General features: G+C 72.6%; 429 protein-coding genes, 1 tRNA gene, 4 pseudogenes and 3 riboswitches (2 of these 437 cut by a window edge). Of the genes and pseudogenes, 221 read left to right on the top strand and 213 right to left on the bottom strand.

Features of this window, described 5'->3' with window-relative positions:
* On the bottom strand, positions 1-74 hold the 5' end (the start) of the coding sequence (locus tag ACQVFL_RS15825) for a PucR family transcriptional regulator (RefSeq protein ID WP_396695712.1). The gene continues 1,162 nt to the left of window position 1, outside the view; 74 of the gene's 1,236 nt are visible here — the first part of the coding sequence; its start codon is at positions 72-74; the stop codon falls past the left edge of the window.
* An 84-nt stretch (positions 75-158) separates the two neighbouring features.
* Between ACQVFL_RS15825 and ACQVFL_RS15820 the strand changes: the two genes are divergently transcribed.
* Positions 159-1,250, top strand: coding sequence for a ferredoxin reductase (locus ACQVFL_RS15820; RefSeq protein WP_396695710.1), 1,092 nt, complete (start codon positions 159-161; stop codon positions 1,248-1,250).
* A 17-nt stretch (positions 1,251-1,267) separates the two neighbouring features.
* Positions 1,268-2,416, top strand: coding sequence for a fatty acid desaturase family protein (locus ACQVFL_RS15815; RefSeq protein ID WP_396695708.1), 1,149 nt, complete (start codon positions 1,268-1,270; stop codon positions 2,414-2,416).
* A 24-nt stretch (positions 2,417-2,440) separates the two neighbouring features.
* Here ACQVFL_RS15815 and ACQVFL_RS15810 read toward each other — a convergent pair whose 3' ends face one another.
* Positions 2,441-2,617 (bottom strand): hypothetical protein, encoded by a 177-nt coding sequence (locus tag ACQVFL_RS15810; protein WP_396695706.1) that lies wholly within the window; start codon positions 2,615-2,617, stop codon positions 2,441-2,443.
* Between the two features lie 72 nt (positions 2,618-2,689).
* Positions 2,690-3,433: a spermidine synthase gene (locus ACQVFL_RS15805; protein WP_396695704.1), complete on the bottom strand. Its 744-nt coding sequence runs from the start codon at positions 3,431-3,433 to the stop codon at positions 2,690-2,692.
* 104 nt (positions 3,434-3,537) lie between these two features.
* Here ACQVFL_RS15805 and eccB point away from each other — a divergent pair, with 104 nt between their 5' ends.
* The 3 genes from eccB to ACQVFL_RS15790 all read left to right on the top strand — a co-directional run bounded on the left by eccB (position 3,538) and on the right by ACQVFL_RS15790 (position 7,717).
* Complete coding sequence (gene eccB, locus ACQVFL_RS15800) at positions 3,538-4,908, top strand: type VII secretion protein EccB (protein ID WP_431729737.1); 1,371 nt, start codon at positions 3,538-3,540, stop codon at positions 4,906-4,908.
* A gap of 132 nt (positions 4,909-5,040) precedes the next feature.
* Positions 5,041-6,255, top strand: a complete 1,215-nt coding sequence (locus ACQVFL_RS15795; protein WP_431729736.1) for a helix-turn-helix transcriptional regulator — start codon at positions 5,041-5,043, stop codon at positions 6,253-6,255.
* 256 nt (positions 6,256-6,511) lie between these two features.
* Entirely contained in the window at positions 6,512-7,717 is a 1,206-nt protein-coding gene (locus ACQVFL_RS15790; protein WP_396695698.1) for a helix-turn-helix domain-containing protein, read from the top strand.
* A 159-nt stretch (positions 7,718-7,876) separates the two neighbouring features.
* Here ACQVFL_RS15790 and ACQVFL_RS15785 read toward each other — a convergent pair whose 3' ends face one another.
* A complete protein-coding gene (locus ACQVFL_RS15785; RefSeq protein ID WP_431729735.1) occupies positions 7,877-8,491 on the bottom strand; it encodes a class I SAM-dependent methyltransferase in 615 nt (204 codons plus the stop codon).
* A 23-nt stretch (positions 8,492-8,514) separates the two neighbouring features.
* Entirely contained in the window at positions 8,515-9,117 is a 603-nt protein-coding gene (locus tag ACQVFL_RS15780; RefSeq protein ID WP_396695694.1) for a class I SAM-dependent methyltransferase, read from the bottom strand.
* A 105-nt stretch (positions 9,118-9,222) separates the two neighbouring features.
* Here ACQVFL_RS15780 and ACQVFL_RS15775 point away from each other — a divergent pair, with 105 nt between their 5' ends.
* From ACQVFL_RS15775 to ACQVFL_RS15730, 10 genes are all read left to right on the top strand, one after another.
* Positions 9,223-10,584 (top strand): MGH1-like glycoside hydrolase domain-containing protein, encoded by a 1,362-nt coding sequence (locus ACQVFL_RS15775; RefSeq protein ID WP_431729734.1) that lies wholly within the window; start codon positions 9,223-9,225, stop codon positions 10,582-10,584.
* A gap of 116 nt (positions 10,585-10,700) precedes the next feature.
* The gene (phoU, locus tag ACQVFL_RS15770) at positions 10,701-11,345 is read left to right on the top strand and encodes a phosphate signaling complex protein PhoU (protein WP_396695690.1); all 645 of its coding nucleotides are present in this window, start codon (positions 10,701-10,703) and stop codon (positions 11,343-11,345) included.
* A gap of 211 nt (positions 11,346-11,556) precedes the next feature.
* Positions 11,557-12,633 carry a phosphate ABC transporter substrate-binding protein PstS gene (gene pstS, locus ACQVFL_RS15765; protein WP_396695688.1) on the top strand — a complete coding sequence of 359 codons (1,077 nt, stop codon included), beginning with the start codon at positions 11,557-11,559 and terminating at the stop codon, positions 12,631-12,633.
* 85 nt (positions 12,634-12,718) lie between these two features.
* Entirely contained in the window at positions 12,719-13,708 is a 990-nt protein-coding gene (pstC, locus tag ACQVFL_RS15760) for a phosphate ABC transporter permease subunit PstC (RefSeq protein ID WP_431729733.1), read from the top strand.
* Complete coding sequence (gene pstA, locus ACQVFL_RS15755) at positions 13,708-14,622, top strand: phosphate ABC transporter permease PstA (RefSeq protein WP_431729732.1); 915 nt, start codon at positions 13,708-13,710, stop codon at positions 14,620-14,622. Before pstC ends, pstA begins: the two co-directional genes overlap by 1 nt.
* Position 14,623: 1 nt before the next feature.
* A complete protein-coding gene (pstB, locus tag ACQVFL_RS15750; RefSeq protein ID WP_396695682.1) occupies positions 14,624-15,487 on the top strand; it encodes a phosphate ABC transporter ATP-binding protein PstB in 864 nt (287 codons plus the stop codon).
* A gap of 113 nt (positions 15,488-15,600) precedes the next feature.
* The gene (locus tag ACQVFL_RS15745; RefSeq protein WP_396695680.1) at positions 15,601-16,350 is read left to right on the top strand and encodes a DNA-binding response regulator; all 750 of its coding nucleotides are present in this window, start codon (positions 15,601-15,603) and stop codon (positions 16,348-16,350) included.
* A complete protein-coding gene (locus tag ACQVFL_RS15740) occupies positions 16,347-16,907 on the top strand; it encodes a hypothetical protein (RefSeq protein WP_431729731.1) in 561 nt (186 codons plus the stop codon). The genes ACQVFL_RS15745 and ACQVFL_RS15740 overlap by 4 nt, the downstream gene beginning before the upstream one ends.
* A 167-nt stretch (positions 16,908-17,074) precedes the next feature.
* Positions 17,075-17,458: a DUF2267 domain-containing protein gene (locus ACQVFL_RS15735; protein ID WP_396695676.1), complete on the top strand. Its 384-nt coding sequence runs from the start codon at positions 17,075-17,077 to the stop codon at positions 17,456-17,458.
* A 108-nt stretch (positions 17,459-17,566) separates the two neighbouring features.
* Positions 17,567-18,049, top strand: coding sequence for a type II toxin-antitoxin system PemK/MazF family toxin (locus tag ACQVFL_RS15730; protein ID WP_396695674.1), 483 nt, complete (start codon positions 17,567-17,569; stop codon positions 18,047-18,049).
* Between the two features lie 12 nt (positions 18,050-18,061).
* On the opposite strand, the gene ACQVFL_RS15725 is transcribed toward ACQVFL_RS15730, so the two are convergent.
* Together ACQVFL_RS15725 and ACQVFL_RS15720 are read right to left on the bottom strand one after the other, a co-directional pair.
* Positions 18,062-18,712, bottom strand: a complete 651-nt coding sequence (locus ACQVFL_RS15725; protein ID WP_431729730.1) for a flavodoxin family protein — start codon at positions 18,710-18,712, stop codon at positions 18,062-18,064.
* Between the two features lie 84 nt (positions 18,713-18,796).
* Complete coding sequence (locus tag ACQVFL_RS15720; RefSeq protein ID WP_396695670.1) at positions 18,797-19,444, bottom strand: GGDEF domain-containing protein; 648 nt, start codon at positions 19,442-19,444, stop codon at positions 18,797-18,799.
* 254 nt (positions 19,445-19,698) lie between these two features.
* Here ACQVFL_RS15720 and ACQVFL_RS15715 point away from each other — a divergent pair, with 254 nt between their 5' ends.
* The 5 genes from ACQVFL_RS15715 to ACQVFL_RS15695 all read left to right on the top strand — a co-directional run bounded on the left by ACQVFL_RS15715 (position 19,699) and on the right by ACQVFL_RS15695 (position 24,004).
* Positions 19,699-19,938 (top strand): DUF397 domain-containing protein, encoded by a 240-nt coding sequence (locus ACQVFL_RS15715; RefSeq protein WP_396695668.1) that lies wholly within the window; start codon positions 19,699-19,701, stop codon positions 19,936-19,938.
* 137 nt (positions 19,939-20,075) lie between these two features.
* A complete protein-coding gene (locus ACQVFL_RS15710) occupies positions 20,076-20,957 on the top strand; it encodes a helix-turn-helix domain-containing protein (RefSeq protein WP_396695866.1) in 882 nt (293 codons plus the stop codon).
* Positions 20,958-21,061: 104 nt separating this feature from the next.
* Positions 21,062-22,117 carry a LacI family DNA-binding transcriptional regulator gene (locus tag ACQVFL_RS15705; RefSeq protein WP_431729729.1) on the top strand — a complete coding sequence of 352 codons (1,056 nt, stop codon included), beginning with the start codon at positions 21,062-21,064 and terminating at the stop codon, positions 22,115-22,117.
* A 2-nt stretch (positions 22,118-22,119) separates the two neighbouring features.
* Positions 22,120-22,326 (top strand): hypothetical protein, encoded by a 207-nt coding sequence (locus ACQVFL_RS15700; RefSeq protein ID WP_396695664.1) that lies wholly within the window; start codon positions 22,120-22,122, stop codon positions 22,324-22,326.
* Between the two features lie 136 nt (positions 22,327-22,462).
* A complete protein-coding gene (locus ACQVFL_RS15695) occupies positions 22,463-24,004 on the top strand; it encodes a serine/threonine-protein kinase (protein ID WP_431729728.1) in 1,542 nt (513 codons plus the stop codon).
* Positions 24,005-24,010: 6 nt separating this feature from the next.
* On the opposite strand, the gene ACQVFL_RS15690 is transcribed toward ACQVFL_RS15695, so the two are convergent.
* Positions 24,011-24,718, bottom strand: coding sequence for a carbon-nitrogen hydrolase family protein (locus ACQVFL_RS15690; protein WP_431729727.1), 708 nt, complete (start codon positions 24,716-24,718; stop codon positions 24,011-24,013).
* 81 nt (positions 24,719-24,799) lie between these two features.
* Between ACQVFL_RS15690 and ACQVFL_RS15685 the strand changes: the two are divergent.
* Together ACQVFL_RS15685 and ACQVFL_RS15680 are read left to right on the top strand one after the other, a co-directional pair.
* A pseudogene (locus tag ACQVFL_RS15685) lies at positions 24,800-25,585 on the top strand (DedA family protein); the annotation flags it as partial.
* A 332-nt stretch (positions 25,586-25,917) separates the two neighbouring features.
* Positions 25,918-26,346: a protein-tyrosine phosphatase family protein gene (locus tag ACQVFL_RS15680; protein WP_431729726.1), complete on the top strand. Its 429-nt coding sequence runs from the start codon at positions 25,918-25,920 to the stop codon at positions 26,344-26,346.
* Between the two features lie 115 nt (positions 26,347-26,461).
* On the opposite strand, the gene ACQVFL_RS15675 is transcribed toward ACQVFL_RS15680, so the two are convergent.
* Positions 26,462-28,735 carry an ATP-binding cassette domain-containing protein gene (locus ACQVFL_RS15675; protein ID WP_431729725.1) on the bottom strand — a complete coding sequence of 758 codons (2,274 nt, stop codon included), beginning with the start codon at positions 28,733-28,735 and terminating at the stop codon, positions 26,462-26,464.
* Between the two features lie 181 nt (positions 28,736-28,916).
* Between ACQVFL_RS15675 and ACQVFL_RS15670 the strand changes: the two genes are divergently transcribed.
* Positions 28,917-29,645: a MerR family transcriptional regulator gene (locus ACQVFL_RS15670; protein WP_431729724.1), complete on the top strand. Its 729-nt coding sequence runs from the start codon at positions 28,917-28,919 to the stop codon at positions 29,643-29,645.
* A gap of 34 nt (positions 29,646-29,679) precedes the next feature.
* On the opposite strand, the gene ACQVFL_RS15665 is transcribed toward ACQVFL_RS15670, so the two are convergent.
* Both ACQVFL_RS15665 and ACQVFL_RS15660 read right to left on the bottom strand, forming a co-directional pair.
* Positions 29,680-30,411, bottom strand: a complete 732-nt coding sequence (locus ACQVFL_RS15665) for a class I SAM-dependent methyltransferase (protein ID WP_396695652.1) — start codon at positions 30,409-30,411, stop codon at positions 29,680-29,682.
* Positions 30,412-30,572: 161 nt separating this feature from the next.
* Positions 30,573-31,847, bottom strand: coding sequence for a hypothetical protein (locus ACQVFL_RS15660; RefSeq protein ID WP_431729723.1), 1,275 nt, complete (start codon positions 31,845-31,847; stop codon positions 30,573-30,575).
* A gap of 312 nt (positions 31,848-32,159) precedes the next feature.
* Between ACQVFL_RS15660 and ACQVFL_RS15655 the strand changes: the two genes are divergently transcribed.
* The 15 genes from ACQVFL_RS15655 (at position 32,160) to ACQVFL_RS15585 (ending at position 48,873) form a co-directional block, all read left to right on the top strand.
* Positions 32,160-33,437, top strand: a complete 1,278-nt coding sequence (locus tag ACQVFL_RS15655; protein ID WP_431729722.1) for a D-alanyl-D-alanine carboxypeptidase family protein — start codon at positions 32,160-32,162, stop codon at positions 33,435-33,437.
* A gap of 102 nt (positions 33,438-33,539) precedes the next feature.
* Entirely contained in the window at positions 33,540-34,757 is a 1,218-nt protein-coding gene (locus ACQVFL_RS15650) for a D-alanyl-D-alanine carboxypeptidase family protein (RefSeq protein WP_431729721.1), read from the top strand.
* A gap of 16 nt (positions 34,758-34,773) precedes the next feature.
* Entirely contained in the window at positions 34,774-35,622 is an 849-nt protein-coding gene (locus tag ACQVFL_RS15645; RefSeq protein WP_431729720.1) for a M15 family metallopeptidase, read from the top strand.
* A gap of 364 nt (positions 35,623-35,986) precedes the next feature.
* On the top strand, positions 35,987-36,916 hold the full coding sequence (locus tag ACQVFL_RS15640) for an ion transporter (RefSeq protein WP_396695642.1): 930 nt from the start codon (positions 35,987-35,989) through the stop codon (positions 36,914-36,916).
* A 202-nt stretch (positions 36,917-37,118) separates the two neighbouring features.
* On the top strand, positions 37,119-39,941 hold the full coding sequence (locus ACQVFL_RS15635; RefSeq protein WP_396695640.1) for a Na+/H+ antiporter subunit A: 2,823 nt from the start codon (positions 37,119-37,121) through the stop codon (positions 39,939-39,941).
* Positions 39,938-40,408 (top strand): Na(+)/H(+) antiporter subunit C, encoded by a 471-nt coding sequence (locus tag ACQVFL_RS15630; RefSeq protein ID WP_396695638.1) that lies wholly within the window; start codon positions 39,938-39,940, stop codon positions 40,406-40,408. The genes ACQVFL_RS15635 and ACQVFL_RS15630 overlap by 4 nt, the downstream gene beginning before the upstream one ends.
* Complete coding sequence (locus tag ACQVFL_RS15625) at positions 40,405-41,979, top strand: Na+/H+ antiporter subunit D (RefSeq protein WP_396695636.1); 1,575 nt, start codon at positions 40,405-40,407, stop codon at positions 41,977-41,979. Before ACQVFL_RS15630 ends, ACQVFL_RS15625 begins: the two co-directional genes overlap by 4 nt.
* Positions 41,976-42,605: a Na+/H+ antiporter subunit E gene (locus tag ACQVFL_RS15620; protein ID WP_431729719.1), complete on the top strand. Its 630-nt coding sequence runs from the start codon at positions 41,976-41,978 to the stop codon at positions 42,603-42,605. The genes ACQVFL_RS15625 and ACQVFL_RS15620 overlap by 4 nt, the downstream gene beginning before the upstream one ends.
* Positions 42,602-42,865: a monovalent cation/H+ antiporter complex subunit F gene (locus tag ACQVFL_RS15615; RefSeq protein ID WP_396695632.1), complete on the top strand. Its 264-nt coding sequence runs from the start codon at positions 42,602-42,604 to the stop codon at positions 42,863-42,865. Before ACQVFL_RS15620 ends, ACQVFL_RS15615 begins: the two co-directional genes overlap by 4 nt.
* Positions 42,862-43,239: a monovalent cation/H(+) antiporter subunit G gene (gene mnhG / locus ACQVFL_RS15610; RefSeq protein ID WP_396695630.1), complete on the top strand. Its 378-nt coding sequence runs from the start codon at positions 42,862-42,864 to the stop codon at positions 43,237-43,239. Before ACQVFL_RS15615 ends, mnhG begins: the two co-directional genes overlap by 4 nt.
* A gap of 379 nt (positions 43,240-43,618) precedes the next feature.
* Positions 43,619-44,818, top strand: coding sequence for an RtcB family protein (locus ACQVFL_RS15605; RefSeq protein WP_396695628.1), 1,200 nt, complete (start codon positions 43,619-43,621; stop codon positions 44,816-44,818).
* A 135-nt stretch (positions 44,819-44,953) separates the two neighbouring features.
* On the top strand, positions 44,954-46,180 hold the full coding sequence (locus ACQVFL_RS15600) for a glycosyltransferase 87 family protein (protein ID WP_431729718.1): 1,227 nt from the start codon (positions 44,954-44,956) through the stop codon (positions 46,178-46,180).
* The gene (locus tag ACQVFL_RS15595; RefSeq protein ID WP_396695624.1) at positions 46,177-47,202 is read left to right on the top strand and encodes a glycosyltransferase family 2 protein; all 1,026 of its coding nucleotides are present in this window, start codon (positions 46,177-46,179) and stop codon (positions 47,200-47,202) included. Before ACQVFL_RS15600 ends, ACQVFL_RS15595 begins: the two co-directional genes overlap by 4 nt.
* Entirely contained in the window at positions 47,199-48,194 is a 996-nt protein-coding gene (locus ACQVFL_RS15590; protein WP_431729717.1) for a lysylphosphatidylglycerol synthase domain-containing protein, read from the top strand. The genes ACQVFL_RS15595 and ACQVFL_RS15590 overlap by 4 nt, the downstream gene beginning before the upstream one ends.
* Before the next feature lie 55 nt (positions 48,195-48,249).
* Positions 48,250-48,873, top strand: a complete 624-nt coding sequence (locus ACQVFL_RS15585) for a class I SAM-dependent methyltransferase (RefSeq protein WP_431729716.1) — start codon at positions 48,250-48,252, stop codon at positions 48,871-48,873.
* Positions 48,874-48,887: 14 nt separating this feature from the next.
* On the opposite strand, the gene ACQVFL_RS15580 is transcribed toward ACQVFL_RS15585, so the two are convergent.
* From ACQVFL_RS15580 to ACQVFL_RS15570, 3 genes are read right to left on the bottom strand one after another with little or no spacing between them, the layout of a single operon-like run.
* Entirely contained in the window at positions 48,888-49,694 is an 807-nt protein-coding gene (locus tag ACQVFL_RS15580; protein ID WP_431729715.1) for an AfsR/SARP family transcriptional regulator, read from the bottom strand.
* Positions 49,694-50,443, bottom strand: a complete 750-nt coding sequence (locus ACQVFL_RS15575; RefSeq protein ID WP_396695616.1) for a polysaccharide deacetylase family protein — start codon at positions 50,441-50,443, stop codon at positions 49,694-49,696. The genes ACQVFL_RS15580 and ACQVFL_RS15575 overlap by 1 nt, the downstream gene beginning before the upstream one ends.
* The gene (locus ACQVFL_RS15570) at positions 50,440-51,441 is read right to left on the bottom strand and encodes a glycosyltransferase (RefSeq protein WP_396695614.1); all 1,002 of its coding nucleotides are present in this window, start codon (positions 51,439-51,441) and stop codon (positions 50,440-50,442) included. The genes ACQVFL_RS15575 and ACQVFL_RS15570 overlap by 4 nt, the downstream gene beginning before the upstream one ends.
* A gap of 277 nt (positions 51,442-51,718) precedes the next feature.
* Here ACQVFL_RS15570 and ACQVFL_RS15565 point away from each other — a divergent pair, with 277 nt between their 5' ends.
* Genes ACQVFL_RS15565 through ACQVFL_RS15540 form a run of 6 tightly spaced genes read left to right on the top strand, consistent with a single transcriptional unit; the run spans position 51,719 to position 58,164 of the window.
* Positions 51,719-53,029 carry an aspartate aminotransferase family protein gene (locus tag ACQVFL_RS15565; protein ID WP_396695864.1) on the top strand — a complete coding sequence of 437 codons (1,311 nt, stop codon included), beginning with the start codon at positions 51,719-51,721 and terminating at the stop codon, positions 53,027-53,029.
* Positions 53,023-54,042, top strand: coding sequence for an NAD-dependent epimerase/dehydratase family protein (locus ACQVFL_RS15560; RefSeq protein WP_431729714.1), 1,020 nt, complete (start codon positions 53,023-53,025; stop codon positions 54,040-54,042). The genes ACQVFL_RS15565 and ACQVFL_RS15560 overlap by 7 nt, the downstream gene beginning before the upstream one ends.
* Before the next feature lie 9 nt (positions 54,043-54,051).
* Positions 54,052-55,017 carry a UbiA prenyltransferase family protein gene (locus ACQVFL_RS15555; protein ID WP_431729713.1) on the top strand — a complete coding sequence of 322 codons (966 nt, stop codon included), beginning with the start codon at positions 54,052-54,054 and terminating at the stop codon, positions 55,015-55,017.
* Positions 55,017-56,030: a glycosyltransferase family 2 protein gene (locus tag ACQVFL_RS15550; RefSeq protein ID WP_396695610.1), complete on the top strand. Its 1,014-nt coding sequence runs from the start codon at positions 55,017-55,019 to the stop codon at positions 56,028-56,030. Before ACQVFL_RS15555 ends, ACQVFL_RS15550 begins: the two co-directional genes overlap by 1 nt.
* The gene (locus ACQVFL_RS15545; RefSeq protein ID WP_396695608.1) at positions 56,027-57,064 is read left to right on the top strand and encodes a glycosyltransferase family 2 protein; all 1,038 of its coding nucleotides are present in this window, start codon (positions 56,027-56,029) and stop codon (positions 57,062-57,064) included. The genes ACQVFL_RS15550 and ACQVFL_RS15545 overlap by 4 nt, the downstream gene beginning before the upstream one ends.
* A complete protein-coding gene (locus ACQVFL_RS15540) occupies positions 57,061-58,164 on the top strand; it encodes an endonuclease/exonuclease/phosphatase family protein (protein WP_396695606.1) in 1,104 nt (367 codons plus the stop codon). Before ACQVFL_RS15545 ends, ACQVFL_RS15540 begins: the two co-directional genes overlap by 4 nt.
* A 6-nt stretch (positions 58,165-58,170) precedes the next feature.
* Here the strand turns inward: ACQVFL_RS15540 and ACQVFL_RS15535 are convergent, their stop codons facing one another.
* Entirely contained in the window at positions 58,171-58,965 is a 795-nt protein-coding gene (locus ACQVFL_RS15535; RefSeq protein WP_396695604.1) for an NPP1 family protein, read from the bottom strand.
* Between the two features lie 143 nt (positions 58,966-59,108).
* Positions 59,109-59,735: a hypothetical protein gene (locus tag ACQVFL_RS15530; RefSeq protein ID WP_431729712.1), complete on the bottom strand. Its 627-nt coding sequence runs from the start codon at positions 59,733-59,735 to the stop codon at positions 59,109-59,111.
* Positions 59,736-59,998: 263 nt separating this feature from the next.
* Here ACQVFL_RS15530 and ACQVFL_RS15525 point away from each other — a divergent pair, with 263 nt between their 5' ends.
* Positions 59,999-61,033: an ion transporter gene (locus ACQVFL_RS15525; RefSeq protein WP_396695600.1), complete on the top strand. Its 1,035-nt coding sequence runs from the start codon at positions 59,999-60,001 to the stop codon at positions 61,031-61,033.
* A gap of 65 nt (positions 61,034-61,098) precedes the next feature.
* Here ACQVFL_RS15525 and ACQVFL_RS15520 read toward each other — a convergent pair whose 3' ends face one another.
* Positions 61,099-61,863 (bottom strand): ABC transporter permease, encoded by a 765-nt coding sequence (locus ACQVFL_RS15520; RefSeq protein ID WP_431729711.1) that lies wholly within the window; start codon positions 61,861-61,863, stop codon positions 61,099-61,101.
* The gene (locus tag ACQVFL_RS15515; protein WP_396695596.1) at positions 61,860-62,603 is read right to left on the bottom strand and encodes an ABC transporter ATP-binding protein; all 744 of its coding nucleotides are present in this window, start codon (positions 62,601-62,603) and stop codon (positions 61,860-61,862) included. Before ACQVFL_RS15515 ends, ACQVFL_RS15520 begins: the two co-directional genes overlap by 4 nt.
* Before the next feature lie 110 nt (positions 62,604-62,713).
* Here ACQVFL_RS15515 and ACQVFL_RS15510 point away from each other — a divergent pair, with 110 nt between their 5' ends.
* The 4 genes from ACQVFL_RS15510 to ACQVFL_RS15495 all read left to right on the top strand — a co-directional run bounded on the left by ACQVFL_RS15510 (position 62,714) and on the right by ACQVFL_RS15495 (position 67,016).
* Complete coding sequence (locus tag ACQVFL_RS15510; RefSeq protein ID WP_396695594.1) at positions 62,714-63,817, top strand: sensor histidine kinase; 1,104 nt, start codon at positions 62,714-62,716, stop codon at positions 63,815-63,817.
* On the top strand, positions 63,814-64,458 hold the full coding sequence (locus tag ACQVFL_RS15505; RefSeq protein ID WP_396695592.1) for a response regulator: 645 nt from the start codon (positions 63,814-63,816) through the stop codon (positions 64,456-64,458). The genes ACQVFL_RS15510 and ACQVFL_RS15505 overlap by 4 nt, the downstream gene beginning before the upstream one ends.
* A 194-nt stretch (positions 64,459-64,652) precedes the next feature.
* The gene (locus tag ACQVFL_RS15500) at positions 64,653-65,837 is read left to right on the top strand and encodes a snapalysin family zinc-dependent metalloprotease (RefSeq protein ID WP_396695590.1); all 1,185 of its coding nucleotides are present in this window, start codon (positions 64,653-64,655) and stop codon (positions 65,835-65,837) included.
* Positions 65,838-65,987: 150 nt separating this feature from the next.
* The gene (locus ACQVFL_RS15495; protein ID WP_396695588.1) at positions 65,988-67,016 is read left to right on the top strand and encodes a TRM11 family SAM-dependent methyltransferase; all 1,029 of its coding nucleotides are present in this window, start codon (positions 65,988-65,990) and stop codon (positions 67,014-67,016) included.
* 50 nt (positions 67,017-67,066) lie between these two features.
* On the opposite strand, the gene ACQVFL_RS15490 is transcribed toward ACQVFL_RS15495, so the two are convergent.
* Both ACQVFL_RS15490 and ACQVFL_RS15485 read right to left on the bottom strand, forming a co-directional pair.
* Complete coding sequence (locus ACQVFL_RS15490) at positions 67,067-68,824, bottom strand: sulfatase-like hydrolase/transferase (RefSeq protein ID WP_431729710.1); 1,758 nt, start codon at positions 68,822-68,824, stop codon at positions 67,067-67,069.
* A 14-nt stretch (positions 68,825-68,838) separates the two neighbouring features.
* Positions 68,839-69,642, bottom strand: a complete 804-nt coding sequence (locus ACQVFL_RS15485; protein ID WP_396695584.1) for a CDP-alcohol phosphatidyltransferase family protein — start codon at positions 69,640-69,642, stop codon at positions 68,839-68,841.
* Positions 69,643-69,736: 94 nt separating this feature from the next.
* Here ACQVFL_RS15485 and ACQVFL_RS15480 point away from each other — a divergent pair, with 94 nt between their 5' ends.
* The 7 genes from ACQVFL_RS15480 (at position 69,737) to ACQVFL_RS15450 (ending at position 75,542) form a co-directional block, all read left to right on the top strand.
* Entirely contained in the window at positions 69,737-70,717 is a 981-nt protein-coding gene (locus ACQVFL_RS15480) for a zinc-dependent alcohol dehydrogenase (RefSeq protein ID WP_431729709.1), read from the top strand.
* Between the two features lie 3 nt (positions 70,718-70,720).
* Positions 70,721-71,146 (top strand): 6-pyruvoyl trahydropterin synthase family protein, encoded by a 426-nt coding sequence (locus ACQVFL_RS15475; RefSeq protein ID WP_431729708.1) that lies wholly within the window; start codon positions 70,721-70,723, stop codon positions 71,144-71,146.
* Positions 71,147-71,186: 40 nt separating this feature from the next.
* On the top strand, positions 71,187-72,224 hold the full coding sequence (locus tag ACQVFL_RS15470) for a glycosyltransferase family 4 protein (RefSeq protein ID WP_431729707.1): 1,038 nt from the start codon (positions 71,187-71,189) through the stop codon (positions 72,222-72,224).
* Between the two features lie 120 nt (positions 72,225-72,344).
* Entirely contained in the window at positions 72,345-73,169 is an 825-nt protein-coding gene (locus ACQVFL_RS15465; RefSeq protein ID WP_431729706.1) for an SAM-dependent methyltransferase, read from the top strand.
* Positions 73,170-73,231: 62 nt separating this feature from the next.
* Positions 73,232-74,194 (top strand): lysylphosphatidylglycerol synthase domain-containing protein, encoded by a 963-nt coding sequence (locus tag ACQVFL_RS15460; protein WP_396695574.1) that lies wholly within the window; start codon positions 73,232-73,234, stop codon positions 74,192-74,194.
* 11 nt (positions 74,195-74,205) lie between these two features.
* Positions 74,206-74,838 carry a GTP cyclohydrolase II gene (locus ACQVFL_RS15455; RefSeq protein WP_396695572.1) on the top strand — a complete coding sequence of 211 codons (633 nt, stop codon included), beginning with the start codon at positions 74,206-74,208 and terminating at the stop codon, positions 74,836-74,838.
* Positions 74,835-75,542 carry a RibD family protein gene (locus ACQVFL_RS15450; RefSeq protein WP_431729705.1) on the top strand — a complete coding sequence of 236 codons (708 nt, stop codon included), beginning with the start codon at positions 74,835-74,837 and terminating at the stop codon, positions 75,540-75,542. Before ACQVFL_RS15455 ends, ACQVFL_RS15450 begins: the two co-directional genes overlap by 4 nt.
* A gap of 120 nt (positions 75,543-75,662) precedes the next feature.
* On the opposite strand, the gene ACQVFL_RS15445 is transcribed toward ACQVFL_RS15450, so the two are convergent.
* Both ACQVFL_RS15445 and ACQVFL_RS15440 read right to left on the bottom strand, forming a co-directional pair.
* The gene (locus ACQVFL_RS15445) at positions 75,663-76,226 is read right to left on the bottom strand and encodes a GNAT family N-acetyltransferase (RefSeq protein ID WP_431729704.1); all 564 of its coding nucleotides are present in this window, start codon (positions 76,224-76,226) and stop codon (positions 75,663-75,665) included.
* Positions 76,219-78,294 (bottom strand): penicillin acylase family protein, encoded by a 2,076-nt coding sequence (locus ACQVFL_RS15440; protein WP_431729703.1) that lies wholly within the window; start codon positions 78,292-78,294, stop codon positions 76,219-76,221. Before ACQVFL_RS15440 ends, ACQVFL_RS15445 begins: the two co-directional genes overlap by 8 nt.
* A gap of 551 nt (positions 78,295-78,845) precedes the next feature.
* On the opposite strand from ACQVFL_RS15440, the gene ACQVFL_RS15435 reads away from it, so the two are divergent.
* The 4 genes from ACQVFL_RS15435 to ACQVFL_RS15420 are packed head-to-tail and all read left to right on the top strand — an operon-like array spanning position 78,846 to position 84,106.
* A complete protein-coding gene (locus ACQVFL_RS15435; protein ID WP_396695564.1) occupies positions 78,846-80,396 on the top strand; it encodes a pyridoxal phosphate-dependent decarboxylase family protein in 1,551 nt (516 codons plus the stop codon).
* Between the two features lie 34 nt (positions 80,397-80,430).
* Positions 80,431-81,711: a lysine N(6)-hydroxylase/L-ornithine N(5)-oxygenase family protein gene (locus ACQVFL_RS15430; RefSeq protein ID WP_431729702.1), complete on the top strand. Its 1,281-nt coding sequence runs from the start codon at positions 80,431-80,433 to the stop codon at positions 81,709-81,711.
* A 5-nt stretch (positions 81,712-81,716) separates the two neighbouring features.
* On the top strand, positions 81,717-82,286 hold the full coding sequence (locus ACQVFL_RS15425; RefSeq protein WP_396695862.1) for a GNAT family N-acetyltransferase: 570 nt from the start codon (positions 81,717-81,719) through the stop codon (positions 82,284-82,286).
* Positions 82,283-84,106: an IucA/IucC family protein gene (locus ACQVFL_RS15420; protein ID WP_396695560.1), complete on the top strand. Its 1,824-nt coding sequence runs from the start codon at positions 82,283-82,285 to the stop codon at positions 84,104-84,106. Before ACQVFL_RS15425 ends, ACQVFL_RS15420 begins: the two co-directional genes overlap by 4 nt.
* Before the next feature lie 36 nt (positions 84,107-84,142).
* Here ACQVFL_RS15420 and ACQVFL_RS15415 read toward each other — a convergent pair whose 3' ends face one another.
* The 3 genes from ACQVFL_RS15415 to ACQVFL_RS15405 are packed head-to-tail and all read right to left on the bottom strand — an operon-like array spanning position 84,143 to position 88,961.
* Positions 84,143-85,147: a phosphotransferase gene (locus ACQVFL_RS15415; protein ID WP_431729701.1), complete on the bottom strand. Its 1,005-nt coding sequence runs from the start codon at positions 85,145-85,147 to the stop codon at positions 84,143-84,145.
* A gap of 41 nt (positions 85,148-85,188) precedes the next feature.
* On the bottom strand, positions 85,189-87,897 hold the full coding sequence (locus ACQVFL_RS15410) for a hypothetical protein (RefSeq protein ID WP_431729700.1): 2,709 nt from the start codon (positions 87,895-87,897) through the stop codon (positions 85,189-85,191).
* 47 nt (positions 87,898-87,944) lie between these two features.
* Positions 87,945-88,961, bottom strand: a complete 1,017-nt coding sequence (locus ACQVFL_RS15405) for a LacI family DNA-binding transcriptional regulator (RefSeq protein WP_431729699.1) — start codon at positions 88,959-88,961, stop codon at positions 87,945-87,947.
* 278 nt (positions 88,962-89,239) lie between these two features.
* On the opposite strand from ACQVFL_RS15405, the gene ACQVFL_RS15400 reads away from it, so the two are divergent.
* The 3 genes from ACQVFL_RS15400 to ACQVFL_RS15390 are packed head-to-tail and all read left to right on the top strand — an operon-like array spanning position 89,240 to position 92,357.
* The gene (locus ACQVFL_RS15400; protein ID WP_431729698.1) at positions 89,240-90,391 is read left to right on the top strand and encodes a Gfo/Idh/MocA family protein; all 1,152 of its coding nucleotides are present in this window, start codon (positions 89,240-89,242) and stop codon (positions 90,389-90,391) included.
* Positions 90,388-91,542, top strand: coding sequence for a dihydrodipicolinate synthase family protein (locus tag ACQVFL_RS15395; RefSeq protein WP_431729697.1), 1,155 nt, complete (start codon positions 90,388-90,390; stop codon positions 91,540-91,542). The genes ACQVFL_RS15400 and ACQVFL_RS15395 overlap by 4 nt, the downstream gene beginning before the upstream one ends.
* A complete protein-coding gene (locus tag ACQVFL_RS15390) occupies positions 91,539-92,357 on the top strand; it encodes a sugar phosphate isomerase/epimerase family protein (RefSeq protein WP_396695548.1) in 819 nt (272 codons plus the stop codon). Before ACQVFL_RS15395 ends, ACQVFL_RS15390 begins: the two co-directional genes overlap by 4 nt.
* Positions 92,358-92,385: 28 nt before the next feature.
* Here ACQVFL_RS15390 and ACQVFL_RS15385 read toward each other — a convergent pair whose 3' ends face one another.
* Entirely contained in the window at positions 92,386-92,868 is a 483-nt protein-coding gene (locus ACQVFL_RS15385; protein WP_431729696.1) for a hypothetical protein, read from the bottom strand.
* Between the two features lie 198 nt (positions 92,869-93,066).
* On the opposite strand from ACQVFL_RS15385, the gene ACQVFL_RS15380 reads away from it, so the two are divergent.
* Entirely contained in the window at positions 93,067-93,609 is a 543-nt protein-coding gene (locus ACQVFL_RS15380) for a UTRA domain-containing protein (protein ID WP_396695544.1), read from the top strand.
* A gap of 18 nt (positions 93,610-93,627) precedes the next feature.
* Positions 93,628-94,356 (top strand): GntR family transcriptional regulator, encoded by a 729-nt coding sequence (locus ACQVFL_RS15375; RefSeq protein WP_396695542.1) that lies wholly within the window; start codon positions 93,628-93,630, stop codon positions 94,354-94,356.
* Positions 94,357-94,373: 17 nt separating this feature from the next.
* On the opposite strand, the gene ACQVFL_RS15370 is transcribed toward ACQVFL_RS15375, so the two are convergent.
* Positions 94,374-95,282: a 5'-3' exonuclease gene (locus ACQVFL_RS15370; RefSeq protein ID WP_431729837.1), complete on the bottom strand. Its 909-nt coding sequence runs from the start codon at positions 95,280-95,282 to the stop codon at positions 94,374-94,376.
* Between the two features lie 86 nt (positions 95,283-95,368).
* On the opposite strand from ACQVFL_RS15370, the gene ACQVFL_RS15365 reads away from it, so the two are divergent.
* The 3 genes from ACQVFL_RS15365 (at position 95,369) to ACQVFL_RS15355 (ending at position 97,603) form a co-directional block, all read left to right on the top strand.
* Positions 95,369-95,749, top strand: a complete 381-nt coding sequence (locus ACQVFL_RS15365) for a VOC family protein (protein ID WP_396695540.1) — start codon at positions 95,369-95,371, stop codon at positions 95,747-95,749.
* 140 nt (positions 95,750-95,889) lie between these two features.
* Positions 95,890-97,032: an acyl-CoA dehydrogenase family protein gene (locus ACQVFL_RS15360; RefSeq protein WP_431729695.1), complete on the top strand. Its 1,143-nt coding sequence runs from the start codon at positions 95,890-95,892 to the stop codon at positions 97,030-97,032.
* 64 nt (positions 97,033-97,096) lie between these two features.
* Positions 97,097-97,603: an Lrp/AsnC family transcriptional regulator gene (locus ACQVFL_RS15355; protein ID WP_431729694.1), complete on the top strand. Its 507-nt coding sequence runs from the start codon at positions 97,097-97,099 to the stop codon at positions 97,601-97,603.
* On the opposite strand, the gene ACQVFL_RS15350 is transcribed toward ACQVFL_RS15355, so the two are convergent.
* Positions 97,533-98,144 (bottom strand): histidine phosphatase family protein, encoded by a 612-nt coding sequence (locus ACQVFL_RS15350; RefSeq protein WP_396695534.1) that lies wholly within the window; start codon positions 98,142-98,144, stop codon positions 97,533-97,535. The two genes, ACQVFL_RS15355 and ACQVFL_RS15350, sit on opposite strands and share 71 nt — an antisense overlap.
* 195 nt (positions 98,145-98,339) lie before the next feature.
* Here ACQVFL_RS15350 and ACQVFL_RS15345 point away from each other — a divergent pair, with 195 nt between their 5' ends.
* Positions 98,340-100,013: an ABC-F family ATP-binding cassette domain-containing protein gene (locus ACQVFL_RS15345; RefSeq protein ID WP_431729693.1), complete on the top strand. Its 1,674-nt coding sequence runs from the start codon at positions 98,340-98,342 to the stop codon at positions 100,011-100,013.
* A gap of 295 nt (positions 100,014-100,308) precedes the next feature.
* Positions 100,309-100,506, top strand: a complete 198-nt coding sequence (locus ACQVFL_RS15340; RefSeq protein ID WP_396695530.1) for a CsbD family protein — start codon at positions 100,309-100,311, stop codon at positions 100,504-100,506.
* 102 nt (positions 100,507-100,608) lie between these two features.
* Here the strand turns inward: ACQVFL_RS15340 and ACQVFL_RS15335 are convergent, their stop codons facing one another.
* Entirely contained in the window at positions 100,609-102,018 is a 1,410-nt protein-coding gene (locus ACQVFL_RS15335) for a KamA family radical SAM protein (RefSeq protein WP_396695528.1), read from the bottom strand.
* Between the two features lie 131 nt (positions 102,019-102,149).
* Here ACQVFL_RS15335 and ACQVFL_RS15330 point away from each other — a divergent pair, with 131 nt between their 5' ends.
* From ACQVFL_RS15330 to ACQVFL_RS15305, 6 genes are read left to right on the top strand one after another with little or no spacing between them, the layout of a single operon-like run.
* Complete coding sequence (locus ACQVFL_RS15330; RefSeq protein ID WP_431729692.1) at positions 102,150-103,238, top strand: zinc-binding alcohol dehydrogenase; 1,089 nt, start codon at positions 102,150-102,152, stop codon at positions 103,236-103,238.
* Positions 103,239-103,248: 10 nt separating this feature from the next.
* Positions 103,249-104,829 carry an amidohydrolase gene (locus ACQVFL_RS15325; RefSeq protein ID WP_431729836.1) on the top strand — a complete coding sequence of 527 codons (1,581 nt, stop codon included), beginning with the start codon at positions 103,249-103,251 and terminating at the stop codon, positions 104,827-104,829.
* Positions 104,830-104,834: 5 nt separating this feature from the next.
* A complete protein-coding gene (locus ACQVFL_RS15320) occupies positions 104,835-106,406 on the top strand; it encodes a lysine 5,6-aminomutase subunit alpha (protein WP_431729835.1) in 1,572 nt (523 codons plus the stop codon).
* Positions 106,403-107,164, top strand: a complete 762-nt coding sequence (locus ACQVFL_RS15315) for an OAM dimerization domain-containing protein (protein WP_431729691.1) — start codon at positions 106,403-106,405, stop codon at positions 107,162-107,164. Before ACQVFL_RS15320 ends, ACQVFL_RS15315 begins: the two co-directional genes overlap by 4 nt.
* A complete protein-coding gene (locus ACQVFL_RS15310; protein WP_431729690.1) occupies positions 107,161-107,553 on the top strand; it encodes a hotdog domain-containing protein in 393 nt (130 codons plus the stop codon). The genes ACQVFL_RS15315 and ACQVFL_RS15310 overlap by 4 nt, the downstream gene beginning before the upstream one ends.
* Positions 107,550-108,878, top strand: coding sequence for a glutamate mutase L (locus tag ACQVFL_RS15305; RefSeq protein WP_431729689.1), 1,329 nt, complete (start codon positions 107,550-107,552; stop codon positions 108,876-108,878). Before ACQVFL_RS15310 ends, ACQVFL_RS15305 begins: the two co-directional genes overlap by 4 nt.
* Before the next feature lie 407 nt (positions 108,879-109,285).
* On the opposite strand, the gene ACQVFL_RS15300 is transcribed toward ACQVFL_RS15305, so the two are convergent.
* Positions 109,286-109,867: a helix-turn-helix domain-containing protein gene (locus ACQVFL_RS15300; protein WP_431729688.1), complete on the bottom strand. Its 582-nt coding sequence runs from the start codon at positions 109,865-109,867 to the stop codon at positions 109,286-109,288.
* A 72-nt stretch (positions 109,868-109,939) separates the two neighbouring features.
* Here ACQVFL_RS15300 and ACQVFL_RS15295 point away from each other — a divergent pair, with 72 nt between their 5' ends.
* From ACQVFL_RS15295 to ACQVFL_RS15280, 4 genes are all read left to right on the top strand, one after another.
* The gene (locus ACQVFL_RS15295) at positions 109,940-111,517 is read left to right on the top strand and encodes an FAD-dependent oxidoreductase (RefSeq protein ID WP_431729687.1); all 1,578 of its coding nucleotides are present in this window, start codon (positions 109,940-109,942) and stop codon (positions 111,515-111,517) included.
* A gap of 133 nt (positions 111,518-111,650) precedes the next feature.
* On the top strand, positions 111,651-113,267 hold the full coding sequence (gene lnt, locus ACQVFL_RS15290) for an apolipoprotein N-acyltransferase (protein ID WP_431729834.1): 1,617 nt from the start codon (positions 111,651-111,653) through the stop codon (positions 113,265-113,267).
* Positions 113,268-113,297: 30 nt separating this feature from the next.
* Positions 113,298-114,104, top strand: coding sequence for a polyprenol monophosphomannose synthase (locus tag ACQVFL_RS15285; RefSeq protein WP_431729686.1), 807 nt, complete (start codon positions 113,298-113,300; stop codon positions 114,102-114,104).
* 90 nt (positions 114,105-114,194) lie between these two features.
* Complete coding sequence (locus tag ACQVFL_RS15280) at positions 114,195-114,737, top strand: FxsA family protein (protein WP_431729685.1); 543 nt, start codon at positions 114,195-114,197, stop codon at positions 114,735-114,737.
* Positions 114,738-114,801: 64 nt separating this feature from the next.
* Here ACQVFL_RS15280 and ACQVFL_RS15275 read toward each other — a convergent pair whose 3' ends face one another.
* The 6 genes from ACQVFL_RS15275 to ACQVFL_RS15250 form a co-directional block, all read right to left on the bottom strand.
* Positions 114,802-115,143, bottom strand: a complete 342-nt coding sequence (locus ACQVFL_RS15275) for an RNA polymerase-binding protein RbpA (protein WP_046564157.1) — start codon at positions 115,141-115,143, stop codon at positions 114,802-114,804.
* Positions 115,144-115,388: 245 nt separating this feature from the next.
* Entirely contained in the window at positions 115,389-115,982 is a 594-nt protein-coding gene (locus ACQVFL_RS15270; RefSeq protein WP_396695508.1) for a pyridoxamine 5'-phosphate oxidase family protein, read from the bottom strand.
* Between the two features lie 159 nt (positions 115,983-116,141).
* Positions 116,142-117,356 carry a hypothetical protein gene (locus ACQVFL_RS15265; RefSeq protein ID WP_431729684.1) on the bottom strand — a complete coding sequence of 405 codons (1,215 nt, stop codon included), beginning with the start codon at positions 117,354-117,356 and terminating at the stop codon, positions 116,142-116,144.
* 46 nt (positions 117,357-117,402) lie between these two features.
* The gene (locus ACQVFL_RS15260) at positions 117,403-118,467 is read right to left on the bottom strand and encodes a LacI family DNA-binding transcriptional regulator (protein WP_396695504.1); all 1,065 of its coding nucleotides are present in this window, start codon (positions 118,465-118,467) and stop codon (positions 117,403-117,405) included.
* On the bottom strand, positions 118,464-120,911 hold the full coding sequence (locus tag ACQVFL_RS15255; RefSeq protein ID WP_431729683.1) for a glycoside hydrolase family 3 C-terminal domain-containing protein: 2,448 nt from the start codon (positions 120,909-120,911) through the stop codon (positions 118,464-118,466). Before ACQVFL_RS15255 ends, ACQVFL_RS15260 begins: the two co-directional genes overlap by 4 nt.
* Positions 120,912-121,140: 229 nt before the next feature.
* Positions 121,141-122,358, bottom strand: a complete 1,218-nt coding sequence (locus ACQVFL_RS15250) for an ROK family transcriptional regulator (RefSeq protein ID WP_431729682.1) — start codon at positions 122,356-122,358, stop codon at positions 121,141-121,143.
* 211 nt (positions 122,359-122,569) lie between these two features.
* On the opposite strand from ACQVFL_RS15250, the gene ACQVFL_RS15245 reads away from it, so the two are divergent.
* The 3 genes from ACQVFL_RS15245 to ACQVFL_RS15235 are packed head-to-tail and all read left to right on the top strand — an operon-like array spanning position 122,570 to position 126,265.
* Positions 122,570-124,234 (top strand): extracellular solute-binding protein, encoded by a 1,665-nt coding sequence (locus ACQVFL_RS15245; protein WP_396695498.1) that lies wholly within the window; start codon positions 122,570-122,572, stop codon positions 124,232-124,234.
* Positions 124,235-124,277: 43 nt separating this feature from the next.
* On the top strand, positions 124,278-125,285 hold the full coding sequence (locus ACQVFL_RS15240; RefSeq protein WP_431729681.1) for an ABC transporter permease: 1,008 nt from the start codon (positions 124,278-124,280) through the stop codon (positions 125,283-125,285).
* Positions 125,282-126,265: a carbohydrate ABC transporter permease gene (locus ACQVFL_RS15235; RefSeq protein ID WP_396695494.1), complete on the top strand. Its 984-nt coding sequence runs from the start codon at positions 125,282-125,284 to the stop codon at positions 126,263-126,265. Before ACQVFL_RS15240 ends, ACQVFL_RS15235 begins: the two co-directional genes overlap by 4 nt.
* A gap of 109 nt (positions 126,266-126,374) precedes the next feature.
* Here ACQVFL_RS15235 and ACQVFL_RS15230 read toward each other — a convergent pair whose 3' ends face one another.
* Entirely contained in the window at positions 126,375-128,717 is a 2,343-nt protein-coding gene (locus tag ACQVFL_RS15230; protein WP_431729680.1) for a TIM-barrel domain-containing protein, read from the bottom strand.
* Between the two features lie 158 nt (positions 128,718-128,875).
* Here ACQVFL_RS15230 and ACQVFL_RS15225 point away from each other — a divergent pair, with 158 nt between their 5' ends.
* Positions 128,876-130,891, top strand: a complete 2,016-nt coding sequence (locus ACQVFL_RS15225; RefSeq protein ID WP_431729679.1) for a beta-galactosidase — start codon at positions 128,876-128,878, stop codon at positions 130,889-130,891.
* A 35-nt stretch (positions 130,892-130,926) separates the two neighbouring features.
* Here ACQVFL_RS15225 and ACQVFL_RS15220 read toward each other — a convergent pair whose 3' ends face one another.
* Positions 130,927-131,964 (bottom strand): NAD(P)-dependent alcohol dehydrogenase, encoded by a 1,038-nt coding sequence (locus tag ACQVFL_RS15220; protein ID WP_431729678.1) that lies wholly within the window; start codon positions 131,962-131,964, stop codon positions 130,927-130,929.
* Between the two features lie 97 nt (positions 131,965-132,061).
* Here ACQVFL_RS15220 and ACQVFL_RS15215 point away from each other — a divergent pair, with 97 nt between their 5' ends.
* The 3 genes from ACQVFL_RS15215 to ACQVFL_RS15205 all read left to right on the top strand — a co-directional run bounded on the left by ACQVFL_RS15215 (position 132,062) and on the right by ACQVFL_RS15205 (position 133,983).
* Positions 132,062-132,658, top strand: a complete 597-nt coding sequence (locus ACQVFL_RS15215) for a TetR family transcriptional regulator (protein WP_396695486.1) — start codon at positions 132,062-132,064, stop codon at positions 132,656-132,658.
* A gap of 125 nt (positions 132,659-132,783) precedes the next feature.
* Positions 132,784-133,263, top strand: coding sequence for a DUF1992 domain-containing protein (locus tag ACQVFL_RS15210; RefSeq protein ID WP_396695484.1), 480 nt, complete (start codon positions 132,784-132,786; stop codon positions 133,261-133,263).
* 138 nt (positions 133,264-133,401) lie between these two features.
* Positions 133,402-133,983, top strand: a complete 582-nt coding sequence (locus ACQVFL_RS15205; protein ID WP_431729677.1) for a hypothetical protein — start codon at positions 133,402-133,404, stop codon at positions 133,981-133,983.
* 274 nt (positions 133,984-134,257) lie between these two features.
* Here the strand turns inward: ACQVFL_RS15205 and ACQVFL_RS15200 are convergent, their stop codons facing one another.
* Both ACQVFL_RS15200 and ACQVFL_RS15195 read right to left on the bottom strand, forming a co-directional pair.
* The gene (locus tag ACQVFL_RS15200) at positions 134,258-134,725 is read right to left on the bottom strand and encodes an HNH endonuclease (protein ID WP_396695480.1); all 468 of its coding nucleotides are present in this window, start codon (positions 134,723-134,725) and stop codon (positions 134,258-134,260) included.
* 57 nt (positions 134,726-134,782) lie between these two features.
* Entirely contained in the window at positions 134,783-135,565 is a 783-nt protein-coding gene (locus ACQVFL_RS15195; RefSeq protein WP_396695478.1) for an FkbM family methyltransferase, read from the bottom strand.
* Between the two features lie 175 nt (positions 135,566-135,740).
* Here ACQVFL_RS15195 and ACQVFL_RS15190 point away from each other — a divergent pair, with 175 nt between their 5' ends.
* The 3 genes from ACQVFL_RS15190 to ACQVFL_RS15180 all read left to right on the top strand — a co-directional run bounded on the left by ACQVFL_RS15190 (position 135,741) and on the right by ACQVFL_RS15180 (position 137,810).
* On the top strand, positions 135,741-136,166 hold the full coding sequence (locus tag ACQVFL_RS15190; RefSeq protein ID WP_396695476.1) for an Hsp20/alpha crystallin family protein: 426 nt from the start codon (positions 135,741-135,743) through the stop codon (positions 136,164-136,166).
* A gap of 131 nt (positions 136,167-136,297) precedes the next feature.
* Positions 136,298-137,296 carry a tyrosine-type recombinase/integrase gene (locus tag ACQVFL_RS15185; protein ID WP_431729676.1) on the top strand — a complete coding sequence of 333 codons (999 nt, stop codon included), beginning with the start codon at positions 136,298-136,300 and terminating at the stop codon, positions 137,294-137,296.
* 106 nt (positions 137,297-137,402) lie between these two features.
* Positions 137,403-137,810, top strand: coding sequence for a hypothetical protein (locus tag ACQVFL_RS15180; protein ID WP_396695852.1), 408 nt, complete (start codon positions 137,403-137,405; stop codon positions 137,808-137,810).
* Here ACQVFL_RS15180 and ACQVFL_RS15175 read toward each other — a convergent pair whose 3' ends face one another.
* From ACQVFL_RS15175 to ACQVFL_RS15145, 7 genes are all read right to left on the bottom strand, one after another.
* Complete coding sequence (locus tag ACQVFL_RS15175) at positions 137,811-138,509, bottom strand: ABC transporter ATP-binding protein (RefSeq protein ID WP_431729675.1); 699 nt, start codon at positions 138,507-138,509, stop codon at positions 137,811-137,813.
* Positions 138,506-139,498, bottom strand: a complete 993-nt coding sequence (locus ACQVFL_RS15170) for an ABC transporter ATP-binding protein (protein WP_431729674.1) — start codon at positions 139,496-139,498, stop codon at positions 138,506-138,508. Before ACQVFL_RS15170 ends, ACQVFL_RS15175 begins: the two co-directional genes overlap by 4 nt.
* On the bottom strand, positions 139,495-142,173 hold the full coding sequence (locus ACQVFL_RS15165; RefSeq protein WP_431729673.1) for an FtsX-like permease family protein: 2,679 nt from the start codon (positions 142,171-142,173) through the stop codon (positions 139,495-139,497). Before ACQVFL_RS15165 ends, ACQVFL_RS15170 begins: the two co-directional genes overlap by 4 nt.
* On the bottom strand, positions 142,170-145,367 hold the full coding sequence (locus tag ACQVFL_RS15160) for an FtsX-like permease family protein (RefSeq protein ID WP_431729672.1): 3,198 nt from the start codon (positions 145,365-145,367) through the stop codon (positions 142,170-142,172). Before ACQVFL_RS15160 ends, ACQVFL_RS15165 begins: the two co-directional genes overlap by 4 nt.
* Before the next feature lie 135 nt (positions 145,368-145,502).
* A complete protein-coding gene (locus ACQVFL_RS15155; protein ID WP_396695850.1) occupies positions 145,503-146,192 on the bottom strand; it encodes a thymidine kinase in 690 nt (229 codons plus the stop codon).
* 109 nt (positions 146,193-146,301) lie between these two features.
* A complete protein-coding gene (locus ACQVFL_RS15150; RefSeq protein WP_431729671.1) occupies positions 146,302-147,699 on the bottom strand; it encodes an MFS transporter in 1,398 nt (465 codons plus the stop codon).
* A gap of 24 nt (positions 147,700-147,723) precedes the next feature.
* On the bottom strand, positions 147,724-148,491 hold the full coding sequence (locus tag ACQVFL_RS15145; protein ID WP_431729670.1) for a glycerophosphodiester phosphodiesterase: 768 nt from the start codon (positions 148,489-148,491) through the stop codon (positions 147,724-147,726).
* Positions 148,492-148,618: 127 nt separating this feature from the next.
* Between ACQVFL_RS15145 and ACQVFL_RS15140 the strand changes: the two genes are divergently transcribed.
* From ACQVFL_RS15140 to ACQVFL_RS15130, 3 genes are read left to right on the top strand one after another with little or no spacing between them, the layout of a single operon-like run.
* Positions 148,619-149,293: a hypothetical protein gene (locus tag ACQVFL_RS15140; protein WP_431729669.1), complete on the top strand. Its 675-nt coding sequence runs from the start codon at positions 148,619-148,621 to the stop codon at positions 149,291-149,293.
* Positions 149,290-150,966, top strand: a complete 1,677-nt coding sequence (locus ACQVFL_RS15135; protein WP_431729668.1) for a hypothetical protein — start codon at positions 149,290-149,292, stop codon at positions 150,964-150,966. Before ACQVFL_RS15140 ends, ACQVFL_RS15135 begins: the two co-directional genes overlap by 4 nt.
* A gap of 18 nt (positions 150,967-150,984) precedes the next feature.
* Positions 150,985-151,344 carry a hypothetical protein gene (locus tag ACQVFL_RS15130; RefSeq protein ID WP_396695456.1) on the top strand — a complete coding sequence of 120 codons (360 nt, stop codon included), beginning with the start codon at positions 150,985-150,987 and terminating at the stop codon, positions 151,342-151,344.
* Between the two features lie 38 nt (positions 151,345-151,382).
* On the opposite strand, the gene ACQVFL_RS15125 is transcribed toward ACQVFL_RS15130, so the two are convergent.
* Complete coding sequence (locus ACQVFL_RS15125; RefSeq protein WP_396695454.1) at positions 151,383-152,162, bottom strand: lysophospholipid acyltransferase family protein; 780 nt, start codon at positions 152,160-152,162, stop codon at positions 151,383-151,385.
* A 175-nt stretch (positions 152,163-152,337) separates the two neighbouring features.
* Here ACQVFL_RS15125 and ACQVFL_RS15120 point away from each other — a divergent pair, with 175 nt between their 5' ends.
* The 3 genes from ACQVFL_RS15120 to ACQVFL_RS15110 are packed head-to-tail and all read left to right on the top strand — an operon-like array spanning position 152,338 to position 155,289.
* Positions 152,338-153,750: a cytochrome ubiquinol oxidase subunit I gene (locus tag ACQVFL_RS15120; protein ID WP_396695452.1), complete on the top strand. Its 1,413-nt coding sequence runs from the start codon at positions 152,338-152,340 to the stop codon at positions 153,748-153,750.
* 15 nt (positions 153,751-153,765) lie between these two features.
* Positions 153,766-154,764: a cytochrome d ubiquinol oxidase subunit II gene (gene cydB / locus ACQVFL_RS15115; RefSeq protein WP_431729667.1), complete on the top strand. Its 999-nt coding sequence runs from the start codon at positions 153,766-153,768 to the stop codon at positions 154,762-154,764.
* 51 nt (positions 154,765-154,815) lie between these two features.
* Complete coding sequence (locus tag ACQVFL_RS15110; RefSeq protein WP_431729666.1) at positions 154,816-155,289, top strand: OsmC family protein; 474 nt, start codon at positions 154,816-154,818, stop codon at positions 155,287-155,289.
* A 59-nt stretch (positions 155,290-155,348) separates the two neighbouring features.
* Here the strand turns inward: ACQVFL_RS15110 and ACQVFL_RS15105 are convergent, their stop codons facing one another.
* Positions 155,349-156,047 (bottom strand): hypothetical protein, encoded by a 699-nt coding sequence (locus tag ACQVFL_RS15105; RefSeq protein ID WP_431729665.1) that lies wholly within the window; start codon positions 156,045-156,047, stop codon positions 155,349-155,351.
* A 227-nt stretch (positions 156,048-156,274) separates the two neighbouring features.
* Between ACQVFL_RS15105 and ACQVFL_RS15100 the strand changes: the two genes are divergently transcribed.
* From ACQVFL_RS15100 to ACQVFL_RS15090, 3 genes are all read left to right on the top strand, one after another.
* On the top strand, positions 156,275-157,003 hold the full coding sequence (locus tag ACQVFL_RS15100; RefSeq protein WP_431729664.1) for an SDR family NAD(P)-dependent oxidoreductase: 729 nt from the start codon (positions 156,275-156,277) through the stop codon (positions 157,001-157,003).
* Positions 157,004-157,139: 136 nt separating this feature from the next.
* Entirely contained in the window at positions 157,140-157,571 is a 432-nt protein-coding gene (locus ACQVFL_RS15095) for a hypothetical protein (RefSeq protein WP_431729663.1), read from the top strand.
* Positions 157,564-158,160, top strand: a complete 597-nt coding sequence (locus tag ACQVFL_RS15090) for an IclR family transcriptional regulator (RefSeq protein ID WP_431729662.1) — start codon at positions 157,564-157,566, stop codon at positions 158,158-158,160. The genes ACQVFL_RS15095 and ACQVFL_RS15090 overlap by 8 nt, the downstream gene beginning before the upstream one ends.
* Here the strand turns inward: ACQVFL_RS15090 and ACQVFL_RS15085 are convergent.
* The 4 genes and pseudogenes from ACQVFL_RS15085 to ACQVFL_RS15070 form a co-directional block, all read right to left on the bottom strand.
* Positions 158,142-158,336: a hypothetical protein gene (locus tag ACQVFL_RS15085; protein WP_431729936.1), complete on the bottom strand. Its 195-nt coding sequence runs from the start codon at positions 158,334-158,336 to the stop codon at positions 158,142-158,144. The genes ACQVFL_RS15090 and ACQVFL_RS15085 overlap by 19 nt on opposite strands.
* 35 nt (positions 158,337-158,371) lie before the next feature.
* Positions 158,372-158,593 (bottom strand): annotated as a pseudogene (locus ACQVFL_RS15080) (cysteine hydrolase family protein); the annotation flags it as partial.
* A gap of 176 nt (positions 158,594-158,769) precedes the next feature.
* Positions 158,770-159,705, bottom strand: coding sequence for an ADP-ribosylglycohydrolase family protein (locus ACQVFL_RS15075; RefSeq protein WP_431729661.1), 936 nt, complete (start codon positions 159,703-159,705; stop codon positions 158,770-158,772).
* A gap of 39 nt (positions 159,706-159,744) precedes the next feature.
* The gene (locus ACQVFL_RS15070; RefSeq protein WP_431729833.1) at positions 159,745-160,389 is read right to left on the bottom strand and encodes a formylglycine-generating enzyme family protein; all 645 of its coding nucleotides are present in this window, start codon (positions 160,387-160,389) and stop codon (positions 159,745-159,747) included.
* 449 nt (positions 160,390-160,838) lie between these two features.
* Here ACQVFL_RS15070 and ACQVFL_RS15065 point away from each other — a divergent pair, with 449 nt between their 5' ends.
* Complete coding sequence (locus ACQVFL_RS15065) at positions 160,839-161,837, top strand: tyrosine-type recombinase/integrase (protein WP_396695434.1); 999 nt, start codon at positions 160,839-160,841, stop codon at positions 161,835-161,837.
* A 9-nt stretch (positions 161,838-161,846) separates the two neighbouring features.
* Here the strand turns inward: ACQVFL_RS15065 and ACQVFL_RS15060 are convergent, their stop codons facing one another.
* A complete protein-coding gene (locus ACQVFL_RS15060) occupies positions 161,847-162,413 on the bottom strand; it encodes a TetR/AcrR family transcriptional regulator (protein WP_396695432.1) in 567 nt (188 codons plus the stop codon).
* 55 nt (positions 162,414-162,468) lie between these two features.
* Between ACQVFL_RS15060 and ACQVFL_RS15055 the strand changes: the two genes are divergently transcribed.
* Together ACQVFL_RS15055 and ACQVFL_RS15050 are read left to right on the top strand one after the other, a co-directional pair.
* Positions 162,469-163,530 (top strand): FAD-dependent monooxygenase, encoded by a 1,062-nt coding sequence (locus ACQVFL_RS15055; RefSeq protein WP_431729660.1) that lies wholly within the window; start codon positions 162,469-162,471, stop codon positions 163,528-163,530.
* 57 nt (positions 163,531-163,587) lie between these two features.
* Positions 163,588-163,671, top strand: a riboswitch (ZMP/ZTP riboswitch).
* A gap of 13 nt (positions 163,672-163,684) precedes the next feature.
* Positions 163,685-164,632, top strand: a complete 948-nt coding sequence (locus ACQVFL_RS15050) for a bifunctional 5,10-methylenetetrahydrofolate dehydrogenase/5,10-methenyltetrahydrofolate cyclohydrolase (protein ID WP_396695428.1) — start codon at positions 163,685-163,687, stop codon at positions 164,630-164,632.
* On the opposite strand, the gene ACQVFL_RS15045 is transcribed toward ACQVFL_RS15050, so the two are convergent.
* Positions 164,555-165,334 (bottom strand): endonuclease/exonuclease/phosphatase family protein, encoded by a 780-nt coding sequence (locus tag ACQVFL_RS15045; protein WP_396695425.1) that lies wholly within the window; start codon positions 165,332-165,334, stop codon positions 164,555-164,557. The two genes, ACQVFL_RS15050 and ACQVFL_RS15045, sit on opposite strands and share 78 nt — an antisense overlap.
* 175 nt (positions 165,335-165,509) lie before the next feature.
* Between ACQVFL_RS15045 and ACQVFL_RS15040 the strand changes: the two genes are divergently transcribed.
* Entirely contained in the window at positions 165,510-166,289 is a 780-nt protein-coding gene (locus tag ACQVFL_RS15040; RefSeq protein WP_396695423.1) for a sulfite exporter TauE/SafE family protein, read from the top strand.
* A 200-nt stretch (positions 166,290-166,489) separates the two neighbouring features.
* Positions 166,490-167,077: a GNAT family N-acetyltransferase gene (locus tag ACQVFL_RS15035; RefSeq protein ID WP_431729832.1), complete on the top strand. Its 588-nt coding sequence runs from the start codon at positions 166,490-166,492 to the stop codon at positions 167,075-167,077.
* Here the strand turns inward: ACQVFL_RS15035 and def are convergent.
* Both def and ACQVFL_RS15025 read right to left on the bottom strand, forming a co-directional pair.
* Complete coding sequence (gene def / locus ACQVFL_RS15030) at positions 167,060-167,566, bottom strand: peptide deformylase (protein WP_396695421.1); 507 nt, start codon at positions 167,564-167,566, stop codon at positions 167,060-167,062. The two genes, ACQVFL_RS15035 and def, sit on opposite strands and share 18 nt — an antisense overlap.
* 10 nt (positions 167,567-167,576) lie before the next feature.
* Complete coding sequence (locus tag ACQVFL_RS15025; RefSeq protein WP_431729659.1) at positions 167,577-168,851, bottom strand: chorismate-binding protein; 1,275 nt, start codon at positions 168,849-168,851, stop codon at positions 167,577-167,579.
* 96 nt (positions 168,852-168,947) lie between these two features.
* Between ACQVFL_RS15025 and ACQVFL_RS15020 the strand changes: the two genes are divergently transcribed.
* Positions 168,948-169,148, top strand: a complete 201-nt coding sequence (locus tag ACQVFL_RS15020) for a DUF5999 family protein (protein ID WP_131057861.1) — start codon at positions 168,948-168,950, stop codon at positions 169,146-169,148.
* A gap of 122 nt (positions 169,149-169,270) precedes the next feature.
* Here ACQVFL_RS15020 and gcvP read toward each other — a convergent pair whose 3' ends face one another.
* Both gcvP and ACQVFL_RS15010 read right to left on the bottom strand, forming a co-directional pair.
* Positions 169,271-172,090, bottom strand: coding sequence for an aminomethyl-transferring glycine dehydrogenase (gene gcvP / locus ACQVFL_RS15015; RefSeq protein ID WP_431729658.1), 2,820 nt, complete (start codon positions 172,088-172,090; stop codon positions 169,271-169,273).
* Positions 172,091-172,168: 78 nt separating this feature from the next.
* A riboswitch (glycine riboswitch) is annotated at positions 172,169-172,267 on the bottom strand.
* A 62-nt stretch (positions 172,268-172,329) separates the two neighbouring features.
* Positions 172,330-173,196: an NAD-dependent protein deacetylase gene (locus tag ACQVFL_RS15010; RefSeq protein ID WP_431729657.1), complete on the bottom strand. Its 867-nt coding sequence runs from the start codon at positions 173,194-173,196 to the stop codon at positions 172,330-172,332.
* Between the two features lie 59 nt (positions 173,197-173,255).
* Between ACQVFL_RS15010 and ACQVFL_RS15005 the strand changes: the two genes are divergently transcribed.
* A complete protein-coding gene (locus ACQVFL_RS15005; RefSeq protein WP_431729831.1) occupies positions 173,256-173,750 on the top strand; it encodes an NAD(P)-binding oxidoreductase in 495 nt (164 codons plus the stop codon).
* 15 nt (positions 173,751-173,765) lie between these two features.
* Here the strand turns inward: ACQVFL_RS15005 and ACQVFL_RS15000 are convergent, their stop codons facing one another.
* The 15 genes from ACQVFL_RS15000 to ACQVFL_RS14930 all read right to left on the bottom strand — a co-directional run bounded on the left by ACQVFL_RS15000 (position 173,766) and on the right by ACQVFL_RS14930 (position 185,486).
* A complete protein-coding gene (locus tag ACQVFL_RS15000) occupies positions 173,766-174,485 on the bottom strand; it encodes a DivIVA domain-containing protein (RefSeq protein WP_396695412.1) in 720 nt (239 codons plus the stop codon).
* The gene (locus ACQVFL_RS14995; RefSeq protein WP_431729656.1) at positions 174,482-175,660 is read right to left on the bottom strand and encodes a globin domain-containing protein; all 1,179 of its coding nucleotides are present in this window, start codon (positions 175,658-175,660) and stop codon (positions 174,482-174,484) included. Before ACQVFL_RS14995 ends, ACQVFL_RS15000 begins: the two co-directional genes overlap by 4 nt.
* A 2-nt stretch (positions 175,661-175,662) precedes the next feature.
* Positions 175,663-176,061 carry a group 1 truncated hemoglobin gene (locus tag ACQVFL_RS14990; RefSeq protein WP_396695408.1) on the bottom strand — a complete coding sequence of 133 codons (399 nt, stop codon included), beginning with the start codon at positions 176,059-176,061 and terminating at the stop codon, positions 175,663-175,665.
* A 420-nt stretch (positions 176,062-176,481) separates the two neighbouring features.
* A complete protein-coding gene (locus ACQVFL_RS14985) occupies positions 176,482-177,078 on the bottom strand; it encodes a MerR family transcriptional regulator (protein ID WP_431729655.1) in 597 nt (198 codons plus the stop codon).
* 209 nt (positions 177,079-177,287) lie between these two features.
* Positions 177,288-177,752, bottom strand: coding sequence for a bifunctional nuclease family protein (locus ACQVFL_RS14980; RefSeq protein WP_013733914.1), 465 nt, complete (start codon positions 177,750-177,752; stop codon positions 177,288-177,290).
* Positions 177,753-177,925: 173 nt separating this feature from the next.
* Positions 177,926-178,627, bottom strand: coding sequence for a transcriptional regulator FtsR (ftsR, locus tag ACQVFL_RS14975; protein ID WP_396695842.1), 702 nt, complete (start codon positions 178,625-178,627; stop codon positions 177,926-177,928).
* A 50-nt stretch (positions 178,628-178,677) separates the two neighbouring features.
* A complete protein-coding gene (gene odhI, locus ACQVFL_RS14970; protein ID WP_093402417.1) occupies positions 178,678-179,130 on the bottom strand; it encodes an oxoglutarate dehydrogenase inhibitor Odhl in 453 nt (150 codons plus the stop codon).
* Between the two features lie 219 nt (positions 179,131-179,349).
* Entirely contained in the window at positions 179,350-179,730 is a 381-nt protein-coding gene (gene gcvH / locus ACQVFL_RS14965) for a glycine cleavage system protein GcvH (RefSeq protein ID WP_396695403.1), read from the bottom strand.
* Positions 179,731-179,788: 58 nt separating this feature from the next.
* On the bottom strand, positions 179,789-180,760 hold the full coding sequence (locus tag ACQVFL_RS14960) for a DUF881 domain-containing protein (RefSeq protein ID WP_396695401.1): 972 nt from the start codon (positions 180,758-180,760) through the stop codon (positions 179,789-179,791).
* A gap of 9 nt (positions 180,761-180,769) precedes the next feature.
* Complete coding sequence (locus ACQVFL_RS14955) at positions 180,770-181,102, bottom strand: small basic family protein (RefSeq protein WP_013733919.1); 333 nt, start codon at positions 181,100-181,102, stop codon at positions 180,770-180,772.
* A complete protein-coding gene (locus ACQVFL_RS14950) occupies positions 181,099-181,998 on the bottom strand; it encodes a DUF881 domain-containing protein (RefSeq protein ID WP_396695398.1) in 900 nt (299 codons plus the stop codon). The genes ACQVFL_RS14955 and ACQVFL_RS14950 overlap by 4 nt, the downstream gene beginning before the upstream one ends.
* Before the next feature lie 67 nt (positions 181,999-182,065).
* The gene (locus ACQVFL_RS14945; protein ID WP_431729654.1) at positions 182,066-182,701 is read right to left on the bottom strand and encodes a CDP-alcohol phosphatidyltransferase family protein; all 636 of its coding nucleotides are present in this window, start codon (positions 182,699-182,701) and stop codon (positions 182,066-182,068) included.
* 298 nt (positions 182,702-182,999) lie between these two features.
* The gene (locus ACQVFL_RS14940) at positions 183,000-183,455 is read right to left on the bottom strand and encodes a MarR family winged helix-turn-helix transcriptional regulator (RefSeq protein ID WP_396695394.1); all 456 of its coding nucleotides are present in this window, start codon (positions 183,453-183,455) and stop codon (positions 183,000-183,002) included.
* 43 nt (positions 183,456-183,498) lie between these two features.
* Positions 183,499-184,677, bottom strand: a complete 1,179-nt coding sequence (locus ACQVFL_RS14935; RefSeq protein WP_396695392.1) for a PP2C family protein-serine/threonine phosphatase — start codon at positions 184,675-184,677, stop codon at positions 183,499-183,501.
* Between the two features lie 62 nt (positions 184,678-184,739).
* Positions 184,740-185,486 (bottom strand): SAM-dependent methyltransferase, encoded by a 747-nt coding sequence (locus ACQVFL_RS14930; RefSeq protein ID WP_431729653.1) that lies wholly within the window; start codon positions 185,484-185,486, stop codon positions 184,740-184,742.
* A gap of 129 nt (positions 185,487-185,615) precedes the next feature.
* On the opposite strand from ACQVFL_RS14930, the gene ACQVFL_RS14925 reads away from it, so the two are divergent.
* Genes ACQVFL_RS14925 through ACQVFL_RS14910 form a run of 4 tightly spaced genes read left to right on the top strand, consistent with a single transcriptional unit; the run spans position 185,616 to position 187,941 of the window.
* Positions 185,616-186,518, top strand: coding sequence for a universal stress protein (locus tag ACQVFL_RS14925; protein ID WP_431729652.1), 903 nt, complete (start codon positions 185,616-185,618; stop codon positions 186,516-186,518).
* Positions 186,519-186,559: 41 nt separating this feature from the next.
* Entirely contained in the window at positions 186,560-186,775 is a 216-nt protein-coding gene (locus tag ACQVFL_RS14920; protein WP_396695386.1) for a phosphatidylethanolamine-binding protein, read from the top strand.
* Positions 186,772-187,242 (top strand): hypothetical protein, encoded by a 471-nt coding sequence (locus tag ACQVFL_RS14915; protein WP_396695385.1) that lies wholly within the window; start codon positions 186,772-186,774, stop codon positions 187,240-187,242. Before ACQVFL_RS14920 ends, ACQVFL_RS14915 begins: the two co-directional genes overlap by 4 nt.
* Positions 187,243-187,293: 51 nt before the next feature.
* Positions 187,294-187,941 (top strand): hypothetical protein, encoded by a 648-nt coding sequence (locus tag ACQVFL_RS14910; RefSeq protein WP_431729651.1) that lies wholly within the window; start codon positions 187,294-187,296, stop codon positions 187,939-187,941.
* Positions 187,942-187,950: 9 nt separating this feature from the next.
* Here the strand turns inward: ACQVFL_RS14910 and ACQVFL_RS14905 are convergent, their stop codons facing one another.
* From ACQVFL_RS14905 to ACQVFL_RS14865, 9 genes are all read right to left on the bottom strand, one after another.
* The gene (locus ACQVFL_RS14905) at positions 187,951-188,127 is read right to left on the bottom strand and encodes a hypothetical protein (protein WP_396695868.1); all 177 of its coding nucleotides are present in this window, start codon (positions 188,125-188,127) and stop codon (positions 187,951-187,953) included.
* Positions 188,128-188,195: 68 nt separating this feature from the next.
* Complete coding sequence (locus ACQVFL_RS14900) at positions 188,196-188,393, bottom strand: hypothetical protein (protein ID WP_013733930.1); 198 nt, start codon at positions 188,391-188,393, stop codon at positions 188,196-188,198.
* A gap of 4 nt (positions 188,394-188,397) precedes the next feature.
* Entirely contained in the window at positions 188,398-190,200 is a 1,803-nt protein-coding gene (gene selB / locus ACQVFL_RS14895) for a selenocysteine-specific translation elongation factor (RefSeq protein ID WP_396695840.1), read from the bottom strand.
* 2 nt (positions 190,201-190,202) lie between these two features.
* Positions 190,203-191,501: an L-seryl-tRNA(Sec) selenium transferase gene (selA, locus tag ACQVFL_RS14890; RefSeq protein WP_431729650.1), complete on the bottom strand. Its 1,299-nt coding sequence runs from the start codon at positions 191,499-191,501 to the stop codon at positions 190,203-190,205.
* Positions 191,502-191,521: 20 nt separating this feature from the next.
* Positions 191,522-191,617: transfer RNA gene (locus ACQVFL_RS14885), tRNA-Sec, on the bottom strand.
* Positions 191,618-191,670: 53 nt separating this feature from the next.
* Positions 191,671-192,765, bottom strand: coding sequence for an NrfD/PsrC family molybdoenzyme membrane anchor subunit (gene nrfD, locus ACQVFL_RS14880; protein ID WP_431729649.1), 1,095 nt, complete (start codon positions 192,763-192,765; stop codon positions 191,671-191,673).
* A complete protein-coding gene (locus tag ACQVFL_RS14875; protein ID WP_431729648.1) occupies positions 192,762-193,832 on the bottom strand; it encodes a 4Fe-4S dicluster domain-containing protein in 1,071 nt (356 codons plus the stop codon). The genes nrfD and ACQVFL_RS14875 overlap by 4 nt, the downstream gene beginning before the upstream one ends.
* The gene (gene fdh, locus ACQVFL_RS14870) at positions 193,832-197,122 is read right to left on the bottom strand and encodes a formate dehydrogenase (protein WP_431729647.1); all 3,291 of its coding nucleotides are present in this window, start codon (positions 197,120-197,122) and stop codon (positions 193,832-193,834) included. Before fdh ends, ACQVFL_RS14875 begins: the two co-directional genes overlap by 1 nt.
* Before the next feature lie 457 nt (positions 197,123-197,579).
* The gene (locus ACQVFL_RS14865; protein ID WP_396698974.1) at positions 197,580-198,164 is read right to left on the bottom strand and encodes a hypothetical protein; all 585 of its coding nucleotides are present in this window, start codon (positions 198,162-198,164) and stop codon (positions 197,580-197,582) included.
* A 584-nt stretch (positions 198,165-198,748) separates the two neighbouring features.
* Here ACQVFL_RS14865 and ACQVFL_RS14860 point away from each other — a divergent pair.
* Both ACQVFL_RS14860 and ACQVFL_RS14855 read left to right on the top strand, forming a co-directional pair.
* Positions 198,749-199,090 carry a hypothetical protein gene (locus ACQVFL_RS14860; protein WP_431729646.1) on the top strand — a complete coding sequence of 114 codons (342 nt, stop codon included), beginning with the start codon at positions 198,749-198,751 and terminating at the stop codon, positions 199,088-199,090.
* Complete coding sequence (locus ACQVFL_RS14855; protein WP_396698966.1) at positions 199,087-199,746, top strand: nucleotidyl transferase AbiEii/AbiGii toxin family protein; 660 nt, start codon at positions 199,087-199,089, stop codon at positions 199,744-199,746. The genes ACQVFL_RS14860 and ACQVFL_RS14855 overlap by 4 nt, the downstream gene beginning before the upstream one ends.
* A 131-nt stretch (positions 199,747-199,877) precedes the next feature.
* On the opposite strand, the gene ACQVFL_RS14850 is transcribed toward ACQVFL_RS14855, so the two are convergent.
* Both ACQVFL_RS14850 and ACQVFL_RS14845 read right to left on the bottom strand, forming a co-directional pair.
* Positions 199,878-200,780 (bottom strand): SDR family oxidoreductase, encoded by a 903-nt coding sequence (locus tag ACQVFL_RS14850; protein ID WP_431729645.1) that lies wholly within the window; start codon positions 200,778-200,780, stop codon positions 199,878-199,880.
* Between the two features lie 146 nt (positions 200,781-200,926).
* Positions 200,927-202,087, bottom strand: coding sequence for a geranylgeranyl reductase family protein (locus ACQVFL_RS14845; protein ID WP_431729644.1), 1,161 nt, complete (start codon positions 202,085-202,087; stop codon positions 200,927-200,929).
* Positions 202,088-202,225: 138 nt separating this feature from the next.
* On the opposite strand from ACQVFL_RS14845, the gene ACQVFL_RS14840 reads away from it, so the two are divergent.
* Both ACQVFL_RS14840 and ACQVFL_RS14835 read left to right on the top strand, forming a co-directional pair.
* Entirely contained in the window at positions 202,226-202,462 is a 237-nt protein-coding gene (locus ACQVFL_RS14840; protein WP_350694415.1) for a hypothetical protein, read from the top strand.
* Between the two features lie 57 nt (positions 202,463-202,519).
* Positions 202,520-203,953 carry an MFS transporter gene (locus ACQVFL_RS14835; protein WP_431729643.1) on the top strand — a complete coding sequence of 478 codons (1,434 nt, stop codon included), beginning with the start codon at positions 202,520-202,522 and terminating at the stop codon, positions 203,951-203,953.
* 179 nt (positions 203,954-204,132) lie between these two features.
* On the opposite strand, the gene ACQVFL_RS14830 is transcribed toward ACQVFL_RS14835, so the two are convergent.
* From ACQVFL_RS14830 to ACQVFL_RS14800, 7 genes are all read right to left on the bottom strand, one after another.
* Positions 204,133-204,717: a hypothetical protein gene (locus ACQVFL_RS14830; protein ID WP_396698974.1), complete on the bottom strand. Its 585-nt coding sequence runs from the start codon at positions 204,715-204,717 to the stop codon at positions 204,133-204,135.
* Between the two features lie 585 nt (positions 204,718-205,302).
* Entirely contained in the window at positions 205,303-206,001 is a 699-nt protein-coding gene (locus ACQVFL_RS14825) for a hypothetical protein (protein WP_396699514.1), read from the bottom strand.
* Between the two features lie 205 nt (positions 206,002-206,206).
* On the bottom strand, positions 206,207-207,316 hold the full coding sequence (locus tag ACQVFL_RS14820; protein ID WP_431729642.1) for a DUF3626 domain-containing protein: 1,110 nt from the start codon (positions 207,314-207,316) through the stop codon (positions 206,207-206,209).
* An 85-nt stretch (positions 207,317-207,401) separates the two neighbouring features.
* Complete coding sequence (locus tag ACQVFL_RS14815; protein ID WP_431729641.1) at positions 207,402-208,031, bottom strand: MBL fold metallo-hydrolase; 630 nt, start codon at positions 208,029-208,031, stop codon at positions 207,402-207,404.
* A complete protein-coding gene (locus ACQVFL_RS14810) occupies positions 208,031-209,116 on the bottom strand; it encodes an S-(hydroxymethyl)mycothiol dehydrogenase (protein WP_396699520.1) in 1,086 nt (361 codons plus the stop codon). Before ACQVFL_RS14810 ends, ACQVFL_RS14815 begins: the two co-directional genes overlap by 1 nt.
* Positions 209,113-210,537 (bottom strand): MFS transporter, encoded by a 1,425-nt coding sequence (locus ACQVFL_RS14805; protein WP_431729640.1) that lies wholly within the window; start codon positions 210,535-210,537, stop codon positions 209,113-209,115. Before ACQVFL_RS14805 ends, ACQVFL_RS14810 begins: the two co-directional genes overlap by 4 nt.
* Before the next feature lie 28 nt (positions 210,538-210,565).
* Positions 210,566-211,237, bottom strand: coding sequence for a GntR family transcriptional regulator (locus ACQVFL_RS14800; RefSeq protein WP_431729639.1), 672 nt, complete (start codon positions 211,235-211,237; stop codon positions 210,566-210,568).
* Between the two features lie 129 nt (positions 211,238-211,366).
* On the opposite strand from ACQVFL_RS14800, the gene ACQVFL_RS14795 reads away from it, so the two are divergent.
* Positions 211,367-212,524, top strand: a complete 1,158-nt coding sequence (locus ACQVFL_RS14795; protein ID WP_431729638.1) for a low temperature requirement protein A — start codon at positions 211,367-211,369, stop codon at positions 212,522-212,524.
* Here the strand turns inward: ACQVFL_RS14795 and ACQVFL_RS14790 are convergent.
* From ACQVFL_RS14790 to ACQVFL_RS14780, 3 genes are all read right to left on the bottom strand, one after another.
* Positions 212,475-213,356 carry an SDR family NAD(P)-dependent oxidoreductase gene (locus ACQVFL_RS14790; RefSeq protein ID WP_431729637.1) on the bottom strand — a complete coding sequence of 294 codons (882 nt, stop codon included), beginning with the start codon at positions 213,354-213,356 and terminating at the stop codon, positions 212,475-212,477. The two genes, ACQVFL_RS14795 and ACQVFL_RS14790, sit on opposite strands and share 50 nt — an antisense overlap.
* Positions 213,349-214,830 carry a flavin-containing monooxygenase gene (locus tag ACQVFL_RS14785; protein ID WP_396699528.1) on the bottom strand — a complete coding sequence of 494 codons (1,482 nt, stop codon included), beginning with the start codon at positions 214,828-214,830 and terminating at the stop codon, positions 213,349-213,351. Before ACQVFL_RS14785 ends, ACQVFL_RS14790 begins: the two co-directional genes overlap by 8 nt.
* 97 nt (positions 214,831-214,927) lie before the next feature.
* Positions 214,928-215,587, bottom strand: coding sequence for a phosphotransferase (locus tag ACQVFL_RS14780; RefSeq protein WP_431729636.1), 660 nt, complete (start codon positions 215,585-215,587; stop codon positions 214,928-214,930).
* A 105-nt stretch (positions 215,588-215,692) separates the two neighbouring features.
* Between ACQVFL_RS14780 and ACQVFL_RS14775 the strand changes: the two genes are divergently transcribed.
* The 4 genes from ACQVFL_RS14775 to ACQVFL_RS14760 are packed head-to-tail and all read left to right on the top strand — an operon-like array spanning position 215,693 to position 221,719.
* Positions 215,693-216,316 (top strand): ATP-binding cassette domain-containing protein, encoded by a 624-nt coding sequence (locus ACQVFL_RS14775; RefSeq protein WP_396699532.1) that lies wholly within the window; start codon positions 215,693-215,695, stop codon positions 216,314-216,316.
* Positions 216,313-217,593, top strand: a complete 1,281-nt coding sequence (locus tag ACQVFL_RS14770) for an extracellular solute-binding protein (RefSeq protein ID WP_431729635.1) — start codon at positions 216,313-216,315, stop codon at positions 217,591-217,593. Before ACQVFL_RS14775 ends, ACQVFL_RS14770 begins: the two co-directional genes overlap by 4 nt.
* Positions 217,590-219,347, top strand: coding sequence for an ABC transporter permease subunit (locus ACQVFL_RS14765; RefSeq protein WP_396699536.1), 1,758 nt, complete (start codon positions 217,590-217,592; stop codon positions 219,345-219,347). The genes ACQVFL_RS14770 and ACQVFL_RS14765 overlap by 4 nt, the downstream gene beginning before the upstream one ends.
* Positions 219,344-221,719 carry a hypothetical protein gene (locus ACQVFL_RS14760; RefSeq protein WP_431729634.1) on the top strand — a complete coding sequence of 792 codons (2,376 nt, stop codon included), beginning with the start codon at positions 219,344-219,346 and terminating at the stop codon, positions 221,717-221,719. Before ACQVFL_RS14765 ends, ACQVFL_RS14760 begins: the two co-directional genes overlap by 4 nt.
* 151 nt (positions 221,720-221,870) lie before the next feature.
* On the opposite strand, the gene ACQVFL_RS14755 is transcribed toward ACQVFL_RS14760, so the two are convergent.
* The gene (locus ACQVFL_RS14755) at positions 221,871-222,428 is read right to left on the bottom strand and encodes a MarR family winged helix-turn-helix transcriptional regulator (protein WP_431729633.1); all 558 of its coding nucleotides are present in this window, start codon (positions 222,426-222,428) and stop codon (positions 221,871-221,873) included.
* A gap of 107 nt (positions 222,429-222,535) precedes the next feature.
* Here ACQVFL_RS14755 and ACQVFL_RS14750 point away from each other — a divergent pair, with 107 nt between their 5' ends.
* Positions 222,536-224,137: an LLM class flavin-dependent oxidoreductase gene (locus tag ACQVFL_RS14750; RefSeq protein WP_396699544.1), complete on the top strand. Its 1,602-nt coding sequence runs from the start codon at positions 222,536-222,538 to the stop codon at positions 224,135-224,137.
* 9 nt (positions 224,138-224,146) lie between these two features.
* Here the strand turns inward: ACQVFL_RS14750 and ACQVFL_RS14745 are convergent, their stop codons facing one another.
* Positions 224,147-224,746: a GNAT family N-acetyltransferase gene (locus ACQVFL_RS14745; protein ID WP_396699565.1), complete on the bottom strand. Its 600-nt coding sequence runs from the start codon at positions 224,744-224,746 to the stop codon at positions 224,147-224,149.
* Positions 224,747-224,883: 137 nt separating this feature from the next.
* Here ACQVFL_RS14745 and ACQVFL_RS14740 point away from each other — a divergent pair, with 137 nt between their 5' ends.
* Positions 224,884-225,786 carry a pentapeptide repeat-containing protein gene (locus ACQVFL_RS14740; RefSeq protein ID WP_396699546.1) on the top strand — a complete coding sequence of 301 codons (903 nt, stop codon included), beginning with the start codon at positions 224,884-224,886 and terminating at the stop codon, positions 225,784-225,786.
* On the opposite strand, the gene rnhA is transcribed toward ACQVFL_RS14740, so the two are convergent.
* Positions 225,783-226,259, bottom strand: a complete 477-nt coding sequence (gene rnhA, locus ACQVFL_RS14735; protein WP_396699547.1) for a ribonuclease HI — start codon at positions 226,257-226,259, stop codon at positions 225,783-225,785. The two genes, ACQVFL_RS14740 and rnhA, sit on opposite strands and share 4 nt — an antisense overlap.
* Positions 226,260-226,324: 65 nt before the next feature.
* Positions 226,325-227,569, bottom strand: coding sequence for a lycopene cyclase family protein (locus tag ACQVFL_RS14730; RefSeq protein WP_431729632.1), 1,245 nt, complete (start codon positions 227,567-227,569; stop codon positions 226,325-226,327).
* Positions 227,570-227,689: 120 nt separating this feature from the next.
* Here ACQVFL_RS14730 and ACQVFL_RS14725 point away from each other — a divergent pair, with 120 nt between their 5' ends.
* A complete protein-coding gene (locus ACQVFL_RS14725; protein WP_431729631.1) occupies positions 227,690-228,802 on the top strand; it encodes a hypothetical protein in 1,113 nt (370 codons plus the stop codon).
* A 232-nt stretch (positions 228,803-229,034) separates the two neighbouring features.
* On the opposite strand, the gene ACQVFL_RS14720 is transcribed toward ACQVFL_RS14725, so the two are convergent.
* Positions 229,035-229,619: a hypothetical protein gene (locus ACQVFL_RS14720; RefSeq protein WP_431729630.1), complete on the bottom strand. Its 585-nt coding sequence runs from the start codon at positions 229,617-229,619 to the stop codon at positions 229,035-229,037.
* 991 nt (positions 229,620-230,610) lie between these two features.
* On the opposite strand from ACQVFL_RS14720, the gene ACQVFL_RS14715 reads away from it, so the two are divergent.
* Both ACQVFL_RS14715 and ACQVFL_RS14710 read left to right on the top strand, forming a co-directional pair.
* The gene (locus ACQVFL_RS14715) at positions 230,611-231,102 is read left to right on the top strand and encodes a hypothetical protein (RefSeq protein WP_396699557.1); all 492 of its coding nucleotides are present in this window, start codon (positions 230,611-230,613) and stop codon (positions 231,100-231,102) included.
* Between the two features lie 126 nt (positions 231,103-231,228).
* Entirely contained in the window at positions 231,229-231,837 is a 609-nt protein-coding gene (locus ACQVFL_RS14710) for a class F sortase (RefSeq protein WP_396699559.1), read from the top strand.
* Here ACQVFL_RS14710 and ACQVFL_RS14705 read toward each other — a convergent pair.
* Complete coding sequence (locus tag ACQVFL_RS14705; protein ID WP_431729629.1) at positions 231,723-232,697, bottom strand: hypothetical protein; 975 nt, start codon at positions 232,695-232,697, stop codon at positions 231,723-231,725. The two genes, ACQVFL_RS14710 and ACQVFL_RS14705, sit on opposite strands and share 115 nt — an antisense overlap.
* A 192-nt stretch (positions 232,698-232,889) precedes the next feature.
* On the opposite strand from ACQVFL_RS14705, the gene ACQVFL_RS14700 reads away from it, so the two are divergent.
* On the top strand, positions 232,890-233,297 hold the full coding sequence (locus ACQVFL_RS14700) for a YchJ family protein (RefSeq protein ID WP_431729628.1): 408 nt from the start codon (positions 232,890-232,892) through the stop codon (positions 233,295-233,297).
* Between the two features lie 11 nt (positions 233,298-233,308).
* Here the strand turns inward: ACQVFL_RS14700 and ACQVFL_RS14695 are convergent, their stop codons facing one another.
* The 5 genes and pseudogenes from ACQVFL_RS14695 to ACQVFL_RS14675 all read right to left on the bottom strand — a co-directional run bounded on the left by ACQVFL_RS14695 (position 233,309) and on the right by ACQVFL_RS14675 (position 238,519).
* Positions 233,309-234,526, bottom strand: a complete 1,218-nt coding sequence (locus tag ACQVFL_RS14695) for an MFS transporter (protein ID WP_431729627.1) — start codon at positions 234,524-234,526, stop codon at positions 233,309-233,311.
* Positions 234,527-234,739: 213 nt separating this feature from the next.
* Positions 234,740-234,889 (bottom strand): hypothetical protein, encoded by a 150-nt coding sequence (locus tag ACQVFL_RS14690; protein WP_431729626.1) that lies wholly within the window; start codon positions 234,887-234,889, stop codon positions 234,740-234,742.
* Positions 234,890-235,184: 295 nt separating this feature from the next.
* A pseudogene (locus tag ACQVFL_RS14685) lies at positions 235,185-236,014 on the bottom strand (mechanosensitive ion channel family protein); the annotation flags it as partial.
* 86 nt (positions 236,015-236,100) lie between these two features.
* Positions 236,101-236,826: a hypothetical protein gene (locus ACQVFL_RS14680; RefSeq protein ID WP_431729625.1), complete on the bottom strand. Its 726-nt coding sequence runs from the start codon at positions 236,824-236,826 to the stop codon at positions 236,101-236,103.
* Positions 236,827-236,863: 37 nt separating this feature from the next.
* Positions 236,864-238,519, bottom strand: a complete 1,656-nt coding sequence (locus ACQVFL_RS14675) for a protein kinase domain-containing protein (protein ID WP_431729624.1) — start codon at positions 238,517-238,519, stop codon at positions 236,864-236,866.
* Between the two features lie 358 nt (positions 238,520-238,877).
* On the opposite strand from ACQVFL_RS14675, the gene ACQVFL_RS14670 reads away from it, so the two are divergent.
* The 3 genes from ACQVFL_RS14670 (at position 238,878) to ACQVFL_RS14660 (ending at position 241,993) form a co-directional block, all read left to right on the top strand.
* Positions 238,878-240,005, top strand: coding sequence for a peptidoglycan recognition protein family protein (locus ACQVFL_RS14670; RefSeq protein ID WP_431729623.1), 1,128 nt, complete (start codon positions 238,878-238,880; stop codon positions 240,003-240,005).
* An 88-nt stretch (positions 240,006-240,093) separates the two neighbouring features.
* Entirely contained in the window at positions 240,094-241,668 is a 1,575-nt protein-coding gene (locus ACQVFL_RS14665; protein WP_431729622.1) for a glutamate synthase-related protein, read from the top strand.
* 136 nt (positions 241,669-241,804) lie between these two features.
* Complete coding sequence (locus ACQVFL_RS14660) at positions 241,805-241,993, top strand: hypothetical protein (RefSeq protein WP_431729621.1); 189 nt, start codon at positions 241,805-241,807, stop codon at positions 241,991-241,993.
* Positions 241,994-242,022: 29 nt separating this feature from the next.
* On the opposite strand, the gene ACQVFL_RS14655 is transcribed toward ACQVFL_RS14660, so the two are convergent.
* On the bottom strand, positions 242,023-242,706 hold the full coding sequence (locus ACQVFL_RS14655) for a hypothetical protein (protein ID WP_396697779.1): 684 nt from the start codon (positions 242,704-242,706) through the stop codon (positions 242,023-242,025).
* Between the two features lie 218 nt (positions 242,707-242,924).
* Here ACQVFL_RS14655 and ACQVFL_RS14650 point away from each other — a divergent pair, with 218 nt between their 5' ends.
* A complete protein-coding gene (locus ACQVFL_RS14650) occupies positions 242,925-243,638 on the top strand; it encodes a lysoplasmalogenase (protein ID WP_431729620.1) in 714 nt (237 codons plus the stop codon).
* Here ACQVFL_RS14650 and ACQVFL_RS14645 read toward each other — a convergent pair.
* From ACQVFL_RS14645 to ACQVFL_RS14635, 3 genes are read right to left on the bottom strand one after another with little or no spacing between them, the layout of a single operon-like run.
* Positions 243,608-244,261 carry a response regulator gene (locus ACQVFL_RS14645; protein WP_396697775.1) on the bottom strand — a complete coding sequence of 218 codons (654 nt, stop codon included), beginning with the start codon at positions 244,259-244,261 and terminating at the stop codon, positions 243,608-243,610. The two genes, ACQVFL_RS14650 and ACQVFL_RS14645, sit on opposite strands and share 31 nt — an antisense overlap.
* Complete coding sequence (locus ACQVFL_RS14640) at positions 244,258-245,529, bottom strand: sensor histidine kinase (protein ID WP_431729619.1); 1,272 nt, start codon at positions 245,527-245,529, stop codon at positions 244,258-244,260. Before ACQVFL_RS14640 ends, ACQVFL_RS14645 begins: the two co-directional genes overlap by 4 nt.
* Positions 245,526-246,095: a hypothetical protein gene (locus ACQVFL_RS14635; RefSeq protein ID WP_396697772.1), complete on the bottom strand. Its 570-nt coding sequence runs from the start codon at positions 246,093-246,095 to the stop codon at positions 245,526-245,528. The genes ACQVFL_RS14640 and ACQVFL_RS14635 overlap by 4 nt, the downstream gene beginning before the upstream one ends.
* 351 nt (positions 246,096-246,446) lie before the next feature.
* On the opposite strand from ACQVFL_RS14635, the gene ACQVFL_RS14630 reads away from it, so the two are divergent.
* Positions 246,447-247,697 carry an IS110 family transposase gene (locus ACQVFL_RS14630; protein ID WP_431729018.1) on the top strand — a complete coding sequence of 417 codons (1,251 nt, stop codon included), beginning with the start codon at positions 246,447-246,449 and terminating at the stop codon, positions 247,695-247,697.
* Positions 247,698-247,845: 148 nt separating this feature from the next.
* Here ACQVFL_RS14630 and ACQVFL_RS14625 read toward each other — a convergent pair whose 3' ends face one another.
* From ACQVFL_RS14625 to ACQVFL_RS14585, 9 genes are all read right to left on the bottom strand, one after another.
* A complete protein-coding gene (locus ACQVFL_RS14625; protein ID WP_431729618.1) occupies positions 247,846-249,675 on the bottom strand; it encodes an AMP-dependent synthetase/ligase in 1,830 nt (609 codons plus the stop codon).
* Between the two features lie 208 nt (positions 249,676-249,883).
* Positions 249,884-250,450 (bottom strand): gluconokinase, encoded by a 567-nt coding sequence (locus ACQVFL_RS14620; protein WP_396697768.1) that lies wholly within the window; start codon positions 250,448-250,450, stop codon positions 249,884-249,886.
* Positions 250,440-251,669: a D-mannonate dehydratase ManD gene (manD, locus tag ACQVFL_RS14615; protein WP_431729617.1), complete on the bottom strand. Its 1,230-nt coding sequence runs from the start codon at positions 251,667-251,669 to the stop codon at positions 250,440-250,442. The genes ACQVFL_RS14620 and manD overlap by 11 nt, the downstream gene beginning before the upstream one ends.
* A 26-nt stretch (positions 251,670-251,695) precedes the next feature.
* Positions 251,696-252,655 (bottom strand): sugar kinase, encoded by a 960-nt coding sequence (locus ACQVFL_RS14610; RefSeq protein ID WP_431729616.1) that lies wholly within the window; start codon positions 252,653-252,655, stop codon positions 251,696-251,698.
* 144 nt (positions 252,656-252,799) lie between these two features.
* Positions 252,800-253,435 (bottom strand): bifunctional 4-hydroxy-2-oxoglutarate aldolase/2-dehydro-3-deoxy-phosphogluconate aldolase, encoded by a 636-nt coding sequence (locus ACQVFL_RS14605; RefSeq protein ID WP_431729615.1) that lies wholly within the window; start codon positions 253,433-253,435, stop codon positions 252,800-252,802.
* Between the two features lie 2 nt (positions 253,436-253,437).
* Entirely contained in the window at positions 253,438-254,586 is a 1,149-nt protein-coding gene (dgoD, locus tag ACQVFL_RS14600; protein ID WP_350694479.1) for a galactonate dehydratase, read from the bottom strand.
* Positions 254,587-254,593: 7 nt separating this feature from the next.
* Positions 254,594-255,409, bottom strand: a complete 816-nt coding sequence (locus tag ACQVFL_RS14595) for a carbohydrate ABC transporter permease (protein WP_396697760.1) — start codon at positions 255,407-255,409, stop codon at positions 254,594-254,596.
* Positions 255,406-256,356, bottom strand: coding sequence for a carbohydrate ABC transporter permease (locus ACQVFL_RS14590; RefSeq protein WP_350694482.1), 951 nt, complete (start codon positions 256,354-256,356; stop codon positions 255,406-255,408). Before ACQVFL_RS14590 ends, ACQVFL_RS14595 begins: the two co-directional genes overlap by 4 nt.
* Positions 256,357-256,426: 70 nt before the next feature.
* The gene (locus ACQVFL_RS14585; protein WP_396697756.1) at positions 256,427-257,668 is read right to left on the bottom strand and encodes an ABC transporter substrate-binding protein; all 1,242 of its coding nucleotides are present in this window, start codon (positions 257,666-257,668) and stop codon (positions 256,427-256,429) included.
* A 188-nt stretch (positions 257,669-257,856) separates the two neighbouring features.
* Between ACQVFL_RS14585 and ACQVFL_RS14580 the strand changes: the two genes are divergently transcribed.
* From ACQVFL_RS14580 to ACQVFL_RS14570, 3 genes are all read left to right on the top strand, one after another.
* On the top strand, positions 257,857-258,630 hold the full coding sequence (locus tag ACQVFL_RS14580) for a FadR/GntR family transcriptional regulator (protein WP_396697754.1): 774 nt from the start codon (positions 257,857-257,859) through the stop codon (positions 258,628-258,630).
* 42 nt (positions 258,631-258,672) lie between these two features.
* Complete coding sequence (locus ACQVFL_RS14575; RefSeq protein ID WP_396697752.1) at positions 258,673-259,296, top strand: CG0192-related protein; 624 nt, start codon at positions 258,673-258,675, stop codon at positions 259,294-259,296.
* 62 nt (positions 259,297-259,358) lie between these two features.
* A complete protein-coding gene (locus ACQVFL_RS14570; protein ID WP_431729614.1) occupies positions 259,359-259,982 on the top strand; it encodes a DUF6518 family protein in 624 nt (207 codons plus the stop codon).
* 16 nt (positions 259,983-259,998) lie between these two features.
* Here the strand turns inward: ACQVFL_RS14570 and ACQVFL_RS14565 are convergent, their stop codons facing one another.
* Positions 259,999-260,883 (bottom strand): sigma-70 family RNA polymerase sigma factor, encoded by an 885-nt coding sequence (locus ACQVFL_RS14565; RefSeq protein ID WP_431729613.1) that lies wholly within the window; start codon positions 260,881-260,883, stop codon positions 259,999-260,001.
* 155 nt (positions 260,884-261,038) lie between these two features.
* On the opposite strand from ACQVFL_RS14565, the gene ACQVFL_RS14560 reads away from it, so the two are divergent.
* The 5 genes from ACQVFL_RS14560 (at position 261,039) to ACQVFL_RS14540 (ending at position 263,948) form a co-directional block, all read left to right on the top strand.
* Positions 261,039-261,803 carry an SDR family oxidoreductase gene (locus tag ACQVFL_RS14560; protein WP_431729612.1) on the top strand — a complete coding sequence of 255 codons (765 nt, stop codon included), beginning with the start codon at positions 261,039-261,041 and terminating at the stop codon, positions 261,801-261,803.
* A gap of 76 nt (positions 261,804-261,879) precedes the next feature.
* Positions 261,880-262,281, top strand: a complete 402-nt coding sequence (locus ACQVFL_RS14555) for a YbaB/EbfC family DNA-binding protein (protein ID WP_396697744.1) — start codon at positions 261,880-261,882, stop codon at positions 262,279-262,281.
* Entirely contained in the window at positions 262,268-262,594 is a 327-nt protein-coding gene (locus ACQVFL_RS14550) for a type VII secretion target (protein ID WP_431729611.1), read from the top strand. The genes ACQVFL_RS14555 and ACQVFL_RS14550 overlap by 14 nt, the downstream gene beginning before the upstream one ends.
* Positions 262,584-263,744, top strand: coding sequence for a WXG100 family type VII secretion target (locus tag ACQVFL_RS14545; protein WP_431729610.1), 1,161 nt, complete (start codon positions 262,584-262,586; stop codon positions 263,742-263,744). The genes ACQVFL_RS14550 and ACQVFL_RS14545 overlap by 11 nt, the downstream gene beginning before the upstream one ends.
* Positions 263,745-263,747: 3 nt before the next feature.
* Complete coding sequence (locus ACQVFL_RS14540) at positions 263,748-263,948, top strand: DUF4926 domain-containing protein (RefSeq protein WP_396697738.1); 201 nt, start codon at positions 263,748-263,750, stop codon at positions 263,946-263,948.
* A 19-nt stretch (positions 263,949-263,967) separates the two neighbouring features.
* Here ACQVFL_RS14540 and ACQVFL_RS14535 read toward each other — a convergent pair whose 3' ends face one another.
* Positions 263,968-264,978, bottom strand: coding sequence for a CehA/McbA family metallohydrolase (locus tag ACQVFL_RS14535; RefSeq protein ID WP_431729609.1), 1,011 nt, complete (start codon positions 264,976-264,978; stop codon positions 263,968-263,970).
* Positions 264,979-265,147: 169 nt separating this feature from the next.
* Here ACQVFL_RS14535 and ACQVFL_RS14530 point away from each other — a divergent pair, with 169 nt between their 5' ends.
* The 4 genes from ACQVFL_RS14530 to ACQVFL_RS14515 are packed head-to-tail and all read left to right on the top strand — an operon-like array spanning position 265,148 to position 268,405.
* Entirely contained in the window at positions 265,148-266,128 is a 981-nt protein-coding gene (locus tag ACQVFL_RS14530) for a hypothetical protein (protein ID WP_431729608.1), read from the top strand.
* Positions 266,125-266,568, top strand: a complete 444-nt coding sequence (locus ACQVFL_RS14525) for an ABA4-like family protein (RefSeq protein WP_431729607.1) — start codon at positions 266,125-266,127, stop codon at positions 266,566-266,568. The genes ACQVFL_RS14530 and ACQVFL_RS14525 overlap by 4 nt, the downstream gene beginning before the upstream one ends.
* Before the next feature lie 11 nt (positions 266,569-266,579).
* Positions 266,580-267,782: a sensor histidine kinase gene (locus tag ACQVFL_RS14520; protein WP_431729606.1), complete on the top strand. Its 1,203-nt coding sequence runs from the start codon at positions 266,580-266,582 to the stop codon at positions 267,780-267,782.
* Positions 267,779-268,405, top strand: coding sequence for a response regulator transcription factor (locus ACQVFL_RS14515; RefSeq protein WP_396697728.1), 627 nt, complete (start codon positions 267,779-267,781; stop codon positions 268,403-268,405). Before ACQVFL_RS14520 ends, ACQVFL_RS14515 begins: the two co-directional genes overlap by 4 nt.
* 46 nt (positions 268,406-268,451) lie before the next feature.
* On the opposite strand, the gene ACQVFL_RS14510 is transcribed toward ACQVFL_RS14515, so the two are convergent.
* From ACQVFL_RS14510 to ACQVFL_RS14500, 3 genes are all read right to left on the bottom strand, one after another.
* Positions 268,452-268,760 (bottom strand): MoaD/ThiS family protein, encoded by a 309-nt coding sequence (locus ACQVFL_RS14510; RefSeq protein WP_431729605.1) that lies wholly within the window; start codon positions 268,758-268,760, stop codon positions 268,452-268,454.
* Positions 268,757-269,872, bottom strand: a complete 1,116-nt coding sequence (locus ACQVFL_RS14505) for a WD40/YVTN/BNR-like repeat-containing protein (protein WP_431729604.1) — start codon at positions 269,870-269,872, stop codon at positions 268,757-268,759. Before ACQVFL_RS14505 ends, ACQVFL_RS14510 begins: the two co-directional genes overlap by 4 nt.
* Positions 269,873-270,068: 196 nt before the next feature.
* Positions 270,069-271,685: a flavin monoamine oxidase family protein gene (locus ACQVFL_RS14500; RefSeq protein ID WP_431729603.1), complete on the bottom strand. Its 1,617-nt coding sequence runs from the start codon at positions 271,683-271,685 to the stop codon at positions 270,069-270,071.
* 210 nt (positions 271,686-271,895) lie between these two features.
* Between ACQVFL_RS14500 and ACQVFL_RS14495 the strand changes: the two genes are divergently transcribed.
* From ACQVFL_RS14495 to ACQVFL_RS14475, 5 genes are all read left to right on the top strand, one after another.
* Complete coding sequence (locus ACQVFL_RS14495; protein WP_431729602.1) at positions 271,896-272,591, top strand: TMEM175 family protein; 696 nt, start codon at positions 271,896-271,898, stop codon at positions 272,589-272,591.
* Between the two features lie 111 nt (positions 272,592-272,702).
* The gene (locus ACQVFL_RS14490) at positions 272,703-273,038 is read left to right on the top strand and encodes a nucleotide pyrophosphohydrolase (RefSeq protein ID WP_396697719.1); all 336 of its coding nucleotides are present in this window, start codon (positions 272,703-272,705) and stop codon (positions 273,036-273,038) included.
* 128 nt (positions 273,039-273,166) lie between these two features.
* The gene (locus ACQVFL_RS14485) at positions 273,167-273,571 is read left to right on the top strand and encodes a hypothetical protein (protein ID WP_431729601.1); all 405 of its coding nucleotides are present in this window, start codon (positions 273,167-273,169) and stop codon (positions 273,569-273,571) included.
* 249 nt (positions 273,572-273,820) lie between these two features.
* Positions 273,821-274,543, top strand: coding sequence for a hypothetical protein (locus ACQVFL_RS14480; RefSeq protein WP_431729600.1), 723 nt, complete (start codon positions 273,821-273,823; stop codon positions 274,541-274,543).
* A 66-nt stretch (positions 274,544-274,609) separates the two neighbouring features.
* Positions 274,610-275,179, top strand: a complete 570-nt coding sequence (locus tag ACQVFL_RS14475; RefSeq protein ID WP_396697714.1) for a nucleosidase — start codon at positions 274,610-274,612, stop codon at positions 275,177-275,179.
* A gap of 40 nt (positions 275,180-275,219) precedes the next feature.
* Here ACQVFL_RS14475 and ACQVFL_RS14470 read toward each other — a convergent pair whose 3' ends face one another.
* From ACQVFL_RS14470 to ACQVFL_RS14460, 3 genes are read right to left on the bottom strand one after another with little or no spacing between them, the layout of a single operon-like run.
* Positions 275,220-275,570, bottom strand: coding sequence for a hypothetical protein (locus tag ACQVFL_RS14470; protein ID WP_431729599.1), 351 nt, complete (start codon positions 275,568-275,570; stop codon positions 275,220-275,222).
* Positions 275,567-276,106 carry a hypothetical protein gene (locus tag ACQVFL_RS14465; RefSeq protein ID WP_396697710.1) on the bottom strand — a complete coding sequence of 180 codons (540 nt, stop codon included), beginning with the start codon at positions 276,104-276,106 and terminating at the stop codon, positions 275,567-275,569. The genes ACQVFL_RS14470 and ACQVFL_RS14465 overlap by 4 nt, the downstream gene beginning before the upstream one ends.
* A gap of 8 nt (positions 276,107-276,114) precedes the next feature.
* Complete coding sequence (locus tag ACQVFL_RS14460; RefSeq protein ID WP_431729598.1) at positions 276,115-276,816, bottom strand: NADPH-dependent F420 reductase; 702 nt, start codon at positions 276,814-276,816, stop codon at positions 276,115-276,117.
* A gap of 906 nt (positions 276,817-277,722) precedes the next feature.
* On the opposite strand from ACQVFL_RS14460, the gene ACQVFL_RS14455 reads away from it, so the two are divergent.
* The 13 genes from ACQVFL_RS14455 to ACQVFL_RS14395 all read left to right on the top strand — a co-directional run bounded on the left by ACQVFL_RS14455 (position 277,723) and on the right by ACQVFL_RS14395 (position 291,545).
* Entirely contained in the window at positions 277,723-279,507 is a 1,785-nt protein-coding gene (locus tag ACQVFL_RS14455) for a CRTAC1 family protein (protein WP_396697706.1), read from the top strand.
* Positions 279,504-280,544, top strand: a complete 1,041-nt coding sequence (locus tag ACQVFL_RS14450) for an enediyne biosynthesis protein UnbU (protein ID WP_396697704.1) — start codon at positions 279,504-279,506, stop codon at positions 280,542-280,544. The genes ACQVFL_RS14455 and ACQVFL_RS14450 overlap by 4 nt, the downstream gene beginning before the upstream one ends.
* A 71-nt stretch (positions 280,545-280,615) precedes the next feature.
* Positions 280,616-280,849, top strand: coding sequence for an acyl carrier protein (locus ACQVFL_RS14445; RefSeq protein ID WP_396697703.1), 234 nt, complete (start codon positions 280,616-280,618; stop codon positions 280,847-280,849).
* Complete coding sequence (locus ACQVFL_RS14440; protein WP_431729597.1) at positions 280,846-282,051, top strand: beta-ketoacyl-[acyl-carrier-protein] synthase family protein; 1,206 nt, start codon at positions 280,846-280,848, stop codon at positions 282,049-282,051. The genes ACQVFL_RS14445 and ACQVFL_RS14440 overlap by 4 nt, the downstream gene beginning before the upstream one ends.
* Positions 282,048-282,794, top strand: a complete 747-nt coding sequence (locus ACQVFL_RS14435) for a beta-ketoacyl synthase N-terminal-like domain-containing protein (RefSeq protein WP_396697699.1) — start codon at positions 282,048-282,050, stop codon at positions 282,792-282,794. Before ACQVFL_RS14440 ends, ACQVFL_RS14435 begins: the two co-directional genes overlap by 4 nt.
* On the top strand, positions 282,791-283,576 hold the full coding sequence (locus ACQVFL_RS14430) for an SDR family oxidoreductase (protein WP_396697697.1): 786 nt from the start codon (positions 282,791-282,793) through the stop codon (positions 283,574-283,576). The genes ACQVFL_RS14435 and ACQVFL_RS14430 overlap by 4 nt, the downstream gene beginning before the upstream one ends.
* A 9-nt stretch (positions 283,577-283,585) precedes the next feature.
* Positions 283,586-284,845 (top strand): beta-ketoacyl-[acyl-carrier-protein] synthase family protein, encoded by a 1,260-nt coding sequence (locus ACQVFL_RS14425; RefSeq protein WP_396697695.1) that lies wholly within the window; start codon positions 283,586-283,588, stop codon positions 284,843-284,845.
* A 1-nt stretch (position 284,846) separates the two neighbouring features.
* Positions 284,847-285,860 carry a class I SAM-dependent methyltransferase gene (locus tag ACQVFL_RS14420; protein WP_431729596.1) on the top strand — a complete coding sequence of 338 codons (1,014 nt, stop codon included), beginning with the start codon at positions 284,847-284,849 and terminating at the stop codon, positions 285,858-285,860.
* Positions 285,857-286,858: an NAD-dependent epimerase/dehydratase family protein gene (locus ACQVFL_RS14415; protein WP_431729595.1), complete on the top strand. Its 1,002-nt coding sequence runs from the start codon at positions 285,857-285,859 to the stop codon at positions 286,856-286,858. Before ACQVFL_RS14420 ends, ACQVFL_RS14415 begins: the two co-directional genes overlap by 4 nt.
* Positions 286,855-288,528 (top strand): NAD(P)-binding protein, encoded by a 1,674-nt coding sequence (locus tag ACQVFL_RS14410; protein WP_396697689.1) that lies wholly within the window; start codon positions 286,855-286,857, stop codon positions 288,526-288,528. Before ACQVFL_RS14415 ends, ACQVFL_RS14410 begins: the two co-directional genes overlap by 4 nt.
* Before the next feature lie 58 nt (positions 288,529-288,586).
* Entirely contained in the window at positions 288,587-289,783 is a 1,197-nt protein-coding gene (locus ACQVFL_RS14405; RefSeq protein ID WP_431729594.1) for a glycosyltransferase, read from the top strand.
* On the top strand, positions 289,780-290,754 hold the full coding sequence (locus ACQVFL_RS14400; protein WP_396697685.1) for a DUF1702 family protein: 975 nt from the start codon (positions 289,780-289,782) through the stop codon (positions 290,752-290,754). The genes ACQVFL_RS14405 and ACQVFL_RS14400 overlap by 4 nt, the downstream gene beginning before the upstream one ends.
* On the top strand, positions 290,751-291,545 hold the full coding sequence (locus ACQVFL_RS14395; protein ID WP_396697683.1) for a DNA-binding response regulator: 795 nt from the start codon (positions 290,751-290,753) through the stop codon (positions 291,543-291,545). Before ACQVFL_RS14400 ends, ACQVFL_RS14395 begins: the two co-directional genes overlap by 4 nt.
* Positions 291,546-291,551: 6 nt before the next feature.
* Here the strand turns inward: ACQVFL_RS14395 and ACQVFL_RS14390 are convergent, their stop codons facing one another.
* A complete protein-coding gene (locus ACQVFL_RS14390) occupies positions 291,552-292,976 on the bottom strand; it encodes an NDP-hexose 2,3-dehydratase family protein (protein ID WP_431729593.1) in 1,425 nt (474 codons plus the stop codon).
* Positions 292,969-294,177: a class I SAM-dependent methyltransferase gene (locus ACQVFL_RS14385; RefSeq protein ID WP_431729592.1), complete on the bottom strand. Its 1,209-nt coding sequence runs from the start codon at positions 294,175-294,177 to the stop codon at positions 292,969-292,971. The genes ACQVFL_RS14390 and ACQVFL_RS14385 overlap by 8 nt, the downstream gene beginning before the upstream one ends.
* Positions 294,178-294,441: 264 nt before the next feature.
* On the opposite strand from ACQVFL_RS14385, the gene ACQVFL_RS14380 reads away from it, so the two are divergent.
* From ACQVFL_RS14380 to ACQVFL_RS14370, 3 genes are all read left to right on the top strand, one after another.
* Positions 294,442-295,107, top strand: coding sequence for a hypothetical protein (locus ACQVFL_RS14380; RefSeq protein ID WP_396697677.1), 666 nt, complete (start codon positions 294,442-294,444; stop codon positions 295,105-295,107).
* Positions 295,108-295,365: 258 nt separating this feature from the next.
* Complete coding sequence (locus tag ACQVFL_RS14375; RefSeq protein ID WP_396697675.1) at positions 295,366-295,731, top strand: VOC family protein; 366 nt, start codon at positions 295,366-295,368, stop codon at positions 295,729-295,731.
* Between the two features lie 225 nt (positions 295,732-295,956).
* Positions 295,957-296,673 carry a class I SAM-dependent DNA methyltransferase gene (locus ACQVFL_RS14370; RefSeq protein WP_431729591.1) on the top strand — a complete coding sequence of 239 codons (717 nt, stop codon included), beginning with the start codon at positions 295,957-295,959 and terminating at the stop codon, positions 296,671-296,673.
* Positions 296,674-296,688: 15 nt separating this feature from the next.
* Here ACQVFL_RS14370 and ACQVFL_RS14365 read toward each other — a convergent pair whose 3' ends face one another.
* Complete coding sequence (locus ACQVFL_RS14365) at positions 296,689-297,798, bottom strand: DegT/DnrJ/EryC1/StrS family aminotransferase (protein ID WP_396697671.1); 1,110 nt, start codon at positions 297,796-297,798, stop codon at positions 296,689-296,691.
* A gap of 155 nt (positions 297,799-297,953) precedes the next feature.
* Here ACQVFL_RS14365 and ACQVFL_RS14360 point away from each other — a divergent pair, with 155 nt between their 5' ends.
* From ACQVFL_RS14360 to ACQVFL_RS14330, 7 genes are all read left to right on the top strand, one after another.
* Positions 297,954-299,183, top strand: a complete 1,230-nt coding sequence (locus ACQVFL_RS14360; RefSeq protein WP_396697669.1) for a PucR family transcriptional regulator — start codon at positions 297,954-297,956, stop codon at positions 299,181-299,183.
* Positions 299,184-299,317: 134 nt separating this feature from the next.
* Positions 299,318-300,151, top strand: coding sequence for a carbohydrate ABC transporter permease (locus ACQVFL_RS14355; protein ID WP_396697667.1), 834 nt, complete (start codon positions 299,318-299,320; stop codon positions 300,149-300,151).
* A complete protein-coding gene (locus ACQVFL_RS14350; protein ID WP_431729590.1) occupies positions 300,148-301,434 on the top strand; it encodes an ABC transporter substrate-binding protein in 1,287 nt (428 codons plus the stop codon). Before ACQVFL_RS14355 ends, ACQVFL_RS14350 begins: the two co-directional genes overlap by 4 nt.
* On the top strand, positions 301,431-302,429 hold the full coding sequence (locus tag ACQVFL_RS14345; RefSeq protein ID WP_396697663.1) for an ABC transporter ATP-binding protein: 999 nt from the start codon (positions 301,431-301,433) through the stop codon (positions 302,427-302,429). The genes ACQVFL_RS14350 and ACQVFL_RS14345 overlap by 4 nt, the downstream gene beginning before the upstream one ends.
* Entirely contained in the window at positions 302,426-303,301 is an 876-nt protein-coding gene (locus ACQVFL_RS14340) for a carbohydrate ABC transporter permease (RefSeq protein ID WP_431729589.1), read from the top strand. Before ACQVFL_RS14345 ends, ACQVFL_RS14340 begins: the two co-directional genes overlap by 4 nt.
* Before the next feature lie 17 nt (positions 303,302-303,318).
* A complete protein-coding gene (locus ACQVFL_RS14335) occupies positions 303,319-303,789 on the top strand; it encodes a hypothetical protein (protein WP_396697659.1) in 471 nt (156 codons plus the stop codon).
* Positions 303,790-303,911: 122 nt separating this feature from the next.
* Complete coding sequence (locus ACQVFL_RS14330) at positions 303,912-306,302, top strand: WD40/YVTN/BNR-like repeat-containing protein (RefSeq protein ID WP_396697657.1); 2,391 nt, start codon at positions 303,912-303,914, stop codon at positions 306,300-306,302.
* Between the two features lie 110 nt (positions 306,303-306,412).
* Here ACQVFL_RS14330 and pdxY read toward each other — a convergent pair whose 3' ends face one another.
* From pdxY to ACQVFL_RS14310, 4 genes are all read right to left on the bottom strand, one after another.
* Positions 306,413-307,264: a pyridoxal kinase PdxY gene (gene pdxY, locus ACQVFL_RS14325; protein ID WP_431729588.1), complete on the bottom strand. Its 852-nt coding sequence runs from the start codon at positions 307,262-307,264 to the stop codon at positions 306,413-306,415.
* Between the two features lie 117 nt (positions 307,265-307,381).
* Positions 307,382-308,014 (bottom strand): hypothetical protein, encoded by a 633-nt coding sequence (locus ACQVFL_RS14320; RefSeq protein WP_431729587.1) that lies wholly within the window; start codon positions 308,012-308,014, stop codon positions 307,382-307,384.
* A gap of 23 nt (positions 308,015-308,037) precedes the next feature.
* Positions 308,038-310,800, bottom strand: coding sequence for a M14 family metallopeptidase (locus tag ACQVFL_RS14315; RefSeq protein ID WP_431729586.1), 2,763 nt, complete (start codon positions 310,798-310,800; stop codon positions 308,038-308,040).
* A 313-nt stretch (positions 310,801-311,113) separates the two neighbouring features.
* The gene (locus ACQVFL_RS14310) at positions 311,114-311,869 is read right to left on the bottom strand and encodes a DUF3224 domain-containing protein (RefSeq protein WP_431729585.1); all 756 of its coding nucleotides are present in this window, start codon (positions 311,867-311,869) and stop codon (positions 311,114-311,116) included.
* A gap of 323 nt (positions 311,870-312,192) precedes the next feature.
* Here ACQVFL_RS14310 and ACQVFL_RS14305 point away from each other — a divergent pair, with 323 nt between their 5' ends.
* The 3 genes from ACQVFL_RS14305 (at position 312,193) to ACQVFL_RS14295 (ending at position 314,335) form a co-directional block, all read left to right on the top strand.
* Positions 312,193-312,507, top strand: coding sequence for a hypothetical protein (locus tag ACQVFL_RS14305; protein ID WP_431729584.1), 315 nt, complete (start codon positions 312,193-312,195; stop codon positions 312,505-312,507).
* A 64-nt stretch (positions 312,508-312,571) separates the two neighbouring features.
* Entirely contained in the window at positions 312,572-313,051 is a 480-nt protein-coding gene (locus tag ACQVFL_RS14300; RefSeq protein ID WP_431729583.1) for a hypothetical protein, read from the top strand.
* 78 nt (positions 313,052-313,129) lie between these two features.
* Positions 313,130-314,335, top strand: coding sequence for an MFS transporter (locus ACQVFL_RS14295; RefSeq protein ID WP_431729830.1), 1,206 nt, complete (start codon positions 313,130-313,132; stop codon positions 314,333-314,335).
* On the opposite strand, the gene ACQVFL_RS14290 is transcribed toward ACQVFL_RS14295, so the two are convergent.
* From ACQVFL_RS14290 to ACQVFL_RS14265, 6 genes are all read right to left on the bottom strand, one after another.
* Positions 314,268-315,221: a diacylglycerol/lipid kinase family protein gene (locus ACQVFL_RS14290; RefSeq protein ID WP_431729582.1), complete on the bottom strand. Its 954-nt coding sequence runs from the start codon at positions 315,219-315,221 to the stop codon at positions 314,268-314,270. The two genes, ACQVFL_RS14295 and ACQVFL_RS14290, sit on opposite strands and share 68 nt — an antisense overlap.
* 162 nt (positions 315,222-315,383) lie before the next feature.
* Positions 315,384-317,327: a molecular chaperone HtpG gene (htpG, locus tag ACQVFL_RS14285; RefSeq protein WP_431729581.1), complete on the bottom strand. Its 1,944-nt coding sequence runs from the start codon at positions 317,325-317,327 to the stop codon at positions 315,384-315,386.
* A gap of 123 nt (positions 317,328-317,450) precedes the next feature.
* Entirely contained in the window at positions 317,451-317,717 is a 267-nt protein-coding gene (locus tag ACQVFL_RS14280) for a GlsB/YeaQ/YmgE family stress response membrane protein (protein WP_396697639.1), read from the bottom strand.
* 124 nt (positions 317,718-317,841) lie between these two features.
* A complete protein-coding gene (locus ACQVFL_RS14275) occupies positions 317,842-318,417 on the bottom strand; it encodes a GerMN domain-containing protein (protein WP_396697637.1) in 576 nt (191 codons plus the stop codon).
* The gene (locus ACQVFL_RS14270) at positions 318,414-319,772 is read right to left on the bottom strand and encodes a sensor histidine kinase (RefSeq protein WP_396697635.1); all 1,359 of its coding nucleotides are present in this window, start codon (positions 319,770-319,772) and stop codon (positions 318,414-318,416) included. The genes ACQVFL_RS14275 and ACQVFL_RS14270 overlap by 4 nt, the downstream gene beginning before the upstream one ends.
* On the bottom strand, positions 319,769-320,452 hold the full coding sequence (locus tag ACQVFL_RS14265; RefSeq protein ID WP_396697633.1) for a response regulator transcription factor: 684 nt from the start codon (positions 320,450-320,452) through the stop codon (positions 319,769-319,771). Before ACQVFL_RS14265 ends, ACQVFL_RS14270 begins: the two co-directional genes overlap by 4 nt.
* Positions 320,453-320,605: 153 nt before the next feature.
* On the opposite strand from ACQVFL_RS14265, the gene ACQVFL_RS14260 reads away from it, so the two are divergent.
* The 3 genes from ACQVFL_RS14260 (at position 320,606) to ACQVFL_RS14250 (ending at position 322,082) form a co-directional block, all read left to right on the top strand.
* Entirely contained in the window at positions 320,606-321,061 is a 456-nt protein-coding gene (locus ACQVFL_RS14260; RefSeq protein ID WP_396697631.1) for an STAS domain-containing protein, read from the top strand.
* Between the two features lie 43 nt (positions 321,062-321,104).
* The gene (locus ACQVFL_RS14255; protein WP_117227765.1) at positions 321,105-321,374 is read left to right on the top strand and encodes a GlsB/YeaQ/YmgE family stress response membrane protein; all 270 of its coding nucleotides are present in this window, start codon (positions 321,105-321,107) and stop codon (positions 321,372-321,374) included.
* 87 nt (positions 321,375-321,461) lie between these two features.
* Positions 321,462-322,082: an STAS domain-containing protein gene (locus ACQVFL_RS14250; RefSeq protein WP_396697629.1), complete on the top strand. Its 621-nt coding sequence runs from the start codon at positions 321,462-321,464 to the stop codon at positions 322,080-322,082.
* A gap of 82 nt (positions 322,083-322,164) precedes the next feature.
* Here the strand turns inward: ACQVFL_RS14250 and ACQVFL_RS14245 are convergent, their stop codons facing one another.
* From ACQVFL_RS14245 to ACQVFL_RS14165, 17 genes are all read right to left on the bottom strand, one after another.
* A complete protein-coding gene (locus tag ACQVFL_RS14245; RefSeq protein WP_396697627.1) occupies positions 322,165-322,671 on the bottom strand; it encodes a hypothetical protein in 507 nt (168 codons plus the stop codon).
* 147 nt (positions 322,672-322,818) lie between these two features.
* Positions 322,819-324,090, bottom strand: a complete 1,272-nt coding sequence (locus ACQVFL_RS14240; RefSeq protein WP_431729580.1) for a cytochrome P450 — start codon at positions 324,088-324,090, stop codon at positions 322,819-322,821.
* A 5-nt stretch (positions 324,091-324,095) separates the two neighbouring features.
* Complete coding sequence (locus tag ACQVFL_RS14235) at positions 324,096-325,649, bottom strand: AMP-binding protein (RefSeq protein WP_431729579.1); 1,554 nt, start codon at positions 325,647-325,649, stop codon at positions 324,096-324,098.
* Between the two features lie 14 nt (positions 325,650-325,663).
* Complete coding sequence (locus ACQVFL_RS14230; RefSeq protein WP_396697621.1) at positions 325,664-326,398, bottom strand: class II aldolase/adducin family protein; 735 nt, start codon at positions 326,396-326,398, stop codon at positions 325,664-325,666.
* Positions 326,395-327,096, bottom strand: coding sequence for a 2-hydroxychromene-2-carboxylate isomerase (locus ACQVFL_RS14225; protein ID WP_431729578.1), 702 nt, complete (start codon positions 327,094-327,096; stop codon positions 326,395-326,397). Before ACQVFL_RS14225 ends, ACQVFL_RS14230 begins: the two co-directional genes overlap by 4 nt.
* Positions 327,093-328,031 carry a thioesterase family protein gene (locus tag ACQVFL_RS14220; RefSeq protein ID WP_431729577.1) on the bottom strand — a complete coding sequence of 313 codons (939 nt, stop codon included), beginning with the start codon at positions 328,029-328,031 and terminating at the stop codon, positions 327,093-327,095. The genes ACQVFL_RS14225 and ACQVFL_RS14220 overlap by 4 nt, the downstream gene beginning before the upstream one ends.
* A 17-nt stretch (positions 328,032-328,048) precedes the next feature.
* Complete coding sequence (locus tag ACQVFL_RS14215) at positions 328,049-328,834, bottom strand: alpha/beta fold hydrolase (RefSeq protein WP_431729576.1); 786 nt, start codon at positions 328,832-328,834, stop codon at positions 328,049-328,051.
* Positions 328,831-329,766: a beta-ketoacyl synthase N-terminal-like domain-containing protein gene (locus tag ACQVFL_RS14210; RefSeq protein ID WP_431729575.1), complete on the bottom strand. Its 936-nt coding sequence runs from the start codon at positions 329,764-329,766 to the stop codon at positions 328,831-328,833. The genes ACQVFL_RS14215 and ACQVFL_RS14210 overlap by 4 nt, the downstream gene beginning before the upstream one ends.
* Entirely contained in the window at positions 329,763-330,878 is a 1,116-nt protein-coding gene (locus tag ACQVFL_RS14205) for a beta-ketoacyl synthase N-terminal-like domain-containing protein (protein WP_431729574.1), read from the bottom strand. Before ACQVFL_RS14205 ends, ACQVFL_RS14210 begins: the two co-directional genes overlap by 4 nt.
* Entirely contained in the window at positions 330,856-331,998 is a 1,143-nt protein-coding gene (locus tag ACQVFL_RS14200; RefSeq protein WP_396697609.1) for a beta-ketoacyl synthase N-terminal-like domain-containing protein, read from the bottom strand. The genes ACQVFL_RS14205 and ACQVFL_RS14200 overlap by 23 nt, the downstream gene beginning before the upstream one ends.
* Positions 331,995-333,200, bottom strand: coding sequence for a beta-ketoacyl-[acyl-carrier-protein] synthase family protein (locus tag ACQVFL_RS14195; protein ID WP_396697607.1), 1,206 nt, complete (start codon positions 333,198-333,200; stop codon positions 331,995-331,997). The genes ACQVFL_RS14200 and ACQVFL_RS14195 overlap by 4 nt, the downstream gene beginning before the upstream one ends.
* A 2-nt stretch (positions 333,201-333,202) precedes the next feature.
* On the bottom strand, positions 333,203-333,457 hold the full coding sequence (locus ACQVFL_RS14190; RefSeq protein ID WP_117227778.1) for an acyl carrier protein: 255 nt from the start codon (positions 333,455-333,457) through the stop codon (positions 333,203-333,205).
* Positions 333,458-333,463: 6 nt separating this feature from the next.
* Positions 333,464-334,522, bottom strand: a complete 1,059-nt coding sequence (locus tag ACQVFL_RS14185) for a 3-hydroxyacyl-ACP dehydratase FabZ family protein (protein WP_396697605.1) — start codon at positions 334,520-334,522, stop codon at positions 333,464-333,466.
* On the bottom strand, positions 334,519-335,259 hold the full coding sequence (gene fabG, locus ACQVFL_RS14180) for a 3-oxoacyl-[acyl-carrier-protein] reductase (protein ID WP_431729573.1): 741 nt from the start codon (positions 335,257-335,259) through the stop codon (positions 334,519-334,521). Before fabG ends, ACQVFL_RS14185 begins: the two co-directional genes overlap by 4 nt.
* Positions 335,260-335,366: 107 nt before the next feature.
* A complete protein-coding gene (locus tag ACQVFL_RS14175) occupies positions 335,367-336,611 on the bottom strand; it encodes a CaiB/BaiF CoA transferase family protein (protein WP_431729572.1) in 1,245 nt (414 codons plus the stop codon).
* Positions 336,608-337,759, bottom strand: a complete 1,152-nt coding sequence (locus ACQVFL_RS14170; protein WP_431729571.1) for a steroid 3-ketoacyl-CoA thiolase — start codon at positions 337,757-337,759, stop codon at positions 336,608-336,610. The genes ACQVFL_RS14175 and ACQVFL_RS14170 overlap by 4 nt, the downstream gene beginning before the upstream one ends.
* A 5-nt stretch (positions 337,760-337,764) precedes the next feature.
* On the bottom strand, positions 337,765-337,959 hold the full coding sequence (locus ACQVFL_RS14165; protein WP_431729570.1) for a ferredoxin: 195 nt from the start codon (positions 337,957-337,959) through the stop codon (positions 337,765-337,767).
* A 171-nt stretch (positions 337,960-338,130) separates the two neighbouring features.
* On the opposite strand from ACQVFL_RS14165, the gene ACQVFL_RS14160 reads away from it, so the two are divergent.
* The 4 genes from ACQVFL_RS14160 to ACQVFL_RS14145 are packed head-to-tail and all read left to right on the top strand — an operon-like array spanning position 338,131 to position 345,372.
* Positions 338,131-339,726, top strand: coding sequence for a (2,3-dihydroxybenzoyl)adenylate synthase (locus ACQVFL_RS14160; protein ID WP_396697596.1), 1,596 nt, complete (start codon positions 338,131-338,133; stop codon positions 339,724-339,726).
* Positions 339,723-341,111, top strand: a complete 1,389-nt coding sequence (locus ACQVFL_RS14155) for an NAD(P)/FAD-dependent oxidoreductase (RefSeq protein WP_431729569.1) — start codon at positions 339,723-339,725, stop codon at positions 341,109-341,111. The genes ACQVFL_RS14160 and ACQVFL_RS14155 overlap by 4 nt, the downstream gene beginning before the upstream one ends.
* A 46-nt stretch (positions 341,112-341,157) precedes the next feature.
* The gene (locus ACQVFL_RS14150; protein ID WP_396697592.1) at positions 341,158-341,388 is read left to right on the top strand and encodes an acyl carrier protein; all 231 of its coding nucleotides are present in this window, start codon (positions 341,158-341,160) and stop codon (positions 341,386-341,388) included.
* A 27-nt stretch (positions 341,389-341,415) separates the two neighbouring features.
* Complete coding sequence (locus tag ACQVFL_RS14145; protein WP_431729568.1) at positions 341,416-345,372, top strand: non-ribosomal peptide synthetase; 3,957 nt, start codon at positions 341,416-341,418, stop codon at positions 345,370-345,372.
* Positions 345,373-345,426: 54 nt separating this feature from the next.
* Here ACQVFL_RS14145 and ACQVFL_RS14140 read toward each other — a convergent pair whose 3' ends face one another.
* A complete protein-coding gene (locus ACQVFL_RS14140) occupies positions 345,427-346,431 on the bottom strand; it encodes an acyl-CoA dehydrogenase family protein (protein ID WP_431729567.1) in 1,005 nt (334 codons plus the stop codon).
* A gap of 162 nt (positions 346,432-346,593) precedes the next feature.
* On the opposite strand from ACQVFL_RS14140, the gene ACQVFL_RS14135 reads away from it, so the two are divergent.
* The gene (locus ACQVFL_RS14135; RefSeq protein WP_431729566.1) at positions 346,594-347,421 is read left to right on the top strand and encodes an SAM-dependent methyltransferase; all 828 of its coding nucleotides are present in this window, start codon (positions 346,594-346,596) and stop codon (positions 347,419-347,421) included.
* A gap of 60 nt (positions 347,422-347,481) precedes the next feature.
* Positions 347,482-348,486: an MBL fold metallo-hydrolase gene (locus ACQVFL_RS14130; RefSeq protein WP_396697584.1), complete on the top strand. Its 1,005-nt coding sequence runs from the start codon at positions 347,482-347,484 to the stop codon at positions 348,484-348,486.
* A gap of 89 nt (positions 348,487-348,575) precedes the next feature.
* On the opposite strand, the gene ACQVFL_RS14125 is transcribed toward ACQVFL_RS14130, so the two are convergent.
* Both ACQVFL_RS14125 and ACQVFL_RS14120 read right to left on the bottom strand, forming a co-directional pair.
* Positions 348,576-350,003 carry an NAD(P)/FAD-dependent oxidoreductase gene (locus tag ACQVFL_RS14125; protein ID WP_431729565.1) on the bottom strand — a complete coding sequence of 476 codons (1,428 nt, stop codon included), beginning with the start codon at positions 350,001-350,003 and terminating at the stop codon, positions 348,576-348,578.
* A gap of 42 nt (positions 350,004-350,045) precedes the next feature.
* Positions 350,046-350,534 carry a VOC family protein gene (locus ACQVFL_RS14120; RefSeq protein ID WP_396697579.1) on the bottom strand — a complete coding sequence of 163 codons (489 nt, stop codon included), beginning with the start codon at positions 350,532-350,534 and terminating at the stop codon, positions 350,046-350,048.
* Between the two features lie 116 nt (positions 350,535-350,650).
* Between ACQVFL_RS14120 and ACQVFL_RS14115 the strand changes: the two genes are divergently transcribed.
* From ACQVFL_RS14115 to ACQVFL_RS14095, 5 genes are read left to right on the top strand one after another with little or no spacing between them, the layout of a single operon-like run.
* On the top strand, positions 350,651-352,027 hold the full coding sequence (locus ACQVFL_RS14115; protein ID WP_396697577.1) for an NtaA/DmoA family FMN-dependent monooxygenase: 1,377 nt from the start codon (positions 350,651-350,653) through the stop codon (positions 352,025-352,027).
* Positions 352,028-352,030: 3 nt separating this feature from the next.
* A complete protein-coding gene (locus ACQVFL_RS14110; protein WP_431729564.1) occupies positions 352,031-353,167 on the top strand; it encodes an acyl-CoA dehydrogenase family protein in 1,137 nt (378 codons plus the stop codon).
* Positions 353,168-353,183: 16 nt separating this feature from the next.
* On the top strand, positions 353,184-354,266 hold the full coding sequence (locus ACQVFL_RS14105) for an acyl-CoA dehydrogenase family protein (RefSeq protein WP_431729563.1): 1,083 nt from the start codon (positions 353,184-353,186) through the stop codon (positions 354,264-354,266).
* Positions 354,267-354,312: 46 nt separating this feature from the next.
* Positions 354,313-355,338: a methyltransferase gene (locus ACQVFL_RS14100; RefSeq protein WP_431729562.1), complete on the top strand. Its 1,026-nt coding sequence runs from the start codon at positions 354,313-354,315 to the stop codon at positions 355,336-355,338.
* Positions 355,335-356,927 (top strand): AMP-binding protein, encoded by a 1,593-nt coding sequence (locus tag ACQVFL_RS14095; RefSeq protein WP_431729561.1) that lies wholly within the window; start codon positions 355,335-355,337, stop codon positions 356,925-356,927. The genes ACQVFL_RS14100 and ACQVFL_RS14095 overlap by 4 nt, the downstream gene beginning before the upstream one ends.
* Here ACQVFL_RS14095 and ACQVFL_RS14090 read toward each other — a convergent pair.
* The 5 genes from ACQVFL_RS14090 to ACQVFL_RS14070 are packed head-to-tail and all read right to left on the bottom strand — an operon-like array spanning position 356,902 to position 371,555.
* Entirely contained in the window at positions 356,902-357,657 is a 756-nt protein-coding gene (locus ACQVFL_RS14090) for a thioesterase II family protein (RefSeq protein WP_431729560.1), read from the bottom strand. The genes ACQVFL_RS14095 and ACQVFL_RS14090 overlap by 26 nt on opposite strands.
* Complete coding sequence (locus ACQVFL_RS14085; protein WP_431729559.1) at positions 357,654-358,820, bottom strand: Gfo/Idh/MocA family oxidoreductase; 1,167 nt, start codon at positions 358,818-358,820, stop codon at positions 357,654-357,656. The genes ACQVFL_RS14090 and ACQVFL_RS14085 overlap by 4 nt, the downstream gene beginning before the upstream one ends.
* Complete coding sequence (locus ACQVFL_RS14080) at positions 358,817-359,890, bottom strand: saccharopine dehydrogenase NADP-binding domain-containing protein (protein ID WP_431729558.1); 1,074 nt, start codon at positions 359,888-359,890, stop codon at positions 358,817-358,819. Before ACQVFL_RS14080 ends, ACQVFL_RS14085 begins: the two co-directional genes overlap by 4 nt.
* Positions 359,887-365,088 carry an amino acid adenylation domain-containing protein gene (locus tag ACQVFL_RS14075; RefSeq protein ID WP_431729557.1) on the bottom strand — a complete coding sequence of 1,734 codons (5,202 nt, stop codon included), beginning with the start codon at positions 365,086-365,088 and terminating at the stop codon, positions 359,887-359,889. Before ACQVFL_RS14075 ends, ACQVFL_RS14080 begins: the two co-directional genes overlap by 4 nt.
* A complete protein-coding gene (locus ACQVFL_RS14070; protein ID WP_431729556.1) occupies positions 365,085-371,555 on the bottom strand; it encodes an amino acid adenylation domain-containing protein in 6,471 nt (2,156 codons plus the stop codon). Before ACQVFL_RS14070 ends, ACQVFL_RS14075 begins: the two co-directional genes overlap by 4 nt.
* Positions 371,556-371,786: 231 nt before the next feature.
* Here ACQVFL_RS14070 and ACQVFL_RS14065 point away from each other — a divergent pair, with 231 nt between their 5' ends.
* Positions 371,787-372,569, top strand: a complete 783-nt coding sequence (locus tag ACQVFL_RS14065) for a 4'-phosphopantetheinyl transferase family protein (RefSeq protein WP_431729555.1) — start codon at positions 371,787-371,789, stop codon at positions 372,567-372,569.
* A gap of 88 nt (positions 372,570-372,657) precedes the next feature.
* Positions 372,658-374,364, top strand: a complete 1,707-nt coding sequence (locus tag ACQVFL_RS14060; protein WP_431729554.1) for an MFS transporter — start codon at positions 372,658-372,660, stop codon at positions 374,362-374,364.
* Positions 374,365-374,445: 81 nt separating this feature from the next.
* On the opposite strand, the gene ACQVFL_RS14055 is transcribed toward ACQVFL_RS14060, so the two are convergent.
* The 3 genes from ACQVFL_RS14055 to ACQVFL_RS14045 all read right to left on the bottom strand — a co-directional run bounded on the left by ACQVFL_RS14055 (position 374,446) and on the right by ACQVFL_RS14045 (position 376,674).
* Entirely contained in the window at positions 374,446-374,868 is a 423-nt protein-coding gene (locus tag ACQVFL_RS14055; protein WP_350694673.1) for a VOC family protein, read from the bottom strand.
* Between the two features lie 107 nt (positions 374,869-374,975).
* Positions 374,976-375,386, bottom strand: a complete 411-nt coding sequence (locus ACQVFL_RS14050; RefSeq protein WP_431729553.1) for a VOC family protein — start codon at positions 375,384-375,386, stop codon at positions 374,976-374,978.
* Positions 375,387-375,465: 79 nt separating this feature from the next.
* A complete protein-coding gene (locus ACQVFL_RS14045; RefSeq protein WP_396697550.1) occupies positions 375,466-376,674 on the bottom strand; it encodes a cytochrome P450 in 1,209 nt (402 codons plus the stop codon).
* Between the two features lie 154 nt (positions 376,675-376,828).
* On the opposite strand from ACQVFL_RS14045, the gene ACQVFL_RS14040 reads away from it, so the two are divergent.
* Together ACQVFL_RS14040 and ACQVFL_RS14035 are read left to right on the top strand one after the other, a co-directional pair.
* Positions 376,829-378,088: a condensation domain-containing protein gene (locus tag ACQVFL_RS14040; RefSeq protein ID WP_396697791.1), complete on the top strand. Its 1,260-nt coding sequence runs from the start codon at positions 376,829-376,831 to the stop codon at positions 378,086-378,088.
* Between the two features lie 45 nt (positions 378,089-378,133).
* On the top strand, positions 378,134-378,502 hold the full coding sequence (locus ACQVFL_RS14035; RefSeq protein WP_396697548.1) for an MmcQ/YjbR family DNA-binding protein: 369 nt from the start codon (positions 378,134-378,136) through the stop codon (positions 378,500-378,502).
* 229 nt (positions 378,503-378,731) lie between these two features.
* Here ACQVFL_RS14035 and ACQVFL_RS14030 read toward each other — a convergent pair whose 3' ends face one another.
* Positions 378,732-379,106 (bottom strand): hypothetical protein, encoded by a 375-nt coding sequence (locus tag ACQVFL_RS14030; protein WP_350694679.1) that lies wholly within the window; start codon positions 379,104-379,106, stop codon positions 378,732-378,734.
* A gap of 527 nt (positions 379,107-379,633) precedes the next feature.
* On the opposite strand from ACQVFL_RS14030, the gene ACQVFL_RS14025 reads away from it, so the two are divergent.
* Entirely contained in the window at positions 379,634-380,830 is a 1,197-nt protein-coding gene (locus tag ACQVFL_RS14025; protein WP_431729552.1) for a cytochrome P450, read from the top strand.
* 76 nt (positions 380,831-380,906) lie between these two features.
* Here the strand turns inward: ACQVFL_RS14025 and ACQVFL_RS14020 are convergent, their stop codons facing one another.
* Positions 380,907-381,926, bottom strand: a complete 1,020-nt coding sequence (locus tag ACQVFL_RS14020) for a methyltransferase (RefSeq protein ID WP_396697543.1) — start codon at positions 381,924-381,926, stop codon at positions 380,907-380,909.
* Positions 381,923-382,894 (bottom strand): ferritin-like domain-containing protein, encoded by a 972-nt coding sequence (locus tag ACQVFL_RS14015; RefSeq protein ID WP_396697541.1) that lies wholly within the window; start codon positions 382,892-382,894, stop codon positions 381,923-381,925. Before ACQVFL_RS14015 ends, ACQVFL_RS14020 begins: the two co-directional genes overlap by 4 nt.
* Before the next feature lie 59 nt (positions 382,895-382,953).
* On the opposite strand from ACQVFL_RS14015, the gene ACQVFL_RS14010 reads away from it, so the two are divergent.
* From ACQVFL_RS14010 to ACQVFL_RS13995, 4 genes are all read left to right on the top strand, one after another.
* Positions 382,954-384,261, top strand: a complete 1,308-nt coding sequence (locus tag ACQVFL_RS14010; RefSeq protein WP_431729551.1) for a condensation domain-containing protein — start codon at positions 382,954-382,956, stop codon at positions 384,259-384,261.
* A gap of 175 nt (positions 384,262-384,436) precedes the next feature.
* A complete protein-coding gene (locus tag ACQVFL_RS14005) occupies positions 384,437-385,549 on the top strand; it encodes an LLM class flavin-dependent oxidoreductase (protein WP_396697537.1) in 1,113 nt (370 codons plus the stop codon).
* A complete protein-coding gene (locus ACQVFL_RS14000) occupies positions 385,546-386,217 on the top strand; it encodes an NADPH-dependent FMN reductase (protein ID WP_396697535.1) in 672 nt (223 codons plus the stop codon). The genes ACQVFL_RS14005 and ACQVFL_RS14000 overlap by 4 nt, the downstream gene beginning before the upstream one ends.
* Positions 386,218-386,246: 29 nt before the next feature.
* On the top strand, positions 386,247-386,546 hold the full coding sequence (locus tag ACQVFL_RS13995; protein WP_131057237.1) for an acyl carrier protein: 300 nt from the start codon (positions 386,247-386,249) through the stop codon (positions 386,544-386,546).
* A gap of 94 nt (positions 386,547-386,640) precedes the next feature.
* Here the strand turns inward: ACQVFL_RS13995 and ACQVFL_RS13990 are convergent, their stop codons facing one another.
* The gene (locus ACQVFL_RS13990; protein ID WP_396693550.1) at positions 386,641-387,729 is read right to left on the bottom strand and encodes a class I SAM-dependent methyltransferase; all 1,089 of its coding nucleotides are present in this window, start codon (positions 387,727-387,729) and stop codon (positions 386,641-386,643) included.
* A gap of 134 nt (positions 387,730-387,863) precedes the next feature.
* Between ACQVFL_RS13990 and ACQVFL_RS13985 the strand changes: the two genes are divergently transcribed.
* Both ACQVFL_RS13985 and ACQVFL_RS13980 read left to right on the top strand, forming a co-directional pair.
* Positions 387,864-388,988, top strand: a complete 1,125-nt coding sequence (locus ACQVFL_RS13985; protein WP_431729550.1) for an acyl-CoA dehydrogenase family protein — start codon at positions 387,864-387,866, stop codon at positions 388,986-388,988.
* A 66-nt stretch (positions 388,989-389,054) separates the two neighbouring features.
* Complete coding sequence (locus tag ACQVFL_RS13980; protein ID WP_396693554.1) at positions 389,055-389,864, top strand: SDR family oxidoreductase; 810 nt, start codon at positions 389,055-389,057, stop codon at positions 389,862-389,864.
* A gap of 67 nt (positions 389,865-389,931) precedes the next feature.
* Here ACQVFL_RS13980 and ACQVFL_RS13975 read toward each other — a convergent pair whose 3' ends face one another.
* Positions 389,932-390,282, bottom strand: a complete 351-nt coding sequence (locus tag ACQVFL_RS13975) for a VOC family protein (RefSeq protein ID WP_350694694.1) — start codon at positions 390,280-390,282, stop codon at positions 389,932-389,934.
* A gap of 156 nt (positions 390,283-390,438) precedes the next feature.
* Between ACQVFL_RS13975 and ACQVFL_RS13970 the strand changes: the two genes are divergently transcribed.
* Entirely contained in the window at positions 390,439-391,905 is a 1,467-nt protein-coding gene (locus ACQVFL_RS13970; protein WP_431729549.1) for an aldehyde dehydrogenase family protein, read from the top strand.
* 79 nt (positions 391,906-391,984) lie between these two features.
* Here the strand turns inward: ACQVFL_RS13970 and ACQVFL_RS13965 are convergent, their stop codons facing one another.
* Positions 391,985-393,808 (bottom strand): ABC transporter ATP-binding protein, encoded by a 1,824-nt coding sequence (locus ACQVFL_RS13965; protein WP_431729548.1) that lies wholly within the window; start codon positions 393,806-393,808, stop codon positions 391,985-391,987.
* A complete protein-coding gene (locus ACQVFL_RS13960; RefSeq protein WP_396693568.1) occupies positions 393,805-395,601 on the bottom strand; it encodes an ABC transporter ATP-binding protein in 1,797 nt (598 codons plus the stop codon). Before ACQVFL_RS13960 ends, ACQVFL_RS13965 begins: the two co-directional genes overlap by 4 nt.
* Before the next feature lie 261 nt (positions 395,602-395,862).
* On the opposite strand from ACQVFL_RS13960, the gene ACQVFL_RS13955 reads away from it, so the two are divergent.
* The 3 genes from ACQVFL_RS13955 (at position 395,863) to ACQVFL_RS13945 (ending at position 397,791) form a co-directional block, all read left to right on the top strand.
* A complete protein-coding gene (locus tag ACQVFL_RS13955) occupies positions 395,863-396,663 on the top strand; it encodes a hypothetical protein (protein WP_396693570.1) in 801 nt (266 codons plus the stop codon).
* A 65-nt stretch (positions 396,664-396,728) separates the two neighbouring features.
* Positions 396,729-397,292, top strand: coding sequence for a DUF6529 family protein (locus ACQVFL_RS13950; protein WP_396694153.1), 564 nt, complete (start codon positions 396,729-396,731; stop codon positions 397,290-397,292).
* A gap of 16 nt (positions 397,293-397,308) precedes the next feature.
* Positions 397,309-397,791: a Rieske (2Fe-2S) protein gene (locus ACQVFL_RS13945; RefSeq protein ID WP_396693572.1), complete on the top strand. Its 483-nt coding sequence runs from the start codon at positions 397,309-397,311 to the stop codon at positions 397,789-397,791.
* Positions 397,792-397,928: 137 nt separating this feature from the next.
* Here the strand turns inward: ACQVFL_RS13945 and urtE are convergent, their stop codons facing one another.
* The 6 genes from urtE to ACQVFL_RS13915 all read right to left on the bottom strand — a co-directional run bounded on the left by urtE (position 397,929) and on the right by ACQVFL_RS13915 (position 404,389).
* Positions 397,929-398,624, bottom strand: coding sequence for an urea ABC transporter ATP-binding subunit UrtE (gene urtE, locus ACQVFL_RS13940; protein ID WP_431729547.1), 696 nt, complete (start codon positions 398,622-398,624; stop codon positions 397,929-397,931).
* Entirely contained in the window at positions 398,621-399,394 is a 774-nt protein-coding gene (urtD, locus tag ACQVFL_RS13935) for an urea ABC transporter ATP-binding protein UrtD (protein ID WP_396693576.1), read from the bottom strand. Before urtD ends, urtE begins: the two co-directional genes overlap by 4 nt.
* Complete coding sequence (gene urtC / locus ACQVFL_RS13930; protein ID WP_396693578.1) at positions 399,391-400,557, bottom strand: urea ABC transporter permease subunit UrtC; 1,167 nt, start codon at positions 400,555-400,557, stop codon at positions 399,391-399,393. Before urtC ends, urtD begins: the two co-directional genes overlap by 4 nt.
* Entirely contained in the window at positions 400,554-401,441 is an 888-nt protein-coding gene (gene urtB, locus ACQVFL_RS13925; protein WP_396693580.1) for an urea ABC transporter permease subunit UrtB, read from the bottom strand. The genes urtC and urtB overlap by 4 nt, the downstream gene beginning before the upstream one ends.
* A gap of 79 nt (positions 401,442-401,520) precedes the next feature.
* Entirely contained in the window at positions 401,521-402,765 is a 1,245-nt protein-coding gene (urtA, locus tag ACQVFL_RS13920) for an urea ABC transporter substrate-binding protein (RefSeq protein ID WP_431729546.1), read from the bottom strand.
* A 496-nt stretch (positions 402,766-403,261) separates the two neighbouring features.
* Positions 403,262-404,389 (bottom strand): substrate-binding domain-containing protein, encoded by a 1,128-nt coding sequence (locus tag ACQVFL_RS13915; RefSeq protein ID WP_396693584.1) that lies wholly within the window; start codon positions 404,387-404,389, stop codon positions 403,262-403,264.
* Positions 404,390-404,486: 97 nt separating this feature from the next.
* On the opposite strand from ACQVFL_RS13915, the gene ACQVFL_RS13910 reads away from it, so the two are divergent.
* Positions 404,487-404,936 carry a MarR family winged helix-turn-helix transcriptional regulator gene (locus ACQVFL_RS13910; protein WP_396693586.1) on the top strand — a complete coding sequence of 150 codons (450 nt, stop codon included), beginning with the start codon at positions 404,487-404,489 and terminating at the stop codon, positions 404,934-404,936.
* 62 nt (positions 404,937-404,998) lie between these two features.
* Here the strand turns inward: ACQVFL_RS13910 and ACQVFL_RS13905 are convergent, their stop codons facing one another.
* From ACQVFL_RS13905 to ACQVFL_RS13875, 7 genes are all read right to left on the bottom strand, one after another.
* On the bottom strand, positions 404,999-406,021 hold the full coding sequence (locus ACQVFL_RS13905) for a serine hydrolase (RefSeq protein ID WP_431729545.1): 1,023 nt from the start codon (positions 406,019-406,021) through the stop codon (positions 404,999-405,001).
* Positions 406,022-406,204: 183 nt separating this feature from the next.
* Complete coding sequence (locus ACQVFL_RS13900; RefSeq protein ID WP_396693589.1) at positions 406,205-406,966, bottom strand: urease accessory protein UreD; 762 nt, start codon at positions 406,964-406,966, stop codon at positions 406,205-406,207.
* Complete coding sequence (gene ureG, locus ACQVFL_RS13895; RefSeq protein WP_396693591.1) at positions 406,966-407,703, bottom strand: urease accessory protein UreG; 738 nt, start codon at positions 407,701-407,703, stop codon at positions 406,966-406,968. Before ureG ends, ACQVFL_RS13900 begins: the two co-directional genes overlap by 1 nt.
* Positions 407,693-408,376 carry an urease accessory protein UreF gene (locus ACQVFL_RS13890; protein ID WP_396693593.1) on the bottom strand — a complete coding sequence of 228 codons (684 nt, stop codon included), beginning with the start codon at positions 408,374-408,376 and terminating at the stop codon, positions 407,693-407,695. The genes ureG and ACQVFL_RS13890 overlap by 11 nt, the downstream gene beginning before the upstream one ends.
* The gene (locus ACQVFL_RS13885) at positions 408,376-410,079 is read right to left on the bottom strand and encodes an urease subunit alpha (RefSeq protein ID WP_396693595.1); all 1,704 of its coding nucleotides are present in this window, start codon (positions 410,077-410,079) and stop codon (positions 408,376-408,378) included. The genes ACQVFL_RS13890 and ACQVFL_RS13885 overlap by 1 nt, the downstream gene beginning before the upstream one ends.
* Complete coding sequence (locus tag ACQVFL_RS13880) at positions 410,076-410,438, bottom strand: urease subunit beta (RefSeq protein WP_396693597.1); 363 nt, start codon at positions 410,436-410,438, stop codon at positions 410,076-410,078. The genes ACQVFL_RS13885 and ACQVFL_RS13880 overlap by 4 nt, the downstream gene beginning before the upstream one ends.
* Positions 410,435-410,737 carry an urease subunit gamma gene (locus ACQVFL_RS13875; protein ID WP_396693598.1) on the bottom strand — a complete coding sequence of 101 codons (303 nt, stop codon included), beginning with the start codon at positions 410,735-410,737 and terminating at the stop codon, positions 410,435-410,437. Before ACQVFL_RS13875 ends, ACQVFL_RS13880 begins: the two co-directional genes overlap by 4 nt.
* A gap of 293 nt (positions 410,738-411,030) precedes the next feature.
* Positions 411,031-411,143: riboswitch (SAM riboswitch) on the top strand.
* Between the two features lie 266 nt (positions 411,144-411,409).
* Here ACQVFL_RS13875 and ACQVFL_RS13870 point away from each other — a divergent pair.
* From ACQVFL_RS13870 to ACQVFL_RS13860, 3 genes are read left to right on the top strand one after another with little or no spacing between them, the layout of a single operon-like run.
* The gene (locus tag ACQVFL_RS13870) at positions 411,410-412,252 is read left to right on the top strand and encodes an ABC transporter substrate-binding protein (protein ID WP_396693600.1); all 843 of its coding nucleotides are present in this window, start codon (positions 411,410-411,412) and stop codon (positions 412,250-412,252) included.
* A gap of 35 nt (positions 412,253-412,287) precedes the next feature.
* Positions 412,288-413,070, top strand: a complete 783-nt coding sequence (locus tag ACQVFL_RS13865; protein ID WP_396693602.1) for an amino acid ABC transporter permease — start codon at positions 412,288-412,290, stop codon at positions 413,068-413,070.
* Positions 413,067-413,798 (top strand): amino acid ABC transporter ATP-binding protein, encoded by a 732-nt coding sequence (locus ACQVFL_RS13860; protein ID WP_396693604.1) that lies wholly within the window; start codon positions 413,067-413,069, stop codon positions 413,796-413,798. Before ACQVFL_RS13865 ends, ACQVFL_RS13860 begins: the two co-directional genes overlap by 4 nt.
* Positions 413,799-413,872: 74 nt before the next feature.
* Here the strand turns inward: ACQVFL_RS13860 and ACQVFL_RS13855 are convergent, their stop codons facing one another.
* Both ACQVFL_RS13855 and ACQVFL_RS13850 read right to left on the bottom strand, forming a co-directional pair.
* Entirely contained in the window at positions 413,873-415,498 is a 1,626-nt protein-coding gene (locus ACQVFL_RS13855; RefSeq protein WP_431729544.1) for an ABC transporter permease, read from the bottom strand.
* The gene (locus tag ACQVFL_RS13850) at positions 415,495-416,478 is read right to left on the bottom strand and encodes an ABC transporter ATP-binding protein (protein ID WP_431729543.1); all 984 of its coding nucleotides are present in this window, start codon (positions 416,476-416,478) and stop codon (positions 415,495-415,497) included. Before ACQVFL_RS13850 ends, ACQVFL_RS13855 begins: the two co-directional genes overlap by 4 nt.
* A gap of 108 nt (positions 416,479-416,586) precedes the next feature.
* On the opposite strand from ACQVFL_RS13850, the gene ACQVFL_RS13845 reads away from it, so the two are divergent.
* Positions 416,587-417,468, top strand: coding sequence for a TetR family transcriptional regulator (locus ACQVFL_RS13845; protein ID WP_431729542.1), 882 nt, complete (start codon positions 416,587-416,589; stop codon positions 417,466-417,468).
* Positions 417,469-417,654: 186 nt separating this feature from the next.
* Here ACQVFL_RS13845 and ACQVFL_RS13840 read toward each other — a convergent pair whose 3' ends face one another.
* On the bottom strand, positions 417,655-418,986 hold the full coding sequence (locus ACQVFL_RS13840; protein WP_431729541.1) for a carbohydrate-binding domain-containing protein: 1,332 nt from the start codon (positions 418,984-418,986) through the stop codon (positions 417,655-417,657).
* Between the two features lie 148 nt (positions 418,987-419,134).
* Complete coding sequence (gene glpK, locus ACQVFL_RS13835) at positions 419,135-420,652, bottom strand: glycerol kinase GlpK (protein ID WP_431729540.1); 1,518 nt, start codon at positions 420,650-420,652, stop codon at positions 419,135-419,137.
* A gap of 201 nt (positions 420,653-420,853) precedes the next feature.
* Between glpK and ACQVFL_RS13830 the strand changes: the two genes are divergently transcribed.
* A complete protein-coding gene (locus ACQVFL_RS13830) occupies positions 420,854-421,729 on the top strand; it encodes an SDR family oxidoreductase (protein ID WP_396693615.1) in 876 nt (291 codons plus the stop codon).
* Positions 421,726-422,550 carry an alpha/beta fold hydrolase gene (locus tag ACQVFL_RS13825; RefSeq protein WP_431729539.1) on the top strand — a complete coding sequence of 275 codons (825 nt, stop codon included), beginning with the start codon at positions 421,726-421,728 and terminating at the stop codon, positions 422,548-422,550. The genes ACQVFL_RS13830 and ACQVFL_RS13825 overlap by 4 nt, the downstream gene beginning before the upstream one ends.
* 28 nt (positions 422,551-422,578) lie before the next feature.
* Here ACQVFL_RS13825 and ACQVFL_RS13820 read toward each other — a convergent pair.
* Positions 422,579-422,809: pseudogene (locus ACQVFL_RS13820) on the bottom strand (VOC family protein); the annotation flags it as partial.
* Positions 422,810-422,905: 96 nt separating this feature from the next.
* Between ACQVFL_RS13820 and ACQVFL_RS13815 the strand changes: the two are divergent.
* Positions 422,906-423,433: an ATP-binding protein gene (locus ACQVFL_RS13815; RefSeq protein ID WP_396693619.1), complete on the top strand. Its 528-nt coding sequence runs from the start codon at positions 422,906-422,908 to the stop codon at positions 423,431-423,433.
* Positions 423,434-423,461: 28 nt separating this feature from the next.
* Here ACQVFL_RS13815 and ACQVFL_RS13810 read toward each other — a convergent pair whose 3' ends face one another.
* Positions 423,462-423,776 carry a TraR/DksA family transcriptional regulator gene (locus tag ACQVFL_RS13810; RefSeq protein ID WP_396693621.1) on the bottom strand — a complete coding sequence of 105 codons (315 nt, stop codon included), beginning with the start codon at positions 423,774-423,776 and terminating at the stop codon, positions 423,462-423,464.
* Positions 423,777-424,273: 497 nt separating this feature from the next.
* On the opposite strand from ACQVFL_RS13810, the gene ACQVFL_RS13805 reads away from it, so the two are divergent.
* From ACQVFL_RS13805 to ACQVFL_RS13795, 3 genes are all read left to right on the top strand, one after another.
* Complete coding sequence (locus ACQVFL_RS13805; protein WP_396693623.1) at positions 424,274-424,660, top strand: SCP2 sterol-binding domain-containing protein; 387 nt, start codon at positions 424,274-424,276, stop codon at positions 424,658-424,660.
* Between the two features lies 1 nt (position 424,661).
* Positions 424,662-426,707, top strand: a complete 2,046-nt coding sequence (locus ACQVFL_RS13800; RefSeq protein WP_396693625.1) for an amylo-alpha-1,6-glucosidase — start codon at positions 424,662-424,664, stop codon at positions 426,705-426,707.
* A gap of 70 nt (positions 426,708-426,777) precedes the next feature.
* Positions 426,778-427,290, top strand: a complete 513-nt coding sequence (locus ACQVFL_RS13795; RefSeq protein ID WP_396693627.1) for an NUDIX domain-containing protein — start codon at positions 426,778-426,780, stop codon at positions 427,288-427,290.
* Positions 427,291-427,344: 54 nt separating this feature from the next.
* Here ACQVFL_RS13795 and ACQVFL_RS13790 read toward each other — a convergent pair whose 3' ends face one another.
* A complete protein-coding gene (locus ACQVFL_RS13790; RefSeq protein ID WP_396693628.1) occupies positions 427,345-428,514 on the bottom strand; it encodes an LLM class flavin-dependent oxidoreductase in 1,170 nt (389 codons plus the stop codon).
* Between the two features lie 168 nt (positions 428,515-428,682).
* Here ACQVFL_RS13790 and ACQVFL_RS13785 point away from each other — a divergent pair, with 168 nt between their 5' ends.
* The 3 genes from ACQVFL_RS13785 to ACQVFL_RS13775 are packed head-to-tail and all read left to right on the top strand — an operon-like array spanning position 428,683 to position 431,191.
* A complete protein-coding gene (locus tag ACQVFL_RS13785; protein ID WP_396693630.1) occupies positions 428,683-429,645 on the top strand; it encodes an aliphatic sulfonate ABC transporter substrate-binding protein in 963 nt (320 codons plus the stop codon).
* A complete protein-coding gene (locus ACQVFL_RS13780; RefSeq protein WP_396693632.1) occupies positions 429,642-430,490 on the top strand; it encodes an ABC transporter permease in 849 nt (282 codons plus the stop codon). The genes ACQVFL_RS13785 and ACQVFL_RS13780 overlap by 4 nt, the downstream gene beginning before the upstream one ends.
* Positions 430,463-431,191 carry an ABC transporter ATP-binding protein gene (locus ACQVFL_RS13775; RefSeq protein ID WP_396693634.1) on the top strand — a complete coding sequence of 243 codons (729 nt, stop codon included), beginning with the start codon at positions 430,463-430,465 and terminating at the stop codon, positions 431,189-431,191. The genes ACQVFL_RS13780 and ACQVFL_RS13775 overlap by 28 nt, the downstream gene beginning before the upstream one ends.
* Positions 431,192-431,208: 17 nt before the next feature.
* On the opposite strand, the gene ACQVFL_RS13770 is transcribed toward ACQVFL_RS13775, so the two are convergent.
* Both ACQVFL_RS13770 and ACQVFL_RS13765 read right to left on the bottom strand, forming a co-directional pair.
* A complete protein-coding gene (locus ACQVFL_RS13770) occupies positions 431,209-431,397 on the bottom strand; it encodes a DUF397 domain-containing protein (RefSeq protein ID WP_396693636.1) in 189 nt (62 codons plus the stop codon).
* Positions 431,394-432,248 carry a helix-turn-helix domain-containing protein gene (locus tag ACQVFL_RS13765; RefSeq protein WP_431729538.1) on the bottom strand — a complete coding sequence of 285 codons (855 nt, stop codon included), beginning with the start codon at positions 432,246-432,248 and terminating at the stop codon, positions 431,394-431,396. Before ACQVFL_RS13765 ends, ACQVFL_RS13770 begins: the two co-directional genes overlap by 4 nt.
* 632 nt (positions 432,249-432,880) lie before the next feature.
* Here ACQVFL_RS13765 and ACQVFL_RS13760 point away from each other — a divergent pair.
* Positions 432,881-433,150 carry a hypothetical protein gene (locus ACQVFL_RS13760; protein ID WP_431729829.1) on the top strand — a complete coding sequence of 90 codons (270 nt, stop codon included), beginning with the start codon at positions 432,881-432,883 and terminating at the stop codon, positions 433,148-433,150.
* 87 nt (positions 433,151-433,237) lie between these two features.
* Here ACQVFL_RS13760 and ACQVFL_RS13755 read toward each other — a convergent pair whose 3' ends face one another.
* The 3 genes from ACQVFL_RS13755 to ACQVFL_RS13745 form a co-directional block, all read right to left on the bottom strand.
* A complete protein-coding gene (locus ACQVFL_RS13755; protein WP_431729537.1) occupies positions 433,238-434,521 on the bottom strand; it encodes a putative sulfate exporter family transporter in 1,284 nt (427 codons plus the stop codon).
* Positions 434,521-434,664 carry a hypothetical protein gene (locus tag ACQVFL_RS13750; RefSeq protein ID WP_396693642.1) on the bottom strand — a complete coding sequence of 48 codons (144 nt, stop codon included), beginning with the start codon at positions 434,662-434,664 and terminating at the stop codon, positions 434,521-434,523. Before ACQVFL_RS13750 ends, ACQVFL_RS13755 begins: the two co-directional genes overlap by 1 nt.
* Before the next feature lie 293 nt (positions 434,665-434,957).
* Positions 434,958-435,602, bottom strand: a complete 645-nt coding sequence (locus ACQVFL_RS13745) for a maleylpyruvate isomerase family mycothiol-dependent enzyme (RefSeq protein ID WP_396693644.1) — start codon at positions 435,600-435,602, stop codon at positions 434,958-434,960.
* 151 nt (positions 435,603-435,753) lie between these two features.
* Between ACQVFL_RS13745 and smpB the strand changes: the two genes are divergently transcribed.
* Positions 435,754-436,269, top strand: coding sequence for an SsrA-binding protein SmpB (smpB, locus tag ACQVFL_RS13740; RefSeq protein WP_396693646.1), 516 nt, complete (start codon positions 435,754-435,756; stop codon positions 436,267-436,269).
* Here smpB and ACQVFL_RS13735 read toward each other — a convergent pair whose 3' ends face one another.
* Positions 436,270-436,683 carry a type II toxin-antitoxin system Phd/YefM family antitoxin gene (locus ACQVFL_RS13735; protein ID WP_396693648.1) on the bottom strand — a complete coding sequence of 138 codons (414 nt, stop codon included), beginning with the start codon at positions 436,681-436,683 and terminating at the stop codon, positions 436,270-436,272.
* A 175-nt stretch (positions 436,684-436,858) separates the two neighbouring features.
* On the opposite strand from ACQVFL_RS13735, the gene ACQVFL_RS13730 reads away from it, so the two are divergent.
* Positions 436,859-438,397: a chitinase gene (locus tag ACQVFL_RS13730; protein WP_431729828.1), complete on the top strand. Its 1,539-nt coding sequence runs from the start codon at positions 436,859-436,861 to the stop codon at positions 438,395-438,397.
* A gap of 75 nt (positions 438,398-438,472) precedes the next feature.
* On the opposite strand, the gene ACQVFL_RS13725 is transcribed toward ACQVFL_RS13730, so the two are convergent.
* Both ACQVFL_RS13725 and ACQVFL_RS13720 read right to left on the bottom strand, forming a co-directional pair.
* Positions 438,473-439,363, bottom strand: coding sequence for an MHYT domain-containing protein (locus ACQVFL_RS13725; RefSeq protein WP_396693650.1), 891 nt, complete (start codon positions 439,361-439,363; stop codon positions 438,473-438,475).
* A gap of 151 nt (positions 439,364-439,514) precedes the next feature.
* Positions 439,515-442,295 carry a DEAD/DEAH box helicase gene (locus ACQVFL_RS13720; protein ID WP_396693652.1) on the bottom strand — a complete coding sequence of 927 codons (2,781 nt, stop codon included), beginning with the start codon at positions 442,293-442,295 and terminating at the stop codon, positions 439,515-439,517.
* 77 nt (positions 442,296-442,372) lie between these two features.
* On the opposite strand from ACQVFL_RS13720, the gene ACQVFL_RS13715 reads away from it, so the two are divergent.
* Positions 442,373-443,143, top strand: a complete 771-nt coding sequence (locus ACQVFL_RS13715) for an HAD family hydrolase (RefSeq protein WP_396693654.1) — start codon at positions 442,373-442,375, stop codon at positions 443,141-443,143.
* A 368-nt stretch (positions 443,144-443,511) separates the two neighbouring features.
* Here the strand turns inward: ACQVFL_RS13715 and ACQVFL_RS13710 are convergent, their stop codons facing one another.
* From ACQVFL_RS13710 to ACQVFL_RS13685, 6 genes are all read right to left on the bottom strand, one after another.
* Positions 443,512-444,456: a diacylglycerol kinase gene (locus tag ACQVFL_RS13710; RefSeq protein WP_431729536.1), complete on the bottom strand. Its 945-nt coding sequence runs from the start codon at positions 444,454-444,456 to the stop codon at positions 443,512-443,514.
* A gap of 99 nt (positions 444,457-444,555) precedes the next feature.
* Positions 444,556-445,506 (bottom strand): twin-arginine translocase subunit TatC, encoded by a 951-nt coding sequence (tatC, locus tag ACQVFL_RS13705; RefSeq protein ID WP_431729535.1) that lies wholly within the window; start codon positions 445,504-445,506, stop codon positions 444,556-444,558.
* Between the two features lie 18 nt (positions 445,507-445,524).
* Positions 445,525-445,845 (bottom strand): Sec-independent protein translocase subunit TatA, encoded by a 321-nt coding sequence (tatA, locus tag ACQVFL_RS13700; RefSeq protein WP_131052329.1) that lies wholly within the window; start codon positions 445,843-445,845, stop codon positions 445,525-445,527.
* Between the two features lie 179 nt (positions 445,846-446,024).
* On the bottom strand, positions 446,025-446,273 hold the full coding sequence (locus ACQVFL_RS13695) for a hypothetical protein (protein WP_431729534.1): 249 nt from the start codon (positions 446,271-446,273) through the stop codon (positions 446,025-446,027).
* Positions 446,274-446,283: 10 nt separating this feature from the next.
* Positions 446,284-447,288: a helix-turn-helix transcriptional regulator gene (locus tag ACQVFL_RS13690; RefSeq protein WP_431729533.1), complete on the bottom strand. Its 1,005-nt coding sequence runs from the start codon at positions 447,286-447,288 to the stop codon at positions 446,284-446,286.
* Positions 447,289-447,387: 99 nt separating this feature from the next.
* Entirely contained in the window at positions 447,388-448,377 is a 990-nt protein-coding gene (locus tag ACQVFL_RS13685; RefSeq protein ID WP_431729532.1) for a helix-turn-helix transcriptional regulator, read from the bottom strand.
* 170 nt (positions 448,378-448,547) lie between these two features.
* Here ACQVFL_RS13685 and ACQVFL_RS13680 point away from each other — a divergent pair, with 170 nt between their 5' ends.
* Positions 448,548-449,660 carry a DUF3866 family protein gene (locus tag ACQVFL_RS13680; protein ID WP_396693666.1) on the top strand — a complete coding sequence of 371 codons (1,113 nt, stop codon included), beginning with the start codon at positions 448,548-448,550 and terminating at the stop codon, positions 449,658-449,660.
* 143 nt (positions 449,661-449,803) lie between these two features.
* On the opposite strand, the gene ACQVFL_RS13675 is transcribed toward ACQVFL_RS13680, so the two are convergent.
* The 4 genes from ACQVFL_RS13675 to rfbA all read right to left on the bottom strand — a co-directional run.
* Positions 449,804-449,989 (bottom strand): hypothetical protein, encoded by a 186-nt coding sequence (locus ACQVFL_RS13675; protein WP_396693668.1) that lies wholly within the window; start codon positions 449,987-449,989, stop codon positions 449,804-449,806.
* Positions 449,990-450,047: 58 nt separating this feature from the next.
* Positions 450,048-451,406, bottom strand: a complete 1,359-nt coding sequence (pafA, locus tag ACQVFL_RS13670; RefSeq protein WP_431729531.1) for a Pup--protein ligase — start codon at positions 451,404-451,406, stop codon at positions 450,048-450,050.
* Positions 451,407-451,475: 69 nt separating this feature from the next.
* Complete coding sequence (locus ACQVFL_RS13665) at positions 451,476-452,093, bottom strand: dTDP-4-dehydrorhamnose 3,5-epimerase family protein (RefSeq protein ID WP_431729530.1); 618 nt, start codon at positions 452,091-452,093, stop codon at positions 451,476-451,478.
* Positions 452,090-452,251: the 3' end of a glucose-1-phosphate thymidylyltransferase RfbA gene (rfbA, locus tag ACQVFL_RS13660; RefSeq protein ID WP_431729529.1), read on the bottom strand. It continues 750 nt past the right edge of the window; only the last 162 of its 912 coding nucleotides appear in the window; the start codon falls outside the window, past its right edge — the gene reads right to left on this strand; it ends in the stop codon at positions 452,090-452,092. Before rfbA ends, ACQVFL_RS13665 begins: the two co-directional genes overlap by 4 nt.

Below are 452,251 nucleotides of genomic sequence, written 5' to 3'. Positions count from 1 at the left end.
CGCAGCTCACCGGCCACCCGCTGGTCCAACTCGATGCGGGCCGCCCGATGGGTGGTGTCGGAGTTTTCCGCCACGTTGTTCTCCCCGCACAAAACGGATGGGTCGCTTTACCTTCGCCGGCCAAGATTTTATGCCCAGCACACCGCGACCATCGTCCTATGACCGCCACCGTTCCGCGACCGGGCGCCAAGGTATCCCTTCGACGCCGTCTGTGGCGACTCGCCGAGTCGGTGACCACACCGGTACTGCCCGGGGACTACCTCGACCTGGTCGCCCCGCTGCGGTCCGGCGCCGACCTGCGCGGGCGGATCGTCGAGGTACGCCCCGAGACGGCCGACGCCGCGACCGTGCTGATCCAGCCGGGACGCAGTTGGAATGGCCACGTTCCGGGCCAGTACATCCGCCTCGGTGTCGACGTCGACGGCGTACGCCAGTGGCGGGCCTACTCGGTGACCTCGCCGCCCGGCCGCCGAACCGACCCGATCTCGGTGACCGTCAAGGCGATCCCCGACGGCGTGGTCAGCAACCACCTGGTGCGGCGGGTCCGCCCCGGCACGCTGGTGCAGCTCGACCAGGCACGCGGCGACTTCGTGCTGCCCTCGCCGGCACCGGAGCGGGTGCTGTTCCTCACCGCAGGCAGCGGCATCACGCCGGTCGCCGGGATGCTGCGCTCCGGTGCGCTGGACGGCAGCGACGTGGTGCTCGTCCACTCCGCGCCGACCGCCGACGACGTGGTCTTCGGTCCGGAACTGCGCGCCCTCGCGGCGCGTGGCGCCCTCCGGCTGGTGGAGCGCCACACCTCCGTCGAGGGTCTGCTGGACGTCGCCGAACTCGACACCCTCGTCCCCGACCACCTGGAGCGCCGCACCTGGGCGTGTGGTCCGCTCGGTCTGCTGGACGCGGCCGAGGCGCACTGGGACGCCCGAGGGCAGGCCGATCGCCTGCACACCGAACGCTTCCGACCCACCATCATCACCGCCGGTGACGGCGGCACGGTCACCTTCACCACCTCCTCGGTGACGGTGGCGGCCGACGGCACCACCCCGCTGCTCGACGCCGGTGAGAACGCCGGCGTGCTGATGCCCTCCGGCTGCCGGATGGGCATCTGCTTCGGCTGCGTGCTGCCACTTCGCCAGGGCGCTGTCCGCGACCTGCGCAACGGACAGCTCACCACCGCCCTGCCGGGCGACGGCGTACGCGTGCAGACCTGCGTGTCGGCCGCGGCCGGGCCCTGCGAACTCGAGATCTGAATCGGAGAACCACCGCCGTGACCGTGATCCAGAAGAAGGCCAACAATCCGATCGCGCACCTCACCGCCGAGGACATCGAGAACCTCGGCCGGGAACTCGACGCCCTGCGGGAGCGCGTGATCAACTCCCGGGGTGAGCGGGACGCCGCGTACATCCGCAAGGTCATCTCGACGCAGCGCAAGTTGGAGGTCGGCAGCCGGGTGGTGCTGCTGTTCTCGCTGTTCCCGCCGGCCTGGATCATCGGTACCGCCGGTCTGTCGGTGGCCAAGATCCTGGAGAACATGGAGATCGGGCACAACGTCCTGCACGGCCAGTGGGACTGGATGCGCGACCCGAAGATCCACTCGACGAGCTGGGAGTGGGACCACGCCACCCCGGCGTCGCAGTGGAAGGAGTCGCACAACGAGCTGCACCACCGCTACACCAACGTGGTCGGCAAGGACAACGACCTCGGCTACGGCATCATGCGGGTCGACGAGGACCAGCCCTGGCACCCGGCCTACCTGGGGCAGCCGGTCTACAACTTCGTCAACGCCTGCTTCTTCGAGTACGGCGTCGCCGCGTACGACCTGGACCTGGCCAACAACCTCAAGGACGGCAAGCACAAGAGCCCGGAGTTCCGGGCCCGGCTCCGGGCGGTCGGCCGTAAGATCCGCCGCCAGGCGCTCAAGGACTACGTGATCCACCCGCTGCTGTCCGGCCCCTCGTTCTTCCACACCATGGCCGCGACCTTCACCGCCAACCTGGTCCGCAACCTGTGGAGCCACTCGGTGATCATGTGCGGGCACTTCCCGAAGGGCGTCGAGACCTTCGAGAAGACCTCCATCGAGGGGGAGACCCGGGGCGAGTGGTACCTGCGGCAGATGCTCGGCTCGGGCAACATCAGCGGTAGCAAGCTGATGCACATCATGACCGGCAACCTGTCGTTCCAGATCGAGCACCACCTCTTCCCCGACCTGCCCAGCAACCGCTACCAGGAGATCGCCCCCGAGGTGCGGGCGCTGTTCGACAAGTACGGCCTGAAGTACGTCACCGGCTCCCTGCCGCGACAGGTGCTCTCCGCGTGGGGCAAGGTCTTCCGCCTCGCCCTGCCGAACCGCCGCCGCACCGAGACGACCTCGGACGACCGCCCGGCGACGCCCGCGCTGGCCGCCGCCGGCGTCTGACGCCGCCGACTTCCGAGCCGTCGCTCAGCGGCGGCTCGGATAGTTCTGGGCCGACCGCCGGCCCTTGACGAAGGCCAGCACGATCACCGCGGCGAGCGCGATGACACCGATGATGAGCAGCCAACGGACCGCTTCGAGGAGCAGCCCGAGCAGGACGAGCACACCGGCCACCACGGCGACCACCCACAGCAGGGCACGCATCTGAACCTCCTGAGCACCTCGCCCGGACGATCCGGGCGGCCTGCCTGGTCAGCTACCCCGTTCGTCCCGGCCTCATGCCTGCCCGGCGAGGTCAGGCGCGGTCGAGGTCTGCGCCACATAGACCGTGTTGGCCGATTCGCCACCGGTCAGCGGGTTCGGGAAACGCACCACGTGACTGTGGTGGGTCGGGAAGACCTCGGCGAGGACCGCGTCGAAGCCCGGCTCGGGCGGGTCGTCCGACCAGAGCGCGAACACCCCGCCCGGACGGAGCAGCCGCGCCAGGCGGCGCAACCCCGCCGGGGTGTAGAAGTCGGCGTGACTCGGGTGCAGCACGTGCGCGGGGGAGTGGTCGACGTCCAGCAGGACGGCGTCGAAACGACGCCCGGGCGCGTCGGGGTCGAGGCCGTCGCCGCCGGCCACCCGGGCGAAGAAGTCGGCTCGGGCCAGCCGGGTACGCGCATCGGTGGCCAACCCGGCGGCGAACGGCAGCAACTCGCGCCGGTGCCAGTCGATGACGTCCTCGACCGCCTCCACCACCAGCAGCGCGCCCACCCGCTCGTCGGCCAGCACCGTCCTCGCCGTGTAGCCGAGCCCGAGCCCACCGACGGCCACCTCCAGGCCGGTCCCCGACAGCGGTGCCAGCCCCAGCTCGGCCAGCGCGACCTCACCGGCGGTGAACAGGCTCGACATCAGGTACTCGTCGTCGAGCTTGACCTCGTACACGTCGAGGTCGAGACGGGGGTCCCGGCGTCGGCGCAGGCTGATCTCGCCGATCGGGGTCGGACGCCAGGCCAGCTCCTCGAAACGTACGCTCACCGGCCGGATGCTACGCGCATGCCGGCGGACCGTGACGCAGGGTCCACGCGACATCGACGCGGCGCATATCCTGTGCGCCGACCGTCTCGCGCGGAGGAGATCGCATGCCGTCGCGGCAGGACCAGCTCCACTCGTACCAGTTCACCCTCCAGCGGGTGGTGGCGGCGCTGGTGATGCGCGAGACCGACCCGGTGCGCTCGCCGATGCGGCGGCTCGCCGGTGCCGCCCTGGCCAGCGTCCTGGTGGCGGTCGTCGGGTTGGGCGCGTTCGCCCTCTACGGCCTGTTCACCGGCGGTGGCGCGACGTGGCGGGACACCGCCGCCGTCATCGTCGAGAAGGAGTCCGGCGCTCGCTTCGTCTACCGCGAACAGCGGCTGCACCCGGTCCGCAACTACGCCTCGGCTCTGCTCATCGTCGGTGCGGACCAGCCGAGAACCGTGCTGGTGTCACGCCGGTCGCTCGACGGGGTGCCGCGTGGCGTACCGCTGGGCATCGGCGACGCGCCCGACTCGCTGCCGGACACCGGGCGGCTCACCACCGCGCCGTGGACGGTCTGCTCGTCGGTGTCGACCCCGGCCGGACCGGAGCGGCCCCACTCGACGCTGCTGATCGGCTCCGGCGGCGACGACGGTCGGCCGCTCGGCGCGTACGGCCTGCTGCTGCGCGCCCCCGACGGCGCGTTGCACCTGCTCTGGCAGCAGCGGCGGCACCTGGTCCGGGACACCGACCGGGTGCTGGCCGCCTTGGCGGCCACCCGGGCGCGGGCCGTGCCGGTCGCCGCGGCCCTGCTCAACGCCGTCCCGGCCGGCGCGGACCTGAAGCCGCTGGAGATACCCGGCCTCGGTGACCGCGCGGTTCGCGTCACCGGTGCGCGGGTCGGCGACGTCCTCGTCGTGCGCAACCCCGGCGGCGGGCGGCAGTACGCGGTGGTGCTCCGTGACGGCCTGGCCGGCATCACCGAGTTGCAGGCCGCGCTGCTGCTGGCCCGGACCGGGCAGCGCGAGCCGGACCCGGTCAGCCTCGGCCGCTTCGCCGCCCTGCCGCAGCTCGACGACCTCACCCCGAACGGACCCGGCGCGCCACCCGAGGTACCGCCCCGGCTGACCGCCGAGGACACCTCGACGCTCTGTGTGCGGGTCGGCGACGACACCGGCCCGGTCGACCTGCGTCTCGGCGTACGGACACCGGAACCGGTCGGCGTGCCGCACCGGGCGACCGGTGCGGCGGACCAGGTGTCGGTGGAGCCGGGGCGCGGCGCGGTGGTCGAATCGGTCGCCGCGCCCGGTGCCACCGGTGGGGCGATCTCCCTGGTCACCGACCTCGGCCGACGCTACGTCCTGGCCGACGCCGCCGTGCCGGCCATGCTCGGCTACGGCGAGGTGCGTCCGGTGCGGCTGCCCGCCGGCGTGGTCGACCTGGTTCCCGCCGGAGCGCCCCTGGACCCCGAGGCGGCCCGCCAGGCCGACCCTCCGTGATGAAAGGAAGGGTCCCCTACTAACGCCTGGTGCATAGGAAGGGTCCCTTCCTTTGCATCCGGGGACGGCGAGGGCCGCACTCGGGCGTTACGGTGGGGTACACGATGTACCCCTATTGGGTGAGGTGTCTCCGTGACCGATCAGCAGCAACCCACCCCGGGCCAACGCGTCGAGCGACTTCGCCGAGCTGCCGGGCTTTCCCGTGAACGCCTTGCCGGTGTGAGTGGACTCTCGCCGACGACCGTGAAGTTCATCGAGAAAGGGCGACGGTCGTTGACGCTGCGGGCCGCACAACAGTTGGCCCCGCATCTCGGCGTACGGGATCTCGGTGACCTGTTCGGCCCGTCCGTCTCGCTCTCCCTGGACGCCCGGGTCAGTCATCCCGCCGTTCACGAGGTTCGGCGTGCTCTGACCGCCTGGCACATCACGGTCGACGGTGAACCGGAGAGCACCGACTATCTGCGGGGCGCGGTCGACTCCGCCTGGCAGACCTGGCACACGTCCCGGCATCAGCGGACTGCGGTTGGCGAGGCGCTGCCCGTGCTGCTCGACGCGACCCAACGGGCGGCTCGGCTGTATTCCGGCGCCGAACGACGGGCAAGCCTTGCGCTTCTCGCGCAGGCATACCATCTCGCTCAGGCGTACCTGGCGTGGCACGGTGACCGCGAGCTGGTCTGGCTCACCGTCGACCGCGGGATGACTGCGGCCCTGGACGCTGACGATCCGCTCGCGATCGCTCAGGCGAGTTGGTATGCCGCGCACCTGCTGCGCTCGGTCGGTCGTGGTGACGAGGCCTTGGAGCGGCTCCGGGATGCGCGAGAGCTGATCGCACCTCGGGTTGCCGAGGGTGGGACCGAGTGGGCGGAGATGCTCGCCGACCTGCACCTGAACGAGGCGCTCACGCGCGCCCGGACGGGCGACCAGGGGGCGTGGTCGGACTGGGACGCCGCGAGAACGGTGATCGACCGTGCGTTGCCGGACGGCTTCGTGGGTCTGAGGACCAGGGTGTCGCGGCCGCTGGTCGACGTGTACGCCGTCATGTGCGCGGTGGATCTGGGCGACCCGGACGAGGCTCAACGTCGGGCTCACGCCCTGGACCCGGCGTCGATCCCATCGACCGAGCGTCGCGGCCGACACTATGTGGAGCTGGCCCGGTCGGCCGATCTGGAGGGTGCACGGGAGGCGACCCTGCACCTGCTCACGCGGGCCGAGGCGACTTCGCCGGAGACGGTTCGGTACTCCCCGATAGCGCAGGACATGGTCGGCCGGTTGTGTCGCGAGGCGCCGGCGTCGATTCGCGCCGAGGCCGTCGACCTCGCACGCCGAATCGGTGTGACCGACCTGTAGGTACCGCCCGTCACCGGGTACGCCACGTACCCCCTGTCCGGACTCTTCCTGCTTAGCGTGATCGCATGGTGGCTCTAGGGAGTATGTGCTGGTGGAATCCCTTCGCCGCTGTTCATGACGAGCGGAGGCGAACGGGTGATCTGGTGGGGGCCGTGCGTCGCGGCGCAACACATCGTGTGGCGGGTGGCCGTCCGAACTGAGGTGGAGCGGACACCGGTCAGGGAGTTGGCCCGGACGTTGCCGGATCGGTCGCGTCGTGAGTGGTGAGCTGTTGCCGATCGGTCGGCGGGTGGCGTACTGGCGTGGTCGGCGGCGGATGTCGCAGCAGGTGTTCGCCGACCGTCTGGGCAAGTCCAAGAGCTGGGTGGACAAGGTCGAGCGTGGTGCCAGGTCGTTGGACAAGGTGTCCACGATCGTGGACGTCGCCGCTGTGCTGGGGATCGACCAGTCTGTGCTGCTCGGCCGTGACACCCGCATCGATGGGGCCGGCGGGCGGCCGGAGGGTGTGGAGCGGATCCGGGAGACGTTGTCGACGTACGACGTCGTCCTGGGGCGGCGAGCCTCGGGTCGGGACGTGTCGTCGACGGCCCAGGTGGCCCGGACGGTGGAGCATGCGTGGACCACCTACCAGTACGCTCGGTACCCGCACCTGATCCGTGCATTGCCGGAGCTGCTGACGGCAGCGCAGCGCGGCCACGCCCTCGATCCGAGCACGGGCCGGGGGCCGCTGGTGGAGGCGTATCGGGTGACCGCGTCGCTGCTGGTGAAGCTCGATGAAGGCGAGTTGGCGTGGTTGGCCGCCGACCGGGCGATGGCCTTCGCCGTGGGTGATCCGGCGTTGGTGGCCGCCGCAGCGGTGCAACTGGTGCAGGTACTTCGGTCCACCGGACGGGCGCGGCTGGCGGCATCGACCAGCCGGTCCGCCGCGTACCGCATCGCACCGCCGGACCTCGACGGTGAATCTCCGGCGTGCCTGTCGTTGTGCGGAACACTGCTCGTGCAGGCCGCCCTCGCGGCGGCCGGGCACGGCGACGAGCGGACTGCCCGCGCCCTGCTCGGCGAGGCTGCTGATCTGGCCGCGCGAGTGGGTGAAGGTCGCGACCACTATCGGACCGCGTTCGGACCCGCCGCCGTGGCCGCCGCCCGGATGTCGGCAGCGGTCGCATGCGGCGACGGAGGCGACGCGGTGGTCTGGCATCATCAGGTGGTCAGCGGCGAGGGGTGGCGGTGGCTGCCCGTCGAGCACCGTGCCGCGTACCTGATCGACGCTGCCCGCGCCCATCTCCAGGTGGGCGACCCGGTCAGCGCCGCTCGGATCGTGCTGGAGGCCGAGCGCACCGCCCCCGCTGAGGTGCGCCACCGACCCGCTGCTCGTGATGTGCTCGCCCAGCTCATCCGTAGCCCGGATGCTCCGACGACAGTCGTGCAACTCGCCGCCGCCCTCGGGGTGTCCGGAGTATGACGGCACCGCTCCTGTCCTTGGCCCAGATCCTCAACCGGCTCGCCCTTACCGCGCGGTGGACCCTGCGCGACCACCAGCCGACAGTCGGCGGCACGTGTCCTGTCTGCCGCATACCGGACTGCACGGTGGCCGCCGCCGCTCGCGACGTTCTCGACGCGATCAGGCGGATGCGGTGGCGGGGCGGCGCAGGATGGTGACGGCGAAGTCGGCGTCGTCGTGCCACGGACGCAGGTCCCAGGTGGCGAAGCGGTGCTCCCGGCGCAGCCCGGCGGCGACCACGTCGGCGTCGAAGTCGGTCAGCGGATAGCCCCGGTCGGTACCGAATCCGATCGCCGCCACCCCGTCCGGACGCAGGTGCGCGGCGACGCGCCGGAGCACCGCGCCCTCGGTGCCCGCCGCCACGAACGCCATCACGTTTCCGGCCAGCACGGCCGCGTCGAAGGGCTCCGGTTCACCGGCCGCCACCAGATCCAGCTCGGTCAGGTCGGCGACCAGCCAACGCGGCCCCGGATGGTCGGCGCGGGCCGCCTCGACCAGGACCGGATCGGCGTCCACGCCGACCACGCTGTGGCCCCGGGCGGCCAGCTCGGCGCCGACCCGGCCGGTGCCGCAGCCGGCGTCGAGGATCCGGGAGCCCGGCGGCACCAGTGTGTCCAGCAGTCGCGCCTCCCCGGCCAGGTCGACCCCGTCGGCCGCCATGCGGCGGAACCGGTCGACGTACCACTGGGAGTGCTCGGGGCCGGTGTCGGTGGCCCACCGGGTCGGGTTGCCCATGGGCCCACCGTAACCGGCGGCCCTCAGGGCAGCCGGGCGACGGTCACGAACTCGTTGTACGTGAACACCCGTCCCGCGATCCGGGGGAACGGGAAGGAGTACTGCCGCAGCACGGTCAGCCCGAGTTCCCGGCAGGTCTCGGCCGCCTCGCCGAAGCCGACGAACCGGACGTGCGACGCGTCGCTGTCGTACCCGCGCTCCTGCGGGGTGATGAAGACCGCCCGGCCGCCGGGGCGGACGAACGGCAGGTACGACGCGACCACCTCGCGGGCCTGCTCGGCCGGCATGTGTTCGAGCAGGTGCGCGGCGAGCATGGAGTCGAACGCGTCGGGGCGGGCGTGCGCCGAGCGGAAGAACTCCTCCGTGGTGTACGCCTCCAGCCCAAGCGAGCGGGTGTGTGCCACCGAGGTCGGATTGTGGTCCACGCCGACCGCCCCGGCTCCCAGGTTGACCAGGTTCCGGCCGAGCCCGGAGCCGACGTCGAGGGTACGGCCGAGGCCGAGTCGCCGAAGGTTCCACCGGTACGGCGCCTGCACGTCCAGGAGCTGCTTCCAGCGCGCGCCACCGAGCTTCTGCAACCGGTGGGTGTAGTCCTCGCCCTCGGTACCCGTGGGACCCTGCTGCATCGTTGGGGCTCCTTCGCGTCGATCGTTCGCGCGCCCCCGTGCGCATTGACTGATGCCACGATCGTCTAGCCTAGCGAGGAGCGTAGCGCTACCGGGATGTGACTCATGGTTAACCAGACTGTTCCGTCGACCGGACCGAGCCCCGCCCCGGCCGACCAGGCCGACGGGGGTCACGCCCGGCTGCGGCAGTCGGCGCAGGCCACTCTGGACGGCAACTGGGAGCACGACCACACCGTTCCGTCGCGCACCCTCTATCCGCACCAGTGGAGCTGGGACTCGGCGTTCATCGCGATCGGCTGGGCGCACGTCCGACCCGAGCGGGCCTGGTCGGAGCTGTCCAGCCTGTTCGCCGCCCAGTGGCGCGACGGCCGGGTGCCGCACATCGTGTTCAACCCGGCGGTGCCGGCCACCGCGTACTTCCCGGGTCCGCTGTTCTGGGCCTGCACCGAGGTCGAGGGTGCGCCCGCGGTGGCCACCTCGGGTCTGGTCCAGCCGCCGGTGCACGCGCTGGCCGCCTGGCACGCCTACGAACGGGCACCTTCGCCGCAGGCCCGGGACGCGTTGCGGCGGCTCTATCCCCGGCTGGTGGCGCAGCAGCGCTATCTCGCCACCCGTCGGGACGTCGGCGGCGCCGGGCTGGCCGCCGTGGTGCACCCGTGGGAGTCCGGCCTGGACAACAGCCCGGCCTGGGACGAACCGCTGGCGGCCGTGCCCGCCGAGGCGTCGGTCATGCGGGCGTACCGGCGGCGCGACATCGTGCACGCCGCCGCCGCGCACCGGCCCACCGACCTGGACTACGCGCGGTACGTCGCCATCGTCACCGCCTACCGCGCGGCCGGGTACCGCGACGTGGGGCTGGCCGAGCGCCATCCGTTCCTGGTGGAGTGTCCGCTGTTCAACGCCGCGATGGGCGCCGCCGAGCACGCGTTGGCCCGGATCGCCGGGCAGGTCGACGCCGACCCGGGGCCGCACCGGGAGAAGGCGGCCCGGATCACCACGGCGCTGGTGGACCGGCTGTACGACCCGGCCACCGGCACGTTCCACGCCCGCGACCTGCGTACCGACCGGTTGACCCCGGCCCGTACGGTGCTCGGGCTGGCCCCGCTGATCCTGCCCGACCTGCCGGCGCGGCAGGTCGAGGCGGTGCTGGCGGAGGCCACCTCGGCGCGTTTCGGTCTGGCCGAGCGGATGGAGCGACCGCTGCCGAGCCACGACCGTACCGCGAGCGACTTCGAGCCGTTGCGCTACTGGCGTGGTCCGAGCTGGATGAACGTCAACTGGCTGGTGCGGTACGGCCTGCTGGCGCACGGGCGGGACGGGCTCGCCGCCGGCCTGCGCGCGTCGATGATCGAGCTGGTCGAGACCGCCGGCTGTCACGAGTACTTCCACCCGCAGACCGGTGCCGGTCTCGGCTCGGCGGATTTCGGGTGGACGGCGGCACTGCTGCTGGACGTGCTGGCCGACTGACCACCGACGGGGATGCACGGGGCGGGTAGTTTTGCGGGCCGGGCCGGGCCCGGCCCCCGGCGCGGCGGTGACGTGCCACCGGCGGGTGGGACGGCCTGGACGGACGGAGGGGCGCGATGAGCCGGGACAGCTACGACGAGCAGCTCGACCGACTCACCGGCGTGCTGGCCGCGATGAGTCGGGACGCCAGCGCGGCGATCCGGGGTGCCGGCACCGCCCTGCTCGATGTGGACCGGGGTGCCGCCGAGGCGGTGATCGCCGCCGACACGGTGCTCGACCAGCGGCGGGCCGAGGTCGAGGCGATGATCCCGCAGGTGCTGGTCCGGCATCAGCCGGTCGCCTCCGACCTGCGACTGGTGGTGTGCGCCCTGCGGATCGCCGGTGCCCTGGAGCGCATGGGTGACCTCGCCGTGCACGTCGCCAAGGTCGTCCTGATGCGGTACCCGGTGGGTGTGGTCCCGGAACCGGCGGTCCCGGTGATCACGGAGATGGCCGACGCGGCGGCCCGGATCGCCGACAAGACCGCCGTCGTGCTGGCCACCCGCGACCGGTTGGACGCGATGCAGCTCGGACTGGACGACGACGAGGTCGACGCCGCCCAGGAGCGCCTGCTGTCGCTCCTGGTGGCCGGCTGGCCGTACGGGGTGGAGTCCGCCATCGACCTGGCGCTGGTCGGCCGCTACTACGAGCGGTACGCCGACCAGGCGGTCAACGTGGCGCGGCAGGTGGTCTACCTGACGACGGGCACCATCCGGCTCTGACGGTCCGAGGCCGCTTCGACCGGGGTCGCATTCCGGGCATTCGGCACGCTGTCCCCGCAACGTCACATCCCGACTCCGGTCCGGCCATCGGTCGAGCCGTCAAGTTCACTCTTCGTTCACCTGGGTCCGGGGGTCCGGCTACCTGGGCCTCCTACCTTGGCTCGCGTACGGCCCGGACGGGCTGATGCACCCCGATAGAGAGGCTTACCTGGTGAACCGCAACGTGCTCTCGCGGCGCGTCCTCGCCGGCGTCGCGCTTGCCGCGCTCGCGCTTACCGGCTGTGGTAGCAGTGACAACAGCACGGAGCCGGGCGGAAGCGGCGGCGACAGCGCCTACGCGAACCTGTCCGGCGCGTTGAACGCCTCCGGCGCCAGCTTCCCGGACGCGTATTACCAAGAGGTCATCGAAGAGTTCAAGAGCGTTGCCTCCAACGTCACGGTCACCTACAACGCGACCGGATCCGGCACCGGCAAGAAGCAGTTCGGTGAGGGCCTGGTCGACTTCGCCGGCACCGACAGCCTGGTGAAGGACACCGACGGCGTGGCCGCCGACTCGTTCCTCTACGTGCCGACGGTCGCCGCGCCGATCACGATCTCCTACCACCTCCAGGGCGTGGAGAAGCTCCAGCTCAGCCCGGAGACGCTCGCCAAGATCTTCCAGACCGACATCAAGACCTGGGACGACGCCGCCGTCAAGGCCGACAACCCGGGTGTCGAGCTGCCCAGCACGCCGATCGTCGTCGCGCACCGCTCGGACGGCTCCGGCACCACCAACAACTTCACCAAGTACCTGGCGGCTGCCGCCGGCTCCACCTGGAAGCTCGGCAGCGGTGACACGGTGGCCTGGCCGGCCAGCACCCAGGGCGGTGAGAAGAACACCGGTGTCGCGCAGATCGTCAAGCAGACCAACGGCGCCGTGGGCTACGTCGACCTGAGCGACGCGAAGGCCACCCAGCTCACCTTCGCCGCCATCAAGAACAAGGACGGCCAGTTCGTCGCGCCGTCGATCGAGGGCACCACCGCCGGCCTGGAGGGTGCCGCGGTCGAGGCGGACCTCAGCTACAACCCGCTCGACGCCGCCGGTGCCAGCTCGTACCCGATCACCGCGCCGACCTTCATCATCGTCAAGACCTCGTACGGCGACGCCGCCAAGGCCGAGCTGGTCAAGGGCTTCCTCACCTACCTGCTCAACGAGGGCCAGGAGCTGGCTCCGGAGATCGACTTCGCGCCGCTGCCGGCTTCGCTCAAGGAGAAGGCGCTGGCTCAGGTCGAGAAGATCCAGGGCTGAGCAGATCAAGATCGCTGGGCGTTCCATCCGGGGACGGGATCGACACGATCCCGTCCCCGCCAGGGGTACCTGAGCTGGAGTGAAGATGACCTTGACAACCAAGTCCCCCGACTCCCGGCCGACGCTGGCCCGACGCGGCTCCAGCGCCCTCGGCGACCGGGTCTTCTCCTGGTGGACGCTCGGCACCGGCCTACTCGTGCTGGCCGTCCTCGGGCTGATCCTCGTCACCACCGTGACCGAGGCGTGGCCGGCGTTCGACGCGATGGGGCTGCGCTTCGTCACCGAGCGGGTCTGGGACCCGAACCCGGCGACCGGCGACGCCATCTTCGGCGCGCTGTCGTTCGCGTACGGCACGGCCGTCTCGTCGCTGATCGCGCTGCTGTTCGCGGTGCCGGTCTCGATCGGCATCGCGCTGTTCCTCACCGAGCTGGCGCCGCGCCGACTGCGCGGCCCGGCGGTGACCGTGATCGACCTGCTGGCCGCCGTGCCGTCGGTGGTCTTCGGCCTGTGGGGCATCCTGGTCGTCGCGCCGGCGCTGGTCCCGGTCTACCAGGGGATCCACGACGTGGTCGGCGGCGTCCCGGTGCTCGGCAGCCTCTTCGGCCCGGTCAGCACCGGTCGCAACTTCATGACCGCCGGCATCATCCTGGCGATCATGGTGACGCCGATCATCACCTCGATCACCCGCGAGGTGTTCGGCACCGTTCCCCGCGCCGACAAGGACGCGGCCCTGGCGCTCGGCGCGACCCGCTGGGAGATGATCCGGGGCGCGGTCTTCCCGCACAGCTTCGGCGGCGTCGTCGGCGCGGTGATGCTCGGCCTGGGCCGGGCGATGGGGGAGACCATCGCGGTGGCCCTCGTGATCGGCGGTTCGACGCAGATCACCGCCAACCTGTTCGCCTCCGGCAACACCATGGCCGCGGTCATCGTGCAGCAGTTCGGCGAGTCCACCGGCACCTACACCGCCGCCCTGATCGGTCTCGGCGTGGTGCTGTTCGCGATGACGGTACTGATCAACGTGCTCGCCCAGGTGGTCGTCCGCCGGGCCGAGGCGCGGATGAAGGGAAGCAGGTAATGACCGTCACCGCACCTCCGGCCCCCCGGGCCGCAGCCGGCGGGCCCGACCTGACCAGGGCGGCCCTGTCCGGCCGTCGTCGGTTCCGCAACCACCTCGCCACGGCGGCCATCTGGACCGCCGTGCTGCTCGCCGTCGTCCCGCTGGCCCTGGTGACCTGGGAGGTCGTCGTCAAGGGCTCCGGGGTGATGAGCCTGTCCTTCCTGACCGAGGACATCCCGAACTCCTACCGCCGCGACGGCGGCGGCATGTCGGCGGCGATCGTCGGCACGCTGACCATCACCGGCATGGCCGCCCTGATGGCGATCCCGCTCGGCGTCTTCGGCGCGATCTACCTCAACGAGTACGGCAAGCAGAAGCCGCTGGCCCGGGTCATCCGGCTGATGGCCGACGTGATGACCGGCGTGCCGTCGATCGTGATGGGCGTGTTCATCTACATCGCCTGGGTGCTGATGGTCGGCAAGCAGACCGGCTTCGCCGGCTCGCTGGCGCTGGCCTGCGTGATGCTGCCGGTGGTCATCCGCAGCAGTGAGGAGATGCTCCGGCTGGTCCCCGAGGAACTGCGGCAGGCGAGCATGGCGCTCGGCGCGCGCAAGTGGCGTACCACGCTCACCGTCGTGCTGCCGGCGGCGATCTCCGGCATCACCAGTGGTTCGCTGCTGGCGGTGGCCCGGGCCGCCGGTGAGACCGCGCCGATCGTCATCGTCACCGGCATCGTGTTCGCGCCGAACTGGAACCTCTTCGACGGGACCAACACCGCGCTGCCCGCGCAGATCTTCCGCAACGCCAGCCAACCCTTCGAGGCGGCCCAGTCCCGGGCCTGGGGTGCCGCCCTGACGCTCATCGTGATCGTGCTCGGCTTCACGATCATCGCCCGCCTCATCGCAAGCCGGTTCGCCATCAAGGAGCGCTGACATGGCCAGTAACGACACCGACCTCACCACCCGACCGTCCGTCGCGGTGCACGCCCCCGGCACCACTGCCGCGGGTACCGTGTCGTCGACCGCACCGGTGATGCAGCTCAACGACGTCAGCGTCTTCTACGGCAGCTACGAGGCCGTCCGGGGCACCTCGATGCCGATCCAGCAGAACCAGGTCACGGCGATGATCGGGCCGTCGGGCTGCGGCAAGTCGACGGTGCTGCGGGCGCTCAACCGGATGAACGACCCGATCCCCGGCGCCCGTGTCGGCGGCGAGGTCCTCTTCCACGGCCAGAACCTGTACGCCAAGGAGGTCGACCCGATCCAGGTCCGCCGCCGGATCGGCATGGTCTTCCAGAAGCCGAACCCGTTCCCCAAGTCCATCTTCGACAACGTCGCGTACGGGCTGCGGATCAACGGCATCAAGGGCCGTCTCGACGACCACGTCGAGGAGGCGCTGACCCGCGCCGCGCTCTGGGACGAGGTCAAGGACAAGCTGCGCAAGAGCGCCCTGGCGCTCTCCGGTGGTCAGCAGCAGCGGCTGTGCATCGCCCGGACCATCGCGGTCAAGCCCGAGGTGATCCTCATGGACGAGCCCTGCTCGGCGCTCGACCCGATCGCCACCGCCAAGATCGAGGACCTGATGTTCGAGTTGGCGAGCGACTACACCATCGTCATCGTCACGCACAACATGCAGCAGGCCGCCCGGGTCAGCCACTACACCGCGTTCTTCACCGCCGAGGTGGACGACAGGCAGGTGCGGCACGGCCGGCTGGTCGAGTTCAGCCAGACCGGCAAGCTGTTCACCAACCCCGCCGACAAGCGGACGGAGGACTACATCACCGGCCGCTTCGGCTGAGCCGGAGCGACGGTACAACGGCGGGCCGCACGCCGTCCTGCCGTGCGGCGGACCGTCCTGCGCGACGTGCCGACGTCGCGTGGGGCCCGAACCTGAACCGGAGCCGGTGTGGAATGAACATCCTCGTCGAGGCCACCAGGGGTGACCACCGAGCCGACGGGCGATTCGTGCTGCTCGTGGTGGACGACGACGAGAGCGTCGGCGCCGAGCTGGTCGCGCAGTTGGCCGACCATCGGGTACGCGGGCACCACTTCCCGCACGCCGCGGAGGCCTTGCTGGCCACCGGTGCCCTGCAACCGGACGCCGCCGTGGTCGCCGCCGGACTGGGCACCATGAGCAGCGCCGACCTGGTGCGGCTGCTGGCCGGGCGGGCCGGCATCCCGACCGTGGTCGGGGTCGGTGACGACGACGGCGGGGTGGCCGTGGCCGCGCTCAAGGCGGGCGCCACCGCCGGTGTCCGCCGTCCGTACCGCGCCGAGGAGGTGCTGCCGATCCTGCGGGCCATCCGCCCGGACACCTCCGGCGCGCTCGACCCGCCGATCGAACTCGGTGGACTGCGGGTGGACCCGGCGACGTTCGAGGTGAGCCGGGACGGTCGGGCGATCGCCCTGCCGTTGAAGGAGTTCAAGCTGCTCTACTTCTTCATGAGCCACGCCGAGCGGACGGTCACCCGCGAGCAGTTGCTCACCGCTGTCTGGGGCGGCGTCCCCGACGACAGCTCCAACACGCTGACCGTGCACATCAAGCGACTGCGTCGGCGGCTCGCCCTCGACGGCGACCGACCTCCGGTGATCGTGACCGTACGCGGCCTGGGGTACCGGTTCGTACCCGCCGCGGCCCCGGCCGCCCACCCGACCTCGTGACCGCCCCGGCACCGCCGCCGTACCCGCCCCGCGCCGGGTGGGCGCCGACCCGTCAGCCGGGGCCGGCACCGGACGGGATGGTGCTGGTGGCGGTGCCGATGGCCTACGTGCCGCACGTCGCGCGCCTGCTGGCCGAACTGGACGCCGGACAGCGGGCGGGGCCGCCGCACGCCCGGGTCGCACCTCCGCCCGGCCCGCCCGCCGCCGACTGGTCCGTCGATGACCTGCGTCGACTCAGCCGGGGAAGCAGCGCCACCCACCGTACGGTGGCCGCGGTGCTCGACGCGCTCGCCGCCGAGCCCGACCGGCTGTTCACCGTGCGGGACCTGGCGCAGGCCACCGGTCGGCCACGCAAGAAGATCGTCGGGGCGATGGCGGGCCTGACCCGACTGTTGAAGGCGCACTACGACTACGCGGGCCGGGGACTTCCGTTCGCCCGGGTGGACGGGCGGCCGGAGGCGTCCCGCGAACTCTGCTACACCGTGGACGCGCGGCGGGCGGCGTGCTGGCGCGAGGCCCGCTCGCCGTCGCCCCCGAGCGAGTCGACACCCACGTGAATCCGCGTCCCGCCACGGGCCTGCTGGTAAGGAAGGGTCCCCTGCTATACACCAGGCGATAGCAGGGGACCCTTCCTTACACCGCACCCGCACCGCACCCGCATCCGAGGCGGTTTGTCGGCGTGGGGCAGGGGTAATCGGCGCGGCGCCGACGACAGGAGGGCGCCGTGCGGTTTCCCTTGTTCGTCGCCGCGGTGTCGCGCCGGTCGGGCCTGCCGTCCGACCAGGCCGCCGCCGTGGCCCGCGCGGTGCTGGACACCGTCGCCGAGCGGATGGCGGGTACGACGGCGACCACCGACCCGACCGGGTACCTGCCGGACGAGCTGACCGACGACCCGCCCACCGGATCCGGGTCGACCCGACCGGCGGAGTTCCTGCGCCGGGTGGCCCAGCGGGCCGGCGTCGACGGGGCGACGGCCTCCGTCGGGGCCGACGCGGTCTTCGCCACGCTGCGCGAGACCGTCACCGTGGCCGAGTTCCGGCATCTGGTGGCACGGTTGCGGAGCCCGTCGGCCGGACCCGTCGAGTGCCCCGGGGAGACCCTGCCCTGACGCGTGCCCGGGTCGGGGCGGGGGAGCCCCGGCGCGCCACGTGGACCGGACCCGCCAGAGGTCTCCCTGCCGGTGGGGCGGTCGATGCCAGCCGATAGGCTGCCGCCCGTGGCAGGTCTGTTGAGGAGTATGGCGGCCCGTGTCGGCGCGGTTATCCCGGGTCCCCGGCGTGGTGGGCCGGCACCGGCGAAGACCGCGCGACCGCGTCAGGTCACCGCGTTGCAGCGTCGCGTGCTGTCGTATGCGCCGGAACCGGACGGCCAGGCCGACCCGGGGGAGATCGTCTGGACCTGGGTGGCCTACGAGGACGACCCCCGGCAGGGCAAGGACCGTCCGGTGCTGGTGGTGGGGCGGCACAGCCGGACGCTGTTCGCGCTGATGTTGTCCAGCCGCAGCGACCGCGACGGCGAGCGGCACTGGCTGTCGCTCGGGCCCGGCGAGTGGGACCGGGAGAAGCGGCCCAGTTGGGTGCGGCTGGACCGGGTGCTGACGATGCGGGAGGACAGCATCCGTCGGGAGGGCGCGGTGCTGGACCGGGCCCGATTCGACCGGGTCGGCCAGGCGTTGCGCGCCGGGTACGGCTGGCACTGACGCCCGGCGCGGTCAACCCGCCTCGGGACCGGGACCGGCCGCCGCGTGCCGGGTGTCCGGCGGCGGGTACGGCTGCGCGGCGAGCAGCCGGGCCAGGTGGGCGCTGTTCAGTGCCAGCGCCGCGGTGGTCCGGCCGGTGGTGTCGGGTTTCGGGCGTACGTCGAGGTAGTCGGTCTTGTGCAGCGCTTCACCGACCCAGTACGTGGCCCCGGCCGCCGGGCAGGTGAAGCCGACCTCGTTGAGGGCCTGTTGCACCTGGCCGATGGTGTGGTGTGCGCCGTCCTCGTTGCCGACCACGGCGACCGCACCGACCTTGCCGTAGGTGAGCAGCCGGCCCTGCTCGTCGGTCTCGGCGAGTTCGGCGTCCAGCCGTTCCAGCACCATCTTGCAGACGCTCGACGGCTGGCCGAGCCAGATCGGTGTGGCGATCACCAGGATCCGCGCGGCGAGCAGCTTCGCCCGGATGCCCGGCCAGCCGTCCCCGTCGCCCTCGTCGGTGGAGACGCCGAAGCGGACGTCGTGGTCGACGACGCGGATCAGGTCACCGTCGACGTCCTGCTCGGCGAGGGCGTCGAGGACCTCACGCCCGAGCGCCTCGGAACTGGAGGGCGCCGGTGAGCGCTTGAGGGTGCAGTTGAGCACCAGGGCCCGGATGTTCGCCACGATCGTCCCTCCGGCCGTCGGTCCGCCTGATCCCGTTCCGTTACCCGGACACGACGCGGTCACGCCCCGACGGAGGGACGGAGGTCAGCACTCGGCGAGATGCGGGCTGTCGCGCAGCTCCCGGCGGGCTCGGCCGGCGCCGATGCCCTTGGCCTCGTACATCACCGCGTCGGCCCGGTCGAGGGCCTCGGTGAGGTGGGTGCCCTGCACCGGTGCCAGGCCGACCGAGGCGGTCACCCGTAGGGTGACGGTGCCCAGCGGGATCGGCGCGGCGAGCATGTCGCAGAGGCGCCGGGTGGCGTGGTCGATCCACCGGCGGTCCGTGGTGGGGCTGGCCAGCAGTCCGGCGAACTCGTCCCCGCCGAGCCGGGCGACCAGGTTGTCCCCGGCGAAGGTGGCCAGCCGTTCGGCGACGCTGATCAGCACCTGGTCTCCGGCGGAGTGTCCGTACCGGTCGTTGATCTGTTTGAAGTCGTCCAGGTCGAGCACCACCGCGACCAGTGGGCGGCCCGCGCAGTCGGTGAGCAGGGTCGCGGCCAGACGGTAGAAGGCCCGCCGGTTGGGCAGGCCGGTCAGCGGATCGTGGCTGGCGGCGTGCCGTTCGGCGGTCAGCTCGGCCTGGAGTCGGCCGATCTCCGACTCGGCGCGGACGGCCCGACGTCCGAGCTGCCAGGAGGAGAGCAGGGCACCGACGGCGCAGAGACCGGACGCGACAGTGAGCGGATCCGGCACCCACCTCTCCCTTCGCCGCGAACGCGTCGCGCGCCCGCCCGACGGGTGTGTGCCAGACACCTCGTTTCCCCTGGTGGCGGCCGGGATCGCGTGACAGAAAGTGAGCGGATGGGCACCGCTCACTTGCGCTATCATGCTCGCTGTCCATTGCAGATGCAATAGCAGATGCACGTGCAGATGAGTTGACTCCATCCCCTTTGCCGCTACCGCTCCTCCCACGGCACCGGCGCCTACCGGAGAGAACCGACGTCACCATGCAGCAGCCCCCGAACGGCGTTCCCGTCGCCCAGTTGCCCCCTCTCGTCTGGCAGAAGAGCCGGCACAGCAATCCCAGTGGGAACTGTGTCGAGCTGGCGGAGTTGCCCGAGGGGGCGGGGATCGCCGTGCGCAACTCCCGCCACCCGGAGGGGCCGGCGTTGATCTACACCGTCGACGAGATCACCGCGTTCGTGCTCGGCGCCCGGGACGGGGACTTCGACCATCTGATCGACTGACCGTCCGTCCCATCGCTGGGAATCGCCGTACGCGGGACGGAGGTTCACCTCACTGATGGTTCATGGCATGCTTACACGTCGGTCGGACCGGTCCATCGGTTCGACCGACGACGGCGTGCGGAGGACGGCAGGTGACCATGGTTTCCGCGGAGGAGGGTCCGGCGGCGGGCCCCACCGTGCTGCGGATGCTACTCGGCGCCCAACTGCGGCGGTTGCGTGAGTCGCGCGGGGTCACCCGGGAGAACGCCGGTTGGGAGATCCGCTCCTCCGAGTCCAAGATCAGTCGGATGGAGCTGGGTCGGGTCGGGTTCAAGGAACGCGACGTCGCCGACCTGCTCACGCTCTACGGCGTCACCGCCGAACAGGAGCGCGGCGCGCTGCTCAAGCTGGCCCGGGACGCGAACAACCCGGGCTGGTGGCACCGCTACGGCGACGTGCTCCCGTCGTGGTTCCAGTCGTATCTCGGCCTGGAGGCCGCGGCGGCGCTGATCCGCAGCTACGAGGTGCAGTTCGTGCCGGGCCTGTTGCAGACGCGCGAGTACGCCCGCGCCGTGGTGCTGCTCGGGCACGGCCAGGCCTCGCCCGCGGAGATCGACCGCCGGGTGGACCTGCGGATGCGCCGGCAGGAGGTGCTGCACCGGGCCAAGCCGCCCCGGCTCTGGGCGGTGGTCGACGAGGCGGCGCTGCGCCGCCCGATCGGTGGTCCGCAGGTCATGCGGGGGCAGTTGGAGGCCCTGCTCAAGGCCACCCAGACACCGAACGTCCGGGTGCAGGTCATCCCGTTCGCCGCCGGTGGACACGCCGCCGCCGGTGGTGCCTTCACCATCCTGCGCTTCGGTGACCAGGATCTGCCGGACATCGTCTACATCGAGCAGTTGACCAGCGCGATCTATCTGGACAAGCGCGATGACCTCGACTTCTACGCGGTCGCCATGGAGCGGCTCTGTGTCGAGGCCGAGCCGCCGGAGCGTACGGCGGAGATCCTCGAACGGATGATCGCGGACCTCGACCCCAGGTGATCCACCCGGACCGTTGACGACGGCGGGTGATTGACACCTGACGACGTGCTGGCTAGTCTCTGGATCGATCCAGTAACTGGATCGATCCAGAAGGGTGGGCCTGCATGAAACCGACCCTGCGGGCCGTCGCCGAGGCGGTCGGCGTCTCACGCAGCACCGTCTCCAACGCGTACAGCCGTCCCGACCAGCTCTCCACCGAGCTGCGCGAGCGCATCCTGGCCGCCGCCCGGCAGATGGGCTACCCGGGACCCGACCCGACTGCCCGGTCGCTGCGCCGGGGCTTCGTCGGCGCCATCGGGGTGCTGTTCACCTCGCGGCTGTCGTACGCGTTCACCGACCCCTTCGCGGTCCGGTTCGTCACCGGCGTCGCCGAGGCGGCCGAACGCCACGCCAGCAGCCTGCTACTGGTGCCGCTGCCACCGGATCCGGCCGGTGCGCGGCGGGCGGTGGAGAACGCCGCCGCCGACGGGTTCTGCGTCTACTGCACCGGCGGCGAGGAGGGCCTCCTCGCCGCCATCCGTCGCCGTGGGCTGCCCTTCGTCACCACCTCGTCGCGACCCCGCGCGGACGACCGTTGGGTCGGCATCGACGAGCGGGCCGCCGCCCACTCGGTGGCCGCGCACCTGGTCGACCTCGGACACCGACGGGTCGCGCTGCTCGGCCACGACGTCCTGCCACGCGCCGGAGACGGACTGCTGCGCGTGGCCGACGTGACCGGCGTGCCGCATCCCACCACCCGCGAGCGGTTCGCCGGCTTCGCCGACGCCTTCGCGACGGCCGGCGTGTCCTGGACCGACCTGACGGTGCTCACCGCCCGGGACAACACCCGGGAGGCCGGAGCCGTGGCCACCCGGGCGCTCGCCGGCCTGCCCGAGCCGCCCACGGCGGTGCTGGCCGCCTCCGACGTACTCGCCCTCGGCGCGCTCGACGCCCTGCGCACTCAGGCCGGAGGGGGACCACCGGTCTCCGTCACCGGCTTCGACGACATCGCCGAGGCCGCCACCGCCGGCCTGACCACCGTGCGTCAGCCCGCCGAGGAGAAGGGGCGCACCGCGGCCGAACTGCTCCTCGACCCGCCCGAGGATGCCCGCGCGGGTCAGATCCTGCTGCCCACCACGCTCGTCGTCCGGACCACGTCCGGACCTGTCCCGAGGAGCTGACCATGGAACAGCCCACCGGCTTCGTGTTCGCCATCGACGCGGTCGACCGCCACGTCAACTCCGCCCGGCCGGACGCGCCGATCCGTCCCGATCCGCCGCGTGTCGCGCGGTTCGCCACCGGTCGCCGACGCGCTGCCGGGGCACTGCGCCGACTCGCCGACCGGATCCAGCCGGCCCCGCTGCCCAGCCCGACCAACTGCGTCCGCTGAGGGCGACCGGGGACCGGGCGGTGGCGGCGAGGCGGGCCTGAGTCCCCCACCGGCTCCCGCGGCAGCCGCCCCGACCGCTGCCGCCCGGGTCGCTCGACTGGTGTGCGGGGCGGGTCACCAGGCAGACTGGAGACCCATGTCAGCCTTCACCCCCAGCCTGCGGTTGCACGACCGCTACGTGCTGCGCGACCGGATCGGCCTCGGCGGGATGTCCGAGGTCTGGTGGGCCGATGACGAGATCCTCGGCCGACCCGTCGCGGTGAAGGTCCTCGCCGGCTCGTTCGCCGTCGACCCGGATCTGCGGGCCGTCCTCCGCCGCGAGGCTCGCGCCGCGGCACGCCTGGCTCATCCGCACGTCACCCAGGTGTACGACTACGGCGAGGCCGCCCTCGACGGTGGCACCGTGGTGCCGTTCCTGGTCATGGAACTCGTCGACGGGCAGAACCTCGCCGACCGACTCGCCGACGGCCCCCTGCCCTGGCCCTCGGCGCTGCGCACGGCCGCCCAGGTGGCCGCCGCACTGGCCGCCGCGCACCGCATCGGCGTGGTGCACCGCGACATCAAGCCGGGCAACGTGATGCTCACCGAGACCGGCGCCAAGGTGCTCGACTTCGGCATCGCCGCGCCGACCGGGCCACCGCACGCCGGTCCCGGCCCGACCGGCGAGCCGATGATGGGTACGCCCGCGTACACCGCGCCCGAACGGTTCGGTCCGGGCGCCCCGGACCCGGCCAGCGACGTGTACGCCCTCGGCGCGTTGCTCTACCGCACCGTCACCGGTGAACCTCCGCTGCCCGTGCAGAGCTGGGAGGACGCCTTGGTGGTGCACGCCAACCGGCGTCCGGTGCCGCCTCCGCGCGTACCCGGCCTGCCGGCCGACATGGCCGACCTGATGCTGGCCTGCCTCGATCCCGATCCGGGCCGCCGCCCCACCGCGGGTCAACTGGCGGCGCGGTTCGTCGCCGGTGCGAGCGGTGCGGCCTCGTCGGCCACGACCGTGCTGCCGATCGTCACCACCGCCGTCGCCCACGGCGGGGCGGACCCGTCCACCGCCGCCCGTACGGCGACCGCCGCGCACCCGGCGACGCTCGTCGACCGGACCGGTACCTGGTCGGCGACGGCCCGACCGCCCTCCGCCGCCCGGTCCACGCCGGACGGTCCGACCCGGAGCGTCGCCGGTCGCCCACGGCGTCCCCGTCGACCGGTCGGCGCACTGGTGGCGACCGGACTGGTCCTGGTGGCCGGCATCGGCACGGCGGTCGCCCTCGGCAGTGGCGACGAAGGGGTGCCGGCCGCCACGCCCAGCTCCGCACCGGCCGCACCGCCACCGACCTCCTCGCCACCGGCCACGTCGGCCGCCCCACGACCCAGCCCGACGCCGTCGACCGCCCGGCCCGAGCCGGTGAACCTGCGCCAGACCGCCGGTGAGCTCATCGCACTGCTGACCGAGGGGCAGTTCAGCGGTGACATCGACCGCAAGGTCGCCGACCGGCTGCGCAAGGACCTGGCCGAACTCGCCACCGGCAAGCCCAAGGACCGCGAGAAGCGCATCGAGAAACTGCGCGACCGCCTGGACGACGAGGTGGATCGCGGTCGGGTCCCGGCCGACTTCGCCGAGCGCCTGGAGCGCCTGCTCGACCAGGTCGAGGAGTCACTCGACGACGAGGACGACGACTGACCGGCCTCAGGTGAGGGCGGCCTGGACGAACTCGTCCGGTGCGGTGCCCGCGCGGGCCAGCACGGATCCGTCGGGTGCCCAGATCGCCGAGCGCCCGGCGGTCTCCCCGAAGCCACCGCCGGTCGGCCCCGCGCAGCTCGCGACCGCCACCACCACTCGGTGTGCGGTGGCGATCCGCACTGCCCGTTCGTCCTGGACCGCCGCGTCAGCCGCGTGGTCGACGACCGACGCGACGTAGACGTCGACGCCGAGCGCGCAGGTCCAGGCGGCGTGCTCCGGCACCCCGGTGTCCTTGCAGATCGCCAGGCCCAGCCGCCAGCCGTCGACGGTCTCCACGACCGGTTCCGGGCCGGGCGTGAACCGCCGGGCCTCCACCGTGCCGAGCGACATCTTCCGGTACGCCACGCGCGCGCCGTCGTGGTCCACCGCGAGGGTGGCGATGTGGTCACCGGCCACCGGCGCGCCGGCCAGCGCCAGCGTTCCCGTCCGGCCGCACGCCTCGACGAGCGGCGCCAGCCGTGGGTCGGTCGGGTCGAGCGGGGGCGCGTCCAGTTCGTACCCGGTCAGTGAGAGCTCGGGGAAGACGACCACCCGGCAGTCGGCGGCATGGACCAGCGCGGCGTGCGCCGACACGTTCGCCGCGACGTCGTACGCCACGTACGACGGCTGGGCGACGGCGATCCGCAGTGGGCCGCGCGTTGATGCGTCACTCACTCTGGGTAGCCTAGATCGTGCTCGTTCACCGATCGACGGGCGATTGTGCGATTCTCAGCTTGAGTTCGTAGCGTGTGGGCCATGATTCAAGCCCCGCACGCCCCGTCTGGTGTCGGCGTCGTCGCCCAGTCCGCACCGCCCGAGGACGGCCTGGTCGGTCTGGTCACCGACCTGATGGAGCGACTCGGTGCCCCCGGGGCGGGGCTGGCCGTGGCGTTGGAGAACCTCTTCCCGCCGATCCCCAGCGAGGTCATCCTGCCGCTCGCCGGATTCGTCGCCGCGCAGGGCCGGATGAGTGTGGTCGCAGCGATCTTCTGGACCACGCTCGGGTCGGTTCTCGGCGCTCTGGCGCTCTACTGGATCGGCGCGGTGCTGGGGCGGGAGCGGACCCGGGCGATCGCGGCGAAGCTGCCGCTGGTCAAGCTCAGCGACGTCGACCGGACCGAGGAGTGGTTCCTCCGGCACGGCGTCAAGGCCGTCTTCTTCGGCCGGATGATCCCGATCTTCCGCAGCATGATCTCCATCCCGGCGGGCGTGGAGCGGATGCCGCTGCTCACCTTCACGCTCTACACCACGCTGGGCAGCCTGATCTGGAACACCACGTTCGTGATGGCCGGATATCTGCTCGGTGACAACTGGCATCTGGTCGAGGGGTACGCGGGCATCCTGCAGAACGTGGTCATCGTGGCCTGCCTGGCCGGGCTGGTGTGGTTCGTGGTCACCCGGTTGCGGCGCTCCCGCCGGGCCGGTGGGCTGCGCGCCAACGACACCGCCTCCGCCGTGGCCGAGTCGGCGACGACCGGGACACCCGACCCGGAGGGGCGGGGCACCATCTACCGCAGCGCCTGGGCCGACGACCAGCCCGTGACCGGCCAACGCGCCCAGGCCGACGAGCGGCCGGTGGTGGACCGGCCCGGTGGTTGGGGGAGCGACCAGCGCGCCTGGGCGGACGAGCGGCCGGTGGCGGGTCAGCAGGGTGGTCGGGCCGAGCACCAACCCGTGGCGGGGCAGTATGGTGGCTGGGGGAACGACCAGCACGCCTGGACGGAGGACCGGCCGGTGGCGGGTCAGCAGGTTGGTTGGGCCGACCATCAGCCGGTGGCGGGCCAGCCTGGTGGTTGGGGCGACGACCAGCGCGCCTGGGCGGACGAGCGTCCGGCGGCGGACCAGGGCCGCCCAGACCAGTCGGGACATCGCTGGTGAGCGCCGAGCAGCAGGACCAGGGCTGGGCCACGCAGGCCGGGGTGGTCGCGCTGCCCGGCGGCGTACGGGTGCGGGGGCGACGCATCGCGGATCCGGTCACCGACGCCGACTTCAGTCTGCTGCTGGCGCCCGGGCCGACGCCCGGGTGGGCCTACCGCAGGGTGCGCTGGCCCGACTTCTGGATACCGGTGGACCGGGCCGACGCCCTGGACGCCCTGCGGGAGGCGTTGCGCCGGGGGTACGCGGGCGAGCGGGTGGAGGTGGCCTGTCGGGGCGGTACGGGTCGGACCGGCACCGCGTTGGCCGCGCTGGCGATCCTCGACGGGTTGCCCGCCGATCAGGCGGTGGACTGGGTCCGGGCCGTCTACCGTCCCCGCGCGGTCGAGACCCCGTGGCAACGTCACTGGCTGCGTCGTCTGGCCTGACGCGCCCGCCCGACTGCCCTCGCGCCCTCCGCCCGGCTATGCCTGACCCGCCTCCGCCCGGTGAAGCCTGACCCGCCTCCGCCCGACACGACCGTGCCGGGCGCAGGCGGCTCCGTCAGGGGACCACGTACTCGCGCAGGTGCCGGGCGGTGAGCGTCTCGCCGTGCGCGACCAGGTCGGCGGGAGTGCCGGTGAAGACGACCCGGCCGCCGTCGTGACCGGCGCCCGGCCCCAGGTCGATCAGCCAGTCCGCGTGCGCCATCACCGCCTGGTGGTGCTCGATGACGAGGACCGTGTTGCCGGCGTCCACCAGCCGGTCGAGCAGCGCCAGCAACTGGTCGACGTCGGCCAGGTGCAGGCCGGTCGTCGGCTCGTCCAGCACGTACGTGCCGGCCTTCTCGGCCATGTGGATGGCCAGTTTGAGTCGCTGCCGTTCGCCACCGGAGAGGGTGGTCAGCGGCTGACCCAGGGTGAGGTAGCTCAGCCCCACGTCGGCGAGCCGGTCCAGGACCACCCGGGCGGCGCCGCCGGGGAAGAAGTCCTGCGCCTCGCTGACCGACATGCCGAGTACCTCGCTGATGGTGCGACCGCGCAGCCGGTAGGTCAGCACCTCGTCGGTGAAGCGGCGGCCCTCGCACCGCTCGCAGACCGACGCGACGCCGGCCATCATCGCCAGGTCGGTGTAGACCAGCCCGATGCCCTTGCAGGTCGGGCAGGCGCCCTCGGAGTTGGCGCTGAACAGCGCCGCCTTCACGCCGTTGGCCTTCGCGAACGCGGTGCGTACCGGGTCGAGCAGACCGGTGTACGTGGCCGGGTTGCTGCGCCGCGATCCCCGGATCGGTGCCTGGCCGACCACGACCACCCCGTCCCGTCGCCGCAACGAGCCGTGCACCAGGGAACTCTTTCCCGACCCGGCAACCCCGGTCACGACGGTCAGCACGCCGAGCGGGACGTCCACGCTGACGTCGCGCAGGTTGTGCAGGTCGGCGTGGCGGATGGCCAACTGCCCGGTGGGGGTCCGGACCCGCTCGCGTAGGCGTACCCGGTGGTCGAGGTGTCGGCCGGTACGGGTGTCGGAGCGGCGCAGCCCGGCCACGTCTCCGGTGTAGCAGATCCGGCCACCGGCGGTACCCGCCCCCGGACCGAGGTCGACCACGTGGTCGGCGATCGCGATGGTCTCCGGCTTGTGCTCGACGACGAGGACCGTGTTGCCCTTGTCCCGCAGCCGCAGCAGCAGGTCGTTCATCCGGGCGATGTCGTGCGGGTGCAGGCCGACGGTGGGTTCGTCGAAGACGTACGTGATGTCGGAGAGGCTGGACCCGAGGTGCCGGACCATCTTGACCCGCTGCGCCTCGCCGCCGGAGAGGGTGGCCGACTCCCGGTCGAGGCTGAGGTAGCCCAGACCGATCTCGACCAGCGAGTCCAACAGTTCCCGCAGGTTCCCGGTCAACGGGGCGACCGAGGAGTCCTCGATGCTCCGGACGAACGCGGCGAGGTCGCTGATCTGCATGGCGGCGCATTCGGCGATGGTGCGGCCGGCGATGCGGGAGGAGAGCGCGGCGGCGTTGAGCCGGGTGCCGTCGCAGTCGGGACAGGTGGTGAAGGTGACGGCCCGGTCGACGAAGGAGCGGATGTGCGGCTGCATCGACTCGCGGTCCTTGGCCAGGTAGAGCCGGCGCACCTTGACGACCAGGCCCTCGTAGGTCAGGTTGTTGCTGCCCACCTTGATCTTCGTGGCCGGCTTGTGCAGGAAGTCCTCCCACTGCTGCGGGGTGAAGTCCTGGAGCTTGACGTCCGGGTCGAACAGACCGGAGCCGACGATGGTCTGCCAGTACCAGGTGTCGACCGCGAAGTTCGGCACGGTGATGGCGCCGTCGTTGAGGGACTTCTCCACGTCCACGAGTTCGTTGACGTCGAGGTCGGAGACCCGGCCCAGTCCTTCGCAGGCGGGGCACATGCCCTCGGCCAGGTTGAAGCTGAACGCCCCGGCGCCGCCGACGTGCGGCGTGCCGAGGCGGCTGAACACGATGCGCAGCATCGCGTACGCGTCGGTGGCGGTGCCGACGGTGGAGCGGGAGTTGGCGCCCATCCGCTCCTGGTCCACCACGATCGCCGGGGTGAGATTGCGCAGCGAGTCCACGTCCGGCCGGGAGAGGTTGGGCATGAACGACTGGAGGAACGCACTGTAGGTCTCGTTGATCATCCGTTGCGACTCGGCGGCGATGGTGCCGAAGACCAGCGACGACTTACCGGATCCGGAGACACCGGTGAAGACGGTCAGTCGACGCTTCGGGATGTCGACCGAGACGGAGTCGAGATTGTTCTCCCGGGCTCCGCGTACCTCGATCACGTCGTGACTGTCGGCGGCGGACCGTGCTGGCTGCTGCATGCGAACCCTTTGCGAGATCGTGGACGGACTCCTGCCCCGGAAAGGAGGAGCGGGGGATGGCCTGGCCAGGTTCAAGTGTCTCATTGACCTGCCCGTGGAGACTTCTGCCGACTCCCCGCCGGTAGGCAGGGCGAAATGAGCCTTCAAGTCTCAAACGAACGTGAGGCGCTAGGGTGAACCGGTGACGGGACGGCGGTCGACCGGGCGGCTGCGCGCGGTGGACCTCGCCGCGTCGGCCGGCATCTCCGTGCAGCAGGTGCGCAACTATGTCGATCTCGGCGTGCTGCCGCCGGTGGCGCGCACGCCGAGCGGCTACCGGATCTTCACGGCGGCGCACCAGCGCGCCCTGACCGTCGCGCGGACGGTCGCCGACGGGCACGGCTGGGGGCGTACCCGCCAGATCATGGCGGCGGTACACGCGGGTGACCTCCCGGCGGCGCTGGCCGCGCTGGACGCCGGGCACGCGGAACTGGACCGGGAACGCGGCGAGATCCGGCGGGTGCTCGGGGCCTTCGAGACCGTGGTGGCGAACCCCGGCGCACCGGTCCCGACGCCCCGTCGGGCCGCCCGGGTCGGCGCGGTCGCCGACCTGGTCGGGGTCCGCACCTCGCAGCTACGGTCCTGGGAGACGCGCGGGCTGCTGCGGCCGACCCGCGAGCCGGGCACCGGCTATCGGCGTTACGACGAGGCCGAGCTGCGGGCGGCCCAGGTGGTGGCGCTGCTGCGCCGGGGCGCCTACCCGTTCGAGATCATCACTGCGGTGCTCGACGAGTTGCGGAGCACCGGCAGCCCGCAGCGGGTCCGCGCGGAACTCGCCCGACGGGAGCAGGAACTGCACCGGCGCAGCCTGCGCCGGCTGGCCGGCTCCGCCGCGCTGTACGACTACCTGCGGTATCTCGGTCCGCGCTGACTCGCTTCTGGATTCGCTGACCGCTTCTGGATTCTCAGCGCAGCACCAGCAGGTCGAGGTGGTCGACCACCGGTGCCGGGGTGCTGCCCTCGACCGCCCGCCTCAGCCGGGCCATACCGGCCCGGAACTCGGACTCGCTGATCAGGTGCAGGGGAGTGTGCGCGCGCCGGTCGATCCGGTCGGCGTACTCGGCCAGCGAGGTGGCCACCGTCTGCGCGACCGGCTCGACGCTGCTCACCGGGAAGCCGGCGACGGCGAACGCCGAGCGCACCCGGGACAGGCTGGGAAACCGGTCGAGCACCCGGATCGCCTCGGGAAACCACTCGAACAGGGCGACGAGCTGGTGGCGGCCCGGAAAGGGCGAACGGATCAGCACCGGCGCGCCCGGACGCAGCACCCGGCGCAACTGCCGGGCCACCGCGTCGAGATCGGGTACGTGGTGCAGCATCGTCGACAACCAGGCCCCGTCCACACTGGAGGCGGCCAGTGGGAGCGCGGTCGCCTCGCCGGCCACCATCGGCCGGTGCGGGCATCGGTCGCGCATCGCCGGGGCCGGTTCCACCGCCAGCACCCGTACGCCGTACCAGCCGGTGAAGGTGGTGGCCCACGCTCCCGTACCGGCCCCGAGGTCGAGCAGCGTGGACCCGGGCCGTGGCCGCAGGTGCTCCTGGACGGCGTGCCGCCAGTGGGTCAGGCCGGCGGGCGCCAGCTCGCGGGTGGCGGCGAAGGCCGCCGCCTCGGCGTCGTCGTACGAGATCAGACCCACGGTCACCCCTCCGACCGCAGCCGGCGGATCCGGCCCAGCGCTGTAACGTGTTGTAGTCGTCCGGTGACTGAGGGGTCAACCAGTTTGTGAATGATGCCGCAAAAATAGACGGTGAGCGATGGCCAGAGCCGTCGCCCACCGTCCGTGGGGTGTCGCCGAGGTCAGCTCACCGAGCAGGGGGCCAGGTCGACCAGCTCGGCGGGCCGGTTGCCGTCGACCCGGCCGATCGCGGTGGCGATCCGGTTCAGGGCGGCGACACGCCGGTCCTTCAGCGGGCCGACGACCGTGTTCTGCACGAAGTTCGGTCCACCCTCCGGGCGTACCGCGAGCTGGGCGAGACGGGCGTTGGCGTCCGCGATCTGGTTGTCCAGGTTGGCCAGCTCACGCTGCACCTCGGCGGCGGCCTGCGCCGGTACGGTCGGCAGTCGGTCGGCGACGCTCGGGCAGTTCACCCGCTGCGCCACGCCGGCACCGGCGTTCCCGTTGTTACCCGCGTTCCCGTTGTTCCCGGCGTTGCCGTTGCCCGCGTTGCCGTTGCCCGCGTTGCCGTTGCCCGCGTTGCCGTTGCCCGCGTTGCCGTTGACGGCGCTCGGGGTGCCTGCGGCGTTGAGGCCGCAGGTGGCGAGGCTGGCCAGGTCGGGGCGTTGTCCGCCGGCCCGGTTGATGTTGATGCCGATCCGGTCCAGGGCGGCGGTGCGCTTGCTGGCCAGCGGGCCGAGGATGGCGTTCTGGATGAAGTTGGCGCCGCCCTGCGGGTTGGCGGCCTGTGCGGCGAGGCGGGCGTTGGCCTCCTCGATCTGCTTGTCGAGGTTGGCCAGTTCCTGCTCGACCCCGGCGACGGCGGCGGCTGGTACGCCGGAGAGCTTGTCGCGGACCGTCGGGCAGTTCGCCGTCTGCGCCGCACCGGCTCCGGTGTTGCCGGTGTTGCCGCCGGTGTTGCCGCCGGTGTTGCCGTTCCCGGCCGCGATGTCACCGTTGCCCGCGCCGCCGTTGACGGCGCTCGGGGTGCCTGCGGCGTTCAGGCCGCAGTTCGCCAGGCTGGCCAGGTCGGGGCGTTGTCCGCCGGCCCGGTTGATGTTGATGCCGATCCGGTCCAGGGCGGCGGTGCGCTTGCTGGCCAGCGGGCCGAGGATGGCGAGCTGGATGAAGTTGGCGCCGCCCTGCGGGTTGGCGGCCTGTGCGGCGAGGCGGGCGTTGGCCTCCTCGATCTGCTTGTCGAGGTTGGCCAGCTCCTGTTCCACTCCGGCGACGGCGGCGGCTGGTACGCCGGAGAGCTTGTCGCGGACCGTCGGGCAGTTCGCCGTCTGCGCCGCACCGGTGCCGTCGTCGGCGGAGGCCAGCGTCAAGCCCGCGCCGAGCAGCGCCACCGCGAGGATGCCGACCCCGCCGACTTTCAGGGCGGCCTGCTTCCGCTGGTTCTGGGTACGCCTGACCATGCTCTCTCCTCATGAATGACCGCCGGGCGGGCCGACCGCGTCGGCGGCCGCCGGCTGAAGCGCCGTGGGAAGCCCGGGTGGCTCGACAGCGGCGGCCGGTCCGCGTGCCGGAGCCTGTCCCGGGATGACCGTCGGGCGAGCTTCGGGAGCGCTCCCGTCGCAGGTCCGAACGTTGTGCGTGTTCGGCTGTGGATACGGGGGGCGCTCGGGATCGGTTCAACCGGTGCGGGTGGAAGATCGGCGCGATCGAGTCGAGTCGGCGGTCCGACCGATCGGATCCGACTGTCGATCGTGCCGTTAGTCTGCGTCTTCATGAGAGTCCGGGCCTTCTCCGTCGCCGTCGTCGTCCTCGCGATCGTGGCGACGCCCGCGACTCCGGGTATGGCTGCGGTCACCGACCGTGCCGCGATGTCGTCCGTGTCGACGCCGACCGCCGCACCGGTGGCGGTGCCCTGTCCGAAGGCGGTCGCGCCGAAGGTGACCCGTTCGCCGCGACCGACGCCGCCCCCGTCCGATCCGGAGCATCAGGTGGTCGGCGGGGACCTGCTGGCCACCCCGGGACTCGTCGTGCCGCCGGGCGCACCGGTCCCGCCGAAGGTCACCGCGACCTCGTGGCTGGTGGCCGACCTGGACACCGGAGCGGTGCTGGGCGGTTGCGGTCCGCACGAGTACGCCACTCCGGCCAGCGTGCAGAAACTCCTGCTCGCCGCGACCATGCTGCCCCGGCTCGATCCGCAGCAGGTGATCCGGGTGACCCGGGAGGACCTGGACATCGCGCCCGGATCCTCGGCGGTCGGGCTGCTGCCCGGCGGCCGGTACCGGGTGGAGACGCTCTGGTTGGGCCTGCTGCTGCAGTCCGGCAACGAGGCGGCCAACGCGCTGGCCCGCCTCGGCGGTGGCCCGGACGGCGCGGCGGGCGGGGTGCGGGCGATGAACGAGTACGCCCGCCACCTCGGCGCGTTGCAGACCCACGCGGTCACGCCGTCCGGGTTGGACGGCCCGGGACAGTTCACCAGCGCGTACGACCTGGCGCTCATCGCCCGGGCGTGCTTCGCCGACCCGACGTTCCGCCGGTACGCGCTCACCGAACGCACCCGGATCCCGGCCCAGCGGGGGCTGGGCGCCAGGGGCTTCCAGATCCAGAACGAGAACCAGCTCGTCTACCGCTACCCGGGTGCGTTGGGCGGCAAGACCGGTTTCACCGACTACGCCCGGCACACCTACGTCGGTGCCGCCGAGCGGGACGGTCGCCGGTTGGTGGTCACCCTGCTCGGTGCCGAGCCCCGACCGCAGCGCGGCTGGGAGCAGGGGGCCGCGCTGCTCGACTGGGGCTTCCGGCTGCCCCGCGAGGCGGGCGTGGGTCGGCTGGTGGAGCCGGGGGAGTGGGACGTGGCACGTACGCCGGCTCCGCCGTCCCCGGCCGTGCCTGCGCCGGCCGGGGCACCTCCGGTGAGCAGTACCACCTCGGCCGCCGTCGACGACCGTCCGGGTGCGGGCCTGTTCGTGGCGCTGACGGTCGGCGTGTCCGCGATCGCGCTGGCGGTGGTCGCCGCCCGTCGGGTCCGCGCCTCGCGTCGCCCTCGCGGCTGACCCGACGAGCCGTACCACCTGCCGGTCGTCGGGCGCGCCGCTGGCGTACTCGATGGTCGATTTGCCGGACCAGTCGGTAACCACCCGATAGTGTCGCTGGATGTGAGAGTCCGAGCCCTCGTCGTCGCGGTGGTGACGGCGCTCATGACCGCGCCGCTGCCCGCGACCGCCGCCGCGGCGGCACCGGTGCCCTGTCCACGTCCGGCGCCGCCGGCGCCCGGGCCGTCGCAGCCGGTCACACCGTCACCGGACCCGGTGCAGCGGGCGGTGGGCGGCGCGCGGCTGGCCACCCAGGGGCTGGTCGTCCCCTCGGCGGTGTCCCGACCGCCGAAGGTGGCCGCCACCTCGTGGCTGGTGGCCGACCTGGACACCGGAGCGGTGCTGGGCGGTTGCGGTCCGCACGAGTACGCCACTCCGGCCAGCGTGCAGAAACTCCTGCTGGCCGCGACCATGCTGCCCCGGCTGGACCCGTACGACCTGGTCACCATCACCGCCGGTGACCTCGACATCGAACCGGGCAGCTCGGCCGTGGGGCTGGTGGAGGGCGGCCGGTACCGGGTGGAGACGCTCTGGCTCGGGCTGCTGCTGCGCTCCGGCAACGAGGTGGCGAACGCGCTGGCCCGGGCCGGTGGGGGGCCGGACGGTCTGGCGGGTGGCCTGCGCGCGATGAACGAGCAGGCGCGGGCGCTCGGCGCCTACCAGACGCACGCGGCGAACCCGTCCGGACTGGACGGTCCGGGGCAGTTCACCAGCGCGTACGACCTGGCGCTGATCGCCCGGGCGTGCTTCGCCGACGAGCAGTTCCGCCGGTATGCGGCGACCCGGGAGGCGACCATCCCGCCCCAGCCGGGGCAGGGCGCGAAGGGCTTCACCATCGACAACGACAACCAGTTGCTCTACCACTACCCGGGGGCGCTGGGCGGCAAGACCGGGTACACCGACCTGGCCCGGCACACCTACGTGGGCGCGGCCGAGCGGGACGGGCGTCGGCTGGTGGTCACCCTGCTCGGTGCGGACGTCGTGGACAAGCGGGGCTGGGAACAGGGTGCCGCGCTGCTCGACTGGGGTTTCGGGCTGCCCCGGGACGCCTCGGTCGGGGTGCTGGTGAGTCCGGGCACCGCCACGTCCGCCGTACCGTCGGCCTCGGTGCCGCCGCAGGCGCTGCCGGGTGGGGCCGCCGGTGAGCCCGCACCGCGTACCCTCGGCGCACCGCTGCGCTGGGCCTCGCTGGCCGTACTCGTCGTCGGTGTGGCGCTGTTGGCCGGCGCGGTCGTCGCCCGGCGTCGCCGCGCAGCCCACCGTGGCCGTCCGGCCCGCTGAGCCGTCCCGAGCGGCCGTGGCGACGGTGTCGGCCCGACCCGCCCGACGCGGGCCCGGCCGGTGGGCGGTCGGCCCGGCGGTGGCGGTGGTACTGGGCGCCGGGGTGGTCGGGTGCGGGCGGGACGCGCCGACCCCCGAGCCGTCGCAGCCGCCGCCGGTCTCGGCTCCGGCGCGGCCGGGCCTGGTGCTCCTCTCCGACGTGGACGGACGCATCCTCACCGACATCCGGTACGCCACCGCGCACAACTTCGTCGGGCGTCCCGTCGACGGCTACCAGGAGCCGCTCTGCCTGCTCACCGCGCCGGCCGCGACGGCGCTGCGCCGGGTGCAGGACGCCGCCCTGGCCACCGGTCACCGCCTCAAGGTGTACGACTGCTACCGCCCGCAGCGTGCGGTGGACGACTTCGTCGCCTGGGGCGCCGACCCGGGGCGGCAGGAGACCAAGGCGGAGTTCTATCCCCGGGTGGCCAAGTCCGCGCTGTTCGACCGGGGCTACCTCGGCGCGCCGACGTCGCACAGCCGGGGCAGCACGGTCGACCTCACGCTGGTCGGCCAGCCGCCGCCCGAGCAACCCCGGCACGTACCGGGGCAGCCCTCGGCCGCCTGCACCGACCCGTACGGCCGGCGCTCTCCGGACGACAGCGTGGACATGGGGACCGGATTCGACTGCTTCGATCCGCTGTCGCACACCGACTCGACCGCGGTCGGCCCCACCGCGCGGGAGAACCGGCGGTTGTTGCGGGACCTGATGACCGACGGCGGCTTCGTCGGTTACGACCGGGAGTGGTGGCACTTCCGCTACCGCGACGAGCCCTGGCCGGACACCTACTTCGACCTGCCGGTCACCCGTTCCTCGGTGGGCTGACCGGGGCGCGGTTCTCGGCGGTGGCGGGGTCGGCGGGGTGGCCGCGAAGCTCGTCGTGCAGCGCGGAGGGCACCGGGTGGCTGGTCGTCTGGGCCTGGTGACACAGCCGTCTGAGCAGGTGGACACTCCACTGTGTCAGGTCGAGGACGCGCGGTGCCGTGCCGTCGGGACGCAGGCTGAGCCGCGGCACGTCGACCGGTGGGTGAGCAGGCGCGCCGGTGCGACATCGCGCTCCGCGACGGCGGGACGATCCGTCCACGGCGTCCCGTACGCTGTGGGCCATGACTGCCGTACGTCGATGTCGCCGTGACGCACGGTGGCCGGCCTCGCCGGTCCCTGACCCTGAGTCGAGGTCGGTCGCGAGGTGACCGTCACGAGTGTGCCGGTGCAGCGAGGTGGCCCGGCCGACCTGCCGCCCGACTCCCGGCTCGCCCGCGCCTGCGCCGAGATCGCCGCCTCGCGGTCGTTCGAGGTCACCATCGTCGCGGTGATCCTCGCCAACGGGGTGGTGCTCGGCCTGGAGACCTACCCCGACCTCGGCACGGCGGGCACCGCGCTGCACGGCGTCGAGTGGTTCTTCCGGACGGTCTTCGTGGTCGAGATCGCCATCCGGCTGCTGGCCTACGGCCGTCGTCCGCAGGACTTCTTCCGGCACGGCTGGAACGTCTTCGACTTCCTGGTGATCGCGGCGATCTTCGTCCCGGCCCTGCACGGCGACTCGGCGCTGTTGCGGGTCGTCCGGGTGTTGCGGATGGTACGGCTGGTGCGGTTCTCACCCGGTCTGCGCATGATCGTCGCGGCGTTGTGGCGCAGTCTGCCCGGTATCGGCGGGTTCCTCGCGCTGGCGATGGTGACGCTCTACGTCTACGGCATGGCCGGATGGTTGATCTTCAAGGACGTGTACCCGGAGGAATACGGGGACATCGGGCGGTCGTTGTTGACACTGTTCGTGTTGCTCTCGCTGGAGACCCTGCCGGACCTGATCGAGCAGGGCATGGAGTTCTCGCCGTGGACCGTGCTCTACTACGTGAGCTTCGTGGTGATCACCGTCAACCTGCTGTTGAACATCCTGATCGCGGTCTTCGTCAACTCGATGGAGGAGGCCCGGCGGTTGGAGATGACCGAGGGCCTCGCCCCCGGCTACGACGAGGACGGTGACGGGGTGCCCGACGAGCTGGACCGGATCGCGGTCTCCCAGCGGCTCGACGACCTGCGCAGGCTCATCGTCGAGCTGGAACGGGAACTTCGTATCGACCGCGACGACGGGCGGCTCCGACGTGCGGGACGTGACTGAACGTCCGTTAAGGTGAGAGTGGATCTCCTGGTGGGCAGCGGGTTTCGGGCGTGGGTCCGGTTGTGAACCGCACGTGAACTCGCACACGAGCCGGGGCGGTCTGTCAGGGTGACACACCTTTGATCCGGATCACGGCAGATGCGGATTGCGGTCCTTACCGGATAGGGTCGTCACACCGACGAATGATCTCTGGGGAGGGTGTGTGCTGGTACTGGTGGCGGTCCATGCGCTGACAGCCGTGATCGCCCCGGCGCTGGTGCGGACCTGGGGACGGCACGCCCTCTACCTGGTGGCACTGGTGCCTGGCGCGACGCTGGTGTGGGCGTTGACTCACACGAGCGGGGTCCGCTCCGGTGAGCCGGTGGTGGAGACCGTCTCCTGGGTACCGCAGTTGGGGCTGGAACTCGCGCTACGGATGGGCACACTGTCCTGGCTGATGGTCGTCCTGGTCGGCGGAGTGGGTGCGTTGGTGCTGGCGTACAGCGCCCGCTACTTCCGCTCCGACGACCCCAGCCTGGGACGCTTCGCCGCCGTGTTCGTCGCCTTCGCCGGCGCGATGCTCGGCCTGGTCGTCTCCGACGACCTGCTGTTGCTCTACGTGTTCTGGGAGCTGACCACGGTCTTCTCCTACCTGCTGATCGGCTACGACCCGGCCAAGCGGGCCAGCCGACGGGCGGCCATGCAGGCACTGCTGGTCACGACGCTGGGCGGCCTCGCGATGCTCGCCGGTTTCGTCATGCTCGGCCAGCACGCCGGCACCTACCGGTGGTCCGAGATCGCCGAGAACATGCCCGGCGGTGGCTACCTCGCGGTGGCCATGGTGCTGGTCCTGCTGGGCGCGCTGAGCAAGTCGGCGATCTTCCCCTTCAGCTTCTGGTTGCCCGGCGCGATGGCGGCACCGACGCCGGTCAGCGCCTACCTGCACGCCGCGGCGATGGTCAAGGCCGGCGTCTTCCTGGTCGCCCTGATGGGCCCGGCGGTCGCCGAGGCCGGGCCGTGGCGCCCGGTGCTGCTGGTGTGCGGGCTGCTCACCATGTTCTTCGGTGGCTGGGCCGCGTTGCGCCAGGCCGATCTCAAGCTGTTGCTGGCCTACGGCACGGTCAGTCAACTCGGCCTGCTGATGGTGATCCTGGGTGGCGGCACCAGGGACACCGCGCTGGCCGGGGTGGCGATGGTGCTGGCCCACGCCCTGTTCAAAGCGACGCTGTTCCTCACCGTCGGTGTGGTCGACCACGTCACCGGCACCCGTGACCTGCGTGAACTCAGCGGGCTCGGGCGTCGGGCACCCGCCCTGGCCGTGGTCGCCGGTCTCGCCGCCGCGTCGATGGCGGGTCTTCCGCCGATGGCCGGGTTCGTGGCCAAGGAGGCGGCGGTCGAGGCGCTGCTGCACGGCGGCACCGCCGACCTGGTCGTCCTCGCCGGGGTGATCCTCGGCTCGGTGCTGACCGTGGCGTACACCCTGCGGTTCATGTGGGGCGCCTTCGCTGACAAGCCCGACACCCCGGCCACCGAGTCCCGGCCGGTGTCCTGGTCCCTGCTCGCCCCGGCCGCGGTGCTGGCGGTCGTCGGTGTCACCGCCGGCCTGTTCGCCCCGGCGGTGGACCGCCTGCTCGCCCCGTACGCCGACCTCTACCGCTCCGCCGAGCCCGGCTACCACCTGGCGCTCTGGCACGGGCTGACGCCGGCACTGGGCCTGTCGGCGCTGGCCGTCGCCGCCGGTGCCGGTCTGTTCCACCTGATGCGGCGCGAACGGGTCCGGACGACGCTGCGCCTGCCGTTCGACGGCGCCTCCGTCTACAAGAAGGCCATCAGCGGCATCGACCGCCTGGCGGTCGAGCTGACCGGTGCCACCCAGCGTGGTTCGCTGCCCTTCTATCTCGGCGTCATCCTGGTGGTGCTGGTCGTCCTGCCCGGCGGCACGCTGATCGCCGGCAGCCCCTGGCCACAGCGCTTCCACCTGTGGGACACGCCGTTGCAGGGGGTCGCCGCCGCGGTCGTCGTGATCGCCGCCGTGATGGCCGCCCGCGCGCTGCGCCGGCTCACCGCGATGATCCTGGTCGGCGTCGCCGGCTACGGCATCGCGCTGCTGTTCGTCCTGCACGGCGCGCCCGACCTGGCGTTGACCCAGTTCCTGGTGGAGACCGTCACGATCGTGATGTTCGTGCTGGTGCTGCGCCGCCTGCCGGAGAAGTTCTCGGAACGGCCGATCCGGTCCAGCCGCCGGGGGCGTGTCGCCATCGGCGTCGCGGTCGGCGCGGTCACCGCCGGCATGGCGTACGTCGCCACCGGCGCCCGCCAGGCCATCCCCATCTCGGTGGACTTCCCCGACGAGGCGGTCTCCTACGGCGGCGGCAAGAACGTGGTCAACGTGACCCTGGTCGACATCCGGGCCTGGGACACCATGGGGGAGATCGCGGTGCTGGTGGTGGCCGCCACCGGTGTGGCCAGCCTGATCTTCCGGCACGCCCGTGACCTGGACCGGCGCGGTCAGATCCCCGGCGGGGACCCGACCGAGTCGGCCCGGCCCCGTTGGCTGACCACGGGGGCCACCGCGCGTTCCCAGTCGGTCATCCTCCAGGTGGTCACCCGACTGCTGTTCCACGCCATGGTGCTGTTCTCCATCTACCTGCTGTTCAGCGGCCACAACGCCCCGGGCGGCGGTTTCGCCGCCGGTCTGGTCGCCGGTCTCGCCCTGGCCGTGCGGTACCTGGCCGGTGGGCGTACCGAGCTCAACGGCGCGGCACCGGTCGACGCCGGTGCGGTCCTCGGCGCCGGACTCTTCGTCGCGGTCGGCACGGGCGTGGCCGCGATGCTGCTCGGCGGAGAGTTCCTCCAGACCGCGCTGCTCGACTTCCACCTGCCGGTGCTGGGGCACATCCACTTCGTCACCTCGGCCTTCTTCGACGTCGGTGTCTTCCTGATCGTCGTCGGGCTGGTGCTGGACATCCTGCGCAGCCTGGGTGCCGAGATGGACCGCCAACACGAGACCGAGGACGCCGAGATCCGCGAGAAGGAGCTGGTGTGACCCCCAACCTCACCTACGTCATCGTGGTGGGCGTCCTCGTCGCCGCGGGTGTGACGTTGCTGCTGGAGCGCAGCCTGACCCGGGTCCTGATGGGCGTCATCCTGCTCGGCAACGGCGCCAACATGCTGCTGCTCACCGGCGGTCGTGCCGGCACGCCGCCGATCGTCGGGGACAGCCCGCAGGAGGAGATGAGCGATCCGTTGCCGCAGGCGATGATCCTCACCGCCATCGTCATCACCCTGGGCATGACCGCCTTCCTGCTCGCCCTGGCCTACCGGAGCTGGCACCTCAACGGGCACGACGAGGTGCAGGACGACGTCGAGGACCGCCGGATCATGGATCTCGCGGAACGCGACGAGGTCCCGGACGACGACGTCGACGGCGATGACGACGATGACGACGACGACGCGAACACCGAGACGGAGCGGTCCCGGACCGCCTCGGTCGACGCGGGGAGGGCCGGATGACCTACCTCGTTCCGCTGCCGGTGGTGATGCCGCTGCTCGGCGCGGCCATCACACTGCTCCTGCTGGGCCGTCCACGTGCCCAGCGGTGGGTCAGCCTCACCGTGCTCACCGCCACCGTCGCGGTCGCCGCGATGCTGCTGGTCCGCTCCAGCATCGACGGTCCGCTCGTGGTGGAGGTGGGCGGCTGGGCCGCCCCGATGGGCATCGTGCTGGTCGCCGACCAGCTCGCCGCGCTGATGCTGGTGGTCTCCGCCTCGGTCACCCTCTGCGTGCTGGTCTACAGCATCGGGCAGGGTATGGCCGACGGCAACGAGGAGACGCCGCTGTCGGTCTACCACCCGACCTATCTCGTGCTGACCGCCGGTGTCTGCAACGCGTTCCTCTCCGGTGACCTGTTCAACCTCTACGTCGGATTCGAGATCCTGCTGGTCGCCAGCTACGTGCTGCTGACCCTGGGCAGCACCGAGACCCGGATCCGGGCCGGCACCACGTACGTCGTGGTCAGCCTGCTCTCCTCGGTGATCTTCCTGGTCGCCATCGGTCTGGTGTACTCCTCGACCGGCACGCTCAACCTGGCCCAGCTCGTCGACCGGCTGGACGCCCTGCCCGACGACATGCGCCTGGTGTTGCAGGGCATGCTCCTGTTGGCCTTCGGCATCAAGGCGGCGGTGTTCCCGCTGTCGGCCTGGTTGCCGGACAGCTATCCCACCGCCCCGGCCCCGGTCACCGCGGTCTTCGCCGGCCTGCTCACCAAGGTCGGTGTGTACGCGATCATCCGGACCGAGACGCTGCTGTTCCCCGGTGGCCGTACGGCCACCCTGCTCCTGGTGGTGGCGGTGTTGACCATGCTGGTCGGCATCCTCGGTGCGGTGGCGCAGTCCGACATCAAGCGGTTGTTGTCGTTCACCCTGATCAGCCACATCGGGTACATGCTGTTCGGCGTGGGGCTCACCTCGTCGCTGGGCCTGTCCGCGGCGATCTTCTACGTGGTGCACCACATCACCATCCAGACGACCCTGTTCCTCGCCGCCGGCCTCGTCGAACGCCGCGGCGGCAGCACCGCCATGGACCGCCTCGGCGGACTGGCACGACTGTCGCCGGTGTTGGCCATCCTCTTCTTCGTACCCGCGCTGAATCTCGCCGGCATCCCACCGTTCTCCGGGTTCCTCGGCAAGATCGGCCTGGTGCAGGCGGGTATCGCCGACGGCGGTGTGCTGGCCTGGATCCTGGTCGCCGGTGGTCTGGTGACCAGCCTGCTCACCCTCTACGCGGTGGCCCGCGTGTGGAACCTCGCGTTCTGGCGGGCACCGCACCCGGACATGCCGGACTCCGGTGACTCCGACCGGGCCTCCCGCACGGAGGGTGCGGTCCAGCCGCAGGTGAACACCACCGGGCAGAGCGGTGCCGTGCTGCCCGGCCTGATGATCGCGCCGACCGTGGCCCTGGTGGCGCTCGGGCTGGCGCTGACCGTGGTGGCCGGACCGCTCTTCGACCTCAGCACCGACGCCGCCGACGACCTGCTGCGGCGCACACCCTATGTCGAGGCCGTCTTCCCAGGGGGTACGCCGTGAGCCCCGACCAGATGACCCCAGCCCCGCCGACCGACGCGCCGAACCCGCCACTGTCCCGGGCCGCGCGACGCCGCAACCGCATCGTCGCGGTGACCGTCCTGGTCGTCGTCTGGGTGCTCCTCTGGGGCACCTTCTCCTGGGCCAACATCATCAGCGGGCTGGTGGTGGCCGCGATCCTCATCGCGGTCTTCCCGCTGCCGCCGGTGACCTTCGCCGGTCGGCTCCACCCGTTGGGGATGCTGCGGTTCTGGGCACGTTTCCTCTATGACCTGGTGGTCGCCTCCGTCCAGATCGCCTGGCTGGCGTTCCGCCCCGGACACGTCCCGCGCAGCGCCATCATCGCGGTGCAGCTCCGGGTGAACACGGACCTCAACCTCACCCTCACCGCCGAGGCGTTGTCGCTGGTGCCGGGGAGTCTGATCCTGGAGGCCGACCGGAACACCGGCACCCTGTTCGTCCACGTCATCAACGTGAACAGCATCGACGAGGTGGAACAGTTCCGGCGCGAGGTGCTGGCCCTCGAGGCCCGCATCATCGAGGCCATCGGCTCCGCCGACGAGCTGCGCCGCGTCCGCCAGAACCCCGACCCGACCCCACCGGCCGACCTGGAAGGGGCCGCGACATGACCGTCGTCGCCGTGACCGTCACCGTGCTGCTCGCGGTGGCGGGCGGACTCACCCTGATCCGCATCATCCGGGGCCCGTCGATCCTCGACCGGGCCGTGGCCACCGACGTCCTGCTGGCCATCATCGTGACCGCGATCGCCGCCGAGGCCGCCTACAGCCGGGACGCCACCGCACTGCCGGTGCTGGTGGTCCTCGCGGTCCTCGGCTTCGTCGGGTCGGTCAGCGTCGCCCGATTCGCCGCGCGGAGAGACACCAAATGACCTCGGACGCCATCCTCGACATCGTCGCCGCCGTCTGCCTGATCAGCGGCGCGCTGCTCAGCCTCGCCGCCGGGGTGGCGCTGGTGCGCTTCCCCGACCTGCTCACCCGGATGCACGCCGCGGCCAAGCCACAGGTCCTCGGGCTGCTGCTGGTGCTGGTCGGCTGCGCGCTGCGGCTGCGGACCGGGGTGGACATCACCACCCTGGTGCTGGTGGGCGTCTTCCAGTTGGCCACCGCGCCGGTGGCGGCACACATGGTCGGTCGGGCCGCGTACCCGCACGACGAGATCCGTGCCGATCTGCTGCTCACCGACGAACTCGCCGCGCACCTGGACCGGGTCGGCGGCGACCAGGGCGACGGCGCCCGCGTCTGAGCGCCGTTCAATATCGTTTGCGGCCCACCGGCGGTGGTCCCTACTCTTCTCGGCATCAGGTCACATCGGACCGGAGCCGAGAGGAGTACGCCGTGTCGACGAACGTCAGACCGCAGGACGGTTGGCCGACCCGGGGTGAACCCTGTCGGTCCGGGTATTCGGCGGCGCTGAGCGGCGCCCGCCTCCGTCCGCCTCGACGACCGGCGCGCCACCACTAGCGCGTCCGCCCGTTCGTCGAGGCCGCCCACCCGTCACGGGTCCGGGCGGCCTCGTCCTGTCCACCCATTTCTCCACTCGTCGCACCGGTGCCGGACGGCGTCGGCCGAGGTGAGGCCGTGCCCGGACGAGGAGGCTCAGACACACACTTCGGGGGTACGTCATGGGATTCAGCCTGCTCGCGGGAACGCGGGCGCCGGTACGGGTCTGGACCGACCCGTACGCCATCGAGCCGCAGGCCGCCCGGCAGCTCCGCAACATCGGGGCGCTGCCGTGGGTGCAGGGCGTCGCGGTGATGCCGGACGTGCACTACGGCAAGGGCGCCACGGTGGGTTCGGTCATCGCCATGCGGCAGGCCGTGTCACCGGCAGCGGTCGGGGTCGACATCGGCTGCGGCATGTCGGCGGTCCGCACCTCGCTGACCGCTGCGGACCTGCCCGACGACCTGGCCGGGCTGCGCCGGGCCATCGAGGACGCCATTCCGGTCGGCTTCGCCAAGCACGACGAGCCGGTGGATCCGCGCCGGATCCGGGGCCTGGAACAGCGTGGCTGGGACGACTTCTGGCGGGGCTTCGCCGACCTGGACCGGCGGGTGCAGCAGTTGGAGTCACGCGCCCGGCGGCAGCTCGGCACGCTCGGCGGCGGCAACCACTTCATCGAGGTCTGCCTGGAGCAGGGCGGGACGGAGCCGGGCCGGGTCTGGCTGATGCTGCACTCCGGCTCGCGCAACATCGGCAAGGAACTGGCCGAACGGCACATCGCGGTGGCCCGTCGGCTGCCGCACAACGCCGACCTGCCCGACCGGGACCTGGCGGTGTTCCTCTCCGGTACGCCGGAGATGGACGCCTACCGCCGGGACCTGTGGTGGGCGCAGGAGTACGCGCGGCGCAACCGTGCGGTGATGCTCGCCGTGCTGATGAACCTGGTGCGGGACCGGTTCCCGCACGTCGGCTACGACGAGCCGATCAGTTGCCACCACAACTACGTGGCCGAGGAGCACTACGAGGGGGTGGACGTGTTGGTGACGCGGAAGGGCGCGATCCGGGCGGGACTGGGCGAGCTGGGCATCATCCCCGGTTCGATGGGCACCGGTTCCTACATCGTGCGGGGCGGCGGCAACGACTGGGGGTACTGCTCGGCCTCGCACGGCGCGGGACGGCGGATGTCCCGGGCACAGGCGAAGCGGACGTTCAGCACGGCCGACCTGGCGGCACAGACGGCGGGGGTGGAGTGCCGTAAGGACGCCGGGGTGGTGGACGAGATCCCCGGTGCGTACAAGGACATCACCGAGGTGATGGCACAGCAGCAGGACCTGGTCGAGGTGGTCGCCCACCTCAAGCAGGTGGTCTGCGTCAAGGGATGAGACGCCGGCCGGCGTCCGCGGGGGGCGGACGCCGGCCGGGGGCCGACCCGCACCGTCGGTAATCCAGATCAGTTACAGAAATCGTTCCCGCATCGATTGTTACCGTCGTCCCGCCGACCTCTGAAGGGGGATGCGGTGACGACCCTCTCGCCGACGACCGGCTCCCGGCCGGCCCGCCGACGCTCCACGGTGCTGCCGGCCGCCGCGCTGTCGGTGCTCGCGGTGCTGGTGGCCGTGGCGGCGGTCGTCGTGCACCGCGGCACCGGCCGGTTCTGGGGCGACCTCGCCGTCTACCGGGTGGGCGCGGTCGCCGCCGCCGGCGGTGACGGCGCCCTCTACGACGTGATCCACCGGGGCACCGACGGCATCGCGTTGGGCTTCACGTACCCACCGTTCGCCGCGTTGTTGCTGCAACCGCTGGCGTACCTCGACGCCGCCACCGGGATCGGGCTCTGGACGCTGGCCTCCGTCGCCGCCGTGGCGGCCGTGGTCCGGATGACGCTGCGGGCCGCCGGTGTGGACACCGGCCCCGGACCGGTCCTGCTGGGCACGGTCGCGGTGCTGCCGGTCTTCCCGGTGGCCGGGCACCTCCAGGTCGGCCAGGTGGGCCTGTTCCTGGCGCTGCTGGTGATGTGGGACCTGACCGGCGATCCGGACAGCCGCTGGCGCGGCCTCGGGGTCGGCGTCGCGGCCGGTATCAAACTCACCCCGTTGCTGTTCGTGGTCTACCTGCTCTGCCTGCGTCGCTGGCGGGCCGCCGGGGTCGCGCTGGTCGCGTTCGCCGCCACCGTCGGGCTCGGTCTGGCGTGGCGGCCGGTCGACTCGATCCGCTTCTGGGGCGGCGGCATGCTCGACACCGCCCGGGTCACCGGTGATCCCCGGACCGTGCTGAACCAGTCGCTGCACGGCGCGGTGGCCCGGATCGGCGACACCGCCGACGTGCGGGCGGTCTGGCTGCCCCTGGCGGCGCTGACGACGGTGGCCGGGCTGGTCGTCGCGGTCCGCTGCGTCCGCGCCGGATCCGAACTCCTCGGGGTGCTGGCCGCCGCGACGACCGGCCTGCTCGTCTCGCCCATCTCCTGGCACCACCACTGGGTCTGGTGCGTACCGGCCCTGGTGCTGCTCGTGGTGCGTGGCCGACGCAACCGCCTCGCGGTCGCGGTCGCGGTGCTGCTCTGGACCGCGCTGGTGGCCAGCGCCGCCTGGACGGTGATCGGGCTGCTCGGCGTCGACCTGCACTTCCACGGCTGGCAACTGCTGCACAGCAACCTGTACGTGCTCGTCGGGTACGCGGCGTTGGGCTGGCTGGCGTGGCGGCCGGACGGTGCCCGGGCCGACGGCGAAGAGGGGTGGGGCCGGTGAGGGTGTCCGTGGTGGTGCCCAACTACAACAAGGAACGGACCCTCGGCGACTGCCTGTCGGCGGTCTACGCGCAGACCGAGTCGCCGGCCGAGGTGATCGTGGTCGACGACGCCAGCACCGACCGGTCCCGGCGGATCGCCGCCGGGTTCGGCTGCACCGTGCTGGCCCTGCCGGTGAACGGGGGAGTGTCGGCGGCCCGTAACGCCGGTGCCGCCCGGGCGACCGGTGACGTGCTGCTCTTCGTCGACTCGGACGTCGCCCTGGCCCCCGGCACGCTGGCCACGGCGGTACGCGTACTGCGGCAGCATCCGGACTGCGGCGTGGTGCAGGGCATCTACGACCTGCGTCCGCTCTACGACGACGGGCCGGTCGAGGCGTACAAGACGCTGTTCGAGCACTTCTGGCGACGTCGGGCCACCGGGGTCACGTCCACCACGATGTTCGCGCTGACGGCGGTGCCGAAGACGGTCTTCGAGCTGGTCGGGGGCTTCGACGAGCGGCTGCGCGACGCCGAGGACGTGGAGTTCGGCACCCGGCTGCCGGCTCGCTACGAGATCCGGGTCAGTGCCGAGATGGTCGGCCGCCACGACGACGTGGACCGGCTCCGGCCGTACCTGTCGGAACTGTTCCGCCGCGCGGTGACGTACGCCGACGCGGTCGTGGCCGCCCGCTGGGAGCCGTCGGTCGCCGACGGACGCCCGCCGCACCGGGTCGACGTCGGCGCGGTGGTCGGCATGGCCGGCACCGGACTCGCCGTGCTCACCGCGCCGCTGGTGGCGGTGGCACCCGGGCTGGTGGTGCTGCCGCTGGCCCTGCTGGTGGCCGTCGGCGTGGCCGACCGGGACCTGTTGGCGTTCGCGGCCCGGCACCGGGGTCCCCGGTTCGCGTTCTTCGCCGCCGGGATGCGCCTGCTCACCCACCTGACCGAGTTCGTCGGGATGGGCCTGGGGATCTGTGTCGCGCTGGCGCGTCGGGTACGCGCCCGTGCCTCCCGCCCGACCACCGTGGGATCGCGCCGGTGAGCGGCGGCTGGTGGCGGTGGCTCAACCGGGCCTTCACCGTCGCCTTCGTGGTGGCGCTGACCGTCGGGTTGGTGCTGTTCGTGCGCTCCCAGGACTGGACTCCGGTGGCGACGCTGGCCGGTCGCCTGGACCCGTGGCGGGTGGGCGCGGCGGTCGGTGCCGCCCTGCTGGTCAACGCCGTCGGGCTGCTGCTGGGGGTGGCGTCCTGGCGGGCCGTCTTCGTCGACCTCGGCGCGCCGGTGGACAGGTGGACCGCGTACCGGCTGTTCTTCGTGGGGTTCCTGACCAAGTTCGTGCCCGGCCGCTTCGTCGCCCTCCCGGTGCTGCTGCGGATGGGCCGGGAGATCGAGGTCGGGCCGGTCCGGCTGGCCGGGGTGTTCCTGCTGAGCTGGGCGGTGGTGGCGATGACCGGCATGACGCTGGGGGTCGCCGCCGGTCCGGCGGTGCTCGACGGCGCCACCTGGTGGCTGCTGCTCGCCAGTGTCCCGTTGCTCGTGCTCGTGGTCCGGCCGGACCTGCTCGACAAGGCGCTGGTCCTGGCGACCCGGCTGCTGCGGCGTCCACCACCGCAGGTGCACGCCACCCCGGCGGGTTTGCGGCGGGCCGTGGCCGCGCAGTCGCTGTCCTGGTTCGTCTCCGGGCACCACCTGTGGCTGCTCGCGGTGGCCGCGGGCGCGCCGCCGCTGCGGTCGTACCTGGTCTGCGTGGCCGGTTTCGCCGCCGCGACCGTCGCCGGGCTGGCCGTGATGGTCGCCCCGGACGGCCTGGGAGTGCGGGAAGCGGTGCTGATGATCGGGCTGTCCACCGTGCTGCCGGTGGCGGTGGCCACCCCGGTGGTGCTGGTCAGCCGACTGGTCTGCGCGCTCAGTGAGGTGGCCGTCGGAGGGGGAGGGCTGCTGCTGGCCCAGTACCTGCACCGGCGTCGGTTACGGCGCGACGAGCCGCTGCTCACCGGGCCGGTACCGGTCGAGCGGTCGGCGCCGGTCGGGTGAGTCGTTCCAGTTGGCAGCCGCCGGGTGGGCCCGGCGGGGGAGGTCGGTGAGGGACGTGTCGAGACTACGGACGACGGTGGGGTTGCTGGGCGCACCGGTCCGGGCGCTGGTCCGGCGCAGTCCACGGCTGAATGCAGCGCTCTGGGACGCCCAGTACGCGCTGGGCATGTGGGGTTACCTCGACCGGGCCGGCGACGGCAGCGTACCGCTGTCGCTGATCGAGACGTGGGCGCCGCAGCCGGCGATCCTGGATCTGGGCTGCGGCACCAGCGTCAACATGGCGTTGCGCCGGGGCAGTTACCGGCACTACCACGGGGTGGACATCAGCCGCCGGGCGATCGGGACGGCCCGGGCGTTGCGGCGGCCGGACGCGTCCTATGCGGTGGCCGACATCCGCACCTACGTGCCGCCGGACCGGTACGACGCGATCCTGTTGCGGGAGGTCATCTACTACCTGTCGGTGGACGAGGCGGCGGACCTGCTGCGCCGGCTGCCGGGGTGGCTCACCACGCGGGGTCGGATCCTGGTGCAGATCTACGACGTGCAGCGCTCGCAACAGTTCGTGGCGGTGATCCGGGACAGCGGGCTGGACGTGGCCGTCTGGCGAGGGCCGCAGGCCGGTGACGCCGGGCGGGACGCGTTCTTCGTGCTCACCCCCGCCGCCGTCGCGGAGCCCTGAGCACCGGCTGGTGCCTATACCGGCACGCGCCGCTCCCACCAGGGCCACACCGTCACCGGTTCGCTGCGCAGCAGCCGACGGTGCAGGTCCTGAAGGCGGTGTCCCGGTTCGACCCCGAGTCGGTCGGCCAGCGTGGTCCGGGCGTCCTGGAAGGCGGTCAGCGCCTCGGCCCGCCGCGACGTCTGACCGAGCGCGATGAGCAGCAGCTCCCACAACCGCTCCCGCATCGGGTGCTCGGCCAGCATCCAGCGCAGCTCGGCGACGACGTTCTCGATGTCGCCGAGCAGCAGCCGTACGCCGGTGGCCTCCTCCCGGACGTCCTGGCGCAGCTCGGTCAGCCGGATCCGTTCGGCCTCGGCCAGCGGGCCGGTGGCCTCGTGCAGGGCCCGCCCCGACCAGCGGGCGAGGCTGCTCTGGAACAGGTACAGCGCCTCGGTCAGGTCGGCCTGGGCGCGGGCCGCGCGGGCCCGGCGGACGTCCTGCTCGAAGCGGACGGTGTCCACCGCGTCGGGCGGCACGTCCAGGGTGTAGCCGGGCCGGGTGGAGCGCAGCACCCGGGCCACGGCCGGCCGGTCGCCGGGCGGTTCGAGGGCCCGGCGTAGTCGGCCGATGTAGGTGTGCACCATGTTCTCCACCGAATCGGGTCGTCGGCCGACCCAGATCGCCTCGACGATCTGGGCGACGGACATCACCATGCCGCTGCGCATCGCCAGCACCGCCAGGACCTCCCGCTGTCGGGGGGTGCCCAGGTAGAGGACGGTGTCTCCCCGGCGGGCCCGTACCGGACCCAGGAGCAGGATGGACAGTTCACCGTGCGACATCAGGGGCCTTCTCCCACCCGGCGCGGCCGGGGCGTCACGTGTGCGGGGACGGTGGCGAAGCGCAGCCCACGGGCGGTCAGCCGGGGCAGCACCTCGGCCAGGGCGGCGACGGTCTGCGACCGGTCGCCACCACCGTCGTGGCAGAGCATGATCTGCCCGGGCCGGGTACGCGACAGCGTGCGGGAGATCCGCGCGACACCTGGACGACGCCAGTCGCTGGGGTTCACCGTCCAGTCGACGGGGGTGAGGCCGAGCTCGGCGACGGTCCGCAGGACCGCCGGTGACCAGTTGCCGCCGGGTGCGCGGAACAGTCGTGGGGAGATGCCGAGGGCGTCCTCGATGTCACGTTGGGTCTGCGCGATCTCCGCGACGATCTCGGGTCGGGACAGCGCGGCGAACGGCTGCGGGTGCGACCGCGAGTGGTTGCCGATCAGGTGACCGGCGGCGAGGACCCGTCGGGCCAGGTCCGGGTGCTCGCGGACCCGGTCGCCGATGAGGAAGAAGGTGGCGCGTATCCGGTGCCGGTCGAGCAGGTCGAGCAGTGCGGGGGTCCACTGCGGGTGCGGCCCGTCGTCGACGGTGAGCGCGATCTCCTCACCGGCCAGGCCGAACACCGGCCAGTGCGGGCCGCCGAGGGCCGCGCGACGGCGCAGCGTCTGCCCGCCGCGATAGGCGAACAGGAGGTAGTGCAACGCCTGTGCGTGCAGGTGCGCGCCGAGCCGGGTGACGGGTCCTCGGCGGCTGCTCATCGGGACGGCTTCGCGACGGTCGTCCGGCTCGGTCCGAAGTCGCGGTCGGCGAGGTGACGGATCCCGCCGATCACGGCCCCGGCGACGACGGCGAGCTGGACCAGCAGGTGCACGGCGAAGAAGAAGACCGTGAACGGCAGCCCTCGTCGGCGCAGGACGAACCGCAGCAGCGCCGGTTCGGCGATGGTGAACAGGATCAGGAACAGCAGCGACAGCACCGGCCAACCGCCGGTGAGCGGTGCCGTCGGCACCAGCGCAGGCACCGCCGCCGCAGTGAGCAGACCCAGCGGGCTGTTGGCGCGGATACCGGCCGGCCCGCGCTCGGCCAGGGCCACCGGGATCAGCATCTGCGAGCGGCGGAACTGTTTGGCCAGCAGAGCCCCGAGTCGGCTGTCGTCGTCGTGTCGGCAGACCACCGTGTCGGTGAGGACGATGCCGTACCGGTCGCCCATCCGGTCGCCGAGCTCGACGTCCTCGGACGCGCGCAGTCGCTCGTCGAAGAGGCCGACGCTGCCGAAGACCTCGCGGCGGATGAGACAGATCGCGAAGAGGGTGGTGCGGACCCGCCCGACGTGGCGTAGCCGCCAGTAGTGCCCGTGCGTGAGCCGGTACGCCTCGATCGGACCGTCGTCGAAGAGCGGTTCCAGCGCGTAGATGCCGTGCACGCAGGCGACGTCGGGCTGCTCGCGCAGGACGGCGAGGGCGTTGCCCAGGGCGTCCGGTTCCGGGGCGCAGTCCGAGTCGAGGAAGAACAGCAGGTCGCCGGTGGCGGCCCGGATGCCGCGGTTGCGGGCGGCGGCCGGACCGGCGTTGCGGTCGGTGACCAGCAGTCGGCACGGGAAGCGCCGGGCGACCTCCCGGGTGTCGTCGGTGCTGGCGTCGTCGACCACGATGACCTCGGTGACCGGGTGACGCTGTCGGAGGACCGCCGCGAGGCACGCACCCAGGGTCTTAGCGCTGTTGTGGGTGGGAACGATTACCGACACCGTCGGCGGCATGACGGGCACCTCAACGAGTGTTGGCTAATGTGCAGAGGAATTGACTGGCGGCAATTGTGTTGCGCCTTGACCAAGTTATCCATCCGACGCCCGCCCTGGCAAGGGTTGCCTTGCGTAGTCAAGGTTGCATCCAGCCTCGGTCCAGGAAAGATCGCGAGGCAATAGATAGCGTCGCGTCATGCCCAATCTCGTCAGTGTCGAGGAATGCGAGCGGTTCACCGTTCGCGAGGTGCACGACCTCTATCGACGGTACGTGAACGCGAGCCAGGTCAATCTGATGACGTCGTTCGGGTTCGGCCGGGAATTGGTGGAGCAGGCCGAGGGGGCGTACCTGACCCTGCGGGACGGCCGGCGCGTCCTCGACCTGACCGGCGGCGTGGGAGTGCTCAACCACGGCCACAACCATCCACGGATCGTGGCGGCGCGGCAACGCTTCGCCGAGCGCCGGCGAATGGAGGTGCACAAGACGTACTTTTCGCCCTACCTCGCGGCGCTCGGCCACAACCTGGCCCAGTTGCTGCCCGGTGACCTGTCCATGTCGTTCCTGCCCAACTCCGGTGCCGAGGCGGTCGAGGGCGCGGTCAAGCTGGCCTACAAGTACCACGGTGGCCGACGGGGCACCATCCTTCGCGCGGACTGCGGCTTTCACGGGAAGTTGCTCGGTTCCGGTGGGCTCACCGGACAGCCGCACTTCAACTTTCCGACAATTCCGGGAATCGTCCCATTCGCGTACGGGGATCTGGAATCGGTCCGGTCCGCTATCGAACGCCATGCCGGCGACGTGTACGCCCTGATCGTCGAACCTTTCAGCGCCTCCACCATTCAATGGTGCGACGAAGACTTCCTTCGCGGCGTTCGGGAACTCTGCGATCGACACGACATCGTACTCATCTTCGACGAGATCTACACCGGCTGGGGCAAGACGGGCAGCCTCTTCTACTTCATGCGTTACCCGGATCTGATACCGGACGTGCTGACCACGAGCAAATCGTTCGGCGGCGGAAAGTCGTCCATATCCGCCTTCGTCGCCCGCAAGCCGGTGTTCCGGAAGGCGTACGACAACCTGACCGACGCGCTGTTGCAGAGCACCAGCACCACGTACTACGGCATGGGGGAGGAGTGCGTCACCGCCATCGAGGCGATCAACATCGTGGTGGAGGACGACTACCCGGCACGGGCGCGGGCGCTGGAACGGGTCCTCGAACCGGGGTTGCACCGGCTCGCCAAGGAGCATCCGGAGGCGGTCGGCCGAGTGGCCGGCGCCGGGGCGCTCTGGGGCGTGCAGATCGACGGCGGGCCGAAGATCCTCGACCTGGTGGGCCGGCTCGCCCCGGCCGGTGTCGCCCGCGACCCCCGCTTCAAGGCCAAGCTGGTCACCTGCGCCGTCATCAACGCGCTCTACCGGGACCACGACATCTTCACCTACTACACGCTCAACGGCCGCAACCCGCTGGTCATCGGACCGTCGCTGGTCACCGAACCGGCCGACGCGCAACGCGCCGTGGACGCCCTCGGCGATCTGCTCGACCAGGGGCTTACCCGGCTGGTGACCCGGTTCGTCACGCAGAAGGTGGGATCGCTGTGGTGATCGTGGTCACCGGCGCCGCCGGGATGCTCGGCTCCCGGCTGGCCGACCGGCTCGCCGCCGACGGCCACCAGGTCCGCGGCGTCGACCTGCGGCCGGAACCCACTGTCGGGTACGTCGGCGACATCCGGGACCCGGCCCTGCTGGACCGCGCCCTCACCGGCGCCACCGTGGTGATCCACTGTGCGGCGGCGCTGCCGAGCTATCCGTCCGACGAGATCCGGTCGGTGATCGTCGACGGCACGCGCGGGGTCTTCGACGCGGCGCGCCGGGCCGGGGTGGAGCGCGTCCTGCACGTCTCCTCGACCGCCGTCTACGGGCTGCCCACGCAGGTGCCCACCACCGAGGCGTACCCGCGCAGTCCGGTCGACACCTACAGCGCGGCCAAGGCCGCCGCCGAGGAGATCGCCGAACGGCACCGCGCGGACGGCCTGCCGGTGGCGGTGCTGCGGCCCAAGACCTTCGTCGGCCCCGGCCGGATGGGGCTGTTCGCCATGCTCTTCGAGTGGGCGGAGGAAGGCCGCAACTTCCCCGTCCTCGGACGCGGCGACGTACGGATCCAGATGTTCGCCGTGGACGACCTGGTGACCGCCGTGGTCACCGTCCTGCACGCCGACGACGACGTCGCCAACGACACGTACAACCTCGCCGCCGAGCAGTTCGGCACGCTGCGCGAGGACTTCCAGGCGGTCCTGGACGCCGCCGGTCACGGCCGACGGGTGGTCTCGCTGCCCGCCCGCCCCGCGCTCGCCGCGCTCAGCCTGCTGGAACGCACCCGGCTCTCACCCGTCTACGGACGCCTGCTGCACAAACTGATGGCCGACTCGTACGTCAGCATCGACAAGGCCCGGGACCGGCTGGGCTTCCGGCCGAAACTCTCCAACCAGGACGCCATCCTGCGCACCTACGAGTGGTGGCGGGCGCAGCGACAGCGTCACCGACCGTCGCGGGGCGGTCGGACCAGCCGCGATCCGTGGCGACAGGGTGCCCTGGCCGCCGCGAAGATCTTCTTCTGACGGCCCGCGATGACCGCCGCCGAGACCGTGGTGGAGCCGGTCGCCCCGGTCGCCCCCGACCGGGTCGTACGCCCGCTCCTGCTGCCACGCCACCTGCTCGCACTGGCCCGACCGGGGCACGTCGTCAAGAACCTCCTGGCCGTCCCGCTCGCCCTCGTCGACACCCCGGTCTGGACGGCGTCGGCACTGTGGCGGTGCCTCTGGGCGATCGTCGCGTTCACGCTCGCCTCGTCGGTGATCTACGTGCTCAACGACATCGCCGACCGCCACCTCGACCGGGAACACCCCGACAAGCAGCACCGACCGATCGCCGCCGGACACGTCCCGGTCCCGGTCGCCTGGGCGTACGCGGTGCTGCTCGCCGTCGGACTGGTCGCGGTGACCGTCACCGGCCCGCAGATGACCTGGTGGCCGCTGATCGCCTACCTGGCCCTGAGCGCCGCCTACAGCCGGTGGCTCAAGCACCTGCCGCTGCTGGACGTCTGCGTGGTCTCCACCGGCTTCGTGCTGCGCGTCCTACAGGGGTACGCGGCCACCGGGACGGTGCCCGCCAGTCTGCTGCTCACCGCCGTGTTCAGTGGCTGCCTGGTGCTCATCCTGGGCAAGCGACGGCACGAACTGGCCGCCCTCGGCACCCCGCACCGGCCGGCCCTGCACGGCTACAACCTGCTGCTCGCCGACCACCTGCTCGGCCTGACCACCTCGCTGGCCGGCACCACCTTCCTGCTGTACCTGCACCTGGACGCGCCGATCGCCGCCTATCCGCCGGCCGTGCTGGCGCTCGTCGTACCCCTGGGGTTGCTGGCCGCGTTCCGCTACCTCCAGGCGGTCCTGGTGCTGCGGACCGGCGGCGACCCGATCCGGATCCTGCTGCGCGACCGGACGATCGTCGGCTGTGCCGTGCTGATCGGCGTCGTGCTGGCCGTGGCACAGATCAACGCCCGCTATCCCCACCTGCTGACCTGGATGGACTGATGAGCCCTCCCCTGGTGTCGGTCATCGTGCCGAACTACAACTACGCCCGCGCGCTGCGGCTCTGCCTCGACTCCCTGCGGGCGCAGACATACCCGCGTCTGGAGATCATCGTGGTGGACGACTGCAGCACCGACGACTCGGTGGCGGTCGCCGAGGCCCACGGCGCGCGGGTCGTGCGGACGCCGAGCAACAGCGGCCCGGCCGCGGCCCGTAACCTCGGCGCGGCGGTCGCGGCGGGGGAGATCCTGTTCTTCGTCGACTCCGACGTGGCGGCCCGCCCGGACGCGGTGGCCAACGCGGTCGACCTGCTCACCTCGGACCCGGAGATCGGGGCGGTGTGCGGCAACTACGACCCGGTGCCGCTGATCCGGGACAGCCTGCTGGAGGAGTACCGCTGCCTCCAGCAGTCCTACTGGCTGATCGCCGACGAGGGGCAGATCATGACGCTCTACACCGCGCTGCTGGCCGTGCCGGCCCGGGTGTTCGCCGAGATCGGCCCGTTCAACCCCCGACTGCGGGAGACCGAGAACGCCGACTACGGCATGCGGCTCGCGCAGCACTACCGGATCCTGCTCTCGCCACGGGTGCGGGGTGTGCACGACCACGACCACGAACTCGGTGTCCTGGTCCGCAAGGTGTTCACCCGGACGGCGCTGCACATCCCGATGTTCGCCAGCAAGCCCGAGTTTCCCGGCGGACTGCGCAGCGGCCCCCGGGCCTGGGTCAGCATCGCCGCGCCGCTGACCCTGCTCAGCCTCGTGCTGCCGCTGCTGCTCGGCCCGGCGGCCCTGGTGGTGCCGCTGGCCGCGTTCGCCGCCTTCGTCGCCGGTGACCTGCCCATGTACCGCTTCGTCCGGGCCGAACGCGGCTGGGGATTCCTGGTCTACTTCGTCGCGATGCACTTCTTCCTGAACCTGGTCATCGCGGTCGCCGCCGCCTGCGGCGTGCTGGCCTGGCTGACCTCCGCCCGCTTCCGCCGGCTCTACGACCGCCCGGAGGTCGCCACCCGATGAACGCCCTACCCCTGGTCTCGGTGATCGTGCCGAACTACAACTACGCCGAGTCACTGGACCTCTGCCTGCGCTCCGTGCTCGACCAGACCTACCCGAACATCGAGGTGCTGATGGTCGACGACTGCAGCACCGACCAGTCCGTCGCGGTGACCGAGGCGCTCGGCGTCCGCGTGGTCAGCACCGGCGCCAACGGTGGCTGCGGCACCGCCCGCAACGTCGGTGCCGCGCACACCGTGGGCGAGCTGATCTGCTACGTCGACTCCGACCTGGCGTTGGCACCCGATGCGGTCGCCAACGCGGTCCGCATCCTGCGGGACGCACCCGACGTCGGGGCGGTCTGCGGGATCCAGGACGCCGAACCGCTGATCCACGACACGCTCGTCTCCCGCTACCGTGGGCTCCAGTACCACTACTGGTCGATCAGCTCGGAGGGCGACGTGTCGTTCCTCTTCCCCGCCGTCTGCGTGATCCGACGGGCCGTGTACGACGAGATCGGGCCGTTCAACCCGGCCCTGCGGCAGACCGAGGAGGTCGACTACGGCTACCGGCTGACCCGCCGGTACCGGATGCTGCTCACCTCCGAGGTGCGCGGCCGACACGACCACGACCACGAACTGCCCGGCCTGCTGCGCAAGCTGTTCCACCGGGGACGGTTGCGGATCCCGCTGTACGCCCGCGCCCGGCGCTTCGGCAAGGGCTTCGAGACCGCCTCCCGGGCATGGGGCAGCCTGGCCGCGTTCCTCGCCCTGCCGGCGCTGGTCGTACCGCTGCTGTTCTGGCCGTGGGGCGCGGTGCTGCCGGCGGCCCTGCTGGTGGCGTCGCTGGCCTGCGACGCCGGGATGTACCGCTTCGTCCTGCGGCGGCACGGGCCGCTGTTCCTGCTCGGCTTCGCCGGGCTGCACTTCCTGGTCAACGTGACGATCACGGCCGGGGTGGCGACCGGTGCCGTGCAGTGGCTGCTGTCCCGGCCGTTCCGGCAGCTCTACGACGCCTCGTTCCCGATCGACGGCACGCCCCGGTGGGAATCAGCGTGACCACTGCCGCGCCGGTCGCCGCCGACACCGCGACGCCACCCGGGCGCGCGGTACGGCGGCGCTGGCCGACGGTGCTGTGGCCGGCCGCCGCCGGGCTCTGGCTCGCCTTCACCGTCGCGCACCTGGCGCTGAGCGGACGGTGGTGGCTCTGGCTCGCGGTGGACACCGTACCGCCGCCGGTCTTCCTGCTGGTGCCCCTGGTGCTGGCGGCCGGAGCGGTGGTGAGCCACCGTCGGCGCGTGGTGTCGGTGCTCGCCGCCCTGGGCCTGCTGCTCGGTGCCGGGCTCGGCGGCGTCAACGTGCGCTGGTGGCAGGGCGGCGACGGACCCGCCCCCACCGACGCGGTACGGGTCTTCTCCTGGAACACCGGCTACTGGGACTCCGGCGGCGAGACCGAGACGATGTACCGCGTGCTGCGCGACGCCGACGCCGACGTCTACCTGTTGCAGGAGTACTGGTACGAGCAGGGGCGGCCGACGGAGGCGACGCTCGACCGGCTGCGCGCCGAGTTCCCCGGCTTCCAGGTGGTGGTCGTCGGCGAGCTGGTCACCCTCTCCCGGCTGCCGGTGCTGCGGCAGGCACCGCTGGAGCCGGTCGGCCTGCCGCCCGAGGTCGCGGCGGCCGGTGACGAGTGGCGCTACAAGACCCTGCGGACCGACCTGGACCTGGGCGGCGGTCGGGTGCTCTCGGCCTACAACCTGCACCTGCCGGTGCAGCTCTCCCCACAGCACGGACCGTTCGACGCCGCCTTCTACCGCATCCTGCGCGAGCAACGGGCGCAGCGGGAGCCGCAGTGGCGCGCGCTGGCCCGCGACGTCCGCGACAACCCGCATCCGGTGCTGCTCGCCGGTGACCTGAACACCACGCCGGCAATGGGCGACCTGCGCAAACTGCCCGACGGCCTGCGCGACGCCGCCCACGCCATGACGACGCCGTACCCGGCCAGCTTCGCGGCCCGGCCCGGCTGGCCGCACTGGTGGCGACTCGACTGGGCGCTGGCCTCGCCGCAGGTCCGGGTGCACTCCTACCGATTCGGCGACGCGCGGGGCGTCTCCGACCACCGCACCCAGGAGCTGGTGGTGTCGCTGGGCGACCGGTGAGCCGGTTCAGGCGTACGGGTCGAACGGGATGCCGGCGGGCCTGGCGACGCCGAGCAGGTACTCGAACGCACCGTCCTTGATCTTGATGCTGGCCGCACCGAAGTCGGCCGCCATCAGACTGTTCCGCAGGTCCAGGCTGGGCCAGCCGTTCCAGTCCACCACCGGCGGGTAGTGCCAGGTGCCGTAGTGGTTCTCCGGCGGTTCGTCGTTGGCGTTGGCGAGCCGGAAGAAGTGCGTCGACGCGCCGTCCTTGTGATAGACCACCTTGGGATGCGTGCCGTCGAAGCGCACCTGGGCGCGCGGGTAGGTGCGCCGGCTGCTGTGCTGCGTGGTGGTCACGTACTCGACCCGGTCGGCCGCCTGGTCGACCCAGGAGATCACGTGCTCCCAGTCGTGCCGGTGACCGCCGAGACCGCTGCCGTGCACCGCCTGGTCCTTCTCGAAGTAGCTGGCGTAGACGATCGCGCACCAGCCGTTGTTGCACTTCGACCGTGCGTACGTCTGCGACATGTCCAGGTCGGAGCGGTCCCGGCAGCTACCGTTGATCGCCCCGGTGGTCCGCAACCCGCCGTTGATCCGTCCGTCCGGGCTGATCGCCGAGACCGCGTAACAGCCGTCGGTGTCGTAGTCGTAGGCGGGGGAGAAGGACGACTCGTAGCCGCCCGCGTGGTGCGGCAGATTGGGCAGCGAGTTGGCGTACGCGGGCGCGGCGGGCACGAGGACCGCGAACGCGGCCAGCCCGGCCAGCGCTCGGGCCAGGGTGCGACGTCGCCGGACCGGCGGGTGTGCGTGCGGTGTCATCTCTGGCCTCTCCGGACGGCGGCTACCGGGCCGATGTCTCCATCGACGTGCGGCCATGTATCTCACGGTCGACGGGCGCGAGTCAACGAGAACGCGAAGAATCCTCGGCAGCGTGGGAGTGTCCGGTGTGGTGAGGTCGGGCGCTAGAAGGCCGCGACGGCGTAGCGGCCGGTGCGACGGCGGACGTGGCCCCGCCAGCCCGCGAGCAGGGCGATCACGGTCCAGCCGACGACGCCCAGGGCGAGGCTGGTCACCTTGCCGGCGGAGTCGACCCGGTCGGCGTCCTGCAGGGCGATCCGTCCGTCCGGGTCGGTCAGCACCGTGAGGGTGTCACCGACCCGGTAGCCGGGGGAGCTGCCCTGGTAGACGAGCGGTTCGTCGAGCGGGCCGGTAGTGCCGTGCAGGGTGAAGGTGTGCCGCTTGCCGTTGGCCTCGGCGTCGACGATCGTCACCTGCTGGCGGAGGCCGCGCTGCTTCAAGGCCAGGTCGGGGGCGAGCTGCACCGAGCCGACGAGGACGAACAGGGCCGGCAGCAGGGAGAGCAGGGCCAGCCAGGTCGCCCGGTGCAGGAGATGCACGCCGGTGGCGAAGGCCAGGCAGAGGAGTACGCCGGTGACGATGGGGATCGCCCGGGTGCCGGCGGTGGCGTACCCGATGCCGGTGTTCAGCGCGACGGCGAGCAGGCCGAAGATCATCAGCAGCATGGTGCGGCGGACCGACCGTCCGGCGGTCCAGGCGCCCGCGAACTCGGTTGCGGCGGTGGTAGACACGACGAAGATCGTAGGGTCCGCCGTCCAGACCACCACCGCGCGGTCGAGGCCACCGCAGCGGGGGTGGCGGCCGACCCGCCGGGCAGAGACCGATCCGCGAGGTCACCAGCGGCCCGCGCGGGAGGTCGCCACCAGACCGGATCGCCGTGCCGGACGACGCGCCGGGGTGACCAGGCATCCGTCCTATGTGGCCGGTCCGGCTGCCCGGCCTGTCCCGGGATGTCATAGGCTGCCGTCCGGTCGTGAGCCGGTCGAGGAGTGGCATGACGCGTACTGTCCGTGGTCCGTTGCGCCGGCTCGCCGTACGCTGCGGGGTCGTCGTCGGCGCGCCCTGGTTCAACCTGGCCAGCTTCGCCGTGGTCATCGTGAACGCGGTGGCCTTGGGCCTGGAGACGTACGGGAACGTGGTGGCGTCGGTGGGTACGGCGCTGCGTGCCGTGGAGTACGTCTGCATCGCGCTGTTCGTGCTGGAACTGCTGATCCGGTTCGGTGCGCACGCCACCTCCCCGGCCGGCTTCTTCCGGGACCGGTGGAACGTGTTCGACCTGGTGATCGTGGCCGCGCCGCTGCTGCCCGGGGTACGGGAGAACGTGACCCTGCTCCGGTTGCTGCGGCTGGCCCGGATCGTGCGCGCGTTCCGGCTCTTTCCCAGCCTGCGGGTGATCCTGGTGGGCATCCGGCGCAGCCTGCCCGGACTGGCCAGTTTCCTGCTGGTCACCGCGCTGCTCCTGTACGGGTACGCGATGCTCGGTTGGATGCTGTTCGGCACCGCCTACCCGGAGGAGTACGGCACCGTCGGGCAGGCCATGCTCACGTTGTTCCTGCTGCTGTCGCTGGACGGGATCACCGACACGCTCCAGGCGGGCCGTGACGTCACCGAGTGGGCGGTGCTGTACTACGTCTCCTACATGGTGGCCGCCTGCTATCTGTTGACCAATCTGCTGGTCGGACTGGTGCTGACCGCGTTGCAGGAGGCGCACCAGGACGAGCAGGTCGCCGCCCAGCGGGCCGGTCGGCCGACCGGTGGTCACGCCGAGGACGAGCCGTCGGTGCGGGAGCAGTTGGCCCGCGTACAGGCGATCATCACGGACCTGGAGCGGCGGCTGCCGGAACCGGTCCCGGTCGGTCCGCCGACCGCCGCGCGCGCCGGGGCCGTGCCGGAGGTCGGGACGCTCGTCCTGCCGCCGGTGCCACGGCCGACTCGGGAGGCCGACGCCGCCGGGACCGCCTCCGCACTGCCGGGCGGCGTGCGTGACCAGCGACGGGCCCGGACCAGGAACCGCCGCAAGCGGCGTTGACGGTGCCGCCGGGGCACCCGCCGTGGCGGCTGCTCCGGGACGGCCCCGGCCGCGCGGCGCGGCGGTCACTCCCAGCGGAACAACAGGCCCGCCACGGTGGCACCGAGTACGACCGTGACGCCCAGACCCGCCAGTTGCCCGGCCCCGATCGGCGTGCCCTCCCAGGCGGCGCCGAGAGCCTCCACGGTGGCACCGAACGGCAGCCAGCGACCGATGTCGGCGAGTGGGCCCGGCAGTGCGTCCGGTCCGCCGAACATCCCGCCCAGGGCACCGAGGAGGAAGAACACGACCAGACCGATGGCGACGGCGGAGTTCGGGGTGGGCGCGACCGCCGCGACGATCATGCCGGTGCTGTACATGGCGGCCATCGCCAGCGCCGTCACGCCGAGCGCCGCGCCGACGTCGACCGGTGCGTTCGCGCCGAACACCAGGAAGGCGAACGCGACGGCGGCGGCGATGCCGACGACCGCCTGAAGCACGCTGACGATCACCTGCGCGGTCAGCACCATGGCCGGTGAGGCGGGCGTGACACCGAGCCGGCGCAGGATGCCGGAGCGCCGGTAGTAGGCCAGGAAACTCGGCATGTTGATGATGCCGATCAGCGCGATGACCATGGTGAGCACGAGCGGGAGGACGAACAGGTCCAGCGCGGTCAGCCCACCCGCGACCTCATGTTCGTTCGCCGAGCCGGCGCTGGTCAGCATGATCAGTAGGGGCAGGCACAGCGGGACGACCAGGCCGGGGGTGTCCCGTACGACCATCTTCGCCTCGCAGCGGATCAGCGTCAGCAGCGCGCGTGTCCCCGGTCGGTGGGCGACGACGGTGGTCATGCGGCTTCCTCCAGGTCGAGTTCCTTGCCGGTGAGCGCGACGAACGCGTCGTCCAGGTTGGCGGTGCCGGTCTGTGCGACCAGCCCGGCGGGAGTGTCGGTGGCGATGACGCGGCCTGCGTCGAGGACGGCGACCCGGTCGCAGAGCCGCTCCACCTCCTCCATGGCGTGGCTGACCAGCAGCATGGTCATCCCCTCGGCGCGGAGCCGCTCGATCGTCGCCCACATGCGGCGGCGGGCCTTCGGGTCCAGGCCGGTGGTCAGCTCGTCGAGGATCACCACGCGCGGGCGGCCGACCAGCGCGAGGGCGATCGAGAGCCGCTGCTGCTGGCCGCCGGAGAGCTTGTCGAACGTCGTCCTCCGCTGTCCGGTGAGGTCGACCATGTCCAGTAGCTCGTCGGTCGGCCGGGGGTCGGGATAGAAGCTGCGGTACAGGTCGACCAACTCGGTGACCCGCAACGCGCCGTGCAGGTACGCGTGCTGGAGCTGCACGCCGAGCACCTGCCGTACGCGCCGCCGGTCGGCCCGGGGATCGAGTCCGAGTACGCGTACCCGCCCCCGTTCGGGTACGCGTAGCCCGGCGATCATCTCGACCGTCGTCGTCTTCCCGGCGCCGTTGGTGCCGAGGACACCGACCGCCTCCCCGACGTCGACCCGGAGACTCACCTCGGCCACGGCCCGGGTCGATCCGTAACTCTTGACGAGGTTCTCGGCGAGGATCGCCGGTTCGGCGTTGGTCATGCCCCGACGCTACGGACGCCCCGACCTGGCCACCTGTCCCAGAAGTCACCTCTCGGGGGCATGACTTCCGGCACGGGTACGCCTGAGGCGGGCCGACCTAGAGTGGGGGCGTGCGACGCGTCGGGACGGAGGAGTGGTCCGGCATCGCGATGCTCGTGGTCGCGATCGCCGTCGCCGCGCCCGTGTTGTTCGGGGCCGTCGGCCCCGAGATCCCCCTGGTCCTGTGGACCGCGCTGTTCGTCCTCTACCTCGTCGCGTTGCTCACCTCGGTCGCCGTCGAGCGGCCCGGCCCGCTGCGGACCGGGTCGTTCGCGGTGGCCGTGCTGGCGTCCTGGGCGGTGCTGCTGGCACTGCCCAACTCGGGACTGCTGCCGGTGCTGCTGGTGCTCACCTCGGCGGTCAGCGTGTACCTGGCGCCGCTGCGGGTGGGGCTGGTCCTCGTCGCCCTGAACACCGTGGTGATCGCGGTGAGCCTGCCGTCGGCCGTGTTCCGGTCACCGGAGGCGGTCGTGGTGATCGGCTTCTACCTGCTGATCCAGTTGGCCAGCATGCTCAGTTCGAGCACCCTGCTCCGGGAACAGCGGATGCGCCGCGAGCTGGCCGAGGCGCACGTGGAGTTGCAGGCCGCGAGCGTGCTGCTGTCCGAGTCCGCCCGGACGGCCGAACGCCTGCGGATCTCCCGCGAGCTGCACGACCAGATCGGTCACCAGTTGACCGTCCTCACGCTGGAGTTGGAGACGGCCCGGCACCTCGACGGCGAGGCGTCGCGGACCCACGTGGAACGGGCCAACCGAGTCGCCCGCGAGCTGCTCGGCGACGTACGCGCCACGGTCGGCCGGCTGCGGACCGAACCGCCCGACCTGGAGCAGGCGTTGCGGCGGATGGCCCGTGACCTGCCGGGGCTCGACGTGTCGGTGGACGTCTCGCCGACCGTACGGGTGGACGAGGAGGAGAGCGCGGCGTTCGTCCGGGCCACCCAGGAGATCGTCACGAACACCATCCGGCACGCCGGGGCACGCGAGTTGTGGATCTCGGTGTCCGCCGACGCCCGGGGCACCGTGCTGGAGGCCCGCGACGACGGGTGCGGCGCACCGGACCTGGTGCTCGGCAACGGGCTGCGGGGGTTGCGCGAACGCTTCCAGGCGCTCGGCGGTGACCTCGCCGTCGACGGGCGGGCCGGGTTCCGGGTGACCGCGCGGGTGCCGGCGGCATGACCCGGGTGGTGGTGGTCGACGACCAGACGCTCATCCGGCAGGGCATCCGGGGGCTGCTGGAGGTCGCCGACATCGACGTGGTCGGCGAGGCCGACGACGGGCGGGCCGCGTTGACGGTCGTCGCCGAGACCGCGCCGGACGTGATCCTGCTCGACCTGCGGATGCCCCGCTTCGACGGCATCTGGACGCTCGAACGACTCCGCGCCGCCGAGGTCGAGATCCCGGTGCTGGTCCTGACCACGTTCGACGACGACGACCTGGTGCTCGCCGCGCTCCGGGCGGGCGCCCGTGGCTACCTGCTCAAGGACGTGACGCTGGACCAGCTCACCCGGGCCATCCACACGCTCGCCGACGGCGGGACGCTGATCGCCCCGTCGATCACCGACCGGATGCTGCGGGCGATCCGTTCGGGACCGTCACCGGCCGGGCCGCACGCGGGACCCGTCCCCGGCCTGACCGAACGCGAGCAGGAGGTGCTGCGGCTCGTGGCGCAGGGCTACAGCAACCGGGAGATCGCCGAGGTGCTGTTCCTGGCGGAGGGGACCGTCAAGAACCACGTCTCCACCATCCTCACCAAGCTCGGCGCGCGGGACCGGACGAACGCGGTGCTGCGCGCCCTGCACGAGGGCATCCTCGACTGACGTCGAGTTGGCAGGGGTCCCCTGCCATACCTCAGACGTCAGCAGGGGTCCCCTGCTTGCGCGTGACACGCGGTTGACAACTCCCGGGCGGTATGACGCTTTCGCGATGACATCGGATGGGAGGTGGCCATTAATATTCACGGACATCGATCGCGGCGTATCGGCGCGCCGCGCAGTCCGCAGGGGAGTACCTGATGATCCGACGACAACTGCTGCGCGCGGCCACCGCCGCGCTCGCGGCGGTGCTGGCGGCGACCGGCGTGCAGGTGGTCACCGCCACCGGCGCCGCCGCGGCCCGGACCGTGTATTACGACGCCAGCCGGGCCGGCGAGTTCCGGACCAACTTCGACCAGGCCGCGCAGATCTGGAACAGCCGGGTCAGCAACGTCCGGCTGGTCCCCGGTACGCCGGCCAACGTCACCATCCTGGTCGACACCGGCTGGCCCCGGGCGCAGGTCACCGGGCTGGGCTCCGGCCGGATCTGGATGGGGTGGCAGGCCGTCGACCAGGGCTATAACCGCACCCGCATCGCCACCCACGAGTTCGGTCACATCCTCGGGCTGCCCGACCGGCGTACCGGGCTCTGTTCCGACCTGATGTCCGGCAGCAGCGCGCCGGTCTCCTGCACCAACGCCAACCCCAGCGCGGCCGAGGCCAGCCGGGTCAACCAGCTCTTCGCGGGCAGCCTCAGCACCGCCGGGGTGGCGCAGTCGTACACCTGGACCGAGGACGGCGACGTCGGCACCTTCGTGGTCGGCGGTCGGCCGGCCACCGAGAACTACCCGTGGCTGGTCTACACCTCCGGCTGCACCGGCACACTGATCAAGGCGAACTGGGTGGTCACCGCGAAGCACTGCCCGACCCCGTCGTCGGTGCGGGTGGGCAGCGTCAACCGCAGCAGCGGCGGCGTCGTGGTCGGCGTGAGCCGGGCCGTCAACAACCCCACCATCGACGTGAAGCTGTTCCAGCTCTCCAGCTCGGTCAGCTACGCACCGGCGGTGATCCCGTCCACCTCCGGCGCCGTCGGCACCGCCACCCGCATCATCGGGTGGGGTCAGACCTGCGCACCCCGTGGCTGCGGCTCGGCGCCGCTGGTGGCCAACGAGCTGGACACCTCGATCGTGGCCGACAGCCGGTGCAGCGGCATCAACGGTCCGTACGAGATCTGCACCAACAACACCAACGGCAACGCCGGGGCCTGCTACGGCGACTCGGGCGGCCCGCAGGTGCGCCGGGTCAACGGTGTGTGGCAGGTGATCGGCGCGACCAGTCGGGCCGGCAACAACAGCTCCACCTGCGCCACCGCGCCCTCGATCTACGGTGACCTCCCCTCCATCCGTTCCTGGATCAACACCCAGGTCGGCGGCCTCCCCGTCTGACGAGTCCCGTGATCATGGAGTTGTGGTGCCCGGAAGGCCGCGAGGTGCGGCGTCCGTGGTACCACAACTCCATGATCGCGTTGGCAGGCCGGGGGCGGCGTCGGCGGGGCGCTGGGCGTGGGATAGTGCCTGGTTGTGGAGCGGTATGGGGTGTTGATCCTGCCTTCGAGTAACCGGGTGTACTCGGGGGCGGCGGTGGAGCTGACGCGGGCCGAGCTGGAGATCTTCGGCGGCAGCGTGCTCGGTGGACGGATCGGGGCGGTCGAGACGGTCGCCGTCGGCGGGGTGCCGTACGTGACCTTCGAGGTCGACGGCGGGCTGAGCGAGCGGGACACCGCGCTGCTGGCCAACCTGTCCAGCGCGTACGCGCTGTTCGAGTTCGTCGGTGACCTGCTGCGGCCGGTGCCGCTGAGCCGCCTGGACCGCTTCGACGACGACCTGGTCACCATCCAGAAGTACCCGGGCAAAACCAACGAGCAGTTCACCAAGCTGCTGCTCAACGTCACCCTGCTCGCCTCGGCCTGGGCCGACGACCTGCTCACCCGGCGGTTCCGGGTGCTCGACCCGCTCTGCGGCCGGGGCACCACGGTCAACCAGGCGATGATGTACGGCTTCGACGCCGCCGGCCTGGACCGCGACAGCAAGGACTTCGAGGCGTACCAGACGTTCCTCAGCACCTGGCTCAAGCGCAAGCGGGTCAAGCACCGGGTGTTGGAGTCCGGGCCGGTCCGCCGGGAACGCAAGGTGGTCGGCAAACGGCTGCGGGTGGAGGTGGCCGCCTCGAAGGAGGCGCAGCGGGCCGGTGACGTGCAGACCGTGGACGTGGTCAACGCCGACACCACCCGGGTCGGGGAGTTCTTCCGCCCGGAGAGCGTCGACGTGGTGGTGGCCGACGCCCCGTACGGGGTGCAGCACGGCAGTCGTACCGCCGAGACCGGCCTGGCCCGCGACCCGCTCGCGCTGCTCGACGCCGCCGTGCCCGGCTGGGTGCGGCTGCTGCGCCCCGGCGGCGCCCTCGGCATCTCCTGGAACACCAACGTGGCCCGGCGGGAGGCCGCCGCCGAGCGGCTGGCCGCAGCCGGTCTCGACGTGCGCGACGAGGGCCCCTGGACGGGGCTGTCCCACCGGGTCGACCAGGCGATCGTCCGCGACGTCCTGGTCGCCCGCAAACCCGGCTGAGTCGTGTTCCCGCACCGGCCGCCGACGGCCGGTGCGGGAACACGGACCGGTCAGCGGCCCTGTGCGTGGGAGCGGGAGTTGCCCGGGCCGAAGGCGGTCAGGAACCGGTCGCGGAAGGTGTCCATCCGCCAGACCGGGGCGTCGGCGTCCGGGGTCAGACCCTCCTGCCACTTCCAGTCCTCGATCTGCGCGAACACCGCCGGGTCCTTGGCCACGATGTGGATCGGTACGTCCGGGCTGGGGTTCTCCCCGGTCACCACCGGAGCCGGCTGGTGGTCACCGACGATGACCATCACCGTGTCGTCATTGCCGTACCGCTCCAGGTAGGAGATCAGGGTACGCAGTGTGTAGTTGATCGAGTGCCGGTAGCCGGTGCGGGCCTGCGCGGCCGGGGTGCCGATGATGCCCCGCTGGAACACCTCGCCGTCGTCGATGTCGTCCCAGTCCACCACCGACGGCACCCTGGTCCAGGGGGAGTGGCTGGAGACCAGCGCCAACTCGGCCATCACCGGGCGGTCCCGGGGGCCGGTCAGCTCCCGCTGGTGGAACTGGTGGATGGCGAACTGGTCGGGCATCGGGGCGAAGGCGAACTTCGGCCCCTGGTAGCCGAGATCGGGGCCGCTGTAGAACTTCTCGTACCCGTAGAACGCCCCCTCCGGCCACGCCTGGTTGACCGCCGGCATCACCCCGACCGTACGCCACTGGGCGCGCTGGAACGCGTCACCCAGGGTGAACCGGTCGGTGGCGAGCAGGTTGCGGTGCCGCTGGTTGTTGTCGATCCAGAGCCCGGAGAGCAGCGTGGCGTGCGCCAACCAGCTCGCCCCGCCGATGGTCGGCGAGGTGAGGAAACCGCTGCGGGACGAGAAACCGGCTGCCGACAGCCGCCCGGCCCCCTCGTCGAGCACCCGCTGGATCGAGGCGAAGTCGGGGTCGGCGACGGCGTCCCGGCCGTAGCTCTCCACGAAGGTGATCAGCACGTTCTTGCCGCGCAACCCGGTCAGCAACTGGTCGCCGGGTACGTCGCGGAACGGGTCCACGTTGATCTCGTCGGTGAACGCCGCCCGGTCGTGCAGCCGCGCGTGCACCTCGACGGCGTGCTCCTGGACCAGGGTGGTCGCGTTGGAGTCGGCCACGTACACGCCCGGCACGATCCGGGCCCCGAAGGCGGCGAGCACCACCCAGACCACCACCAGCGACGCGACGGCCCGGGTGGTGCCGGTGCGGTTGCGGGCCAGCACCCCGGACAACCGGACCGTGGACATCGCGGTCAGCACGGGGATGCCCAGCAGCAGCAGGCCGACCCCGACGGCGATCGCGATGGCACCCGGACGACCGATCGACTCGGCCACGAACGAGAACGCCGGCCCGAGCAGCGACCAGTCCAGCACCAGGTCGAACGGGCGACCCAGCGACGAGTAGAAGCCCAGGTCACCGACCTTCACCATGGCGACGAGGCCGAGCAGCACACCGGAGACGGCGGCCACCACCCGGCGCGGTCGGCCGGGCAGCGCCAGCAGCAGCGCGGCCAGCAGCAGCGCCTCCAGCGGGATCCGCAGGAACGTGCCCGGCTCCAACTGCCACGGCCGGTTGGGCAGCGTCAGCGTGGCCAGCACCAGCAGGGCGGCCAGCACGGTCACCACCCGGGCCAGCACCGCCCGCCGTCGGCTGGGCGCAGCCGCCGGCTCGTCGGCCGTCCCGGCGACCTCCGGTGCGGGCGGGGTCGCTGTCGCGTCGTCCGGTCGCTCGGTGGGCTCGGTGGTGCGGGCGTGGTCGGTGCCCGGCGTGGGGGCCGGGTCGGAGATCGACAACTGCTTCTCCCGGGTCAGCGCAGCGACAGGACAGGCGCGGGTGGCATGTCGCGGTCCTCGATCCGGTCGACCCGACGGGCGACGACCGGTGCCGGCAGGACCACCACCGCGGGTACGACCCGAGGCGCGCGTTGCCGCCACAGCCATCCGACGTCGCGCCCGAACGACTCGACCAGCATGCCGAGCGCGGCGACCAGCACGAGGGTGGTCAGCGGCCCGGGCAGCACCTGGGACGCGGCGACCGCGAGCATGATCCCCTGGACCGCGGCGACCACCTTACGCCAGTACCGGGGCGGCAGTTGCCGGTCCATCCAGGGCAGTGCCCAGCTCGCGACCAGGAAGGCGTACCGCATCAGGCCGATGGCGAGCACCCACACCCCGACCGACGGGGCGACGTAGCAGCTCAGCATCAGCACCAGGAACGAGTCGACCTCCATGTCGAACCGGGCGCCGAGCGCGCTGGAGGTGCCGGTGTGGCGGGCCACCTTGCCGTCGACGGCGTCCAGTGCCAGCGCCACCCCGGTCATCGTGACCAGCAGCACCACCGGCGCCGGGCGGCCGGCGATCAACGCGTCCGCGATCAACGCGGTCACCCCGCCGACCAGCAGCCCCCGACCCATCGTCACCCAGTCGGCCGGTCCGAGCCGGTCCGAGCCGGACCCGCGCAGGCCACGTACGAGAACCACGCAGGTCACCGTGCCGTACGCGAGCCCGGCCACCCAGCCGGTGACGCCGAGACCGACGCTCGCGGCGAGCCCCGCCAGCAGGACGATCTGAACGATCAGCCCGATTTGCGGACCGGTTCGAACTGTGGACACCGTGCCTCCGTGTTTATGATCGACGACCCCTGTCAAGGATGTACGGAAAACATGACGGATCGGTTCGGTCCGGACCCAGGCAAAGGAGAACTCGGTGACCCGAACGGCTCGCGCCTTCTGGCTCACCCTGCCAGGCCAGGGTGAGATCCGCTCGGCGGAGCTACCGGCACCCGGCCCGGAAGAGGTGCTGGTCCGGGCCCTTTTCTCGGGCGTGAGCCGGGGCACCGAGACGCTCGTGTTCACCGGCGCGGTCCCCGAGAGCCAGTACGACACCATGCGCGCCCCGTTCCAGGAGGGCGACTTCCCGGCCCCGGTCAAGTACGGCTACCTGAGCGTCGGCACCGTCGAACAGGGGCCGGAGAAGCTGCGCGGGCGTACGGTGTTCTGCCTGCACCCGCACCAGAGCGCGTACGTGGTGCCGGTCGACGCGGTCACCGTCGTACCGGAGAACGTGCCGGCGGCCCGTGCGGTGCTGGCCGGCACGGTGGAGACCGCGGTCAACGCGCTCTGGGACGCGCCGCCGCTGGTCGGCGACCGGGTCACCGTGATCGGCGGCGGCATGGTCGGCTGCGCGGTGACCGCCCTGCTGGCCCGCTTCCCCGGGGTACGGGTGGAACTCGTCGACACCGACCCGAGCCGCGCCGAGGTGGCCGCCGCGCTCGGTGTGGACTTCGCCACTCCGGAGACCGCCACCGGGGGACGTGACCTCGTGGTGCACGCCAGCGCCACCGCCGCCGGGCTGCAACGCGGCCTGGACCTGCTCGCGCCCGAGGGCACGGTGCTCGAACTGAGCTGGTACGGCGACCGCCAGGTGCAGCTCTCACTCGGTGCCGCGTTCCACTCGGGACGACTCACCATCCGTAGCAGCCAGGTCGGCATGGTCGCCCCCGCCCGGCGCAGCAGCCGCAGTTACGCCGACCGGATGGCCCTCGCGCTCGACCTGCTCGCCGACCCGGCGTTCGACGCGTTGATCACCGGACGGTCGCCGTTCGGGGAACTACCCGACGTCCTGCACCGCCTGAGCGGGGGCACCCTGCCCGCGCTCTGCCATCTCATCACCTACGACGGGGAGTGAACCGTGTTCAGCGTGACCGTCCGTGACCACATCATGGTCGCCCACAGTTTCCGGGGCGAGGTATTCGGCCCCGCCCAGCGGCTGCACGGCGCGACGTTCGTGGTCGACGCCTCCTTCCGCCGCCCCGACCTCGACGCCGACGGCATCGTCGTCGACATCGGACTGGCCACCGACCAGCTCAAGGCGGTACTCGGCGAGCTGAACTACCGCAACCTCGACGACGAGCCGGCCTTCGCCGGCACGAACACCACCACCGAGGTGCTGGCCCGGACCATCGCTGACCGGCTCGCCGACGCGGTGGCCTCCGGCGCGCTCGGCGCGGGCGCGCACGGGCTGACCGGCATCACCGTCACCCTGCACGAGTCGCACGTGGCGTGGGCCGCCTACGAACGGTCACTGCCGGGCGGGACCGGCGGGGGCGCCGCCTGACGTGCTCGTACCGCATACACCTCCGTCGGGCGAGGATCACGTGCCGACCCTGCACGTGATCCTGCCCGGCGACATCGACGACCCGGCCGCACCCAGCGGCGGCAACGGCTACGACCGGCGCGTCTGCGCCGGTCTGGCCGCCGCCGGTTGGCCGGTCCGCGAACACGCCGTGCCCGGGGGCTGGCCGCAGCCGTCCCCGGCCGAGCACGCCGCGCTGGCCGAGGTGCTGGCCGGGCTCCCCGACGGCGCGCCGGTCCTGATCGACGGACTCGTCGCCTCGGTGGTCCCGGACGCGCTCGCGGCACACGCCCGACGGCTGCGCCTGGTCCCGCTGGTGCACCTGCCCCGCGACGACGACACCGAGGCCCGGGCGCTGGCGACGGCCAGCACCGTCGTCGCCACCAGCGCCTGGACCCGCGACCGGCTGCTGGAGCGGTACGCGTTGCCCGCCGAGCGGGTGCACGTGGCCGCACCCGGCGTCGACCCGGCTCCGCCCGCGCCCGGGTCGCCGGAGGGCTCGGCACTGCTCTGCGTCGCGGCCGTCGCCGCACACAAGGGCCACGACGTGCTGGTCGAGGCGCTCGCGGCGGTCGCCGACCGGAACTGGACGCTGACCTGCGCGGGACCGCTGCACCGGGACCCGCCCTTCGTCGACCGGCTGCGGACCCGGCTCGCCGCGCACCGCCTCGCCGACCGGGTACGGCTGGCGGGTCCGCTCACCGGCGACCGGCTCGCCGCCGCGTACGCCGCCGCCGACCTGCTGGTGCACCCGTCCCGGGGCGAGACGTACGGGATGGTGGTCACCGAGGCGCTGGCCCGTGGCGTGCCGGTGCTGGCCTCGGCCGTCGGTGGGCTGCCCGCCGCGCTCGGGCACACCCCCGACGGCGTACGGCCGGGGCTGCTCGTGCCGGCCGAGGACCCGCAGGCGCTGGCCGACGCGCTGCGGCACTGGCTGGACGACGCGGCGCTGCGGGTTCGCCTGCGTACCGCCGCCCTGCGACGTCGCGACACGCTCGACGACTGGACGGCCACCACCACCCGGATCACCACCGCCCTCGAGGAGGCATTGGCGTCATGAACGAGCGTCAGCGAGTGAATCATCAGGTCAGGGCACTGGTGCTTCATGGTGGCACGCAGCGGAGCGGAGTGCCGGCATGAGCGAGCGTCAGCGAGTGAATCATCAGGTCAGGGTGGTGGCATGAGCATCGCGCTTCCGCCGGGTTTCGCGCAGTGGCTCTCGCTGCGCGAACCCGCCGACGTGGCGGCCCGGTCGACGGACCTGGTCGACGCGGTCCGGGCCACCCTGACCGGCGACGGCCCGTACGTCGTGCACGATTTCGGCGCGGGCACCGGCTCGCTGGGCCGCTGGCTGGCCCCGCTGCTGCCCGGACCGCAGCACTGGGTGCTGCACGACCGGGACCCGGACCTGCTGGCCCGGGCCTGCGCGGACATGCCCGACACCGCCGCCGACGGCAGCGCGGTGACGGTACGGTCCGAGGCGGGGGACCTGACCCGGCTGACCGCCGACGACCTGGCCGGCACCGCCCTGGTCACCGCCTCGGCGCTGCTCGACATGCTGACCGCCGAGGAGGTCGACCGCGTCGTGGCGGCCTGTGTCGGCGCCGGCACCCGGACGCTGTTCCTGATCTCGGTGACCGGCGGGGTACGGCTGACCCCGTCCGACCCGCTCGACGACGAGGTGGCGGAGGCGTTCAACGCCCATCAGCGGCGCGCCGTGGCGGGCCGGCACCTGCTCGGCCCGGACGCGGCCGAGGCCTGCACCGCCGCCTTCGCCCGGCACGGGGTGCCGGTGCGGGTGCAGCCCAGCCCGTGGCGGCTCGGCCCGGAGCACGCCGACCTGGCCGAGCAGTGGTTCACCGGCTGGTTGGACGCCGCCCGTGAGCAGCGGCCCGAGCTGACCGACCGCACCACCGAGTACGAGCGGCGTCGGCGCGAGGAGGCTAGAACCGGTCGTCTCGGGGTACAGGTCGATCACGTCGACCTGCTGGCGCTGTGCCATTGAACCGGTGGCCGTCCGACTACGTGCGTACAGTCAGGGAAGATCGCCATGCCGGGGAGGCACGCGTGGGGGAGTTAGCTGGTGGCGCCGTCTCCACGGCCGCCCCGGCGGGTCGGTCGCTCTGGGGATGGGCGCGACTGGCGCTGGGGCTCGCCGTGATCGTCGGCCTGCTCCTCTGGCTGGGAACGGGACCGTTCCTGGCCGGGCTACGGCTGATCGACGCGCCCGCGCTGGCCGCCGCGCTCGCCATCGGCCTGTTCACCACGGTCTGTGTCGCCTGGCGGTGGAGCCTGGTCGCCGGTGGTCTCGGCGTCGGGCTGCCGCTGCGGGAGGCGGTCGCGCACTGCTACCGGGCGATCTTCCTGAACGCCACCCTGCCCGGCGGGATCCTCGGCGACGTGCACCGGGCGGTACGCCACGGCCGTGACGTCGGTGACGTGGGACGCGGCATCCGGGCGGTGGTCTGGGAGCGCGTCGCCGGCCAGGTGGTGCTGGTCGCGGTCGCGGTGGTGCTGTTGTTCGTGTTCCCCTCGCCGGTGCGGCCGTACCTGCCGGTGGCGACCGCAGTGGCGGTCGCGGTGCTGCTCGGCGTGGTGCTGACGGCCCGGGTGCTGCCGCAGTCGGGCGCCACCCGGATCACCCGCGCGATCGGTACGGCCGTCTCCGACGTGCGCCACGGCCTGCTGGGCCGGCGTACCTGGCTGGGTGTGCTGGTCGCCTCCGCGCTCGCGATCGGCGGACATCTGGCGACGTTCCTGCTGGCGGCGCGGACGGCGGGCTCCACCGCGCCGCTGACCCTGCTGTTGCCGCTGACCCTGCTTGCCCTGCTCGCGATGGCCGTGCCGGCGAACGTCGCCGGTTTCGGTCCGCGCGAGGGGGTGGCCGCGTGGGCGTTCGCCGCCGCCGGCCTGACCGCCGCCGAGGGGGTGGCCGCGGCGACCGTGTACGGCGCTCTCGTGCTCGTCGCGAGCCTGCCCGGAGCGGCCGTGCTGCTGGCTCGACGTGTCCGTGTACCCGCCACCGTATGACGAGGAGACCCATGTCCGACTCACTGCCTCTCGCCACCATCCGGACGCAGGTCACCGTGCCGCTGCGGTTCCCCGACGGCTACGCCACCACCGCCCGGTTGTTCACCTTCGACGGCCTGGTCGACGGCCGGGAACACCTCGCGTTCGCGCTCGGCGACGCCGAGCAGGGTGGGGCGGTGCCGCTGGTCCGTCCGCACAGCGAGTGCCTCACCGGCGACGTCTTCGGCAGCCAGCGCTGTGACTGCGGCCCCCAGTTGCGGGAGGCGGTGCAGCGGATCGCCGAGGTCGGTGGGTACCTGCTCTATCTGCGGCAGGAGGGCCGGGGCATCGGCCTGTACGCCAAGCTCGACGCGTACGCGTTGCAGGACGCCGGGCTGGACACCTTCGAGGCCAACGTGGCGCTGGGGCACGAGGAGGACGAGCGCGACTACACGGTGGCCGCGCAGATGCTCGTCGCGCTCGGCGTCGGGCCGATCGCGGTGCTCAGCAACAACCCGGAGAAGACCGAGCAGTTGGGACGCCTCGGGGTGACGGTCACCGAGCAGGTGCCCACCGGTGTCTTCCTCTCCCCGGCCAACGCCGACTACCTCGCGGCCAAGGCCAGCCGGGCCGCCCGCGCCGTCGATCTTCCCTTCGTCCGGTGACCGCCCCGGCGACGGCGCAGCGCCCGTACGTGCTGCTGAGCTGCGCGACCTCGATCGACGGCTACATCGACGACGCCACCGAGGAACGGCTGCTGCTCTCCAACGACGCGGACCTCGACCGGGTCGACGCGGTCCGCGCCGACTGCGACGCGATCCTGGTCGGGGCCGGTACGGTCCGTCGTGACGACCCCCGACTGCTGGTCCGCTGCGACCGGCGTCGGGCCGACCGGGTGGCCCGGGGCCTGCCGGAGTCACCGACCCGGGTGACCCTGACCGGCTGCGGTGACCTGGACCCGACCGCCCGGTTCTTCACCGTCGGCGACACCGACCGGATCGTCTACTGTGCCAGCGGGGCGCTGGAGAAGACCCGGCACCGCCTCGGTGACCTGGCCACCGTGGTCGACGCCGGTGACCCGATCGACCTGGGTCGGGCGCTGGCCGACCTCGCCGACCGGGGGATACGTCGACTGCTGGTGGAGGGCGGGGCGGTGGTGCACGGTCAGTTCCTCGCCGCCGGGCTGGCCGACGAACTGCACCTGGTGGTGGCGCCGTTCTTCGTGGGGGACCGGCGGGCACCCCGGTTCGTCGGCGAGGGCCGGTTCCCCTGGCACCCGGGGCGGCGGGCCCAGGTGGTGGAGGCGCGCCAGATCGGGGACGTGGTGCTCACCCGCTACGCCCTGTCGGAGCGCTGCCAGACGGCCTGAGCGCCGACGTGCTCAAGATCACGCTCGATCCAGGATCCAGTGGCATCGGGGCCGCGGGCTGACCACTCGATCCTGGATCGAGTGCGCGACCACACGGACAGGGCGGTGGTGAGCTGATGGTCAGATGTGGCCGGCCTGGTCATCGGGGCGGTCTAGGAGCATCAGGCGGGCCTGCTTGTGCGGCAGGTCGATCAACGGGCCCTCGACGAAACCGGCCCGCCGGAGCCGGGCGATCGCCTTGTCGTTGCGGGCGTCGGGCTCCATGATGAGCCGCTGTCGGGTGGGGTCGGTGAAGACGAACGCGACGAACTCGGCGAGCAGCGTGCCGGTGAAGCCGGGCTCGGGGCGTACCGGGGGGCCGATCAGCAGGTGGCCGCCGTAGTCGCCGGGCCGTACCGGGTAGCACTCGCCGACCGGGTCGTGTTCCGGCTGGTAGCCCTGGAACAGCGCGACCGGGTCCCCGTCCCGCAGCGTCAGGTACGCGTGGTGGGTGGGCAGCGAGTCGACGTACCGGTAGACCTCCGCGACCCGGTCGCGGTCGGCGTCGCGCATGCCCCAGAAGCGGGCCCGGTCCTGGCTGACCCAGCCGTGGATGACGTCCGCGTCGGCGTCCGGGTCGACCGGCCGGAAGGTGACGGTGCCGAAACCGGGGACGTGTCGCGTGTGGTGGTGCGGGTCAGTCATCGTGCTCCTCGGTGAGGCGGTCCCAGTCGCAGGTCACCTCGACCAGTTCGCCGCGCAACCAGTGGGTGAGCTGGTCGTCGCGGTGCTCTCCGGTGCCGGTGGCACCGAGCGGCACCACCCACCGGCTGTCCTCGCGGCGGGCCAGGTCCCACACGTAGCGGGCGGCCGGGCCGCGTAGGCACAGGTCGGTGACGCCGGGCACGCTGGAGGTGGCCAGCACGCAGTCGCCGTCGCCGGACAGCTCCGGACCGGGTGGGGCGGCCGGATCGGGCAGGGCCCGCCACGGCAGCAGCCGGTGCCGCTCACCCCACCGGCGGCTGTCGCCGGTCGCGGCGACCTCCTCGGCCGCCGCCCGCACCAGCGCGTCGCGGTCCACGCCCGGCAGATCGGCGTGCAGCAGCGGGACCACCGCGTACCCGACCCGGGGCACCAGCGCCAGCCAGGGGTGGAACACCTCCGGGTGGGCCGGCGGCTCGGCCAGCACGGCCAGCGCCGGGTGGGCGGCGAGCCGCCGGGCCACCGCCGAGCGCAGGTCGGCGAAGGCCGCCGCGTCGACGCTGTCGGCGGCCATCCGGCGGTCCCACGCCAGCAGCCGGGTCCGCAGGGCGTCGGCGTCGGCGCTGAGCCCGTCCAGGTCGGCGAGCACGGCGAGCAGCGGTTCGGCTCCGGCCAGGTGGGTGTCGGTGTGTACGGCGGCCATCTGCTCCGCCCGCCAGCTTGTGCCGGCGGTGAGCAGCGTACGGATCCGGTCGGCCCGGTACGGCGGGGCGAACTCGACCCCGAGGTCGGCGGAGATGCCGCGTTCGTTGGCCATCACCGCCACCCCGTCGACCGGGGACTGCGGGGTGTCGTGCCAGCCGTGCCAGGTGTGCTCCGCCGACCAGCCGGGCACCACCCGCAGCCCGTTGTCCTCATGCCGTCGGGGCACCCGCCCGGCGACCCGGTGCAGCAGCCCACCGTCGGTGTCGGCGGCGAGCACCACGTTGACCGGCTCGACCCAGCCGTCCAGCGCGGCGTCCAGGTCGCCGACGGTGCGGGCGCGCAGCAGCGCGGGCAGCACGGCGAAGCCGAGGTCACCGGTGACCCGGGGCGGGTGACGCAGGCTGACGGCCAGCTCCGGGTCGTGGTCCGGGCCGCCGGAGACCACCGGCCCGCGCTCGGTCTCGATCACCTCGACCTCGACCGGGTCGGCACCGGCCACCTCGACGGTCTCGACCTGCCGGTACGCCGGTCGCCACCCGTCCGGCCCGTACGCCTCGACCGCGTCGCCGACCCGGCGCAGCCGCTCGGCGTACAGGTCCTGGTAGTCGGACATCGCGTTGGTGATGGCCCAGGCCACCGCACCGGCGTGCCCGAAGTGCGGCAGGCCCGGCACGCCGGGCACGGCGAAGCCGAGCACGTCGTACTCCGGGCAGGCCAGGCGGATCTGCTGGTAGATGCCGGGCGCCTCGATGAACCGGTGCGGGTCACCGGCGATCAGCGCCGCACCGGTGGCGGTCCGGTCGCCGGTGACCAGCCAGCCGTTGCTGCCGGAGGTCACCTGCCCGTCGACGGCGAACAGGCGGGCCGCCGCCGGACCGAGCTTTCGCGCCACGTGTTCGCGCCAGAGTTTGGTGGGCAGCCCGGCGAAGAGCACGTGGTGGCCGAGCCAGACGGCCAGCGGTGTCCACGGCTGCCAGGTGCCGGGGGACAGGCCGGTGGTGGCGAACTCGGGCGCCCGGGCCGCGCCCTCGGCGAGACCGCTGTTGACGCCGTCGACGTACCGGCCGACCCACTCGGCCGTGGCCGGGTCCAGCGCCGCGTGGCAGCGGCGCGCGGTGTCGGCGAGCCGGACCTGCCGCGCGAACCGGTCCCAGGCGAGCGCGTCCGGGCCGAGGAAGGCGGCGCTGGTGCCCTGCGAGCGGTGCCGCTCCACCTCGATCTGCCAGGCCCGGTCCAGGGCGGTCACCCGACCCTGCGCGTACGCCAGCGAGCCGGGGTCGTCGGCGCGTAGGTGCGGGATGCCGTACCGGTCCCGGTAGCGGCGTCCACTGTGCGCGGATGGTCCGGTCGTCCGCCGCTCGTCCACGGCGTAACCGTACCGGTGCGCAGGACAGCGGCGGGGACCGGCGGTGGGGGGATCGGGTGGTGGCTCGATGACGGACAGTGTGAGCTCCTGTGTGGTGCGAAACGCCGAGCGGGACTTGACAGCCGGTTAGGTTAGGTTAACCTAACCGCGGTTGTCCAAGGTCCTCTCGACCCTGATCGAAAGACGACGCGATGCCTGATCCCGTCTCCGTCCGCCGCTCCCCGTCCAGGGGCCCACTCGCCGCCGGCACTGCTGCCGCATTCGGCGGGACCACCGGTCGTGATGGAGCCGACTCGCCGATCACTTTCGGTCTTCCGCGAAGCGGTCACATCGGTCGACCTCGCTTCGCATCCGCCATTTCCGGCCTCGTGCCGACCGCCACCCCGCCGCCGGGTGCGCGACTGCTCGCCTGACGCCTCCGGGCGACCCGCGCCTCATCCCGCCGGCCGTCCATGCCACCACCCGCCGAGACCGCAGCGCCCCGCCGCTCGACGTACGAGCGGCGGCTTCCGCCTGCCCGACACCTGATCCGCCGAGCGTGGAGGACGTCCATGACCCTGCCGGTGCACACCGCCGAGGCAACGCCGACCCGGCCGCCGAACGGGCCCACAACAGCCCGTACCCACCTGTTCCACGCCGGCACAGTCGAGGAGTACCAGCGTGTCGTGGCGGCCGGCACCGAGCGGGTGGCCCGGCGGGTGGCCGAGGCGACCGGACCCTGCACCGGCGTACGCCCGGACGAGTTGGCGCCGCTGGTCGACGCGGTCGACCTGGACCGCCCGCTGGGTGACGCCACCGCCGCGCTGGACGAGTTGGAGGAGGTCTACCTGCGTGACGCGGTCTACTTCCACCACCCCCGCTACCTGGCCCACCTGAACTGTCCGGTGGTCCTCCCGGCGCTGCTCGGCGAGGCGGTGCTCAGCGCCGTGAACTCCTCGATGGACACCTGGGACCAGAGCGCCGGCGGCACCCTCATCGAGCGGCGGCTGGTCGACTGGACGGCCGGCCGGATCGGGTTCGGCCCGACCGCCGACGGGGTGTTCACCAGCGGCGGCACCCAGTCCAACCTGCACGCCCTGCTGCTGGCCCGGGAGGAGGCCCTGGCCGGTGCCACCCCCGCCGACCGGCGCATCCTGCTGCCCCGGCTGCGGATCATCGCCTCCGCGGCCGGTCACTTCAGCGTGCAGAAGGCGGCCAAGCTGCTCGGTCTGGCCCCGGACGCGATCGTGCTGGTGGAGACCGGCCCGGACCGGCGGATGCGGTCCGGCGCGGTCCGCCACGAGATCTCCCGCTGCCGACGCGACGGCCTGCCGGTGATGGCGGTCGTGGCCACCGCCGGCACCACCGACTTCGGCACCATCGACCCGCTCGACGAGATCGCCGAGGTGTGCGCCACCGCCGGGGTGTGGCTGCACGTCGACGCCGCGTACGGCTGCGGGCTGCTGGTCTCGCCGACCCGCCGGCACCTGCTCGACGGCATCGAGCGGGCCGACTCGGTGACCGTCGACTACCACAAGTCCTTCTTCCAGCCGGTCAGTTCCAGCGCGGTGCTGGTCCGCGACGGGCGGACGCTGCGGCACGTCACCTGGCACGCCGACTACCTCAACCCGGCCCGGATGGTCGCCCAGCGCATCCCCAACCAGGTCGACAAGAGCATGCAGACCACCCGGCGCTTCGACGCCCTCAAGCTCTGGCTGACCCTGCGGGTGATGGGCCCGGACGCGGTCGGTGAGCTGTTCGACGAGGTCTGCGACCGGGCCGACGACGCCTTCGAGATGGTCGCCGCCGACCCCCGCTTCGAGGTGCTGACCCGCTCGCCGCTGAGCACCGTGGTGTTCCGCTGGCTGCCCGGCGGCCCCGGCCGGGACCTGGCGGACGCGGCCAACCTGCGGGCCCGGGAGGCACTGGCCGCCTCCGGCCTGGCCGTCGTCGCGGGGACCAAGGTGGACGGTCGGCAGTACCTCAAGTTCACCGTTCTCAATCCGCACACCACACGCGAGGATGTCGGGTACGTGCTGGACCTGATCGCCGAGCACGCCGGCCGGTACGTGCACGCCCACGCCGGCACGCCCGCCGTTGACCTGACCTGCCCGGTCGGCTGACATGCCGCCGGAGAACCCGAGCCTGGAGGGCCGGATGTCCAGCTACGACTTCATCGGGATCGGTCTCGGCCCGTACAACCTCGGCCTGGCCTGCCTGACCGCGCCGATCGCCGACCTCGACGGACTGTTCCTGGAGGCCCGCGACGACGTGTCCTGGCACCCCGGGATGCTGCTGGAGTCGTCCCGCCTACAGACCCCGTTCATGGCCGACCTGGTGACCCTGGCCGACCCCACCTCGCCGTACTCCTTCCTCAGCTATCTGAAGGAGATCGGTCGGCTCTACCCCTTCTACATCCGGGAGAACTTCTACCCGCTGCGGGTCGAGTACGACGCGTACTGCCGGTGGGCCGCCGGGAAGCTGTCCAACCTGCGCTTCGGCCACCAGGTGACCGCCGTCGAGTACGACCCGGCCGACGACCGGTACGTGGTGAGCGCCACCGTCGACGGCAGCACCGTCACGCACCGGGCCCGGCACGTGGTGCTCGGCACCGGCACGCCGCCGCACCTGCCGCCCGCCTGCGCCGGGCTGGCCTCCGACGCGGTGCACAACTCGCGCTACCTGCCCAACCGGGACGCGCTGCGCGCGAAGCGCAGCATCACCGTGGTCGGCAGTGGCCAGAGCGCCGCCGAGATCTACCACGACCTGCTCGGCGACATCCACACCTACGGCTACCGGCTGAACTGGGTGACCCGCTCACCCCGGTTCTTCCCGCTGGAGTACACCAAGCTCACCCTGGAGATGACCTCACCGGACTACGTGGACTACTTCCACGCGCTGCCCGAGGCGACCCGCTACCGGTTGGAGTCCGAGCAGAAGGGCCTGTTCAAGGGGATCTCCGCCGACCTGATCGACGGCATCTTCGACCTGCTCTACGCCACCAGCGTGCACGGGCCGGTGGACACCCGCCTGCTGACCAACACCGAGCTGACCGGGGTGCGCTACGACGAGGCCGCCGGGGTGCACACGCTGGCGCTGCGCCACGTCGAGCAGGAACGCGACTTCACGCTGGAGACCGAGGGGCTGGTGCTGGCCACCGGCTACCACTACCGGGTGCCGGCATACCTGGACCCGATCCGGGACCGGCTGCGCTTCGACGGGCACGGTCGGCTCGACGTCGCCCGCAACTACAGCATCGACCAGACCGGACGCGGCGTCTTCCTCCAGAACGGTGGCACGCACACGCACAGCATCACCTCGCCCGACCTGGGGATGGGCCCGTACCGCAACGCCTGGATCATCCGTGAGCTTCTCGGTCGGGAGCCGTACCCGATCGAGAAGTCGATCACGTTCCAGGAGTTCGGGGTGCCCGCGTGACCGAGATCGTGTTCACCCGGCACGATCCGGGGCTGGGCGAGTTCGCCCTGCGTACGCTCGACGTGGCCGCCGACGCGCCGCTGCTGCACCGCTGGGTCACCCACCCGAAGGCGGCGTTCTGGATGATGCAGGACGCCGACGTGGACCGGGTCGCGGCCGAGTACGGCACGATCGCCGCCCACCCGCACCACGACGCGTACCTCGGGCTGTGGCGCGGCGAGCCGGCGTTCCTCGCCGAACGGTACGACCCGGCCCGGGTGGAGCTGGTCGGCCTGTACGACGCGCAGCCCGGCGACGTGGGCATGCACTTCCTCTGCGCGCCCACCGACACCCCGGTGCACGGCTTCACCACCGCTGTGATCACCACCGTGCTGGCCTGGCTCCTCACCGACCCCGCCACCCGTCGGGTCGTGGTCGAGCCGGACGTGCGCAACACCGCCGTGCACGCGCTCAACGCGGCGGTCGGGTTCGAGGTGGTCGGCCCGATCGCCAAGCCGGAGAAGACGGCCCTGTTGAGCATCTGCACCCGGGAGCGGTTCGTCGCCGCGACCCGTAACGAAGGAGCGTCATCGTGACCACCCCCGCCTCGTCCGCACCGGTCGCGCACCTGCGTCCGCAGACCTGGGAGCGGGTCAACCGGCTGCTGGTGCGCAAGGCCCTCGCGGAGTTCACCCACGAGCGGCTGCTGACCCCCGAGCCGGTCGACCCGAGCGCCGGGCCCGCCGACGCGTACGGCCGCCGGTGGTACGCGGTGAGCGGCGACTCCGGCGCGGTGCGGTACCGCTTCGCGGCGCGGGTGCTGGCGCTGGAGCACTGGGACATCGACCCGGGCAGCATCACCCGGCACCGGGGTGACGAGTCGCTGCCGCTGGACGCCGTCGACCTCTGTCTGGAACTGCGCGACGCGTTGGGGCTCGCCGACCGGATCCTGCCGGTCTACCTGGAGGAGATCACCTCCACGCTGGCCGGTGCCGCGTACAAGCTGGACCGCGCGCTGCCGAGCGCCGCCGAGCTGGTCGAGGCCGACTTCCAGGTGATCGAGACGTCGATGACCGAGGGCCACCCGTGCTTCGTGGCCAACAACGGCCGGCTCGGCTTCGGCGTCGACGAGTACCACCGGTTCGCCCCGGAGGCGGCCCGGCCGGTACGCCTCGTCTGGGTGGCCGCGCACCGCGACCACGCCCGCTTCACCTGCGCCGCCGACCTGGAGTACGCGAGCTTCCTGCGGGCGGAACTGGGCGAGGCGACCCTGGACCGGTTCAGCGACACGATGCGCGAACTCGGCCTGGACCTGGACGACTACCTGCTCATGCCGGTGCACCCGTGGCAGTGGTGGAACAAGACGTCGGTGACCTTCGCCGGTGAGGTGGCCCGCCGCCGCCTGGTGTACCTCGGCGAGGGGCCGGACGAATACCTGGCCCAGCAGTCCATCCGGACCTTCTTCAACGTCAGCGCACCGCAGCGGCACTACGTCAAGACCGCCCTGTCGGTGCTGAACATGGGCTTCATGCGGGGGCTGTCGGCCGCGTACATGGAGGCCACTCCGGCGATCAACGACTGGCTCGCCGAGTTGGTCGCCGGGGACGCGGTGTTCGGCGCCACCGGCCTGACCATCCTGCGGGAGCGGGCCGCCGTCGGCTACCGGCACCGGCAGTACGAGGCGGCGACCGACCGCTACTCGCCGTACCGCAAGATGCTGGCGGCGCTCTGGCGGGAGAGCCCGGTGCCCGGCCTCGCCCCCGACGAACGGCTGGCCACCATGGCGTCGCTGCTGCACGTCGACGCCGACGGCCGCTCGTTCGCCGCCGAACTCGTCGCCGCCTCGAAGCTCGCGCCGACGGAGTGGCTGCGCCGCTACCTGAACGCCTACCTGACCCCGCTGCTGCACGCCTTCTACGCCTACGACCTGGCCTTCATGCCGCACGGCGAGAACGTCATCCTGGTGCTGCGCGACGGCGCGGTCGAACGGGTGATCTTCAAGGACATCGCCGAGGAGATCGTGGTGATGAGCGCCGACGCGGAGCTGCCGGCGACCGTGGAGCGCATCCGGGCCGACATCCCGGAGGACATGAAGCTGCTCTCCATCTTCACCGACGTCTTCGACTGCTTCTTCCGCTTCCTCAGCGCCACCCTGGTCGCGCAGGGCGTGGTGGACGAGGAGACGTTCTGGCGGGCGGTCGCCGACTGCGCCACCGCGTACGCCGACCAGGTGCCGCACCTGGCCGACCGGCTGGCCCGGTACGACCTGTTCGCCCCGGAGTTCGCGCTGTCCTGCCTCAACCGGCTGCAACTGCGCGACAACCAGCAGATGGTCGACCTGTCCGACCCGTCGGCCGCCCTGCAACTCGTCGGCGCCCTGCCCAACCCGCTGGCCCCCTTCGCGCCCGCGCGGTGAGCCGGTGACCCGTCCTGCCGACCGTGGCAGGGCGGGTCAGTCGTCGGACAGGTCGGCCAGGTCCCGCGTCAACAGGTCGGCCAGGATCGTGTGCCGCCCCGGGTCGTTGTCGGGCGTGATGCCCCGGCTGGGCATCTCCACGGTCATCAGCAGGTGCAGGTGCATCCGGTACAACGCCAACCGGCGGCGTACCCCGTCGTCGAAGACCAGTGGCGTGCCGGTGGCCTCGGCGTACCCGCGCAGGAACGGGTGCGTCGGCTCGTCCTCGGCGCGCCGGAACAGCAGCGGTGAGACCAGGTCCAGCAGCGGGTCGCCGTAGAGGAACCGTTCGCCGTCGACCAGCCCGCACATCCGGTACGCGCCGGTGTCGTCCGGCGCGGCCAGCACGTTGCCGTCCCAACAGTCGAAGTGCAGCAGCGCCGGTCGGCGTACCTGGTCGAGCAGGTCACCGTGCCGGGCGACCAGCGTGCGGAACCGCTGCGGCGGGACGGGCAGCGCGATGTCCCAGTCGGCGGCGTCGGCGAGCAGGTCCTCGATGATCGCCGTGAACGCCGCCCGCCAGGTCGTCCCGCCGGTCCGGTCCGCGTCGTAGCCGAACCGGTCGCCGGTGATGCGGTGCACGGCTGCCGTCGCCGCGCCCAGGTCGGCGCGGGCCGGTGCGTCGTCGACGTCCAGGTCGGGCAGGGCGCGGCCGGGCAGCCGGCTGGTGACCAGCCACTCGCCGAGGCGCGGGTGCACCCCGTGGTGCAGGACGGTCGGTACCGGCACCGTCGGCGCTCCGGTGGCGACCAGCCGGAAGTAGCGGGCCTCGGCGGCGAGCAGCCCGGTCTCGTACCGGAGCAGCCGGGCGGTGGGCGGCGGGCCCACCTTGAGCACGACTTCGCGGTCGTCGTCGAGGTGGACCCACCACACGGTGGCGAAGCCGCCGCCGGTCAGCGGCGCGCAGTCGCGGACCTTGCGGTCGGGGCCGAACGAGGCCCGGACGTAGTCGGTCACGTCGTCGGCGGTGAGAACCTGTTGGGTGGGGCTGAGCGGGGGCACCGGACCAGGGTATGCGTCCGGTGCCGCCGGTCAGCCGCCGGTCAGCCGCCGGTCACCACTCCGGTCAGCACCACGTCCACGATCGGCCCGCCCTCGGGCTCGGCGAAGGTCAGCTCGATCCACTCGTCCGGCTCGGTCACCGAGTCGGCGATCGTCGGCACGATGACCTCACCGACGCCGGTCTCGGCCGGAATCACCAGGTACGGCGTCAGCCATGTCTGCGACAGCGGCCGTTCCGGCTGCACCGACTCGTACGCGTGGTCGGTGAACCAGTCCGGGTCCACGTCCAGGGTGGACAGCTCGGGTCCGGAGCTGGGCGCCTGCGGCCAGGCGGACAGGAACAGCCCCTGCTCGGTCGGCTCGGAGGCCGAGAAGCGCCAGCTCAACAGTTCGCCCTCGGCGACGCGTACCTCGCGGGCCTCGACGGTGAGCACCGGCACCGGGTCGTCGTTGCGGACGTCGAGTCCACCGACGTAGTCGCCGACCACGACACCCCGGTCCGTCTTGACAGACAAGGTGTACTGCTCGGTGTAGTTCCACAGCGTGTCACCGGGCACCTCGACGGGCACCGGGATGCTGCGCTGACCGGGTCGCACGGTGGCCGTCCAGATGCGCGTCTCGAGGGTCACCGGGTCGAGCAGGTACAGCCGTACCGCGCCGCTGCCGCGTCCGGTCAACGACACCGGGATCTTGTGCGTCCGGGTGCCGGAGTCGCCCTCGGACACCTCAAGGGTGCCGACGTCGAGGCGGGGCAGGCGGGCCGGGCGTGGGTCGGGGGTGCCCGGCGACCATCCCCACGCGTCGAGCAGCCAGGCGCGGCCGTTCGCGCTGCGCGGGGTGATCTCGATCGCGGCGAGCCGGGTGGGGGCGCCCTTCAGCGGTACCCGCACCTCCTGCGCCCAGTACGAGGTCGTGTACCCGGTCCCGGGCAGGCCGTCGACCCGGACGGCACCGAGCCGGGTACGCCGTCCGTCCGTGCCGACCACGGTCACGTCCCACCGGGTGTCGGTGGTGTTCGGCGGGACGATGACGCGGAGTGCCAGTTCCCGGGCACCGGCGACGGAGACCGGCCGGGGCGGCGTCAGCCGGATCGGGGTGCCGGCGCGGGACCAGGTCAGCTCGGCCGCGTACCGGTCGACGTCGGGCACGGTCCAGCGGAACGGCACGAAGTGCGCGAACTGTGCATCACGGTCGTCCGGGTCGAGGCAGGACCGCTGCGGATCGTCGGTGACCTGGTCGCAGAGGCGGGCCCCGCCGGAGAGCGTGGTCGACGGGTCCGGCGTCAGGACCGGCGTGCGGTTGCCGCCGAGCGCGTGACTGAGCACCCGGGCCGGGTCGGCCGAGGGGGCGCGTCGGCCACTGCCGTCGAGCAGCGGTCGGACCCGGTCGTCGCCCGCGACGAAGAGCCGTGCGGCGGCGGCGACGTAGGTGGCGCCGACGGTCTGCTGCTGCGCGGCGGTGAGCCGGGTCGGGGTGCCGGGATCACAGACGGGGTCCGGTCCACCGTCGTCGGTGAAGAAGTCGTCCCACGACGGGGCCACCGCCTGTCCGGGCGTCCACTCGGTGTTGAAGTAGTTGTGGTTGGCGCCGATGACGTAGAGCGCGCTGTGCAGGGCGCCGCCGGAGCTGACGCCGCGTGTCGCGTCCACGAACATCTGGCCCTCGAGGTCGAGGACGTCACCGTCGCAGCCGGGCAGGATCGTCGCCGACGGGACGTCCGGCACCGGGTTGTGCCCGGCCATGGTCGGACCGATCAGCAGCAGACCGCGTACCGTCCAGCGGACCCGGCCCGAGTAGCCGTCGACGGCGGCCGGCGGCGGGGTGAGTGAGTCCATCGCGGCGCGGTTGACCCCCTCGCCGCCCCGGGAGTGCCCCATCAGGAGCACCCGGGACAGGTCGGCGCGGGGTGCCGCGCGCACGATCGCCGGTGCGGTGGCGCGTCCGGCGCCGGCCCAGTCGGCCCACTTGGCCAGGTGCAGCCGGATCAGCGAGGAGCGGGCCTGGGCGCCGCTGTCCTCGACGGCCCCGTCCTGGCCGTTGATCCCGTTGGCCGAGATGGAGACGGTCAGGTAGCCCTGCGAGGCGAGCAGCCGCTGCGCCTGGAGGTAGCCCCGGTGGCTCGGGATCGGATCGGTGCCGTCCGGGCACGGCCACTGGAGGAACAGATCGTCGGCACCACTCTGGTAGCAGGTCGTGTGACGGCCGTGCAGGAACACCGCGAGCGGTCGCGCTCCGGTGCCGCCCTGCGGCGCGACCACCACCGCACGCATCTCGACCTTCTCCGGGAAGTCCGGCAGCGTGACGGCGGGCAGGTCGTACTCGCCGGTGATATGTCCGTGGGGTCCGGGGACGCCGGGATCGACCGCGGCTGCGGGCTGCGGGGCGGGTACGGCGGCGACCGGACCGGACCGGCGGGCGGCCGGTGGAGCCGCTCCGTCGAGCCGCCTGCCGCCGGCCCGCACGCTGAGCTGGTCGGGCTCGACCGGCCCGGTCAGCGGCAGGCTGAACGTGCGACCGTCCGGGTGCGGGCGGGCCCGGCCGAGCCGCCGGTCACCGGACCAGAACTCGACCGCAGCACCACCGACCGGCACCCGGTTGCTCGAACGCCAGGTCAGCTCGCCGCCGGCCATGGACCAGCCGGTGGCGGCGGGCCGGTGTGCGGGGCTGTCCGGAGGAGCAGCCACCGCCGGCCCGGTGGCGCCGGCCACCATCGCCACGGCGAGCGCGGCGGAGATCAGGAGTCTACGCATGACACTACGTCTATCTCAGCCGCGCAACCCGATCGCGGCGGCCACGGTCAATCCGGTGGCGGGGCGGAACTGTCCCGGCGGACCAGCTCGGCGGCGAGCGACTCCACCCGGGGGCGGTCGGCACCCGGGTCCAGGGCCAGTGCCATGGCCCGCGCGCCCATCTCCACCAGCGGCAGCCGGATCGTGGTCAGCGTCGGGGTGACGTCCCGGGCCATCGGCATGTCGTCGAAGCCGACGACGGTGACCCGGTCGGGCACCGTCAGCCCGCGTGAGCGCAGCAACGCCAACGCGCCGATCGCCATCGAGTCGTTGAGCGCCGCGATGGCGGTCAGCTCCGGTTCCGCGTCGAGCAGAGCGGCGGTGGCGGCGGCCCCACCGTCGCGGTCGAACTCGGCGTACCGGACACGGTGTTCCGGGAGGTCCCGGCCGTGTGCGGTGAGCGCCTCGCGCAGCCCGGTCAACCGGTCGGTGGTGGTGGTCAGCACCTGCGGACCGGCCACCACGCCGATCCGCTCGTGGCCCAGCCGGCACAGCTCCTGCCCGAGCAGTCGGGCGCCGCTGCGGTTGTCGGGCATCACCGCGTCGCCGGAGTGCTCGTGCCGACCGATCACCGCGACCCGCCCGCCGGTCGCCTCGTACGCGGCCAGCTTGCCGTTGAGCAGGCGGGTGAAATCCGCGTCGTGGTAGCCGGAGCCGGCCAGGATGATGGCGGCCACCTGGTGCCCGCGCAGCAGTTCGACGTACTCCAGTTCGCGCTCCGGGTCGCGGTAGCTGTTGCAGATCATCAGCAGTCGACCCTGGTCGGTGGCGACCCGTTGCAGACCTCGGGTGATCTCGGAGAAGTACGGGTCGGAGACGTCGTGCACGATCACGCCCACCGCGCCCCGGTGTGAGCGGGCGAGCAGTTGGGCGTGGGCGTTGGGTACGTACTGCAACTCGGCGACGGCCTGGAGCACCCGCTCCCGCAACTCGTCGGTGACCGGCTTGCTGCTGCCGTTGATCACCCGAGAGGCGGTGGCGGGGGAGACGCCGGCCCGCCGGGCCACATCGGACAGAGTCGCCACGTACCGCCCCCTTGCGCTCACGCCGCGCGCCTGCGGCCAGCGTCACCGTACCGCAGTCGGGGTCTCCCGCTCGGGGGCCGGTTCCGGCAGCTCACACCGCTGGTCGCGGCCCAGCTCAGCGTGCCTTCGCACGGTGTCGGGACGGTGGCCGGCACCGGTTGGTGGGCGGTGGGGGCCGGAAGTATCGCTGCCGGGAGAGCGCTTGCCTCGGCCCGGTGGCCCGGCCTAGGCTACGCGGGAAAGCGCTTACCTGTGCGTGTGTGACGGAAGGACCCCCCATGACCCGCAGGTCGATCGGCATCATCGTGAACGGCGTCACCGGCCGGATGGGATACCGGCAGCATCTGGTGCGCTCCCTGCTGGCCATCCGCGACGCCGGCGGCGTACGGCTGCCCGACGGCACCACCCTCTGGCCGCACCTCGTGCTGGTCGGCCGCAGCGAGGCCAAGCTGCGGGAGATCGCCGAACGGCACGGTCTGACCGACTGGACCACCGACCTGACCTCGGCGCTGGCCCGCGACGACGTCGAGATCTACTTCGACGCGCAGGTCACCCAGCAGCGGGAGAAGGCGATCCGGCAGGCCATCGAGGCCGGCAAGCACATCTACACCGAGAAGCCCCTCGCCGAGGACACCGCCGCCGCCCTGGACCTGGCCCGCGCCGCGAACGCCGCCGGTATTTGCACCGGCGTGGTGCAGGACAAACTCTTCCTGCCCGGACTGCGCAAGCTCAAGCGGCTGCTCGACGGCGGCTTCTTCGGTCAGGTGCTGTCGGTGCGCGGCGACTTCGGCTACTGGGTCTTCGAGGGCGACTGGCAACCCGCCCAACGTCCCTCCTGGAACTACCGAGCCGAGGACGGCGGCGGCATCGTGGTCGACATGTTCCCGCACTGGCACTACGTGCTGGCGGAACTCTTCGGCGAGGTCCGCAGCGTCTCGGCCACCGTCGCCACGCACATCCCGCAACGCGTCGACGAGCGGGGCCGCCCGTACGCGGCCACCGCCGACGATGCCGCGTACGCCGTGTTCGAGCTGGCCGGCGGCGTGATCGCCCAGCTCAACTCCTCCTGGTGCGTCCGGGTGCACCGGGACGAACTGGTCGAGTTCCAGGTCGACGGCACGCACGGCAGCGCCGTGGCCGGACTGCGTCGCTGCCGGGTGCAGCACCGCGCGGTGACTCCGAAGCCGGTGTGGAACCCGGACCTGCCCGCCACCGAGGACTTCCGCGCCCAGTGGACCGAGGTGCCGGACAACGAGGAGTTCGACAACGGCTTCAAGGTGCAGTGGGAGGCGTTCCTGCGGCACGTCGCGGTCGGCGAGCCGTTCCCGTGGGACTTCCTGGCCGGGGCGCGCGGCGTGCAACTGGCCGAACTGGGCCTGGTGTCGGCCCGCGAGGGTCGCCGCGTCGAGATCCCGGAGCTGTCGCTGTGAGCGCCACCGAGGTGAACCTGCCCGGTGGTCGGCGACTGCGGCTGGCCGGTGGGACCGGACATCCCCGCCCGGAGGGGCCGCCGCGCAGCCGGATCGCGTACGCCGCCGCGCACGTGGTGGCCGACCCGCAGGCCGACAACACCCCGGGTACGCCCGCTGTGGTCGACTGGGAGAGCACCCTCGCCTTCCGTCGCCACCTCTGGTCGTACGGGCTGGGGGTGGCCGAGGCGATGGACACCGCGCAGCGTGGCATGGGCCTGGACTATCCGGCCACCCGGGAACTGATCCGGCGCAGCGCTGCCGAGGCCTGGGCGGCCGACGGCCGGATCGTCGCCGGGGTCGCCACCGACCAGTTGCCGGCCGGACCGGTCACCCTCGCCGAGGTCACCGCCGCCTACCGCGAACAGCTCGACGACGTGCAGGCCGCCGGTGCGGTGCCGGTGCTGATGTGCAGCCGCCACCTGGCCGCCGCCGCCCGCGGCCCGGAGGACTACCTGCGGGTGTACGACGACCTGCTGTCCGCCGCCGACCGGCCGGTGGTGCTGCACTGGCTCGGCCCGATGTTCGACCCGGCGTTGACCGGCTACTGGGGCTCGACCGACCTGGACCTGGCCGCCGACACCGTGGTGGAGCTGCTCAAGACGCACGCCGCCCGGGTGGACGGGATCAAGGTGTCGCTGCTCGACGCCGGGCGCGAGGTGGCGTTGCGCCGCCGACTCCCGGCGGGCGTACGTCTCTACACCGGCGACGACTTCCACTACCCGGAGCTGATCCGGGGCGACGCGGACGGCTACTCCGACGCGCTGCTGGGCGTCTTCGCGGCCATCGCACCGGCCGCCTCGGCCGCGTTCGCCGCCCTCGACCGGGGCGACCTGACCGCGTACGACGAGATCTTCGCGCCCACCGTGCCGCTGGCCCGGCACCTGTTCGCGGCCCCGACCTGGTATTACAAGACCGGCATCGTCTTCCTCGCCTGGCTCGCCGGCCACCAGGACCACTTCACCATGGTCGGTGGCCTCCAGTCCGGCCGGTCACCGGCGCACCTGGCCACCCTGCTCACCCTGGCCGACGCCGCCGGTCTGCTGCCCGACGCCGAGCAGGCCGCCGCCCGCGCCCGGGCCTTCTTCCAGGTGGCGGGGGTGGCCCAGTGACCGCCGGTCGCCCGGAGCTGGCCCGTTTCTCGTTCAACCAGGCCACCGCCACGCACTGGGCGCTGCCCGACGTGGTGGCCGGGTGCGTCGCCGCCGGGGTGCCCGGCATCGGCCTGTGGCGGGAGCCGGTCGCCGAATACGGCCTGGACCGCGCCGCCAAGCTGGTCCGCGACGCCGGGTTGGCGGTCACCACACTGTGCCGGGGCGGGTTCTTCACCGCCGACGACTGGTGGGACGAGAACCGGCGCGCCGTCGACGAGGCCGCCGCCCTCGGCGCGCCGGTGCTGGTGCTGGTCTCCGGCGGCCTACCGCCCGGCAGCAAGGACATCGACGGGGCCCGCGCGCGGGTGGCCGACGCCATCGCCGACCTGGCCCCGTACGCCGACACCGCCGGGGTGACACTCGCCATCGAGCCGCTGCACCCGATGTTCAGCGCCGACCGATGCGTCATCGCCACCCTCGGGCAGGCGCTCGACATCGCCGAACGGTTCGACCCGAGCGTGGTCGGTGTGGTGGTCGACGCCTACCACGTGTGGTGGGACGACACCGTCCACGACCAGATCGCCCGCGCGGGGGAGTGGATCGCCTCGTTCCAGGTCTGCGACTGGATCACCCCGCTGCCCGAGGGCGTGCTGCTGGGGCGGGCGCTGCCCGGCGACGGCTGCATCGAGCTGCGCCGGATGCGCGAGGCGGTCGACGCGGCCGGCTACACCGGCCCGATCGAGGTGGAGGTCTTCAACGCGGAGGTCTGGGCGCGTCCCGGCGCGGACGTCCTGGCCGCCGCGATCGACGGCTACCTGCGGGAAGTGGTCTGACGACCCGGACCGCCGCCGGAAATGCCGGTCACAGTGTTCCGGGGCCTTCGTGTCGATCGGGTAGCCAGCCGAGGAAACGCCGGTAGAGCACGCCGGGCGGTACGTCGGGAAGGTCTGCCGAGGCGTCCGCGAGTTGTGCACCGAGGTAGATGCTGAGGGTCATCCGCTCGCGGTCGTACCGTTGCAGCAGTCGGCGTCGTCGGTCCGGGCACGGCCAGTCCTGCCCGCAGCCGAGGCATTCCCAGCCCGGTCGGGCGGCGATGTGTGCGACCGGGCCGGGAGGCGTTGGCTGGACGGCATCGAGGCGGGCCAGGATCCGGCGCTGCCGAGGACCGGACGGGTCGCCGAGGTCGACGCCGCGAAGGTGGATCCACAGTCCGTCGCTGTGTCGCTCCCGCCGCCCGACCTCCAGGATCCGGAACGTCAGACAGCCCAGGCCATAGCAGTAGTGCTGCTCGGCCACCTGCACCACGTCGCCTGTCCGGAACGGAACTCCACCGCTCACACCCATCGTCCACTCCTGTCCGGCAAGGGTGGGCGGGGCCGCCGGTCGCAGGGGCACGGCTGCGACCGGCGGCGGCTCGCCCGCAACGGTCTGCCTCGGTAGCGACAACCTTACTGCCTTTCGAATAAGGCAACAAGGACTGATTGCCGGTGTGATCGACACGTTCTAGCCTTGGCGCGTGGTCGATTGCGGTAGGAGTGGGAGATGAGTGAAGCGGGCTGGCTCAGTGTCTCGATGCCGTATCTCCGACCACGCCCCGACCAGCACGGCGATGCCTGGGCGGCCGACGCGGCGCAGCAGGGTGGCGTCGGCACGCAACGCCTGCTGCACGTCGGAGAGGTGGTCCCGGCTGCGGCGATCGCGGCGGCGCTCGGCGTGGAGGAAGGCACTCCGGCGGTCGTCCGTCGTCGGCTCATCTTGCTCGACGATCAGCCCGTGGAGCTGACCGACTCCTACTATCCGGTGACCATCGCCCGCGACACCGCGCTCGCCGAACCACGCAAGATCCGGGGAGGCGCGATCCGCCTCCTCGCCGAGTTGGGCTATGTTCCCAAGCAAGCCACGGAAGACGTCTACACGCGGGAGCCCGAGGCTGCCGAACGGCAGGTGCTGGATCTCACCGACGGAGAGTGGGTCCTCGGCCTGACGCGTGTGCTGACCACTCACGAGGGTGTACCGATCGAGGTGAGCGTCATGACGATGACGCCAGCGGGCCGACGCCTGCGATATCAGATGTCACTCGACTAGCGGATTGGGATACGGCATATGAACGGCGGACGCGACGGGCGACCTCGCCACGAGCAGATCGCGGCCGACCTCCGCGCCCGCATCATGTCGGGTGATCTGCCTGCGGGCTCTCGCCTGCCGTCCATCCCGACGCTGGTCCAGCAGTTCGATGCCGCCACCGCGACGGTGCAACGTGCCCTTGCCGCGCTCAAGGCGGAAGGGCTCCTGCACAGCGAGGTGGGCAAGGGAGTGTTCGTCCGGCATCGGCAAGCACTACCGATCGAGGCGATGGCCTACGTCGCGCCGTCGACCGGCGACTACAGCTATCACCTTCTCCGGGTCGCGGAGGTCGTGCCACCCGCCGACGTGGCGCGGGAACTGGAACTCGACGCCGATGAACGCGCTGTGCTCCGGCACCGCATCCTGCGTCACCGCGGCGAGCCGGTCGAGCTGTCGTGGTCGTACTACCCGTCCTCGATCGCGGTGGGAACCGAACTGGCCGAGCGTCGGAAGATCTCCGGTGGAGCGCCGAGGGTGCTGGCGGAGATCGGCCATGCTCAGCAGCGTATGAGCGACCACGTCTCGGCCAGGATGCCCACCACCGAAGAGATCGAGACGCTGAACCTGCCCGGTTACGTCCCGGTGCTTCGGCAGCTACGGGTGATCCGGTCGGCTGCGGGTCGACCCGTGGAGGTGTCGGTACTGGTGAAGGGCAGCCACCTGCACGAGCTGCGGTACGAGCAGACCATTGTCGACGGCACGTCGTAGCGGTGCCGCGCCGAGCGCTAATCCGTCGTGGTGCGGTTGGCGAGGGCGTCGACCAGGCGGCGGGTGGAGCCGGCCAGGTTCCACCGCTCGGCCAGCTCGACCAGGCGTTCCGGGTCGGCCGGTGCGGACGGCAGCTCGGTGGGCAGCGGCGGTAGTGGCACGTCCAGGGCGACCCGGACCACCTTCGGCGCCACCGCCAGGTAGTCGCGGGCGGCGTCGAGCTTGGTGCGTAGGCCGGGCGCGAAACCGGAGGCCGGATCGTCCAGGGCGGCCAGGATGCCGTCGATGTCGCCGTACCGCTCGATGAGTCGGGCGGCGGTCTTCTCGCCGACGCCGGCCACGCCCGGCAGCCCGTCGCTGGGGTCGCCGCGCAGTGCGGCGAAGTCGGCGTACCGGTCGGCGGCCACCCCGTAGCGGGACCGGACCGCCGTGTCGTCGCAGTCGTCCAGCTTGGCCACGCCCCGCCCGATGTAGAGCAGCCGCACCCCACGGGCGTCGTCGACGAGCTGGAACAGGTCACGGTCGCCGGAGACCACCTCGACCGGCCCGGGCTGGGTGACCGAGAGGGTGCCCAGCACGTCGTCGGCCTCGTATCCGGTCGCGCCGACCACGGTGATGCCGAAGGCGTCGAGCACGTCCAGGATCATCGGCACCTGCGGGCTGAGGGTGTCCGGCACGACCTCGCCGCCCTCGGGCGCCACCCGGTGCGCCTTGTACGACGGCAGCAGCGCGACCCGCCAGTCCGGCCGCCAGTCGTGGTCCATCGCGCACACCATCCGGCCCGGCCGCCGGGTGCGGACCAGTTGGGCGAGCATGTCGAGGAATCCGCGTACGGCGTTGACCGGCTGGCCGTCGGCGGTCCGCGCGGCTGACTCGGGGATGCCGAAGTAGGCCCGGAAGTAGAGACTGGGCGAGTCGACGAGCATGATCGGGGTCTGCTGTGCCACGCCCGACAGCCTGGCACATCCCACCGACGTTCGCGGTCGACGGCACGACCGGACGAGGAGGACCGATGCGCGTACCGACCCGGCTGGCCCTGACCGGAGTCAACCTGGACAGCCCGGACCCGGCCGCGCTGGCCCGGTTCTACGTGCGGTTGCTGGGCGGGGAGATCGAGGTGGAGGAGGCCGACGACGTCGTGCTGCGCAGTGCCGACGGTGGCCTGGCGTTGGCCTTCCAGCGCGAGCGGGCGTACGTGCGACCGACCTGGCCCGCCGAGGCGGACCGGCAGCAGATGATGATGCACCTGGAGATCGGGGTCGATGACCTGGACGCCGCCCTGGAGCACGCGCTGGCCTGCGGTGCCACGCTGGCCGAGTTCCAGCCGCAGGACGACGTACGGGTCTGCCTGGACCCGGACGGTCACCCGTTCTGCCTCTGGCTGATGGGCTGACTACGAGGCCGGTCGGGGTCGTCGACACGACCGCACCGTCCGTGCCCGTAACCCGAACGAACGTTAAGCTGAGCGGGTGGGAGCCAGAAGCTGCCACGGCGTACGACGGCTCACCACCATCCCACGGAGCTCACCACGCTATGACTGTCGACCGGATCCTGCCCACCGAAGAGGCCCACGACCTGCTGGAGCTGGCCACCGAACTCGCCGACCGCGAGCTGGCCCCGAAGGCCGTCGAGTTCGAGCAGCGCGCCGAGTTCCCCCGCGAGCTGCTACGCACCCTGGGCCGGGCGGGTCTGCTCGGTCTGCCCTACCCGGAGGAGTACGGCGGGGCCGCCCAGCCGTACGAGGTCTACCTCCAGGTGCTGGAGATCCTGGCGAGCCGCTGGCTGGCGGTCGCCGAGGCGGTCAGCGTGCACACGCTCTCCTGCCACCCGGTCGCCACGTTCGGCGACGACGCCCAGCGCAAGCTGCTGCCCGACATGATCGGCGGCGAGTTGCTCGGCGCGTACTGCCTCTCCGAACCGCAGGGCGGCTCGGACGCCGCCGCGCTGACCACGAAGGCGGTCCGCGACGGCGACGCGTACGTGGTCACCGGCACCAAGGCGTGGATCACCCACGCCCAGGTGGCCGACTTCTACAACGTCTTCTGCCGTACCGGCGGACCCGGCGCGCGGGGCACCTCCTGCCTGCTGCTCGACCGGTCCACCCCCGGTCTCCACCCGCAGGCCGCCGAGCGCACCATGGGACTGCGGTCGTCACCGGTGGCGCAACTCGCGTTCGATGACGCGCGGGTGTCGGCGGACCGGCTGATCGGTGGCGAGGGCGCCGGCTTCACCATCGCGATGTCCGCCCTGGACTCCGGCCGCCTCGGCATCGCCGCCTGCGCGGTCGGTCTGGCCCAGGCGGCGCTGGACTACGCGGTCGGCTACGCGCGGGAACGTCGCCAGTTCGGCCGCGCCGTCATCGACTTCCAGGGCCTCGGCTTCACCCTCGCCGACCTGGCCACCCAGATCTCCGCCGCGCGGGCGTTGACGCTCGCCGCCGCCCGGCTGCGCGACGCCGGTCGGCCGTACTCGATCGAGGCGGCCAAGGCGAAACTCTTCGCCACCGACATGGCGATGCGGGTGACCACCGACGCGGTGCAGGTGCTCGGCGGCGCCGGATACGTGGCCGACCACCCGGTGGAGCGCTACATGCGGGAGGCCAAGGTGCTCCAGATCGTGGAGGGCACCAACCAGATCCAGCGTCTGGTGATCTCCCGGGCCCTGGCGAAGGAGTGACCGCGCGTGCCCTCCGGTGGTTTCGTCGTCGCGCCGACCGGTCTTTCCCGGTAGGTTGCACGCCGTGGAGGAGATCGACCGGGCCATCGTCGCCGCGCTGACCACCGACGGCCGGCAGTCGTACACGGATCTCGCGGAGAAGGTCGGCCTGTCCGTCTCGGCCGTGCACCAGCGGGTACGCCGGCTGGAGCAGCGCGGTGTGGTCAAGGGCTACACCGCGCGGGTCTCGTTCGAGGCGCTCGACCTGCCGCTGACCGCGTTCGTGGCGATCCGGCCGTTCGACCCGTCGCAGCCCGACGACGCCCCGGAACGGCTCGCGCACCTGCCGGAGATCGACTCGTGCTACTCGGTGGCCGGGGAGGACTTCTATCTGCTGCTGGTCCGGGTGGCCGGTCCGGTCGACCTGGAACGCGTACTCCAGGAGATCCGGACCGCGGCGAACGTCACCACCCGCACGACGGTGGTGCTCTCCACCCCGTACGAGGGGCGTCCGCCGAAGATCAGTGGCGAGCCGCCGACCCGCCCTCGGTCGCGGGCGGCGGGGGAGGCGGCTGGTTCCACCGGAGGATGACCCGTCGGCCGTGCTCGTGGCCGAGCACGCTGATGGTGGCGGTGTCCAGCCGGAGCAGCCCACCGGCCGACGGCGGCAGACCGATCCACCGGGCGCCCAGCACCCGCAGCGAGTGCGCGTGCCCGACGATCGCGACGGAACCCCGGTCGAGCAGCGGATGCACCGTGGCGAGCAGCCGGTCCAGACGTTCGCCGACCTCGCTCGGCGACTCCCCGCCGGGGCACCCGTCGGTCCACACGTTCCAACTGGACCGTTCGTCGTGGATCTCGGCGGTGGTCCGTCCCTCGTACTCGCCGTAGTTCCACTCGGCCAGGTCCTCGTCGGTGCCGGTGACGGTCAGCCCGGCCAGTTGCGCGGTGAGCAGCGCCCGGCGGCGCGGGCTGCTCAGCACCGCGACGAACCGCCGGCCGGCGAGCGCCGGACCGAGCGCGCGGGCCTGCCGCTCGCCGTCGGGCGTCAGCTCCAGATCCGTGTACGACGTGTGCCGGCGGCTCGCGCTCCAGGTGGTCTCGCCGTGCCGGACGAGCAGGATCTCGCTCATGTCCTCAGTCAACCAGGAGTCGGATAGGATCGTGGGCATGTACTCCTGTGCCTTCTCGATGAAGCCCTGGTCCGGCCGCTGACGGCGGCAGGGTTGACCGGCTTCTTCCAGCTCCGCTCTGTCTCGCCGTCCTGGTGTTCCCGCCGGGCGGCCTGATCGCGCTGCCCGGCTCCACGACGAGCCGAAGAGCGCAGAGTGAACAATCTTGAACTGAACCCCACCCAGGACGCGACCCCCGGCCTGCCGGCCGGTGACCGGGCGCATGTCCGGGCCGAGGGCGTACGCGTGGTGCTGGGCGGACGGGTGGTGCTGTCCGACGTCAGCGTGACCGTCTCCGCCCGCTCGCGGCTGGCGGTCGTCGGCGAGAACGGCCGGGGCAAGACGACCCTGCTCCGGGTGCTGATCGGGGAACTCACCCCGGACCAGGGCACGGTGGAACGGACGGGCACGCTCGGCGTGGCCCGGCAGGCGCTGGAGGCGCGCCACGGTGAGACGGTGGGCACCCTGGTCGCCGCCGCGATCCGGGAGTCCCAGGAGGCGGTACGGGCGCTCGACGACGCGGCGACGGGACTGGCCGAGGGGCGTCCCGGCGCGGACACCGCGTACGCCGTCGCGCTGGACGCCGCGACCCGCCTGGACGCCTGGGACGCGGAACGCCGCGTGGACGTGGCACTGGCCGGGCTGGACGCCTGCCCGGACCGGCAGCGCCCGCTGTCGACGTTGTCGGTCGGCCAGCGCTACCGGGTCCGGCTGGCCTGCCTGCTCGGGGCCCGGCACGACCTGCTGGTGCTGGACGAGCCGACCAACCATCTCGACGCCGACAGCCTGGCCTTCCTCACCCTGCGACTGCGTCAGCACGCGGGCGGGGTGGTGCTGGTCAGCCACGACCGGGCCCTGCTCGGTGACGTGGCCGAGGAGTTCCTCGACCTCGACCCCAGCGAGGACGGCCGCCCACGGGTCTTCGCCGGTGGGTACGCCGGCTGGCAGGAGGGCCGTCGCCGCGAGCGGGAACGCTGGCTGCACGACTACGAGGCCCAGCAGGCCGAACACCAGCGGCTGGCCGAGGCGGTGAACGAGGCGCGGCAGCGGCTCAGCACCGGTTGGCGGCCGGAGAAGGGGCACGGTAAGCATCAGCGTCAGTCCCGGGCGCCCGGGGTGGTGCAGGCGTTGCGTCGTCGGCAGGAGGATCTCGACGCCCACCGGCTCACCGTGCCCGAGCCGCCGCTGCGTCTGCGCTGGCCCGAGCTGCGGACCCGGCCCGGGGTGCCGCTGTTGCGCTGCGACGACGTGACGGTGGCCGGGCGGCTGCACCAGCCGGTCACGCTCACCCTGGACGGTGGGGAGCGGCTGCTGGTGACCGGGCCGAACGGGGCCGGCAAGTCGACCCTGCTCGAGGTACTCGCCCAGAACCTGGAACCGTCCACCGGCGCGGTCCGGCACCTGGGGCGGGCCCGCGTCGCGTACCTGGGTCAGGAGGTGCCCGCCTGGCCCCCGGCCGCGCTCGCCCGCGACCTGTACGACCAGCACGTGGGTCGGCTCCAGTCCGCAGGGCGGGTCCGCGAGGGCGACCGGCTGCCGCTGGGCGCGACACACCTGCTGGACCGGGAGGCGCTGCGGACCCCGGTCGGCCGGATGTCGCAGGGGCAGCAGCGGCGGTTGAACCTGGCCCTGCGGCTGGCCGAGCTGCCCGACCTGTTGATCCTCGACGAGCCCACCAACCACCTCTCGGCGTTGCTGGTGGACGAGTTGACCGACGCGTTGCGGGAGACCCCGGCGGCGGTGGTGGTGGCCACCCACGACCGTCAGATGCTCACCGATCTGGCGGACTGGCCGGTCCTGGCGCTACGAGCCGCCGAGGAGTCGCCGTGAGGCGCGCCACCTGCTCTCCACCTGACGGTGCCGTTTACGCCTGGGTGTTGGCGTCTTTCGTGGCCGCCGACTCCTGTCGGGTTCGGCCGCTGTCGAGCTGACGGCACGGACGGCTCAACCGGGCCACCGAGGCGGGCGCGACCAGCGAAAACAACCACACCTAGCTTCCTAGGATGCCCTAGCGGATGTGCACAGCACCACCGCTCCGAGAACAGTTTCAGATCATCGGGTGAGGGGACACGAGCGTGAGGAGCGCAGCGGATCGCTGCGCCGCCGAGGCAGGCAGGGAGGCGACATGAGCTTCACCGACAAGGCGAAGAACAAGGTCGAGGAACTGAGCGGCGCCGCCAAGGAGCGCGTCGGCGACATGACCGACAACGAGCGCATGCGTGCCGAGGGCGCCAGCGAGCAGTCCGAGGCCCGTACCCGTCAGGCCGGTGAGAAGGTCAAGGACGCCGGCCGCGACGCCAAGGACGCCTTCACCAAGAAGTGACCGCACGTACGCCGAAGCGGGCCACCGGATCGTTCCGGTGGCCCGCTTCGCGGCGTGGCACGGGTCGGGGAGGAGGTGCCGCCCGGGCGACGCCGGGTCGGGTCAGTCGTCGCGGTGGGTCTGCCACCACTGGCGACCGGCGTCCGGCAGGGTGTCGATCGGGTCGTAGTACGCGTACCGCTTGTTGAGCGCCTCCAGGTCGGTGGACTCGATGGAGGTGCGGTAGTTCTTCGTCCAGTAGGAGATGCCGCGTTCGCGGTCGTACTCGGTGATCATGTGTACCCAGCGCTTGCCGACGAAGGGCACGTCGCAGACGATCCGGGGGGTGGCGTAGCCGGGCAGGTAGCCCATGATGTCGTGCTGGAGCTGCTGGGCGTGCCAGACCGGGACCCGCCAGTGCTCGGCGTTGGGGATCATGTCGCACATGTAGAAGTAGTACGGCAGGATGCCCGCCTCGCCCTGGAGCGCGAAGCAGAGGTCGAGCAGGTCGGTGGTGCTGGCGTTGACGCCGCGCATCAGCACGCCCTGGTTGCGGACGTCGCGTACGCCGACGTCGAGCGCGGTCTGGGTGGCCTTGGCGACCAGCGGGGTGAGCGACTGGGCGTGGTTGACGTGGGTGTGAATGGCCAGGTTGACGCCCCGTCGGGCGGCGGTGCGGGCGACCCGCTCCAGCCCCTCCACGACGTCGGGCTGCAACCAGTGCTGGGGCAGGCCCATGAGCGCCTTGGTGGCGAGCCGGATGTCGCGGATGGTCTCGATCTCCAGCAGGCGCATCAGGTACGACTCGAGGTTGCGCCACGGGACGTTGGCCACGTCGCCGCCGGAGACCACGACGTCGCGTACGCCGGGGTGGGCTTTGAGGTAGGTGATGTGGGCGTCGTACCGGTCGACGGGTTTGAGGGTGAGTTTCAGTTTGTCGACCGCGGGGGTGGAGTTGCCGACCAGGTCCATGCGGGTGCAGTGCCCGCAGTACTGCGGGCAGGTGGAGAGCAGTTCGGCGAGGACCTTGGTGGGGTAGCGGTGGGTGAGGCCCTCGGCGACCCACATGTCGTGTTCGTGCAGGGAGTCGCGGGTGGCGTACGGGTGGGAGGGCCAGTCGGTGCGGCGGTCCGAGGCGACGGGGATCATGTAACGCCGGATCGGGTCGGCCAGCAGCGTCTCGGTGGTGGGTGGGGCGTCCGGCACCATGGTGTTGATCATTTGGGGTGGTACGAGCATGGACATGGTGGCCAGGGCGCGTTGGTCGGCGTCGAGGTCGGTGTAGAAGCTCTCGTCGACGGTGTCGCCGAGCAGGGCGCGGAGTTGCTTGATGTTCTTGATGCAGTTGACGCGCTGCCACTGGGCGCTCTCCCACTGGTCGCGGGTGACGTGGCGCCAGCCGGGGAAGCGGGTCCAGTCGGGTTCGACGAGGCGGTGGCGACGGTATTCGTAGGGCTGGCCGGTGGGTGCGGTGGTGGGGGCCGGCTCGGGTGTTGCCGGGGTGGTCTGCACCGGCGGTTGGGTCTGGGTCACGGCCCCTCCTGCGGGTGTGCGTCGTCCGACCTGGGTGCAGGTCGGTCCGGGTTCGTCAGCGGACCGAAGGTTACTGGAAAATATTCGGTACAGGAATTATTCTGCCGGAAGTTTTCCCGTCATGCGAGTTGATGTCGGGGCTTCGGGCGGCCGGACAGGAGGTTGGCGTGACGTCACCAGTGGGTCTGCACCGTGTCGTGGAACCGGCGGGGGTGCTGCCGCAGGCGGCCTGGCGGTTGGACGCGCGGTCGGAGATCGGCCCGAACGAGGTGCGGATCTCGGTCGAGCGGCTGAACCTGGACGCGGCGAGTTTCCGTCAGTTGCGCGACAAGCACGGTGGCGACGGTGACGCGGTGCGCGCCGAGGTGCTCGACATCATCGCGACGCGGGGCAAGATGCAGAATCCGGTGACCGGGTCGGGCGGGATGCTGATCGGCACGGTGGCGCAGGCGGGGCGGCGGTCGCCGTTGGGTCTCAAGGCCGGTGAGCGGGTGGCGTCGCTGGTGTCGTTGACGTTGACGCCGTTGGTGGTCACCGACGGGTTGGCGCGGTGGGACGGGCTCAGTGAGCAGGTGCCGTGCGAGGGGTGGGCGATCCTGTTCGCCCGGTCGATCGCGGCGGTGCTGCCGGAGGACCTGGATCCGCAGTTGTCGTTGGCGGTGCTGGACGTGTGTGGGGCACCGGCGTTGACGGAGCGGGTGGTGCGGCGGTACGTGGCGGAGCGGGCGGGGTCCGGGCCGGTCGCGGTGGCGGTGGTCGGTGGTGCGGGCAAGAGCGGTTCGTTGTCGTTGGCGGCGGCGCGGCGGGCGGGTGCCGGTCGTACGGTCGGGGTGGTGCCGACGGTCGCGGAGCGCGACGCGCTGGTGGCGGCGGGCCTGGCCGACGAGGTGGCGGTGGCCGACGCGCGGGATCCGGTGGCGTTGTCGGTGGCGGTGACCTCGGCGTTGGGGGTGCCAGCCGACGTGACGGTGGTCTGCGTGGACGTGCCGGGCTGTGAGCACGGTGCGGTGTTGGCGACCGCGGACGGGGGGACGGTGGTGTTCTTCTCGATGGCGACGAGTTTCGCGGCGGCGGCGTTGGGTGCGGAGGGCCTGGCGGCGGACGTGACGATGCTGGTCGGTAACGGGTATGTGCCGGGGCACGCGGAGTTGGCGTTGGGTCTGCTGCGTGAGGTGCCGGGGGTGCGTGGGCTCTTCGAGGCCCGGTTGGCGGCAGACTGAGGTCATGACGATGAACCCCTCGACGTTGTATCGGGCCGGCGTGTTGCACTGCCCGGCGGATCCGTCTGCGACGGCGCTGTTGGTGCGGGACGGTCGGATCGTCTGGTTGGGTGCCGGGGCGGACGCGCCGGCCGCGGACCGGGTGGTGGATCTGGGTGGGGCGTTGGTGACGCCGGCGTTCGTGGACGCGCACGTGCACGTGAGTGACACGGGGTTGGCGTTGTCGGGGCTGGATCTGTCCGGGGTGCGGTCGGCGGGAGAGTTGTTGGAGGCGGTGTCGGTGTTCGCGGCGGGGTTGCCGGCGGACGCGGTGGTGTTGGGGCACGGGTGGGACGAGTCGACGTGGTCGGTGCCGGTGCCGCCGGGGGCGGCGGAGGTGGGTCGGGCGGCGGAGGTGGGTCGGGCGGCCGGTGGGCGGCGGGTGTATCTGTCGCAGGCGTCGATTCATTCGGCGCTGGTGTCGTCGGCGTTGCTGGCGGCGTGTCCGGAGGCGGTGGCGGCGCCGGGGTTCGACGCGTCGGGGTGGTTGCGGCGGGACGCGCATCACGTGGTGCGGGCGGTGGCGCGGGCGTCGGTGTCGCGGGCGCAGCGGGTGGCGGCCCAGGGGGTGGCGTTGCGGCATGCGGCGTCGTTGGGGATCGCGGCGGTGCACGAGTGCGGTGGGCCGGAGATCTCGGACGAGGAGGACTTCACGGGTCTGTTGGCGCTGTCGGGTGCGGGGGTGCCGGAGGTGTACGGGTACTGGGGTGAGTTGGGTGGTGCGGCGCGGGCGCGGGAGTTGGGTGCGGTGGGTGCGGGTGGGGATCTGTTCGCGGACGGGGCGTTGGGGTCGCGGACGGCGCACGTGTCGGCGGCGTACGTGGACGGGGAGGGGTGTGGTCACGGGTATCTGACGGCGGAGCAGGTTCGTGATCACTTGTTGGACTGTGCGGCGCACGGGATGCAGGGCGGGTTCCATGCGATCGGGGATGCGGCGATCTCGACGGTGTTGGCGGGGTTCGCGGGGGCGGCGGAGAAGCTCGGGACGGAGCGGGTGCGTGCGGCGCGGCACCGGATCGAGCATGCGGAGATCGTGGATCGGCGGTTGATCGCGGGGTTCGTGGAGTTCGGGGTGGTGGCGTCGATGCAGCCGGCGTTCGACCGGTTGTGGGGTGGTGCGGGTCGGATGTACGAGGCGCGGTTGGGGTTGGCGCGGTCGTTGGCGTCGAATCCGATGGGGGCGATGCACGGGGTGGGGGTGTCGTTGGCGTTCGGGTCGGATTCGCCGGTGACGCCGTTGGATCCGTGGGGTTCGGTGCGGGCGGCGGTGGCGCATCACAACCCGGTGCAGCGGATGAGTGTGCGGGCGGCGTTCGCGGCGCATACGCGGGGTGGTTGGCGGGCGGTGCATCGGGACAGCGAGGGGGTGTTGGCGTTGGGGGCGCCGGCGACGTTCGCGGTGTGGTCGTCGCCGGCGGGGGTGGCGCGGGGGTTGCCGGTGTTGGAGGCCGAGGATCCGCAGGTGCGGGGGGTGCAGGATCCGACGCCGTTGCCGGTGTGCCGGGCGACGGTGTTGCGCGGTGAGGTGATCTACGAGGAAGGGTCGTCGTGACGCAGGTGAGTGGGTTCTCGGGCGGGAAGCTGGATCTGGATCCGGTGGTGGTGGCGCGGGCGCGGGAGTTGGCGCGGCGGGTCGGGCAGCCGGTGGTGGAGTTGGCGCGGGGGCACACCACGGTGTCGGTGGAGCGTGCGGTGTTGCGGTTGGCCGGGGTGGCGGGGGCCGATCCGGACGGTATCCCGTGGGTGAACCGGTTGGTGGACGCGGTGGTGGCGGATGTGGGGTTGGGGCACGGGGTGGCGGCGCCGGTGTTCGAGGCGTTGGCGCGTGAGGAGATCTCGGATGTGACGTTGCTGGCGCAGAAGGCGGCGGCGGGGTCGGTGCGGTTCGTGGTGCCGTCGGGGAGGTCGGCGACGGTGGCGCGGCGGGCGGCGCGGCGGGCGGTGGCGGCGGGGGTGCGGCGGATCGATCGGCGGCGGGCGGAGCGGGATCGGTTGGTGCGGCGGTTCGGGGATCCGGTGCGGCGGCCGTGGGTGTATCTGATCGTGGCGACGGGGGACATCTACGAGGACATTCCGCAGGCGCAGGCGGCGGCGCGGGCGGGTGCGGACGTGATCGCGGTGATCCGGTCGACGGGTCAGTCGTTGTTGGACTACGTGCCGGAGGGGGCGACCCGGGAGGGGTTCGCGGGGACGTACGCGACGCAGGAGAACTTCCGGTTGATGCGGGCGGCGTTGGACGAGTCGTCGCGGGAGTTGGGCCGGTATGTGCGGTTGACGAATTACGCGTCGGGGTTGTGCATGCCGGAGATGGCGACGCTCGCGGGCCTGGAGCGGCTGGACATGATGCTCAACGATTCGATGTACGGGATTCTGTTCCGGGACATCAATCCGATCCGGACGTTCGTGGACCAGCGGTTCTCGCGGCAGGTGCACGCGCGGGCGGGGATCGTCATCAACACCGGTGAGGACAACTATCTGACCACTGCGGACGCGGTGGACGAGGCGCACACGGTGACGGTGTCGCAGTTGTTGAACGAGTACTTCGCGCACGAGGCGGGGTTGGCGGACTGGCAGTTGGGGTTGGGGCACGCGTTCGAGATCAATCCGGAGGTGCCGGAGTCGTTCCGGTTGGAGTTGGCGCACGCGTTGTTGGCGCGGGAGTTGTTCCCGGATGCGCCGTTGAAGTGGATGCCGCCGACGAAGCACATGACCGGTGACGTGTTCCGGGGCAATCTGCTGGACGGGTTCTTCAATCTGGTGGGTGCCATGACGGGGCAGGGGATCCTGCTGGTGGGGATGATGACGGAGGCGGTGGTGACGCCGTGGTTGTCGGATCGGGACATCGCCCTGCAGAACGTGCGGTACGTGTTGGGTGCCGCCGGTGGGTTGCACGAGGACTTCGTGCCGGCGCCGGGTGGGTTCATCCAGCAGCGGGCGCACCGTGTGCTGGGTGAGGCGGTGGAGTTGTTGGAGCGCATCGGTGAGCGGTCGTTGTTGACGGCGATCGCCGAGGGCACGTTCGGGATCATGAAGCGACCGGCGGATCGGGGCAAGGGGTTGGACGGGGTGGCGGCGCACGAGGCCGACTACTACAACCCGGCGACGGAGATCCTGGAGGCGGTGGCGTGAGCGCGTCGCAGGGTCCGGTGGTGCGGCCGTACGGGGACACCACCGGTGACGGCATGGTGCAGGTGTCGTTCACGTTGCCGGTGCCGCACGACAAGCGGGCCGAGGGTGCGGCGATCCAGTTGGCGAACCGGATGGGGATGGATCCGGCGTTGTTGGTGCACGCGAAGCAGATGGGTGACGGGTTCACGTTCTTCGTGGTGTACGGGCGGGTGAATCATCTGGTGGACCTGTCGGCGGTGCAGGTGGTGGAGCGGGACTTTCCGCTGCTGTCGGCCAAGGAGGTCAACGCGGTGGTGAAGCGGCGGTTGCGGCGCAAGTTGTCGGTGGTGGGGGCGTGTATCGGCACGGATGCGCACACGGTGGGCATCGACGCGATCCTGAACGTGAAGGGGATCGCGGGGGAGAAGGGTCTGGAGTACTACCGGGAGTTGTCGGTGACGAACCTGGGTGCGCAGGTGAGTGTGCCGGAGTTGGTGGAGGCGGCGCGGGCGGCGCGGGCGGATGCGGTGTTGGTGTCGCAGGTGGTGACGCAGCGGGACGCGCATCTGCACAACACGCGGGAGATGTCGGCGGCGTTCCGGGAGGCGTTGCCGGCGGGACGGCGGCCGTTGTTGATCGTGGGTGGGCCGCGGTTCGACGAGTCGCAGGCGACCGAGTTGGGGGTGGATCGGATCTTCGGTCGGGGCACCACGCCGGGTGAGGTGGCGTCGTATCTGGTGCACGCGTTGGTGACGGGTCGGAAGGTGGGGGCGGCATGACGGATCCTCGGGTGGGGTTGACGGTGACGCATCGGCGGTATGTGCCGTACGCGCATGCGCATTACGCGGGGAACCTGGTCGACGGGGCGTACGCGTTGGGATTGTTCGGTGACGTGGCCACGGAGGTGTGCATCCGTACGGATGGGGACGAGGGGTTGTTCGCGTCGTACTCGGATGTGCAGTTCCGGGCGCCGATGCGGGCCGGTGACGTGCTGGAGGTGGTGGCGACGGTGACGCGGGTGGGTTCCCGCAGCCGGACGTTGGACTTCGAGGCGCGGGTGGTGTGTCGGGGGCGGCCGGATCGGGGTGGGTCGGCGGCGGAGGTGTTGGAGGTGCCGGTGGTGGCGGTGTCGGCGACCGGCACGGTGGTCGTGCCCGCGCCGGTATGAGTGTCGCGGTCTGCGCCGACGTCGGGTCGACGTTCACGAAGGTGGCGGTGGTCGACCTGGCCGGTGGTGGGTTGGTGGCGGCGGCGTCGGTGCCGACGACGGTGGGTACGGACGTGCTGCACGGTCTGGACGCGGCGGTGGCGGCGACCGGGGTGGGTGGTCGGGACGTGCCGTGGTTCGTGTGTTCGTCGGCCGGTGGTGGGCTGCGGTTGGCGGTGGTGGGGTACGAGCCGTTGGTGACGGCGCAGGCGGGTCGGCGGGTGGGGTTGTCGGCGGGGGCCGACGTGGTGCATGTGGCCGCCGGCCGGTTGGGGCGGGCGGAGCTGGCCGGGTTGCGGGCGGCGCGTCCGGACGTGGTGTTGCTGGTGGGTGGCACCGACGGTGGGGACGCCGAGACGCTGACCCACAACGCGACGCGGTTGGCGCGGGCGCGGTGGCGGGTGCCGGTGGTGTTGGCCGGCAACGTCGACGTGCGCGCGGAGTTGGCGGCGGTGTTGGCCGGTGCGGGGGTGCCGGTGACGGTGGCCGACAACGTGTTGCCGCGCATCGGGGTGTTGGCGCCGTTGTCGGCGCGGGCGGCGATCCGGCAGGTGTTCCTGCGGCATGTGATCGGCGGTAAGCGTCTGTCGCGGGGGACGCGGTTCGGGCGGCTGGTGCGGGCGGCGACGCCGGACGCGGTGCTGACCGGGGTGGAGGTGTTGGCGGACGCGGTCGGTGGCGATCTGGTGGTGGTGGACGTGGGGGGCGCCACCACGGACGTGTATTCGGTGTTGACTCCGGACGAGCGGGCCGACGGGCCGGGTCGGGAGGTGGCCGGGGCGTTGTGGCGGGCGCGGACGGTGGAGGGGGATCTGGGGATGCGGTGGAGCGCGCCGGGGGTGGTGCGGGCGGCCGTGGAGGAGCGGCTGGTCGGTGACGGCGAGCGGGAGGCGTTGGCGGCCGAGGCGGCGGTGCGGGCCGCGGATCCGGGTTTCCTGCCGTCGGATGCGGCGGGGCGGGCGTCGGACGGCCGGTTGGCGGCGTTGGCGGCGACGGTGGCGGTGCGGCGGCACGCCCGGGGTGTGGGCACCGGTGAGCGGGCCGGTCGGGATCTGCGGGACGTGCGGCTGCTGGTGGGCTCGGGTGGGGTGTTGCGGCATGCCCGCGACGGTGAGGTGTCGCCGGTGTGGCGGGCGGTGTTGGGTGATCACGCGGGTGGGTGGGCGGTGCCGAGGGCGGCGCGGGCGATGGTGGACGTCGACTACGTGTTGGCGGCGGCGGGGTTGTTGGCGGCGGAGCATCCGGGGGCGGCGCGGGCGTTGCTGGGGCCGCTGGTGTCGGCGTGACCGGTGTCGGGTCGGTCGCGGACGGTGACGGTGAGCGCGACACGCCGTGCCGGTGTGGCGACTCGTCGGGGGTGGGTTGACAAGGTCGGGGGTGCGCCACGTACCGTCTTTGAGTCCTACCACGGGAAGCGGCTGTTGTTCGCTTCGTCCCTTCGTCCGCTGGCCGAGCGACGGTTGTCGCGGCGGCCAGGTCCAGCGGGCGGGGGTCGGCGGGGCGGCGCGAACCGGCCGCGGTTACCGGTGTACGGGCAGGGTGGGGTGCACGGCCAGTAGACAACGGCCCGACGGGGACAGCCAGTCACCGTCTGGTCGGTCCGAAGGTCGGCGTGCCTCATTCCCGCCGCACCGGCTGGGAAGGGCCTGGGAGCATCGGGGCGCGGCGTATGCCGCGCCCCGATTTCGTGTGGTCAGTCGGTGGCGGGTCGGGCCCGTACGTGCAGGCGTTCGCCTTGGGGGCCGTACAGGTTGAGGACTTCGGCGGGGGTCGGGTCGGGGTTGGCGACGGAGTGCGGCACGCGGGTGTCGAACTCGGCGACCTCGCCGGGGTGCAGGATCATCTCGTTGTCGCCCAGGCGCAGCCGGATGCGGCCGGAGAGCACGTACAGCCATTCGTAGCCCTCGTGGGAGGCCGGTTGCGGGTCGGCGGGGGTGTGTGGCGGCAGGATCTGCTTGAACGCCTGGACGCCGCCGGGGCGGCGGGTCAGCGGCAGGAACGTCATGCCGTGGCGGACGATCGGTCGGGGGCGGACCCGGGGGTCGCCGACGGCGGGCGCGCCGACGAGTTCGTCCAGGGGCACCTGGTGGGCGCGGGCCAGTGGCAGGAGTAGTTCCAGGGTGGGGCGGCGGTGGCCGGATTCGAGTCGGGACAGGGTGCTGACGGAGATGCCGGTGGTGTCGGCGAGTTCACTCAGGGTGGTGCCGCGTCGTTTGCGTAGGGCGCGGAGCCGGGGGCCGACCTCCGCGAGCACCGTCGCTTCGTCGTTTGCCATAGCGGCAACATTACTTGTCGTTTCGGCGGGCGGGGTGCAGCGTGGAGCCGCACAGGTCACGAGGGGGTACGCATGGACGACGGATACGACGTGGTGGTGGTCGGCGGCGGCGCGGCCGGGCTGGCCGGGGCGTTGGCCCTGGCGCGGGCGCGCCGCTCGGTGCTGGTGGTGGACGCGGGAGCGCCCCGCAACGCGCCCGCCGACCGGGTGCACAACTATCTGGGTCGGGAGGGCTCGCCGCCGACGGAGTTGACGGCGACCGGCCGTGCCGAGGTCACCGGGCACGGCGGGCACGTGGTGGACGGGCGGGTCGAGGCGGTGACCCGCGACGGGGACGCCTTCGTCGTGACCGTCGACGGCGACCGGCGGGTCCGGGCACGGCGGCTGCTGGTCACCACCGGCCTGGTCGACGAGCTGCCGCCGGTGCCGGGGTTGGCGCAGCGGTGGGGCCGGGACGTGCTGCACTGCCCGTACTGCCACGGGTGGGAGGTGCGGGACCGGCGCGTCGGGGTGTTGGCGACCGGGCCCCTCGCGGTGCACCAGGCGCTGTTGTGGCGGCAGTGGAGCCCGCACGTGCTGCTGCTGACGCACCAGGGGCCGACGCCGGACGCCGAGCAGGCCGAGCGGTTGGCGGCCCGCGAGGTCGGGGTGGTGCCGGGCGAGGTGACGGCGGTGACGGTGGCCGAGGACCGGCTCACCGGCGTACGGCTCGCCTCCGGGGAGGTCGTGGCGCTCGACGCGCTGGTGGTGGCGACGGGCATGACCGCCCGGTCGGCGCTGCTGGAGTCGCTCGGGCTGGTCCCGGAGGACGTGGAGATGTCCGGGCACGTGATCGGCCGGCGCATCGCGGCCGACGCGACCGGCGCCACCACGGTGCCCGGGGTGTGGGTGGCCGGCAACGTCACCGACGTGTCGGCGCAGGTGATCCGGGCCGCCGGGGCGGGCCTGACGGCCGGGGCGGCGATCAACGCCGACCTGGTCGAGGAGGACACCCGCCTCGCGGTGGCCGCGCGTCGGCGGCAACGGGAGGAGATGTTCACCGAGGCGGCCTGGGAGGAGCGGTACCGGTCGCGGGCGTCGATGTGGAGCGGCCGACCCAACGCGCAGCTCGTCGCCGAGGTGGCGGGCACCGCGCCGGGCCGGGCGTTGGACGTGGGCAGCGGTGAGGGCGCCGACGCGGTGTGGCTGGCCGAACAGGGGTGGCAGGTCACCGGCGTGGACATCTCCGCCACCGCCCTGGAGCGGGCCGCCGCGCACGCCCGCGACGCCGGTGCGCAGGTCGCCGCGCGCATCGAGTTCACGCACGCGGACCTGCTGAGCTGGTCGCCGCCGCCGGGCGCGTACGACCTGGTGTCGGCGCAGTTCATGCAGCTTCCGCCGGACGCGCGGCGGGAGATGTTCGCGCGGCTGGCCGAGGCGGTGGCCCCGGGCGGGCGGCTGCTGATCGTCGGGCACGACCCCGGTGACACGCACGTCGGTGGTCACCGCGCCCGCTACCCGGAGATGATGTTCACCGCCGAGCAGGTCGCCGCGGACCTGGACCCGCAGCGGTTCGAGGTGCTGGTGACGCAGAGCCGCCCCCGGACGGCGGTGCACGACGGTCGGGAGACGGTCGTCCGCGACGCCGTGCTGGTGGCCCGCCGCCGCTGAGACACCCCACGTGGCCGCCGCAGGGGCGGCAGCGCGGGACGCGGTCACCGGCGGCGACGAGGCCGGTGACCGCGTCGGCGTCGGGGTCCGCCGGGCGGGTAGCCTTCGGCGCGTGACCCCGCCTGACGCCCCCGTGACGACCGCGGACCGCGCCGACACCGTCCGGCCCACCGCCTGCCGGTCGGCCGGTACGCCCCGGCCGCTGCCCCTGCCGGTGGCGGTGGGGATGGCGGTGGCCGCCGGGTTGGCGCTGCTGGTGGCGTTCCCGCCGTACGGGTGGTGGCCGCTGGCGCCGGTCGGGGTGGCGCTGCTGGCCGCCGCGACGCACCGGCGGCGACTGCGGGCCGGGGCGGGTCTGGGTTTCCTGACCGGGCTGGCGCTGTTCGCGCCGCTGCTGTCCTGGACGAACCTGCACACCGGCTACCTGCCGTGGGTGCTGCTGTCGCTGTTGCAGGCCGGTTACCTGGCGCTGCTGGGTCTGGGCACCGCGTGGGTGTCGCCGCTGGCCGACCGGTATCCGGCGGGGTGGCCGGCGCTGACCGGTGTGCTGTGGGTGGGGCAGGAGGCGCTGCGGGACCGCACCCCGTTCGGGGGGTTCCCGTGGGGGCGGCTGGCGTTCGGTCAGGACGGCTCCCCGCTGCTGGGGTTGGCGGCCGTCGGCGGTGCCCCGCTGGTGACGTTCGCGGTCGCCACGGCCGGTGGACTGCTGGTGACCGGCGTGTGGTGGACGCAGCGGGCCCGGCGGGCCGCCGGTGCCCGCTGGTGGACCCCGGCCGCCGGATGCGCGGCGGCGCTGGTGCTGCTGGTCGGCGGGGGGCTGCTGGTGCCGGTGAGCACCACGGCCACCGGTGACACGGTGACCGTGGCGATCGTGCAGGGCAACGTGCCCCGTCTCGGGTTGGACTTCAACGCCCAACGGCAGGCGGTGCTGAACAACCACGTGAACGCCACTATCGCCCTGGCCGGTGAGGTGGCCGCCGGCACCCGGGCCCGCCCGGACCTGGTGGTGTGGCCGGAGAACTCCAGCGACATCGACCCGCTGCGCAACCCGTCGGCCAACATCCGCATCTCCGAGGCCGCCGACGCGATCGGCGTACCGATCCTGGTCGGTGCGGTGCTGACCGGCCCCGAGCAGGGGCAGGTGCGCAACGCGGGCCTGCTGTGGCGGCCGGGCAGCGGCCCCGACCTGGAGCAGCTCTACGTCAAGCGGCATCCGGTGCCGTTCGCCGAGTATGTGCCGTTGCGGCGTATCGCCCGGATGGTCAGCGACCAGGTCGACCGGGTCCGGGCCGACTTCGTGGCCGGTACCGAACCGGGGGTGGTGCGGACCCCGGCGGCGGTGCTCGGCGACGTGATCTGTTTCGAGGTGGCCTACGACGGGCTGGTGCGCGACACCGTGGTCGGTGGGGCGCAGGTGCTGGTGGTGCAGACCAACAACGCCACCTTCGACGTGGCAGAGGCGCGCCAGCAGTTGGCGATGGTCCGGTTGCGGGCCGTCGAGCACGGTCGGCCCGCGTTGATGGCCTCCACGGTCGGGGTGTCCGGGTTCGTTTCCCCGGACGGGCGGGTAAGCGACGCCACCGGGTTCAACACCCAGGCGGTCGTGGTGCGTGAGCTGCGGCTGACCGAGGGGCGCACCCTCGCCACCCGGGTCGGGGTGCTGCCCGAGGTGGTGCTGGCCGGGCTGTCCGTGGCCGCGTTGGTCGGGGCGGCCCTGGTGCGGCGCCGGTGGGGCGGCCGAGCCGGATAGGCGGCGGCTGCCCGGAGAGGGGCAGCGGTGATGCGCAGGACCGACATCCGTCCGGCTGCGACCGGGGTGCCCGGTGTGGGTCGGGTGCTGGTGGTCATCCCGACCTACAACGAGGCCGACAACGTCGGCGCGATCGTGCGGCGGGTGCGGGCCGCCGCGCCGCAGGTGGAGATCCTCGTCGCCGACGACAACAGTCCCGACGGCACCGGCCGCATCGCCGACGGGCTGGCGCGCGGCGACACCCACGTGCACGTGCTGCACCGGGAGGGCAAGCAGGGACTCGGTGCGGCGTACCTGGCCGGGTTCGCGTGGGCGCGCCAACGCGGCTACGACGCGGTGGTGGAGATGGACGCCGACGGCTCGCACGCCCCGGAGGACCTGCCGGCGCTGCTGAACGCCGCCCGGCACGCCGACGTGGTGATCGGGTCGCGGTGGACGCGGGGCGCCCGGGTGCTGAACTGGCCGCTGCGGCGGCTGCTGCTGTCGCGGTGCGGCAACCTGTACGCGCGGCTGGCGCTGGGTATGCCGGTGGCCGATGCCACCGGCGGCTACCGGGTGTACCGGGCCGGTGTGCTCGACACGGTGGACCTGGAGTCGGTGTGCTCGCAGGGGTACTCGTTCCAGGTGGAGCTGTCCCGGTTGGCGCACCGGGCGGGGGCGCGGATCGTGGAGGTGCCGATCACGTTCGCCGAGCGGGAACGCGGCGACAGCAAGATGAGCCCGCTGATCGTGGCCGAGGCGCTGTGGCGCATCACCGGCTGGGCGGTACGCGACCGGCGTAGCGCGGTGCGGCAGGGTTGGCAGGCGGCGACGGTGGGGCGGGCCCGCTGGCCGTGAGCCGGAGCGTGTCATGCTGGACGGACGGGACGGCTGCGCCCCGCCGGGCGCGCCGTCCGACGACGAGCGCCGTGAGGCGGATGGGGTGAGATGCGCCGGACAGTGAAGTTCGTACCGTTGGCCCTGCTGGTGTCCCTGGCAGCGGAACTGGCCGTGTTCGTGGTGGTGGGCCGGGCGATCGGCTTCGGCGCGGCGACGCTGCTGGTGTTCGCGGCCTCGCTGCTGGGACTGGTCCTGCTACGCCGCGAGGGGATCCGGGCCTGGCGGGGCTTCCGGGACGCGGCGCAGTCCGGTCGGCCGCCCGGTGGTCAGGTCACCGACGGGCTGATCGGGCTGCTCGGTGCGCTGCTGCTGGCCACGCCGGGGCTGGTCAGCGGCGTGGTGGGGTTGGTGCTGCTGGTGCCGCCGGTGCGCCGGCTGGCCCGTGGCGGCATCCAACGGTCCGCCGAGCGGCGGGTGTCGTCGATGACCGCCGGTGACCTGTTCGGGCCGCGCCGGGTGCACGTGTACCGGGGTGCGCCGCAGCAGCCGGCCGGTGAGCAGCCCGCCCCCGCCCCGCAGACCCCGCCGCAGCAGCAGCCGGTCGTCGACGACGGGCGCGCCATCGAGGGCGAGATCGTGGAGCCGCGCTGAACGCGACACCGCGCACGACGACGCCCCGGGAGATGATCTCCCGGGGCGTCGGTGGTGTGACCGGTCAGGCGCGACCGCGACGGGTCCGGACCTCCTGGAGCCGTTCGGCGAGGATGTCCTCCAGTTCGGCGATCGAACGCCGCTCCAGCAGCATGTCCCAGTGGGTACGCGGCGGCTTGGCCTTCTTCTGCTCCGGCTCGCTGCCGTCGACCAGCCGTGCCACGCTGCCGTCGAACTTGCACTCCCAGGTGGTGGGCACCTCGGCGTCGACGGCGAACGGCACCTCGAACTGGTGACCCTTGGCGCACAGGTACTCGCGGGTCTGCCGCGGCGCGAGCTCCGTGTTGCGATCGGATTCGTAGCTGACCGCGCCCAGTCGGCTACCGCGCAGCATACGCTCGCCCATGATCGACTTCCCCTCTGTGGTGGTGCTGGTCCTATCGGTGTAACGGTCCGCCGTCGCCGGGCCATTCCCCGTGGCCGCCGTCTTGACGTCCGGCAGCACGGCGGGTACGGGTCAAGGGTAGCGGGCCGCAACGCGTACCCGGTCGGGTCCGCCCGCCGGGTCGTCTCGGCGGACCGTCGCCGCCAGCGGAGATCGTAGCCCTCGCACGCACCGGGCCGGGGCCGGTGGGCGGCGGCGCGCCGTGATCAACCCGCCCGGGGCGTCGGTGGCAGCGGCAGCGGCAGCCCGGGCAGGCCGTCGATGCTGGTGGCGACGTCGTCCTTGCCGGCGAAGTAGGCGTCCAGCGACGCGTCGTCCTCCCGGGCGAACCGGCGGCCGTGCAGGTCCCGGTCGGCGTCGTAGGTCATCAGCGGCACCGCGAACCCGCAGGTGTCGCGGATCAGCCGGGCGTGCACCACGATGACCGCCCGCAGCCCGTGCGCGGTGCTGTCGATGTCCGGGAAGCGGGCCAGCAGCCCCGGGAAGCGGGGGTCGTCGCGGAACACCGGCTCGCCCCGCCCGTGCACCCGCACGATCGACGGCGGCCCGGAGAAGGCACACCACATCAGCGTGATCCGGCCGTTCTCCCGCAGATGGGCGATGGTCTCGGCGTTGCTGCCGGCGAAGTCGAGGTAGGCCACGGTCAGTTCGTCGAGGACCGCCAGGCACCCCCGCAGGCCCTTCGGCGACAGGTTGACCGTGCCGTCACCGGAAAGCGGCGCGGTCGCGGTGAAGAACATCGGCTGGGCCTCGATGAAGTCCCGCAGCCGACCGTCGATGCGTTCGTAGGTCTTCCCCATCCGCCCATCATCGGCGAGTCCCCGCCCACCCCGCCGCCCCCTTCCCAGCCCTCGACACACGCGACCGCCCCGGCATGCGTCGATCAAGAGGTTTGGGCGGGGACAGGGCCACCATTCGCGCCCGAACCTCTTGATCAACAAGGGTGTGCGGGCGGCGGGTCAGGAGGTGGCGCGGCGGGTCAGGGCGGTGGCCAGCTCCGCCACCTGGGCGGCCAACTGCGCCACCCGCTGGCGGGCGTCGTCCCGGTCGGCCTCGGTGGCGCGCAGGCGTACCGTCACGTCGTCGAGCCCCCGCTCGGCGGTGCCCGCGGCGGCCCGGGCGGCGGCCAGGTCGGCGCGCAGCGTGCTGACGTCGGCGAGCGCGGCGGCCAGGTCCCCGGCGGCCTGCCGGGCCACCGCCTGGGCCCGGTCCCGGTCGGCGGTCGCCTGGGTGCGGGTCCGCTCGATCTCGGCCTGCACCGCCGCCACCTCCGCCTGGGCCGCCGCGACCTGGGCCCGGTCGGCGTCGGCGGCGGCACGGGTCCGCGCCGCCTCGGACCGGGCCTGCTCGGCGTCGGCGCGGGCCTGGGCGAGGTGGGTCCGGGCCTGCTCCACGTCGGCGCGGGCCTGGTCGGCGGCGGCGTTGGCCCGGTCCGTCTCGGTCCGCAGCCGCTCCACCTCGGCGGCGGCCTCGCCGAGGGCGTGGGCGACCCGTTCGGCCTCGGCGCGGGCGGTGTCCCGCTCGGCAGTGCGGTCGGCGACGCGACGGTGGGCGGTGTCCAGATCGGCCCGCAGGGTGTCCGCCTGCGCGCGGGCGGTGTCCCGGTCGGCCTCGGCCTGCGTGCGCAGCGCCTCGGCGGCCACCGCCGCGCGCCGCGCCTCGTCCCGGGCCGTCTCGGCGGCCTCGGCACGCTGGTCGGCGGCGTCGGCCCGGGCCAGGGACCCGGCGGCCTCGGCGCGCGCGGCGTCCCGGTCGACGGCGGCGGTCTCGGCCGCCCGGCGGTCCCGTTCGGCGCGGGCGGCGGCGTCCTCGGCGGCCCGCACCGCCTCGTCCCGCTCGGCCTGCGCCGCCGCGACCTCACCGGCGGTCTCCGCCCGGACCTGCGCCACCTGACGCTGCACCCCCGACGGGGACAGCTCGGCGTGCAGGGCCTCGGTCAACGTCTCGACGATCTGGTCGAGCCGTTCCACCGCCTCCCACGTGCGGGCCACCTGACCGGGCAGGCCGGGGGCGTTGCGGTGGCGCATCCGGCTGTTGCGGGAGGCCCGCTGGCAGGCGCCGTCGTTGTCCCGGCAGTACCGGAACGGACGGCCCGCGCCGACGCGCTGCGGCACGTCGCGGCCGCAGTGGGCGCAGGGGCGGGTGTCGGCGGTGGGGGCGGGCTGGACGTCCATCGAACGGGCAGTCTAGTGAGCCGTCCACCACCGTCCCGTCGGCCCGTCACCGCACCGGTGCCGCACCGCCGTACGAGGCCGTGTCGACCGCCGGGGCGGCGGTGCTGTCCCGCACCGTCAACCGGGGCTCCAACAGCGTCGTCTCCGGCACCGGTTCCTCGGCCAACTTGCGCATCAGCAACGCCACCGCCTGGCGACCGATCTCCTCGGCGGGCACCGGCACCGAGGTGAGCCGGGGACCGGCGTGCTCGGCGAACTGGTCCGGGCAGACCGCCACCATCGACACGTCGTGCGGCACCCGCCGCCCCAACCCGGCCAGCGCCGCCTGCACCGCGCCCACGGCCGACTCGTTCTGCACCACCAGGCCGGACAGGTCGGGGTGCCGGGCGAACAACTCCACCACCCGACGGCGTACGTCGGCGGCGTTCTCCTCGCACGGCATCGTCACCGCCTCCACGCCGTGCGAGGCAGCCGCCTCCACCACACCGGCCCGCGTCCGGTGGGCGAACCCGGTGCCCCGGTCGTAGACGGCGGCCGGCGCACCCAGCAGCGCCACCCGCCGGTGCCCGAGGCCCGCCAGGTGCTCCACGCACACCTGGCCGGCCCGGTGGAAGTCCAGGTCCACACAGGTCAGGCCGGCGGTGTCGGCGGGTACGCCGATCAGGACGCTGGGGCGACCCAGCCCCCGCAGCAGCGGCACCCGCACGTCGTGCAACTCCACGTCCATCACCAGCACCCCGTCGACGAGCGCCCCGGCGGCGACCCGACGCAGCCCCTCCGGCCCCTCGTCGGAGGTCACCAGCAGCACGTCGTGGTCGTGACGGCGGGCCGAGGTCACCACCGCCGTGGCGAACTGCATCACCACCGGCACCTGGATGCCCGAGCGCAGCGGCAGCACCAGGGCGATCACGTTGGAGCGGCGGCTGGCCAGCGCCCGCGCCCCGGCGTTCGGGTGGTAGCCGAGCACCCGGATGCTGGCCAGCACCCGGTTGCGGGTCAGCTCGGAGATGGCCCGCTTGCCGCTGAGCACGTACGACACGGTGCTCACCGCGACACCCGCGTGCCGGGCCACGTCGGCGATGGTGGGCTGACCCGACGCCCGCCGGCTCACCGGGCCCCGCTCGCGCTGTGCAGCCGCGCCGACCGGGCCGCCGTGTCGCCGCGTACCGCCAGCGCGCCGATCAGCCGGACGTCGGTGGCGGAGCGGCCGACCAGCACGCTGTGGGTGGCGTCCTCCACCACGAGCGCGCCCCGGTCGGCGTCCCACCAGCCCAGCTCGGCGGTGCGCAGCCGCAGCGTGACCCTGCGGCTCTGTCCGGGAGCCAGGGTGATCCGGTCGAAGTCCCGCAGTTGCCGCAGCGGCTGCTTGACCCGGGAGCGGCGTTGCCGGGTGTAGAGCTGCACCACCTCCACGCCCGGCCGGGTGCCGCTGTTGGTGACCTCCACGCTCACCTCGACGGTCTCGTCGACCGACGCGGTGTCGGCGCTCAGCCGCAGGTCGGCGTAGTCGAAGCGGGCGTAGGACAGGCCGTGGCCGAACGGGTACAGCGGCTCGCCCCGGAAGTACAGGTAGGTGGAGTCCGCGCCGATCACGTCGTAGTCGAGCAGGTCGGGCAGGTCGGCGGTGTCGGCGTACCAGGTCTGGGTGAGCCGGCCGGCCGGGTCGGCGTCACCGAGCAGCACGTCGGTCAGCGCCCGGCCGTGCTCCTGCCCGCCGTGCGCGGACCAGAGCACCGCCGGCAGGTGCTGCTGCGCCCACCCGATCGCGTACGGGTAGCTGCTGGTCACCACCAGCACGGTGCGCGGATTGGCGGCGTGCACGGCACGCAGCATGGCCTCCTGCCGGGCGGGCAGGGCCAGGTCCACCCGGTCCTCGGTCTCGCGGCCGTTGACCATCGGGTGGTTGCCCAACGCCACCACCGCCACGTCGGCGTCGGCGGCCAGCGCGGCGGCCTCGGCCGCGCCGTCGGTCACCAGGTCGATGCCGAAGGCGGTGGCGGCCTGCCGGTCGTCGCCGTCGACGCGCAGTCGCCCGTCGGCGTCGACGGTGACGTACCGGTCGGTGGCCAGGTGACGCAGCAGGACGGTGCCGGCGGGCAGCGGGTCGAACTGGAACGTCTCGCGCACCACCCAGCCGCCCGGTCCGGGGCGGTCGTTGCGCAGGGCGCCGTCGTCGTCGACGCCGACGTGCCGGCCGTTGCCGACGGCCCGCAGCGCCACCGTGTCGCGTCCCCAGTCGAACACGTCGAAGTGGGCGGCGTCGGCGCCGAGGGTCAGCGGGCCGCCGTCGGCGGCGTCCGGGCAGCCCACGTACCGGTCACCGGCGCGCAGCGCGACGCGGTCGGTGCCCGGGTGCGTGGTGACCTGCGGCAGCCGCCCGGCCAACCCCTGGTAGGTGGTGACCGCGTACGGCAGGGTGCCGCTGTACCAGTCCTCGTAGACGGTGTCGGCCAGCGGGCCGAGCACGGCGACCCGGGTGCCGGCGGGCAGGGGCAGCAGGCCGGTGTTGCGCAGCAGCACCACGGAGTCGCGGGCGGCCTGCCGGGCCAGGTCGCGGTGGGCCGGGCAGTCGACGACGTCGGCGGGGGTGGCGGCGTACGGGTCGTCGTGCGGCGGGTCCAGGTCACCCAGGCGCAGCCGTACCGACAGGATGCGCCGTACCGCCCGATCCACGTCGGACGCCGAGATCAGGCCCCGGTCGAGTGCCTCGGCCAACCACCGCCGGGTGGGGGCGCTGTCGGTGTGGTTCTCGGTGAAGCTGTCGATCCCGGCACGCAGGGCGGCGGCGAATCCGTGCACGTGGTCGGGTGTCTGGTCCTGCACGTCGGTGAGGTTGCCGACCGCACCCGCGTCGCCGACCACCAGCATTTCGTCCGACGCCCACCGGCGCAGTTCGCCGTCGATGAGTGGGCTCAGGTGCGCCGGCACCCCGTCGACCAGGTTGTACGACGCCATCGCGCCGACCGCGACACCGGCGGCGATCGGGGCCCGGAAGGCGGGCAGTTCGTACTCGTGCAGCACCCGGGGCGGCAGGTCGCTGGAGGTGGTGGCCCGGTCGGTCTCGTTGTTGTAGCCGAGGAAGTGCTTGACCGTGGGGGCGGTCCGCAGCCGCTCGGGATGGTCACCGCACAGCCCCCGCGCGTAGGCGGTGGCGAGCCGGCCGGTCAGCCACGGGTCCTCCGACCAGCCCTCCTCGTTGCGGCCCCAGCGCGGGTCGCGCAGCGGGTTGACCACGGGTGCCCAGACGTTGAGGCCGACGCGCTGCGGGTCGGCGTGGTTCTTGGCGCGGACCTCGGTGCCGACGGCCGCGCCGACGGCCCGGATCAGGTCCGGGTCCCAACTGCTGGCCAGGCCGATGACCTGGGGGAACACGGTGGCCGTGCCGAGCCAGGCGACGCCGTGCAGCGCTTCGGTGCCGGTCTTGAACGGGGGCAGGTCGAGCCGGGGGACCGCTGCCTGCCACTGGTGCAGCAGGCCGATCTTCTCGGGCATGGTGAGCCGGGCCAGCAGGTCATCGATCCGGTCCCGGGGTGCGGGCAGGGTGGGGTCGGTCATGGTGGATCGCCTTCCAGTGCCCGGCGCGCCGGAGGTCGAAGCGCTTCGACGGCGGACGGCCGAGCGGCATCGCAGGTGACGGTGGGGTGACGGTCGTCGTCCCGGACGCAGGTGAAGCGCTTCGACGAGCCGTGGAAAGCAAGCCGCCCCGGGTGCCCGAGCGGAGCGGCTCGCTTCGAGGTTGGCACCATCGACCGGTCCGGTCAAGACTCGGTGCGCGGTGCCCAGGTCAGCGGGTCGGCAACCGTCCGGCCTCGACGGCGGCCAGGGCCGCGGTGGCGCCGCCGAGCGCCGCCGCGGTGTCCAGGGTGGAGGCGTCGAGCCGGACGCCGCCGGCGCCGGGGGCGTGGGCCCGCGCGGCGAGCTCGGAGCGGGCCGCCGGCAGCAGCCAGGGCGCCAGGGTGGCGAAGTGGTCGCCGAGCACCACCGCCTCCGGGTTGAGCAGGTCGGCCAGGACGGCCACGCCACGGCCGAGGTGCCGGCCGGTCTCGGCCAGGCCGTTGCACACCGTGGGGTCGTCCTGGCGGGCCAATGTCACGATCCGGGTCAGCTCGGGCAGGTAGTCGGTGACCGGGCAGTCGGCCTCGGCGTCGGGCAGCAGTCGGCGGACCACGGCGGGCAGTCCGACCAGGGTGGTCAGGCAGCCTCGGCCGCCGCAGTCGCAGGGCGGCCCGGTCGGGTCCACGGGCAGGTGGCCGATGCCGCCGGCGAAGCCGCGTCCACCGCGCAGCAGCCGGCCGGCGGCGATGATCCCGGCGCCGACGGTGATGCCGCCGGCCAGGTGCACCAGGTCGGCGGTGCCCGCGTACGCGCCGTGTCGCTGTTCGGCCAGGGCCGCGAGGTTGGCGACGGTGTCCACGCCGACGGTGAAGGTGGGTTCCCGCAGGGCCGCGCGCAGGTCGTCGGCGACCGCAACGTCCCGCCAGCCGAGGGCGTCGGACAGCGGGACCGCCCCGGCGGGGTCGACCAGCCCGGGCACCCCGACGGTGAGGCCGAGCATGGTGCGGCCCTGTGCGGTGACCCGGCCGATCGCGCGGCGGGCCAGGGCGGTCAGGGCGCGCAGGGTCTCGGCGGGGGAGGCGGTGTCGGCGGCGAAGGCCCGACGCCAGGTGAGCAGCCGGTTGCCGCCGAGGTCGATGGCGACCGCGACCAGTTCGTCGGCGCCGACCTGCAGGCCGAGTGCGGCGTACGGCTCGCCGTCGAGCACCAGCATCGTCGCGGGACGGCCGACCCGGTTCTCGGTGAGCCCGGTCTCGCGGACCAGCCGCTGGTCGAGCAGCTCGCTGACGAGGCTGGAGACGGTGGCCTTGTTGAGGCCGGTGCGGGCGGCGATGTCGGCGCGGGAGCAGGGGGCGTGCAGGCGGACGTGCCGCAGGACCACCGCGCGGTTGGCGACCCGCACGTCACCGAGGTCGGTCGGCTGCGGCTCGTTCTGGATGCTGATCACGATCTGCCCGCTCCCTGCGCCGGTGTCGTGGCGCGCGCGTCCATCATCGCGTACCGCGGTGGCGGGACCGACCACGCCGTCCGGGCCGCCGGCACGCCCTGTCTTGTGGGACGGGATAGCCGTCGATTAGTTTGTTCGGCTAGAACCCCAACTAATCCTAGCCGGAGTCCCCCGCTCCGCAAACCGTTATCGACGACGAAGGGAGTGCGCCGTGACACCTTCTCCGCGCACATCCACCGACCGCCGCACCATGCTGCGGCTGATCGGCCTCGGCGCCGCCGCGACCGTGGGCGGCGGCGCCCTGGCCGGTTGCAGCAAGGAGGCCGGCAGCCAGGGCAGCGCCACCAGCGCCGACGCCATCAAGGCGGTGCTGCCCACCTACCAGCGGGTCGAGCTGCTCAAGCCGGACATCCCCGGCGAGGGCCCGATCCCGGACGGCTACCTCAGCTACCCCCGCGAACTCGTCGACGCGGTCACCGAGCAGCCCGGCCGGGGCGGCCCGCCGATCCAGACGATGAGTCCGTGGTGGGGCCCGACTCCGCCGCCGCTGGGGCGCAACTCCTACCTCGCCGCGGTCAACGGCAAGCTCGGCGTCGAGGTCAACCCCAGCCTCCAGGACGGCCTGACCTACGCCGACAAACTCAACGCCATGCTCGGCGCCCGCGACGTGCCGGAGCTGCTGTCCGCGCCGAACTGGGAGGTGGACAAGGTCGCCCGGTTCTCCGACGCGGTCAAGGCGTTGTTCACCGACCTGACCGACCACCTCCAGGGCGACAACGCGGCGAAGTACCCGTATCTGGCGGCGCTGCCCAGCGGCGCCTGGGAGTACTCGGTCTGGGGTGGGCGGCTCTACGCCGTGCCGTTTCCCACCGACGGGCCGTTCGCGTGGGCCATGTTCTACCGCAAGGATCTGCTCGACGCCGCCGGGCTGGCCGCCCCGGCCAGCCCCGACGAGCTGTACGAGTTCGGCAAGAAGGCCACCGACCCGGCCAAGGGTGTGTGGGCCTTCGGCAGCGTCTTCGAGATGGTGCAGCAGTACTTCGGCTGTCACGAGCGCTGGCGCAAGATGCCCGACGGCCGCCTACAGCACAAGTTCGAGGACCCGGCCTTCGAGGCGGCGCTGGAGTTCACCGCCCGGCTGTTCGCCGAGGGCCTGGTGCATCCGGACACGGTGGCCAGCAAGGGCGCCGACGAGAAGCAGCTCTTCAACTCCGGCAAGATCCTGATGTACCGGGACGGGCTCGGCGCCTGGCAGGGCATGCAGAGCGAACGGGTCAAGGAACTGCCCACCTTCAACATGCAGCCGCTGCCGGTCTTCGGCGCGCCGGGCGCCCAACCGGTCATCTGGGGCAGCGAGAAGCCGATCTTCTACACCTTCCTCAAGAAGGACCTGTCCGCCGAGCGCGTCGACGAGCTGCTGCGGGTGCTCAACTGGTGTGCCGCGCCGTTCGGCAGCCGCGAGTTCGAGCTGCGCGAGTACGGCGTGGAGGGCCAGCACTTCACCCGGGGCGCCGACGGCACGCCGACGCTGACCGAGCGGGGCCGTACCGAGTTGGGCGCGCAGTACACCCACATCGGCGGGCGGGTGCCGGTCAAGGTGCGCAGCGGCGACACGCCCCACTTCGTGCAGGACTACCTGGGCTACTACCGCACGAACATCGCCTCGATCGAGAAGGACCTGTTCGCCGGGATCAAGCTGGAGCTGCCGGCGAACTGGTCGAAGATCATCCAACCGACCGACGACAAGATCCGTGACATCCTGCGCGGTCGTCGCCCGGTCAGCGACCTGGCCCAGGTGCGTAAGGAGTTCCTGGACACCGGTGGCGAGGAGGGCCGCGCGTTCCACGAGAAGGCGCTCGCCGACAACGGCCGATGAACGGGCGGACAACCGTGCGCCCGACCGGTGCCGGGGGACCGGTATGAGCGCCCCCGGCACCGTCGAGGAGCGACCACCCGCCGGACGGACGCCGCCACCGCGGCGTCCCCGGCGCGGTGGGCGGCACACCCTGCGGGCCCGGCTGCGCCGCGACTGGCCGCTGCTGGCGATGGCCGCCCCGGCGGCGCTGCTGCTGCTGGTCTTCCACTACCTGCCCACGCTGGGCAACGTCATCGCCTTCCAGGACTACAACCCGTTCGTCGGCGACGACCCGCTGGACGCGTTCCTCAACAGTGAGTGGATCGGCTTCGGCAACTTCGAGGCCCTCTTCCGCGACCCGCTGTTCTGGGACGCGGTCCGCAACACGCTGAGCATCACCGCCTTCCAGTTGGTGTTCTTCTTCCCGCTGCCGATCCTGCTGGCGCTCATCCTCAACAGCGTCGTCTCCGGGCGGCTGCGCGGGTTCGTGCAGAGCGTCGTCTACCTGCCGCACTTCTTCAGTTGGGTGCTGGTGGTGACGTTCTTCGTGCAGATGTTCGGCGGGGCCGGACTGCTGGCCCAGGAGATGCGCCAGGCCGGCATGCAGCCCTGGGAGATCATGACCAACCCGGACACGTTCATCGTGCTGGTCACCGCCGAGGCGGTCTGGAAGGACCTCGGGTGGGGCGCGATCGTCTTCCTGGCCGCGCTGTCCGCGATCGACCAGAACCTGTACGAGGCGGCGGCGGCCGACGGGGCCGGACGGTGGCGTCGGTTGTGGCACATCACCCTGCCCGGTCTGCGTCCGGTGATCGTGCTGCTGCTCATCATGCGGCTCGGCGACGCGCTCTCGGTCGGCTTCGAGCAGTTCATCCTGCAACGCGAGGCGGTCGGCCGGGAGGCCGCCGAGGTGCTCGACACGTTCGTCTACTACCAGGCGATCAGTACCCAGCAGTGGGGACTCGGCGCCGCGGCGGGCCTGTTCAAGGCGGTGGTCGGCCTGGCCCTGATCATCACCGCGAACAAGGTCGCGCACCGGCTCGGTGAGCAGGGGGTGTACGCGAAATCATGACCGCACAGCTCAGTGGTGCCGGGCCGGTGCCCGCGGCACCGACAACAGCGGGGCGACCCGCGCCACCGCCACGGCGACGCCCCACCGGTCGCCCGGTGTGGGCGGGCCGCCCCTCGACGTCGCTGACCATCGGCAAGGGGGTCGTGCTGACCCTGCTGGTCGCGGCGGTGCTGGTGCCGCTCTGGGCGGTGCTGGTCACCAGCCTCGCCTCGCGCGGCACCATCGACGACGCGGGTGGCATGGTGATCATCCCCCGGGAGATCGACCCGTCGGCGTACATCACCATCTTCAGCGGCGGCGACGTCACCCGGGCGGTGTGGATCAGCACCCTGGTCACCGTGCTCGGCACCACGGTCAGCCTGCTGCTCACCGTGCTGGCCGCGTACGGGCTGTCCCGGCCCGGTTCGGTCGGCCACCGTGGGCTGCTGTTCTACTTCCTGCTGACGTTCCTGATCTTCCCGGGGCTGGTGCCGAGCTATCTGGTGGTGACCGGCCTGGGCCTCAAGGACAGCATCTGGTCGCTGATCCTGCCCAGCGCGATCAGCGTGTTCAACCTGGTGGTGATCCGCGCGTTCTTCATGAACGTGCCGGCCGAACTGCTCGACAGCGCCCGCATCGACGGCGCGGGGGAGCTGCGCATCCTCACCCGGATCGTGCTGCCGCTGTCCAAGGCGGTGATCGCCGTGGTCGGTCTCTTCTACGCGGTCGGCTACTGGAACGCGTACTTCAACGCGGTGCTCTACATCGACTCCAACGACAAGTTCCCGATCCAACGGGTCCTCCAGAGCTACATCCTGGCCGGACAGTCACCGAACGTCTCCGGTGCGTCGGTGAGCCTGCCCGGCGTGTCGGCGTACCCGCCGACGCTCGCGGTCAAGATGGCCGTGGTGATCGTGACGGTCATCCCCGCCGTGATCATCTATCCGTTCGTGCAGCGGCACTTCACCAAGGGTGTCATCACCGGCGCGGTGAAGGGCTGACCGGGCGCGGTGCGGCGCCGCTCGGCAGGGGCCGGACCCGGGTGGGTCCGGCCCCGTCGCGCGTGACGCCCGACTCCGTCCAGCCGGGCGTCACGCGCGACGGTCGGCCCTAGGCGGGGAACAAGCCCGCGAAGGGCACGACGGTCACCGCCGCACCGTTGAGCAGTGACCGGGCCGGCAGGTCGGACTCGCCGACCCCGGCGAACGCCAACTGCCCCACCAGCAGTGGCCCTCGCGTCCTGATCCGCAACTCGTCGCCGTCGCGGAACGCCTCGATGACGGTGTCGCCGTCGACGTCGTGCACCACCGTCCGGCCCGCGACGGCACCCCAACTGACCAGCGTGACGTCGCGGAACGGCCGGTCGCCGACGGTGGGGTGCGGCGCGACCAGCGGCAGCAGCGTGCCGTGCCGCACGAACAGCGGGGTACGCGACAGCGGCACGGTGACCCGCAGGTGCCGCCCGCCCGGATGCCGCTCGCCGGTGGCCGCGTCGATCCAGTCGTCCCCGACCGGCAGGTAGATGTCGCGCCCGCCGGTCGCGTCCAGCACCGGCGCCACCAGCAGGTCGGTGCCGAGGCGGTACTGCAGGTCGGTGGTCCAGGCCGTCGGGTCCTGCGGCGTGTCGACCAGCAGGGCGCGCATCATCGGCGCGCCGGTGCGGGCGGCCTGCACCGCCGCCGACCACAGGTACGGCATGAGCCGGTAGCGCAGCCGCAGCGCGGCCACCGCGTGCCGTTCGGTCTCGGCCGGGAAGTCCCAGGGCAGCCGACTGGTGGTGCCGTGCAGCCGCAGCAGCGGCGACAGCGCCCCGAACTGCAACCAGCGGACGTACAGGTCGGGTTCCGGGGTGCCGTGGAACCCGCCGGTGTCGTGGCTCCAGAACGGCACCCCGGACAGGCCGTGCGACAGCCCGCCGCGCAACGTGCTGGCCAGCGCCGGCCAGGTGGCGTTGACGTCGCCGCTCCACTGCGCGCTGTGCCGCTGCCCACCCAGGTACGACGAGCGCGCCCACACCGCCCGGTGACCGGCCACCTCCTCGGTGACCTGGGCGACCACGTCGTTGAAGAGCAGGCTGTAGACGTTGTGCAGCTCGACACCGGTCATCCCGTTGTGGGCCACGGCGTCGGCCGGCACCCCCTCGGCGAAGTCGGTCTTGAACACCGCCACGCCCTGCTCCAGCAGGGGCCGCAGCAGACCGGTGAACCAGTCGACGGCGGCCGGGTTGGTGAGGTCCACGATGGCGCTGACCGGGTAGCTGCCGTGCCACACGTCGGCGACGTACGTGCTGCCGTCGGGGCGGCGCAGGAAGTAGCCGGCGCGGTCCGCCTCGGCGTACAGCGGGCTGCCGGTCATCAGGTACGGGTTCATCCAGAGGCAGACCCGGAAGCCCTGCTCGCCGAGGGTCCGCAGCATCCCGGCCGGGTCGGGGAACGCCTCGGCGTCCCAGCGCAGGTCCGACCAGTTCCCGGCGACCTGCCAGTAGCAGTCCAGGTGCAGCACGTCGCAGGGGATGTCGCGCTCGCGGATGCGGCGCGCCCGGTCCAGCACCTTCTCCTGACTGTCGGGGTAGAAGCCGGAGGAGATCCAGGTGCCGAAGGCCCAACGCGGCGGCAGGTACGGCCGAGAGGTGAGCCGGTCGAGGCGGTCCAGCACCTCGGCGGGGGTCGGACCGGCCAGCACGTAGTAGTCCAGCAGGTCGTCGGGGACCAGGATCTGCACCGTGCTGTGGGTGGACTGACAGACGTCGAACTGCACCGGCAGGCCACTGTCGACCAGCAGCCCGTAGCCCCGGTCGGACAGATAGAACGGCACGTTCTTGTGCGAGCGGTCGGACTCGCTGCCGAAGGCGTCGAAGTTCCACATCAGCGCCCGTTGGCCGCGTTTGTCCAGCGGGGTGAACTTCTCCCCGAAACCGACGAAGCGTTCGTCGCCGGGCGCGACGAAGCTCTCGTGCCAGGCCACGCGGACCCCGTCGACGGTGGAGCGGCCGAAGGGCAGCGTGCGCCGCCGGCCGCTGATGTCGACCGTGCCCGGGTCCTGTTCCAGCAGGACGGTGCCGTCGGGGCGCAGGAACCGGATCCGCCACGGGTCGAGCCGGATCTCGGCGACGACCGATCCGGCGTCCACGCGTACCCACCGGTCGTCGGCGGTCACGGTCGCCGCCCGCGTCTGGGGGTGGACCAGCGTCACCGCCCGCGCGGACCGGCTCCGTGCCTGGGGGTCCTCGGCGAGCCGGACCCGGATCACGCCGTCACCGGCGGCCTCCACCCGGACCACCGCCGTCACCCCGTCGGCCAGCGCCGCCTTGAAGGTGGCCCCGGAGGTGTCGCCGCCGACGAACTCGGCCCGCCCCACCACCGCTGTGCCGTCCTCGCCGGGGGAGCGGACGGGCAGGTCGGGCGGGTCGGCCACGAACGTCTCGTACGGCACCAACGGCGGTCGGTACGGCATCGGCTCTCCTCAGGCTACGGCGGTGCGGATAGTTTCTTTAATTACCCAACGAACTGTCAACGAGGATCATCGATGCCGAAACTATCGGCGCCGTTGACATGGGCAAACCACCTCCCTAGTTTGGACAGAACATCAACTAATCCGGCGGATGGTGGACGATGTGGCACGACGGTCGGCTCTGCTACGGCGGTGACTACAACCCGGAGCAGTGGCCGGCGGAGGTCTGGGCCGAGGACGTCGCGCTGATGCGCCGGGCCCGGGTCACCCTGGTCACCGTCGGCGTGTTCGCCTGGTCCCGCCTGGAACCGGCCCCCGGGCAGTACTGCTTCGACTGGCTCGACCAGGTCCTCGACCTGCTGCACGACGGCGGCATCCGGGTCGCCCTGGCCACCCCCACCGCCAGCCCGCCACCCTGGTTCTCCCTCGCCCACCCGGGCGCGCTGCCGGTCACCGTCGACGGGGTCCGCCTGCACCACGGCAGCCGCGACACCTACTGCGCCGCCGCCCCCGCCTACCGCTCCGCCGCCCGCCGCGTCACCGCCGCCCTCGCCGACCGGTACGCCCGGCACCCGGCCGTGGCGCTGTGGCGGGTGCACAACGAGTACGGCACCACCTGCCACTGCGAGCACACCGCCCGCGCCTTCCGACGGTGGCTGGCCGGGCGCTACGGCGACCTGGACACCCTCAACGACGCCTGGGTCACCAGCTTCTGGAGCCAGCACTACTCCGACTGGGCACAGATCAGCACCCCCCGCGCCACCCAGTACCTGGGCAACCCCGGCCACCTGCTGGACTTCCGCCGCTTCTGGTCGGACACCCTGCTCGCCGCGTACGCCGAACAGCGTGACCTGCTGCGCGCCGTCGCGCCGCAGACCCCGGTCACCACCAACTACGTACTCGGCGACTGGGTGCCGGTCGACCACGCCCGCTGGGCCCGCGAGGTGGACCTGGTCGCCGTCGACCACTACCCGTCGGCCGTCGACGGCGGTGCCGAGGAACAGACCGCGCTCGTCGGCGACCTGGCCCGGGGCTGGGCCCGGCACGCCGCCGCCGACCCGACCTGGTTGCTGATGGAGAGCGCCCCCCAGCAGATCCACACCACCGGGCGCGCACACACCAAGGAACCCGGGCGGATGCTGCGGCACAGCCTCGCCCACGTGGCCCGCGGCTCGCACGGCGCGATGTTCTTCCAGTGGCGGGCGTCGGCCGGTGGCGCCGAACGCTTCCACTCCGCCCTGGTGCCGCACGCCGGGCCGGACAGTCGGGTGTTCCGCGAGGCGGTCGAGCTGGGCGCGGTGCTGGAACGCCTCACCGAGGTACGCGGCCGGGTCGAGGCGTCGGTGGCGCTGGCCGTCGACGCCTCGAGTGCCTGGGCGCTGCGCCACCCGGGCCTGCCCTCGACCCGGGTGGACCACCACGAGGAACTCGCCGCCGCCCACCGGGCCCTGTGGCACGCCGGGTACGGCTGCGACACGGTCGCGCCCGGCGAGGCCCTCGACGGGTATCGGCTGCTCGTCCTGCCCGCCCTCTACCTGACCGACGACGCCACCGCCGAGTGGATCCGCGCGTACGTCCACCGTGGCGGTCACCTGCTCGCCACGTACCTCAGCGGCACCGCCGACGCACACGCCCGGATCCGGCTCGGCGGCTACCCGGGCGCGCTACGCGACGTGCTCGGCGTACGGGTGGAGGAGTTCCACCCGCTCGCCGACGGCGACGAGGTCCGACTCGCCGACGGCGGCACCGGCCGGATCTGGGCCGAGACGGTCCACCCGACCGGGGCGGAGACGGTCACCACATACGCCGGTGGGGTACTCGACGGGTCACCGGCGATCACCCGGCACCGCCACGGCACCGGCACCGCCTGGTACGTCTCCACCCGCCCCGACGACACCACCTACCGCAGGCTGCTGGACTCCGCCGCCCGCGCCGCCGACATCGCCCCGGTCTGCCCGGACGCACCCGCCGGGGTCGAGGCGGTCCGCCGCCTCCACCCCGGCGGGAGCTGGCTGTTCCTGCTCAACCACACCGACCGTGCCCGACGCGTACCGGCCCGGGGCCGCGACCTGCTCACCGACACCGAGGTCGACGAGGCGGTGACCCTGCCGCCCGGCGGTGTGGCCGTGCTGCGCGAGAGGCTGCCCTCGGCTACCGGTGACGAGACGACGACCTGATCGATGTGGGGACGGAGGTCGACGGCGGTGGTGTCTCAGTCGAGGTCGGCGAGGTCCAGCACGAAGCGGTAGCGGACGTCGCCGCGTTCGAGGCGGTCGAAGGCCTGCTGGATCTGGGCGGAGGGCAGCAGCTCGACGTCGGCGGTGATGTCGTGTGCGGCGGCGAAGGACAACAGTTCGGCCGTGTGCGTGGTGCCACCGGTGCCCGAGGAACTGAGCTTCTTGCGGCCGAAGGTCAGTTCCATCAGGTTCACCGGCGTCGGCATGGGGAAGCCGAGCACGCTGAGAGTGCCGTTGAGAGTCAGCAAGCGCAGCAACGGCGACAGCTCGTGCGGGCCGGAGATGGTGTCCAGGATGAGGTCGAACCGCGCGAGCCCGGCGTCGTCGGCGATGGCGAGCAGGCCGGTGGCGCCGAGTCTGCGGGCGTCGTCGGCCTTGCCGGGGGTACGGCTCAGGACGGTCACCTCGGCGCCGAGTGCAGCGGCGAGCTTGACACCGAGATGGCCGAGGCCCCCGAGGCCGGCGACCGCCACCCGGCTGCCAGGGCCGACTCCCGCCTCGCGCAGCGGCTCCCACATCGTGATGCCGGCACACATCAGCGGAGCCGCGCCGGCCGGGTCGAGACCGGCGGGCAAGGGGTACGCGAACTTCTCCCGCAGCACGTACTCGCGGCTGTACGCCCCCTTGGTGATCGTGCCGTCGACCCGGTCGGGGCTGCCGTACGTGCTGGTCGGGCCCGCGTGGCAGAAGTTCTCCTGGCCGACCTGGCACATGGGGCACGACCCGCACGAGTCGACGAGGGTGCCGACGGCGACCTGGTCGCCGGGGGTGAAGCGGCTGACGGCGGCACCGACGGCGGTGACCGTGCCGGTGAACTCGTGGCCGGGCACGACGCCGACGGCGTTCTTGTAGTGCGGCATCATGCCGCTGAGCAGGTGCAGGTCGCTGTGGCAGACACCGCAGTAGTCGACGCGCACCGCGATGTCGTCGCTACGCAGGTCTCGCCGCTCGAACGCGGCGCGCTGCAAAGCGGCAGTACCGTCCACGCTCTGCCATCCGATGGTCGTCCGCACGGGAGCTCCTTCTAAACAAACTGTTCGGTATTTTTTTCGAACCTAGACGACTGTCGCGCCGAAAGCAACCGACTCGTCGGTTTGTTAGAGTGGTCGCATGTCGTCAGGCCCCGTGACCGCCAAAGGCGCAGCCACCAGTCGCCGCATCCTGGACGCCGCCGCCGCCGAGTTCGCCGAACGAGGCATCGCCGGAGCCCGGATCGACCGCATCACCGCTGCGGCACGCACGAACAAGGCCCAGGTGTACGGCTACTTCGGCAACAAGGACGGCCTGTTCGACGCCGTCATCGCCGATCGCGCGGACCAACTCATGAGTGCGGTCCCGTTCGACGCGGACGACCTGCCCGGATCAGCGGTGGCGATGTACGACGAGAACCTGCGTGATCCTCATCTGGTTCGGCTGCTGACCTGGCTGCGCCTGGAACGGCGGCCCGCCGGTTATCTGGGGCGGCCCGCCGACCACGAGCCGAAGCTGACGGCGATCGCCCGGGCACAGGCCGCCGGCAGAGTGCGTGCGGGCGACCCCTTCGACCTGTTCACCCTGGTTCTGAGCATGGCGTTCGCCTGGTCGGCGGCCAGCGTCGTCTACGCCGCGACCGCCGCCGAGCCCGAGGAGGATCACGACCGGCGGCGCACACTCCTGGCCGCATGCGTCCGGGGAGCGATCTCGCCGAGCACCGCGCCCCAGGACTGACCCGTCGATCGCGGTCACCGGCGCAGCGGAGGGCGCGCCTGCCCGCGATCCGCCGGGACCCGGGCGTCCCGTCGGCGGACCGGCCGGTTCCCGACGGATCGCGTTACCGTGGGGGGAACGGGGAGGTGGAACGGGTGGACCGGATGTGGGAGGCGTCGGTCGAGGCGCAGATCCGCTCGGCGCAGGAACGCGGGGAGTTCGACGACCTGCCCGGCGCGGGCCGACCGATCCCCGGCCGGGGACTGCCCTATGACGAGTCCTGGTGGATCAAGAGCTTCATGGAACGCGAGAAGCTTCCCACCGACCTGTTGCTGCCCACCCCGCTGCTGCTGCGCCGCCGCATCGAACGTCTGCCCGACGAGGTCCGCGACCTCCCCACCGAGCAGGCGGTACGCTCCTGCGTCGCCGACCTGAACGCCGAGGTGATGGCCTGGCTGCGCAACCCGTCCGGTCCTCGGGTGGTGGTGCGCCCGGTCGACGTCGACGCCGTCGTGTCGACGTGGCGGGCCGCGCGTCACGCCGCCCGCCCGGCGGCCCCCGTCGCCCCGCCGCCGCCCGCACCCCGGCGGTCCTGGTTCCCGTTCCGCCGACGCCGCGCCGCCTGACCGTTCCCGGTCGAGGATGTCGTAGCCCGCGCGTTTGCGCACTACGATGCCCCGCATGCGGTGGGGAGACCGACACGATCGGGGTGGTGGCGTCGTCGGCCGGCGCGTGCCTGGCCTCGACCGGGGCAGCCTGATCCCGTGAGTCCCGGTGGCACCGACGCGAGCCTGCTCGAACTGGTGGTGGGTTTCCTCGTCGCCGTCTCCCTCATCACGGTGCTCACGCTGGTGCTGCGTCGCCGCAGCGGTCGCCAGGACCTGCTGGGCACCCAGATGCGCGAGGTGCAGGCACGGTCCGCCGCCGCGTCCTGGGACACGGACACCCGGCTGCGGGACGCGGCGACCCGGATCGCCGACGCGCGCAGGCACGAAGCCGCCTCCCGTGCGCCCATGCCTACGGGGGCCACTTCCGACGCGCGTCCACCGGACGCGTCCGCCACGGATGCGACGTCGCCCGGCGCGGGACATCCGGACGCCGCGGCGGGGGAGCGGGCGGCGCAGGACGCCACCGCTCCGCCGCCCGGGTGGCCGTCGACGCCCGGCGCAGACAGTGACGCGATGGCCGACGCGTTCGCCTGGCTCCGGATCGCGGCACTCGTGGAGGCCGGACAACGCCAGCAGGCCGTCGAACTGCTCAGCGCCACGATGGCCATCTCGGCGGACGACGCGGAGACGCTGGTCGACGGTCTGCGCGACGCGGGCGGCGAGCGGCGCCCCGACTGAGCCGCTAGCGGCCCACTTCGGCGTAGGACGCCGCACGAGCTGACTCCCCGCTGCCAGTTCGGCCGACGATCGCTGGCGAGCGGTGCTTCCACCGAGAATCACGAGCCCGGGAGCCGTGGCGAGTATTTATTGAATTACCAGTAACGTCAATCCAATAAATACTCGCCACAAAACGGACATAGCGTCACTGCACCATAATGACTGTTAATGTGCGTAAGGACTTACGCTGGTGTGATCGCCGGACTTCGCCGCCTGGTCACGGCTCTGTCAAACGTCAGGAGGGTGTCGACGCGTACGACGCGCGGGCTGCGGCGACCTCGGCGGCCTGGCGCTCACGCCAGCGCTTCTGCGCGTCGCGGTTGCAGGTCCGGCAGACGCGCCGATAGCGGCCGGTCGCCGGATCCGTCTCCCGCTCGTGCCCGTTACGGCACATCGGACGCTGTGAACGTTCGCGGCAGTTGTCGGCGTGGCTGCGTTGGCGCAGATGCGTCGGCTCGATGCAGTCCGGCACTGCACAGTCGTGGTGGACCTTGAGAGTGGGGTCGTAGTCGCCGACGAAGACCACGTACGCCGCGATGTGCGCCCAGGCCCGACCCGCCAGCTTCTGGTACACGCCCCGCTGGCGGCCGTAGCCGCGCACGACGAGGCAGCCGTGGTCAGTTCGTGTCGAGCGGCTCAGCAGGTACGCCCGCAGCGTGTCCTCGGTGAAGTGTCGGGACAGGCCGGTGATCTGGGACAGCACCCGGTCAGGGTACGGCGGCGATCACCCACGGGGACCGGCGATCGGTGGGCCGGGGTGTCAGCGGGAAGGCGACGGCACGCAGTAGACGTCGCCGGAGTTGGCCTCGTGCGGCAGCGCGGTCAGGTACGCCGCCATCTCCTCGGCGGTGGCCCAGCGGCCGAGCTTCAGTTCCTTGTGGTCGCCGAGCGCCACGTCGAAGCCGCCGAAGCCGAGCGCGGTCAGCCGGTCCAGGCAGCGCCGCGCCACCTCGCGTTCGATCGTGGTGAACTCGAACGACAGCGCGGGCAGTGGCGCGCTCAGTCCGGCCAGCACGGCGTCCTCGAAGCCCTCCACGTCGATCTTGGCGAAGGCCGGCGTGCCGTGCTCGGCGACGAGGGCGTCCACGGTGGTGACCGGGACCTCGATCTGGCCGTCCCAGGTCTGTCCCTCCCAGCCGCCGGCCCCGGTGGCTGCGCTGACGAAGTCGGTGGAGGCGGTGGAGACGGTCGGGTTGGCGGAGTTGACCAGGAAACCGATGCGGCCCGGTTGCGCCCCGCAGGCCGCTTCGACCAGGGTGACCTGGTCGTCGTCGGCGTAGATGGTGCGCAGCGCCCGCAGGCACAACGGCTGCGGCTCGACCGCGACCACGCGGGCGCCGAGGCGACGGAAGCTGGCGATGTGGTCGCCGACGTGGGAGCCGATGTCGAAGACCAGGTCGCCGGGGCGGACGAAGCGGGCGTAGAAGGCGTCCATCGCCGCGTCCCGTCCCGGATCGCCGTAGTAGACCTCCAGCGACCGGCGCAGCCCGGCGGTCGCCGGGTCGGCCTTGAGCGCCTCGACCGCAGCGGTGTGTGTACCCATCGCAGCACCCTAACCCGCGTACCTCGCCGGGGTGGCGCGGCTCGACCACGCCCGTCACCCGGTGTGACCCGAGTTGACGACGCGCGGCCGACGCGCTAAATAAGAGAACAGAGTTGAGTCGCCAAGGCTCAACCCAACCGAAACCTTCGGCCCAGAGGAACCGAGGAGGCACGAGATGCTGATGCGCACCGACCCGTTCCGTGAGATCGACCGGCTCGCCGAGCAGTTCTTCGGCACCACCAGCCGCCCGGCGGTGATGCACATGGACGCCTACCGCGACGGCGACCACTTCTACGCCGCCTTCGACCTGCCGGGAGTCGACCCGGACAGCATCGACTGCACCGTTCAGCGCAACGTGCTGACCGTCCGGGCCGAGCGTCGCCGCCCCGCCGGGGAGGCCGTCGAACTCGTCGCCGCCGAGCGCCCGATGGGCGTGTTCAGCCGGCAGCTCTTCCTCGGCGACACGCTCGACACGGACAAGCTGGAGGCCGGGTACGAGAACGGCGTGTTGACGTTGCGGATCCCGGTGGCCGAGCGGGCCAAGCCCCGGAAGGTCACCATCAGCGCGACCGGCGACGGCCGGCGGCAAATCAACGCCTGACGCACGCGACGGCCGGGCGGGAGTGCTCCCGCCCGGCCGCGTGCTGCCGCCGTCCGATCCGGCGGTGTGCGATCATGACGCGTCGGCGCGCCTGTTCGTCAACCCGAAACACGACTGAGAACATTTTTCACATGCGTTCGACCGAGACCCCGGTGTTGTACCGCCCGCCGGCCCACCCCGCCCTGCCCGGGGGGCCGATGGCCGTCACCGACGCGTGGTTGCGCAACCGGCGGTTGAGTGACCACACCCGGGACGCGTACCGGCGGGACGTCGCCGGGTGGCTGGGCTGGTGCGACGCCCGCCACCTGGACCCGCTGCGCGCCAACTTCCTGCACGTCAACGAGTACGCGCGGACGCTGGAGAACACCCTGGCCGCGCGTACCGGCAAGCCGCTGACCCCGGCGACCGTGGCCCGCAAGCTGTCCGCGATGTCGAGCTGGTACGACTTCCTGGTCAAGCTCCAGGCGGTGCACGCCAACCCGGTCTCCGACGCCGACCGGCCCCGCATCGACCGCGACCACTCGGCCACCGTGGGCCTGAGCCCCGACGAGGTGGACGCGCTGCTCGTCGCCGCCGAGACCGACACCGGGCCGACGGCGGCCCGCAACCGCGCCGCCGTCACCCTCCTGGCCGACCTGGGCCTGCGGGTCGGGGAACTGGTCTCCCTGGACGTCGCCGACCTCGGCGCCGAACGGGGACACCGCAGCGTGCGCTTCATCGGCAAGGGCGGCAAGTCCCGCCGCCGCGCCCTCACGCCCTCGACCGCGTACGCGGTGGACGCCTACCTGAGTCAGCGCGCCGCCGAGCAGGGCGTGGCGCCCCACCAGCTCACCGGGGCACTGCTGGTCACCGCCAGCGGGGCCCGACTCGACCGGCACTCGGTGTTCCGGCTGATCCGGAGACTCGCCCGGGACGCGGGCATCCCGGCCTGGGCCAGACTGTCGCCACACTCGCTGCGGCACGCCTTCGCCACCACCGCCCGCGCCGAGGGCGTGCCGCTGGAGGACGTGCAGGACGCGATGGGGCACGCCGACCCGCGCACCACCCGCCGCTACGACCGCGACCGGCACAACCTCGACCGCGACCCCGCGTACGCCATCTGGGCCGCCCGGGCCCGCCGCCGCACCTGACGCGGCACCGGACGGCTTTCCGCCCGCCGACGCGCCCGATTCTCTACGGTCGGATGGTGTGGGCGAGGCGCAGCCGTGGAGCAGGCCGGCCCGGCGACGCCACCCGATGCGGGTCGGGCTCGTCTTCGCCGGTGCCGGCGTGGCCCTGTGCTGCATCGGCGTGGCCGGTCTCGGTGCCTGGAACGTGCAGGTGGTGACCCAGGCCGCCGGCCCGGTGCGGGAGACCGCCGAGGGGTTCCTGCGCGAGGTGACCACCGGCGACACCGACAGCGCGTACGAGCGGCTCTGCGCCGACTCGCGCAGCCGGTGGAGCGAGCTGGGCTTCACCAGTTGGGTCCGCACCCCGCCGACCGTGCGCGACTACGAGATCGTCGACGTGTCGGTGGCCACCGACCGGGGCAAGCCGCACGGCACGGTCACCGTCCGGCTGACCCGCGAGAGCGGCGCCACCGAGCAGCGGGAGCTGACGGTGGTGCGGGAGGGCGGCTGGCGGGTCTGCGGCGACCCGTACTGATCACACCCCGACCGACTCGGCCGACTCGACCAACCGACCGTCGCGCAGCACCAACACCCGGTCGGCCAGTTCCACCAGCGTCGGGTCGTGCGTGGCCACCAGCGCGGTCATTCCGCGTGCGTGCACCAGCGCCCGCAGCAGGTCCATCACCGCCCGGCCGGTCTCCGAGTCCAACTGGCCGGTGGGCTCGTCGGCGATCAGCAGCTCGGGATCGTTGGCCAACGCGCGGGCGATCGCCACCCGCTGCTGCTGCCCACCGGACATCTCGTACGGGCGCTGGGCGGCCTGCCCGCCCAGCCCGACCAGTTCCAGCAGCACCGACACCCGCTCCTCGCGCTGCGCGGCCGGCGTCTTCGCCAGCCGCATCGGCACCCCGACGTTCTCCGCGGCGGAGAGGATCGGGATCAGTCCGAAGGACTGGAAGACGAACCCGACGGTGTCCCGGCGCAGCCGCAGCAGATCCTGCTCACCGGCGGCGGTCACCTCCCGACCGGCCACCCACACCCGGCCCGACGTGGGCCGGTCCAGGCCGCCGATCAGGTTCAGCAACGTGGTCTTGCCGGCACCCGAGCGCCCCCGCACCGCGACCAGCTCACCGCGACCGGCCCGCAACGACACGTCGCGTACCGCGTGCACCGTCCGGTCGCCGCTGCCGTAGTCGCGGCACAGCCCCTCGACCCGGACCAGATCCTCGCTCACGACCCGTCCCTCCCGTCACCCGCACGGACCTGCACGTGGTCCGGTTCCAAGGTCAGCCTCACCCGGTCCCTGAGGGCCAACGCGTCGACGAACCCGGCCGGCAACTGCATCCGCCCGGCCCGGTCCAGCACCGCGTACTCCTCGGTGACCAGTTCCTCGACGCCGTCGGCGCCGACCCGCGCGGTGCGGTGCACCTCCGAGGCGGTACGCCCGTCCCGGATCGCGACGGTCCGGCGGACCTGCGTGGCGACCTGCGGGTCGTGCGTGACCACCACCACCGTGACGCCCAGCTCGGCGTTGATGGTGCGCAGCGCCCCGAACACCTCCGCCGCCGTCGCCTCGTCCAGCTCCCCGGTCGGTTCGTCGGCGAAGAGGACCTCCGGGTCGTTGGCGACCGCCACCGCGACCGCGCACCGCTGCTGCTCACCACCGCTCAGCTGCCCCGGCCGGCGGTCCGCGCAGTAGCCCACACCGACCATGTCCAGCAGCTCCGCCACGCGTCGCCGACCGGCCCGCCCACTCCGACCGGCCAACCGCATCGGCAGCTCCACGTTCTCCCGCGCCGACAGGTACGGCAGCAGGTTGCGGCTGGTCTGCTGCCACACGAACCCGACGGTGTGCCGCCGGTAGCGCAGCCGCTTGCGGGCCGACATGGTCAACAGGTCGAAGCCGGCCACCCGGGCGATCCCGGCGGTCGGTGTGTCCAGCCCGGACAGGATGTTGAGCACGGTGGACTTGCCGGACCCGGAGGCACCCACGATCGCCACCAACTCGCCCCGGTCCACGACCAGGTCGAGCCCCTGCAACGCGACGACCTCCACCCCCTCGCTGGTGAAGATCCGCACCAGGCCGTCGCAGACGATGTGCCCCCGCAACCGGTCCGCGCCACCGGCGCGCGCGGCGGCCCGTTCCGCCGCCCGCCGCTGCAACGTCGCCAGATCCGGTGCCCGTTGCACCACACTCGTGCCGGTACCACCTGATCCGCTCACGGGTTCTCCTCTCCCAGGCGCAGCACCTCACCGAGGCGCATCCGCCGATTCACCAGGTTCTCCACCGCCAGACCGGCCAACAGGCCGAGCACCACCAGCACCAGCACCCCACCCACGACCAGCGGATCCAGGTGGTCGCGGATCGGCACGCCGGGAGCGAACGCGGCCAGCCCCAGCGTCGGACCAAGCAGCCGGGGCAGGGCCACCCCCACCACCGCGCCGGTCAGCGCCGCGACCACCACCAGCGGCACCAGCTCGTAGACCAGCAGTCGGCGACCGGCCGCCGCCGACAGGCCCAGGGTGCGCAGCCGCGACAGCGTCCGGCCCCGGCCGGCGGCGTCGGCGACCACCACGAACCCGACGGCCAGGACCGCCAGCGCGGTGCCACCGACCGCACCCACGGTGAACGCCAGGGTCAACACCTCGTTGGCCCCGGTACGCTCCAACCCGTCCCGGTACGCCTGCCGCGTCTGCAGGGCCGCCGGCACCTGGGCCCGCGTCACCTCCCGGCCGAGCACGTCGGACTGTCGCCGCCGCTGTGCGTCGTCGGCCACCGTCAGCAACCGCGTCTCGTCCACGCCGTCGGTGGCGAGCAGGTACCGGTTGGGCACGATCGGGGTGTACTCGTACTCGGGCAGCGCCTGCCACGGCAGCACCACGAACCGCTCCACGCCCAGCCCCACCCCGGGGAAGGCGTCGGCGACCCCGGCGACCCGGAAGGCGTACCCCCGGCTCTGCACGTCGGCCACCGCGCCGTCGCCGACCTCCGCCGCCACCCGGGGCGACACCACCGCGGGCACCGGCCCGTCGCCTCGCGCCGCGTCGCGCAACGCGGCCGGCACGTCGACGTCCACCCCGCTGCGCGCCACGACCTCGGCGAACGCCGGTGCGTCCACCACCAGCACCCGGGCCTGGCCGAGCGCGCGGGCACCCGGACCGCTCCCGGAGCGCAGCCGCCGGTTCGACTCCACCCACACCCGGGCCACCGCCTGCACCCCGGGCACCGCACCGAGCGCGTCGGTGGCGTCCGGGGCGAAGGTGTAGCCGGTCAACCAGGCGTCGGCCGGGATGCTCAACGTGGCCGCCCGGTTCCGCGCCTCGGCCACCGTGGTCGTCACCACGCCACCGAACACCCCGGTGCTGACCGCGACGATCACCACCGCCAGTGGCCCCCACGCCACCGGCGCGCCGCGACCGGCGCGGGCCGCGCCGAGGAACAGCAACGCGCCCCTCGTCCGGGTGGCGAACCGGCCGACCAGCCGCAGCGGCCACGGCAGCAACCGGATCGCCACCAGCGCGGCGGCGACCGCGACCAGCACCGGCACCGCACTGAGGTACGCGTCGACGCCGCCGGCCGCATCCAGGCCCCGACGGCGCAGCAGCACCACGCCGAGACCGGCGAGCACCAGCACGCTCGCCTCCAGCGTGAGCCGACGTGCGCTCGGCCGCTGCGCCACCACGTCCGCGCGACCGGCGACCACACCCACCCGCCGGTACGCGAGCACCGCCAGCACCGGCACCACGACGGTGGTGAGCAGGGCCAGCACCGGCACCAGCCAGGGCGACCCGGTCGAGCGGCCGGGCACCGTCGCCCCGGCCAGGGCACCCAGCAGCACCGCGAGCGGCTGGACGGGCACCGCCTCGGCGAGCAACCGGCGACCGATCGCGCCCAGCGAGGCCCCCCGCGCACGCAGCAGCGTCAGTTCCGCCCGACGGCGTCGGACCGCCAGCCGGGCCGCCAGCACGATCAGCCCGAGCAGGCCGGCCAGCAACCCGGTCTGCACGACGGCCAGCAACGCCCGGACCGACCGCAGTTCGTCGGCGAAGCGCACCAGCGCGGTGTCCAGCGAGGTCTGCACCACCGCGTCCGGGACCGTCTCGGAGCGGCGGGTCTCGGCCACCGCCGCGGTGACCGCGTCGAGCACGGCGGTGTCCAGCCGCTGCTCGTCGAGGCGGTACCGCCATCCGCTCACCGCCGGCACCGCGGTACCGGCCGAGATCCGGTCCATCCCGGCCCAGTCGGTCACCCCCGCCACCACGTACGGGTCACCGTCGAGCAGCGGCACGGTCGGGTCCAGTGCCGACCGCAGGTCGTCCCAGACCGGGTCGGCGGCGTCACGCGGCGTGAACACCCCCACCACACGGGCCGGTGCCTGCCGCTTGCCGTCGGCGAACCACAGGTCGGTGCCGGGTCGCAGCGACAACGTCTCGGCCACCTGCACCGACACCGCCAGTTCCGCCGGGCCGCCCACCTGCGTACGCGGCCACCGCCCGGCGGTCACCTCGGCCGCCTCCTCGACGCCGGTCTGGGCGCGTACCCCGAACTCCTTGCGCGCGCCGCCGTCCATCGGCGGGGCGTCGCCGGACGCGAGCAGTTGCTCCGGGTCGATCGAGGACGCGTACCACCGGCGGTCCACCAGGCCCGGCAGTGGCTGCGGCAGGGCGGCGGCGTACCGGTCCAGGTCGTCTCGCCCGGCGGCGGCCGGTGCGGGGCGCGGCACGCTGAGGGAGATGTCACGGACCAGGTGCGGCAGGTGGGCGACATCGGCGCGCAGCCCCCGGTCGGCGTACCCGTCGGCGAGTCTCGGCGCGGCCGTCACCAGCATCGCCGCGACCAGCCCCAGCATCGCCAGCAGCGCCACCTGGCCCGCGTACACCCGGATCCGGCCCGTCATCGGGTCTCTCCGTCCGTGACGGTCAGGCGACGGCGTACACCGGTGGAGACGGCGGCGCTGAACGCCAGGGCCAGGGCGAGCAGGCCCACGCCGGTGGCGAGCACCGGAAGCCAGTCGACGCTCAACAGCGGCGGTGGATGTGGACGCTCGGCGGACGGGGTCAGGATCACCAGCGGGGCCGTCGTCGCGGCCACCCCGACCCCCACCAGCAGACCGACCAGCACGCCCATACCGGCGAGGAACGACTGCTCGGCCAGCAGGGAGCGGGCCACCAGGCGTCGTCCGGCGCCGAGGGTGTGCAGCACCGCCAGTTCGGTGGCGCGCCGCCGCGCGGTGGCGCTGACGTCCACGGCCACCCCCACGGCGGCCAGCAGCACCGCCGCCAGTGCGGCGGCGAACAGGGCGCCCCGCGCACCCACCCCGAACGGGTCGCGGGCCAACTCGGCGGCGACGTCCTCGCGGGCCAGCACCGTCAGGCCGCCGAGCGCACCGGCCGCCTCGGCCACCCGCTCCGCCTCGCCGGGCCGCACCGCCAGCCACCACTCCTGCGGCGACCGGACGAGCCCGTGGTCGTGGAAGAGCCGGGCACCCAGCGAGGGCAGGTCGACCAGCAACGCGGCGTCCTCGGCACCACCGGGCAACGCGGCCACGGTGTCGACCAGCACCACGTCGACCTCGGCCCCGCCCAGGAACAGCCGGGTCTGCGCACCGACGTCCAGGCGCAGCGCGTCGAGGGCCGCCGGGGTGGCCGCCACCGGTACCCGGGTGGCATCGGCGGTACGGGCCACGGCCACCTGCACCGGCGTGCTGCGGGCGAACCAGCCGCCCGGCACGTCCCGCGCGTAGCGGGCGGTCAGTCCGGCGCCGGAGGCGGTCGACCCGGTGGCGGCACCGGTGCGGTCGACCAGGTGCCACGGGCCGTCCCCGGTCAGCTCGACCGGGCTGCCCGGGGAGGTGTCCGGGCTGGCCCGCAGGTCCGACAACCGCCAGTCCAGGCTCATCCGCGGCGCGCCGAGGGTCTCCGTGGCGAAGCCGGCCAACCGCCACGGGCCGGCACCGGGGGGCAGGTCCACGGTGAACCGTGACGGTGTGCCGTCCCGGTCACTCTCGCCCAACGCCAGCCTCAGATGGGTGCCGTGCGGATCGAGCAGCACCGCGTGGTGGCGGACCGGGGAGTTCGTCCCGGTGTCGTCGACCCGGGTGCTGACCCGACCGGTGAGCTGGCGGGTGCCGGCCGGCAGCGCCGTGCCGGGCGCCTCGACCCGGCCGGCGGTGAGCGTGTCGAGCAGGTCGGCGGTCGAGCCGCCGGCCAGGTCGGCCCGCAGCCGTACCACCGGGCCGGCGGCGTCGGCGTCGACCGCCAGCATGGTGGCCGGGACGGCGGCCGGACCGAGTCGTACCGTGTCGCGCCAGACCGGCAGCGGCACCTGCACGCCCGGCAGCCCGGCGAGCCGGTCGGCCCGGTCGGCGGCGGCGGAGCCGTTGACCTCGGTGAGACGCAGGTCCGCGCCGACCAGATGCGCGGCCTGGTCGTCCAGCGAGCGTCGGGAGGTCCCGGCGAGGGACCAGGCGAGGGTGCCGACCGCCACGGCGAGGGCCAGCAGCAGCACCGGTCCGGCGTGCGGTCGTCGCCCGGCCTGCCAGGTGCCGAGCATGACGGCGGTCCACGGTTTGCGGTCCACCCACCGCTCGGCGAGCCGGACCAGCGGCGGCAGCAGACGCAGCGCCAGCACCGCGCCGGCCAGGACCCCGAGCGTGGGGGCGGCGGCCAGCAGCGGATCCACCCCCAGGTCACCGCCCCGGGACCGGGACAGTGGAGACGAGTAGCGGCTGAGCTGATACCAGGCGAGCAGGGCCAGACCGACCAGCAGCACGTCCAGGCCGGCGCGCTGCACCATGCCGCGACGGCTGGGCCGGGAACGGCTGGCCAGGTCGGCGACGTAGCTGTCGCCCCGGCGCAGGCTCGGTCCGATCATCGCCAGCGCGCAGCCGGCCGCCGCCGCCCCGGCGACCAGCCACACCGTCGCGTCGGGCACCACACCCGGTCGCAGCGACACCGCGCTGAGCCCCGCCAGGCGGCCGGCGAGCCCGAGCGCCTGACCCGCGAGCAGCGGGGCGAGTACCGCGGCGGGCAGCACCACCAGGGTGGCCTCCCGGGCGGTCAGCCCCGCCAGTTGCCGACGGGCCGCACCCCGGGCCCGCAGCAGCGCGGTCTCACCCCGGCGGTGCTCGGTGAGCAGCACGGCGACGAGCAGCAACGCGTACCCGCCGAGCACCACCACCAGCAGCATCGGGGTGACCAGCGCCGACCGGCCGACGAGGGTGGCCTGTTGCAGCCGGCGGACCAGGGTGGCGAGGTCGCTGGTGACCATCGCGGACTCGCCGAGCCCGGCCTCGGCCGCCGTGCTGGTGGTGATCCGGCCGGCGGCGTCGGCCACCTGTTCCAGGGCGGTGGGACCGACCGCGGTCAGGTCGGGTTCGACCAGCCAGCCGGCGGAGGCGTTAGGCAGGAAGTGGGTGACGAAGTCGGCGCGGGCCACCGTCATCGGCCCGTACGTGGCCGACTGCGGCAGCGCGCCGGTGGCCGTCTCCGGTGCCAGCCGCCAGTACGCGTCGTCCCGGTCCAGTGGCGTGAACAGGCCGGTGACGGTCACCTCGGTGATCCGCCCGGTGAGGCCGTCGGTGATCGGGACACGGTCACCGACGTCGACCCGCAGGGTCCGGGCCGCCGCCTCGGCGAGGGCGGTCTGCACCGGGTCCGCCCCGGCCTGCGGCCAGGTGCCGGCGGCCAGTCGGGCGTGCGCGGGCAGGTCGTCGAGGAACATCACCGACGCGTACACGGTGCCGGTGCGGTCGGCGACAGCGTCGCCGGTGTCGCCGCGCAACTGCCGTCCGGCCGCGTAACCGGCGGCGGTCACCTGCGCGGGCAGCCCGCCCAGGTCGGTGTCGACCTGGGCGCGCAGGGCGGTGTCGCGGTCCCGCAGCGCGTCGGCGGTGCGCCCGGCGGAGGCCCGCACCAGCAGCGACCGTTCCGCGGCGGTGGCCCCGGCGAGCACGTTGCGGGTGCCGGAGTCGACCACGTCCCGGTTGTAGGCGGCCAGTCCGGTCAGGGCGACGGTCGCCACCAGCGCCGCCCCGGACGCGGCGAGCAGCAGGCCCTTCGTGCCCCGGGCACGTCGCCACGCGAACCTCATCCGTCCTGTACCCCCGCCGGTCCGCGGGCCGGTACGGCCCGTGTTCGCCACTCGTCACGCACCGAGAGCGGCGGGCCCCTGGGAAAGGTTCGCAGCAGTGATCGTTTCGTTATCCGACGTGTCGCCGTCGACGGCTCAGGACTCGGGGCAGGTGGCGGCGCGCGGGCCGAGGTCGCCGCTGCGGTGGTGGCGTCGGCACAGCACCTGGTAGCGCACATCGGCGTCGTCGACGGTGTCGCCGATGACCACCTGCTCGCCCTCGCGGACGATCCGTCCGCCCACGACCCGGGCGTTGAGCAGACCCTCCCGGCCGCACCAGCAGAGCACCTCGACCTGGATCCGGGCCACCGAGTCGGCCAGCTCGAACAGCCGCCGGGCGGCCGGGAACAGGCCGGACCGGAAGTCGGTGGCCAGCCCGAAGGCGTACACGTCGACGTCGTAGCTGTCGACCAAGTCGGCCATCTGCTCCACGTGCTCGACGGAGTAGAAGCTGGCCTCGTCGCAGATCAGGTAGTCCACCCGGACCCCGTCGGCCCAGGCGTCGCGGACCAGGGCGCACAGGTCGAGCGCGTCGGTCACCTCGATCGCCTCGTGCGCCAGCCCGATCCGGGTGGTGACCTGCGGGCCGAGCGAACGGTCGATGCGGGTGGTGACCAGTCCCCGGCGGCCCTGCCGGGAGTGGTTGTAGTTCATCTGCAACGCCATCGTGGACTTGCCGCAGTCCATCGGACCCCAGTAGAAGCGCAGCGCGGCGGCGTGCGCGGGCCGCCCGTCGACGCCCCGGGCGGCCACGCACCCACCCGAGGGGTCGCCCGGGGCGGCCATCCGGGGACGGGCCAGGCAGGTGGGTACGGGGTCTGGGGCGCTCGTCACGGACCGGCAGCCTAGCCGATCGACGACGTCCCCCGGTCCACCGACGGCCCGCCGGTGTGCCTCACAGCACCCGTGGCGGCGTGTTGCCGGCGGCCACGATCGCGCGCCGGATCGGCACCGCCAGCAGCAGCAGGAACCCGACCACGAAGAAGATCAGCAGGGAGACCAGGCCGACCCGGTAGGAGTTGGTGAGCTGGAACACCAGACCGAACGCGAGCGGCCCCAACCAACTGGTGCCCTTGTCGCTGATCTCGTAGAAGCCGTAGTACTCGCCCTCCTTGCCGGCCGGGATGAGCTGGCTGAACAGCGACCGGCTCAACGCCTGGCTGCCGCCGAGGACCAGACCGATGGCGGCACCGAGCACCATGAACGGCAGGGGCGCCTCGGCCGGCAGCCGGAACGCGCCGAGGATCACCGCGGTCCACAGCACCAGGCTCAGCAGGATGGTCTTCCACGCGCCGATCCGCCCGGCCAGCCACCCGAGGCCGAGCGCGCCGCCGAACGCCAGGAACTGCACCAGCAGGATCGTCACGATCAGGGTGCTCTGGTCCAGCCGCAGTTCCTCGGTGCCGTACTGGCTGGCCAGGGTGATGACGGTCTGGATGCCGTCGTTGTAGACCAGGAACGCCAGCAGGAAGAACAGCGTCAGCGGATACGCCTTGATCTCCCGCAGGGTGCGGCCAAGTTGCCGGAACCCGTCGGTGAGCACGTTGCCGCCGGGCCCGGCGGCGAGGGCGGCGGCGGTGGGCCGTTCCCGCAGCCAGCGCAACGGCACCAGGGTGAACACCGCCCACCAGACGCCGGCCGAGACGATCGACCAGCGGGCCAGGTCGAGGGTGCGTTCCGGGGTGCCGTTGTCGAACGACTGCACCGCGACCAGGTTGAACGCCAGCAGCAGACCACCGCCGAGGTAGCCCAGCGCCCAGCCGCGACTGGAGATGCCGTCGCGTTCGTCCGGCCCGCCCAACTGCGGCAGGAACGAGTTGTAGACCACGATCGCCGCACCGAAGCTGATGTTGGCGATCATGAACAGCGCGCCGCCGAGCAGGTACCGGTCGCCGGTGACGAAGAGCATCCCGATGGTCGCGCCGGCACCGGTGAACGCGGTGGCGGCCAGCAGCCGCTTCTTGTGCAGCGACCGGTCGGCGATCGCCCCGATCACCGGCAGCACGAAGACGGTCAGCAGCACCGACAGCGAGATCAGGTACGGGTAGTACGAGCCGGCGGCCACCTTGATGCCCAGCGGGTAGACGTACCCGCTGCAGTCGTCGGCGCCGAGTTCGCAGCCGGCGGCCATCTTGGCCACGCTGGTCAGGAACGGGCCGAGGAACACCGTGATGACGGTGGTCTGGAAGGCCGAGTTGGCCCAGTCGTAGAAGTACCAACCGGTGCGCTCGCGGCGCGTGCTGGCGGGTTGCGGGGTGTCGTCCTGCGCGGCAGGGGTCGCCGTCTCGGCCATGTGGGGGTCCTTTGCCCGGGGTGTTCAGGCGGCCCAGTGGCCGCGGCTGCGGTAGACGTCGCGCAGCACGCCGACGTGGTCGGTCATGACGCCATCCACACCGAGATCAAGTAACTCGTGCATCTCGGCAGGTTCGTCGATCGTCCAGACGTGCACCTGCAACCCGAGTCGATGTGCGGTGCGCAGCAGGCGACGGTCCACCACCGGTATCCGGCCGAAACGCACCGGCACCTGCGCGGCCACCACCGACGGCGGTAGCCGCAGCGGCCGACCGGTCAGCGAGGCCCAGCGCAGCCGGGCCACCCCGCGTGCGCCGAGGCTGGTGGCGACGCGCCCGTGGGTGAGGGCACGCAGCCGGGTCAACCGGGCGTCGCTGAACGAGGCGAGCAGCACCCGGTCGGCGGCGCCGGCCCGCGCCACGGTGGACACCGTCGGCGCCACCCCGGGGTCGGACTTCACGTCGATGTTGAAGCGCACCTGCGGCCACGCGTCGAGCACCTCGTCCAGGCGGGGTACGGCGGCGGCCCCGCCGACGCGCACCGTGGCCAGGTCGGCCCAGCGCAGCGCGGACAGCCGTCCCCGCTGCCCGGTGAGTCGTCCGAGGGTGTGGTCGTGGAACACCACGGCGACGCCGTCGGCGGTGCCGTGCACGTCGGTCTCCACGTACCGGTAGCCCAGCTCGACGGCGCGGGCGAAGGCGGCCGTGGTGTTCTCGTCGCCGTCGGCGGCACCGCCCCGGTGCGCGAAGGCCAGCGGCGTCGGGGCGTCGAGGTACGGGTGACCGGGTGCCACGCAGCGCAGTATGCCCGGCGTCGGTGGCCGGCGGACGACCGGCCGGTGACCGGCGCGTACCCGCCTGCGGTGCCGGATTCCGGACAGTGACCGTGCGGGTCCGCTGTGCGACGGTCACCATGTGGCGGTGATGCCGTGGCCGCCGTCCCCGCAGCCCGGGCCGTCGACCGCGCCCCGGTCGACACTGACCGCGCATCCGGTCGACCCGTTGCCGCCCCGGATGACCCCGCCGGACGAGTCGCCCCGGCCGCGTCCCGTACCGGCCGGTGTCGGGTTGTTCGTGGTGGCGGTGCTGGCCGGCGGTAGCCGGTGGGGAGCCGAACTGGTCCGGGGGTGGGCCGCCGACCTGCCCTCCGCCGACGGCCCGGCGGGGCTGACCGCGGAGCTGTTGCGGGCTCTGATCTACGGCGTGACCTGGGCCCGGTGGGACCTGGAACCGCAACGCTCCGGCATGGTCGGGTACTGGTTGGCGGAGAACCTGCGCACGCTGCTGTTCGTCGTCGGCACGGTGTGGTTGCTGCGCCGGCTGGGGGACCGGCCGACGGCGTCCGGGCCCTACCGGGCGTGCGCGGTACTCGGCGCGGTCACCGTGACGGCGGTGCTCGCCGCGTTCGCCGGGGGTCTCGTCGGCCTGCTGCTCGTCCCGGACGACCTGGTGTTGTACGGCGACCCGAGGTGGTGGGTGAACACCACGATCACCGGCGCGCTGATCGCCGGCCTGGTCTACGGCCCGGGGCTGGCCGTGGCCACGATGCGATCCGGCGCGAGCCCGCGTCGGGTGGACGGGGGACGGCCGAGATGACCGCACGGACGGATCCACCGACGGTACCCGGGCAACGCCCGGCGTCCCCACCGGTGACCAGCGAGGCGACCCGGTACCTGTGCGTGGCCGCGCACACCGACGAACGGTTCGCCGAGCGGGTGCTCGACGAGGTGCTCGGCGACGAGGTGCGGGCGGTGGCGCCCTCGGTGGGCTTCGACGTGTCGCCGGTGGTGCGCCACTGTCTGGTGGCCCGTCACCGGCGTCGCCGCCGGGACCTGCGGCTGCTGGTCTTCGGGGGCCTGGCGGTGCTGCTCGCCCCGCTGTGGACCCTGCTGGTGGTCGGTGCGATGTGGGTCGGCACCTCGCTGGCCCCGTTCCGCCCGACCCGGGAGCGGATGCTCGGTCCGCTGCTCGGCATGATCGTCGCCGCGCTGAGCGCCCTGGTGCTGCTGATCCGGTTCCACCTGATCACCGTCGAGGAGTCCGGCCCGGCCGGGTGGCTGGTCGGGCGACCGTGGCTGGCCCTGCCGGCCGGCATCGCCGCGTTCCTGACCCTGGCGATCCACCTGCACGGCACCCGGTGGCTGCTGGTGACCCGGCTGCGCCGGAACGTGTTCGTGGCGAGCGCACCCGACGAGGTGTCCCTGCCGTCCCGGTACGCCGACCGGCTGGCCGCCGTCGACGAGGCGCAGCACGGCAACGTCACCGTCTACGGCGGGTATCTGCCGTTCGTCGGGCACGGCACGCCGGTGGCCGGGTGGTCGTTCGCCCTGCCGATCCGTCCCGCCGAGCAGGTCGCCGGGTGGAGTCGACCGGAACGGCCGGAGCCGGCCCCGTTCACCGTGCTGGAGCTGATCGACCACGTACGCGGGCGGCTGGCCTCGCTCGACGCCGGGCTGGGGGCGGACCGGCTGGCCGGGCTGACGCTGGAGGACCGGATCTTCGTCGGCGGCCACCTGTTGACCGGGGACCACCGGTTGCTGCCGGACCAGGACCGGGCGCCGCGTCAGCGCTTCACCCCGGAGGAGGTCCGCCAGGTGGCGGCGAACCCGCAGGGCGCGGCCCGGCACTACCTGTGCGCGCTGGTGCCGTCCTGGGGTGCGGAGGTGGTGGCGGGCACGTTCCTGCACTTCTCCACCGACGGGAAGCTGCTCTACCTGGAGTGCGCCCGGACGGTGCTGGAACCGCCCCGGTGGGCGTACCACGAGGTGGACCGGCTGACCGACTGGATGTCGGCGCGGCAGTTGGTGCAGATGCTCGCGGTCGCCACCGACCGGCTGGTGCCCACGGCCGTCGGTGCCGCCGGGCGGTTGCTGACCGACCTGGGTCACGCGGTGCGCCACCGGCCGCGACAGGCACGCCTGCGGCGGTTGGCCCGTGAGGATCTGGGGTACGACCACGGCGCGCGGGTCGGGGTGCGGGAGTTGGCCACCGGCAGCGACTACCACAACTACTTCCAGGTGCTCGACGCGGCGAAGCACCTGAAGGTGGTGGAGCGGCACGTCCTCGCCGCGATCGTGGACTTCCTCGACGAGCGGGGCCTGGACACCGCCGAGTTCCGCAGCCGCCAGACGATGATCCTCAACCAGGGCATCGTGCAGACCGGCGGCCTCAGCGTGGTCGGCAACCAGGCGGTCGGGTCCGGTGCGCGGGCCGAGCAGCACGGCCAGCCGGCACCGGCCGGTGGTGGTGAGCGGGCACGACCGGTGTGAGACACAGGGGAGAGGCGCATGTCGGAGACGTCGGCGAACTACGGCATCCAGCAGTCCGGCGGGGTCAGTCAGGTCGGTAACCAGGCCGTCGGTCCGGCCGCGTCGGCGGTCGGTGGCACGCTCTGGGCGACCGCGCCCGGCGTGGACGTGGCGGCGCTGGTGACCCGGCTGGTGGAGGTGCTCGACCGGCACCGCGACGAGTTGGACGACCCGGCCCGTGCGGTGGCCGCGGAGTTGCGCGCGCACCTGGCCCGGCCGCATCCGGAACCGGCGCGGGTGACGGCGTTGTTGCAGCGCCTGGCTGCTCTCGCGACGCCGGTCGCGCCGGTGGCCTCGGCGGTCACCGAGGTGCTGCGCGCGATCCAGCAGGCCGGCTGACCGCGACGGCCCGGCGGCGCGCCCCGGCCGGTGGCGGGTCAGCCGGTGGCGGGGCCACGTCGGTGGGAGCGGCCGGTGTCCACCGGTCGGCCCGGGTCGACGTGCCGGGGCCGGTCGGGTTCGTCGGGACGCAGCGGCACCAGGGTGTCGGTGAGGGCGTCGACGATCCGGTCGGTGGCCTGGCGGGCGACGCCGGGCGCACCCGGACGCAGGTCGGTCAGGTCGACCGGGTCGCCGAAGTGCACCCGTACGGTGGGGCGGCGGACCAGCGCGCGGGCGACGCCGCCGAGCAGGCCCTTGGGCGCCCGGTAGGGCAGCACCTCGTGCGAACCCCACTGCGCCACCGGCACGACGGGGGCGCCGCAGGTCAGGGCGAGTCGGGCGGTGCCGGTCTTGCCGCGTTCGGGCCACAGGCCCGGGTCGAGGCCGATGCGTCCCTCGGGGTAGACCAGGATCGGCGCGCCCGCGGCGACCGCGGCGGCGGCGTCGTCCAGGGCCCGGTGCACGCCGGTGGTGCCCCGGTCGACCCGGATGTGTCCGGCGCGTCGCATGGCGGTGCCGATCACCGGTGCGCGGAACAGCCCGCCGGTGGCCATGATCCGGGGTGCCACCCGGCGGCTGCGGCAGGCGGCGGCGAGCACGATCGGGTCGAACGGGCTGATGTGGTTGGCGGCCAGGATCAGCGGCCCGTCCCGCAGGTGCGCGGGGATGTCGCCGGTGACCTCCAGCCGGGCCAGCGCGCCGACCACGACGCGGGCGAGCAACTGGGCGGTGCGCCAGATCAGCGGCGGCTGCCAGGGGGAGTGGGCGTGGTCCACAGCCGGTGATGGTCGCACGGCGGGGCTCGCCGGTGCCGGACAGGGGGCCGCACGGCAGAGGTGAGCAGGGTCATTGGTCCCGGAGCGGTTCGGGTCCCCCGCCTCTGCCGACCGACGTACGACAGGCTGTAGTATTTACTACGTCTTGTAGTATGAGCAGCCCTGGGGGTCGCAGGTGGACGCGTTGGACGTCGCCCGCTGGCAGTTCGGTGTCACCACCGTCTACCACTTTCTCTTCGTACCGTTGACCATCGGACTCTCCGTCCTGGTCGCCATCCTGCAGACCCTCTGGCACCGCACCGGGGACGAGAAGTACCTCAAGCTGACCAAGTTCTACGGCAAGCTGTTCCTGATCAACTTCGCGATGGGCGTGGTCACCGGCATCGTGCAGGAGTTCCAGTTCGGCATGAACTGGAGCGACTACTCCCGCTTCGTCGGCGACATCTTCGGTGCCCCCCTGGCCATCGAGGCGCTGGTCGCCTTCTTCCTGGAATCCACCTTCATCGGCCTGTGGATCTTCGGCTGGGACCGGCTGCCCAGACGCCTGCACCTGGCCAGCATCTGGGCCGCCGCGATCGGCACCAACCTGTCGGCGTACTTCATCCTCGCCGCGAACTCGTTCATGCAGAACCCGGTCGGCTACTGGATCAACCCGGAGACCGGGCGCGCCGAGCTGACCGACTTCGTCGCCGTGCTCACCAACAAGGTCGCCCTGATCACCTTCCCGCACACCATCGCCGGTGCCTTCCTGGTCGCCGGGTCGCTGCTGGTGGCGGTCGCCCTGTGGCACCTGATCCGCCGCCCCCACAGCGAGGACACCCCGGCCTACCGGTTCGCGGCCCGCTTCGGCTCCTGGGTCACCCTGGTCGCCGCCGCCGTCGTGGTGATCACCGGCGACATCCAAGGCAAGATCATGACCGAGGTGCAGCCGATGAAGATGGCCGCCGCCGAGGGCCTCTACGACACCGAGAGCCCCGCCTCGTTCTCCGTACTCACCGTCGGCAGCCTCGACGGCAGCCGGGAACTGTTCGCCATCAAGATCCCGTACCTGCTGTCGTACCTGGGCACCGGCGACCCCAACGGCACCGTGCACGGCATCAACGACCTCCAGGCCCTCTACACCGCCCAGTACGGCCCCGGCAGCTACACCCCGATCATCCCGGTCACCTACTGGAGCTTCCGGTTCATGATCGGCTTCGGGCTCGCCGCCGCGGCCATCGCCCTGCTCGTGCTCTGGTCGCAGCGCCGGGGCCGTACGCCACGCGGCACGTGGCTGCTGCGCGCCGGCCTGGTCATGCCGATCCTGCCACTGCTGGCCAACTCCTTCGGCTGGATCTTCACCGAGATGGGCCGCCAGCCCTGGATCGTCTTCGGCGAGATGCTCACCCGCGACGGCGTCTCCCGCAGCGTCTCCCTCGGCGAGGTGCTCACCAGCTTCGCCGCCTTCACGATCATCTACGCCGTGCTCGCCGTGGTCGAGGTGAAACTGCTGATCCGCTACGCCAAGGCCGGCGTACCCGACGTCACGCCCGAGCCCGAACCCGACGACACCGACGACGCGGACCGCCCGCTCGCGTTCGCCTACTGACCCGGAGCCCCCACCGTGGAACTGACCACCATCTGGTTTCTCCTCGTCGCCGTGCTGTTCACCGGCTACTTCATCCTGGAGGGCTTCGACTTCGGCGTCGGCATGCTGCTGCCCGTGCTCGGCCGCGACGACCGCGAACGCCGCGTCATGATCAACACGATCGGGCCGGTCTGGGACGGCAACGAGGTCTGGCTGATTACCGCCGGTGGCGCGATGTTCGCCGCCTTCCCCGAGTGGTACGCCACCCTCTTCTCCGGCTTCTACCTGCCGCTGCTGCTCATCCTGCTGGCCCTGATCGCCCGGGGCGTCGCCTTCGAGTACCGCCACAAGCGCCCCGAGGCGTCCTGGAAGAGCCGCTGGGACAAGGCCATCTTCTTCGGCTCGCTCATCCCGGCGATCCTGTGGGGCGTGGCCTTCGCCAACATCCTGCGCGGCGTACCCCTCGACGCCGACCACGAGTTCGTCGGCGGCCTGGTCGACCTGCTGCATCCGTACGCGCTGCTCGGCGGCGCGACCACCGCGGCGCTGTTCGGAACCCACGGCGCGGTGTTCATCGCACTGAAGACCGTCGGCGACATCCGGGGCCGCGCCGCCGCCCTCGCCGTACGCCTCGGCGTGGTCACCGCCGTACTGGCGGTCGCGTTCCTCACCTGGACCCTGACCATCCGCTCCAGCACCGCCGCCGTGGTGCTCGCCACCGGTGCCGCCCTGGCCCTGCTCGGCGGTCTCGCCGCCGCCCGGGTGCGGCGCGAGGGCTGGGCCTTCACCGGCACCGCGCTGGCCATCGGCCTGGCCGTGGCGACCCTGTTCGCCGCGCTGTTCCCCACCGTGCTGCCCTCCACGCTGGACCCGGCCGGCACGCTGACCGCCACCAACGCCGCCTCCACCCCCTACACCCTGAAGATCATGACCTGGGTGGCGGTGTTCTTCACCCCGATCGTGCTGGCCTACCAGGGCTGGACGTACTGGGTGTTCCGCAGGCGCATCGGCGTCAAGCACATCCCGCAGCACTGACCGGATCGGCCCGGGACCCCACGTCCCGGGCCGATCCGGCACCATGAGCTGATGCCCCACCAGCACACCTACCGCACCACCGTGACCTGGACCGGCAACCTCGGCACCGGCACCAGCGGCTACCGCGCCTACCGACGCGACCACGACGTCACCGCCGACGGCCCGCCCCCGATCGCCGGCAGCTCCGACCCGACCTTCCGGGGCGACCGCACCCGCTGGAACCCCGAACAGCTCCTGCTGGCCGCGCTGTCGCAGTGCCACATGCTGGCCTACCTGCACCTCTGCGCCGACCACGGCATCGTCGTCACCGACTACGTCGACACCGCCACCGGCAGCATGACCACCGACAACAGGACGGGCAGCGGCCACTTCACCGAGGTCGTCCTGCGTCCCCGGGTCATCCTCGCCGACCCCGCCGACACCGACACCGCGACCGCGCTGCACGACGACGCGCACCGGGTCTGCTTCATCGCCAACTCCGTCAACTTCCCGGTCCGGCACGAGCCGAACACCGTCACCGTCTGACGCCACACGTAGGGCCCGGGACGCATCCGCCCCGGGCCCCGCGCGCACCTGTGCCGACCTCAGCCCGCCTCGCGCAACTCCGCCAGCCGGGCCTCGATCTCGGCCAGTTCGGCCCGCAGCTTCTCGGCCTGCCGTTCGGCCTCGGACCGCTCCGACGCCAGGATCTGCTCCACCGCCTCGTGCACACCGGGCACGTCGACCAGCGCCACCATCCGCAGCGCCTCGGCCGGCTTGAGCACGTACGGCTTGGCCAGCACCTTGCCGCCCTGCTGCGCGGCGACCGTCCACTCGCCCTCGGCGTACGCCAGGGTGACCGTCAACCCGGCCGGTCCCTTCGGCTTGGCCGCCTTCACCGGCCGCCGCGCGGGCTTGGACTCCACCGTCTCCACCTTCGGCTCCTCCCGTCGACTCGGCTCCTCCGGCCGAGGCTGCGGCATCCGGTCCAGCACGAACTCCGGCTCCGCCGCCGGCGGTTCGACCGGGGTCGGCTCCACCTTCGGCTCGGCCGGTCGACGGCCGGCGCCCCGGGGCGCCACCGCCACGTCCGCGGGGGAGAAGGGCAGCTCGTCCCGGCCGAAACGCACCACCACGTACTCGTCGGACACCGCCGGGTCGGTCAGCTCGACCACCTGGCCGAGCTGCCCGGCGATCTGCCCGGCCGACGCCGTGAACACCACCTTCGGCTTGCGTCCCGCGGCCAACGCCTCCCGGATGCCACGCACCTCGTCATCGGACAAACCCTGGCCAGCGACACCCATCGCGCTCCCTCATCCGTCGTACACGTGTTCAGTCGCCTGCCTTGATACCAGCACCCGGCGACACCGTGAAGATCAGCCCCCCAGCGCCTTCAGCGCCCGGTCCATGACCAGTTCGCTGTGCGCCACGCAGCACCACCGGCCGTGTGCTCGACCACACCCGACTACCGGGGCCGGTGAACGCCCCGGTAACGTCGCCGACACCGGCTCGAGGGCAGGGGAGACGATCAATGGCACCGGTCACCGTCATCACCGGCGGCGGGCGCGGCATCGGCGCGGCCACCGCCCGGCGGCTGGCCCACGCGGGCCATCATCTCGCTCTCGGCTATCGCCGCGACCACGCCGCCGCCGAGGCCGTCGTGGCCGAGCTGCACGCCATCGGCGTACGCGCCGTCGCGGTGCCCGCCGACACCCGCGACCCCGATCGGGTGGCCGCCCTGTTCGACGCCGCCGAGGAGTTCGGCCCGCTCACCGGCCTGGTCAACAACGCCGGTGTGACCAGCCCGATCGGCCCCCTCACCGAGCTGCGCCTGGACGACCTGCGCGAGGTGGTCGACGTCAACCTGGTCGGCTACGTGCTCTGCGCGCAGCAGGCGGCCCGGCGGATGACGGCCGGCGGCGGGATCGTCAACATCTCCTCGGTCGCCGCCACCCTCGGCGGTCCCGGCGAGTACGTCCACTACGCCGCGGTGAAGGGCGGCACCGACGCGCTCACCGTCGGCCTGGCCAAGGAGTTGGCTCCGCGCGGGATCCGGGTCAACGCGGTGGCCCCGGGCATCATCCGTACCGACATCCACGCCCTCTCCGGGCAGCCGGACCGGCCCGAGCGGGCCGCCGGGCGGATCCCGCTGGGGCGTCCCGGCGAACCCGACGAGGTCGCCGCCGCCATCGCCTGGCTGCTCGGCCCGGACGCCTCCTACACCAGCGGCGCGGTGCTGCGCGTCGGCGGCGGTCTCTGACCCGGTCTGCTGTTCAACCCTGCCCTGGCGTGCGCGGACGCGCCCGTCGGGTGGGTTGACCATGCCCCGGCGCAACCCCTATCGCTCCAGTACGTCGAACGGCGTACGGCTCAGTCGAACATTCTGAGGGGGTGGCGTGGTCGATACCGCTCTCGGCGTCATCGTCCCGCCGGCCAACCCGACCGCCGAGCCCGAACTACGCCGCCTGGTGGTGGCCACGCCGTTCCGGTTCGAGGACGCGGTGCCCGACCTCAGCGAGGTCGGCTACTGGTCCGGCCCGCGCGGCCGGTTCTCGCTGATCCGCACCCCCGACATCTGGCGCGCCGCGCTGTCCACGGACACCGGGGTCGACGACGAGCCGCCGACCGGCCTCCACCTGAGCAGCACCACCGGGGGCATGGGCCTGAACTCCGGCATCCACGACGCGATGGCGGTGGCCGCCGCGTTGACCGGGTCCGACCAGGACACCGCACTAGGCGCCGGACGCCGGGTGCCCGCCCGCGAAGTGCCGCCCGACGGCACGCACGAGAGGTCACGGTCGAATGGAGTCAGCGGTGCCGGTGAGTGAGCCAGCCGAGGGCCACCGTTACACCGCGAGCGGACTGGGTCGCGCGCTGGCCGTGATCGACCTGCTCGCCGAACGCAGTCCCGAGATGGTCGGGGTGTCCACCGTCGCGCGGGACCTGAGCCTGCCCAAGGCGGTGGCCCACCGCATCCTCAAGGAGCTCACGGCCAACCAGTTCGTCACCTTCGACGAGGGCACCCGGCGCTACCGGCTGGGGCCGGGCGCGCTGGTCGCCGGTTCGTCGTCCAAGGCGATCCTGGCGGCGCTGCCCGACGCCGAGGTCTCCGAATACCTGTCCACGCACGAGCTGGTGTCGATGACGCCGGCCACCATCACCTCGGTCGAGCAGCTCTGGGAGGACCTGCGGGCGGTACGCGGCCAGGGCTACGCGGTGAGCCGGGGCGAACGGCAGGCGGGGGCGGCGAGCGTGGCGGCGGCCATCCGGCTCGCCTCCGGCGAGGTCTACGGGTCGTTGTCGCTGTGCGGCCCGCAGGACCGCTTCTCGGCGCGGTTGCTGGCCGAGTACGGCGACCTGGTGGCTGACGCGGCCCGCCAGGTCAGCGCCGAGCTGGGCTACCAGCCCGCCCCGTAGCGGGCCGAGCCGGCACCGGCCGCGCTGGCGAAGCGTCGCAGTCCCCGTCGTCGGACGGCCCGGGCGGCGGCCGACCAGGCCGACAGCAGTTCGGCCGAGGTCGTCGTCTCGCAGAAGTAGAAGCCGAGGTTGCGGATCGCCGGCTCGGCCAGGTCCGGGCGGGTCCAGCCGACCATGTCGGTCGGCAGGGTGACGGCCAGTCCGCCATGTACGCCTCGCGGACGGTCGAGTCGACGCAGACGTTGGCCGCCGTGCCGACCACCACCACGTGGTCGCGGTCGTGTGCCCGCAGCAGGTGGTGCAGGGGCGTGCCGACGAAGGCGCTGTAACGCGTCTTCTCCAGGTGGCAGTCGCCGGGCGCGGGGGACAGCCCGGCGGCGAGTTCGGCGCCCCAGGAGCCGGCCGCGCAGACGCTGAGCGGGCTGCGGCCCATCGCCTCGGCGCGTGCCCGCCGGGCGGGCGAGACGAGCTGGTCGTGAGCGGGTGTCGCGCACCCCGGGGCCGAAACCCCGTCATCAACGGCCCCGGGGTGCGCGCCTCGACCAGCTCACCGAACCTGGTCCGCCCCATCCGCACGCCCCGGCCCGCCCACCGACCGACCCCGCACCCTCACCGCACCGACTCCCGCAACGCCACCAGACACGACGCCAACCGCCACACCACACCCGCATCCGGCACCGCCACCGACCCACTCCACGGCAACTCCGCCCGCACCGCCTCCGGCGACGACCCCGCACCCAACAGACCACCCACCAACGCCGCCACCGTGTCCGTGTCCCCACCACACCGCACCGCCGCCACCAACCCACCCCGCACCGAGCCCGCGCCCCGCACACAGTGCAGCACCGCCGCCACCGTCTCCGCCGCGTCCAGACCGACCCCCGACGGCGGGGGAGACCACCCACCCGCCACCACCGCACCCACCAGCTCCGCCAACCTCGGCGCGTCCCCACACACCGGACGCGCCACCTCCACCAACTCCACCGCCCGCCGCAACCACACCGCCACCGGCACACCCGCCACCGACCACGACGCACACCCGGCCATCACCACCGCCGCGCCCAACGCCTCCGGCGCCCGATGCGTCGCCCGCGTCAACTCCACCGTCCGCGCCACCAGCAGATCCACCCGCTCCGGCGGCACCGACCACCCCACCGGCAACGCCCGCATCGGCGCGCCGTTCGTACCACCCTCCCGATCGTCGGGCACCGCCCCGGTGGCCCGGAACGCCGCCAGCGCCGCCCGCGTCGACGGCCCCGCACCCGGCACCGGAGGATCCTGCGCCGCCACCCGCGACAGGAACGTCACCGCGTCCACAGCACCGTCCACCAGACACCGCGCCACCAGCAGCGTCAACGCCGTGTCGTCCGACGTGGCCCCGGCCGCCCACCGGTCACTGGCCCGAGGCGTCTCGATCACGTCGTCGGCGTCACCGGTCGGCGGACGCCCCTCGTACGGCACCCCCAACGCGTCCCCACAGGCGTACGCCGTCAGCGCCCCCGCCACCCGCCGTACCGTCACCGACCCGTCCACGACACTCGACACACCCGAAGCCTAGGCGGCCCGAACGAGGGGAGTGGTCGACTACTCTGAGTGACCGGACCGGGCGAGGCGGAAACCCACGTCGTCCACCGCGAAGCTCGGATGACTGCGCCGCCGCACCGACGCCCGGCAACTCCACCGCTCGTCGAACCAGCCGCCGCCCCGCAGCACCCGGTAGGTGCCGTACACCTCGGGGTCGTACACGTCCCAGCACCAGTCCCAGACGTTGCCCAGCATGTCGTACAGCCCCCAGGCGTTCGGGCGCCTGCCGCCCACGTCGTGCAGCCGCTCACCGGAGTTGCCGCGATACCAGGCGACCTCGTCCAGCGGCCCGTACCGGGGACCGGTCGTGCCCGCCCGGCAGGCGTGCTCCCACTCGGCCTCGGTGGGCAGCCGGTACCCGTCGGCACCGGAGTCCCACCCGACGTCCTCGCCGTCGATCCGGTACGCCGGCCGCAGCCCGTCGACCCGGGACAGGGCGTTGCAGAACCGGACCGCGTCCCACCAGGACACGGTCTCCATCGGACGGCGGCGCTCGCCGGCCGCACAGGGGACACCGACGACCGAGGCGTACCCGGCCCGCGTCACCGGATACGCGGCGAGCCGGTACGGCCCGACGTCGACCGGCCAACTGCGCTGCGTACGCCGATCCGTCAACACCACGCGCCCCGCCGGAACGTTCACCATCACGCTGTCGGAGTCCACGAGGAGCAGATGCTACCGATCCACCTGCCGCTCAACCCATGTTCGATAATTGACATTATGTAAAGTGAACCTTCCGGCGCGTCCCCCGAGGGCGGCACACCGACCGCCGCCGACGGCCTGGGAATGCAAGGAAGGGTCCCCTGCTATACACCAGGCGTTAGCAAGGGGCCCTTCCTTACATCCCGGCGCACCCCGGTGCCAGCGCGACGCTGGTCGGCCTGGTGGGCGCGCCCGACCGGCACGTCCAGCACCCAGCAGCCCCTCGCCCCCATCCCACGCGCCGCATCGCGGTCGCCTGGGAACCCCGTCCGGCCCAGCGGGCCGAGGGTCGGCCGCACGACGCGCGGCGCGGCGCTCGGTGCGGCGCGGCGCGAGCCGACCCCGCTCCCCTGGGTCGGCGGTGAACCCGAAAATCATGCATAATATCCCTTATGCATGACAAAAGGGATGAAACGGTACGGGTGTTGATCGAGGAGTTCCTGACCTCCCGGGCGACGCGCAAGCCCTCCCCGCACACCCAGGCGGCGTACCGGCGGGACCTGACCGCGGTGGCCGTGCTCGCGGCGGAGCTGGTCGCCCCTCCCCTCCCCCTCGATGCACTGTCCATCGAGGCGCTCTCCCCCAGGCTCATGCGGGCGGCGTTCGCCCGGTTCGCCGCCGACAGGGCCGCCGCCTCGGTGGGGCGCGCCTGGTCGACCTGGAACGGCTTCTTCTCGTTCCTGGTGGCCGAGCAGGTGGTGGCCGGCAATCCGATGCCGGCGGTGGGTCGGCCCCGGACGCCGGTGCCGGTGCCGAAGCCGTTGCGGGGTGAGGACACTCCCGAGCGGTTGCTCGCGGCGGCGGCGCAGGCGCGGGGGCGGCAGCGGGATCCGTGGCCGGAGCGGGACGTGGCGGTGTTGGCGCTGGCGCTGTGTGCCGGGTTGCGGTTGTCGGAGTTGCTGGCGTTGCGGGTCGGTTCGTTGGCGGGGCGGCCGGGTGAGCGCCGGTTGGAGGTGGCCGGCAAGGGTGGGCGTCCTCGGGTGTTGCCGGTGGAGCCGGATCTGGACGCGTTGCTGGCGGACTATCTGGACAGTCGGGTGCGTCGGTTCGGTTCGCGGACGGTGCGGCCGGCCTCGCCGTTGCTGGTGGATCGGCAGGGTGAGGCGTTGCGGCGGGGCGGACTGCAGTATCTGGTGGAGTCCTGTTACCGGCGTGCGGGGATCGGTGACCGGGTGCCGCGTGGGGCGCGGTTGCACGCGTTGCGGCACACGTTCGCGACGCGGTTGGCCGAGGACGGGGCGGGCGCGGCGGAGATCATGCGGTTGTTGGGGCATGCGTCGCTGGCGTCGTCGCAGACGTACATCGAGGTGACGTCGGGGCAGCAGCGGGAGGCGGCGCGGGTGAACCGTACGTACCGGGCGTTGGTGGGGTTGGTACGGCCGTCGTCGTGAGGTGTGGCCTCAGGCGGGGTGGGCGTCGAGGACGGCCGGGAGGATCGCGGCGATGGCGGCGGTGGGGTCGAAGTCGGGGTCGGGGTTGGCGAGTTGGTTGTTGAGGAGGCCGTCGATGAGGGCGAGCAGGAGTCGCAGGGCGGTGCCGGGGTGGCGGGCGCCGAGTGCGGCGAGCAGTGGTGTGGCCCAGGCGGCGAGGTCGTGTTGGCGTCGGCCGATCTGGTGTTGCAGGGCGGGGTGGTGGGCGGCTTCGGCGAAGATCGCGAGTCGGGCGAGGGTGAGGGCGCGGTGGGTGGTGCTGAGATCGTGGACGAGGGTGCCGAGGGCGGTGGTGAAGGTGGTGGGGTCGATGTGGTCGAGGGTGCCGGCGAGGTGGTTCCAGCCGGTGGTCTCGAGGTCGAGGATGCGGGTGAGGACGCCGGCGATGAGGGCTTCGCGGGTGCGGTAGCGGTTGGAGGTGGAGCCGGTGGGGAGTTCGGCCTGGTCGTCGACGGCGCGGTGGGTGAGGTGGCGGGGGCCGCGGGTGCCGAGGACGGCGATGGCGGCGTCGAGGAGGCGTTGTTGGCGGGCGTCCACGTGCGTGAGACTACAGCAGTAGTGAAGGCAACTACAGTTGTAGTACGGTCGGGTGATGCGAGGATCAGCGGCCGTCATCGGAGGCGGCGTGGGTGGGCTGGCGGTGGCCGTGGGACTGCTGCGCGCCGGGTGGACGGTGACCGTGTTCGAGCGGGCGGCGGGGCTGCCCGAGACGGGCACCGGGTTGGGGATCTGGCCGTCGGCGTTGCGGGCATTGGATCGCCTCGGTGTGGGTGCGCTCGCGCGGGAACGGGGGCGGGCGCAGCCGGACGGGGCGATGCGTCGCCCGGACGGGACGGTGATCGCCCGGTTGGACGTGGGGCGGATCCGTCGGCGGCACGGTGAGGGGGTGCTGCTGCTGTCGCGGCCGGCGTTGCTGGGTCTGTTGGCGGAGGCGTTGCCGGCGGGCACGGTGCGTTTCGGCGCGCCGGTGGCGGGTCCGGCGGAGCTGGGTGACGGGTACGACGTGGTGGTCGGCGCGGACGGGATCCGCAGCGCGACCCGGGCGGCGATGTTCGGTGACCGGTTTCCGCTGCGCTATTCGGGGGTGACGGCGTGGCGTGGCACGGTGCCGTTGGAGGTGGCCTCCGGTGGGGAGACGTGGGGTCCGGGGCGCAAGTTCGGGGTGACGCCGCAGGCTCCCGGGGTGGCCAACTGGTATGCGGCGGTGGCCGCGCCGGAGGGTTTCCGGCCGCCGGCGGGTGATCTGGCGGCGTTGCGGCGGTGGTTCGGTGACTGGCACGATCCGGTCCCGGCGGTGCTGGACCGCGTCGACGCGGCCGGGGTGTTGCAGCACGACGTGCACTACCTGCCGCCGCTGCCGACGTACGTGCGGGGGCGGTGGGTGTTGGTGGGCGACGCGGCGCACGCGATGACGCCGGATCTGGGGCAGGGCGCCTGCCAGGCGTTGATCGACGCGGTGGCGTTGGCGGAGGCGTCGGCGGCGGAGTCGGGCGTGTCGTCGGCGTTGGCCCGGTACGACGGGCACCGGCGGGTGCCGACGCAGCGGATGGCGGCGATGGCGGTGCGGGCGGGCCGGTTGGCGCAGGTGCGGCGGTTCACCCGCGTGCGGGACGTGGCGTTGCGGGTGGCGTTGGCGTTCGGTCCCCCGGGCTGACAAGCGTGTGGTTCCCCGGAGTGGACGGTGGTGGTGGCCGCCTCGGGTGTGCGAGGCTGCGGGTGACGCGACTGGCGGCACCGGGGATGGGATCGACCATCGGGAAGCTCGTCGTGGGGGTCGTCCGCCTGGGCCTCCGCGGTCGAGGTGAGCCATGTCTACGACGTCGACGACGGCCCGGTTGTTGCCCGGTGTGCCGGTGGCGGAGCGTGTTCTGGCCGAGGTGGCCGAGGGTGTGGCGGCGGTGCGGGCGGCGGGGGTGACTCCGGCGTTGGCGACGGTGCTGGTGGGTGACGACGAGGCGAGCGCCCGGTACGTCGGGATCAAGCAGCGGCAGGCGGCGGAGCTGGGTTTCGCGTCGCGGCACGTGCGGTTGCCGGGGTCGGCGTCGCAGGCGGATCTGCATGCGGTGCTGGCGGAGTTGGGCGCGGACCGGGGTGTGCACGGGGTGTTGGTGCAGCATCCGGTGCCGGCGGGGTTGGACTTCGACCGGGCGTTGCAGGTGTTGGACCCGGACAAGGACGTGGACGGGATGCATCCGGTGAACGTGGGGCGGTTGGCGCTGGGGTTGCCGGGTCCGGTGCCGTGTACGCCGGCGGGTGTGGAGGCGTTGTTGGCGTTCCACGGGGTGCCGGTGGCGGGTCGGGAGGTGGTGGTGTTGGGGCGTGGTGCGACGTTGGGGCGGCCGTTGGCGGTGTTGTTGGCGCAGAAGCGGCCGACGGCGAACGCGGCGGTGACGGTGGTGCACACCGGGGTGGCGGACTGGCCGAGGTATACGCGTCGGGCGGAGATCCTGGTGGCGGCGGCGGGGGTGCCGGGGATCGTGCGGCCGGAGCATGTGCGGCCGGGTGCGGTGGTGGTGGGTGGTGGGGTGCGGTATGCGGGGCGGCGGTTGGTGCCGGATGTGGATCCGTCGTGTGCGCGGGTGGCGGGGGCGATCACGCCGCGGGTGGGTGGGGTGGGTCCGGTGACGGTGGCGATGCTGTTCCGCAACGCGCTGCGGGCGGCCCGGGCGGCGGTGGGGTCAGCCGAGGTCGACCAGCAGGGGCCGGTGGTCGGAGATGGTGGCCAGCGGGGTCCGTACGCCGGTGACGGGCGGTAGCCGGTGCAGGTCCTGCCGGTCGGCGAGGATGTGGTCGAGTTGGACGCGGGGTTGCCCGGCGGGGTAGGTGGGGCGGCGGCCGAGGGGTTGCCAGCGGGACACCAGGCGGGCGGCCCAGGTGGGCAGGTTGAGGTCGCCGAGCAGGATGCGCGGGGCGGGCAGGGCGCGGAGGACGCGGACGGCCTGGCGGAGTTGGCGGATGTTCCAGCCGGGCACGAAGGACAGGTGGGTGGCGGCGACGGTGAGGGGTCCGTGCGGGGTGTCCAGGACGGCGGCGAGGACGACGCGGGGTTCGTCGTGCAGGAGGATGAGGCCGCCGCGGGGGCCGGGTACGTAGACCGGGGACCGTAGGGGTGCCGGGCGTAGGCGGGTGATGTGCCAGGCGGTGACCCGGTGGCGGGAGACGAGGCCGATGCCGTAGCAGGGTTCGCCGTGGCCGTCGTCGTCGTGGCGCAGGGGGCGGAACGCTTCGCCGGGGGTGCCGACGACGGCGGCGGCGAAGCGGTGTTCGGTGGCGCCGAGGGCCTGGGCGGCGATGGCGGTGAGGTCGTGGTTGCCGCTGCGGGACTGGTCGCGGTCGACTTCCTGGAGGGCGAGCACGTCGGCGTCGAGGGCGGTGACGGCGGCGGCGAGGCGGGCCGGGTCGACCAGGCCGTCGCTCAGGGATCGGCCGTGCAGCAGGTTGAACGTGGCCAGGCGCACCGTGTCACCTTATCGATGCCGTGGGACAGTTGCCCGATGCTGCGGGTGTTGTTCTGTTCGATGGTGGTGTTCGTGGCGGTGGGTGCGGCCGGGGTGTGGTTGCGGCGGCGTCGGGGCCGGTGAGGCTGGCCACAGGCGGCGGCGTGGGGTGCCTCGGGGTGGGAAGAATGCCGCCGTGGAGCTGGATCCGTCGACGGTCGCGCTGCTGCTGACCGCTGCCGTGTTGGCCGGTTGGGTGGACGCGGTGGTGGGTGGCGGCGGGTTGTTGTTGTTGCCGGCGTTGTTGGTGGCGGCGCCGGGTGTGCCGCCGGCGACGGCGTTGGGCACGAACAAGTTGGCGGCGATCGCGGGCACGTCGGCGGCGGCGGTGACGTATGCGCGGCGTACGCGGGTGGATTGGGCGGTGGCGGGGCCGGCGGCGGGTCTGGCGGTGTTGTTCGCGGGAGTGGGTGCGGCGTTGGCGGGTGCGGTGCCGCCGTCGGCGTACCGGCCGGTGGTGTTGGTGGTGTTGGTGTCGGTGGCGGTGTTCGTGGTGTTGCGGCCAAGGTTGGGGGTGTCGTCGTTTCCGGGGCGGCGTACCCGGGGGCGGATCGTGGTGGCGGTGTTGGTGGCGGGGGTGGGTATCGCCCTGTACGACGGGTTGATCGGGCCGGGTACCGGCACGTTCCTGGTGGTGGCGTTCACCGCGGTGGTGGGGGCGGATTTTCTGCACGGGTCGGCGATGGCGAAGGTGGTGAACGCGGGGACGAACGCGGGGGCGTTGGCGGTGTTCGCGGTGACCGGGCACGTGTGGTGGTTGTTGGGGGCCGCGATGGCGGTGTGCAACATCGTCGGGGCGCTGGTGGGGGCGCGGATGGCGTTGCGGCGGGGGGCGGGGTTCGTGCGGGCGGTGCTGTTGCTGGTGGTGGTGGCGTTGGTGGCGAGGTTGGGTTACGACCAGTGGCTGGCGGGGTGAGCGGCGTGCCGCGGCGCGTGTGATCATCGGCGGGTGTCGGTGCGCGTGGAACACGACCGGGCCGTCCTGGCGGGTCTGTTGGGGCGGGATCCGTTGTTCTTCTGGCCGTACACGTCGTGGTCTCGGGGTGGGGACTCGGTGGTGTTGCCGTGTCGGTGCGGTGTCGCCGACGGTGGTGGCGGCGACCGCTGGCCGGGATGATGACGCGTGTGTCCCAGGTGGTTCTGCGTACCGCGCGGTTGGTGTTGGTGCCGTTGGCTGATGTGCATCTGCCGCACGAGATGGCGTTGGACGCCGACGCGGAGGTGATGCGGTTCCTGGCGCCGGTGCGGTCGGCGGCGCAGGTGGCGCGGTTGCACCGGGAGCGGTTGGCGGTGGCGCGGCGGTCGCCGGGGTTGGGGTTCTGGGCCGGGTCGACCGAGGGCGAGTTCGTCGGCTGGTGGTTGTTGGAGCCGCCGTCGCGGGCCGATCAGGGGCCGGTGGTGGGTCAGGCCGAGTTGGGGTACCGGTTGGCGCGTCGGTTCTGGCGGCGGGGTCTGGCGTCGGAGGGGGCCCGGGAGTTGATCCGGCACGGTTTCGTCGACCTGGGGTTGTCGCGGATCTTCGCCGAGACGATGGCGGTCAACGTGGGGTCGCGGGCGACGATGGCGGCGGTGGGGATGCGTCAGGTGCGTGCGTTCCACCTGTCGTGGTCGGATCCGTTGCCGGGGGCGCAGGCCGGTGAGGTGGAGTACGCGATCACCCGGGACGAGTGGGTGGCGGCGGGCGGGTCAGGTGCGGCGGGGTGAGGTGAAGCGGCCGGCGCGGATCTCCCGCAGGGCTCGGCGGCGCACGTCGCCGCGCAGGGTGTCGACGTAGAGGCGGCCGGCGAGGTGGTCGGTCTCGTGTTGCAGGGCGCGGGCGAGGAAGCCGCTGCCGGCGATGGTGAGGGGTTCGCCGTGCTGGTCGTAGCCGTGTGCGGTGGCGTGCAGGGCGCGGGGGGTCGGGAAGTACAGGCCGGGGATGGACAGGCAGCCCTCGTCGTCGTCGGCGAGTTCGTCGGACAGTTCGAGGGTGGGGTTGATCATGTGGCCGCGGTGGCCATCGGCGTCGTAGACGAACACCTGGGCGTTGACGCCGATCTGGGGTGCGGCGACGCCGGCGCGGCCGGGTGCGCCGAGCAGGGTGTCCATCAGGTCGGTGACCAGGGCGCGTAGGTCGGCGTCGAAGCTGGTGACGGCTTCGCTGGGGGTGCGCAGCACCGGGTCGCCGATGATTCGAATGTCCCGCATGGTCATGTCGGCAAGGTTATCGGTCGGTGGTGCCGGCGGTGGGGCGGCCAGGGCGGGTCGGGTCGAGGGCGGCGCGAACCGGGGCGGTCTTGGCGGCGGCTTCGGCGACTTCGGCGTCCGGGTCGCTGTCCCAGGTGATGCCGCCGCCGGCCCAGACGTGGACGCGGTGGCGGTCGGTGGCGGCGGTGCGGATGGTCAGTCCGAGGTCGAGGTGGTCGGGGCCGACCCAGCCGAGGGCGCCCATGCCGGCGCCGCGGCCGACGGGTTCGAGGGCGGCGATGTGGTGTAGGGCGGCGAGTTTGGGGGCGCCGGTGACGGAGCCGCCGGGGCAGACGGCGCGCAGCAGGTCGGCGAGGCCGAGTCCGTCGGCGGCGTCGGCGCGGACGGTCGATTCGGCCTGCCACAGGTCGCACCAGCGGCGTACGGCGAACAGGTCGTCGACGCGGACGCTGCCGGTGCGGGCGACGCGGGCCAGGTCGTTGCGTTCCAGGTCGACGATCATGATGTGTTCGGCGCGTTCCTTGGCGGAGGTGAGCAGGTCGGCGCGGCCGGCGGCGGTGGCGGGTCGGGTGCCTTTGATGGGGCGGGTGGTGAGGGTGCCGGCGCGGACCTCGACGAGGGTTTCGGGGCTGGCGCAGCCGATGGCCCAGCCGTTGCCGGTCAGGACGCCGCCGTAGCGGGCGCCGGGGAGGCGGCCGAGGCGGGCCAGGGCGGGTCGGGGGTCGCCTCGGTAGGGGGCGGCGGCGTGGCCGACGACGTTGACCTGGTAGACGTCGCCGTGGCCGATGGCGGTGCGGACGGCGCGGACGGCGTCGGCGTGGGCGGCGGGGGTCCAGCTCTCGGTCCAGGGGCCGCGCCACCACGTCCCGGTCGGGGTGGGGGTGGGGGTGGTGGGGGTGTCGGTGTGGCCGTAGACGACGACGGCGACCTCGGGTAGGTCGGCGGGGTTGGCGGCGCCGGGGTCGCCGCCGGCGAGTAGGGCGCCGGCGGCGGCGGAGACGTACAGGGCGGCGCCGCAGACGGGGTCGTCGCGGTGGTGGGGGCGGGTGGGGCGGGCCAGGTCGTGCAGGGGCAGGCCGTGGGCGGCGAGGAAGTCCTGCACGGCGGTGGCGGGGTCGCCGCCGTCGGTGGGGCGCCACTGCCAGCGGGCGCGTTCGACGCGGTGGCCGCGGCAGGGTGTGGGGGCGGCCGGCGGGTCGAGCGGTAAGGGATCGACCACCGTCCGTGGGAGCGCTTCCACGACGTCTGGGTGGTTGTGGCTCATCCGTTCAGCGGATTTCCCACGGACCACGCGCACTTCTGCTCGATGCGCCGTGCGTTTGCTTGGTACTGTGCGTCACTGGTCATGTGAACCATGACACAGTGCCCCCACAGTCCGGAGAACCCGATGTGCCAGCACCAACCCACCTGTCCCTCCGCCGAAGCCACCGACCGGGAAGCCGCCAAGGTCATCGCCTGCTTCCGTGAGCAGGGCTGGAGTCTGCTCTGCAACGGCGTCATCGTTTTCGAGGACACCGGCGAACTGCTGCCCGACGGCAGCAGCATCGCACCGCACCGCGGCCCCGCCCGACACGCCCTCGCCGCCTGACCTGATCACGAACCGTCACGACTGTTCCCGCGTCGACCCAGGCTAGTCCTCCCACCGGGGAGCGTCACCAGCAGGTCGAGCGCGACGCCGGGGCGGCACCGACCGCCCCGGCGCGGCTGCCGTCAGCTCTCGTACGCCTGCGGCGACGGACACGAGCAGACCAGGTTCCGGTCGCCGTAGCCGCCGTCGACCCGACGCACCGGCGGCCAGTACTTCCCCGCCCGGTCCACGCCGCCCGGGTAGCCGGCCACCGACCTCGGATACGGGTGCGGCCACTCGTCGCCGGCCACCATCGCCGCCGTGTGCGGCGCGTTGGACAGGGGGTTGTCCCCGGCCGGCCAGCGGCCCGCCGCCACCTCGTCGATCTCCGCCCGGATGGCGATCATCGCGTCGCAGAACCGGTCCAGCTCGGCCAGGTCCTCGCTCTCGGTCGGCTCCACCATCAGCGTCCCCGCCACCGGGAACGACATCGTCGGCGCGTGGAACCCGTAGTCGATCAACCGCTTGGCGACGTCGTCGACGCTCACGCCGGTCGCCTTCGTCATCGGCCGCAGGTCCAGGATGCACTCGTGGGCCACCAGACCCTTGTTGCCCGCGTACAGCACCGGGAAGTGCTCCCGCAGTCGCGCCGCCACGTAGTTGGCCGCCAGCACCGCCACCCCGGTGGCCCGGGCCAGCCCGTCGGCGCCCATCATCCGCAGGTACACCCACGGGATCGGCAGGATGCCCGCCGACCCGTACCGGGCCGCCGAGATCGCCGGCCGCCCGTCGACCGGGACACCACCGGGGTCACCGGGCAGGAACGGCGCCAGGTGCGCACGCACCGCCACCGGCCCCACCCCCGGGCCACCACCGCCGTGCGGGATGCAGAACGTCTTGTGCAGGTTCAGGTGCGACACGTCAGCCCCGAACCGACCCGGCTTGGCGAACCCGACCAGCGCGTTGAGGTTCGCGCCGTCGACGTACACCTGGCCACCGGCGTCGTGCACCTTCGCGCACAGCGACGCGATGCCGGTCTCGTACACGCCGTGCGTCGACGGGTACGTCACCATGATCGCCGCCAGGGCGTCCCGATGCCGGTCGATCTTGGCGTCCAGGTCGACCAGGTCGACGTTGCCGTCGTCGTCGCAGCCGACCACCACCACCCGCATCCCGGCCATCACCGCGCTGGCGGCGTTCGTGCCGTGCGCCGACGACGGGATCAGACACACGTCCCGGTGCCCCTCACCCCGGTCACGGTGGTACGCGCGGATCGCCAACAACCCGGCCAACTCCCCCTGCGACCCGGCGTTGGGTTGCACACTGACCGCGTCGTAGCCGGTCACCTCGGCCAGCCACCCCTCCAACTGGCCGATCATCTCCCGGTAGCCGGCGGTCTGCTCCGCCGGGGCGAACGGGTGCATGTGGGCGAACTCCGCCCAGCTCACCGGCTCCATCTCGGTGGTGGCGTTCAGTTTCATCGTGCACGACCCCAACGGGATCATGCCCCGGTCCAGGGCGTAGTCGAAGTCGGCCAGCCGCCGCAGGTAGCGCAGCATCGCCGTCTCCGAGTGGTGCGACCGGAACACCGGGTGGGTGAGGAACTCGTCGGTACGCCGCAACCCGTCCGGCAGCGCCGCCGTCACCGCGCCGTCGACCCCGTCGACCCCGAACGCCGCCCACACCGCGTCCAGGTGCTGCGCCGTGGTGGTCTCGTCGCAGGAGATGCCCACCCGGTCGTCGTCGACCAGCCGCAGGTTCACCCCACGCGCCGCCGCGTCGGCCACCACCTGGGCGGCCCGCCCCGGCACCGTCGCCGTCACCGTGTCGAAGAACGGCACGTCGGCCACGTCGACGCCACCGGCCCGCAGCCCGGCGGCCAGCCGCACCGCCGCCTCGTGGGTGCGCGTCGCGATCGCCCGCAGCCCGTCCGGACCGTGGTAGACGGCGTACATGCCGGCCATCACCGCCAGCAGCACCTGCGCGGTGCAGATGTTGCTGGTCGCCTTCTCCCGACGGATGTGCTGCTCCCGGGTCTGCAACGCCAGCCGGTACGCCGGGTCGCCCGCGGTGTCGCGGGACACCCCGACCAGCCGGCCGGGCAGCATCCGCTCCAACCCGGCCCGCACCGCCAGGTAGCCGGCGTGCGGCCCACCGAAGCCCATCGGCACCCCGAAACGCTGGGTGGTGCCGGCGGCGATGTCCGCGCCGATGTGCCCCGGCGCCCGCAGCACCGTCAACGCCAGCAGGTCCGCCGCCACCGTCACCAACGCGCCGACCTCGTGCGCCGCCGCCACCAGCGCCGCCTGGTCACGGACCGCCCCGGACGCGCCCGGATACTGCAGGTGCAGGCCGAAGAACTCCGCCGGCAGCTCCTGCGCGGTCAGGTCCAGCACCCGCACCTCGATGCCGAGCGGCTCGGCCCGACCGGCGATCACCGCGATGGTCTGCGGCAGGGCGTCGGCGTCGACCACGTACACCGGGCTGCTGCTCTTCGACGCCCGCCGCGCCAACGTCATCGCCTCGGCCGCCGCGGTGCCCTCGTCGAGCATCGACGCGTTCGCCGTCGCCAGACCGGTCAGGTCCGACACCATGGTCTGGAAGTTCAGCAGCGCCTCCAACCGGCCCTGGCTGATCTCCGGCTGGTACGGCGTGTACGCGGTGTACCAGGCCGGGTTCTCCAGCACGTTACGGCGGATCACCGCCGGGGTGTACGTGCCGTGGTAGCCCAGACCGATCATCGACACGGCCACGGTGTTGCGGTCGGCGAGGGCCCGCAACTCGGTCAGGGTCTCGTGCTCACCAGAGGGCTCCGGCAGGTCCAGACGGCCGTGCCAGCGGATCACCTCGGGAATCGCCGCGTCCATCAGCTCGTCGATCGAGGCGTACCCGACCGTGGCCAACATCCGGCGTTCGTCGTCCGGGCCCGGACCGATGTGACGGTCGGCGAACTCTGAGGTCATGAGGGGCGCTCCTGCGGGGGGCGGGGTCGACAGGTCGGCCCTCCCCCTCTGTCACACCCCACGGGCGCTCCACAGTGCCTGCCCCACGCGGTCCTTTTGCCTGAGAGGTTCCGGGGAGGATTTGCCCCTTCGGCGCCGCCCCGGCTGCCGCCAGGCGGTCTCTCCCACGCGGGTGCTACCGGCACGATCAACGCTACCAGCGTCCCCGCCCGCCCACACCGAAGCCCCGGGCCACCGGCTCAGGAGACGGCGGTCACCACGGTGTCCGCCCCCGCCGGGCAGAGCCGGTCGGCCAGCGCCGGCACCAGCCGCCCCAGTGGGGCGTCGACCCGCAGCCGCGCGTACCCGTCACCGCGCGTCGGCCCCTGGTTGACGATCACCACCGGTACGTCCTGCCGGGCCGCCGCCGACACGAACCGCCGCCCCGACATCACCGTCAGCGACGAGCCCAGCACCAGCAGCAGCCGCGCCTGCCGCACCATCGTGAAACACCGCGCCACCCGCGGAGCCGGCACCGTCTCGCCGAAGAACACCACGTCCGGTTTCAGCATCCCGCCACACGCCCCGCAGTCCACCACCCGGAACCCGGCCACCTGCGCGTCGTCGAGATCCACGTCACCGTCCGGGTTGATCGTGGTGGCCTGCGCGTCGAACCCCGGATTGGCCCGCCGCAGCCGCCCGTCCAACTCCAGCCGGGTCGTCCGCCGCCCACAGCCCAGACACACCACCTCGTCGAGGCGGCCGTGCAGATCCACCACCCCGGCGCTGCCGGCGGTCGTGTGCAGCCCGTCCACGTTCTGCGTGATGATCCCCGTCACCACACCGGCCCGCTGCAACCGGGTCACCGCCCGATGCCCGTCGTTGGGGTCCGCCTGCGCGATCAACCGCCACCCCAGGTGGCTGCGCGCCCAGTAGCGGCGGCGGGCCTGCGCGTCACCGGTGAACATCTGGTACGTCATCGGGGTGTGCCGGCGCGCCACCCCGCTGGGCCCCCGGTAGTCGGGGATACCCGACTCGGTGGACAAGCCCGCGCCGCTGAGCACCACCACCGCGCCACCGGCCGCCAACCCCGCCACCTGCTCGATCACGTCGTCCACCCGTACCATGCTGCCCCACCCGGCGGTCCCTCGGCGAGCGAGCCGCAGCGGCCCGCACCCGGGGCCGGATAGGTTCGAGCCTCGCCGCGCACCTCACCGACGCCGACGCGGTGGTCTTCGCCGCCGGCGCCGGACCGGGCAGCGGCACCGCCCGCAAGGACACCGTCGACCGGGCCGCCGCCGCACTGCTCGCCGACGCCGCCCGCACCGCCGGCGTACGCCGCTACCTGCTGGTCTCCTCGATGGGCGTGGACGGCGACCCGCCGCCGGACACCGACGAGGTGTTCGTCGCCTACCTGCGGGCCAAGAAGGCCGCCGAGGACGACCTGACCCGCCGGGACCTCGACTGGACCGTGCTGCGACCCGGCCGGCTCACCGACGACCCGCCCACCGGCCACGTCACCCTCGACCGGCACGCCCCCCGAGGCCCGATCAGCCGCGCCGACGTCGCCGCCGTCCTCGCCGCCCTGCTCGACACCCCCGCCACCGCCGGCCTGACCCTGGAGACCGTCGCCGGTCCCACCCCGATCACCGCCGCGGTGACCGCCCACACCGGCCGCTGAGGACCCGGACCGGCCTCAGGGCTGCTGGTGGCGCGGCAGTGGACGGGACGGTGGCCCGTCCACTGCCGCCGGCCCACCGATGCGTTCCATCGTGCGCGCCAACTGCGCCCTGCCGTCGTCGAGATGCCGCGCCGCCGCCTGCATGTGCGAGATCATCATCTCGCCGTAGATGCGCAGCGCCTCCCGCGCGGCCACCCCGTCGTCGAACGACGGCCCCGCCGACGCCCGGTACTCCTGCACCGCCCGTTCCGCCTGCTGCCGGGCCTCCTCCACCGCCGCCCGCACGTAACTCTCGTACTGGGTGCGGGCGTACTCGGCGACCCGCCGCGCGTAGTCGTGCGCCTGCGCGATGATCTGCTCGGCCTCCCGCTGCGCCGCCGACAGCAGGTTCACCTCCTTGGCCGCCGGAGTCACCGTCGCCGGACCCGCGCTCGGGATCACCCCGTGCCGATGCAACTCCACATGACCGGTGAGCATCTCGTTGTCCGCCCGCAGGTCCGCCACCCGCGTGGTGAGCCGATCCAACTCGTCGGCCACCTGCATCCGGAACCGGTCCACCGCGGTCGGGTCGTAGCCGCGCCGGGTGAACGACGCCGAACCGAACTCCCACCGCCGCACCCGGTCGGCGGTCAACCGCACCTGCGCCCCACCGGACACCGGGGTGCCGTCGTACCGGCCGATCGGGGCCGTACCCACCGAACCTGCCCGCCACTGGTCACTGCGGGGTTCACTCACCGGGCACCTCCGGAATCGTCAGGGACGGAAGGACCACGCATCGCCGTCCGCCACGCGGGGCCGTACCACTGCGCGCCCGGGCCCTCGTGGTGCACCTGCCCCGGATGGAAACCGGCGCGGGTCAACGCCGACACCGCGTACGCCACCATGTCGTCGGACCCGCACACGTACACGTGCCGGGACCGCCAGTCGCCGTCGGCGAGCGCCCGGTCCACCGGATGCAGGAACTCCCCCGGCCGGTCCAGGTCCACCCCCACCACCCGGGTCACCCGCAACCACGGGTACGAGGACGCCAACTTGTCCAGCAGGTCACCGTCGTAGTACTCGGTCCGCGACCGCGCCCCCACGTACAGGTCGACCTGCCGGCCCGCGCCCTCCGCCGACACCTGCTCCACCAACGCCTTCAACGGCGCCCACCCGGTGCCCCCGGCCAGCAGCAGCAGATCCGCCGCCCCGGCCGCCCGCAACGTCAACGACTCCCCCACCGCCGCCGCCAGGTGCACCTGGTCACCCACCGCGCAGCCGTACACCAACCGCGACGACACCGCACCACCCGGCGCCGCCCGCACGTGCAACTCCAGGGTGCCGTCCGGACGGGGCGCGTTCGCCGGCGAGTAGTACCGCCACGCCCGCACCGCCGGATGCGACACCCCGATCGACTGTCCCGCCGTGAACGGCAGCAGATACTGCGGACGCACCGTCAGGACCGCCACGTCGAAGCCACGCCGCTCATGGCCGACGATCTCCGCCACCCACCACGGTGGATTCACCGCCTCGGCGGCCTGCGCCGCCTCCACCATCACCTTCGCCACCAACCCGTACGCCGCCACCCAGTCCTGCGCCAACTCCTCGGTCCACTGGTCACCGAGGAAGTGCCGCAGCGTCGCCAGCAACGCCTCACCCACCGCCGGATAGTGCTCCGCCCGCACCGCGAACTTGCGGTGGTCGGCGCCGAGATCCTGGAGGAACCCCACCAGGCGGTCCACCTGGTCCACCTGCGACACGATGTGACCCAACGCGGTGACCAGCCGGTCCCGTTGCCCCGCCATGTTCGTCGGGAACATCTGCCGGGTCTCGGGATGCGTCAGGAACAGCGTCGAGTAGAAGTACAGCGGGACCTGGTCGCCGTGCGCCGTGACCAGCGCCCAACTCCGCTTGAGGCCGGAGATGTCCACGCTCAGGCGTCCGCCCGGCCGCCGTCGACCACCACCTGGTCCTGCACCTGCGCCAGCACCGCCTGCACGTCGGTGATGACGTCGGCGGGCACCCCCAACTGCGTCAACGTGGCCGTCAGGTGCTCACCCACCCGCACGTAGTGCGCCACCGGGATGTGCAACGGACGGTGCGCGGTGGCGAGGTCCCGGCCCGCGTACTCGTTCGGGCCACCCAGCACCACGGTCAGCATCGACGCCATGTGCCGACGCTGCGTCGCCATGTCGACCTCGGTGAAGTAGCCGGCCAGCTCCGCGTCGGCCCACACCCGGTCGTAGAACAGCTCGACGGCGGCCCGCACCGAGGCGGCCCCACCGATCCGTTCGAAGTGCGACACGGGGGTGGTCTCGTCGGTGACCGTCACAGGTCAGTCCTTCCGCCGGGGAGAAGTGAACGAGCGCGCGGCATTCGGCGCGACGTCCGCCGCACGACCCTCGCCGTCGCGGCGCGGTGTCAGGCGAACCGTGTCGGACGATAGCGTGCCGCGCCGCGCCCGTCAGTCCCGAACAATCCACCACGGGCCAACACGCGAACACACAGCGTCACAGCTCCAGGAGAGTCGGCCACATGACGTGATCGCAGGATCACGGACGGCGAGCGTAATCGGCTATCGGGTCAAGCCGGACAACCGTCACAGAACACGCCGCTGAGCAGGACCGACACGACCACCCCGACGCGCCGACACCCCACCGCGCCACGACGCTCCCCGAGCCGTCCCGAGACACAGCGTGATCGACGAAACGGGCGCAGAAAACCTCGCCCACACCCGGCGGGCGGACGAACCTCAGCCGGCCCGCCGCCGCGCCCGACGCGCCGCCAACTCGTCACCCACCGGATCCCCGCCCGCGGGAACCTCCGGCTCCGACTCCGCCACGCCCCCCACCGGCTCCGCCGGCAGGTGCGACAACGACCCCTGGATCTCCTTGAACGCGCCACCGATCGCGATACCGAACACGCCCTGGCCGCCCTGCAACAGATCGACCACCTCCTCCGGGGACCGACACTCGTACACCGTCGTCCCATCGGAGATCAGCGTGATGCCCGCCAGATCCTCCACGCCACGCGACCGCAACGCCTCGATCGCCTTCCGGATGTTCTGCAACGACACCCCGGCGTCCAACAGCCGCTTCACGACCTTCAACACCACCAGGTCGCGGAACGAGTACAACCGCTGCGTACCCGAACCCGAAGCGTCCCGCACACTCGGCACCACCAGCGTCGTCCGCGCCCAGTAGTCCAACTGGCGGTAACTGATCCCCACCGCATGGCAGGCCGTCACACCCCGGTACCCCACCGCACCGTCACTGTCAGTCGCCGAACCGGGCATCCCACCCGACTCGTCCCACCCCGTAACCGGATCGGAATCTCGCGGCTCGTGCATCCGGACAACCTCCCCGTCAGTGCGGTGACACGTCGCTTCCGGGACGCGCACCCCTCGACACGGCAACCCTATAGCGACCGACCAGGGTTACCACGGAGAAACCACCGCGACACGCCGCGCATCGACAGCGACAACCATCACCATCACGGACCGTAACGCCCCGATGGTGGCCACGCACACCGCCCGGACGACACCACCCGGGCCACCGATCAACCGGCGAAGTCCTCCGGACGCACCTGCTCCAGGAACTCCCGGAACTTCTCCACCTCGTCCTCCTGCTCGTCGGGAATCACGATCCCCGCCTCACTGAGGACCTGCTCGGCACAACGAATCGGCGCACCCACCCGCAACGCCAACGCGATCGAATCACTCGGCCGCGCCGAGACCCGCACCCCGTCGCCGATCAACAGATCGGCGAAGAACACGTTCTCCTTCAGCTCGGTGATCTCCACCGCCCGCAACGGCGCCTTCAACGCCGCCAACACATCCCGCAGAAGATCATGGGTCAACGGCCGGGCCGGCTTGACACCCTGCTGCTCGTAAGCGATCGCCGTCGCCTCGACCGCGCCGATCCAAATCGGCAGATAGCGGTCCCCCTCGACCTCCCTGAGCAGGACGATCGGCTGGTTACTGGGCAACTCCACCCGAACCCCGACCACGCTCAGCTCGCGCACCGCCGCCTCCGTGTCGTTGTCACCTACGCCGCACCGCGCCCTTCCCTGCACGGTACACGGACCGCGACACGGCCATCTCACGCGCTCCGCGCACCACGCCCGTGCCCAGAAGAGGGGTTACCCCCGCAAGCCTACGCCACTCACCAACCCGCCGATCAGCGCGCACACGCACCTCACCGACCCAACGTCGACCGCAACCCCACCCGCACCAACGCCGCATGCAACTGCTGCGACAACGCCACCAACTCCCGCGCCGTCTCCGCCGCCCGCGCCCGCGCCGCCGGATCACTCTGCCGCGCCAACGGCGCCACCAACTGCGCGAACAGACCGACCTCCCGATCCGCCGCCGTCCGATAACCCCGCAGATGCCGAGGCTGGAACCCGTACGCCGCCAGACCGGCAACCGCCTTCGCGATGATCAACGCATCCCCGTCATACCAACCCGGCGGATCCGACACCACCAACCCGAGCCGCTCCAACTCCCCCAACGTCGACTCGTCCAGCCCACTGCGCGCCACCAACTGCGTACGGTCCAGCCGCACCTGACCCGACTCGACCGACGACGCCGCACCACGCCCCGGCACCTCACCGTCCGGGCCCACCGCCACCAACGCCGGCCGCGACCGCTCCAGCGCCGCACCGTCGGCATCCCACTGCGCCAACTGCTCACGAATCACCCGCAACGGCAGATACTGATCCCGCTGCGCCGTCAACACGAACCGCAGCCGCGACACGTCGTCCCAGCTGTACTTCCGGTAACCAGCCGCCGTACGCTGCGGCTCCACCAGACCCTCGGCCTCGAGGAACCGCAGCTTCGAAATCGTCACGTCAGGAAAATCCACCCGCAACTGGGCCAGCACCTCGCCGATACTCATCAACGGCTGGGCACGACCCACCCCGGACGGCGGAGAAGCCGCAGGCTCGTTCACCCCCGGCCGGCCTCCCCCTCCGGGCGCGGACCGGCGATGAACACGACCCGGAACTTGCCGATCTGCACCTCGTCACCATTGCTCAACGTGGCCGCCTCGACCCGCTCCCGGTTCACGTACGTGCCGTTCAAACTGCCCACGTCCCGCACCGTGAACGTCCCACCGTCCCGGTGGAACTCCGCGTGCCGACGCGACACCGTCACGTCATCGAGGAAGATGTCACTGTCCGGATGCCGCCCACTCGTTGTCACATCATGATCCAGCAGGAACCGCGCACCCGCGTTCGGACCACGACGAACCACCAGCAGCGCCATCCCCGGCGGCAGCGAACCGGACATCCGGCTCGGCACCACATCGGTGTCCGGCCCCTCCAGCGCTTCCTCGAGCGAACCCAGATTGAGCGTCGACGTGACGTCGAGCGGGGGGAACTCGTCGCCTGGGCGAGTCATGGGGACCACCTCACGGATCTGTTTCGGTCGGCGTCGAGGAAACGGCGGGTCTGGCCGCCGGGCTACACACCACCCGGCGGCTGGCTCTCCGTGCCCGGAAAGGCTGTCCGCGACGCACAACTAATTGGGTTCTCGGTCGACTGGGCGAGCCTAGCCAGCGCCGAAAAACAGGGCAACCGGACGCGCGGCACACACACCGACCGCGCCCGGGAAACCGAATCAGCTCTCGGTCAACTCGCGATACGCGTCCGCCGACAGCAGACCCTCCACCGCCGCCGGATCCACCTCGGCGATCTCCACCAACCAACCCGCACCGTACGGATCCGTGTTGATCACCTCAGGCGTGTCGACCAGCGCCTCGTTGCGCGCCGACACCGTACCGCCCACCGGGGCGTAGATCTCCGACACACTCTTGGTCGACTCGATCTCACCCAACGACTCACCAGCCGCCACCACCGCACCGGACTCCGGCAACTGCACGAACACGATGTCGCCCAACGCGTCCTGCGCGAAATGAGTGATGCCCACCCGCACGGCACCGCCGTCCACGGTCGCCACCCACTCGTGCTCAGCGGAGTAACGCAGTTCCTCAGGAATCACCAGCAGCGTCCTCATCCATCGGTGGCACCGGACCGACCGGTGCCGGCCCCACCCGACCTCACGAGACCGGACGGGCGTGTTCCAGCGTGCTCGGCACGTGCAGCGCCGAAACCTCGGCAACCTCACGATCCTCGACGATCACGTTACCGCCGTCGCGCGCCACCACCGCCACCACCCCGCCAGGAATGTTGAGCGCCGTACGCATCGTCGACGGATCCCCGATCACCGTGATCGTGAACGGACCCGTCAACCGACGCCCGTCCACGATCAACGACCCGTTCTCCCCGTCCAGGAAATACGTCGACGCCACAATCCGCACCGACGCGCGGTCACCACCGGAGATCTGCATCGCCTCCGCCCCCGCGCCCCGCAACTCCTGCACCGCGTCCAACACCCCGCTCGCCGAGATCGGCTTCGCCGGACCCGCCTGGAACCGCACCGCCAACCCCGGCCCCCGCGCCGGCAACGTACCCGCCAGGATCCCCAACTCGTCCGCCCGCCGGGTCGCCTCCTCCAGCGCCGCCTGACGCCCCTGCTCACCCGAACGCAACTGACGCTGGCTCTCCTCCAACGTCGTGATGTCCTGCCGCAGACGCATCTCCCGCGCCTCCAGGTCGTACAGGATCCGGACCAGGTCCTCCTGCCGCGCCGCCGCCAACGACGAATCCGTCGACGTCGTCTTCAACTGCACCGCCAGCGTGAAACCCAACAACACCAGCAGCACACCGATCATCACCGCCGCCGAACTGAGCCGCCGCAGCGGACCACCCGCACCCGCCGCAGCCGCGCTCCCCGCAACCTCGTCCCGCTCGACAGCCTCGCCCCGCTCACCGGAACCGTCCCGCTCCACCGGCTCGGCCGGCGTCACCTCGTCGCCCGACTCCGGCCGAGCCGGCGGCGACAACGGACTCAACTCGTCGGGATCCGGCGCGTCCGGACGCGGGTCCGGCTCCCCCGCCGGCCCACCCGGCCGAGCCGGACCCGCCGGCTGCGGCCACCCCGTGCCCGTCTCGGTGTGCTCGTCAGTCACGACACCAACCTACGCCCGGAACAGGTGCCGGCGGATCGCCGCCACATTGCCGAAGATGCGAACCCCCAACACGACCACCACACCGGTGGACAACTGACCACCCACGCCCAACTGGTCACCCAGATACACGATCAACGCCGCCACCAGCACGTTCGAGATGAACGACACCACGAACTGCTTGTCGTCGAAGATCCGGTCCAACTTGGCCCGCACCCCACCGAAGACCGCGTCCAACGCCGCCACCACCGCGATCGGCAGATACGGCTGCAACGCCGCCGGCACCGTCGGATCCAGCCACAACCCGAGCACCACACCGGCCAGCAGAGCCAGCACCGCGATCATCGACCACCTCCGGAAGGGCTGGGTGACGTACCCGAGTCGGACGACTCGTCACCACCCGACGGCGACACACTCGGACTCACCGCGGGCTCCGCGTAGCGTAGCCGCGGCTCCGGCGCCGCCGGCAACGTGAGCCGGTCCGCGTCCCGCACCTCGAACGACAACCCGTTCGCCTGCGACACGCGGCGCATCGTCAACGCACTGCGACTACCCTCGTACGCCTCACGCATCGACCCCGGACCGATCGCCGACACCTCGTACGGCCCGGTCACCGGCCGGAAGTCCACCAGGATCGCCTCGCCCGCCGACCGGATCGTCGACGTCGCCGTCAACCGCTGCCCGTTGATCGCGATCGCCTCCGCCCCGGCCCCCCACAGGTCGTTGGCCACCCCCTGTAGATCGCTGTAGAGCACCCGCGACGGACCCACCTTCGCCCCGTTCAACGACTCCCCGCCGTCCGGCCCGTCGGCCAACCGCACCACCACACCGTCCCCGCGCACCCGACCCAGCCCCGCCCGCGCCTCCAGGTCCCGCAGCCGCGCCGCCTGCGAACCACCCAGCGCCGCCTCCCGCTGCCGGGTCACCTCCGCACGCAACTCGTCCGCCCGCACGGACAGGTTGTCCGTCTCACCCTGCCGCTGCTTGATCTGCCCGACCAACCCCGACCGCGCCTGCGCGCGCCCCGGCTCCTCCGCCATCGTCTGCCGGTACGCCACCGCACACAGGAAACCCAGCAGCAGCACGACCACCAGCGTGACCGGCCCCACCGACCACCCCGGACGCGCCGTCTTCCCGGTCTTCGCCCGCCGCGCCGCGGCGTCGGCGTACCCCGGATCCAACGGATTCTGGAACAGCTCGGTGAGGAAGTCCGGACTGAACCCCGGCCTGCGCTCGCTCATGCCGTCGCTCCGCTACGCTGCGCGCCCGCATCACCGCGACATCGATGACTCGCTCGCCTGCGCTCGCTCATGCCGTCTCTCCCCGACCAACCGTGCGGACCAGCTGACGCGCCTGGACCACGTAGAGCGCTCCGGCCACCCAGTAGAGCACCAGTCCCCACCAGGCCAGCGCCCAGCCCATCGCACCGGCCACCGCCGACGCGGCCGGCACCGTCGCGGCCAGCAGCAGCGTCGGGAACGCCGCCAACAGCAGGAACGTCGCCGTCTTGCCGACGTAGTGCACCGGCGGCGGGCCGTAGCCGTAGCGGCGCAGCACCACCAGCGAGCCGGCCAGTAGCAGCTCCCGGGCCAGCAGCGCGGCGGTGAACTGCCAGGGCACCACCTCGCGGGCGGTGAAGGCCACCAGCGTGGCGAGGATGTAGAGCCGGTCGGCGAGCGGGTCGAGCAGCTCACCGAGGCGACTGACCTGCCGCATCCGGCGGGCGATCCACCCGTCCACCCAGTCGCTGGTGCCGCCGACCGCCAGCACCACGATCGCGGCCACGTCGGCGCGGGCCGCCAGGAACAGATACAGGAAGACCGGTACGCCCAGCAGGCGGACGAAGCTGATCAGGTTCGGCAGGGTGAGGACCCGGTCGTCGGAGCGCCGCGCGTCGACCTCGGGGGCCTGTGGTTGCTCTGCCCGAGCCGGTCGACGCGCCACCGAACCTCCTCCGCGGCACGCGGCCCACCTCGGCCCCTGGGTCCGCCATGGAACGCCGTGCGCGCTGTCGAGCCGGCTGGCGCCGGCACCCCCCTGCGATCCCGATCCGGGATCCACCCTGGCCCGCCGCCCCACCGTTGATGATCACAGGTCGGTCGGATGCGCTGCCACTATAGCGGGCCGCCACCCCGCCTCGACCCGCTCGGCTCACGTTGGTGTCGGTGATGTTCGTCCGGTGACGGTGTGAGCACCGTCACCGCCGCTACGGCATCCTAGGATGATGGGTGGAGGTCGGGCGTCAGGCGCTGCGGGCCGAGGAGTCCGGCGGCGGGGCGGTCGCGGCCTGACCGAATGCCTTGAGGGCCCGCAGCAGGTCATGCTGGACCCGCGCCGGCATCCGCTCCAGGACCACCCGCACGGCGTCGTGGCGGCGCGAACGCACCTCCCCCAGCAGCACCTCCGCCGCGGCGGTCGGTGTCAGGCGGACCTCACGCCGGTCCCTCGGGTCGGCCTCCCGGCGCACCAGGCCGATCGCCTCCAAGCGGTCGCAGAGCCGACTGGCCGAGGAGGGAACGACGTCCAGCAGCTCCGCCAGGCCGTTGATGTTGGTCTCCGGTCGGCTGCTGAGCAGCGACAGCACCCGCAACTGGGTGGGCGAGACGGCCCACCGGTGCCGGGCGACGGCGGAGTCGAGCACACCCACCAACGACTCGGCGGCTGCGTCGATCGCCGCGGCGAGATCCGGTCGTTCCACCCGACGTCCCCTGCGATTGTCCCGCTCGTACCGGCCGGGGCCGTCAGTCCTGCGTCCGGCCGTCGGCACCGTGCCAGTCCAGGCAGACCACCACGGCGTCGTCACGTAGGTCGGCGTCCGCGTGGAATGCCTGCAACTCGCGCATCACCGTACCAACCGCCTCCGGCGGCGGCTGCAACCGTGTGGCCCGCATGGACCGCGCCATCGCCCGCTCGCCGTACGTCTCGCGGCCACTGGGGTCGGCGCCCCACACCCCGTCGGAGACCACGAACAGCCGGTCCCCCGGGTCCAGGTCGAACTCCTGGAGCGCGTACCGGGTCTCGGCGAACATGCCCAACGGCAGTTGCTGCTCCAACGGGACCCGGGAAACGGTGCCGCCGCGCAGCCGCAGCAGGTGCGGCGAACCGGCGTCCACCGCCTGCACCCGGCCGGTGGCGCAGTCCAGTTCGAGGAGGACGGTGGCCACGTGCCGGTGACCCCGATGCTGGTAGTAGACCGTGTCGGAGGCCAGTTCGGCCTGCTCCACCAGGCCACCATCGGACCGGCGGGCGTTGCGCATCGCGTTCACCGTCACCGCGGTCAGCAGGGCGGCGGTCAGCCCGATCCCGTCGCCGTTGAGCACGGTCACGGTGAGCCGGCCGTCGTCCAGCGACCAGTCGAAGTGGTCACCGCCCACCGTGTACGCCGGCTCCAGTTGACCGGCCAACTGGAACGAGCCGTGACTGACGCTGCGTCCCGGCAGCAGTTCCCACTGCAACTCGGCGGCCATGCTCAGGCGCTCCTGCCGACGTGCCCGTCGGTAGCGGTCGGTCTCCCGATCGGCGGCGTGCATCGCCAGCGCGACCTCACCGGCGATGTCCGCGGCCCGACGCACCACGCTCTCCGGCGGCTCCTCGGGCATCTCCACCACCAGCACACCGAGCCGCTCACCCCACACCGACAGTGGCAGATAGAGCTGGCAGCGGCCGTCGGTCCCGCCGTCCCGGACCGGCTGCTGACTGCTGAAGCAGCGTTGCAGCGGCCCCGGCAGGGCGTGCGCGGCGGCGTCCGGCTGCCGCGAGTCGAGCACCGGCCAGAGGCCGCTGATCCGGTAGTCGGCGACGAACACGACGGTGCCCGACGCCCCCAGGACCGACCGGATGGCCCGGTCGGCGGCCTCGACCACGCGATCGGGCGGAGCCTCGCGCAGGGCACGCGAAACCCCCGTGGGCGCATCCGGCATGTCGCTCCTCCGAAGATACTTGCTCTGGGGCAAGCATCATACGGAGGCGGTTCCATCCATGGTCACCCGGCCGACCGCACCGCCACCGAGCCGTGGAACGCGTCCGGCACCGTCTCCGGCGGGCCCTGCGGACGCCAGTGGGTCACCGGCACGATGCCGTCCTCGGTCGGCGTCCACCGGCCCAACAGCGGCCCGAACGTCGCCGGTGCGCGCATCCGGAACGCCGGCCCCATCATGGCCAGCGCCTCCGGATGGCCGGCGAGTTCCTCGGTGTCGAAGTCGATCGCCAGGCGACTGCCGGGCGCGGCGGCCGTGTAGAGCTCGTCGAGGGTCCGGGCGAGCGTCTCGTCGTCGAGGAAGGCGGCGAGCCCGAGGAACACCACCCCCACCGGCCGCCGACCCCAGCCCGGCACGAACCGGTGCAGCAACGCCGGGTCGATCGTGCCGACGTCCGTGGCGTCACCGAAGCCGTACCCGGCCCGGTCGCTGCCGGAGAGGATCTGCTGCCCCAGCCGGATGGTCACCGGGTCCACATCGGTGTAGAGCACGGTCGCGTCGGGGGCCGCCTCGTGCACGTTACCCATCGTCGGCACCCCGGCCCCGAAGACCAGGAAGCCGTCCACACCGGTGGCGGCGATCGCGCGGACCGCCCGACCGAGGAAGGCGCGCAGCGCCCGGAACACCGGGGCGCAGGGCCCGTACGCCTGCTCGAAGGCGCGGGCCGCCGCCACGTCGACCGGGTAGTGGTGCTCCCCGCCGAGCCAGAAATCGATCATCCGTGCGGTGCTCGGCTGGTCGGGCTCCACCATCGACGACGCTCCCTCCCCGGGCATTCGCCGTCAGCGTACCGACCCGGTGCCCCTCACCGGTATCGCCCCGCCGGGCCCCCACGGGCCGCGATACTGGCCCCGACGACGACCGGCGGCGGGAGGGTGCCCGTGGACCCGATCAACGGCGCGGCGGTGGTGGTCGGTGTGGACGGCTCGGAGCCGTCCCGCGCCGCGATCCGGCTCGCCGCCACCGAGGCGGCCCGACAGGACCTGCCGCTGCGGGTACGGCACGCCTTCATCTGGCCGCTGCTGCGTACCCCGGTCACCGCGGTGACCGACGACCGGCCCGGCACCGGGCTGCGGGAGCAGGCCGAGCAGGTGGTGGCCGACGCGGTCGACGAGGCCGGTGCGGTCGCGCCCGACCTGCGGGTCACCGGCGAGATCGTCGACGGTGAGGCCGCCGCGGTGCTGCTGGACGCCGCGCCCACCGCCGCGATGATCGTCCTCGGCCATCAGGGCCTGGGGGGTCTCGGCGCCCTGGTGGTGGGGTCGGTGACGGTCACGGTGGCCGCGTCGGCCGGCTGCCCGGTGCTGGTGGCCCGCGGCACGGAGCACGCCGACGGGCCGGTCGTGGTCGGGGTGGACGGCACCGAGACGTCCCGGTACGCGATCGAGTTCGCGGTCCGCACCGCCGCCCTGCGCGGCACCTCCGTCGTCGCGACACACGCCTACCGGCATCCGGTCTCCACCCGCCCCGGCGACATGCAGCCGCTGGTGTACGACGAGTCGGAGCTGCGCGCCGACACCGACCGGGTGCTCGCCGAGTCGCTCGCCGGGCTGGCGCAGCGCTACCCGGAGGTGTCGGTCACCCGCGACTCGGTACGCGGACGGGCCGGCACCGTGCTGACCGACGCCTCGCGCGGCGCCCAACTCCTCGTGGTCGGCGGTGCCGGACACGGTCCGGTCGGCGGCCTGCTGCGCGGCTCGGTGAGCCAGGCGGCGCTGCGCCACAGCCACTGCCCCGTGGCGGTGGTCCGCGCGCCGGGGGTTGGCGGCGGACCAGGCGGGTAGACGCGCACGTCCGTCACCGCGACGACTCGGAGGAGACAGCGATGCCAGGACCGCGTCCGGGTAGCAACGCCTACGACAAGCAGCGTGCCCGCATCCGCAACGCCGTCGACGACTCGGGTCGGCGCACCTCGGACCAGAAGGCCGACGAGACCGCCAACCGGATCCTCCAGGAGGATCGGGGACAACGCGGCGTGGTCCGGGGCGAGCGCACCTACGGCCCGAAGGGCAACCGCGAACCGGGCGACCCGAAGAAGTGAGGGGCGCACACCTGGCCGACGGGCTCATCGCCGGTGCGGTGGGCACCCTGGCGCTGAACACGGTGACGTACCTGGACATCGTGGTGCGGGCCCGCGCGGCCAGCCAGACCCCGGAGGAGAGCGCCGGTCGGGTGGCCGACGCGGCCCACCTGCACCTGGGTGCGCCGCCGCAGGCCGCCAACCGGCGCTCCGGGCTCGGCGCGCTGATGGGGTACGGCCTCGGGGTGGCCGCCGCCGTCGGTTTCGCCGCGCTGACCCGGGGTCGACGCCAGCCGCTGCTGCGGGCGACCGCGCTGCTCGGCGGTGGGGCGATGACGCTCTCCGACGGGTCGTTGACGCTGCTCGGTGTCACCGATCCGCGGACCTGGCGGCGCGTCGACTGGCTCGCCGATCTCGTCCCGCACCTCGCGTACGGGGTGACGGCCGCAGCCACCTGGAACCGGCTGCGGCCGTGGGGGCACCGGTAGCGCGGTGCCCCGAGCAGGGCTAGGCCGGGCCACAGCGGGTACTCCGGCGAGATGGGCGATCACCGCGAGATGGCACGGGCCCTGCTGACCCGGCGCACGTACGCCGAGGAGGCGGGGATCACCCTCGCCGACCGGCCCGCGCCGCTGTACCAGTTGCTGGTGCTCGTCACGCTGCTGAGCACCCGGATCCGGGCCGGGGTGGCGGTGGCGGCGGCCCGGGAACTGTTCGCCGCCGGCTACCGCACCCCGCAGGCGATGGAGGCGGCCCGCTGGCAGCAGCGCGTCGACGCGCTCGGACGCGGCCACTACCGCCGCTACGACGAGCGGACCGCGACGATGCTCGGCACCGGCGCCCGGCTGTGCCTGGACCGGTGGCACGGCGACCTGCGTCGGCTGCACCGGGAGGCGGGCGGCGACCGCATCGCGCTGCGTCGGCTGCTCACCGAGTTCCCCGGCATCGGCCCCACCGGGGCGGACATCTTCCTGCGCGAGGTGCAGAGCGTCTGGCCGGAGCTGCGTCCGTACGCCGACCGGCGGGCGGTCGCCGGGGCCAAGCGGCTCGGGCTGCCGGCCGCCCCGGACCGGCTGGCCGGGCTGGTCGACGACGACGACTTCGGTCGGTTGGCCTCGGCGCTGGTGCGGGTGGCGCTCGGCGAGGAGTCGGCCGGGCAGCTCAACCGGAGCGTGGCGGCCCGCTGACCGGCGTCACTAAGCGTCGCCGGGTTTGGTCAGGTGCCACACGAGCAGGGCGGCGAGCAGGGCCAGCACCACCAGTCCCCCGGAGATCCCGCTGCCCTCGGTCTCCGACCGGCCGGTGGTGCCGAAGTAGAGCACCGCCAGGCCCGCCAGCACCGCGACGACCTTGCGGATACCTCGGTCCCTCATCCGTCGCACGTTAGGTGCGGCCACATCGGTTTGTCGGCTTTCACCTGGCCTGTCCCCCGACTGGGCGATCAGTCGGTCTCCAGGTCGTCCAGCGAGATCTTGTGACTCATCAGCCAACGGGCCAGCGCCGACATCCCGAACAGCCACAGCGGCGCCGACTCGGTGGTGCCGTTGGTGGCGAAGATCGCGAACCGCAGGTCCGGCGCCCGGTACGCCTCGATCCGCCAGCGGTGCTGCCGGTCCCGCCAGACCGCGGAGGGGTCCATGGCGTCACGGTAGGCGTCCGGAACGCCCACCTGCCGGTGGATCGGCCGAATCCGCGTCGACCACCATCCGGGCGTCGTCCGGCATGCGGCGGGTCCGCCCCTGCCGGTCCAGCAGCTCTAACAGTGGCACCGCCACCCGGCGGGTGGTGTCCAGCGCCTGCCGGGCGGCGCTGAGCGTGAACGGCTGCGGCAACCCGGCGAGCACCCGGGCCGCCTGCTGCGGCGCACCGGGCAACAGCAGCACGTTGCCGGTCAGGCGCAGCAGCGCACCGGCCCGTACCGCCGCGCCGATCTCCCGGACCCCGAGCCCGACGGCGGCCAACCGGTCGGCGTCCGGAGCCCGGAACGGGTACGCCGCGAGATCGTCGCGGACCAGCGCCACCGCGCGGGCCACCGGCTCCGGCAGCGGATCCGCCCCGGCCGCGCCGACCCGGCCGGCGGCCAGCCGCAGCGGCGCCCGCACCAGCGCCTCGACCAGCACCCGGTCGGGCAGGTCGAGGCGGCGGCGCAGCACCTCCACCGGGGCGCCCGGCTCCAGCGGATGCTCCCGGGCGTAGCGGGCCACCGCGTCGGCGAGCCGCACCGCCAGCCGCGCCCAGTGATCGGGATCGGCCAGCCAGTCGCCCGCCACCGGCGCGACGGGCACCGGCACCCCCGCGCGGACCAGGTCCCCGACCCGCACCAGGCCGCGTCGCCGCAGTTCACCGGCGAGATCCGGCCGACCGTCCAGGGTCGCCAGCACGGTCGCCCGCGCGGCTGCCGCGCCCCGGCGACGCAACGGCGGCGGCAGCACGTCCAGCACGGTCACCGCACCGGCGACGTGGTGCCGTCCCGGGTCACGCAGCACCGCGCGGTCGCCGACGAGCAGCGGCACCGGACGTCCCAGCCGCAGCCGGACCGTGTCGCCGCCCAGCGGACGCAGCCGCACCGGCACCGCCGCCGCGCCCACGTGCAGGGTCAGCGCGGCCGGCAGCGCGGCCACCGCGTCGCCGGTCAGCCGCACGTCGACCAGGTCGGTCGACCGGAACCGGCCCGGGGTCAGCAACGCGTCGCCGCGTCCGATCCGGTCCCGGGGCACCCCGCGCAGGTTGACCGCCACCCGGGCGACCGGGTCGACGGTGTCGCGGGCCTCGCCCAGGCGGTGCAGGCCACGCACCCGCACCGTCTCGCCGCTGTCGGCCAGTTCCAGCTCGTCACCGACCCGCAAACGGCCCGCGCCGAGGGTGCCGGTGACCACCGTGCCGCTGCCGCGCACCGTGAAGCTGCGGTCGACCCAGAGCCGCACCGGCGCCTGCGGATCGGCGGCGGGCACCCGGGCGGCCAGCCGGTCCAGGGCGGCACGCAGCTCCGGCAGACCGACGCCGGTGAGCCCGCTGACCACCACCGCCTCGACCGCACCCAACGTGGTCGGGGCCAGCTCCGCCCGGGCCCGCGCCAGCGCCGGTCCCGGATCGGCCAGGTCCGCGCGGGTCACCACGAGCAGGCCGTGGCGGACACCGAGCGCGTCCAGCGCGGCCAGGTGCTCGGCGGACTGCGGCATCCAGCCCTCGTCGGCGGCGACGACGACCGCCACGGCGGGCACCGGACCCACCCCGGCCAGCATGTTCGGCACGAACCGTTCGTGCCCGGGTACGTCCACGAAGGCGACGACGGCCCCGGACGGCAACGTGGTCCAGGCGAACCCCAGGTCGATGGTCATGCCCCGGCGGCGTTCCTCGGCCCACCGGTCCGGTTCCATCCCGGTCAGCGTCCGCACCAGCGTCGACTTGCCGTGGTCGACGTGCCCGGCGGTGGCCACCACCAGCATGGTCAGTCGCCGTCCGGTACGGCGAGCACGGCGACGCGGACGGCCGCGTCGGCGTGCTCCGGCACGCACCGCAGGTCCAGCAGCAACCGCCCCCGCGCCACCCGACCGAGCACCGGCGGGTCACCGGCACGCAGTGGGCCGGCGTAGCGCTCCGGCAGGCTCAACGCCCACGAGTCCAGCTCCACGCCGGGAGCACCGCCACCGCCCACCACCGCCACCGACGGCACCACGTCGGCCTTGCACCCCTCGGCGGCCAGGCCGTCGCGCAGCAGCTCGGTCCGGGTCCGCAGCACCGCCGGGTCGGCGTGCAGCGCCGTCCGGGTGGGGGTGTCCCGATCGCCCAGGGTGGCGGCGAGCGCGGCCAGGGTCAGCTTGTCCACCCGCAGCGCGCGGGCCAGTGGAGACCGCCGCAGCCGCTCCACCAGCGCGGCCGAGCCCAGCAGCAGCCCGGCCTGCGGGCCACCCAGCAACTTGTCGCCGCTGGCGGTGACCAGATCCGCCCCGGCCCGCAGGGTCGTCGTGGCGTCCGGCTCGTCGGGCAGCAGCGGATCGGGCGCGAGCAGACCCGACCCGATGTCCACCACCACCGGTACGCCGAGCGCGGCCAGCCGCCGGACCGGCACCGCCGACGTGAAGCCGGTGACCCGGAAGTTCGACGGGTGCACCTTGAGCACGAAACCGGTGCGGGGACCGATCGCCGCCGCGTAGTCCGCCGGGGTGGTGCGGTTGGTGGTGCCGACCTCCCGCAGCCGGGCCCCGGTGCTGGTCAGCAGGTCCGGCAGGCGGAACCCGTCCCCGATCTCGACCAGCTCGCCCCGGCTGACCACGATCTCGGCGTCGGCGGCCAGCACGGTGGCGGCCAGCACCAGGGCGGCGGCGCCGTTGTTGACCACGTGCACCGCCTCGGCCGCCGGCACGGCGGCGGCGAGCGCGTCGACGGCGTCGCGGCCCCGCCGGGCCCGGCGGCCGGTGCCCAGGTCCAGCTCGACGTCGGTGTGACCGGCGGCGGCGACCACGGCGGCCACCGCCGCGTCGGAGAGGGCGGCCCGCCCGAGGTTGGTGTGCAACAGCACGCCGGTGGCGTTGAGCACGGCACGCGGGGCCGCCGACGGCAGCGCGGCCAGCGCCTCGACGGGCACCGCCTCGGGGGTGATCTCGCCGCGCCGGGCCCGGTCCTGCGCCTGCCGGACGGCGGCCTTCACCCGGTCCCGGCCGACGGCGGCGGCAGCCGCGACCAGCCGGGGATCGGCCAGCACCGCGTCGGTACGCGGCACCCGACGCCGCGGGTCGACGCCGCCCATCGCGTCATCTCCTCACCGTGTGGCGGAGACGGACGGGAATCGAACCCGCCTGGCCCGGATCCCGGACCACACCGGTTTTGAAGACCGGGAGGGGCACCAGCCGCCTGAACGCCTCCACCGAGCATTGGATCACAGCAGCCCGCCGGTCGTGGGGCCGAGTCGGCACCGGTCACCGCCCGGTCGGCTCCCCGGCGCGCCGCGCCAGACGTTCCCGCTGCGGCAGCACCGTGTACTTCGGATCCCGGGCCGAGGCCACCCCGGCGTGGAACACCCCGAAGCGGGTCGCCACCGACGCGGCCAGCAACGCCGTGCCGGAGAGCGCCGACAGTGCCCGGCTGCGGGCACCCAGCAGCGCACCGGCCACCCCGGCCACGGTCAACGCCCGCCCGGCCCGCAGCAACCGGCCAGCGCGACCGGTGCGGTACGGCTCACCGAGCAACCCCGACCCGGTCTCCATCCGATGCGCGCCGAACAGCTCCAGACCGGCGCCCGCCACCGCCATCCGCCGCGCCGGACCGGCCTGCGCGGGCGGCACGGCGAGCAGCCCCACCCCGGCACCGCTGGCCAGGGCGCTGCCGGCGAAGACGAACGGCAGATGCGGGTACGCCTCGTGCCACGACGGCACGGCCGTGTCCGCCAACAGCACCGCCGTGTACGTGCCCAGGGCCGGTGCGGTGGCCGCGGCGGCCAGCCCGGCGGCGTGCCCCACCGGCGGCAACACCCGACCGACCAGCCCCAGCGGACCGCGCTCGGGCAGCAGCGGTGCCGCCTCGGCGATCGCGGCCAGCCCGGCGACCGGGCCGTACGCGCTCAGGATCCACGTACCCACCGACATCGGCGACGTCGGTTTCGCCACCCGCAGCATGTGATGGAAGCGCTCCGGCCGACCCAGGTCCTTGACCAGCAGGCCCGCGCTGGCGGTCACCGCGGCCAGCGCGGCGACCCGACCGACGCGGCGCAGCGCCGGCCGACCGGTCACCTGCCCGCCCGCCGCCAGCAGCGACGATCCGGCAGCCAACCCACCGGTGAACAGGTAGGCGGCGATCTCCCAGGTCCACACCGGCGGTTTCAGGATCGGCCGCCCGTAGTAGGAGCGGAACTCGGCCGGGGGCACCGCCGACTCCTCGCCACCGCGCCTCCCGCGCCCACCGCCCCGCCGCCCGCCGGTGCCGCCATCGGCCGCCTGGTCGCCGGTCCTGCCACGAGCCGCCTGGTCGCGGAAGCGACGGAACTTGTCACCCACCTCCGGGTCGCGGGGATTCACCGCCGACCACCGAGGAACGCGCCGACCGCCACCGCCGCCATGGCCAGCGCGGCGACCCCGGCCCGCTGCCACATCCTCGGCAGGTCCCGGGTGGTGACCTGCGGATCCGGTGGGAGACCGTACACCTCCGGTTCGTCGAGCAGCAGGAAGAACGCGCCGTCGCCGCCGACCCCGTCGGCCGGGTCGTGGCCGTAGAGCCGCGCCTCCGGCGCACCCCGCTCGTGCAGGGTGGCGACCCGCTCGGCGGCGCGTTCCCGCAACTCGTCGAGCGGGCCGTACTGGATGGACTCGGTCGGGCACGCCTGCGCGCAGGCCGGCGTCAGACCGGCGCCGATGCGGTCGTAGCACAACGTGCACTTCCACGCCCGCCCGTCGTCGACCCGACGGTCGATGACGCCGTACGGGCAGGCCGACACGCAGTAGCCGCAGCCGTTGCAGATATCCTCCTGCACCACTACCGTGCCGAACTCGGTACGGAACAGCGAGCCGGTCGGGCAGACGTCCAGGCAGGCCGCGTGGGTGCAGTGCTTGCACACGTCGGACATCATCAGCCAGCGGAAGTCGGACCGGCCCTGCGCGCTGCCGGTACGCCCCGGCGGCCCGGCGGCCGGCATGCCCAGGAACTCGGTCATCCGGGCCGCGGCCCCCGGGTCACCCGACGGCAGGCCCGGATCGGTACCGGTCGGGTTGCTCGTGCCCGCCGGGCTGCCGGTGGCGGCGGTCGCCGCCGAGGCGGCGCTGACCGGGTCGCCGGTGGGTGTGCCGGCGAAGGGCGCGTCGCGGTGACCGGAGGGACGGGGCTGCTCCACGAAGGCCACGTGCCGCCAGGAGTTCGCGGTCAACGCGCCGGTGTTGTCGTACGACATGCCGAGCAGGTCCAGGCCGGAGGCGGGCACCCCGTTCCACTCCTTGCAGGCCACCTCGCACGCCTTGCAGCCGATGCAGACGCTGGTGTCGGTGAAGAAGCCCATCCGTGGCGGCGCGTCGACCCACCCGGACGCCGACGCCGGCTGGTACGCCGGGCTCGGCGACGCGGACGGGCCCGACCGGTGCTGCGAGTCGACCATCAGTGCTTCCCCTCCTCGTCGCCGGCCCCGTCGGGCGGGGTCGGCACGCCGGGCGTGACCGCCGGCGGCGTGCGGCCCGGCACGATGCCGGCCCGGTCACCGTAGTCCCGGACCAACGCGCGCAGGGCCGCTCCGACGGGACGCCGCCCCGGCCGCACGTCACACGTGCCGATCTTGCTCTCCTGGATCAGCACGTTCGGGTCCAGGGTGATGCCGAACAGGTCGTTGGCCGAGTCCCCGGTGACCAGCCCCTCGTACCCGAAGTGGTACGGCAGCCAGAGCTGGTGGATCACCCGCCCGTCCACCCGCAACGGCACGATCCGGTCGGTGACCAACACCTTCGCCTCGATCACCGCACGGGAGGTGACCAGGTGCGCCCAGCCCAGATGGGTCAGCCCCACCAGGCGGGCCAACTCCGGCGACACCTCCACGAACATCTCCGGCTGCAACTCCGCCAACGGGCGTACGGTGCGGCTCATCCCGCCCGCCGTGTGGTGCTCGGTCAGTCGGCTGACCGTGAACACGTACGGGAAGACCTGACTGTGCGGCGCGGGCGGACTCGGGTTCGTCGGGTTGACCGGATCCGCGTACATCTTGCGGGTCGGGTTGGCCTGCTGCCCGTAGAGCGGATTGCGCACCGGAGACTCGGCCGGCTCGTAGTGGGTGGGCAACGGCCCGTCCAGCACCCCGCTCGGCGCGTACAACCAGCCCTTCCCGTCGGACTGCATCACGAACGGGTCGTCCCCGGCCAGCGCCGCCGGACCGGAGGCACCCTCCGGCGGCCGGTACGACGGTGGCTTCGTCACCTCGAAGTCCGGCACGTCACGCCCGGTCCACCGGCCCGCCTCGGCGTCCCACCACACGTAGCGCTTCCGCTCGCTCCACGGCCGCCCCTGCGGATCCGCCGACGCGCGGTTGTAGAGCAGCCGCCGGTTCGCCGGCCACGCCCACCCCCACTCGGCGGCCACCCAGTCCTGCTCGTGGCCGGGCCGCCGCCGGGCCGCCTGGTTCACCCCGTCGGCGTACACACCGGTGTAGATCCAGCAGCCCACCGCGGTCGTACCGTCGTCGCGGGCCTCGGTGAACGCGGACAGCGGGCGGCCGGTCGTGGTGTCGTACCCGTTGATCTCCCGCAGCACCGCCTCGGCGTCCGGCTCCTCGCGCGGGCCGTGCGTGGGGTAGTCCCAGGCCAGGTCCAGCAGCGCCCGGTCGCGCGGCAGCGACGAACCGGCCAGCTTCTCCCGCAGCCGACGCCCCAGGTGATAGAAGAACCACAGCTCGGAGCGGGCGTCGCCGGGCGGCTCGACCGCCTTCTCCCGCCACTGCACCAGCCGCTGGGTCTGGGTGAACGTGCCCTCCTTCTCCACGTGCGCGGCGGCGGGCAGGAAGAACACCTCGGTACGGCACTCCTGCGGCACGATCTCCCCGGTGGCGACCTCGGGACCGCGCTGCCAGAAGGTCGCACTCTCGATCATGAACAGGTCGCGGACCACCAGCCAGTCCAGGTTCGCCATACCGAGCCGCTGCGCCCGCCCGTGCGCCGACCCCACCGCCGGGTTCTGCCCGAGCAGGAAGTACCCCTTGATCTTGCCCGCGATCATGTCCAGCACCTGCTGGTACGTGCCGTGGTCCCCGGTCATCCGGGGCAGGTGGCCGTAACAGAAGTCGTTCTCCGGCGTCGCCGCGTCACCCCAGTACGCCTTGAGCAGACTCGCCGCGTACGCGCGGGCGTTGCCCCAGAAGCCCTTCTGCCTTGGATGCCGGATGCCGTCCACCCAATCGTCGAACGTCACGTGCTTGGCGTGGTGCGGCATCGGCAGATAACCCGGCAGCAGGTTGAACAACGTCGGGATGTCCGTGGACCCCTGGATGCTGGCGTGCCCGCGCAGCGCCAACACCCCACCACCCGGACGACCCACGTTGCCCAGCAGCAACTGGATGATCGCCCCGGTGCGGATGTACTGCACGCCCACGGTGTGCTGGGTCCACCCCACCGAATAGATCAGACACCCGGTCCGCTCCCGACCCGAGTTCTGCGTCCAGGCCCGGGCCAACTCCAGGAACCGCTCCCGGGGCAGGCCACACACCCGCTCCACCATCTCCGGCGTGTAGCGGGCGAAGTGCCGCTTCAGGATCTGGTAGACGCAGCGCGGATGTCGCAGCGTCTCGTCCCGGTCCGTCCGACCCGACACCGGCGCACCGTGCGACTCGTGCCGCAGCCCCGCAGCGGTGTCCCGCTCGTCGGCGGTGCCACCGCTGCCCGAGTCCCGCTCGTGGCCCGCGTACTGCCAACTGTCCTGCACGTAGCTGCCGGACTCCGGGTCCCACCCGGAGAACAGCCCCTCGGCGTCCTCGGCGTCGACGAAGTCGTCACTGACGATCGTCGCCGCGTTCGTGTACGCCAACACATACTCGCGGAAGTCCAACTCGTTGACGAGGATGTGGTTCACCACCGCACCCAGCAACACGATGTCGGTCCCGGCCCGGATCGGCAGGTACGCGTCGGCCACCGCACTGGTCCGGGTGAACCGCGGATCGACGTGGAAGACCTTCGCCCCGCGCTTCTTGGCCTCCATCACCCACTGGAAACCCACCGGATGGGCCTCGGCCATGTTCGAGCCCTGGATGACGATGACGTCAGCGTTCGCCACGTCCTGTTGGAAGACCGTCGCACCACCGCGACCGAAACTGGCTCCCAGACCGGGAACCGTGGCGGAGTGTCAAATCCGGGCCTGGTTCTCGATCTGCAACGCACCCGCCGCCGTGAACAACTTCTTGATGAGGTAGTTCTCCTCGTTGTCCAGCGTCGCGCCACCCAGGCTGGCGAAGCCCAGCGTGCGGTTCAGCGGACGCCCCTGCGCGTCGACGTCCTCCCAGGTCTGCGCCCGCGCCGCCAACACCCGATCGGCGATCATGTCCAGTGCGGTGTCGAGGTCCAGGTCCTCCCACTCGGTCCCGTAGGGCCGGCGGTACCGCACCGTCGTCTGCCGCAGCGGACTCGTCACCAGACTCTTGCTGGCCGCACCCTTGGGGCACAGCCGCCCCCGGGAGATCGGGCTGTCCGGGTCGCCCTCGATCTGCGTCACCCGGCCGTCGCGGACGAAGACCCGCTGACCACAGCCCACCGCGCAGTACGGGCAGACCGACCTGGCCACCTCGTCGGCGTCCTCGGTGCGGGCGGTGAGCCCGGCGCTGCGCGCGGACTGTGCGGCGGCACCCCGGCCCAGCGGGTCGGTGCCGGTGAGCTGCCGGTAGACCGGCCAGCCCAGCAACCTGTCCCGCAGTCCCACGTCCGCCTCCTCGCTCGCCGCCCTGCCCTGACCTTAGGGCAGCACCGGCAGGGCGGCGAGCCGGTGCGGCAGAAACCGCCCCGGAACGGACGCCGCCCCCGACCCGTATCGGGCCGGGGGCGGCGGTGGGTGTCGGTGTGCAGGTCGCCTCTCGGCGAGTGGCGCGACGCGGCTCCAGCCGAACGGTATTCCGCGACGGCAATTTAGGTGAGGCCCGGGGACACTGGATCACACCGACGCTCGGTACAACCGACCCACGCCCTGCGTTGTTCCCACTCCCCCGCCGTTCCAACCTTGTTGTAAGGAGGGGTCCCGTGCTAACGCCTGGTGTATAGGAAGGGTCCCTTCCTCACCTCTCCGCCACGGCAGACGCCGCCGGCCGGCACCCCAGGTTGCGGGTGCCGGCCGGCGGCGTTCTTGCTCCCCCTTGTCGAGGAAAGCCTGTGCCTGGTGTGGGTCAGCTGTTCCAGTGTGCGGCGACCAGGTCAGCGGCCTGCTGCTCCCACTGCGCGTAGTGATCCGGGAACGCCGACACCTGCACCGTCTGCGCCGCCACCGTCAACGGCATGTCCTGCCACCCGTCGACCTGCTTCAAACCCTTCAAAAACGCGAGGGTCGAGTACTCGGGGTCGGTGATCTGCTCCACCGTGCCCCACCCAGACGACGGACGCTGCTGGAACAGGCCCTGCGAATCGTGGTCGTTGCGGTCACCCAGATGACCCAGGTTCTCCAACTTCGACTCCTGAAACGCCGTACCGATCGCGATCACGGCGGCACGCTCGTCCATGCCAGCCTTCTTCGTCGCCGCAATAATGGCCTTGGCGTTGGCGACCTGCTCGTCGGACAGGTCGATGCGGGACTGGGCGCCCTGCACACCGTGCGGGATCAGTTTGCCGGTGTCGGGCTTGTCGGCCTGCACCGCCACCAGGGAGGTGGTGACGGGGGTGGCGTCGGCCTGACCGACCGGACCGGCGAACACACCACCGGCGAAGGCGAGACCAGCGACACCGAGAACACTCTTACGCAGCAGCTTCGAGTTCATCACAAGCTCCATTCGGGGGTAGACGCCACCAGCCCGGAAGGGGGGAAGGACAGGCGACGCAAACGCCGTCAGGCGCTGAAGAAGAGGGAAATCCGACGCACCAGATCCGAGGGGATTCACCAGACCAGGCTCACGGCATCGGGTCGATGCACAACCACCTGCCGGGCCAAGCCATTCCCAGGGAAGGGGGGATCCGGGAGGCCCTTGCCGCGTCGGGATCACCACCACCGACCCGGCCGCATCATTCCCGGGGATATCCGCGAGCCCTCACGGCGCCGGGACCAGATACAACGACCTACCGAGCCAGATCATTCCGACATCCGCCGGGGTGGAGTCCTGCTCGGTCAGCCACCCGGTTACAACGCCACCGACCCCACCCCGATTCCGCCCAGGCGTACCCGAGATTCGGACATTCGACGCGGCCGGGCCGAGATAGGCACACCCATCCACGGCCTCCGTCCCGCCTCGGCGCGCCCGCACTCCTGTCTTTCGAGGCGTTGCACAGGCCAGGTGAGCAGGCGTTAAGGGCAGGTGGGTAAAGCTCGTGGGTCCGGTACGGGACCGGCTGGGGTTACCCTGACAGCATGCAGGCGGTCTCCCCCACCACGGCCGGCGTGGCCTTTGTGGCCCGACCCGGCCGTCCCACGCTGGTGACCGGGACGTTGACCGAACTGCGCGGACCCACCCGGGGCGTGGTCGAGCTACCGGTACGCCTGATGTGGTGCGCCGACCGCGCCTTCGACCTGGCCGACCACGACCAACTGCTCTGGATGTACGAGAACGTCCTGCGGGAGACCACCAACGTCGACGACCTGCGCAGTCTCGTCGACGGCCGGATCCTGCGGCGGGTGTGGCGACAGTTGAACCTGCCCCGGGGCGTACGGCTGGCGTGGGAGACCCGGCACCGGAGTCTCCGATCGGCGTGACCGGGCCGCACCCGCACGAGTTCTATCGCGAGGTGGCGCGGGTGGCGCTGGACGTCGCCGGGCCGCACCGTTTCGTGCTCGGCGGCGGGGTGGCGTGGGCCGCGTACGGCCTGGTCACCCGACCCACCGAAGACGTCGACCTGTTCGCGGACGTCGAGGGCGCGGCGGCGGCGGCCGCCGCCGGGGTACGGGAGGCGCTGGAGGCGGCCGGCTTCGAGGTCGCCGACGCGGACGCGGACAGTGACCTCGGCGGCCTGTTCGAGGGCTTCGACCGGGACATGCGGGACTTCGTGGTCGCCCGAGACGGTCGGCAGATCCGGCTCAGTCTGGCCCGGCTGGACCGACACCGCAGCCCGGTGGTGATGGAGTTCGGGCCCGTGATGGACGTCCGCGACCTGATCGCCAACAAGACCGCCGCCCTGGTCAACCGGCGGGAGGTGCGCGACTACATCGACGTCGCCTCCGCGTTGGAGCACCGGTCCGTCGGCGAGCTGCTGGCGTTGGCTCGGCAACTCGATCCGGCGCTCGACGACGAGGACGTACGCGAGGCCGGGCGTTACCTCGACCGGATCCCGGACGGGCGGTTCGCCCGGTACGGCCTCGGGGGGGCCGACATCGACCGGATCCGCCGGCACCTGGCTGCCTGGCCCCGCTGACCGCCCGACGGCAGACGCCCAGCGGTGCGGCAGGCGTCCGTGCCGGCGGCTTGTGCGTTAGGAGGGGTCCCCTGCTATGCACGAGGCGTGGGCAGGGGACCCCTCCTTGCGGGCGATCACGCGCACGCCGATCACTTGGTGAAGCGGCCGCCCGTGACGCCGAGGATCTCGCCGGTGATGAAGCTCGACTCCTGCGAGGCGAAGAAGACGTACGCGGGCGCCAACTCGGCGGGCTGACCGGGCCGGCCGACCGGCGTGTTCTGGCCGAACTGTTCCACCTTCGCCTTGGGCATGGTCGCCGGGATCAACGGGGTCCAGATCGGGCCCGGCGCGACCGCGTTCACCCGGATGCCCCGGTCCACCACGTCGGCGGCGAGGGCCTTGGTGAAGTTCGCGATCGCCGCCTTGGTGGTGGCGTAGTCGAGTAGCTGCGGCGACGGGTCGAACGCCTGGATCGACGAGGTGTTGATGATCGTCGCGCCGTCGCCCATGTGCGGCAGGGCCGCCTTGCACAGCCAGAACATCGCGTACAGGTTGGTCTTGAAGACCCGGTCGAACTGCTCGGTGCTGATGCCCGCGATGCCCTTCTCCTGGGCCATCTGGTACGCCGCGTTGTTGACCAGGATGTCGATACCGCCGAGGTCGCTCACCGCCCGCTCGATCAGCGTCTCGCAGGTGCGCTCGTCGGCGATGTCGCCACGGACCGCGATCCCCTTGCGGCCGGCGGCCTCGATCAGCCGTACGGTCTCCTGCGCGTCGGCGTCCTCCTCCGCACCGAGATACGAGATCAGCACGTCCGCGCCCTCCCGCGCGTAGGCGATCGCCACCGCCCGACCGATGCCGGAGTCACCGCCGGTGATCAACGCCTTCTTGCCGTCGAGCTTGCCGGTGCCCCGGTAGGTCCTCTCACCGTGGTCCGGCTCGGGCGCCATGTCGTCGGTCCGCCCCGGCGGCGACTGCTGCTGGCTCGGCTGACCCGACTGCTGGCCGTACTGCTCGGTCGGGTCCTGCGGGGTGTACTGGTTCTCGCTCACGGGTGTCTCCTCGGTGCGCTGACGGATGCCCTCACCGATCGCCCTACCCGGCGGCGGAGACCGGAAACAGCCGAGCACTCGCGCGACTGCCGTTTCTGGCGATGACGGGTGAGGCGTCGGCGGGCGTGTGGGGCACGCCGCCACCGCTAAGGCATCCTAGGATCCTGGTAGACAGGAGTCAGGCCGGGCAACCGGGCGGCCACCGCCAGCGCCAGGCGTACCGGCCGGTGGGCGACCAACTCGTCGAAACCGGCCCGGCCTCGGCAGAACCGGGTGAACGCCCGCCAGCCAGGTGGCGTCGCGATCGCCGCGTGCAGGATCTCCGGCCGCCGGGCGAACGCGTCGAGCAGGCGGTACCCGGCCCGCATGGACGGCACCAGCCGCTGCGCCACCGCCCGTTCGTAGCCGGCCAGATCGCCGTCGGCCACCGCGTCACCGGCCGACTCGCCGGAGCGCAGGGCGTAGCTGATCCCCTCCCGGGTCCAGGGTTCCAGCAGGCCGGCAGCGTCCCCGGCGACCAGCACCCGCCCCCGCCGCACCGGCGAGTCCTCCGCCCGGCAGCGGGTCAGGTGCCCCGAGTCGTGCGCCGGACTGATCCCGGCCAGGCCCAACCGGTCGACGAACCGGCGCAGGTAGTCCCGGGTCCGCTCCCCCTCACCCCGTCCGGCGATCACGCCCACCGTCAACCGGTCCCCCTTCGGGAACACCCAACCGTACGACCCGGGCAGCGGACCCCAGTCGAGCAGCACCCGGTGCCGCCACCGCTCCTGCTGCGCCGACGGCACCGGCAACTCCAGTTCCAGCCCGAGATCCACCTGCCGGTGCCGCACCCCGACGTACCGGCCGCTGATCCCGGAGGAGCCGTCGGCACCGACCACGGTCCGGGCCAGCACCGTGTCACCGTCGGCCAACCGCAGACGTACGACCTCGGGGGTCTGGTCGAGCGCGCGGACCGTGACCCGCTCGCGGACCTCCGCACCGGCGGACACCGCGGCGGCCCGCAACCGGTCGTCGAACTCCTCCCGACGCACCATGCTGACCAGTGGGCCGTCCCGGTGCCGGCGGGTGAGTGCGCGTCGCCCGTCCAGGGTGAAGGTGACCCGGTCGACCACGTCGCGGGCGGGAACCTCGATCCGGCCGGTCACGGCGGCGAGCGAGACACCCGTCAGGCCACCGCCGCACGTCTTGTAGCGGGGGTGCGCGGCCCGTTCGAGGACCAGGGTGCGTACCCCTCGCCGGGCGGCGGCGTAGGCGGCGGAGAGGCCGGCGGGACCGCCGCCGATCACCACGAGTTCCCAGACGGTCACCGCAGCAGCCTAGGTCAGCCCCCGCCACGCCGGGGGGCGGCGCGCCACCGGCCGCGCGGGGTGCATCTTCGGCCCCGCACGGGGTAAGCGCGCGACGCGGACCGCCGGTGACCGGCGGTGGAGCCCAAGGAGGAAACCATGCAGCAGGTCCAGCTGTCGGACGTCGAGGCTCGGGTGTACGACGCGGTGGCGGCCCTGGAGGTACGCGGACAGGTCCCCTACCCCGACCTGATCGCCCAGGAGTGCGGCCTGACCGAGGAGGAGTTGCAGACCCCGCTGCACCTGCTCACCGAGAAGAACCTGCTCCACCGGGAGGACTCGCCGATGGCCGGGCTCGACTTCGGTCCGCGCTTCTGCGCCCAGCAGCTCACCTGACGTCGTGGAGCCCGCACCGGGGCCGCAGCGGACGACGCCGATCGCGACAGGGAGACGATGAGCTCCACCGGCCCCGACACGTACGACGACCGGCGACGCTGGCAGGCCCTGGGCGTCGGACTGGTCGCGGCGTTCATGACGCTGCTCGACATCAGCATCGTCAACGTGGCCATCCCGTCGCTGGACCGGGCCCTGAACGCCGGGCCGAGCGACCTGCAGTGGGTGCTCTCCGGGTATGCGTTGACCTTCGGTCTGGTGCTGGTGCCGGCCGGCCGGTTCGGCGACGTGCACGGCCGACGCAACGCCTTCGTGTTCGGCATCGCCCTGTTCACCGTGACCAGCGCCCTCGCCGGACTCGCCCAGTCACCCGGCTGGCTGGTCGCCGCCCGACTACTCCAGGGCGCTGCCGCCGGGCTGGTGAACCCGCAGGTGACCGGCCTCATCCAGCAACTGTTCCAGGGCCCGGAGCGAGCTCGGCCCTTCGGGTTGCTCGGTGCCACCATCGGCATCTCCACCGCGGTCGGACCACTGCTCGGTGGGCTGCTGATCGCCGCCGGTGGGCCCGAACACGGGTGGCGGTGGGTCTTCTTCGTCAACGTGCCGGTCGGCATCGTCGCGGTCGTCCTCGGCTGGCGGCTGCTGCCCCGCCACCCGATCGGCGAGGTGGTGCACCGTCGGCCCGACCCGATCGGCGTGGTGCTGCTCGGCGTCGGCGTGACCCTGGTGCTGCTGCCGCTGGTGCAGCGGGAACAGTGGCACGGCCCGGCGAAGTGGCTGCTGCTCCCCGCCGGCCTGGTCGCCCTGGTCGGCTTCGTGCTCTGGGAGCGGCGGTACGCACGCCAGGGTCCACCCCTGTTCGACGTACGCCTGTTCACCCGGCAGTCGTACGCGCTGGGTTCGCTGATCGCCCTGGTCTACTTCGGCGGGTTCACCGCGATCTTCTTCATCTTCACGCTGTACCTGCAGAACGGTCGCGGCTACAGCGCGCTGGTCGCCGGGCTGGCGATCACACCGTTCGCGCTCGGATCGGCCGTCGCCTCGGCCGTCGGCGGGCGGATCGTCAACCGCTACGGCCGACCCCTGGTCGCCGTCGGGCTGCTCGCCGTGGTGGTCGGGCTCGGACTCGTCGCGCTCGCCATCGAGCTGGCGCCGCACGCGCCCGTACCGTGGGTGACCGCGGCGCCGCTGCTGCTGGCCGGGCTGGGCAGCGGCCTGGTGATCGCTCCGAACCAGACGCTGACCCTGTCCCAGGTGCCGGTACCGCAGGCGGGTAGCGGCGCGGGCATGCTGCAGACCGGTCAGCGCATCGGGTCGGCGGCCGGGATCGCGGCCGTCGGCGCCGTCTTCTTCTCGGCGCTGTCCGGCGGGGGCGACGCCTGGTCGAAGGCCTTCGAACGGTCCCTGCTGGTGTCGGCCGGCATCATCGCCCTGGCCCTGCTGGTCGCCCTCGTCGACATCGCCCGCCACCACCGCCGTCGGGGTTCGGTGTAAGGAGGGGTCCCGTGCTAACGCCTGGTGTAGAGGAAGGGTCCCCTCCTTGCCTCCCGCCCCCGCGCGGTGCCGCATCTCGCAGGCACGGGAGACGCCGCCGGCCGGCACCCCAGGTTGCGGGTGCCGGCCGGCGGCGTTCTTGCTCCCCCTTGTCGAGGAAAGCCTGTGCCTGGTGTGGGTCAGCTGTTCCAGTGTGCGGCGACCAGGTCAGCGGCCTGCTGCTCCCACTGCGCGTAGTGATCCGGGAACGCCGACACCTGCACCGTCTGCGCCGCCACCGTCAACGGCATGTCCTGCCACCCGTCGACCTGCTTCAAACCCTTCAAAAACGCGAGGGTCGAGTACTCGGGGTCGGTGATCTGCTCCACCGTGCCCCACCCAGACGACGGACGCTGCTGGAACAGGCCCTGCGAATCGTGGTCGTTGCGGTCACCCAGATGACCCAGGTTCTCCAACTTCGACTCCTGAAACGCCGTACCGATCGCGATCACGGCGGCACGCTCGTCCATACCGGCCTTCTTCGTCGCCGCAATAATGGCCTTGGCGTTGGCGACCTGCTCGTCGGACAGGTCGATGCGGGACTGGGCGCCCTGCACACCGTGCGGGATCAGTTTGCCGGTGTCGGGCTTGTCGGCCTGCACCGCCACCAGGGAGGTGGTGACGGGGGTGGCGTCGGCCTGACCGACCGGACCGGCGAACACACCACCGGCGAAGGCGAGACCAGCGACACCGAGAACACTCTTACGCAGCAGCTTCGAGTTCATCACAAGCTCCATTCGGGGGTAGACGCCACCAGCCCGGAAGGGGGGAAGGACAGGCGACGCAAACGCCGTCAGGCGCTGAAGAAGAGGGGAGATCCAACGCACCAGATCCGAGGGGATCAGCGGACCCTGCGACGTCGGGTCAATGCACAACCACCTGCCCGGCCGGACCATTCCCCGAAGGAGGTATCCGCGAGGGCCCTTACGGCGCCGGGACCAGGTACAACCACCGACCGAGCCGAGTCATTCCGACATCAGCCGGCCACCCACCACGGGGCGAGGTACTCCTCGGTCAGCCACCCGGTTACAACGCCACCGACCCCACCCCGATTCCGCCCCGCCCCCGCCCACCCCAACCCGAGAATCGGACATCCGCCCTATATCCAGACACACCTACCCTCAGCCTCCCGGTAGCGGCTCGACCTGCCAGCCTCCCCCGCCGATCTCCTGGTTGATCAAGGAGTTTGGGTGCGTTCACGGCAGACATCCCGACTCAAACTTCTTGATCAACGGGGTGGTCCCGGGGGTGGGCAGGGGTGGGGGCGGCCGGCCCCTGGTGGGGCCGGCCGTCGGCGTGTCGGAGGGGGGTCACCAGAGCTGGGTGACGATGTCCGCCGACTGCTCCTCCCACTGCGCGTAGTGGAACGGGTACGCCGAGACCTGCACCGTCTGCGCGGCCGTGGTCAGCGGCAGGTCCTGCCAGCCGCCGACGTTCTTGAGGGCCTCGAAGAACACCGTCGAGGAGTACTCGGGGTCGGTGATCTGGTCCACGCTGCCCCAGCCGGTGGACGGGCGCTGCTGGAACAGGCCCTGCGAGTCGTGGTCGTTGTACGCGCCCAGGTGGCCGAGGTTGTAGAGCTTCGACTCCTGGAGTGCGGTGGCGATGCCGATGACCGCGCCCCGCTCACCCACGCCGGTCTCCTTGGCGACCTCGATGATGGTCTTGGCGTTCTGGCGCTGCGCGTTGTCCAGCGGGACCCGCGACTGGGCGCCCTGCACCCCGTGCGGGATGAGGTCGTCGCGGCTCGGCTTGCCGGCCCGGGGCTTGTCGGTGGTGCCGCCGGTGGTCAGGCCGGACTCGACGGTGACGCCGCTGGAGTTGCGGCCGGTGGCCTTGTCGATGGCGGCCACGGCGCCCTGGTGCGGGCCGGTGGTGATCGGCGCGGCCACGGCGGTGGGGCCGAGGGCCAGCCCGGCGAGGGCGGTCACGCCCACCACGCTCAGGGTGATCTTGCGGTTCGGTTTCGTCGCGATGGCCGGGAGCCATCGAGTGAAGTCCACCTTCACGATGGTTGCCCTTTCGATCGTACGAGCCGCTCGGGTGAGCCGCTCTCGGGGGAAACGACCGCCGGTCGGGGTGTGGATGCCGGCGCTATGGGGAACACAACCCGCCCGACGTGTCGGTCATTCCGGTCATGCCCGACCTGCCCCACGCCGTGGCTCAGGTCACACGTGTGGACCGGACCTCCGGTGCCAGACCTGACCGGAAGACTCAGAGGTCGTACGGGTGGCCGAAGCGGACCAGGACGTGCCAGAGCTGCTTGAGGTGTTGCAGCGTGTCGGCCGAGGACCCGCGATCGGCCCAGCGGTCGGGGTCGGTGACCACCGAGGCGGCGGCCCGACCGATCAGCGCGGCAGTCACCGGCTCCCCCGGCCCGGCGAACTCGGCGTGCACCCGGGCGGCCAGCGGCGGGATCGCCGGACCGCGGAACCCCGCGTCGACCCGGTCCACCGGCAGCGCGAACCCCGCGTGCCAGCGCAGCGGGAACCCGTACCGGTCGGCGGCGGACGCGAGGGTGACGCCGGTCGCGGTGCCCCGGAACGAGGGGTCGACCACCAGTTCGCACACGTCCCGGGACAGCGTGACGGGCCCGTGCACCTGCGCCTCCACGTAGTCGTCGAGCGCGCGACCGGCGGTGCGGGACGCGGTGTCGGCGTCCTCGCGCCGGCGCAGCACCCCCTCGACCAGGGTGAGCACGTCCGTGCCCGGCCGCACCGGCGTGACGCCGGTGTCGGCGGTCGCCGTGAGCAGCGCCGCCAGCACCGGCTCGACCACGTCGACGGTGCCGACGTGCCGTGGGCCGAGGTGGCTGTCGCCGAGACAGAACGTGGTGCGGGACAGCACGTCGGGGCGTAGCCGCAGGTGACAGGAGCCGAAGCGCGGGCACGCGCCGTCCGGGTGGTCGAGCAGGTTCAGGCCGCCGTACTTCGGGCGGTCCGCCGGGCGCACCCCCGGTCGCTGGTACGCGCCGCCGAACAGTCGCCGTTCCCAGCGGTCCCGGTCGCCGCCCGGGTACGCGCTGAGCCCGCCGTTGGAGATGCCCGTCTCGAACTGGCTGCGGTAGACACCCTCGGCGGCGAGCGCCTCGGCAACCGTCCGCCCGTCGGCGAGCAGCCGGTCAGGATGGAAGTTGAGCGTCACCCGCCCGGCCCGGGCGAACGCGGCCACCAGTCGTTCCGGGTCGGGCCGGACGCCCGTGCCGGCCAGCGCCCGACCGATCCGGGCCAACGCGGCGGGACGCTCACCCAAGGCCACCTGCCGGACGTGGCGCAGCGCCGCGCGCTGGGCGACGGTCAGCGCGGCTTGCGGGACGGACGACATCCGCCGAGTGTGGCGAGGCCGACGGGCCGACGCCAACCCGTATCCGGCCGCAGGGGCGGCGAGGACGCCCCTGCGGCCCGTCGGGTCAGTGGCCCCGGGCCAGCCACTCGGGCAGGTGCGGGGCCTCCGCGCCGATGGTGGTGCTGTCGCCGTGGCCGGTGTGCACCACGGTCTGCGGCGGCAGCGTGAGCAACCGGTCCCGGATCGAGTCGACGATGGTGCCGAAGTCGCTGTACGAGCGGCCGGTGGCACCCGGTCCGCCCGCGAACAGGGTGTCACCGGTGAACACCACGTCGAGGTCGGCGGCGTACAGGCAGCAGGCGCCGGGGCTGTGTCCGGGGGTGTGCAGCACGGTCAGCGTGGTACCGGCCACCGTGATCGCCTCGCCGTCGGCGAGCGGACCGCCGGGTGCCTCGTCGGGGTGCACCATGTCCCAGAGCACCCGGTCGGCGGGGTGCAGCAGCACCGGCGCGCCGGTGACGCGGGACAGTTCCGGGGCGACGCGGACGTGGTCGTCGTGGGCGTGGGTGGCGACGATCGCGGTGACCCGGCGTCCGGCGACCACGGCGAGGATGGCGTCCACATCGTGCGGGGCGTCGACGACGACGCATTCGGTGTCGTCACCGATGACCCAGACGTTGTTGTCGACGTCGAAGGTCTGTCCGTCCAGCGAGAAGGTGCCGGAGGTGACGGTGTGGTCGATGCGGGCGGCCATCAGAGGACCACCACCGAGCGGAGGACGTCGCCGCGGTGCATCCGGGCGAACGCCTCCTCGACGCCGTCGAGCGGGATCTCCTCGGTGACGAAGGCGTCCAGGTCGAGGCGGCCCTGGAGATAGAGCTCGGTCAGCATCGGGAAGTCGCGGCTGGGCAGGCAGTCGCCGTACCAGCTCGACTTCAGCGCCCCGCCCCGACCGAAGACGTCCAGCAGGGGCAGCTCGATCCGCATGTCGGGGGTGGGTACGCCGACCAGCACGACGGTGCCGGCCAGGTCGCGGGCGTAGAAGGCCTGCCTCCAGGTCTCCGGACGGCCGACGGCGTCGATCACCACGTCGGCACCGAAACCGCCGGTGGCGGCCTGGATCTCGGCCACCGGGTCGGACTCGGAGGCGTTGACGGTGTGGGTGGCGCCGAAGCGGCGGGCCCAGTCGAGCTTGCGGGAGTCGGTGTCCACCGCGACGATCGTCGTCGCGCCGGCCAGGGCGGCACCGGCGACCGCCGCGTCCCCGACGCCACCGCAGCCGATCACGGCCACCGAGTCGCCCCGGGTCACGCCGCCGGTGTTCATGGCTGCGCCGAGACCGGCCATCACGCCGCAGCCGAGCAGCCCGACAGCGGCCGGGCGGGCCGCCGGGTCCACCTTGGTGCACTGGCCGGCGTGCACCAGCGTCTTCTCGGCGAACGCGCCGATGCCCAGGGCCGGGGCGAGTTCGGTGCCGTCGACCAGGGTCATCTTCTGCGCGGCGTTGTGGGTGGCGAAGCAGTACCAGGGGCGGCCCCGCCGGCAGGCCCGGCACACTCCGCAGACGGCCCGCCAGTTGAGGATCACGAAATCGCCGGGCGCGACCGTGTCGACGCCCGCACCGACCTGTTCCACGACGCCCGCCGCCTCGTGGCCGAGCAGGAACGGGTAGTCGTCGTTGATGCCGCCCTCGCGGTAGTGCAGGTCGGTGTGGCAGACCCCGCAGGACTGCACGCGTACCACCGCCTCGCCGGGCCCGGGGTCGGGTACGACGATGTCGGTGACCTCGACGGGCGCGCCCTTGCGCCGCGAGATGACTCCCCTGACCTGCTGGCTCACGCTCTCCTCCTCGTCCGCACCGACGCGAAGCGCCGCCGCCGTTGCGCCGCGGCGTCGCCGGTGGGGCGGCGGCGCGCGCGGTCACTCCCGCTGGCGAACCTACCCGTGGGCGGGCGGGTCGGCACAGCTTCGGCGCGGGTTGTCGACGGTCGGTGCCCGCCCTGGTCACGGCGGGCGGCGTTGCGCCAGCGCAGCACCTGCACGACACCGATCGCCCAGAGGACGTACTGCACCGAGAAGGCCCAGCGGTACGCGGTCAGGTCGGGGGCGGCCTGGCCCGCCGGGGTGACCAGGTCCAGCACCACGCCGATGGTGAGCACCAGGGTGATCGAGGCGACGAAGCCGCCGACGTTGACGATCCCGGCGGCGCTGCCGAGGCGGCTGACCGGGTTGAAGGTGCGGGCGTAGTCGAGGCCGACCATCGAGCCGGGGCCGCTGAGGGCCAGCACCAGCATCAGCGTGACGAGCAGCCAGCCGGGTGCCGGGCCCGGCCAGGCGAGCAGCACCGTCCAGACGGTGGCGGTGACGCCGACGACGGCGAAGACCAGCACCGAGCGGCGCTCCGGGTGGCGGGCGCACAGGTGCGCGACCAGCGGCGCGGTCAGCAGCATCCCCAACGTCAGGACGGTGAGCAGGGAGGCTGCGGCGGTGGGGCTGAGGCCCTGGCCCTGCACCAGGAACGGGAAGCCCCAGAGCAGCGCGAAGACGGTGCCGGAGAACTGGGTGACGAAGTGGGTCCAGAGCCCGAGCCGGGTGCCGGGGTGTGCCCAGGCGGCGGCGAGCCGCCCGCCGACCGGGGCGGGGCTGGACGAGGCGGGCCGGTGCGGGGTGTCCCGCACGGCGGCGACCACCACCAGCAGCACCGCCGCGCCGCCGCCGGCCGCGGTCAGGAAGGCGGTGGTCCAGCCGGTGTGTTGCAGCAGGGCGACCAGGGGTACGGCGGCCAGCACCGCACCGAGTTGGCCGAGGGTGCCGGTCAACTGGATCAGCAGCGGGTTGCGGCGGCCGGGGAACCAGAACGCGACCAGGCGCAGCACGCTGATGAAGCTCATCGCGTCGCCGAGACCGATCAGGACGCGGGCGGCCACGGCGAGGCGTACGTCGGTGACCAGGGCGAAGGCGAGTTGACCGGCGACCATCAGGAGGCCGCCGGTGATCAGGAGCCGACGCGAGCCGTACCGGTCGAGGAGCATCCCGACCGGCACCTGCATCACCGCGTACACAGCGAGTTGGGCGACGGTGAGGGTGGCCAGGGTGGCGGCGCTGATGTCGAAGCGTTGCGCCGCCTCCACGCCGGTCACGCCGAGGGAGGTGCGGTGGAAGATCGCCGCGACGTACGCGCTGAGCGCCACGCCCCAGACGAGCAGGGCCCGGCCGGGCGGCGCCGGGAGCGGGGCCGCCCCGGTGCGGGGGGCGCTCACGAGAGGGTACCGGGGTGCGAAGCGGTGGTCACACGCTCACCGGGGACCCCAGGAACACACGTGCGGAGGTGTCGATGTGGGCGGCCACCGCGTCGGCCCACGCCCGCGGGTCGTCGCCGTCGAGGGCGGCGAGTTGTGCGGCGTGCTCGGTCAGGGCGGCCTCGGCCCAGCGGGGTGAGAGCCGGAAGCTCGCCTCGCCCATGCGGACCTGCCGGTCCCGCAGCCGTTGGTACAGCTCGGCGAGGATCTCGTTGCCGGCGGCGTCGACCACGGTGGCGTGGAACGCCCGGTCGGCGGCCATCAGGGCGGTCAGGTCACCGGCGGCGTGCGCGGTGCGCATCTCGGTGAGCCACTCGGCCAGTCGGTCCCGGATCTCGGCGCGTCGGGGCCAGATCCGCTCGGCGGCGTGCACCTCGACCAGTCGGCGGGCCTCCACCACGTCGGCGATCTCGCGGGCGGAGACCGGCAGGATCAACGCGCCCCGCTTGGGATAGAGGCGGACCAGCCCTTCGGTCTCCAGGCGCAGCAGCGCCTCCCGGACCGGGGTCCGGGAGACGCCGGTCGCCTCGGCGATCTCACCTTCGCTGACCAGGGCACCGCCCGGGTGCAACTGCTCCAGGATGGCGCGTTTCAGGTGGTGGTAGGCCCGTTCGGCGGCGGACGGCGCGGTGGTACGGCCGACCACCGAGGGATGCGTCATGTATCTATGATGCGTCCCACGACGGGCGTCGATGCGACCGGGGTGCTGGCGCGGGCTTCGCCAACCGACCCCGGGTCGACGCGCGACGCACCTAGGGTGTGGCTGAGGACGCCGCGAGGGAGAGCGCCCGTGGTCACCGCCAGCCCTTCCGTCCGGCCGTGGTACCGCCCGATGCGGCCCCGCCGCCGCGACGAGCCGCACCGCGCGGCCACCAATCTGGAACTCTTCTTCGACCTCTGTTTCGTGGTCGCGGTGACGCAGGCCGCGGGCGCGCTACAGGACGCGCTGACCGGGGGCCGGGCCGGGCACGCGGTGCTCGCCTACCTGCTGGTCTTCTTCGCCATCTGGTGGGCCTGGATGAACGTCACCTGGTTCGCCTCCGCGTACGACACCGACGACGACGTCTACCGGCTCACCGTCCTGGTGCAGATCGCCGGTGCGCTGATCCTGGCCGCCGGGGTACCCGAGGCGTTCGCGTCGGCCGACTACGCGACCGTGACCGTCGGGTACGTGGTGCTGCGGCTGGCCGCCGTCGCGAACTGGCTGCGGGCCGCCGGGGGCGACCCGGCCCACCGACGCAGCGCCCTGCGGTACGCGACCGGCGTCGCCGTGGTGCAGGGCGGCTGGCTGCTGCGGCTGCTCGTGCCGCCCGCCCTGGGGCTGCCGTCGTTCCTGCTGCTGATCCTCGCCGAACTGCTGGTCCCGGCGCTGGCCGAACGCACCGGGACGACTCCGTGGCATCCCCGGCACATCGCCGAACGGTACGGACTGTTCACCCTGATCGTGCTCGGCGAGGTGGTGCTGGCCGTCACCGTGGCGGTGCAGACCGGGGTGGACGCCGGTGACGACGGATTGTGGCCGGTGGCCGCCGCCGGCGCCGCGATCGTCTTCGCGCTCTGGTGGCTCTACTTCGACCGGCCGGTGGACGTGCCCACCCGGCTGCGACGCGCGCTGTCCTGGGGCTACGGGCACTACGTCGTGTTCGCCGGACTCGCCGCCGTGGGTGCCGGGCTGACGGTGACCGTCGACCACCGACGCCACCCCGACCAGGTCGACGGCCTGCTGGCCGGGTACGCGCTGGCCGTGCCGGTGGCGGTGGTCCTGCTGGTGCTCTGGGGGCTGCGGATCCTGGCGTACCGGCGGCGGACGGTCCGGGTGGCGATCCCGGCGACCGCGGCGGCGGTGCTGCTGACCCCGCTGGTCCCGGCCTCGGTGTACCTGGTGGCGCTGCTGCTGGTCAGCCTGGTGGCGGTGACCCGGTGGCCGTCGGCGCGGACACCGCGCTAGTGCGGGCGGTCCGGCCCCGGGTGCCGAGGGCGGTCAGCAGACGGCCGTGACCGACCGGCGCGACCCGGGCCATCAGGTCCGGCAGCCGGGCCGACCAGCCGATCAGGACCCGGCCCCGGCGACGGGCCACGCCACGCAGCACGGCCTCGGCGGCGGTGCGCGGGTCGATGGTGAGCAGCCGCTCGAACCGCTGCCGCCCCGCCTCGTACTCGGCCCGGTCGACGCCGCTGCCCACCCGGGCGTCGGTGGCGATGCGGGTCCGGATGCCGCCGGGGTGCACGCAGGTCACGCCGATGCCGTCGGCGGCGAGTTCGTGGCGCAGCGCCTCGGTGAAGCCACGTACGGCGAACTTGCTGGCCGCGTAGGCGACCTGCCCGGGCGGGGCGATCAGGCCGAAGAGGCTGGAGACGGTGACCAGGTGCGCCCCGGGCGCGGCCCGCAGCGCGGGCAGCAGAGCGTGGGTCAGTTGGGCGACGGCCCGGAAGTTGACCTCCATCACCCAGGTGAACTCGGCGAAGGTCACCTCGTCGAAGCGCCCGCCGAGCGCCACCCCGGCGTTGTTGACCAGCAGTCGGATCGCCGGATGCCGGTCCCGGAGCTGCCCGGCGACCGCCTCGGTGGCCGCCGCGTCGGCCAGGTCGACCACGTACGTGTCGACCGGCCGCCCGGCGGCGCGGACGGCGTCGGCCACCGCGTCGAGCCCGTCGGCGTCGCGGTCCAGCAGGACCAGCGCCGCGCCGCGTCGGGCCAGGCCGTGGGCCAGGGCCGCCCCGATGCCACCGGCCGCGCCGGTCACCACGGCGGTGCCGTCGGTGAAGTCGAACCTACGCATCGACGGCGCTCCCTCGTGGCGTGCCGGCCGCGTCGAAGCGGACCCCGGCGTCGGTGACCCGCCCGTAGCGCAGCATCAGCAGGTCACGGGGGTAGTTCTGGTGCAGACGCCAGGGCGGGCGACGCCCCTGCGACGGCAGGTGCGCCAGGCCACGGCGGACGTACCCGGAGGTCAGGTCGATCAGCGGCGCCCGCCGCCCGTCGGGTGGGGCGAGCGGGGTGACCACCCGGGCTCCGGTGCGGTCCAGGTGGCGCAGCAGGCGGCAGACGTACTCGGCGACCAGGTCGGACTTCAACGTCCAGGAGGCGTTGGTGTAGCCGAGCGTCATGGCGAAGTTGGGCACGCCGGAGAGCATCATGCCCTTGTAGGCGACGGTCCCCGGCAGGTCCACGTCGACGCCGTCCACCCGCAGCGTCATGCCGCCGAGCGCGAGCAGGTCGAGCCCGGTGGCGGTGACCACCACGTCGGCCGGCAGCTCCGCGCCGCCGGTGAGCCGGACGCCGTGCGCGGTGAACGTCTCGACGGTGTCGGTCACCACATCGGCCCGCCCGGCCGACAGGGCCTCGAACAGGTCCCCGTCGGGCACCACGCAGAGCCGCTGGTCCCACGGGTCGTAGCGGGGTGTGAAGTGGCGGTCGACGTCGTACCCGGCCGGCAGTCGCCGGGCCACGGCCCGCCGCAACAGCGCGCGGACCAGCCCGGGGGCGCGCCGGCTGAGCCGGTAGGTCGCAGCGGTGGCCAGCACGTTCTTCGACCGGATCAGCGGGTACGCCAGCCGGGCGGGCAGCCGCCGCCGCAGCGTGTCGGCGAGCGCGTCGCGGGCGGGCAGCGCCAGCACGTACGTCGGGGACCGTTGCAGCATGGTCACGTGGGCGGCGCGCCGCGCCAGCGCCGGGACCAGTGTGACGGCGGTGGCGCCGCTGCCGATCACCACCACGGTACGACCCGAGTGGTCGAGGTCGGTCGGCCAGTGCTGCGGGTGCACGATCCGCCCGGTGAACCGCTCCTGCCCCGGCAGGTGCGGGGTGTGTCCGGCGTCGTAGCGGTAGTAGCCGGTGCAGGCGTACAGGAAGTCGCAGGTGAGCACCACCGTGTCGGCGGTGTCGGCACGGTGCACGTGCACCGTCCAGCGGGCCCGTTCGCTGTCCCACTCGGCGCGGACGACCCGGTGCCGGAAACGGATGTGCCGGGTCACGTCGTACGCGTCGGCGGTGCGCCGCAGGTAGTCGAGGATGGTGTGGCCCTCGGCGATCGCCGTCGGGGCGGTCCACGGCGCGAAGGAGTAGCCGAGGGTGAACATGTCGGAGTCCGAGCGCACCCCGGGATAGCGGAACAGGTCCCAGGTGCCGCCGAGGTCGTCGCGCGCCTCCAGCACGGCGTAGGTCTTGTCCGGGCAGCGGCGGCGCAGGTGGCAGGCGGCGCCGATACCGGAGAGCCCGGCACCCACGATGAGCACGTCGACATGGTCGGACATCGGCTCGCCTTCCGCTGGCCTGCTGGTGCCCCGGACCCTACCCAGCCCCGCCGGGCGGCGTACCCCACCCCGGCGCGCCCGACCGCCGCGCGGTGGGCTACCGCCCGGCGGCGGTGAGCAGGGCCACGGCCGGGACGAGCCGGGCCCGTTCGTCGGCGCTCTGGGTGGGGTCGGCGCGGCGTCGCGCCACGGCCGCGTCGACCAGGGGTACGGCGTGACCACGGATCGCCCGCAGGTAGGCGCGCAGCAGCTCCCCCGCCTCGGTGGCCACCGGTTGGTCCCGGTCCACCACGACCTGGGCGAGGATGAGGGCGGTCATCGCCACGTCCAGCCCCGGCGGGCCGTGCCTGACGTTGCGCCAGTCGATCAGCACCGGCCCGGACGGGTCGAGGACCACGTTGTCCGGGTGCAGGTCCAGGTGCAGGATCCGCTCGCCGTCCCCCGCCTCGGGCAACGGCGCGACGGCGTGCAGGCGGCGGTGCAGGTCGGCCAGGAGCGCGGCGGCCGTCTCGACGTCGATCACACCGGTGAGCAGCGCGTGCAGCAGGGTCGGGCCGGACAGCCGCCGCATCACCAGGTCGGTGCCGTCGGCGTGGTGCACCCGGGGCACCGGGAATCCGGCCGCGTGCAGGTGGGCCATGAACCGGGCCTCGACGGTCACGTCGCCGCCGTCCCGGTAGCGGCGCAGCACCCGCTCGCCGTCCAGCGCGTACACGTCGGCTTCCCGGCCGGAGGCCAGCGGGGTCGGATCCGTCACGGAAGCGACGGTAGCCCGCCGGTTCCCGGTTCCACGGTGGACCTTCGGGACATCGTCGGTGGTCGACCTGTGTCAGGCTGAACGACGACGTAGTCGCCGGAGGTGATGGTCACGTTACGCACGCAGCAGCTCGTCGCCGTGCCGGACGTCGCGCCGCTCGACGTCGACGTGCCGGTCGGGACGACGACGGCGCTGCTCGCCGCGCCCGGCGTGGCCACCGCCGTGGCGCGGGTGGTGGTCGGGTTGGCCGCGCCGGTCAGCGGCCGGATCCTGGTCGGCGAGCGGGACGTCACCGACCTGCCACCACCGCGTCGGCGCATCGGGTACGTGCCGGCCGGGGGCGCCCTGCTGCCGCACCTGACCGTCGGCCGCAACATCTCCTACGGCCAGCGCCGTCGGCAACGGGTCCACGACGTCGCCGACGACTGGGCGTCCACCCTGGTCACCCGGCTCGAACTCGCCCCGACCCTGGGGCTGCGGCCACATCAGATCTCGGCGGCCCAGCGGTTCCGGGTCGCGCTCGCGCGGGCCATGGCGTGCCTGCCCGAGGTGCTGGTGGTCGACCTGCCCACCCCGGTCGACGGGGTACGCCTCCCCCCGCTGCTGCACCGGCTGTCCCCGCCGGACTCCCCCGGTGTCACCGTGCTGCTCTGCTCGGGGCACCCGGAGGTGCTGGCCGAGGTGTCCACCCAGGTGCGGGTGGGGGTCAGCGACGAGGCGGCGGCGTGAACGGGGTCGGGCGGCTGCATCGCCGTACGCTGTTGCGGGCCGCCGTGGCGGCAACCGTGACCGGTGCCGCCGGCTGTGCCCGGGGCCCCCGCCCGGTGCAGGTGGCGGTGGTGTGGAGCGGCACCGAGCTGGCCCGGTTCCGCGAGGTGGTCGACGGCTTCCCCGACCCGGTGCGGGTGATCGGGGTGGGTAACGACATCGACGCGTTCCTGGCCGCCCGGATGCTGGCCGGCACCAGCCCGGACGTGGCGATCCTGTCCCGACCGGGGCTGATCGTCGAGTACGCCCGCCGGGGCTGGCTGGACCGGGTCGCCCCGGCCAGCAGCTATCTGGCGCCGGCCGGGATGGCCGACCTGCTGACCGTCGACGGGCAACGGTACGGCCTGTGGATCAAGGCGGCGCACAAGTCGCTGTTCTGGTACTTCCCGTCCCTGCTGGCGGAGCCGCCCCGCACCTGGGACGCGCTGGTCGAGACCACCCGCCGGCTCGGGGCACGGCACCGGGCGGACGAGGGCCCGGCGCCACTGGCGATCGGTGCCGCCGACGGGTGGGTGCTCACCGACTGGTTCGAGAACTCCCTCGCCGACATCGCCACTCCCGGTGGCTACGAGGCGCTGGCCCGGGGCGAGGCCGACTGGCAGGACCGGCCGGTACGCGACGCCCTCGACCGGCTCGCCGAGCTGTGGAGCGTCGACGGCGCGTTCCTCGGCGGCGGTCGACGCGCCCTGCTCACCCAGTTTGAGGAGTCGGTGATCCAGGTGGCGCACCACCGGCACGCGGCGATGGTGTTCGAGGCCGACTTCGTCGACGGCGTCGCCGCCCGCTTCCGGCTCGGCACCGAGCCGCTGGTCACCTTCCGGTTCCCCGGCTCGCGGGTGGCCGACCAGCCGTTGGTCGTCGGCGGCGACGCGGCGGTGGCCTTCGCCGGCTCGACCTCCGGGGTGGAGCTGGTGCGCTGGCTCAGCGACGCGGCGGCGTTCCGGCCGTGGCTGGAGGCGGGCGGCTACCTCTCCCCCAACCTGGTGGTGCCGGTGGACGGTTACCGCGACCCGCTGCGTCGGCGGCTGGCTGCGGAGTTCCGGGCCGTCGAGGCGCTGCGCTACGACCTCTCGGACCGGCTGCCGGGCACCTTCACCGGCACCGACGGTGTCGGCATCTGGCGCATCATGCAGGACTTCTTCGCAGACGTGACCGACGGCGTGGCCGCCCGGGAGGCGGTCCGGCGGGCCACCGGGCAGCTCGCCGAGGCGGCCCGGGCGGCGAGGAGCGGACAGTGAGCCGCGAACCCCTGCTCGGTCAACTCGCCCTGCTCGACGACGTCGGGCCGCCCCGACGCGGTCGGGCGTACCCGGCGACCGGCGCCACCTGGGCGCTGCTGGCCCCGGCCGGGCTCCTGCTCGGTGGACTGCTGGCCTGGCCGGTGCTGCGCACGGTGCAGGCCAGCGTCACCACCGACGGCCGGTGGGTGGGCGCGGAGCACTACCGAGCTGCGCTCACCGCGTCGGGCGCCGGTGCCGCGCTGGGCCGGACGGTGCTCTGGGCGCTGCTGGTGCCGACCGTGGTCACCGTCCTGGGGTACCTGCTCGCCGCCGCCTCCCGCCGCTCCCAGGAGGGCTGGCTGGTCCGGTTCATCCTGGTGGTGCCGACCGCCCTGCCGCTGGTGGTCACCGGGGTCACGTTCCGGCTGCTCTACGACCCGGACCCGCAGCGGGGACCGGTCACCCTGCTGCTGGCCCGGCTGACCGGCACACCCGAGCAGGTGCCGCACCTGCTCGGGCCGCGCCTGGTGACGGTGGCGGTGATGTCGGCGTTCGTGTGGGCCTGGGTCGGGCTGGCCGTGCTGGTGTTCCGGGCCGCGCTCGACACCGTGCCCGCCGACCTGGTCGACGCGGTCCGCGCCTTCGGCGGCTCGCGCCGCGACGTGTTCTGGGACGCGCAGTGGCGACCGCTGATGCTGCGTACGGTGGCGGTGGTCTTCGCCCTGGTCGCGGTCGGCACCAGCCGCACCTTCGACCTGATCCTGGTGATGACGCCCGGCTCGGTGCGCGACGAGGCGTCGGTGCTGGCGCTGCGGATCTGGCAGACCTCCGGGGCGACGACCACCGGGCAGGGCGCCGCCCTGGGGGTGATCTGGCTGGTCGCGGTGACCGCCGGCATGCTCGTGGTGGCGATGTTCATCCGGCAGGCGTGGCCGCCTCCGCCGCAGCCGGCCGTGCCCGCCGCCGCGCCGCCGCCGCGACGACTGGTCCGGGTGCTCGCCGCCGCAGCCGCCGTGGCGTGGCTGCTGCCGCTCGGGGTGCTCGCGGCCACCTCGTTGCAGAGTCCGGTCCGGGCGGCCACCGACGCCTGGTGGTCCGGGCCGCCGGGCCTGGACTCCTACCGGGCGGTGCTCGGCGGGGCGGGGCTGTGGCGCAGTCTGGGTTTCACGCTGGTGCTGGCCCTGGTCGTCACCGCCGTCGTGCTCTGCGTGGCGCTGTTGGCCGCGTACCCGCTGGCCTGGTTGACCGGGCCGCCCGCCCAGGCCGTCGGGCTGGCGTTGCTGGCCGCGGCGGTGGTGCCGGTGCAGGTCGTCGCGGGGCCGATCAACGAGGTGCTCGGCGTGGCGCTCTCCTCCGGCACGGCGCGCGGGTTGGCGCTGGTGCACATCGCGCTGGGGGTCCCGTTCGCGGTGCTGGTGCTGCGCAACGCCTTCGCCGACCTGCCCGCCGACCAGGTCCGGGCCGCCCGGCTCGGCGAGCGGCACCGGTGGGACACGCTGCGACGGCTGGTCCGGCACCATCGCACCGCCGTGCTGGCGGTGGCCGTGCTGGAGTTCGTCCAGGTGTGGAACGACCTGGTGGTGGGTCTGCTGTTCAGCGGGCCGGACGCCACTCCGCTCGGCTGGTTCCTGGCCGAGCAGACCCGGGGCTTCGTGACCGGCAGCGGCACCCTCGCGGCCGGGTCGGTGCTCGCCTCGATCCTGCCGGTGCTGGTGTTCGTGCTGGGTCGTCGGCAGATCGTCGCCGGGCTGGTCGCCGGAGGCGTACGGTGACCGGCCCGGCCCGTTCCACCCGGCGACCCCGCCTGCTCAGCGTGCTGCTGGCGCTCGGCGGGGTCCTCGGCGCCGGGGTCAGCGCGCTGCTCGGCAACATCACCGGCAACCTGCTCTCCGAACTGTCCGTCACCGCCCTCGGCTCGGCCAGCCTGGGCGTGGCGGCGCTCGGCGTGGCCGCCTCGTTCCTGGTGGAGTGGCGACGCCGTCAGCGGGCGGAGCGCTCGGCGACCGACCACGCCGTCACCTCGGCGACCAGCGGCGCGCCCACCCTGCCCCGCTCGGACGGGTTCACCGGACGGCGCGGACAGGCGGAGGCGGTGGTGGAGCTGCTCGACCCGAAGCACGCCGTGGCGGTGGTGGGTCGGCGGGCGGTCGGCACCTCGTGGTGCGCGATCCAGGCGGCGAACCTGTGCCGGTCGGAGTTCCCGGACGGGCAATACTACCTCGACCTGCGTCGCGGCGGGCGGGCCCGCTCGCCCCGGGAGGTGCTCACCGCGCTGGCCCGGGTGCTCGGCACCGCCCCGCCGCGCTCGGGACGCGCCGACGACCTCGCCGACGCCGCGGACGCGCTGCGCGGTCAGGTCGACGGTCGCAGGGTCCTGCTGGTGCTGGACAACGTGGACAGCCCGGCCCAGGTCCGTGCGCTGCTGCCGCCGACCACCCGGATCTGCCGGCTGCTGCTGGCCGGCACCGGCCGGCTCGCCGCGCTCAACGGGGTGGCCGCGTACTGGTTGGCCGAGCCGGAGCCGGACGACGCGGTGGAGATGTTCGCGGTCGCCGGCACCACCGGCGGGGTGCACCGCCCGCAGCGGGCCGACCCGCGCCGCGACCCCGACGTCCGCACGATCGTGGAGCTCTGCGGCTACCAGCCGCGCGCGGTGACCGAGCTGGGCCGACGCACCACGACGTACGGCTGGCGGCACGCCGACGTGCGGCACGCGCTGCGCCGGGCCGCCGACACGCCCCCGCACCAACGGGTCGACGTGTCGCCGGTGACCGAACTGGTCGTCGCGCAGGACACCGCGTACCACGCGCTCGGCGGCGAGGCGCGCCGGTTGTGGCGGCTGTTGTCGCTCAGCCCGGTGCCGCTGGACCGGCCGACCATCGCCGCGCTGGCCCGCCGCCGCCCGGACCGGGTCGCCGCGCTCCTCGACGAGCTGGCCGACGGCGCGTTCGTGACCGGCGCGTCCGGGGACCGGTACGAGGTGCGACCGCTGCTCGCCCCGTACGCCCGGATGCACCTGCGGGAGGCGGTGCCGGTGCGTCGCCGGGTCAACGCACAGGCACGGCTGACCCGGCACCTGGCGCGCCGGGCCGAGCGGCAGGTGACCGGGCTGACGGCGGCCGGTCCGTTGGAGACCGACCCGCGGCTGCCGGCCGACGACCCGTACGACTGGTTCACCCTGCACCAGGATCTGCTGCTGGCGGTGGTCAAGGTGCCGGCCGGCGCGGTGCGGGCGCTGCCCCGGCGGGTCCGGGGCTGGTGGTTCCGGTTGGCGGTGGCGTCCTGCGGCTGGCTCGCCCACGCCGAGCGGCGCGACGAGTGGGAGGACCTCTGCCGGACGGTGCTGAGCAACCCGACCGCCCAGCAGCGGCCGGAGATCGCCGGGTGGGCGCACAACCAACTGGGCGTGGTGCTGCGGCGCCGTCACGACCCGTACGGCGCGATGGCCGAGTTGAGTCTGGCGGTGGCCGGGCAGGGACGCCGGGGCACCGCCCAGGCCCGGATGAACCTCGGGCTGGCCCTGCTCGACCTGGGGCGGCTGGACGAGGCGGTGGCCCACCTGGAGCTGTCCCGTCGGCACCGGGCCGGTGGCGACCGCGCCGGGCAGGCCCTCAGCGACCTGGGGCTGGGGGCGGCGCGGCTGGCCCGTGGTGACCGGGAGGCCGCCCACGACCTGCTGGTGCGGGCGGCGAACACGTTCCGGTCGCTCGGTGACTCGCGTGGCTACGCGGCGGCGCTGACCAATCTCGTCCTGGTGCACGCCGCGATGGGCGAATACCTGGACGCCGCCCAGGCGTGGCGGGCCGCGCTGCGCGAGTACGAGACGATCGGTGATCCGACGAACCGGGCGGCGGCGCTGCTCAACGCGGGGGCGGCGCTGCTCGGTACGGCGCCGGGCCAGGCCGACCAGGCGGCCGAGTGGCTGGCCGAGAGCCTACGGCTGCGGGAGGGCGGCCGGGTCGACGCGGGGCTGGGCCGGACGCTGCTGCACCTGGGCGACGCGGAGGCCGCGCGGCAGCGTCCCGAGACCGCCCGCCGTCGCTGGATCGACGCGGCGGCGGTCTGCGAGTCGGTCGGCGACGAGGACGGTCAGCGGGCGGCCGACGATCGCCTGGCCAGCGCCCCCGGGCCGACGTCGGGTTGAGCCGGCGGGCGTGCGGGCAGCGCGCCGACGGTCAGGCGGTCTCGCCGGGGGCGAGGTACCGGTAGCCGGGGACGGTCTCGCTGAACCAGCCGTTCACGCTGGCCAGACCGCGTTCGTTGAGCTGCGCCTTGGTGATCCGCACGACGTGACGCTATGCGGATCGGCCGCCGGGCGTGGTCCCGCGACGGCGTCGGCGGACGGGCGGTTCGTCGGCTGCCGCCTCGACCGCCTGGCACAGGTCCACCAGCGGGTCGTCGGCCTGCGCCGCGCAGGCCACCTGCCTGAGCAGGTCCCGCAGCTCGCCGCGCTGCGCGGGGGTGAGCGCCCGGAGCAGTCGCGTCTCGACGTCCGCCAGCGCCGCGCGCCGTCGGCGGGCCGCCTCGCGGCCGGCGTCGGTGAGGGTGACCAGGCGGCTGCGCCGGTCGGCGGGGTCGGGGCGGCGCACCACCAGCCCGTCGCGCTCCAGGTCGTCGATCAGGTAGGTCAGCACGGTGCGGTCGATACCCAACTCCTCGGCGACGGCGCCCTGGTTGCGGGCGGGCTCCCGGCCGGCCGCCACCAGCACCTGATAGCCGCGCGGACCGCCGGGCAGGTCACCGGCGACGTGCTCGGCCGCGCGGACGTAGGCCCGGAAGACGACGCCGAGCGTCCACCCGAGGTCGTCGGTGATCGGATCGGGGTGGGGGTCACTGGCCTGCGGACCGGTCATCCTCACAGATTAACCCAGATCACAGATTTTATTGGGCAAAGATGTTCTGTTCGCAATAACATCTGTGGCGCGGGGTGATCGCCCCGGCAACGGGAAGGAAGACAGACATGAGCGACTACGGGCACCCCCTGACCTTCGGGTCGTTCCTGACGCCCGGCAACGCCGAACCGGCCGGGCCGGTCGGCCTGGCCATGCTCTCCGAGCAGGTCGGGCTGGACCTGGTCACCTTCCAGGACCACCCCTACCAGCCGGCCTTCCTGGACACCTGGACGCTGCTCAGCTACGTCGCCGCGCGGACCGAGCGGGTGCGGCTGGCCGCCAACGTGACGAACCTGCCGCTGCGACCACCCGCCGTACTCGCTCGCAGTGTCGCCAGCCTCGACCTGCTCAGCGGCGGCCGGATCGAGCTCGGACTGGGCGCCGGAGCGTTCTGGGACGCCATCGAGGCGATGGGCGGTCGACGTCTCACCCCGGGCCAGGGCGTGCGGGCCCTGGAGGAGGCGATCGAGATCATCCGCCAGATCTGGGACGCCGACGCCCGGGGCGGCGTCCGGGTCGACGGCGAGTTCCACCGGGCAGCCGGCGCCAAACGCGGCCCGGCGCCCGCCCACGACGTCGGCATCTGGCTCGGCGCGTACAAGCCCCGGATGCTCGCGCTGACCGGGCGGCGGGCCGACGGCTGGCTGCCCTCGCTGGCCTACCTGCAACCCGGCGACCTGGCCAAGGGGAACACGATCATCGACGACGCGGCCGAAAAGGCCGGGCGGTCGCCGGGTGACGTGCGACGGCTGCTCAACGTCAACGGCCGGTTCACGGCCACCGGGCGCGGGCCGCTGGACGGCCCGGCCGAGCAGTGGGCCGAGGAACTGGCCGACCTCGCTCTCACCGACGGCGTCAGCACCTTCATCCTCGGCACCGACGACCCGGACGACCTGCGGCGTTTCGCCGCCGAGGTGGCACCGGCCACCCGGGAGCTGGTCGCCGCCGAGCGCGCCTCCGGTCGCGCCGGTGGCACGCCCACGTCGGCCGACCGGGCAGCCCGGTTCCCGAGCGAGACGACCCCGGTCGCCACCGCCCGGCCGGAGCGGCCCCGGGCCGTGCTCGGGTCGAGCGCCTTCGCCGTGGTGCCGACACCCGACGACGGCGTACGCCGCAGCGACGTCCGGGTGTGGGACGAGGCGGCCCGCCCCACGGGTCCGGCACCGGACCCGACGCGTACCTACACCGCACACGAGCAGGCCGGCGCCCAGCACCTGATCGACGTCCACGACGGCCTGCGCAGCGAGCTGGCCCAGATCCAGGACCTGATCGAGCAGGTCGCGGCCGGGCTGGTCGACGTCGGCACCGCCCGGTCCCACATCAACACGATGACCATGCGGCAGAACAAGTGGACGCTGGGCACCTACTGCGAGTCGTACTGCCGGGTGGTGACCACACACCACACCATCGAGGACCGTGCGCTCTTCCCGCACCTACGCGGCACCGACCCGCGCCTCACGCCGGTGATCGACCGGTTGGAGGCGGAGCACCACGCCATCCACGACGTGCTGGAGGGCGTCGACCGGGCACTCGTGGCGTTCGTGGCCACCCCGGACGGCATGGCCGAGCTGCGTGCCGCCGTCGACCTGCTCAGCGACACGCTGCTGTCGCACCTGGCGTACGAGGAACGCGAGCTGGTCGAACCGATCGCCCGCCTGGGCGCGCACTGACCCGTCCCGTCAGGTTGCGGGTGCCCGGCGCATCCCCCACACCTTGGGGCCGCCGTCGGGCACCCGCACCTCGCCGGTGACCTCGAAGCCGAGCCGCCGGTAGAAACCGACGTTGCGCTCCGCCGAGGTCTCCAGCACCACCGGCAGCCCCGCGCGGGCCGCGTCGGCCAGCCCCGGCCGCAGCACCCGGGAGCCGAAACCGCCGCCCCACCGGTCGCGCCGGACCCCGACGGTGGCCAGCAGGTACGCCGGGTCCGTGGCGCGCAGCGGGGCACACGCGACCTCGGCGACCAGCGCGACCTCGTGCCGATCACCGGCCAGCTCCGCGTTCCGGGCGGCCAGGTCGGTCCAGACCCGGGCCGGTACCGGCCGGTCCGGTCCCAGCCACACCGCGACCGCGGCGATCCGCCCGGTCGGCTCGACCGCCGCCCACACGTCGCCGTACGGCAGGCCCACCGCCTCGACGGTCAGGGCGAACAGTCCGGTCAGCCGCTCCCGGTGCCGGTCCGCCGCCACCGTCCAGGCGGTCCACGGGTACCCGTCGAACGCGTCGGCCAGCGTCTGTGCCGCCTCGACCACCTCGTCGGCCGCCAGCCGCCGTACCTCGATCTCCATCCGTCGTCCCTTCCCCGTCGTGCCGACCGGCATCCTCGCACGTCGTCTCCGGGGCCCGGGATGCCATGCGGTCGCGGACCGCCCGACGGTGATGGGGACAATCTGCTGGTCGGGCGAGGCGGGGAGGTCGGGTGTCACAGTCGACGGGGTCGGCCGGAGCGGACGGCCAGACGCGCCGCAGCGGCGCGGAGGATCGGCTGCGGGCCGACTGTGCGCGGTGCTTCGGGCTCTGCTGCGTGGCTCCGGCGTTCGCCGCGTCGGCCGACTTCGCGGTCGACAAACCCGCCGGGCAGCCCTGTCGCCACCTGCGCACCGACTTCGCCTGCGGCATCCACGTCGAGCTGCGTGACCGCGGCTTCCCGGGCTGCACGGTCTTCGACTGCCACGGGGCGGGTCAGCGCGTCGCGCAGGAGACCTTCGGCGGCCGGGACTGGCGGGCCGCCCCGGAGACCGCAGCGCTGATGTTCGACGTCTTCGCGGTGATGCGCCCCCTGCACGAGCTGCTCTGGTATCTGACCGAGGCGTTGGCCCTACGTCCACCCGCCGCACTGCGCGCGGACCTCGCCGCCGCGCTCGCCGAGACCGAACGGATCGCCAGGGGCAGCCCTCAGGACCTGCTGGCGCTGGACGTCGAGGCGTACCGGGGACGGGTCAACGGGCTGCTGTCGCGTACCGGCGACCTGGCCCGGGCCCGTGGCGGCCCGGCGGGCGCGGACCGGCGCGGGGCGGTGCTGGTCGGTCGGGACCTGCGCCGGAGCGACCTGCGGGGAGCGAACCTGCGCGGCGCGGTGCTGATCGGCGCCGACCTGCGTGGAGTCGATCTCGCCCGGGCCGACCTGACCGGCGCGGACCTACGCGGGGCGGCGCTGGACGGGGCCGACCTGACCGGCGCGCTGTTCCTGCACCAGTCGCAGGTCGACGCCGCACGCGGTGACCGGCGGACCCGGCTGCCGGACCGGGTGACCCGACCGGCGCACTGGTCCGGGCTACCGTTGACCCCTGCTCCGGCTCGCCGCCGACCGAGGCGACGCTAGCGGCGGGTCGCGGCGACGGCCGCCCGCGCCTCGGTCATCCCCCGGTTGGCCAGCGCGTCGGCCCGCTCGTTCTCCGGATGCCCGTTGTGGCCCTTGACCCACAGCCAGGTGACCTGGTGCCGGGCACAGGCCGCCTCCAGCCGCTGCCACAGGTCGGCGTTCTTGACCGGCTGCTTCGCCGCGGTCCGCCAGCCGTTGCGCTTCCACGAGGCCAGCCAACTGGTGATGCCGTTGCGGACGTACGTGCTGTCGGTGTGCAGCTCGACGGTGACCGGACGGGTCAGGCTCTCCAGGGCCTCGATGGCGGCCATCAGCTCCATCCGGTTGTTGGTGGTCGGCGTCGCCTCACCACCGCACAGCTCCCGCTCGTGAGAGCCGTAACGCAGCAGGACGCCCCAACCGCCCGGGCCGGGATTGCCGCTGCACGCGCCGTCGGTCCAGATCCGCACCACCCGACCGGCCGCCTCGTCCATGGGGCCAACCTACCGAAGGCTCCCCCGGCTGCCGGGCGCGGCACCCCGGCCGACTCGGCGAGAGGTCAGGGCGGCGGGGCCTCCGTCTCCGACGGGCCGACCACGGCCGGCGGGACGGTCCAGGTGGGACGGTGGCCCGGCGCGATCCGGTCGCGGAACCGACCGGCCGCGTCGCCCACCCCCGCGGTCACCATCGGCAGCATCCGGGTGGAACTCATCACCGCCAGATCCTCGGCGCGGGTGGTGGCACCGTCGAGGAACCGCAGCACCCGGGCCGCCGGGTTCCGGTCGAACAGCCGACCGAAGAACTCCGGACCACCGACCAGGTTCCGGTCCAGGGCCCGCAACGCCACCGCGTCCATCCAGCGGTGCCGAGGGGGGTACGCGGACGGCGGCACCGGATCCCGCCCGGCCGCCACCGCGCGAGCCACCTGCTCGGCCTGGCGGTACATGGCGGAGAAGGTGAAACCGGTGGAGGGCCGGGTGGCGCCGCCGGCCGTACCGAGCCGGACCACCCGGGGCGAGGGACGGGCCACGAACGGCCCGTCGGTCATCGGGATGACGCCGTTCTCCACCTCGGTCACCGTGAGCCGGGCCGGGTCGAGGCCGAGCAGATCCCGGTAGCCGGCCAGCGCCGCGTCGTACCCGGCCGAGGTGAGCAGATCCGGGCCGAACTCGGTGTACTCCACCAGCGCGTACCGGCTGTCGACCGGCAACACGTAGCCGAACGAGACGCCCCGGGCCGGTTGCGGGGTGCGGAAGTCCATCAGCACGGCCCGTTCCGGGTCGAACACCGGCCGGTCCGCCGCCAGCCACCAGCCACGGAAGTGCTGCAACCAGTTCGTCCGGCCGGGACGCCGCGGTGGCCGGGGCCGGGAGTCCAGCACCCAGGCGGCACGCAGCGGACCGTCGCCGGTACGCACCACCACCCGGTCACCGTCGTCGCGCAGATCCTCGGCACCGGCGACGATCCGGCGTACCCCGAGACGCCGTTCCGCCTCGGCGGCCCGGTCGTAGATCGGCCCGGAGCGCAGCATCGCGTACCGCAGGGGGGCCAGGTCCAGGGTGCGGTGCGTGCCGGGCGTGACCACCTCGACCTGCGTCCAGCTCGCCGTCAGCAGGTCGTCCAGGTCGTTGCCGGGCTCGTCCCAGAACGCCCAGGTGCGGTCCTGGCCCCGCCGGTGCACCGGGTCGACGACCGCGATCCGCAGGTCGCGGACGCCGTGCCGGGCCAACGCGGCCAGCACCAGCGAGGCGGCACCACCCCCACCGACCAGGGCGAGGTCGACGTCGACCGGCGCGGAACTCATCCGGTCACGCTGTCACACCGGACCCGCCGTGATGGTGTCAGGTCCCGAACCCCGCCGACCCGAGGGTCGATAGGGTCACCGGACCGGCGCGCGTGCCGCGTGCCGTGACCGGAGGACGTCATGAGTACCCGCGCCGCGAACGCGCTCACCGCCCGCTGGACCGCCACCCTGGACGACGAGGCCACCGTGCTCTCCGGCGCGGGCGTGCATCCGCTGCTGGCGCTGCTCACCCGGTACGCGCACGGACCGGCCCGGGCCGAACTGTCGGCCGTGGTCGGCGACCCGACGGGCGTGGACCTCACCGGCTCCCCGAGCACCCGGATGGCGCTGGGCTTCTGGTCGCGGCGCGGCCTGCCGCTGTCCGAGCGGTGGCGCACCGAGGTACCGGCCGCCCTGCGCGGCGAGTTGACCGGGGACGCGACCGTCGACCAGGCCACGCTGGACGCCTGGGCGGCTACGCAGACCGACGGTCGGATCACCTCGATGCCGGTACGCGCCGCCGGCGGAACCGCGATGGTGCTGGCCAGCGCGCTGTCGGTGCTCACCACCTGGAAACAGCCCTTCCACGGCACGCGGTGCCGACCCACCGACGGCCCCTGGGCGGGGCGGGACCTGGCCGGGCTCACCCGACGTGGCCGCGACCTGGACGCCCTGCGGGTCGTCGACACCGCCACCGGTCCGGTGAGCCTGCTGACGGTCGAGGGCGCCGAGGACGTCGACGTCGTACTCGCCCTCGGTCCCGCCGGCCGCGGCCCCGCCGACGTGCTGCCCGCCGCGATCGGCGCGCTCGACGGCGGCGGCCCCGCCCTGCCGCTCACCGCCGGACCGGGCGTGACCGAACGGGTCGTCGACGCCGCCGACGCCACGCCGGAGTTGACGGTCTCCACCGTCGCGTTCACCGTCGACGCCGCCCACGACCTGCTGCGGCACGCCGGCCTGTTCGGGTTGACGGCGGCGACCGACGCCGCCGGGGACCACTTCCCCGGCATCACCGAGCGGCTGTACGTCGCACAGGCCGTCCAGAACGCCACCGCCACGTTCAACGCCACCGGCTTCTCCGCCGCCGTGGTGACGGCGTTCGCGATGCGGGCCGGTGCGATGCGCCCGCCCACCACCGTCCGCAAGCGGCTGGTCAGCCTGACCGTCGACCGGCCGTTCGGCTTCGTCGCCGTACACCGACCGGCGAACCTCGCCCTCGTCACCGGCTGGATCACCCACCCCGACCCGGCATAGGTGCGTCGTTCCGCTACCGGCGTTCGGCCGCTCGCTGCGGGCTTGGGTGTAAGGAGGGGTCCCGTGCTAACGCCTGGTGTAGAGGAAGGGTCCCCTCCTTACCTCCCACCCCCGCGCGGTGCCGCATCTCGCAGGCACGGCAGACGCCGCCGGCCGGCACCCCAGGTTGCGGGTGCCGGCCGGCGGCGTTCTTGCTCCCCCCTTGTCGAGGAAAGTCTGTGCCTGGTGTGGGTCAGCTGTTCCAGTGTGCGGCGACCAGGTCGGCGGCCTGCTGCTCCCACTGGGCGTAGTGGTCGGGGAACGCCGACACCTGCACCGTCTGCGCCGCCACCGTCAGCGGCATGTCCTGCCAGCCGTCGACCTGCTTGAGGCCCTTCAGGAAGGCGAGGGTCGAGTACTCGGGGTCGGTGATCTGCTCGACGGTGCCCCAACCCGAGGACGGGCGCTGCTGGAACAGGCCCTGCGAGTCGTGGTCGTTGCGGTCACCGAGGTGGCCGAGGTTCTCCAGCTTCGACTCCTGGAACGCCGTACCGATCGCGATCACGGCGGCACGCTCGTCCATGCCGGCCTTCTTCGTCGCGGCGATGATCGCCTTGGCGTTGGCGACCTGCTCGTCGGACAGGTCGATGCGGGACTGGGCGCCCTGCACACCGTGCGGGATCAGTTTGCCGGTGTCGGGCTTGTCGGCCTGCACCGCCACCAGGGAGGTGGTGACGGGGGCGGCGTCAGCCTGCGCGATCGGGCCGGCGAACACACCACCAGCAAACGCCAGACCGGCAACACCCAGAACACTCTTACGCAACAGCTTCGAGTTCATGAGACAGCTCCATTCGGGGGTAGACGCCACCCATAGGGGGAAAGGGGGCGACGCGAACGCCGTCAGGCGCCAAGAAGAAGAGAGGAACCGACGCACCAAATCCGAGGGATCAGCGAACCTTGCGGCGTCGGGTCAACACACAACCATCTGCCGGGCCAGGCCATTCCCCGAGGGGGGGAGATCGGGGAGGCTCTTGCGGCGTCGGCATCACCACCACCGACCCGGCCGCATCATTCCCGGGGATATCCGCGAGCCCTCACGGCGCCGGGACCAGATACAACGACCTACCGAGCCAGATCATTCCGGCATCCGCCCGCCACCCGCCACGGGGTGGGGTCCTGCTCGGTCAGCCACCGGGTTACAACGCCACCGACCCCACCCCGATTCCGCCCCGCAGCCACCCACCGGCACACACGAAAGCGGACATTCAATCACGAACGACGCATACCCCCTCATCGCTTCCCGCAGGGCCGAAAGGCCTCCCACCCACACCCCCGCCCATTCCCCGTTGATCAAGAAGTTTTGGCGCAAATGCCGGAGGATCCACAGCTCAAACCTCTTGATCAACTCGTCCAAGCCCAAGCCCAAGCCCAAGCCCAAGCCCAAGCCCAAGCCCAAGCCCGGGTCCGGGTCCGGGTCCGAGCGGCCGGGGTTGGGTCTGCGGTGGTGGGAACGTCGGAGACCCGGTCGCCGCGAACCGGACGGGTGCCACGATCGGCGCGACACCGCGCCGACCTCGCCTTCCGCCCACTGGTCACACGGTGCGGCAGGCGGACATCGACCGGATGGGGGTACCCGCCTGGCTCGTGTGGGGACCTTCCGCGACGCCCGAGTCGGTCGGGCCGTCACGTGACGGCAACGAAGATTTCTCATTTTCACCGGATCGGGTCCCAAGGCCACCTAGTGTTGGGCACACCGGTGCTAGTCGCGGAGTTGGCCACCCGAACGACGTCCCACGCAGTCAGCGGACGAAAAGTGAGGGAAGACGCGTATGAAGGCAACCAGAGTTCTCGTACCGGCTGCGGGCAGCATCGCCTTGGGCGCGCTGCTCATGCCCGGAGTCGCCTGGGCGGACACCACGGTGTCACCGGCGACGACCCCGGTCGGGGGGACCGTCGTGCTCACCGCGACCACCTGCAACCCGAGCACCGGAGACGCGCTGTTCCGCGTCACCGGACCCGATCGGGACCAGAACGTACGCTCCACCACCGCCGCAGCCGGCGGCGGCCTGAGCGCCGAGCTGTTCACCGCCGGCTTCACCCTCGGCACGTACACGGTGGCCGCCACCTGTGGGGACGGCACCTCGGACGGCAGCACCACGTTCACGGTCACCCCGATCGGTGGCGCCCAGGCCGGGGGTCGCCCGAGCGACGACGGGCTGGGCACCCTGGCCACCGGTGCGACCCTGATCGCCACCGCGCTCGGTGGCGGCGTCATCCTGGCCCGTCGCCGCCGGCACGCCGAGGCAGCCGCGCGCCTGTGACGTGTCGGCTCACTCCATCCATCCTGCGACGGGTGCCCGCGCCGTACGCCACGGTGCGGGCACCCGAGGGACCCCGCACGGCAGGTGTCCCGCCGGCCGTCCGACACTCGCGATCGGAGATGACACATGCGGGCGTACCAGCGGGGACGCGTACTGCTCGCGCTGGTCGCGGCCGTCGGGGTGGCGCTGGTCGGCGCGGGGCTCGGACGGATGCCGGCCGGGCCGCCGCAACCCGACGGCGCTGCACACCGGGCGGGCACGGCACCCAGCCTGCCGCCGCTGCCGCGCGCCGAACCCGTCGAGGTGCGGATCGAGGCGATCGGCGTACGCGCACCGCTGGTGCCGGTCGCCGCCGACGCCTCGGGGGCGTTGGAGGTGCCGCCGCTGGACCGTCCGCAGGTGGCCGGTTGGTACCGGCCCGGTGCCAGCCCGGGTGAGATCGGCAACGCGGTCCTGGTGGGCCACGTCGACTCCCGGGACGGCCCGGCCGTCTTCTTCGAGTTGGGGCGGTTGCGTCCCGGCGACACCGTCCACATCGCCCGGGTCGACGCCACGGTGGCCAGTTTCACCGTGGACGCGGTCGAGGCGTACCCGAAGGAGCGGTTTCCCACCGACCTGGTCTACGGCCCCGGCGGTCTGGCCGGGCTGCGGCTGATCACCTGCGGCGGCCGGTTCGACCCGGCACGCGGCGAGTACGTCGACAACGTGATCGTCTTCGCCACCCGCACCGCGTAGCGCCCGCACCGCACAACGCCCGCACCGCGTATAGCGCCCGCCGTGAGCGGTCGCACGGTGTCGGCCCGCGCGGCCGGTGGCACCCGTTCGACCATCCGGACGTCGGAACGACCCGAGCGTCCACGGCAGACCCGAGGAGCAACGATGGCCCAGGCAGCGATCAGCAAGAAGACCGGCGCGGCGTCGCGCACGGCAGCGAAGAGGACGAGCCCGGCGACGAAGCGGTCCGGGACGGCAGCCGCCAAGAGGACGACCGCCAAGGCGACCGGCGGCAGCGCCACGACCCGCAAGGCCACGACCCGCAAGGCGGCGACCAGCACGACGGCGACCCGTAAGGCCACCGGCAGCAAGGCCACGGGCAGCAAGGCGACCACCAGCAAGCCAGCCACCAGCAAGGCCACGAGCAGGAGGGCCACGGCCGGTACGGCAGCGGCGACCTCCGCCCGGACGGCGCGCAAGAAGGCCGTCTCCGCCACCGCGAGCCCGACCCGCCGTCCCACCGCGAAGGCGACCGCCGCGAAGAAGGCCACGGTCGCGAAGAAGGCGCCCGCCGCGAAGAAGACGGCGGCGAGGAAGGCACCGGCGGGCAAGGCCACCGGTGGCCGCGCGCCGGCCACGAAGACCACCACGAAGAAGGCGGCGACCAGGAAGACCTCGGCCAGCCAGGCCACCGCCGCACGGTCCCGGGCAGCCGGCGCGCCGACCCGGAGGGCCACCACGATGGAGTCGTTCGGCAGCCGGCGCGGCGTACGCACGCGCTGACCTGCGCGCTGTCCGGTGCCCAGGCGGCGGAGGAAGCCCCGGGTCGGCTCGTGCAGCAACGGCACGTGGCCCGGCGAGTGACCCGGGGTGTGGACCACGCGCAGTACACCGCCGACGTCGAGCAGACTCGGCGTACGGCATGTCGGCGGCGTGCATCGCGACCGGCGCACCGGGGGGATGGCCGGGCCGACCGCGTCATCGGCGCACCGCGCCATCCACCCACTCCGATGTCCGGTACGCGCCACGCCCCCGGCGTCGACGCTCGGATCCGGTGCCGAGCGGATGACCCGGTGGCGAAGCGAGACAAACGGGCCGAGGTGACCGGGGCGTGCCCGTGCGGGCAGGGGATGCCGTACGCGGACTGCTGCGGGCGGCTGCACCGCGGCGAGGCGGACGCGCCGACGGCCGAGGCGTTGATGCGCTCCCGGTACGCAGCGTTCGCCGTCGGTGAACCGGACTACCTGATGCGCAGTTGGCACAGCCGTACCCGCCCGTCCGGACTGCACCTGGACCCCGCGCAGCGGTGGACCGGGCTGGAGGTCGTCGGCACCGACGGTGGCGGACTGTTCGACAGCACCGGGACCGTCGAGTTCCGGGCGCACTACCGCGAGGGCCGCGATCCCGGCACGGTGACCGAACGCAGCCGTTTCGTCCGCGAGGACGGCCGCTGGGTCTACCTGGACGCCGAGCGGCCCTGAGCGGGGCGGGCTCACGCGCCGACCCGGGCGGGCGGCACGTCGACGCGGCGTCGGACCGCTCCGCGCGCCTGCGCCGCCGCGACCAGCAGGTACGGCACCACGGCCAGGGCGAACGCCCACACGTTGTCGGTCGCCGTGGCGAGCAGGCCGAAGCCGACGTACACCGCGATGGTGGTCAGGTCGGTGAGCATGCCCGCCAGCGAGGTGACGGTGGCCCGGGCCGGGCCGCCGATCCGGGCCTGGAGGCGGGCGTCAGCCAGCACCAAGGCGAGTTGGAAGCCGGCGAACGCAGCCGCGACCAGCAGGAACCCCACCGGCCGACGCAGCAGCGCCCCCGCCGCCAGGGCCACCGCCGAGGCGGCCAGCAGCAGGGCGTACCCGCCGGTGCGCAGCCGCTGCCCGGCCGGGGCGAGCAGCCCGCCGACCATCTGCCCGAGCGTGACCACCAGCAGCAACAGCGGCACGGTGGTCAGCGCGACGCCGGTGTCCCGGGCCACCAGCGGGAGGTACTCCTCCAGCGCGCCCCAGATCGCGCCCACCACCGCCACCAGCAGCACCGCCGCGCGGACGGTCCGGTTGCCGCGCGCCCCGGCCACGCCCAGCCGGAGTCCCTGCCACCAGCCGGGCTCGTCCGGTTGGGAAGGCTCGGCGGCGGGACGCCGGTGTTCGGAGAAGCGGGTCGCGACGGCGGCGGCCAGCAGGCAGGCCACGACGCTGGCCGCCCCGACCGCCGGGTAGCCGCCGAGCCCGAGCACCGGCCCGGCGAGCAGGATCGAGCCGAGCACGCCGGCGGTACCGGCGGTCCGGGCCCGACCGATGGTGCGGGCGTACCGGTCGGCGGCACCGGCGTGGTCGAGTTCGTCGTAGACCAGTGCCTCCAGCGCGCCGGAGGCGAGTGCGCCGCCGGCTCCCCAGAGCACGAACCCGACGGCGAACGCGGGGTAGGACGGCAGGACCGTCCACAGCCCGAAGCCGACGGCGCTGCACCACGGTGCCAGGGTGAGCACCAGGCGTCGGGAGGTCGCGTCGGCCCAGGCACCGGCGGGCACCTCCAGCACCAGACCGGCCAGCGACCAGATCACGAAGAGCGAGGAGATCTGCCCGATCGACAGCCCGGTGTCGGCGAACAGCAACACGTACACCGGGTAGAGCAGGATCAGGTCGGTGAGGAAGGTGTACGCGTAGAGGGTGGCCGCCAGGCGACGGCCGGCGGCGGAAGCGAGGATCATCGAGGCCATCCGGATGGGTGGGGGCGGTCACGGACACCGTGTGCACGGCGTCCCAGGGCGGCCCCCGGCCTCGGTCAAGGCATCAATGTCGCCAGGTCATGCGGTGATGGTAGGCGGCGGCACCACCCGCTGCCACCCCGTCGCCGGAGACGACGGCCGGACGCGTCGCGGGGCGGGACCGTACGTCCCGCCCCGCGAGGTGACGCCGTCGGGTCAGCGCCCGGACGGGCCGTCGTTCTTCGGCAGGATGATCGTCGACTCGCTGTCGTCGGCCGCCGCCCGCGGCGACGGCACGTCCGGGCCGGTCGACGTGACCTGGGTGGTGTCCGGATCATCAGTCGTCGCGGCGGACTGGCGCGGCAACGCGGTCGTGGTGTCCGGATCGTCGTCGACCGGCTGCTGGCGCGGGAACGCCGTGGTGGCCTCCGGGTCGTCGGAGTCCGCCGCCGACTGACGCGGGAACGCGGTGGTGGCGTCGGGGTCGTCGTCCGGGCCCGCCGCCGACTGGCGCGGCAGCATCGTGGTGGGGTCGGTGTCGACGTGGGGCGGGGTGACGATCTGGGTCGCCTCCGGGTCGTCCGACAGCGGCGTACCCGCCGACGTCCCGGTCGCGAACACCGGCGTCGCGGGCGGCGGGTCGGCGGCCGGCGCACCGAAGGTCGCCCCGCCGGGCGGTACGGGTGCCGCCGCCGACTCGGCCAGCCGCCGCTCGGCGGCGATCCGCTGCTCCTCGCGCTCGCGGGCCGCCTGCTCCTCACGTTCCCGGGCGGCCTGCTCCTCACGCTCGCGGCGGTTGGCGGAGTAGGCGCGGGCGTGCTCGGCGATGGTCCGCGACTCCGCCTCGGCCCGGGACAGCCAGGACTCCCAGCGGTTCTGCATCGGACGGATCAGCCCGCCGCCGACCCCGACGACGAGGATGCCGCCGACGGTGGCGAGCACCGCGATCAGCACCGGGGTGGTGACGGCGGTGGCCACGCCGATCTGGTTCAGCGCCGCGATGATGCCGAGCCCGAGGATGAACGCCGAGGCGATGGTGGCCAGCAGCCGGCCGTACGAGAGCCCGCCGAGCGCACCGGAGATCAGGTCCTTGACGGCGCTGGCGATGGCGGCGGCGACCACCACGATGACGATGGCGACGAAGGCCCTCGGCAGCCAGGCGATGACTCCGGCGATCAGGTCGGAGATCGGGTTCGGTCCCCAGATACCGAACGCCAGGTAGAGGGTGAGCAGCAGGATCCCGTAGTACGCGAGCTTCGCCACGATGTCGCTGGCGTCGTACCGGGAACGGGCCAGCGCCCGACGGATGCCGCCGCGTTCGACCGCCCGGTCGAAGCCGACGCGCTCCAACAGCCGACCGACGAGTTTGAGCACCGCCTTGGCGATCAGCCAGCCGGCCACCAGGATCGCCACGAAGGCGACGGCCTTGGGAAGGAAGAGGAGTATGGCGCGGAGGGTGTCCCCCACCGCGTCGCCGAAGTTGTCTCGCATCCGTTGGTCCTTTGCGCGGGCGATCGGTTCGTCCGGCCCGACCTACCCCGGAGCGCCGCGCGAGAAACGTGCCGAGCGTCCGGCCGTCAGCCCGGACAGGAGTACGCCACCTCGGTGACCGCCTGCGCCGACGACGGCGAGACGACATTCACCGTGGCCGTCTCGGTGGTGCTGCCGACCCCGCTGAACGTCCACCGCAGGGTCAGCTCCACGGTCCGCTGCCCCGGGCCGACCCGCTCGGTCAGCAGGGCGCCCGGGGCGCTCCCGGACCGCAGCCACTGGTACTTCACGGTGCCCGGGCGGCCGTTGGTGCGTACCGTGGCGACCACGTCGACGGTGACGTCGCACCGCTGTCCCGCCGGCTCGGGCAGGGCGACGCTCACGCCGCTGATCTCCAGGGGACTCAGCCGCTGCCAGATCCAGAACCCGACCGCGACCAGCAGCACCAGGGTGAGCAGAGTGGACAGTACCGACACCGACCGACGCCACAGCGACCTGCGGCGCGGTGCCGGAACGCCTGCCGGCCACGCGGGCGCCGACGGCGGCGCGGCCGGTACGCCGGGACCGAAACGCAGTTCACCGCCGGGTCCGGTGGTCGGTGCCGCGAGCGCACCGCCCCGCGCGGTCGCGGCAGCAGTCGCGTTCGCCGCCTCGGTGCGACCGAGGTCGGCCGTCGGTTCGGCAGCGCCCAGGTGCACGGTCGCCTCGGTGGCGTCCAGGTGGATCGTCGGCTCGCCGCTCGGAGGCGGCGGGGTCCAGGGCGGCGACACCGGTCGGGGTAGGGCGTGGGTCGGCTCGTCGGGCTGGGTCACGGTGGCTCTCCCGGGTCGTCGTGGTGGGCGCGCCCGGTCAGCCCGGCGTGCAGAAGGAGTAGAGGGTGACGTAGGTCGGGTCACCGGTGGTGCTGTTGCCGGCGGCGTCGGTCGCCACCACCGTCACCGGAATCCGGATGGTGTTCGCGGGGCGGGGCAGGTCCGCGAGTACGCCCCGGAAGCGGCTGCCGTCGACCGGGTCCATGCGTCGCTCGTACGACTGCTTCTCGATCGTGTAGCGGAAGCGGACCCGCAGGCCGTCCGCTTCCGCACGGTCGTCCTGCACGAGTGCGGTGACGGTGCTCGCGGTCGGCCCGTACGGGCATCCGGCGGGATCGAGGGTGGTCGGGCTCGCGGCGACCCGACCCACGGTGGGCGCGGTGACGTCCGGTGGCGGCGCGGGGCTGGTGCTCGCCGACGGTGACGGGTCCCCGGTGGGCGGGGCGGGATCGCCGGTGGGCGTCGGCGACCCGGTCGGCGCGGTCGTGGCGGTGCCGCCGGTCGGGGTGGGCGGCGGGACGGACGTCGGGGTGGCGGTGGGGCCGGGCGTGGGCGTGCCGGTCGGCACCGCCTCGGTCGGTGCGGGTGACCCGGTCAGGTCGGTGGTCACCTCGGACGCCGCACCGGTCGGCACCGGCGGTTCCTCCATCGCGTAGCCGAGTCCGGCGCCGCCGACCAGCATCGCCGTCACCAGGCCACCACCGACCAGCGCGGCCCGGGCCCGACCGGTCCGCCGCGACGGCGACCGGCCGCGCGAGCCCTGGTCGGCGCCGGTCGCGCCGAGCGCGGTGGTGGCCACGCTGACGGCCCCGCCGCCGCCGTCCGGGAAGGGGAACAGGGCGGCCAGCAGCGCGGCCCGCTGTGCCAGCTCGCGCAGCCCGCGTTCCTCCCAGTCCGCCCCGTACGCGCCGACGGCCGTCTCCTCCAGGACGGCGAGGAAGACCCGGGCGGGCTGCGGCCGGTCGGCGGGACGTTTGGCCATGCCGTGCCGCAGCAACCCGTGCACCGGTCGCGGGGCTCCGTCGGTGGGGATCGGCGCACGCGCGTGCTGTCGGCGCAGGGTGGCCAGGTCGCCCCCGTCGTACGGGGGACGGCCGGTCAGGCACTCGAAGAAGGTCGCGGTGGCGGCGTAGATGTCGCACGCCGGTTCGGCGGGGGCGCCGGTCCACTGCTCGGGGGCCATGTAACGCGGGGTGCCGGTGACGCTGCCACCGGATTCGGCGCCGACCGGCATGGCGATGCCGAAGTCCGCCAGCTTGCTGGTGCCCTCGGCGGTGACGAGCACGTTCTCCGGCTTGTAGTCGCGGTGCACCACCCCGTGCGCGTGGGCGGCGGCCAGCCCGGCCAGTGATCCCTTGAGGACACAGAGCGCCGACTCCGGTGTGGTGGGTCCCTGTGCGCGCAGCATCTGGCGCAGGGAGACGCCGTTCACCAACTCCATCACGATGGCCTCGCCGTCGGGTGCCTCGACGTACTCGTAGAGGCGGCAGACGTACGGGTCGTCGATCTCGGCCAGCAGTCGGGCCTCGTCCCGGAAGGCGTACCGGAACAGCTCGTCGTGGAGCTGACCGGTCAGGTACTTGATGGCTACGGGGGTGCCGGTGGCGTCGTGCACGGCGAGGTCGACGGCGCCGGACGCGCCGGCACCGAGACGCCGGACCAGGGTGTATCCGGGAACCTGCCATCCGCTCATGTCGCCGCTCCCCGCGCTCCGCCCAGCGTGAGGGTGGGCACGCCGCCCATTGTCGCCGTACGCGGCGACGGGATCATCCGCCCGACAGGTGCCGTCGTCGGCCGGGTGGCCGCCCGGCGGCTCGTCCGATCGACGGGGTCGCCACCGGATCGCCGGACGGACGGGGCGCGATGGTCGGTCTCGGACACGTCGTCAGGGGTAGCACCTCGGGTCAACACCCGCCGCACGAGCGGTGTGGGCGCGTGCGGATGTCGACCTGCGTCGACCTCTGGCATCAACCACGGTGATGGCAATATCCTCCATCTCAACAGCAGTCCGTGGAGCTGGTTTTCAGACGTGCCGTCCCGGAGGAGACACCATGCCTAGCGAGCACACCGAGTGGGACCGCCGGACGATGCTGCGCGCGGGCCTGGGCGCCGCCACGGTCGCCGTCGTCGGGACCGGCCTCGCCCGCCCCGCACCGGCCCGGGCGGGCGACGGCCTGGACTGGATCATCGGCTGCGACGAGTGGGGCGCCCGCCCGCCGACCGGTCCGCTGGCGGTCAGCGCGACGCCCACCAACAAGATCATCGTGCACCACATGGCCTTCCCCAACGTCACCGACCACTCGCGGGAACGGGCGGTCGCGCTCGCCCGGGAGTGCCAGGACCTGCACGTCGACGGCAACGGCTGGTCGGACACCGGCCAGCACTTCACGGTCAGCCGGGGCGGGTACGTCCTGGAGGGCCGGCACGGCAGTCTGGACCGGCTGCGGGCCGGTGACCGGCAGATGGTCGCCGCGCACTGTCCCGGCGAGAACGGCCGGGCCATCGGCATCGAGAACGAGGGCACGTACGTCGACCAGACCCCGCCGACCGCGCTGCTGGACTCACTGGTGCGGCTCTGCGTGGCCGTCTGCCGCCGGTACGGGTTGCACGCGCACGACATCTTCGGACACTGGGACTTCCGCACCACCCAGTGTCCCGGCGCGGCCTTCTACCGGCAGTTCCCGATGCTGCGCCGCCAGGTCTTCCGGGTCCTGGGCACGCGGCGGCGCGACGTGCCGGCCCGCCGCTGGCCGGATGTGTGGCGCTTCGTCAACGCCCCGACCGTCCGGGTGGCGCAGTACCTGCTCGCCCACCACGGCTACCCGGTCGCGCCGACCGGCACCTTCGACCCGGCCACCGTGACGGCGGTGCAGGACTGGCAGGCCCGCCAGGGGTTGCCGGTCGACGTCGACGCCACGCTGACCGCCGCCACCTGGGAGACCCTCGCCCCGGACCTGGACCGACGCAGCGTCGGCCTGCCGGTCACCGCCGCGCAGGACCTGCTCGCCGTCAAGGGGTACGCGGACGTGACGCCGACGGGAGTGCTCGACGCGCCGACCCGACGGGCGGTCCGCGATCTCCAGGCGCTGCACCACCTGCCCCGCACCGGCACCGTCGACACCGGCACCTGGTGCGCCATTGTCGGCGGAGTGGTGCGGCAGTCCCTGGTCCGCGGCTGAGTCCGCGCCGGGAGGTCGACCGGCGCGGGCGGACCCGGCTGCGCCGCCGGGACGTTTGACCTGGCCCGGAGTCGGAAAGTGTGGCGGGATGAGATGGGCTCGTCACGCCGTACCCGCCGCCGTCGCCGCGCTCGCCGCGCTCGCCGCACGCGATCTGCTCCAACGCGAACACGCGCTGCGCCGCAACTTCCCGGTGCTCGGCCGGGCACGCTACCTGTTGGAGTCGATCGGGCCGGAGTTGCGGCAGTACATCGTCGCCGGCAACAACGAGGAACGCCCGTTCACCCGCGACCAGCGCCGCTGGGTGTACGCCTCGGCGAAACAGGAGAACAACTACTTCGGTTTCGGCACCGACAACGACATCGAGTACACCGCCGGTTATCCGATCATCAAGCACCGCACGTTCGGGCGGCCGGTGCCCCCGTCGATCCCGACCATGGGCCACGACGTACGGCTGCCGGTCGCCAAGGTGCTCGGGGCCGCCCGGGGTCGAGCCCGCGCCTTCCGGCCCCAGTCGGTGGTGACCATCAGCGGGATGAGCTTCGGTTCACTGTCCGGCCGGGCCGTCGAGGCACTCAACCGGGGCGCGGCGCTCGCCGGTTGCCTGCACAACACCGGCGAGGGCGGGGTGTCGCCGTACCACCGCAACGGAGGTGAACTGATCCTCCAGATCGGCACCGCGTACTTCGGGTGCCGCGACGACCGGGGCCGGTTCGACCTGGCCCGGCTCAAGGACGTGGTGGCCGCCAACCCGGTCCGGGCGTTGGAGATCAAGCTCAGCCAGGGCGCCAAGCCGAGCCTCGGCGGGCTGCTGCCGGCGGCGAAGGTCTCTGCGGAGATCGCCGAGACCCGGGGCATCCAGGTCGGCCGGGACTGCGTGAGCCCGTCCCGGCACGCCGAGTTCTCCGACTGCGACAGCCTGCTGGACTGGGTGGAGCTGCTGGCCGCCGAGACCGGCCTGCCGGTCGGCATCAAGTCCGCCGTCGGCGACCTGGGGTTCTGGACCGAGCTGGCCGACCTGATGCGGGACACCGACCGGGGCGTCGACTTCGTCAGCGTCGACGGCGGCGAGGGCGGCACCGGCGCCGCACCGATGATCTTCACCGACTCGGTGTCACTGCCGTTCCAGCAGGGCTTCGCCCGGGTCTACCCGATCTTCGCCGAGCGCGGCCTGCACGAGCAGGTGGTCTTCGTCGGCGCCGGCAAGCTCGGCCTGCCCGACAACGCGGTGGTCGCGTTCGCGCTCGGCTGCGACATGCTCGCCGTCGGCCGGGAGGCGATGCTGGCGATCGGCTGCATCCAGGCGCAGAAGTGCCACGACGACAGTTGCCCGACCGGTGTCGCCACCCAGAACGCCTGGCTCGCCCGAGGTCTGGACCCCACGTCGAAGGCCGAGCGCGCCGCGCACTACATCAAGACCCTGCGCCGCGACCTGATGAAGGTGGCCGAGGCATGCGGGGTGGAACACCCCGGTCTCATCGACGCCGACTCCGTCGAGATCCTCGGCGGCCGTACCAGCTCGACCCCGCTGCGCGAGGTGTACGGCTACCAGCCGGACTGGGGCCTGCCATCGGCCGCCGACCGGAAGGCGATCGTGGACCTGATGTCCACCGAGGCCCCGCAGGGCGGCAGCGCTCCCCCGTCCCGGACCGCCCGCAGATGAGTCGCCGCCCGCGCTGACCGACGATCCGTCCCAGGCCACCACCGCCCTTAGTACAGATGCGCGAGGATGGCGACGTGCCGGACGGCCTCGGGCGGCGCTGCCCGAGATCGAGCGACGCGGGGTCACGCTGATCGGGGTGGCGGTCGGTAATCTCGCCGACGGGCACGTGCAGCTCACGTTGCCCTGGCGTGCCACGCCGCCCACGGCGGAACCGGACGCCGCGGCCGACGCGGTCCGGGACCGGTTCGGCGCGACCGCGGTGACCGGTGGCGCGCTGCTCGGCCGCGACACCGGCCCGGAGATGCCGCTGCTGCCCGACCCCTGACCCGTATCGACGTGGGGTCCGAGGCGCGGTCACCGCAGGAGCCGGGAGTCCCCCTCGGCGGCGGAGAGGGCGGGTGCGGCGATGCCCGCGCCGGAACCGACGTCGCCGGCCCGATCGAGGCGGGGATGCGGGGCGAGCCGCCAGAGCCCGGCCGCCGGACGCCCGTCCGCCCGGACCAGACGGCACCGTTCACGGTAGCCGACGCGGTGGTAGAGGCGGTGGTCGGCACCGTGGTGCGCCTCGGCGTAGGTGGGCATACCGAGCGTGTCCATCCACTGGTGACTCGCGGCGAGGACGGTGGCGGCCTGCCCCGCCCGGTCGGCGTCCGGCGGCGCGGCGAGCAGGGCGAGGTGCTGGTGGGGCTCCTCGGGACGCCGCGCGGCGAGGGCCTCGTCGAACCGGCGGAAGCGTACGGCGTGCTCGTCGCAGGCGTCGTCGAGCCGCTCGTCGTACCGGGGCGGGGGCGGGATCGGTCGGTACCGGTGGAACCAGACGGTGGCTGCCGACCCGTTCGCGAGCAGGTACGCGTCGCCGAAGAGCAGCGCGTGTTCGACCCAGATCCGGGCCACCGCGGCGAGGACGGCGGCCCGCCGTCGCCGATCGGGTACGAGCCACGCCCCGGCGCTGGTCGGCGCGACGGTGGCGGTGACGAGGTCGACGATCCAGTCGATGTCGCTCCAGCGGGCGCGGTGAACCGGCGGGGTGACCTGCACGAGAGCTCCTGTGTCGTCGGGCCGGTCTGCTTCGGGTGACGCGGACGCCGATACGGGCCGGGCCGTGGGGTCACGGTCGGCGAACGCGAACGACTTTAACCCGCAGCGATCGCCCGGTCACAGATTGCTCGGTGTGTCGCGACACCGACACTTCACGGATACTGGTCCCGCCAGTTCACGGCTCGCTGACCGATTCCCCCAGGAAGGACAGCCGCGACATGACCCGCCCGACCCGAGGCACCGGCCCGACGAGCAGGCCGGCGGACCGTACGCGCCGGCCCGACCGGCCGGAGTCCGGTCGGGCCTGGCTCGGGGCGTTCCTGGTGGTGGCGATCGTGGAGCTGGTCGCCGTGGCGGTCGACGCGACACCGGTGCAGTGGCTGGCCAAGCCGCTGCTGGCGCCGCTGCTGCTGGTCTGGCTGTGGTGGGTACGCGGACAGCGCGGCCCGGTCGCCGTCGCGCTGGTCTTCGCCACCGCCGGTGACATCGCGCTGCTGGTGCCGGGAGAGGTCGCGTTCCTGGTGGGGATGGGCTGCTTCCTCGGGACGCAACTGGCGCTGATCACCGCGTTCGTCGGCCATCGGCGACCGCCGGTGCCCGCGCTCGCCGCTTACCTGCTGCTCTGGGCGGGCGCGATCGCGCTGCTGTGGCCGCGCCTCGGCGACCTGCGCTGGCCGGTGCTCGGGTACGGCCTGGCGCTGAGCCTGATGGCCGCGACCGCGACCGCCGTCAACCGTCGGGTGGCCGTCGGCGCCGCGCTGTTCCTCGTGTCGGACCTGCTGATCGGCCTCGACGCGGCCGGCACCACGTGGCCCGCGCACGGGGTGCTGGTGATGACGACCTACAGCGCGGCCCTGCTGCTGATCACCACCGGCTGGGCGGCGCGCGTCGCCGGGCCGGATCAGACCGGCGGCATCAGCCCGCCCCGGTAGGCGGCGGCGACGGCCTGGGCGCGGTCGCGTAGTCCGAGTTTCATCAGGACCCGGCCGACGTGTGTCTTCACCGTCGCGTCGCCGATGTGCAACCGGGCGGCGATCTCGGCGTTGGACAGTCCGTGCGCCATCTGCACCAGCACCTGCCGCTCCCGGTCGGTGAGCCGGTCCAGCTCGGCGGTGGTGGGCGCACGGTGCTCGCCGAGCGCCGCGAACTCGGTCAGCAGCGTCCGGGTCACCGCCGGGTCCAGCCACGCCTCTCCGGCCGCGACCGCGCGGACCGCCATGGTCAGCTCGTCGGGTACGGCGTCCTTGAGCAGGAACCCGGACGCACCGGCCCGCAACGCGGCGCGGACGGCGTCGTCGACGTGGTAGGTGGTCAGGACCAGCACCCGCACCTCGGCGGCGTCGGCGGTGATCTGGCGGGTGGCGGCGACCCCGTCGGTGCCCGGCATCCGTACGTCCATCAGCACCACGTCGGGGCGGATCCGGCGGGCCAGCTCGACCGCGGCGGCACCGTCGTCACACTCGCCGACCACCTCGATGTCCGCCTCGGCGGCGAGCAACATGGCGATCCCGGACCGCACCAGCGGTTGGTCGTCGGCCAGCAGCACCCGGATCACGAGGTCGCCGCCACCGTCGGTGCGGCGCGCAGCGGCAGGCGCGCGTACACCCGGAAGCCCGCGTCCGGCAGCGGCCCGGCGGCCAGCTCGCCGCCGACCACGGCGACGCGCTCGCGTAGACCCAGCAGACCCCGACCGGTCGACGGCAGGCCGCCGGAGGCCGTGCCGCCGGTGTCGCGGACCTCGACCTCCAGGTCGTCGCCCCAGGTGAGGCGCACGATGGCGGTGGCCTGCGGGCCGGCGTAACGGGCGGCGTTGGTCAGCGCCTCCTGCACCGTGCGGTAGGCGGCCAGGCCCACGCTCGGGTCCACCGGGCGTGGCCGACCGTCGACGGTCACGGTGACCGGCAGTCCGGCGTCCCGCATCCGGATCACCAGGTCGTCGATCTCGGCGGGCCCGGGGTGCCGGTCCTCGGCGGGTGCCGGCGCGTCGCCGGGCGCGATGACGGCGAGCATCCGCCGCAGTTCCTCGACGGCCTGCCGGCCGACCTGCTCGATGTGGGCGAGCGCCTGACCGGCCCGGTCCGGGTCGGTGGTCACGATCCGGCGGGCACCGCCGGCCTGCAACAGCATCACCGTGACGCTGTGCGCGACGATGTCGTGCAACTCGCGGGAGATCCGGGCCCGCTCGTCGGTGACCGCCCGCTGCGCCTCGAGAACCCGCAGCCGCTCGGCGGCGGCGAGCCGACGCCGGTTGCTGCCGGCCCACCGGCCCAGCGCCCACACCCCGGCGACGACCGTGGCGTAGACCAGGGCCAGACCGACGAAGACGGCGGTACGGCGGCCGGCGTCCTCCCGTCCCGCCAGCCACGCCTCGTTGGCGGCGATCACCAGGTACGGGGCCAGGGCCGGGACGGTGGCCCAGGCGCGGTCGGCCGGCGCGTGGGCGCCCACCGCGTACAGGGCGACCAGCACGCCGAGCACCGGCTGGTAGCCGGGCACCAGCGCGGTGCCGACCAGGCCGAGCGCCGACACCAGCGCGAACACGGTGACCGGCGCCCGGCGACGCCAGAGCAGGGCGACCGGGGCGAGCGCCGCGAACGCCGCCAGCAGGAGCGTCGAACCGTCGGGCCCGGCCTGGGCCAGGTCGGAACCGGCGGTGGAGAACAGCGCCAGGTCGAGCACCCAGACCGCCGTGGCGACCAGGACGTCCCGCCCGGCCGGCCGGTGGGTACGGTCCGACGGGTCCACCGCACCGACCGCCGCCGGCGTGGGCCCGACGGCCGGTGCGGGCGGTGACCCGGTCGGCGGGCCGGGCGGGGTGGTCATCGGGGGCCGTGCGGCTGGCAGAAGCAGAAAAGGATGCAGAAGCCGCCGGTCAGGTCGCGCATCGTGTCGAACCGGTGCTCGGCGCGGCGCGGCTCGCGTTGGGCCTGCTCCAGGTCACCGGCCCGGCGCAGCAGGTCGTCGTCGATCAGGTGGATGTCGTCGCGGACGATCTCCTGCCGACGCAGCGCCTCCCACAGGTCACCACCGGCGGCCTCGATCGCCTCGGCCAGGGCGGCCGGTTCGGCGGGCCCGACCTGCGTCCGGTAGCCGGAGGTCCGGCCGAGGGAGGCGACGAGCGCCAGCGGCGCCCGGTCGGTCAGCCCGAACCGCCGCCACTTCCACACCGGCGCCACCTCGACCGGCAGGTGGTTGTCGAGACCGGCCGGGAAGATCACGACCTCGAGGTCGGCGTGCGGGTCGAACAGCGGCTTCGGCGGGTCGGGTACGAGCACCTGGTCGCCGTCGATCAATACACCGGCGGCGAGGTGACCGGCGGCCCGGTCGGTCGCACGACGGTCCTGGATGGAAACTCTGATCTCGGCGCGGATGGCCGTGTCGACGCACACTCTGGTTCCTCCGGTGCAGCGGGTGCGTGAACCGTAGGCCGAAAACGATCATCCGGCTGTCAGATACCGACACCGGATCCGTCCTTCTGCCGCTTGACACCTCCCCCCTTCACCCGATCCGCTCCCTCCCCCACCGCCCCCACCCCCGTCGCCCCCGTCGCCCGTTACCTTTTTGATCGTCCCCAGTCGGGGACTCTCGGTCGCTCGGCCCGGTATGACTTCCTGCCCCTGTCGTTTGGATGATCCGGGGGGTGTTGTCGCCGGGTCGGGTGGCGTCGGTGGACCGCTGATAGGGACACGGCCGCCCGCTTTGTGGGTTGGTCTCTTCGTAACGTGGCTGCCGGCAGTCCGATGCCCAGACCAGCGGCCGGGGCCACGAGGCGATGCGTGGAGGCGGGTGTGGTGCACGACGGATACGGCGTCTACCTCGGCTTGGACGTCGGCAAAGAGGGTCACCACGCGGTGGGGCTGGCGCCGGACGGCAGGCGGCTGCATGACGCGGCGTTGCCGAACACGGAGGCGCGGCTGCGGCAGTTGTTCGACAAGCTCGCCCGTCACGGTGCGGTTCTGGTGGTGGTCGACCAGCCCGCGTCGATCGGTGCCTTGCCGGTCGCGGTGGCTCGGGCGTGTGGGCATCAGGTGGCCTACCTGCCCGGCCTGGCGATGCGGCGGATCGCTGACCTGCACCCCGGTTCGGCGAAGACCGATGCCCGCGACGCCTACGTCATCGCTGACGCGGCCCGCACTCTGCCGCACACGCTGCGGCGGGTCGACGTCGGCGACGAGACCCTGGCCGAACTGGAGGTCCTGGTCGGCTTCGATGATGACCTCGCCGGCGAAGCCACCCGCGTGTCCAACCGGATCCGGGGACTGCTCACCCAGATCCACCCCGCTCTGGAACGTGTCCTCGGCCCGAAAGTCCACCACAAGGCGGTGCTGGAGCTGCTGTCCCGGTGCGGCGGTCCGGTCGGGCTGCGCAAGGCCGGCCGCCGCAAGCTGCTGTCGATCGCCGCCGTCCACGCACCCCGCATGGGCGAACGCCTCGTCGAGCAGATCATGACCGCGCTGGACGAGCAGACCGTCACCGTTCCCGGCACCCAGGCGGCGGAGACGATCCTGCCCCGCCTCGCTGACAGCCTGCGAGACGTCCTGCGCCAACGCGACCAGGTCGCCACTCAGGTCGAGGGGATGCTTGATGCGCACCCTCTCGCCGAGGTCCTGACCTCGATGCCCGGCATCGGTGTCAGGACCGCCGCCCGGATCCTGCTCGAAGTCGGCGACGGCACCGCCTTCGCCACCCCCGGCCACCTCGCCGCCTACGCCGGACTCGCACCCGTCACCCGACGATCCGGCAGCAGCATCCGCGGCGAACACCCACCCCGCGGCGGCAACAAGAACCTCAAACGAGCCTTCTTCCTCGCCGCGTTCGCCGCCCTCGCCGACCCCACCAGCAGGGCTTACTACGACCGCAAGAGAGCCGAGGGCAAACGCCACAACGCTGCCCTCATCTGCCTGGCCCGCCGCCGCTGCGATGTCTTGTTCGCCATGCTCCGCGACAAGATCCCCTACCAACCCCGCCCAGCCACGCCGATCGCGGCTTGACCAAACCCATAGGGACACCCCCCCACCTCGTCGCCGGGTTGATCAAGAAGTTTGAGTCCCGTTTCCTCGTGGATCGGGACCCAAACTCCTTGATCAACCCGGCGAGGGGGTGGGGGGTGGGGGGTGGGGTGGGGTGGGGGTGGGGGGGTTAGGGCTTGGGGTAGAGGGCGGCTATGTCGTCGGCGAAGTGGGACTCGACGGCGCTTCTCTTGATCTTGAGGGTGGGGGTCAGTTCGCCGTCGTCCTCGGTCAGGTCTCGGGCCAGGATGCGGAAGGTCTTGACCTGTTCGGCGCGGGACACCGTGCGGTTGGCCCTGTCGACGGCGTGCTGGATCTCCCCGCGCAGGTGCGGATCGTCGCGCAGGGACGCCAACGAGGCACCGGAGTGCCCGTGGCTCTCCCGCCACCGCAGCCACGCCTGCGGGTCGACGGTGACCAGCGCGCCCACGTAAGGACGCCCGTCGCCGACCAGCATCGACTGGCTGACCAGGGGGTGCGCGCGGATGAGTTCCTCGATCGGCGCGGGCGCGACGTTCTTGCCCGCCGCAGTCACCATGATCTCCTTCGTGCGGCCGGTGATGCGCAGGAAACCGTCGTCGTCGAGCCGACCGAGGTCACCGGTGCGCAGCCACCCGTCGGGGGTCTTCGCCTCCCGGGTGGCCTCGGGATTGTTCCAGTACCCCGGGAACACCACCTCGCTGCGGACGTGGATCTCCCCGTCGTCGGCGATGCGGACGCGCACCCCGGGCAGCGGCCGACCGACCGTACCGATCCGGATCGCGGTCGGCAGGTTGGCGGCGAGGGCCGGGGAGGTCTCGGTCAGTCCGTACCCCTCCAGCACGGTGATACCCGCGCCCCGGAAGAAGTGTCCGAGCCGCTCCCCCAGCGGTGCCCCGCCGACGATCGCCATCCGGCACCGCCCGCCGAGGGTGGCCCGCAGCCGGCGGTACCCGACGAGGTCGAACACCAGGTGGGCCAGGCGCAGCGGCAGTCCGGGCCCGCCCGGGTGGTCCAGGGCTCGGCTGTACCGTACGGCCACCTTCTCGGCGAGGGTGAACAGCGCGCCCCGGTGGCCGTCCTGCGCCGCCTGCCGGGCCTGGTCGTACATCTTCTCGAACATGCGGGGCACGGTGAGGATGAACGTGGGCCGGAAGCGGCGGAGCTGGTCGAGCACCCCGGACATGTCCGCGCTGTGCACCATGGTGGCCCGGGTGTGCACCATGCCGATCTGGATCAGCCGGGCGAAGGCGTGCGCCAGCGGCAGGAACAGCAGCGTCGACGCGCCGGGGTGCAGCAGTTCGGGCAGCACGGCGGTGGCGTTGCCGACGTCGGTGGAGATGTTGCGGTGGGTCAGCACGCAGCCCTTCGGCGCGCCGGTGGTGCCGCTGGTGTAGACGATCGTGGCGATGTCCCGGCCGGTCACCGCGGCGCGCCGACGGTCCACCTCGTCGGCGTCGACGGCGCGCCCCCGGGCGGTCAACGTGATCAGGTCACCGGCGTCGATGCGCCAGGTCTGCCGCAGCTCGGGCAGGTCCGGCCGCAGGCCGGTCACCGTGGCGGCGTGGTCGGCGGTCTCCACCACGCAGCCGACCGCGCCGGAGTCGCCGAGGATCCACCGGATCTGGTCGCTGGATGAGGTGTCGTAGATCGGCACGGTGACCGCGCCGATGGACCAGAGCGCGTAGTCGACCACGGTCCACTCGTACCGGGTCCGGCTGAGCAGCCCCACCCGGTCGCCGTGCGCGATGCCGACCGCGAGGAGGCCCCGGGCCAGCGCCAGCACGTCGTCGCGGAACTGCCGGCAGGTCACCGGCAGCGGGCCACCGCGCCCGGAGCGCCGCACCGGCCAGGACCGTGGGTCGGGATCGGGGCGTACGAACTGGACGGCGTCCGGGTCCTCGGCCGCGTTGCGCCACACCCGGTCGGCCAGGCTGCCGTCCTCGCCGCCGACGATCGGATCAACCGCTGTCTCCCGCACGCGCGCCCACCTGCCGTCGAGTCCCCGTCCGGCTGATGGTGACCGGGCGGTCCGAGCCCGGTCCCGGGAACGCGAGAACCCGTCCCGTGCCGTCCGGCACGTGCTAGGCCGCACCCCGCCGCCCGGCGATCGATTCGAGGGAACGCGGACGGCGGTGGCCCGGCCGGGACAAGCCGGGACCACCGCCCCCCACGCGCCGTCCGGCGGGCTACGCCGGAGGCTCGGCCACCGCGGGTACGCCGGCGGCCAGGTCACGCACCGGCAGCCCGAGTCGCCGCACCGCCGCCTCGATCAGTTCCCCGGTGGTGAGTTGCAGGTCGAGCACCACGCCACGCTCGTCCCGCCAGAGCGGTTCCAGCGTCGCGGTCTGCGAGTCCAGCAGGCTCGCCGGCATATAGTGGTCGGCCCGCAGCGACATCCGTTGCCGGATCGTCTCGGTCGGCCCGTCCAGGTGCAGGAAGTCGACGCTCGGCGGGCCCTGCCGCAGCACGTCCCGGTAGGAGCGTTTCAACGCCGAGCAGGCCAGCACCGTCGACACGCCCTCCCGGTGCCGGTCGGCCATCCACCCGGCGAGAGCCCGCAGCCACGGCCAGCGGGCGTCGTCGTCCAGGGGTACGCCCGCCCGCATCCGCGCCACGTTGGCCTCGGAGTGGAACTCGTCGGCCTCGGCGAACACCAGCCCGGTGAGCGCGGCGACGCCCCGGGCCACGGTCGTCTTGCCCGCGCCCGACACCCCCATCACCACGATGTGCCGGGTCGACGGGTCACCAGTCATGGACCGTGCCGTCCGACAGCCGGTTGAACGGCAGGTAGGCCGGCTGGTACGGGTACCGCGCGGCGGCCTCCTCGTCCAGTTCCACGCCGATGCCCGGCTGCTCGCCCGGGTGCAGGTAGCCGTCGGCGAAGGTGAACGACTGGCGGAACACCTCGTTGGTGAGCGGGCCGTGCCGCATGTACTCCTGGATGCCGAAGTTGTGGATGGCCAGGTCGAGGTGCAGTGCGGCGGCCATGCCGACCGGCGAGATGTCGGTGGGGCCGTGGATGCCGGACTTGATCTGGTACTGCGCGGCGAAGTCGAGCAGCTTGCGCATCGCCGTGATGCCACCGGTGTGGGTGACGGCGGAGCGCACGTAGTCGATGAGCTGCTCCCGGATCAGGGTCTGGTAGTCCCACACGGTGTTGAAGATCTCGCCGATGGCCAGCGGGGTGGTGGTGTGGTGGCGCACCAGCCGCAACGCCTCCTGGTTCTCCGCCGGGGTGCAGTCCTCCAGCCAGAACAGGTCGTACGGCTCCAGCGCCTTGCCCAGCTTGGCGGCCTGGATCGGGGTCATCCGGTGGTGGCCGTCGTGCAGCAGCGGCAGCTCCGGACCGAACTCACTGCGGACCGCCTCGAAGACGCCGGGCAGGTGCCGCAGGTACGCCCGGGTGTCCCAGTCCTCCTCGGCCGGCAGCGGGGTGCGCTGGGCCGGCTCGTAGTCGTAGCGCTTGCCGCCGGTGCTGGGCTGCGCGGCGACTCCGTACACGGCGTTGATGCCGGGCACCGACGTCTGCACCCGGATCGACCGGTAGCCCTGGTCGAGGTGCGCGCGGATCGAGTCGAACAGCTCCGGCAGGTCCCGCCCGGAGGCGTGCCCGTACGCCATGATGCCGGTCCGGGACGCGCCACCGAGGAGCTGGTAGAGCGGCATCCCGGCGGCCTTGGCCTTGATGTCCCAGAGCGCCACGTCGACTGCGGCGATGGCGGCCATGGTCACCGGTCCCCGCCGCCAGTACGCCGAGCGGTAGAGGAACTGCCAGGCGTCCTCGATGCGGTGCGCGTCCCGGCCGATCAGCAGCGGGACGACGTGGTCGCGCAGGTACGAGGCGACCGAGAGTTCACGCCCGTTGAGTGTGCCGTCGCCCAGGCCGGTGATGCCATCCTCGGTTGTGATCTTCAAGGTGACGAAGTTGCGGTCCGGACTGGAGACGATGACGTCTGCAGCGACGATCTTCACGAGGGTGCCTTTCTCGCAGGTGATGCTCAGCGAAGGGTGGTGCCGGCAGCGCTGCCGGTGATCAGGGACAACTCGTCGCGGCGGGGTAGGCCCTCCCAGTCGCCGTGTCCGGCGACCGCGAACGCCCCGAGCGCCACCGCGCGCCGGAGCCGGTCGGTCAGGTCCAGCCCGTCCAGGTGCCCGGAGAGATAGCCGGCGGTGAACGCGTCACCGGCACCGACGGTGTCGACGGCGGTGACCGGCACCGCCGGCACGTGCTGCACACCATCCACGGTGTACGCACGGACGCCGTCGGCACCGAGCTTGACCAGCACCGTCGACACTCCCCGCCGCAGCAGGTCGGCGGCGGCACCGCGCTCGTCGGCCCCGGCCTCGGCGACCAGGTCCAGCTCGTCGGTGGAGGCCACCACGACCGAGGCGTACCCGGCCAGCGGGGTCAGGGTCGCCCGGGCCTGCTCCCGGGACCAGAGGCCGGCCCGGTAGTTGACGTCCAGGCTGACCGCGATGCCGGACTCGGCCGCGGTGCGGACCGCCCAGCTCACCGCGGCCCGCGCGCCCTCGGACAGGGCCGGGGTGATCCCGCTCAGGTGCAGCAGGCGGGCACCGGCGGCGAGCGGCGCGCGCAGGTCGTCGACGTCGAGCGCCGAGCCCGCCGAACCGGCCCGCAGGTAACGCACCCGGGACACGTCGGCGGTCCGCCGCTCCAGGAACATCACCCCGGGCGGGCGCTGCGGGTCCCGCCGGACGTCGGCGGTGTCGACGCCCTCGGCCCGCAACTGCCGCAGCACGAACTCGCCCAGCTCGTCGTCGCTGACCCGGCCCGCCCAGGCCGCCCGGTGACCGAGCCGCGCCACGCCGATGGCCACGTTGGACTCGGCACCGGCCAGGTGCATGGTCAACGGTCCACCGGCCGCCAACGGGCCGGACGACCGCAACGACACCAGCGCCTCACCGACCGTGAGCAGATCCCGCCGACGCTCGCTCATGCCGTCGCTCCGCTGCGCTGCGCGCCACCATGAGACACCAGAACACGATGATTCACTCGCTGACGCTCGCTCATGCCGTCACTCCGCTGCGCTGCGCGCCACCATGAGACACCAGAACACGATGATTCACTCGCTGACGCTCGCTCATGGCCGCAGTTCCCGCACCGCGTCGAGGTAGCGGCGGGCGCGGTCGCGCAGGGCGTCGAGGTCGCCGCCGGAGGCGGCGTCGCCCACCAGCGGGCCGCCGACGCCGACCGCGATCGCGCCGACCGCCAGGTAGGCGGGCATCTCGGCCAGTCCGACCCCGCCGACCGCGACGAACGGGATGTCCGGGAACGGGTCGCGGAGCGCCCTGAGGTACCCGGGTCCACCGACCGAGGCCGGGAAGAGCTTGACCACGCTCGCCCCCGAGCGCACCGCCGTGTACGCCTCGGTGGGGGTCAGTGCGCCGGCCGCGACCGGCAGGCCCCGCCGGGCCGCCTCGGCGATCGACTCGACCACGGCCGGCGTCACCACGAACTGCGCGCCGGCCGCCGCCACGTCCGCGACGTCGGCCCCGGTGAGCACCGTGCCGGCGCCGACGAACGTGTCGGCCGGGGCGTCGGCCCGGATGGCCGCGATGGCATCGAGCGCGTTCGGGGTGGTCAGGGCCACCTCCACCGCGCGTACGCCCTCGGCCAGCAGGGCGGTGCCGGCGGCGACGGCGGCGGCGGTGTCGGTGCCCCGGATGATGGCCAGCACCCGGGAGCGGGTGAGTTCGGCGGTCAGGTCGAAGGTCATCCTCACCACTCCGCGTACGAGCCGTCGGGGTGCCGGAACATCGGGCTGCGCCAGGCGTGGCCGCGCTTGTCGGCCGCCCGCACCGCCTGCTCGTCGATCTCGATGCCCAGCCCCGGTGCGGTCAGTCGCTGCACGTACCCGTCGACGAAGGTCAGCGGCTGCTGGTCGACGCAGTAGTCCAGCACCTCGGCCCCGAGGTTGTAGTGGATGCCGATGCTCTGCTCCTGGATCAGGTAGTTCGGCGTGGCGAAGCCGACCTGGAGGCAGGCGGCCAGCGCGATCGGCCCGAGCGGGCAGTGCGGGGCGAGCTGCACGTCGAACGTCTCGGCCAGCGCCGCGATCTTGCGTACCTCGGTGATGCCACCGGCGTGCGCGAGGTCCGGCTGGGCCACCGCGATACCGGCCTGGAGCACCGGCAGGAACTCCTGCCGGTTGTACAGCCGCTCCCCGGTGGAGACCGGCGTGCTGGTGGAGCGGACGAACTCGCCGATCAGGTGCGAGTTCTCCGGCACCACCGGCTCCTCCAGGAACAGCGGCCGGAACGGCTCCAGCAGCGGTGCGACCCGACGGGCGTTGGCCAGGGTGAACCGGCCGTGGAAGTCGACCGCCACGTCCCGCTCGTCCCCGAGCACCTCCCGGGCGGCGGCGACCCGCTGCACCACCGCGTCGAGTTCGGCGACGGAGGCGAGCGGGCTCATCCGCCCGGACGCGTTCATCTTGACCGCGGTCAGACCGGACTCGACCCGTGCGGCGATGTGGTCCCGGACCTCGTTCGGCTCGTCACCGCCGACCCAGCCGTAGACCCGGATCCGGTCCCGGACGGGCCCACCGAGCAACTGGTGCACGGGCGCACCGTACCGCTTGCCGGCGATGTCCCAGAGCGCCTGGTCGAGTCCGGCCACGGCGCTGGCCAGGATCGCCCCGCCGCGATAGAAGGAGCCCTTGGTCATCACCTGCCAGTGGTCCTCGATGCGCAGCGCGTCCTGCCCGACGAGCAGCTCGGAGAGCTGCTCGACGGCGGTGCGGACGGTCTCCGAGCGGCCCTCGCAGGTGGCCTCGCCCCAGCCGACGATGCCGTCGGTGGTCTCCACCCGCACGAACAGCCAGCGGGGGGCGACGAGGAACGTCTCGACACGGGCAATGGTGGTCATGATCGCGTCAGCCCTTCGTCGCACCGGCGGTGAGACCGGAGACCACGTACTTCTGCACGAACAGGGCGATCAGCATGATCGGCAGGGTGACCACCGTGGTCGCCGCCATCAGGCCGCCCCAGTCGATGCTGGCGTACCCGACGAAGTCGAAGATCGCCACCGGCAGGGTCTTCGTGCTCGCACCGGAGAGCACCAGCGCGAACATGAAGTTGTTCCAGGAGAAGATGAAGGACAGGATGCCGGCGGTGGCGATGCCCGGGACGGACAGCGGCAGGGTGATCCGCCGGAACGCGCCGATCGGGGTCAGCCCGTCGACCAGCGCCGCCTCCTCCAACTCCTCCGGCAGGCCGTCGAAGTAGCCCATCATGATGTAGACGATGAGCGGCAGCGAGACGAACATGTGGCTCAGGATCAGCACGCTGAACCCGCCGACCATGCGCAGGTTCGAGAAGACGTAGTACCACGGCACCAGCAGCGAGACGCCGGGGATGATCCGGGCCATCAGCACGACCAGTGCCGACTTCTTCATGTTGAAGCGGCTCATCGAGTACGCCGCCGGCACGCCCAGCAGCAACGACAGCGTCGTCGCCGCGAACGCCACCCAGAGGCTGTTGACGATGAACTGGACGTAGTTGGCCTGTTGCAGGACCGTGTTGTAGTTGTCCAGCGTGGGCGTGAAGACCAGCGCCTTGCTGGAGTCGTAGATGTCGACGTTGGTCTTGAACGACGCGGCGACCATCCAGATCAGCGGCGCCACCAGCGACAGCACCACGACGGCCAGCGCGACCACCCGGAAGATCTTGAAACCCTTACCCGGTTTCATCGGCCCTCCTCCTTCTTCTTGCGCGCGGTGAGGACCCACATCAGGGCGATGATGAGCAGGAAGAACAGGATCAACACGGTCGACGAGAGGCCGTACTCGTTGTAGTCGAAGCTCAGCCCGTACGCGTACACGTTGAGCGTCTCGACCTCGTTGAACGAACCGCCGCCGCGCCCCTTGGTGGCGTACAGGATGTCGAAGGTCTTCAGCGCGTCGATACCGCGCAGCAGCACCGCGACGATCACGGTGGGCATCAGCAGCGGCAGGGTGACGTGCCGGAAGCGCTGCCAGGCGCTGGCGCCGTCGATCATCGCGGCTTCCTGCGGCTCGTCGGAGAGCGAGGTGAGTCCGGCGAGCAGGATCAGCACGACCATCGGCGTCCACTGCCAGATGTCGATGAAGATCGTGGTGGGCAACGCGGTGTGCTGACCGGCGAGCCAGGGCTGCGGGCCGATGCCGACCCAGCCGAGCGCCTGGTTGGCCAGACCGATGTTCGGGTCGAAGATGAGCCGCCACATCATGCCGACCGCGACCGGGGTGGCCACCAGCGGCAGCAGGATGGCGACGCGGACCCACTTCTCGCCCCGGAACGGCCGCCACAGCAACAGCGCGATCGCCATGCCGAGCACGACCTCGACGAGCAACGCGACGCCGGTGAAGGCACCGGTACGCGCGACGGCGGGCCAGAACCGGTCGGTGTCGGTGAGGACGTCGACGTAGTTCCGGAAACCGATGAACTCCGACTCGGCGCGGACCGACCCCGAGGAGTCGGTGAGGCTGAGGTACGCCGTCCAGGCGAGCGGAAAGATGATCAGCGCGGCGACAAAGGCCATGGCCGGGGCCGCGAAGAGCCACTTGCGATGGTCGTTGGCCCAACGCGCCCAACCGGGCGTGTCGGGCATGACAGAGGCGCTACTGGTCGCCCGCTCGGGGGCGCTGACTGCTGACATCAGATCTCCGTGATGGGAAGGCCGGGCGGGGGTGGCGGGGCGATCGGCCCCACCACCCCCGCGCTCGGACCTAGCGGGCCTCGTCGTCCAGGAACTTCTGGAACGCCTCGTGGGCGGTGTCCGCCGAGGCGGCGGCGTCCCGACCGGTGATGGCGTCCACGATCGGCTGACCGACGATCTCCCGGGCCTGCGCCACGCGCTCGACCACGGGCCGGTCGTGACCCACGCCGTTGGCGAGGCTCACGGTGATCGCCTGCGCCATGTCCTCCGGGTAGGTCGAGGTGCCCTCCGGGTTCTCGAAGACGGAGGCGCGGGCGCCGGGGGTACCGGCCTTCTGCTGCTCCAGCGACTGCTCCTTGCCGGCCGCCCACTCGATGAACTTCCAGGCGTTGGTCTGGTTGCCCGAGGCCTCGTTGATCGCGAGGCCCCACGAGGGGATGTTGTACGGCTTGGAGCCGGCGGGACCGGCCGGGAACGGCGCGAACCCGACGTTCTCGGAGACCCGCGACTTGCTCGGGTCGGTGGCGTTCGCGTAGAGCGAGTTGGCCTCGGGGTAGAAGGCGGCCTGGCCCTGGGTGAAGATGGCCATCGCCTCGGACCAGCTCATGTCGGTGCTGATGTTGGCCGGACCCTGCTCGCGCAGCAGCCCGCCGTAGAAGGCGTACGCCTGCTTGGCGGCCGCGCTGTTGACGGCGGAGTTGCCCGCCTCGTCGACGAAGTCGCCGCCGAAGCTGTAGAGGAAGCTGGAGAACTGGGTGACGGCGGCGGCCTTACCGGTCCGGGCCACGAAGCCGGCCACGCCCGGGTTGTCCGCCTGGATCTTGGTCGCCTGCGCCTTCAGTTCGTCGAGCGTCTGCGGCGGGGCGCTGAAGCCGGACTTCTCCAGCAGGTCCTTGCGGTAGTAGAGCACCTGCTGCTCGGTGATGATCGGGATGCCCACCACCTTCTCCTCGTAGGTGGTGGCGCTCACCGGGGCGTCCTGGAAGTCGGCGAAGTCGAAGTCCGCGCTGTCCTTGGCCTTGTCGGTCAGGTCGGCCAGGTACCCGTTCTTGGCGAACAGCCGGCCTTCCTGCAACGGCCGGTACATCATCACGTCGATGTCGTTCGAGCCGGCGTTGAGCTTCACGTTGTACTGGTCCGACAGCTGGTCCTCGCCGAGCTGGGTGACCTCGACCTTGAGGCCGGTCTGCTGCTCGAACTCGGGCAGCGCCTTCCGGATGTTCTCGGTCCAGACGTGGTTGACCAACGTCACGCGCACGGTGTCCGACGCGCCGCTGTCCTCACCGCCACCGCCACAGGCGGAGAGGGTCATGGCGGCCACGACCGCCAGAGATGTCCCAACTATTGATCGACGTCCCACGTCCGTCTCTCCTTCTGTCCTGGCCGACGCCTCGGGGGGACGGGCGCGACCTCGGGCTGTTACATCCGCTTAACGTCCGGATGTTAGGCCGAAAAAGCAGACTTATACAAGGGGGAGACCCAACTGATATGATCCGAGCCGTGAAGGTTCCCTCACCCGGGGTGACACCCGCCCAAACCACCCGGACCGAGAACGGTCTGCACGGCCGTGTCCTCGACCACCTCGGTACGGCCATCTGCGGCGGTGAGCTGACCTCCGGAGCGGTGCTCAACATCGACGACCTGGTGGACCGCTACGCCGTGTCCCGCTCGGTGATCCGGGAGGTCCTCCGGGTGCTGGCGTCGATGGGCTTCATCGAGACCCGCCGCCGGGTCGGTGTCATGATCCGTCCGGCCCACCACTGGAACGTCTTCGATCCCCAGGTGATCCGCTGGCGACTCGCCTCCGTCGGCCGCATCGCGCAGATCCGGTCGATCACCGAGCTGCGGACCGCGGTGGAGCCGCACGCCGCCTGGCTCGCCGCCCACCGGGTCGACCACGACGAGGCCAGCGACCTGGTCGGCCTCGCCGCCAAGCTGTGGGCCGCCGGCAAGGCCGGGGACGAGAAGCGCTTCCTCGACCTCGACATCGAGTTCCACCAGCGGGTGCTCCGCGCCTCCGGCAACGAGATGTTCGTCAAGCTCCAGGATCTGGTCGCCGAGGTCCTGATCGGACGCCACCACTACCACCTGATGCCGCACTACCCCCACGAGCAGGCACTGCAACTGCACGCGGACGTCGCCCAGTCGATCCAGCGCCACGACGGCGAGACCGCGCGCGAGGCGATGGTGCAGATCATGGAGCACGCGTTCGAGGAGATGTCCTCGATCTGGGAGCAGGGGCATCCCGCCGAGCCCGCCCCCGAGCCGGCCTGATCCCGCCACGATCGGCGGAGCGGGCGTCCGTACGATGCGGGCATGGCGTTGCTGCACCGGGCGGAACTGCGCCCCACCAAACTGGAACTGTTGGCGACGTGGCTGCCCGGCCGCGTCTGGTATCGCGGGGACGCCGACGCCGAGGTGGTACGCGTGGGCGCGTACCGGTTCGACGACCCGGCGGGCGAGGTCGGGATCGAGACGCTGCTGGTACGCGCCGGAACCGGCCCGGTGCACCAGGTGCCGCTCACCTACCGTGGCGAGCCGCTGGCCGGTGCGGAGGAGTGGCTGGTCGGCACGATGGAGCACTCGGCGTTGGGCCGACGGTGGGTCTACGACGCCTGCGGCGACCCGGTGTACGTGGCGGCGCTGGCCGACGCGGTGCTCGCCGACACCGGTCAGGCCGAGGAGTACTTCGAGGAGGACGGCGAGCGGCAGGTCCGACCGCCGAACATGGAGATCGCCAGCGACGCACCGGCATCCGAGGCGCCCCCGGTCGGCGCGGTGCGGTCGGTCGCGGACGGCGACCTGGCCGTCATCGCCACGGACGGCGTCGAACTGGCCGTGGTCCGCCGCCCGGGTTCGGGCGCGACGGCCTCCGGGGTCGCGTTGATCGGCACCTGGGACGACGTCAGCGCGCCACTGGCGTACGCCGTGCCGCGCTGACCACCGCCCGCACCACTTCCCACCCGGGGCGGGCTGCTGCATACCGGGTATGCTTCCTCGCCATGCGACCCGCCCCCGACCACCGACGCGTGGCACTCGTCGCCGTGCTCGGCGGCTTCCTGCTCGGCTTCCTCGACTTCGTGTGGATCAAGTACGTGCCGTACCCCTTCGCCAACCTGGGCAACTCCAGCGCGGTATGGGCGGTGGCCGCGTTCGCCGTCGGGCTCTGGGTCCGCCGTGGTCCGGTCCGCGCGGCCGTCGGTGCCGCCGTCGGGCTCGTCGTCGCGGTGCCCAGCTACTACGTCGCGGCGGCGCTCGTGCAGGGCGACGACTGGGCGGTGCTGTGGGCGACCACCTCGCTGATCTGGATGACGTTCGGAGTCCTGGCCGGAGTGATCTTCGGTGTCGGCGGGGTCTGGGCACGCGGGTCGGGATGGCGGCAGGTGACCGGGACGGCGCCGCCCGCCGCCGTGCTGTTCGCCGAGGCGCTACTCCAGGCGCGACGGATCGACCATCCGAGCTACGGGATCGAACCGCTCTGGAACGCCCTGATCAACGCGGTGCTCGGCGTGCTGGTCGTGGTCCTGGTCGGCCGCACCGCCCGGCAGCGGCTGGTCGCGCTGGCCACGGCCGTGCCGCTGGCGCTGGCCGGGTTCGTGGCGTTCCGGCTGGCGGGCTTCGGCTGACCGCCCGCTCACCCGGTCAGTCGGTGAACGCGGCAAGGTCCAGCACGTCCAGGCGGTCCGGATCGGCGATCACGTCGATCTCGGCGATCCGCCCGCCCGCGACGGTGAAGGCCATCACCGACAACGGTCGACCGGCGGCGGTCACCACCACCCCGGCCGTGCCGTTGACCAGCGCCGGTCGGGCGAACGGCGAGAACCGGCCGAACGAGGTGGCCTCGGCGGCGACGGTGGCGGCACCTCTGATCACGGTGGTGAACCGGGCGCGACCGGCACCGCCGTCCGACCGCAGCACCACCTCCGGGTGCAGCACGCCGACCAACGCGTCGAAGTCACCGTCCCGGGCCGCGCTCAGGAACGCGTCGACCACCGCACGCTGACGGGCGAGATCGGCGTCCGGCACCGGCGACTGCCCGCGTACCCGGCGGCGCGCCCGGCTGGCCAGTTGACGCGTGGCCGTCGGTGTCCGGTCGATCATCGGCGCGATCTCGTCGAACGGCACCGCGAACATGTCGTGCAGGACGAACGCCAGCCGCTCCGCCGGGCCGAGCGTGTCGAGCACCACCAGCAGCGCCAGCCCGACCGAATCGGCCAGCACCGCGGCGTGCTCCGGATCGTCGGTGCCCTCCGGGCTGACCAACGGATCGGGAACCCGGGCGTCGAGCGGCTCCTCACCACGACGCCGACGGGTCCGCAGGGCGTTCAGACAGACCCGCGCGACCACCGTGGTCAGCCACGCGGGCAGGTTGTCCAGCGCGGCGGCGTCCATGCGGGCCAGCCGCAGCCACGCCTCCTGCACGGCGTCGTCGGCCTCTCCCAGGGAGCCGAGCATCCGGTACGCCACCGCCCGCAGGTGCGACCGCTGCTCCTCGAACCGCGCGGCCAGCCAGTCGGACTCGATCATCGTTCGCCCTCCTCCGGGTCCCACCCCACCCGACCCCGCCGGGCCCACCGATGTGACGTCGACCGGTCACCACCGGCGTCCGGACGGGGTCGACCCGGTGAAGCCACGAACGGTAGCCGACCGCACGACGGGCGGCGCGACGCAGGGAGAGACGAATGAACCCACCGATCCTGGTCACCGGCGGTACCGGCACCCTGGGCCGCCTGGTCACCCCGCTGCTGCGCGACGCCGGCCGGCCGGTACGCGTGCTGAGCCGGCGAGGTGGCCGCGCCGCCCACGGAATCGAACAGGTCCGGGCCGACCTGAGCACCGGCGAGGGCGTGCAGCGGGCGGTACGCGGCGTCGACACGGTGCTGCACCTGGCCGGCGGCGCGAAGGGCGACGACGTCCTGGCCCGGAACCTGGTCGACGCCGCCCGGCAGGCGGACGTGCGGCATCTGGTCCTCGTCTCCGTCGTCGGCGCGGACCGCCTCCCGCTCGCCTGGATGCGGACCAAGCTGCACGCCGAGGAGGCGATCGGCGGCTGCGGCCTGCCCTGGACCGTGCTGCGGGCCGCGCAGCTCCACGACCTGGTGCTGAGCATGGCGCAGAAGCTGACCGCCCTGCCGGTGGTGCCGCTGCCCGGTCTGCGGTTGCAGCCGGTGGACGGCCGCGAGGTCGCCGCCCGGCTCGCCGAACTGACCCTGGGCACCCCGGCGGGCCTGATGCCCGACATCGTCGGCCCCCAGGTGCACACCACCGGGGAACTGATCCGTGGCTACCTGCGGGCCAGCAGGAAACGGCGGTTCACCCTGCCGGTCCGCCTGCCCGGCGAGGCGGGACGCGCCTACCGCGACGGGGCGAACCTGACGCTGCACGGCGCGAGCGTCGGCACCCGGACCTGGGAGGCGTTCCTCGCCGAACGGGTCACCGCCCGCTAGCGCGTGGGGCAGCACGCAGCGCCACCGGTTGGTAACGTGGCGGCGATCTGCGGTGGTGTCCCTTGGGGAGGGTCGCGTGTGGGCGGACGAGGCGGCGCTGGACGCGGCGCAGCGCCGCCTCGACGAGTGGGAGTCCGCCGTCGCCGACCGGGCGCGGCGGGCCCAGTCGCTGGCGGGCCGGGTCGCGGCGCTCACCGGCACCGCGCACAGCCCGGACCGCACCGTCACCGCCATCGTCGACTCGGCCGGGCTGCTGGTCGACCTGCGACTGGACGAACGCGTACGGCAGAACTCCGCCGCCCACACCGCGCGCCTGATCATGACCACCACCCGCGCCGCCCACGCGGACCTGCTGCGCCGCGTGACCGCGACGGCCCACGAGACCGTCGGTGCCGACGACCCCACGGGACGGGCCGTCGTCGACTCCTACCGGCGGCGGCTGGGCGACGGGCGAGGGCACCCGGATGCCGACCGATGACCCGCTCCGGGTCGACCCCGACGACCTGACCACCCACGCGGCGCGCCTCCACCGGCACGCCGACACCCTCGACACCGCCCGCCGGGCCGGGCAGCAGGTCCGGCTCGGCACCGACGCGTACGGGCGACTCTGTGCGATCATGCCGACGCTGCTCGACGGCCTGCACCGCGTCCTGGTCGACGGGATCGGGACCGCCACCACCTCGGTCCGCGACACCGCCACCCGCCTGCGCACCGGCGCCGACCGCTACCGGGCGGCCGACGCACGGGCCCGGCACCGACTCGACAGCCTGCGGGAACGGCGTGACCGGTAACCCCCTCGTCGCCGCCCCGGCGCAGGGCGCGCCCAGCGCCTGGGCCGGTGTCTGGATCTGCGAGGACATCGAGCTCATCGCCAAGGGGGTACGCGAGGGAAGCTGGATCGACGGCAGCCTCGGCGTGGTCAGCGCCGGCCTGGACGCCCTCGCCTTCGTCTCCGACCCGGTCGGCGCCCTCCTCCAGTACGGCGTCGCCTGGCTCATCGAGCACGTCAAACCGCTCAGTGAGGCCCTGGACTGGCTCGCGGGCGACCCCGCACAGATCACCGCGCACGCCCAGACCTGGCGTAACGCCGCCGCGTCACTGCACGCCGAGGCCACCGGGCTCACCGACGCCGTCCGCACCCAGGTCAGCGCCTGGGACGGCAGCGCCGGGCGCGCCTACCGGACCTGGGCCGCCCAACAGCACCAAGCCGTCATCGGTCTGGCCCGGGGCGCCGAGACGATGGCCGCCATCACCGAGGGCACCGCCGGACTGGTCGCCGCCGTCCGACTGCTGGTCCGCGACGCCATCGCCACCTGCGTCTCCCGCCTCACCGTGTACGCCGCCGAACTCGTCGCCACCGCCGGACTGGCCACCCCACTGGTGGTCGAACAGGTCACCACACTGGTCGCGTCCTGGGCAGCCCGAATCGCCAAACTGCTGCGCGGCCTACTGAACAGCCTCCGGGCGATCATCCCCCACGTCCGCCGCCTCGCCAACCTCATCGACCACCTCAAGCGCGCCCTGGACCGCCTTCGCCGAGAGCCTCCAGCACCTCACGTGCCAGACGATCCCAAGCCGACCAACACGTCCCGAGATCTCCACCAGCCCGATTTCAGGAGTCCGGACATCGACCCGAAGAAGATCACTGCCTACGCCATGAATCCGGACCACCCCGTGGGCAAGAACAAGTACCGGGTCATCAACTCCGCCACCGGGTTGGGCCCTGACGACGCAGAGTCGATCCTTCAGCAGGTCAGAGACGGTGTCCGTGCCAGCAGCCCGCTGCGGGGAAAATCAGATCAGTTCGGCGAGCGGTGGAGCGTCGACCTACCACTGTCCGGTCCGGAAGGAACGATCATCGTCCGGACCGCGTGGATACTTGAGAGCGGTACCTCCACGCCTCGCATGGTGACCATCTCGTTCCCGCCGAAAGAAGGCTGACCGTTGAACCTGTACGACGTGGTCGAGTTGCGAGAGGCCATCCCGGACGAGAATCTGGCGCCGGGGGCGGTCGGCACGATCGTGCACGTCTTCGCTCACGCCCCGGTCGCGTACGAGGTGGAGTTCGCTGACTCGGACGGAAGGACGACAAGCATGGTCACCTTGACCGACGATCAGATCCGCCCGATCCACGCCCCCTCCTGACCGCTGGGAGCGGAGTGCCTCAGGTCAGGATGATGGGGTTGGTGAGGGCGGCCATCTGGCGGGTGGGGTGGCGGACCTCGACGCGGACGTAGCCGGCCTCGCCCGCCGTGGTGTGCCACCGGGTCGTACCCGTTCCGGCGGAGGACAGCGCCGCGCGGTGCACCGTGCCGCGTTCGGTGTGCAGGGTGACGACACCGGAGGGTACGCCGGAGACCTCGACGCGTACCGTGACCTGCTCGCCGCCGGTGGGTAGGTGTTGGCCGACGGCGGCGACGCGGGCGGCGGTCGACGCCTCGACCGCAAGGTGGACGCCGGTCGACTCGGCGAGCCAGCTCCGGCCCTGGCGAAGGCCGGCGAGGATCGCCTCGGTGCTCAGATCCGCCGCGAACACCACGGTGTGCGGTGTGCCGAGCTGGCCGGCGAGGTGCGTGTCGCTGTTGCCGACCGCCGGACGCCAGCGTCCCCGGTGGACCTCGTGGGCGAGGGTGCGCCCCCACTCGGCCAGGGCAGCCTCGTTGTCGGCGTTCCACGGCAGGTCCGAGGACCAGCGACCGTTCCACACCTCCACCGCGTCGAACCAGCGGTACGGGTAGGCCGACGTCCCCGAGGGGTACGGCGCGTACGGGTGGGCCAGCACGCACAGTCCACCCGCGTCACGTACCCGGTGCAGGTGGCGCTCGACGGTGTCGTCGCGGATGCCGTAGCCCGAGTCGACCTGCTGCTCCGGCGGGAGCCCGAGGGCCAGCCAGTGGCCGGTGCGGGTGGTGACCTCCTGACCGAGGATCACCAGCAGGTCGTCGCCGGAGTGGGGCGGGGCCCACTCCGGGTGACCACGGACGGTGTCGTGTTCGGTGGTCGCGACGAAGTCCAGCCCGAGCGCGCGGGCCGCCGTCGCGAGCTGCGGCACGGTCAGCTCCGCCCCGTGCGAGAGCACCGAGTGCAGGTGACAGTCGCCCCGGTACCAGGCCGGACCCCGGCCCGTCGCCCGTAGGCCCGGAAAGCGGGGTGCGGCGTCCGGTCGGTCGACCATGCTCGGCAGCGTACGCGGATGGCGTCCGAACCAGGGGGCACTCCCCCGGCCCGGGCCCGAGGTACGGCCGGCACCTCCGACCTGGGTAGGAGACGGCGCTCGGACCGACGGCCGCAGGTGGGACCGCTGGTCGGGCGCTTCCCGGTCGCCGCCCGAACAGCATCAGGACATGACTTCCGTGCTGCCCCTGCGGGCACCCTGGCACCGTCCCCTGCTGGTCTTCGTCTCGGCGATGGCGGTCCTCGCCGTCGTCTGCGCCGTCGGTGTCTTCGCCGATCCCCGGGTCCTGACCGGCGCGCCGATCTGGCTCAAGCCGTTGAAGTTCTCCGTGTCGTTGATGCTGTACGGCGCCACCCTGGCCTGGATGCTCACGCTGCTGCCCCGGCGCAGCCGGGTCGCGGAATGGGCCGGCACCGTCATCGTCGCCATGGGGGTGGTGGAAATGGCGATCATCGTCGGGCAGGTGCTGCGGGGCACCACCAGCCACTTCAACGTGAGCAGCCCGCTGAACGCCGCCCTCTGGCAGGCGATGGGGATAGCGATCAACGTGCTGATGGTCGCGCACATGGTCATCGGTGTGGCGGTGCTGCGGCGACCGATCGCCGACCGGGTCGGCCGGTACGCGGTGGGGTTGGGTCTGGGTCTGACGCTGCTCGGCATGCTGGCCGCGATCCCGATGACGATGACCGGCGCGGAATCGGCTGTCGCGGGGATCGCCGGGGCGCACAGTGTCGGCGTGCCGGACGGTGGACCCGGATTGCCGATCGTGGGCTGGAGCACCACCGGTGGGGACCTGCGGATCCCGCACTTCGTGGGCATGCACGCGTTGCAGGTGCTGCCGGCCCTGGCCCTGCTGCTGGGCCGGTTGCGCAGCGGGCGGCTGGATCAGCGTGACCAGGTGCGGCTGCTGGTGGTCGCCGGTACGGCGTACGGCGCGGGGACTCTGCTCCTGACCTGGCAGGCGCTGCGCGGACAGCCGCTGCTGGGCCCGGACGCGCTGACCCTGGGCGCCGCCGCGGCGCTGCTGGTCGCGACCGTGCTGGCGGTCGGTGCGGTGCTCGTGCGGCGACGTCGACCCGAGCCGGTGACCACGCCCGTCGACGGCAGCCGGGAGCAGGCCGACGCGGCGCGGGTCGAGGTGACGGTGTGACCGGCGCGCTGTTCACGCTGACGTTCGCGCTGGCCGCGCCCTTCTGGGTGCTGATGATCCTGCTGCCGCGCTGGCCCGTGACCAGTCGGATCATCGCCTCGCCGCTGATCGTGGCACCGGTCCTGGTGGTCTATGCGGTGCTGGTGCTCCCGGCGCTGGGCGACGTGCTGCCGGCGGTGGCCTCGCCGACCCTGGAGGGCATCCGCGACCTGCTGGGCACCGACGACGGCGCGGCGGCGGCCTGGGCGCACATGATCGCGTTCGACCTCTTCGTCGGGAGGTGGGCGTGGCTGGACAGCCGGGAACGGCGGATGCCCACGCTGGTCATGGCACCGGTGCTGGTGTCGACGATCCTGCTCGGGCCGATCGGGCTGGCCGTCTACCTGGCGGTGCGTACCCGCTGGACGCGGCCGATCTCGCCGTCGGACGGCAGGGCCTAGGCTTGGTCACCGTGGGATGGCTGGGACGCTTGTTCGACGCGCGGGACGCCCGCGTGCGGATGGTCCTGGTCATCATCGCGGGCGTCTTCTACCTCTCCTTCGGTGGGCTGCACGCCGGTACGCCCACCACCACACAGTTGGTCCTCGCGGTGGCCGCGTTCACCGCCGGGCTGCTGCTGTTCCGCCGACTGGTGGGCAACCTGCTGGTGCAGGTGGCGCTGTTGGCGGTCGCGATCCACGCCATCGACGACGTGATGATCAACCAGGTGGGCGCCGGGTGGGCGTTGCTGGAACTGACCGTGCGGGCGCGCCGGACCCGCACCGTCTGGTGGGGCGCCGGCCTGTTGGCCCTGGTCGACCTGACCGGCGTGCGGGGCGATCCGGTCGAGTGGCTTCTCGCCGGGGCGTCCGGGCTGTTGGTGGACGTCGGCGTGCCGGTGCTGCTGGGCCTGGTCATCCGGACCACGCAGGAGCTGGGTCGGCAGGCGCAGCAACGAGCCGAGGAGGAGCAGCGGCGACGCGAGTCGGAGAGCCGCGCCGCACGGGCCGACGAGCGCAGCGCCATCGCGCGGGAACTGCACGACGTCGTCGCGCACCACGTGGCGTCGATGGTGCTGCGGGTCGGGGTGGCCCGGCACGTGCTGACCGACCTGGATCCACGGGTGAACGAGGTGTTCGACGACGTGCACGGTACCGGCAGCGCCGCCCTGGCCGACCTGCGCCGGCTGGTCGCGGTGCTGCGCGACCCGGACGGCGTACGCGGCGACGCGGCACTCACCGCGATCGAACCGTCGGCGGTACCGGCGGCCATCGGCGCGGCGGTGGACCGGGCCCGTCAGGCCGGGGTGACGGTGGAGGCGGAGGTCGACCCGGCGGTCGCGTCACTCGACGCGGTGCGGGGGCTGGCGGTGCTGCGCCTGACCCAGGAGTCGCTGACCAACGTCGCCAAGCACGCCGGTGCCGCCGCGCTGGCCCGGCTGTCCGTCACCGTGGTCGACGGCGCGGTGCACCTGGAGGTGACGGACAACGGGCGCGGCGCGGTCCCGACGGCGGTCCCGGCGGGCGGCGGCCACGGCATCACCGGGATGCGGGAACGGGTCGCGGTCCTCGGCGGCCACCTGGAGGTAGGGCCGACCGACGGCGGCTGGCGGGTCCGGACGATCCTGCCCGCCACAGCGGACCGTGACGTGCCGCGGGCGAGGGAGGCATCATGATCCGGGTACTGCTGGTGGACGACCAGCATCTGATCCGCGCCGGGTTGCGCATGCTCTGCGACGCGCAACCCGACATCGAGGTGGTCGGTGAGGCCGACAACGGCCGCGAGGCGATCACGATGGCCGCACGGCTGGTGCCCGACGTGGTGGTGATGGACCTGCGCATGCCCGGCGTCGACGGGATCACCGCGACCAGCCGCATCCTGGCCGACCGGCCCGCCACCCGGGTGCTGGTGCTGACCACCTTCGGCGACGACGACCACCTCTATCCGGCGCTCACCGCCGGTGCCTGCGGGTTCCTGCTCAAGGACGCGCCGCCCACCGACCTACTCGACGGCGTCCGGCGGGCCGCCGTCGGCGACAGCCCGTTCAGCCAGGACGTGCTGCGACGCCTGGTGACCCGGGCGGTGCACGCCCGCGCCGAGACACCGACACCGGTCGACGGCCTGACCACCCGGGAGCAGGACGTGCTGGACCTGGTCGCGGAGGGCCTGTCCAACGCGGAGATCGGCGAGCGCCTGCACATCGGTGTGACCACGGTGAAGACCCACATCACCAGCCTGATGACCAAAACCGGCAGTCCCAACCGGGTCCGGCTGGCGCTGTTCGCCCGAGGGCTGTGAGCCCGGCTGTGAGCCCGGCTGTCCCCCCGGCCATCGCGGAGGCCGGCTATCCCCCGGCCATCGCCCCCAGGACGATGTACGGCTCCACGCCGGTGAGCACCGCCTCGGGCAGCGGTGCGTCGGGCGATGAGTTGGAGAGGTCCTCCCCGCAGGCGTAGAAGCGGACGAAGGCCCGACGCTTGCCGCTGTGCCGGTCCCGGATGGTGCCGAGCAGCATCGGGTAACGCGCCTCCAACGCGTCCAACACCAGACGCTGAGTGGCCGGTCCGCCGGCCGGACCGGCCACCGCCAGGCGTACCTCGCCGGTGACCTTGGCGAGGGTCTTCAGGTGGGCCGGGAGGACGACCCGGATCACGGCAACACCTGGACTTCCACGGAGAGCACCGGTGGCAGGTCCCGGACGATCGGCGCCCAGGTGTCGCCGCCGTTCGCCGAGTGGTAGACCTGCCCGCCGGTGGTGCCGACGTAGATGCCGCACTCGTCGAGGGTGTCGACCGCCATCGCGTCGCGCAGGACGTGGACGTAGCAGTCGGACTGCGGCAGCCCGTCGGTCAGCGGCTCCCACTCGTCGCCGCCGGTGCGGCTGCGGTAGACCCGCAACCGCCCCTCCGGCGGGTAGTGCTCGGAGTCGCTCTTGATCGGCACGACGTAGATCGTCTCCGGCTCGTGGGCGTGCACCGCGATCGGGAACCCGAAGTCCGACGGCAGGTCGCCGCTGATCTCACGCCAGTTCGCACCGGCGTCGTCGCTGCGCATCACGTCCCAGTGCTTCTGCATGAACAGCGTGTCCGGCCGCGACGGGTGCTGGGTGATGTGGTGGACGCAGTGGCCCACCTCGGCGTCGGTGTCCGGGATCTCCCCCGACCGCAGTCCCTTGTTGATCGGCAGCCAGCTCGCGCCCGAGTCGTCGCTGCGGAACGCACCCGCCGCCGAGATGGCGGTGTAGATCCGGCCCGGGTGCACCGGATCCAGGATGATCGTGTGCAGGCAGAGTCCGCCCGCGCCGGGCTGCCACGACGGACCGGTCCGGTGGGTCCGCAAGGCGGTCAGCTCGGTCCACTTCTGGCCGCCGTCGCCGGAGACGTAGAGGGCGGCGTCCTCGGCACCGGCGTAGACCGTGTCCGGGTCGTCGCGGGACGGCTCCAGGTGCCAGATCCGCTTGAACTCCCACGGGCGTGGCGTGCCGTCGTACCAGAGGTGCTCGCCGACCTCGCCGGTGTAGGCGAAGTCGTTGCCGACGGTGGTCCACGTCTTGCCGCCGTCGTCGGAGCGCTGGATCAACTGCCCGAACCAGCCGCCGGACTGTGAGGCGTAGAGCCGGTCCGGGTCGGCCGGGGAACCGGTGAGGTGGAAGATCTCCCAGCCGCCGAAGTGCGGCCCGTCGACCGTCCAGTCGGCGCGTCGACCGTCCGAGGTGAGCACGAACGCGCCCTTGCGGGTGCCGACCAGCACCCGTACACCGGTCATCGCGGCTCTCCCCGGCGCGCCGTACCGACCCGGTGTCTTGTTCGTTGTCGTGTGGCCATGTCGTCATTCTCCTGTCGTGTCCGATGAACCCCGATTGCCACGCCGGTACCGTCCACTGACGGTCATACTCGTCGGGTACGACAAGTTCCGCCCGGCGGGCGACGTGAGCGGGGTCGAACACTGCGGGAGACGTCCCTCAGCCCGACATCACCCGGGCGTGCAGGTCGGACACCACCTTGCGGGCCGACTCGAAGGCACCGGCCTGCCAGGCGATGTAGTGGCTGAGGTGGTCACCGGCGAAGTAGACCCGGCCGTCCGGCTCCAGCAGGCGCCCGTAGTGCCCGCCGCTGGTCCGCGAGGGCCAGGACATCCAGCCGCCCTCGCTGTGGCGGGTCCGTTCCCAGGCCACCGAGAACGACGTCTCCAGCTCGCTGCGGTACGCCTCGCCGTGGATCTTCACGCCCTGGGCGACGGCGCGGGCCTCCCGCTCGGCGGGCGGCAGGGCGGCGTACGCCTGGGCGTTGGCACCGATGTTGTAATAGCCGATGACCAGGCCCTTCGCACCGTGGTAGCCGTACGACGGATACCAGATCGCGGACAGGTCCAGGTTGGTGTTGGTGATGCCGGCGTAGATGTTCTCGTCCTGCTCCCACCAGCGCCGCCGGTACTGCAAGCCGATCTTGCCGGTGGCGGTCGGCACCGCGTAGCCGAGTGCGTCCCGGACCGGCTGCGACAGGTTCGACGGGATCCGCGCCAGCACCGGCGGTGGGATGGTACAGACGCAGAAGTCCGCGGTGACGGTCCGCACCCGCCCGCCGGGTCCGGCGTGGACGACGGAGACACCGGAGCCGGTGTTCGAGATGGACCGCACCTCGGCGTCGTAGGTGATGCGTCCGCGCCCCACGGCCTGCTCCAGGGCGTACGCGATACGGTCCATCCCGCCGACCGGTTGGAACATCAGCATCGCCTGGTCGTAGCCGAACTCGAAGGAGAAGTACCGGCCGACCCCACTGGCCAGCACGTCCGACAGGGAGTGCGGGGTGAGTTTCGGCGTACCCGCCTCGTTGCCGGCGCCCGGCTCCACCTGGTAGCCACGGCGGTTGGTGCCCGCATACCGCCAACTCGTCGCCGGGTCGCCCGCCACCCGGCCGCCGATCGCGCCGAACCCGCGCAGGAACTCCAACAGCCGTTCCTTGTCGTCGGCGGTGAGGTGCCCGTCGAGCGCGCCCTGGTCGGCGGCCTTGGCGAGCAGTTCGGAGACGTACCCGTAGACGTCCGCCTTCGCCTCGCGGTGCCGGATCGGGGTGCCGGAGAGCGGGCCGACGTTCTCGTTGTAGTAGTAACCGTCCGCGTTCTGGTTGCCGAAGATCTCGACCGGCACACCCAGTTCCCGGCAGTAGTCCATGGTCACCATGTGCTGGGCGATCCGCGCCGGACCGGCGTTCATGTACTGCCCGCCGGTGAACCGGGCGCGCTGGGTGTGCCCGTCCAGGTCGGTCTCGCTGGTGCCACCGCGCACCGTCCAGTTACGCCCACCTGGGCGGGTGCGCGCCTCCAACACGGTCACCCGGTAACCCGCCTTGCCCAACTCGTACGCCGTGGTCAGTCCGGCGATGCCCGCGCCGAGCACGACGACGGACTTCGCCGACCGGCCGGTCAGCGTGAAGTCCGACCGGTTCGGGGCGCGGAACGGCGGCGCCGCCTGCGCGGCGGGGGCCAGTCCGAGCGCGCCCATCGTCCCGTAGAGCACCCCGGCACCGCCGGAGACCCCAACCGCCTGGAGAAACTGCCGCCGCGTGGTGGGTGTCGTCATCGCCGCCTCCTCGATCGATGGACGACGATCTCAGCGGCGTGTTTCATCGACGTAGCCCATCGGTAACACCCGCCCGACCGGTCAGCGCGCTCGCACACACCAAGCGTGTCCGCGCTCTGCCACGGGACCGAACAGCGTGTCCGCGCTGCCGCCACCGGAAAGGCGAGGAAGTACGAAGCCGAGGGGTGTCCGATTCGCCACAATCAGGGCATGAACGAGGACGCCGGCTGCGCCGGCCCACGGCAGGTTCCCGACTTCCGGGAACGGCGTCAGCGCACCCTCCAACGGACCGCCGCCTTCACCGACGGGGCCGTGGCGATCGCGCTGACCCTGCTGGCGCTCCCCCTGGTCAACTTCGCCGACGCGAGCACGGCTCGGCAGTCCGTGGCCGAACTGTTCGCCGCGCACCTCGGAGACATCCTCTCCTTCGCGGTGTCGTTCCTGGTCATCGCGTTGTTCTGGCGAACCCACCGGCACCTCTACGAACAACTCGTCGACTACGACGAGCCTCTCGTCCTGCTCAACACGGCATGGCTGATGGCAGTGGTCTTCCTGCCGTTTCCCACCGCGCGACTCTTCGTCGAGACACACCTGCGCACCGACTCGGCGGTCCTCTACCTCAGCAACATGCTGCTCATCAGCCTTCTCGCACTGACCCAGGCATGGTGGGTCGACCGCCACCCCCACCTGCGCGCCCCGAAGAGTCAGCCGAGCACCCGGACCCTGGCCGCGCCGGTCGCGCTCAGCGTGACCTTCGCCGCCGCCACCCTGACCGCGCTCGCCTCGCCGACCGCCGGCCTGCTGGTGCTCGTCGGCCTACCCTTGGCGCAGGCCATCGCCGCCCGACTCACCGGTCGTAGCCCCGAGCCCGCGCCGGCAAAGGCTCAGCGGGGAGATGCGGCATGACTGACCTGACCGGCGCCGTCTGGCGCAAGAGCACCCGTAGCGGTGTCCTGATTGCGCGAAGAGATGAACAGCGTCCGGGTCTCGTGCGGTCGGCCGTGAGAGCATGCCTCGGTGAACGACCTGACCGAGCGGGTACGCGCCTTCGCCGACGAGCGGGACTGGCAGCAGTTCCACACGCCCAAGAACCTCGCCATGGCCCTCGCGGGCGAGGTCGGTGAGCTGCTGGCCGAGTTCCAGTGGCTCACCCCCGAGCAGGCGAGCGCGGTCATGGCCGACCCCGAGGCGGGTGCCCGCGTACGCGCGGAGATCGGCGACGTGATGATCTACCTGACGCGACTCGCGGACGTCCTCGACATCGATCTGGAGGACGCCGCCCGGGACAAGCTCACCGAGGTCGCCACCCGCTACCCCGTCAGCGAGGCCAAGGGTTCGGCGGCGAAGCGGTAGCGGTGCGTGCGGAGAAATGATCTCTCCGCTAAAGTCCGGCGCGTACAGGCGCGTAACGACGGGCTTCCGGCGACGACCGGACACGCCCCCCATGCGCACGATCATTTCGTGCTGCCCGGGGGCAAGTGTTGTCAGCGTTCCGCACCTCCGCCGAGGGACTTCTCCGTCACGCCGCCAGCGGCGATCTCGCCGATCGGATCATCGACCAGATCGGCCGTGGCGTGAGCACGGCCGAACGCAGATCCTGGGAGCGGAGCCTGCCGGTGCTCGGCCAGGATCTGGTCGATGCCGGACTCGGCCAGGTCGAGATGCTCGTCGAGTACCAGCTCCCGCTGACCAGCAAACGCGTCGACGTGGTCCTGGCGGGCACGCATCCGCAGACCGACGAGGACTCCTACGTGGTGGTGGAGCTCAAGCAGTGGTCGCGGGCGGAGTCCTACGAGGGGTCCGACCGACTGGTGCTGGTCGAGCACGTCCACCGACCGCGCCTGCATCCGGGTATGCAGGTCGGTGACTACTGCGAGTACCTCTGACCGGTGGCGTCGGCGAGCTCGGTGACATCTGGCACCGCGATGCGCCTTCCAAGTGCGTCCGGGCCCCGCAGCGCCAGCCCGCATCCCGATAGCACGAACGGGTCAGCTCGACAGCAGCCGACGCGGACACGGTGGCCTGGGCTCGCGACCGAGGCCACTACCGTGCCAGCAGGGACAGCGCCGGCAGAGACAGCACCGGCCGCTGTGCCCGTCCGGCATCGTGTCGTACGGCTCGACGAGAATCGTGTGATGACCACCTCCGCACCCCTGTCCGAGTCGTTGCACAGTCCGTCGTTCTGGGCTCGCTACACCTTCGCCCACGCGGACCGCGCGGGTTCCGATCGGCTCGGCGACCTGCCAGACGACGACCTCGACGACGAGCGTGACGACGAGGACGGGGAGGACGACGACCCGGATGCGGTGTTCGAGGTCGGCGGCGGTTGTCGCCTGCTGCTGACCGCCGACGTCGGGATCGACTTCCACAGTCTGGAGATCGTCGTGCCGGGCTCGGCCGAGCCGGCAGAGCTGGGCTGGGACGATCTGGCGCACTGGCACCCGTACGCGCTGCGCTGGTCGGAACTCGACCTGATCTGCCGGGCGATCGCCGCCCTCGATCCGGGCTCCTCGCATCCCGGGGCGCCGCTGGCGTTGCTCTGCCGGTACGCCGCGGTCTTCGCCGACGACGACGTGGACGCGGCGGTCGCGGCGGTGGAGGCGGCGTACGCCTCGCTGCGACCGTCGGGGTGGGACGGCTACTGGCCGCGTGGCACGGATTGGCTCAAGGGTGTGGACTTCCGCGGTCACGGCGTCGTCTGGCAGCACGACGAGGCCGGCAACCGGTGGGCCACCCAGGAGGACGAGCAGAAGCGGGACTTCTACAGCACCCGCGTGGCACCGACGTCGGGTGGTTTCCCGCACACCGAGCTGCGGACCCTGCTCGCCGCCGCTGCTGCGACCGTGGGGGCATGCTGACGGCATCCCCGTCCGGCCGTGGCCGCCGGCAACGGGGTGGTCACGAACGGCCGCTACCATCGCCGGATGGATCTTCGCGGAACGATCAGCCCGGACCGCCCGTTGCTCGTCCTGGCCATCGCCGAGGAGGCCGCCTACCTCGATGCGCGCCTGCCGGTGCTGCTCACCGGGATGGGCAAGGTGAACGCGGCGGTCGCGGTGGCGGCGACGCTGGCCCGGGGCCCGCTGCCGTCGGCGGTGGTCAACCTCGGTACGGCCGGCGCCCTGCACCCCGACTGGACGGGCACGCACCAGGTGGGCAGTGTGCTCCAGCACGACCTGGACACCGAGTTCATCCGCCGGTTGACCGGGCAGAGCGTCGGCGCGCCGCTGGCGTTGGGCGGCGACGGGCCGGTGCTGGCGACCGGCGACCGGTTCGTCGCCGACGACGAGACGCGCGCCGAGTTGGCCGCCCGCGCCCAGTTGGTGGACATGGAGGGCTACGCGGTGGCGTCGACCGCGCTGCGGTTCGGCGTACCGGTGCGGCTGGTCAAGCAGGTCAGCGACGAGGCCGGGGCCGGGGCGGACCGGACCTGGCAGGAGTCGGTGGACGACTGCGCACGGCTGCTCGCCGGCTGGGTCCGGGACCACCTCTGACCGGGGTCCCGGACCGGGCCGCACGATCCTGCCCCGGCACCTATCGGCGTTCCGATCGCGACGAGGTCGGCGACGGATCGTCCGATGGCTCCTCGTCGGACGGTGAGGCGTCCTGGTCCTGCTCGGAGTAGCGCCACATCGATCGGGTCTCACCGGTCCGGCGGACGCCCGCCGGCCACGATCGCGCCAGCACCGCGAGCAGGAGCAGGACCATCACGTTGAGGGCGAGCACCGCGCTGGTGAGCGGATCGGGCGGGGCACCGTGCTGGTGACCGGACGACGGCGCCACCGGTGGTGCGCCCGGCTCGCCCTGACGCAGCGCCAACGCCACCCCGACGGTGACGATCAGCGCGCCCGCCGCGAGGCCCCACTGCCGGTGGCGTGATCTCATGAGACGCCGGCTCCGGTGAGTTCGCGGGGTGCGCAGGTGCAGGTCATCTCGTCCGCCTCGTCCGGACCGGGGCGGCGGTGCAGGAACATGGCGACGACCATCGGCAGGAAGACGATGCCGTTGTAGAACAGGTGCAACTCGACCCGGGGCACGACGAGCTGGGCGATGCTCACCGGGCCCGCCTGACCGAAGAACGTGGTACCGGACTGCACCTGGATGAGCAGCAGCAGATGCTCGAAGTGATGCCAGACCTGGATGCCCAGGGCGACGGTCCACCAGGTCTTGGCCGTACCGGTGAAGCCGGGCCGCAACGCGATGAACCCGGCCAACATGATCAGGGCGTACGCGTAGTGCATCCACTCCTCGGTGACCAGCCACGGGAACGGCATCCCGAGGACGCCACGGGACTCGGCGGGTGTCCAACCCAGGCCCCAGATCTGGAACGCCTGCACGAGGTGCTCGGCCCAGTGCGCGACCACGATGACGAGGAAGAGCAGTAGTGCCGGACGGTGGTACTGGGAGTTGAGCCGATTCATCGGGGTCCTCACTTCACGGGTGCTCGGAGGTCGGGGGTGGACGAACGGGCGACGCCACGTGGAGATGGTTGGGATGACGACCCATCACCGTCGATGGGCGATGGCGGCTTCTGGAAATCGACGTGGATGGTGACGCGTCCGGCGCCGGGGTGGCGGACGCTGATCTGGCGCAGCAGGACGGCGAGTGACTCCAGGTGACGGCTGGTGGCGATGCCGCCGGCATCGATTGGCGCGAAGCCGAGCGCGCCGGCCAGGGCGAAGACGTCCCGTACCGCCGACGCGTGGTCGCTGGCCACCGGCAGCGAGATCGGTCGCCGGACGCCGGGGATCTGCGCGATCAGCGCCGCCGGTACGGTGTTGAACGCCTTGGCGACCCGCCACCCGGGTGCCGCCTCGGCGATCCGTTCGCCCGCCGAACGACCCACCCCGCCGGGGTCGAGGGGCGTCATCGTGGGATTGGTGACGTCGACGAGGGTGCGCCCGTCGCCGTGTCCACCGAGCGGGCCGCCGGCCATGGCGAGGGCGATCGGAAACGGCACCGCGAGAATGACCACCGAGGCCCAGGGCAACAGCCCTTCCACCTCCCTGCGGACCGATTCCGGACCGCGATGGCGACCGCCACCGCACTGCCGTACCGGAAGGTCGGCGGATCGTAGTCCGCGCGCCAGCGCGAGCCCCATCGGCCCGGTTCCGACGATTCCGATGTTCATGTCGACATCCGGCCCCGGATCACCCGGAGCCCGGCGGGGTGAGACGCCGAGAAACGGTGTGCGGCCCGGCGGAAGAAGCGGTTTCCCGCCGCACCGGTCCGGCTCGCATCGCCGTCAGCACGGCTGTCTCGTAGGGGGTGAGGAAATGGTCGCTTCCGTCGTATTCCTCGGCTGGATCGGATCGGTTGACACCGGTAGCACCATCGACTCCCTTCAGTGGAGGGTGCCGTATCGAGCTTCTGAGATTTAGCAACTTACGCGGCCGAAAGCAAGGGGTTGATCGACCGCGGGCGTTCGCAGTGACGCCTGCGTCGCGTGCCGGGACGACACGCGACGCAGGAAGAGCGCCACCCCTCGTCCGGCTGGACAGGGGCGGTTCGCCGCTGCGGACAAGGTACTCGACTGTGCGCGGTGTCGTCTTCGCAAACGACCGTTCAGCACTCGCATCGGCTGAGTTTTCCCTGGTCAGAGGGGCTAAATTTTGGTTGACGATAGTCGCATCTCGATGCTGGGAAGCCCTCTTCCCACTTGCGCCGGCCATCTCACCTGTGGGATAACCACCAGTGTGGAAGTTCCGCCGACGGACGGTGGCTCCCACAGTGGACGGTCCCGTCAAGGTTGATTGTCATGGCTTCGGTGGTCGCTTTTCGCGTCCAGGACGCCACCGTTGTCTTCCGCTCAAGCGAACGCGACGCCAGCAGTTCCTCCGGTTTCTCGCTGCAGGTCGGCTGGCACTTGAGAACTGGGAGTGCGATGCCGATAGGTTTCCAGGGACGACCGATGTACCAAGCGGCGCTCGTCGCAGTTCCGCTCGTCGCGATAACGCTGGGATTCGTCGTCCCGTCCGCCCCGAGTTCGGCCGACGCCGAACCCTTTGCCCTCAGTGTCACTGCTATTGATCCGGCGGTGGATCCGGTCCGAACGGTCCGCAAGGTCAATGCCTCCGTCGACCACATCGCGCCGTGGATCAGCTCGGTGGGTGCCGGCGCCGCCGTCGCCGATCTCGACGGCGACGCGTACGCCAACGAGGTCTGCCTGGTCGATCCGCGATCGGATTCCGTCAGCGTGCACCGAATCGACCGGAGCACGATGCGCAGCAGTCCCGTGGTGACGCTGCTCGACGAGAACGGAATCGCTCCGGGCGCGGCGGGACAACGGCTCGCCTACGACAAGGACACGCAGGCCCCGATGGGCTGTCGACTCGCCGACCTGGACGGCAACGGCTGGACCGACGCCCTGGTCTACTTCTGGGGACGCGGACCGGTCGCCTACCTGAACTCCGGTGGCATGACGTTCGCGCCGCACGAGGTGCTCGACGGCGGTGCCGACCTCGACTGGTACACGAACACCGCGGTCTTCAGCGACCTCAACGGTGACGGCATCATGGACATCTTCATCGGCAACTACTTCGCCGACGGCGCCCAACTCCTCGACACGGGATCGCCGAAGCGAGTCGACATGAACGACTCCCTCTCCCGGGCGATGAACGGCGGGAAGAACTACGTGCTGCTGGGCCGGGGCGGATTCCCCACCGTCTCGTACGAACTCGTCGCCGACGCCTTCTCCGAGGACCACTCACGGGGCTGGACGTTGGCGGTGGCCGCCGCCGACATGAACGGTGACGCGTTGCCGGAGCTGTACGTCGCCAACGACTTCGGTCCCGACCGCTTCTTCGTCAACCGGTCGGTCGACGGCGAACTGAAGTTCGAGAACGTCGACGGCGGCAACAAGGGACTCCTCAACCCCCGGTCCACGATGATCGGTCGGGACTCCTTCAAGGGCATGGGCGTCACGATCGCCGACGTCGACCGCGACGACGAGTACGACGTCTACGTCAGCAACATCACCCACGAGTACGGCCTGTTCGAGAGCCAACTGCTCTTCCTCGGCGACGGTGTGCGGGACGACGGCGTACCCACCTTCCGGCCGGGAGCCGAGGCCCTCGGTCTGGCCCGTACCGCCTTCTCCTGGGACAACAAGGTCGGCGACCTCGACAACGACGGGCGGGTCGAGCTGCTCCAGGCGACCGGTTTCGTCCGCGGCCCGGTGAACCGATGGCCGGAGATCCAGGAACTCGCACTCTCCAACGACACGTTGATCGCCAACCCCCGCGCCTGGCCCGACCTGAGGGACGCGGACATCAGTGGTGCGGCGCCTCGGGTCGTCATGACACCGACAGACGACGGCCGGTACGCGAACGTCGCGGAATCCTCCGGCCTTGACGATGGGGGCGTGATGCGGGGCATCGCACTGGCCGACATCGACGGCGACGGCGACCTGGACTGGATCGAGGCGAACCAGTGGGCGGACGCCCGGCTGGTCGTGAACGACTGCGACGGCTGCGACGGGTTCGTCGGCCTGCGGATCCTGCGCAGCACCGAGGACGCCTCCCCCACCGGCCCCCGTACGCCGCAGGTGATCGAGGGTCTGCGGGCCACCCACGAGGTGCGGGGCGCGGCCGCGATGGGCGCCACGGCCACCGTGACCACCCCGAGCGGCAGCACGTTCCGCTCCTACGTCGACGGCGGCAACGGACACAGCGGGCAGAGCAGCACCGACGTCCACTTCGGGCTCGGCGACGACGCGGGTGACACGAACACGGTGGCGCTGACCTGGCGAGACGCCACCGGGACGGTGCAGAACGCCGAGGTGCAGGTGGGCCGCGGCTGGCACACGGTGGTGCTGCCATGACCGGGACGTTGACGCTTCCCACCCCGACGGCGCCACCCCGTACCCGACTGCGGGACCTGCCCGCGAAGATGCGGCCGACCGACCCGGCGAAGCTGCGGCTCGCGGCGCTGCGTCGGTTCGCCGTCGCGATCATGGTGCTCAACATCGTCGGCCATCTGTTCCTCGGCTTCGAGCAGACCATCGCCCAGATGATCCTCGTGGTCCTGATGTGCTACCTGACCGAGATCGCCCTCGAGACGCTCGTGGCCAGGCGGGACGCGCGACGGCCGGCGTATCTGGCGCGTACCGAGGCGCCCACCCGACGCGAGCGGGTGCTGTCGCTGGTCAACTTCCTCCTGCCGGCGCACATCAGCGGATTCGCGCTGGCGATGCTGCTGTTCATCAGCGACCGTCTCGACCTGTTCGTCGTCGCCGCGGTCGTCACGATCAGCAGCAAGTACATCTTCCGGGTCCGGACCGGGCGGGGCGACAAGCACTTCTTCAACCCTTCGAACTTCGGCATCACGGTGATGCTGGTGCTCTACGCGAGCACCGTCAGCATCGCGCCGCCGTACCAGTTCACCGAGAACCTCGGTCACTTCGGCGACATCGCGCTGCCCGCCTTCCTCGCCTGCCTGGGCCTGTTCATCAACTTCATCTTCACCGGCAAGCTCCCGCTGATCTTCGCGTGGATCGGCGGCTTCACCGCCCAGGCGGCGCTGCGCGCGGTGTTCACCGACGACACCTCCTTCCCGGCCGCGATGTCCCCGCTCACCGGGATGGCGCTGCTGCTCTTCACCCTCTACATGATCACCGACCCGGGTACGACGCCGAGGTCCACGTCGGGCCAGATCACGTTCGGTCTCTCGGTCGCCGCGGTCTACGGCGTCCTGATGCTCTTCCACGTGGCCTTCGGCGTCTTCTTCGCCCTCACGATCGTCAGCGCCTGCCGCGGAGCCGGACTGTGGATCGCGGCGCGGCGAGAGTCGCGTACGGCGTCCACCGGAGCCCGCGCCGAGCAAGGCGCGCCGACGATCGCCCCGAACCACGCGCCGTAGCGGGCCCCGAACGAGTTAGTCGTCACCTGGCTCCGGCGTTCGCGCCGGTGGACGGGTCGAAAGGAGAAACCGTGGAACTCACCGAGACACTTCGAGAGACGGTCGCGATGTTGGTCATGGCCGAGCCGGAGGAGATCGGCCTCGACACGTCCTTCGCCGAGTTGGGGGTCGACTCGCTGGGTCGCCTCGAACTGATCGCCCACGTCGAACAGCACCTCGGCAAGATCCTGCCGGAGAACGAGACGCCGCAACTGGACACCATCAACGAGGTCGTCGAGTTCGCCGAGTCCCTCGCGGCCGCATGACGGCCAGGACACCCGTGGTCACCGGTCTCGGCGTCGTCAGCGCCGCCGGCATCGGTGCCACGCACTTCTGGCAGGGTCTGCGGCAGGGCACACCCCGCTTCCGCGAGGTGTCGCTGTTCCCGACCGACGACCTGGCGAACCACGTCGCGGGCGAGATCGGGCCGTGGACACCCGGCTTCGACGCCCTCGACGCCGACCGGCTCGACGGCGACCGGACCGCCACGTTCGCGCTCGCGGCGTTGGACCAGGCGATCGCCGACGCCGGACTCGGCGACGTCCGGCCGGGCCGCGTGCTGGTCGGGACGACGGTCGGCGACGTCGCCGATCACGAGAAAGCCCGGCGCGAGGCCGTCCGCAGCGGCGCCGGTCGGCCGGGGGCGCTGGACGTGGACACCTTACTGCGTACCCGGATCTCGCGGCACCTCGGCGGGTCGGTCCCGGTGGAGCTGTTCGTCACCGCGTGCGCCGCGGGCAACATGGCGCTGATCCGGGCCGCACAGCTCGTCGCCGAAGGCTCCGCCGACGTCGTGGTGTGCGGTGGGGCCGAGGCGTTGTCGCGGATGGCCTTCACCGGCTTCTCGCGGATGCGCGGCATGGCGCGGGAACGCTGTCGCCCGTTCAGCGACGCGCGGGACGGACTGCTGCTCGGCGAGGGCTCCGCCTTCCTCATCGTGGAGTCGGCCGCGCACGCCGCCGCCCGTGGCGCACCGCTGCGCGCGACGATCGCCGGATACGGCCTCACCTGCGACGCCAAGCACCCGGCGGCACCGGACCTGTCCGGCGACGGGGTGGCCCGGGCGATGCGGTCGGCGATCGCCGGCGCGGACCCTTCCGACGTCGCGTACGTCTGCGCCCACGGCACCGGCACGCCGCAGAACGACGCCGCCGAAGCAGCCGCCTACCGCACGGTCTTCACCGGGTCGCCCCCGCCGATCAGCTCCATCAAGGCGCTCATCGGGCACTCCCTCGGTGCGGCCAGCGCGATCGAGGCGGTCGCCTGCACGCTCGTGCTCGCCCACCAGCAGACGATCCCGCAGTGGGGTCTCGACGACGCCGGCACCTCGCTCGGCGTCCGGCCGGCGACCGGCGGTCGCGACGAGGCGGCCCGGATCGACCTGGTGCTGAACAACGCGTTCGCCTTCGGCGGCAACAACACCTGCGTCGGCCTACGGCGTCCCGCGTACGAGGAGGCCACCGCATGACGAACGAGATCCACTGTGCCACCGCGTCGGTCGCCGCCACCTTCGACCTCGGTCGGGTCGCGCACCTCACCGGCGTCCCGGCTCCATCGAGCGACCTGCCCGCCCTCGTCCGCCGGTACCGGTCGGCGCGTTCCGCCGTGGTGGTCCACGCCCTACAGGCGTGGCTCCAGGACGCCGGGGCCGACCTGCCCGCCCCGGAGCGTCGCGGCATCGTCCTCGGCACCGAGACCGGCGCGGGCCCGGACATCGACGAGTTCCTCGACGAGTCGATCCGCCGGGGCGACCACCTCGTCAACCCGGCGCTGTTCCCGATGACCGTGCACAACGCCGCCGCCGGCAACGCGGCCATCGCCGCGCAGTGCCGTGGCCCGAGCGTGGTGGTGAGCGCGGGTACGGACTCCGTCTGGTCGGCGCTCGACACGGCCCGCGCGTTGCTCGTCGACGGCAGCGCCGACCTCGTGTTCGTCGGCGGCTTCGAGTCACGGCCACTACCCGACGGCACCACCGGTACGGTCGCCGCCTTCACCGCACTGAGCACCGACCAGGCGGCGTTCGGGAAACGCCACCTGGGGCCCCTGGACGCGCAGTCACACCGGATCGGCGTCGCGTCGGGGCCGGGCCTGCGCCAGGCCGGGGACGGCGGCGGCATGGCGGCGCTCGTCGGGTTCGCGAACGCGTTCACGCCGGAGCCGGTCGCCGCAGGCGTGGCCGGTTCGGTGGCGGCGGGGGCGGTCCCACGATGACGGCCCCACCAGCGGTCGACAGTGACGCCACGACCTCGGACCGCACGACACGGTCGACCACGTTCGTCGTCGGCGCCAGCGGCGACCTCGGGCGAGCCGTGGCGACCACCCTCGTCGACGCCGGCCACCGTCTCGGGCTCACCTGTCACGCGAACGAGGAGGCGTTGCGCGACCTGCTGACCCACGCCGACAAGGCCGGCTTGGACAGCGTCGGGCGCCGGTGCGACACCCGGAGCCCGGAGTCGGTCCGCGCGACCTACCGACACTTCGTCGAGACGCTCGGGCCGCCGGGCGCACTCGTCTACTGCACCGGGATCCGACGCGACCGGCCGCTGTTGCAGATGGCCGACGAGGACTGGGCCGACGTCCTCGACACCAACCTGCGGGGAGCGATGCAGTTCGTCCGGTTGGCCGGGGCGGACATGGTCCGCGCCGGGTTCGGCCGGATCATTCTGGTCTCCTCCGTCTCGGGGCGGGCCGGCGTGGCGGGCCAGGCGAACTACGGCGCGAGCAAAGGCGGCATGGAGGCGATGATCCGTGCGTTGACCCGCGAGTTCGGGCAGTTCGGCGTCACCATCAACGGCGTCGCGCCGGGGCTGGTGGAGTCCGCCATGACCGCTGACCTCCCGTCCGCCGTCAAGCGCGCCTATCTGAGCCGGATCCCGCTGCGGCGCTTCGCGGAGCCGGAGGACGTCGCCCCGCTCGTGGGCTTCCTCGTCTCGGACGGCGCTCGATACATCACCGGGCAGACCTTCGTGGTCGACGGTGGGCTGACCGCATAGGAGGCGCGGATGACCAGGCCAGTGGTGATCACCGGACTCGGCGTCGTCAGCGCCGCCGGCATCGGCATCGACCAGACCTGGCGCACGATCGAAACCGACCCGCCGTGCGCCCAGATGGTCGAGCTGCCCTCCGCGCGTCCGGAGGACGGCACGTTCAAGGTCTTCATGGCGCCGGACTACCGCCTCGCGGACGTCACCGAGACGTACGTCGACGGTGCCCAGCTCGAACGCGAAGGCATCGACCGGCAACGCGACATCAAGCACCTCGTCGCCGCGGCCGGACTCGCCATGGACGACGCCGGACTGCGCACCTTCCCCGACCTCGACCTGCGGGAGGTCGGGCTCGTGGTGGCCGACGAACACCCGGGCGTCGAACGTCTGGCCCGCACGCTGTACGGGGCGGTGGCCGAGCACGACACCGGCACGGCACAGGCCGGCTACACCGACCTGTCCGAGCAGATCTTCGCGCTGAACACGTTCCTCGCGCCCTATCTCGTCGCTCGCGCACTGCACGTCGGCGGCGAGTGCGGCTTCGTCAACTCCGCGTGCGCGTCGGGCCTCACCGCGATCGACAACGCGGCCACCCAGATCCGGCTCGGCCGCACCCCGCTGGCCGTCGCGGTGGCCTCCGACGACCCACTCAGCTCGGGCAAGTTCCGATGGTTCGCCGACATGGGCCTGTACGCGCCGGACGGGGTCCCCCGGCCGTTCGACCCGGCGGCGTCCGGCACCGTCTTCGGCGACGGTGGCGCCGCGGTCGTGTTGGAGGACGAGGAGCACGCCCGACGTCGTGGCGCCCGGATCTACGGTCGCCTGCGCGGCGCCGGGTTCACGCAGGACGGATGGCGCATCAGCGCACCCCACCCGGCGAGCGGCAACCAGGGCCGGTCCATCCGGCGGGCGCTGCGCGAGGCGGCCCTCGACGCGGCGCAGGTCGACGTCGTCGTACCGCACGGCACCGGGATCCGGATGATCGACACCTACGAGGCCCGGACGATCCGGCGTCTCTGGCCGGACCAGACCCGGCAACCGGTGTGCCTGCCGCTCAAGCCGTACGTCGGGCACAACCTCGGCGGGTCCTCGCTGCTGGAGACGGCCCTGCTACTCAAGGCCATGGCGGAGCGGCGGCTGCCCGGGACACCCGGCGCGCAGTCCGCCCACGGCCTCGACCTGCCCACCGGCTGGACGTCGAAGCACATCCGGTACGCCGTCAAGTCCGCCGTCGGTTTCGGCGGGTTCTACGGCGCGATCGTCCTGGAGGCGATCTGACATGACCGACCGGACCCGGACCGACACCGGCCACGTCGACGCCCACGTGGACGAGGCGTACCTCGACGCGTGCGCCGACGCGTGGCAGGTGACCGGCGACCTCGCGCAGTCGATCCTGGACACGCTCGACCCCGAGGCGGTGAACCCCACCGACGAGCATCGCCGACACTGCGTCGCCTGGCTCCGCCGTGCCGCCGAACGCCGGACGCTCCCCCGGACCACACCGGTGCTCGACCCGTCGGCGGGTAGCCACGCGCCGACGGTCGACCTGCTGCGCCATGCCGCCGGGGCGTACCCCGGCTTCCTGGACGGCACCTCCTCCGGCCGCAAGATCCTGCTCGCCGGGCCGGGCATGCGGCTGTGGCACGGCTACTTCCAGTCCGACAACCTGCTGTACCGGCCGCTCAACGCCGCCGCCGCAGCGGCGGTCGAGAACACCCTGCGCACCGGTGGCGGCACCCGGATCCTCGAAGTGGGCGCCGGCACCGGCGGGGCGACGGCACACCTGCTGGCGCACTGGCCCGACGACCTGCGCGGCACCTACGACTACACGGTCACCGACATGAGCGCCAGCCTGCTGGTCGGCGCCCGCCGCAGACACAGCGGGAACACCCCGGCCCCGGTACGCCTGGAGTTCCGCCGGTTCGACTTCGACCTCGCCGACGACCAGGGCCTGGCCCCGCACGGCTACGACGTCGTGCTCGCCGTCAACGCGCTGCACATCGCCGCCGACATCCCGTCGACCCTGCGCCACCTCCGGTCGCTGGTCCGGCCCGGCGGTGCGCTGGTGCTCAGCGAGTCGCTCTGCGCCACCGGCGACCACGTGCACCAGGAGTTCATCTTCAACCTGCTGCCGTTGTCGGCCGACGCATGTCGGCGGGGCAGCCGTTTCCATCCGGCAGCCGCCTGGCGGGCGTACTTCGACACCGCCGGGATCGACGCGCAGATCCAGGTCAACAGCGCCGGCCCGGAGCTGGTGATGGTGGCCGTCGCCGCCGGGGCGGGCACGCCGTGAGCGGATCGCGGACGCCGGAGGCTCCCGGTCGCGTACCGGCCGTCGCGGCGGCCACCCCGCGGCCGGTGCGGGTCCTGGTCACCGGGGCGACGGGCTTCCTCGGCAGGTGGGTCACCGAGGCGTTCGCCGCCCTCGGTGACCACGTCACCACCTTCCCGGGTCGGGAACTCGGCGTGGCGGTGGCCGGTCCGGGCCGCGCGTTGCGCCGGGCGGTGGCCGAGGTCGACGCCGTCTGCCATCTCGCCGCCGCCACACCGTTGCAGCCCGGTCGACGGACCACCCGCACCTACGCCCGGTGCAACGTCGACGCGACCCGTCTGCTCCTCGACGCCGTCGCCGGGACCAGCAGGTGCCGGTTCGTGTTCGCGTCGACCGCGATGGTCCGTGGTCTGGGCCCGACCGGACGGCACTCCGAGCGGGCCGCCTACGCCGAGTCGAAGCTGGCCGCCGAGGAACTCGTCGAACGGTACGGCTTCGGTGTCTCGTTGCGGCTCAACGCCCTCGGCGGGCCGCGCACGCCGACCGACCGGGGCATCGTCGCGGCGGCGCTTCGTGCCGCCGACGAGAACCGGCCGTTCGACGTCTACGGCGACGGCTCGTCGGGCCGCGACTACCTGCACGTCCTCGACGCGGCGCGGGCGGTCGTCTGCGCCGCCCGCCGCCCGGTCGCGGGCTACCGGGCCGTCGAGATCGGCAGCGGCCGGCTGTCCACGATCGAGGCCGTCCTCACGACCGTGGAACGCGTCACCCGGCGGCGCGTGCAGCGTCGGCACCTGCCGGAACGCGCCGACGTCGACGACCGTCCCGCCTGCGACCTGCGTCCGGCCCGCGCGGTGCTCGACTGGTCGCCGCGCCGGTCCGCACTCGCCACCCTCGTCGGCGACCAGTGGGCCGAGCAGCAGGAGCCGGGCACCTTCTCGGCGTGTCTCCGGTGGACCCTGGACCCGTCGGGCCGGCCGCTGACCATCGTCACGCCGCGAGCAGGAGGCCGACCATGACGACCACACCCGAGTTCGACCTGATCGTCGTCGGTGCCGGCGTCGCCGGGTTGTCGGCGGCCTTCTACTGGATCACCGACGTCGACCGGGACGCGCGGGTGCTGATCGTCGAGGCCGGTACGCAGCTCGGCGGACCCGCGATCCGGCACACCTTCGACGTCGACGGACGGCGGCTCGTCTCGCCGGGCGGCGCCCAGGAACTCACCTTCCCCTCCGCCTTCGCCCCCGCCGTGCGGTCCGCCCTGGCCACCGTCGGCGTCGACACCGACCGCTTCCACACCGACACGGTGGCGCGGCACTATACCGACCGGGGTGCCGGCGGCCACGGCCTCGCCTTCGCCGCGTCGGTCTGGGGGCGAAGCCACCTGGCCGCCCACGGCCCGTCCGACGCCGTGGACCTCACCGACGCGCCGCTCGCAGCACGGGCCAGAGGGCAGGTCGCGGCGCTGGTCGACGAACCCACCGACTGGCTGGCGGGCCGGACCGATGACGAGAAGCTCGCCGAGCTCCGGCGGCGTAGCTGCGACGAGGTGCTTCGCGACTTCGCCGAACTCGACGAGGACACCCACCGGTTCCTGCGGTACAGCACGTCGGCACAGTCGGGCATGACCTTCGACCAGCATCCCGCCCTGGACGCCGCGCTCATCGGATACCTCGGCCTGGACGGGATCGGGGTCCGCCCCAGCGGCACGCCGTGGGCGGGACTGACCCGGACCGGCGCGAGGTTCTTCCCGCACCTGGACCCACCGATCTTCCGTTTCCCGGACGGCAACGCCACCGTCGCCCGGGCCCTCGCCCACCACCTGGTGCCCGACCTGTTCGACGCCGACACCGTCGACGACCGGCTGACCGCCGAGATGTCCGTCGACGCGCTCGACCGCCCCGACAACCAGGTACGGATCCGGTTGAACGCCACGGCCACCGCGCTGCGTCACGTCGGCCCCGACACGGTCGAGGTCGAGGTCGAGGGGGCCGGGGCGGCCACGATCACGTACCGGGCGCGGGCCGCGATCGTCGCCGCACCCGCCCACACCACGGCGCGGCTCGTCCCGGAACTCGGTCCGGAGCAGCGGGCCACCGCCGCCTGTCTCGGCCGGTACCCGATCGTGTCGGCCTCCGTCGCGTTGCGGAACTGGCGCGCGTGGCAGTCGCTCGGCGTCTCCCGGCTCTCCTGGCCCGGTCACCCCACCTGGCAGATCGCCGGGCTGGAGTTCCCGGTCGCCATCGGCGCCTGCGCACCGTCGCCGTCACCCGACGAGCCGACGACCGCGACCGCGCTCGGCGCGCTCACCGTGGCGGGTACCGCACCCGCCGCTGGCGCGGCCGCCGGCCGGCGACGGCTGTACGCCGCCGGGGCATCCCAGGAGATCGCCACCGAACTGCGGAACCTGCTGGCGGAGGCGCTCGCGCCCGGCGGCTTCGTGGCCGACCGCGACATCGCCGACCTCCGCGTCGAGCTGTGGCCGCACGGCTACGCCCGGTACGCCACCTCGCGTGACCGTCCCGGCGACGGCAGTGCCACGACCGACGCCAGGGGCCGGCTCGCCGACGGTGTCGGACGGATCGCCGTCGCCGGTGTCGACGTCATCGACCATCCCTTCCTCGACGGCGCGATGGAGTCCGCGCATCTCGCCGTCACCCGTCTCGCGAACGGCGCCGACCGCCGATGACGACCCGCGTCCCGCACCACCGCCCAGGGCACCACCGACCACGGAGGAACGACTCGACATGAGGTTGCTGTTCAGCAGTCTGCCGGCCCACGATCACCTGCTGGAACTGATCCCCGTCGCGGAGGCCGCGAAGCGCTGCGGCCACGACGTCGCCATCGCCGTGTCGGGACGCTTCGCCGCCACCGTCGAGGCGCTCGGCATCGAGCACATCACCGCCGGTCCCGACTGGGTCGGCGACTTCCTCGACAGCCTCGACGGTGACGTCCTCCCCGAGGAGATGGAGGACTTCACCCAGAACTTCATGGCCGAGCTGTTCTGCGGAGAGGCGTGTGTCGCGATGGGCGACGACGTCTCCCGGGCGATCGCGGACTGGAATCCCGACATCGTGCTGCGCGACACCGGTGAACTCGGCGGCTACCTCGCCGCCGAACGGGCCGGACTGCCGCACGTCACCGTCGGGGTCCTCGACTTCAACGGCATGATGCTCGGCAAGGGTGTGGTCGCCGCCCTCGACCGCCGCCGCCAGCAGTTCGGACTGCCGCCGGACCCGGACGGCCTGCGGCAGTACGCGTACGGCCACCTCAACATGCTGTCGCCGACCTTCGCGCCGGAGGAACTCGAACTGCCCAACGTGTTCACCGTCCGGGTGGACGGCGTCCGGCGCGGCGAGGTGCTGCCGGAGTGGATCGGCGACCTGGTCGACGACGAGCGACCACTCGTCTACGCCAGCTTCGGTACGGCGGCCTCGACGATCCCCTCGTACGGGCCGCCGCTGGCCAAGGTGATCGCCGGCATGGGCGCGGTCGACGCGAACGTCATCGTCTCCACCGGCAAGGGACTGGACTGGCACGGCAAGGAGATCATCGAAGGGGTCCCGGTGCCGGAGAACGTCCGGGTCGTCGAGTGGGTGCCCCAGGCGCTGCTCATGCGCTCGGTCGACATGCTGCTCACCCACGCCGGCCCGGCCACCGCCCGCCAGGCGATCGTCAACGGCGTACCCGTCGTCGCGGTGCCGCTGCTCTTCGACGCCTTCGAGATCGCCAACCGCTTCACGCAGCACGGCATGGGCGTGCAGTTGGACTGGACGAGCTTCACGCCGGAGGACGTCGCGGCGGCGACGACCACCGTCCTCGGCGATCCGGCGTACCGGCGGGCCGCCCGCCGGTTGCAGGCCCGGACGCTGACGGTGCCGCCGATCGACGACGCGGCGGTCGGCTTCATCGAGCGGGTCCACGCCGAGAACCCGCGCCGATGACCGGCACCGGCGACCGGGTGCGGTCGCGCATCGCGGCCCGGATGGCACTCACCGACGAGCGGCTCGACCGTCGACTCGCGCTGTTCACGCCGGTCGACGCCGCCGCGGGCGACCTCGTCCGGGCGATCAGCCGCGAGTTCGCGGCCGGCTTCAACGACACCCTGCGGGCGTACGATCCGGCGGCGGTGAGCGCTCGGGTGGACGGTATGGCGGACGACTATCTCGCCCCCTTCTATGTCGAGGGCGCCGCGATGGCGCTCGCCGCGGCGGGAACGCTCTATCCGATTCGGGCCCGTACGGCACACCACCGCCTGCTCGCCACGCTGCCCGGCCACCGGTACCTGATATTCGCGGGTTGGGGCTGGTGGTACGCCGTACGGCCGTTCGCCGCGCGCGCGATGAGACGCAGTCCGCTCTGGCGCCAGGACAGCCTGTTCACCGGCCTCGGTGTCGACGGCATGGCGTTCGCGACGTGCTTCCTCAACGCCGCGCCACCGCGTTTCGACGTGCCCTGCCCCTTCCCCGAGGCGGAGTACCGGGCGCTGTGGTCACAGGGCTACGGTCGGGCGCTCTGGTTCGTCGCCGGCGGTCGACCGGAGGTCATCGAGGACCAACGCGCGCGGCTGGCCCCTGCGCTCAGACCGGAGCTGTACGCCGGTCTCGGCCTGGCGACCGCCTTCGCCGGGATGCGCCGGATGCGGCGCATCCCGGCGGCACCGTCGGATCAGGAGAGCGAGCGACGCGCCTTTCTCCAGGGAGTCGCGTTCGGCCTGACCGCACGCCGGGAAGCCTCACCCCGCAGTTTCGCGCGGTTCCTCGACCAGCTCGGCCGGTCCGACGCCGGCTGGGTCACCACGGTCACCGACCGGTGCCTCGCGCCGCCCGAGCGGGACGCCAGCCGCGACGGCGGCTACGTGGCCTGGCAGCATCGGCTGCGCACCGAACTCCCGGTCCCGGAGCGATCGGCATGAGCAGGCCACGGCACGTCTGTGCCATCCGGGACCCGATCCCCGCCTACCGGCAGGGCATCGCGCGGGAACTCGACAACGCCGGCTACGAGACGGCCGAGCCGGGCGACTGCTACGCCTGGATCCGGCGGTTCCGGCGGGCGGCCCACCCCACCGAGTACCGCCTCGCCGTGCTGCTCTCCATCCGCAGCGAGTCCGACGTCGACGTGCTCGCGGCGCTCCGGGCGCACGACGAGCAGGTGGCGCTGCTCGCCCTGCTCGTGGACCCCGCCGCCGACGACTACCGGCGCGCGCTCGACGCCGGGGCCTGGGGTGTCGTCGACTACGCGGCGTCTCCGGACGAGATCGTGGCCGCGCTGGAGGCGACGTGGGCCGGCGCCGTCCGGCTGCCCAGGGCGGTCGCCGTCGACCTGCTCAGTCGGCCCGGTCGGGCCGAGACGGAGCTGTCGGTCGACGAGTCCGACGTGCTGCGCCTGGCGGCGCTGGCCAGCGGATGGAGCGTCGAACGGCTCGCCAGCCACGAGAACTTCTCGACCCGGGCGATGTTCCGACACCTCCAGGAGCTGTACCGCACGCTCGGCGTGTCGAACCGGCACGAGGCCGTGGTGGTCGCCGCCCGGCACGGTCTGCTCGACGGCTCCATGGAGGCCATGCGGGAACGTGCCGCGGACGACGGTCGTCGTGGGTCCGGTACCCGCAACGGCACCGCCACCAGGGCGGTGCTGGCCGACAGCGCACACCGCGTGGACCGGCAGCCCTCGGTCACCGGGTCGGCGGCCCCGAGCCGCCGGTGACGCGGGTCAGGCCGCGGTACGCGCGGCCGGTCGCGGTAGCGGTGTCGTCCTCGACCGCGACTCGCCCGCCACCGCACCGACCAGGCACACCAGCGCGCTGCGCGCCTGCATGTTGACCTGGTGACTGTGCACCAGCATGGCGATCACCTCGCTGACCGGGCACCACCGGAAGCCCGCCGGGGCGTCGTGGTGGTCGACCAACGCGACGAGATGCCGACAGCGACTGTGCAGGAAGCGTCCGCCCTCGTCGGACAGGACCGCGTCGAACAGGACCGCCTCCGCCGGACTGTCGAGCAGGCGGGCCAGCAGCTCCGCCTCCGCGCCGGACCGTGGCGTCTCGCCACCGGCGATCTGCACGGTCGGCCCCAACTCGACGTCGTCGACGAGGCCGGGCTCGGGACAGGCCTGCATGAGCAGGTGGAGTTCACCACCATGGTCGGCGACGGCGAGGCCCACCACGCCCAGCCCGACCGGCCGGATCATCGGTTGGCACCACTGGTCGACCTCACGTCCCGCCGCGTCGACGCTGACCGCGACGACCTCGAAGCCCGTACCGTCGTCGCGGCGGAGCGCGTCCGCGCCGCGTCGCCAGCCCTCAAGGTCCGGCAGGGCGACGCGGACGGAGACCGACGACTGCCGGGCACGCTCGGCCGAGAGCCAGCGGGCCAGCGGCCGTACGTCGCACCGGGCGGCAGCGGCCAGGGTTCGGGGCAGGACCGGCAGCCGCGCCCCGGACAGTGCGAACTCACCGGGCAGCGTCCACGGCGCACAGCCCAGGACGGCCCGGGTGTCGGCGTGCACGAGGTCGTCGTCGTGCAGCAGCGCCAGCAGGTCGGCGAGGTCGATCCAGCGGAAACCCTCCTGCGGCGCGAAGCGTGGGGTCCGGACGATCATCACGCGGTTGCGCTTGCGCCAGAACACGCCACCGTGCTCGGACTGCCGCGAGTCGACGACGACGTCCGCCGTCGCCGGGTCGAAGAGGTCGAGGTACGGGACCGGTCGGCCGCCGTGCACCCGTTCCCGGTTGCTCCGGGTCGCCTGCACGGTCGGCGACAGTTGGATGCCGTTGATGTTGCCGGGTTCGGCCTTCGCCTGGACGAGCGCCGCGTAGCCCCGGTCGGAGCGGGTCACCGCGATCGCCAACAGGCCGATCTCCGGCTGGTCGACCATCGGTTGCATCCACGAGTGGCGGCCGTCCTCGGTCCGCACCCGGTGCCCCCGGACGGCGAAGAACCGACCGCTGCCGTGTGTGAGGGCGGGCTCCTCGGCCCCGGTGTTCCAGCCCGGTACGTCATCGAGGGGAAGCCGGGACGGTCGCGCGTACCGGATGCGGCCCATCGCCTCACGCCAGTGTCGTATCTCGTCGAGCAGCGACGGGTCGGCACGCGACTCGACGAGATGCGACGGGGTGGCCACCCGGCGGTCAGTCAATCCGCACCTCCGGCACGTAACGGATCCACCGACCGCCGCGCTCGACGAACTCCTGTTCCTTGGCGACGATCTCGTCGGCGTGGTTCCAGGCGAAGAGCAGGAAGGTGTCCGGGTAGTCGGCGAGGTCCTGCGGGAACGGCTCGACCGGGATGCCGGAACCGGGAGTCGTCCGGCCCTGCTTCTCCGGTGTGGTGTCGTAGACGACCGGCAGCAGTCCCGGCCCGATGTCGCAGTAGTTCAGCACGGTGGCGCTCTTCGCGGTGGCGGCGTATCCGGCGACGCTGCGGCCGGCCTTCCGCTCGTCCGCCAGTGCGTCCCGGAGCTGCTCGCGGCGGTCGGCGACGCCGGCAGCGAACGCCTGCAGCCGGGACAGTTCGTGTGTCCCGGCACGGTCCTCGGTGGCGATCAGCGCGCCGACGGCGGGCGTGGGGGTACGGCCGCCCCGGGCGAGCGTGTAGCGCAGCTCGCCACCGTGGACGCCGAGGTGCTCGACGTCCACCAGCGCGAACCCGTGCAGCGCGGCGATCCGCGCGACCGAGGTGGCCGAGAAGAGATAAAAGTGCTCGTCGTAGATCTGGTCGAACGAGCCGAGACGCAGCACGTCACCGAGGTAGGGATCCTCGAAGACCACCACGCCGTCGTCGGCCAGCAACGTCTCCAGGCCCGTGAAGACGCCGTGCAGGTCGGGGATGTGGCACATGGTGTTCGCCGCGTAGACGACGTCGGCGGGGCCGAACTCGTCGCGTACCCGGGCGGCGGTGGTGGCGTCGAACCACTCCGCACGCGCGTTGACCCTGCGGGCCACCGCCTCGTCCACCATGTTCGCCGCCGGGTCGATGCCGAGGTGTCGGATGCCGCGTTCGGCGATCGTGGCGAGCATGGTGCCGTCGTTGCTGCCGATCTCGACCACGAAGGGATCCGGTGACTCCAGCCCGGCGACGAGGCGCTCGGCGGTCGCGGCGAAGTGCGACGCCATCCGCCTCGACGACGAGGTGCGGAACGGGTACTCCTCGTGGAACATCCGCTCGACCGGGACCGGATCGGCGAGTTGGACGACGTGGCATCCGTGGCAGACCACGGCCCTGAGGTGAAGCCAGAATTCGTCGGAGGGATCGTCGGGAATGCGGAATGCGTCGGACAGCGGTTGCCGGCCCAGATCCAGGAACTGCGTCACCGCGTCGCCACAGGCTCTGCAAGGCATGTAGCGGATGCTAGGCGCTCGTCAGGGCCGTGGCCTGGCGTCCGGCGTGGATCGCGCGGACCGCGTCGTAACCGTGTCGGCCGGTGTCACGGGTGCGCCATGTTTTCTGGCGCGCCTGTCGGATCGACTGGCGTGATTCACCGGTGCCCGATTCCGCAATGCGCTCCTAGGGTTGCGATTACGAGCGAATCTCGGTCCGGCAGCAATCACACCCGTCAAGACGACTCGCACGAAAGGTCCAATGAGATGATCAAAATCGGTGACATGCTCCTCGAAGAGCTCGACCGGGATCTCCCCAGCGAGATCGCCGACCCGGCCGCCGCCCTGCGGGGCCGCGCCGCCCAGGTGCTCGAGGTCATGACGCCTCGGCGCACCTTCGCCGACGGCAGCCGCGGCTACCACGCGATCGCACAGACCACGATCGAGGTCGTCGCCGGCAAGGACCCCAACGACACGACGATGCCGCGGGAGCGCTTCGAGTTCCCGGAGTCGCCCTGCGTCATCCAGCTCCACGACCCGGTGCTCACGCTCAACGGCGCCCTCCGGCTCGACCTCGAGATCAAGTCCTACCGGGCCGAGGCGACCAGTCAGATCCTGTTCCCCGGGCAGAAGGTGGCCCTCGGCGTCGGGCGGTCGTTCGACGTCAACCTGCCGCCGTCGGTCGGCCGTCTGGAGATCCCGCTCGGGATCGACTTCGCCGCCGGTGAGACGGTGCGCAGCCACCAGATGATCTACCTGGCCGTCGAGACGCCGATGGGTACGCTGCACAACCCGGACGCGGCGCACATGTTCGCGACGGTCAACAAGGTCCCGCCGATCGGCTTCTCCTACTTCCAGGAGGGCCTCGTCCCGATGGCGAACGCCGACAACGAGGTCGTCGCCATCAAGGTGTTCACCGAGACCGCCCTGCGCCGGGTGGTCACGGACTGACCCGTCGCCGGGCAGAGGCTCGCTCGACGCCGCCGCCGCACCCGTCGCCGGGTGCGGCGGCGCTCGCGGTCGGCGGCGGTGGGGCGGGTCCGACCGCTACGGACACTGTCGACAGTGTGGCTTCATCCGGATCGCGACACGCGACTCCGTCGCCCAGCGACAGACCGAAATGTATGAAACGCTGCTAACGTACACCTTCGCCTACCGCCTTGCGCGGCGCAGGAATTGACGAGCAACCAACTGAAGGGACAGCCCCACGTGCCGAACCTGAAGAGTGTCACGGCGGTTCTGCCAGTCTCCGACCACGCCGCTGCCGTCGCCTGGTACAAGCAGTGGATCGGGCGCGACCCCGACGTCGAGCCCCAGGAGGGCGTCGCGGAGTGGCAGATCGCAGAGAACGCCTGGATCCAGGTCTCGCTGGACCCGGAGACCACCGGCCGGACCAACATCGTCGTCGGTGTGGAAGACATCGACGCCCAGGTGGCCAGCCTCGCGAGCGCGGGCGTGCCCGTCGGTGAGATCCAGGACTACGACTTCATCAAGCTGACCGAGATCGTGGACCCGGCCGGCAACAAGGTCAACTTCGTGTGGGAGAACCCGAAGTACGAGCCGCCGGCGGAGTAGGACCGCAGCACGACACCCGTTGACGGGTGTGAATGGTGGTCGGACGTCGTGTCCGGCCGTTTCACCAGGTCGGGGCACCCGGAACTGATCGCACGACGGATCGGGTTCCGGGTGCCCCGCGTGGTTTCCGGGTGATCGGTGTCAGCCCCTTGTGGAGGGTCCGTCGGGTGTGCTGATGTGTGCACGGGGCATTCCAATCCCGACCCCTCACTGGCAGGAGCCGACATGGCAGCAGAAACGTACGGAGATGGCTACGCCGAACTCTTCGACTTCGTCTACGGCGCCGAGGCGCCCGATTCGATGGTGACGACCCTCGCCGACCTGGCCGAGGACGGGCCCGTCCTCGAACTGGGCGTCGGTACCGGCCGGGTCGCGATCCCCCTCGCCGCTCGCGGCCTGGCCGTGACCGGTGTGGACAGTTCGACGGCGATGCTGAAAACCCTGGCCGGCAAGCCCGGCGGCGACTCGGTACGGACCGCGCTCAGCGAACTGCCGCAGATCGCGGTCGACGGCCGGTACCGACTCGTCGCCTGTCTCGACAACACCTTCCTGCTGCTGACCACCCAGGACGCACAGACGCAGTGCGTCCTGAACGCCGCCGAGATGCTGACCGACGACGGTCTGCTGGTGCTGGAGACCTTCGCCCGCGCACCCGGCGACTTCGGGGTGATGCCCGCGCACCTGGGTGAGAACGCCACCGTGCTCTGGGCCTACCAGGTCGACCCGCTGTCGCAGCAGTTCCACATCCGCGAGATCATCTACGGCGAGAACATGATGCGCGTCGTCCCGTTCGACGGCCGTGGGGTATCACCCGCGGAACTCGACCTGATGGCTCGGCTGGCCGGGCTGCGGTTGCGTGAGCGCTGGTGCGACTGGGAGCGGACCCCGGTCGAGTCGGACAGCCCACTGGTCATCTCGGTCTTCGAGCGAGCCGACCAGTGAGCTGACCGGTGGTGTTCACAGCCGGGACAGGACGGCGCGCAGCTCGTCGATCACGCGGGCCTGGTCCGACGCCGCCAGCGTCGGATACATCGGCAACGAGAAGACCTCGTTCGCCAACCGTTCGGTGACCGGCAGCGAGCCGACCCCCTGTCCCAGGTGCGCGAAGCCACTCATGGTGTGCACCGGCCAGGGATAGCTCACGTTCAGCGTGATCCCGGCGGCCTTCATCTGCCGGATGATCTCGTCGCGGGCGGGGTGCCGCACGACGTACAGGTAGTAGACGTGCTCGTTGCCGGGCACCACGGTCGGCAGGCCGAGGTCCGTGTCGGCGAACGCCTCGTCGTAGGTGGCCGCGATCGCGCGCCGGGCCGAGACGTACTGCTCCAACCGCGCCAGCTTGCGGAGCAGGATCTCGGCCTGCACCTCGTCGAGGCGGGCGTTGAACCCGGGCGTCTCGACGACGTAGTAGCGCTCCGCCATGCCGTAGTACCGCAGCCTTCGCAGGGTCGCGTCCACCTGGTCGTCGTCGACGACCACGGCACCCCCGTCCCCGTAGGCGCCGAGCACCTTGGTCGGATAGAAGGAGAACGCCGCCGCGTCACCGAACGACCCGACGATCCGGCCGTCCTGACGGGCCCCGTGGGCCTGGGCGCAGTCCTCCAGGACGGTCAGCCCGAAGTCCTGGGCGACCTGGCGCACCGCCGGCATGTCGACCGCCTGCCCGTACAGGTGCACCGGGAGGATGCAGCGGGTGCGTTCGGTGACGGCGGCGGCCAGGTGCCCGACGTCCATCAGTTGCGTCTCGGGCCGTACGTCGACGAAGGTCGGGGTCGCACCGACGGCGTCGATCGCGACGACCGTGGGGGCGGCCGTGTTCGACACGGTGATCACCTCGTCCCCCGGCCCGACACCGAGGCTGCGCAGCGCCAACACCAGCGCGTTCGTGCCGTTGTCGACGCCGACGCAGTGACTCCGCTGATGCTTCGCGGCGAACGCCGTCTCGAAGGACCGCACGCTCTCCCCGAGCACCAGTTGACCCGATCTGAACACCTTGTCGACAGCTTCGAGCAGCTCGTCGCGTTCCGCCTCGTACTCGGTGAGGTAGCTCCACACGTTGATGCTCATAGCCGACAAGGCTAGTGCGGAGATCCACCCAGGCGCGCGTCGGCGGACACGCATCCGTAACGAATGGGCCTGGCCCGACGCTCTCCACCGGTGTAGACAAGATTCGATCATGCCGTGCGCCGGAACCGGTGGAACGTCGTGGGAGAGGGGGTGCGGTGCGGGGCGAACTGCAACGCATCGTGGACGCGGTCGCCGCCCACGTCGGCCGTCCCGCACTGATCGAGGACCGACGGCAGCGCGTCGTCGTCTACAGCGAGCAGACCGGCCTGATGGACGAGGTCCGCCGGGCCTCGATCCTGCGGCGGCAGACCGCACCGGAGGTCATCGCCTGGCTGCGCGGCCTCGGCATCACCGACGCCCGCCGGGCGGTACGCACCCCGGCCAGCCCGGAACTGGACCTGCTGCCCCGGCTCTGCGTGCCGGTACGCCACCACGACCTGCTGCTCGGCTTCGTCTGGTTCATCGACCCCGACGGCACCATGACCGAGGTCGACCTGGCCGCCACCGGCCTGCTCAAGGAGCTGTCGCTGGCGCTGTACCGGGAGAACCTGCTCGGCGAGTTGGCCGCGCAGAGCGAGACCGAGGCGGCCCGGACCCTGCTGGCGGACAGCCCCGGCACCCGCGACCAGGCGGTGCGGGCGCTGCTGGAGGCCGGGATGATCAATGCTGACGGTCCACGGACCGCGCTGGTCGCCCGACTCGTCGCGCCCGAGGAACGGCAGCCGGACGAGCGGGCCCGCATCGCGCTGGAACAGTCGCTGGTGGCCGCGCGTCGCCGGGCCGGTACGCGGGAGGCGCTGCACCTGGTCCGGCACGACCACGGGGTGCTGCTGCTGCCGGCCGAACCGGCCGCCGGTCGGCCGACACCGGAGGTGGCCGCCCGACAACTCGACGACGACCTGCAACAGGTGACCCGCAGTCTGGGTTCCGTGGAGCGGACCGTGGTCGGGGTGGGCCGGACCAGGCCACGGCTGGCCGACGTGGTCGAGTCGTACGTGGAGGCGCTGCACGCCGCGCGGGTCGGCGCGCAACTGCCGGCGTTGGGTCGGGTGGTCGCCTGGGCCGGGCTGGGCGTCTACCGGGTGTTGGCCCGGCTGGGCGAGCAGCAGCTCACCGTGGCCGACGTCCATCCGGGGCTGGCCCGGCTGGTGTCCACGCCGGGCCACCACACGCTGCTGACCACCCTGGAGCACTACCTGGACCGGGCCGGCAACGCCCACGCCACCGCCGCCGACCTGCGGCTGCACCGGACCACGCTCTACTACCGGTTGCAACGGATCGAGGAGCTGGCCGGCACCGACCTCAAGGACGGCGGCGAACGGCTCTGCCTGCACCTGGCGCTGAAACTGGCCCGACTGGCGGAGCGGCACGGCGGTGCGGAGTGAGCAGTCGGCTCCGACAGGCGTAGCAAGCGGCGGCGGAGATCTCCGACAGGTGACCGATGACCGGGCGGCGAGGCGGTCCATAGGTTCGGCGGAACCCGGGGCGTCCGGTGCGACGGCGGGGAGGGGGCGACGCGGTGAGGGCACGCTGGCTCGGCCGGTACCTGCTGCCCACCCTGGTCGCGCTGCTGTTCGTCGCCCCACTGTGGTTCATGGTGGTCGGCTCGCTGCGCCCCACCGGTGCCCCACCTCCGCGCACGCTGGAGTGGTGGCCGACCGCGCCGACCACGGCCGCGTACACCCGCCTGCCGGACCTGATCCCGATCTTCCGCTACCTGGCGAACTCGGCTCTGGTGGTGGCGCTGGCCGTGCCGTTGACCGTGCTGGTCGCCGCGCTGAGCGGGTTCGGGCTGCGGCTGCTGTCCCGGCGCTCGCGGCGGCGGGCGTTGACCGGGCTGCTGGTGCTGCTGCTGGTGCCGGTCACGGCGGTCTGGGCGACCCGGTTCGAGGTGTTCCGGCTGGCCGGGGTGGTCGACACGTACCTGCCGTTGCTGGCACCGGCGGCGCTGGCGGTCAGTCCGTTCCTCGTGCTGCTGTACGCGTGGAGTTTCGGTGGGATCCCCGACAGCCAGTTGCAGGCCGCCCGCCTGGAGGGGGCGGGCTGGTTGACCATCTGGCGGCGGCTGGCGTTGCCGCAGGTCAAACCGGCCACGCTGGCGGTCTCGGTGTTGGCCTTCACCTTCCACTGGTCCAACTTCATCGACCCGCTGCTCTACCTCACCAGCGGCGACCGGTACACCTGGCCGCTGGGCCTGCGCTTCCTGCTGCTGCTCAACCCGACGGACTGGCCGCTGCTGATGGCCGGCAGCGTGGTCGCCACCGCGCCGTGCGTGCTGGTCTTCCTGCTCGCCCAGCGGGTCCTGCTCGCCGACGACCCGTTGGCGGCGCTTCGACCGAGAGGACGCCGATGACCCCGACCCGGTGGCGCACGTGTGCGGCGCTGCTCACCGTCCTGCTCGTCGCCGCCGGCTGTTCGTCCGGTGAGCGGGCCGCGGAACGTCGCGGCATCACCGTGGTGCTGTTCGGCGACGCGGAGGAGGTGGCCGGCTATCACACGCTGGTCGACGGCTTCACCGCGGCGAACCCCGACGTGCCGGTCACGCTCTCCCCCGTCGCCACCCAGGACGAGCTGATGGCGCGGCTCACCACCTCGTTCGCGGGGGGCCGACCGCCGGACGTGTTCCTGCTCAACTACCGGCGGTACGGGCAATTCGCGGCGCAGGGGGCGATCGAGCCGGCGCAGTCCTACCTGGACGGCAGCGACACCATCCGGGAGAGCGACTTCAGTCCCCGCGCCCTGGACGCGTTCCGGTTCGACGGCGAGGAGCTGACCTGCCTGCCGCAGAACCTGTCCTCGCTGGTCGTCTACTACAACGCCGACCTGTTCGCCGCCGCCGGGGTGCCGGTCCCGCGCCCCGGCTGGACCTGGGACGACTTCCTCGCCGCCGGGAAGGCGCTGACCCGCGACGGCCGGTACGGGGTGGGCGTGGAGGCGTCCGTCGCCCGGTTGGCGCCGTTCGTCTGGTCCAACCGGGGCGAGTTGGTCGACCATCCGGACCGGCCGACCCGGTTGACGTTGCGTGACGACCCGGCCGCCCGCGCTGCCGTGGACTGGTTCCTCGACCTGCGGCTGCGCCACGGCGTCGTGCCGCCGGACGCGGAGGAGCAGAGCGAGTCGAGCGAGGCCCGTTTCCTGCGCGGCACGCTCGGCATGTATCTCAACAGCCGGGTCGCCGTGCCCACGCTGCGCACGATCGACGGGTTCACCTGGGATGCCGCGCCGCTTCCGGTGGCCCCCGGCGGCGTACCGGCGTCGATCCTGCACAGCGACGCGTACTGCATGAGCGCCGGCCTGCCGGATCACCGACCGGCGTGGCGGTTCATCGAGTACGCCATGGGCGCCGCCGGGCAGCGGGTGCTGGCCGAGTCGGGGCGGACCGTGCCGTCCCGGCTGGACGTGGCCGACTCCCCCGCCTTCCTCGATCCGGCCCGACCGCCCCGTTCGTCGCAGGTCTATCTGGACGCCGAACCGCACCTGCGGGCCACGCCCCGCACCGGCACCTGGTCGCGGGTGGAGAAGGAGACGAACACCCTGCTGGAGGAGGTGTTCTACGGCCGGGTGGAGCGGGAGGAAGGGCTGCGTCGGCTGGAGGAGACCGTCCGTCCGCTGTTCGCGCTGCCGGTCGGCAAGTGACGGGGGTCATCCGGCTGGAGGAGCTGACCCGGTCGTACGGGCGTACCGTCGCCGTCGACGGTGTCGACCTGGAGGTCCGGGCCGGGGAACTGCTCACCCTGGTCGGGCCCTCCGGTTCGGGCAAGTCCACCATCCTGCGGCTGATCGCCGGGCTGGAGCGGCCGGACGCCGGACGGATCCTGCTCGACGGTGTCGACGTCGCCACGGTGCCGCCGCACCGCCGCGCGGTGGCCATGGTGTTCCAGGACTACGCGCTCTTCCCGCACCTCACCGTGCTCGGCAACCTCACCTTCGGGCTGCGGGTACGCCGGGTGCGGCGGGCCGACGCGGACCGGCGGGCACGGGCCGCCGCCGACCGGCTGGGCATCGCCGACCTGCTCGACCGCCGTCCCGACCAGATGTCCGGCGGCCAACGGCAGCGGGTGGCGCTGGCCCGGGCGCTGCTGCGCGACCCCAGCGTCTATCTGCTGGACGAGCCGCTGGCGAGCCTGGACGCGCCGCTGCGCTTCGCCACCCGGGCGGACCTGCTCGCCCTGCACCGGGAACTGCGCACCACCACCGTGCACGTGACGCACGACCAGCACGAGGCGATGACCCTCGGCGACCGGGTGGTGGTGCTGTCGGCCGGGCGCATCCGGCAGGTCGGCCCGCCGCAGCAGGTGTACGACGCCCCGGCCGACACCTTCGTCGCCGGGTTCCTCGGCAGCCCACCGATGAACCTGGTCCCCGGTGGCGGTGTGCTCGGCGGCGACCCGACGACGACGGTCGGCGTACGCCCGGAGGATCTGGTACGCGATGACGCCGGGCCGGTCGTCGCCACCGTCGAGGCGGTCGAGGCGCTGGGCAGCGAGGCGATCCTGTTGACCCGCTGCCCGGACGGCACCCGGCTGACCGTGCGCACCGGCCCGCGCCCCGGCGTCGGGCCCGGTGCCGAGATCCGGCTGCGGGTCGACCGGCGCCACCTGTTCGACGCGGCCGACGGGCGGCGCCGGTGAGGCGTGCCCGTGCGCCGGTGACCGGCTGGGTGTTCCTCGCCCCGTACGCGGTCGCGGTGCTCCTGCTGATCGCGGTGCCGGTGCTGCTCAACGTCGGGTACGCGTTCACCGACCACACCGGCCTGACCCGCGATCCGCAGTTCGTCGGGCTGGCCAACGTCCGGCGGCTGCTCGACGACCGCTTCCTGCTGGACAGCCTGGAGGCGTCGCTGGTGCACGTGACGCTGGCCGTGCCGGTGCGGTTCGTCGCGGCGGTCGGGCTGGGCCTGCTGCTCGCCGCGCCGCGCGTCGGCGGTCGCTGGTTCCGCACCGCCGTGTACCTGCCCACGGTCGTGCCGGACGTGGCGCTCGCGGTGCTGTTCCTCTGGGTGCTCAATCCGCTGTACGGGCCGTTGAACCAGGTGCTCGGGCTCTTCGGGCACGCCGGCTACAACTGGCTGGCCGACCCGACGACCGCCCGGGTGGGCGTGGTGCTGATGCTCGCGTTCCCGATCGGCGAGGGCTTCGTCGTGGTGCTGGCCGCCCGTCGGCTGCTCGCCGGTCGGTTGTACGAGGCGGCGGCGTTGGAGGGGTGCGGGGCGTTCGGGCAACTGCGTCGGCTGACCCTGCCGCTGCTGGCCCCGGTACTGGTGCTGCTGGCGGTGCGGGACATCGTGCTCACCCTCCAGGTGAACTTCGTCCCGGCGTACGTGCTGACCGACGGGCGACCGGCCAACGCCACGCTCTACCTGCCAGTCTACATCTTCGACCAGGCCTTCGAGTTCTCCGGCTTCGCGTACGGCTCGCTGGTGACCATCGTGCTGATGCTGATCACGGCGACCATCATCACCGGGCTGCTGCTGGCCGTACGCCGCTGGCGGGTGCCGCGATGAGCTGGCATCCTGCTGCGGTGAGACTGCGTCTGCTCGCCGTCACCGTCGCGCTGCTGCCGGTGCTGGCCGCCTGTGGTGGCGGTGCCGAGACACCCGGCGGTGGACCCCGGGACCTACTGGCCAACCTGCCCAGTTGCGACCGGGTGCCGCTGGACGAGGACCCGGAGGTCGACGCGGGCGTGCCCGGCCTGGCGCTGCCCGACGGCGCCCGGGTCACCAGCGTGGTGCGGCAGGGTGTGCTGACCACGGTGGAGGCGACCGTCCGGATGTCCCCGCTGGACGTCCGCGCGCACTACGAGCAGCGGGCCGACATCGACCTGCTCAAGATCGAGGACGAGATCTTCGAGACCGAGGTGCTCACCCGGGCCGGGCAGCGCCGAATGTACCTACGGGCCTCGGCGCTCTGCGCCGACGGCAGTACGCTCACCGTGATGGTCGGGCCGGACTCCGACGACGCCGGACTGCCCGAGTTCCGCAGCGGCGGCTGATCGACCTCGACAGATGTCCTAACCGGATGGCGCGTTTCCCGACACCTGCTCGGTGACGTCCGCCGATCTCCTGTCTAGCCTGCGCACACAGCATTTTCCGCGCTCGGATCAGGAGAGACCGCATGAGGGCCACCTTCGTCCGACGACATCGCGGACTGACGGCGACGGCGCTGGTCGCGCTGCTCGCCACGGTCGCGTTGACGGCGTCGTCCGCCACCGTCCCACCCGCCGCCCCGTCGCTGGCCACCAGCTATCCCACCGGGCCGATGGAGGTCCCCGACGAGTGGATGACCGCGCAGCGGATGAGCGACGGCAGCCGGGACCTGTCGGTCGTCAAGTACACCCGGGCCCGCGGCGAGGCCGACCGGCTCGCCACCCGGACCCGCAGCGCGTACCGCCCGTTGGCCGAGCGGCCCTGGTCCTTCTTCGGTCCGGCCAACATCGGCGGCCGGGTGGTCGACATCGCGGTGGATCCGCAGGTGCCCGACCAGATCTTCATCGCCGCGGCCTCCGGCGGCGTGTGGCGCTCCGCCGACGCCGGAGCCACCTTCACGCCGGCCTGGCCGGACGGCTGGGCGCAGGCCATCGGCGCGATCGCGATGACCAGCGACGGAGTGCTGTTCGCCGGGACCGGTGAGGCGCAGCCGGGTGGCGGGTCGATCACCTTCGGCGGGGACGGCGTCTACCGCTCCTCCGACCGGGGCGCGACCTGGCAGCGCGTCGGCCTGGCCGACAGCCACGCCATCGGGCGCTTCGCCGTCGACCCGAGTGACGAGGACCGCGTCTTCGCGGCGGCCAGCGGCAACCTGTTCGTGCCCGGTGGCGAACGGGGCGTCTACCTGACCGAGGACGGCGGCGACACCTGGCGGCAGGTGCTCGCCCCGCCCAACGACACCACCGGCGCCACCGAGGTCGTGATCGACCCCACCGACCCCGACCGGGTGTACGCCGCGATGTGGGACCACCTGCGCGAGCCGCACCAGCGCACGTACGGGGGGCCGGGGTCCAGCCTGTGGCGTTCCGACGACGGCGGCGAGACGTGGGCGCGGATGACCACCGGCCTGCCCACCGACGCCGACCAGGGCCGGTGGGGCCTCACCCTGGCACCGAACGACCCGCAGCGGCTGTACGCGTACGTGGGCACCGCCCTCGGTCCGTTCCGGGCGTTCTACCGCTCCGACGACGGCGGTGACACCTGGACGCAGACGCCGGTCAGCACCAGCCAGGCGTCGCAGTCGACGTTCAGTTGGTGGTTCGGGAAGATCTTCGTCGACCCGGGCGACGCGGACCACGTGTTCCTGATGGGCGTCAACCTGATGCGCTCCACCAACGGTGCGCGGAGCTTCTCCTCCGTCGGCGGCGTGCACGCCGACCAGCACGTGATGCGCTGGGACCCGAAGGTGCCGAGCCGGGTCTACCTCGGCAACGACGGCGGCGTCTACCGCTCGGAGACCAACGGTGCCAGCGGTTGGGTGAAGGCCGTCGACGAGCGGTACACCCAGTTCTACACGGTGGACGTGGCGCAGACCGATCCGAGCCTGAAGGTCGGCGGCACCCAGGACAACGGCTGCAACCGGGGCTACAACGGCGTCGGCGGCCCGTGGAACGCGATCGGCTGCGGCGACGGGTTGCAGACCCTGATCCACCCGGAGAACCCGAACATCGTCTTCGGGTGCAGCCAGTACGGTGCCTGCTACCGCTCGGAGAACGCGGGCGGCACCCCGCGCCAGTCGATCGGGACCGGCCAGACCACCTCGCAGCGGCGCAACTGGCTGACCCCGCTCCAGTTCGACCCGAACGACCCGAACGTCATGTACTACGCCGGCAACATCGTGAACCGGTCGACGGACAACGGCCGGACCTGGACGGCGATCAGTCCCGACCTGACCGGCGGCGGTCCCAACGACCCGTCCGGCTACCCGTGGGGCACGATCACCACCGTCGCCGCCGCGCCGAGCGACAGCGCCACGCTCTACGTGGGCACCGACGACGGCCGGCTCTGGTGGACCCGGAACCTGGGCGCGAACTGGCAGCAGGTCGACCCGGCCCAGTTGCCCGGCACCTGGGTCACCCGGGTGGCGGTCAACCCCAAGGACGCGAACGTCGCGTACGCCACCTTCTCCGCCTTCCGGTCCGGCAGCGACCGGGCGCACGTGATGATGACCCGCGACGGCGGCCGGACCTGGACCGACATCGGTCGGGGCCTGCCCGACGCGCCGGTCAACTCGGTGATCCCGACGGCCGACGGTCTGCTGCTGGTCGGCACCGACGTGGGGGTGTTCGTGTCGGCGTGGAACGGCGGCGAGTGGGCCGCGCTCGGCACCGCCCTGCCGAAGGCGGCGGTGATGTACCTGCGGTACCACGAGCCGTCACGGCAGCTCACGGCGGCGACGTTCGGTCGGGGCATCTACGACCTGACAGTCCCCCGCTGCCCGGCCGCGTCCACCCGGCTGCCGGTGCGTGACCCGGGGGTCGGTGTGGTGGGCGTCCTGGCGTCCTGCCGCGCCGGTTAGACGGACCGGGGGCCGTCCTCCCCCGGCCCCGGTCCCGCCGGAGGCCACCTCCCCACGAGCCGGGGGAGGTGGCCTCCGGCGTTCCGGTCACCGGGACCGGGGCGGTGCGCTCACCGCAGGCGGCGGGCGGGGAACCGGGCCGGTGGGTCGGCGATCGCGTCCTGGGCGGCGACCAGTTGCAGTTCGCGGGTGCCGGCCGCGAGCGTCGCCTCCAGCACGGCGAAGATCGAGGCGGTGGTGCGTTCCAGCGCCGTCGCGGGTGATCCGGTGCTGCGCAGGTGCGCCAGGTAGAGCGCGGCGGTGACGTCGCCGCCGCCGTTCGGGCTGATCGGCAGCAGCGGCGTGGTCACCGCCCAGGCGCCCTCGTCGGAGACGGCCACCACCTCCAGCGAGTCGGGCGGCGCGTCGCCGTGCAGCACGCTGGTGACCAGGACGTGCCGGGGGCCGGTGGCGCGTACCACGTCGACCGCCGCCAGCACGTCGTCGAGCGAGTGCGTCGACCGGCCGGCGAGGAACTCCAGCTCGAACTGGTTCGGGGTGACGATGTCGGCCCGGGGCACCACCACGTCACGCAGGTACTCGGGGATGCCGGGCCGGACGAACATGCCCCGGCCGACGTCGCCCATCACCGGGTCGCAGCAGTAGACGGCGTCCGGGTTGGCGGACTTGACCAGGGTCACCGCGTCGAGGATCACCGCGCCCATCGCCGGGTCGCCCTGGTAACCGGAGAGGATGGCGTCGGCGTCGCCGAGCACCCCACGGTCGGCGATGCCGGCGATCACCTCGGCGACGTCGGCGGGCGCGAGCAGCGGTCCGCGCCAGGCGCCGTAGCCGGTGTGGTTGGAGAAGTGCACGGTCAGGACCGGCCAGACCTCGTGCCCGAGCCGTTGCAGCGGGAACACGGCGGCCGAGTTGCCGACGTGGCCGTAGGCGACCGAGGACTGGATCGACAGGATCTTCACCCGTCCATCATCGCGCCCACCGGTTCCCGGCCGCCGCAGGGGTCGCCCTTCGGCCAGGTCACGGCCGTGATGCTGAGGGCGGGACCGCCGTGGCCCGGCGGCCCCGCCCTCGGTGGATCACTCGAACAGGGACAGGGTCAGCGTCGAGGTGTACTCACCCGCGGCCACGTCCGCCGGGGTCCGCAGGAACAGATCCGCGTCGACCGAGTACGCCCCACCCGCGACCGCACCCGAGTCGAACGTCGAGACCAGCAACTCCTGGTCGACCAGACCCACGTTGTTACCCGGCTGCGTCGGCTCGTCCAACACCGTCACCACCTCCTCACCCTCGCTGACCAGACCGGTGTCACCACCGTCGACCAGACGCGGCCTCCACCCCAGGTGCCCGGCACCGATCGGCTCCTGACCCGCGCCACCGGTGAAGTCGCTGGCACTACCGAGGACCGCCCACGCGGCACCCGACGGCACCTCGTCGGCGGTACGCGTGTCGGTGACCGTCACCGTCGGCAGACCACCGACGAACTGACGCACCAGCAGCGTCGACCCGTCCTCGGTCAACGCCACCGAGTCACCCGCGATCGACAAAGCCAGCACACCCGGCTCCACCAACTCCTCGATGTCGACGGTGACCGTCACGTCACCACTGTCACCCGGATCGGCCGACACCGGCGCGGCCATCGCCACCGACCCGACCAGCAGGGCCCCGGCAGCACCCGCCGCCAACAGCCGCCTGCGATTGTCCGTTCTCATCTGCTTCTCCGTGTCGTTCGCGGTCACTGGGCTTGGCGGGGGTCGGCGGCACAGTTGACCGCAGCGTGGTCGGCGGTGACGACGGTGGTGACGCTCTCACCGTCGACCGTGCCGGTGGCCCGAACCGTGGCGGTGCCGGACGGGACCGACGCGGCACGGGTGGTGAACTGCTGGAAGGCGCTCGCGCCCGGAGCCACGGCCGACACCGACCGCTGCCCGTACGCGCTCTCCAACACCACGTCCACCGGACCGTCATGGTCGTTACGCGCCTGCACCGCCACGTACGCCTTCCCGGCCACACACCGCGCCTGCACGGTGACCGTCACCGGCACCTCGGGTTCGGCGTTCGGGTCGGTCAGCCGCTTGCGGTTGTAGGTGTCGTCCTGACCGTCGGGCTGGTAGCCGCGCTCCACGTTGCCCGCCGCGTCCACCGAGAACCAGTGCACGGTCGTGCCGACCGGGACGGTCAGCGTCTCGCCGCCCTCCCGGATGCCGGCCGAGCCGTAGAGGGTCGACTCGAACGTGGGCCGGCTGCCGTCGAGGGTGTAGAACACCGCCGCCGGTTCGCTGGTGGAGAACGTGACGTCGACCGAGCCCTCGGTGGCGCTGGTGGCCACCTCGACGGAGCTGGTGGGCGCCGACTCGTCGGTGTCGAAGTCGCGGGCGACCCGCAGCATCTCGACCAGGCCGTTGGAGAACTCCAGCGTCTCCTCGCGGGCCGAGGTCCAGGTCGGCTGGAAGGAGGTGCCGACCTCGAAGTTCCAGGCGTAGATGCCGTACTTGTACCAGAGCATGTCACCGGAGTTGCCGGCCGCCGAGTAGAGCACGTCGGCGATCGGGCCGGTGCGCGCCGGGGTGACCGCGAGGTTACGGTGCCGCTTGATGGCGGTCAGGATCCGCGACGAGGCACCCCAGAACAGCGACTCCTCGGCCAGCGTCGGACGCGGGGCGGAGACCCGGCCCGGGGTGGCGTACGAACCCGGCGACCACATGAAGTAGTTGCCCGAGGAGTGCAGGTTCATCGAGAACTTGACGTTCGGCCGGGAGGCCAGCCAGTCGACGTTGCGGCTCTCCGGCTCGGACAGCTCGTCCGGCCCGGCGTACGTGCCGCTGGTGCAGCTCGGGGACGCACCGGAGTAACCGTCGAAGAGGCTGTACTCGGTGTAGTTGCGGTTGTTGTCCACACCCCAGGAGGTCCGGCCGAGGAAGTCCCCGGAGGTCTCCGGCGTGCAGTGGTTGGTCATGTTCTTGCGCTGCGAGTTGAAGTCGTAGAACGAGTAGTGCCCGCCGTCCGGGTTGATCGACGGCGCGATCCAGATGTCGAGGTTGTCCACCAGCTCGCGGGTGTTCGCGTCGTGCGCGTAGTTGCGCAGCAGCCGCTCGGCGGTCTCGATGGTCACCAACGGGGGCACCCATTCCCGCGCGTGTTCCTGCGCGTAGGCGAGTACGCCCAACTTGGAGCCGTCGCGGTGCTTGCCGATCCGGATGGCGTACACCGGGTGCGGGTCACGGGAGACCGTCGTCGGCGCGGACAGGCCGTCGGAGAGCGCGGTCGGTGCGGCCGGCGCCACCACGCCCGCACCCGCGTTGCCCCGGTAGGTGTATGCGGTGAGCAGCGTGCCCGCCTGGGCGTTGAGCGCGGCGGCCACCTCGGCGGCGGTGCTGGTGACGGTGCCGGCGGCGTCGGTGGCGAGGCCGACGCGGACCTGGTTGCCGGTCACGGTCACCGTCAGGGACGCGCTCGCGGTGCCGGGGTTCGCCAGTTCGACGGTGATGTCGTTGCCGCCCTGGTGGCCCCAGGCCAGCGAGTCGACGCCGACGCGGCTGGCGTTGGCGGTGCCGAGTACGGCCTGCGCCTTGCGCCGGTAGCCGTTGGTCTTGTGCGGCAGCTCGACGATCTCGGAGATCTCCGGGTACTGCGCGGACATCGCCTTGATCCGGTCGTAGAGCTCGGTGGGGGTCAGGTAGCTGGTGACGAAGTCCTTCTGGTAGCCCGGCCCCTCCGGGGCGGTGTCCGGGATGGGCAGCCACTCGTGCACCTTGGCCACCGCCACGTCACCGGTCGGGCTGGTGATCCGGACGTAGTCGGGGCGGCTGGTCACCTGCGCCGCGCCCCGGTGGTAGAGGTACACCCCGGCGTCGACGAACCGGGTGATGTTCTGCGTGCCGCCGGAGCCGAACTCGGTGCCCGGCCCGCTGTCCCGCTCGACGGTCAGCGCGGTGGCGGCGGTCTGCCCCTGCGCCCACTTCGCCTCCACCGACAGCACCTGGGTGTCCCCCGAGGTGTAGTAGTCGGCACGAATGATCCTGACGTCCGAGGCGGCGGACCGGGCGGCGACGGCGGCTCCGGAGAACTCCCGGTTGTCGGCCAGGTGGGCGGCGATGGTCGCCTCCCGCTCGGCGATCCGGTCCTGCGCGTCCTGTTCGGTGTGCAGCACCTTGCCGAAGGTGAAACCGGCCCGGGTCAGCGTGGCGACCTCGTTGCCGGTCACCACGGCGTGCACCACGATGCCGTCGGCGGTGTGGTGGACGTGGTGGTCGAGGTCGACGCCGGTGGCCACCAGGGCGTCCAGTTCGGTGGTGTCGGCCACCACCACCTCGATCACGCTGGTCTGCTCGTCGGCCAGTCGACCGAGGTCGGCGGGGGTCTCGGCGCCCGGCGCGGCGGTCTGCGGCACCACGGCCGAGGCCGGGCTGACCAGCAGCAGCACGGCCGTACCGGCGGCCAGCGCGGCGGAGAAGGGTATCCGGCGTCGCCACCGGGAACGGGTACGGAGTTCCGACATGAGGCTCGTGGCCCCTTCTCGGCGTGCGGTGGGGGTGTGGGGGTTCGCACCTCGTCTCGGCTGTCTCAGCTCCGGTGACAGCCACGGCCAGGTGCGTCCGACATGGACACCGCCCGCATCGCCGATTACGCAGCGTCACATGTCGAGAGGTAGGAGTGATCAGGTTGCGGATCACTCTCACCTGACGAAGGTCATCTGTCAATCGTCCCGAAGTATGGACAGCCGGCGTGCGCTCACCCGGCTGAGCACCGACGCCGCGTCCGACCCACCGTCGTGACGGGGGCCGAACGCGGCGCCGTGCGCGGCTTCCGGGTTACGGAAGGCTGTAGCCGAGGCTGTACGAGACCATCGTCTCGCACGTCTCCGGGGTGTCCCTCGGTCCGCAGTGGTCGCGGGTCGCCACCACCGTGAAGCTGCCGGTCACCCCGGTGAGCTTGCCGTAGCCGGTACCCGGCGTGATGACGAAGTTCATCGTGAAGGTGCCGTCGGCGCTCTGCTTGCCGTCGGACTCGAAGACGAACCCGCCCTCCAGCCCGTCCAGGGTGCCCGCGAAGGCTCCGGCGCTGTCGATGGTGCCGTAGCCCGCACGGTCCAGGACCTGGAACTCGACGTCCTCGGTCTCGCCGACGAGTCCGCCCACATACGTCATGCCGTACCGGACCTGCCACACCGAATGGCCGGCCGGCGTGCCCTTGACCTGCTCGAAGGCGACGTGGCGCGGATACAGCTCGCCGGTCACCACCTTGTATGCGCCGGGCGATCCCGGCGAGACGGTGGGCAGCGGCCGGACGATGCGGTCACGCGCCGCGGCACGGTCCGATGTCGACCGCACCGCCTCCGACCCACCGGCCGACGATGTGGTGCCGACTCCGGCAAAACGCGACTGCAACACAGGCGGCACAGACGACGTGCCCGGGTCGATCGTGGCGGCGGTCCTGGCGGTCGGGGCGGCGGCCTGCGGAACGATGGCGGCGGCGGGGCTGACCAGCAGCACTGCCGCGCCGGCCGCCAACACGGAGGAGACGGCGATGCGGCGTCGCCACGGGGAACGGGTACGGAACTCGGACATGAGGCTCGTGGCCCCTTCTCGGCGCGCGGAGGTGATGGGGTGGGTGTCGCCCCGCGCCTCGGCCACCTCGGTTCGCTGGCAGCGGGCGGCACGGAGCGTCCGGAGTGGACGCCGCCCGCGTCACCGATTGCGCAGCGTCACACGTCGGATGTGGAGGGTAATCGATTGCGCACAACTTTCACGCAACAAGCGACCACTGTCAATAATCCCGGGGGGCCGAATTTGTCACGCCCGCCTCACCCGCCGACCCGGCGGTAGGCGTTTGACCTGGGCGCAGAGTGGAGACCAGGAACGGGAAGCTCGACAACGAGGGGGGACAACGCATGTCCGAATACACCACCGAGCGGCCCGATACAATCCACGAGCGCCCCGAACACGTCACAGATCCGCTGCTGTGGAGACTCGCCCTGCACGTCGCCGACGCGCACGCACCGGCCGAGGACGGGGACTGCGCCCACCTGCTCTGCGCCGGCCAGGAGTGGCCGTGCGCGCCGTGGCAGCAGGCCCAACGCGCACTCGTCCTGGCGCAGGGCGGCACGGCGCAGGTGGCACCGGCGCGCCAGAGCGGATGGTCGACGCAGGCGGCGCTGCCGAGTCGGGCCGCGGAGCGTGCGCGCCGCGATTCCGCCGCCGCCTGAGCGGCGGGCCGGCCCGGTCGCCGCCGGGCGACCCGCCGCACTGCTGTCAAGATAACGTTGACACGTGCAGGATCCACTCGGCGACCTGGCCGGCGTCCCGGCCGCCCGCGACCGGCTGGACGAGACGGAGCTGGACCTCATCGACCGCGCCCGGCAGGCCGGCGCGGCCTGGCAGCAGATCGCCGAGGCGCTCGGACTCGGCAGTCGGCAGGCCGCCGAACAGCGTCACCAGCGGCTGGCCGCCCGCCGCCGGGCGCGGCGAGCCGAGTCCGACCGGCGCTGGCCGCACGAGGTCGCCGCGCTCCGCGCCCTGCTCAGCGGGTTACAGCGCTGGATAGCGACCGATCGCCGCTGGGACGGCCGCTTCCGTGGGGCCGCACTGACCCGACACACCACGGCGCTGGCGCTTCAGGCCGCGCCCGGCGCCCTGTACGACCTCGCCGGGCACGTCGCCGCCGACCTGCACCGCGCCGCCCACCGGCTGCCGACCCCGGTACGCACCATCGCCCGACACCTCGACGCCGCGCTGTCAACACACCGTTGACGCGGCTCCGCGATATTGCCTCTGGCCAACTCAAGGGTCGAGGCTGTGAGTCACTTCGACTCAACCCTGGAGCGGCATGTGCGGCGCAACGCGATCCTGTTCGTGACGATCTCCGTACTCTCCGGTTGCGGCGGCAGCGCCATGGCCCTGGTCACCGGGATCTGGATCCTCGATCTGACCCGCTCCAGCAGCCTCGCCGCGCTCGCCGGACTCTGCGTGTACGCCCCCACCCTCGTCGGTCCCTGGTGCGGCGTCCTGGTCGACCGGCTCCCCCGCCGACCGCTCGTCATCGCGGTCAACCTGATCCTGGCCGCCGTCCTGCCGACCCTGCTGGCCGTCCGCGGACCCGGTCAGGTGTGGCTCCTGTTCTGCGTCTCCACGGTGTACGGCGTCGCGTACGTACTGGTCGACGCCAGCGAGAGCGCCCTGCTCCCGGCCGCCCTGTCACCCGACGAACTGGGCCACGTCAACGGTTGGCGGTCCAGCGCCCAGGAGGGCGTCAAACTCGTCGCTCCGCTGGCCGGTGCCGGTCTGTACGCATGGCAGGGCGGCCACCTCGTCGCGTTGCTCGCCGCCGCGCTGCCCGCCCTGGCCGCCGTCCTGTATGCACTGCTCCGGCTGCGGCACCCGGCACGGACCGTCGCGTCCCGGCCTACCGGTGTCCGCGCCGGCCACGCCGTCGTGTGGGCGTCGCCGTCGACACGGCTGCCGGTGATCCTCGCGGGCGTGGCGATCGCCGCGTCCGGTTTCACCACCGCCGCCGGGTACGCCGTCGTCACCGACGAGTTGGGCCTGCCGGCGACGTTCCTCGGTGTGCTGCTCAGCACGCAGGGCCTCGGCTCGGTCGCCGGAGGGCTGGTCTCCGGTCGGCTGATCGCCCGGTTCGGAGCGACCACTGTGGCCGCCCTCGGCACGGCGCTGTTCGCGGTGAGTTGCCTGGGCCGCTGCCTGCCCTGGTGGCCGGCGGTGGTCGCCGCCTCGGTGGTGGCCGGCGGCGGCCTGCCGTGGGCTGTCGTCGCCGCCGTCACCGCCGTGCAGATGCACAGTCCCGACGAGCTGTTGGGTCGCGCCGCCGCGACCGCCAACACGATCATGTTCGGACCGATCGCGGCGGCGATCCCGCTCGGCTCCGCCGCCGTCCTGCTGGGCGGGCGGCCACCGTTGGTCCTCGCCGCCGTCGTCTGCCTCGTCGCCGCCGCCATGGTGCGGCGCCGGCTCACTGTGGCGCGGCCACCGGTTCCCCGTCGGGGCAGCAGACCGTCAGTGCGGCGGGTACGGCCTTGACCTTCAGGCGCTTCGTCCGCGACCGGGCACCGCCATCCAGTTCGTACGTCTTCGCCTCGGCGAAGCGGACCCTGACCTTGCGCCCCCGGGTGATCCGGACGAACTTCGCGTCCTCGGACCGGCCGGTGGCCATCTTGCCCAGCGTGCGCGCCCAGTCGGCGGCACCGCTGGCGGTGGAGACACCGATCTCCAGCGAGCCGCTGTCCGGACGGGCATCGTCGAAGGCGGGGATGCCACCGGTGATCGTGCCGACGTTGCCGAACAACACGCAGCTCGCGTCCCCCTCGAACCACAGGTCCCCGTCGACGGTGACCCGGGTCCGGGTCAGTTCCCCCCGGACGTGGCGCAGGCCGGTCCAGACGTACGCGAGCCGACCGAGGCGTCCCTTCATGTCCCGGTCCGCCTCCCGGATCAGGTCGCCGTCGAATCCGGCGCCGGCCATCACCGCGAAGTGCTCCCCGTTGAGCCGCCCCAGGTCGAGGCGGCACCGTCGGCCGTGCAGGCCGATGCGGACCGCCTCCGGGAGGTCCTCGGGGATGTCGAGGTTGCCGGCGAAGAGGTTGGCGGTCCCGGCCGGCAGGATCGCCATCGGGGTCCGGGTGCCGGCGAGGGTGTCGGCGCACCGCTGCACCATCCCGTCGCCGCCCCACACGAAGATCAGCTCGGCGCCCCGGTCGAGGGCCTTGCGCACCTTCTTCGGTGCCTTGCGGCTCTTGGGCACCTCGTACCAGAGCAGGTCCCGCACTCCCGCGCCGACCAACGCGGCGCGCAGCTCGTCCAGGCCGCCGCCCAGCGTCTTCTTCCGATGCGCCACCACCGCCACCGTGCCGACCGCCAGGTCGGGCGCCGGCGGCCGGTCCGGATCCACCACCACACTCGCGCTCATGGCCGCCGCAATACCCCGCCGTCCGGAAATCCACGCCTGGCCCCGACCGTTCGCGGGACACCACATGCGGAACCACGATGCCGCCTCGCGCGGGCGGGAGCTGACGTACCGGAGCGCGGGCACACGCCCGGTGTGGTCGTGTGCCCGCGCTCCGGTGACCGGTTACAGCGTGCGGGCGAGACGGTCGGCGAGGATCCGGGCGAACCGGGACGGGTCCGCCAGGTCGCCGCCCTCGGCGAGCAGGGCCGTGCCGTACAGCAGCTCGGCGGTCTCGGCCAGGGCCGTCTCGGCGTCGCCCTGCTCGTGGGCCTTGCGCAGGCCGGTGACGAGCGGATGGCCCGGGTTCAGCTCCAGGATGCGCTTGACCTTGGGCACCTCGTGGCCCATCGCCCGGTACATCTTCTCCAGCGTCGGGGTCAGATCCTGGGCGTCACCGACCACGCAGGCCGGTGAGGTGGTCAGCCGCGAGGAGAGGCGGACCTCCTTCACCGACTCGGCAAGCACCCCGCCCATCCAGTCGAGCAGGGCGGCGTACTCGGTGCGCTGCCGCTCCCGCTCGGCCTCGGCCTCGGTGCGCTCCTCCTCGGTGTCCAGGTCGACCTGGCCCTTGGCGACCGAGCGCAGCGTCCTGCCGTCGTAGCTGCCGACCCGCTCCACCCAGACCTCGTCGACCGGGTCGGTGAGCAGCAGCACCTCGTAGCCCTTGGCCCGGAACGCCTCCATGTGCGGGGAGTTCTCGATGGTGGCTCGGTGCTCGCCGGTGGCGTAGTAGATGTCGGTCTGGCCGTCCTTCATCCGGCTGACGTAGCCGGCCAGGTCGGTCTGCTCCGCCGGATCGTTCGTGGACGCGACCGAGAGGATCTCCAGCAGGGTGTCCCGGTTGTCGGTGTCGTCGACCAGCCCCTCCTTCACCGCCGCGCCGAACTCGGTCCAGAAGGTGCGGTACCGCTCGGGCTGCCCGGTCTTGAGGTCCTTGACGGTGGACAGCACCTTCTTGACCAGGCGGCGGCGCACCGCGCGGATCTGGCGGTCCTGCTGGAGGATCTCCCGGGAGATGTTCAGGCTCAGGTCGTGCGCGTCCACCACGCCCTTGACGAAGCGCAGGTAGTTGGGCATCAGCGCGTCGCAGTCGTCCATGATGAACACGCGCTTGACATAGAGCTGCACGCCCCGACGGCCCTGCGCGGCGAAGAGGTCCAGCGGCGCGTGTGACGGGATGAACAGCAGCGCGTCGTACTCGAAGGTGCCCTCGCCCCGCATGTGGATGGTTTCGAGGGGGTCCGCCCAGTCGTGACCGATGTGCTTGTAGAACTCGTGGTACTCGGCCGGCTCGACCTCGGTGCGCGGTCGGGCCCACAGCGCCTTCATCGAGTTCAGCGTGACCGTCTCGGTGGTGGCGGGGGCGTCGTCCGCGCCGGGCCGCTCGACGGTCATCCGGATCGGGTGGGCGATGAAGTCGGAGTACCGCTTGACGATCTCGCGGACGGTCCACTCGGCGGTGTAGTCGTGCAGGTTGTCGTCGGTGTCGACGGGCTTGAGGTGCAGCGTCACCGCGGTGCCCTGGGGCGCGTCGTCGAGCGCCGCGACGGTGTACGTGCCACCGCCGTCGGACTCCCAGCGGGTGCCGCCGCTCTCGCCGGCCCGCCGGGTCACCAGCTCGACCTTCTCCGCCACCATGAAGGCGGCGTAGAAGCCCACGCCGAACTGGCCGATCAGGTCCTGCGACGCCCCGGCGTCCTTGCTCTCGCGCAACTGGCGCAGCAACTCGGCGGTGCCGGACTTGGCGATCGTCCCGATGACGGAGACGACCTCGTCACGGGTCATGCCGATGCCGTTGTCCCGGACGGTGAGGGTGCGGGCGTCCCGGTCGACGTCGAGGGCGATGTGCAGGTCGCCGGTGTCGACGTCGAGGTCCTTGTCGACCATCGACGCCAGGCGCAGCTTGTCCAGCGCGTCCGAGGCGTTGGAGATCAACTCGCGCAGGAAGACGTCCTTGTTCGAGTAGATCGAGTGGACCATCAACTGGAGCAGTTGACGCGCCTCGGCCTGGAACTCCAAGGTCTCGGTCCGGTCGTTCACGCCGTGTCCTCTCTCGGTCGTACGCATGACGGGTCGCACAAAGGATACGAGCCGTCATGACGTACGCGCGTCCGGTGGCCACCCGAACCGCCGGACGCCGTCGGCCCGCCCCGGGGACGTCCCCGGGGCGGGCCGACGAGCGGAGGAGGATCAGCGTCGGCGACCGTACGCCCCGGCGACGATCGACACACCGACCGCGGCGAACGCCACCTGGATGAACAGCTCGATCCAGTCGATGCCGGCGGTGTCGTCCACGCCCAGCAGTCCGGCCACCACCGTGCCGAGGATCGCGGCCACGATACCGATCAAGATCGTCAAGAGGATCGGGATCCGCTGCCGGCCCGGCACCACGAGCCGGCCGAGCGCGCCGATGACCAGACCGATGATGATGGCCATGAAGAAACCGGTGATTTCCACGAGAGCCGTCCCTTCGCGCTTTTGGTGTGCCGACGTGGTGCCCCTACCGCCGTGTCGGTCAAACGCCGCCGCCCGGGGACTGCGGTGTTTGTCACGCAACCGTCACGAAGCCGTGGAACTCCCGTCATCGAGGGCTGACGAGCACCGCGTAGTCGGCGGAGGTGAGGGGGGCCGCCGAGAGCGACCCGTCGGCCCGGGGCACCCGCAGCGGGGTGCCGTCACCGTCCAGGAAGATCACCGCCGACACGTCGGGGCGGGCGCTGAGGGTGCTGACGATCTGCCCGTACGCGAGCAGTTCGTCGCTGCGGCCGGTGTCGGCACCGGCCGGGGCGACCGTCACCCGGGCCTGCCCGTCGACGAGTTGCACCACGGCGGTGCTCAGCGCCCCGGGCAGCGCGCTGCCGACGCCGTCGTCCCGCTCCCCCGGCGTCGGCCCGGCCAGCAGGTCCCGGAGCTGCTCGTCGGGGGTGGGCGCCTGGTCGGCCCGGCGGGTCACCGGCACCAGCCGGTCGTCGCGCGAGAAGTAGAGCAGCTCGGTGAGGGCCCCGGTCTCCGCCGCGGTGGGGGCGGCCGTCGCGGTGTACGGGAACGGGCCCGGCGGCGGCGTCACCGTCCGGGGCTGGTCCTCGGCGGGCACCCCGCACGCGGCGACCAGGGTCAGCAGGAGGGCGACCGCGATCCGCCCGGCGGTACGCCTCATCCGAAGCTGCCCGGCAGCGTGATCCGGAACCGGGCGCCGCCCTCGGGGCGGTCGCTGACCGTGGCGTCACCGCCGTGCGCGGCGGCGTGCTGGGCCACCAGCGCGAGCCCCAGGCCGGTGCCGTCGCCGCCACCACGGAAGTTGGCCGCCCGGCCGCGCACGAAGCGGTCGAAGATCGCCTTCCGGTCCTCCATCGGCACCCCCGGTCCCTCGTCGTCGACCTCCACCACACCGGTGTCCCCGTCGCGGGACAGCCGCACCGCCACCGGGCCGGCGCCGTAACGCTCGGCGTTGTCGAGCAGGTTGGTCAACACCTGCGCGACGCGTCGCCGGTCCACCTGCCAGGTGTCCGGGGTGTCCGGACCGAGGCGCACCATCGACTCGGGCAGGTCGCGGTCCCGGCACGCCTGCCGGGCCAGCGCGCCGACGTCGACCGGCTCGCGGTGTGTCGGCTGGTCACTGCGCGCCAGGTCGAGCAGGTCGTTGACGAGCTGCTGGAACCGGACGATCTCGTCGGCCACCAGCCGGGCCGCCGTGGTGGTCCGCTCGTCCTGGTTCTCCCGCCGCTTGCTGAGCACGCTGGCGGCCGCCGCGAGCGTCTGCAACGGCGAACGCAGCTCGTGGCTGACGTCGGCGGCGAACCGCCGGTCCCGGTCGATGCGACGGGCCAACTCGTCCACCATCCGGTTGAACGAGGTGGAGAGCCGGGTCAGGTCCGGGTCGGTGTCCGGGGCGAGCCGGGTGGTGAAGTCACCCGCGGCGATCCGCTCGGCGGCGTCGGCGACGGCGGTGAGCGGACGCAGCCCGTGCCGGGTGGCGTACCAGCCGAGCGCCGCACCGGACCCGGCCACCACGATCGCGACGGCGGTGAGCGCCAACGCGAGCACCTGGAAGGTCTGGTCCAACTCCCGCAGCGAGACGATCTCGTAGAACGCCGCCGAGTCCGACAGTGGCACGCCCACCAGCACCACCGGCTGGTCGGCGACCCGGACCCGTTGCACGGCGGGCTCACCGGCCATCACCAGATCCTGCAACCGCTGCGGGATCGCGGGCGTGGTGCCGGTGTCGGCCCGCCGGCCGTACCACTCGCCGTTGAAGTACAGCACCGCCCGCCGGCTGGTGCCGGTGTCCAGCGCGCGCAGCGCCTCCGCCACGTCCGGCTCGTCGGTGGCCAGGCCCGCCCGGACCACCTCCGCGTCGTAGTACGCCGCCCGCAGCACGGTGCGTTCCCGCTCGTCGAGCAGGGTCCGGCGGGTCAGCTCGTACGACACCAGGGCCATCGAGGCGGACAGCGACAGCGCGCCGACGGCGAACGCGGCGGTGACCCGGGCGCGCAGACCGAGACGGGGTCTCATCTCTGTAGCTTGTAGCCGAGCCCGCGCAGCGTCACCAGGTGCCGGGGGTTGGCCGGATCGATCTCGATCTTCTGGCGGAGTCGACCCACGTGCACGTCGACGAGCCGCTCGTCGCCGGTGTCGTAGCCCCACACCCGGCTGAGCAACTGCTGCCGGGAGAGCACCCGCCCGGCGTGTTCGGCCAGCTCACAGAGGAGCCGGAACTCGGTGCGGGTGACCGCGACCGGGGTACCGGACCGGCGTACCTCCCCCGCCTCCGGGCTGACCTCCAGTTCGCCGAAGGCGAGCACCGGCACCGACGCCTCCACCGGGGCCACCGTGCGGGCCCGGCGGCGCAGGGCCCGCAGCCGGGCGGTCAGTTCCTTGATCGCCACCGGCTTGACGACGTAGTCGTCGGCACCGGCCTCCAACGCGGCGACGATGTCATGGGTGTCGTCGCGGGCGCTGACCACCACGATCGGCACGTCGTCGTCGCGACGGAGCTGACGGATGCCCTCGAAGCCGTCGATGCCGGGCAGCATCAGGTCGACCAGGACGTAGTCGGCCGGGTCCCGGCGCTGCGAGCGCAGCCCCTCCTCGGCGGTGGCCGCGCCCCGGGCCTCGTAGCCCTCGTCCTCCAAGGCGAGCAGCAGCGCCAACCGGATCCGGTCGTCGTCCTCGATCACCAGTACCGCTGTCATACCGGCATCATCCCCAAGCCCTGGCCGGGCGGCCAACCGCCATCGACCTGCGCGGCTTTTGTCACGCAACTGTCATACGTCCGCGCGGTGCCCGCCAAGCCCGCTGGGCAGGGTGAGAACCGGCCTCGGGTTATCAGGAAGGGGGCTCTCGACGTGACCACGCCACGACGCCCCGAATGCGCGGTGCCGCTGGTCGAGGTGGCCATCACCGAGTTCGACCTGGCCTGCCTGCCGGAGACCGGCGCGGTCTTCGACCAGTTGCTGGCCCTACGGCCGCAGCAGGTCGTGATCGACCTGGCCGGTTGCCGGCACATCGACGCCGCCGCCATCGGCCTGCTGCTCGACCTGCACCGACGGATGCTGCGCCTCGGCGGGGTCCTGGCGGTACGCAACCCCAACCCCCGCATCACGCGCATCCTGCAGACCGCCCGGCTGGACCGGATCCTGCCGGTGCACGGCGCGACCGGGACGTCGCCGGAGCTGGTCGACGACGCCGGTACACCGCCCGGCACCACACCGGCCGCACCCGGTGTGGTGCCGCCCCGGCAGCCCGGGGCCGCGCCGCAGCCGGCCGGGTACGGCCGGGCGGCCGTGACCGTACGCACCTGACCCACCGCCGCCGACGCACGACATCGCGAGTACGAGGAGCAGCATGACCATCGCCGGGATCGCCGCGGCCCTAGTCGTCGGTCTCGTCGTCGGTGCCGTGGGCCGGCTCGTCGTCCCCGGCCGTCCCGCCGTGCCGCTGTGGCTCACGATGACCATCGGCGCGGTCATCGCACTGCTCGGCGCGATCAGTGCCTGGCTGGCCGGCCTCCGTGGATTCAGCCTGTTGGGGCTGGTCGCGCAGGCCGGTCTCGCCGCGGTCGGTGTGGTGATCGTGGTCGCCACCGCCGGCAAGGAACGTTCCGACTCCCTCTGAGAAGTCCGTACGGCGAAGGCGCACCGCACCGACGCCCCCCGAGTCCGTGTCCCGGCCGCACGGCTGCGGCACCGGAGAGGAAGCAGAATGACCGTCGTACCGGACGACAACCTGATGACCCTGATCTGCGACGTCTGCGGTGACACCACCACCGGCACCGCGTGTGTGCTGCCCGACGCGGAGGTGGTCTGGACGCTGGTGTCGGATCACGGGTGGAGCGGCTCCCCGTTCGCCACCGGTCCGCACCGCTGCCCCCGGTGCAGTGCCCTGCCGGCCGGGCCGGCGCCGCGCGCCGACCGTACGCCGATCGGTGTGGGCGGCGCCGACGAGACGCCGGTGGTCGCCGTCGGCGACGGGACCACGGCCGGTCCCGAGGACGCGTTGCGGGTCGCGCTGCGGCAGGCGGTCGACGTGCACGGCACGGTCGTGGTGAACCTGGACGGGGTGCAGGTCATCGACTCCGCCGGACTCGGCCTGCTGGTGCGGGCCCACCGGGAGGTACGCGAGCGGGGCGGGCGGTTGTGCCTGGCCGCGCCGTCGCGGTTCATCCGCACGGTGCTGCACACCATGAAGCTCGACGGGGTGTTCCCGATCTTCGAGAGTCTCGACGAGGCCGTGGCGCAGTTGCGGCAGGCCGCGCTGACGGCGACCGAGGTCGAGGCCGGTGCGGTGGCGCAGCGCCGACCCGCCGGTCACGTCACGGTCTGATCCCGCGCCACCACCACGGTCACCCTGGGCGACGCCCTGACGTCCTCCGGTGGCCGGTCGGCGGCCACCCGAGGACGTACGGTCAGGAGGCGGCGGAGAACCCGCCCCGACGGCGCAGCCGGCCGATCCAGCCCTGCGCGGTGTGCCGGGGCACCCCGTAGTGCTCGGCCACCGCGGTGACCGTGCCGGTGCGGTTGAAGACCTCGACGACGTCCTCCGGCATCCGCCGGTAGACCCGCCCCTTCGGCACCGCCGCCTCGGTCCGGCGTCGCGTCGTGCCGGAGCCGGCGCGGTTGGCGCCGGAGCGCACGGACCGGTTGCCGGTGGCCGGGGTGAAGGCCTGCTCGGTGGCGGTGACCTCGGTGGGCGACTCGACGACGGAGGCGGGAGTCACGGGCGCGCCGCCGGCCGGGAACAGCGCGCGTAGTAAGAGATTCAGGTCGAAGGAGGGAAGCGTCGGCGCCGAGATGCCGCTGCCGGCGCGCATCACGAGTTCGACCACGCGCGGCGTGGAATCGTCGATGTCGACACAGATAACGGTCTCCGTGTCGGCACCCTCGGCCCGGATCGTGATTGTGTAGTCACTCATCGCCACCCTCCGCTGTTCGTCACATCACACTGCACACTCCGGCAGTGTGGTGGTTGAACGCTTCACACCAGATTAGCGGATTGAGCGGCCTACTCACAGAAGCGACCCGGCATATGACGATATCACCGTCGGTAGTTAACAACTGCTTCACGCCCCCTCCGGCCCGGTGAAGCCGTCCGGAGTGAAGCGTCCGGGCAATGACTTGAGCCCGTTCACGAAGTTGCTTTCCAGTCGGACGGCGGGTCCGGTCGCCTCGAAGCGAGCCAGGTGCGGCACCAGTTCCCGCAGCATCGCCTGCGCCTCCAACCGGGCCAGATGGGCGCCCAGACAGAAGTGCGGCCCCATGCCGAACGACAGGTGTGGGTTGGGATTCCGGTCCAACCGCAGGGCGTCCGGGTCGTCGAAGACGGCACCGTCGCGGTTGGCCGAGACGTACCAGAGCACGACCTTGTCGCCCTCGGCGACGGCCCGACCGCACAACTCGGTGTCCTCAGTGGCGGTACGCCGGAACTGCATGATCGGCGTCACCCACCGCAACAGCTCCTCCGTCGCGGTCGGTAACAGCGACATGTCCCTCGCCAGCCGGTCCCGTTGTGCCGGAGCGGCCAGCAGTGCCGACACACCACCGGAGATGAGGTGTCGGGTCGTCTCGTTGCCGGCCACCACGAGCAGCAGCCAGAAGCTACAGAACTCGCGGTCGGTCAGACGTCGACCGTCCACCTCGCTGGTCGCCAGCAGGGTCATCAGATCGTCCCGCGGCGACCGACGCCGCTCACCCGCCACCGAGAGGGCGTACTGGAACGCCTCGACGAACGTCGTGCGGTACGCCTCCACGTCCCCGCCGCCGTACTCCGGGTCGTCGAAGCCGACCAGGTTGTTGCTCCACCGGTAGAGCAGGTGCCGGTCCTCGCGCGGCAGCCCGAGCAGGTCGGCGAGGACCAGCAGGGGCAGCTCGGCGGCGAGGTCGGCGACCACGTCGCACTCGTCCGCGGCGACCGCGCGCCGGACCAGGTCGTGCGCGTGCGCGGCGACACTGTCGTGCAGCGCCCGCACCGCCCGTGGGGTGAACACCGAGGTGACCAGCCGGCGGATCCGCGAGTGCTGCGGCGCGTCCATGTTGACCAGGAGCTGACGGGCCTGCTCCAGGTCGGCGGGGGTACGCGGATCGGGCAGGAACGCGCCCTTGCGGCCCGAGGAGAACAGCTCCGGTGCCCGGGACGCGGCGACCACCGCCTCGTGACTGGTGGCCGCCCAGAAGCCCGACCCCTGGCTGAGCATCCGGCCACCGCCGCCGCGCCGCCACAGTGCCGGCTCGGGCACCCAGGACACCGGTTCCTCGCGGCGCATCCGGGCGAACTCGGTGTGCGGCACACCGGTGCCGTACGTGGCCGGGTGCGCCACGTCCGGACGCTGCGCCACCGGGCTCACGAGCGTCCCGCCGCGGTCTGTGGGCGCAGCAGCTCACGCAGCACGTCGTGACGCAGTTTGCCGGTGCCGTCGCGCGGCAGCTCGGCGACGAACCGCCACCGGCGGGGCACCTTGAACCCGGCCAGCGACCGGCGGCAGAACGCCTCCAGCACCTGGGGGGCGGCGGCCGGGTCGAGCCGGTGCGGGTCGAGTTCGACGACCGCCACCACCCGCTCGCCGTACTCGTCGTCGGGTTCCCCGGTCACCGCCGCGTCCCGGACCGCCGGGTGTTCCTGGAGCACCGCCTGCACCTCGGCCGGGTAGATGTTCACCCCACCGGAGATGATCAGGTCGCGGGCCCGCCCGGTCAGATAGAGGTAGCCCTCCTCGTCCAGGTGACCGGTCTCGCCGTAGGTGAAGACGCCGGGACCCAGATGCGCGTCACGGGTCTTCTCCGGGGCGTTGTGGTATTCGAACGTCTTCCCGGCCCGGCGCACGAAGACCCGGCCCGGGCGGCCGGGCGGCAGCACCGCTCCATCCGGGTCGAGGATGACCACCTCGTTGGGCGGCACCGCCCGGCCGACGCTGCCCGGTCGGCGCAGCCACTGCTCGGCGTCGATGAGCGTGACCACCCCCGCCTCGGTCGCCGCGTAGTACTCGACCACCACCGGCCCCCACCACTCGATCATCCGTCGTTTCACCTCGACCGGGCAGGGCCCGCCGCCGTGCCACACCACCCGCAGGCTGCGCACGTCGGCGGCGGCCCGGACCGCGTCGTCCAGCCGCAGCAACCGGACGAACTGGGTCGGCACCAGATGGCAGGCGGTGATCCGGTGCGCGGCCACCGCGGCCAGGAACGCCTGCGGGTCGAAACGCTCGTGCAACACCAGTCGGCTGCCGCGCAGCAGCGGCAGCAGCGCGAAGAACAGTTGCGCCGAGTGGTACCAAGGACCGACCAGCAGCACCGCGCCGCGCGCCGGCACGTGCAGGGCGTGCCCGGCGTACGCCAGCAGCCGCTCCACCCGCCCGAACGGCGCCTCGGCGCGGAACAGTCCGTTGCGCACCCCCTTGGGCGCGCCGGTGGTGCCCGAGGTGTAGAGCATGGTGGAGCCGCAGACCTGCTCCGGCGGCTCGTCGGCGGCGAGCCCCGCCAGCCTCGGCTCGACCGCGACCGCGTCGCCGACGTCGCGCTCCCCCGTCACGAGCTGCCGTACCCGCACGGCGGCGGTCCGCACCGCCTGGTCCACCACGGACGCGTAGGCCGGCTCGGTCAGCACCAGTCGGCTCTCCGAGTCCGCCAACAGGTACGCGATCTCCGGCGCGGTCAGGTGCCAGTTGACCGGCACCACCGTCACCCCGGTGTGCAGGGCGGCCAGCAGCGCCTCGATCGTCTCCCGCCGGTTGCCGCAGACCACCGCCATGGTGTCGCCGACCCGCAGCCCCTCGGCGCGCAGCAACCGGATCCACCGGTTGACCCGCGCGTCCAGGTCGGGCCAGTCCAGCTCACCGTCGGCGTCGGACAGCGCCGGCTCGCCGGTGGCCCCGGCCAGGTCCCTCAGCAGTACGGCCATCGCGTCCCTCCGGCTCAGTCCAGCAGGTCCGGCTGGGCCCGCACGATGTCGGCGTACAGCGGCCGGAAGTTCAGCCGGGCGATCCCCGGGGTGCCGATGACGCGCCGCGTCTCGGCGGCCTCGTCCGGGCCGATCAGGATCGGTCGGCCCGCCGCCTCGGCCAGCAACTGCACCTGCGCGCTGCGGTCCATGGCGATGAACCACCAGGCTGCCTCCGCCACCGAGCCGCCGACGGTCAGCAGCCCGTGGTTGCGCAGCACCACCGCCTTGGTGTCGCCGAGCGCGTCGGCGATCCGCTTGCCCTCCTCGTCGGCGAGCACCACACCGGTGTAGTCGCCGAACACCGTGTGGTCCTGGTAGAAGGCGCAGGCGTCCTGGGTGATCGGATCCAGCGGCCGGCCCAACGCCGACCAGGCCCGCCCGTGGGTGGAGTGGGTGTGCGCGGCGGCAACCACGTCGGGACGCGCGGCGTGCACGTGGGAGTGGATGACGTACCCGGCCGGGTTGATCCGCCCGGTGCCCTGAAGCACCTCCCCGCCCGCGTCCACCAGCAGCAGGTCGCTGACCCGGACGTGTCCGAAGTGCATCGCGAACGGGTTGATCCAGAACCGGTCCGGGTGCTCCGGGTCCCGGGCCGTGACGTGGCCCCCGGCGCCCTCGTCGAACCCGTACCGGGCGAAGAGCCGGCAGGTCGCCGCCAGTTGCCGCTGCCGACGCAGGCGCTCCTCGGCCGGCGTACGTCCGGTCATCCGCAGCCTCCCGCGGTGTCGGTGTCGAAGGCGGCACCGGCCAGCACCGCCGCCGGCACGGCGGGACTCGCCTCCGCCGTGGGGGTGGTCTCCGGTCGCCACTCGGACAGGAAGTGGTCCACCCGGTCCAGTCCCCAGAACCGGTGCCGACCGAAGCGCAGGTACGGGATGCCGAAGATGTCGTCGTCGTACGCGGCGGCCAGGCAGTCGACGCCCTCGGCGCGCAGCGTCTCGTCCTGCGGGGCGTGCTGTGCGGCCACCGGGTCGACCCCCGCCTCGGCGGCGGCGCGGGCGACCACCTCCGGGGTACAGATGTCCTCGCCGCGCTCCCAGCGGGCCGCCACCAGCGCGTCGTAGAAGGGCACCGCCCGCCCCTCGCGGCGGGCCAGCAGCCAGGCCAGGTGCGGCAGGTCCCACCACGGGTCCACGTCGATCGGCCAGGCCATCGGCAGGCCGGCCCGCTGCGCCAGCCGCTTGGTGTCCACCAGCAGGTAGCGGTGCTTGGCCCGGCTCATCTGCACGTAGTGCAGCTCGGCGCCCCGCTCGGCCAGCGCCGCGGTGGTCTTCTCGTCCGGGTCCCAGTACGGGTACCAGTCGACCTGCGCGAACAGGTCCGGCACCGCGACGCGCAGCCGGTGCACCGCCAGCCAGCTATACGGGCTGCGGAAGGAGAAGTACAGCCGAGGCCGCCGTTTCACGCCACACCCCCGGCCAGCGCGCGCAGCACCTCGTCGTCGAACTCGGCCAGGTCGCCGGCGTTCGGTCCGGCGCTGATCGCGTATCCGTGCAGGATGCTCGCGGTCGCGGTGTGCACCAGCCGTTCGCCGCGCCGGACGTAGCAGTCCATCCGCGCGTCGAACATGACCCCGCGCAGCACGTCGGTGACGGTCAGGACGGTGTGCACGTCCTCCTCCATCCGGGCCGCCTCGACCATCCGGACCCGGGCCCGGGACACCACCGGGATCCAGGCGCGCTCGCGGACCAGTCGACCCACCGAGATGCCCCGGGCGGCCAGGAAGCGGTCCACCACCTCCTCCAGCGCCCGCACGTAGCCGGAGTGCTGCACCCGGTCGGAGAAGTGGCAGTAGAAGTAGGGGGCCCGCCAGCTCCACAGGAACGAGCGGGAGCCGACCGGGGTGAGCACGTCGGCGACCGTCTCGCCGGGGCGGATCGGCCGGTGGTCGGGGCGGGCCACCGTCGCGGCGGCACCCAGGGTCGGCACGACCAGGTCCGCCAGGTGGGCGGGGGCGGGCGCGGAGGCGGTGGCGGCGGGTTCGACGACCAGCGCCACCCGGACCTTGCCGCGCAGCACCACCTGCTCGCGGTCGTCGCGGGCCACCGTCATCCGCACCGTCAGCCGACCGGCGGACTCCCCGGTGACCTCCACCCGCACCTCGTCGTCGACCTCCAGCACCGCCGGTAACTGCACCGAACAGTCGACGATCTCGACACCGAGGCCGAACTCGTGGAAGAGGTCACGGGCACCGGGTCCGCGCTCGCGCAGCCACTGCAGCACCGCCTCCTCGACCAGATAGATGAAGTGCTTGAAGCCGATCCAGGTGCGGATGTTGGCCCCCTCGTACCGGGGCCGCCCGACCAGGACGGTCAGCGGGGCGGTGGGCGCACTGGTCATGGTGGCTGCTCCTGTCGTCAGGGACGTACCGTCACCCGGTTCGCCTCACCGACGAACCGGGCGGCCTGCTCCGCGACCTCGTCGGCGTGGCGGACGTGGCAGAAGTGGTCGTAGTGCTCGTGCACCAGCAGGGTGGCCCGGGGCATGTCCCGGCCCAGCGTGGCGGCGGCGGCCGGGGACAGCGTCGGGTCGGCCCCGCCGGCCAGGATCAACGTCGGGGTGTCCACCGTGGTCAACGCCAGCCCGCCACTGTTGACGAACTGGTCGAACACGGTGAGGAAGCCGGCCGGACCGATCCGGTCGATGGCCTTGGCGAACATCGCGTCGAGCAACCCGGCGTCCAACTTGCGCAGTCGCGCCCCGACGCGCAGCCGCAGCCCGTCGCGGACGTGCCGGTCGAAGGTGCGCCGGGCCCGGTCGAAGACCTGCCAGGTGATCGGCTGTTCGGGCGGGCAGTACAGCGGGCAGATCAGCACCGTCGCGCGAGCCGCCGGTCGGCCGGCGGCCAGCAGTTCCAGCGTCGCGTTCGCGCCGAAGGAGTGCGCGACGACGGTGTCCGCCGGTCGGGGCAGCTCGGCCAGCCCGGCGGCGAGCCACTGTGCCGGGCTGCCCTGACGACGCCAGCGGTAGTCGTTGCCGGCCCGCCACGGCAGGTCCAGGGCGATCACGTGCCAGCGGGGGTCGAAGGCGCGGGCGAGCGGTCGCCACGACTCCCAGGAGTCCTCCAGGCCGTGGGCGAGCACCACCAGGTCTCCCCCGGGTGCGCCGGGGGTCAGCTCGTGCAGCGCCGGGGCCGGGGTCATCGTCCGGCTCCGGGGGCGGCGGCGAGGAGCAGTTCGCGTACGCCGTCGGTGTCGTCGCCGCAGGCGACCGCGACCGGGCCGGACGCTCCGGCGTCCAGCAGCGTCGCGGCCAGCGCCAGGTTCACCACGCCGGCCGCGCCGTAGCAGTCCCCCCAGCGGGCCGCCGGGTCGAAACCGCCCGGCCCGATCCGGCGGTACGCGGCCCGCCCGTCGGACCCCCCGAGCAGGGGACCGGTGCCGGGTACGGCGGTGGTGGTGAGCACCAGGCAGGCGGCACCGGCGCGCAGCGGGAAAGCCGGGCGACCCGCCTGGTGCAGTTCGGTGGCCACCTCGTCGGCCGGTTCGGCACCCACCACCAGCACCCGATCGGCCCGTCCGGCCCGCAGCAGCAGCATCGCCGCGCGGACCGCGTCCAGACCGGCGGTGGCGCCGGAGCAGACCATCAGGTTCGCCGCGCCGAGCCCGAACCAGAGCGCCACGGTGCTGGCCACCACGTTGCTGGACGCGTTCGGGGCGGCGAGTGGGCTGACCGCGCGACCGCCCTCGGCGTGCACGGTGCGGGCCAGGTCGGCGACGGTGGCGACGTTGCCGAGGTTGCCGGCGACCACCACCGCGGTCCGGTGGTCGACGCCGTCGGTCGGGTGGCGGCCGGGCGGCAGGCCGAGCGCGCGGTGCACGGCGCAGAGCGCCAACCGGGTGGCGGGTTCCTTGTAGAGCAGTCCCTTGCGGCCCAGGACCAGATGGGCGCGGTCGGCGGGTACCGCGTCGGCCAGGGCGGTGGTCAGCCGCGACGCCGACGCGCCGGACCACGCGGCCAGGTCGGCGGCGAGACCGGTCGCCTCGGGCAGGTGCAGGCTCCACCCGGCCATCCGCACGGTCACCGGGGCGGTGGTGGACCGGGTCGGGGCGGGGGCGGTCAGTGGGCCGGTCACGGGGCCTCCACCAGGGTGACGGCGTTGACGCCGCCGAAGCCGAACGCGTCGGACTGGACCAGCCGGGCGGTGTGCCCGGTCGCCTCGGTGGCGAACCGCAGGCCGGCGCCCTCGGGCAGCGGGCGACGCAACCCCACCACCGGCGGCACCCGGCGTTGACTCAGGCAGCGGCGTGCCACGTCGAGGTTGACCAGCGCGGCGGCCCCGGAGGTGTGCCCGGTGGCCCCCTTGACGGCGGTCACCAGCGGGTTCGCGCCGCCGCTGACCAGCACCTGCCGCAGCGCCTCGCACTCGGCCGGGTCGTTGAGGGCGGTGCCGGTGCCGTGCGCCACGACCAGGTCGACCTCGGCCGGCTCCCGCCCGGCGCGGGTCAGCGCGTCGCACATCGCGCGGGTGATCCCGGCCACCGACGGGGCGGTCTCGTGGTGGGCGTCGCAGGACAGCCCGGTGGCGACCACCCGGGCCAGTGCGGGTCGAGGGTCGTCGTCGGGCACCAGCACGACCGCGGCGGCGCCGTCGCCGAGCAGGACGCCCTGCCGGTCGGCGTCGAAGGGCCGGACCGTCTCGGTGGGATGGTCGACGACGCGGCCGATCATCGCCAGCATCGACTCGGTGGTCGCGTCGACGCCGCAGACCAGCACCGCGTCGGCGTCGCCGAGCATGAGCAGGTCCTCGGCGAGGGCCAGGACGTGGCCTCCGGCGCTGCACGCGTTGCTGACGGTCACCACCTCCCGCAGGCCGGGCACGGCCGCGTGCACCGCGTCGCCGAAGTGCAGCCGGTGGGCGGCGAACGCGTCACCGCCGGTGGCGTACGCCTCCACCGCGGCCAGTTCCCGCAGGCCGGTGCCGACCAGGGCGACCACGCGGCGGCGGCGGGGGTCGAGCGCACCGGCGGCGACCGCCCGTGCGGCGCACTCGGCCACCCAGCGGCTGGCCGCGAAGGCCCGCTCGGCGCCGTCGTCGATGTGGTAGCCGTGGGCCACGTTGAGCGCGGCCGGTGCGCCGTGGCGCAGCGGACCGATCCCGCTGGTCCCGGCGAGCAGGCCGGCGAAGGTCCGGTCCCCGTCGCCGAGGCAGGTGCGCAGCTCGCTAGCGGTCAGACGCGCCGGCACCCGGCCACCCCCTGACGATGGCGGCAGCGGTGCCGCCGTCCGGGCTGCGTGAGGTGATCAGCGCCAGTCGCGGCGTGTCGCCGGTCGGTGCGGTGGCGAGGAAGGTGGCCAGCGCGAGCCCGCCGGTGGCCGCGTCGCAGCGCCCGAACAGGCGGCTGGCCCGGATCCGGGTCGGCACCTGGCCGAGCGCCGCGCAGGCCGGGTCGAACTCGTCGGTGTCGTCCTCGGCGGTCTCGCCGGTCAGCACGCAGTCCACCTCGGCCGGGTCGACGCCGGCCCGGCGGACCGCCCGGGAGACGCACCCGGTCAACGCCCGGTCGGCGGCCGGGCCGCCACCCGGGCCGTACGCGGTGGCCAACGCGAGCACCTCAGCCTCCCGGCGCACGCCGGCCCAGGCGGGCCGCTCGGCGCGGGTGAGCACGAAGACCACTGCCGCCTCCCCGGTCGGCACCGGCTGCTCGGGGCGCCCGGTCAGCCAGGTGGTCCAGGCCCGGTGCGGGCTGAACTCCTCCACCGCACCGACCAGCATCGCGTCCACGTAGCCCCGGGCGATGGCGTTGCTGCCGTAGCGCAGCGCGTCGAGGAAGGCCAGCGAGCCGGTCGCCACCGTGGCGTTGACCCCGCGCAGGCCGTGCCGGATGGCGGCCTGCCCGGCCGCGCAGTTCATCACCGTGTTGGGGAACAGCACCGGGTTGACCAGGTACGGCTTCTCCTGGACCAGCGTCTCCCGGGTGTAGTCGCTGGTGGAGCGGAAGCTGCCCAGCGAGGTGCCGAGCACCAGGCCGAGCCGGGCGCGGTTGGTGTCGTCCACCTCCACGCCCGCGTCGCGCAGCGCGTCGCCGCACGCCACCACGGACAGCGCGGTGGCCCGGTCGTAGAAGCTGGTGCCCTTGCGGCCCAGGTGGCTGCGGACGTCGAAGTCGACCAGCGCGTGTCCGGTCGGGGTGGGCAACGGCTCCTCGCTCAGCGTGGTCACGTCGACCGGTTCGGCCCGCGGCGGCTCGCCCGCTCCGCCGGCCGGGACGCCCGCCGCGACGGCGGCCAGGCGTTCGGTCAGCGCGGTACGGCCCACCCCGGCCGGGCTGACCGCGCTCCATCCGGTGACCACGACCCCGTTCATTCGACGGCTCCGATCAGGACGATGGCGTTGTTGCCGCCGAAGGCGAACCCGTTGTTCTGCACCACCCGGACCCCGGCCCGCCGGGCGGTGTTCGGCACCGGGTCCAGCCCGGCGAGGGCCGGGTCCGGATTGGCCCAGTTGATCGTGGGTGGCAGGAAACCGTGCGCGATGGCGAGCGTCCCGGCGATGGCTCCGAAGCCGCTCGCCGCGCCCATGGTGTGCCCGATCATCGACTTGATCGAGCTGACCGGGGGCACCCGGTCACCGAAGACGTCGAAGATGGCCTGGGCCTCCACCGAGTCGTTGGCCGGGGTGCCGGTGCCGTGGGCGCAGATGTAGTCCACGTCGGCCGGTTTGACCGAGGCGTTGCGGTGCGCGGCGCGCATGCAGGCCGCGATGCTGCCCCGGTCCGGTGCGACGGGGTGGTTGGCGTCGCAGTTGACGCCGTACCCGAGGACCTCGGCGTAGATCCGTGCGCCCCGGGCACGGGCGTGGTCGAGGGTCTCCAGCATCAGGATCGCCCCGCCCTCGCCGGTGAGGATGCCGGAACGGTCCCGGTCGAACGGCGAGCAGGCGTCGGCGGTGAGCGCGCCCAGCCGGTAGAAGCCGGCGTGCGCCCAGCGGCAGACCGAGTCCGCGCCACCGGCGAACATCACCTCCGCCTCGCCGGTGGCCAGCATGTCGTACGCGTAGCCGATCGCGTAGTTGCTGGCCGAGCAGGCGGTGGCCAGGGTGAGCGACTCCCCCGCCAGGTCGAGTTCGGTGCTCACCGCGTGGGCGAGCCGACCCGCCGGCACCTGCCGCAGCAGGTCCGGGTCCATGCCCTCGAAGCCGGACTCGACCTGTTGGGCGGTCACCGCCTCGACCACCACCGACTCGCCGCTGGTGGTGCCGACCACCACCCCGGCCCGTTCCGGCGCGACCGCCGACGGGTCCAGGCCGGAGTCGGCCAGGGCCAGTCGTGCGGCGGCGGCCGCGAACTGCGCGGACCGCCCCCACCGCGCCACGTCGATCCGGTCCAGCAGCGCCTCCGGGCGGAACCCGGGAACCTCCCCGGCGTTGCGGTGGGGGAAGCCGCTGGCGTCGAAGCTGCGGATCGGTGAGATCCCGGACCGGCCCGCGCGCAGGCCGTCGGTGAACGCGGAGACGCCGATCCCGATGCTGGACACCGGGCCGAGCCCGGTCACCACGACCCGGTTCATGCTCAGGCCTGGTCGGCTGAGTGACGCACCACCGCGTCGTAGACCGCTTTGAGGTTGTTGAGCTGCGGCAACTCCGACTGCGGAATCTCGATCTTGAACTTCTTGTCGATCCGCGCCAGGATCTCGATCGCCCGCAGCGAGTCGGCCTCGTAGTCCTCGGCGAAGTCGCCGGTCTCGGTGAGCTCCTCCGGCTCGAGCTCCAGCACCTCCGCCACGATCTCGCGAAGTTCGGCCATGCGGGGGTCGGTCTGCGTCATGACAGGTCAGCCTTTCCAGCGGAGGTTTGACGAAGCCGGCGGCACCCCGGGCGGGGACGAGTCCCGACCGGTGGGGACGCCGACGGTTCCCGAGGTGGCGGTCTCGGCGCCGGCCGGGGCCGTGAGCGCCGTACGCGGGCGTCGGGCCGCCATCAGCGTCCCGACGCGGGCGATGCGGCGGTCGCCGACGTACGTCTCGCCGGTGGCGAAGGCGGTGTCGGCGATCACCCGTTCCAGGTGGACCACGTGACGCAGCACGTCGCCGGGGTAGGCGACGCCGTCGAAGGTGAAGTCGCGGGCCCCGACGAACATCAGCACGTGCTCGTCGCCGACCGGGGTGTTCGACCCGGTGAGCCAGAGCAGGGCGGCGGTCTGCCCGAGCGACTCCACCAGCAGCGACGCCGGATAGGCGTAGTCGCCCGGCGGCGCGTCGTCGGTCAGGGCCCGGTAGCAGGGCTCGGTGGCGGTGACCGTCTTGACCGCCTCGATCCGGTCGCCGGGCGCGAGCCCCAGCACCCGGTCGACGAGCAGCAGCGGGTAACGCTGCGGCAGGAGTGCCCGGACCTGGTGGTGCCCGAGCCCTCCCCCGGTGACGGTGGGCGAACCCGACGGGTCGGGCCCGGTCGGCTCGACGACGTCGCCGCCGTCGAAGCGGGCCCGCATCGTCACGGTCACGGTGCCGTCGTCACGGCGGCCGGAGGCGGTCACCGCCCACCGGTCGGGTCCGTCGGCGACGGCCTTGATGTCCAGGGTCAACCGGTCCGGCGGCAGCAGCGGCGCCAGGAACCGCACGGCCTGGACCGCGCGCGTCCGCAGCCGGGGCCGACCGGCACCGCGCAGGGCGATGTCGACCGCCTGCGCGAGGGCCTCCAGGACGAACACGCCGGGGAAGACCGGGAAGCCGGGGAAGTGACCGCACAGGTTCGGGTCGTCCGGGCGGACCGGCACCGCGGCGATCACCTCGACGTGCTCGCCGACGGCGGTGACCTGGAGGTCGTCGACGGCGGCCAGCGGGGCGGCACCGGGCGGGCAGCGGCGGGTGGTGGTGACGGTGGGGGTGCTCACAACGTGATCCCCCCGTCGACCTGGAACACCTGGCCGGTGATGTATCCGGCGCGCGGCGAGCAGAGGAACTCCACCAGGTCGGCGACGTCCTCGGCGCGGCCGAAGCGGCGCAGGGCGATCTGACCGAGTGCCTGTTCGCGGAGTTTGCCGGAGAGCGCGTCGGTCATGTCGGTCTCGATGAAGCCGGGGGCGACCACGTTGACCCGGATGTCGTACCGGGCCACCTCCTTGGCCAGCGAGCGGCTCAGGCCGATGATGCCGGCCTTGCTGGCGGCGTACGCGGTCTGGCCGGTGTTGCCGTACACGCCGGCCACCGAGGACATGTTGACCACCACTCCGGCCCGACGCTTCATGAAGCGGAAGGTCATCGCCCGGCAGAGGTTCCAGGTGCCGGTCAGGTTGGTCGAGAGCACCGCCGACCAGTCCGCCTCGGTGGCGAGCACCAGCGGGCTGTCCCGGGTGATGCCGGCGTTGTTGACCAGACAGTCGATCGGCCCCAACGCCTCCTCGGCGGCGCCGACGAACGCCTCCACCGCAGCCAGGTCGGTCACGTCGCAGGGCGCGAAGTGCACCGGCACTCCGAACGCCGCGACCTCGGCCCGGGTCTTGGCCGCCGCCTCGCTGGCGCTGCTGTAGCAACCGGCCACCGCGTAGCCCTGTTCGGCGAGCCGCAGTGCCGTCGCGCGCCCGATGCCCCGCGAGACGCCGGTCACCAGAGCTCGAAGCTGAGTGGTCAAGCCAACCTCCCCTGTCGGACGACTGCCGACCGAACGCGATACAACACTCCACTGACGCGTATGTTGTATCTGTTCCGCGCCAACATACTGACCCACCGGCGACGGGGTCAGCAAGTGGTGTCGTATGTTTTTTTTGCCGTCTCGACGGGCACCAGACCGAGCTCGTCGAGCACCTGCTCGGTGTGCTGCCCGGGGGCCGGCGCACCGTGCCGCACCCGGGTCGGGGTACGCGAGAACTTCGCCGCCGGACCGACGATCGGAGCGGTGCTGCCGTCGCTGAGCAGAGTGGGTTGCAGCATCGCCCGCTGGGCCAGGTACGGATCGGCGGCCACCTCGGCCACGCTGCGCACCCGGGACACGGTCAGACCCCGCGCGACCAGCTCGGCGACCACGACGTCGGCCGGTCGCCCCCGACACCAGCCGGCCACCGCGGCGTCCACCTCGACACGGTTGGCCAGCCGGTCGGCCGCGCGGCCGAACCCGGGCGCACGGGCCAGCTCCGGGCGGTCCATCGCCTCGGCCAGTTCCCGCCAGTGCCGGTCCAGCGCGACGGCGAGGTAGATCTGCCCGTCGGCGCAGTCGTAGACGTTGGACGGCACCACGAAGTCGGTCTGGTTGCCCCACCTGTCGGGTGGACGCCCGGCGGCGGCGAGGGTGTGCAGGCCGGCGCTCCCGGCGAGCATGGCGTCGAACATCGCCACGTCCACGTGCTGCCCCTCGCCGGTGCGCGCGCGGTGCCAGAGGGCGGCCAGCGCGCCGATCGCCCCGTGCAGACCGGCCAGCTCGTCGGCGAGGAACGTCGGCGCCCGGACCGGGCCGGCGTCGGGCGGGCCGTTGAGCGCCATCCACCCGCTGGCCGCCTGCACGATCGGGTCGTAGGCCGCCTCGGTGCGCCGGTCGCCGTACTGGCCCCAGCCGGAGATCGAGACGAAGACCAGGTCGGGGCGGACGGCCCGGCACTGCGCCCAGCCCACCCCCCACCCGTCGAGCGTGCCGGGGCGGTAGTTCTCCACCACCACGTCGGCGGTGGCGACCAGCCGCAGGAAGGTCTCCCGGCCGGCCGTCTCGCGCAGGTCGAGCCCGGCGCTGCGTTTGTTGCGGTTGACCGTCTGCCGGAACCAGGACAGCCCGGTGCCCGGGATCCGGGGCGGCACCTCGCCGTCGCGTCCGTGCGGCAGCTCCACCCGGATCACGTCGGCACCCATGTCGGCGAGGATCGCGCTGGTCAGCGGGCCGGACCAGACCTTCGTCACGTCCAGCACCCGGATCCCGTCCAGCGGTCCGGCCAGGTCCTCGCGGGCCTCGCGATAGAAGTCCCCGGCCTCGCGGTACGACCCGTGCACCGCGCTCACGTCCGTTGCAGGATCGAGGCGGTGCCCAGCGCGCCACCGCAGCACATGGTGACCAGGGCCAGCTCCCGGTCGGTGCGTTCCAGCTCGTGCAGCGCGCTGACCAGCAGCCGGGTGCCGGAGGCCCCCAGCGGGTGACCGAGGGCGATCGCGCCGCCGTTGACGTTGACCCGTTCCGGGTCGGCGTCGTGTGCCGCCGTCCAGCCGAGCACCACCGCCGCGAACGCCTCGTTGACCTCGGCGACGTCGATGTCGGACAGCCGCATCCCGGCCCGGTCCAGGATCTTGCGGGTGGCCACCACCGGCCCCTCCAGCAGCAGGGCCGGATCGGAGCCGGTGACCACCTGGTGCAGCAGGCGTGCCCGGGGCCGCAGCCCGAGCGCGGCGGCCCGCTCGGCCGACATCCACAGGATCGCCGCCGCGCCGTCGGAGATCTGCGAGGTGCTGCCCGCGGTGTGCACGCCGCCCTCGACGGTGGGCTTGAGCGCGGCCAACCCGTCCGGGGTGCTCTCGCGCAGGCCCTGGTCCCGGGTCACCTCGACGGTGCCGCCGTCGGGGCCGGGGGCGCGGACCGCGACCACCTCGGCGTCGAAGCGGCCCTGTGCCCAGGCCGCCGCCGCACGTCGTTGCGACCGCAGCCCGTACGCGTCGGCGGCGGCCCGGTCGACGCCGTACTTGGCGGCGATCCGCTCCGCGCCGCCGAACTGCGCCCTGGGCGGGTCGTCCCACGGGTAGTCGTCGGTCTTGTAGTGGCCGGGGCCCTGGTAGAGGTTGGTGCCCACCGGCACCCGGGACATCGACTCCACCCCGCAGGCGATCCCCACGTCGATCGCCCCGGCGGTGATCAGCGCGGAGACCAGGTGGTTGGCCTGCTGCGCCGAGCCGCAGGACACGTCCACGGTGGTGCAGGCGACCTCCGGGTCCAGCCCGGTGCTCAGCCAGGCGTTGCGGGTCACGTTGAGACTCTGCTCGCCGACCTGGGTGACACAACCGCCGATGATCTGGTCCACCGCCGAGGCCGGCAGGTCGACCCGGTCGAGCACCTCCCGTTGCACGGTACGCAGCAGCTCGACCGCCTTGAGCCCGCGCAGCCACCCGTCCCGCCGACCGATCGGGGTACGCACCGCCGCGACGATCACCGCCTCCGCCACGACGCTCACTCCCCCCGCAACGACAGGGCGAGCTTCGGGCAGCCGCGTACCGCGGTCTCGACCTGCGGCACCTGCTCCACCGACGGCTGCTCGACCAGCACGTACATGAGGTCGTCATCCCGGATCTCGAACACCTCCGGGGCGCTGTCGGCGCAGACCCCGTGGCTGTCACAGCGGTCGTAGTCCACGACTATCCACATCGTCTTCTCCCACGCGTCGGGTTGGCCGGGGCACGCCCACGATAGATGACGCATGTAGGATTCGCCGACCAGAAACAACAGACACTTGCGCGAGAGAAGAAACGTCGCATAGCGTCGGGCGGTCCGCTGCGGCGGGTAGCGTCCCCCGATGGCACGTCCTGGAGGCCGAGCATGCTGACCGGATGCGTCCCCTGGCCCGACGAGTTCGCGCAGCGCTACCGCCGCGACGGCATCTGGCGCGGCGAGGTGCTCGGTGACCTGCTGCGACCCTGGGCCGCGCGGGACCCGGACCGGATCGCGGTGGTGACCCGGCACGGCCGGCACACGTACCGCGAACTGGACACCCGCGCCGACCGACTGGCCGCCGGCCTGGTCGCGCTCGGCGTCGGGCCCGGTGACCGGGTGGTCGTGCAACTGCCGAACACTCCCGACTTCGTGGTGACGTGTGTGGCGCTTTTCCGACTCGGCGCGCTGCCGGTGCTGGCGCTGCCCGCCCACCGCCGGGCCGAGCTGGTCTATCTCGCCGAGTACGCCGACGCGGTGGCGCTGGTGGTGCCCGACGTGCTGGCCGGTACCGACCACCGGGAGCTGGCCCGGGCGGTACGCCAGGCGGTGCCCTCGGTCCGGCACGTGCTGGTGGCCGGCGACCCGCAGGAGCTGACCGCGTTGCGCGACGTCGACGCCGCGCCGGTGGACCTACCCGCCCCCGACCCGTCGCAGGTGGCGTTCTTCCTGCTCTCGGGCGGCACCACCGGCCTGCCCAAGCTGATCCCGCGCACCCACGACGACTACGCGTTCCAGCTTCGCGCCACCGCCGAGGCGATGGGCTTCGACGAGCACGGGGCGTACCTGGCCGCGCTGCCGGTGGCGCACAACGCCGCGCTCGGCTGCCCCGGCGTGCTGGGGGCGCTGCGGGCCGGCGGTCGGGCCGTGCTCGCCGCCACCCCGGCACCGGACGAGGTGTTCCCGCTGGTCGCGGCCGAGCAGGTCACCCTGACCACGCTGATGCCGGCGCTGCTGCCGGTCTGGACCGAGACCGCCGGAATCTTCGGCGCCGACCTGTCGAAGCTGGTCATCGAGGTGGGTGGCGCCACGCTCAGCCCGGAGGTGGCCCGCACGGTGCGCCCGGCCACCGGCGCCACGCTCACCCACTGGTTCGGGATGGCCGAGGGGGTGCTCTGCTTCACCCGCCCGGATGAGGGCGACGAGGCCGCCGCGACCAGCCAGGGCACACCGTTGAGCCCGGCCGACGAACTGCGGGTGGTGGACGACGCCGATCGCGACGTGCCCGACGGCGAGGTCGGCGAACTGCTCGCCCGGGGGCCGTGCACGCTGCGCGGGTACTACGCGGTGCCCGAACACAACCGCACGGTCTTCACCGCCGACGGCTTCCTGCGCACCGGCGACCTGGTCCGCCGCGACGCCGCCGGACGGCTGGTCGTGGTCGGCCGGATCAAGGACGTGGTCAACCGGGGCGGCGAGAAGATCTCCGTGGACGAGGTCGAGGCCCACCTGATCGCGCATCCGGCGGTGCGGACCGCCGCCGTGGTGCCGGTGCCGGACGCCCGCCTCGGCGAGAAGACCTGCGCGGTGATCGTCGCCCGGGACACCCCGCCCGCCCTCGGGGACCTGCACGACTTCCTGCGCGAGCGCGGCCTGGCCGACTTCAAGCTGCCCGACCGGCTGCACGTCGCGCCCGCGCTGCCGTACACGCCGGTCGGCAAGATCGACCGGCGGGCGCTGGCCCGTGAGGTGGCGGCGGCGTGACCCGCCCGCCGCTGTCGACCGGCGTCGCCGACCGGGTGCTGTGGCTCGACTCACTGCCCGCCGACCAGCTCGCCCCCCGCCCGCCGCTGGACGGCGACACCACCGCCGACGTGGCGATCGTCGGCGCCGGCTACACCGGCCTGTGGACCGCGTACTACCTCGGCGTGCACCGCCCCGAGCTGTCCATCGTGGTCGTCGACGCGGAGCGGGCCGGATTCGGGGCCTCCGGGCGCAACGGGGGCTGGTGCACCGCCGAGATGCCGGCGCTGCTGCCCGGTCTGATCCGCCGGCACGGGCCGATGGCCGCGATGCGGCTGTACCGGGCCGGTCAACGCACCCTCGACGAGTTGCGCCGGGTGTTCGCCGCCGAGGACATCGACGCGCACTGGCGGCACGACGGCTCGCTCTACGTCGCGCGCAGCGCGCCACAGGTCGACCGGCTGCGCGGCTGGCAGGAGGTGCGCGACAAGCTCGGCATCACCGGCCTCACGCTCACCGTCGGGCCGTCGGCCGCCGCGCAGATCGGACTGACCGGGGTACGCGCCACCGCGTACACGCCGCACTGCGCCGCCGTGCAGCCGGCCCGCATCGCGCGCGGCCTGCTCGCCGCCGTCGAACGTCGCGGGGTCCGCGTCGCCGAGCGGACCCGGGCCCTGCGGATCGCCCCCGGCCTGCTGGTCACCGACTCCGGCACGGTGCGCGCCCGGTCGGTGCTCTGCGCCACCGAGGGGTACACCGGTCGGCTGCCCGGACACGCCCGCCGGGTGTTGCCGCTGCACTCGTACGTGCTGGCCACCGAGCCGCTGGACGAGGCGATCTGGCAGCGGCTCGGCCTGACCGACCACCGGACCGTCGCCGACGGCCGCTACCAGTTCGGCTACCTGCAACGCACCCTCGACGACCGGCTGGTGCTCGGCGGACGGGGCGCCTACTACCGGTTCGGCTCGGCCGCCGACCGGGGCCGGGTCGCCGACCGTCGGGCGCACGACCGGCTGCGCCGCACCCTGGCCGAGCTGCTGCCCGACCTCGCCGACGTGCCGGTGTCGCACCGCTGGAGCGGGGTGTACGGGCTGCACCGGCACACCGAGCCCGAGGTGGTCTACGACCGGGACACCGGGCTCGGGCACGCGGGCGGTTACGGCGGCGAGGGCATCGCGCTGAGCAACCTGGCCGCCCGGTCGCTGGCCGCGCTGGTGGCCGGGGTCAGCCGCCCGGAGACGCGGCTCTGCTGGGTGGACAACGCGTCCCGCCGGTGGGAGCCGGAACCGTTGCGGTTCATCGGCGTGCGGGGCGTGAGCGCGGTCGCCACCGGAGCCGACCACTACGAGCACCGCACCGACCGGACGGCGCCCCTGGCCCGGCTCGCGCTCCGCGCCATCGTGTGAGCCCCCGACCAGTGGTGCTTCCCCGACCAGCGACGAGGAGCCTGGCATGGACGACCTGGAGAGAATGCGCAAGGTCTGGGAGTTCATCTTCCAGCAGTCGGTCACCGACGACGCCGACTTCTTCACCGATCTCGACGGCGACTCGATGGCCGCCGCCGCCCTCGTGCACCACGTGGCCGAGGAGTTCGGTGTCTCGCTGCCCCTGTTCGAGGTCTTCGACCGCCCGACGCCCGCGGAGCTGCTCGCGGCCGTACGGGAACAGCTCACGGTCGGCTGACCGCCGGCCACTCCAGCGAGGAGCACGATGGACCAGCTCACGGCAACCGGGTTCGGACTCAGCGACCTCCAACAGGCGTACCTGATCGGCGAGCTGGGCGACTTCCAGCTCGGCGGTCCCGCGCTGTTCTACGAGGAGTACGCCGCACCTCCCTTCGACACCGACGCGTTCGCCACTGCCGTGCACGCCCTGGTCCGCCGGCATCCCATGCTGCGCTGCGCGGTCGGCGAGGACGGGCAGGTGCGGATCCTTCCCGATCCGCCCTCGCCGCTGTCCGTACGGTCGCTGCGCGGTGAACCCGCCCACCGGCGGGCCGAACTGCTGGCCGCCGGTCGCCGGGAACTCTCCGGCGACGGGCCGCCGCTGACCGGGCCGGCGGCGTTCCGGATGCTCGTCTGGTGCGACGACGGCGAGTACCTGGTGCAGATGGCCGGGCGGCTGATCGTCTTCGACGGCCAGTCCGGCGAGGTCTTCGCCCAGGAGCTGCGTACCCTGCTCGCCGGTGGCGACCTCGCGCCGCTGGACTTCACCTACGAGCGGTACCGCCGGGAACTGGACGAGCGCCGGGACGGCCCGGAGTACGCGGCGGCCCGCCGGTACTGGACCGACCGGCTCGACGACCTGCCCGGCGCGCCGGAGCTGCCGCTGCGCCGGGGCGGGCGGCACGACGGCCCGCTCATCCGGCGCGTCTTCACGCTGCCGGTCGCGGTGACCGACGCGTTCTCCGCAGCCCTGCGCCGCCGTCGGCTCACCCCGACGATGGCGGTGGCCGCCGCGTTCGCCCGGGTGCTGCGGCACTGGAGCCGCCAGGACCGGTTCACCGTCAACATCATGTACGGCGAGCGCCTGAACCTGCATCCCGACGTGTCCCGGCTGATCGGCAGCTTCGCCAGCACCCTGCTGCTGGAGTGCTCGCCGGCCGGTCAGGAGAGCGACTTCGCCGCCGACGCCGCCGCGCTTCGCGGCCGGATGCTGCGCGACATGGCACAGGGCGCGTTCAGCGGGGTGTCGGTGATCCGGGAGCTGAACCGCCGCTCCGGGACGGTCTCCGGTGCCCGGATGCCGGTGGTCTTCACCAGCATGCTCGGACTCGGCTCCGACACCGACCCGGTCTTCCTGGAGCTGCTCGGCTGGCAGCGCCGCGAGTCGCTGGTCCGCACCCCGCAGGTCGCCTTCGACCACCAGGTGTTCATGCGTAACGGCGAGATGGTGTTCAGTTGGGACACCGCCGACGGGCTCTACCCGCCCGGCATGGTCGACGAGATGTTCGCCGCGTACCGGGCCCTGCTGGTCGACCTGGCCGGCGACGACGCGGCCTGGTCGGCGGGGCGGGGCGACCGGCTCACCCCGGCACGGCAGCTCGCGGTCCGGGCACAGGTCAACGACACCGTCGCCGAGGTGGCCGCACAGACCCTGCACGGCGGCTTCCTGGCCCAGGCCCGCCGCACCCCGGACGCCGAGGCGGTGGTCACCCCGACCGGCACCGTGACGTACCGGGAACTGCGGGCACGGGCGGGCGCGGTGGCCGCCGCGCTGCGGGTCGCCGGACGTGGCCCGGGTGACCTGGTGGCGGTCGTCGCGGACCGGGGGGTGGGCCAGATCGCCGCGCTGCTCGGGGTGCTGATGACCGGCGCGGCCTACGTGCCGGTGGCGCCGTCGTGGCCGCTGCCGCGCCGCGCGCAGATCCTCGCCGGGGCGGGCGTGGCCGGGGTGCTCGGCGACACCGACGACGATCTCGACGGTGCCCCCGCCGACGCGGTCCGCTGGCGGTTGTCCGACCTGCCACCGGGCGACCTGCCCGACAGCGCGGTCGCCGACGAGCCGGAGACGCTGGCGTACGTGATCTTCACCTCCGGCACCACCGGTACGCCGAAGGGCGTGATGATCCGGCACCAGAGCGCGGCGAACACCATCGTGGACGTGAACACGCGCTTCGGTGTCGGGGCCGCCGACCGGGTGCTGGCCGTCTCGGAGTTCACCTTCGACCTGTCCGTGTACGACGTCTTCGGCCTGCTGGCCGTCGGCGGCGCCGTGGTCGTCCCCGATCCGGGCCAGGCCCGCGAGGTGGTGCACCTGCACGAGCTGGCCGTCCGGGCGGGCGTGACAGTGTGGAACTCGGTCCCGGCCTACCTGGCGATGTTCGTCGACTACGTCCGGGCCGCGGCGGAGCGCGAACGCCCGACGGCGCTGCGGACGGCGATGGTCAGCGGCGACTGGGTGCCGCTGTCGCTCGGCCGCGAGCTGGCCGAGATCGCCCCGAGGGCCCGCTGCGTGGCGCTCGGCGGAGCCACCGAGGCGTCGATCTGGTCGAACTGGTTCGACGTCCCCGCCCGGGTGCCCCCGGAGTGGACCAGCGTCCCGTACGGCTGGCCGCTGCGGAACCAGCGCTTCCACGTGCTGGACGCCCGGCTCGCCCACCGGCCCGACTGGGTGCCCGGTGACCTGTACATCGCCGGGCGGGGGCTGGCCGACGGCTACCTGCACGCGCCGGAGCTGACCGCCGCCGCGTTCGTCACCCATCCGGTCACCGGTGAGCGGCTCTACCGCACCGGCGACCTGGGCCGGTACCGCCCGGACGGGGTGATCGAGTTCCTCGGCCGCGACGACCCGCAGGTGAAGATCAACGGTTTCCGGGTGGAGCTGGGCGAGATCGAGGCGGCGCTGGTCGCGCAGCCGGGGGTGACCGACGCCGTGGTGGTCGCCCGCCGGGGCGAGCGGGGTGCCTCACTGGTCGCCTTCGTGGCCGCCGAGGCGGCGAAGCCGGACCTCGCCGACGAGGTCCGCGCGGCGCTCGGCGCGACGCTGCCCGCGTACCTGGTGCCGCCGGTGATCGAGGTGCGGGAGGCGTTGCCGCTGACCGGCAACGGCAAGGTGGACCGGGCCGCCCTGGTCGCCGCCGCGGCCGGTCTGGCACCGGACGGCGGACGGTTCCGGGCCCCGCACACCGCCACCCAGCGCCGACTGGCCACGCTCTGGTCGGAGCTGCTCGACCTGCCCACGGTCGGCGTCGACGATCCGTTCTTCGCCCTCGGCGGCAGCTCGTTGCAGGCGGCGCAACTGATGAACCGGGTCGAGCGGGAGTTCGGCAGCCGACTCCCGCTGGCCGCGCTCTACCAGCACCGGACCGTCGCCGAGCTGGCCCGCCTGCTCGACGAACGGGACGGCACCGCCCGGTCCTCGCCGGTGCAGTCGCTGGCCCCCGGCGACGGCCCGCCGGTCGTGCTGATCCACCCGGTCGGCGGGGACCTGCTCTGCTACCGCGAGCTGGTCGCGCGGCTGCCGGACGGCTGGCCGGTGCTGGGGATCGCGTCGCCCGCGCTGGACGGTACGGCCACCGTGCCGCCGACCCTCACCGAACTGGCCCGCGCCTACCGGGACGAGCTGACCGCCGCGCTGCCGGCGGACGCCCCGGTACGCCTGGTCGGCTGGTCGCTCGGCGCGGTGTTGGCGTACGAGGTGGGTCGGCAGGTGACCGAGGCGGGGCGTACCTGCACGGCGGTGCTGATCGACCCGTGGGTCGGCCCGCCCGGCACCACCGCCGAGCCGGGCGCCGTCGACCTGGTCCGGGCGTTCCTGACCGACGTGACCCGGGGCGAGGTGTCCGACCCCGCCTCGGTGGACCCGGACGCCTCCGGGGTGCAGGCGTTGCGGGCGGCGTGGCCGCAGGTGGCCGCTGCCCGTCCGGAGCTGGCGTCGCTGGGCCTGGACTCGGTCGAGCGGCTGTTCGAGGTCTTCGCGGCGCACACCCGGGCGCTGGTGCGCTACCCGGTCCCGGCGGCGTCCGGCCTCACCGTGCACCTGCTGGAGGCACGGAGGGCGCTCGGCGGCGCGGCCGGCGGCTATCTGGTGCCGCTGGGCGAGCGGCTGCCCGACGGCGCCGTGACGACCCGACGGCAGGTGCCCGGCGACCACTTCGCGGTGACCGACCCGGACGCGGTGTCGCCGACCGCCGCCGTCGTGACCGACGTGTTGACCGGGTCCTGACCGACGGACGCCCGGGGTACGGAATCCGTATCCCGGGCGTGTGGTCGCCTCGGCTCAGCTCCGGTGCAGCCGGTCGGTCAGGTCGGCGCGGATGGCCGGGCGGGTGCCGAAGACCAGCAGGAACAACGCCTCCCGCATCAGCCGCTCGGCCGGGCGGTTCCGCAGCACGGCCGCGCTACCCGTGGTGACGGCCAGCAGGCCGGCGGCGCGCAGGGCCAGGGCGGCGGCCGCGCCCCGGGCCGAGGGCAGCTCCGCCGGGCCGGCGGCGTCGAGGGTGGCCCGACACTCGTCGATCGCCGCGTCCAGCGGGCTCGGCCCGATCAGCCGGGCGCAGCGGGTCGCCACGCCCAGCGGCAGGGACCCGTTGAACCGGAGGGTCGCCGGGTCGCGTTGCAGGTAGACCTCGTGCGGGACGGTGCCGGTGACCCGGTCCTCCGGCACGAAGTGGCCGGTGAAGGTGACCTGCACGGTGCGGCTCGCCGACACCGCGACCATGTCGACCGGCGTCACGCTGAGCGTGTCGCTCTCGGCGGCGTCCAGCAGCGACCAGACCAGTGTGTCCGAGGCGTCCCGGGCGGCGGTGAAGAGCGTGTCGACCAGACCCCACCCGGTCACCCAGGACGCGGTGCCGTGCAGCAGCCAGCCGCCGTCGACCGCTTCGGCGCGTACCGCCGGGGGGCCCGGCCGGGTCGCGGCGAGGATGGCCAGCCCGGCGCGCCGCTCGCCCCGGCACAGCGGCTCCAGCCACCGGTCGGAGATGCCCGGCCGCTGGCTGTGCGTCGCGGCCATCACCGCACTGTGGTGTTGCGCCCAGACGAACGCCGTGGTGAGGCATCCGCTGGCGATGATCTCCAAGGCGCGGGCCGCGGTGGCGGTCTCCTCGGCGGCCATCTCGCTGAACCGCGCCGGTCCGGCCAGGCCGTAGAAGCCCTCGGCGGCGAGCAGGTCGAGGTGGGTGCCCGGGACCGTGTCGGCGGCGTCGACCTTCTCCGCCGCCGGGAACAGCACCTCCTCGGCGATGCGCTCCGCGCGGTCCAGCACCTTGGCAGAGTTGCTCATCAGTCGGTCCACCGTCCGTTCCGTCGTCAGTCGGTGTGGGTTCTGCACACAGCCTAACGAAGACACCACCTGCGGCCTAGAAGCTACATAAAGACAGTGTTGTGTTTGCCGCGAACGACGGACACTATGCTGAGAAACGTCAATCCGCGGGGGAGGTCGCAGGTGACCGAAGATCCAGAAACACGTGCCGAACGGGTCGGACTGTTCTACGACCTGATGGGCCCGTTCCTCGACGCCGTCTACGGCGACAACCTGCACTACGGCTACTGGTCCGACGAGCACGACCCGGCCACCGTCGCGCAGGCCCAGGCACGGCTCAACGACGAACTCGCCGGTCGACTCGCGGTCGGGCCCGGCGACCACGTCCTGGACGTCGGCTGCGGCACGGGCGGCCCGGGCCGCCACGTGGCCCGGGTGACCGGCGCCGAGGTCAGCGGGGTCTCGCTCTCCGGTCGTCAGGTCGAGCGCGCCGAGGAACTCGCGGTGAAGGAGGGACTGGCCGACCGGGTCCGCTTCACCCGGGCCGACGCCACGGCCCTGCCGTATCCGGACCGGTGGTTCGACGCGGCGCTGGCGCTGGAGGTGCTGGTGCACGTGCCGGGCAAGGCCGCCGCGCTGAGCCAGGTGCACCGGGTGCTGCGCCCCGGCGGGCGGCTCGTCCTCGCCGAACTCACCCTGGTCCGGCCGATGGACGACGCGCAGGCGCGGATCTGGTCGGCGATGCCGATGTCGACACCGCCGACCGCCCCGGACTACGTCGAGCTGGTCCGCGCGGCCGGCTTCGAGGTGGTCGACGCCGTCGACGCCGGGGCCCACGTACGCCGTTCCCACCAGGCCACCCGCGAGGCGGTGACGCGCGAGCGCGAGCGCCTCGCCGGCACGTACGGGCCCCGCGTGCTGCGCCAGCTCGGCGACGCGGTCCTGGACCTCCAGGCGGTCGCCGAGTCCTGCCTGGGCTACCTGCTGCTCACCGCGCACCGGCGGGGGTGACACCACCGGGCCCCGGCCCGGCGGCCGGTGCCGACTCCCGCACTACCCGAGGAGGAACCCGTGTACCGACCACGTGCCGTGCACCGCGCGCTCGCCCGGCTCACCGGGGCGCCCCGGGGGCGTACCTGGCCCGGAGGTTTCACCGACCGGCTCACGCACCCGGTGCCCGGCCCGGCGGCGGTGCTGCGGCTGATGCGGGAGCGCGGCACCCGCCCGGTCGGCGCGACCGGCGGCCGAGTGCCGGTGGTGGACGAGGCGGTGCCCCGGGTCGGTGCCGGACAGACGGCGGTCACCTGGATCGGGCACGCCACCTGCCTGGTGCAGCTCGGCGGCCGGACGGTGCTGACCGACCCGGTCTTCGCCGACAAGATCCCGGGTACGCCGCGTCGGTACACCCCGCCCGGGGTGCGCTGGGAGTCGCTGCCGCCGATCGACGCGGTGGTGATCAGCCACAACCACTTCGACCACCTCGACGAGCCGACCGTGCGCCGGTTGCCCCGGGACACTCCGGTGCTGGTGCCGGCCGGGCTGGCCTGGTGGTTCCAGACGCGGGGTTTCCGCCGGGTGGTCGAGCTGGACTGGTGGGAGTCGACCGTCGTCGGCGGCGTACGGTTCGACTTCACCCCGGCGCACCACTGGAGCCGACGCGGTCTGTTCGACACCTGCCAGAGCCTCTGGGGCGGGTGGCTGATGACCTCGGAGGACGCCCCGACCCACCGGGTCTTCTTCGCCGGCGACTCGGCGTACGGTCCGGCCTTCGCCGAGATCGGCGCGCGCTTCCCCGGCATCGACGTGGCCCTGCTGCCGGTCGGCGCGTTCCGGCCGCGCTGGTTCATGAAGCCGCTGCACATGGACCCGGCCGAGGCGGTCCGCGCCTGCGTCGACCTGGGTGCGGAGCGGATGCTCACCATCCACTGGGGCACGTTCGCGCTCTCCGCCGAGCCGGTGCTGGCCCCGGTCGAGCTGGCACGCAAGGCGTGGGCCGAGTCGGGCCGACCGGTCGACGCCCTCTGGGACCTCGCGGTCGGGCAGAGCCGGGTGTTCGAGACCACCGACCCGAGCTGAGCAGGCGGCCCGGCCGGTGGTGACCGGCCGGGCTGCCTGCCCGCTGTGGTTCCCGGTCGTCGGGCCGGGCCGCTGCGCGGTGCGACGGGTCAGCGGCTGGCGCCGGCCGCCCGGCGCGCGGCGCGGCCGGCGAAGAACGACCGGGGCGCCAACGCGGCCGGGTGCGGCAGCATCAGCGGCAGCCGGTCCCCGGTCTCCTGCCGCCAGATGAACAGGTGCGCGCCCTTGTCGCCCATCGCGCCCTTGGCGAACTTCGGCTGGTTGACGGTCACGTACGCCAGGTCGGTGTACTCGGTGTCGCGCCGCAGCACCAGATCCCGCAGGATCTTGCCGCCGGTGTGGCTGGGCGCGATCCCGTTGCCGGTGTAGCCGTGCCCGTAGACCAGGCCGTCGTCGGTGCGGCCGAACTGCGGGATGAAGGTGCGACTCCAGCCGATCGGGCCGCCGAAGGCGTGACTGAACCGGACGTCCCGCCAGGCCGGGAAGAAGCGGGCGAAGGACTCCCGCAGGGCGGTGTGGGCGGCGTCGTTGCGCAGGTGGGATCGGTCCGTGTCCCGCTGGTCGTAGTAGTACCAGCGACCGCCGGACCAGACCACCCGGTTGTCGGCGGTGAGCCGGGCGGCGTGGGCGAAGGACAGCGAGTTGCTGACCCCCTCCCGGCCCGGCCAGGCGACCCGGGAGAGCTGGGCGTCGGTCAACGGTTCGGTCACCATCAGGTAGTTCCACACCGGCATGACCTTGGTGTGGGTCTGGGCGAAGCTGTGCTGCCAGGCGTTGGTCGCCAGGACGACCTCGTTGGCGGTGATCGTGCCGGTGGGGGTGGTCACCCGGTACCGTCCGCCGACCCTGCGGACCTCGGTGACCGGGGTCCGCTCGTGGATGTCCACGCCCTGCTCGCGCACGACGCGGGCCAGGCCCTGCACGAGCCGGTGCGGGTTGACCAGCGCGCCGGTGGTGCGCAGCGCGCCGAGCACCTGCGGGGAGCCGATGCGCTGCTGCGCCTCGTCGCGGTCCAGCAGCTTGAACGACCCCCGCAGGCCGGTCCGCTCGCTGCGCTTGACCTGGAGTTCGAGTCGGGCCAACTGCTTGCGGTCGGTGACCACCTGGAGCACGCCGTTCATCGCGAAGTCGGCGTCGATGCCGTACTGGCGGCAGAACCGCCCGATGTCGATGATCGACCGGGCGCCGCTGCGGTAGACACCGGCGGCCTTCTCCCGGCCGTAGTACCAGAGCAACCGGCGCAGCACCTTGCCCGCGGTCAGCCCGACGAAGCCGCCGTTGGCGCTGGACGCGCCGCCGCCCACCGCCTGCGCCTCCAGCACCTTGATGTCGGCCGAGGGCTCGGCCTCGGCGAGGAAGTGCGCCGCCCACAGGCCGGTGTAGCCGGCGCCGACGATGCAGATGTCGCAGCTCGCGTCACCGTCGAGGGGCTCGCCGACCTCGACCGGCTCGGTGTCGTGCCAGTAGACGCTGTTCCGGGTCTCTTCCACGTCGCTCTCCAAGTCGTCGGTCCGCACCCACTATCCATAGTGTGTGTTGTGTTCGGCAAGACCCGACAGTCAATGCCGGTCGGCGGCCGTCCGCGCCGCCCGTTGGGCCCGGCGTTGCTGGCGCAGCCGGTCCATGAAGTAGTCGGCGTTGAGCCAGTAGAACTCCAGCCAGATGTTGTCCGGGTCGCGCAGCCAGATGCCGTAACCGGCCTCCAGGAACAGCTCGCGGACGCCGGAGTGCTCCGCGCCGACGCCGTCCAGATGCGCGGCCCACTGGTCCAGGTCGGCCAGCTCGGGCACGTGGTAGCCCAGGTGGTGCAGGCCCACCCGGCGCTCGTCGAAGGGGGCCGGATCGGGCTCGACGGCCTGGCCGAGCACGATCGAGGAGAGCGATCCCCGGTGCACCAACGTCCGGAAGGTGAACCCGGACTCGGCCGGCGTCGCGTCGCGTACCGGCGTGAAGTCCATGACCCGGCAGTACCACTCGGTGCTGCGATCCAGGTCGCGGACGGTCAGGTTGACGTGGTTCCTGCCGTTGAGTTTAGGCACATGACGCATCATAGATGCTTCACTTGTATCTTGGGTGTGGCGTGTTGTCGCCGGAAACCGGTAGCGTGTCGTCACCTGGCAGCGCGCTGCCCGTACCGGGCCGGAACGGATGTGAGGAACCGGGCATGCATCTGAACGTGTTCACCCAGTGCTCGCCGTCACCGCAGTTCAAGGGCATGTGGCGGCTCCCCGGCGACCGTACGGCCACCGGATACCGGTCGCTGGAGTACTGGATCTCCCGCGCCCGCCAACTGGAGGCGGCCTGCGTCGACGCGCTGTTCTTCGCCGACATCCACGGCGTCTACGACGTCTACCGGGGTTCCTGGGCACCGGCGGTGCGGCACGCGGTGCAGATCCCCTCGATCGACCCGGCGCTGCTGCTGTCGGCCGCGGCGGCGGCCACCCGGCACCTCGGCTTCGCGATCACCTACTCCACCACGTACCACTCCCCCTACGAGTGCGCCCGGCTGTTCTCCTCGCTGGACCACCTCACCGGTGGCCGGGTCGGCTGGAACATCGTCACCTCCTACCTGCGTTCGGCCACCGCCAACGGCCTCGGCGAGTACCTCGACCACGACGAGCGTTACGAACGGGCCGACGAGTACGTCCAAGTCGCCCGGGCCCTGTGGGAGGACAGTTGGGACGCCGACGCGGTGGTCCGCGACGCCGAACGCGATGTCTTCACCGACCCCGACCGGGTCCGCCAGATCGACCACGAGGGCCGCTGGTTCACCGTCCGGGGTCCGCACCAGTGCGAGCCGTCGCCGCAGCGCACCCCGGTGCTCTACCAGGCCGGTTCCTCGCCCCGGGGCATCGAGTTCGCCGCCCGGCACGCCGAGGTGGCGTTCCTGACCCTGGCCGACCCCGCCTCGGGCGCGGAGCCGGTGGCCGCCCTGCGCGCGGCGGCGGCCCGGCACGGCCGGGACCCGGGCATGATCAAGGCGTTGCAGGGCGGCATGGTCATGATCGGGCGGGACCGGGCCGAGGCGAAGGCGAAGGCCGAGGCGTACAACACGCTGTGGAGCAGCGAGGGGCAGCTCGCCAAGTGGTGCGGGTGGATGGACATCGACCTCGCCGCCTTCCCCGACGAGACCCCGGTGGACGAGATCCGCAGCCAGGCCAGCCACTCCTTCCTCGGCTTCCTGCGCAAGCTCAGCCCGGACCGCACCTGGACCGTCGGTGACGTGAAGTACCTGGTGTCGCGCCCCCGCCGCCCCCGGGTGGACGCCCCGGTGACCCTGTTCGGCACCCCCGAGCAGGTCGCCGACCGGATGGAGCAGTGGCTGACCGTCGCCGACGTGGACGGGTTCAACCTGATCCCCTGCCCGCCCTCGGACGGCATCGACGACATCTGCGACCTGCTGGTGCCGGAGCTGCAACGGCGGGGTCTGTTCCGCACCGCGTACGACCCGGCGGAGACGACGCTGCGCGAACGGTACTTCGGCGCCGGGGTGAGCACCTACCGCGACCCGGCGCGCGCCGTCACCGCGCGGGAGGGCTGAGGGATGCACCTGCGCGACACCCCGCAGGAGGCCGCCTTCCGCCGTGACCTGCGCGCCTGGCTGGCCGAACACGTGCCCCGGCACCGCGACGGCGGCGCACCCGGCGACTGGACCAAGGCGTTGCACGCGGCCGGCTACACCGGACTGACCTGGCCGGCCGCGTACGGCGGACGTGGTCTGCCCCCGACCTACCAGGGCATCTACGCCGAGGAGAGCGCGCTGGCCGAGGCACCCGATCACAGCAACGTGATCGGCCTGGGCATGGTGGGACCCACCATCGTCTCGCACGGCAGCCCCGATCAGCAGAGCCGCTTCCTGGAACCGATCCTGTCCGGCGCGTACGTCTTCTGTCAGGGTTTCTCCGAGCCGGACGCGGGCAGTGACCTGGCCGCAGTGCGGACCCGGGCGACGGCCACCGCCGACGGTTGGCGGGTCACCGGCGAGAAGGTCTGGTCGTCCTACGCGCACCAGGCCGACTGGTGTCTGCTGCTGGCCCGCACCCAGCCGGACTCCACCGCGCACGCCGGCCTGACCTGTCTGCTGGTCGACATGCGCAGCCCGGGGGTACAGGTGCTGCCGCTGCGGCAGAGCACCGGCGACGCCGACTTCAACCAGATCGTGCTCGACGACGTGCTGGTGCCCCGCGACTGCGTGCTGGGGCCGGTCGGCGAGGGCTGGCGGATCGCGATGACCACCCTCGCCCACGAACGCGGCACCTTCGGCATCACGCTCACCGCCCGGCTGACCGTCGAGTTCGACCGGCTGCTGCGCACCGTACGCGACCTCGGTCTGGCCGACGACCCGGCGGTCCGTGCCGAGCTGGCCGAGCTGCACGTGCAGTTGCAGGCCCTGCGCTGGACCGGTCACCGCACGATGGCGACCCTGGCGCGGACCGGCAAGCCCGGCCCGGAGAGTTCTGTGCTCAAGCTGCACTGGTCGGTCACCAACCAGCGGCTGGCCGCGTTCGCGCTGCGCCTGCTCGGCCCGGCGGCGGTGCTCGACGGCCCGGACAGTCACGCCGCCGGCCACTGGCAGCACCTGCGGCTGCGCAGCCGCGCCAACTCGATCGAGGGCGGCACCTCCGAGATCCTGCGCGGCATCATCGCCGAGCGCGTGCTCGGCCTGCCCCGCACCCGGTGACCCGGAGAGGATGACCATGGACTTCGCCCTCACCGACGACCAGCGGGACCTGGCGTCGGCCGCCGCCCGGCTGCTCGCCGACCGGTACCCGACCGAGCGGGTCGCCGCGCTCGCCGAGGCGGGCGACGCCGACCCGGACGGATGGCCGCACCTGCGCCGACAGGGCTGGTGCGACCCGGAGCTGGGCATGGTGGAGAAGGGCCTGCTGGCCCAGGAGGCCGGATACGCGCTGGCCGCCACCGGCTGGTGGAGCACGGTCGGCCTGGCCCATCCGGTCCTCGCGGCGGCCGGGTGTGAGCTGCCGACCGGCCCGCTCACCCTGGCCTGGCAGGACGACCCGGACACCGGCCGGGGCGCCCGCGCCGAGCAGCGTTCCGGCACCTGGCGGGTGACCGGTCGACGCGGCCTGGTCACCGAGGCCGCGGCGGTCACCGCGCTGATGGTCGCCGCCGACACCGACGCCGGGCCCGCCCTGTTCCTGGTGGACTCCACGGCCGACGGGCTGACCGTCACGCCGCAGCCCGCCGTGGACCGGCTGCGTGGCGCCGCCCGGCTGGACCTCGTCGACGCCCCGGCCGAGATGCTGGTCGGGCCGGCGGACGCCGGGCGGGTGCTGGCCGACGCGCGCCGACACGGCGGCACGCTGCTGGCCTGCGAGGCCGTCGGCGTCGCCCGTCGGGCCATGGACCTGGCCCGCCGGCACGCCCTGGACCGGGTGCAGTTCGGCCGACCGATCGGGGCCTACCAGGCGGTGGCGCACCGGCTGGCCGACGGCTACGTGGCGCTGGAACTGGCCACCTCGCTCGCCCTGCGGGCGTGCTGGCTGGTCGGCGCCGGGCCGAACGACGCGACACCGGACGAGACCGCCCGGGCGTACGCCGAAGCCGTCGTCGCGGCTCGCCGGGCCGCCGTACGCACCTGCGAGGACGCCCTCCAGGTCACCGGCGGGCTCGGTGCGACCTGGGAGTACCCGCTGCACTGGTGGTACCGCCGGGCGCTCTGGCTGGACAGCTTCGACACCCCCACCGACGACCACCTCGCCACCCTCGCCGGTCACCTGCTGCCCGGGCGGGCACAACCGGCACGGCCGGCCGCGTGACCCCACCGGCCGACGGCGCACCGACCGAGACCGACAAGGAGCAGCGATGCTGACGAGACGACGTGCCCGCATCGACGTGCCGGCCATCCTGCGGCTGATGGAGGTGGGCGACTACCTGCTGCCGTACACGATCCGGGCGGTCTGCCTGCTGCGGGTGGCCGACCAGCTCGCCGACGGGCCGATGGCCGCCGCCGACCTGGCCCGCGCCTGCGACGCCCACGAGCCCTCGCTGACCAAGGCGCTGCGGTACCTGGCCTCCCGGGACCTGTTCGCCGAGGTCGCGCCGGGCGAGTTCGGGCTGACCCCGATGGCCGACCTGCTGCGCGCCGACCACCCCTACTCGGCCCGGGACATCTTCCTCTCCCCCGTGGTGTGCACCCGGGCGATGGAGGGCCTGGACCACACCCTGCGCACCGGTGAGGGCGCCTTCGACGCGGTGCACGGCGTCGGCATGTGGGACCACTTCGGGCAGCATCCCGGCGACGGCGAGGCGTTCGACAAGGTGATGAGCGGGGTCACCGGGATGGAGCTGGAGGCCATCCTGCGCGCCTCGGACTGGTCCCGCTTCGGCACGGTGGTCGACGTGGGCGGCGGCAACGGCCGTTTCCTCGCCGACCTGTTGGGTCGCTTCCCCCGGATGCGCGGGGTGCTGTTCGACAAGCCCGGCGTGGTGGCGAACGCGCCGCAGACGTTCGCCACGGCCGGCGTCACCGACCGGGTACGCGTGGTGCCCGGCAGCTTCCTCACCGACGACATCCCCGCCGGCGGCGACGCGTACGTGCTCAAGCGGATCCTCTACAGCTGGAGCGACGAGGAGGCGACCGGGGTGCTGCGCCGCATCCGGGCCGCGATGTCCCCGCAGGGCCGGGTGTTCATCCTCGAGGCCGGACGGCAGTCCGAGGCTGAGAGCACCCCGCTGGCCCGTCGGATGGACATGCTGATGCTCACGTTGAGCGCGGGCGGCGCGCGCAGCCTCGACGAGCAGCGGGCGATCCTGGCCGGGGCCGGGCTGGAACTGGTCGAGGCGACGCAGACCCCGATGTTCCCGGTGATCGAGGCCCGACCGGTATGACCGGGCTGCTGTCCTGGCTGGCGCAGCCGCGCGACGACCGGGGCATCCGGTTCTCCCGCCCGGACGGCGACTGGGACCGGTGGTCGTACGCGCGACTGGCCCGGCTGGCCCACGGACATGCCGCCGGGTTCGTCGAGCGCGGCGTACGCCCGGACGACGTGGTCGGGGTGGTGCTGCCCTCCGGGCCCGGATTCGTCGGCACCCTGTTCGGCGCGTTGCTGGCCGGGGCGACGGTGTCCCCGCTCGCCCCGCCCGCCGCCTTCGGCGACCCGGACCGGTACGCCGAGCACCTGGCAGCGGCCCTGGCGGCGATGCGACCCCGACTGCTGGTGGTCGACGGCGCGTCCGCGCCCTCGGTGGCCCGGGCGGCGGCCGACGCGGGGGTGTCCACGGTCGACGTCACGGACCTGCCGGTGGGGACGGCGGAACCGGTCGCGGCCCGGCCGGCCGCGGTGGCGCTGCTCCAGTTCACCTCCGGCACCACGGGCGCGGTCCGCGGGGTACGGGTGCCACGGACCGCCCTGGAGGCCAACATCGCGGCCGTCCGGGACTGGCTGGAGATGACCCCCGACGACGCGACCGCCTCCTGGCTGCCGGTGCACCACGACATGGGCCTGGTCGGCTGCCTGCTGGCACCCGTGGTCACCGGCGCCGACCTGTGGCTGCTCACGCCGGCGGAGTTCGTCCGCCGACCCAGCCGCTATCTGGAGTGCTTCGGTCGGGCCGGGGCCCGGCTGACCGCGATGCCGGGCTTCGGGCTGGCGCACGTGCTGCGCCGGGTCCGCCCGGAGCAGCTCGCCGGGCTGGACTTCGGGCAGTGGCGGGCGGTCATCGTCGGCGCCGAACGTGTCGCACCGGCCACCCTGGACGCCTTCGCCGACCTGCTCGCGCCGCACGGGCTGCGCCGGGAGGCGCTGCTGCCCGCGTACGGGCTGGCCGAGGCGACGCTGGCGGTGACCGGGGTGCCGCTGCGGACCGGCTGGCGGCAGGTGCCCGGTCCGGACGGCGTGCCCGTGGTGGGCTGCGGTGGGCCGGTGACCGGGGCCCGGATCGCGGTGGTCGACGACGACGCCCACCCCGTCGGCGACGGGATGATCGGTGAGATCGTGGTCGGCGGCGCGTCGGTCGCCGACGGGTACGCGGGCGGCCCGCCCTTCGGCGGCATGGTCCGCACCGGCGACGCCGGCTTCGTCCGGGACGGGCAGCTCTTCGTGCTGGGCCGCCTCGGCGACAGCCTCAAGGTCCACGGGCGCACCGTCTTCGCCGAGGACGTCGACGCGGTGTTGGGCGCGGCCCTGGACGCACCGCCCGGACGGCTGGCCACCGTGCTCGGCCTGGTGGCGGGAGCCCCGACCGTGGTGGTCCACCTGGAACACCCCCGGCCGGAGTGGCTGCCCCGGATCCCCGCCCTGGTCGCCCCGCTGGTGCCGGCGGCCGACGTGCACGTGCTGCCGGTGCCGTCGGGCACCATCCCCCGCACCACCAGCGGCAAGCCGAGACGGCGTCAGTTGTGGCGGCGTCACCTGGACCGGGCCGCGCCGGACGAGGACGCGGCGGGCCCGGTCAGGTCAGGCCGAGGCTCCGGATGACGCCGGCCAGCACCTTCGTCCGGTGCGGCACCAGATAGAAGTGGTCGCCGTCGAAGACGGTCAGGTCGAAGGCGGCCCGGGTGTAGCCGGCCCAGGCCGCCACCTCGTCCACCGCCGCCTCGGTGTCGACGTCGCCGACCAGCGCCGAGATGGGCGTGGCCAACGGCGCGGCGTCGACCGGGCGGTAGCTCTCGATCAGCCGGTAGTCGGCCCGGAGCGTCGGCAGCAGCGCCGAGCGGAGTTGCGGGTTCTCCAGCGCCGCCGGGTCGGTGCCACCCAACCGGCGCAGCTCGTCCCAAAGGTCGTCGTCCGGGCCGAGGTGTTTGCTGCCCGGCCGGTGGTGGCACGGCGCGGGACGGCCCGAGACGAACAGGTGCGCCAGCGGCGCGGCGTGCCGCCGCTCCAGCCGGCGCGCCACCTCGTACGCGACGGCGGCGCCCATGCTGTGGCCGAACAGTGCGATCGGCAGGTCGCGCCGGGGTGCGAGCACGTCGGTGACCATCTCCGCCAGCACCGGCATGGCGGTCAGCGCGGGCTCGGCGATCCGGTCCAGCCGACCCGGATACTGCACCGCCAGCACCTCGACGTCGTCCGGCAGCTCCCGGGCCCAGCCTCGGTAGAACGGGGCGCTGCCGGTGGCGTGCGGGAAGCAGACCAGTCGCACGGTGGCCGCCGGCCGGGGCCGGTAGCAGCGCAACCACCGGCGCGCGCTGGTCTCCACCGAGGTCACCCGCCCACCCCCGCCGGCTCCCGCAACTGCGCCGGATCGGCCGCCGCCGCCTCACCGGCCGCCGCCAGAGCCGCCAGGTCCGCCGCGCCGAGCATCCGGGGCGGCTCGGCACTGACCAGCTCCGGCGGGCCGAGGATGGCGGTCAGCTCCTGCCACAGTTGGCACAGCGTCAGGTGGTACTGCCCCTGCCGCAGCGGGTCCTCGCCCCGCTCGACGGTGTCCCGCAGCGTCCACAGCGCCCGACGTACCCCCTGCGGCCAGGTGGTGCCGAAGACGGTGTCGTAATGCGGCACCTCGCTCGGGCCGAGGGTGACCGCGCTCGGGGTGCTGGTGTCCCGGTCGGCGGCGAAGTGCGGGTCGGCGCCGATCCCGGCGACCTCACGGGGGAAGTCGGGCCGGGCGGTCCACACCGTCGGACCGTGCGTGCCGACCAGGGTGAGGTTGCCGGCCTCGGTGCCGATGGTGATCCGGTGCATCAGGTGCGCGTAGTTGTCCGGGTCGGCCGGGTCCATCTGGTTCTGCACCCGCAGCGTCACCGGCACCCCGGCCAGCACCCCGTCCAGGCTGCGGAACGGCAGGTCCAGCTCGGTGGCCGAGGTGACCGACGGGGACAGCGCGGGCAGCTCGGTGAACCGCCACGGTCGTACCCCGCCGAGCGCCTGCCCCAGCAGGTCCAGCAGCGAGTACGCCAACTGGAAGCCGCAAGCCACGTCGAGGTAGCGGGGTGGTTGGCGGCGCAGCAGCTCACCCGCCGCGCCGAGGAACCGGCGCACCGGGGTGATGTGCCGGTAGAACGGGTTGAGCTGGTACACGACCTTGTGCCGGCGGGCCTGGCGCAGGCAGCGGGCCAGCTCGTCGTGGTGCAGCGGATGCTCCTGGAGCACGTGCACGCCCCGCGCCATCAACTCCATGGCCAGCTCGGAGCCACGGCCGCCGAGCAGCCCGCCCCGGATCACCACGCAGGCGATGTCGATGTCGTCGGGCAACTGGTCCACCGCCGTGTACAGCGGCACGCCGTAGTGCGCGGCACAGGCCCGGGAGCGGTCGCTGCCCCCGGCCAGGACCCCGGCGAGCTGGAAGCTCGGGTCCGCCTCGCGGAAGGACTCCAGATAGACCTGGCCGAAGCGGGTGCCGCAGACGACCACCCGGGTGGGTCGCTTCATATGACGTCCTCCTCGTACTGCTCGACGGCGGAGACACCCGCCACCACGGTGGCCAACGGCACCGCCGGCACCGCCGCCAGCTCGGTGACGGTGGCGATCGGGTCGAGGACCTCGTCGGCGTGCCAGACACCCGGCGGCACCACGCCGGCCAGCACCGCCCGGGCCGTCAGCGCGGCCATGCTGCCGGTCAGCTCGCTGGCGCCGGTGCTGCGGACCACCGCGGTCCGTTCCCCACCCGGCCCGGAGAGGGTCACCACCAGGGTCTGGTACGCCGGGTGGCCGAACAGGTCCAGCTCGGCCGCCCGACACAGCCGCTCGCCGGACTCCCGGTACCCGCCCTCGGTGGCCCCGGGGACGGCCCGCAGCGCGGCCAGCACCCGCTCCCCGGCGAAGACCGAATACCAGTCGACCTGCCGCAGCCCCAGCGCGGCGGCCACCCGGGCGGTCTCGGTGCCCAGGTAGGGCTGCGCGGTGACCGGCTCGGGGAACCACGGCAGGGCCAGCTCCGGCACCGGGCGCAACGCGTTGTGCGCCACCCGGCCGTTCCGCCAGGCCGCGGCGGGCCAGCCGAAACTCTCGTCGGCGGCGACGTAGTCGACGGCGGCGGTCAGGGTGAACCGGTCCCGGCCGCCGACGTACCCGGTGAGCCGCTCGCCGTCGGGCAGGTGGGCGGCCAACAGTCGGGGCAGCAGCCCGGTCAGGCCGGGCATCATGCCCGCCGACACCACCGCGGCCCGGCTGCTGCCACCGGACACCGCCGTCACCGCGGCGTGCAGCGCGTCGTCACCGGCCGCGTCGACGTAGTCGGCACCCGCCGCCACCGCCGCGCGGGCCGCCCCGTCGACCAGTTCCACCGCCGGGCCGGCGCAGTTGAGCACCACCCGGGCACCCGCGCAGAACCGGGCGAGGTCGGCCGGGTCACGGGCGTCGACGACCATCGGTTCGGCACCGTGGACCTGCGGAGGGCGCCGGGCACCGACCCGCAACGGGCCGACGTCCCAGGACCGCAGCAGCGCCACCGCCGCCCGACCGACCGCCCCGGAGGCACCGAGCACGGCGACAGCGGTCACCGCGCCGGCTCCGGGTCGAGGGCCGCCAGCGCGGTCCCGGCCGCGTCACCCAACACGGTCAGGTGGTCGGCGTCCACGTCGACGGTGCGGACGTCGCCCAGGCACAGGTCGGCCCAGAACTCCAGGCTCTGCGCGTCGTACGGCACCGCGCCGGTGGGCCGCAGCACGATCAGGTCACCGGCGTACAGCGTCGGCTCGTGCCGGGCCAGGGCCGCCAGCCGCGCGGCGAAGTCCTCGTCGGGCTCCGCGCCGCCGGTCTCCGCCCGGTACGTCTGCGCCGGGTCGCCGCCGGGCGTCGGCCGCCACGGCGAGATCAGCACCACCGCGTCGACCTGCCCGCCGGCCTCGATCAGCGACCGGGCCACCTCCAGCGTGGACGTCGCGCCGAGGCCGTACCCGACCAGTCGTACCGCCGGGTGTCCGGCCGTGGTGACCAGCCGGGCCTGCGCGGCGGCGACCCGGAGCAGGTCGTCGGCCGCGCCCGGGGCCAACCCGAGCACCGGACCGGTGGTCGCCAGGTGCGGCACCAGACCCGCGTACGGGTCGACACCCGCGCCACCGGACACCAGCACCCAGGGCGCCCCCTCGGCTCCCTCGTGCCGCACGGACAGTCCGTCCCCGCTGGACGTGGTCGGCGTCGACGGCGACGCGGTGACCGGGGTGGCCGCCGACTCCGCCTCGACGTGGCCGGCGAGGGCGGCCACCGTGGGCTGCTCCAGCACCTGCCGCAGCAACTGGTCGAAGAAGAGTCCGGCGGCCTGCGGGATCTCCTCCAGGATCCGGCCGGTGATCTGCGCCGCGACCAGCGAGTCCCCGCCGAGTTCGAACAGGTTCTCGTCCCGACCCACCCGGGGCAGCCGCAGCGCCTCGGCCCAGACCGCCGCGATCCGGCGTTCCAGGTCGCTGCCGAGGGCACCGGACCCGGCGACGGTGACCGTGCCGCGCCGGGGCAGTCGACGGCGCAACGCCGCCCGGTCGACCTTGCCGTTGGCGTTGAGCGGCAGGGCGTCGACGACCTGGACCACCGACGGCACCATGTACTGCGGCAGCCGCCCGGCCAGGTGCTCGGTCAGGTCGTCGCGGGAGATCCGCACCCGGTCGGTCTTGAACCGGGCGGCCAGCACGCACATGCCCAGTTCGGCGATGAAGCCGTCCGGCTCGGGCAGGCAGAGCGGCTGCGCCGCGCCCGCCGCGCCCAGCACGTCGAGCCAGGACCGGCGGTCGAGGAACACCTGCTCGGTGCCTCGCCGCAGGTCGGTGAAGTCGGCCGTGGCCTCGTCCACCCGGACCAGCAGTTCCAGCGACGTCATGATCTGGTGGTGGTCGCGGGTCATCTCGCAGGCGACCAGCCAGCCCTGCGGGGCGAGCACCTCGCGCAGCCGGTCCAGCGCGCGGCCGACGTCGGCGCTGGCGTGCAGCACGTCGCCGGCCACGATGACGTCGAACGAGTTCGGGGACAGGCCCTGCGCGGCCAGGTCACGGTCGATGTCGACGGCCTCCAGACGCAGGCCGGGGCGTTCGCCGAACCGGGTCCGCAGCTCGCCCAGGAAGAACGGGGACAGGTCGGTGGCCAGGTAGTCCACCTCGTGCCCGTCGAGCGCGGCGAGCACGGCGGCGGTGGTGCCACCGGCTCCGGCGCCCACCTCCAGCACCCGCAGCGCCCCGGGTTCGATCCGCTGCTCGGCGATCCGCCGCACCAGGGCCGCCGCTGCCTCGTTGGCCCACCGGTTGAACAGCGTGCGTTCGTAGAGGCCCTGCGAGACGTCCACCCGGCCCTGCGGGAACAGCAGCGCCAGCGGGTCGTCCTCGCCGCGCAGCAGCGCGGGCAGGTGCGCGGTGCTGGCCCGGAAGTAGTCCAGCAGGTCCCGGTCCTCGGCGTCGGCGAGCTGCGCGACCTCCCGCCAGCCGGCCTCGGTGTCCGCCGTCGTCCCCGCCGGGGTCAGCCCGTACCGGCCGTCGGCGTCCTGGTCGAGCAGGCCGGCGCCGGTGAGCGCGCGCAGCCAGCGCCGGACCAACCGGTGGTGGCGGGGCGCGACGTGTGCGGTGTCCAACAATTCCGCCAGCGGGTGCCGGCGGCCGGCGGCGAACAGCCCGGCGGCGCGGAACGCGTCCACCATGGCCGGCAGCGCGACGTCGTCGAGCCGGTGCGCGTACGCGAGGTAGCGGTCCCGGTCGACACCGGTGAGCGTGGTGTCCGCGTCGGCGCAGGCGTCCACGCCGAGCTGCCGGACGGCCGTCTGGTCGTGCTCGACCTGCACGGCGGTGACCGGTCGGCCGGCCGGCTCGACGAAGGCGGCCAGCCGCCGCTCCAGCGGGGTGTCGCCGTCGACCACCACGACCGCCCCGGCGACCGCCGGGTGTCCGCCCAGCGCCGCCTCGATCTCGGCCAGCTCGATCCGGTAGCCCCTGATCTTGACCTGGAGGTCCTCCCGGCCGAGGAACTCGATGGTGCCGTCGGGCAGGTACCGGCCCATGTCGCCGGTGCGGTACAGCCGCTCACCGGTCTGCGGGTGCACGACGAACCGCTCGGCGGTGCGCTCGCGGTCGTTGAGGTAGCCCAGCGCCAGTCCCACGCCGCCGATGTACAGCTCGCCGCTGACCAGGTCCGGGCGGGGTCGCAGGGCCGCGTCGAGCACGTGGAAGCTCTGGTTGGTCAGCGGACGACCGTACGGGATGCTGCGCCACTGCGGGTCGACCTGCTCGATCGGGTACCAGATCGACCAGATGGACGCCTCGGTCGCCCCACCGAGGCTGACGATGCGCAGCCCGGGCACCCGGGCGCGGATCTGGTCCGGCAGCGCCACCGGAATCCAGTCGCCGGAGAGCATCGCCAGCCGCAGCCCCTCCGGCGCGGTGTCCGTGGCCGAGACGAGGTAGTCGTGCAGCATCTGCAACTGGGCGGGCACCGAGTTCCACACCGTGACGCCGTGCGTGCCGACCAGGTCGGCCCAGTGCGACGGGTCGCCGCGACGCTGCGGGTCGGGCAGCACCACCGCGCCGCCCACCGACAGCGGGCCGAAGACGTCGTACACCGACAGGTCGAAGCCGAGGTTGGAGAGGCCGAGCACCCGGTCGTCGGGCCCGACCCCGAAGCGCTCGTTGATGTCGAGCACCGTGTTCACCGCGCCCCGATGATTGATCATGACGCCCTTCGGGGTGCCGGTGGAGCCGGAGGTGTGGATGACGTACGCCAACTCCTCCGGGTCGCCGGAGCCCTCGACCGGCTGCGGCTGTCCGGTGCCCAGCAGGTCCACGTCGAGCAGGCGCAGCCCCTCGGCCCAACCGTCCCGGTCCACCCCGGACTGGGTCAGCGCGCAGCGGATCCCGGCGTTGGTCAGGATGGTCCGGCGGCGCGCCGCCGGCTGCGAGGTGTCCACCGGCACGTAGACGCAGCCGGCCAGCAGCGCGCCGAGCACCGCGACGACCTGCTCCCAGCCCCGGTCCATGACCACCGCGACCAGTTCCTGGCGGCGGCAGCCCGCGGCGGTCAGCGCCTCGGCCACCCCGGCCGCCCGACCGAGCAGCTCGCCGTAGTCCAGCGTCCGGTCGGCGGCGACGACGGCGGGCCGGTCCGGGGTGCTCAGCGCCTGCAACACCACCCGGTCGTGCAGCATCCCGGCGGGGACCGGCGCGTGTGTCCGGTTGGCCTCGGCGCGACGCTCCCGCGTCGCCGCCGGCGGGTCGGGGTGGCCGGTCCCGGTCCAGGCCGCGTCGTCGCCGGCCAGCCGGTGCAGCAACGCGTCGTACGCGGCGAACATGTCGTCGACCACGCCGGGCGGGAAGACCTCCTCCCGGACGTCCCAGTTGGACACCAGGCCACCGTCGCGCTCGATGTTCTGGCAGTCGATCCAGACCTGTGGGGTCTGGCTGATCCCGTAGCCCAGCTCGCCCAGCGGCGCGCCGTCGGCGGCGGCCCCGGCGGAGGTGATGCCGATGGCGCTGGTGAACACCACCGGGAACAGCGCCGCCTCGGCGCCCTGCCGGCGGGCGATCTCCCGCATCACCTCGATGCCGCTGAACGAGCGGTGGTCCAGGTCCTCCCAGAGCTGCGCCTGTAGGTCCCGGGCCCGCTCGTCGAACCGGCGGGTCGGATCGGCGTCCACGGCCAGCAGGTCGACCGAGGTGAAGTCACCGACCAGGGCGTTGACCTGATCGTGCACCGGAGCCCGGTTGAGCAGGGTGATGTCGAGGGTGAACCGGGACCGCCGGCTGTACGCGGCGATGGTGTCCGAGAACGCGGCCAGCACCGCACCGGACGGGCTGACCCCGTGCCGGCCGGCGCGCTGCCGCAGCCCCTCCCAGACCTGCGGCGAGAGCCGCGTCTCCCAGCGGCGGAAGCGGCCCTCGCTGTCGGCGGGACGGGCCACCGTGGGCAGTTCCGGCGCGGCCGACAGGTCGTCGACCCGGGCCAGCCACCACTGCCGGTCCCGCTCGTGGCGCGGGCTGTCCCGCACCGCGCGCTCGGCGAGCTGGTAGTCCCGGAAGGTGATCTCCAGCGGCGGCAGCGGCTCGTCCGGCCGGTGGTAGAGCCGGTGCAGCTCGTCGAGCACCACCTGGACGCTGATGAAGTCGGCGATCAGGAAGTCGATCGAGACGTGCAGCACGGTCCGGTGGTCGGCACGGGTGATCCGGGCGGCGAACAGCGGCCACCGGTCGGGCGTGTGCACCAGGTGGTCCATCTCGGCGCGGACCGCGCTGACCGCCGCCTCGACCACCGCCTCGGGGCGGCCGGTCAGGTCGATCACCGGCACCTCGAACGGCGGCACCTCCGCCAGCACGCGCTGCGCGCCGTCGGCCTCCACCACCGCGCGGAGCATGTCGTGCCGGGCGATCAGGGCCCGCCAGGCGGCGGTCATCCGGTCCGGGTCCAGCTCGGGGTAGACCAGTTCGCCGTAGCCGTGACAGGCGACGCCGCCGTACGCGAACGTCTCGCCCCGTCCGAGCAGGTACGCCGCCTGCACGTCGGTGACCGGGAACGGGTCGTGCCGGTGCGTCCGGTCCGGGACCAGGGTGCCGGTGCCGGCGGCGTTGTCGAGGTGCGCGACGATCTCGTCGCGGCGGGCGCGCAACGCCTCGCGGCGATCCGGCGTCATCGCCCCCTGCGGTGCCCGGAAGCGCAGTTGACCGGCCTCCAACCAGACCCGGACCCCCACGCTCTCCAGCTCGGCGAGCAGGTCACCGGCGGACGACTGACTCATATCGTGCCCTCCTCGAAGTCACCGGGTTCCACCGCGCCGCGGTGGGCGTCGAAGACGTCTGCCAACTGCGCCACGGTCGGCGCCAGGAAGAGCTGCCGCAGCGACAGCTCCACCCCGTGGCGCGACCGCAGCGTCTCCACCAACCGGGTGGCCAGCAGGCTGTCCCCGCCGAGGGCGAAGAAGCTCTGCTGCCGGCCGATCCGCTCGCAGTCGAGCACCTCGGCCCAGATCTCGGCGATCAGCTTCTCGCTGTCCCCGCGCGGGCTCTCGTCGGCCGCGTCGTCGGGTTCGGTGTCCACCTGGGCGGTCAACGCCCGGCGGTCCACCTTGCCGTTGGCGGTCAGCGGCAGCCCGGGTACGCCGACCACCCGCTCCGGCACCATGTAGCTGGGCAGCCGAGACGCCAGGAAGCCGACCAGCGCCGCCTCGTCGACCGGCTCGTCGGCGGCGACCACGGCCAGCGCCAGCCGCCGGTGCGTGCCCTCGCCGACGGTCAGCCCGACGGCGCGGGCCACCCCGGCGTACGCCTCCGCAGCCGCCTCGATCTCGCCCAGCTCGATCCGGTGTCCCCGGATCTTGACCTGGAAGTCGGCCCGGCCGAGGAACTCCAGCGTGCCGTCGGGCCAGTACCGGCCGAGATCCCCGGTGCGGTACCACCGCTGTCCGTCCACGGTGACGAACTGCCGTGCGGTGGTCTCCGGGTCACCCCGGTAGCCCCGGGCCACCCCGACGCCGCCGATCCACAGCTCACCGGGCACCCAGTCCGGGCAGTCCCGGCCGCGTGGATCGACCACCCGGTAGCGCTGGTTGCGCAGCGGCAGGCCGTACGGCACGGACCGCCAGTGCGCGGGCACCACGTCGACCTCGCAGGCGTTGGACCAGATGGCCGCCTCGGTGGCGCCGCCCAGCGCGACGAACCGGGCATCGGGGCACCGGTCGCGCAGTCGGCCGGGCAGGTCGAGCCCGACCCAGTCGCCGGAGAGCAGGGCCAGCCGCAGCCGGTCGGGCAGACCGTCGGTCTCGGCGGCGACCAGCAGCATGTCCAGCAGCGCGGGCACCGAGTTCCAGATCGTGACACCGGCACCGCGGGCGGCGGCGGCCCACCGGCGCGCCTCCCGCCGGTCGGCGTCGGCGACGCAGACCACCGCGCCGCCGACGCCGAGCAGCCCGAACAGGTCGTAGACGGAGAGGTCGAAGTCGAGCGCCGAGATGGCCAGCACCCGGTCGTCGGGGCCGACGCCGTAGCGGGTGTTGATGTCGTCGACGGTGTTCAGCGCCGCCCGGTGGGTGATCTCCACGCCCTTCGGTTCGCCGGTGGAGCCGGAGGTGAAGATGATGTAGGCGAGCTGGTCCGGGTCCACCTCGACCGGTGCGGGCAACGGTGTGGCGGGGGTGTCCGGCGCCACCACCGGATGGCCGGTGTCCAGGTCGGGCCGGGCGACGACGGCCCGTACCCCGGCCCGGGAGTAGATCCGGTCTCGGCGTTCGGCGGGCTGGTCGACGCCGACCGGGACGTAGTGGCCGCCCGCCGCGAGCACGCCGAGCACCGCGGCGACCTGGTCGACACCGCGCGGCAGGGTGACCGCGACGGCGTCGCCGGGCTGGACGCCGTGCGTGCGCAACGCCCCGCCGAGGCGCAGCGCCCGCACGGCGAGTTCGCGGTAGTCGACCGCCACACCGTCGGCGGTGACCACGGCCGTGGCGTCCGGCGTGGTGGCGGCGTGCGTGAAGAAGCCGGTGTGCAGCAGGCCGGTCGGCAGCGGACCGGCGGTGTCGTTGACCGCGTCCCGGACCTGCCGCTGCGCCGCCGGCAGCGGCGCCGGGGGCACCGCCTCCCAGTCCGCCGTGGTCAGCCGCAGCAGCAGCGCCCGGTACGCGTCGAACATGGCGTCGAGCAGCCCGGCCGGGAACAGTTCGTCGACCGAGTCCCAGTTGTAGACCAGGCCACCGTCGCGCTCCATCACCTGGTTGTCGAGCCAGACCTGCGGGGTCTGCGAGATGCCCCAGACCAGCTCGCCGAAGGGGAACGACATCTCGCTCATGCCACCGGCGACGCCGAGGGCGCTGGTGAACACCACCGGCATGCTCACCGCGCCGCCCTGTCGGCGGCGGGCGAGTTCGCGCAGCACCCACAGCGCGGAGACCGAGTCGTGGGCCATCCCCTCCCAGACCTGTTCCTGGGTACGCCGGACCACGTCCAGCCAGGTGTCCCCGGCCCCCGCCCGGTGCGCCAGCAGCAGCAGCGAGGTGAAGTCGCCGAGGATGTTGCTGATGTCGGGGTGCACGTCCCGGCGGTTGAACAGGGTGAGGTTGAGGGTCAGGTCCCCGCGACCGCACCAGGCCGACAACACCTCGGCGAAAGCGGCGGCCAGGACGCTTGCCGGGGTCACCCCGTGCCGCCGGGCCTGCTCGGTCAGCCGCGTCCACTGGGTCGGGTCGAGACGGTCCTCCCGGCGGACGAAGCGCGGGGCGACCACGGTGTCCGGGTCCACGGCCAGCGGCAGGGGTGGTGCGGGCGGGAGGCTGTCCAGCCGCTCCCGCCAGTACCGCTGGTCGTCGGCCACCGTCGGCGAGTCGGCCAGCAGGTAGTCGCGGAAGGTCACCCCGACCGGGCGCAACGACGCCGCCGGGTCGGTGTAGAGCGTGGTCAGCTCGTCGAAGAAGATCACGATGCTGAGCGCGTCGAGCACGATGTAGTCGAAGCTGAAGCCGATGCGGACCCGGCCGTCGGCGTACCGGACGGCGGCGATCGCCAGCAGCGGCCAGCGGCTCGGGTCGGGGACCCGGTGCGCCATCCGGTCCCGCAGGTCGCGCAGTTCGGCGTCGCCACCGTCGTGGACGGTGATCCGGAACCGGTCGACCTCGGCCAGCACCCGCTGGTCGCCGTCGTCGTCGAAGATCGCCCGGAGCATGTCGTGCCGGGCGACCAGCAGGTCGACCGCGTCCTCCAACCGGTCCAGGTCGACGTTCGCGCCGTCGAACTCCCAGTACCAGTGCGAGCCGACCCCGCCGAGGGCGAACTCGCTGCTGCGCCCCAGCCAGTACGCCCGCTGGACGTCGGTGGGCGGGAAGGGCGCGTACCGGTTGGCCGGGTCGGCCCGCAGCGCGACGGCGGCGGGTCGGTCCCCCTCGGCCCGGCGCAGGGTGGCGGCGAAGTCGGCCAGCACCGGGGTGGCGAAGAGTTGGCGCAGGTTCGCACCGTCCAGCCCGGCGGCGCCGAGCAGGGCCATCGACCGGGTCGCGACCAGGCTGTCGCCACCGGCGGCGAAGAAGCTCTGCCGCCGTCCGACCGCGGGCACCCCGAGCAGGTCGGCCCAGATCCGGGCCACCTCGCGTTCGATGTCGCCGACCGGCGGTTCGAGCTGCTCGGGTCCGGGACCGGCGGCGTCGACCAGGCGGGCCACCGCCCGTCGATCGATCTTGGCGTTGGCGGACAGCGGCAGGTCGTCGGTGAGCACCACCCGCTCGGGCACCATGTAGCCGGGCACCTGCTCGGCCAGCCAGTCGCGCAGCGCGCCCGGGTCGAGATCGGTCTCGCTGACGACGGCGACGGCGAGCCGCCGGGGCGTACCGAGGGCCACCGCGACCGCCCGGCGGACGGCGGGGTGCCGCTCCAGCGCGGTCTCGATCTCCCCCAGCTCGATCCGGTGGCCCCGGATCTTGACCTGGGCGTCGGCCCGGCCGAGGAACTCCACGCTGCCGTCCGGGTGGTACCGGGCCAGGTCGCCGGTGCGGTACCAGCGCACCCCGTCGACCTCGCGGAACTGCGCGGCGGTGCGCTCGGGGTCGCCCCGGTAGCCGTCGGCCACCGACCGGCCGCCGATCCAGAGTTCACCGGGGACCCAGTCGGGCCGGTCCCGGCCCGCCGGGTCGGTCACCCGCATGAGCTGGTTGGCCAACGGCACGCCGTACGGCACCGAGCGCCAGTCGTCGGGCACCGGCACCGGCACCACCTGGACGGTCGAGTGGATCGCCGTCTCCGTGGTGCCGCCGAGCGCCACCAGGACCGCGCCCGACGCCTGCGCGGCCAGCCGCCCGGCCAGGTCGAGCCCGACCCAGTCGCCGCCCAGCAGGGCCAGGCGCAGCGGCAGGTCGCCGTCGGTGCCGGCGGTCAGCAACATGTCCAGCAGCGCGGGCACGGACTGCCAGACGGTGACCCGGTGCCGCCGGACCAGCTCCACCCAGCCCTCGGCGTCCCGCCGCTCGTCCTCGCCGACGCAGACCACGGCGGCACCGGCGCTCAGCATGCCGAACATGTCGTACACGGAGAGGTCGAAGTCGAGGGCCGAGACCGCGAGCACCCGGTCGTCCGGGCCGACGTCGAAGCGCCGGCCGATGTCGTCGATCGTGTTGACCGCCGCCCGGTGCGGCACCTGCACCCCCTTCGGCTCCCCGGTGGAGCCGGAGGTGAACAGCAGGTAGGCCGGGTCGTCGTCGCTGCCGGGAACCGGGCCGGCCGGCGGGTACGAGCGGTCCGCCACGTCCACCACGCACAGGTCACCGGGCAGCTCCGGCCGGGGTACCCCGGCCACCACGTGCCGGACCCCGGCCACCGCGTGGATCCGTGCCCGGCGGGCGGCCGGCTGGTCGACGCCGACCGGCACGTACACGCCGCCGGCCCGCAGCACGCCGAGCACCGCGACGACCTGTCGGGGTCCCTTCTCGACGGTGACCGCCACCGGGTCGCCGGGGCGCAGCCCGTTGGCGACCAGCGCTCCGGCGAGGCGGTCGGCCTGCGCGGCCAGGTCGCCGTAGTCGAGCCGGCCGTCGGTGCCCCAGAGCAGCGCCGGGCGGTCCGGCTCGGCGGCGGCCCGGGCGAAGAAGTCGTCGTGCAGCCGACGGCGACGGACCGGACGGGCCGTGTCGTTGGCCGCCGCGCGGACCTGCCGGGTCCGCTCCGGCACCAGCTCCGGCGGGTACGCGGCCCAGTCCGCGTCGTCGTTCAGCAGCCAGTCCAGGATTCGCAGGTACGCGTCAAACATCTCGCCGACCAGCCCGGCCGGGAAGAGCTCCGCCACGCAGTCCCAGTTCACGAACAGCCCGTGCTCGCGCTCGGTGACCTGTACGTCCAGCCACACCTGCGGGGTCTGCGACATGGTCCAGCCGGGTGCGCCGAAGCTCTCGCGTACCTCGCCGTCGAACAGTTCGCCGAGGCTGAGCGCGCTGGTGAAGACCACCGGCGCGCCGACGGGCGTACCACCGCGCAGCCGGGTCAGGTCCCGCAGCACGTCCACTCCGGTGTAACCGGGGTGGGCGGCGTCGGCGCGCAGTCGCTCCTGCACCGTGCGGGCGAAGGCGGCGAAGTCGCGCTCGGCGGTGGTGTCCACCTCCAGCAGCAGCAGGTTGGTGAAGTCACCGACCAGATGCGCCACGTCCGGGTGCACCGGCTGCCGGTCGTAGAGCGGCAGGTTGAGCAGGAACCGTCCGGCGGCGCTCCACCGGCCCAGCACGTGACCGAAGGCGGCCAGGAACAGCACCGGCAGGGTCAGCCCGTGCGTGCGGGCGCGGCGGGTCAGTCGCTCGACCTGGTCGGCGGCGACCCAGTGGTGGTGCCGGACCACCCGCTGGCCGCTGACCTGTTGCGGGTCGACGGCCAGCGGCAGCTCCGGCGGGCCGGGCAGCTCGGGCAGCCGCGCCTGCCAGTACGCCTGGTCCGCGTCCCGCTCGCCGACCCGGCGCTCGCGCAGGGTCGCCAGGTAGCTCGGGTAGTCGAGCCCGATCGGGGGCAGGTCGGCGTCCGGGTCCCGATAGAGGCGGGCGAGTTCCGACATCAGGATCCGGAAGCTGTGCGCGTCGGCGACCAGCATCTCGATGTGCACGTGGCAGCGGGTGCCGCCGTCGGGCAACAGCGAGAGCTGCACGTCGAAGACCTCACCCCGGGCCACGTCCAGCCGCCGGTGCGACAACCGGTCGCGCAGGTCGAGCAGGGTCCGCTCGGCCTGCGCGTGGTCGTGGGCCCGCAGGTCGTGCACGGTCAGGCCGGGCCAGGGGCTCTCCGGCAGGATGCGCTGCCGGCCGTCGTCGTCGAAGCGGGCGCGCAGCATCCCGTGTCGGCGCAGCAGGGCCCGGACCGCGGTGTCGAGCCGGGCCGGGTCCACCCCGCTGCCGTCGAACTCGTTGTAGAAGTGCGCGCCGACGCCACCGAGGGCCTGCCCGTCGCCCCGCCCCACCCAGTACGCGTGTTGCATCGCGGCGAGGTCGAAGGGTGCGTCCGCGTCGACGACGGTCAGCGGCGGCGCGTCGGGGGTCACCGCGTCGGCGGGAGCCCGTCCGGCGACCATCCGCCACCAGTCGTCCAGGGTGCGGCCCTCGACCAGTTCCGCGAAGCTCACCGTCACGCCCCGCTGGTGCCAGCGGGCCACCAGCCGCATCACGCCGATCGAGTCGAGACCGAGCTGGAGCAGGTCGGCGTCGTCCGCGACCGTGCCGGGTGGTTCACCGAGGACGGCCGCGATGTCGTCCCGCATGCCGTCCCGGGTGAAGGGTCGTGTGTGTTCGGCCTCGACGCCCAATCTGGGTCTCCCCTGTTCGACGGAGTTGTCCGGCACCGCCACACGAGTCCGTGCCGACGCCAAGGTAACAAGCCGACACGGATACGTACAGTAGAAAGAACATGCTACTTGCAATAGGCTCCACATACGACGGCATGACGGCCGGTCAGACCCCGGGTGGTGACCGGCGGAGAGGTGGCACCAGCGATGGCGACCGGCCCGCCCGTGGAGGGCACCTGCCAGGTCTGGTGGGCCGAGGTCGGGTCACCGGACGACGAACGACTGCTCACCCTGCTGTCCGCGCCCGAACGCGACCGGCACGCCGGGTTCACCGACCCGCACTCGCGCGCGGCCCACCTCACCGCCCGGGCGCTGACCCGGCTGGTGCTCGCCGGGATGCTCGACACCCCGCCGACCGCACTGCGCTTCGAGGCGGTGTGCCGACAGTGCGGCGGACCGCACGGCAAACCGGTGCTGCGCGCCCCCGCCGCAGCGGTGCGGTTCTCCGTCGCGCACTCCGGGCGCTGGTGCGTGGTGGCGATCGCCGGGCGGACCGAGGTCGGCGTGGACGTCGAGCGGATCGCGGTACGCGGACGGGCCCTGCCGTGGCGTGCCCTGTCCCCGGCTGAACGCGCGGTGGTCGCGGCCACCGGCGACCGGGACCGCACGGCCGCCTTCATCCGCTACTGGACCAGGAAGGAGGCACTGGTCAAGGCGACCGGGGACGGCCTGACCGTCGACCCGGCCACGATCACGGTGACCGCGCCGGACCGGCCTGCCCGGCTGCTGCGGTGGACCGGCGCGTCCGCGCCCGCCAGCCGGCCGCACCTCGCCGACCTGGCCGCTCCCACCGGGTACGCCGCCGCACTGGCGAGCCTCGACGACGTCCTTGTGGTGTCCACTCACGACGGAGGTTCACTGCTCGACCCGATCCGCTCCGGTGTGGCGGGTTTCGCATCGACACACATTTCCAATAAGTTGCTGACCTAACGCGACCGGGTGATCTCCTTCCGTTGCCGGAGACCGGCGACACACCCGCCACCGTCACGTCCACCGAACCCCCCAGGAGAGGGATCTGATGTCTGACGACACTCGCACGTCGCCAGGAACCGACACCGACACGGTGTCGGCGCCTGCGCCGGCCGCGACGCCACCCGACGAGTTCGTACCCCCGGTCACCGGTCGCAAGCGCACCCTCGCCCTCATCGTGGTGCTCACCGGGTTCGTGCTGGACCTGCTCGACATCACCATCGTCAACGTGGCGCTGCCGTCGATCCGGGACGGCATCAACGCCACCGCCTCCACCATGCAGTGGCTGGTGGCCGGCTACGCGCTCGCCTTCGCCTCGATGCTGATCATTTCCGGTCGGCTCGGCGACATCGTCGGCGTACGCCGGATGTTCCTGATCGGCGTCGCCGGCTTCACCTTCACCTCGCTGCTCGCCGGTATGGCCCAGTCGCCCGAGCAGCTCATCGTGCTGCGCTTCCTCCAGGGCGCGATGGGCGCGGTGATGGTGCCGCAGGTCTACACGCTGATCCAGTTGCTCTACGCGCCCAAGGAACGCGGCCGGGCGTTCGCCGCGCTCAGCGCCGCGCTCGCCTTCGGCACGGTCGGCGGCCCACTGGTCGGCGCGCTGCTGACCACCGCGAACGTCGGCGGCCTCGGCTGGCGCATGATCTTCCTGGTCAACGTCCCGATCGGCATCGCGGCGTTCTTCGCCGCGCGGGCGCTGCTGCCGGAGTCCGAGCGCAACCGTCGGGAACGGCTCGACGTGGTCGGCGCGACGCTGATCACGGCGGCGGTGATGCTGATCGTCTATCCGCTGGTGCAGGGCCGCGAGCACGGCTGGCCGCTGTGGACGTACGCCATGATGGTCGCCGGTCTGGTGGTGTTCGCGCTGTTCGTGCTGCACCAGCGCTCCCGCACCGAGTCGCCGCTGGTGCCGCTGTCGCTGTTCCGGCACCGCTCGTTCAGCTCCGGCCTGGTGGTGGTCTTCCTCTTCCAGGGCGCGGTGATGTCGTTCTTCCTGGTCATCACGATCTACGTGCAGATCGGGGTGGGCTACAGCATCCTGCGCGCCGGGTTGGCCGGGCTGCCCTGGGACATCGCGGTGCCGCTGCTCGGCTGGCTATCCGCCCGCTGGATCACGCCGAAGCTGGGTCGGGTCGGCCTACAGATGGGCCTGGTGCTGCTGATCGCCAGCATGTTCTGGTTCATGTGGGTCATCGACAGCACCCCGCAGGTGACCATCTGGCAGTTGCTCGTGCCGATGTTCATCGGCGGTGCCGGCATGGGTATGACCTTCCCGCCGCTGATGGGGTACTCCCTGCACGACGTGCCCGGCCATCAGGCCGGGTCGGCGTCCGGGGTGGTGAACGCCAACTACCAGATCGGCGTGACGCTCGGCATCGCCGCCTGCGGCACGCTCTTCTTCAGCCTGATCGCCGCCAACGCGCCGTCGGCCACCGACGACGTCGGGCCGCGGCTGCGGACGGACCTGGTCGCGGTGGGTGTCGCCGAGGGGCAGGCCGAGCAGATCGGGCAGCGGTTCCGGGACTGCGTGACCACCCAGCTCGGCGCGGCGGACCCCACGCTGCCACCGGCCGGTTGCGACACCGCGACCGTGGCCGCCGGCGGCGGTGACCGGGCCGTCGAGGTGATCGAGCAGCGGTCGTTCGAGGCCAGCCAGATCAGTTTCCAGCGGGCCATGGTCGGCACGCTCTGGTTCAGCGTGATCAGCTTCGCGCTGGCCCTGCTGGGTAGCTTCCTGCTGCCACGTCGCTGATCAGGCGCGGCCGACACGCCCCGCGGCCCCGGTGCCACCGTCCGACGGTGGTGCCGGGGCCGCGGCGTGTCGCGGGTCGGATCAGCCGAGCGCGGTCCGGTAGGTCGCGATCGTCCACACGTGGCCCTGCGGGTCCTGGCAGGTGAACTCGTACGAGTCGTGCGGCTTGCTCTCCGGCGCGAGCAGGATCTCGGCGCCCCCGGCGACCGCCTTGGCGTGCAGGGCGTCCACCTCGGTGTCGGTCTCGACCCGGACGAACGTGCCGGCGGTGGCGGCACCGAGCGCGCGCGGCTCGCCGAGCCGAAGCTGGCCATTGGCCGGATTGATCATGATCAGACCATGGTCACCGATCTTCAACTCGGCGTGGTACACGTTGCCCTGGCCGTCGTCGAAGACCCCGAGCGTGGTGAAACCGAACGTGTTCACCAGCCACTCGATGGCCTTGGCCGGGTTCTCGTAGGCGATGTAGGGGGCGACGGTGGGCGGCACGGAGGAATCGGCCATGGGTCACTCCTCGGAGTCGATACGGTGAGCCTGTCAGGACGAGCAATCACTCTATGTGCTCTTTGCGTCCGGCGGACGACAAGAAGCCGACGTTCTGCCGTCGGTGGTCAGTCGAGCTTCGGCGCGTAGCTGCCGAAACCCCACAGGTGACCCTCCAGGTCGCGGACCACGTACTCCCGCGAGCCGTAGTCGGTGTCGGTGAGCGGCATGACCACCTCGGCCCCGGCCGCCACCGCCCGGTCGTGGTGGGCGTCGACGGCGTCGCCGACGTAGACGTAGACACCCTGGCTGGTCAGCGGCAGCTCCCGGGGGCTGGCCATGGGCAGGCTGGACGAGCCGGCCGGACCGAGCTGGAACGTCCCGATGCCCCACCGCAACTCGGCGTGCACCACCTGACCCTCGCCGCCGGTGGTCTTCTCCAGCAGCGTGAACCCGAAGGCGGAGCAGAGCCAGTCGATGGCGGCACCCGGGTCCCGGTAGCGCAGGAAAGGGATCACCGGTGCGACCACATCGGACATGTGTGGATCCTCCTGATGTCGACAGACGACATCCACCCTACCCAGCCGGGTCCGCCCCAGACAGCCGACACACCCGGGGTCAGCGCGGTCGCACCAGCAACGGCAACTGGTCGTACGAGCGCAGGCTGGCGTGTCGGCGTCGGACCGGCGGCCCCGCCGGACCGAGGATCTCCACCGTCCGCACCAGCCGCTCGAACACGATCACCGACATCAGCCGGGCCATCGCGGTGCCGAGACAGTGGTGCAACCCGCCACCGAACCCGAGGTGCGGGTTGGGGTCACGCCCGACGTCCAGGCGCTCGGCGTCGGCGAACACGGTGGCGTCCCGGTTGGCGGCGCCGAGCAGCAGCAGGACCGTCCGGCCCGCCCGGATCTTCACACCCTCCACCTCGACCGGTTCGCGGGCCACCCGGATCACGTTCTGGATCGGTGCGTCGTACCGCAGGAACTCCTCCACCGCGGTCGGCACCAGGCCCGGGTCGGCGCGCAGCCGGCGTAGTTGGTCCGGGTGCGCGAGCAGCGCCGCGACCCCGTTGGAGACCAGGCCCATGGTGGTCTCGAAGCCGGCGTGGAACAGGAAGAGCATGTTGTCCACGAAGTCGGCCACGGCCAGCCGGTCGGTCGCCGACTCCTCCCAGTACATGCCGGCCAGCGTCGGCCCGCCGGGCTCGTCGCGGCGGGCGGAGAGCAGTCCGCCCAGGTAATCGTGCAGCCAGGGCAGCGCGGCGTTGATGTCGTGCAGGTCGGCCGGGGTGAGGTTCGCCGCGTCGAACACCTTGGCCAGCGAGATCACCCGGGTCAGCACCTCGGGCCGGTCCTCGGCCGGGATCCCGATCAGGTCGCACACCACCCCGACCGGCAACGGCACCGCGAGGTCGGTCACCACGTCGAGGGTGCCGCGTTCCAGCGCGGGGTCGAGCAGCGCGTCGGCCGCCGCACCGATGTGTCCGGTCAGCCGGCGCGCCACCGGGGTGCCGAGCGCCCTGCCGATGAACCGCCGCAGTCGGGTGTGGTCCGGCGGGGTACGGGTCAGCACGATCCGGTCCAGGAACTCCGCGCCCGGCCCGTCGCCGAGCGTGATCCGGGTGTACTCCGGCGGCATCCGGCTCTCCAACCGGGTCTCGCGCAGCAGCGTGGACACCAGGGAGTGCCCGGTGACCAGCCACTGACCCAGCTCGGCCCGGGACAACGGGCCGCGTTCCCGCAGTTGCGCGTACGCCGGGTACGGGTCGTCCTGGGTCGCCAGGAACGCCGCGGACAGGTGAGGACGCGCGGTCTCGGCTCGCATACAGAGCACTATCCGGGAGAGCCCGCCGGGCGGCAAGACCCTACATACGCCTATCGCCACAGTCGACAAGGTCCACGGGCTGTTCTAGGCTCGGTCCGTGGCTGAGCTCGTGCGTGAGGAACCCGCTTCCGTCGGTCAACGCCTCCTGGCCCTGATGGACCACTACCGGGGCCGGGACAGCGCTCTCAACGAACAGGTGCTGTGGCGCCTGCGTGGTCCGTACGATCACGAGGCGATGACCCGTGCGGTGACCGCCCTGAGCGCCCGGCACGAGCCGCTGCGGACCACGTACCCCCGGGGTCGCCGGATGCGCCAGCAGATCCACGAGCCGCGCCCGGTGCCGGTGCCGGTGACCGACGTGTCGGCCGAGGCCGACCCGGCCGCCGCCGCCCGGGAGGTCGTCGCCACCGAGGTGGCAAGCGGGGTCGACGCCTCGGTGTGGCCGCTGCGGCCACGGGTGGTCCGGCTCGACCCGGAGCACCACCTGGTGGTGCTCACCCTGCACCACTACTGCTCCGACGACTACTCCAACGCGCTGCTGGCCCGTGACCTGCGGGCGCTGTACGCGGCCGAGACCGGCGAGACGGTCGACCTGCCCGCGCCGCAGTGGCAGTACGCGCAGTGGGCCCGCTGGCAGGCCGAGCAGCTCTCCGGCGCGAACCTGGAACGGCTCACCGACTACTGGACCGGTAAGCTGACCGGTGCGCGCCTGGTGGAGCTGCCGGCCCGCAGGCGACGTCCGGTGCCCGACGGCGATCCACCGTGGATCTCCGTCGAGCACTACGTGGACGCCGAGACCACGGCCGCGCTGCGGCAGCTCGCCCGCCGACACCGCACCACGCTGTTCCCGGTGACGCTGGCGGTGTTCTACGCCCTGCTCCACGCCGAGACCGGCGCCGACGACCTCACCGTGGCCTCGCTCTTCGCCAACCGCGGGCAGCCGCAGGTCCGCGACACGGTGGGCTTCTTCGCCAGCATGGTGCTGCTTCGAGAACGCTTCACGCCGGACACCACACTGAGCGAGCTGATCGCCCAGGCCCGGACCACGGTGATGGACGCGATGCGGCACCAGGACCTGCCGCACCAGTTGCTACCGCCGGACACCGTGGCGGGCGGCACCGGACGCACCGACGACGTGCTGTTCCAGCTTCTCGGCAGCCTGATGACCCGGGCGGACATGGCCGGTGAGGAGCTCGACGACATGGAGGCCCAGCTCGAACGGCGGCGCTTCGCGCTGGAGTTCGTGGTGGTGCCGCAGGGCGACCGGCTCTCCGCGCTGCTGTTGTGTTCCCGGGCGGAGTTCGATCCGCGGTGGGCGGACACCTTCGTCCGCGACTATGTCACCCTGGTGCGACGCGTGGTCGCCGACGCCGACGTCCCGCTCGCCCGGTTGCGCGGCGCACCGGTGACCTGAGCATGCCGGCCCGCTCCGGGCCGGCACGACCCGGAGGGGACCGAGATGATCACCGAGGACGAGGTCCGGCGGATCGCGCTGGGCCTGCCCGAGGCGCATGCCAGCGCCCACTTCGACAACGCCGACCTGCGCGTCCGTAACAAGATCTTCGCCGCCTTCCCGGCCGGTGCGGGCACTGTCATGCTGCGGCTCGACCCGCAGGAGCAGGCGGCGCTCCTGGCCGAGGACCCGGCCACCTTCGGCGCGCCGGACAACCACTGGGGACGCCAGGGCTGGACCAGTGCCCGGCTGGACCGGGTCGATCCCGGGCAGTTGTCCGAGCTGCTCACCGACGCCTGGCGGCGCCGGGCACCCCGGCGGCTGGTGACGGCGTTCGACGCGGCACGTCCGGGCGGGGGTGGGGGTGTCGGGTAGTGGGCTCGCCCGCGGGCAGAACAGGCGACACCCGACACCACAATTGATTGAACACGCAATTATCGACGTCGCACGAATCGAACTATTCCCGGCCGACGCGATACCCCCGACACACAAATGCAAATTGCAGATTCCGATGCACGGATAATCCGGTTAAGTCTTTCTGAATCGGACCGAAACGGCACACATATATTTTCGGACCGACCGCCCCGCACCCCCGCAGAACCGGTCAGCCCCGATTGCGCCCGGCCAGTGGCCCGGGACACCAGCGCACCACCCGCGCCTCGGCCACCGCCGGTCGTGACCTGCGTCGACGCACCAGGAACTGCAGGTGCAGCCGCAGCATGCGGCCGATCTGCTCGGACGCCACGCCGCGTCCACTGCGCCGCCCCTCCAGCATGGCCCGCTCCGCCCCGCAGCGCACGACCACCGCGGCCCCCGCCGCGCTCGCCCCGGCCGCGACGTCGACGAGCGAGGTGAAGCCCACCTCGTCCACGCCGGTGACGTCGGTCAGGTCCAGTTCCACCTGGTCGGGCAGCAGGTCACCATGGTCCAACATGTACTCGGCGACGCGGGTGACGTACCCCGCCGTGCTCCGATCCACGCTGCCGCTGACGGAAATCGCTACGGCGGTTCGACTCACCCTCCGGGCCTTGACCATAGGCAACACAATTCCCCCCTCCTGCTGATCTCACACCATAGAACGCACTCGCGCGAGATGGGAATAACCGATCGGCTTCAATACTGAGACATCCGCGTGCTATCTCCCGCTGACGAATCTGATGGACCACAATGCAGGTCACTTTCCGTGCTTACACAGGAAGATCTCCGGCCGCCCGGCCCCGGTCCCGGGCACCGGACCGACGCCTCGACGGTGAGCAGCGTCTACGACCCGCAGGCCAGGACGCCCACACCGCGGATGCGGCAGGACGGCGCGCGGCCCCGCCGACGCCCGTTCGGGCGAACCGGTCACCGCACGTGATCGACCGCCGACCACCCGGCCGAACATCCGACAAAAGTCGACGGAGCCCCTGACCGGCACGGATCGGACGTCCCGACCGGGCCGACGGAGTGTGTGGTGTGTCGTCATCGCTCTTGCCCGTCGGCGGTGACCCGACAGACACTAGGCGGATGAGCGCACCGACCCTCACACCCCGGTTCGACGCCCTGGACCCGAACGTCGTCGAGGACCCCTACCCCGAGTACGCCCGGCTGCGCGCCGCCGGGCCGCTCTGCCGGATCGGTCCGGGCAGTTGGGGTGTCACCCGCTTCGCCGACGTGGTGGCCCTGCAACACGACCCCCGGCTGGGCAGCGAGTTCCCCGCCGGCTACCACGAGGTGTCCGTGGGCGACGGCCCCGCCGGCGCCTTCTTCCAGCGCATCATGCTCTACCGCGACCCGCCGGACCACGTCCGGCTGCGCCGGCTGATGAGCCGCGCGTTCAGCCCCGCAGTCGTCCGCCGACTGCGGTCCTACGTCGAGGAACTGGTCGACGAGATGCTCACGACGGCCCTGGCGACGGGTCGGATGGACCTGGTCCCCGAGCTGGCCTACCCGCTGCCGGTGCAGGTGGTCTGCCGACTGATGGGCATCCCACCGGAGTCCACCGAGGACGTCCGCCGGCACGCGATGAACCTCGGCCGCGCCTTCACCGCCGTGGTCCCCGAGCAGGCCCGCGCCGACGCCGACGTGGCCGTACGCTGGCTGCGCGAGCACATCGGCGACCTGCTCGACCAGCGTCGTTCCCGGCGCGGCGACGACCTGCTCTCCCGGCTGCTCGACGTCGAGGAGTCCGGCGACACGCTGACCCACGACGAGATCGTGGACAACACCGTCTTCTCGTTCTTCGCCGGCTTCGAGACCACCGTACACATGATCACCACCGGCACCGCCGCGCTGCTGGCCCACCCGGACCAGCTCGACCGGCTGCGGGCCGACCCCTCCCTGGCGGGAACCGCGGTGGACGAGTTCCTCCGCTGGGACGCCCCGATCCAGGGCACGGCCCGCTACGTGCACGAGCCGATCGAGATCGGCGGACGCACGGTCCGCAAGGGGCGGGTGCTGGTGCTCATGATCGGCTCGGCGAACCACGACGAGCGCCGGTTCACCCGGCCGGACCGGCTGGACGTGGGCCGCACCGACAACCCGCACGTCGCCTTCGGCGGCGGCGCCCACCTGTGCCTCGGCGCCTTCCTGGCCCGGATGGAGGGTGCCGTGGTGTTCGACCGGCTGGCCCGCCTCGCCGTGCTCGAACCGGACGGACCGACCGTGCGCGAACGCGACACCCCGTTCCGCGCGTACGCCTCGGTGCCGATCCGGCTCGGCTGACGACTCACCGGAGCGACCGGAGACAGGACCCGGCTCGGCCACCGTCCTGTCGCCGGTCGCGGTGCGGCGGGCGTGCTCAGTCGGCGGGCAACGCCTCGATCGCGGTCAGCGTGGGCGTCCCGATGACCTGGGTCAGCCGCAGCCCGGCCCGCTCCAGCAGCCGACCGGTCTCCTCGGCGCTGCGGTGCGCGCCACCGGTGAGCACCATCGCGTGCACGTCGAAGAGTTTCGCCATGTCGAAGGCGTCCCCGGGCGGCAGCACCGCCTCCAGCAGGACGAGCCGCGAGTCGGGCCGCATCGCGGCGCGCACGGTGCCCAGGATGCGCGCCGCGTCGTCGTCGTCGAAGCCCGGCAGCACCGTCTTGAGCAGGTAGCCGTCACCACCGGCGGGGACCGCGCCGAAGGCGTCGCCGGGCACCACCTCGCAGCGGTCGGCCACGCCGGCCTCGGCCAGCACCTTCGGCGCGCCCGCGACCACGTGCGGCAGGTCGAACAGCACCCCACGCACGCCGGGGAAGCGGGTGAGCAGGCCGGCCAGGAACCCGCCCGTCCCGCCGCCGACGTCCACCAGCGTGCCGAACCGACGCCACGGGTACGCCCCGAGCACGGTCCGCAGGTGCAGGTGGTTGACGCTGCGCATCCAGTCGTCGACGCGGGCGCTCTCCTGCGGGTGGTCGGCGAGGTAGCTCCAGTAGTCCTGACCGTGCACGTGCCCGAAGGCCGGTTCCCCGGTGCGCAGCGTGTGCCCGATCGCGGCCCAGGCCCGCACGTCGGATTCGAGCAGGGTGAAGCTGTCCCGCAGCGACATCGGGTGGTCGCCGCGCAACGGCTCGGCCAGTGGGGTGAGCGCGAAGGTGGCGTCGGCGACCTCGCTGAACACGCCCCGGGCGGCCAGCGCCCGCAGCAGGCGCAGCAGCGCCCCCGGATCCGCGCCGGCTGCGGCGGCCAGCTCGGACACCGGTCGCGGACCGTCGGCCAGCAGGTCGGCGATGTGCAGGTCGCAGGCGGCCCGCAGGGCGAACGGGGTGATCTGGTCCCCCAACTCGCCGAGCCGGACCACGGCGGTCAGGTCGAGATTGCGTCGGGTGGCCGTCATGCCAGTCTCCCCCTTCGGATGCGCAGCCGCTCACCGGCGAACTGCAACAGGCCCAGCTTGTCCAGTCCGGTGCGGACCGGTTCGGTCATCAGGCCGATCTGCCCGAGCGCCACCGCCACCCGCGAGAACACCGCCTGCCGGTACTTGATCATCAGGTCGTGGTTGGTGGCGAAGGCGACGCCCTCGGCGCGGTTCACCTCCAGGCGCTCCCAGATGTCGTCGAGCAGGAACCGCCGACGGATCAGCGCCGCGGCGTCCAGGACCAGTTCCTCCCGCTCGGCCCGCTCGGCCGTGGTGAGCTGGTCGTAGAGCCCGGAGAGGGAGAGCACGCCGAAGGTGACGTGCCGGGCCTCGTCCCGGGCCACGAGATGGGTCAGCTCCTTGATCAGCGGGTCGTGGAAGCTGCTGTTGGAGAGCCGGAACGAGGCCATCGCGATCGCCTCGACCATGATCTGCATGCCGAGCGCGGTGACGTCCCAGCGCGAGTCGGACAGGATGTCGGTGAGCAGCTCCCGCAGCGGCTCGGAGACCGGATACGGTTCGGGGATCTTCTCCCGCAGGTACCGGGAGAAGACCTCCACGTGCCGGGCCTCGTCCACGGCCTGGGTGGCGGCGTAGAACTTGCTGTCCAGGTCCGGCACGGTCTCCACCAGCCGGGCCGCGACGATCATCGCGGCCTGCTCACCGTGCAGGAACTGACTGACCATCCAGGACTGGAACTCCCACCGGAACGCGTCCCAGGCCCGGGGACCACGCGGCGCGAGCGGCGAGGCGGCGAACGCGGCCATCGCGAAGGCGGAGTCGTCCGGCAGCGGTTCGCCGAACGGCACCGGCACCGACCAGTCGACGTCGGAGACCTTCCACTGGGCTTCCTTGGCCCGTTCGTAGAGCGCCACGAGCCGTGGATCGGAGGCTTCGTAGTCCCAGGTGAGTGTGGTGTCGACGCGGGCCGGCACGACAAAGCTCATACGACACAAGGTACCCAGAGACCCCACCGATGCCAATGCGGTGACGCTATGGTCCGTGCGTGGACACACAACAGACACCAGCGTCCGTGGCCCAACGACTCCTCTGGATGATCAAGCACTACCGCGCCGACTTCGGTGCGCTGAGCTGCCCGCTGCTGTGTCGGCTCACCGGTCGGGTCGACGCCGACGCGCTGGACGCCGCGTTGTCCGCCCTCAGCGCCCGACACGATTCGCTGCGGACCACCTTCACCGGTCGGGGCGCGCGGTTGGCCCAGGTCGTGCACCCGCCGACACCGGCCGCCGCCCGCCGGGTGGACCTGTCCGCCCAGCCGGACCCGGCCGCCGCCGTCGACCAGGCGATCCGCGCCGAGCTGCGGACCGCGATCGACCCGACCGAGTGGCCCGCGCGGAGCACGCTGTGGCGGCTCGGGCCGGACGAGCACGTGCTCTGCCTGAACCTGCACCACCTGGTCACCGACGCCTGGTCCACCGGCATCCTCTTCCGGGACCTCGGCGTGCTCTACGCGCAGGCCCTCGGGGTGCCGGCGCGGCTGCCCGCCACCGGCTGGCAGTACGCGGAGTTCGTCCGCTGGCAGCAGGAACTGCTCGACGGCGACGGGTTGCGCCGGCACCGGGACTACTGGCGGCGGCAGTTGACCGGCAGCGAACTGCCGGCGGTGGGCACGTCCGCCGTCGCCGCTACGCCGTCGGACGGTCCGGCCACCTCCGACGTGGCGGTCGACCTGGACCGGGAGGCGGTGGCCCGGCTGCGCGCGCTGGCCCGTACCCAGCGGAGCACCCTGTTCGCGGTGCTGCTGGCGGTCTTCTACCACCACCTGCACCGGATCACCGGTCAGGACGACCTGGCGGTGGCCTCGATGTTCGCCAACCGGTCCCGTCCCGAGCTGCGGGAGACCGTCGGCCTGCTGGCCAACATGGTGCTGCTGCGGGCCCGGGTCGGGCAGGCCGAGACCTTCGCCGACCTGGTCGGGCAGGCGCACGGGGCGGCCATCGGCGCCTTCACCTACCAGGACCTGCCGTACCAGATGCTGCCGCTGGACGTGGTGCAGACCGGCGGCCGGCGCGCCGACGACGTGCTGTTCAACGTGATGGCCGAGGTGCAGCACCGGACGGAGTCGGCGGGCGTCGGCTTCGAACTGCTGGTGCCGCCGGGGCTGGGCAGCCGGTTCCAGTTCGAGCTGGCGGTGGCCCCGGTCGGCACGGCGGACCTGCGTGCGGTCTTCTACCACCGCACCACCGCGTACCCGCCCGCCGAGGCGCAGGCGTTCCTGGCCGGCTATGCGGACCTGGCCGCCCGGCTGGCCGCCGAACCGACCGCACCACTGCGGACCAGGCGCGGCGGCTGACGGCACCACGAACAAGCACCACACAACACGACACTGGCGTCACACACTCTTGACACCGCATCCGGGTGCTGAGAGGCTTCGACCAGCCCTACCTGGTAGCGCGCAGGGAGCGGGGGTGCCTGTACCCGCCGGACGCGACCGCTCACACGACCACTGCTGTGACAGGAAGGTCCACATGCCACTTCACCTGCACTGGTTCCTCCCGTCCCACGGTGACGGCCGTGAGGTGGCGAAGACCCCGCAGGGCGCCCCCGTCGACCCGGCGGACAACGTCCGGCGCGCGCCGGACATCGACTACCTGGCGCAGGTGGCGATGGCCGCCGACCGGTTCGGTTTCACCGGCGCCCTGGTGCCGACCGGGCTGTTCTGCGAGGACCCCTGGCTGGTGTCGGCCGCCCTGGCGGACCGGACCCGCCGGCTGCACTTCATGGTCGCGGTACGCCCCGGGTCGGTGGCCCCGACGATCGCCGCGCAGATGGCCGCCACCCTGCAACGCCTCTCCGGCGGCCGGTTGCTGCTCAACGTGGTCACCGGCGGCGACCGCGACGAGCAGTTGCGCTACGGCGACTGGCTCGACCACGACCAGCGCTACGCGCGGGCCGAGGAGTTCCTCGACGTGTTCGGCCGCGCCTGGTCCGGCGGCACGTACGACTTCGAGGGCACCCACTACCGGGTCCGGGCCGGTCGGCTGACCCGGGCACACCCGCTCACCCCGCCGGTCTTCCTCGGCGGCTCCTCGGCCGCCGCGCACGACGTGGCCGCCCGGCACGCCGACGTCTACCTGGCCTGGGGCGAGCCACCCGAGCAACTGGCCGCCCTGGTCAAGAAGGTCCGGGACCGGGCCGACGCGCAGGGCCGCGAGCTGTCCTACGGATCCCGGTTCCACGTGATCAGCCGGGACACCGCCGAGGAGGCGTGGGACGTCGCGCACCGGCTGGTGGCCGGGATGCACCCGGACACCATCGCCGCCGCCCAGCGGCGCTTCGCGCGCACCGAGTCCGAGGGGCAACGCCGGATGGCCGCCCTGCACCGGGGCCGGACCGAGAGCCTGGAGGTCTACCCGAACGTGTGGGCCGGGTACGGGCTGGTCCGACCGGGCGCGGGTGCCGCCCTGGTCGGCAGCCACGTCGAGGTGGCCGACCGGATCGAGGAGTACCACGCGCTCGGCCTCGACCATCTGATCCTCTCCGGCCAGCCGCACCTGGAGGAGGCGTACACCTTCGGTGAGGGTGTGCTGCCGCTGCTCCGCCGGCGGGGGCTGCTGGCCGAACCGGAAGGAGACCGGTGACCGACCTGCGGCAGCACGCGCCCGAGCGGACGACCCCTCCGACAGATCCCCGAGCCGTACCGGCCACCGTCCTGATCGGCAATCCGCGCCGGGGCTCGCGTACCTCCACCGTGGCCCGGCACGTGACCGGCGCGCTGCGTACCGGTCTGGCCGAACTCGGCGTGGACCTCGGCGAGCCGCACCTGGTCGACCTGGCCGAGCTCGGCGCGGACCTGCCGTCCCGGCTGATCGCCGGCACCGCCGCCCACGCGCCCCTGGAGCGGGTGGTCGCCCGGGTCCGCGGACCCGGTCTGCTGGTGGTGGTGAGCCCGACCTTCAAGGGCTCCTACACCGGCCTGCTGAAGCTCTTCCTCGACATGCTCCCCCGCGAGGGCCTGCGTCCGGGCACGGTCGCCGTGCCGGTGACGACCGCCGGCTGGGCGCAGCACCGGTACGTCGCCGACGCCCAACTACGGCCACTGCTGGTGGAGCTGGGCGCCGTGGTGCCGGTCCGCGGCCTGGCGGTGCTCGAGGAGGAGTTCGGCGACCTCGACGCGGCGGTCGCCGGATGGACCACGGCCGCGGTGCCGGTGCTCGCCGCCGTGCTGCGCAGTTACCAGACCCCGTCTGTGGGACCGCACCGACCCGCGGAACCCGTTCCCGTCCATCAACCCGCACAGCTCCGGTGAGCCGGGCGATCCGGAAGGAAGTAGCGACCATGAGTGAGCAGACCCCGACGGTCGTGGGGCCGAAGCAGTCCGACGAGCAGATCCGCGCTCAGGTCCAGGCCATCGTGCTCGACCTGGCGCCCAACCCCGACGGCCTGCGTGGGGAGGAGACGGCCCTGGTCCAGGACCTCGGCTTCCACTCGCTGGCCCTGATGGAACTCGCCTTCGCGTTGGAGGACGAGTTCGACCTGGAACCGATCGACGAGAAGACCGCCCGGTCGATCACCTCGCTCGGCGCGGTGCAGGAGCACGTGCTGCGCCGTATCGCGGAACGTGACGCCGGGGCCTGATCCCCGGACGACGCGACGGCCGGTCACCCCGCGGAGGGGTGACCGGCCGTCGCGTCTCTCGGCCCGCCGGGCGCGACGCCGACGGGCGTCCTCCTCAGCCGATCAGCCGGTACAGCCGGTGGAAGCGATCGTCGATGGGCAACTGGGTGACCGCCACGAATCCGGCCTCGGTGGCGAGGTCCCGGACGGCGTCCGGACGCAGCACCGTGCCGGTGCCGGCGGACGGCTGCTGACTGCGGCACGCCGGCAGGCAGTGCAGCACGCTGGTGGCGTACTGGAAGCGTTCGATCTCGTCGGCCGGTGCCGCGAACCGCTCCGCCACCCGGGCGTCGAGCACCAGGACGCTCCCGCCGTCGGCACACAGCCGCCGACAGGCCCGCAGCACCTCCACCGGGCGCGCGATCTCGTGCAGCGCGTCGAAGAGGCAGACCAGGTCGTACGTGCCGGCCAGGTCGGGATCGGCGGCGTCCCGGGCGGCGAAGGAGACCCGGTCGCCCAGCCCGGCGTCCGCGGCGTGCCCGGTGGCGTCCGCGATCACCTCAGGGTCGATGTCGTACCCGTCGACGGTGATCCGGGGGAAGGCCCGGGCCAACCCGATGCCGGCCCAGCCCGCGCCACAGGCCACGTCCGCGACCCGGGCCGGGGTGCCGACCAGTCGGGTGTGGATGTCCGGGGCGTGTCGGCGCAGCCAGCCGGCCATCTGGTGAGTGAACATCGCCCGGTTCGCCCCGGCGTGCCCCTCCCGCCAGTCCACGCCGTAGACCGCGTCGGCCACCCCGTCACCGGTGCGGTACGCCTGAAGCAGCGCCGGCAGCGCCGCCGCCACCCCGCCCAGCGGCAGGACGGCCAACGCCGACATGGACAGCGGACTGTCCGACACGGTCAGCACCTCGGCGTGCGCGGCGGGCAGCGTGAACACCCGCTCGTCGGCCGGGGCCGACGCGTCGTCCACGGTCAGGACACCGGCCACCGCCTGCTGTTCCAGCCACTCGCGGGCGTACCGCGGGTCGACCCCGGCCCGCGCGGCGATCTCCCCCACCGTGCCGGGCCCCTTGGCCGCGAGGTCGTCGTAGAGCCCGAGGCGGACACCGAGATACGTGGCGAGCAGTTCCTGGGTGGCCAGCAGCGAGGTCCACATCCGGACCGCGAAGACCCGAGCCTGCGGGTCGACGGGAGTCGTCATCGGTATCCCCTCCGGCGACACATGTGTGTGTTGTTTTCTCGACACACTCTATCCACGCGGGCGCACCATGGACAGCACCCGGCGGCGGGAGATAGCGTCCGAACACGACACACCGAACACAGGAGGGGGCCGACGTGAACCCAACGCTGTCCCGGGTACGCGAGCTGGCGTCCCGAGTGGCGAAGCACGCCGAGGAGATCGAGCAGCGGCGCGGCCTCCCCGACGACCTCGTGGACGACCTCCGCGCGGCCGGCTGCTTCCGGATGTTCGCCCCCGCCAGTCACGGCGGCGACCAGCTCGACATGCCCGACGTGCTCGCCGTGCTGGAGGAACTCGCCCGCGCCGACGCGGCCACCTCGTGGACGGTGGGTCAGGTGGCCCTGTCGCACCTGATCGTGCGGTGCGGTCCGGCCGCCGCGCGGGACGAGATCTTCGCCGACGGCGCGGACACCCTGGTCGCCGGTGCGGTGGCGCCCAAGGGCCGGGCCCGTACCGGCGACGACGGGTGGCGGGTGACCGGCCGCTGGCCCTTCGTCACCGGGTGCCCCCGGGCCGCCTGGTTCTATCTGAACTGCGTGCTGGTCTCCGGTCGCAGCGTGCCGGTCGGCCCGGACGGCGCGCCGGCCACCCGCGTCCTGTTCGTCCCGGCCCGCGACGTGCGCGTCCTCGACACCTGGCAGGTGTTGGGGCTGCGCGGCACCGCCAGCCACGACGTGACGGTCGACGACGCGCGGGTGCCGGAGCATCTCGCGGTCTCCCCGCAGGACGAGGAGGCCGCGCACCGCATCGCACAGTCCAGCCTGATCATCGGCGCGGTGGCGGTCGGTCTGGCCGACGGCGCGCTGACCGACCTGGTGCGCCTGGCCGCCGACGGCAAGCGCCCGGCGCTGAGCGCGCGGCGGCTCGCCGACTCACCGGTCTTCCTCGACCGGCTGGGCGAGACGCAGACCATGCACCGGGCGGCCCGGGCGCTGCTGTACGCGGAGGCGACCGAGGCCACCACGGCACCCGACTCCGCGTCGCCGGGTGGCCGGGCCCGGCTGCGCGCGGCGGCGGCCCAGGTGACCGGCCTCTGCGCACAGGTCGTCGACGCCGCCTACACGCTGTCCGGCGGCACCGGGGTGTACGACACCTCGCCGCTGCAACGGCGGATGCGGGACATGCGGACCGCCACCCAGCACTTCGTGGCGGGCCGCGACTCGTACGCCACGTTGGGCGCGCTCGCGGTGGACGAGGAGACGTCCGCCGGGCCGCGCTGACCCGAGTCGTCGCGGGGCCGGCCGTGGACCGGCGCCGCTGAGAGCACATCGTCTGTGGAGGTTCCAATGAGTGAGTTGTTCTCGGTCGCCGGTAAGACGGCACTGGTCACCGGCGGCACGCAGGGCATCGGCCGGATGATCGCGGAGGGTTTCGTCGCCGCCGGTGCACGGGTCTACCTGACCGCGCGGACGAAGTCCGACTGCGAGGACGTGGCCCAGGAACTCTCGGCCGGTGGCGGGACGTGCGTGGCGATCCCCGCCGACCTCTCCGACGAGTCCGAGTGCGTCCGGTTGGCCCGGGAGATCGGCGAGCGGGAGTCCGCGCTGCACATCCTGGTGAACAACGCGGGCACCGCCTGGACCGCGCCGGTGGAGCAGTTCCCCGCCACCGCCTGGGACAGCGTGCTCGACCTGGGTCTGAAGGCGCCGTTGTTCCTGGTACGGGAACTGGCCGGGCTGCTGCGGGCGGCGGGCACCGCCGAGGACCCGGCGCGCATCGTCAACATCGGCAGCGCGGACGCCCAGCGGGTGCCGGAGATGCCGACCTACTCGGCCGCCGCGGCCAAGGCGGCGATCCACCACGTCACCCGGATGCTGGCGCACGACTTCGCGCCCACGGTGACCGCGAACGTGATCGCGCCGGGCAGCTTCCCGTCCCGGATGATGGCCGGCGTGCTGGAGGCGATGGGTGAGGAGATCGCCGCGGTGACGCCGTTGCAGCGCATCGGGAGGCCGGACGACATCGTCGGCACCGCCATCTACCTGTGCAGCCGCGCCGGGTCGTACGTGACCGGCACGGTGGTCACGGTCGACGGCGGGCTCTCCACCGCCCGGACCGGATACGTGCCGGGCCGGTTCCTCACCGACGAGCAGTGACGGGGCGGCCCGCCCCGACCGCGCGGGGGCCGGGTGTCGGATCGGACACCCGGCCCCCGCGCCGCGCTCAGTTCTTCGGCTTGGGCGGTACGTGCAGGCCGAAGGCGAGTCCCTGGTTGTCCCGGCACTCCGCGAACGCCCCCCACTCCTCGGTGGCCGGACGCATCGGCTCGACCTCGCCGCCGAGTTCCTGCACCCGCTTGATGGCGGCGTCGATGTCGTCCACCCGGAAGTAGAGGTAGTGCTGCGGCGGCCCGGGGTCGCGGTGGAAGCCGCCCGGCACCGCCGCCTCCCCGGTGTCGATCGACCCACCGTGTTCCTGCGCCTGCACCTTCCAGCCGAACAACTCGGCGTAGAAGCTGCTGGCCACCGCGACGTCCGGCACCCCGAACTCGAAGTACGACAGCTCTCCTGACACGACCGGCCTCCTCGGTCCAACGATCCGTGCGCCTCCCCGGCCGACCGTCCGGGCGGGGGGCTATCTAACGCAACAAACTACACTAGGATTCGACCCAACATACTCCGCTGACCGTCGCCATCGGATGGCGCGCCGAGCCGGAAGAGGTGTCACCACGTGCCCGTCACCGCCGCTCCGACCGAACTGATCCCGGACACCGCCGCCCTGATCGGCGCCACCCGTACGGCCACCACCACCGGCGGCGTGCACGAGCACGTGTACGCCGCCGACGGACGCGTCACCGCCGCCGTGCCGCTGGGCGGCGCCGCCGAGATGGACGCGGCGGTCCGTGCCGCGGGCGAGGCCCTCGACGGCTGGCGGGCCACTCCCGGCAACGTACGCCGGGACCTGCTGCTCGCTCTGGCCGACCTGGTCGAGCGGCACGCCACCGAGCTGGGCGCGTTGCAGACGCTGGAGAACGGCTGCCCCCGGCAGTTCGCCTCGGTGATGCCCCGGGTCGCCGTGGACCACCTGCGGTACAACGCCGGCTGGGCGGACAAGGTCGGCGGCGAGGTCGTCCCGACGTGGCCGGTGCGGGCCGTCGACTACACCCTGGACGAACCGTACGGGGTGGTGGCCCTGATCATCCCCTGGAACGGCCCGCTGGTGTCGGTCGCGCAGATGCTCGGCCCGGCGCTCGCGGCCGGCAACACCATCGTGCTCAAACCCTCCGAACTGGCGCCGTTCACCGCGCTGCGCATCGGTGAGCTGGCCCTGGAGGCGGGCTTCCCGCCCGGCGTGGTCAACGTGGTGCCCGGCGGCGCGGCCGGCGGCGAGGCGCTGGTCCGGCACCCGGGCGTGGACAAGGTGCACTTCACCGGCGGCGGGACCACCGCCCGGCGGATCCTCGCCACCGCCGCCGAACGGCTCCTGCCGGTCGGCCTGGAGTTGGGCGGCAAGTCGGCCCACGTCATCTTCGCCGACGCCGACGTCCGGATGGCGGCCCGGCTGGCGATGAGCGGCGTCGTCGCGCTCAGCGGCCAGGGCTGCGCCAACGGCACCCGGGTGCTGGTGCACTCCGCCGTCTACGACGAGGTGCTGCGGACCGTCGCCGCCCGGCTGGCCCGGGTGCCGCTCGGTGATCCCGCGCAGGAGCGCACCATGATGGGTCCGGTCGTCAGCGAGCAGGCGTGCCACCGGATCCTGGGGGTGGTGGAGCGGGCCCGGGCCAAGGGCCAGGGACGGCTGGTGACCGGCGGCGAACGGCTCGGCGGCGACCTGGGCGACGGGTACTTCATCGCGCCGACGGTGTTCGGGGAGGTCGACCCGGACAGCGAGCTGGCGCAGGAGGAGATCTTCGGGCCGGTGCTGGCGTTCACCTCCTTCGACACCGAGGAGGAGGCGGTCCGGCTGGCCAACGGCACCCGCTACGGCCTCGGGGCGTACCTGCACACCACCGACCTGCGCACGGCGCACCGGGTGAGCCGTGCGGTGGCGGCGGGCAGCGTCTGGGTCAACGGAGTGCCCGGGGTGTTGCCGTCGGCCCCGTTCGGCGGGGTACGGCAGAGCGGCTGGGGGCGGATCGGCGGCGAGGCCGGCGTCCGGGAGTTCCTGCGGCCGAAGAACGTCTGGATCGCCGCCTGAGGCGGTCCCGGCTCCGGCCGGGACCACCCGGAGACCGTCAACCCGCCTGGTGGGCGACGGTCGGCCGCCCGCCAGGCGGCTACAGCCGCCAGGAGCGGGTCGCCTCCTGCTCGGCCCACATCCGCGCGTACCGCCCGTCGCGGGCCAGCAGTTCGTCGTGCCGTCCCACCTCGACGACCTCACCGGCGTCGAGGACCACGATCCGGTCGGCATGCCGGACCGTGCCGAGCCGGTGCGCGACGACCAGCACCGTACGGTCCCGGATCAGGCCGGACAGGGCCTGCTGGACGTGGCGCTCGTTGGTGGCGTCCATCGCGGCGGTCGGTTCGTCGAGCAGCACGATCGGCGCGTCCTTGACGATGGCGCGGGCCAGCGACAACCGCTGCCGCTCACCACCGGAGAGCGTGGCCCCGCCCTCGCCGACCAGGGTGTCCGCGCCCTGCGGCAGCCGGGCCACGATCTCGTCCACCCGGGCCTGCGCCGCCGCGCGGTCCACCTCGTCGTCGTCGGCCTCCGGTCGGCCGAAGCGGATGTTGTCCCGCACCGACTCGCTGAACAGGTAGCTGTCCTGGAAGACCACGGTCACCGCGTCGAAGAGGGTCCGGCTGTCCAGCTCGCGGATGTCCACCCCGCCGATCCGGATCGCCCCGGAGTCCGGCGCGAAGAACTGGGCCAGCAGGTGCAGGCAGGTGGTCTTGCCCGCGCCGCTGCTGCCGACCAGCGCGGTCACCGTACCGGCGGTCGCCTCGAAGCTGACCGACCGCAGCGCCGGGCGGGCCGCCCCCGGATAGGTGTAGGAGACGCGGTCGAACTCGACGTCGTGGCCCTGCGGCGCCGGTCCGGCCCGGACCTCCGCCGGCACCGGTTCGGCCAGCAGCGCGCCCAGCCGGTCCACGGCCGCCTCGCCGACCCGCAGGCTCTCGGTCTGCTCACCCATCGCCCGCAGTGGCCCGTGGATGCGCAGCGACAACACCGCGAACACCAGGAAGGTGGCCGGTGCCAGCTCGCCGCCGATCAGCAGGAAGGCCCCGGCCAGGAGCACCACCGGCAGCCCCAGCTCGATCACGGTCAGGAACAGCACCAGCGGGACGACCAGCTTGTTGACCAGCCCGATGCTCGCCTCCCGGTGCCGCACCAGCGCCTGCGCGAGGCGGCCGGCGCGCTCACCGGTGGCGCCGTGCGCGCGGGCCACCGCGATGCCCGAGACGTACTCCTGGAAACGGGCCGCGGCCTGGCCGCTGGCCTGGGCGCGGTCCGCCGCGAGCCGGGCGAACGTCCGCTGCGACCAGGTGTAGACCAGCATCGCCAGCGGGATGGTGGCCAGCGCGGCCAGGCCCATCCGCCAGTCCTCGACCAGCAGGCCCACCGCGATCACCAGCGGCAGCAGGGCCGCGCCGATGATGGTGGGTACGGCACCGAAGACCACCGGCTCCAACTCGCTGAGGTGGTGTGTGACCAGCGCGGTGAGGTCACCGGTCTGCCGCTTGGTGTGGTAGCCGAGCGGCAGCCGGCGCAGGTGTTCCAACGCCCGCAGGCGCAGCTCGCCGAGGAGTTCGAAGGAGGCCACCCAGCTCTGCCGCTGGGCGAGCAGGTCGAAGCCGAACTGGCCGACGGTCGCCGCCACCACGGCGGCGCTCCACAGGAGCACCTCGCGTTGGCTGATCGGCGGTCCGCCGAGGTTGGCCTCGCGCAGTCGTTGCAGGACCACGACGAGCAGCCAGATCGGCACCGCGATGCAGACCGCCGCCGCCATCCGGGCGGCGATCCCCCACAGTTGCTGACGACGCAGCCGGGGATCGGACAGCTCCCACAGCCGGCGGATCAGGGCCACGGTGCGTCCGGCCACCGTGCCGACCGGCGGGGACTCCTGCCGCCCGGCGGCAGGTGAGGTCAGGGTGCTCATCCGCGCGCTCCGCTCCGCTCGTCGCTGGCGCCGAGACTCCACTGGGCGCTGGTGGTGGCGTCGGCCCAGAGCCGCGCGTACGTGCCGTCGGCGGCCACCAGGTCGTCGTGGCGGCCCGTCTCGGCCACCCGGCCGTCGGTCAGCACCACGATCCGGTCGGCGTCGCGGATGGTGCTGAGCCGGTGCGCGATGACCAGCAGGGTGCGCCCGCTGGCCAGGTTCGCCACCGCCTGCTGGATGGCGATCTCGTTCTCCGGGTCGGTGGAGGCGGTCGCCTCGTCCAGCACCACCACCGGTGCGTCCTTGAGCAGGGCGCGGGCGATCGAGATGCGTTGCCGCTCGCCGCCGGAGAGGGTGGCGCCGCGCTCGCCGACCACCGTGTCGTAGCCCTGCGGCAGGGAGAGGATGAAGTCGTGGCAGCGCGCCGCCCGAGCGGCCCGGTGCACGGTCTCGTCGTCCAGGTCGGGGCGGCCCAGGGTCAGGTTGGCCCGGACCGTGTCGTGGAACAGGAACGGGTCCTGGAACACCACCGCGACGGTGTCCATGAGCTGGTCGACGGCCATCTCCCGGACGTCGACACCGCCGACCCGGACGCTGCCGGCGTCCACGTCGAAGAACCGGGAGACCAGCCGGGCGACGGTGCTCTTGCCCGAGCCGCTGGGGCCGACCACGGCGGTGACCCGGCCCGCCTCGGCGTGGATGCTCACCCCGTCGAGGGCGCGCCGGTCGGGGGTGTAGCCGAACGAGACGTCCGCCAGCTCGACCGAGACCGGACCCAACGGCACCCGGCGGCCGGTGTCCGGCAGCGCCGGGCTGTTCAGCAGGGCGGCGATCTCGTCGGCGCCGAACCGCACCTGACGCAACTGGGAGCTGTAGCCGGTGAGTTTGGTCAGCGGCGCGGTGTAGCCGAGAGCGAGCAGCAGGAACAGCAGCAGCGTGGGCACGTCGACCGCACCGTCGCGGTAGAGCCAGAGGCCCACCGGTACGACGATCGCCACGTTCGCCGCCATGATCGTGAAGTACGCGGCGCCGCCGGGCAGGAAGGCCATCCCCCAGCGGGTCTCCGAGTCGACGTAGCGGCGGACCGCGTCGGTGGCCCGGGCCACGGTGTCGGTCTGCCGGTTGAACACCTTGACGGCCTTGATGCCGTGCAGGAACTCGGTGACCGCCTGGTTCATGGCCATCCCGGCGCCGTGCCACTGCGCCACCCACGCGCCGGAGCCCCTGGTGGCGTGCCGCATCGCCAGCATGGCCAGCGGGACGACCGCCACCGACGCCAGCGCCAGCCGCCAGTCGATGACGAGGAGCCAGACGGTGGTGGCCGCGACCACGGTCAACGCGGCGACCGCGTCGGGCAGCATGTGCGCGACGAAGACCTCGATGCGTTCGACGTCCTCCATGGCGAGCTTGCCGACCCCGCCGCTGCCGCGTCGGGTCACCTCGCCCAGCGGCAGCACCGAGACGCGTTCGGCGATGCGCTGGCGCAACCGGTGCAGCAGCCAGTACGCGCAGACGTGGCTGATCGCCAGGGCCCCGCCCATCAGCGCGGTGCCGGCCGCGATGGCGACCAGCGCGACGACGGCGTACCGGATCAGCGGGCCGCCGTCGGGTTCCGCCTCGGTGACCAGCTCGACCGCGACCCGGTAGGCCATCAGATAGGGCACGAGCTGACAGGCCACCGCCGCGACGGCGAGCAGCACGGCCGAGGCGAGTCGGCCCCGTTGCGCCCGGACCAGTGATCGGAGCAGTTCCCGGCCGCCACCACCGGCGTCCGTGTCGGTACCGGCGGCCATCGCCCACCCCGTCTCGTCGGCGGTCGTCGGTCCTCTGAGGACCTCCCGAGCGGGCTAATGATAGTCGTTATCGATGTCGTGAGACAGGTTCGCCACGTGCAAATGTCGCCGACGGTGGGTCGACCGACCGCTCAGGGTGATCGACACCTGTCCGAACGGACCACCCGGGCAGCGTCTCGACCACCCCGGGCAAGGTTCTCCCGCACCGATTGAACCGTTACACCGCCGCCACCCGTACGTCCTGGGCGAAGGGAGAGGCCCATGAAGCGCATGACCCCGTTGCTCACCCTCCTCTCGGGGGCGGTGACGGCCGCCGTGCTGTTCACGATGAGTGCGCAGGCTTCCCCACCGGGAACCCAGCCCGCCGCCGGGAACGGACCACCGGCCGCCGCGCCGGCACCGACCGGGATCGAGGACGGCGTCGAGGCCGACGTCGACGACGACGTGGACGATCCCGCCGACCCGGAGGTCGACCCGGACGCCCCCGACGGCGCGCGGCCCGGCGTGACCTCGCCACCGGCCGACCGGGATCCGTCGTCGGCCGGCACCGAGGTCAACTCGGTGGAGCAGAACTGGATCGGCGAGCTGGAGAACGGCGCCACCATCGCGATCACCGTCAAGAACGGCAAGGCGGAGGCATACGTCTGCGACGGTCGGGAGATGGAGGTCTGGCTGTCCGGCACGGTCCGCGACGGCAGGATCGAGCTGACCGGCAAGGACGCCAAGCTCACCGGCGTGATCCGGGGCGACGTCGCCAGCGGCGAGATGGTCGTCGGCGTACGTCGGTGGAAGTTCACCGCCCGGCCCGAGGAGAAGACCGACGACAGCCCGGTGGTCAAGTCCGGCTCCGGCACCGCCCCGGCGATCTACCGGGCCACCGAGGAGATCCGGGCGGCCGGCATCGACGGTGGCTGGATCATGCTGCCGGACGGTACCCAGATCGGCATCGTGACCTGGAACGGCAAGCCGATCCCGGCACCGCCGCTGGATCCGGCCTTCTTCACCACCAAGGTCAACGGAGTCACCGTCACCGCCGCACCGGTCGTCCCCGGAGCACGGTGATGTCCCAGCACCGCCACGGCAGCGCGCGGACCGTGCCCCGCCGCCGGGAGCCGTCGATGGAGGTGATGCGCGACTTCGACACTCCGCCGCCGAGCGCGCCGACGCCGCGTCCGTCGATGGTGGTCCCGCTGCTGGTCGGGGCGGCGGTCGCGGTGGCGTTGGGGGTCTACGGCCGCACCCACACCCCGACCGGCATCGCGGTCAACGTGGCGGGGTTCTCGTCGCCGCTGACGGTGAAGGTGTGGCTGGGCACCGGCGCGGCGTTCTTCGCCGTCGTCCAACTGCTCTCGGCGTTGTCCATGTGGGGTCGGCTCGGCGGGTTCTCCCCGTCCTGGGCCGGTGCCGCACACCGCTGGTCGGGCCGGATCGCCTTCCTGCTCACCGTCCCGGTCGCGGTGCACTGCCTGTACGCGCTCGGCTTCGCCGACTTCGACACCCGGGTGCTGATGCACTCCCTGCTGGGCTGCTTCTTCTTCGGCGTGTTCGCCACCAAGATGCTGACCCTGCCCAAGCGCGGTCTCGCCGGGTGGGTGCTGCCGGTGGTGGGCGGGGTGGTGTTCGTCGCCCTGATCGGTGTCTTCCTGACCTCGTCGGTCTGGTACTTCACCACGTTCGGTTTCCAGCTCTGACGGAAAGGCACCTCGGATGAACCACGAGCAGGCCGGTTGCTGCCGGTCGCGACGGGCCATGCTGGCCGGCACCGGTGCGGTGGGCGTGGCGGCGCTGACCGGATGCGCCACGTACGGCCAGCCGACCTCGGCTCCCCCGCCACCTCCGCCGCCCGCCGCCGACCCCAGCGCCGACCCGTCCGCGTCCGGCGCGCCGGACGTCGGTGGGGGCCCGCCGGCGCTGGCCACCCTCGCCGACATCCCGGTCGGGGGTGGACAGATCTACGCCGACGCCGGGGTGGTGATCACCCAGCCGACGCCGGGGACCATCAAGGCGTACTCGTCGACCTGCACCCACCAGGGCTGCACGGTGACCTCGGTGACGAACGGCACCATCGTCTGCGCCTGCCACAACAGCGTGTTCGACATCGCCGACGGTTCGGTGCGCAGCGGGCCGGCGGGGTCCCCGCTGCCCGCCGCGAACGTCTCCGTCGACGGGGACGCCATCCGGCTCGCCTAGGCGCCACGGACACGCCAGGACGCGGCCCACTCCAGGCCCGGGCCGCGCGGGGCCGTCCGGGGTGGCGTCGCGACACCGGACGGCCCCTGCCTCACCCGGGGGCGGGTGGGGCAGGGGTCCCGGAGGCTGCGGCGGACTCAGACCGCGAGCGCCTGGCGTACGGTCCGCTCGGCCGTGGCCCCGCCCTCGCCGGCCGAGGTGACCCGCCCCGACTCCAGCACGTGGTAGCGGTCGGCCACCCGCAGCGCGAAGCCGAGGTGCTGCTCGACCAGGAGCACACTGAACCCACGCTGCGCGATCAGCGCCACGATCCGCTCCTGGATCTCGGTCACCACCGACGGCTGGATGCCCTCGGTCGGCTCGTCCAGCATCAGCAGGCGGGGCCGGGTGATCAGGGCCCGGGCGATGGCCAACTGCTGGCGCTGACCGCCGGAGAGCAGCCCGGCCCGGCGGCGCAGCAACCCGCGCAGCGCGGGGAACAGGTCCAGCACCTCGGCGGTGGCCGCCGCGCCGTCCCGCCGACCGTCGGCGACCAGGCGCAGGTTCTCCGCCGCCGTCAGGTGCGGGAAGCACTGCTGGCCCTGCGGCACGTACGCGATGCCCCGCGCGACCCGCTCGTGCGGGGCCAGCCGGGTGATGTCCGTCCCGTCCAGCTCGACCCGACCGGCGCTGGGCCGCAGCAGCCCGGCGGCGACCCGCAACAGGGTCGACTTGCCGGCACCGTTGTGCCCGAGGACCGCCGCCACCCCGTCGTCGGGCACCTCGACGTCGACGCCGTGCAGCACCCGGCTGCGCCCGTAGCCGGCGTGCACGCCGCGCAGACTGAGCATCATGCCTCCGTAGCCGTCGGGGCCGCCCCGGCGTCGACCGGGTGACCGAGGTAGACCTCCTGCACGCGCGGGTCGGCCTGCACCTGCGCCACGGTGCCCTCGCTGAGCACCCGACCGGCGTGCAGCACGGTGACCGTCCGCGCGAACCGGCGCAGGAAGTCCATGTCGTGCTCGATCACCACCACCGTGCGGTCCCGGGCGACCTTCTCCAGCAGGCGGCCGGTGGCGTCGCGTTCCTCGTGGCTCATCCCGGCCACCGGTTCGTCGAGCAGCAGCAGCCGGGCGTCCTGGACGAGCAGCATGCCGATCTCCAGCCACTGCTTCTGCCCGTGCGCGAGGGTGCCGGCGAGCTGCGCGGCCCGGTCGGCCAGGCCGATCACATCGAGCGCCTCGGCCACCTCGTCGGGCACCCCGTGCCGACGGCGCAGCAACGTCGCCCAGCTCCGCCGCGCACCGGCCGCGATGTCGAGGTTCTGCACCACGGTCAGCTCCTCGAACACCGTCGAGGTCTGGAACGTCCGGCCGACACCGAGGCGACTGATCCGGTGCACCGGACGGCCGAGCAGTTCCCGGTCGCCGAAACGGACCGAGCCACCGGCCCGGACCAGCCCGGTGACGGCGTCGACCAGGGTGGTCTTGCCGGCGCCGTTGGGTCCGATGAGGAACCGGATGTCCCCGGGTGCGACGTCCAGGCTGACGCCGTCCACGGCGGTGAAGCCGTCGAAGCTGACCCGCAGGTCGCGTACGGTGAGCCCGTGCAGTTGCCCGGTCACGACGTCGCCTCCGCCTTCCGACGCCGCAGCCGGCCGAACCGGCCCGGGCGCCCGTCACCGTCGTCGCGGCGGCGGAGCAGGCCGACCAGCGACGCCAGGCCGCCGGGCAGGAAGGCCACCACCACCACGAACAACAGACCCTGCAGGTACGTCCAGGTGCCCGGGAACCGTTCCGACAGGGCGGTCCGGGCCCAGGCCACCGCGACCGCGCCGAGGACCGGCCCGAGCAGCGTGGCCCGGCCGCCGATCGCGACACCGATGACGAACTCGATGGACGGCACGATCCCGATCAGCGCCGGCGAGATGATGCCGACCGCGGGGACGAACAGCGCCCCGGCCAGCCCGGCCATCCCCGCCGCCACCACGTACGCGACCAGCTTGACGGTGGCCGGGTCGTAGCCGAGGAAGCGGACCCGTTCCTCACCGTCACGGACCGCGACGAGCAGTTCGCCGTAGCGGCTCTGCATCAGGTGCCGGGTCAGTGCCAGCAACACCAACAGGGTGCCGGCGATGATGAAGTAGACCATCCGCTGGTTGACCGGGTCGTCCAGGTCGTACCCGAAGAAGCCCTGGATGTCGGTGAGGCCGTTGGTGCCGCCGGTGGTGCCCTGCTGACCGATCAGCAGGATCACCATGGCGGCGGCGAGGGCCTGGCTGAGGATGGCGAAGTAGGCGCCCCGGACCCGGCGGCGGAACACCAGCGACCCGAGGACGAAGGCGACCGCCATCGGCAGCAGCACCGTGGCGGGCAGGGCGAACCACGGGCTGGCGAACGGGCGCCACCACAGCGGCAACTCGTCGAGCTGCCCGTACAGCATCATGAAGTCGGGCATGTTGCCCGGACCCGCGTCGGCGAGCTTGAGGTGCATGGCCATCGCGTAGCCGCCGAGGCCGAAGAAGACGCCCTGGCCGAGGGCGAGCATGCCGCCGCGTCCCCAGGCCAGGCCGATGCCGACCGCGACCATCGCCACGCAGAGGTACTTGGCCAGCAGGGACAGCCGGAAGTCGGAGAGCAGCAGCGGGGCGACGGCGAACAGCAGGGCCGCGCCGAACGCGAACCCGGCGGCGGCCCGGAACCGGTGCCGGGACGGACCGGCGGCGGGAGCGGCCGGCCCAGGCGCGGGTACGTCGGCGCTGACGGGGTCTGGGGCGACGGTGGTCATGCCAAACTCCTGGTACGCAGGGTGAACAGGCCCTGGGGTCGCCACTGGAGGAACGCGACGATGGCGACGAACACCATCACCTTGGCGACGCTGAGGGTGGTCAGGTACTCGCCGGAGGCTTGGAGCACGCCCAGCGCGAAGGCGACGATCACGGTGCCCTTGAGCTGGCCGATGCCGCCGACCACGACGACCAGGAAGGCGTCGATGATCAGGTTGGTGCCCATGGTGGGACCGATCGGGCCGAGCAGGGTGAGCGCGACCCCGGCGATGCCGGCCAGGCCGGACCCGAGGAAGAAGGTCGTCCGGTCCACCCGGGCGGTGGCGATGCCGGAGACGGCGGCCAGGTCGCGGTTCTGCACCACGGCGCGGATCCGCCGACCCAGCGGGGTGAGGCGCAACGCGAGCGTCAACGCGAGCACCGCGCCACCGGCCAGGGCCAGGATGAACAGCCGGTTGTTGGCGACGGTGATCCCGCCGGGCAGCGCGATGTTGCCGGTGAGCAGTTCCGGGGCGCGGGTCTGCACGTTGGGGCTGCCGAAGACGTCCCGGGCGAGCTGTTGCAGGATCAGCGAGACGCCCCAGGTGACCAGCAGCGTGTCCAGCGGCCGGGCGTAGAGACGCCGGATCAGCAGCATCTCCAGCAGGACGCCCATCGCGCCGGCCACCACGAAGGCGACCGGCAGCGCCACCAGCAGCGACCACCCGGCCGCGGTGATGACCTGTTGCAGGACGTAGGTGGTGTAGGCGCCGGCCATGATGAACTCGCCGTGGGCCATGTTGATCACGCCCATCTGGCCGAACGTGAGCGCCAGACCCAGCGCGATCAGCAGCAGCACCGCGCCGATGCTGACGCCGGTGAAGAGTTGACCGATCAGAACTGTCACGGTGGGTACTCCGAACTGCGGGTGGGGGTTCGGCCCGGGCGGGACTCCTCCCGCCCGGGCCGTGGGACCGGGACGTCGGTCAGCTCAGGCCGCCGGCCCAGGGGTAGCTCTTGAGGTACGGGTCCGGCGTGATCGGCTGGCCGGAGTTCCAGACCTCGGCGATCAGCCCGTCCGCACCGACCTTGCCGACCCGGGCCGTCTTGGCGATGTGCTGGGTCGCGCCGTCCACGGTGACCAGACCCTCCGGCGCCTCGAAGGTGATGCCGTCGGAGGCCTCCCGGACCTTCTCCACGTCGAAGGTGCCGGCCTTCTCCACCATCGCCTTCCACAGATAGACCGAGACGTACGCGGCCTCCATCGGGTCGCTGGTGGGCTTGTCCGCGCCGTACTTCGCCTTGTACGCGGCCACGAACTTCTCGTTCGCCGAGCCCGGCGTGGTCTGGTAGTAGTTCCAGGCGGTGAGCTGGCCCTCCAGGTACTGGGTGCCGATGCTCTTGACCTCCTCCTCGGCGATCGAGACGGAGACCACCGGCATGGCGGCGGCGGTCAGCCCGGCGGACTTGTACTCCTTGAAGAACGCCACGTTGCTGTCGCCGTTGAGGGTGTTGAACACGGCGTCCGCACCGGCGGACTTCACCTTGTTGGTGATGGTGCCGAACTCGGTGGACCCGAGCGGGGCGTAGTCCTCGCCCAGCACCGTCATTCCGTTGGCCTGGGCGTACGCCTTGATGATTTTGTTCGCGGTGCGCGGGAAGACGTAGTCGGAGCCGACCAGGTAGAGCGACTTGGCGCCCTGCGCCTTGAGATAGTCCAGGCCGGGAACGATCTGCTGGTTCGTGGTGGCGCCGGTGTAGAAGATGTACGGCGACTGTTCCAGTCCCTCGTACTGCACGGGGTAGAACAGCAACGCCTTGTTCTTCTCGAAGACCGGCTTGACGGCCTTGCGACTGGCCGAGGTCCAGCATCCGAAGACGGCGGCGACGCGGTCCTCACGGATCAGTTTCTCGGCCTTCTCGGCGAACGTCGGCCAGTCCGAGGCGCCGTCCTCGCCGACCGGCTGGATCTTCTTGCCGAGTACGCCACCGGCGCCGTTGATCTCTTCGATCGCCAGGGTGATCGCGTCGCGGACGGTCACCTCGCTGATCGCCATGGTGCCGGAGAGGGAGTTGAGCAGGCCCACCTTGACGGTGTCGCCGGAGACGTCGGCGCTGACGCCGGCGGAGGTGTTCCCATCGGTGGTCTTGCTGCCGCACGCGGCCAATGCGGCTGCGGCGACCAGGGTCATGGCACCCGCCAGGATGCGGCGGCCCCGGATCAGTGTCATCAATGCTCCCTGCTTCGCGCCTGGGCGTGGAGTCAGTGCCCGGGAACGAGCGTCGGTCCCGGGTCGAGAAGTGCGGATTCTGCGTGTGCGGTGCGGTCCGTGAAGCCGTGTCGCGCTGCCCGGCACGGCGGGTGGACGCCGGTCCGGGCACCGATTCGGATATCGGGCAGGGAAAGCTTCGATCCGCTTCGTTGCGCGAATGTTTCCCGATCCTCAATAGACTGTTTCCGCTGGCTGATGCTGTTCGCCCGAGCGGATGCAGAAAATGCCGGAGCCCCGCCGCGAGAATCGGCGGAATGGCACCGGCACACGAATATGGACCACGACGGCGGCAATTTACGATCACCGTCGGGTGGGTGGTCGTATCCGGCCCGCGAGCCAGATACTTCACGCAGGAAGTATCTTATGTGGCCGGCGCGCGATCCTGTCAAGCCACGGTCGGGTCACGCCGCCGATCGACCCCCGCCGCTCGCCGGGCCGCCCACGGGTAGCCGCCTCACAGTTCGGCGAGGACGGTGAAGTCCAGGCCGTCGGCCTCGGCCAGATAGATGCGCTGGCGTACGTGCCGACGACGCAACCGCAGTTCGCCCCGCGGCCCGTCGTACGACACCACGTCGGCGGACGCCTCCACCGCCCGTACGTCCAGCGTGCCGGCCTTGGCGATGAGGGCGGACAGCAGCATCACGCCCTCGTAACAGGACTCACCGAGGCTGCCCAGCGGTGGCGCCTCCAACCCGAAGCGGCGGGCGAACTGACCGTGGAAGTCGAGGTTCTCCGGCGTCACCAGCCCGGCGAAGAAGCCGGCCGTGCTGAACAGCCCGCGCGTGCTCGTCGCACCACTGGCCAGCAGCATGTTCTCGTCCATCAGCGTGCTCAACCGCAGGCAGCGCTGGTCCAACCGGGACCGCGCGAAGGCCCGGTTGAACCGGACCGCGTCGGCTCCGACCAGCAGCATCAGCACCGCGTCGGCGTCACTGCGCTCGATGCGCCGCAGCACCTCGACGTAGTCGTGCGTCTCCAGTGGCAGGAAGTGGTGCCCGACCACCCGACCACCACTGCGCACCGCGTACCGGTAGGCGGCCCGGGTGGTCCGGCGCGGCCAGACGTAGTCGTTGCCCACCACGAACCAGCGCCGGACCCCGAGGTCGGCGGCGAGCACCCGCATCGCCGGCCACAGTTGCGCGTCCGGCGTCTCGCTGGTCAGGAAGACCCCCTCGGTGCGCTCCCCGCCCTCGTACAGCGCGGTGTAGACGTACGGCACCCGGTGCGCGATGCGCGGCGCCACCGCCTGCCGTACCGAGGAGATGTGCCAGCCGGTGACGCCCTGCACGGCTCCGGTCGACACCAACGCCTCGACTTCGGCGGCGACCTCGGCCGGTGGCGCGCCGCCGTCGACCGGCACCAGCCGCAGTTCGCGGCCGAGCACCCCGCCGCGCTGGTTGACCTCCTCCACCGCGAGCTGGGCGCACTGCTCGCAACTCGGGCCGAACATGCCGGCCGGACCCCGCATCGGGTACACCAGCGCGATGCTGACCACGCCCCGGTCGACGGTGAGCCAGGACGCCCCGGCGGCGAGCCTCTCCCCCGCCTGCGGGCGCCCGTACCCCGGTGCCGGCGCGGACATGAACACATCGTGGCCGCAGCCGAGGATGATGACCAGACCTCCCCAGCAGACGGGACGTCTCGGTACGATGACTCGGCAACCGCCAGGCGGGAGTGCCATGTCAGACCTTCCCGGCTCCGCAGCCGACCTGCTACCCCTGCTCACCCGCGCCGAGCGGCTGCTCGCCCGCCGGGTCGGCGGGGTGCTCTCCGTCGAGTCACTCACCATCGAGGCGTGGCGGGTGCTCTGCCTGCTCGCCGACGGTCGGGGGCACCCGATGAGCGAGGTCGCCGCCGAGGCGTCCCTGCCGCCGGGCACCCTGACCAAGCTGGTCGACCAACTCGTGGACCGCAACCTCGTGTTCCGGCGGGTCGACCCGTTCGACCGGCGGCGCATCCGGGCGTACCTGACCGACCGGGGGCGGCGCGAGCACGAGCGGGTCGCCGCGCGGATCCACACCGACCTGTCCGGGCTGAGCGCCTCGGGCGACGCAGACCTGGCCGGGCACCTCGACGACCTGATCGGACGGCTGGAGCCGGAGCGCCGTCCGGCCCCGACCCGGGTCTGACGCCGGGACCGACCAGCGGCGAGTCACCGTCGCCGGCCGGCCATGGTGCCGGTTGACGTCGGTCAGCCGCCGTTGACCGGGCGGAACCGGTGGACGGAGTGGCGGGCCCGTGCCGCGTCGTTGGTGACCGGCCCGACGGCGTCGAACATCACCCGGCCCAGGGTCGCGTGGGCGCGTACCGCCGGGTGGGTGCCGCCGTAGTTGTCCAGGTCGCCGAGGGAGTCGGCGAAGAAGGCGTAGGTCAGCGTCGGTGCGCCGGTCGCGTCGAACATGATGCCGGCCTCGTGCCGGGCTGCGCCGCTCTCGTCGAAGTCCGCACCGTACTTGGTGGCCACCCGGCTGCGCTCCGCCGAGGACATGTCGCGGCGGATCCCGTCGTGGTAGCCGTTCACCCAGCGCAGGATGCCGAGCAGGAAGTCGCTCGACCGGGTCGAGAGCAGGGTCTTGTCGGCCAGCCGCCAGAGCAGGTCGTGCGTCTCGCGCGGGGTGGTCACGCCGAGGAAGAAGCGGTTCGGGTTGGCCACCGGCTCGACCCGGGTGTGCGTGAAGCCCTTGGCCGCGAGGATCTCGTTGATCTCCAGCGCCGGCACCACCCGACCGCACATCCGCACCGACGTGTTGTCGGAGACGAGCAGCATCGCGGTGAGGAAGTTCGCCACGGTGATCTCGTCACCCCAGACGGTGTGCAGGAAGTAGATGCCGCTGCCGCCGAGGATGATGTCGCCGGTCAGGTCGAGGCGCTGGCCGAGCGACAGCTCACCCCGGTCGATCTTGTCCATCACCGCCACCGCGACCGCCAGCTTCTGCACGCTGTACCCGTGCGTCACCCGGTCGGCGTCGTCGGCCACCACGGTCCGCAGCGCACCGGAGCCGTCCACCATCGCCACGTGCGAGTGCCACACGCCGCCCGCCCGCGCCTTCTGCTGCCGATAGGCACGCCCGATCAGCGCCTGTGCTCCACCGGGGCCGGACGCGTCTCCGACCGGCGCACTCGGCGCGGCGACGGCACCGGCCGGTGTCGCCACCAGGGCCGCCGCGGCGGCCCCGATCCCGATCGCGGCCCGTCGACTCATCTGCTCGGCCATTGCCACTCCTCTCGTCCGGCGTGCCACCGGCGGGATTGCCGGCACCGGACACACCCTGCCATACCCACCCATCTATCGCTGGCCGTCACTCCGAAGTGGACCTCGCCCGCCTCGCTACGCACAGACCTTGGTACGGGAGCGCCCCGGTAGCGGCCGTCTCGTACCGAGGTCTTCGGGACGGCCTCACCCGACTCGGGCAATCCGGTCGTCGGCCGGGAACGCCGTCGCCGTTGGGCTGAGGTACGTCCGCAGGGTGTGCGCGTCCGGGGCGGTGGCGGTCCAGAGGGTGGCCGGACCGCCGGCCAGCGGTAGCCGGGCGACCGGGCCCCGGACCGCCGGAGGCTCGGCCGGTGCGGTCGGGTCGACCACGAGCAGCGAGCCGGTGGCGGGAGCGTCGCCGAGCACCGCCGGGCCGGACCAGCCGGGTGCGTCCGGCCCGACCGCCAACGACTGTCGCAGCAACGGTCGACCGCCGAGGTCGACCCGGGTGACGACCTCGGCGTTGCCGGGTGCCTCCCGATACCGGCCGCAGATCAGTTCGTCCCGCCAGTGCAGGGTGCCGCCCTCGGCCACGTCCACCTGCGCGTCGGCCACGTGCGCACAGCCTGCCGCCGCGACGAGTTGCTCGGGCAGCCAGCGCAGCGTGGCGTCGGCGGCGACGGTCGCCCGGACCAGCATCCGGGAGACCGCGCCGGGGCGGCCGGGCAGGGCGATCGAGGCCGCCACGGTCCGGACGTCGACCACCGCGCCGGGAGCCACCTCGACGTCCAGCCGCAGGTCGTCGCCGGCGAGCGGACCGGCCGCACCGCCGACGACGTACACCGTGACGCCACCGCCCGACGCCGGCACCTGGCGCAGCAGCAGAGGGCTCTCCCCGCGCAGCTCCGCCAGCACGGTGCGGCCGTGCCGGTCGGCGCGGGCCACCAGCCGGGCGGCGGCCCGCATCAGGACCGCCCGGCGGGTACCGGGTGGCCGGTGTGCGCGGACGCGGCCCGATGGTGGGCCAGTTCGTGCCGGATCCACGCGGCGACCCGGGTGGCCAGGGGGTCCTCGGTGATGGACTGGAACACCGTGGGCAGGTCGCCCCGACGGGCCCGCGCGTCGCGGTCCATCACCGACAGGTCGGCACCGACCATCGGGGCCAGGTCGGTCTTGTTGATCACCAGCAGGTCGGCGGCGGTCACCCCGGGGCCGCCCTTACGCGGCACCTTGTCCCCGCCGGCCACGTCGACCACGAAGATCTGCCGGTCGACCAGCCCTCGGCTGAAGGTGGCGGTGAGGTTGTCCCCGCCGCTCTCCACGAGCACCAGGTCCAGCGGGCCGAGCGCCTCGGCCAACTCGTCTACCGCGTCCAGGTTGGCGCCGATGTCGTCGCGGATGGCGGTGTGCGGGCAGCAGCCGGTCTCCACGGCCCGGATCCGGTCCGGGTCGAGCACCCCGGCCCGCTTGAGGAAGTCGGCGTCCTCGGTGGTGTAGATGTCGTTGGTCACCACCGCCAGCCGCAACTCGTCGGCGAAGGCCCGGCACAGCGCGGCGACCAGCGCCGTCTTGCCGGAGCCGACCGGCCCGCCGATGCCGACCCGCAACGCCCGCGACGCGGCGGGCAGCGGGGCGTGCGGGTCGACACCGGGCTCCGGGTGGGTGTGGGGAACGGACTCGTCGTGATCGGTCTCAGGACGCAAAGAGACGCACCTCCCAGGTGGCGTGAACTTCGGCATGGATGTCGGCGAGCGGAGCGGCGGCGGCCGGCAACCGCTCCGGTGGTTCCTCGGCGGCCCGCGCCGCCCGCGCCGCGGTGGCATCGCAGGCGACCGCGAGCCGCACCAGCAGGGCCTGCACCCGATAGGGATCGAGGCCGAGCAGACGTACGGCGGCGCTTGCCGAACCGGTCACCGTCGCGTGCGCGGCGACCGTGGCGACCTGCGCCGGGTCCAGACCGGCGGCGGCACCGACCAGCCCCAGCACCAGCGGCTGGTGCGGGCCGGGCGGCACGGTGGGCAGATCGTCGAAGGTGTCGTCGGGCCAGATCTCGCGCCCGGCCCGCAGCAGTGCCCGGCCCTGTCGTCGGGACACCGCCCGCTGGGCCGGTGACACGGTCCGGGCGTCCAGTTCGGCGTCGAGCCGCACCAGCAGGTCCCGGCGTCCGGCCGACCGGGCGGCCCGACGGGACGCCGCCGCGAACGCCGCCGCGACCAGCCCGGCGGTGGCGAGCCGCCCGCGCAGGTACTCCCCCAGCGTGGCCAGGTCGGTCACCCGCCCGGCCGCGACGGCCGCCTCCAGACCCGACGAATGGGCGTGCGCCCCGGCCGGGAACCGCCCGTCGGCGAGCAGCAACAGCATGGTCGACGCGGTCATCAGAACAGGAAGTAGCGCTGGGCCATCGGCAACTCGGTCACCGGGTCGGGTTCGACCACCTCGCCGTCGATCCGCACGGTGAAGGTGTCCGGGTCCACCTCGATGCGCGGCAGCGCACCGTTCTCCGGCAGGTCGGTCTTGCCGCGCGACCGCACGTCGGCGACCGGCACCACCCGGCGACGCACGTCCAGGCGCAACCCGGCGTCGAGCGCGGCGGGTGCCACGAACGCCAGGCTGGTGGCGGCGGCTGCGACGCCGTACGCGCCGAACATGGGTCGGGGCAGCATCGGCTGCGGCGTCGGGATCGAGGCGTTCGCGTCCCCCATCTGGGCGTACGCGATGAAGCCGCCCTTGATCACCAGGTGCGGCCGGACGCCGAAGAACGCCGGCTCCCAGAGCACCAGATCGGCGAGCTTGCCCGACTCGACCGAGCCGATCTCGTGGTCGAGCCCGTTGGCCATGGCCGCGCAGATGGTGTACTTCGCCACGTACCGCCGGGCCCGGTGGTTGTCGGCGGCACCGTCACCGGCCAACGCCCCCACCCGCGCCTTCATCACGTGCGCGCTCTGCCAGGTCCGCAGCACGACCTCGCCGACCCGGCCCATCGCCTGCGAGTCCGAGCCGATGATGGAGATCGCGCCGAGGTCGTGCAGCAGGTCCTCGGCGGCCATCGTGGACGGTCGGATCCGGCTCTCCGCGAACGCCAGGTCCTCCGGCACCGCCGGGTTCAGATGGTGGCAGACCATCAGCATGTCGAGGTGCTCGGCCAGCGTGTTGCGGGTGTACGGGCGGGTCGGGTTGGTCGACGACGGCAGTACGTTCGGTTCCCCGGCGACGGTGATGATGTCCGGCGCGTGTCCGCCCCCGGCCCCCTCGGTGTGGTACGAGTGGATCGCCCGACCGCCGATCGCCCGCAGGGTGTCCGCGACGAACCCGGCCTCGTTGAGGGTGTCGGTGTGGATGGAGACCTGCACGCCCGAGGCGTCCGCGACCCGCAGGCACGCGTCGATCGCCGCCGGGGTGGTGCCCCAGTCCTCGTGCAGCTTGAAACCGCCCGCACCGGCCCGCAACTGCTCCCAGAGCGCCTCGGTGGAGACCGTGTTGCCCTTTCCGAGCAGCAGGACGTTGACCGGGAACGCGTCCAGGGCCTCGTGCATCCGGGCCAGGTGCCAGGCGTTCGGTGTGACGGTGGTGGCGCGGGTGCCCTCGGCCGGTCCGGTGCCACCACCGACCAGGGTGGTGACCCCACCGGCCAGCGCCTCAGTGACGACCTGCGGGCAGATGAGGTGCACGTGGGTGTCGACCGCCCCGGCGGTGAGGATCCGACCGTTGCCGGCGATCACCTCGGTCGCCGGGCCGATCACCAGATCCGGATGGACACCGTCCATGGTGTCCGGGTTGCCCGCCCGACCCAGCGCCACGATCCGCCCGTCGCGGATCCCCACGTCGGCCTTGACCACGCCCCAGTGGTCGAGGACCACCGCGCCGGTGACGACGGTGTCCAGCGCGCCCTCGGCCCGGGTGGCCCGGGACTGGCCCATCGACTCGCGGATCACCTTGCCGCCGCCGAAGACCGCCTCGTCACCGCCGGCACAGTGGTCGTGCTCGACCTCGATCAGCAGGTTCGTGTCGGCCAACCGGATCCGGTCACCGGTGCTCGGCCCGTAGAGCGCGACGTAGCGCTCCCGCTCCACCATGCTCATGCCGTCCCTCCGCTCCGCTGCGCGCCGCCGTGAGACACCGCCGTCGGGGTCGGGTCCAGTGAGCCGGCGCACTCGCCGCGCAGGCCGGGGACGATCCGCGCGCCGCTCAGCGGCACCAGATCCACGGTGCGGCTCACGCCCGGTTCGAAACGCACGGACGTCCCGGCCGGTACGGCCAGACGCTGCCCCCAGGCGGCGGCCCGGTCGAAGTCCAGGGCCGGGTTGGCCTCGGCGAAGTGGTAGTGCGACCCGACCTGCACCGGCCGGTCGCCGGTGTTCACCACGAGCAGCGTGGTCACCGGACGACCGGCGTTGATCTCCACCGGCCCGGCGGCCGGCAGGATCTCCCCGGGGATCACGGGATCGGGTGGTGCACCGTCACCAGCTTGGTGCCGTCCGGGAACGTCGCCTCCACCTGCACCTCCCTCAGCAACTCGGGGATGCCGTCCTGCACGTCGTCCCGGGTCAGCACGGTGCGGCCGGAGGCCATCAGGTCGACCACGGACGCCCCGTCGCGCGCGCCTTCGAGGAGGAAGGCGGTGAGCACCGCGACGGCTTCCGGGTAGTTGAGACGCAGGCCGCGTTCGCGGCGGCGCCGGGCGACGTCCGCCGCCACGTGGACGAGCAGGCGGTCCTGCTCGTGCGGGGTGAGATACACGGGGTGCTCCCGGTGGGTGTCCGCGCCCCCGGACACCGTCGGCCCGGCGCCTCGACGCGCCGACCGCCGGTCGGGGTTCGCCCGCCGGTCCGACCGCCACGTGCGCGGGCCCCGGGGTTTCCACCTCCCCGGTCCGCGTGGCGGACCACCGGCGGTGTCGGGTCGGATGCGGACCGCACCGCCCACCGCTGAGCAGACCGTAAGGGATCACGCGGGCGGCGGGCAACACCCCGCGTGAGGGTCGTCATAACGGGTGGACGCTGCCCCGTCACCGGCTGCTAGCCTCGGCGACAGGTCAAGAGCGCCAGCGTCAAGCCCCGGCTCGCTGGCCGGCAACCCTCGTCCGCGCAGGGGTGCCCCGGGTGAGGACCAGGCATCGGAGCGACCTCCGGTGCAAGCGTGGCCTGGTGTCCCAGGTCATCACGACCTTGAGGAGAACCATGCCTTACCGCTGTCGACCGGTGGCCTGCCGGGATCTGACCCGGCGTCGGCACGTCGACATGATGCGGGTGTGCAGCGCCGCGTGTAGCTGACCTGCGTCGCTACCCGGCCGCCGACCTGCCCGGTCGGACGACCAGCCCCGTTCCGTTTTCCCACCCCTCACGGTCCGTCCCACGGCGGACCGTCGGCGTGGCACGTGCGTGCCCGCCGCCGTTCATCCAGGAGACACCTGTGCGCTTCCTTCCCGCCCTGACCCGGGCCGTCGCCGTCGGCGTCACCGCCGTGCTCGCCGCCACCGCCCTCACCGCGTGCGGCTCGGACGGCGAGACCGCCGACAACCCGTACAACCTGCTCCAGCCGGGGGTGCTGCGGGCCGGCACGCTCACCGACGCGCCGCCGAACGTCTATCTCAAGGACGGCCAGTTCACCGGGTTCGACAACGACCTGCTGGTCGCCGCCGCCGACAAGCTCGGCCTGCGGGTGGAGTTCGTCGGCACCGACTTCTCCGGCCTGCTGGCCCAGGTCAACAACCGTAAGTTCGACGTCGGCAGCTCCTCGATCACGATCACCGAGGCGCGGAAGAAGACGGTCGACTTCGGCAACGGCTACGACTTCGGGTACTTCGGGCTCGACGTGCCCGCCGGATCGACGCTGACCGGCTTCGACGAGCTGTCCGGCAAGCGGGTGGTGGTCGTGCAGGGCACCGTCCAGGACGACTACGCCACCGGGCGCGGCCTCGACCCGGTGCGGGTGCCGGACTACAACGGCGCGATCAACCAGCTCAAGGCCGGCACCGCGGACGCCTGGATCGCCCCGGCCGAGATCGGCGAGAAGACCGCCGCCGACAGCGGCGGCAAGATCAAGGTCGCGGCGAAGGAGCTCAGCCCGGCACCCACCGCATACGCGGTCGCCAAGGGCAACGACCCGCTGCGCGAGGCGCTCAACCGGGCCCTGGACGAGGTCATCGCCGACGGCACCTGGACCCGACTCCAGGAGCAGTACTACCCGGGGCGGCCGATCCCGGCCGACTTCACCCCGGGCAGCGGCGACGTGTCGGCACCGGCCGCCTCCTGAGGTAGGACGACGAGCGAGTAGGGCGGAGGTCGACCGTGGATCCGTTGCGCACCCTGTGGGAGACGTTCTTCGACTGGGAGTCGATGCGCGAGGCGCTGCCCGAGATGATCACCGTCGGGTTGCCGAACACGCTGATCCTGGCGGTCACCGCCGCCCTGCTCGGCTCGGCCATGGGCATCGTGCTGGCCGTCGCGGGCATCTCGCGTACCCGCTGGTTGCGGTGGCCCGCCCGGGTCTACACCGACGTGTTCCGTGGCCTGCCGGCGGCGGCGACGATCCTGCTGATCGGGGTCGGCCTGGCGCCGTTGGGCATGCAGGTGTGGGGGCCGAACCCGTACCCGCTGGGGATCCTGGCGCTGTCGCTGATCGCGGCGGCGTACATCGGGGAGATCTTCCGCTCCGGCATCCAGTCCGTGGAGGCGACCCAGGTGGAGGCCGCCCGCGCGCTCGGTTTCTCCTGGTGGGAGGCGATGCGGGTGGTGGTGATCCCGCAGGGTGTCCGGCGGGTCCTACCGGCCTGGGTGAACCAGCTCATCGCACTGATCAAGGACTCCAGCCTGGTCTACTTCCTCGGTCTGCTGGCCAGCCAGCGGGAGCTGTTCCGGATCGGGCAGGACTACGCGGCCAACACCGGCAACCAGTCGGCGTTGCTGCTGGCCGGGCTCTTCTATCTGACGCTTACCGTGCCGCTGACGCACGTCGTCAACTGGATCGATCGGCGGCTGCGGCACGGCCGACCGGCGACCGGACCGGCCGGTGACGATCCCGACGACCTCGACCTGGCGCTGCCCGGCGCCGCCGGAGGCAACCAACGATGAGCACCTCGGTCAGCCTGAGCCTGCGCGACGTGCACCTGGCCTTCGGCCGTCACCAGGTGCTGCGCGGGGTGGACCTGGACGTCGCGCGCGGCGCGACCGCCTGCGTGATCGGCCCGTCCGGGTCCGGCAAGTCGACGCTGCTGCGGACCGTCAACCGGCTGCTCGAACCGGACCGGGGCGACGTGCTGCTGGACGGGCGCAGTGTGCTGCGCGACGACCCGGACGCCCTGCGGCAACGGGTCGGCATGGTGTTCCAGCAGTTCAACCTGTTCCCGCACATGAGCGTGCTGCGCAACATCACCGTCGCGTTGCGGCGCATCCGCAAGCTCGGCGAGGACGAGGCGGTGGCGGTGGCCCGTACCCACCTGGACCGGGTGGGGCTGGCCGCGAAGGCCGACGCCCGCCCGGCGCACCTGTCCGGCGGGCAGCAGCAGCGGGTGGCCATCGCCCGGGCGCTGGCCATGCAGCCGCAGGTGATGCTCTTCGACGAGGCCACCTCGGCGCTGGACCCGGAGCTGGTCAAGGGCGTGCTGGCGTTGATGGCGGACCTCTCCTCGCAGGGCATGACCATGGTGGTGGTGACCCACGAGATGGGTTTCGCGCGCGAGGTCGCCGACACCGTCGCGTTCATGGACGCCGGGGTGGTGCTGGAGGCCGGCGAGCCGACCGCGATCTTCGAGTCGGCCGAGCACCCGCGCCTGCGCCGGTTCCTTTCGCAGGTGCTGTAGCGCGGGGCGGCGGCGGTGAAAGGAGGGGACCCCTGCTATGCACGAGGCGTTAGCAGGGGTCCCCTCCTTTCACCTCAGGTCGGAGTATCGCGCCGCCGGAACGCGCCCACTCCGAACGCCAGCAGCACGGCCGCCACGGCGGTGAGCACCACCAGGGGCAGCACCCTGAGGTCGGCGGCGGGCACCGACGGCACGTGGGTGAAGGGCGACAGGTTCAGCGCCGCCTGCGGCAACTCCAGCACCGCGCCCAACTGCCCGAGCAGCAGGAAGGCGATCAGCACCGCCCAGCTCGACGCCACCGACCAGCGGGGTACCGCACCGAACAGGGCGGTCACCACCCCGACGAGCACCAGCAGTGCGGGCAGCCGCAGCAGCGCCGCGCCGCCCAGCTCGACCGTCCAGCCGATCGGGTCACCGGCCGCCAGGCCGTACCCGAGCCCGGTGGTGAGACCGGCCAGCAGCACCAGCAGCACCGCGCCGAGCACGGCGGCACCCACCTGGATCCCGAGCCACCGGGTCCGGCTCACCGCCGTGGCCAGCAGCGCCTCCAGGATGCCGTCGGATTCGTCGTTGCGCGTCCGCAGCAGGGCCTGCACGGCGTACGCGCCGATGGTCAACGCGTACAGGCCGAGGATCGCCGCCAGGTACGCGTCGACGAGTTCCGCCCCGCCGCCGAGCTGGGCGATCGCCTCGGCCGCTGCCGGGTTCTCGGCGATCATCGCGTCGACCTCGTGACCGGCCACCCCCATGGAGAGGCCGAGCACCACCACCGCCACCGCCCAGCCGGCCAGTGCACCCCGCTGCAACCGCCAGGTCAGGCCGACCGGCCCGAGCAGCCCCGCGCCCGCTCGGGCCGGTCCACGCCGCGCGGCGAGCAGCCCCGCACCCACGTCCCGACGTTCGGCCAGCAGGTAGGCGAGTGCGACCCCGGCGACCAGCAGCGCCACCGGCAGGGCGAGGATCCACGGTCGTTCGGCACCGAAGGCGCGTACCTGGGTGCCCCAGCCCAGCGGCGAGAGCCAGGTCGGCCAGGCGCTGTCCAGCCGGGTGCCGTCGGCGCTGCGCTCGCCGAGCACGTCACCGGCGGCACGCAGCAGGAACGCGACGCCCACGGTGGCCGCGGCGAGCGCGTTCGCGCGCCGGGAACTCACCGAGACCTGCGCGGTGACGGCCGCGACGCCGGTGAAGGCGACCCCGACCCCGCCGATCGCCGCGGCGGCGGTCACCGAACCGGCGACCGGCAGTCCGGCGCCGACGAAGGCCAGGGCGAGCAGCGCGGCGGAGGCCAGGTTCGCGGCGACCACCACCAGCAGGGCGGCGGTGAGCAGGGCGTACCGGCCGACGACGGTGGCGCCGAGCAGTTCGGCACGCCCGGTCTCCTCGTTCTGCCGGGTGTGCCGGATCACCGCGAACGTGCTCAGCAGCGCGGCGAGCAGGGTGAGGGTGAGGTACGTCTCGGCGACCACCACCGCACCGAGGTCGGTGCTCGCGATCGGACCGTTGAAGGCGCGGGCGACCACACTGGACAGGGCGGTCTCGGCGTACCCGAGGCGGGTCTGCTCGTCGGGGTAGAGCCCGGCGACGCTCTCGGCCAGGCCGTAGCCGATCAGCGGGGTGCCGAGGACCCAGACGGCCAGGCGGGTCCGGTCGCGCCGCAGCGCGAGGCGGGCGAGTCGCCCGGTGCCGGTGAAGGCGCTCATCGGGCACCTCCGGCGGTGGTCTGCCGCGCGGCGTCGCCGGTCTGCCCCGAGGCGTCGGTGGTCCGCCCTGCGGCGTCGCCGGTCTGCCGCCCGGCGTCGGCGCTGTCGCCGTAGTGCCGCAGGAACAGCTCCTCCAGCGTGGGCGGCGTGCTGGTCAGGGCGCGGACCTCGAACCGGACCAGGTGGCCGAGGAGGGTGTCCAGGTGCGCCGGTTCGACCTCCAGCTTGACCCGGCCGTCGACCGGCCGGACCTCGTGCACGCCGGGCAGCTCCGCCAGCCCGGTCAGCGGCCGTGCGGTCTCGACGGTCACCGTGGTACGCGCCAGGTGGCGCAACTCGGCGAGGCTGCCGGACTCCACGGTACGTCCGTCCCGGATGATGCTGACCCGGTCGCAGAGCGCCTCCACCTCGGCGAGCACGTGGCTGGAGAGCAGCACGCTCGCCCCCGCCCCGGTGAGCGTGCGCACCTCCTCCTGGAACACCGCCTCCATCAGCGGATCCAGTCCGGACGTGGGTTCGTCCAGGACGTACAGCTCCACGGCGGAGGCGAAGGCCGCGACGATGGCGACCTTCTGCCGGTTGCCCTTGGAATAGGTGCGGCACTTCTTCGTCGGGTCCAACTCGAAGCGTCGTACCAGCTCGTCGCGGCGGCGTCGGTCCAGACCGCCACGCAACGCGCCGAAGAGGTCGATCGCCTCGCCGCCGGTCAGGTTGGGCCAGAGGTTGACGTCACCGGGTACGTACGCCAACCGCCGGTGCAGCGCGACCGCGTCCCGCCACGGGTCGCCGTCGAGGACCCGTACCTGCCCGGAGTCACGGCGCAGCAGGCCGAGCACGATCCGGATGGTGGTGGACTTGCCCGCGCCGTTGGGCCCCAGGAAGCCGTGCACCTCCCCCGGTTCCACCGTCAGGTCGAGCCCGTCGAGGGCACGTACACCGCCGAAGGTCTTGACGAGGTTCTCGATCGAGATCACGGACATGGGTGCCTCCTGTCGCTCGGTGTGTCGACCACCCCACTGTACTGACCGTCGGTAAGTGGTTTCGCGCAGGTCTCCGTCCGACGGTCAGGACGGGCTAGGCTCTACGCCATGAGCTGGGAGGAAGTCGACGACACGCGCAGCCGGATCCTGCGTACGGCCCTGCACATGTTCATCGAGCAGGGCTACCAACGCACCTCGCTACGCCAGATCGCCGAACGCCTGCGACTGACCAAGGCGGCGATCCTCTATCACTTCCCCAGCAAGGCACACCTGCTCGGTGATCTCGCCGGGCCGTTCGTACGGGACCTGGAGTCCCTGCTCGACCGGGCCGAGGCGCTACCGGCGCAGCAGGCCCGATGGACGCTGCTGGAGGGCTGGGTGGACGTCATGCTGGCCCACCGGCACTCGCTGGGCATGCTCTACCACGACCTGGCGCTGGTCGGCCAGGGCACCGACTACCAGAGCCTGATGCAGATCGCCATGCGGGCCAACGAGATCGTGGCCGGGCCCAACCCCGGCGTGCGGGAACGCGTCCGGGCGGTACAGGCGCTCGCGATGTGCGGCGACCCGGTGCTCTTCCTCGCCGAGGTGCCGGCAGAGGCACTGCGCGAGGACATGCTCGACGGCGTCCGCCGCCTGCTGGCAGACCCCCCGCCAGCCGCGTCGCAGACCGCGCCGACGGCCACCCCGCCGACCGTCACCGACCCCGCCGAGGCCACCCCCACCGCCGGAGCCACCCCCACCGCCGGAGCCGCCACCAGCACTCCGGACACCAACGCCCCGGCAACCGTCGACCCGCGCTCACGCGCTGGCCGACGACGCCCGGGGCGTCCGCGTTCGATGAGCCCGGACCAGGTGTCGGCAGCCCGCCGGATGCACCTGGCGGGCACCCACTCGGCCGACGAGATCGCCGCCGAGTTCGGGGTGTCCCGAGCCACCGTCTACCGCCATCTCGAATCCAACAACGATACTGAGACAGTTTCGAGCTAATTTCAAGACATCCCCCACCCCCACCCCACCCCGCTGTCCGCCCACCCCACCCGCACCCCAACCGCCGCGATGATCAAGGAGTTTGGGCACGGTTCACGTGCCCAGGACGACCAAAACTTCTTGATCAACCACGACGGGAGGGGGGTGGGCGGGGTGGGGCGGGGCGGCGGGGGTGGGGTGGGTGGGTCAGCGGAGTAGGTTGAGGTTGGTGTAGGTGCGGGTGTGGGCTGGGAAGTCCTCGTTGGTGTACGGCGCGTGGATCCAGGTACGCAGCGAGTTCGCCGCGGTGTCGATCTCCACCAGCCGTACCGGGTTGGTCCGGGGCGAGTGGAACGTCTGCAGGAACGAGTGGATCCGGTTGCCGTGCAGCCCGGTGTCCACCCGGGACGCGGCGGTGCCGGTGTGCCCGGAGAAGACCAACCGGATGTTGGCGTACCGCCGGATCAGGTTGTCGAAGACGTACTGCGGGCTCGTCGACCCGAAGGCGGCACTCTGGCCGATGGTGGCGTCGCTCTCCAGGAAGTGGTGGGTCACGACGATCACGTTGTGCCGGGGGTGTGCCTCGACGACCTGCTGCGCCCAGGCGACTGCCGCCCGTCGGGGCCACAGTTCCAGCGTCAGCACCAGCCACTGCACCCCACCGGCGTGGTAGGTGGCGAAGACGTTGTCCACTTTGCCGGGCTCGAACCGCCCCCCGGCCACCCCGAAGCGGTCGACGGTGAAGTACTGGTTGAAGGTCGTGGTGTCGCGCAGCAACGGCCCGGCCGGGCTGCGCAGCACGCCGTCGGGACCGAAGACCTGGGTGTCGTGGTTGCCGACCGCCAGGGTGTACGGCAGACCGGCCGCCTCCAGCGGGCGCAGGGCGGCGCTGGCGCGGGCGTACTGCACGTGGTCGGGGGTGTCGTAGTTGACCACGTCACCGGAGTGGGTGACGAAGCGCAGGTCCAGGGCGGTGCGCTGGGCCACCAGCCAGTCGATGCGCTGCCGCATCCGGGTGTCGCCCGCGGTCAGCACCTCCTCCTGAGTGTCCGGCACCACCGCGAAGCCGAACGTGGTGTCGACCGGCCCGGCCTCCTGCGTCCGGGCGTACGCCACGTGCACGTTGCGGTCGCAGGTGGTGGTGTAGCGGTCGTTGACCAGCTCGATGCGGACGGAGTGCCGCCCGTACGCCAGCGGTGCGCCGACGAGGTAGCTGCCGTACTCGGTGGCGCTGGTGACGGTCACCTCGCCGACCGGCTGGCCGCCCACGCTGACCCGGACGACCGGCCAGCCGTCGCACTCGTCCCCGATCGCACCGATCACGAGTTGGCCGGAGCCCTGGAGCACGGTGGTGGCGTGACTGCTGTTGCGCCACAGCGTGGCGTGCGTGCCGGACGGGGGCACGGGCGTGCCGGTCGCCGGGTTGATCGACCCGTTGACCACCGTGAACGGTGACGGTTCCGCCGCGTTCGCCGTGCCCGCGAGCACGCCGGCCGACAACACGACCACGATCGCCACGATGGCCCGCGTGATCCGCATTTTTGCCCCTCCCTGTCCCACACCGGCACCTGCCGGACATCGGGATGCTAAGGCAGACTGAGCGGACATCCCGGTATCGCGACAGCAACACGCAGTGATGTCGCGTCCACGAAACGTCACCGAAACGCGGTCCGCCGCCGCCGTCCGGTCAGTCCACGTCGACCCAGTCCAGGGTGCGGCGTACCGCCTTCTGCCAACCGGCGTAGCCGGTCGCGCGCTGCTGCGGTGACCAGGTCGGGTCCCAGCGGCGGCTCTCGTTCCAGTTCGCCCGCAGTTCGTCGGTGTCCCGCCAGAAGCCGACCGCCAATCCGGCGGCGTACGCGGCACCGAGGGCGGTGGTCTCGGCGACCACCGGCCGACTCACCGGCACCCCGAGGATGTCCGCCTGCAACTGCATGCACAGGTCGTTGACGGTGACCCCGCCGTCGACCTTGAGGCATTCCAGGGCCACGCCCGAGTCCGTGGCCATCGCCTCGGCCACGTCGCGGCTCTGGTAGCAGATGGCCTCCAGGGTGGCCCGTGCGATGTGGGCGTCGGTGTTGTAGCGGGACAGGCCGACGATGGCACCGCGCGCGTCGGACCGCCAGTACGGGGCGAACAGGCCGGAGAAGGCGGGTACGAAGTACACCCCGCCGGCGTCGGAGACCTGGCGGGCCAGGTCCTCGCTCTGCGCCGCGCTGTTGATGATCTTGAGCTGGTCACGCAGCCACTGCACGGCCGATCCGGTGACCGCGATCGACCCCTCCAGCGCATAGACCGGGTCCGCTCCGGCGAACTGGTAACACACGGTGGTGAGCAGGCCCGCCTCCGACCGGACCAGCTCCGTGCCGGTGTTGAGCAGCATGAAGTTGCCCGTGCCGTAGGTGTTCTTCGCCTCGCCGGGCGCGAAGCAGACCTGCCCGACGGTGGCCGCCTGCTGGTCGCCCAGGTCGCCGGTGATCCGGACCGGCCCGCCGAAGGGACCGTCGGGCCGGGTGCTGCCGTAGGCGTCCGGGTCGGACGAGGGACGGATGGCCGGCAGCATGGCCCGGGGGATGCCGAAGAACGACAGCAGCTCGTCGTCCCAGTCCAGCGTCTCCAGGTTCATCAGCATGGTCCGGCTGGCGTTGGTGACGTCGGTGACGTGCACCCCGCCGTCCGGGCCGCCGGTCAGGTGCCAGAGCAGCCAGGTGTCGGTGGTGCCGAACACCGCCTCGCCGCGTTCGGCGGCGGCCCGCACCCCGTCGACGTTCTCCAGGATCCACTGGATCTTACCGGCGGAGAAGTAGGTCGCCGGGGGCAGGCCCGCCCGGCGGCGGATCACGTCGCCCCGGCCGTCGCGGTCCAGCGCGGCGGCGATCCGGTCGGTGCGGGTGTCCTGCCAGACGATGGCGTTGTAGTACGGCTGACCGGTGCGCGGGTTCCACACCACCGTCGTCTCCCGCTGGTTGGTGACGCCCAGCGCCGCGAGGTCGGCGGCGGCGATGCCGTGCGTGTTCAGGGCGGTACGCACGACGGTACGGGTCCGCTCCCAGATCTCCAGCGGATTGTGCTCCACCCACCCGGCGCGCGGCAGGATCTGCTGGTGTTCGAGCTGGTGACGGCCGATCTCGGTACCGCCGTGGTCGAAGATCATGAAGCGGGTGCTGGTGGTGCCCTGGTCCACGGCACCGACGAAGTCAGCCATGCGGGGGTCTCCTGCTCGTCGTGGTCGTCGGGCCGATCCTTCCCGATGCCGACCCCGCTGTCCGCAGCAGCACGACGCCGACCCGCACGGCCGGTGCCTCCGCCGAGCTGCCGACCGGCGGTCGCGGTACGGTCTGGTTCCGTCCCGTCGCCCACCGCGCCACCACCACCGGCGGCGCCGACCGGGACAGGGAGCACGCCGATGCGGTACGACCTTCGCGACCGGACGATCCTGATCACCGGCGCGGCCCGGGGCATCGGCGCCGAGCTGGCCCGGGGCGCCGCTGCCCGGGGCGCCCGCGTCGCGCTGGTCGGCCTGGAGCCGGCGCTGCTGCGGCAGCTCGCCGCCGAGCTGGACGGCCACTGGTACGAGGCGGACGTGACCGACCAGTCCGCGCTGGACGACGCGGTCACCTCCACCGTCGAGCGGTACGGCGGTATCGACGTGGTGGTGGCCAACGCCGGCATCGCGAACCTGGGTACGGTCGCGCTGGGGCCGGTCGACGCGCTCGCGCGCACCATCGAGGTCAACCTCACCGGCGTGGTGCGAACCGTCAGCGCGGCCCTGCCGCAGGTGCTCGCCGCCCGGGGGCACGTGCTGATCGTCTCCTCGGCGGCGGCCTTCGGCGCGATGCCCGGGATGGCCGCGTACTGCGCGTCGAAGGCGGGCGCGGAGCAGTTCGGCAACGTGCTGCGCCTGGAGAACCGGCGGCACGGCCTGACCGTGGGCACCGCTCATCCGATCTGGATCGACACCGACCTGGTCCGGGACCTGCGTGACGACCTGGCCTCGTTCCGGCAGGCCCAGCGCCGGCTGCCGTGGCCGCTGAACACCGTGGTCGGCGTCGAACGGTGCGCCGAGGAGCTGCTGCGCGGCATCGAGCGTCGCCGCCGCAAGATCTACATTCCGCGCTCGATCGGCCTGGTCCAGGCGTTGCGGCCGATCGCGCAGAGCCGCTTGGCCGACGCGGTGATCAGCCGCTTCGGGGGTACGACCATGGTCGCGCAGATGGAGGACGAGGTGCGTCTGCTCGGGCGCTCCTTCGGGCGTACCTCGGTGGGGGGTGGCGGCTCGTGACGCTGCGTTTCCGGCGGGCCGGGGCCGGGGATCCGCTGCTGCTGGTGCACGGCATCGGGCACCGGCACCAGGCGTGGGACCCGGTGTTCGACCGGCTCGCCGCGCATCACGACGTGATCGCCATCGACCTGCCCGGCTTCGGCGAATCCCCGGTGCCGCCGACCGGAATGCCCACCGACATGGCGGCCATCGTCGCGACGATCCGGCCGGTACTCGCCGAATGGGGGTGGGACCGGCCGCACGTCGCCGGGTACAGCCTGGGCGGGGCGATCGGCCTGGAGTTGGCCGCCTCCGGGCTGGCCGCCTCGGTCACCGCGCTCTCCCCCGCCGGGTTCTTCACCGACGCCGAGCGTCGCCGCGCACTGCGGGCCCTGAGCTGGATGCGGGCCACCAGTTACCTGCCCACCCCACTGATCCGGGCCGCGCTGCGCTCGCCGGGGCTGCGCGCGTGGTGCTTCGGCCCGCTGGTGGCCCGTCCGGCGGCGCTGGACGCCGAGCGGGCCCTGGCCGACGCCCTCGCCCTGCGCCGGTGTGCCGGTTTCGGCACCGTCGCCCGGGCCGCCCGGGGCTACCGGGTCGACTGTGCCGCGCTGGGCGGGTGCGCGACACCGGTCACCATCGGCTGGGGTGACCGAGATCGCATCTTCGGTGTCCACCAGGCCGAGCGGGCCCGCGCCGACCTGCCGGGCGCCCGTGTGCAGACCCTGTCCGGCTGTGGGCACGTGCCGATGAGCGACGATCCCGAGGCGGTCGCCACGCTGATCCTGGAGACCACCGGCGCGCTGCCCCGCCCCGCCGACCGCGCGGACGCGGCGGGCTGAGCCGAGGTCGGTGCTGACGGAACTCGTTGCCCTCCGGGTCGGTCAGCACGGTCCAGCGCGGCAGCGTACGCCGCACGGTCGCCCCGGCGGCCACCACCGAGGCGATCTCCCCGTCCTCGGCGGTCAGGTCCAGTCGGATCCGGCCGACCGGCGGCAGGTCCCCGGCGGGGGCGATCCCGATGTTCGGCCCGGTCCCGGTCGCATCGCTCAGCAGCACCGACTCGGTGGGGCCGAGAGTGCGTGCGGCGAGCTGCGGCATTCGATCATGCCAATCGGGGCCCGAGCAGCGCCCCCACCGCGATGCTTGCTGTCCGGCAAGGGTCGCAGATGCCGAGGGACGACGTAATCTGCCTGCATGAGCAACCTCGCCCAACCGGACGCCGGCGGCACCGGCGGCCCGATGTCGGGGGTCGGCGAGGAGATCTGCCTACTGTCCGAGTCTTTCACCGCACAGACGGTGACGCCGTTGCGGCACCTGCTCGCCGCGCGGATCGCCGCCGCGGGCCTCACCGGCGACCTGGCCGAGGATCTCGTCCTGGCCGTGCACGAGCTGGTCACCAATGCCGTGCTGCACGGCGGGGGGCAGGGACGTCTCGACCTGATCCAGCGTGCCCACCTGCTGGTCTGCGAGGTCTCCGACCACGGTGACCAGCCCGACGCCGACCTAACGGTGCACCTGCCGCCGAGCACCACCGCCGGTGGGCGCGGCCTCTGGCTGGCCCACCAGCTCACCGGTGCGCTGACCCTCACCCGCCGACCCGACGGCATGACCGCCACCGTCACCGCCAGCCTGATCGACCAGCCGACCGTACTGCCGGGGCTACCCCCGAGCGGTCCGCCCGCCGGCCCACGTGGCGGCGACGAGGGGCTGCCGCGCCGATAGGCGCTCGACGCGGCAGCCGGCACCCGAGTCAGCCGTTGTGCTTCTGCTGACAGGGCACGCAGAACCGGGCGTGCGGCAGGATCTCCAGGCGCTCCCGAGGGATCGTGGTGCCGCACTTCTCGCAGCTCCCGTAGCTGCCGCTGGCGAGACGGCGCAGCGCCCCGGTGATCTGCTCCAGGCTCTGTCGGGTGGCGGCGATCAGCGCGCCGTTGGTGAGCGCCTCCGCCGGGTCGCCGGTGTCGGCCGTCAGCTCGGTCAGCCGGGCCGTCTGCGCCTCGAACTCGTGCGTCAACGTCGCCTGGAGTTCGGTGCGCCACTGCTGGTCGTACGTGTCGGTGCTCATGCCGTCACTCCGCTCCGCTGCGTGCCGCCATGAGACCTCACCGCACTGCACCGGATGATTCGCTCGCTCTGCTGGCTCATGCCGCTGTTCCCTCCTCGGAAAATAGAAAAGGGCCGAAGCTGTCCGCTTCGCCCCTGGCCGTCGTGTGTGTGCGACGGGATGCCGGGGGGCTCCGACCGGCGGGACGCGGCTGACCGTGACCGGCCCGCGCGGACACCCACGCCGGCCGGGTCGCGGCGCACCGCCCCAGCGCAGCCGCCAGCGGCACCGCCGTGGCGACGGCGGCGCGGAACAGCGGAGCGGCGGGATGCATCGGACCACCATAGGCGCGGCAGCACAGGAAACCAATGGCAAATCCGGACGGTCCCGGTAGCAGACCCACCCGTATACGTACTTAAGCCGCTAAGGTGACAGATACCGCAGCTTGACCGGCACATCCGCCGCGCCGTGTGGGGCGGTCGCGGTCCGCTGCCGCCGGTCCGCAGGAGGTGGTGGGGATGTCCGAGGCGGTGCGCCACTTCTTCGACGGTCTGGCCCGCGACGGCGGCCGGATGCTGCGCCAGGTCTCCGGCACGGTCCGCTTCGACCTGCGCTACCCCGACCATGTCGAGCACTGGCTGGTCCGCATCGACCACGGGCGGGTGACGGTCGTCCGGGGCGACGCGGCCCCCGCGGACACGGTGATCGGTGCCGACGAGGCGCTGTTCCTGCGGATGGCACACGGCGAGGTCAAGCCACTGCCCGCCTGGCTGCGCAACGACTTCACCGCGGACGGCGAGTTCCGTTTCGTGATCATGTTGGAGCGGATCTTCGCCCCGCCACCGGGCGCCCGCCACCCTCGTGAGGTGGCCGGTGGCGGCAGCCCGGCCCGGGAGCGGAACTGACGTGCAGAAGCTGGTCCGCATCCTCGACGGCAACGTCTTCGCGCTCAGCGAGGACAACGGCGACATGGCGTTCAGCCTCAGCAACCCCAGCGGCTTCTTCGCCTTCGACACCCGGTTCCTGTCCACCTGGCAGCTCAGCCTCGACGGGGAGCAGTTGCACCCGTTGGCCGTGCACGACCCCAACTACTACGAGATCAGGTTCTTCCTGGTGCCCGGCCATCCGACCCACTACGTGGACGCCAAGGTGTCGGTCATCCGGGACCGGTGGATCTCGGGCTGCGGGTTCGTCGAGCAGTTGACCGTGCTCAACCACACCGGCGAGGCGGTCGACCACGTCCTGCGCGTCGAGGTGGACAGCGACTTCGCCCCGATCTACAACGTGGTGTGGCCGCGCGCCTCGACGGTGCGCGGCTACCGCGAGGTGTCCGACGACCGCCTGCGGCTGGGCTACCGGCGGGAGAATTTCCATCGGCTCACCGACGTCTCCTCCAGCGAACCCGCCGAGGTCGACGAGCGCGGGCTGACGTTCCGGATCCAGGTCGCCCGGCAGGGCAAGTGGAGCACACGACTCCAGGTGACCGGCCTGGTCCCCAGTCCGAACGGCGAGGACATCCGGACCCGGCTCGGCCACCACGGGCACCTCAAGGGGGCGCGACTGCGTCACGACCTCAGCGAGTGGCTGGCCGACGCGCCCCAGCTCACCTGCGACTGGGAACCGATGACCACCACCTACCGGCGCGGGCTGGTGGACCTGGCGGGTCTGCGCTACACGCCGCTGGCCGCACCGAACGAGTCCATGCCGGCCGCCGGACTGCCCTGGTCGGCGACGCTCATCGGGCGCGACAGCATCTTCACCTGCTTCCAGACGCTGCCGTTCGTGCCCCGCCTGGCCACCACCACGCTGCGTCTGTTCGCGCTCAACCAGGGCACGGTGCTCGACGACTTCCGGGACGAGGAGCCGGGCAAGATCCTCAACGAGTTCCGGTACGGCGAGATGGCGGCCTTCGAGGAACGCCCGCAGTCGCCCTACTTCGGTGGAGCCGACGTCACGCCGCTGTTCGTCGTCCTGCTCGACGAATACGAACGCTGGACCGGGGACGGTGCGCTGGTCCGGGAGTTGGAGGACGCCGCACGGGCCGCGTTGCGGTGGATCGACGAGTACGGCGACGTACGCGGCGACGGGTACATCTGGTACCAGCCGCGCAACGAACACAGCGGGGCGAAGAACCACTGCTGGAAGGACTCCCCGGAGGCGATCTGCTATCGCGACGGCCGGCTGCCGGGACTGCCCCGTGCCACCTGCGAGTTGCAGGGCTACGCGTACGACGCGAAACGGCGCGGCGCCCGGCTGGCCCGCGAGTTCTGGGGCGACCCGGCGTACGCCGACCGCCTGGACCAGCAGGCGGCGCAGCTCAAGCAGCGGTTCAACCGGGACTTCTGGATCGACGACGGCGGGTACTTCGCGTTGGCGCTGGGCCCCGACGGCGACCGGGTGGACGCGCTGGCGTCGAACATGGGGCACCTGCTGTGGAGCGGCATCGCCGACGATGACAAGGCCGCCTCGGTCGCCGACCACCTGCTCGGTCCCCGGCTGTTCTCCGGCTGGGGCGTCCGGACGCTCGCCACCGGACAGGTCAGCTACAACCCACTCGGCTACCACGTCGGCACGGTCTGGCCGTTCGACAATTCGTTGATCGCGATGGGGCTGCGCCGGTACGGCTTCCTCGCCGAGGCGGGCGTCATCGCGGAGAGCATCATCGACGCGGCGCAGCACTTCGCCGGGCGGGTGCCGGAGTCGTTCGCCGGCTACGACCGGGAGCTGACCCGCTTCCCGGTGCCGTACCCGGCGGCGAACAGCCCGCAGGCCTCCGCCACCGGCGCGATCTTCCTGCTGCTGCGGACCCTGCTCGGCCTGGAGCCGTACGGCGAGCACCTGGTGGTGCATCCGGCGATACCGCAGCGGTTCGGCCGGATCGAACTGCTCGACATCCCGGGCCGCTGGGGACACAAGGACGCGATCGGCAACGCCCGGGCGGACACCGCCTGACCGCACACCGCGCCACCGCCGGGCTGACCGTCGGCGCCGCGTCCCGATCGTCGGGGTAACGTGCAGCGACATGACCGGCCTGCCGTACTCGCACTGCTCGTCCTGCGGTGCCGCCTACCCGGCGGACGCCGGGTGGCCCCGGATCTGCGCGGCCTGCGGCCAGACGGTCTGGCGCAACCCGCTGCCGGTGGCCGTGGCGCTGCTGCCGGTCCGCACCGTCACCGGTCTCGGCGTGGTCGTCGTCCGGCGGGACATCGAACCGGCACGCGGGCTGCTCGCGCTGCCGGGCGGCTTCGTCGAGTACGGCGAGGAGTGGCGCGACGCGCTGGTCCGCGAGTTGTGGGAGGAGACGGGGCTGGTCGCCGACTCCGCCACCGCGGAGCTGCTCGCGGTGCACGGTGCACCGGCCGGCGGCACCATGATGATCTTCGGAGAGTTGCCGGTACGCGCCGCCGAGGACCTGCCGCCGTCGGCCCCGACAGCGGAGGCCACCGAGTGGCTGGTGCTGACCGAGCCCACTGAACTGGCGTTCTCCACCCACACCCGGATGCTGGCCGACTTCTTCGCCCGCCGGTCCGGCTGACCGGCGGGTACGCGTGCCGGATCATCCGCCCGGCACCGGCTGACGACGTTCGGGTCAGCCCCGACCCGACGGCACCGGCGGGGTGGCGAACGGGATGCCGGCGGGCTGCGACACCACCGGTGCGCCCGCCGGGTGGTGCCACAGCCCGCGCGCCCGCAGGATCGGCAGCACCCCCTCACCGAACCAGTACGCCTCCTCCACGTGCGGATGCCCGGAGAGCACGAACTCGTCCAGGCCGAGCGCGTGGTACTCGGCGATCCGGTCGGCGACCTCGGTGTGGCTGCCCACCAGGGCGGTGCCCGCGCCACCACGGACCAGACCGACCCCGGCCCACAGGTTGGGGCTGATCTCCAGGCCGTCCCGGGACCCACCGTGCAGGTCGAGCATCCGTCGCTGCCCCTCGGACTCGCTGCGGCGCAGCCCCTCCTGCGCGGCGGCGATGTCGGCGTCGGCGATACCGTCGAGCAGTCGTCGGGCCTGCGCCCACGCCTCGTCGGCGGTGTCGCGCGAGATGACGTGCAGCCGGATGCCGAACCGCACGGTCCGGCCGGCCTCGGCGGCCAGTTTGCGGATCCAGTCGAGCTTGGCGGCGACCTGCGTCGGCGGCTCGCCCCAGGTCAGGTAGACGTCGCTGTGCCGGGCGGCGACCGGACCGGCCGCCGCCGACGAGCCGCCGAAGTAGACCGGCGGGGCCGGGTCGGGCAGCCGGGCCAGGCGGGCCTGCTCGACGCGGACGTGGGTGCCGCTGTGGTCGACCGTCTCACCGCGCCACAGCGCCCGCACCACGTGCAGGAACTCGTCGGTACGCGCATACCGGGCGTCCTTGTCCAGGAAGTCCCCGTACGCCCGCTGTTCGTGTGCCTCGCCGCCGGTGACCACGTTGACCAGCAGCCGTCCCTCGGAGAGCCGCTGGAAGGTGGCGCCCATCTGCGCGGCGAGGGTCGGCGAGAGCAGACCGGGTCGGAAGGCGACCAGGAACTTCAGCCGCTCGGTGACCTCGGTGAGCATGGCGGTGGTCAGCCAGGCGTCCTCGCACCAGGCCCCGGTCGGGGTGAGCGCGCCGACGAAGCCGAGCTGCTCCGCCGTGCGGGCGATCTGGCCGAGGTAGCCGATGGTGGGCGGGCGGGCGCCGCCGGCCCTTCCCGCCGACATGCCGTGCCCGCCGCCGACGATGTCCCGGCTGTCGCCGTACGTGGGCAGGAACCAGTGGAACGTCAACGACATGACTCGATCCTCCGGGCGCGCAGGGGTGGGTCCGGCCGACCACTCCTGAGAGATGGGACGACCACGCGGACAGACTATCGATAAAACCTATCGGCTTAGTAGGCTGCTGTCGTCCCGGACTTCTGTCGATGTCCGACGATCCCCTCATCCCGGTGTCCAGGAGAAACCATGCGTACCCCTCCCCCACGTCGCGCCCGGACCGCCCTGCTCACGGCGCTCGCCCTGGTCGCCTCGGTCGGCCTCACCGCGTGCGGCGGGTCGGCCGTCGGCGACGACGACACCCCCCGACTGCGCATCGGCTACCAACGGTTCGGCGGGCTGAGCCTGGTCAAGGCGCGAGGTGAGGCACCGGACGCCGAATGGTCGCTGTTCGAGAGCGGCCCGGCGCTGACCGAGGCGCTCAAGGCAGGATCGATCGACATCGGACAGACCGGTGAGGCACCGCCGATCTTCGCCGCCGCCGGCAAGATCCCGTTCTCCGTCATCGGCACCTCCGAGCCGGTCCCACAGGGCGAGGCGGTGCTGGTCAGGGAGGACTCCGGGATCCGCACCTTCGCCGACCTGAAGGGACGCACGGTCGCCCTGAACAAGGGCTCCAACGTGCACTGGCTGCTCGTCCGGCTGTTGGAGGCGAACAACCTGACCCTGGGGGACATCAACGTCAAGTACCTCAAGCCCGCCGAGGGGCGGCCCGCCTTCGACAACGGTCAGGTCGACGCCTGGGTGATCTGGGACCCCTACTTCGCCCTCGCCGAGCGACCCGGGGTGCGGATCCTGGCCGACGCCACCGGCCTGGCCAGCAACCGCGAGTACGTGCTGGCCCACCCGGACGCGCTGACGGACAAGTCCCCACAGATCGAGTCGTTCCTGCGTACCTACCGGACGGTCACCGACTGGGGCATCGCCAACCCCACCGAACGCGCCTCGGTGCTCGCCCCCGAACTGAAGATCCCCGAGGACGTCACCAGCCGGGCCCTGGACCGCAGCGCCCGCGCCCTGGCACCGGTCACCCCCGCCGTCGGTGACGAGTTGCAGGCCATCGCGGACGGCTTCGCCGCGCTGGAACTCATCCCCGGCCCGGTCGACATCCGCTCCCGGATCGACGACCGCTTCAACGAGGTCTACCAGTGACCAGCACAGCCACCCCTGGCGCCCCACCCACCCCCACAGATCCTGGTACGTCGCGGCCCTCTGCGGGGCGTCGACGTACCACGGTCTCCGGGATCGCCGGGTGGCGGCTGGCCAGTCCGGTGCTGCTGGTGTCGGGGTGGGAACTGGCGGCGCGGGCCGGGTGGCTCGCGCCGGAGAAACTGCCCGCACCGAGCACCGTGCTCGCCACCGGATGGCGTCTGGCCAGCGACGGCACCCTACTGACCCACCTGCTCGACTCGCTCAGCCGGGCCGGTGCCGGGCTGCTCATCGGCGGCGGGCTCGCCCTGCTCCTCGGTGCCGTCGCCGGGCTGCTGCGACTCGGTGACGCCCTGATCGACCCACCGGTCCAGATGGCCCGGATGCTGCCGCATCTCGGACTCGTACCGCTGCTGATCATCTGGGTCGGTATCGGTGAGTCGCTGAAGATCAGTCTGGTCGCCCTCGGTGCCTTCTTCCCGCTCTACTTCAACACCTACGCCGGCATCCGGGACATCGACGAACGACTGGTCGAGGCGGCCCGCACCTGCGGCCTGGGTCCCGTCGCCCGGCTGCGGCACGTGGTGCTGCCCGGCGCGCTGCCCGCCCTGTTCCTGGGACTGCGGCTGGCCATCGGCGCCGCCTGGCTCAGCCTGGTGGTCGGCGAGCAGGTCAACGCGCAGACCGGCATCGGCTTCCTGATGATGGAGGCCCGCGAGTTCAGCCAGACCGACGTGGTGGTCCTCGGCCTGCTCGTCTACGCCCTGCTCGGACTGCTCTCCGACGTGGCCATCCGCACCCTGGAGAGGAGGACGCTGTCATGGCGACGAGGACTTCGGGCGACCTGACCGGCCCGACGGCGGTGCTGACCGCCACCGACGTACGCCGCGACTTCGGCACCACCACCGTGCTGGCCGGCACCTCGCTGAGCATCGCACCCGGCGAGGTCGTCGCCCTGCTCGGCGGCAGCGGCTCCGGCAAGAGCACCCTGCTGCGCGTCCTCGCCGGGCTCGACGAGGAGGCCACCGGCGACACCGTCCTACGTGGCACCGCCGCAGTCGTCTTCCAGGAGCACCGGCTGCTGCCGTGGAAACGGGTCGCCGACAACGTCGCCCTGGGACTGCCCGGCCCGGACGTGGCAGCACGGGTCGACCGGGCGCTGGCCGAGGTCGGCCTCGCCGACCGGCACCGCGCCTGGCCCGCCGAACTCTCCGGCGGCCAGGCACAGCGGGTCGCGGTCGCCCGAGCCCTGGTACGCGAACCCGACGTGCTGCTGCTCGACGAGCCGTTCGGCGCGCTCGACGCGCTCACCCGACTCCGGATGCAGGCGCTGCTGCGTCGACTACGCGCCGAGCACGGCTTCGCCGCGCTGCTGGTCACCCACGACGTCGAGGAGGCACTGCTGCTCGCCGACCGGCTGCTCCTGCTGGAGTCCGGCGTCATCGCGGAGGAGCTGCACGTTCCCCTCGGCCCGGACCGTACTCCCGACGACCCGGCCTTCGGCGCGCTACGCCGCCGCCTGCTCGACCGACTCGGCGTACCCACCTGAGGACGAGACGTCGCCGCTCAGGCGACGAACCTGCCGCCCTTCACACCCTGGACGAAGCCGGCCCACTGGTCGGTGTTGAACGACAGCACCGGCCCGTGCCGGTCCTTGCTGTCCCGCACCAGCACGGCCTCGGGTGGCGTGGCCATCTCGATGCAGTCTCCGCCCGCGTTGCTCCGTGTGCTCTTCTTCCAGTTGAGGGTGGTCATGTCCGCTCCTCTGCGATAGATGCGATGAGCTTGCGAGACTGCGTCTCGCTGAGGGCCTTGTTCTCGGTGGCGGACCACACAGCTTCGTACGCCTCGACCTCCGCTGGCTTTTCGAGGTACAGCGCACCTGTGAGGCCGTCCGAGTAGATGATGGACGGCTCGCTGCCGTGTTCGAAGTCGAGGATCGTGAAGGCGCCGTTCGTCAGGTTGGCGCGGTACAGATCGACGCCGAACGGCAGCACCCGAAGGGTCACATTGGGCTGACGGCTGACCGTCACCAGATGGCCAAGTTGTTCAGCGTCCACGAACCGCCGGAGGGCAGCCTCGTCCAGCAGGATGTCGACCTGTGGCGCGCGGGGTGCAGTGCGGGTCAACAGCGCCTGTCGACCGAGTCGCACCGCAACGCTTCGATCGATCTCCTCGGCGGTCATGTCGGGCCGTGCGACCTCATAGACATTGGTGGCGTACGCCTTCGTCTGGAGTAGACCAGGAATCAACTGCGCCTCGTACTTCCGCAAACGAGCAGCAGCCGCTTCCAGTCCTACGTACAGCTCAAACCACTCTGGTATGGCGTCACCATAGGAATGCCACCATCCTCGACCCCTCGTCTCCTTGGCGAGCCCCATCAGCGCCTCGGTAATCTCCGGTGACGCTCCGTACACTCTGCACATCGCCTCTGCGTCTAGCGATCGCATCGAGGTAGCACCGGATTCGATCCGCCAGATCTTCGGAGTTGACCATTCGAGGGCATCGGCTGCCGCCTTGATGGTCATGCGTGCCTCTTCGCGGAGGTGCCGCAGGTGCCGCCCGAGCTGCCGCCTGGGAACTGTCGAGCCGGTGTCGGTAGTCACTGACCACTCCCTTTTCCTGACTACATACCGGGCGATGACTGCACCCGATTTGTAACACCTGCCGAACACGCTACGCAATGCAGTCCTTCGTATTGAGATCCTCTCATACGTTTCATCCAAAATGAAATATTGCATCCGTGGCCGTCGGCAACAGACGATGAACCTGAGTGTGGTGGTCGGATGACCGTGCGTGGCCCGGCCACCACGCTCCTCATGGGAGGAGGGGTAGATGGTCCGGCAGATGACCTACAACGAGTTCCTGCTCGCCGCGGCTCTGACGTTCGCGCGTCGCCACCGACCGAAATGGAACCACGTGCTCAGGCGGGTGACATGTCGGTGTGGTCGGGATCTGCCGTGTCGGGTGCGCTATCCGATGCCGATCAATCGACGCCACTGGCCTGGGGAGACCTCGTGACGATGCACGGGCCGGTGGTGCCGATCTGGACCTGTACGGGGTGTGGTGCGCCGTGGCCCTGCCGGACACGTCGTCAGGAATTGCGGGTCGAGTACGACCAGGCTCCTATGTCGTTGGCGCTCTACCTCGGTGCGTGCCTGGTGGCGGCCAGTCAGGACATGGGGTGGGCTCCGGCCGGGCTGCTGCATCGGCGGTTCCTCGGGTGGCTGCCGTGACCATCGCGCCGCGCGCCGGTGACCTGCTCCTGATCGGGCCGCAGGCCAGCGTGCAGTTTCGTCGGCCGATCCTGTTCCGCGTGATCCGGGTGTTGACCTGGACCACGTACGACGGATGGATCTGGCTGGAGGGCTACCAGCTCGACATGCGGGGTGTTGCGGTCACCCGGCGGGCCGTCTTCGTCCAACCGGCCGGACTACGAACCGCCCCGACACCCGTGGCGACCGGGCGACCAGGGCGCACGAAAGCTCCCCGCCGAGTGACGGACTGAGCAGGAGGCCCGCCGCCCTATCCACGCGGACGCGGTGCGGGAACCGGCGGGAGGACCCGGTTCCCGCACCGCGCGTCCAACCTCGCCTCAGCTCACCGAGAAGCCGGCGAACAGCACCGAAGCCAGTCCCAGCGCGAGGACCAGGTTGAACACGGTGGCGGCACCGAAGACCGCCACCGGCCGCCACCCGGCCTGCCGCAGCGCGGCCACCCGCACCTCCAAGCCGATGCTGACGAAGGCCAGGATGAAGAACCAGGTCCGTAGGTCGTTGACGATCGCGATGGTGGCCTTGCCGTCCGCACCGGCGACGTCGAGGTACCAGGTGGCGATCACCGACGCGGCGACGAACCCGAGGACGAACTTCGGGAACCGGCGCCACAGCTCGCCGAGTCCCGGTCGGGCCGCGCCGGCCCGGCGCTCGACGTGCAGCGCGAAGTACGCGGTCAGCGCCACCGCGACCACGCCCATCAGCGCGTTCTGGGTGACCTTGACGATGCTGGCGATCTGCAACGCCTCGTCACCGGCCAGCGCTCCGGCGGCGGTGACCGCGGCGGTGGTGTCGATGTTGCCGCCGATCCAGGCGCCGGCCACCGCCGACTCCAACCCGAGCACGTCGGCCAGCCAGGGCAGCAGGAAGATCGACGGCAACGCGAAGACGATCACCAGGCTGGCCGTGTAGGCCAGTTGCTCGCGGCGGGCGCGTACCGCACCGGCGGCGGCGATCGCGGCACTGACCCCGCAGATGGAGACGGCGCTGGCGAGCAGCGCCCGCAGCTTGTCGTCCAGACCGAGCCGCCCGGCCAGCCACCAGGTGAACAGGAACACGCCGCTGATCAGCAACAACGCCTGGGCGATGGCCGGACCGGCGGCGCTGGCGATGACCGCCAGGTTGATCGACGCACCGAGCAGCACCAGACCGGTCTTGATGAAGAACTCGGTGCGGAACGCGGCGGCGATCCGGTCCCGTAGCCCGGTCAGCGTCACCACCGCGTTGCCGAGCAGGCCCAGCAGGATGGCGTACACCGGGTATTCGATCGCGCCCGCGACGTCCTCGACCGCCGTTCCCTCGGCCCAGGTGGGCACGTTCTGTTCGAGATAGCGGGTCAGGACGGCGAGGGCGAGGACGACCAGCAGGCCCACGGCGGTCCAGGCCCAGAAGGAGCCGCCGGCCGGCGGTGTCGCGGCCGGCGGCAGGCCCGCCGGACCGGCGGGTGCCGACTCGGTGTGTACGGGTGCACCGGTCGCGCCCGCTGGGGAGCCGTCCGTGGTGGCCGTCGAGTCGACGGCGGCCTCGGGGTCGACCGGGACGGTGGGGTCCGTGTCGGCGGGTGCGGTGGTGCCGGTCGCGGGTCGGCTGGCGTCGGTGGTCATCAGGGCACCAGTCCGGCGGGGATGACGCCGATCAGGACCAGCGCGAGCAGGGCCAACCCGAGGAGGGTGGCGGCCCAGTCCTCGTTGATGGCGAACCGGCTCTCCGGCGCGGTCGGGGTGGGCTGTGGTTCGGGGGCACTCATGGGGGTTCCTCCGGGGGTGAGAGGGCACGGCGACGCAGAGGGCATACAGACGCGTGGAGTGATCGAATCCGCCGGGTGACACCAGCGGACGGGCTCGACGTCGGGCTCGCGCCGGTCAGGCGCGGCCCGAGCCGGTACAGAGTTCCGAGGCGACCCGCATCAGGTCGACGACCCGGCGGGAGGTGAGTCGAGGATCGGTGACCACCGAACTATATTCCTACCGGCAAAGTAGGAATACAAGAGCTACCCACGATCCGGGCGGCACCCGGAACCGGCACGGGTCCACGCGGTGCCTAGAGGCGGGCGCTCACCGTCGCCACGCCGTCGCCGGTGATGTCCGCGAGGTAGGCACGTCGGCCCGCGAGGACCATGACCAGAGCCTCGGTCGTTCCCCGGACGACCGGGCCGTCCCCGCTGCGGAACGGCCCGTCGGTCGCCTCCCACCGCAGGCCCCTCGCCACATCGCGACTGTTGACGGCGAAGTTCCTGGACACGAAGAACTCGGCGACCGTGGTGGCCGCCTCGACCGTCGGCCCGCCGGGCAGTCCGAGCGGGCGACGGATGTCCTGGCCGTGCACGACGACCTCGCCCAGCCACGCGGCGGCGTGCCCGGACGGGGCGGTCGTGGCGGACACGGCGGCCCGGAACGTCGCCAGCGTCTCGGCGGGCGTCGCGCCGAGCTGCTCGCGCAGGCGACGCCGGTTGTGCACGTCCGGGCGGAACCCGGCGGCGGCCATGCTGCGCATCCAGCGGAACGGAGTCATGCGCGCCGCCGAGGTCAGATGGGCCAGCGTCTCCTCGACGCTCCAGGAGCCGCAGAGCGAGCGGGTGGCCCACTGCGCCTCGGTCAGATCAGCGAGATCGTCGGCCAGGACGCCACGGGCGGCGACGATCTGGGCGGCGATGCGGGCGGAGTCGCTGGAGTCGGCGGAGTTCATCGCTGAGCAGCTTAGAGCGTCCGGCAAGAGGCGGTGGAGGCGAGGCGGGTCCGCAACGCCTCGTCCCCGGTGGCCCGCAGCCGGGCGGCCAACTCGGCCACCGCCGCGGCGACCCTGCGGATCGGGACGGCCGGGCACTATCCTTCGCCGGATGGGCACCTCCGGTGGCAACGAGCGGACGGTTGTCGCGTCGAACCGCAAGGCGCGGCACGACTACACGATCCTCAAGACGTACGAGGCGGGGATCGTGCTGGCCGGCACCGAGGTGAAGTCGCTGCGCGAGAAGCGGGTGTCGCTCGTCGACGCCTTCGCGCAGGAACGCGACGGCGAGATCATGCTCTACGGCCTGCACATCGCCGAGTACGGCTATGGCACGTGGACCAACCACGCGCCCCGGCGGACCCGGAAACTCCTGCTGCGCCGGGTGGAGATCGAGCGCATCCTGGCCCAGACCCGGGAGGGCGGGATCACGCTGGTGCCGCTGTCGATGTACTTCTCCGGCGGTTGGGCCAAGGTCGAGCTGGCCCTGGCCAAGGGCCGCAAGGCCTACGACAAACGGCAGGCGCTCGCCGCTCGGGACGCCGACCGGGAGATCGCCCGGGAGATGGGGCGTCGTCTGAAGGGTCGGACGGGCCGGTACGCCGAAGGCCGCGCGACCGGTCGGTGATCAGCCGGCGAGCAGGTGTTCGTGCGCCGCGCGCAGCCGGGCGAGCGCGGGATCGCCGCCGGTGGGGGCGCGTCGCTCCAACTCGGCCCAGACCTCGGCGAGCGCGGTCGTCACCGCGCGCAGCTCGGCGGCGTGCCGACGGCCACTCTGCTCCCGTTGGGCCTCCAGCCGGCGGGCCCATCCGGCGGTGACCTCGGCGAGCCGGTCGGCGTCGGCGCGGGCCTGGCCGGCGGTGCGCACCGCGCCCGGCGGCACGATCGCGGCGACCGGCCGGGGGTCGCCGTCGCGGGTGATCACGGTGACGGTGTCGGTCAGCTCCGCCATGGCGACGAGCTGGCTCAGTCGGGTGCGCGCCTCGCGGAGCGGCAGCGAGCGCGGCGGGGCGGTGCCTGGGGTGAGGGCGGGGACAGCCATGAATACATGGTGGGTGCGGGGTACGACACTTTCCGCAACCGTCCATCAGGGAGCGTGGTCACCGGGCGTACACGGAACCCTGGACATCTACAGTAAACAATCCTAATAATTGAGCATCCGTCGATCGACGGCCCTCGTCCCCCGGGAGGTCCGGATGCGTCGCCCCACCCGACATCTGCTGCTCACCGCCGTCGCGGCCCTGGCCACTGTCGTCGCCACCACGCTGGTGGCGACCAGCCCGGCACAGGCCGCCGGTCCCACCGCCGGCTTCGTCAAGACCGCCGACTGGGGCACCGGCTGGGAGGGCAGGTACACCGTCACCAACGGCGGCAGCAGCACCATCACCTCCTGGCAGGTCGCCTTCACCCTGCCCACCGGGACCACCCTGGGCTCATTCTGGGACGCCACCGTCAGCAGCGTCGGTCAGCGGCACACCTTCACCAACCGATCCTGGAACGGCACCCTCGCCCCGGGCGCCTCGACCTCCTTCGGCTTCCTGGCCACCGGACCCGGGTCACCCACCGACTGCCGGATCAACGGCGCGCCCTGCGGCGGCGGCACCCCGACGACCCCGCCGACCACCACCCCGCCGACCACCACGCCGCCCACCACGCCACCGCCCAGCACCCCACCGCCGACCACCGTGCCACCCACCACGCCACCGCCGACGACACCGCCCACCGGCGGCCTGCCCCGACGGGCTCTGATCGGCTACCTGCACGCCAGCTTCGCCAACGGCTCCGGCTACCTGCGGATGGCCGACGTACCGGCCGAGTGGGACGTCATCAACCTCGCCTTCGGCGAACCCACCACGGTCACCTCCGGCGACATCCGGTTCCAGCTCTGCCCGGCCAGCGAGTGTCCGGGTGTGGAGAGCGAGGCCGAGTTCACCGCCGCGATCCGGGCCAAGCAGCAGCAGGGCAAGAAGGTGCTGCTCTCCATCGGCGGGCAGAACGGGCAGGTCCAGCTCACCACGACCACCGCCCGGGACGCCTTCGTCCGCTCGGTGTCGGCGATCGTCGACCGGTACGGCCTCGACGGGCTCGACATCGACTTCGAGGGCCACTCCCTGTACCTCGATGCCGGTGACACCGACTTCCGCAACCCGACCACCCCGGTCGTGGTGAACCTGATCTCGGCGATCCGTACGCTCAAGCAACGCTACGGCGCAGGCTTCCTGCTCACCATGGCGCCGGAGACGTTCTTCGTCCAGCTCGGCTACCAGTTCTACGGGCCGGGACCGTGGGGCGGCCAGGACCCGCGCGCCGGGTCGTACCTGCCGGTGATCCACGCGCTGCGGGACCACCTGACCGTGCTGCACGTGCAGAACTACAACTCGGGCCCGATCGTCGGGCTGGACGGCCAGTACCACACCATGGGCGGGGCCGACTTCCACATCGCGATGACCGACATGCTGCTGGCCGGCTTCCCGGTGGCCGGCAACCCGGACCGCTTCTTCCCCGCGCTGCGGGAGGACCAGGTGGCCTTCGGCGCGCCCTCGTCGGTCAGCGCGGGCAACGGCTACGTCGCCCCGGCCGGGGTGCAGGCGGCCGTCACCTGCCTGGTCCGGGGGCAGAACTGCGGCGGTTACACGCCGCGCAGCGGCACCAACCCGAACTTCCGTGGCCTGATGACCTGGTCGATCAACTGGGACCGCTTCTACCAGTGGGAGTTCGGCCGCAGCCACGGCCCGTTCCTCAAGGCCCTGCCCTGACCCGTGGCCGCACACGGTGATGGCCCCGAGCGCCGTTGCTCGGGGCCATCACCGGCCCTGGGGCCGGGCCGACGCTCAGGGCGTCGGACGGTCCCGGCGGGACGGGAACTGCGCGCCGGGACGCGCCAGGCTCGACCGGGCACGCAGCCCGACCGGGTCGGCGGCGGACACGGCGGCCGGCGCCGGCGCGGCGGCGGTCGAGTCCCGCAGCGAGTCCAGGTATGCCATGGCCGCCCGGTCCTCGTCCGTCGGCGCCGCGAGCAGGGCGTACACCAGGCCCACCACACCGAAGATCACCAGCAGGACGATCGGCAGCAGCATCGTGCTGACCGTGGCCCCGGCCAGCTCGGTCCGCTGGTCGTGCAGGTGCACCGACATCGCGCTCATCCCGGTGAAGTGCATGCCGTTGACCGCCACACCCATCACCAGCGCCGAGCCGAAGATCGCCAGCCCCCGACGGACGGTGACCGCCAGCCAGAGCGCCACGGTGGCGGCAACCACCGCGATCACGATCGACGCCGCCACCCGCAGCGAGTCGTAGCTGATCCGGCCGTCCAGCCGCATCGCGGCCATGCCGCTGTAGTGCATCGCCGCCACACCGAGACCGGTGAACAGGCCACCGGCCAGGATGCGGACCGCCGACAGCCGGCCGGTGCCCACGATGGCCAGACCGATGCCGACCGCGAGCACCGCCAGCAGGGCGCTGGCGACGGTGATCGGCACGTCGTACCGGATCCGCGAGCCGGTCACCGCGAAGCCGAGCATCGCCATGAAGTGCATCGTCCAGATCGCGGTGCCGCCGAGCGCCCACGCCGCGAGCGTCCCCCACCAGATCTTCTGCCCGGTGGACTGCGCGATCCTTATCCGGCCCGCGAAGATCAGGCCGAGAATGGAACCCAGCACCGACAGGGCGTAACTGATCCCCGGCGTGATCCACCCGTATTCAAAATGATTGATTTCCGCCACAACGGGCTCCCCCCAGAGCTGCTACCAACGCGTAGCGACGCGCCGAAGACATGATCGGGGAGCACCCGAGCAGGCACAATAGGCGTTCGGGGGCACTTCGCGCTGTGTTGTCACGATTACTCAGCGATGCGTCGATTCCCGACGGTCACACTCACGCGGGCGAATGGTAGGCCAGCACTCCCCGGTTGACGGCCGCGATCGCCTGTCGGGCCGTGGCCCGCAGCTCGGTCGAGGCGCCACCCGAATCGGCCACCTGCCCGAGCAGGTCCACCACCTGACGGGCCCACCGGACGAAGTCGCCGGCCGGCATCTCGCCGTCCAACTCGTGCCCGCTGGCCAACACCTTCGCCAACGCCTCACCCCGCGCCCAGCGGTAGACCGGCCAGGCGAAGCCCAGGTCGGGCTCCCGGGTGACGGTCAGGCCCCGCGCCGCCTCGTCGGCCTCGATCTCGCTCCACAGCTTCAACGTCGCGTCCACCGACTCGGCGACCGCGCCACGCGGCAACGACGCCCGCTCGTCGACGTCCCGACGCGCCTCGAAGACCACCACCGAGACCGCCGCCGCCAACTCGGCCGGGGAGAGCCCGTCCCAGACGCCACGCCGCAGGCACTCCGCGACCAGCAGGTCGGCCTCCGTCCAGATCCGCCCCAGCATCCGCCCGGCGTCGGTCACCGCACCCTCGGCGGTCAGGTAGCCGCGCGCGGTGAGCAGGGCCACGATCCGGTCGAACGTACGGGCCAACGACCCCGTCCGTCCGGAGACCCGCTGCCGCAACTCCTCGGTGTCCCGCTCCAGCCGACGGCGGCGCTCCGCCCAGCGGGCGTGTTCCTCCCGCTCCGGGCAGGCGTGACAGGGGTGTCGCCGCATCTCGGAGCGGAGCTGGGTCAGCCGGTGGTCCTCCCCCGACTGTCGGCCGCGCGCGCCCCGACGGGAGTGCCGGTCCAGGCCGGTGCCGCTGACCTGCGCCGCCAGGTCCCGCCGCGCGGCCGGGTTGCGGTGGTTGAAGTGCTTGGGCACCCGGATGCGCGCCAGCACCTCGGCCGGGGTGGTGAAGTCGCCGGGACTGATCCGACCCGCCCACCGGTCCTGCGTGAGCACCAGCGGCCGGGGCTCGCTGAACCCGCCGGCCGCCGGGTCGAGCACCACGGCCAGACCGGCCCGGCGTCCCGACGGCACCCGGATCACGTCACCCACCCGCAGCCGCTCCAGCGCCGCCACCGCCGCCGCCCGGCGCTGACTCTGCCCCTGGCGCGCGATGGCCCGCTCCCGATCGGAGATGGCCACCCGCAGCGCGAAGTACTCGTCGAAGTCACCGTGGTGGCAGGCCGCCTCCGCGCCGTACGCATCGATGGTCTCGGTGTTGCGCTGCACCTGCCGGGCCAGGCCGACCACCGACCGGTCCGCCTGGAACTGCGCGAACGACGACTCCAGCAGCTCGCGGGCCGGTGCCGCGCCGACGCTGCCGACCAGGTTGACCGCCATGTTGTACGAGGGCCGGAAGCTCGACCGCAGCGGGTACGTCCGGGTGGAGGCCAGCCCCGCCACGTGCCGTGGATCGGTCTCCGGCGACCACACCACCACGGCGTGCCCCTCGACGTCGATGCCCCGTCGCCCGGCCCGCCCGGTGAGCTGCGTGTACTCCCCCGGGGTCAGGTCGACGTGGGCCTCGCCGTTGTACTTGACCAGGCGCTCCAGCACCACGCAGCGGGCCGGCATGTTGATGCCCAGGGCGAGCGTCTCGGTGGCGAAGACCGCCTTCACCAGCCCCCGGACGAACAGCTCCTCGACGACCTCCTTGAACGCCGGGAGCATGCCCGCGTGGTGGGCGGCCAGCCCACGCTCCAGGCCGTCGAGCCACTCCCAGTAGCCCAGCACCGACAGGTCCTCGCCCGGGATGGCGGTGATCCGGGACTCCACCACCCGGCGGATCTCCGAACGCTCCTCGGGCGAGGTGAGCCGCAGCCCGGCCGCCAGGCACTGCTGCACCGCCGCGTCGCAGCCGGCCCGGCTGAAGATGAACAGGATCGCCGGCAACAGGCCCTCGCGGTCCAGCCGATCCACGATGTCCGGCCGCAGCGGCCCGCGCCAGCGCGGACCCCGACGCCCGGCACCCGGCCCGGCGGACCGGCCCTCGCCCAGGTCGAGGCGGCGCACCGTGTCCCGGGTGTAGCGCAGCAACTCCGGGTGCACGTCGTGCTTACGGGCCGCGTCGGCGTCGTGGAACAGGTCGAACATCCGCTTGCCGACCAGCATGTGCTGCCACAACGGCACCGGGCGGTGCTCGCTGACCACCACCGTGGTCTCGCCACGCACGGTGATCAGCCAGTCGGCGAACTCCTCGGCGTTGGACACGGTCGCCGACAGCGACACCAGCGTGACCGAGGCGGGTAGGTGGATGATGACCTCCTCCCACACCCCGCCCCGGAACCGGTCGGCCAGGTAGTGGACCTCGTCCATCACCACGTACGCCAGGCCCTGGAGGGTGGTCGACCCGGCGTAGAGCATGTTGCGCAGCACCTCGGTGGTCATCACCACCACGGGCGCGTCGCCGTTGATGGCGTTGTCGCCGGTGAGCAGCCCGACCTGCTCGGCACCGTAGCGGTCGACCAGGTCGTGGTACTTCTGGTTGGACAGCGCCTTGATCGGCGTGGTGTAGAAGCACTTGCGCCGGGCGCCGTCGGCCGGTGCCGGCTGCCCGGGCGCACCCCGCAACGCCAGGTGTACGGCGAACTCGCCGACCACGGTCTTGCCGGCCCCGGTCGGAGCGCACACCAGCACCCCGCTGCCCCGCTCCAGCGCCTGACACGACTCGCGCTGGAAGTCGTCGAGGTCGAACCCGAGATCGGCGGTGAACTCTTCCAGAGCCGGGAACTGTGAGGCCTGGGCGGCCCGGCGGCGCGCCGCGGCGTACCGCTCGGCGGGGCTCGACATGTCACCAAGATTAGTGCGTGCCCCCGACGGCCACCCGGCAAGGCCGTCCGGCAGGGTGGTCCGGGTGGGTCGGTAGGGTGCACGTCGTGCCGGATCATCCCGAACCGAGCGACGCCGTACCCGGTGCCGCAGACGCCCGCCGAGGGCCGTCCCGCCGCCCCGTGCGGGCGGTGCTGCTCGACTTCCACGGCACGCTCGCACAGGTGGAGGAGCCCACCGAGTGGGTGCGGGCCGCCGCCGCGACGTGCGGTGTCACGCTGGACCGGATTCGCGCCACCTCGCTGGCCGACCGGCTGCTCACCGCCGGCCGGGCCGGTGGACCGCTGCCGGGCCGGGTACCGCCCCGACTGGCCGAACTGTGGGCCGACCGTGACCTCTACCCGCACGCCCACCGGGGCGCGTACACCGGGCTGGCCGAGACGGTCGACGCCGGGATCGACGGGTTCGCCGACGCCCTCTACGAGCGCGTGCTGGTGCCGGAGGGCTGGGTGCCGTACCCGGACACCGCCCCGACGCTGGCCGGACTACGGGCGGCCGGCGTACGCGTGGGCGTGGTCAGCAACATCGGCTTCGACCTGCGGCCCATCTTCGACGCCTGGGGCCTCGCCGACCTGGTCGACGCGTTCGTGCTCTCCTACGAGGTGGGCCGCTGCAAGCCGGACCCGGCGATCTTCTGGCGCGCCTGCGGAATGCTCGGCGTCGACCCCGAGGAGTCGCTGATGGTCGGCGACACCCCCGCCGACGCCGGAGCCGTGGCCGCCGGCTGCGCCGTCCTGGTCCTACCCCCCGCCGACCCCGGCCGCCCCAACGGCCTCGGCTCCGTCCTAGACCTCCTCCCCCACCCCTAACACCCCCCGCCACTCCCCTTGTTGATCAAGAAGTTTGCGCCACTGATTTGCTCTCGTCGCGACCAAAACTCCTTGATCAACCACGTCGGTGCCTGAACGCCTGGGGTCCGGTGCTTCCTGGTGCGTGGCGCTCTCCACGCACGCTGCCCTGACGCGTGATGTCTCGCCTGGGTCGCCCCCGCCTCGGCCGGGCTGCCACCACTTAGCCGCGCCTCGCCCCGTCGTTGCCGATCATGGAGTTGTGGCGAGCTGAATTGCGGACAGAGGTGGCGAAATGGCGACCACAAGTCCATGATCACGGGGACGACGGGGACGACAGGGACGACGGGGACGGGGCGGTGGCTTGCGAGGGTGGGTGGGGAGAGGTGTCAGCGGAGGAGGTTCAGGGCGGCGGGGACGGCGGTGACGGTGACCGGGAGGGGTAGCGAGCGCTCGCCGTCGGCGTACGTGGTGATGCCCTCGGCGGCCACGGTCACCGTGCGGGCGCGGTAGGTGCGTACCAGCGGGTGGTCCACGTGCGTGCCGGCGTAGATGCGCGGCTTCACCCGGATCAGGGTACGGCGGTCGAACCGGCCGCCGACCACCACGTCGAGCAGCCCGTCGGTCGGGTCAGCGTCCGGGCAGATCCGCATCCCGCCGCCGTAGCTGGCGCTGTTGCCGACCGCCACCAGCACCGCGTCCACGTCGACCCGCTCGCCGTCGAGGGTGAGGGTGTACCGGCGTGGGCGCAGTCGGGCCAACTCCACCAGGATCGCCAGGTCGTACCGGCGGGCGCCCTTCGGCCGGCGCATCCGGTTGGCCCGCTCGTTGACGATCGCGTCGAAGCCGGCCGCGAGCACCGCGCCGTACCAGCGCACCGTGTCGTCGTACCCGGTCATCCTGGCCAGGTCGACCGGTCGGCTGCGGCCCTCGCGCAGCGCCGCCGCGATGGTGGCCGCCGCCGCGCGCGGGTCGCTCGGGAATCCGGTCTCGATCGCGAAGTCGTTGCCGGTGCCGGCGGGCACCGGGGCGAACGGCACCGTGGTGCCGGCCACCGCCTGCACCGCCCGGTGTACCGTGCCGTCGCCACCCACCGCGACCAGCGCGGACACGCCCTCGGCGACCGCCGCCCGGCAGGCCGTCTCCGCCTCGAGCGCGCTGCCGGCGTGCAGCAGCCGCACCGGGCGCCCGGCGGTCGAGAGCCGGTCCACCAGGTCCGGCAGCAGACCCCGGTGCCGGCCACGCCCGGCGGTCGGATTCGCCAGTACGGCGACAGGTCCCTCGGGGTTCGGGAGGTGATCGTCTGCGGTCACGGCGTGCACCGTACCCGCCATCCGGTCCCGGGGTCAGCGGGGAAGAGGCGGAATTCCCCGGGCCCGCACAGCACGAACGCCGCCCCTCGGCGGGAGCGGCGTTCGTGGTGATCGTCCGGGTCAGGTCACGTCGTCGAAGCGACGCTCGATCGGCCGGGGCGCGGTGACCGGCTCGGGAGCGTCGATCGGGCTGGACGCCTCCACCCGCGCGCCCGCCTGCACCGGCTCCGGGTCGGTCTCCAGCGGGGAGACCTCGTCGTCGTCGAGACCGGCGTAGACCTCCTTGCCGCGCCCACGCCGCTTGTCGTTGAGGAACGCGACCCCGACGGCGGCGAAGTAGAGCGCGCACAGGCACAGTGCCAGCGCGGTCATGCCGAACGGGTCCGGCGTCGGAGTGACCACCGCGGCGAAGGCGAAGAACAGGAAGACGGCGATCCGCCACCAGCCGAGCAGCTTCTTCGCGCTGGCGATACCGACGAAGTTGAGCATCAGCACGATCAGCGGGAACTCGAACGCCACCCCGAACAGCAGGATCAGGTTGGTGACGAACGATATGTAGCGGGTGATGTCCAGCGTCGTGTTGATGTCGTCGCCGGAGACCTGGAGCAGGAACTCCAGGCCCTTGGAGGTGACGAAGTACGCCAGCACCGCGCCGGCCGCGAACAGCGGTGCCGCCAGGGCGGTGAAGACGTACGCGTACCGCCGCTCGTTGCGGTGCAGGCCCGGAGCAATGAACGCCCAGAGCTGGTACAGCCAGATCGGCGCGGCGACGATCAGCCCGACCCAGAGACTGATCTTCAGGTTGAGCAGGAAGACGTCTGCCGGGCCGAGCTGGACGAAGTTGCATCGACCGTCGGGAAGGGTACTCCCGGGCAACTGGCAGTACGGCTGGGACAACAGGTCGAGCACCGGCCGGGCGAGCCAGAGGCCGAGGCCGAAGCCGACCAGGATGGCCAGCGACGCCTTGAACAGCCGGCTACGCAGCTCACGGAAGTGCTCGATCAGGGTCATCGAGCCGTCGGCGGCCCGCTCGAAGTTGCTCGGCCCGCGTTTGCGGAGTCCGAAGGCCACGGTGATCGGCCTCCGGAATCAGTTCTCGCGGACGCGCTGCACCGGGTCGGCGACCGGCTGCTGCACGGAACCCTGGTACGGCGGTTGCACAGTGCCCTGGTACGGCGGCTGCTGGGGGGCCTGCTGGGGCTGCTGCGGCGGGTACGGCTGGTAGCCGGCCTGCGCGTCGGCCTTGCCGGCAAGGTCGCGGTCGTCGTCGGCGAGGCTCTTGGTCTCCGCCTTGATGATCCGCAGCGAGCGGCCCAGGGAGCGCGCCGCGTCGGGAAGCCGCTTCGCACCGAAGAGCAGGATCATCACGACCACGAGTACGGCGATGTGCCAGGGCCTGAGGGCACCCATGGGAAACTCCAGTCGCTCTGTGTCGATGAGGGTGTACCGCAGCCCATCGTACGTGCGTCATCGGCTGTTGCCACCCGCCGGGCGAAGGGGCGTCCCGGTGGGTGAAGTCTCGACCACGTACGAGCATCCCGTCAACCACCGAATCGATCATGTGCGGCGGAATCGGGGCAGGTCGGCGCTCAGTCGCCCCGGCGCGCGCGGATCAGGGTCAGCCGCTGTTCGGTCGTCTCCAACCGGCTCTGGAGGCTCTCGGCGCGCTGTTGGAGGCTCTCCGCGGCGGCACTCAGCGCGGCGGCCTCGTCGGCCCGCCGCTGCAACCGGCCGACCGCACGACGCAGATGCGGCAACCGGGCCAGCACCGGACGAACCACCAGCGCGAGGACGACCAACGGCACCAGCACCAGCGCGAGCACGATCCACTTCAGCACGGGCGTCAGCCTACTGCCTGACCGCCTGCGCCGCCGGGTCCGCACCCGGCGACACCGGCGTCGCGTACGCCTCCAGCGCTGCCACTGCCGCGTCCCGGACCTGCTCGGCCAGCTCGGTCGGGGCGACGACGGCGACGTCCGGCCCGAGGCCGAGCACGAACCGGCGGGCCCAGCCCAGGTCGGTGACCCGCAGCGAGACCACCCAGCGTTCGCCGTCGGACTCGATCCGCTCACAGGGGTAGTACTCGGTGATCCACCGCTCCCCCCGGCCGATGCGCAGCGTGATCAGCGGCAGCTCCGACGAGGGCCGGAACACGCCCTCGCTGAGGTCCTGCGGGCGGGCCTGCGGCGGCACCACGGCCGCCTCGGCCAGCTCGGTGACCGCGTCGATCCGGTCGGCCCGGAACAACCGGACCGCCTCGGCCCGGCGGCACCACGCCTCGACGTACGTCCGACCGCTGACCATCAGCACCCGTAGCGGGTCGATGACGCGTTCGGTGGTCTCGTCCCGCGCCGCCGTGTAGTACGTGATGCGCAGCGCTCGGCCACCCTCCACGGCGGCACGGAGCTGCTCCACCCGGCCGGTGTCGCCGGGCAGCCGTACCTCCACCGGGGCCGCCACCTGGTCACCGGCGGCGTCCTCGATCTTGGCGAGGGCCCGTTCCACCGCCTCCCGGTTAGCCACCCCAGGCGTCTCGGCCAGCATCCGCAGCGCCACCACCAGGGCCAGCGCCTCGTCGGGCGTGAGTCGCAACGGCCGGTCGATCCCGGCGTCGTAGGTGATCGTCACCCGGTCGCCGTCGAAGGCCATGTCGATCAGGTCACCCGGGCCGTACCCGGGCAGCCCGCAGACCCACAGCAACTCCAGGTCCTCGCGGAGCTGGCGCTCCGTGACGCCCAGGTCACCGGCCGCCTCGGCGATCTCGATGCCGGGCCGGGCGAGCAGGTACGGCACCAGGTTGAGCAGCCGCGCCAACCGGTCGGCGGAGGTACGGGAGGAGGTCTTCGCACTCACCGAATTGGCCTTCCGTTCGCGACTGCGGGCCTCGCAAGCTCACTCCTCGCGCTCACCGAGCCGGCCTTTCGTTCGCGACTGCGGGGCTCGCAAGCTCACTCACCGCGACACCGCCATGTCGTCGTGCCGGACGGCGATCTCCTTGAGGCGCTGGATGACCGCCTCACGTACCTCCGGCGGGTCGAGCACGCGCACGTCGGGCCCGTAGCCGACCAGGTGCCCGGCCAGGGACTCGGCGTCGGCGTAGGGCAGGACCAGCCGGTCGCCCTCCGGCCCGGCGGTCGCCTCCACCGCCCAGCGGCGCAGCCCGGCGGCCCGCCCCGAGGCCACGAGCACGGTGGCCCGGCCGGGCCGTTCGGCCGGGCCGAACCAGCGGGCCACGTGGCTGATCAGGTCGACGTCGGCCGGCGGCTGGTAGGCGCCCGACGCGCCGGTGGCCCGGACCGGACCGGCGACCCGGGACAGCCGGAAGCAGCGGGTGGCGTCGCGGTCCAGGTCGTGGCCGACCACGTACCACCGGCCACGCCAGCAGACCACCCCCCACGGTTGCAGCCGGCGGCGGGTGGGGGCGTCCTGGTCCGGTACCCGGTAGTCGAACCGGACCTCGCGCCGGTCCCGCGCGGCGGCGGTCAGCGGGGCGAACGCCGGGTCGACCGTCACCATGGGCTCCAGGCCGAGGGTGGCCTGTGGGTCCACGTCCACCCCGGCGGCGCGCAGCTTCGCCAACCCGGAGGAAGCGGCGGCGGCCAGGCCGGCGTGCTGCCACAACCGTGCGGCGATGCCGACCGCTGCGGCCTCGTCCGGTTTCAGGGGAATGTCGGGAAGGGCGTACTCACGCTGGGCGATCCGGTAACCCGGCTCGGTATCGAAGGCGCTCGCCGTCCCGGTTTCCAGCGGTACGCCCAACTCCCGCAGTTCGGCCTTGTCACGCTCGAACTTGCGCTGGAACGCCTCGTGTTCCCGGGCGTCGTCGGGGTGGTGCTCGTAGCCGGGCACGGTCGCGGCGATCTGCGCAGCGGTCAGGAACCGCCGCGTGGACAGCAGGCAGATCACCAGGTTGACCAGGCGTTCGGTGCGACTTCGCGACACGGCGTAGACGCTAGCAGCCGCGCCGCTCCCGCCACGCACCCGCGCCGCCCCCGGATGCCTCCGGATGTAAGGAAGGGTCCCCTGCTAACGCCTCGTGTATAGGAAGGGTCCCTTCCTTACATCCGTACCCGGGCGTGAGCGGGCGGCAGGGTGCGGGTTAGCGTGCGGGCATGGTGCGATGGCGGGCAGGCGTGGTGGCGGCGCTGCGGCGACGGTGGACCGGTGCCGTGGAACTCGACGTCGAGCTGGCCGACGGCACATCGATGCGCGCGTTGGCGTACCCGGAACTGGTCGGTGAGCCCGAGCCCGGCGACCGGGTGCTGCTCAACGCCGGAGCGCTGCTGATGGGTCTGGGCACCGGCGGGTACGCCCTGGTGGTGGCGGTGCCCGACCGGTTGCCGCCGGACCCGCCGCAGGCCCTCGACTCCCGCGACGCGGGGCACCTGGTCAAGGCGCGCTACACCCCGTTGCAGCCGATCCTGCTCGGGGTGGACGAGGAGGCGTCGCCGCACCGGGAGGTGCTGGCCGCCGCCGAGGACCTGGGTGGTCTGCCGGTGGTGACCGCCGACCTGCACTCGGCGCTGCCGGCGATCCTGGCCGGCATCCGGGCCGACGCGTCGCACGCCCGGGTGGCGTACCTGCTCACCGACGGTGGGGCGCTGCCCGCCTGGTTCTCCCGGACGCTGGCCGGGCTGCGCGACGAGTTGGTCGGCACGATCAGCGTCGGGCAGGCGTTCGGCGGTGACCTGGAGGCGTCGACCCTGCACAGCGGGCTGCTCGCCGCCCGGCACGTCCTGCACGCCGACGTCGCCGTGGTGGCGCAGGGCCCGGGCAACCTGGGCACCGGCACCCGGTGGGGTTTCTCCGGGGTCGCCGTGGGCGAGGCGGTCAACGCCGTCGCCGCGCTGGGCGGGCGGCCGATCGGCTCGCTCCGGATCTCCGACGCCGACCCCCGGCCCCGGCACCGGGGCGTCTCACACCACAGCCTGACCTCGTACGGGCGGGTGGCGCTGGCCCGTGCGGATCTGGTGGTGCCCGAGGGCCTGGACCCGACGCTGGCGGCCGAGGTCGACGCCGCGCTCGCGCCGCTGGCCGACCGGCACACGCTGGTACGGGTCGACGACGCGGGCCTGGACGCGGCGTTGCGGCGCAGCCCGGTGCCGCTGTCGACGATGGGGCGCGGTCTGGACGCCGACCACGCCTACTTCCTGGCCGCTGCGGCAGCCGGACGGCACGCGGCCGGCCTCACCTCGACGACGTCCCCACCGCCCACCGTTTCCTGAGGCACCCGACGCCGCCAGTGCATCGTGCTGGCACCCCACGCGGACAACGCCGTGAGCAGGGATTCGCGGAGCGTGTTAGCAGGGGTCCCCTGCTATACCGCAGGCGTTGGAAGGGGGCCCTTCCTTACAACTCAGTACACCGCTCAGGCGAAGATGATCAGGGCTAGCCAGCCGCCGACCATCGCGGCCAGGGCCAGCGCGAGCACCCAGGTGGGGACGGTGTACTCGCCTCGACGGTTGCGCTCGACCTCGGCGCGCACCTTCTCGCGGCGGCGTTCGAGCCAACTCTGCCGCTCGGTGCCGGGGGTGGGGGGTTCGGGAGGAAGCATGGCCCGACCAGCGTACCCGGGCCCGTCCGGCGCGCGGACGGACCCGGGCAGGACCGGGTCACATGCTGGCGATCAACCGCTCCACCCGCTCGTCGTACGCCCGGAACGGGTCCTTGCACAGCACGGTGCGTTGCGCCTGGTCGTTGAGCTTGAGGTGCACCCAGTCGACGGTGAAGTCCCGCCGCTTCTCCTGGGCGTGCCGGATGAACTCGCCCCGCAGCCGGGCCCGGGTGGTCTGCGGCGGCGTCTCCTTCGCCTCGAAGATCTCCGGGTCGGTGGCGACCCGGTCCACGTCGCCGCGCCGCTCCAGCAGGGCGTAGAGGCCGCGCCCGCGACGCAGGTCGTGGTAGGCGAGGTCCATCTGGGCCACCCGGGGGTGTGACAGCGGCAGGTCGTGCTTGCGCTGGTAGCGCTCGATCAGCCGGAGCTTGGTCACCCAGTCGATCTCGCGGGAGACCGGCTCCAGGTCACCGCTCTCCACCGCGTTCAGCACCCGGCCCCACAGCTCGACGACCCGCTTGGCGGTCTGGTCGCCACCGCGCCGCTCGACGAACTCGGTCGCCTTGGAGAGGTACTCCTGCTGGATCTCCAGGGCGCTGATCTCCTTGCCGGAGGCCAGCCGCACCTTGCGGCGGCCGGTGATGTCGTGTGACACCTCGCGGATGGCCCGGATCGGGTTCTCCAGGGTGAGGTCGCGCATCACCACCCCGGCCTCGATCATCCGCAGCACGATGTCGGCGGTGCCGACCTTGAGCAGCGTGGTGACCTCGTTCATGTTGGAGTCGCCGACGATGACGTGCAGGCGGCGGTACCGCTCGGCGTCGGCGTGCGGCTCGTCCCGGGTGTTGATGATCGGGCGGCTGCGGGTGGTCGCCGACGAGACGCCCTCCCAGATGTGCTCGGCCCGCTGGGACAGGCAGTAGACGGCACCGCGCGGCGTCTGCAACACCTTGCCGGCGCCGCAGATCAACTGCCGGGTGACCAGGAAAGGGATCAGGACGTCGGCGAGCCGGCCGAACTCCCCGTGCCGGGACACCAGGTAGTTCTCGTGGCAGCCGTAGGAGTTGCCGGCCGAGTCGGTGTTGTTCTTGAACAGATAGATCTCACCGGCGATGCCCTCGTCGTGCAGCCGCTTCTCCGCGTCGATGAGCAGCCCCTCCAGGATCCGCTCACCGGCCCGGTCGTGGGCGACCAGGTCGACCACCGAGTCGCATTCCGGGGTGGCGTACTCGGGGTGCGAGCCGACGTCGAGATAGAGGCGTGCGCCGTTGCGGAGGAAGACGTTGCTCGACCGGCCCCAGGACACCACTCGGCGGAACAGGTATCTGGCTACCTCGTCAGGGGACAGCCGCCGCTGCCCACGGTAGGTGCAGGTGACGCCGTACTCGGTCTCCAGACCGAAGATTCGCCGCTCCATGATGAGACATTAGCCGTACCGAGGCCCACTTCGTCACTGTCGCGGCCCGTACGTGTCGGTCCCGGTCGGTCAGGACCCCCCGGGAAGCCCCGCGCCGGCCAGGCCCGCCGTGTACGCCCGACACGTGTCGTAGTCCGGCAGCAGCCCCCGCTGCCGCGCCTCGGCGAGGCGCGGCGCGGCGGCGTCGCGGTCGGAGAGCTGCGGTGATCCGGTCGGCCAGTCGATGCCCAGCTCCTCGTCGAGAGGGTGCACCGCGTGCTCGCCGGTGGGGTTGTAGGTGGTCGAGCAGACGTAACTGAGCGTCGCGTCGTCGGTCAACGCGCAGAAGCCGTGACCGAGCCCCTCGGCCAGGTAGACCGCGCGCCGGTCCACGTCGTCCAGGCGTACGCCCTCCCAGCGGCCGAAGGTCGGCGAGCCGACCCGCAGGTCCACCACCACGTCGAGCACCGCGCCCCGGACACAGGTGACGTACTTGGCCTGGCCGGGCGGTACGTCGGCGAAGTGGATGCCCCGCACCACGTCGCGGGCCGACACGGAGAGGTTGCCCTGCGCCAGCCGCAGCGGGTGCCCGACCGCCTCGGCGAGCCGGTCGAAGCGGTACCACTCCAGGAACAGCCCGCGCGCGTCGCCGTGTTTCTGCGGGACGATCTCCCAGGCGCCCTCGATGCTCAACGGCCGGATCTTCACGGGGTCACCTGCACCGGCACGGTCCGGTCGGCCTGGTCGCCGCGTTCGCGGGCGAGCAGGTCGAGCAGGTAGTCGCCGTACCCGCTCTTGGTCAGCGGCTCGGCCAGCGTGCGCAACTGCGCGTCGTCGATCAGGCCGGCCCGCCAGGCCACCTCCTC

This window comes from Verrucosispora sp. TAA-831 (assembly GCF_050780145.1).
In the GTDB taxonomy this organism is placed as follows: Bacteria; Actinomycetota; Actinomycetes; order Mycobacteriales; family Micromonosporaceae; genus Micromonospora.
Note: the sequence above shows the minus strand (reverse complement) of the source record. Positions and strands in the feature narration are given on the sequence as shown.

Coding starts and splice junctions, on each gene's coding strand:
- ACQVFL_RS14800 (WP_431729639.1), bottom strand. CDS start 211,237: ATGACGCATCCCTCGGTGGTCGGCCGTACCACCGCGCCGTCCGCCGCC.
- ACQVFL_RS14495 (WP_431729602.1), top strand. CDS start 271,896: ATGAACGAGGACGCCGGCTGCGCCGGCCCACGGCAGGTTCCCGACTTC.
- ACQVFL_RS13955 (WP_396693570.1), top strand. CDS start 395,863: ATGAAGCGCATGACCCCGTTGCTCACCCTCCTCTCGGGGGCGGTGACG.
- ACQVFL_RS14515 (WP_396697728.1), top strand. CDS start 267,779: ATGATCCGGGTACTGCTGGTGGACGACCAGCATCTGATCCGCGCCGGG.
- ACQVFL_RS14710 (WP_396699559.1), top strand. CDS start 231,229: ATGCGGGCGTACCAGCGGGGACGCGTACTGCTCGCGCTGGTCGCGGCC.
- ACQVFL_RS14165 (WP_431729570.1), bottom strand. CDS start 337,959: ATGTGGATAGTCGTGGACTACGACCGCTGTGACAGCCACGGGGTCTGC.
- mnhG (WP_396695630.1), top strand. CDS start 42,862: ATGACCTCGGACGCCATCCTCGACATCGTCGCCGCCGTCTGCCTGATC.
- ACQVFL_RS15185 (WP_431729676.1), top strand. CDS start 136,298: ATGCGTTCGACCGAGACCCCGGTGTTGTACCGCCCGCCGGCCCACCCC.
- ACQVFL_RS15020 (WP_131057861.1), top strand. CDS start 168,948: ATGTGCCAGCACCAACCCACCTGTCCCTCCGCCGAAGCCACCGACCGG.
- ACQVFL_RS14220 (WP_431729577.1), bottom strand. CDS start 328,031: ATGACCAGTGCGCCCACCGCCCCGCTGACCGTCCTGGTCGGGCGGCCC.
- ACQVFL_RS14715 (WP_396699557.1), top strand. CDS start 230,611: ATGAAGGCAACCAGAGTTCTCGTACCGGCTGCGGGCAGCATCGCCTTG.
- ACQVFL_RS13860 (WP_396693604.1), top strand. CDS start 413,067: ATGAGCACCTCGGTCAGCCTGAGCCTGCGCGACGTGCACCTGGCCTTC.
- ACQVFL_RS13745 (WP_396693644.1), bottom strand. CDS start 435,602: ATGAACTCCGCCGACTCCAGCGACTCCGCCCGCATCGCCGCCCAGATC.
- ACQVFL_RS14035 (WP_396697548.1), top strand. CDS start 378,134: ATGATCACCGAGGACGAGGTCCGGCGGATCGCGCTGGGCCTGCCCGAG.
- ACQVFL_RS15240 (WP_431729681.1), top strand. CDS start 124,278: ATGAGCGCCCCCGGCACCGTCGAGGAGCGACCACCCGCCGGACGGACG.
- ACQVFL_RS14115 (WP_396697577.1), top strand. CDS start 350,651: ATGCATCTGAACGTGTTCACCCAGTGCTCGCCGTCACCGCAGTTCAAG.
- ACQVFL_RS14095 (WP_431729561.1), top strand. CDS start 355,335: ATGACCGGGCTGCTGTCCTGGCTGGCGCAGCCGCGCGACGACCGGGGC.
- ACQVFL_RS14050 (WP_431729553.1), bottom strand. CDS start 375,386: ATGTCCGATGTGGTCGCACCGGTGATCCCTTTCCTGCGCTACCGGGAC.
- ACQVFL_RS14595 (WP_396697760.1), bottom strand. CDS start 255,409: ATGAAACCGGGTAAGGGTTTCAAGATCTTCCGGGTGGTCGCGCTGGCC.
- ACQVFL_RS15655 (WP_431729722.1), top strand. CDS start 32,160: ATGAGAGTCCGGGCCTTCTCCGTCGCCGTCGTCGTCCTCGCGATCGTG.
- ACQVFL_RS14385 (WP_431729592.1), bottom strand. CDS start 294,177: ATGCCTTGCAGAGCCTGTGGCGACGCGGTGACGCAGTTCCTGGATCTG.
- ACQVFL_RS14430 (WP_396697697.1), top strand. CDS start 282,791: ATGACGGCCCCACCAGCGGTCGACAGTGACGCCACGACCTCGGACCGC.
- ACQVFL_RS13680 (WP_396693666.1), top strand. CDS start 448,548: ATGGTGCGATGGCGGGCAGGCGTGGTGGCGGCGCTGCGGCGACGGTGG.
- ACQVFL_RS15545 (WP_396695608.1), top strand. CDS start 56,027: ATGAACGCCCTACCCCTGGTCTCGGTGATCGTGCCGAACTACAACTAC.
- ACQVFL_RS14610 (WP_431729616.1), bottom strand. CDS start 252,655: ATGAGCGAGCGTCGGCGGGATCTGCTCACGGTCGGTGAGGCGCTGGTG.
- ftsR (WP_396695842.1), bottom strand. CDS start 178,627: ATGAGTATCGGCGAGGTGCTGGCCCAGTTGCGGGTGGATTTTCCTGAC.
- ACQVFL_RS14950 (WP_396695398.1), bottom strand. CDS start 181,998: ATGAGCGAGCGCAGGCCGGGGTTCAGTCCGGACTTCCTCACCGAGCTG.
- ACQVFL_RS15715 (WP_396695668.1), top strand. CDS start 19,699: ATGCAGCAGCCCCCGAACGGCGTTCCCGTCGCCCAGTTGCCCCCTCTC.
- ACQVFL_RS15310 (WP_431729690.1), top strand. CDS start 107,161: ATGACGGATCCTCGGGTGGGGTTGACGGTGACGCATCGGCGGTATGTG.
- ACQVFL_RS15525 (WP_396695600.1), top strand. CDS start 59,999: ATGACGCGTACTGTCCGTGGTCCGTTGCGCCGGCTCGCCGTACGCTGC.
- ACQVFL_RS15340 (WP_396695530.1), top strand. CDS start 100,309: ATGAGCTTCACCGACAAGGCGAAGAACAAGGTCGAGGAACTGAGCGGC.
- ACQVFL_RS14195 (WP_396697607.1), bottom strand. CDS start 333,200: ATGAACCGGGTCGTGGTGACCGGGCTCGGCCCGGTGTCCAGCATCGGG.
- ACQVFL_RS15160 (WP_431729672.1), bottom strand. CDS start 145,367: ATGAGGTTCGCGTGGCGACGTGCCCGGGGCACGAAGGGCCTGCTGCTC.
- ACQVFL_RS13815 (WP_396693619.1), top strand. CDS start 422,906: ATGAGCAACCTCGCCCAACCGGACGCCGGCGGCACCGGCGGCCCGATG.
- ACQVFL_RS15055 (WP_431729660.1), top strand. CDS start 162,469: ATGCGAGGATCAGCGGCCGTCATCGGAGGCGGCGTGGGTGGGCTGGCG.
- ACQVFL_RS15445 (WP_431729704.1), bottom strand. CDS start 76,226: ATGACTGACCCGCACCACCACACGCGACACGTCCCCGGTTTCGGCACC.
- ACQVFL_RS14015 (WP_396697541.1), bottom strand. CDS start 382,894: ATGAGCTTTGTCGTGCCGGCCCGCGTCGACACCACACTCACCTGGGAC.
- ACQVFL_RS14410 (WP_396697689.1), top strand. CDS start 286,855: ATGACGACCACACCCGAGTTCGACCTGATCGTCGTCGGTGCCGGCGTC.
- ACQVFL_RS14310 (WP_431729585.1), bottom strand. CDS start 311,869: ATGTCCGAGTTCCGTACCCGTTCCCCGTGGCGACGCCGCATCGCCGTC.
- ACQVFL_RS15375 (WP_396695542.1), top strand. CDS start 93,628: ATGAACGGCGGACGCGACGGGCGACCTCGCCACGAGCAGATCGCGGCC.
- ACQVFL_RS13995 (WP_131057237.1), top strand. CDS start 386,247: ATGAGTGAGCAGACCCCGACGGTCGTGGGGCCGAAGCAGTCCGACGAG.
- ACQVFL_RS14755 (WP_431729633.1), bottom strand. CDS start 222,428: ATGACCGGTCCGCAGGCCAGTGACCCCCACCCCGATCCGATCACCGAC.
- ACQVFL_RS15300 (WP_431729688.1), bottom strand. CDS start 109,867: ATGGCAAACGACGAAGCGACGGTGCTCGCGGAGGTCGGCCCCCGGCTC.
- ACQVFL_RS14270 (WP_396697635.1), bottom strand. CDS start 319,772: ATGAGACCCCGTCTCGGTCTGCGCGCCCGGGTCACCGCCGCGTTCGCC.
- ACQVFL_RS15580 (WP_431729715.1), bottom strand. CDS start 49,694: ATGTCGCACGGTGAACTGTCCATCCTGCTCCTGGGTCCGGTACGGGCC.
- ACQVFL_RS14785 (WP_396699528.1), bottom strand. CDS start 214,830: ATGTCCGACCATGTCGACGTGCTCATCGTGGGTGCCGGGCTCTCCGGT.
- ACQVFL_RS15105 (WP_431729665.1), bottom strand. CDS start 156,047: ATGGGTGTCGCTGGCCAGGGTTTGTCCGATGACGAGGTGCGTGGCATC.
- ACQVFL_RS15380 (WP_396695544.1), top strand. CDS start 93,067: ATGAGTGAAGCGGGCTGGCTCAGTGTCTCGATGCCGTATCTCCGACCA.
- ACQVFL_RS13720 (WP_396693652.1), bottom strand. CDS start 442,295: ATGTCGAGCCCCGCCGAGCGGTACGCCGCGGCGCGCCGCCGGGCCGCC.
- ACQVFL_RS14330 (WP_396697657.1), top strand. CDS start 303,912: ATGAGGGCCACCTTCGTCCGACGACATCGCGGACTGACGGCGACGGCG.
- ACQVFL_RS13790 (WP_396693628.1), bottom strand. CDS start 428,514: ATGTCGTTGACGTTCCACTGGTTCCTGCCCACGTACGGCGACAGCCGG.
- ACQVFL_RS14150 (WP_396697592.1), top strand. CDS start 341,158: ATGGACGACCTGGAGAGAATGCGCAAGGTCTGGGAGTTCATCTTCCAG.
- ACQVFL_RS14560 (WP_431729612.1), top strand. CDS start 261,039: ATGAACCCACCGATCCTGGTCACCGGCGGTACCGGCACCCTGGGCCGC.
- ACQVFL_RS15575 (WP_396695616.1), bottom strand. CDS start 50,443: ATGAGCAGCCGCCGAGGACCCGTCACCCGGCTCGGCGCGCACCTGCAC.
- pstB (WP_396695682.1), top strand. CDS start 14,624: ATGGCCAGTAACGACACCGACCTCACCACCCGACCGTCCGTCGCGGTG.
- ACQVFL_RS14365 (WP_396697671.1), bottom strand. CDS start 297,798: ATGAGCATCAACGTGTGGAGCTACCTCACCGAGTACGAGGCGGAACGC.
- ACQVFL_RS14255 (WP_117227765.1), top strand. CDS start 321,105: ATGACCATCGCCGGGATCGCCGCGGCCCTAGTCGTCGGTCTCGTCGTC.
- ACQVFL_RS15100 (WP_431729664.1), top strand. CDS start 156,275: ATGGCACCGGTCACCGTCATCACCGGCGGCGGGCGCGGCATCGGCGCG.
- ACQVFL_RS14380 (WP_396697677.1), top strand. CDS start 294,442: ATGCTCCTCGAAGAGCTCGACCGGGATCTCCCCAGCGAGATCGCCGAC.
- ACQVFL_RS13785 (WP_396693630.1), top strand. CDS start 428,683: ATGCGTACCCCTCCCCCACGTCGCGCCCGGACCGCCCTGCTCACGGCG.
- ACQVFL_RS15745 (WP_396695680.1), top strand. CDS start 15,601: ATGAACATCCTCGTCGAGGCCACCAGGGGTGACCACCGAGCCGACGGG.
- ACQVFL_RS15605 (WP_396695628.1), top strand. CDS start 43,619: ATGGGATTCAGCCTGCTCGCGGGAACGCGGGCGCCGGTACGGGTCTGG.
- ACQVFL_RS14075 (WP_431729557.1), bottom strand. CDS start 365,088: ATGAGTCAGTCGTCCGCCGGTGACCTGCTCGCCGAGCTGGAGAGCGTG.
- ACQVFL_RS14570 (WP_431729614.1), top strand. CDS start 259,359: ATGCGACCCGCCCCCGACCACCGACGCGTGGCACTCGTCGCCGTGCTC.
- tatA (WP_131052329.1), bottom strand. CDS start 445,845: ATGGGTGCCCTCAGGCCCTGGCACATCGCCGTACTCGTGGTCGTGATG.
- dgoD (WP_350694479.1), bottom strand. CDS start 254,586: ATGACCACCATTGCCCGTGTCGAGACGTTCCTCGTCGCCCCCCGCTGG.
- ACQVFL_RS14230 (WP_396697621.1), bottom strand. CDS start 326,398: ATGACCGGACGTACGCCGGCCGAGGAGCGCCTGCGTCGGCAGCGGCAA.
- ACQVFL_RS14245 (WP_396697627.1), bottom strand. CDS start 322,671: ATGAGTGACTACACAATCACGATCCGGGCCGAGGGTGCCGACACGGAG.
- ACQVFL_RS14695 (WP_431729627.1), bottom strand. CDS start 234,526: ATGATCCTCGCTTCCGCCGCCGGCCGTCGCCTGGCGGCCACCCTCTAC.
- urtA (WP_431729546.1), bottom strand. CDS start 402,765: ATGACACTGATCCGGGGCCGCCGCATCCTGGCGGGTGCCATGACCCTG.
- ACQVFL_RS14650 (WP_431729620.1), top strand. CDS start 242,925: ATGACCCGCCCGACCCGAGGCACCGGCCCGACGAGCAGGCCGGCGGAC.
- ACQVFL_RS14025 (WP_431729552.1), top strand. CDS start 379,634: ATGAGCGCACCGACCCTCACACCCCGGTTCGACGCCCTGGACCCGAAC.
- ACQVFL_RS13805 (WP_396693623.1), top strand. CDS start 424,274: ATGTCCGAGGCGGTGCGCCACTTCTTCGACGGTCTGGCCCGCGACGGC.
- ACQVFL_RS15410 (WP_431729700.1), bottom strand. CDS start 87,897: ATGCGTAGACTCCTGATCTCCGCCGCGCTCGCCGTGGCGATGGTGGCC.
- ACQVFL_RS14630 (WP_431729018.1), top strand. CDS start 246,447: ATGCCCAGACCAGCGGCCGGGGCCACGAGGCGATGCGTGGAGGCGGGT.
- ACQVFL_RS14160 (WP_396697596.1), top strand. CDS start 338,131: ATGCTGACCGGATGCGTCCCCTGGCCCGACGAGTTCGCGCAGCGCTAC.
- ACQVFL_RS14405 (WP_431729594.1), top strand. CDS start 288,587: ATGAGGTTGCTGTTCAGCAGTCTGCCGGCCCACGATCACCTGCTGGAA.
- ACQVFL_RS15625 (WP_396695636.1), top strand. CDS start 40,405: ATGACCTACCTCGTTCCGCTGCCGGTGGTGATGCCGCTGCTCGGCGCG.
- ACQVFL_RS14450 (WP_396697704.1), top strand. CDS start 279,504: ATGACCGGGACGTTGACGCTTCCCACCCCGACGGCGCCACCCCGTACC.
- eccB (WP_431729737.1), top strand. CDS start 3,538: ATGCCGTCGCGGCAGGACCAGCTCCACTCGTACCAGTTCACCCTCCAG.
- ACQVFL_RS13845 (WP_431729542.1), top strand. CDS start 416,587: ATGAGCTGGGAGGAAGTCGACGACACGCGCAGCCGGATCCTGCGTACG.
- ACQVFL_RS15280 (WP_431729685.1), top strand. CDS start 114,195: ATGCGCCGGACAGTGAAGTTCGTACCGTTGGCCCTGCTGGTGTCCCTG.
- ACQVFL_RS14840 (WP_350694415.1), top strand. CDS start 202,226: ATGCAGCAGGTCCAGCTGTCGGACGTCGAGGCTCGGGTGTACGACGCG.
- ACQVFL_RS13965 (WP_431729548.1), bottom strand. CDS start 393,808: ATGAGCACCCTGACCTCACCTGCCGCCGGGCGGCAGGAGTCCCCGCCG.
- ACQVFL_RS13795 (WP_396693627.1), top strand. CDS start 426,778: ATGACCGGCCTGCCGTACTCGCACTGCTCGTCCTGCGGTGCCGCCTAC.
- ACQVFL_RS13885 (WP_396693595.1), bottom strand. CDS start 410,079: ATGAGCATGGTGGAGCGGGAGCGCTACGTCGCGCTCTACGGGCCGAGC.
- ACQVFL_RS14565 (WP_431729613.1), bottom strand. CDS start 260,883: ATGATCGAGTCCGACTGGCTGGCCGCGCGGTTCGAGGAGCAGCGGTCG.
- smpB (WP_396693646.1), top strand. CDS start 435,754: ATGGGCACCTCCGGTGGCAACGAGCGGACGGTTGTCGCGTCGAACCGC.
- selA (WP_431729650.1), bottom strand. CDS start 191,501: ATGGGCGGCGTCGACCCGCGGCGTCGGGTGCCGCGTACCGACGCGGTG.
- ACQVFL_RS14640 (WP_431729619.1), bottom strand. CDS start 245,529: ATGACCACCCCGCCCGGCCCGCCGACCGGGTCACCGCCCGCACCGGCC.
- ACQVFL_RS14425 (WP_396697695.1), top strand. CDS start 283,586: ATGACCAGGCCAGTGGTGATCACCGGACTCGGCGTCGTCAGCGCCGCC.
- ACQVFL_RS14275 (WP_396697637.1), bottom strand. CDS start 318,417: ATGAGGCGTACCGCCGGGCGGATCGCGGTCGCCCTCCTGCTGACCCTG.
- ACQVFL_RS13980 (WP_396693554.1), top strand. CDS start 389,055: ATGAGTGAGTTGTTCTCGGTCGCCGGTAAGACGGCACTGGTCACCGGC.
- ACQVFL_RS15150 (WP_431729671.1), bottom strand. CDS start 147,699: ATGGCCGAGACGGCGACCCCTGCCGCGCAGGACGACACCCCGCAACCC.
- ACQVFL_RS15565 (WP_396695864.1), top strand. CDS start 51,719: ATGACGTCGTTCGGGTTCGGCCGGGAATTGGTGGAGCAGGCCGAGGGG.
- ACQVFL_RS15350 (WP_396695534.1), bottom strand. CDS start 98,144: ATGAGCGAGATCCTGCTCGTCCGGCACGGCGAGACCACCTGGAGCGCG.
- ACQVFL_RS14350 (WP_431729590.1), top strand. CDS start 300,148: ATGACCCCGACCCGGTGGCGCACGTGTGCGGCGCTGCTCACCGTCCTG.
- ACQVFL_RS14235 (WP_431729579.1), bottom strand. CDS start 325,649: ATGGCCGTACTGCTGAGGGACCTGGCCGGGGCCACCGGCGAGCCGGCG.
- ACQVFL_RS14920 (WP_396695386.1), top strand. CDS start 186,560: ATGCCAGGACCGCGTCCGGGTAGCAACGCCTACGACAAGCAGCGTGCC.
- ACQVFL_RS14815 (WP_431729641.1), bottom strand. CDS start 208,031: ATGGCCGCCCGCATCGACCACACCGTCACCTCCGGCACCTTCTCGCTG.
- ACQVFL_RS14065 (WP_431729555.1), top strand. CDS start 371,787: ATGGCGACCGGCCCGCCCGTGGAGGGCACCTGCCAGGTCTGGTGGGCC.
- ACQVFL_RS14315 (WP_431729586.1), bottom strand. CDS start 310,800: ATGTCGGAACTCCGTACCCGTTCCCGGTGGCGACGCCGGATACCCTTC.
- urtC (WP_396693578.1), bottom strand. CDS start 400,557: ATGACCACCGTCGCCCCAGACCCCGTCAGCGCCGACGTACCCGCGCCT.
- ACQVFL_RS14420 (WP_431729596.1), top strand. CDS start 284,847: ATGACCGACCGGACCCGGACCGACACCGGCCACGTCGACGCCCACGTG.
- ACQVFL_RS15225 (WP_431729679.1), top strand. CDS start 128,876: ATGTGGCACGACGGTCGGCTCTGCTACGGCGGTGACTACAACCCGGAG.
- ACQVFL_RS14070 (WP_431729556.1), bottom strand. CDS start 371,555: ATGCGGGACGACATCGCGGCCGTCCTCGGTGAACCACCCGGCACGGTC.
- ACQVFL_RS14265 (WP_396697633.1), bottom strand. CDS start 320,452: ATGACAGCGGTACTGGTGATCGAGGACGACGACCGGATCCGGTTGGCG.
- ACQVFL_RS13775 (WP_396693634.1), top strand. CDS start 430,463: ATGGCGACGAGGACTTCGGGCGACCTGACCGGCCCGACGGCGGTGCTG.
- ACQVFL_RS14725 (WP_431729631.1), top strand. CDS start 227,690: ATGAGTACCCGCGCCGCGAACGCGCTCACCGCCCGCTGGACCGCCACC.
- ACQVFL_RS15385 (WP_431729696.1), bottom strand. CDS start 92,868: ATGGGTGTGAGCGGTGGAGTTCCGTTCCGGACAGGCGACGTGGTGCAG.
- ACQVFL_RS15810 (WP_396695706.1), bottom strand. CDS start 2,617: ATGCGTGCCCTGCTGTGGGTGGTCGCCGTGGTGGCCGGTGTGCTCGTC.
- ACQVFL_RS14935 (WP_396695392.1), bottom strand. CDS start 184,677: ATGCCGGATGCGCCCACGGGGGTTTCGCGTGCCCTGCGCGAGGCTCCG.
- ACQVFL_RS15070 (WP_431729833.1), bottom strand. CDS start 160,389: ATGGTGAACGTTCCGGCGGGGCGCGTGGTGTTGACGGATCGGCGTACG.
- ACQVFL_RS14750 (WP_396699544.1), top strand. CDS start 222,536: ATGAGCGACTACGGGCACCCCCTGACCTTCGGGTCGTTCCTGACGCCC.
- ACQVFL_RS15265 (WP_431729684.1), bottom strand. CDS start 117,356: ATGGACGTCCAGCCCGCCCCCACCGCCGACACCCGCCCCTGCGCCCAC.
- ACQVFL_RS15215 (WP_396695486.1), top strand. CDS start 132,062: ATGTCGTCAGGCCCCGTGACCGCCAAAGGCGCAGCCACCAGTCGCCGC.
- ACQVFL_RS14835 (WP_431729643.1), top strand. CDS start 202,520: ATGAGCTCCACCGGCCCCGACACGTACGACGACCGGCGACGCTGGCAG.
- ACQVFL_RS15275 (WP_046564157.1), bottom strand. CDS start 115,143: ATGGGCGAGCGTATGCTGCGCGGTAGCCGACTGGGCGCGGTCAGCTAC.
- ACQVFL_RS14865 (WP_396698974.1), bottom strand. CDS start 198,164: ATGAACTCGAAGCTGCTGCGTAAGAGTGTTCTCGGTGTCGCTGGTCTC.
- glpK (WP_431729540.1), bottom strand. CDS start 420,652: ATGGCTGACTTCGTCGGTGCCGTGGACCAGGGCACCACCAGCACCCGC.
- ACQVFL_RS14820 (WP_431729642.1), bottom strand. CDS start 207,316: ATGTCGTCCGTCCCGCAAGCCGCGCTGACCGTCGCCCAGCGCGCGGCG.
- ACQVFL_RS14675 (WP_431729624.1), bottom strand. CDS start 238,519: ATGAGCGGATGGCAGGTTCCCGGATACACCCTGGTCCGGCGTCTCGGT.
- ACQVFL_RS14100 (WP_431729562.1), top strand. CDS start 354,313: ATGCTGACGAGACGACGTGCCCGCATCGACGTGCCGGCCATCCTGCGG.
- ACQVFL_RS14200 (WP_396697609.1), bottom strand. CDS start 331,998: ATGAACGGGGTCGTGGTCACCGGATGGAGCGCGGTCAGCCCGGCCGGG.
- ACQVFL_RS14790 (WP_431729637.1), bottom strand. CDS start 213,356: ATGCGTAGGTTCGACTTCACCGACGGCACCGCCGTGGTGACCGGCGCG.
- ACQVFL_RS14320 (WP_431729587.1), bottom strand. CDS start 308,014: ATGAGAACGGACAATCGCAGGCGGCTGTTGGCGGCGGGTGCTGCCGGG.
- ACQVFL_RS13915 (WP_396693584.1), bottom strand. CDS start 404,389: ATGTCCGCGCCGGCACCGGGGTACGGGCGCCCGCAGGCGGGGGAGAGG.
- ACQVFL_RS15255 (WP_431729683.1), bottom strand. CDS start 120,911: ATGACCGACCCCACCCTGCCCGCACCCCGGGACCGGATCGATGACCTG.
- ACQVFL_RS14720 (WP_431729630.1), bottom strand. CDS start 229,619: ATGAACTCGAAGCTGTTGCGTAAGAGTGTTCTGGGTGTTGCCGGTCTG.
- ACQVFL_RS15270 (WP_396695508.1), bottom strand. CDS start 115,982: ATGGGGAAGACCTACGAACGCATCGACGGTCGGCTGCGGGACTTCATC.
- ACQVFL_RS15035 (WP_431729832.1), top strand. CDS start 166,490: ATGACGCGTGTGTCCCAGGTGGTTCTGCGTACCGCGCGGTTGGTGTTG.
- ACQVFL_RS14930 (WP_431729653.1), bottom strand. CDS start 185,486: ATGGTGGAGCCCGACCAGCCGAGCACCGCACGGATGATCGATTTCTGG.
- pstC (WP_431729733.1), top strand. CDS start 12,719: ATGACCTTGACAACCAAGTCCCCCGACTCCCGGCCGACGCTGGCCCGA.
- ACQVFL_RS15775 (WP_431729734.1), top strand. CDS start 9,223: ATGGTTAACCAGACTGTTCCGTCGACCGGACCGAGCCCCGCCCCGGCC.
- pstA (WP_431729732.1), top strand. CDS start 13,708: ATGACCGTCACCGCACCTCCGGCCCCCCGGGCCGCAGCCGGCGGGCCC.
- ACQVFL_RS14435 (WP_396697699.1), top strand. CDS start 282,048: ATGACGAACGAGATCCACTGTGCCACCGCGTCGGTCGCCGCCACCTTC.
- ACQVFL_RS15085 (WP_431729936.1), bottom strand. CDS start 158,336: ATGGTCGGCTGGACCCGCCCGGACCTGGCCGAGCCGGCGATCCGCAAC.
- ACQVFL_RS15520 (WP_431729711.1), bottom strand. CDS start 61,863: ATGACCACCGTCGTCGCCCACCGACCGGGGACACGCGCGCTGCTGACG.
- ACQVFL_RS15190 (WP_396695476.1), top strand. CDS start 135,741: ATGCTGATGCGCACCGACCCGTTCCGTGAGATCGACCGGCTCGCCGAG.
- ACQVFL_RS14020 (WP_396697543.1), bottom strand. CDS start 381,926: ATGACGGCCACCCGACGCAATCTCGACCTGACCGCCGTGGTCCGGCTC.
- ACQVFL_RS15515 (WP_396695596.1), bottom strand. CDS start 62,603: ATGACCAACGCCGAACCGGCGATCCTCGCCGAGAACCTCGTCAAGAGT.
- selB (WP_396695840.1), bottom strand. CDS start 190,200: ATGCTGGTGGTGGCCACCGCCGGGCACGTCGACCACGGCAAGTCGACG.
- ACQVFL_RS14830 (WP_396698974.1), bottom strand. CDS start 204,717: ATGAACTCGAAGCTGCTGCGTAAGAGTGTTCTCGGTGTCGCTGGTCTC.
- ACQVFL_RS13960 (WP_396693568.1), bottom strand. CDS start 395,601: ATGGCCGCCGGTACCGACACGGACGCCGGTGGTGGCGGCCGGGAACTG.
- ACQVFL_RS14140 (WP_431729567.1), bottom strand. CDS start 346,431: ATGAGCAACTCTGCCAAGGTGCTGGACCGCGCGGAGCGCATCGCCGAG.
- ACQVFL_RS14605 (WP_431729615.1), bottom strand. CDS start 253,435: ATGACCTTCGACCTGACCGCCGAACTCACCCGCTCCCGGGTGCTGGCC.
- ACQVFL_RS15820 (WP_396695710.1), top strand. CDS start 159: ATGACCGCCACCGTTCCGCGACCGGGCGCCAAGGTATCCCTTCGACGC.
- ACQVFL_RS14480 (WP_431729600.1), top strand. CDS start 273,821: ATGACCACCTCCGCACCCCTGTCCGAGTCGTTGCACAGTCCGTCGTTC.
- ACQVFL_RS14400 (WP_396697685.1), top strand. CDS start 289,780: ATGACCGGCACCGGCGACCGGGTGCGGTCGCGCATCGCGGCCCGGATG.
- ACQVFL_RS13990 (WP_396693550.1), bottom strand. CDS start 387,729: ATGACGACTCCCGTCGACCCGCAGGCTCGGGTCTTCGCGGTCCGGATG.
- ACQVFL_RS15065 (WP_396695434.1), top strand. CDS start 160,839: ATGCATGACAAAAGGGATGAAACGGTACGGGTGTTGATCGAGGAGTTC.
- ACQVFL_RS13710 (WP_431729536.1), bottom strand. CDS start 444,456: ATGGCGGGTACGGTGCACGCCGTGACCGCAGACGATCACCTCCCGAAC.
- ACQVFL_RS13890 (WP_396693593.1), bottom strand. CDS start 408,376: ATGACCGCGTCGACCATGCTGTTGCTGCTCGCCGACGGGCGGTTCCCG.
- ACQVFL_RS14955 (WP_013733919.1), bottom strand. CDS start 181,102: ATGATCGCGGTGCTGGCTCTGCTGGCCGGTGTGGTGCTCGGGTTGTGG.
- ACQVFL_RS14460 (WP_431729598.1), bottom strand. CDS start 276,816: ATGAACATCGGAATCGTCGGAACCGGGCCGATGGGGCTCGCGCTGGCG.
- ACQVFL_RS13810 (WP_396693621.1), bottom strand. CDS start 423,776: ATGAGCACCGACACGTACGACCAGCAGTGGCGCACCGAACTCCAGGCG.
- ACQVFL_RS14055 (WP_350694673.1), bottom strand. CDS start 374,868: ATGGCCGATTCCTCCGTGCCGCCCACCGTCGCCCCCTACATCGCCTAC.
- ACQVFL_RS14730 (WP_431729632.1), bottom strand. CDS start 227,569: ATGAGTTCCGCGCCGGTCGACGTCGACCTCGCCCTGGTCGGTGGGGGT.
- rnhA (WP_396699547.1), bottom strand. CDS start 226,259: ATGGACGAGGCGGCCGGTCGGGTGGTGCGGATCTGGACCGACGGCGCG.
- pafA (WP_431729531.1), bottom strand. CDS start 451,406: ATGGAGCGGCGAATCTTCGGTCTGGAGACCGAGTACGGCGTCACCTGC.
- ACQVFL_RS14120 (WP_396697579.1), bottom strand. CDS start 350,534: ATGCGTCATGTGCCTAAACTCAACGGCAGGAACCACGTCAACCTGACC.
- ACQVFL_RS15455 (WP_396695572.1), top strand. CDS start 74,206: ATGTCCGACTCACTGCCTCTCGCCACCATCCGGACGCAGGTCACCGTG.
- ACQVFL_RS14670 (WP_431729623.1), top strand. CDS start 238,878: ATGCCTAGCGAGCACACCGAGTGGGACCGCCGGACGATGCTGCGCGCG.
- ACQVFL_RS14910 (WP_431729651.1), top strand. CDS start 187,294: ATGGGCGATCACCGCGAGATGGCACGGGCCCTGCTGACCCGGCGCACG.
- ACQVFL_RS13910 (WP_396693586.1), top strand. CDS start 404,487: ATGTCAGACCTTCCCGGCTCCGCAGCCGACCTGCTACCCCTGCTCACC.
- ACQVFL_RS14110 (WP_431729564.1), top strand. CDS start 352,031: ATGCACCTGCGCGACACCCCGCAGGAGGCCGCCTTCCGCCGTGACCTG.
- ACQVFL_RS15785 (WP_431729735.1), bottom strand. CDS start 8,491: ATGGGCAACCCGACCCGGTGGGCCACCGACACCGGCCCCGAGCACTCC.
- ACQVFL_RS14905 (WP_396695868.1), bottom strand. CDS start 188,127: ATGAGGGACCGAGGTATCCGCAAGGTCGTCGCGGTGCTGGCGGGCCTG.
- ACQVFL_RS14500 (WP_431729603.1), bottom strand. CDS start 271,685: ATGACGACACCCACCACGCGGCGGCAGTTTCTCCAGGCGGTTGGGGTC.
- ACQVFL_RS15305 (WP_431729689.1), top strand. CDS start 107,550: ATGAGTGTCGCGGTCTGCGCCGACGTCGGGTCGACGTTCACGAAGGTG.
- ACQVFL_RS15130 (WP_396695456.1), top strand. CDS start 150,985: ATGTCGGAGACGTCGGCGAACTACGGCATCCAGCAGTCCGGCGGGGTC.
- htpG (WP_431729581.1), bottom strand. CDS start 317,327: ATGCGTACGACCGAGAGAGGACACGGCGTGAACGACCGGACCGAGACC.
- ACQVFL_RS14575 (WP_396697752.1), top strand. CDS start 258,673: ATGGCGTTGCTGCACCGGGCGGAACTGCGCCCCACCAAACTGGAACTG.
- ACQVFL_RS13830 (WP_396693615.1), top strand. CDS start 420,854: ATGCGGTACGACCTTCGCGACCGGACGATCCTGATCACCGGCGCGGCC.
- ACQVFL_RS13675 (WP_396693668.1), bottom strand. CDS start 449,989: ATGCTTCCTCCCGAACCCCCCACCCCCGGCACCGAGCGGCAGAGTTGG.
- ACQVFL_RS15295 (WP_431729687.1), top strand. CDS start 109,940: ATGGACGACGGATACGACGTGGTGGTGGTCGGCGGCGGCGCGGCCGGG.
- ACQVFL_RS15705 (WP_431729729.1), top strand. CDS start 21,062: ATGAAACCGACCCTGCGGGCCGTCGCCGAGGCGGTCGGCGTCTCACGC.
- ACQVFL_RS13900 (WP_396693589.1), bottom strand. CDS start 406,966: ATGCGGGCCGCCGCCCGGCTGGTGGCCCGCGCCGACCGGCACGGCCGC.
- ACQVFL_RS14585 (WP_396697756.1), bottom strand. CDS start 257,668: ATGACCCTCTCCGCCTGTGGCGGTGGCGGTGAGGACAGCGGCGCGTCG.
- ACQVFL_RS13755 (WP_431729537.1), bottom strand. CDS start 434,521: ATGACCACCGACGCCAGCCGACCCGCGACCGGCACCACCGCACCCGCC.
- ACQVFL_RS14860 (WP_431729646.1), top strand. CDS start 198,749: ATGCAGGCGGTCTCCCCCACCACGGCCGGCGTGGCCTTTGTGGCCCGA.
- ACQVFL_RS14900 (WP_013733930.1), bottom strand. CDS start 188,393: ATGGACCCCTCCGCGGTCTGGCGGGACCGGCAGCACCGCTGGCGGATC.
- ACQVFL_RS15155 (WP_396695850.1), bottom strand. CDS start 146,192: ATGGCCGCCCCGGGCGACCCCTCGGGTGGGTGCGTGGCCGCCCGGGGC.
- odhI (WP_093402417.1), bottom strand. CDS start 179,130: ATGACTCGCCCAGGCGACGAGTTCCCCCCGCTCGACGTCACGTCGACG.
- ACQVFL_RS14005 (WP_396697537.1), top strand. CDS start 384,437: ATGCCACTTCACCTGCACTGGTTCCTCCCGTCCCACGGTGACGGCCGT.
- ACQVFL_RS14145 (WP_431729568.1), top strand. CDS start 341,416: ATGGACCAGCTCACGGCAACCGGGTTCGGACTCAGCGACCTCCAACAG.
- ACQVFL_RS14040 (WP_396697791.1), top strand. CDS start 376,829: ATGGACCACTACCGGGGCCGGGACAGCGCTCTCAACGAACAGGTGCTG.
- ACQVFL_RS15235 (WP_396695494.1), top strand. CDS start 125,282: ATGACCGCACAGCTCAGTGGTGCCGGGCCGGTGCCCGCGGCACCGACA.
- ACQVFL_RS14985 (WP_431729655.1), bottom strand. CDS start 177,078: ATGCACGAGCCGCGAGATTCCGATCCGGTTACGGGGTGGGACGAGTCG.
- ACQVFL_RS14105 (WP_431729563.1), top strand. CDS start 353,184: ATGGACTTCGCCCTCACCGACGACCAGCGGGACCTGGCGTCGGCCGCC.
- ACQVFL_RS15675 (WP_431729725.1), bottom strand. CDS start 28,735: ATGCAGCAGCCAGCACGGTCCGCCGCCGACAGTCACGACGTGATCGAG.
- def (WP_396695421.1), bottom strand. CDS start 167,566: ATGACCATGCGGGACATTCGAATCATCGGCGACCCGGTGCTGCGCACC.
- ACQVFL_RS15165 (WP_431729673.1), bottom strand. CDS start 142,173: ATGACGGGCCGGATCCGGGTGTACGCGGGCCAGGTGGCGCTGCTGGCG.
- ACQVFL_RS14085 (WP_431729559.1), bottom strand. CDS start 358,820: ATGAAGCGACCCACCCGGGTGGTCGTCTGCGGCACCCGCTTCGGCCAG.
- ACQVFL_RS15555 (WP_431729713.1), top strand. CDS start 54,052: ATGACCGCCGCCGAGACCGTGGTGGAGCCGGTCGCCCCGGTCGCCCCC.
- ACQVFL_RS15360 (WP_431729695.1), top strand. CDS start 95,890: ATGACTGTCGACCGGATCCTGCCCACCGAAGAGGCCCACGACCTGCTG.
- ACQVFL_RS15660 (WP_431729723.1), bottom strand. CDS start 31,847: ATGGTCAGGCGTACCCAGAACCAGCGGAAGCAGGCCGCCCTGAAAGTC.
- ACQVFL_RS14215 (WP_431729576.1), bottom strand. CDS start 328,834: ATGACCCCGGCCCCGGCGCTGCACGAGCTGACCCCCGGCGCACCCGGG.
- ACQVFL_RS14535 (WP_431729609.1), bottom strand. CDS start 264,978: ATGGTCGACCGACCGGACGCCGCACCCCGCTTTCCGGGCCTACGGGCG.
- ACQVFL_RS13945 (WP_396693572.1), top strand. CDS start 397,309: ATGAACCACGAGCAGGCCGGTTGCTGCCGGTCGCGACGGGCCATGCTG.
- ACQVFL_RS15430 (WP_431729702.1), top strand. CDS start 80,431: ATGTCCAGCTACGACTTCATCGGGATCGGTCTCGGCCCGTACAACCTC.
- ACQVFL_RS13840 (WP_431729541.1), bottom strand. CDS start 418,986: ATGCGGATCACGCGGGCCATCGTGGCGATCGTGGTCGTGTTGTCGGCC.
- ACQVFL_RS15505 (WP_396695592.1), top strand. CDS start 63,814: ATGACCCGGGTGGTGGTGGTCGACGACCAGACGCTCATCCGGCAGGGC.
- ACQVFL_RS14305 (WP_431729584.1), top strand. CDS start 312,193: ATGTCCGAATACACCACCGAGCGGCCCGATACAATCCACGAGCGCCCC.
- ACQVFL_RS15615 (WP_396695632.1), top strand. CDS start 42,602: ATGACCGTCGTCGCCGTGACCGTCACCGTGCTGCTCGCGGTGGCGGGC.
- ACQVFL_RS15135 (WP_431729668.1), top strand. CDS start 149,290: ATGACCGCACGGACGGATCCACCGACGGTACCCGGGCAACGCCCGGCG.
- ACQVFL_RS14550 (WP_431729611.1), top strand. CDS start 262,268: ATGCCGACCGATGACCCGCTCCGGGTCGACCCCGACGACCTGACCACC.
- ACQVFL_RS14590 (WP_350694482.1), bottom strand. CDS start 256,356: ATGTCAGCAGTCAGCGCCCCCGAGCGGGCGACCAGTAGCGCCTCTGTC.
- gcvP (WP_431729658.1), bottom strand. CDS start 172,090: ATGACCTCAGAGTTCGCCGACCGTCACATCGGTCCGGGCCCGGACGAC.
- ACQVFL_RS15330 (WP_431729692.1), top strand. CDS start 102,150: ATGTCGGGGCTTCGGGCGGCCGGACAGGAGGTTGGCGTGACGTCACCA.
- ACQVFL_RS15570 (WP_396695614.1), bottom strand. CDS start 51,441: ATGCCGCCGACGGTGTCGGTAATCGTTCCCACCCACAACAGCGCTAAG.
- ACQVFL_RS14875 (WP_431729648.1), bottom strand. CDS start 193,832: ATGGTCGACTCGCAGCACCGGTCGGGCCCGTCCGCGTCGCCGAGCCCG.
- ACQVFL_RS15535 (WP_396695604.1), bottom strand. CDS start 58,965: ATGACACCGCACGCACACCCGCCGGTCCGGCGACGTCGCACCCTGGCC.
- ACQVFL_RS15180 (WP_396695852.1), top strand. CDS start 137,403: ATGCGGGTCGGGCTCGTCTTCGCCGGTGCCGGCGTGGCCCTGTGCTGC.
- ACQVFL_RS14395 (WP_396697683.1), top strand. CDS start 290,751: ATGAGCAGGCCACGGCACGTCTGTGCCATCCGGGACCCGATCCCCGCC.
- ACQVFL_RS15010 (WP_431729657.1), bottom strand. CDS start 173,196: ATGGTACGGGTGGACGACGTGATCGAGCAGGTGGCGGGGTTGGCGGCC.
- ACQVFL_RS13750 (WP_396693642.1), bottom strand. CDS start 434,664: ATGAGTGCCCCCGAACCACAGCCCACCCCGACCGCGCCGGAGAGCCGG.
- ACQVFL_RS13850 (WP_431729543.1), bottom strand. CDS start 416,478: ATGTCCGTGATCTCGATCGAGAACCTCGTCAAGACCTTCGGCGGTGTA.
- urtE (WP_431729547.1), bottom strand. CDS start 398,624: ATGATGCTCAGTCTGCGCGGCGTGCACGCCGGCTACGGGCGCAGCCGG.
- ACQVFL_RS14290 (WP_431729582.1), bottom strand. CDS start 315,221: ATGAGCGCGAGTGTGGTGGTGGATCCGGACCGGCCGCCGGCGCCCGAC.
- ACQVFL_RS14045 (WP_396697550.1), bottom strand. CDS start 376,674: ATGCGAGCCGAGACCGCGCGTCCTCACCTGTCCGCGGCGTTCCTGGCG.
- ACQVFL_RS14470 (WP_431729599.1), bottom strand. CDS start 275,570: ATGAGATCACGCCACCGGCAGTGGGGCCTCGCGGCGGGCGCGCTGATC.
- ACQVFL_RS14060 (WP_431729554.1), top strand. CDS start 372,658: ATGTCTGACGACACTCGCACGTCGCCAGGAACCGACACCGACACGGTG.
- ACQVFL_RS14370 (WP_431729591.1), top strand. CDS start 295,957: ATGGCAGCAGAAACGTACGGAGATGGCTACGCCGAACTCTTCGACTTC.
- ACQVFL_RS15780 (WP_396695694.1), bottom strand. CDS start 9,117: ATGCAGCAGGGTCCCACGGGTACCGAGGGCGAGGACTACACCCACCGG.
- ACQVFL_RS15195 (WP_396695478.1), bottom strand. CDS start 135,565: ATGGGTACACACACCGCTGCGGTCGAGGCGCTCAAGGCCGACCCGGCG.
- ACQVFL_RS14190 (WP_117227778.1), bottom strand. CDS start 333,457: ATGACGCAGACCGACCCCCGCATGGCCGAACTTCGCGAGATCGTGGCG.
- ACQVFL_RS14475 (WP_396697714.1), top strand. CDS start 274,610: ATGGATCTTCGCGGAACGATCAGCCCGGACCGCCCGTTGCTCGTCCTG.
- ACQVFL_RS14505 (WP_431729604.1), bottom strand. CDS start 269,872: ATGACCGGTGTACGGGTGCTGGTCGGCACCCGCAAGGGCGCGTTCGTG.
- ACQVFL_RS15700 (WP_396695664.1), top strand. CDS start 22,120: ATGGAACAGCCCACCGGCTTCGTGTTCGCCATCGACGCGGTCGACCGC.
- ACQVFL_RS14620 (WP_396697768.1), bottom strand. CDS start 250,450: ATGACTGGTGACCCGTCGACCCGGCACATCGTGGTGATGGGGGTGTCG.
- ACQVFL_RS14465 (WP_396697710.1), bottom strand. CDS start 276,106: ATGAATCGGCTCAACTCCCAGTACCACCGTCCGGCACTACTGCTCTTC.
- ACQVFL_RS14250 (WP_396697629.1), top strand. CDS start 321,462: ATGACCGTCGTACCGGACGACAACCTGATGACCCTGATCTGCGACGTC.
- ACQVFL_RS15435 (WP_396695564.1), top strand. CDS start 78,846: ATGACCCTGCCGGTGCACACCGCCGAGGCAACGCCGACCCGGCCGCCG.
- ACQVFL_RS13950 (WP_396694153.1), top strand. CDS start 396,729: ATGCGCGACTTCGACACTCCGCCGCCGAGCGCGCCGACGCCGCGTCCG.
- ACQVFL_RS13770 (WP_396693636.1), bottom strand. CDS start 431,397: ATGACCACCCTCAACTGGAAGAAGAGCACACGGAGCAACGCGGGCGGA.
- ACQVFL_RS15230 (WP_431729680.1), bottom strand. CDS start 128,717: ATGCCGTACCGACCGCCGTTGGTGCCGTACGAGACGTTCGTGGCCGAC.
- ACQVFL_RS14440 (WP_431729597.1), top strand. CDS start 280,846: ATGACGGCCAGGACACCCGTGGTCACCGGTCTCGGCGTCGTCAGCGCC.
- ACQVFL_RS15550 (WP_396695610.1), top strand. CDS start 55,017: ATGAGCCCTCCCCTGGTGTCGGTCATCGTGCCGAACTACAACTACGCC.
- ACQVFL_RS14775 (WP_396699532.1), top strand. CDS start 215,693: ATGGTCACGTTACGCACGCAGCAGCTCGTCGCCGTGCCGGACGTCGCG.
- ACQVFL_RS15695 (WP_431729728.1), top strand. CDS start 22,463: ATGTCAGCCTTCACCCCCAGCCTGCGGTTGCACGACCGCTACGTGCTG.
- phoU (WP_396695690.1), top strand. CDS start 10,701: ATGAGCCGGGACAGCTACGACGAGCAGCTCGACCGACTCACCGGCGTG.
- ACQVFL_RS15365 (WP_396695540.1), top strand. CDS start 95,369: ATGCGCGTACCGACCCGGCTGGCCCTGACCGGAGTCAACCTGGACAGC.
- ACQVFL_RS14665 (WP_431729622.1), top strand. CDS start 240,094: ATGAGATGGGCTCGTCACGCCGTACCCGCCGCCGTCGCCGCGCTCGCC.
- ACQVFL_RS15110 (WP_431729666.1), top strand. CDS start 154,816: ATGCCCCACCAGCACACCTACCGCACCACCGTGACCTGGACCGGCAAC.
- ACQVFL_RS15325 (WP_431729836.1), top strand. CDS start 103,249: ATGAACCCCTCGACGTTGTATCGGGCCGGCGTGTTGCACTGCCCGGCG.
- ACQVFL_RS15465 (WP_431729706.1), top strand. CDS start 72,345: ATGAGCATCGCGCTTCCGCCGGGTTTCGCGCAGTGGCTCTCGCTGCGC.
- ACQVFL_RS15710 (WP_396695866.1), top strand. CDS start 20,076: ATGGTTTCCGCGGAGGAGGGTCCGGCGGCGGGCCCCACCGTGCTGCGG.
- ACQVFL_RS14530 (WP_431729608.1), top strand. CDS start 265,148: ATGACTTCCGTGCTGCCCCTGCGGGCACCCTGGCACCGTCCCCTGCTG.
- ACQVFL_RS15370 (WP_431729837.1), bottom strand. CDS start 95,282: ATGCTCGTCGACTCGCCCAGTCTCTACTTCCGGGCCTACTTCGGCATC.
- ACQVFL_RS13735 (WP_396693648.1), bottom strand. CDS start 436,683: ATGGCTGTCCCCGCCCTCACCCCAGGCACCGCCCCGCCGCGCTCGCTG.
- ACQVFL_RS15400 (WP_431729698.1), top strand. CDS start 89,240: ATGACCCGCAGGTCGATCGGCATCATCGTGAACGGCGTCACCGGCCGG.
- ACQVFL_RS13905 (WP_431729545.1), bottom strand. CDS start 406,021: ATGGCCGAGCAGATGAGTCGACGGGCCGCGATCGGGATCGGGGCCGCC.
- ACQVFL_RS13855 (WP_431729544.1), bottom strand. CDS start 415,498: ATGAGCGCCTTCACCGGCACCGGGCGACTCGCCCGCCTCGCGCTGCGG.
- ACQVFL_RS15050 (WP_396695428.1), top strand. CDS start 163,685: ATGTCTACGACGTCGACGACGGCCCGGTTGTTGCCCGGTGTGCCGGTG.
- ACQVFL_RS15500 (WP_396695590.1), top strand. CDS start 64,653: ATGATCCGACGACAACTGCTGCGCGCGGCCACCGCCGCGCTCGCGGCG.
- ACQVFL_RS15285 (WP_431729686.1), top strand. CDS start 113,298: ATGCGCAGGACCGACATCCGTCCGGCTGCGACCGGGGTGCCCGGTGTG.